We start from the raw sequence: 461,373 nt of genomic DNA on the forward strand, positions 1-461,373 counted from the left end.
GTGCCGATTGTCCAGCTAATTGCTGTTCAGCAATTTGTACGAGTCGGCGTGTGATGTTACCACCGATGCGACCGGTATCGACTGTCATCATGTTGCCGTAGTATCCGTCTTGCGGAATTTGGATGCCTAGCTCTTGACAGGCTTCGTATTTCAATTGTTCGAGCGCTGATGTAGCTTGTTTTACGACAAGTTGATTTGAGCTTTGATTGTTTGCCATTATGTATCACCTCCATGATTTACCACACCTATTATTCAACCGCTGGCTGCTCTTTATTCATAGTTGCCTGTATAATTTTTCCGCTCATTCAAGGAAGCAAAAAGTATATTTATTCCGCTTGAATAAGAACTTATGTTCGGTTTATAATAAGAACAGGTGTTCGATATGGAGGCGGGATAAATGCCGGATAAATATATTGGTCAAGTCATTCAGATCATTTACCAGGATGCGAAAGGGATCATTACAAAGCGAATCATTCGTGTCTGGAAAATCGTTGACGGCAAGGCTATCGCCTACGATTTTGACAAGAAAGCTCGTCGTCCCTTTCGGGTAGATCGCATACTAGCCGTTCGTCCGGTAGGGAATCCTTATGCCTCCTGAGCGTTGTATTATGCTGGTCGATTGCCAGAGCTTCTATGCAAGCGTGGAGAAAGCCGCCCACCCGGAATACAAGCATCGTCCATTAGCGGTTGCAGGTGACCCGGCACGACGCAGTGGAATCATATTGGCTGCTTGCCCTATAGCTAAGAAAGCGGGAGTGACAACAGCCGAACGCTTAGGCGATGCGCTTGGCAAGTGTCCGGGACTTGTTATCGTTCGTCCTCGTATGCAAGTTTATATTACTGTATCCCTCCTTATAACCAAAATTTTCAAAACCTTCACCGATCTTGTAGAGCCTTACAGCATTGATGAGCAATTTCTTGACGTAACAGGCTCTTTGTCTTATTTCGGATATCCGGAGGAGATCGCTCGGCAAATTCAAAGCCTTATCTATGTGAGTACCGGTGTGTGGTCGAGGGTAGGGATCGGCCCTACGAAGATACTTGCCAAAATGGCAACGGACAACTTTGCTAAGAAGAATGATTCCGGTATTTTCACATTGGGGAAATCTGATGTTGAGAGGGTGCTGTGGGAGCTTCCTATTAATAAAATGTTTGGCGTGGGCTCCCGGATGACTAATCATTTCCTATGCATGGGGATGCATTATATTGGTGACGTTGGACGGTTGGAGCTCGGGGATTTGAAACGGCGACTGAGCGCACGAATGGGACGTAATAGCGATATTCAGGCTGAATTGTTCTGGCAAACGGCTAGAGGTATTGATCCAAGCCCAGTAACTCCTTCAACACACGATACTCAGAAGGCAATAGGACATCAAATGACACTTCCTAGAGATTACAGCAAGAGAGAGGACATAAATGTCATTTTACTGGAGCTGTCAGAGGAGGTGTGCCGACGGTGCCGCGCCAAAGGCTATATGGGAAGGGTTGTTTCCTCAGGGGGGATGGGGGCAGACTACGACCGACCTACAGGCTTTTACCGCCAATCGACCTTAGCAGATCCTACAGACATTGCGCAGGAAGTATACGAAGCGGCTAAGGCTATATTTTATACCCATTGGGATGGATCCCCCGTGCGGAGGCTTGGCGTTACATTAACCGGAATTTCTTCAGCAGATCAATACCAGCTCACCTTGTTCGGCGATCGTGAGCAACAAAGAACGATTTCTCGCACATTGGATGGGATCAAAAATAGATACGGTGGGGGCGCCATTCTTCGTGCCTCCTCGATGCTTTCTGCGGGCCAGGCGCTTGAGAGAACAGCAAAAATCGGAGGGCACTATAAATGAGCAAAAAATTAAGCGGAAACGGACGCTGGGAGTCGAGTAGAATGATGCTTCCGGAGCACCGAGAGCAGCTGCTGGATCAGGAAAAGGAGGGGGGTGTCTCGACCTCTGTCCACAATAAGCGAGTACCCGATAAGGATGAGCTTTTAATGATTCGGGACTTTATTATTTTGCCTGTCGTGCTAACCATGACGAACAAAAACCTTGCCGATATTGAAAACTCAGCCCACTCATTGAAGACGCTCTACGCCAAGGTAACGCGGATTATGATGGATATGATTAGCATGGATCTGTATCGGATTAAGCGTGAGATGAAGCAACGGAATATTAAAGTGTTCGAAGAGGAGCAGGCTGACGGCATTATGTACTACCGGTATATTTACAAGGGCTATCAAGAGAAGTTTGGCATGGTTCGAGAGGTTCTGAGAGCAGAAGTAAGCATGCGCATGACGAAATACATTCGGGATGTTATTATGCCGCTAAGTAAGACCAAGGAATGAAAAATAGGTGCCGACCGTTGCTTGCTGAGTGAGAAAAGACTAGACAAGAGGCATAGACACAGATTGCCTAGGGGGTCATGTAATTTATGGGGGGTACTTGTCTTATCTTTGGCTAATGGTTCCTAATCGCCGCTACGGTCGGTCAGATGCAACATAAAATATTAAATCGACCACAGTCGAAAAGGCGGTAAAGAAAGGAGAGCATTAATATGCTGACATTAGCTCAAGTACAAGCCATATCGGCAAAAAATTTAGAAGGTCTTAATCCCATCGTGCGAAGAGCGACGGAGGAGTTGATTGTCCGTTCCTTCGCAGTAGGTGTTCCGATTATTATTGTACAGGGACTCCGAACGATTGCTTATCAGAATCAGCTGTACGCTCAGGGCAGAACAGCTCCAGGTACAATTGTGACCAATGCCAAGGGCGGTTATAGCTTCCATAATTTCGGACTTGCTGTAGATTTTGCATTACTGCTGCCAGATGGGAAAGCCATATCATGGGATACGTATCGAGATGGCAATAGGGATGGCCAGCGTGATTGGATTCAGGTTGCCACGATTGCGAAGGGGCTGGGATTTGAATGGGGTGGAGACTGGGCTCATTTTGTAGACATGCCGCACTTTCAGATGGCATTCGGACTTACAACAGCCAAGCTTAGAGCGGGTGCCAAACCACCAACAACAGTCATTACAACTGAGGAGGATCAACCTATGACGAAAGAGGAAAAACAAGCCTTCGAAGCATTGCAGAAAAAGGTAGGGGAGCAGTCTAGTACAGTTAGCATCCTCACTCAGAAGATTAAGGATATCGAAACAAATATACCGGCTCCAAAATGGTTTGTGACGGAGTTCGGCGACAAGGTGCTGGAGAAGATAAAGGATCCAACGGGAACACTTGATTTTTGGCGCTCGCTGGCCGTTTCGCTTAGGGTACAAGGCTATAAAAAGGTATAAATTATTTCCCGGGAGCTAGGCTTCTGGGATTTCTTTTTGAAATTGACGGTGTAGAGGACGCTTGGTATAATTAATTATCGATAATATTAACGATAATCATTTTTGAGGGAGGAATTTCCATTCTGTATAGCTTGGACGAACGAGGAGACTCATTAAGTGAGCAGGTTTATTTATCCCTTAGAGAGTCAATAGTTAGAGGGGAATTTTATCCCGGTTTTCGTTTGCTCGTCCTGGAAATTTCTAATTCCCTTAACATTAGCCAAGCCCCTGTTAGAGAAGCGATGGAACGCTTAAAGCAGGAAGGGCTATTAGTTAGTAAGCATAATAAAGGTTCCTTTGTAGCTGAGATTAGGCAAGAGGAGCTAGAGGAAATATATGAATTACGTGAAATTATTGAATGGAATGCCATCAAGAAATCACTTCCCGGTCTGCTAGACTCAGATATTGCGTACTTATCCGAAGTTTTCGAAAAAATGAAGCAAGCGGCTGAAATCGATGACTTGTTCCAGTTTATTGATTTGGATATGGAGTTTCATAGATTCTTCTATTTTAAATCGGGTAACAAGACAATTCTGCAAATATGGGATCAGATCAATGTGAAGATTAAACGCTTCTTGGCTATTGCGAACAAGCTTTATTATTCTGATCTCATGACTATCGCAGAAGGACATCTCCCTCTCATAGAAGCTTTGCAAAGAAGAAATGAAGAAGAAATTGAAAAGCTTTTTATGCAGCATTTGAAGGACGTATGGTGGCTAATGAATAAAAAGAACAACACACGGGGGTAGAAGGATGGCGCAGCATTCCGAAAGCTTGCAGTCATCGAATAAGCCGGAGGTCGTAACCTTCGGTGAAACGATGGCTTTATTTATAAGCGGATCTTCAAAGGGGATAGAATACAGCACGAATATGGAAAAATCCTTCGGAGGGGCTGAGAGCAATGTTGCGATCGGACTTGCAAGATTAGGTCATAACGTAGGGTGGTTTGGTACTCTTGGGAATGATCCGTTAGGTCGAATGATTTTCAAGAAACTTCGCGGAGAAGGCGTGGATGTTTCCAAGGTGCAATTCAGCAATGAAGCCCCGACAGGGCTTATGCTGCGCGAAGAGCTGGCGGGGAAAGCTTCTGTGTACTATTATCGAAAAAATTCTGCAGCGAGCCAGATGCAGCCAGAGCAGATCGATGCCAGCTACATTTCTCAAGCCAAAATTCTTCACATAACGGGCATTACTCCAGCACTAAGCTCAAGCTGCTTCGATTCAGTGCTTGAGGCGATTAGAATCGCTAAAGCCAACGGAGTGAAAGTCTGCTTTGACCCCAATCTGCGGCTAAAGCTTTGGAAGCTGGAAGAGGCCAGAACGGTTCTACTTAAGCTGGCAGAGGAAGCAGATTATTTCTTGCCAGGACTCGACGAGCTGAAGCTGCTGTACCAGACGGACGATTTCGGCACGATAGTTGATCAATTAAGACAGCTGTCTGCGATATCTGTAGTCAAAGGCGGGAACAATGAAACCTACTTGATAGATAAGGATCAGGTCACTTCAGTTCCTTATTTCAAAGCCGAGCGGGTTGTAGATACGATCGGAGCGGGAGACGGCTTCTGTTCAGGGTTCATATCAGGAATTTTACGAGGGTATGAGCTTCGGGAAGCTGTGCAGCTAGGCAACTTGATCGGTTCCCTTGTCGTGCAGATGGTAGGGGATTGGGAAGGGCTGCCCACATGGGGTGAAGTGGAAAGTAAATTAAATAACGAGGCCCATGTTGAAAGGTAATCCAAAATACAGCTTATAATTTACGAAGGGTGGAAACAACAATGAAAAAGCTAAACATGATTAAAAGTATTGTCGAACATGGAGTCGTAGCGGTGCTCCGCGGTAAAGATGCGAATGAAGTGGTGGAAATGGCTGAGCAAGCCATTGCAGGTGGAATTAAGGTTATTGAGGTAACAATGACGGTTCCTTCAGCCTTGACTGCTATTGAGAAGCTAGCTTCGAAATATTCCAGCTCAGCAACGGAAGCGGATAAATTCGCAATTATTGGTGTAGGAACGGTGTTGGATCCAGAAACGGCGCGTACAGCGATATTAAGTGGATCTGAATTCGTCGTTGGTCCTTCCCTCAATCCGGCCACTGTAGCGCTGTGTAATCGTTATCGCATTCCGGTAATGCCGGGAGTTATGACGATCAAAGAAATACAAGAGGCATTGGAATTGGGCGTCGATATCGTTAAGCTGTTCCCTAGCACCTCTCCTTCAATGATTAAAGCAATTAAAGGTCCGCTACCGCAAGCGAATATTATGCCTACAGGCGGCGTGACACTCGACAATCTCGGAGAGTGGATCTCAGCAGGAGCAGTTGCTGTAGGAATTGGCTCTGATCTAACGGCTGAGGCAGTGAAAAAAGGAGATTTAAGCCTTGTTGCGAATAGAGCAGCTCAGTATATACAAGCATTCAAAGCGGCTAAGAAATAGAGTCAACGGATAGTCGTAATTAATAAAATAGGCAGCACAATTAAGGGATTGAGCAGGATATTAAATCTGCCCAATCCCTTTTTATTTCCCTAATGTGAGTCATATATAAAAATAATTAATTAAATGTGAGTAATAATAATTGAAATTATCATTATAATGACTTATATTTATTTGTATCTTACCTATGGGGTGATCATATTGCGACATGCGAACACGGAATTAGGACATTATTCAGCCGAAAATACAGCTAATGATTTGGGCATTGTGATTTGTAAATTCTGTTCGCAGATTATCGCTACCCTGCCTACGAACGGCTACAAGAAATTTTATATCGTTTGTGATCATGAACAATGCGTCAGCAGCAATGAGACTCAAGGGGGAAATGAGAATGAGTGCTAAGCAAGTGTTCAGTTTTCAAGAAGGTAATGCCCAGATGAAACAGCTGCTTGGAGGAAAAGGGGCACATCTGGCAGAGATGACTCGTTCGGGGCTTCCGGTGCCTCCAGGTTTTACTTTATCGACAGCAGCATGTTTGTCCTACTTCAAGGAAGGGAATGTGTTGTCCGAGACACTGTGGGGGGAAACGCTATCCGCGCTGGAGAGTTTGGAATCCGCAAGAGGGCAACGCCTTGGAGATCCGGTTAATCCTCTGCTCGTGTCGGTCAGATCCGGATCGGTAACCTCTATGCCAGGCATGATGGATACAATCTTGAACCTAGGGCTCAACGACGAGACGGTTCAAGGCTTATCTCAGCAAACAGGTAATGCTCGATTCGCGTATGATTGCTATCGCAGATTGCTGCAGATGTTCGGAAACGTAGTTTTGGGTATTCAAGGGCACTATTTTGAGAAAATTTTTAACCAATTGAAACAAAAAGAAGGCGTAACGCAAGATCAGGATGTCTCTCTTGAGGGGCTACAGCAGTTAATTCCTGATTTCAAACGGTGCATTCAAGCGCAGACAGGTCGTGTATTTCCTGAAAATGTGCAGGAGCAGCTGCGTCTAGCTACAGAGGCTGTGTTTCAATCCTGGAACAATGCCAGAGCGCAAATCTATCGTAAAATCAACCGTATTCCCGACAGTCAGGGGACAGCGGTTAATATTCAAAGTATGGTGTTCGGTAATATGGGGATGGACTGCGGAACTGGAGTTGTTTTTACAAGAAATCCTTCGACTGGAGCTTCGGAATTGTTCGGTGAATATTTGATCAACGCGCAAGGGGAAGACGTTGTTGCAGGGGCAAGGACCCCGCAGCCAGTAGCCTCGTTAAGGAATGAGATGCCTGAGGTATATGAAGAGCTAGTGAGCGTTGCCAATCGGCTTGAACAGCACTATAAGGATATGCAGGACATTGAGTTTACGGTGGAAAAGGGTCAGCTCTTCATCCTGCAAACTAGGAATGGAAAGAGAAACGCACAGGCTGCGGTTACGATTGCCGTGAATCTTGTTAAAGAGGGCATTATTACAAGAGAGGATGCTCTACTAAGAATTGAAGCTTCCCATCTGGATCGGCTTCTTCATAGAGGAATTGATGAGAGTGCGGTTACGGAAGTATTCGCTACCGGCTTGCCAGCATCTCCAGGTGCGGCGGTTGGACAGATTGTTTTCGATGCAGAAATTGCGATGGAATGGAGCCAGGCTGGTAAGAAGGTGGTGCTTGCACGTCCGGAAACTACGCCTGAAGATATCCAGGGAGTACTCGTATCAGAGGGGATTGTAACCTGCCGTGGGGGAATGACCAGCCATGCTGCCGTAGTTGCGCGTGGAATGGGGAAGCCCTGTGTATGTGGCTGTGAAGAGATCAAGATTGATGAGGAACAGAAGCAGATGTCCGTTGGCTCACGAATCGTTAAGGAAGGCGATTGGGTAACGATAGAAGGTGCAAGCGGCCGAGTGATTTTAGGAGAAATTCCGCTGCGTGAAGCAGAAATATCGGAGGAGCTTTCCGAGATATTGAACTGGGCCGATTCCATTCGTAAGCTAAAGGTCAGAGCTAATGCTGATAATCCGCACGATGCAAGGATGGCTAAGCAATTTGGGGCGCAAGGCATCGGGCTGTGCCGGACTGAGCATATGTTTTTCTCGCCGACCCGTCTACCTGTTGTGCAGAAAATGATTCTAGCGGACAATGTAGAAGAGCGAGCGCTGGCATTGGAGCAATTATTGCCGATGCAGCAGGCTGATTTCGAGGAAATGTTTGGCGAGATGAATGGATTACCCGTCACTATTCGGCTGTTGGATCCTCCTTTGCATGAATTTTTACCTAAGGAGAAGGAACTGCAGAAGAAGCTGGACGAGTTGAGGCACAATCCAATCGAGAATGACAAGGAGCAGAAAGCAATTCTCGCTTTGATTCGCAAAGTGAATGCTCTAGAGGAAGTTAATCCTATGCTTGGGCAGCGCGGCTGTCGTTTAGGTATCGTATATCCGGAAATATATGAAATGCAGGTTGAAGCTATTTTTCGGGCGGCATCTCGTTGCTTGGAAAATGGAATAAAAATTACGTTGGAAATTATGGTTCCATTAGTGGGCCATGTAAATGAATTGATAACACTTCGTACAATGATTGATAAGGTAGCTAAGCAGGTGTTGGGAGAGTCCTCCGAAGGGCAAGAGGTTCCTTATCAAGTGGGGACGATGATTGAGGTTCCAAGAGCGGCCTTAACAGCAGGGCAAATAGCTCCGTATGCGGATTTCTTTTCCTTCGGGACGAATGATCTGACACAAATGACTTACGGTTATAGTCGAGATGATGCGGAAGGGAAATTCCTAACTCACTATCAGGATCAAAAAATATTGCCAAATAATCCATTTCAAGTGCTAGATCCTGATGGAGTCGGTTTACTGATTGAGTGGGCGGTAACCGCAGGGAGATCTATAAAACCAACAATCAAGACAGGAATCTGTGGAGAGCATGGCGGAGATAAGGAATCGATCTTTTTCTGCCATCGCAGTGGTCTTGATTATGTAAGCTGCTCACCCTTCCGGCTTCCCTTGGCAAGAATAGCTGCAGCACAAGCTGCCATTACTTATGGAGACATTGAGCCAGAGAAATCTTCTGTTCCCATTTCATCCATCCACGGGGTTTGATAGAATATTGGGATGAAGCAAGATGAGGAGGGTATCACAATCGAACTGACATCCCGCCAACAAGACATATTAGCTATTGTCACGAGTCAACAGCCGATATCGGGTGAGTCTATCGCTGATCAGCTCCATTCCACACGTCCGGTTATCCGGGCTGATCTAGCCTTACTTGTCATGCTGAATTACTTGGAAGCGAAGCCCAAGGTCGGTTATTCCTTGGGCAGTGCTTCAAGAAAGCAAGAAATGGCGCTGGAAAAGCTTCTAGACATGAAGGTGAAGGAGTTCCAAGCAGCACCTGTTGTATTGAGAGAAACCGCAACCGTAAGTGATGCGGTAGTCGCACTATTTTTAGAAAATGTGGGAAGTCTCATTGTTAGTGATGAAGAGGGCTATCTTGCAGGAATCGTTTCCCGAAAAGATCTGCTGAAGGTGTCGCTGGGTAATGCGGCTGCCACAGCCATGCCGATTAGCTTGGTTATGACCCGGCATCCGAACGTCCATACGATTACGCCTGAGGAATCAATAGTCGCGGCAGCTAGAAAAATGATATCCTATCAGGTGGACAGCCTTCCTGTCGTTAAGGCATCGGATTCATTGGATGATGAGGGAAAAAGAATCGAAGTCGTGGGTAGAATTACGAAGACAACAATGACCAAGATCTTGCTTGAAGTGGCTTTGGGCCTATAGCTGGGGGGAGAAAACTTGAACGAGAAGGAGCGCTCCATCTTTGTTTGCTCCGATTCAGTTGGAGAAACTGCAGAAGCGGTAGTGAGAGCGACTATCCGGCAATTTAATGCACATCAGACGCGAATCACGAGGTATGCTCATATCAAGAATGAAGAAGAAATACGTATTTTGATGGAGGAAGCCTCTAGCCAAGGTGCTTTCATCGCATATACGTTAGTTCTCCCTGAGCTGAGAGAGATGATGGTGGCGGAGTCGAATAGGCTTAAGATTAGTGCTGTCGATATTATGGGCCCGGTCATGCAGGCTTTTATCGACACTTTTCACGATTCGCCAAAAAGAGAAGCCGGACTACTCCATCGGCTGGATGAAGAATATTACCGACGGGTTGAAGCGATTGAGTTTACCGTTAAATGCGATGATGGAAAGGACATGAACGCCATTCATCGGGCGGACATTGTTCTGCTCGGAGTCTCACGAACCTCCAAGACCCCTCTTAGTATTTATTTGGCACACAAAGGCTACAAGGTTTGTAATTACCCACTTGTTCCTGATGTTAAGTCGCCGAGGGAGCTACTTCAGCAAAATAAAGATAAGCTAGTTGGACTGACGATGAAGGCTGAGCAGCTTTCGAAAATTCGTACAGAGCGGCTTAAGTCCGTTGGCTTGCCTAAGGGTGCGAAATACGCCTCTATGGAGCGTGTCGTCGAAGAGCTTGAATTTGCGATGGATTTGTACAAGCAGTTAGGGTGTATGGTCATAGATGTTACGGAGAAGGCCATTGAAGAAACAGCGGGTATTATTACGGAATCCTACTCTCTATAATCCTGTTGTGCTGGCGTGCCGACTGCGTCACTCACTCGGGATAGACTATATTATTGCCCTTGTGCTAGTATGTTGTCATACGAGGGAGGGCTTCTGAATATGGTTAAGTCGGCAAAGAGTTATTCCGTGCCAGCTATAGAAAAGGCAATTACAATATTGAATGGGATTTCAAAAAATGGGAAAATGAACATTAATGAAATCCATTCCGAGCTTAATATTCCAAAAACAACTGTGTTTGTTATCTTGAATACATTAGAGCGCCATTCACTCATCGAGAAGCATGACGATGGCAAATACGTACTCGGCCACGGCGTATTATATTGGGGAATGAACTATTACCAGCAAAGCGATATCAAGCAGGTTGCTCGCCCGCATCTTGAGAAGCTAGTGGCTGGGACCCCCTTTACTGCACATCTGGCCGTTATGGTTAACTATCAGCCTGTTTACATAGATAAGAGTGAAGGGAATGGATTTGTTCGTTTCGCGACAATTGCCGGACAAGCTTTGCCACTGCATCTATCCGGTGTGGGGAAAGCGTTAGCTTCCGGTCTTACTGATGAGGAAATTTCCGAGGCGATGTCTAAGACTCCGGACTTAGACGACTCCAAACGAGATCAATTGGCGGACAAGCTAATCGAGGACGTACAGTTTATTCGTCTTCACGGCTATTCCATCGAGGATGAGCAGATGGAAGAAGGCATTCGCTGCATCGGAGCACCGATTTTCGGGGACAATGGCCGCGTCATTGCGTCCATTAGTATTACTGCCTTAAGCAAGGATTTACCTGCAATCAAGTTCCAAACCATTGGGGAACAGGTGAAAGAAACAGCATTAAGAGTGTCCGAGGAAATGGGTTATCAGAAACGATAAACTAACTAAGCTAAAGACTGAAGCGGCTGTTCCATAAGTAATTATGTGCAGCTTTTTTGCTTTTTCGGAAATATATGCAACTGACCAGAAGAAGTTGGACAGGGATGACTCTCCCCGTACCAGCTTTTTTTATTTTGAGCATGATTTTGATAAAGGAGGGCAGTTCCGTCAGTGAGCTTAGCTTAGCTTAGCTACTTTTGGGGAGGCTCCCTTTTTAACTGGTCAAGGGAATACGGTAAAGGGAATTGACATTAGAATTGGGCTATGCTAAATTTGGCAAATATTCAGTTGGTTGAATTAAAATTAATATTTAGAATTACAAGAATGGGAAGTAAATATGACGTTAAGATAGGGGCTATTCAAAATGAGTTTGCGGAGTGAACAATGGTTTAATCATAAATCCTTTGAGACGCGGTTTCAGCATGCTTCTGCCATGCGTGCCTGCGGGCATGATCCTGAGTCGTATGCTGGAAAGCCTATTATCGGAATATTTAATTCATGGAACGATCTGAACAGCTGTAATGCCCCCCACAAGGAGCTTGTTGAGTATGTGAAAAAGGGTGTACTTGCTTCAGGTGGATACCCCATAGAGATGCATACGATTACAACAGCAGCTGATTTTAACAAGCCTTCTGATCTGCCCTACCGCAATCTAATGTCAATGGACGTGGAAGAAATGATACGTTCATTGCCGTTGGATGGTATTGTGCTGCTCTGTGAATGCGATAAGACAACACCTGCACAGCTAATGGGGGCAGCAAGCTGTGATCTTCCGACGCTGCAGCTTGCGGCTGGTCACAGGTCTACGGCTTATTTTAAGGGCAAACCGGTTAATTACGGTACAGATTTGTGGAAGTACATGGATATGTATAAGGCTGGAGAGCTGTCTGATGATGAGATGAAGGAGCTGGAGAAGGGGATTTCCTGCTCCCTCGGCGGATGTCCTGTGATGGGCACGGCTTCGACGATGAAGAGTGTTTCGGAAATAATGGGCATGATGCTACCGGGAACCTCTGATATTCCAGCAACCGATTCAAGAAGAAGAATTGCTGCCGAGCAGACGGGTAAACGGATTGTTGAGATGGTTGAGGAGGAGCTAACACCTTCGAAGCTGATGACGGAAGCTGCCTTTCACAATGCGATTAAATTGCTTGCCGCGCTTGGAGGATCTACGAATGCGGTGTTGCATTTAACGGCTATAGCGGGTCGGTTGGGTATTAGGATTAATCTCAAGCAATACCAGGAGCTGTCGGAAAGTGTTCCATTAATCGTGAATCTTCAGCCGAGTGGGCTTTATGGTATGGATGATTATTTTCATGCGGGAGGCTTGTCGGGGGTAATATACGAATTGCTTCCAAGGCTGGATGGCGAGTGCTTAACAGCTCTTGGCAAGCCGCTGAAAGAGGTATACACGCAGCAAACGGAAAGTCCTCATATTATCACGTCCTTGAAGCAGCCATTCAAATCCGAGTCGGGAATCAAAGTGCTGAAAGGGAATTTGGCCCCGTCCGGCGCGATTCTTAAGCTATCGGCAAGCTCTAAGAAGCTGTGGAAGCACCAAGGAAAAGCGTATGTGTTCGATAGCTATGACGCGATGCTTGAGGAAATCGATAGAGATGACTTGGCAGTGGATGCTTCTTCGGTATTAATATTACGGAATTGCGGACCAGCCGCACTTGGCATGCCGGAGTGGGGAGAAATTCCGATTCCAACGAAATTGCTGAAAGAAGGCATTGAGGACATGGTTCGGATTAGCGATGCCAGAATGAGTGGGACCAGTTACGGGACGGCTATTTTACACGTTTCCCCAGAAGCGGCGGTGGGTGGCAATATTGCTATTGTTCAAAATGGAGACATCATTGAGGTGGACGTGGAACAAGGACTGTTGCATTTACATTTATCCGATGACGTCATCCAAGAGCGTAAGCAGTTCTTGAAGCCGCTCCCGCAAAGATATCCGCGCGGGTTCCTGAAGTTGTTCTCTGATCATGTGCTCCAGGCGGATGAAGGTTGCGATCTAGATTTCCTTCGTCCGAACAACAAGGAGGAAGCACGTTTCGTACCTCCGATCGTCGGAAGAAGCTAATTTCTATTAACGTGTGGCTACCCAAGTTGATCTGCAAAGGTCCCCTCGGGCGGCCTTTTCGGTGTGTCCCGATTTCCCACTAGTTGTATCTGACCAGCAAACAAACCATGATCCGGCGGCGCTACTAGAAACTTCGTTACTCGAAAAAATCGTACAGCTCCCACCAATATAGGCCTCTGTAACTTCGTTATACGAAAAAATCGTACAGCTCCCACTAATCGAGGTCCTCCTTAACTTCGTTGCACGAAAAAATCGTACACCTCCCACTAATTGGGGCCCTTCGTAACTTCGTAGCTCGAAAATATCGAACACCTCCCTCTAATTGGGGCCCTCCGTAACTACGTTGCACGAAAAAATCGTACAACGCCCTCCAAAAGAGTCGCCCCATGACCTCGTTGCACGAAAATATCGTACAACGCCCTCCAACGGTGGCGCCCCGGCCCCAGTTGTAAGAAAATATCGAACAACGGCTCCCAAAAAGAGACGCACCGACCCAGTTGTACGAAAAAATCGTACAACGCCCTCCAAAAGAGTCGAGCCGAGACCCCGTTGTACGAAAATATCGTACAACGCCCCCGAAAAGTGCCGCCCCGCAACCCCATAGCTCGAAAAAATCGCACACGAATAGAAAATATTCAATTGACACCATCAAACAATCTCTATATATTCAGTATATGGATTATTAATCAATATATTGATTTTTATTATCGACATGGAGGGAAAACAAATGGAATTCAAAGAAAGCGCCAGATTATATGAGGAAGCTAAGAAATACACGCCCGGTGGCGTTCATACGTCCATTCGAAATTTAGAGCCCCATCTTATTTTTAAGAAAGCAGAGGGAGCTTATATTTATGATGCTGATGGCAATAAGTACATTGATTATCAAGGTGCATTCGGACCTTATATTCTCGGCCACAATAATCCCTACGTAAATAACAAGGTTATCGAAGCGCTAGGTCGCACTGACCTTTACGGAACTGGAACTACCGATCTTGAGATCGAGCTTGCGCAGAAAATATGTAAGCATGTTCCTTCCGCGGAACAGGTACTGTTCTGTAACTCAGGATCTGAGGCTACCTTTCATGCGATTCGCCTAGCACGCGCGGTAACGAAACGTGTTAAGCTAATCAAATTCCAAGGCTGTTACCATGGCTGGCATGATTACGTAGCTAGAAATATGCTTAGCTCCTGGGATATGATAGGCAAACGTGACCCAGGCTCCGCAGGAATGATGGAAGAAGCTATAGATAACACGCTTGTATGTACGTTCAATGATCTTGAAGATGTAGAGAGCACAATTAAATCGAACGATGGTGAAGTAGCGGCGTTAATTATTGAGCCTATTCCTCATAACATTGGTTGCATTATGCCGCAGCCGGGCTTTCTGGAAGGCCTTCGGAAGCTTTGCGACGAGCATGGAATTATACTCATTTTCGATGAGGTCATCACTGGTTTCCGTCATGATATCGGCTGCTATCAGAAAGTAGCTGGCGTAACACCGGATTTAACTACAATGGGTAAAGCGATGGCGAATGGCTTCCCTATTGCAGCAATTGCCGGCAAGAAGCAGTACATGCAACGTTTCAACACGCAGCCGGGCGGAGATGTTTGGTTCGCGGGCACTTATAATGGTCATGCCGTAGGTACAGCAGCTTCCATTGCGACCCTTGAGATGATGGAAAATGAACCTGTGCATGAGCATGTATTCCGTCTGGGAGAGAAAATGCGTAGCGGGCTCCGCGATATCCTTAAACGCTTGGATATCGAGTCTTATGTTGCTGGCTTTGGTTCTGTTTTCACCACTTATTTCATGGGCTTTGAACCGAAAAACTATAGTGACCTCCAGCACAACGATGCAGTGTTCTATGTAGCTTACCGCCGGGCTTTGATGGAGAAAGGTATCTTCAAGCTACCGATGAATATGAAGCGGAATCATATTAGCTACAGCCACACGGACAAGGAAATCGACTACACGCTGGAATGCATAGAGGATGTATTGCGAGTGATGAAGGGTAAGAAATAACAGATTTATGTCTTAAAATCATTTATTATGAAAGGGGCTGCCCCCAAGGTCTCTAAAGACCCTATGGGACAGCCCCTCTTGCTAGTTATTAATAAATGTATAAGCTTCTCAGCGAACTAGAAGTCGCCAGCGCCCGCTAGATGGCCGCCGTCTACAACGAGAGTTGTTCCCGTAATATAGGAGGCTTCGTCGGAAGCGAGGAATAGAAAAGCGTTGGCGGTCTCTTCAATGGTACCCATACGCCGCATCGGTGTTCGACTTGTTATGTTCAATGTTTCTTCCTTATTCGCTTTCAGCTCCCGGTCAAGCGGTGTATCAATAAAGCCTGGTGCTACTGCGTTTACGCGGATGCCGTGAGGAGCGAGGTCGACGGCCATGGACTGTGTGAGAAGTACGACTCCACCCTTAGAAGAGTTGTAGTGGGCCAGCATACCGCTTCCCGCCAAGCCATTCTTGGAAGCCATGTTCACGAAGCTGCCTGATCTGCCCTCTTGAATCATTCGTTTGCTAAGTATTTGACTTAGTAGGAACGTAGCGTTTAGATTAATATCTATGATTTTCGTCCAACGCTCGTAAGGGATATCGATGAATTTCTCGCGAACTGCAATTCCCGCATTGTTAATGACAATGTCTATGCCTCCAAGCAGGCTCCATGCGCTTGCAGTTGCCCCTTCAATATTAGCAGGGTTTGCTAAGTCGCATAGGATAGACTCAACTTTAGAGGGGGATGCAGGGTTGATTTCCTTCGCTTGTTGTCGTAATTGTTCGACGGAATTTGCCAGCTCCTCTTCGCGGACATCCAATATGACGATATGAGCTCCTTCTTGAATAAATCGGGATGCGATGCCTAATCCGATACCACGAGCTCCGCCTGTAATTAATGCTGTTTTACCTTTTAATCTAGACATTTGAATTCCTCCGCGGCATAATGATTTAGTATGTTGAATTAAAATTATGATTTTAATATAGAAGTATAAAGGAAGCGTTGTCAATCTAATTATGATTGGGAGTGAATAATCTTGTCATCTGTTTTGTTGAACGATGTGAGAAGTGAACGGCTTGTACAAGATACGCTACAGCTTGTGAGCATACCAAGCCCGACAGGAGACACCCGGGAAGTGGCTAGCCTCTATGAGCGTCTTCTCCAAGAAGTAGGATGTAAGGTAGAGCGGTTCGAGCTAATTAAGAATAATCCAACGCTAGTCGCGACCTATGGCGGAGAGCTCCCAGGAAAAACGATTATTTTCAACGGACATATGGACACTGTAACGCTAGCCCATGAGCCTGCTTCCCTTCGAGACGGTCGGATCTACGGCAGAGGCGCATGTGATATGAAGGGATCACTTGCCTGCATCTTAGAAGTGCTTAGAGTTTTGAGGGATAACGAGGTTAAGCTGCATGGTCGAATAATAATTATTGCAAATAGCTTACATGAAAGTCCAGGTGGTCGGGGCGAGGATCTTATCGCATTGGCTGAGCGACTGAAGCTGAAGGCGGATATTGCGATTGTAATGGAAGGCGCAACAACAGAATGCACGGTCGCTCAATTCGGCTCTGCTACCTTCCAGATTACAATCAGCAGAGAGGGAGAGCCCAGCCATCAATTGTATACACCTCCTCATACGGCACATCCGATTCATGTTGCATCGGAAATTATCCAGCTTCTGCAATCATTAAACATAGAGCTAGAGAAGGATTATGTAGAGGATATCGGTTATGCGTCCTATTTTATTGGCTCCGTCCATAGCGGGCAATTCTATAATCAACATCCGAAGAAAGCGGAGATAGTCGGCGTGAGACGGTACAGTCCACAGACTACATTTGCCGAGGTGGAGAAGGAATTTAGGACGAATTTGGACCGGATTGCCAATGAGCATGGAGTCGAGATCACACTGGATCTGGAAAAGGTTCGAGATGGTTACCGTCTAGACAAAAGTAATCCAGCCATCGAGGTTCTCGTTCAAGCCATTCAAGAAGTCAGAGGGATATCCGTCCCGCTAGTCGGCAAAAAGCTGGTAACAGATGCGGGCATTATTGCGAATGACTTCGGAACTCCTGCGTTATGCCATGGTCCGGATCAACGAAGCGCTCATGGTGATGTGGAATATGTAGAAATAAAAGAGCTAGAATTGGCGACGAAAGTATACTTGGAGTTTATTGCTCTTTATATGAAAGAATAGAAAGAGTTATTGTGAATGACGTAAATAGATGATCGCTATGGCAACTTGCTGTAGCGGTCTTTTCTATATAGAGGAAACTGTTTCCGCTTGAAGTAAATGCTATGCTTGTAGTAAACGGATGTACATGAATGTAAAAACAAGTGTATAGAGAAGTAGTGCTCACCCCTATATAATTCAACTAAATCACTTTTATGTTGTGAATGGGAGAGGGATATTCCAGTGTTGAAACCATTTGGTGTACAAATCGTCGAAGGGCCACAGCATTGGGCTGTCGTACAGCAACACCGAGGCTATGGAGATATTTATCTGAAGGGCATTAGCTCCACAAAGCTTGAAATAACGGCGGATCATGCTCTTGTTTATGCTCGGGTTGTTAGTGAGGATGGAAGCGGAGCTGTTCTTCCTTGGACGCTTTGCCTTATGGGTGATGGCTTGGAGTGGAGCGTGACACTTCAGGCTATTCCTGCTGGGGGCTTATATCGAATTGAAACCTGCTTGCGATTGGATGATGATCAGCCTATGGAGCTGGCAACCCGGGGCGATATGATTCACCATGTTGCTGTCGGTGATATATGGGTAATTGCGGGACAAAGCAACGCTGCAGGTTACGGAAGAGGACCAGTTAACGATCCTCCTGAGATGGGCATTCACTTGCTACGGCACAGTGGAAAATGGGATTTAGCTACACACCCATTCAATGAGTCTACAAACACTGTTCAAGGTTTAAATGGAGAGCCTGTAAATCCAGGTCATTCGCCTTATCTTGCTTTTGCAAGGCTGATTAAGAAAGAGACGGGCATGCCCATTGGATTTTTGCAAACTGCGCTAGGGGGTTCACCTCTTGAAAGATGGGATCCTGATCAAGATGGCGATTTATACCGGAATATGATGAATGTTATTGAATCGGCTGGAGAAAAGGTACGAGGAATTCTATGGTATCAGGGCTGCAGTGATTGCGATAGTGAGAATGCTCCTACCTATCTTGAAAGATTTACTCGTGTCGTTAATCACTGGAGAGAAGATCTTGGTGATGATGCTCTACCTATTCTGACGGTTCAGTTAAATCGGTATGCCGAGTATTCGGGAGGGGAAGAAGGAAATCGCTGCTGGGGTATCGTACGTAATGCTCAGCGGTTGGCGGCAAAGCAGCTCGAACAATTGTATGTCGTTCCCGCGCTCGATTGTCCGCTTTCGGATATTATTCATAATAGTCCAGCAGGCAACTTAATTATTGGCGAGCGACTGGCAAGGACGGCGTTAGCTAATCTATATGGGAAAGAGATGCCGCATCAAGCGCCTGATATCACCAATGCTTCTATTAGCACTGTGACGTCGGACGGGAGAGCAACCCTTTTACTTGAATTTTCAAATGTGGCTGGTGAGCTGTTTGCAATGGGTCCTGGGGAAATTGTTTTTTCAATCGATGATGACCTAGGCTTAATGCCAATTACGAGCTGGACAACTCGGACTGGAGGTCGGGTGGAGCTTGAGCTGCCTAGACCAATAGAAGGTACGGCTGTCGTCCATGGAGCATTTGAAGCCAATCCAGCTGCAGCGCTTCCCATTGACACGGGGACCTATTTGCCTATGCTTTCCTTCTATAACTTTACGATTCAGTAAATCAAATTGCATCAGCTACTTGCGGAGGTTATTTTAATGTCGAGCTACTCGTACATGCTGCGTTTTGTATTGCAGCCTGATCATTTAGAACAGCAGCGTCTTGAAGAGTTGGTTGAATTCTGTCAGCAGGGCAGAGTCGATGATGTTATGTTTTTTATAGATCCGTTAAATCTCCGTCATATTACCTTGGAAGAAGCTAAGCCTTGGATGGAAATGATCGGGAGAGCGAAGAGATTGTTAGAGCCGATGGGCGTAACAACCTCAATCAATCCCTTAAATACGTTATTGCATGATTCTGCCTATAATTCCTTACTAGAAGGCCAAAGCTTTCGTTTAATGGTTGATCCCTACGGAAATCAAGCAACAACTGTCGTATGCCCGCTTTGTCCGGAATGGCGTAAATATATTACTGAAATATATGCTTATTATGCTACACTGCAGCCATATTCGTTGTGGGTAGAGGATGATTTTCGCCTTCACAACCACAGTCCTTTAGTTTGGGGAGGTTGTTTCTGCGAGGACCACATGCGTGAATATGCTCGCCAAGCGGGTGTGGAATCACTAGAACGGCAGGATTTTGTTCGGGGTCTTCTAGCGAGCGGCGATCCGCATGAATACCGACGTATATGGCTGGATTCATGTCGGCAAGTCATGGTGGAATTAGCGGAAGCTATCGGCGAAGCCGTACATCAAGTGTCGCCAAATACCCGTATTGGCTTAATGACGAGTGTTCCAAGTGTACATGCTGCAGAAGCACGAGACTGGCATGGGATTATGAAAGCTTTTGACGGGAAGCAGTCTGCGATCGTTAGGCCTCATCTACCTGCTTACATGGAAACTAGTGGAATTCATTATTCTTGGGAGTTTAATGGCACATCGCGTTTGACCGCTGCCTTCCTTCCCGAGTACACGGAGATGTTCCCGGAAATTGAGAATGTTCCCTATACCTCTTATTCCAAATCCAAAGCCTTTCAGAAGTATCAGGTAGAAACAGCATTACTACTCGGGAGCCGAGGGATCACGCTAAATATAATAGATATGGTGGGGAATGGCTTATATCCTGAAGAACAGGCGACGAGCTGGTTAAGTGAGGAAAAGGACTTCTTGAATGCCGTTGCTTCACTAAGCTTGCATACTAAAAATATGACGGGCGTGCAGGTACTCGTGAGCGAACGATCTTCATACCATTTGCATACTAAAAGCGACAATTCTATGGAAGCGCTCTATCCCCAGGAAACATTCTGGGCTAGCCTGCTTTCAGCTTATGGCGTAGCTAACACCTATGCGGTGGAATGGCCCGAAAGCGGTGGCGTGATCGCGTTATCCGGACAGATATTGCGCAAATACGATGAGTCTCAAATACGCGAGCTGTTTGAATCTCACGTTGTTTTGTTGGAAGGCGATGCTGTTCATACTCTATATGCGATGGGGCTGGGTTCATTATGCGGAGTCACGCAAGCGGTATGGCGTGAAGCGCAAACGATTGAACAAATTATAAATAAGCACGAATATTCAGGTATTAAAGAAGGGCGTATGAGACCTTATCTAGTCTCAGGTCGTTATTTAGACCTGCAATATGAGCCAGGCACCGTAGATATCATTTCACAAATTGCAAATGTTCGAGGGGAAGCGCTCTGTCCGGGAATGACCATAGTGAATGGGCGAATTTTTATTTTACCTTATGGACAGGATGGGTTTCAGGGATTGCTTAACCCAATTCGTCGTGCAGTGCTTCAGGAAACAATAGGAATGCTAGGTTTAGCCAAGCCGTTAATGATTACCAGCTATGCTCCTCACTTAAGTGTATATGAGTTCCGGGCAGGTAATCGACAATCGATAGCCATAGCAAATCATTCATTAGATGATATTGAGGGAATAGAGCTTAGCGGAACAGATTTAACAGACGATAGCTGGAAGTTACTTAGCCGACATGAGCCTCTGGGTCAACAGATGGCTTTGCAGAGCATAGGAGACCGAACCGCCATTAATGCTAGATTTCCTGCCTTGACATTAACTGTGCTGCACAGACAAAAGCAGATTTAGCTATCTTTATGTAAACAAATGTACATGAATGTCAAATCTAGTGTATAGAGCGAGCCGACAACAGCCTTTATAATTAAATTACGAGAGGTATTTGATATATAACATTACACAAAATGTAATTTTTATGTTGAATATTTTCTCCGGCATAAACGTCCTTCCGCCAAGCTAAGGAAGGCGAAAGTAGTTCGAGGTAGTAAATCTCAGCGCTAACAAAAATGACAGGGGGATTTCAGAATGAAGCGAATGAGTAGATTGGTGTTATCCTGTGTTCTGATTGTGGTGTTGGCAGTTGTATCAGCTTGTAGTAGCAACAATTCTAATGAAGGGGCAACTACCCCGGCTACCGAAAGTGGCGCAGCAGTGTCTGGGCCGGTGGAAATAACGATGGCTCGTGAGAGCGAAGCTGACGTTAAATACCTTCCTGGCGAATCGATCGATAAAAACTCAGTATCCGATGCCATTGAGAGAGATCTAGGAATTAAGATTAAGAATGTTTGGGTGGCTGAGACTGCGCAATATGAGCAAAAGACGCAAATGAGCATCTCATCCAACAACATTCCTGACCTGATGGCCGTTACAATGGCACAGCTGCAGCAACTTATCGAGGCGGATATGATTATGGATCTGACTGATGTCTATGAGAAAAATGCTAGCGCTGAGACAAAGGCTTATCTGACCGGAGACGGTGGCAAACAGATAGAATCGGCAAAGTTCGAAGGAAAGCTGATGGCTATCCCGCAAACTAATGGGCCTTACGGCGCTTCTACGCAAGTATGGATTAGAAGAGACTGGCTCAAGCAGCTAAATCTGCCGGAACCAAAAACAATGCAGGACGTTCTGGCTATTGCTGAAGCATTTGCTAAAAAGGATCCAGGCGGCACCGGAAAATCCTATGCATTGCCACTCACGAAGGATTTGCTTAAGGATGTTACTTTCGATATGAGAGGATTCTTTAACAGCTACCACGCCTATCCTACACAATGGATTAAGGATAGCTCCGGAAAGCTTGTCAGTGGTGATATCCAGCCGGAAATGAAGCAAGCCTTGAAGCAATTGCAGGATATGTATAAAGATGGACAGATTGATCCTGAATTCGCGGTTAAGGATTTGGTAAAGGAAAATGAGCTGTTAGCTACGAACAAAATCGGTGTTGTATATGGGCCATTCTGGCTTAGTGCCTATCCGTTGCTAGGTAATGCAGTAAAGGATGGCAAGCTAGTTCAAGATTGGTGGCCGTACCCGATCACATCTATTGACGATAAGCCTGCGAAATCACAAATCGAGCTAGGCGTTCAGAAATATTACGTTGTATCCAAAAATAGCAAAAATTCTGAAGCGGTAATTAAGCTATTGAACAAGTGGGTTCAGGCCTACACGAATCCTACTGAAACAGATAAAGTGTATTTCCTGCAAAATGAAGAAGCAGTAAGCTACTGGAAGCTTAGCCCAATCCGCGTAACCTCCCAAACGGAAACGATATTGCTCGGGGACACTGTTCCTAAGGCGGTATTGGCGAAGGATCCCTCCACGCTTACAGGAGTTGAGGCACCTAACCGCTACGGGAAAATTATGAAGTATTTGGATGGAGAAGTAGGAGAGTGGGCGGAATACCCGATTTCTGGACCAGACGGCGCATTCTCTATCATGTACGACTATTTGCAAAAGGATCTCTATCATTTCAATGAGTTTTATGGCTCGCCAGGAACTAACATGATGGAAAAGAGACCAGTTCTAGAAGCGAAGATGAGCGAGGTTTTCATTAAAATCATTATGAATCAGGTGTCGATCGATGAATTCGATAAATTCGTCGTTGAATGGAAAAAGCTTGGCGGCGACGCTATCACGGCGGAAGTTAATGAATGGTACGCGAGTGCTTCCAAGTAATAGGAATGGAGGAAGGGGAACTGCAGCTAGCGCGATCCCCTTCCGTTTTTAAGAACTTTTGGGAGGTTCCATGAAATGACCATCAAGAGATTTACCAAAGAGTGGCCCCTTCATTTACTGTTAATACCTGGAGTCCTTATTGCCTTTGTTTTCAGCTATGTCCCCATGGCGGGGATATCCATAGCCTTCGAAAGATTTATCCCTACACGAGGAATATTTAACTCCCCATGGGTAGGATGGAATAACTTCAAGCTAATGATGGACTATCCGGGCATTGATCGCATTATGTTGAATACGATCTACATTGCTGTTATGAAAATCATTGGTGGTCTCCTGGTACCGATTACCGTTGCTATTTTGCTGAATGAAATACGTAAAGAGGTATTTAAACGGACGGTTCAAACACTCGTTTACTTGCCTCATTTTTTATCCTGGGTGCTGCTTGGCGGTATTCTAATTGATATTTTGTCTCCGTCATCCGGCATAATTAACCAATTCCTTGGTTGGTTCGGCATCAAGCCTATTTTCTTCCTAGGAAGCAATTCCTGGTTTCCTTATACTCTTGTTATCTCTGACGTCTGGAAGGAATTTGGCTTCAGCACCATTGTATATTTGGCAGCTCTCACAAGTATTAATCCATCGCTATATGAAGCTTCCGAGATGGACGGCGCTGGTCGTTGGAAGCAAACGTGGCATGTTACTTTACCTGGTATGCTCCCTATTATTGTCCTTATGGCTACATTAAGTGTCGGTAATATCCTGAATGCAGGATTCGAGCAAATCTTTAATTTATACGGGCCGGCCGTATATGAAAGCGGCGATATTCTGGATACCTTCGTATATCGTATGGGCTTCGAGCAGGTTCATTATGGCTTGGCAACGGCTGTAGGTTTATTAAAATCTGTCGTATCTCTCGTTCTGTTATCTATGTCATATGCGATGGCTTACCGTTTTGCAGGATATCGCATTTTTTGAGAAAGGAGCATGACTTTGAATTCACGAATATCCACAGGCAGAAGAACGTTTATTATTTTTAATTACACCTTTTTGGCTCTTCTTTCCTTGCTGTGCATATTCCCGTTAATGCATATGCTCGCTTTGTCATTCAGCTCCGGTGCAGCTGCTGCAGCAGGAAAGGTTGGCCTATGGCCAGTGGAATTTAATACGGCTGCTTACCGAAATATATTAAACAAGCCTGAATACTTAACTGCTTTTGGAGTATCAGTGCAGAGACTAGTCCTTGGAACGCTGATTAGCTTAACCGTTACTATCATTACAGCATTTCCGTTATCGAAGGAGAATAATGCCTTTCAGTTCAGAACTCTGTATGCGTGGTTTTTCGTATTTACAATTCTCTTCAGCGGTGGATTAGTCCCATGGTTCATGACCATTCAGAAGCTTGGACTAATGGATTCTATCTGGGCGCTTGTACTGCCTAGTGCGCTGTCCGTGTTTAATGTTATTTTGCTGCTTAACTTTTATCGAGGCTTGCCTAAGGAGCTGGATGAATCCGCGAGAATAGATGGAGCGGGCCATTTCAGGGTGCTGTGGAGTATCATCGTACCCTTGTCTAAGCCGGCACTCGCGACGGTTGGTTTGTTCACAATGGTTGCGCATTGGAACAGTTGGTTTGACGGGCTTGTGCTGATGAATCGGCCAGAGAATTATCCCTTGCAGTCTTTCCTGCAAACAATCGTTATCCAGAAGGATATGAGATTTATAAGTGCGGAGAATGTAGAACTGCTCAAGCTGATATCGGATAGAACGAGCGCAGCAGCACAGATTTTCGTTGCTACCGTCCCCATTCTGGTTGTGTATCCGTTCCTGCAGCGCTTTTTTATTAAGGGAATCGTGTTAGGAAGCGTTAAAGAGTAGGAAGTACGATTTAACAGCCTGCCTCATTGGCTTGTATGATAAAGTGTTAATACATCGTGTAAACACTTCATTCAAGCAGGAGGAAAGTCATGGAGATTCCGAACATGTCCAAGTGGAACCGACCAACGATATTCGTTAAATTGATGCTTACTTTCATAGCCGTATTGGCACCGTTATACTTGCTTACTTTGGTCATTAACAACAAGGGCGCACAGAGCACCCATAAGGAAATATCACAGTCGCTTGCGGGGCGTAATGATTTTTACCTGAAAACGCTGGAAATGGAAGTCGAACGGGTTGTGCGTATGCTTCCGGAATATGTGGCTGATAAGGATTTAATTGCTTTAAGCACGACCGGAGACAGCATGAGCGATTACGAGAAAATAGACAACATTAGAGCCATCCAGCGACGCATCAACCTGATTAAATATAACAGTATCTACTTCAAGGAAGTTAGGACTTATATTCCATTGATTCAGAGAACCATTCTGAGCTCAACATTCGAGACGTCTATTAATGAAGAAGAGTTTAATGCACTTAAGCTCAAGAAAGATGATATACAAGAAAGCCCTTTAATTTACTGGAACGGGCGACTGTTTATTAGCATGCAATATCCCGCGGTTGCAAATCGTAGAGCACTGTTTGCAGTGGGTGTGGAAATATCAGTCGATAAGCTTAGGAATACGTTAAGCGAGGTTATAAGTATTCCAGAAGGGAATGCGGCTATCTTAAATTTCACTCAGGATTGGACTATCTCGAATGAAAAGAACACATCGATGATAACGACACTTCGTAGCCATTTGACCGAGAAAGTGAAGGGCGGGCAAGTTGCAGGATACGATACGCTTAAATTCAATCAGATACCTTATCTCGTCTCCTATACGTATTCCAACGAGCTGGAGTCTTATTTAGTAAGCTATGTCCCGGAAAGCCATGTCACTGGACCGATTAGCAAATATCAATATTGGATATTAGGCGTCTCTGGCTTATCGGTCTTTATCGTTCTCTTCTTCTCGATGTCTATATTCCGGATGATCCATCGCCCGCTTAAGGAGCTGATCGGCGCTTTCAAACGAATGCGGACAGGGGATATTGTGCAGATCAAGCATACTCAGCAACGACATGATGAATTTGGTTATTTATACCGAGCATACAATGAAACCGCCGTTCATCTAAAAACGTTAATACAGGAAAATTATGAGCAGAAAATTCATAGCCAGCGCTCTGAGCTCAAAAGATTGCAATCGCAAATTAATCCCCACTTCTTATATAACTGCTTTTTTGTTCTATGCCGTTTAATTAAGTCGGAGGATTTGGAGCTTGCTTACCGGTTTTGCCAATACGTCGGAGACTATTTTCAATTCATAACCCGGGACGATTCGGATCAGATCTCGCTTGCGACGGAAATTAAACATGTTCAGACCTATGTAGATATACAGAAGGTTTGCTACGGGGAAAGAATTCAGGTTGAATTCGATATGCTGGATCCTGCAATTGAGAAGTTCAGGGTGCCTCGATTAATCTTCCAACCGATAGTTGAGAACATATATAAACACGCGGTTGCTAAAATGATCAATGGCGGAAACATATGGATTCATATGGAACAAGCCGCTGGGGATTTGACTATCTATATGGAGGACAGTGGGGATAGCCTGACGGCAATGGACATAGAGAAGCTCAATAATAGGCTAAGCATGTCGGCCTATCATATCGAGGATACGACGGGAATTATTAACGTGCACCGGCGTATTCAAATTATGTGCGGCCCCGATTACGGTCTTACGATGTCTAGATCGAAGTTGGGCGGCCTACGGGTCGAAATTCGTTTATCCTTAATGGAAGGGGAGGATTAACGCATGTATAGACTATTGATAGTAGACGACCTGCCGATTATTACGGATGGACTTGCCGAGCTGTTTCAGCTGGACCCGAATTTGCAATTGGAAGTGTACAAAGCCTATTCAGGCACTGAAGCACTAGGACTCTTAAAGAAGCATCGCATTGATATCGTGCTATCTGATATTCTGATGCCTGGCATGGATGGCATTGAGCTACTGAGAGAAATTCGCAGCAATTGGCCAGCCTGCAAGGTAATTCTGTTAACTAGCTATAGTGATTTCAGCTATGTACAAAGCGCGCTTTCCTTAGGTGGATTGGAATATATTCTGAAGACGGAGAGCGACGATAAAATCGTTCAGGCAGTTGAGAAGGCGATGCTAACTCTCGATAAGGAGAATGATGCTAGAAGGCTGATTGAGAAAGCTGAAATTCATATGAAGCTGGCCCTGCCGACGCTACAGAAGGAATATTTATGGTCGCTGCTGCAAGGGAAGAAGGTTGAGCAGTCATTGCTGGCCGAGCATTTTGCCAATATTCAGCTGCCCTTCCGGGCTAGCGATTGTGTGTTCTTATTGATCTGTCGGGTGGATGATTGGAATGAAATCACGAAGGCACCCGACAAATCATTGATCATATATGCAGTGCAGAATATCGTCGAGGAGTTATTATCGGAATCCACTCAGTTGATATCGCTAGTGCATGAATCCTCGAAAATCATTTGGATTTTGCAGCCTCAATCCTCGGCACCCGATGAATTGGATAAAACCCTCCACTTTGTTAATGGGATGCTGGAGATGATTCAGAGCAAATGCTTGAGCCTATTGAAGCTGTCAGTTTCGTTCGTGCTCGGCAGTAGGGAGGCAGCTTGGTCGGAGCTAGCAGATAGATTCCACTCGCTGAAATATTTACTAGTACGCGGACTGGGAGGTCGTAAGGGTACCTTGTTGACGGATGTTATTCGATCATCGGGTGATGTGGGACATTCCAATGCCGGCAATAACACCATCCTCGGAATTAAAAAGGGAAGCTATCAGCTTCAGAGCAAGGTTCCGCTCTTATTAAGCAGTTTGGAAAATGGCAGCGAGGAGGAGTTTTACCGGTTATACGAGGAGCTCGCACCGATTTTCTCTGATGATCACGTTCCCCGATTGCAGAAGATGGAGCTGTATCATGCGCTATCCTATGTATTTCTGACCTTCGTCAATAAATACGACCTTGAAAGCGAGCTTGGAGAGCAGATCGAATGGAGTAAGCTTGTCCTATTTAATGATCAGGTTTCCTGGCAGGAATGGAATGCCTACTTCTTGCACTTAGCTTCACTGATTATTGCTTGGAACATGGAAGAGCAGGAGCAAAGTACTCATGAGGTTGTAAAGAAGGTGCACGACTTTATAGAGAGTCATATTTCCGCGGACATATCCCTTATCCATCTGGCGGATCATGTGAATTTGAATCCTTCTTATTTGTCGAGATTGTATAAGCAAATTACCGGAAACGGCTTGTCCGACTATTTAACGGAATATAGAGATCGCAAAGCTAAAGAAATGCTCAAAAAAAGCAATTTGAAGGTACATGAGATTGCAGCCCAATTAGGCTACAATTCCTCACATGCTTTTATCCGGTTTTTCAAAAAGCAAAATCGTGTGACTCCTCAGGAATATAGGGAACAGTGGGGGCTATTAGGGATTTAAATGGAGGTTATCATGCCATGAATAGTAAGGATGAGACGTTGAATTGTATTTATGTCATCAGCGGTGGACAGCAACCGATATTGTTCGCCGCTGAGGAGCTAAGCAAATATTTATCCGTCCTGTCAGGGCGGGAGATTGCGGTCCAGCAGTCGGAAGGATATGACGAGGAACAGCAAGGAATCTGGATCGGACTCAGGCATGATCTTCCGGAGGTTCAAGACATTCACTGGCCTGAAAATGGGGAACAGGAGGATACGATCTGGATTGATGTAGAAAGCGGGAGGGGAACTCTCTCTGGATCGAATTGTAGGAGCATCCTATTTTCTGTCTATCGCTATTTAACCCAATTGGGCTGCAGGTGGGTGAGACCGGGCCCGGAAGGGGAGAGTATACCTAGAGTTGACCTAATGACTAGATCGGTCAAAGTGATGGAGTCTGCTTCTTATCGACATAGAGGGATTTGTATTGAAGGCGCGGTCAGCTTGGAAAATGTGACCGATATGATCGAATGGATGCCAAAGATAGGGTTTAACGGGTATCTCATTCAGTTCAGAGAAGCTTATGTTTTCTTTGAACGCTGGTATGAGCACTTGAGCAATCCGCTGAAGACATCAGACAAAAATCTTGAAGTAGCGACCACGGTATCGCATGTAGAGACGATAGCTGCGGAGATTAAGAAAAGAGGCCTGGATTATCACGCTGTCGGACACGGTTGGACATGTATGGCATTTGGCATTCCTGGACTAGGGTGGGACAAGGTAGAGTGGGAGGAAGATCCCGAAGTCACCCCTTATCTGGCACAAATAGATGGAAAGCGCGAGCTATGGAAGGGGGTACCGCTGGATACGGAGCTATGCTATTCGAACGTGAAAACAAGAAGCATGATGATTAGGGAAATTGCACAGTTTGCCACTGAGCATCCAGAAATTGATAAGCTTCACGTTTGGCTGTCCGATGGACATAACAATCAATGCGAATGTGAGAATTGCGTCGTTGCCTCTCCGTCCGATTGGTACGTTCTCATGATGAACGAGTTGGATGCTGAACTAACGGAACGAAAGCTGGATACTGTCATCGTATTCCTGCTCTATCAGGAATTACTGTGGGCACCACTTAGCGAAAGATTTAACCATTCGGATCGTTTTATTATGATGTTTGCTCCAATTACACGTACTTACCGCGATTCGTTTGCGAATGCTGGAGATTTGCCTGCCATTCCACCATTTCATAGAAATAGAATGGAATTCCCTCTCACTATTGAAGAGAATGTATCTTACTTGGTTGATTGGCAACACATCTTCTCGGGAGATGCTTTTGACTTCGATTATCACTTTATGTGGGCCCATCAGAAGGATCCTGGTCAAGTCAGCATTTCCAAAGTTCTTCACGAGGACATTCAGCATTTGCATCAGATCGGATTGCGCGGCTATATGAGCTGTCAGGTTCAGAGATCATTTTTTCCGAATGGTCTTGGCCTTACAACGATGGGAAGAACGCTATGGAATCGCAATTTGAGCTTTGAGGAAATATCTGAGGATTATTACATGAGCGCATACGGTAGAGATGGGGTTAATTGTCGGAATTATATGACATCTCTATCGGAGCTTTATGATTTTCTTGATCTGGAAAAGGTTTCGAACCGCATTCAAGTGGCTGATGATGTTTTTACACAAATTTACGAGCTTATCGGACAATTCGAGCCTGTTATTGAAAGAAACCTCGGCCTTTCGGATCAATGCCATTCCGTTTCTTGGCATTATATGCGCCATCATAAAGACATTTGGCTTGATATGACGAGAGCGCTGGAGCTTCTATACAAGGGAAAGGTTGAGGAAGCAAAAGCATATTGGCAAGCTATACGATTGCGGCTTTGGGAGAAAGAGGATCAGGTCCAACCTGTTCTTGACGTGTTCAATTTTGTGTTAGTATTCGATGGAATTTTTGTCGGTTAAAAATCGAAAAAGATTATTGGAGGCGCTTTCATGAAAATGCTCGAAAAGAAAAAAGGTCGCTTTAACTTAGCTAGGAAATGTACTGCACTTATTATGTCGCTAGTTTTGCTGCTTTCTTCTTTTCAAACCGTGTTTGGAGCTAATAAACCGACTGAATCAAGCAGTGCTGCTAGAGATATTGCAGGTCATTGGGCTGAGCGTCAAATAACCGAGTGGATAGACAATGGTTTCGTTCAAGGATTTCCAGACGGAGCATTTGGCCCAGATCAGACGATTACAAGAGGGCAGCTGGCTGCACTTGTAAACCGTGCCTTCGGCTTTAAGGAGGCGGATAAGCTAAACTTCTCCGATCTGCCAGAGACGAATTGGGCTTACAGGGAAATGTCTATCGCGGTAAAATCGGGCTATTTGCAAGGCTATGGAGAGGGCATCATCGGTGCAGAGCGTACCGTCACAAGGCAGGAGGTGGCAGTCGTTATTTCCCGCTTGCTTCAACCGGCTTTGAAATTAAATTCCGCGGCGGTTGAATCCTTCACGGATGCAAATCAGATTGGTGACTGGAGTAAAGGCGCTATAGGGGCCGCAGTTGAGGCGAAGCTGTTGAAAGGATATACGGATGGCAGCTTTAAGCCTAAAGCTCAGATTACACGGGCCGAAATGGTCGTTACTTTAGATCGAGTAATGGCCGAAGGGAATCTCGTATTTAATCATGTGGGTTCATATGGTCCTACTAACGAAATTAAGGTTGTAAAAGGGGATGTGAGCGTTAATGTCCCAGGAGTCACTTTGAGGAACATGACCATTTCCGGTAACCTGCTTATAGCTGAAGGGGTTGGGGAAGGCGACGTCTTCCTTGACAACGTAAAGGTAAAGGGCACGACAACCGTGAAAGGCGGAGGGGTAAACAGCGTTCATTTTAACAATGCGGAATTAAATATACTTCGAGTAGAGAAAACATCAGGTGAAGTTCGCATCGTTCTGGAAGGAACGACTAAGGTCATTGAGATGATTATCTCATCTGAGCTTGGGGCGGGCTCTACGATTGTCATAGATAAAGAGTCGTCAATCGTTTCTCTTTTGCTAAATGGAAGCATTAAGGTGATTGGGCAAGGTAAAATCGCAAAAGCGATATATGGATTAAAGGGGAAAGGAACGACATTCGAACGCAAGCCGGATAAGGAAGAGGGTGCAGTGGACTTGACGTCAGGTAATAGTGGTCCATCGAATGTAACACCAGAGCCAACATCAACACCAACGCCATCACCAGAGCCAACACCGTCACCACAGCCAACGCCGTCACCGGAGCCAACACCAACACCAACAGCGACTTTAGTCAAAAATGGCATAGCCAATGCGGATATTTTAATAGGCGCTTCTGCTAGTCCCATGGAAAAGCTGGCGGCACAAGAGCTTCAGAGCACTCTCAGAATGGTTAGCGGCGCTGAGCTGCCAATCAATAAAGGGTCAATTGATGAGGGAATTGTAAGTGCACAGCTATGGGAGGATCAGCTTGATATTAATAAAGCAGGTACCTATCCTATCCGAGTTTCTCTTATTAATAACAGTAGCAGTGCTGTTAATATTGGAATGGCTCAAACGGATAACGGCCCAATTACTGTAAACATAGACAATGAAACGTTATTAAGAGCAAGACAAAGTCTGAGTGTAGAAGGTTCTATAACCGTTCCCAATAATATCGTAGAAGGAACGCATATCGTTTCCGTGCAAGTAGGCTCTGATGAACGAGCTATTTCCACACTAATCTTAACGGTAAATCTTGACCGAAATTTGATTAAGAATGGTGGCTTCGAAAAAGCGGCATTAGGCGGTCAAATACCGGAGGGCTGGATTGTACCATCAGGTGCACGGGACACTCAAGTGAAGCGCACGGGTACGAGCTCGCTACGAATTGATCTAGGGCAGCACGCTTATATTAACGCGACAACACAGCAGCAGCTTAAGCTGGAACGAGGCCGTGAATATGTACTGAGAGCTTGGGTAAAAGGCAGTGCCCCTTCAGGACAGAAAATCGTAACGCAGTTCATGGAAATGAAAAATGATGGAAGCTACAAAGACGGCTCAGGACAGCAAGTAACGCCGATAACCGATGAATGGAAGCTCGTTGAGTTAAAATATACGCCTAGCTTAACATCTATATTTGATTACAATTGGGTTTATTTCTATGCGGTTCAGGGGACGGATCATCTGTGGATCGATGATGTGACACTAATGGAATCTGGAGCAGGAGAATCGGAACCAGAGCCGGTGCAGAACCTGATTTCTAATGCCGGCTTCGAAACAGCTACTGCTGACGGACTGCTCCCAGTAGGTTGGAATGTCCCCTCCGGAGCGAAGGATAATCAAATCAAACAAACGGGTACAAGCTCACTGCGAATTGACCTAGGGCAGCGTGATTACATTTATGCGGTTACGGATCAGCAGCTTAAGCTTAAAGCTGGTCATGAGTATACGTTGGAGGCATGGGTAAAGGGAAGCGCGGCTTCAGGTGAGAAGGTTATAGCACAGTTCATGGAGATGGGGAATGACTGGTCTAATAGTCCTGGCACAGCACAAACCACGTTCGATGTGACTGATGACTGGACGAAGATTGAACTGAAGTATACGCCCGATGCAGCTACTCAATTAGACTATGTATGGATCTATTTTTACATCGTAGCGGGAACTAATCATCTGTGGATTGACGATGTTTCATTGAAGCAAACCAATAGTCAGCAACAGAACAAGGTAGGCTCGGAGGCCTCAGGTGAACATAAGGTCACATTAATAGATTCGGGGACTTCGGCTGAACGGAATAGTTTAAGCTCTGATATTGGGATTGATGAGGATCGACTTCAGATTATTGTAGGAACCACAAGTAGCTATCCAAGCTTTGCTAGTCTTTTTGCAGATGATATGACTTACTTGCACAACTCCGACGGATTCGCTATCAGGAAAATAGGCAATAGAATTTATATAATCGGAACAGAGCCCAAGGGTGCACTGAATGGTGTCTACGATTTTCTGGAGAAAAATGCCGGAGTACTATGGACACGTTCAAGTACGACGAACATTGGCACACTGTATGATCCGCTCGACACGATTACAGCACATAAAATCAATTATCGCGAGAAATCTCCGTTTCAGGTTCGTGGATACAATCTGATCGGTTACGGAGCTAACGGAGAGTACCATGAGGATCCAGGTACAGAAGCAATGATCGCGAGTAATAAAATGAATGCTAAGATGGCAGAGTTCGCTAACCAATTTCTGTGGGAGAGACATGAAAGCGTAGGAGTGAAGTCGTTTACGCTCGGTCATAATTTAGAATATTGGCTTCCTAACGAACAGTATTTCGCAGCTCATCCTGACTATTACAACACAGATATTAGCGGAGAGAACTATATTCCGGTCGCGGATGATACGCAAATTAATTTCTACCATCCTGATGTGCCTGGAGTAATCGCTGGGCGAGTGAAGGCTTTCTTGGAGGAGCACCCTATTGAATATGTTGGAATTGGGATCAATGACACCCACTATTTTCAGCAAGGGATACTGAGCCGTTCGCCTTTCACAACGGTAGACAATATCGTGATTCAGCCTGATGAGGCGGATTATAAATCAACTGTATTCTACTCTTTCCTGAACAAGATTGCGGCTGAATTGAAGGTAACAAATCCTACTGTCAAAATTGTTACTTTCGCCTACTTTTTCACCGATGTCCCACCTAGAGTTAAGCTAGAGGATAACATTATTATCGTAATGGCGCCTCTAACAGGAGATGACAGAGTTCCCTTCAATACTAGTGATACTAACAGTACGAACTACGGTCACAAGCTTAAGCTAGAGGGCTGGTTGAACAATACTAGCAATGTTGTTATGTACAACTATTACGGCTCCTTTCTGTCAGACACTTACGAAAGACCGATTGCTGAGAAGGTTCAGGCAGATATGAAGTACTACCGGGATATGGGCATAACGGGTGTAATGCCAGAAAGTATTATGGATGCGAGAGTTCCAAACTGGTCTATCAATGCGCTTCAGTTTTGGCTGTTCCAGAAGCTAATGTGGAATCCGGATGCTGATCTTGAGCAATTAAAATCGGATTATATTCGCAAAGCTTACGGAGCGGCAGCAGAGCCAATGAGAGAATATTACGATCTAATTGCCCAAGGATGGAATTATGATCAACAGCCAATAGGCTACAACACAAGCGCCAAAACATATATAGGCAAGTACATCATTGAAGCTGGAATAAAAGATGCAGCTCAGGCTGCTCTAGATGAGGCATGGGCATTGGCAGACGGTAAAGCCAGAGAAAGAATAAAACCGATTAAAACAACCTTCGAGAAAATGGTGTTTACGATTGGGGAGCTTCCTGATCTGAAAGCTTACGCCAAGAAAACAACCGCAAGTAAGGCAGATATCGTAGGTGCAACGGATTTCAGTCAGGGACCATGGGCGAATGCTGTACCGGCTGAGAGCTTTCTAGATATAACGAACGGAAATCCAGCCCCACAGAAGACAAAGGTACGCTTATTATGGGATGACACGAATCTCTATGTCGGGTATGAGAATTTCGATGACGACATAGAAAATAGGATCACAAGCAGTGTTAGTGCAAGTGAATGGTGGAGCAGCGGTGCAGATGATGACAATGAAACATTCATAACCGGTGATATGACCGGAGCCTCCTACTATGTATATTTCAACAATTCGGCGGCTCACAAGATGGAATACAGCGGACCTTCCCAGAATCCTGGCTACGAGGATGCGCATTGGGAAGCTTACACGACTGTTGGAGCAGACCGGTGGAATACCATTCAGGTTATTCCCTTTGCAAGCATTAATGTAAATCCGGATCTAACGAATCAGTTGAAAGGATATTTCTTCAGAACCTACCACGGCCTGAAAGGATTTTATGGCTGGGGCGGCGGCGCGGTATGGAGCTGGTCCGATTTCTACCCTATTATCCTGGAGAAGAATTAATCTTGTAGTATAAAACAATGTGAAAACACTCCTCTCTAGGCGTAACAGCCCAATTGAGAGGAGTGTTTTTTGTGCGCAAATACTGCTGCATTTCAGTTAATGTTTGGTTTTGACCCTTCTCCAAAATTTCAAAGATACAATTACCGAAAGTAAAATAAATGCAATCATGAATATTAGAAAACCAATGCCTTGACTTATTCCATCGGATTCAATTGAAAACCACATAATAATACAAAGAATATAAATAAAGAGATTAAAGATTAGAGAATAATAAAATATTTTAATTGGTGTTTTGCGAGGATTTATCCAAGCAGAGAGGGCTGAGAGCAACAAAATCCAAACCATTAGCATAAGAACAATTAGCAACATAGTAAGTGCTCCTTATTTAGAGGGCTTTATTTTATGCATCTTTGGACTTTCCTTATCTATATCGATGAAAAAAGAGGGGAAGTATCTCCTGTAGGAGCGAAGCGTTTGCCTTTGGGATCGTGAAATCTTCTTGTTACAAGTTTACCCATTCAGATTTCACGATCTCAACCCGGGGTCCCCGTAAAGTACTCGGAAATGACTACAAAGCTTCTCTTCACTTTACGGGGTGGAGCAACAACCGGAAGGAGATATTTCCCCGCAAAAACCATAATCGAGATTTCAGCTAGCACTTTATTGTCAGTATTAACTAAAACTGAAGAGATATTTGCATCTAATATTGCTCCATTTTTTATTTTCCTTGGTTAAAAGGAGAAGGCTGTGTATACTGTGTGAAAAAAGGAGGATGGATAATCTTTGAAATGGATGAAGCGAACAATCGACAATATTCCCATTTTTCCAAAGCTTGTTATTACATTCTTAATTATAATGATGCCTTTATTTACGCTAAGCCTTGTGTTTAATGAGCTTGGCAAGCAAGAAGTAAAAAGCCAAATATCCAACTCCATAACGATGAACATTCACTATTATTTTATGTCGCTAGAGAAGGAGCTAGAGCGGATTATTCGCACGCAGCAGGAATTCATCAATGACGAAAACCTCATGCAATTAAGCAACTCGTTATCGATTATGTCAGATTACCAGCGTACGAAAGCGATTAACGATTTGAAGAGCAGACTAACGGCATTGAAGGATTCTAGCATTTATATTAAAGACATTAGCGTTTATGTAGATTCGCTTAATGGTACCATCTCGACCTCCAACGCTGAAGATACCCCAAGTACGAAAGAAGAGGCTGAGGAAATTTTTAAGGCGACGTACACGAGCGGAATACCCATTACGTTCTGGCAGGATCGTTTATATCTAAACTTAACTTATCCGAACAATGTAATGAATCAAGGCAAATCTCCGCAATTTATTCAAAACATTGAGCTTTCTATGGAAGCGCTAACAAACGCATTGAGTGCGTTCCCCCAAGATGGAGGAGCTATTTTATTCAATGACAATTGGTTTATAGCCAATAATAAATATTTGGAGCCTCTAACCGCAATTCAAAATAAATTAGCGGAGCCTATGCAGCAATCGGATACTTTTACGAAGCAATTAGAGGTTGGCAAAGCCAAATATATGGTCATTTATGAAAAGTCTATGTTCCTGCAGGCTTCACTTTTGTTTTATTTTCCTGAGAACGTCATTGTGGGACAGCTAAAAACATATGGAACCTGGTTCTGGCTGCTTGTCATCAGTTCATTTGTTATTGTCATTCTTTTCTCTTATGGAATCTATCTATTGATTTATCGTCCTCTGCAAACTCTGATCAGAAGATTCAGGAGTGTAGAGGGAGGCAATTTTAATGCGGTTCTGACGTCCATTCGAGGCGATGAATTCGGTTTTATCTTCAATCGATTTGAGAGAACGGTAGTCAGTCTTCGTACGCTAATTGATGAGCTTTATGTGCAGAAAATCAGGCTACAGCAATCAGAATTAAAGCAGCTGCAAATGCAAATTACCCCTCATTTTTTGTACAATAGCTTTTTTATTCTTCACCGTTTAATTAAAAATGATGACAATCAGATGGCTGAGCTAGTGTCCAAAAATCTAGGTGATTACTTTCACTATATTACGAGAAATGGGCTGGAGGAGGTTCCTTTCGAGCACGAGGTCAACCACGTTCGGTCTTATGTTGAAATTCAAAATATCCGGTTTTCCAATCGAATAGTCGTAGATTTTGAACCACTTCCAGAAGTGTTCAGAGGGGTTATGATCCCACGCTTAATTTTACAGCCACTAGTTGAGAACGCTTACGAGCATGGGCTTGGCGATATCGTCATGGAAGGGAAGCTGCAAATCAGATTCGCAATGGATGCTGATAGGCTATATTTCTCGGTTGAGGATAACGGTGGCGGCATTACGGAAGAACGGATGGACGAAATGGTCAGAAAACTAAACTCGGAGGATGAAGGAGAGACAACCGGTCTTATTAATATTCAACGCCGCTTGAAGCTGAAGTATGGTGAAAGAGGCGGGCTGGAAATGATGCACGGAGCTTTAGGTGGCTTACTTGTTCGAATTTATATCCCATATGACGAGGAGAATAACGATGTATCGAATATTAATCGTTGATGACGAACCCCTAATTGTTAATAGCATGAATCTCATGCTTAGCGAAGCAGCGCAATTGGAGCTTGAGATTTACCGCGCTTATAACGTGTATGAAGCATTGGATTGTCTAAAACGAATTCGGATTGATATCGTAATCTCAGATATCCGTATGCCGGGAATGAGTGGGATCGAGCTACATAAGCAAATTATAGAAAGCTGGCCCCGCTGTAAAGTTATTTTTCTCACAGGCTACAACGACTTCGATTATGCACGTCATGCCATTCGTGCTGGTGGTGTCATTGATTATGTACTGAAAAACGAAGATGACCATGTCATTCTGGCAGCAGTGGAGAAGGCAATAGCGGAATTGGACAAAATAGACGACGGCGCTGATTACATCCTGAACGCGAGAAAGAAGCTCAAGCTAGCCATTCCTGCTTTACAAAAAAATGCACTATTTGACCTTATGCGTAATTCCCCACCCTCTCCAGAAGAAATGAAAAAGAGATTTGAAGAGTCGGAAATCCCGTTGTTGTTAGACAAAGGGGTGTATCTGGTAACGGGCAGAGTGGATGGTTGGATGGAGGATGCAAGTGAATTAGACCGAATGCTTCTTCTCTATGCCTGTCAGAATATTGCGGAGGAATATTTGGCTGCGACTGTTGTGAATGTATCCGTTGTGTTCGAGTCCAATAGGCTTGTGTGGTTAATGCAGCCCAAAGAGTTTTTTGTAGAAAATAATTGGAATGAGGATCAGGAGCAGCAGGCGTGGGAGCATCTCAAAATGAGAGTGTACAGTATCCTTGAGGCCGTTCAACAGACATGTAAGCAGCTGCTGAGAATATCGATTTCCCTTGTCATGGGTCGTGAACCATTCGAATGGAACAATCTTGGGGCCCATTTCTATTATTTGAAAACGTTGCTCGGTCAAGGCTCTAATAATGGGCAAGAGCTGTTAATCCAGGATTCTGAGCAGCTTGGACTAAATACGGAGCAAGGTAAACGCCATTACTTATCTGAATCGCAAAATAGTAAAAAGCAGCTTGAGCTACTGGAGCAATATTTAGCTAATGGGCAAAAAGAGAAGTTCAACATTCTATTCAACGAGATTATGAATCTCAAAGATTTAGCTGATTATAAGTTTCAGCTAGAGATGTTTTACAGTCTCTCGCTTAGTTTGATTTCTTATGCCATTCGAGTGGGTCTGTTTGATGAGCTATTTAACAAAATGGATCTTGGGAGGACAACTCAGTATGATGCGCACGAATCATGGAGTGATGCTGCTGCTTACTTAGCTAAGGTTGCAGATTATTTACTTGGACAATTCGAGCCTGCCATTGAAGAGCAAAGCCAACGGCTCATTACTTCCATACATCAATATATTCAATCTCATCTCGGTGGGGATTTATCTCTGACGAAGCTATCCACATTAGTTCACCACAGTCCGACTTATCTCTCCCGTTTGTACAAGCGGATGACGGGATCGATGCTTTCAGACTATATTACCGAAGAGCGAATGAAGAAAGCACAGCAGCAATTGGCTCATTCGACAATGAAAATCCAAGACATTGCCGTCCAGGTGGGGTACGAGGCAGCTCCGCAATTTAACCGTTCCTTTAGAAAAATGTTCAGAATGACTCCACAAGAATACAGAGATCTGTTTTTTACACCGAATGAGTAGAACACCGCAACAGATGTCAAGGAAAGCAAGAATGGCAAATAGTCCGAATTTTCTTCTCTTATTACACTTACAAATGAGCGCTATTTTAAGAGTAGAAAGGTGACAAAAATGTTGGAATTGTGGGAAAAGCTCAAGCGTGGCGAACAAGGCTTTATTGTTTGTATTGGTGACTCTATAACCGAACAGAACTATCATGCTAACGGCAAGCTAAACTACGTGGGACAGTTAAATGAAATGCTGTTAAATGTATTTGGTCGACAGCAGCTATTGTTGAATGCTGGAGTAAGCGATGACACGACGTGGGGAGTATTGAACCGTTTGAACCGTGATGTGCTGCGATTTCAACCGGATCTGATTACTTTGATGATTGGTATGAACGATTCCATGCGAGGAATAGAACAGCTTCCAGAGTTTAAGAATAATTTGCTAGCTATTATTGCACAAGCTCGGGCAGTAGGTAGTGAATTAATCTTATTGACTCCCAATACAATAAATCTACGAATTTCGGAAAATGCCATACGTGATAGTTACCCGCACTACATACATGCTATACGTGAAATTGCGACATCTGAGCAAATACCATTATGTGATGTGTATGAGGCATTTGAGGAACGTATCCACAAAGACCCTAACAGCAAATGGACATTAATGAACGATTGCATTCATCCTAACGAGTACGGTCACGATTTTATCGCACAGGCTTTATTTCGTTTTTTTGGTTTTATCGATAGCCGAAATGCCAACACCGCAACAGATGTCAAGGAAAGCAAGAATGGCAAATAGCAACGTTATTTTTGATCTTTTATACTTACGGAGCAGGTACAAATCACTAGGGGGATAAGAGATGAAAAGTAAGTCTGCAAAATGGATTGTGTTAACGGTATTGGCGTGTTCGCTAGTGTTCGCTTCTGCTTGTAGCAAGAATAATGCAAATACTGCAGGACCATCGGGCTCTCAAGAAAGCGCTTCAAATCCGGTGGAAACGAATATCGATCCCATGGGCAAGATTGATCCGCCTATTGAAGTGACTGCAGTTAGAATGCTGGATTCAACTACGAAATTCGCAGAAGGAGAGTCGATTGATAAGAATGATTGGAATCAGCTCTACTTGGACGAGTTCGGTATTAAGCTGAAGTATTTGTGGGTTGCTGATCCTAGTCAATATAACCAAAAATTCAATGTGACGATGGCTTCTGGGAAGCTACCCGATATTATGCCAGTAGACGCCACTCAATTTAACCAATTGGTTGAAGCGGATGAGCTTGCTGATCTAACAGAAGCTTTGGAGAAGTACGGAACACCGATTACGAAGGAATTATTGCACAAAGACGGCGGAGTGGGTCTTAATTCTGCAACATTCGGTGGGAAATTGTTAGGGATTCCAGTAAACCCCGGAGCGGTTGATAATGCTCCGCTGCTCTGGATACGTACAGATTGGCTGAAGAAGTTGAATTTGCCTGAACCTAAAACAATGGAAGATGTGTTCAAGATAGCAGAAGCTTTCGCTACGCAGGATCCGGACGGAAATAACAAAAAGGATACTACAGGCTTAGGGATAGATAAGCTCCTATATGACGGAGTATTTGGACTGGCAGGCTTTTTCAACGGTTATCATGCTTACCCGCGGATTTGGATAGAGAATGAATCAGGTGAATATGTATACGGCAGTGTTCAGCCTGAAATGAAAGATGCTTTGGCTAAGCTTCAGAAGATGTACAAAGATGGATGGATTGATCGCGAGTTCGGCGTTAAGGATATAGAGAAATTAATTCAAATGGGCAATTCAGGCAAGCTAGGAATGTTCTATGGTGTCATGTATAGCAATACTTACTTCGCGGAAGGAAAGAAATTAGATACGGAGATGGATTGGGTTCCCTTCAAGCTTCCATCGATTAATGATAAACAGGCTAAGCCGCAATTGGTTTTCCCTGTAGGCAAGTATTATGCTGCGAAAAAAGGGATGAAGCATCCTGAAGCTCTTATTAAGATGCTGAATGCCTTCAGCTACGACTGGGATAAGACTAAATACCCTCTGACTAAGATCAATCAAGATGGTGATATAGCCAAGTGGATATATGCACTTGTAGCAGGCTCCAATCCGACTCAAAATCTTGATATGTATGAAAGAGTATCCAAGGCAATAGAGCAGAAAGACGACTCGCTTATAGATCCGAAAGCCCCAGGTCAAAAGATAATCTTGGACAGCCTTCATAAATGGGAGAAAGGCGATATGGATGGATGGACTTATGCCAGAATATATGATGCTCAAGGACTCCTGTATGAGTACAACAAAAGCGATGGTCTACTGATGACGAAGTATATTGCTGGACCTACAGCGACGATGGTAGAAAAGGGAGCAACGCTAGACAAAATGGAATTGGAAACCTTCACTAAAATTATTATGGGTGAAGCTTCCATTGATGCTTTTGATGAGTATGTAGCGAATTGGAAAAAGCTCGGTGGCAATACCATTACAGAAGAAGTGGCTAAGTGGAAAGCTAGCAAGTAGAACGAGAGAGTGAATGGAAAAGCGGGCGTGCAATGGATTAGGTATCGCCCGCTTTTCCGATCTTACTGTGAGGAAGTGAATAGAATGTCCGTTATGACAGTGACGGGGAAGGTTCGCGCGGATAGTCTAGGACTCGTATTGCCCCATGAGCATGCTTATATCGAACTAAGAAACCTAGTGCCTGCTCCTCATACGATATCCGGCAAAGTATTAGCAGAAGAAAAAGTCAGCCTCACCAATCTAGGCAAGCTGCATAGAAATCCTTACGCCGTTCTGGATAATGCCGTGCTTGATGATGAGAAAGTAATGGAGTGGGAGCTTCGTGAGTTTAAGAAAGCTGGAGGAAAGACGTTCGTTGATCTTACTCTAAGGGATATTGGGAGAGACCCTGTCTTGCTGGCCCGATTATCAAGGGCGCTTGACATCTATATAGTTGCAGGATGTGGATATTATATCAATGCCTCGCATCCCCCTGACATGGATAATAAAACGATAGATGAAATTACCGAAGAAATCATCGGAGAAATCAAATACGGAATAGATGGTACTGACATTAAAGCCGGTGTAATTGGTGAAATCGGCACTAGCGAAATCATTTACCCGAATGAAAGAAAGACATTGATCGCAGCTGCGGCTGCCCAGCAGGAAACTGGACTTGGTATCCATGTGCACACGGATTTATGGGCAACCAATGGGTATGAAGTAGTAAAGATTTTGACGGAGCAGGGAGCACCCCCCGAAAAAATATGCATTAACCACATTGATGTCGATTTAAAGCTGGATTATATGAAGGAGCTTCTAAATCAAGGCGTTTATATTGAATTTGACAATTTCGGTAAGGAGTTTTATTCAGACAGAAGGCACAAAAGTGTTCTGAAAGGACTTTTTGCCAGAGATATAGATCGTGTCAAAGCAATCAAGGAAATGATCGATTGTGGATTCCTCTCCAGAATATTACTCTCTAATGATGTTTGTCTAAAAACATCACTCCACCATTACGGTGGCTGGGGATACGATCATGTTATTACTAATATAATTCCCATGATGCAAGACGAAGGAATTTCAGATGAGCAAATTCAAACCATAATGGTTAACAATCCTGCTATCTTCATGGATGACGGAAGAGATTAGCACTGTGAGGTGTTTTATGAAAATTATCGATTGCAGCTGTGCTATAGGATATAAAACTATCAATTATGAAATTGTTAACCATGAGAATCTCTTGGTGAGGGAAAAGGTGAAACAAGCACGGAATGCAGAGGAGCTGCTCACTGAGCTTGATTTCTGCGGAATTGATAGCGCGGTAGTCAGTCATAACACGATGGCGGATGTTGATCCGGATTATGGAAACCGCGCAGTTATTGCTGAGACGATTAAAGCACCGGATCGTTTGCTACCGACTTGGACTATTTTGCCACCCATAACTGAAAGTCAGTATGCGCCCGAGAGCTTATTTCCTGCGATGAAGGCAAATGGTGTGAAATTGCTAAGAGCGTATCCAGAACGTAATCGTTATTTACTTAACTCAGTTGTGATGGGTGAATTACTAGATGAGATTGCGGCAGCGGGAATTCCGTTGTATTTATCTCCAAGCGAAGGCTGGCAGGGCATCTATAGTGTTCTCGAGGAATATCCGAGCTTGACCGTCATTCTTCATAATTATGGCTTATGGAGCCATTCTCGTCTCACCTTTCCCTTATTCAAGCGCTACAAAAATTTCTATATGGAAACCGGAGATATGCAAGCCGCCGGGGAGATCAAAGAAATTTGTAACAAATTCGGCTCGGAGCGTCTGCTTTTCGGCTCTGATTTCCCTAGTAATGCAATCGGTGGACCATTAGCTACATTGTTCGGTTCAGGCATAGCCAGAGAGCATATCGAGAACATCGCGTTTCAAAATCTGGAACGAATGCTGGGCGTGGTGAAGCTATGAGCATACGGACAATGACGAACAAATCGCAGCTTGCTAGAGAGTTTGTGGAGACTGGACGGCTGTCGAGTGTTTCTATAATTGACATGCATACGCATATGGGGGCTTTCTATGGCACCTATCTCCCAGAAGCAAAGCTAGAGACGATGATTCAGACAATGGAACGTGAAAATATTGAGTGGATCATATCGGCTCCGCATAGTGCGTTGTTCGATCCGATCGGCGGGAATTCGGAAATCCTTGGAGCAATGAAGCAATACCCGGATAAAATCTATGGCTATTATGTTGTTAACCCTCACTATGATCACGATTTGGAACGGGATCTTGCCGAGTTTGATCGTGTAGGAGGTTATGTGGGATTCAAGGTTCTTCCTGACTATCACAAGTATCCGCTTACCGGTGAAAAGTTCCGTAGAATCTATGAATTTGCGAATGAACGTGGACTGCTTTTACTTTCCCATACATGGGGACATAGCCCATATAATCCACCGCAGATGATCGCAGAATTGGCAAGTGAATATACGAATATTAACTTCCTACTCGGACATTCCGCGCCGGGAGAAACCGATTATGCCATTGAGCTTGCTAAGACGCAGCCGAATGTTTACTTGGAATTATGTGATACCGGGCGCTTGAACGGAATGATAGGCAAGATGGTTCGAGAAGCTTCCTCAGAGAAGGTGCTGTTTGGTACCGATTTCCCTTGGTATGACCCTAATTATATGCTGGGCAGTGTTTTGTTTTCCGGCATAGGTGACGACGATATTCGGAATATCATTCATCATAACGCAGTTCGTTTATTGGCAAACAGCCTAAAATCTAAAGCTTAGGAAGGAAATACGACATAATGACTGAAATAATAGAATCCTTTGAAACTGCGAAGGGCAACGTTTTTGGAGATTTACTGACAACTAGAGTTAAGGATAAGCCGCTAAAGGTTGGATTGATTACATTAGGATTTTTCGAATATTGGCGGATGTTTCCGGATACCTTGAAGGCCAATGTTACAGCAGATATGACTTGTATCTACAATAATCTGCGTCAGTATCTGAAACAGGATGAGGTCATCTGGTCAGGGATTATCGACACACTTGATGCTGCGGAGGCCGCAGGCAAAGAGCTAGCCAACCAGCGGGTCGACCTCATCGTATATGTGGCTGGAACGTACTGCCCTGATTATATGGCAATCCAAGCTCTCGAGCATGTCCGCCATGTTCCGGTCATCTTATTCAATACACAGCATAATAACAGGATCAACCTTAATACAAATTATGAGAATATTCTGAGAAATAGCGCTTTAATAGCCAACCTTCAATTAGCAGCTACGTTCAAGAAAATGGGCTGGTACCGAGATCTGAAGGTAGTTGTGGGATCAATCGAGGATATTGCTGCTTATGAAGAGATGACCAAATACATTCGAGCCTACAAAGCTTATTTAAGTCTCAAGAGCACTAACATCGGTGTTATCGGTCATGTATTCAGAGGCATGTACGATTTCGAATACGATAAAACGATGATCAAAGGCACGTTAGGACCGAATATCATCTCGATTCAAGTTGATCATCTGTTGGATCAGTTCGGTAAAGCAACGGAGGAAGAGATTGCAGCAATCGTCGAGCAGACGACAAGCAGGTTTAATATTGTCGGGCTAAATGAGGACGACATTTATAAATCCTCCCGGTTCTACGTCGCTCTTCGGAACACGCTGGAGAGATTTAGATTGGATGCCCTTACGCTGCTCGGACAGCACTATGTAGAACAGAAGACAGGAACGACCTCTTACTTGGCTAACACGATGATGCATGAAGAAGGCAAGTTTGTTGTTAATACCGAAGGGGACGTGCACGGTCTGATCATTATGACGCTGATGAACATGCTCAGCGGTCAAGTTCCCGCTTATGCTGAATGGGGCGAATATGACGAGGAGCTTAATGCCTTGCTCATGGTTCACCATGGTTATGCAGATACGAATTATGCAACAGATAAGAGCACAGTTAAGGTCAATCGCTCGCCGGAGCAATGGGGATTACAGGGCGCAGGATTCGGCTTCGAATATACGCTTAAGCCGGGAGAAGTGACGATCAGCCATCTGATCATCGATGCTGAAGGATATAAGATGCTCATAGTGAAAGGCGAAGCGCTTCACATTCCACAAAACATTCCATGTGAAGAGATTACGGCAGTCGTGAAGTTCAATACGCCAATCAAGCAATTCCTTGCCACGTTAATTAAAGAGGGATTCGCTCATCACTGCATCATTGGATATGGGGATATGACAGAAGAGCTATCGAATGTAGCTGATTTTATGGGCATCCGGAAAGTCATTTACTAGAAGAGTGGAGAGAGATAACTTATGTTCAAAATTCCAAAAGAAGAATTCGCTGCAAGGGTAGAAAAGCTAAAAGAGCTGATGAAAGAGAAAGAGATGCAAGCATGCTTAATTTACGGAGATGAGTATAGGAAGGAAAACCTGCGCTACATGAGCAATTACTGGCCATTATTCGAAAGGGGAGCCGTCATGGTTCCTCTGACGGGCGAGCCTTTCGTTATTGCCGCGCCAGAAGGTGAAATGTTTTGTCGCGAAATGAGCGCTTGGTCTGATATTCGACTTCTTCCTGAATTCGCATGTGTGACTGTACCGGATAAGATCGAATATCCTCAAGCGCACTATACCAGCTTGACTGAGATCTACAAGGGGCTTCAAGGAAATGAGCCTTTACGGAGATTAGGTATCGTAGGTATTGATGCCATGCCTGAGCCCTTAATGAAGATTATCGAAGAGAGCTTCAATGGCGTGAAAATTGTCGATGCTGGTGATTTGTTATTCAAGCTCAGAATGACCAAGACAGCTAACGAGGTTGCTTGTTTACAAGAAGCAGCGAGAATTGCCGATGCGGGTTACAAGTTAATGATTCAGCAGGTGAAGCCAGGCATGACCGAGCTCGAGCTAGCCTCGCTGGCTTATGGGGAGTGCACGAAGCAAGGCGCGGAAAATATACCGTTCTGCCTCTTAACAAGCGGCGAGCGGGTCAACACGATCATTGGCAGAGCATCAGGGAAAGTGATCGAAGACGGAGATATGATTATGGCTGCCATTGCGGTTCAGGTTGAGGGATATGTGGCCACCATGAATTTTCCTTTCGTCGCAGGTGAAATGAGTAAGGAACAGAAGGAATTTATCGATATTCTTGTCGCAGCAGAAGATGCAGCGTTAAGCCGGATAAAAGCGGGAGCGAATCAGAACGAAGTAGTCCGTGCGGTCAAAGCGTACTTTAAAGATAGGAATGTTACTGAATTTGATCTCTATCCACCATTGCATGGCTGTGGGCTGGCAGAAGCTGAATCACCTTATCCAGATGAGAATTCAGAAGCGATATTCGTAGCAGGAATGACGGTCAATACGGATGTGAGTCTGTTCGGACATCCTCATGGTTCCAATCGGATCGAAGAAAGCTTGCTTGTAACCGAAGCCGGGTACGAGTCGATGTCGAAGCTGGTTAGACAGCTAAGTAAGACTTGGAAAGAAACAGCGACGATTTCGGTCCATTAAGGAGGACAAGGACAGATGAGCAAAGAAGGCGCTAAAAACTGGTACGTTATCGATGGCTACTTACCTTACAAAGGCAAAATTGATAATGATTCACTTGAAGGACATGAAGCCATCATGATTTTGAATTGTCATGATACAGATGCTGAAATCTTCATGGACATTTTCTATGAAGACAGGGAGCCTGATACAGATATTAAGCTAACTGCATCAGCGAGAAGAGTTAAATGCATCCGAATGGATCATCCAGATGAAATTGGTGGTATCGCCCTAGATAGACAGCTACAATACTCTCTGCGATTTCGAAGCGATGTCGAGGTCATCATTCAGTATGGTCGAATGGACGTGGCCCAGCCTAATCTGGCGTATATCGGCATGATAGGGTATTCGGAATGAAAAATAACTCTAAGCTCAAGCGAGAATTTCCCCTACATCTTATGCTGATCCCAGGAGTCATTCTGTTACTTGTCTATAATTATTTTCCAATGGTTGGTGTTGCTTTCGCTTTTCAGAAGTTTATTCCGGCACAGGGCTTGTTCGGTTCCAAATGGGTAGGATTTGATAATTTTCGTTATTTATTGCAGCTGAATGATTTCTATCAGGTGCTCTGGAATACCTTCTATATCGCGACTATGAAGATTCTTGCAGGGCAAATTGTCCCTATATTCATAGCTCTACTATTGAACGAAATGAAAAAGGCATTTATTAAACGTGGCGTCCAAACTCTTATCTATTTGCCCCATTTTCTATCCTGGGTCATTCTCGGAGCTATTCTAGTTGATATCTTGTCTCCATCGGAAGGGATTATCAATCAAATACTCCAAACATTCGGTATAGATCCCATATACTTTCTGGGCAACAATAAGTGGTTCCCATATGTCATTATCATTTCTGATGTGTGGAAGGAATTTGGGTTTAGTACGATTGTATATTTGGCAGCTATTACAAGCATTAACCCGTCCTTATATGAAGCTGCAATTGTAGATGGCGCTGGACACACCAGACAGGCTTGGCATATTACATTGCCTGGTATGGTTCCAATCATTATATTGCTAGCAACTTTAAGCTTAGGTAGCGTGCTAAATGCGGGTTTCGATCAGGTGTTTAACTTATACAGCCCATCGGTTTACCAAAGTGGAGATATTTTGGATACCTTAATTTATCGAATAGGTCTAATTGATGCCCAATTTGGAGTAGCAACGGCAATCGGATTGTTCAAATCTGTTGTTTCGCTTGTACTCATATCTATCTCGTATATTATGGCTTATCGTCTTGCGAACTATCGTATTTTCTAATCTATCTATTGAAGTAAGATCAGCATTGTTTATCCTTGGCGAAAGGAGTGTATCCCATGCATCATATGTCTCTAAGTAGAAGAGTATTTGTCATTGCTAATTACAGCTTTCTAATAACGTTGTCCCTATTATGCTTGCTTCCATTGGTCCAAGTACTGGCCATTTCCTTTAGCTCCAGTCCAGCAGCATCAGCTGGTTTGGTAAAGCTACTGCCGGTAGATTTCAGCTTTGATTCCTATCAGTATATTTTGCAGAAAAAAGAGTTCATTAGCTCATTCAGTATAACCTTACAGCGTGTCGCCCTCGGATACACTGTCAATATCATACTAGCGCTCCTATGTGCTTATCCCTTATCGAGGGAAGTGAAGGACTTCAGAATGCGGACCTATTATGCCTGGTTTTTCGTATTCACGATTTTATTCGGTGGAGGTCTTATTCCGTCTTATATTGCAGTTAGTGAGACGGGGCTGCTGGATACGATCTGGGCTTTAATTATACCGGGTGCAGTGACTGTATTTAATGTCATTTTACTGCTTAACTTCTTCCGTGGATTGCCGAAGGAGATTGAAGAGTCGGCTTTCATGGATGGAGCGGGACATTTGACCGTTTTAATTAGAATGTACGTGCCCATGTCAATGCCCGTCATTGCAACGATATCCTTGTTTACGCTAGTTGGACATTGGAACTCCTGGTTCGATGGGCTAATTTATATGAATTTTCCTGAAAAATATCCGTTGTCTACTTATTTGCAGCTAATGGTCATTAATAGCAATCCAATGAAGCTGGATATTAACAATCTTAATGGCATGCTGCAAATATCTGAACGTACGACAAGGGCAGCACAAATCTTCTTAGGTGCCCTACCGATTCTCATTGTTTATCCATTTTTGCAGAAATATTTCGTTAAAGGAATCGTGTTGGGAAGCGTAAAAGGCTAAATAGCATAAATTTGGGGGAGACAGAGATGACAACCGCAAGCTATGAAAGATGGGTATGGATTGAACTAATCGGATTCGACAATACGAGAAGCGACTTTGGTGTAGCTGACTATTTGGAGACAATAGGGGTTATTCCGGATGGTATTTCGTTACTCTTGTTTACTCCAGACTTCGTGCATGCCCATAAAGGGATGGAGAAAGAGCAAGATCTGCCGATAGAGATGTGCTCCTATGCGGCGCGTCCCTATGGCAAGCTGCACGATAGACAGCAATGGACGAATTACCAGCTGCGGGGCTTGGTCAAGGAGCTACAAAGTAAAGGCATTGATATGTACTGCAGCTTTTTCAATTTGTTTCTGTTTCAGAATGAGGGGCAGGAAAAAGCGAGCGAATGGTGCGCCTCACATCCTGAGCTATATGAGATGAGAAAGTCGGGAGAAGCGTTTCCGGTCATTAATCCGTTAAAGCGATTTAAGGACGGTACGTATTATGAGGACAGATTTATTAGCGATCTGATGACCGTGATGAGAGATTACAATTTTGATGGCTATCACGGCGCAGATGGATACACGAGCCCGCGTCTTAGCTTGGCCGAGGCCGATTACTCCGACGATATGGTTGAACAGTTCGTAAAGCTCAGCGGCGTGGAATTGCCGGGAAATCTCCTTGCTGTGTGCGATAATAATCCACTCGAAATGGAAAAGCGGGGCGATTGGATCTGGAAGAATAAGCGGGTGGAGTGGATTCGCTTCTATGCTAACCGATGGGGGCAACTGTGGCAGAAGATCATGCCGGCGATCCATAATGAGGGCAAAAAGGCTGTTCTTAATTCAGTATGGACTAGAGATCCGTTCGAAGCCTTATATCGTTATGGTGTCGATTACCAGCTGCTTGCTGCGTCTGGGGTTGATGGATTCGTTATCGAATCCGTCGCTGCATCCCTTTCTGCGGGCGCTGGAGAAACCGAATATGGCGAGCCTGGATCTGAATTTATGGCCATGATTTTATTGATTAAAGCTTACGTACCTAATATGAAGCTCATTTGTTTAAATGCGATTCAGGATACCAACGAGCAGTGGGATGGAATTAATCACGTTCCAACGATAGTAGAAAGAGATATTTATGCTTTCTCTAATCTATATTTGCAAAATCGAGAGGGGATACAACGCTGTGCCTCAGGCTTTGTTGCTTGCTTAGGCGATGGCATCAGCAGGGACAGCTGGGATAAGATTCTGAAGCGTTGGGATTTGGGCTTCGACGGAGTGCCTGAACGGATTATCGGTGCTAGTTATGTCTGGTCAGACGAAGCTTTGAACCAAGCACTTAAAGAATATCCGACGACCCGTAACTGGTCTTCACATAAATTACTCACGGAGCTTATCGAACGAGGTGCGCCGCTTCACACAGCAATAAATGTGAATGATTTGTCGCAAACAAGTGGTGCGATATTTGTGAACAGTATTCATTTATTGCCAGATGAGGAGCTGGATAGCGTCCTCTCTTATCGGAATGGACCCTCTGTTCTAATTGGAAGCATGACTCAGCGGATTGCACAGGCATTGGCGAGCTTCGGCTTATCGATTGATTACGAGCCGAACCAGTTGTTTGGAGTAGCGCGTGATAATAATGGTGCCATTATTAAAGCTTTCGTTATGGAAGCTACAGAGCACCCTGTTATTGGAGAACAAGACGACCTAGCAGCAGTAAATGATGTGAAGTCATGGTTAGAGCCACTATATTTCAGTGACATATCCGAAGACTTCTTGGATGAATGTGTTCAGTCATTAAATGCTTACGCGGGAACACCCAAGGCATTAAGCAACGAACAATATATTCGTACAACCGTATTGGAGGTTAGTCCGGGACGTTGGCGGATTCTAATGCGAAATCTTCATATTAATTATAAGTCGGCACATCTTGATCTAGGTCGATCTATTTCGAAGATTACTGTTATGACAGAATTCCCGGGCATACCTATATTTCCTAAAGGGTCTGAGTTCAGTCTGTATGTACCCGGTCGGGGCATGGTTATCGTGGAAGTAGACTTCTCTGTAAATTAATAATTAATGAGGTGCGGTAAAAATGGGAAAACGCAAAAATAACAATCCAACTCCAACCGTTGCAGGGGAGTTTCCTATCGGTATTTTCGTTGAACCGACTCCATCGGCAACATCTTATGAAACCTATGCTGAAATTCGGTCCATGAATGCTAACTTTATCGTCGCTCAGCAGCTGACTACACCGGCTTCGACAGATTGGGCATTGGAGAAGGCATTGGCTAACAATATAAAAATATTGGTAACCGACACTGGAATACGCTGGATTCAGTCGGAATGGATAGCCCAGAACTCTGATGATGGAGAAGGAGTATCTCTTCATGAGGCTAGCTCCATAGGTCAAACATTCACAACACCAGATGTGGATGATTTAAGCCTTGCTATTATTTCTTTCAAGAAGCAAGGGGTATGGCCTGAAGGTAAGTCCGTGACTCTGAGCATCTACAATAATCTCAGGAAAGAAGCACTACTTGCAAGCTCAACGCTTACAGGTCCGATCGAAACAAATTATCCTGAGTTCCGATTAAATGTTATGCCCGTGGGGTTAAATACGCCTTATTATCCTGTGGAAGCCAATTCGTCGTATTATATGGAGCTAACGACGGATAGCAGCACAAATCTAGGCCCCTTCCTAACGAGTGCATCCAATGATTACATTGGCGGCCAAGCCTATGTGAATGGTTCTCCTGTGTCTTATGATCTTTATTTCCAAGTGACATTGAAAACGTCCCGAGGGGGTAGTATATCGGCTTTTTCCCAAACCGGAAGGCCATCCGATAATTACATCCAGCAGCTAGTTAATCATTACAAATCTCATCCTGCAGTTCTAGGCTATAACTTGATTGATGAACCGTTCGGTGAATTGTATCCGATGATGAAAGAAACGTCAGATAAGATTAAGGCACTTGATCCTGATCGTATGATCTACACCAATCATTACGCGTTGAATGAAGAGGGTGATCATTACTTTGCATTAGAGGGTACACCGCCAATGGGATACGAGGATTACTATAATAACTGGCTGGCTACGAATCCGGATATGTTCTCTTTTGACTATTATCCATTCAAGAAGGATGGATTTGATGACAAGCCTTATTATCAAACGTTGGAATTTTTCCGTGAGAAGAGTCTATTAAATGAGATTGATTTCTGGGCTTATATACAAAGCGTGGCCTATGATTATTTTCATATTATAGAGCCGAATGAGCATCAAATTAGATTTCAGATCTATTCCACATTAGCCTATGGAGCCAAAGGTTATGTGTATTGGACTTATGGCACACCTCCTACCTTGGAAAATGGGGAAGAAATGTGTCATGGGGCAATTATCTTAAAAGATGGTTCTAAGAATGCAACGTATGAAGCTGCAAAAGCAATTAATGGTGAAATACTCAAGCTCGGTAATGTGCTATTATCCCTTACTTCTAAAGAAGTTTATCACACAGGTCATTTGCCACCATCTACTAAACCTTTACCCTCCACTTTTTTCTGGCAGCTGACAGAGCTCGAATCTACAACGCCATTGATCATTTCTTATTTCGAGAATGATGTGGGTAGAAAATATGTCATGGTAGTTAGTAGGGATATGGATCATTCACAAGAGTTAACCTTTACTCTCTCAGGTGATCTGCAAGCTGTAAGTGAGGTGTGTAGAGCAACAGGAGAAGAAATAGAAGCCGGATACAATGCGGCAACTGGAACACTATCTGCGAGCTTTGCGCCTGGAGATGGCAGATTGTACGCGTTAAAATGATTCAGAGATAGAAGGATAAGAGGTGGGCAGGGATGTCTGACAATGATGTGTACGTGGAAGATATAGCAGCTGGCAACGAATTTCGAGAGCAGCAAAAGCTACAATTCGATGAGCTAGTAAATAACCTACGCATGGCTGCTCAAGAGAAAAGAAAATCGTTTTTTAAGCTGGATACTTCAAGTGTTTCCGCTTTTGAGAGGGACGCAGCTCAGAAGCGGGAGCAGCTTAAGAGCATGCTAGGGTGGCCGCTGCGGCTGAATAATGAAAATGAAACAAATGATAGTATCTTGGCAGCTCCGGCTGCCAAGGTCACTTATGTCGCAGAAGATAAGCTTGGTAGCATCTATCGAGTGGAGATTGAGGCTGGCTATGGGTTAACGACCTATGGCCTGCTTTTCATTCCGAAGAAGGAAGGGCCGCATCCTCTCGTCATTTCTCAGCATGGAGGATGGGGAACACCAGAGCTTTGTTCCGGGCTTAATGGAGACAACAACTATAACGACATGACTCGTAGAGTATTGAGGCAGGGGATGGCTGTTTTTGCACCGCAATTATTGCTATGGAATGCAGAGCTTCAAGGCCCCGAGTACCACAGACATCAGTATGATAACCAACTGAAGCAGCTAGGAAGCTCAATTGCCGCAGTAGAAATATTTAAAATCCAAAGAGCGCTTGATTACTTAATAGCTCGACCGGACATTGATGGCTCAAGGGTTGGAATGATTGGATTGTCATACGGCGGCTTTTATACGATGTTTACGGCTGCCATAGATACGAGAATTAAAGCGGCTTACTCCTCCTGTTTTATTAATAATCGCTTTGTAGCTGATTGGCAGGATTTTACCTGGTTTAATTCGGGGAACACATTTTTGGATGCTGAGGTGTGTACACTTATTGCCCCACGTTTCTTATATTTGGAAGTAGGGACTCGGGATGAAACCTTTCTCTATGAACATGCGGAGCCAGAGATCAATAAGGTTGCAGCGCATTATGAGCAATTAAACATAGGGCATCTTTTCCATGGTAAAGCTTTTGACGGAGGGCATGAGCTGGATACGAACAATGAGGGGATTGCCCTTTTCTGTAGCTTTCTCTTGAAAGCTTAAGAGCGCAACAGATGTCAATAAAGGCAACATTGGCAAATAGAACCGTTAATCAGGATGTCTTATACTCAATTAAGTAAGCGCTTACTTTGTGGCGGATTAATGATTCAGGAAGGGGGATTTGGACGAACTAGAGCTTAGATTGTGCAAGTCAAATCCTATTATGAGGTGACAATGAGATGTTAAGAAAAACATTGCTAGGTTTACTTGCACTCGTAATAACAGTAGGTATGTTAATTAGCCCTCAAGCCTATGCAAATCCAAATCCGACACCAACAGTTTCTGGGGAGTTTCCCATCGGTATCTTTTTCGAGCCGCCACCAGCTGATGTTACTGATGCCTCTTTCGCAGATATACGGGCAATGAACGCTAACTTTATTGTCGCTAGCAATCTGAATACAACGCCAGCCACAACGGATTGGGCTTTGGAGAAGGCGGCAGCTAATCATCTGAAATACTTGGTTACTGATACGGGGATTCGTTGGTATCGCTCGGAATGGATCTCTCAAAACTCTGATAACGGAGATGCACTTTACCTTCGCAATGATAAATCAATCGGTCAAACCTTCAAAACTCCTCCTCAAACGGATATGGCGATATGGAAGCTTTCTTTCAAGAAAAGTGGAGCATGGCCTTCTGGGACATCGGCTACAGTCCGTATATATAACGGCCCGGACAAAACAACACTTATTGGAAGCTCAACGCTTACGGGGCCAATCGTAACGAATTATCCCGAGTTTGTTATTAATGGTGCAGTGGTTGCGCCCAATACATCGTATTATATGGAACTGACTACAGATAGCACGACAAATTTAGGTCCGTTCTTAATGAGTAGCTCGGACACCTATGCAGATGGGCAGGCTTACTTAAATGGTTCACCGTTATCGAACGATATTTACTTTCAAATGACGTTACCTCGATCAGGTGGTGGCAATTGGAATGCTTTTTCACCAACGAACGACTTAACGGATGACTATATCGAGAAATACGTGAATCATTATAAATCCAATCCTGCCTTGTTGGGGTACAATCTGGTTGATGAGCCGTTTGCTGATGTGTTCCCCAAGCTGAAGTCTGTGTCAGATAAGATTAAGGCTATTGATCCGGATCATATGGTATACACGAATTTATACGGTGTGTGTGATAATTGCCAACATTATTATAGTGGCACTGATGATCCTGTAAACGGTGGCTATGAAAATTATGTTAACAGTTGGTTAGCTACCAACCCCGACATGATTTCCTTTGATGCATATCCTTATTTAACGACTGGGTTTGATGAAAAGCCTTATTATCAGTCCTTGGAGTATTTCCGTAAGCAATCCTTATTAAATGGAACAGATCTTTGGGCTTATATCCAAGCTATGTCTTATGATTATTTTAATATGACAGAGCCCAATGAGAGCCAACTGAAATTTCAAGTTTATTCTACTTTAGCCTATGGAGCGAAGGGGTATGTATACTTTACCTACCATACTCCTGCAGGCATGGATAACGGACTTATCTTACCGGATGGGACGAAAAATGATACCTATGAATATGCGAAGGCTGTTAACGGAGAGGTTCTGAAGTTAGGTTCAACGCTGCTATCACTTACATCTAAAGATGTGTATCATACCGGCGGGGTACCTCCGTTTGCAACTGCGCTGCCTTCGACATACTTCTGGCAACCACAAGCTAGTGCGCCAGCAATGCCGATGATTGTATCCCGTTTTGAGAATGATAATGGAAGACAATTCGTTATGATCGTTAATAAAGATTTGGAAAATTCGCATACCCAGTCCTTCACACTGTCAAATACACCAGTTTCGGTCAAAGAAGTATCTAAAACGACCGGATTGGAGGTTGCTACGAATTATAATGCGACAACGGGTGCTTTAAGCGCTGTTTTTGCACCAGGTGAAGGCAGACTTTATGCACTTGATGCATCGGGAGGCACGCTGACAGCGAACAATCACGTTGTTGAAGCAGCGGCTAACGCAGTAACGAATGGCATATTGTCTGCTAATGGCACTACCACAGCCTCTGTGTTCAGTATCGTAACGAATGGTGCCAAAGGAACAGCCGTTATCACGAACACAGCAACGGGAGCCTTTACCTATACGCCTAATCCAGGAGCGACTGGAGCAGATACCTTTACATTCAAAGTAAAGAACGGAACGATCAACTCCAATATAGCAACCGTAACGGTAAACATTGCATCGAATGTGCTTTCAACTACATTAACAGGAGCAAAAGCAGTCCAGCCAGGAAAGAAATTTACTGTTAAATATGGACTTAAAGGTGTAAATCAAAGTATCTATGCTCAGGATATTAAGGTGGATTATGATCCTGCTGTCATGGAGTTTGTATCTGCCCAATCAATTAAGGAGTCTGTTAAGCTCATTCGTACAGTTAAAAATCCAGGCGGTAAGCTTCGCTTTGTGATAGCGAGTGAGGGTGCTGGAAATGCGGTGACGGGGAATACGGAGGTCATTGAGCTTACCTTCAAGGCAAAGGAAACATCAATTGCAGCATCAGGCACTATAGCCATTACGAGTGCAATCCTCGGTGATGGTCAAGGGAATGAGATATCAGCAGCGGCATCATCCATTAGTGTATTTGTAGCCAATCTAGGTGATTTGAATTTGGATGGTAAAGTGACAGTTGGTGATTTAGCTATTGCAGCACTTAATTATGGTAAAACTATAAACAGCCCAGATTGGGAGCAAGTTAAGCTAGCCGATATGAACGGAGACGGGATAATTGATCATCAGGATGTCATTGAGATTTCTAAGAAAATAGCACCATAGGATTAAGCGAGGGCTGGCAGGGGTTAATTATACCTGCTTAGCCCTTTTTTCTTTATATTTGTTGGAAATTAACTTCTTAAACGGAGATATCACTAGACAAATGTTATTTTGTGACGTATATTTATGTTACAAACAAACATTATTATGTCTTATTAAAACATTAACTAAGGATGTGTTGCAGAATGGCTAAAGCAAGGTTAAACCGAATGTTCAGTGAGCAGGGTAAGTGCTTCGACGTGGCAATTGATCATGGATTTTTTAACGAGAACTCGTTTCTATCTAGTATTGAGAACATGAAGGAAGCTGTTAACACCATTGTTGATGCAAACCCAGATTGTATTCAGCTCAGCTTAGGGCAAGCAAAGCATCTGCAAGAAATTCCAGGAAAACAAAAGCCAGGACTGGTACTACGGACAGATGCGGCTAATATATACGGTGGAGTGCTTCCTAAGTTTCTGTTCAGCGAGCTTGTTCATAACGCCATTGAGCATGCGGTACGTCTTGATGCGGTAGCGGTGTGCGTTAACTTGTTGCTGTTGCCGAACCAGCCGGAGCTGCATCACCAATGCGTACGTAACGTTGCTCTTCTTAAGACAGAAGCGGAGAAATACGGCATGACTTTAATGGTAGAACCACTTGTTATGCTTCCTAACGATCAGAAGGGCGGCTACATGGTAGACGGAGACATTAACAAAATTATGCCTCTAGTACGTCAAGCAGTTGAGCTTGGAGCAGATGTTATCAAATCAGACCCATGTGACAATGTAGAAGAGTATCACCGTGTCATTGAAGTGGCTTCCGGTATTCCAGTTCTAGTTCGTGGTGGCGGACGGGCAAGCGATGAAGAGATCGTTGCACGTACAGTTGAATTGATGAAGCAAGGCGCTTCCGGTATCGTATATGGCCGTAACGTTATTCAGCATCCAAACCCTGCGGGAATGACTAAAGCTTTAATGCAGATCGTACATCACGGTGCTACTGAACAAGAAGCACTCGCTATTTTAGCTCAATAATAAGAGAAGGAGGAGAAAACGATGTCTAAAACAATCGTAAAATTTGGCGTCATCGGCTGTGGGCTGATGGGTAAGGAATTCGCAAGCGCTGCTGCACGTTGGTTACATCTATCACAGGTTAATTTTGAACCACAAATCATTGCTGTTTGTGATGCTGTTCCAGCTGCAATTGCTTGGTTCACGGATAACGTTAGTACGGTAAAATCAACTTATTCGGATTACAAGGAATTACTAGCTAACCCGGATGTCGATGCTATATATTGTGCGGTTCCTCATAACCTGCACGAACAGATTTATATTGATATTATAGAATCAGGCAAGCATTTGCTTGGAGAGAAGCCATTCGGAATCGATCAAGTGGCTAACGGCAAGATTTTAGCTGCGATGGAGAAAAACCCGAACGTTATCGTACGCTGCTCCTCCGAGTTTCCTTTTTACCCAGGTGCAAGTCAGCTCATTCAGTGGGTTCAAGAAAACAAGTTTGGTAAAATAATCGAAGTAGAAGCTGGCTTCTGGCATTCTAGCGATTTGGATCCAACAAAGACGATTAATTGGAAGAGACGTATCGCCACGAACGGTGAATATGGCTGTATGGGAGATTTGGGCATGCACGTGCTTCATCTGCCATTGCGTTTTGGTTGGAAGCCGGATAATGTTCGTTCCCTACTCTCCAAGATTGTTCCAGAGAGACCAGATGGTAAGGGTGAGCTCGTCCCTTGTGAAACATGGGATAATGCGATACTGGCAACAGAAGTGAAGACGGAAGATCAACAGTTCCCAATGATTCTTTCTACCAAAAGAATTGCTCCGGGTCATGCTAATACTTGGTTTATTCGTATCCAAGGTACTGAGATGTCCGCGGAATTTACAACTAAAAATCCTAAGCAGGTTGCATCACTCCCTTATACACCAGGTGCACAGCAGGCTTGGCACGTCGTGGATGCGCCTTATAAATCCGCATATGGTACTATTACTGGAGGTATCTTCGAATTTGGCTTCTCGGATTCTATTCTCCAAATGTGGGCAGCGTTCTGTGATGAGCTAGTTAACGGCAAAAATATGCAACAACCCTTTTATTGCGCGACTCCAGAAGAGGCAGCGGATAGCCATAAGCTATTCACAGCAGCACTGGAATCCAACCGGACAGGACAAACGATTAACATTGAATGGGGTGAATAGACTTGTCGCTTAACGGAGCGGAAGTGATTGTAGCTGGGCATATATGCCTTGATATCATCCCACATATCCCGGATAGAAAAGCAGGAATGGATGCATTACTCGTTCCTGGCAAATTGGTTGACATCGGGCAAGCTATTGTATCAACAGGAGGTGCGGTTTCCAATACGGGAATCGCGCTTCATCGCTTAGGCAATAATGCCAAGCTAATGGGTAAAGTCGGTAATGACTTATTCGGAAAAGCAATTATTGAAGTGCTAGAAGGTTATTCTAAGGCTTTGGCTGAAGGAATGATTATCGCGGATGGGGAAGCGAGCTCTTATAGCATCGTAATTAGCCCTCCGGGCGTTGATCGCATTTTCCTGCATTGCACAGGCACGAATGATACGTATTCGGTGCAGGATATCCCTTTTGAACAATTAGATGGTGCTAAATTATTTCATTTCGGATATCCGCCACTAATGCGTTGTATGTATGAGAATGAAGGTAAAGGGCTTGCGGATCTTCTTAGACAGGCGAAGGAGCGCGGTGTAACGGTATCGCTAGACTTGGCAAAGCCAGATCCGGAATCCCCTGCGGGACAAGCGGATTGGACAACGATACTTGCCGGAGCTCTTCCTTACGTTGACGTTTTCTTGCCTAGCTTTGAAGAGATTCTGTATATGCTCTATCCTGACATATATGATAGCTTTGTAGAAAAAACAGGATCTAACGATTTATTGCATCTTGCTGATGGTCCTATTCTCTCTAAAATTTCTGATGATTTGCTGGCAATGGGTGCAGCGGTGGTCGGATTAAAGCTCGGCGAACACGGCTTGTACGTTCGAACTACGTCTAACCCAGCTAGACTTGCTACTATGGGAAGATGTGCTCCAGATAAAGCAAACTTAGAACGCTGGCTAGATCGCGAACTGTTATCCACTTGCTATAAGGTTAAAGTTGCCGGAACAACGGGAGCGGGAGATTGCACGATTGCAGGTTTCTTAGCAGCTTTGCTAAGAGGCGTAGCACTCGAAGAAGCATTGCAATCGGCTGTTGGCGTTGGCGCCTTTAATGTGGAAAAATCAGATGCGACGAGCGGAGTGCCTACCTGGGATGAGGTACAAGCACGAGTAAAGCAGGGCTGGGACAAGCGGGAGTTATTGCTTGATCTGGTTGACTGGAAACCAACAGAAGATGGTCTTTGGACTGCACCCACACGATAGGAAGGGGATAATACGTTGAGAAGAAGCGAACTAAACCATGCTAAACAAAGAACAGCTGATATTTTTAACCAGGTAGGCATTCGTTTAACAGAAGAGGAAGCATCGAACATTGAGATTGCATGGTTCGGGTTAAATGACCTGGAGAAGCAGGGCTTGGAGCTTGTTACTTATGTGAATTCCGATCGTTATTGTGCTAAGGAGCTTGTACTATTCCCAAGACAAACCTGTCCGGAGCATCTGCATCCGCCAGTTGGTGCAGACCCAGGTAAACAAGAAACCTTTCGTTGCCGTGCAGGCAAGGTTTGGCTCTATGTAGAGGGAGAAGCGACCGCTAATATCCAAGCCATCGTCCCTGAAGGCAGTGAGCCTTACTATACCGTATTTCATGAGATCGAGCTGAATCCAGGAGAGCAATATACGATTAATCCTGGCATTAAGCATTGGTTCCAAGGTGGTCCTGAAGGCGCTGTTATTTCTGAATTCTCAAGCACTAGCCGTGATGAGAACGATATTTTTACCGATCCGGGAATCGAAAGAATGCCTACAATAACCGAAGATTAATAGGGGGAATCCAAGTGCTATTATATGGAAGAGAGTGGACGAGAAGACAGCTCGAAGCCCGAGTTGGACGAATTGAACAGCTTGCTGGCGTTCAACGCTTTACGCTTTCAGAAGGACCTGAATCTGGTGTAGAGCAAATTCGTGTGAGAACCGGCTCGGGATTATCCTTCCATGTCACACCTTCCAAAGGCTTGGATATCTCGCTTGCAGAATATGGGGGGTTTCCGATCAGCTGGCAATCCGTTAATGGAGATGCTCATCCGTCATTGTATGACGCTTCAGGAAGCGAATGGCTGCGAACGGCATCGGGTGGCTTACTGATGACCTGCGGATTAACACAGGTAGGTTCGGCTTGCGAGGACGCAGGTGAGAAGCTCGGCCTTCATGGTCGAGTTCATCACACCCCTGCCCGATCGGTATACGCTACTAGTCAATGGATTGATGATGAATACGAGATGACGGTGGGCGGAATAGTTGAAGAAGTATCGATATTCGGAGGCTGCCTACAATTAACGAGGAAAATCACAAGCAGATTAGGTCAGAACACGCTTTGGATTGAGGATGAGGTAAGGAATATTGGGTTCAAGCGGTGTCCTCATATGATTCTGTATCATTTTAATTTCGGATTTCCCTTAATGACGGAGCAAACCAAGGTGATTTTCAGTGGTGGTGAACCTCAAGCCCGTGAAGCTGGCGTACAGACCAGTGGTTATGGAGACTGGCAAGCCCCTGATCCCAATTGTGAGGAACGAGTGTTTTATCATTCCGCGGCCGAAGGTCGAGTCGAAATCGTAAATCCCGAGTTTCCAACACAAGCTGGACAATCCCCTATCAACGTAGCGTTATCTTGGTCAACGGACACACTGCCACGCCTTGTGCAATGGAAGATGCCGGGGGCAGGAACTCACGTGCTTGGTATTGAGCCTGCTAATTGTAGTGTTGGAGGTAGAGTAGCAGAACGAGAAGCGGGTACTCTTACGTATTTGGAGCCAGGGGAAACGAGAAGTTATAAGCTGGAGTTGAAAGTGCAGTAGCAATGTTGAGATAATAGAGAACATAGCTACTAGCAATGGGGTGCCGATAAATGCAAATGCCTCTCAATCAAAGGCAGCAACAGATTATGGATCGATTAACGAGCGACGGAGAAGTAAAGCTGTCCGAGCTCAAGGAAATGTTCGATGTAACAGAAATGACGCTTCGTCGGGATTTGGAGAAATTAGAGCAATTGGGCTCTATTCGAAGAATATTCGGCGGGGCTATTCTAGTAGGCAAGGATATTGCCTTGCACGAAAGAACCGGTGTCTTAACCGATGAGAAGGCGCGGATCGGGAGTAAAGTTGCACAGCTGCTTCGCCCCAATGATTCGATCTTCATTGATGGAGGCTCCACAACGTTACAAATCTCTAAATATTTACGACAGGAAATGAATCTTACAGTGGTAACTAATGCAATCAACATCGCTCAGGAGCTGCATGCGAAGCGAATATCCACCATATTACTTGGAGGAGTTCTGCTCGAGCAAACGGCAACATTGATTGGTCCTATTGCGATCGAGAACATTGCTAGAATGGCGTTTGATCGCGTGTTTCTAGGGGCGACGGGGTTATCTGACAATCATGGCTTTAGCAACTCTAATATGTATGAATCGGAAATTAAACGTTTGGCTATCACGCAATCCAAGGAAGTGAACATCGTGATGGATCATACGAAGTTCGGTACGCAGGGGTTGTTTTCCTTCGCAACGCTTGCGGCAGCGGATCGCATAGTTACTGACCGCCTGCCGGATAGCTCTACAGTAGCGGCATGCCTAGAGCATGGTGTGGAGATTGTCATAAGCTAAGCCATAATGGCTTTAGCTTATCAATGACTGAGGTTATGAATGACCTTCTCCACCTTGCTCAGATGGTCAATCATTTTGACGCTGGCAAGCTTATCATCCTTTGCTTCAATAGCTTCATATATTTTCTTGTGCTCGAGCAGCAGCTGCTCGGTAGAAGCGCGTTCGGCGAAAAACCACAGTCTACGAGAATCCTTCATACTGTGCTGCATCCGATCGGTCATAGACTCCATCATAGAGATAAGCATCGCGTTGTGTGATGCTTTGGCAATTTCAAGATGAAACCGGATATCGATCAGATCGCTTTCCTCTTCTTGATCTAATGCGGCTTCCATCTGCTTGAGAATATTGCTGAGCTCGGTTAGATTAGCTTCTGTTCTGCGGGTTGCCGCTAGAGAAGCACAGCCTGCTTCAAGCAGCTTGCGAACCTCAAGCAATTCCTGCAGCTGCTCTGAGTTAGCTAACCATCCCAGATTTTCCTCTTTGGGAGGCTGGACACTAACGAAGGTACCTCCACCGTGACGTATCGTAACCCATCCCATTGCCTTCAAAGCACTTAGCGCTTCACGCACCGTGGAGCGACCTACCTCGAAGCTCTCGGCTAATTCCACTACGGTGGGCAGCTTTGATCCCGGAGGATAGATTTGGGAAGTGATTTGTTCCTGAATTTGCTTGAATACAATTTCTGAACCCTTTAGGGCTTTGATTTTCTGGAATGACATACAGTGACCTCCGCAAAAAAAATAGTTCTTTCTATTTTATTATATGTTAATCTATAGTAAAAGTCATCTGATCACATGATGACTATAGGTAGTTTGATCAAAAGACAGATGTCATAGGAGGCTTTAACTTCATGCTGAATAACAATGTTAAACAACAATTGCGTGATGCCGTTGGAGAGCGTTATTTCAAAGATGATAAGGAATCCCTCGTAACTCACTCATATGATGGCACACCGATGCTTCAAGTATTGCCAGACGGAATTGTATATCCGAAAAATACTGCAGAAGTATCAGCTGTGATGAAAATATTAAACCTACACCAAATCCCTCTTGTTAGCCGTGGTTCCGGTACGAATCTATGCGGCGGAACTGTGCCTGTTCAAGGCGGGATCGTCATGGTTATGCACCGAATGAACGCGATATTGGAAGTCGATTTGCTTAATCTGACGGCAACTGTGCAGCCGGGTATTATTACGAAGCAATTTATTGAGCACATTGAAGGCTTGGGACTTTTCTACCCGCCGGATCCTAGTAGCATGTCGATTTCCACGATCGGAGGCAATATTGCCGAATGCTCCGGGGGACTGCGTGGCTTGAAATACGGAACGACTAAGGATTATGTGCTCGGCTTGGAGGCAGTGCTTGCTTCAGGAGAAGTGATCCGGACTGGCGGAAAGCTAATGAAGGATGTCGCTGGTTATGATTTAACCAAGCTGCTAGTTGGTTCCGAGGGAACTTTGGCAGTGATTACGGAGGCGACTCTAAAGCTTATCCCTCCACCGAAGTATAAGAAAACAATGCTTGCGATGTTTACCGATTTATATGACGCAGCCCGTACCGTATCTAAGATTATCGAGAATCGCATTATTCCTGCCACACTCGAGTTCATGGATAATCCAACTATTAAAGTCGTAGATGATTATGCCAAGCTAGGTCTTCCACTTGATATGGCAGCTATTCTGCTCATTGAGCAGGATGGCGAGCCTGAGATGGTTGAGCGGGATATTGAGCTTATATCTGCGATATGCCGTGAAGAGAATGCAAGTCAGATCAGCGTAGCGAACAATCAAGAAGAGGCGCTTAAGCTATTGACTGCTAGAAGAAGCGCTTTTACCGCTCTTGCTAGATTGCGCCCGACAACGATTCTTGAGGATGCGACTGTGCCTCGTTCTAAGATTGCCGACATGGTTCTAGAGATCAATAGAATCGCGGAAAAATATAATGTTCAAATCTGTACCTTCGGGCATGCGGGGGATGGTAATCTTCACCCGACAGCGACGACGGATGCACGGGATACGGAAGAAATTCACCGTGTCGAGGAAGCGTTCGCCGAAATATTCGAGGCAGCGATTCGATTGGGCGGAACGATTACGGGTGAGCATGGGGTTGGCTTAGTTAAGGCGCCATATTTGGAGTGGAAAATAGGCGCTGCGGGCATCGAAGTTATGAAAGGCATAAAGCAAGCCTTCGATCCGCTAAATATTCTAAACCCAGGAAAAATGTTTGCTAAGGAAACCAGACGCAGGGTGGTGCTGGAACGTGGCTAATACAACGACCGAATTACAAAAAACGTTGAAAATAAAGCTGGACTACGACCAGCTAACGAACTGTATGCGTTGCGGCTTCTGCTTGCCTGCTTGTCCGACCTTCAAGGAAACAGGAATTGAGGCAGAATCTCCACGTGGACGGATTGCTCTGATGAAAGCAGCGGTTGACGGAGTGATGGATCCGAGCGTTCAATTCGAAGAGCAAATGAGTCATTGTCTAGGCTGCAGAGCCTGCGAGCCTGCTTGTCCTGCAGACGTGAAATATGGCCAGCTAATTGAGCAGGCACGTGATGCCATTGAAGAGCATACTACTCAGCACCGTGGATGGATTAAGGGAGTTCGCAGCATCGTATTTAAGCAGCTGTTCCCTCATCAGAAGCGGATGAAGCTACTTGGTAAAGGACTGCGAATCTATCAGAAAACAGGCCTTCAGGCTGTTGTGCGTAAGACGGGAGCTGTAGGTTTATTTTCGAAGCAGCTTGCGTCGTTGGAGCGAATATTGCCTGATGTAGCGGGTACAGGAATCGTTGAGAAAATAGGTACTCGGATTCCCGCTAAAGGTCAGAAGCTTGGGACAGTTGGTATGTTCCGAGGCTGCTTGATGGATATGCTCTTCATGGAAACAAACTATAAAACCGTCCAACTGCTCTCCGAGGCGGGCTTTGAAGTCATTATCCCCGAGACTCAGAATTGCTGTGGCGCTTTGCATGCTCATAGTGGGGAAACCTCCCAGGCGAAGGAGCTTGCTAAAAATAATATTCGTGCGTTCCAAGAAGCGGGCGTTGATTATATCATTTCCAATGCTGGTGGCTGTGGTGCAATACTTGTGGAATACGACCACTTGCTTCATGATGAGCCGGAGTGGAAAGAGGGCGGAAAGTGGTTTGCTGAGCGAGTTAAGGATATCAGCTCCATTCTGTTGGAGAAAGGTCGCTTGCTAACCTTCAATCAAGGCAAAACGGAAGCAGACAAGGTAACCATCACTTATCAAGATTCCTGCCACTTGAAAAATGTAATGAAGGGCGGTAACGCTCCACGAAAGCTGCTGTCGTCTTTAAAAAATGTTGATTTCATCGAGATGAAGGATGCAGGCTCATGCTGCGGGTCAGCGGGAATTTATAATGTTACCCAGCCTGAGATGGCCAATCAAATCCTTGATCATAAGATGGAAAATGTTAACGCAACGAAGGCCCATTACATTGTTACGAGTAACCCCGGCTGCTTACTTCAGATGAAGCTAGGTATCGATAAGCATGCCGACAACAAGCAGATGCAGGCTGTTCATATCGTTGATTTCTTATATGACCGGCTAGCTAAGAATGTAGAGAGAGATATTTAGTTTCTTTCTTGTGAGTGTTCGTGTGAGTCGAAGCATACCTCAATAGCTCGTCCGAGCGCGGATAACGCACTGAGAGCTACTAAGGAAGCGTCAAAATCTCATCCACGAGCGAATAACGCACTGAGGGCTACTAAGGAAGCGTCAAAAGCTCGTCCGCGAGGGAATAACGCACTGAGGGCTACTAAGGGAGCGTCAAAAGCTCACTCGCGAGCAAATAACGCACTGAGGGCTACTAAGGGAGCGTCAAAAGCTCGTCCGCGGGCGAATAACGCACTGAGGGCTACTAAGCGAGCCGCAAAAGCTCATCCGTGAGGGAATAACGCACTGAGGGCTACTAAGCGAGCCGCAAAAGCTCATCCGCGAGGGAATAAGCAATGAGGGCTATTAAGCGAGCCGCAAAAGCTCGTCCGCGAGCAAATAACGCACTGAGGGCTACTAAGGAAGTGTCAAAAGCTCATCCGCGGGCGAATAACGCACTGAGGGCTACTAAGGGAGCGTCAAAAGCTCATCCGCGGGCGAATAACGCACTGAGGGCTACTAAGGAAGCGTCAAAAGCTCATTCGCGAGGGAATAACGCACTGAGGGCTACTAAGCGAGCCGCAAAAGCTCATCCGTGAGGGAATAACGCACTGAGGGCTACTAAGCGAGCCTCAAAAGCTCATCCGCGAGGGAATAACGCACTGAGGGCTACTAAGGAAGCGTCAAAAGCTCGTCCGCGGGCGAATAACGCACTGAGGGCTACTAAGGGAGCGTCAAAAGCTCGTCCACGAGGGAATAACGCACTGAGGGCTACTAAGGTGAGGCCTGCTAAACCCATGTCTAGCGCCTCTTTCTATGGATTCCTCCTAAACACAGTTGATAATAGGTAGGGTGGAGTGGTAGACTACCCCTATAAGGCTGTAGAAATGGAGGTATCCATTGAATGATAAATATCGCAGAGCAAATGGAAAAAATTAATCGCCAATTGACGGCGAAAGGATACAAGCTAACCCCTCAGCGTGAAATTACTCTTAAGGTGTTGCTTGAAAACCAGAAGGATCATTTAAGTGCCGAGGATGTTTTCATGCTCGTAAGGACGCAATTTCCTAACATTGGTCTTGCTACGGTATATCGCACTTTGGAGCTTCTTGCGGAATTACACATTGTGCAGAAGGTGAACTTCGGAGACGGGGTAGCACGTTTCGATCTGCGCTTGGAAGGCCATGAGCATATGCATCACCATCTGGTTTGTAATGTATGTGGAGCCCTTGAAGAAATTGAGGACGACTGGCTGCTTGAAATAGAGCAGAAAGTAGCCCGCGAATATGGATTCAAAGTAACCGATCATCGGCTGGACTTTATGGGGAACTACCAAGTGTGTAAGAACAATAGCAAAGCATGTAAGAAAATGAGCAAGGCGGTTTCCTAATTAACTTAACCTCTTTGAATAGAGTAACAAAAAAGCCATCAAAACCACGAATTATCAGGTGGGTTTGATGGCTTTTTAACCTTTCTAAATCGTCACAGCAAAAACTCCACCGGCATCTAATGGACACCATTTACGTTTCTGCTTGTTACGTTCTTCAGGTTATTTTCCACTTAGTAATTCGTCCGTTCAGAACCCACTCAACAACAAGCACATGATTGTCTCTAGTTACGCAGAGGGCATGTGGCGAGTTAAAACGATCCTTAGTCCACTCCGACGGTGGAATGTTAGGCCATCTCGAGTCTTCCCATATAAGCGGATTCTCACCAGTATGAACTGCATTCTGGAAGCTGCCATCCGTTACGGTAATCCGTCCATTTAAGTCTGGGATAATGAAACCATCATCGCCAAATGCGACCAAGTCGCAAGGAAGCAAGAAGTCTCCGTGATAATCCTGAACGAATGTGCCATCAAGACGGTAGCTAACAAAGCGCTGGTGTCGACGATCAGCTACATAAAGGAGGGGCTCAGTTGGACGCGTATCAATGTAAATCCCATGCGGCTCATAGAAGATGTGCTTTGTATCAGCCTTCCCTCCCCAACACTGCAGCCAATTTCCCTTGGAATCATAACGATGAATGGCGTATTGGCCGTAGCCATCAACGACATAGATATCTCCATTCGGTGCGACATCTATATCTGTAGGCTTATAATGCTCAGACGTAGGATATAGCCCCGAAACTGGAGGGACTCCAATGGTAAGGATTTCTTCTCCATCAAGCGTATATTTAGCGACAAGATTGCGGGCGATGTCCGTTAAGTAAACATACTCTTGGCCATCATCCTCTTGTTGCAAGTGCATGCCGTGAGCACCTTCAGCGAATGCCTGTCCCCATGAAGTAAGGAACTCACCATCTTGGTCGAAAATAGCGATAGCATGCTCGCTCATGTTGAATACAAATACGCGATCTTTGGAGTCAGTTGCAACCCCATGCGTATAGCCAAGTGTCACGGATTCAGGAAGCTTCGCCCAATCAGGAATAAGCTCTAACTTAGTATTATTTTTCATCATACTCGTTTGGCCAATAAAGGGAATAAAGGCCCTTTAATCGCTTGATCCTTTTCTAAGCTGACACCATCTGTTATTGGATGGGTTACACCGCTGAACGTAATGCCATCTGGCATGAAAATAATGGCAAGAGCTCTGCGTGGACGATCAGTCGCGTTCGCATGGGCGTAATGGAAAGTTAAGCCATTGTGGAACGTACAGCTACCAGCTTTAAGAGGTACAACGACTGGCTTCTGGTCGTCCAATTGTCCGCCTTCTACATAATCAAAGATGTTTTGCGGATCTAAGAAATCAATACCCGTCAGTTTGCCTAGCTTGTGTGATTTAGGAACGAAGGCCAAACAGCCATTATCCTCATTAACATCATCCAAGGCGATCCAGATCGACATCATGCCTTTATCTGTTTCGTTGATTGGCCAGTATGGAGTATCTTGATGCCACGGTGTCGGTTTGGAGTCGTTTGGCATTTTCCAGAGCCCATGATCGTGGAAAAAACGAATTTCATTCGCTTCAGTTAAAGCTAAGGCAGACTCGGCAAATCGCTTATGAAAGCTGAATTTTCCCATTCCAGCATGATCTCTCCATGTGTTAACCTTCTGGTTCAATACCCGATAATACAAGCCGTCTTTCTTATCTGTTTTTACAGAGCGATCGCTGTCAGCTAGCATGGCTTCCTCAAGATATTCGCGAAGCTCAGTCAATTCCTCTGGCGTGAGCATATTTTCTACTTTAACGAAACCGTTTTCTTTGTAAAAAGTAATGTGTTCATCTGTTATTGGCGTGTTCGATAAGTTAGTTGTCATTATTTTGTTCCTCCTCGAAGTTGAATATGCTCTTATCTTACAAGGAGTTGGGGGAAGAGGGGATGGAGAGAATTCTGAACTTTTTGTAAAAAAGTCGAATGCGATAAAGTGATATAAACAATGGATTTATTGGATGTTACAATAGAGGAAAGAACATAAGTCGAAAGTGAAGGAGTTTTTGGAAAATGGCTGGAGCTTATCGGGTTGATTACAAAACAATATCTCCTTACGTCCGTTTCGTTCATGAAGTCGTTATTCCACCAGGGGAGCACACCCCGGAAAGATATATTTATGATCATGAATTTATATATGTAGTGAAAGGGAAAGGCCGACTTAGAATTGAGAATAAAGAGCATCCGATGGGACCGGGTGATCTGTTATATATTCGTCCGAATAGAACGAACGAAATGTTCGTACATGACGATGAGCCGATGCATTGCTTTGCCGTGCATTTCGATTATGTTTTTTTAGGTGAGGCGGCGGATTTCTCTCCTTATGCTGTCTATTTGGGACGACGATTAGATGAAGGGACTCCGGATACCCATTGGCTTCAAGCTAGGCCGGACGCTGAATTTACAGATATGGACATTCCAGAGCATATGACTCCGAGCCGGGTGCACCAATTTTTTGAAGCTTTTAAAGAGCTGTGCTTGCGTTTTCAAGATTCAAGATCGGATGCCCAGATTTGGTTAAAATCTTCAATGCTTCAACTGATCGGACTTATTCAGCAAGAGTTAACGACGGAGGAAGGGATTTGGATTGGTCATTCTCATGCGGATCTCATGCTTGATGCTATCCAATTCATGAAGGAAAATTATACTCAAAAATTGGATTTACCGATGCTAGCTATGCGAGCAAATTTGTCGCCTAAATATTTTGGTACTTTGTTTAAGCAGGCAACAGGGCAATCTTGCTCCCAGTACTTGCTGCAGCTTAGGATGGAGGAGGCCAAACGCTTGCTACGACAGCAGTCGCTTACCATTGAAGTAATCGCAGAAAAAGTGGGGATTGGCGATCTCTTCTACTTTAGTAAGCTTTTCAAAAAATCGGAGGGATTGTCTCCAAAGCGTTATGCGGATTCACTTAGATGGCTAAGCTTGAAGTAAAAGCAAAACCCCCGAGCCTCATTAGGCTTCAGGGGTCAGAATACTAAGCTATCTTACATTAATAACCAGCGCGCAAGATGATTACCAAGAGAACGAAAAGTACAAGTGCGAATGCAGCAGCACCTATTCCGCCACCACTAACGCCACAACCTGCACCGACACCTGCAACAGGGTATCCCAAGTCTATCACCACCGTGCGTTTATTATGACATTCGGTCACATAAACAGCATATGCCGGGATGACTATATGGTCAGTACGTTCACCCATCGAGCAGAAAAGTCGGGCTGAAGGTTAGTTATGGTTTACAAGCTGTAATTGCGCCTTAATGTTCTGTAGCGTTGTAAGCCGTAAATTCCTAGGACAATTCCCACAACCAGCAGGATAGCTCCAACAATTTCTCGTTCAAAAATGATATCTGTGGCGCCGAACAAAATAAGCGTTAAAGCGGGTAGTCGAAAGGATTAATGGATTGCTTCATTTCAATTAAGGCTGTTGTTTCTATAAAAACACCTCGTATTAGTGCCGTCGAATTTGTTCAAAGTATACCGTAACTGGCAGACTTCTTCAGAATTTATTAGTTACCTCAGGGACACCTTATGTGGGGTAATCAATTAATCTGAGGAGGTTATCACTTGAAGAAATTTCTGACCAGCTTGACGATGTTGATGAGTTTGTCCTTGGTGCTTATGGTTCCTGCATTCGCGGAGGACACAAGTAACAGTAAGGCGCAATCCAATAAGGTCATCACTAATGATTATACTCCTTTAAGAACTGCTCCCGGTCTTAACAAAACGTACTATCCGAATACAGCCGGGACGAACACAAGCACGATACTCAGCAATGGAACTAATAATGGCGCGTATACAAATGGTAACTACTACGACAGATCAATTGGCGGAATGAGAACAAACGGAATGGGAACAGGTGGAATCGGAACTGGCGGAATGGGAACAGGAACTTATAGCACTTATGGAACTAATGGAAATTTTGGTACGTATGGAGCGTATGACTCCACACGAATGAATAGCTATCGGCCGTATTCCACGCATGATGGTCTTCGCGGAACTACACGCAACACAGTAAGAACAATGGAAACAACCGCAAAAAGGACCTCAAACTGGGGCTGGTTAGGACTGCTTGGTCTATTCGGTTTAGCGGGCATGCGCAGCCGTAGCCGTGACGAAGCGCGATAACATTACTGCTAGTGCTAAGAATCCCCCGTTCGAGCCCCTACGGCTTGAGCGGGGAATTTCTTGTGGGATAGTCAGTCGCAAGTAGTCGCACGCTAGAGCTGCACCGATAGTGAACGCCCGCCCGATCCCCTATCCCCCGGACCAGCCTGCAAAAAGTAACATTAGTGAACGCCCGGTTCCTTATCCCCCAGCCCGCCCGCAAAAAGTAACAATAGTGAACGCTCGGTTCCTTATCTCGTCAGCCAGCCCGTAAAAAGTAACAATAATGAACGCTCGGTTCCTTATCTCCCCAGCCAGCCCTGAAAAAGTAACAATAGTAAACGCTCGGTTCCTTATCTCTCCAGTCATCGGTAGCAAAAAGTAACAATAGTGAACGCTCGGTTCCTCATCTCCCCAGCCAGCCCGCAAAAAGTAACAATAGTGAACGCCCGGTTCCTTATCTCGCCAGCCAGCCCACCAAAGTACCAATGAGTGAACCTCTGATGTCTTAAATCCCGCTCGAACCCGACATGGTGCCAATGATGAACCTTACCTCCAATCCGGGGGGATGAGAAGAGCCAGCGGTAAAATATATCTGAGTAAGTTCATTATATGGCCCCATTGAAGCCGCAGATTAATAAGCTGAGCCATAACGTCTGTACATAAATTTTCCATATGAACAAATACTAACGGAAGAACTGGGATTTTTGATTTCTATTGCTGATGGGGGTATGTAACCATGAAAAACACAAAAAAAAGTTTCTCAAAGATAGGAATTTTGGCAGCAGTGGGCATTTTTACAGGTGCTTTCACTTTTCAAGCACAAACACACGCGTACGTCCAAGCCAACACCCAAGCCCATCCACAAGCCCACGCCCAAACAAACACCCAAGCCCACGAACCCTCTTCATTTCACGCAGTAACCCCAGGGGACAAGCCCGTCACAGCCCCGCGACAAATAGCTATAGTCATCGACGATTTGGGCAATGGGATGAAGGGAACCGAACAAATGCTACAGCTGCCGATTAAATTAACGGTCGCAGTCATGCCATTCCTTCCTACAACGAAAAAAGATGCAGAGGCCGCCTTTGCCAAAGGTCATGACGTCATTGTTCACCTCCCAATGGAGCCCGTAAGAGGCTTGAAGAGCTGGCTGGGACCCGGGGCTATTACGACAGATTTGACGGATGAGGAAATTCGCAAACGAGTTGAAGGTGCAATAGCAGATGTGCCACATGCGATCGGAATGAACAATCATATGGGCTCCAAAGCGACGGCGGATAAGCGAGTCATGCGAGTTGTGCTGCAGGTATGCAAGGAGAAGGGGTTATTTTTCTTAGACAGCCGGACCTCTTTCAAAACAGTTGTGCCCGCAGTGGCTAAGGAGCTCGGAGTATTCACTCTGCATAACGATGTTTTTCTGGATGATGTATATACTCACAACCATGTGATGCATCAAATCGGGGTACTTAAGAAATTTTTGACGAAAAATGAACGTTGTATTGTAATTGGTCATGTGGGCGCTCCAGGATTATATACGTCAGGGGTGCTAAAAAATGTTATCCCCGAACTAAAGAGCCAAGCTACTTTTGTCCGCTTGACTCAATTACTCCCTTTACCGACGACACCTACGCTTCAAGGGGAAAAGAAGCGATAGTCCATTATCCCGTTTGCTATAGCTGCTGCTACTCGATTCTGACCAGGTATTGAGGTTAGCATGGCCCTGTCACCTGGGTCACTAAGGAAAGCCGTTTCCACAATAACACTTGGCACCTGAACCCGATTCAACAAATAAAATTTATCCGCAACCATAGGAAGACGGCTTCTTCCTTGCTGTAGATTTAAGTTGCTCTGGATGAAGCTGGCCAGCATGGCACTGTGTGCCTCGGCCTGATGTATGACTAGAGGTCCTCGTTTACTTCCCTTAGGAGACCAATTAACATGAATGCTCACAAACAGCGAGGCACCAATCTCATTGGACAAGCCACGACGTTGCGACAAGTCGCGCCGATGGCGAGAACGTGTTACGTTCCAACGATTGTCGTCACTGAGAGCATAATCTCCGGTACGATTCAGAATAACCTTTAAGCCCTTGCTGCGGAGCAGCAAGTAAAGCTTGCGTGAGATAGCGAGATTAATATCCTTTTCAAGAATACTGTTCCAGTGAGTACCACCATCAATTCCACCATGACCAGCATCAATGAGCACGTCAGCGGAAGGTAGTGCACGTTTGAGGTGTGGCGGCTCTGCCTTCCAGCCCGTTAACAGCAGCAATGAACAAATGAATATTAAAATTCGATACATGTGAATTCCTCACCATCCCTTAGACCTCATCTAGCTGCTTCTGTTATCGTGGCTTAAACTAGTCCACCTCATACAAACAGATGCTAATTTCCTTCAAGAAATGACTATGATTGTGGAAGTGAAAAATCGGGCATGCTAAGGTTTAGGAGGCGATAACTAATGGATAGCTCGGAATATATAAAATACATGACGGAGCAGGTTGTTGGTTATATGGACCGTCCGAAGGAAGAGACAGAGGTTAAGTCACATAAGAAGCTCAGTCGTGAGCCGTGGCTAACGAGATGGTTCGGAGTGGCTCCAATGGGTCTTATGATGTGGTGGGGGAATAGAAGAGATACAAAAAACAAAACACACCCTGAGGTGCGTTCTGTGAATTCCTCTGATTATCGATAAAATAATCCTTTACTGAGCAACGATTCAAGAGAAATAAATCGCGTTCCTTCCATATCTATAGCTAGATCAATACGACCGTTCGACCAACGCTGATAGCCAATAACAGGTACCGCATATAACATGGCGTCGCCGAACGGTTCCGTTACATAACGCAGAGGCTGCTTATTGTTAAGGCGACTCTGTATTTTTTTGGCGTCTTTCGCAGGGAAAGGGGCTTCTTTAGTGAGCCATGGGAGTCTGTCATAAGCATCAAAAAGCTTATTGAATTTACTGTCAGCAATGCTTGCTCCTATTGATGAACCGATGGTTACTTGTTTTTCTTCCGCAAAGAGCTTCTTCCAAGTAACACTGTCTAGGGGAAGCTGCTCGGCTGTTTTGGCATCCAACCAGAATACTTCATTACCAATAGTTACTTCCCATGCAGCTGCGAAAGGGTGAATATAATGCTTAACCGTATTTATCCGTTTGTACTGGTCGCTGGACACCAGCCCACTATCGATCAGGGATTGTTTTAACCGCTGCTGTGAGAAAAGCGAATAGGGTCCCACACCATATTCCCCAAGCTGAAAGGTCCCCTCTGTAACAGCATGAACAACCATGTATCCAATGTCTTTGCCTTCTTTAGTAAAGAGAACTAGCCAGCTATGTGTTCCTGGACCGAGCGCTTCGATTTGCGGATCGGCAGTTTGCCATGCCTTGAAGGGAGAATGCTTCGCTAATCGGCTAACCCATTCGTGTACCTGTTTTTCAAGCTTAGAAGGCGTATGAGTTTCTTCAGACGGTGCGGCAAACGCTTGAGTAGGAGAATACCCCGCGATAATCGTAAACAGTAGCAGTAAAGGAACAAGAATAGTCGTGCGTAGCTTAGGCAAAAAGGTTTTCATCGGATGCATTCACCTGCAATCGTTGGAGTAGAAAGCTGAAGCGATTTATCTATTGCCGTCTAATTGTAATCATTGTAAGGGACAAGCTCTGCTGAGACTGTTACAACCTGTCTACGGAATGTGGCAACCGGAGTTCTTTTTTTGCCGAGAAAACGCATAATTTCAATTCCGGCGCTTAGTGAATGCCAGGCAGGTGAAAAATTCCGCAATTCATGACGGTTACAGAAACTCTGGGACGATACTGCCAGTCAATTTCCGCTTCACGCTGCTGGAAACGGACAGCTAGAGCAGCTTGCTGCTCCTTCTGATCCTCATGAGTCATACTGTCCAGCATAGGCTTGTAATAGTTGCGAATTCGCTCAAGCTCGTCCTGTCGACGTTGCTCTGCTTCGGATGCCCAGGAGAAGTCGGTGCTTTTGAGCTTCCGCTCCATCGTCAGCTCTAACTGAGACATCCCCTTGCGCAGAGATAAGCCGTTTTTCAGCAGATGAACATTGGAAGGAAGACGAGGAGTGAGCTTCCTATCCTTCACCTTTTCCAGAAATTGATCATCCATTACGCCCGTAGCCAAAGAAATTCCCCAGCCATATAGCTCCTCACGCTTCATATCGCATTCGTATCCAACCTTAAAATTAACCCCTAGCCATGCCGTATAGGGCTGGGAGGCGAATGGGTCCATTTTCCCCTTTGGAGGCTCCTCGAATAAAGTAACGCAGCGACCACCTTGCTTAACGGCATCGAATAGCTGATGCAGCCTTCTCGAACCGAAGTAAACATCCTCTTGAATGATTCTTCCCGACTCCGTCATTACATAAGAGATAGGGGATAGCGATGCCCTGCTGGCCATGGAAGGATTCTCGAACGACCACCGATAGGTCATCGTTTGTGGGTCAGCACCTGTCCGATCAACGAAGCTCCAATAATAAGGGCGATTCGTCAGAGCCCGGTCTGCATCTGGAGATAGCTTAACCGTAATGCTAGTCGGACTCTTCTCAATGAAGTGGCACCCGGTTGAATCCAAGTAAGCCGCTGTAAATTTCTGAACCTGTTTCGTATTCATGATGGATTCTCCTGTTGCACCTGATTTTTCGTAGCTAGTAATGTATCTCCAAGTCCATCAATCCGTTTGCGTAGTTCCTCACTATCCGTTGATTCCAGAACGATCTGGGCCAATCTACTCTCTAAGGATTCGACCTTCTCCAGCTGTTGAATAATCTCATCCAGCTCGCCGATAACTAGCTCAAACATGTTGATTTTCTCATGAAGCAGATGCACGATATGCTCTTCAATCGTTCCGAGGGTGCATAGATTAAAGATTTTCACATCCTCTGTCTGACCTAAACGATGAACTCGACCGATTCTTTGCTCCACCCTCATGGGGTTCCATGGAAGATCGAAATTGATAACATTGTGGCAAAATTGCAGATTGATTCCTTCACCGCCGGCTTCAGTTGCGACCATAATCTGTGCACGTCTGCGGAAGAGGTCCATCATCCAATCCTTTTTGCCTCTATTCATTCCCCCACGATAAGGGACAGCATACAGATCATGCTCTTTGAAAAATCGGATTAAGTAATCCTGCGTTGCGCGATATTCGGTGAAAATAATAACTTTATCGTCGATGCTGCGTATGAGCTCCATTGTTTTTTCTGCTTTCGTATTCGCTTTAATATTGCGAATGAGTTCTACTAGCTGCAATATTCGAGGCCGGAGTGGAGAGTCCTCAGCCATTTTTTTGTCTAAGTTAATGAGGGTAAGGAAGACGGCATCTCGGCTAGAGCAGACTTCACGCTGTAGCGTAACGAGAGACAGCATACTAGTCAGGTCCCCGCCTTCTGAGGACGCATTCTTGCGGACATACTCGTTAACCCCTTCGTATAGGGCCATTTCCTCAGAGGAAAGGCGAAGAGGAACATTCGTAACGATACGCTTCGTGAACTCAACGCCACCATCACTGCGGCGATTGCGGATCATAACTTGGCCAATGGCTTCGTGAAGCTGGGCTTCATTTTTAGGAACTCTGCGATCCGCGACAAAATTAGTTGCGAAATCGCCTTCGCCACCTAGCTGACCTGGCTTAAGCAAAGTAACCAAGTTATAAAGCTCTGACATGTCGTTCTGAACGGGGGTAGCGGTCAGCAGGAGACAGTATTTTTTGCGTAGCTCATTAATGAACTGATAGTTACCTGTCTTCTTATTCTTAAGCTTGTGAGCCTCATCTACAATCAGTAGGTCGAATTCGTTATCAAGCAGCATTGCGCGGTGCGGATCACGTTTGGCGGTGTCCATTGAAGCGACAACTATATCGTTGTTCCAGGTGTAGGCTTTTTTCTGTGCGACGGCTGGAATGTCAAATTTGCTATTAAGCTCTCGAACCCATTGCAGAACGAGAGAAGCGGGAACGAGGATGAGCACTTTTTTGACCAAGCCACGGATAAGATATTCCTTCAGAATAAGGCCAGCTTCAATTGTCTTTCCTAGACCAACCTCGTCAGCAAGAATGGCGCGTCCTCTCATCTCATGAAGAACTCTGCGAGCGGTATCTACTTGATGAGGCAACGGATCAAAATGCGGCAATAGGGTTAGGCATTGCAGGGCATGGAAATCAGAAACAAGAGAAGCTTCCTCTGCTTCATAAGAGAGCTGATATAAGGACCAGTCATCCCAAGGACCATTGCGCTCCACACGGCGTTCCAGCTCTTCGAATGCTCCACGATCTACATGCATCTCTACTAACGGATGGAGCTTGCGCGGGGCTGGGTCGGTTGAAAAGCTAGCTTTGAAGGGAACGAAGGCCGCTTCCTCGATTTCAGGTGCTAATGGCGGCTCAGATGTTAATGGAATAGCGGGTGCGGCCGCAGCTGCGCCAGATGGATCTCCCGCTGGAGATGAGAAAGGGGTTTGCAACTTTAGGTCCTCCTGGGCGTTAACTTGATCCCTCTGAATAGGAATGGATGAAGTTTCGCAGGGTAATGTAACGAATGGTAAGCGTCCATTCCATAGTATGAGCAATCGGAAGAGATTCGAAACCTGATCGAGGAAAGCAGGGGATTCTTATCGGGCTAGGTCAACCTTGAACATATATTTATAGACGATTCATAATGAAAGAACAAAGGCGGATAAACCATATATGGTATTGTTGATGGATTACATATACGATATGTTGTATAATTGACTTGTGGTATGAGATGCAACGAATGACTGGGAATGCCTTAATAATTAGAAGTTCGGGAGGGTGAACCGGATTTGAAGACAACACGGACGAGACCATTAGAGGGCTTGAGTGAGAAAATATTTCTGGACCGTTATGCTTGGAAAAACGCGGATACGAACGAAGCTAAAGTCGGTGATGTTGTCCTTGTTCTTACGAAGGATGATCCTAAATTTCCGACCAAGGATGTTGGAGAAATCGTTCAGCGTGATGGGAACAAAGTAACTGTAAAGCTCCGTAACGGTGAGTTAGTGCAATCTACAGTGGAGAAGCTGACTTTAACGATAGAGAAAACACCGAAGGAAATGTGGGCGCGGCTCGCTAGTGCAGTATCATCCGTGGAGCAATCAGATGTGAAGAAAAAGGAATGGGCTGATAAATTCCGTTGGCTATTAGACGATTGGAAGCTTGTACCGGGCGGGCGTATAGCTGCGGGCGCAGGAGCTAGCGAAGAGCTGACGTTATTTAATTGTTATGTTATCCCGTCTCCTCATGATAGCCGTGGCGGTATCATGCAGACATTAACTGAAATGACAGAAATAATGGCGCGTGGCGGTGGAGTAGGTATTAACCTGTCCTCCTTGCGTCCTCGACGTGCGATCGTCAAAGGTGTAAATGGTTCATCCAGTGGCGCGGTTTCTTGGGGCGGGTTGTTTAGCTATACGACAGGCTTGATTGAACAAGGAGGAAGTCGTCGCGGAGCATTAATGCTTATGATTAACGATTGGCATCCGGATGTTGAGGATTTCATCACGGTTAAACAGACGATGGGGCAGGTCACGAATGCTAATCTGTCTGTTTGCGTTAGTAATGCCTTCATGAAGGCGGTCAAAGAGGATGCAGATTGGGAGCTTGTTTTCCCAGATTCCAGTGATTCCGAGTACGATGCTTTGTGGGATGGCGACTTGGATAAGTGGAAAAAGCTCGGCAAAAACGTGATCCACTATCGTACGGTTCGTGCTCATGATGTTTGGCAAAGCATTATCGAGGGCGCTTGGAAGTCTGCTGAGCCTGGTGTTGTGTTCATGGAGTATTACAACCAAATGTCCAATAGCTGGTACTTCAACCCCATTATTTGTACAAATCCTTGCGGTGAGCAAGGACTGCCAGCATGGGGAGTATGTAATCTGTCTGCGATTAATTTGTCCAAGTTCTATGATGAGGAAACACATGATGTAGCATGGGATGAATTGTCTCGCGTTGTTCATTATTCTACACGTTTCTTAGATAACGTTATTGATACTACTCCCTATCATTTTCCGGAAAATGAGAAGAACCAGAAGAACGAGCGGCGGATAGGCTTAGGTACGATGGGGCTTGCTGAATTGATGATTCGTCTTGAAATACGTTACGGCAGCCCGGAAAGTATGACTTTCCTAGACAAGCTGTATGGCTTCCTAGCGCGAGAGGCCTATCTCGCATCGACTGAAATTGCGGCAGAGAAGGGATCATTCCCTGCGTTTGATTCAGAGCTGTTCTTGCAAAGTGGTTTTATGAAAAATATGGTCGAAGAGTTTCCCGAAGTAGGAGAAGCAATCTCTAATCGAGGCATGCGTAATGTTACCGTGATTACTCAAGCGCCTACTGGCTCTACGGGAACAATGGTAGGCACTTCTACGGGCATCGAGCCTTATTTCGCCTTTGAATATTTCCGTCAAAGCCGTTTGGGCTATGACAAGCAATATGTGCCGATTGCTCAGGAATGGCAAGACACTCATCCGGGTCAAGAGCTTCCAGAGTGGTTCGTCACGGCGATGGATTTATCTGCTAAGGATCACATTCGTGCGCAAGCGGCTATTCAGCGCTGGGTAGATAGCTCGATTTCCAAGACGGCCAATTGTCCTGCAGACTTCACGATTGAAGAGACAGCGGAGCTATATGAGATGGCGTTCGAGCTTGGCTGTAAGGGTGTAACGATTTATCGTGACGGTAGTCGCGATGTTCAGGTTCTTAGCACAGCTAAGGATGAGAAGAAGGCGGAGGCTGTTGCAGTAGCGGTTGATTTGAAAATAGAAGAAACTCCGGTGGAAACACAGACTGTCTCACTGAATGTCACTGTAGCTTCTGATCAGAAGCCGCTGTTTGACAAGTATAAGAGCCGCCCTAAAGTATTGCGTGGCGCAACTTACAAGTACAATACGCCATTCGGGATGGCTTATATAACGGTTAACGACATCGACGAATCGCCAGGAGAAATCTTCTTGAACGTCGGTAAAGCAGGCTCCGACGTTTTCGCCATGGCGGAAGCGCTCGGTCGGGTATGCTCGCTGTTCCTTCGCTATGGCGATCACGGCAACAAAATTAACCTTCTCATTAAGCATCTCAAGGGCATCGGCGGCTCCGGCGCAGTCGGCTTCGGCCCTAATCGAGTAGAATCCATCGCCGACGCAGTCGCTCAAGCGCTGGAAACTCACTCAGGAACATTAAATAACGAGCAAGCGGCAGCTCATGAAGCTCCGGTAGTGGAAACAAGCCATACTGCTCTCGCGGAGAAGCTCAATGATGTGTTCACATCTAAGGATTTCTGCCCATCCTGCGGCTCAGCATCCCTGCTGTATGTCGAGGGTTGTAAAACTTGCCAGAATTGCGGGTATAGCAAGTGTTTGTGAGGTGGGAGGGGTGAAAAAACCTAACGGGAGTGTGATATTCCATAATCGATTAGAAATGTTTCAGATCTGATTAGAATTTTTGTTTCGTAAATAGTTAGAAATTCACTTTTATGCATGCAAGTGAATAAACATAAAGAGACTAGGTTACCCTTTTGATTAAAATTAAATATACCAAAGACTGATGCAATCTGGTTATAGGAGTGTGACCTAATGATTCCATTTCTAAAACACCCTCAACCGTTTGATGATGAAAGTTTAAGTGGCTATTTATTTAGAATTGCAAGTTCAAACTTATGTTCACAAAAAATGAATTTACTCTGAGTTGAAACTTAAAGATCAAATTAAGGTAAGTAATTTTAATATAGACACAGTATCTTGGAGTGAATTCAAAAGTACAGTTGATAAGAAAATAGCTTCTCAATTTTTCAATTTCAGAATGTGGGATAAAAAAGCGATTATCAATGAGTTGCTTGAAAGTTATAACCAGTTAGAGGCAGATATTAAGGCAGAAATTCCTTTGAAACGTAAATGGATATTGACTGGAACTGAAGTCTAAATTGTACGTGTATGAGGATTTAAAGAAGAGACCCCCATCAGGAGGTCTCTTTCTTAGTTTCCGTACTGTTCAGGCCATATAACTTCACGATCTTTCAGAAACTGTCTTTTATACCTCCACGTTCTCATCCCAGCCTCTCAGAATCATCACCTGAGACGCTATTTAGATAAGATAATTAATAGGAGTTCATTATTGATTCAAGGTATTTGGGAATTTTTGTCGAATTAATAAGAATAATTAAACATATAGGTTCATGCAGCAATTGCTGTAGCTGTGTGGTTAATGGAACTAACGATTTTAACTATTAACAAAAGAAAGGACTATTAATAATGTATATATCGAAAATTGCATTAGAAAATTTCCGTAATTTTAAGAGCAAAGAGATAGAATTTAATGATGGTGTAAATGTCATTATCGGTCACAATAATGCAGGAAAAACAAATTTAATAAAAGCATTGGGTTTGGTACTTGATTCGCAAGGAACCAAAAGATTAGATATTGATGATTTCAATAAAAATATATCTTTGAGAGAACTAAAAGTGGAACCTCCTAAAATTAAAATTACTATTACAATCAAACAAAGCATTGATGAAGATCTAAATTCAGATGATTTGGCAACAGTTGGGGATTGGCTTGTTAGATTAGAGGAGCCGTATGAAGCAGCATTGACATACGAATTTTTTCTTCCCGAAAAAGAGAAAGAGAATTATTTAGCAACAATTATAACGACAACGGATGTAGAAATGGCATGGAAAATAATAAAACATGATTACATTAGACTTTATGTTTATAAGATATGGGGTGGAAATACTACTACTCAAACAGTTGCTGATAACGAATCATTGCAGAAATTCGACTTTCAATTTTTAAATGCGATTCGTGATGTTGAGAGAGATATGCTTAGTGGAAAAAACACATTGCTAAAAAGTGTTCTAGATTTTTTTATGGATTATGAAATAAAATCTGATGTTGATATGTTGGAAGATGATAAGAAGGCGGAAATTAAGAAGAGAAAGCAAGATTTTAATGGTAATACAGTTCAATTACTTATGGAACTTCAGAATAGAATGAAGGAAGGAAAAAATAAAATACTAGCATATGCAAGTGACACTGGAGCTTCCTTTAACAAGGCTACACCTAACTTTGAAGGAAATATATCTGATGTCGAGATGTTCTCTGCTTTTAAATTAATTCTAGAGTATGAATCCGGGATTAAGATACCAGCAACACATAACGGCCTGGGATATAACAACTTAATATTTATGTCATTACTCTTAGCGAAAATGCAAGTAAATGCAGATGGCAAGTATTTAGGCAGTAATGCTAAAGTATTTCCTATCTTAGCTATCGAAGAACCAGAAGCGCACTTGCACCCTTCAATGCAACATCAATTTTTGAAATTTTTAAAAAAGAATAAGACGCAAAAGAAGGTAAGACAAATTTTTGTGACTACTCATTCAACACATATTTCATCTTCAGTATCATTGGATGAGATGATTTGCTTGCACAATGAAGCAGGAGAAACAACAGTAGGCTATCCCGGAAAAGTATTTCCTTCAGACGGAAAAAGTAAAAAGTATGTTCAACGATTTTTAGATGCAACTAAATCAGATATGCTTTTTGCACAAAAAGTAATTTTAGTGGAGGGTCTTGCAGAACAATTACTTCTTTCAATATTCGCAAAATATGAAGGTGTCTCATTAGAAGAAAATCACATCGCAGTAATAAATGTTGGTGGTAGATTTTTCGATCATTTTTTACATTTATTTGACAATGCAAATCCAAATACACTAAATAAGAAAATCGTCTGTCTGACGGATAGAGATCCAGAGAGAAAACTAACTGCCGGGGGCAGTTTCAAAAAATGTTATCCGTTTGAATATAATCAAGACAAAATTAAATATAAATATCAAAATAATTCAATATCTAATAAGTATCCTATCACGAATACAGCTTCAAATATTGTCGTGTTTAGTCAAGATGTGAATTATGGTAAGACTTTTGAGTATGATTTGATTTTGTATAATCCTACTCTTGATGTATTGGTAACAGAATCCATGAGTAATCAAGTGGAAATTAAAGAACTGATGTCATACTTTAATAATAAAAATCAGATTAGTGAATATATTGAAAAACTAAGAGACAGCGAGGAAAATACAAGAATTGGTAATAGCATAACTGAAAACACTTCATTTTCAAAAGATCAGAAGTATAGGGCGATAATAGCATCTCGATATCTAAATTCAGTCGGAAAAGGGGAGAATGCATTGGAATTAGCCTATGTTCTTGAAGAAAATCTAAATCAAGTTGGGACATCAGAGTACAAAGAGTTCATTGTCCCTAATTACATCAAAGAAGCCATCACGTGGATATGCCAATGAATTCTATAAATTCAGACACGCTGATTTCTACTGAACAACATTTTCGTGTATCAGCTGGACCAGGCGCTGGTAAAACACACTGGTTAATAGAACATATCAAAAATGTGCTCCATCATTCAACTAGATTAGGAAAGACAAGGAAAGTTGTTTGTATTACATATACAAATATTGCAGTTGAAACAATTTTAGACCGATTAGGAACAACAGCAGCCCAAGTTGAAGTAGCAACAATTCATAGCTTTTTATATAAGCATATTGTAAAACCCTATGCCTCATTTCTTGTCGCTGATTATAACTTGAATCTAGCTGCTATGGATGGTCATGACGAAACTATTTTATCAAATTATTCTTTTTTGAAAGAATGGAAAGATAGGACTAAGCAACAACGGATTACGGATGACAAATTAATAGTTGATGCCTTTAAAGCTGCAAAGTGGAAATTTGATTCATCAGATAACTTAATTATAAAGACTGACTATCCACGTAAAGTTGGAGTATATTCCATTAAGAATGACTCGTACTTTGAATACAAGAGAATGACTTGGGAAAAAGGAATAATTCATCATGATGATGTGCTCTTTTTTAGTTATCAACTAGTAAAGATGCATCCGTTTATATTAAAAGTATTGCAATCCAAGTTTCCATACTTTTTTGTGGATGAATTTCAAGACACAAATCCAATACAAGTCGCAATATTGGAATTAATAGGAGTGAGAGAAACAATAGTCGGGATTATTGGAGATAGAGCACAATCTATATATGGCTTTCAAGGTGCTGAACCTTCACAGTTTCATTCATTTACATTGGATGAAATAGTTGACTATGTAATGGAAGATAATAGACGAAGCACAAATCAGATTATTGACATATTAAATACTGTACGTTTAGACATAAAGCAGAATAAATACAAGAATGAGGAGGGCGATAAACCTACAATTATCGTTGGTGAAATGCTTGCTTCGCTTAAAAAAGCTAAAGAGATGAGTAATAACGAACCTGTAAATTCGTTATCGAGGATAAATATTACTTCAAATGTTATGAAGAAAGAAATTAGTGGTACCATATTTAACGATAAATTAATTGAAGAATTAACTGCTAAGGATACACCTACTAGTAGTAATAAGTATAGAAGTAAAGTAGTTGCAGCTTGTCTAAAGGCCACTGAATTTGCTCGTGAAGGCAAATATAAGTATGCAATAAAAGAATTAGAGCAAATAAGTAAAGATGAACACGACAAACATAAACGGAGAAAAGTGGCTTTAAGTCACATTTGTTTACTCTTGTCAAAATACAATGAATTCAAAGACCAATCATTGTTTGATTTTTATTCAGTCGTAAAAAGTAATATTAAAGCTGATATATCTAAATTAGCAAATGGCGCAGCTAAAACTTTTTATGAAGGTCATAGTTATCAAGAACTAGCATTGTGTGTAAAGATTGATGAGGATATTAGTAGACACAAAACTATTCATAAATCAAAAGGTGATGAATTTAATAATGTATTAGTTGTTTTAAGAGACGAAAGTGACATTGAATTTTTATTATCCCCCAATTTGAATGATAAAGAAGAGCAAAGAATAAACTATGTAGCGATAAGCCGGGCCATTAAACGATTATATATAAATATACCTACATTGTCTGAAGATAACATGACAAAATTGAAGTTAATGTTCGGAATTGTAACGGTTTAATACTGTAAGCCAGAAATATACATAAGATTCGATTCTAATATAAAAACCGTTGTTAGACGGATAATATTCGTAAATGCAGTTGTGTAAATTAAGTCAATCTAAATGTCCATCTTACAAATCACTTGAATTCTGAATAGAGATGGTATTTAATGCGACAGCATGCTTATTTTTCATTCTATACTGCGATGCTTTATTTGATTGGGTCGGAGAAGTCGGTCGAAGAGTAACCAGAATTCGTACCCAAAAAAGCACATCTCACCTTGAAATGACGATTCAAAGGCTAGTAGGAAAAGAATGCAAAAATGTAAACGAAATATTGTCTATATTTTATGAATGGCATCGAATTTATCATGTAGAGAGGATGTTATCAAAGAAATCTTAGAGTTAAGTTAACTAATGAATGTTTGGATGAGGAGTGATATTGTGATTACTGTTAATTGGGACAAGTTTAATATTAAAAATGCAGACAAAGAAGATGCATTTGAAAGAATGTGTAGACATCTGTTCATGCGAAAATTTCAAATCAGCGGATATGATTTTGCAGCAAATTATAACCAAGCAGGATTAGAAACCGAGCCAATCAACTCGGGGGATAAATTTTATGGGTTTCAATGCAAATATTCTACAAGTCACAACTCCACTTCATTTTATAATCAGGTTTATAAATCTTTAATAATAGCATTTAATCTATATAATGGAAGGTTGAATGAGATATATATTTACTCCAATCTTGATATTCAACCAGAATGTACAGATGAAGAGTTGGCTAATAGTAGCTCAAACACATCCCGAGTTAAAATTCAAAGAAAATCGAAAGAGCTCAATATAACATTACGCTGGATAAAGGAAGAAAACTTTTCCGAAATTCTAAATGAAGTTGGAAATCTTGATATATACCGACTTTATTTCTCTGCCCAAAACGAAATTGCGTTTATTGACTCATCCATATCAGTAGAAGAAAGGACATTCTTAAAATCGAACTCTTTCTTAGAGTTACCCATTAATGGAGATGAACAAAGTAAATCACAAAAAGAGATTCTCAACAATAAATTGAGCATTCTCCTTGGCTATGCAGGAACAGGAAAAACCGAAATTATGAAGAAAATGTATTTGGATTGTTCAGAGAAATTCTTAGAAAATTATTCAAAATCAGCAAATCTTACAGGCGTAGCATTACCTGTATTCATAAGGATAAGAGAGTGTGTAGTGGGCGACTTGGAATCCCTCATAAGACACAGACAGCAAGATTATAATATTGCCTTTGGAGATAATGGTCAGAAATTCATTTATTTTTTCGACGGACTAGATGAAGTGAATATTAATGATTTTGATAAAATTGTATCCTCAATAAAAAATATAAAAAATCGTGCTACCACAACTTCTATTATTGTTTCATCAAGACTCAACTCTCCTAACTTAACATACTTATATAGAGAAATGCGTCCTGAAAAATACAAAATTAATGCCTTAGATCAAAGAACTATAGATCAATACTTTACTCTAAAGGGTGTGGAAACCAAAAAAGAAAAATATGAAACGATTAAAAGTTATATACAAAAGTTGTTAATGGAAATAGAAGATATATTCTCTGTTAAATTGCTTTGGAATACAATTGAAATAGTAGATGAATCAACAACTAAAATTGACTTAATCTCCCAGACTTCTGATCAATTAATTCACAATTATAGCAAATTATCAACCTTAAACCTACCAGAAGTCAAAACTATGTGCATTGAAGAGATACTCCAGAATGTTTCGTTATCTTTACAAAAACATCGAAGCTTAAACATCTCAATCGATGATTTACAGAATATCATTAATTCCACTTATATGAGCTTAACATATATAGAAACAGATTTAATTATTACGGCATTGTCTGAAATGTTCTTTGATGTAGCAGATATTGAAAGTAGTCAGAACATATATACATACAAGCACAGACGATATCATGAATATTTTTTGTATAAGAAGTTAAAGGGAATTTTCTACAACGATCCTTTTATTTTTAGGGAATTAGGACTCTTGCCTGATAAAGATTTTATTCTTAACATCTTTTTGCTTCAGGAGTTGAAAGAAAGTATTCAAAATAGAGATATTTTAAAAAATCTCGCTCTACGTTTTTTTGAAGGCGTACTTGGGAGAAGATTATTGGTATGGATATAAAAATCAATTTATCGGCAAGCGAATTGACTATGGAGTTGGAAGCGAATCATATTTACAGTCTGAAAATTTATTAGATTTTCTTACCACAAAAAATGAATACGATTTAACATACCTATTAAACAATGAAGGAGTTTCAATTAAGGCATTTCTTACTCAAGATAATTACTGGGAATTCGTAAAAAAGTATTTTATAAATCAGAATAAAGATATTCGCCCTTTTTTAAATACTCAGTATAATTTAAGTGATGTATTTATACAAAAGGCAACTGAAAAAAATCCTTGTGCGTACTTGTATTGTATTTGTGCAATGGACGGCGCTTCATTCAATAAAATTTTCACAAAAAAAATTGCGCCCATGAAATTACAAAATATTGACTCAGAACTTGATTATATATATCCATATACACGCAATAATACAGCCATAATTTCCGGTTTTTTTGAAATAGGGCTTGAACTATTTGTGAATCAGCTTATAGATATTATTCCTAAAATGGGAGTAGAACATATAGAAGTGTTATGTTTTACACTACTGAAAACAGTAAATTTATACTTATTCATTGGTGAAAGTGAAGAATTAATAAAACTTCGAGAAACTCTGAAGAATACCTTACAACAAAGTAAGAAAGAACCCTATAAACTCAATACAATTATACTGCGTAATTTATTCATCGGTAGTAACTTTAGAAATGATGTTTTGGAAGATAGATTTAACAAAATGAATAAAAATCATTACGGAACATGGGGACACAATATTGAGGCTAATAGTTATATTGCAATATTGTTAGGAAAGGAAGGGGGACTATGTTCTAGTGAATATACGCTTGGTGTTGAGATTAGAAAAATTATTATTGATTATAGTACGAACAAATCTAGTGTTTTAGATTTAATTTTTAATTGTATTAAAAAATATAATTTTATATATGATAATTGGTTCTCTTACAATAATTCAAAATTAATAGGAGAGATAATTGCAAAGTTCGATTTTGATGAAACTCAAATAAAAATGTTTATTAGAAAACTATTAAATTATAGTAGTGTAATTTCTTTAACCACTGTTTTATACACGGTGTGCTTGAAAAATAGAAATCTATTTAGAAGAATAACAAATATCAAAATGTTAATGGATAGTGTTAATCAAGTATCAAAACAGTTATCTTACTATGATGAGCATACTGATAATAACTATATACTAGCAACTATGGTTTCTTGTTTTGATATCGCTGCAAGCGATAAATTTCTGTTGATAGCCCTGAATAATAGTATCTATAGGCCAGCTTTTAGAAAAGACGATTTGGTCTCTTATATATTGCCACGATGTATTTATTTGGCATATCAAAACGATTGGTTCGATGAAAGTGAAATAGCGATACTGATAAGTGACACATATGCAATGTTGAATATTATGAAAGACACAACAGATCAAGGCGGGAGATGGGAATATTTTAAATTCATTTTAGAACTATGTATCCCTGATTCACCTCTACTTGAGCATATTTATGATGTGGAATCAAGAAATGTATTCAGCGATACTGCAACTGATCCAGTTACTACCGTCGTTAGTGATGTGTCTATTACAGAACTCGATAAGTACTACAATTGCAAAGTGGAAGGGATAGATTATACAAAAAGTGATTTGTGGAGAACACTTATATCAGTTGAGACAGCTGTGAATAATGAGTTGCCGCATCTGTTTGAAACATTGAAGAAATCCCGCTTTCCTGAACATCACTATAGTAACCTTAATAAACATTTTCACATAATTACATCTATACTTTTAGATGACGATAATACTAAAGATCAAGCAGTTAATTTTATTATAGAGCAAGGTGGAAGAAACGGTATAATGAACATGATTGCTTCTTTTTCTCTACTTGGAAAAGATGAACTAGCTCGAAAGTATATTCGTCAATTGTTTGCACTAACCAAAGCATTAGTTTATCCGAGTAAAGAATATTATTTGGTTAATCAATATCAAGAAAATGAAATGTTAAAATCAATTAATTTAGTTTACACAAGTATAAAGAATGATTGGATAATGCATGAAGAAAAACATGAGATGATTTATTTGAGGAATTCAAATATCAAAATTATATGGAATGATACAGATAGGAACTATCCCTTTGATGAAGATTGGGCAACTAATCACCCGGATTCCAGAGCCTATAAAGTTGACCACTCTATTATATTAAATGGGTTATTAATAGAAAAGTTCTCTTTAATTTATGTCGATGGATTTCGTGCGCTAATGCCAATGCCTAAAATGGGAACAAACATAATTCCACGCAAAGAATATTTAATAAGCCTATTATTTAACGAACAGAAAAATTTACATGAATACATTAGAAGATGTAGATTAATTGTTGAGTAATTAATATAAATCACAGAGGATATTGGTTCCGGACCAAGAAGCCCTTCGTATTTATTCGGAACAGTTGAATATTTACGTGTGCATAAAAAAATGTTGAGTTTAATCAAGGAAGCAAATGAGGGGGGAATAAATGGTGGGGATAAAAGAATTCACACAAGAGGTTAATGGTGTTAGCGAGATTCAAAATGAACTTAAGAAAATGAATTCAGACAGTAAACGAAACTATATTATCGGTCTTACTGGAGCAATTACAGGTGTTCTCGGATTAATAGTCGCTATAGTTGCATTGTTTAAGAGCTAAAACCGCTAATAGAGGAGATAAACAAGAGTGAGGCCAGTTGAAGAGGCAGATGAATAAGCTTCTTTCCTATTAAAAGATGGGAATACACTCATCAATAAACCAAACAATGTCGGGTACTACTTATTGGCATAGGTTGATATTCAATCGGGGGTTCATTTAGTCGAACTTTTACCGCTTAAAGAGATTCCGAAAGTTAATGTTATGGATAGTAGAGGTTTAGATATTATTAATGGGTTGTTCCAATAAGTAAATTCCTCGTCTAGGGAAACTGTAAAGCTCTTTGATCCAGGACAAGTTACGCTAAACTGTGGGTTTAAATTGATTATATTTTTTAGAGTTGCCGCGACATGGCAGCTCATTTTTGGTTCGCCCCATGTGGCTTTAAGATTTTATTGTTAATAAGGCTAACATATTCGTTAAGTTACTTTATAGCTTCAATCGGTGATGGTTTGGTTTTAGTTTGTAAATAATGCATAATTATGCATCTACATAAAGAACATTAAAAATTTTTTTTCTAACAAATTAAGGAACAAACTATCTATATTTCTTATACAATTGCAAAATTCTAATGAATTATGAAACAACAAAAATGGAGCCATGCGACTTTGAAGGCTCCTTTTTCTAATCAATTATGGAATATCACAAATGTGATATTTCATAAATACAAAAAGACTAGGATACCCTTATGTGGGTTCTTAGTCTTTTTAATTAAAGAAAATTATGTAACAAAAATGGATGAGTTTACTTAATGAAAAGCGATGGGAGTTGAATCCCTTCGGCTCTTATGCTCTTAATATCTAATGCAATTCCCCACGTGCAGCGCGTGCGATACTTTCAGCAAAAAGAGGCGCCTCTCGTCTGTTGTGATCTTCCGATATTTTTTGACGGGAAGCGGACGCCTGCTCAAACGTGAGTCCCTGATTCTCGAAAATACTCAATAAATGTTCCGACGGATGGGTTACCACGGAATTCGTATATTCGGTTTGATCGGCGTTGACGGGTTTTACGCTAAGCTCCCAAATCACTTTCATTTGGGTTCGTTGCTCGTTCGAAATAAAGATATCGGTCATGGAGACCATCCGGCATTTGTGCTTTTCGACGACCTCTCCGATATAATGCTGGATCGAGAGACTGGTACCGATTTTCTCGACGTTTATCGACATTGGACGTCCGTCTTCTGTCTTGGTTGTTCCTACCGCAATATGGTCCGGGGGACAGCAACGTTGATATTCGGCTTCGGAAAGAGAAAATATCCATTGTCCGATATCGACTTTTTCCACCGGAACGTCGATGATGTGACTGAAGCTCGATTTTGCGAGAGTTAGGTCTTCACGAATATTGGACATAAGTAAGCCTCCTACATTAAAGTAATATTTTTCACCCGGGAACCAATTACCGATTCGACCCCTTATGCAGTACTTCGTAGAAACGTTTACAGTTGAGCAAGAAGTTCTTCAGTTGTTACAATAGCGTGAGCAAACGTAGGCCCATTAACTTCATGCGCCGAGTGCATAGCCTCTTGACTATAAGCCGCTGTAGCATCTTTAACCAGCGTGACATGGTAACCAAGTTCCATGCCGAAGCGAGCGGTCGCTTCGATGCATGTATTGGCTAATAAACCGATAATGATAACCTTTTGTAAGCCATGCATTTTCAGTTGATGATCCAAGTCCGTGTTTGCAAATCCGCTGCTAGCCCAATGCTCTTTGATAATAACGTCACCCTTTTGAGGTTGAAAATCGGGATGAAATTCCCCACCCCAAGTACCTTTTGCAAATATTTGCGATTTTTTTGCTCTGACCTGATTGGGATTTGGATACAACCAAGTATCGAAATCATTCGGTTCAGATCGATGATGGGGAACATAAAAAACACGAATGCCGACTTTTCGAACACTATCAACGATCGCTTTTAGATGTTCAAGCAGGTTTACGGATTCTGATATTTCTTTGTGACGAGGATAAGCTTTACCTTCAGTAGATAAGAAATCATTATAGGGGTCAACTAATAATAAGCCCGTAATTTCTTTACCGTAGGTTTTTGTCATTAGGCAACATTCCTCACTTTACAATCGGAAGTAAATTTCGTTATAAGATTCGTCAATTGACTATGCTTTATGCGGAATATCGCATCGGAGCGTAATTTTCCACGGAAAAAATGCTCCCTATCGGATACCCGGCGAAGGTCGGAACATAAGATCAAGAATGAGCCGTTCAAAGTTATTCTGAGCATTAGATTATAAGAAGTACGGGTAGCGTCTGCGACTACACGTCATGGATGGAATTGACGGCGTGTGGGAAACTAGAGTGGCGAGTCCTAGCCCATTTTACTTTTTACAATATCAAATCGGTATGTCCCTCAGCCGAGCTGAAAGGAGAACTGGGAAATGGATAAAATGGAAAATAAATTGTACACAGCTACCGTAATAGTAGAAGGCGGAAGGGCAGGCAAAGCGGTATCCAGCGATGGTGCCCTTGATGTGGACCTGAAAATCCCCCAGGAATTAGGGGGGCCCGGCGGACACGGAACGAACCCAGAGCAACTGTTCGCAGCCGGATTTGCCGCATGTTTTGAAGGTGCGATGGGCGTTGTTCTGAGAAAAAAGAAAATCAAATCTGAAGGCATAAAAATAACGTCGAGTGTTACGATTGGCAAGGATGCAAACGATAACTTTGTGTTATCAGTATTTATGGACATCTCTATTAAGAATGTAGAAACGAGCGTCGCGAAACAAATCGTCGAGGAAGCCCACGATGTTTGCCCTTATTCCCGAGCAACTCGCGGTAATATCGAAGTCATCACGAACGTGGTAGGTTAATTTCTGTGCATGGTTTGCAGAGCCTGATATAATTGCAAAACATCGAGGTTCAATGGTTTCAAAATTAAAAAACGATCATTCGAAATATTTACGAATGATCGTTTTTTAGATTGATTATTTTAATTTTGAAAAGGTTCAAAAAGTCAGTTGTACTAAATGGGTCAGTCGTCGCAAGACCGATGAAAACAATCATTCAAGAACGGTCGTTCAAATTTATTCTTGACCGCTCGTTCTTAAAGTGCTAAATTAATTGTCGAAAGGACACACACACATTCATTAAAGAACGGTCGTTCCTGATTATTCTTTACCGATCGTTCTTTATTCGCTAAATTTTCATTGAAGGAAGGGTTATGGATGGTCAGGACAAAGGAGTTTGATCAAGATGCCGTTTTGCTTAAAGGCATGCGGTTATTCTGGGAACAAGGGTATGAGAAAACCACCATGCAGGAACTAGTATCACACATGGGGGTTCACAAAGGGAGCATGTATGATACCTTTGGCGATAAGAAATCCTTGTATATTAAAGCATTGAAACGCTATAGCGAAAGGCTTGAGCAATCGTATAAGCTTCGCATAGCAGGCCTTTCTACCAGAGAAGCAATCAGAATGCTGTTTGAAAGGGCAATTCAACCGGGTGAGGAGTCTCCTGTGGGCTGCTTTATAGTGAATACCGCGGTTGAGTTGGCCAAACATGACTCAGAGGTAAGAGATTGTGTTCAGCAGTTCTGGGACTATACGGAACAATTAATATTTGACCTAATCATAGAAGGTCAACAATCGGGCGAACTTTCCAAGACACTCAACGCGGAATGGCTTTCTCAATATTTTAACAATGCACTGATCGGGCTTCGCGTTATGGTTAAAACTGTAACAGACAGGGGAAAATTAAGCCAAATTATTGAAATGAATATGTCTATTTTAAAATGATGATATTTTTATGTTTTTAGGTGGAGAATTTCATCCTGATTTTCAACCTCAGAAGAACGATGTGATTATTAAAGAGCAAGATGATTTGCGTGTAAGTTTTGACCTTACTTTTAAAAGGAGAGGTGTACCATGAAGCTAAAAAACACACATATCCCGGCTATTGCTCTCGGTACTTGGTCTTGGGGAACCGGCGCCAATGGAGGGGACGCGGTTTTTGGAAATGATCTGATGTCCGAGGATTTAAAACCCATATTCAATGCGGCAATGGACGCCGGATTGAATCTTTGGGACACGGCCGCGGTTTACGGCATGGGCGCTTCGGAAACAATTCTAGGAAAGTTTATTCAAGGAAGAGATGACGTCTTGATCTCAACTAAATTCACGCCTAGCAGCGAGCAGTCAGATGATGATCTTGAAGAATCCCTCGCAGGAAGCTTGCAGCGGCTTCAAACAAATCACGCTGATATTTATTGGATCCACAATCCGAAAGACGTTCAGCGCTGGACTCCAAAACTGATCCCGTTAATGAAAAGCGGAAAAATCAAGTACGCAGGCGTATCCAATCATAATTTGGATGAGATTAAGCTCGCGGCGGACATTTTGGCTCAAGAGGGGCTCCAGCTCTCAGCCGTTCAAAATCATTACAGCCTGCTTTACCGTTCTTCAGAAGAAGCCGGCATAATTGAGTATTGCAATGCCAATGATTTGATCTTTTTCTCCTATATGGTATTGGAGCAAGGGGCATTAACTGGTAAATATCATGCTCAGAATCCCTTAAAGGCGGGAACTCGAAGAGGGGACGCCTTTCATAAAGAGGTATTTGTCAAGATTGAGAATCTGTTAGAGCTGATGAGAGAAATCGGAAACCGGCATCTTGTTCAACCTGCTGAAATCGCCATTGCCTGGGCAATCGCCAAGGGAACAGTACCGATTATCGGCGTGACGAAACAATCGCATATCGCCAGCGCCGTTGCTGCCATTGACATCAAGTTGACAAATAATGAAATTGAAAAATTGGAGCGAGCAGCGAAGTCAACAGATGTGGAAATTCGAGGAGCATGGGAAAATAACATGATCTAAATTTGTTAATTAATTGCTCTGAGTAACAATCAAGAATTAAATACTATTGATAACATCAAAAAGGAGTGCATACCCATGACAAACGTTTACGATAAAACAACGACAGGGCTTCTATTAGTTGATCCCTATAACGATTTTTTGTCAGAGGAGGGCAAACTTTATCCTCGAACGAAAGAAGTATCGGAATCCGTAGACATGATCAAACATTTAAGAGAGACCGTTGAAGGTGCTCGTAAAGCCGGCATTCGTGTTTTTTATGTGCCTCATCACAGATCTGAGCCGAATGATTTCGACTCTTGGCTGCATCCGACGCCTTATCAACTGAAAGCAAAACAAGGTCAGGTGTTTGCTAAAAATTCATGGGGAGGGGAATTCCATCCCGATTTCCAGCCTCAACAAGACGATGTGATTATTAAAGAGCATTGGGGGAGCAGTGGATTCGCGAACACGGATTTGGATCATCAGCTTAAGATGCATGGCGTACAAAAAATTATCGTTGTCGGCATGTTAGCCAATACATGCATAGAAGCGACCGCAAGATTCGGCATGGAGCTTGGCTACCATGTTACGCTTGTCAAAGATGCGACATCAGCTTTTACAAAAGAGGCGCTGCATGCGGCACACGAAATTAACGGCCCTACATTTGCACATGCCATACTCACAACAGAAGAACTTCTTGCCAAACTAAAAGCATAAATTTATTGCTGGCTTTTACGAGAATTAAGTAAAGAAGTATACAAACGATAATCAACAACTCAAAATGCAGCTATAGATAGGACGGGTCTCGACATGAACGACAAGGTTGTAATGCCGGTATGGACCTTCGGGCTGTTCATCGTCCTAATGAACACGACGATGTTTAATGTCTCTATTCCGAGCATTATTGGAGATATTGGTATTTCGGCGTCTCTCGGTTCATGGATTATTTCAAGTTACTCAATTGGCTATGCCTTATCGACCATGATTTACAGTAGGCTCTCCGACGTACTGTCGATCCGAAGACTGTTATCGGTTGGACTAGTGATATTGGGTCTCGCATCTGTCTTCGGCGTTTTTGTGGAAAATTTTCAAGCTCTACTGGCTGCTCGAATTGCGCAGTCTGCCGGCGCAGGTGTGACTGCCGGACTCGGTCTAGTTATCGCCAGCCGGTATATTCCTTATGAAAGACGAGGCCGAGCGATCTCTATGATCTCGGCAGGATCAGCGACGGCATTCGGTCTAGGGCCTATTGTCGGAGGGCTGATCACCGAATATATCGGCTGGAAGGGGTTATTCGGCGTCACGAGCCTTGTGCTTGTGCTTCTTCCAGTTTTACTGAGGCTGCTCCCCAAAGAGCAACCAAAGCCATTCCGGTTTGATATGCTGGGCGCTGTCCTGACCGTTGCCAACGCTGTGTCGATTCTGACTGCCGTCACGCAGCGATCATTCTTTTGGCTAGCAGTTGGAATCATATCGATCGCTGTCCATACATGGGCTCTAAAACGAAGTAATGAATCTTTCATCAACCCGAAACTCTTCGCGGAACCGATGTATCGAAAACTGCTATTTGTCGGCTTCAGCATCCTGGTGCTGAATCTCGGAAATTTGTTTATCATGCCGTTGGTACTTGCTAATCTATTCAGGGATTCGCCGCTGATCATCGGTCTTACGATTGCGCCTGGCGCAATTTTATCAGCCTTTCTAGCGCGCTTTGTCGGGCGCTGGATTGATCGGTACGGAAATATGCGCGTCCTAATATTAGGACATGTCATTTTAGCCTTGGTTTTGTTTGTATTTTGGAAGATTATCGGCACATCGCCGGTCGTCATCTTGGTTGGGTACTTATTCTTCTCTCCTGCAGCTTCTGCATCGTTATCATCATTAAATAATGAAACATCTCGCATCTTGCCATCCAACTTGATTGGTTCCGGCATGGGTTTTATGCAACTCATTCAGTTTTTCGGCGGTTCGTTTTCCGTTGCGGTTTGCGGCATACTGCTTGACAATCAAAAGAAGTATTCACTTGCTCATGCATATGAGTATGTGTACGCCGCCTTGATAGCAGTAAGTATTTGTTCTTTATTCGTACTATTTCGGTATTTTCTATCAAATCGGCAAGTTACTTCCTTACCTGACAATGAGGCAAGAAGTACCTAAAACAATAAAAAATGGAGAAGTGACTATGCACACATACAACCAATTTACAATCAATCGAAAAACACCTGCTTTTTGGCGAATTACTTTTCATAATCCGCCTATAAATCTCCTTGATCCGGATACAATCTTCGAGTTGTTAACACTTATGGATCAAATCGAGACAGATCCTGATTTGAAGGTCGTTGTTTTTGATAGCGCCGATCCTGAATATTTCATTGCCCACTACGATATGGCGCGAGCTGGTGAAAAACAACCAACACCAAAGGAAATCGAGTTTCCGGCCTGGATTGATTTCGTCTCGAGACTATACAGAACCTCGGTTATTACCATTGCTGAAATTCGAGGGCGTGCACGGGGAGTCGGTAGTGAGTTTGTGTTGGCCTGCGATATGCGATTCGCAAGCAAGGAGAAGGCAATCTTTGGACAGCCTGAGGTCGGTATCGGCGTCGTACCTGGGGGAGGTGCCAACGAGGCTTTGGCTCGTTTGGTGGGTCGTGCTCGGGCACTTGAAATTGTTCTTAACGCCGATGATTTCGATGCGGAGACAGCAGAACGTTATGGATGGATTAACAGAGCTGTTCCTGATGCAGAATTAAACGTTTTTGTGGAAAATTTCGCTCGCAGAATATCGTCATTTGATAAACTTGCGCTACATGATGCGAAGAAGCTTCTTAATCGGACCGGAGTTCCTGAAGCCGAGGAAATACTGGAATCTCGAACAGTCTTTATCACGGGAGCGATGTCAGCAAACACGCAGAAAAAAGTGTCGACTGCCTTTGCACGCGGTCTTGGCAAACCAGGTGATTTCGAGCTTCACTTAGGTCAGCATGTTGGAAATTTGGAATAATAGTCAATATAACTGTACAAGATCAAAATCTAGAAATAGCGAAGCAAGGCTTTCGTCTTCTTTTCCTAATGATGCTCCAAGCATAGCAACTGTCTAAGGTCTTGAATAAAACCTGCATAGGCAACCTCATAATAACGTAGACCTGAAAGTAAAATAAGGAGGTTTTCAATTGTCAGGGATACGCCAAGACCTTACGCTAACTCAATCAGTCTGTAGCCATGTTATCGACGTCCCTGTTGAGAAAGTCAATATTGGGAAATGGATATTTTCGCTTTCCGATGCTGAATATCAACAATGCTGTTCCCCAGACCATATTGCGGTAGGCGCTACCACGACGGAAGACGGTCGTCCAATGTCCATCAACGTAGAGACAATCGGCACCAGTCTCGCAGTACAGCATTATGTTGGAGAGGTCGTCAATGAAGATTTTTGCCGGATGGTCTCTACATCCGATATCTTCCTTACAAACGGAAGAACGCAAATGCAAGTCATATGGGAGCTTAGTGTAAAGCCCGTCAATGACAATCAGACAGAATTTACGAATTCTGTAAGATCACATCCTACCGAGGATTTTTTAAGAATCATCGAGAGTCAGGGACTCACGTTCGAACAGGTCGCGAAGGACCGACAAAAAATCGTAGAGGATCACAACGGACGCGAAACGCCGCTTTTTGCGGAAAGCATCGCACGAGCTGCGCGTGGATGATTGCATCCAATAGCCCGGAAAGACCAATAACATTGAACTTGTATTTAGATTAAACCTGGTGATTACGCAAGGAACTCATAATAATGAAGAGAACAGCCATGTAGAACCAAATTCGCCAGTTCTTCAATGGTCTTTTCAACATGTGTACCCCCTAGAGTAGGTATTGGAAAAATCCATGCTTATTACGGTGACATCTAGGGGGTGCATTTGAAGGGAAGGGAAACGCTATTGAATGTGCCGGCGGCTAACGAATCGTATAGTTCTTATTATCGATAAAATGACTACTTATTTTTTCTAACGAATCTCAGTGGCTTTATTGAGTCATATATAGGGGGAAGGGAGCTGCTTTTCTGGAAGTAAGGTGTCTAGAGTTCGATAAAAAACCATCACATTTTGTGCGATTAAGAGTTAATGGGTTCGTTAGCTCTATTTTCGTTAGCTCTATCTTCCTTAGCACTAGTTCGAAAGCGGTATCTCTAGGTCCTTCGATAGTTTATTTGGTCGGAATATAGTGACTATTACCCACTACGGAATAGAATTAATTTTTGTTAATAAACACAAATCAAAATTGCTATTGTAAAAAGAGCTGGTTGAGACTATACTTTACACATGTTACTGAAAGCGATAACAAAACAGTTTTATGGTATCGATTCCATATTCACATGGATTGAGTATTTGAGGAAGACCCCGCGTCATTAAATCGGATACTGCAATCAAGTTATTACGAGCTAAGAGAAAACAACCAAAAACATGTGTAAATATGGAATCGATACCATATGGTTGTTGTCACTAGAGAAACTTAAAAATGATCTACTCTTAATCTTTTGCGAAGGTGGTGGTAAACGTCAATAAAAAGTGATGTCTTTAAGCGAATGACTCACTGAAAATGGGAAGCATTAATGTATCGAGTTTGGCAAAGTACTGTGCTCTAAACATTTTTCATCGGGGGGAACAACATCATGAAGATTAAATCCTTGACTATTGCGTTGCTAGCTATTTTAGTAATCCTTGCCCTAACGGGATGTGGCCAAAATTCAAACAATGCTAGCTCTAGCGGCAATGGAAATGAAAACGCTACGAATGGGAAAGTTAAATTAAAGATGTGGTACTGGAATGGTGCGATCTCTGATTCAACGATCGAGGCTGCTAAGGCGAAGTTTCCGAATATCGACCTTCAAGCGGAAAAGCTTCCATCCGGTGGTGATTTCTTAACGAAACTAAAAACAACAATTACGGGCGGCGGCAGTGGTCCTGATATTGTCACGATGGATAGTTGGATTTCTACGATGTTAAGCTATAACGAAAAATTCGTAAATTTGTACGATCAAGGGGCACGAGACATTCAATCTCAATACTTGGATTGGAAATGGAAAATGGGTGCAACTTCTGACGACAAATATTTAATCGCGTTGCCAATAGACGTTGCTCCAGTTGTACTTTACTATCGAAGCGATCTGTTTAAGAAAGCCGGTGTGGCAAGCACGCCTGAAGAATTCAAGACTCAAGTGAAAACGTGGGATGACTACTTTAATCTTCTCAAGAAAGTTAAAGACGAGACGGGATCGCAATCGGGGACAGTCGTTGATATTTTCAGAAGCCTTCTCGGACAAATCGATCAATCTTTCTTCGATCTAGACGGAAAATATATCGGTGATCAAGCGCATATCAAGAGTGCTTGGGATTCGTCGGTTAAAGCTTATCAAGCTGGTTTGACGTTTCCTTTCTCAAGCGACTCCGAGAAAAACGCAGCAATGAACAACGGTAAAATCTCTTCCTTCTCGGGAGCATCATGGGCAGTCGGAGACGTAATCGCGGCAGCACCGGATACGAAAGGGAAGTGGAATATCGCTTACCCACCGGGCGGTGTGGGCAATCAAGGCGGTTCGTTCATGGGTATCTTGAAATCATCGAAATACCCGAAAGAAGCATATGAGGTCATTAAATTCCTCGTAAGCCCCGAAAATTTAATTGCTGGCTATAAGGATTTTGGCAACTATCCTTCAACTCCAGAAATTTACACAAAGCCGGAAATGGTAAATGAAAATGCGTTCTTTGGGAATCAAGATCTGAGCACCGTATTCGCCGATGCAGCCAAGGATGTTAAAGTAGCTCATACGGATACGAGGGACGACATGGTATTCAACGAAATTACGAAAGCACTCGGCTCAGTAGACGCACAGAAAAAAGATTCGGAAAAAGCTTGGAAAGATGCTCAAGAACAAATTAAACGTCAGCTTTCGCGCTAATCGGTAATTGCGCAATAAGGGAATAAAATAGAGGATGCGGCAGGGGCGCCAAGCGTACCCTACCGCATCGGATTATCGGAGGACTAATATGGGAGGCCTTTTAAAAGAAATATACAAGAGCAGAACGCTCTATCTGTTTATTTCTCCATTTTACATCTTGTTCCTAGTCTTTTCGGTGTTTCCTATTATCTTCTCGATCTATCTTTCCTTTCACAAATGGGACGGAATCGGGAGTATGTCTTCGGTAGGCTTTAACAACTTTAATTATATGTTTCACGATCCGAATTTCTGGCAAGCTATGATCAATAATATCGCGATTTGGTTGTTGGCTAACGGTCCTATGCTTGTATGCGCTTTGGTTATTGCCTACGTCATTAATCTGTCGATCGTAAAATTCAAAGGATTTTTCAGAATCGCTTTTTTTCTTCCGAATATAACGGCCATGGTCGCGGTTGTCATTATATTTCAGTCCATGTTCGGGAACGAGTACGGACTGATCAACTTCTTCCTTGAGAAGCTAGGGTTGGATAAAATAGCTTGGTTCAATTCCAGCACTGGAGTCCGTGTTGTTATTGCGCTTATGATCGCCTGGAGATACTTGGGCTATAATGCCATCATCTATCTCTCAGGATTGCAAAGAATTCCTAAGGATTTGTATGAAGCGGCGAATCTCGATGGGGCGACGATGTTCCAGACCTTTACAAAGATTACTTTACCGATGCTTCGCTCGATCATATTGTTTTCGGTTATGATGTCGACGATCGGGGGATTCCAGATTTTTACCGAGCCTCAGGTGCTCGCGGGTAATCAATCTCCGTATCCGGGATCTGAAACGATCGTACTCTACATGTTCCGGGAAGGCTTCGTTTATCAGAACTATGGATATGCGGCTGCAGTCTCGTGGGTTCTGTTCGTCATTATCGGACTCATATCCGTTTTGAACTGGAAGCTCTTCAATAAGTCTGACGATTGATGAAAAGGAGCATAAAAATGACAGCAAAAAAGATATTCGTGCATACTTTTTTGTTAATCGGTGTTATATTTTCGATATTCCCGTTTTACTGGCTAGCGGTTATGGCGACGAATGAAACGAGCGCAATCTTTTCTTTTCCTCCTAAATTGGTGTTTGGGGACTATTTCTTGGTGAATTATCATCACGTCATGGATAACATCAATTTTTATCGCGCGCTGTTCAACACCCTTTTCATCGCGATCACTAGCTGTGTACTGCAATTGTTTTTCAATTCATTGACGGGATTTACTTTCTCGAAATTCAAATTCCCGGGATCCAAGGTGCTCTTCTATTTAATGATGGCAACGATGATGATCCCGGCCCAAATGCTGCTAGTTCCGCAGTTTATTATTATTAAAGAGATTGGATGGCTAGGAAGCTATAAAGCTCTGATCGTTCCGGGCATGGCAAGCGCGTTCGGGATTTTCTGGATTAGACAATATGCGTTAGCTATCCATGACGATTTGCTCGAAGCCGGTCGCATAGATGGGTGCACCAAGTTCGGATTATATTGGCGGATTGCTTTACCTATTCTTCGGCCAGCGCTTGCTTTTCTTGCCATTACGACCTTCATGGGAGTCTGGGAAGATTATCTGTGGCCTTTGATCGTATTGACAGATACTTCAAAATTTACTTTAATGTTAGCGTTGCAACAATTAAAATCAGTTCATACCGGTGACTATTCCATGGTTATGACCGGAACGCTTTTGGCCACCCTGCCAGTAATCGTTTTCTTCCTAGTTGTAAGCCGTCAATTTATTGCGGGAATTATGGAAGGGGCGGTCAAAAGCTAGAAAAAAACTAAAAAAACAGTTTCAGCAATTATGAAAGCAGGGTGACGATGATGGCGCCGAAGATTAAGGATGTCGCCAAGTACGCGGGTGTTTCCGTTACGACGGTTTCGAGAGTACTAAACGGAGAGAAGTACGTCAAGGACGATTTGAAAGCTAGGGTTCAAAAGGCGATAGACGATCTTGGTTACTCGCCAAGTCATATTGCTAGAAGTCTCGTCCGTAGGAAAACGAATCTTATTGGGGTGATTGTCCCTGATGTTACTTCGAGCTTCTATTCCACGATCCTTAGCACGATCGAGAAAACCGCGAGCCTGAACGACTATAATCTTTTGGTATGCAACATCATCGAAGATACAGATAAAGAGCTTAAATACTTGCAAGTGTTCAAAGAGATGCGTGTCGATGGCATTATTATCATGCATGAGAAAATAAACGAAGAAATACGCGAAATGATAATGAAGCTGGGGATACCTATCATCTTCTCAAGCGTAAAACCAAAGGATCAGCCTTTCATTTCCGTAATCATCGACGATTATTCGGCAGCATATGATGCAACGAGACACTTAATCGATCTCGGACATTCGCGCATCGGTTTTATCGGGGGCGACATGAACGACGTGACATCGGGTCAGAACCGCTATTTCGGTTTTGTTCACGCCTTGTCCGATTTCGGAATCGAACAAGTAGAAGCTCACATTAAGTTTGGCGATTACAAAACGCGTAGCGGTTACGACATGATGAAGGAAATTTTAGCTTGCCGAACCCGCCCGACGGCGGTATTCGCAGTAAGTGACGATATGGCTGTCGGAGCCATGAACTGCATTAGTGATTATGGATTATCGGTTCCGGGTGATATATCCGTTATCGGGTTCGATGGTAGCCAATTAACGGAGCAGGTTCGTCCGCGATTGTCATCCATGGAGCAGCCTATCTTAGAGATGGGGAAAATAACCGTGCTTAAGCTTCTCGATTTGATTTCAGGCAACAATGCGACCCTTAAAGATGACGTCATTCTAAAGCACATGTTAGTCATACGTGACAGCTGCAAGAAATACGTCAACAGAGAGGATCAAACATAATAGGTATCGGAAGAAGGAGAACGAATTGAAAATGTTCGATGCTGTTGTAATTGGCGATGCTAATATCGATCTCGTCGTGCCGGGGTATAATGAAGTTCCTCAACCTGGCCAGGAGATCTTAGTCGATAATATTGCAATGCACGTAGGCGGGGGAGCCGCGTTATTCGCGGTCTCACTTGCGAAGCTAGGAACTCGAGTCGCATTTAACGGCGTGTTGGGCGATGACAACCACGGCCAATATATTAGGGATCGCTTTGCCGAATATGGTATCGATACCACAATGATAAAAACAAGCAAAGAGCACAATACAGGCATCTCGATTGCCTTTAATCCGGGCTCGGATCGTTCCTTCATTACTTATTGGGGATCCAATATGGAGCTTCGGTTCGATAACTTGGATATAGAGCAAATTGCCCAAGGTAGCCACGTACATTTGACCGGTTACAAAGGGGAACGAAATCATGAGCAATATATACAGCTGGTAAAGTCGCTTAAGGACAATGGAGTTACATTGTCCTGCGATGTAGGATGGGATGATTCCGGCAAATGGGATAGAGGAGTATTCGAATTAATGAAGTATTTTGACGTTTTCTTGATGAATGAGACCGAGTGTTTTCATTATACAGGGATGGAAAACGTAGAAGATAGTCTGAGATACATGAGTGAATATTGCAGCCATGTCGTAGTCAAACTGGGGAAAGAAGGGGCCATTTCCGTAAAAAACGGGATTATCAAACGCCTTCCGGGTTATTCGGTTGAAGCTGTTGATACGACGGGAGCTGGAGATTCCTTTAACGCAGGGTATTTATTTGGATTCTTGTCTGGCAAAGATGTCGAAACTAGTATGAGATACGGTAATGCCTGTGGGGCACTTTCCGTGAGCGCATTCGGCGGGAGCACGAACACACCGACTTACGACCAACTCGAACAATTTATTAGCAGTCATCAAAATACGCAGCATGCCGTCTAGTCAAGACAGACGGGGAAGGAGAGAAGTAACAATGAAGAAGCTTCCCAATTCGGTTTCGGATTTACTACAAGAAGCCCATTCAACTCTTGCCGGACATCCGAAGCTATTGGACATGTTCCTGAAATGTTTTCCGAACACGTTAGAAACGACTACGAAGCTGCTGGAGGATCAATCAGCCTTCGTCATTACCGGAGATATTCCGGCTATGTGGTTAAGAGATTCCAGCGCACAGGTGAGGCATTACTTGCCGCTTGCCAACGGAGACAAGGAGCTTCAGCACTTGATTGAAGGATTAATTCGCCGGCAGATCGCTTATATTCATATCGATCCCTATGCTAACGCCTTTAATGAAGAAGCAAACGATAATCGTTATGACGAGGATCTGACTGAGCTTGATGCTTGGGTGTGGGAGAGAAAGTACGAAATTGATTCGCTTTGCTATCCCATTCAGCTTTCTTATCTCTATTGGAAACAAACAGGCAGAACCGAAATATTTGACGAAGCCTTCCGAGCTGCGGTTCAAGCGATATTGAACTTGTGGAAAATAGAACAAAGGCATGCCGAGCTGTCGCCTTACCGGTTTGCCCGAATCAATTGTCCTCCGAGCGACACGCTGCGGAACAACCGAATGGGAATGCCAGTTAATTATACAGGTATGACCTGGTCAGGGTTTCGTCCGAGCGACGATGCTTGCACGTTCGGATATCTCATTCCTTCTAACATGTTCGCGGTCGTCGTTCTTCGTTATATCGAGGAGATCGCCATGGAAGTATGGAATGACGCCGAACTCATTCAGCTCGCGTCAGAGCTTAGGGAAGAGATCGACTTTGGTATTCAAAACTACGGTACCTATCTTCATCCGAAGTACGGAAAGATCTATGCGTATGAGACGGACGGCTTCGGTAACTACAATCTGATGGATGACGCCAATGTGCCGAGTCTGCTATCGATCCCTTACTTGGGTTACACAACATTCGATGATCCGATCTATCAGAACACACGCAAGTTTGTGTTAAGCGGCGATAACCCTTATTACCATGAGGGAAAATTCGCTAAGGGAATCGGAAGCCCGCATACGCCCGAGGGCTTTATCTGGCCGATCAGTTTGGCGATGCAGGCGCTTACCGCACGGGATGATGCAGAAATCGGCGAGCTGCTGGAAATGCTGCAGCGGACGGATGCGGATACGGGATATATGCACGAAGGATTCGATCCGGATAACCCGTCAAGCTATACACGTCCTTGGTTCGCTTGGGCAAATAGTCTTTTCGGCGAATTGCTGTACAGCTTGATGGCAAGAGGATTTTTTAATAAAGGGTAATTCTTTTATGGCAGGAGGGAACATCGATGATTCGCTTAGATCGTTATTGGGAGAATTTGAACGTTCTCCAAGTGAACAGGGAGGCTCCGCGAGCTGCCTACATCCCCTTCGTGGATGAAAATTCGGCCAAGTCGGGAAAGCGGGGGAGATCCCCCGTATATCAAACCTTAAATGGTGCATGGAAGTTTAAGTACCACAAGAGCGTCTTAAACGTCGTTGACCCGTTCTATGAGGAAACTGCCGACGTGAGCACATGGGACGATTTAATCGTTCCGTCTTGCTGGCAAGTAAATGGGTATGATCAGCTTCAATATACGAACATCGATTATCCTTTTCCTAACGATCCTCCTTTCGTCCCCAATGATAATCCAGCCGGACTTTACGTTCGAGAGTTTAATATTTCGAACCAGTGGGATGAGAAGGAGAAGTATATTGTTTTCGAAGGTGTTAATGCTTGTTTCTACCTTTGGATAAACGGACAATTCGCCGGTTATAGCCAAGGCAGCCGCATGCCTTCGGAGTTTAACGTTTCTTCTCTCCTAAAGCCGGGGAAAAACAAGATTGCAGTTATGGTATTAAAATGGTGCGACGGTTCTTATTTGGAAGATCAGGATTCTTGGCGATTTTCAGGTATTTTCCGCGACGTGTACATGCTTGCGCGTGATTGCGTCCACGTAAGGGACGTGTTCAATAAGCAAAAGTTCGAAGACGGCTTTCGGAAAGTCGTTCTGACGACGGAAATCGAGACGAACGGGCACTTGAATGTAAGCGCCGATTTAATGGATGTCGAAGGGAAAGTCGTAGCTTCGGTCAACGCCTTAATCGATAGTAAAGGGACTCTACGTTTCGAGGTAGACGATCCGAAATTGTGGAGCGCCGAGACGCCTTATCTCTACGAGCTTTACGTTCGCGGTGGCAGCGAGGTACTGCGGTTTCCGGTTGGGTTCAAGCAATTGACTGTCGAAGGTGGCGTGTTTCGTATCAACGGTCAGGCCGTTAAGCTCAAGGGCGTAAACAGGCACGATTCTCATCCGGAGCTCGGGCAGACGATTCCGGTAACCCATATGATCAAAGATCTTATTTTGATGAAAAAACATAATGTGAACACGATCCGTACCTCTCATTATCCGAACGATTCCCGGTTCATGGATCTATGCAACGAGTATGGGTTTTACGTCGTGGACGAAGCTGATTTGGAAAGTCACGGAATCGGAACCGGACACATAGAAGGATCCGCGCACTCTATCTCACGCGATCCCGACTGGAAGGCCGCTTTCATGGATCGCGCGGTTCGAATGGTGGAGAGGGACAAGAACCACCCATGCGTCGTCATGTGGTCATTGGGTAACGAGTCGGGATATGAAGCCAATCACATCGCGATGGCTGAATGGATTAGAGAACGCGATCCATCGATTCCGGTTCATTATGAAGGCGCAGCTCCGCACTATAAGGGCAGCTCGCAAATAGATTGTTTGGACTTGGAAAGCCGTATGTACGCTTCGGTTCAAGAAATCGAAGCTTACGCTAAAGACGAGAACAACGTCAAGCCTCTCTTCTTGTGCGAGTACAGCCATGCGATGGGCAATGGCCCAGGAGATTTAAAGGACTATTGGGACGTCATTTATCGTTATCCGAAGCTTATCGGTGGTTGCGTATGGGAATGGAACGACCATGGTATCGCAACGGAGACGAAGGACGGCACGCCTTTCTTTGCTTACGGTGGAGATTTCGGGGATAAGCCTAATGATGGAAATTTCTGCATCGACGGGCTAGTTACACCGGATCGCAAGCCGCATACGGGACTTCTCGAGTTGAAGAAGGTGCTCGCGCCTGTTCGGATCGAGGAGCACGACTTGAAAGTCGGCGAGATTAAGGTGACAAACCTCTATGATTTTATCGACCTTTCCCATGTGGGCGTTTTCTGGAAAATAGAGCTGGACGGAAGGCTGATTCAACAGGGACAGCTCGATACAGAAGGAATTTTGCCGCAAAACTCTCGCCTTATGACTTTGCCGTTTAACTTGCCCGAAACGTTCATTGGACGTTACGTGCTTACTTTCTCCATTTGGTTAAAAGAGGAGACGCGATGGGCCGAAGCAGGTCATGAGATTTCATTCGAGCAGATGGAATGGAAGTGTGATAAGCCGAGTTTGGAGATCGGCGATGACGTCCGTGATGTCTCGGTCAAGCCATCTCCTGCATTGCAAACGGAAGAGACGGGACGTTGGCTAACCGTCGAAGGCTTTGATTTCCGTCATGTTTTCGACCTGGAGTCCGGAACTGTACACCGTATTTCGAGGAACGGAGTGAACATGCTGGACGCTCCTTCAGCATTTACGGTCTGGAGGGCGCCGACGGATAACGATATGCACGTGAAAGAGAAGTGGCTCGAGGAAGGCTACGACCGTGCTGCTATGAAGACGTACCATTGCAATTGGGCTAAAACAAATGACGGGAATGTGGAGATCAGAAGCAGATTTTCCATTTCTGCGGACAGCCGAGCATCGATTCTCTCCGGAGAATTATGCTGGAACGTTAACGTATCGGGGGAGATTCGCCTAATTTTGAACGTTAAAGTCCAAGCGGAATTGCCATATCCTTACCTTCCACGTTTCGGTCTTCGGCTATCGATGCCTCCGGGCATGGAAGAGGTTGAATACTCGGGCTTCGGACCGCATGAGAGTTATGTAGACAAACGCCAAAGCGTAAAACGGGGCCAATTCCTGACAACGGTCGATGAAATGTTCGAGAACTATATCATGCCACAAGAGAACGGCTCCAGGTATGGAACCGAATGGGCCATCGTGTCCAACGCGCAAGGCATGGGCCTTCGCTTCTCTACGCAGAATGGCTTCTCCTTCAACGCTTCCCATTTTTCGCCGGAAGACTTAACCGAAGCGCAGCACGATTGGGAGCTTGCGAAGATGAAAAGTAAGAATACGATCGTACACCTCGATTACAAAATGAGCGGAGTCGGATCGAACTCCTGCGGACCGGTGCTTGCGGAAGCGTACCGTTTGAACGATAAGGAATTTCAATATGAGCTAAGCCTCACTCCCGTATTTAAAGAAGACGAATAGAGGAACTTCAAGGAGGACTCGCGAGTGAAATATATCCAAATTCAAGGCGTTGATAAAAAGATTTCGCGGTTATTCATGGGGACAGGGGATTTACGGAAATTGGAGGATCCGCAACGGATCATGCTAGATGCGTATATCCAGGCCGGAGGCAACGCCTTCGATACCGCTCATCAATATCGGGGCAAGGAGCTCGTTCTCGGCCAATGGCTGGCTGAGACGGGACTTCGGGAACAGCTGGTCATTTTAACGAAAGGCGCTCATCACGATGACGGGAGCCCAGGGCCTCGCGTGAATCCCCAGGCGATTCGCAAAGACTTGAAAGAGAGCCTAGAACGACTCGGTACCGATTACGTCGATCTATATGCGCTTCACCGCGATGATCCGACCGTTGAGGTCGGCCCTATCATCGAAGAACTGAATGAGCATCTTCAAGCGCGGACAATTAGAGCCATCGGTGCCTCGAACTGGTCACACAAAAGAATTCAGGAAGCAAACGAATACGCAGCTTCACGAAACTTGACTGGCTTTTCCTTCAACAGCCCGAATTTAAGCTTGGCCAAGCCTCTAGAAGCTAGGTGGGCGGGAGCTATCTCTGCGGATGAGGCAGCGTGCGAATGGCACGTCAAAAATCAATTGCCATTATTAGCTTGGTCCGCGCAAGCGGGAGGATTCTTCTCCGGGAACTTCTCACCGGACAATCGAACGGACGAAGAGATGGTCAGAGTATATTACAGCGACAATAACTGGGAGCGATATCGCCGTGCCGTTAAGTTAGCGGAAGAAAAGGGCGTGACTCCGATCCAAATTGCTCTTGCCTACGTCCTTTATCAGCCTTTTCCGACTTGCGCGATTATCGGTCCTCGAAATCCTGAGGAGTTCTATTCCTCGATCGAGTCTATGAATCTTGAACTGAGCCCGCGGGAAGTTGAATGGCTAGATCTGAAAGTGGAGGATATTCAATGATGATCAGACATAAGCTTGCGGCACAGCTGTACACCTTAAGGAACGAAGTGAAGAAGGATTTCGAGGGTGTTCTTAAAGATCTAAGTAAAATGGGATGGGCGGCCGTTCAAATCGACGGTTTGCATGGACATCCCGCTCGGGATATCGAAGCCGTGTTGAAGGAAACAGGCTTACGAGTAGCGGGTATGCATGTTGGCTTAGAGCGAATGAAGCATGATCTGAAGGCAGTGCTGGAGGAAGCAAGCTTGTTCAATACAAAAGATTTTATCTGCCACTCACTGCCGGACGGTCTGCAGACGCCCGAGGGATACGAGAGCGTAAAGAAAGATTTGCTGGCGGTTGCCGCTGAGGTTGACGGCAAGGGATACCGAGTGGGTTATCACAATCATGACTTTGAATTTCACACGAAGATCGACGGGAAATTTGCACTGGAATATTTGCTGGATGATCCAGCAATTCATGCCGAAATCGATACTTATTGGGTTATGAAGGCAGGCCATGATCCGCTATCCTTTATTCGGAATTATGCTTTCCGCATGCCGATTCTTCATCTCAAGGACATGACCTCTGATGGTCGGCAATATTTCTCCGAAATCGGAACCGGCCTGATCGACTTCGCTCCGATTCTGAAATGGGGACTGGATAGCGGCGTTGAATGGTTTGCGGTGGAGCAGGACTACTGTCCGGGCAATCCGATGGATAGCTTGGCTTTGAGCTTAGAAAATTTGTTGAAGCTTGAGAAATCGCTTTGAGTTGATATCCGGGGAGAAAGGTGAGGATAAATATGTTGTTCACAGAAAAGAAGCTGGAAGCGAGGCTTCAAGAATTAAACGATACACGTTATCGCGACGCTATTCCATTGGTAAGCTTCTCCGCCGTTGAAGATGAGATCGGAGCTACGGCAGCCCGGCCTCCTGTAGGATCGCCAACGTTCGAATTAAAAACAGGCGAGACATGGAAAGGCCGCGATCGTTATATTTGGTTATCCCGTAGCATCGAGATTCCTAGCGAATGGGCAGGCAAAACAGTGCTCGGACGTTTCGACTTCGGAGAGACGGGTGGAGGAAACAACGACGGCTTCGAGTCGCTGCTTTACTGGAACGGCGCTCCGTACCAAGGCGTTGATTCCAACCATCAAGAAGTATTCCTTCCGGATGAAGCCGCTGGAACGACTGGCACAATGGACATTCGATTGTGGTCGGGTCTCGATGGTGGCGGTAAGCCGCGCGAAATGAAGCACACGGTGAACCGGGCCGAGCTGTGTTGGCTAGATGAAAGAATCGACGATTTCTATTATACGGGTCGTGCCGTGCTAGAAACGATTCAAGCGCTTGGTGTAGCTCATCCCGACCGCGTGGGTCTCGTTAAAGCGCTCGACCGTGCTTTTCTTAAGGTGGATTGGTCCCAACCGGGTTCGGAAGCTTATCGCGAATCCGTTTATGATGCTCGCGAACAATTGCTGGCGGAACTGAACGGTTTTGAGAAGCATCATCCCGTTACAGTTACGACCATTGGTCATACCCATATCGATGTGGCTTGGCTTTGGAGATTGAAGCATACGCGCGAGAAATGCGCCCGCTCGTTCTCAACGGTCCTTCGCTTGATGGAACGCTTCCCGGACTACGTGTTCTTGCAGACGCAGCCGCAATTGTACGCCTACATTAAACAAGACTACCCGGAGATTTACGAGCAAATCCGGGAGCGCGTGAGCGAAGGGCGTTGGGAAATCGGCGGAGGCATGTGGCTCGAAGCCGATTGCAATCTGACGTCGGGTGAATCGCTGGTCAGACAATTCCTGTTCGGAACCCGGTTCATGCGTGAAGAATTCGACGTGGAAAGCACATATTTGTGGCTACCCGACGTATTCGGATATAGCTGGGCATTGCCGCAAATTTTACAGAAATCCGGCTTCGATACGTTCATGACAACCAAAATCAGCTGGAACCAATTCAACAGAATGCCACACGATACGTTCAAATGGCGGGGAATCGACGGATCGGAAGTGCTTACGCATTTCATCACGACACCGGATGATTGGGAGGAAGCCAACTCCTTCTTCTATACGTACAACGGCTTAGTCACAGCCAAGACGGTAAAAGGAGCTTGGGAAGGCTACCAGGAAAAAGAAGTGAATCAAGAATTGCTCTTATCCTATGGCTACGGAGATGGCGGCGGAGGCGTAAATCGGGAAATGCTCGAAATGCGTCGCCGGCTAGATACAATGCCAGGGTTGCCGAACGTGAAGCCGGGGCGCGCGGATGATTACTTCCAGCGGCTGCAAAAAACTTTCAAAGAAACGGATCGTTACGTTCATACCTGGGACGGTGAGCTGTACCTTGAGTACCATCGGGGAACTTACACGAGTCAGGCTTACAATAAACGGATGAATCGGAAGCTGGAGCTTCTCTATCGAGAGACGGAATGGGTTAGCGCATTGGCAAGCGTACTGCAAGGGAATTGGAGCGAGTATCGCCAAGAGAAGCTGAATGAGGGCTGGACGATTATTTTGCGCAACCAGTTCCACGATATCATTCCGGGTTCCTCGATTAAGGAAGTTTATGAAGACAGTCGCGAGGAGTATGCCGAGGCGTTGTCGATCGTAACGGACGCTTGGAACGAAGCGGCAGCTGTCGTCGGGGGGCAGAAAAAGGAAGGAACGTTGACGGTTCTTAATAGCTCGCCTTGGGAACGCAATGATTTGCTCGTCGTCACGGGAGACAAAGCTCCTGCCGGAAGCGTATGGACGGATGCGGAGGGGAATGCCTTATTATCCCAACAATCCAATGGCCGTTGGATAGTGGCAGCCTCCAAGGTACCTTCGTTAGGACTGGCTTCCATTCACTATCAGGCTGAATCATCTTCTGTTGCCGAGGTAGAGATTCCTTTCCATAACGAAGGACGCGTGCTGAGGACTCCTCATTATGAGATCGAGTGGAACGAAGCTGGACAATTGTCCCGGATTTACGATCTGGACAATCGTCGTAACGTGCTTGCGCAAAATTCCCGTGGCAACGTCCTGCAAGTATTCGAGGACAAGCCGCTTAACTTCGAAGCTTGGGACGTCGATATTTTCTACCAAGAGAAAATGCGGGAAATTTCCGAATTGGTTTCCGCGGAGCTTGTGGAAGCGGGACCTTTGGCTGCGACCGTTGAGTTCAAATGGAATTACGCGAAGTCCGTGATTACGCAGAAAATGACGGTCTACGCCGGAAGCAGACGGATAGATTTCCGCACGCATATTGATTGGCAGGAGCATCAACAGCTTCTGAAAGTTGCTTTCCCTGTAGACGTTCGTTCAACGGAAGCTACTTACGATATTCAGTTCGGGAACGTCAAGCGTCCGACGCATTGGAATACGAGCTGGGATTGGGCACGATTCGAGACTGTCGGGCACCAGTGGGCTGACCTGTCAGAACGTGGTTACGGCGTGAGCCTGCTGAACGATTGCAAATACGGCTATGACATTAAGGATAACGTTCTCCGTCTGTCCTTGTTGAAGTCGGCCATCAGCCCGGACCCGGATGCCGATATTGGAGAGCACGAATTCGTCTATGCGCTCTTCCCGCATGAAGGAGATTGGTATGCAGGCGGCACCGTTCAAGAAGCTTGGTCGCTCAACAATCCATTGACAGCTTATGAAGGAACTCCCGTTAGGGACAAGTTCTCATTGTTCCGCTTATCCGCCTCTAACGTAATGGTGGATGCGGTGAAAAAAGCGGAAGATGGAGATTATCTCGTGCTGCGTGTCCATGAATTCGCCGGTGTTCGCTCGACGGTTCGGTTGGGCAGCGACTTCCACATTGTTTCCTTACAAGAATGTGATCTCATGGAAAAGCCTATCGGAGCTGCTTTACCTACAGATGCCGAGTTCGAGCTTAAGCCTTATGAAATCAAAACCTTTATCGTTCATCTCCAAGTCTAATTCTTCGGGCAAGGAAACTGGATTTAAGCCTGAAGCTCGCAAGCTCCCTAAGGAATTGCGGGCTTCCTCTTTCTTTATCTGATTAGGAATTACTCAAATCTATAATAAATAGAGGTTTTGCTAATGAAAACCATTCGATTGACAATGGCACAGGCTTTGCTGAAATTTCTGGATCAACAGTACATTTCTATGGACGGAGAAGAAACCAAATTCGTCCACGGAGTTATGGGTATATTCGGACATGGCAACGTAACGGGTATTGGCGAAGCGCTCGAAAGGGAATCAGGTAATCTGATTTTCCTACAAGGTAAGAACGAGCAGGGGATGGTTCATGCTGCAACAGCGTACGCCAAGCAGAAAAACCGTAGGCAAATTTTCGCATGCACGACGTCAATCGGACCTGGTGCGCTCAATATGATTACTGGCGCGGCAACCGCTACGGTAAACCGCATCCCAGTGCTCCTTTTGCCGGGCGACAACTTCGCTTCCCGCCAGCCGGATCCCGTATTGCAGCAATTGGAAGTCCCAAGCGATTACTCGATATCGGCCAACGACCCGTTTAAGTCAGTAAGCAGGTTCTGGGATCGCATTGTCCGTCCGGAACAGCTGATGTCGTCGCTGCTTCAGGCGATGCGTGTGCTGACCGATCCTGCGGATACCGGAGCTGTAACGTTGGCTCTGCCGCAGGATGTTCAAGCGGAAGCTTACGATTATCCGGCGGACTTTTTCGACAAGCGAGTTCATTATCTGGATCGCCGTCCTGCCTCGCACGAAGCCCTTCAGAGAGCTGTTAATCTGATTGCTAGCAAGAAGAAACCATTAATCGTCGCAGGCGGCGGCGTTCATTACTCGGGAGCGGAGAAAGAACTGCTCGCGTTCGCTGAAGCTTTCAACATACCGGTAGCGGAGACGCAAGCCGGCAAAAGCGCCGTTCCTTGGAATCACCCACTTAGCCTTGGAGGCGTCGGAACTACCGGCACCCTGGCAGCGAACAGGATTGCGGCGGAAGCAGATTTGATTATCGGGGTGGGCACGAGGTTCTCCGATTTCACGACTGCTTCCAAATCGGCTTTCCGCAGCCCGAATGTCGCATTCTTGAACTTAAATATTAGCGCATTCGACTCGGTGAAGATGCAAGCGGAGTACATTACCGCGGATGCTAGGGAAGCCATCACGGCCCTCCACAAGCAATTATCAAAAGACGGTTATCGTTCCGATTACGCGGAAGGTTACGTGAAGGAGCTCAAGGTGGAGTGGGATGGAGAGGTTGACCGCCTTTATTCGCTGGAGAGCTCCACGGGTTTCAATCAAACGCGCGCCTTAGGCATCATTAACTCGTTCATCGGATCGAAGGACGTCATCGTCGCGGCTGCCGGAAGCTTACCAGGCGACCTGCACCGGGTATGGAGGACGACCGAACCGAAAACTTATCATATGGAATACGGCTTCTCCTGTATGGGATACGAAGTCAGCGGTGCATTCGGCGTGGCGCTTGCGGAGCCGGAGCGCGAAGTTTATGCGGTCTTAGGCGACGGAAGCTACCTAATGCTTCACTCGGAGCTTGTGACCGCGATTCAGGAAGGCGTTAAGCTAACCGTGCTATTGTTCGACAACCATGGGTACCAATGCATCCATAACCTGCAGCGCGGACATGGCAGCGATGGATTCGGCAACGAGTTCCGTTTCCGTTCCAAGGAGACGGGACGGTTGAACGGCAATTATATGCCGATCGATTTCGCGGCCCATGCACGCAGCTTGGGTGCCGCTTCCTACACCGCAAGCAATGCGGTGGAATTGGAGCATGCGCTGCATCAGGCGAAAGCCGAGCAAGGTCCTGTTCTTGTTGAGATTAAGGTGCTACCGGGTACGAACACCGATGGCTACGATTCTTGGTGGAACGTAGGTGTGCCAGAAGTGTCCACGGATGATAAGGTTTTGAAGGCGCATGCCGAGATGCAGAAGAAGATTCAAGCGGCTCGGCCTTACTAACGGACAAGAAAGAAGGGATCTCGATGGAGCCCATAGCATTCACAACCGACAAATCGCTCGATTTAGTGGCGATCGGTCGGCTATGCATCGATTTGAACGCTAACGAAATCAATCGTCCGATGGAAGAGACGATGACATTTACTAAATATGTCGGCGGTTCTCCAGCTAATATCGCTATTGGTATGTCGCGTTTGGACATGAAGACGGCCTTTATCGGGAAAGTTGCCGACGACCAAATGGGTCGGTTTATCGTCCAGTATTTGCACGACAACGGCATTGGAACGTCAAACGTCATAACGGATCGGACCGGGGCCGTGACCGGCTTGGCCTTTACGGAAATTAAAAGCCCAGAGGATTGCAGTATCCTGATGTACCGAGATAACGTTGCCGATCTGAGACTTGAACCTGGCGAAGTGGACGAATCGCTGATCGCCGCAAGTAAAGTGCTTCTCGTATCAGGAACGGCTCTTGCGAAGAGCCCTTCGCGGGAAGCAGTGCTGCTGGCCCTCCGGTATGCACGCAAGCACGGCACGAAGGTTGTATTCGATATCGATTACCGCCCTTATACATGGACCAACCCACAGGAAACGGCGATTTATTATCACGCAGCAGCAGAAAAAAGCGACATTATTATCGGAACCCGCGAGGAGTTCGACATGCTGGAGCAGTTCGACGGCAACGCAGAACGAAGCGATGAAGTAACGGCCGCGCAATGGTTCGGCCACCACGCAGAAATCGTCGTCATTAAGCACGGCAAAGACGGATCGATTGCTTATGGTAAAGATGGAAGCTCACACCGGGGTTCGATTTTCCCTGCGAAGGTCATCAAAACTTTCGGAGCGGGCGACTCTTACGCCGCAGGTTTCATATATGGACTTATGCAGGGATGGAGTATCGGCCGCAGCATGGAATTCGGTAGCGCTTGCGCTTCTATCGTCATTTCCAGCCATAGCTGTTCGGATGCCATGCCGAGGGTTAAGCAAGTAGAAGATTTCATTCGCGATTCCAAGAATGCTTAAATGGAGAGGGGAATACTCAATATGACTCAGATCAACGCGCCCGTAGCGCTCAAAAATTTTGTCGGCGGCCAATGGGTCGCATCCGCTTCAGGCAATACCGATGCGGTATTCAATCCGGCAACCGGAGAAATAATCGCCCAAGTTCCTCTGTCTTCTAAGGAAGACGTGGACGCAGCGGTATTGAACTCCAAAGAAGCTTTTGAATCATGGAGTCGTACTGCGGTTCCGCGCAGAGCCCGAGTGCTGTTCAAATACCAGCAGCTCCTCGTCGACAATTGGGACGAGCTAGCCCGAATCATCACTCAAGAGAACGGTAAAAATTACTCGGAAGCTTACGGAGAGGTTCAAAGAGGCATCGAGTGCGTGGAGTTCGCGGCCGGTGCGCCTTCGTTAATGATGGGAAGGCAGCTTCCGGACATCGCCACGAACGTTGAATCCGGTATGTATCGCTATCCAATCGGTGTTATTGGAGGCATTACGCCGTTTAACTTCCCGATGATGGTTCCTTGCTGGATGTTCCCGTTGGCTATTGCTTGCGGAAATACTTTCGTGCTCAAGCCTTCCGAGCGCACTCCGTTGCTTGCGAACCGCTTGGCCGAGCTATTCAAAGAAGCAGGTTTACCGGACGGCGTTCTTAACGTGGTTCATGGCGCGCACGATGTCGTGAATGGGCTACTCGAGCATCCGGATGTAAAAGCGATATCGTTCGTCGGCTCCCAACCAGTCGCGGAATACGTGTACAAAACCGGAACCGCTCACGGTAAAAGAGTTCAGGCGCTCGCAGGTGCCAAAAACCACAGCATTGTCATGCCGGATGCCGATTTGGACGGAACGGTGCAGCAAATCATAAACGCCGCATTCGGGTCGGCGGGCGAGCGATGCATGGCCTGCGCGGTCGTAGTAGCCGTTGGCGAGGTAGCGGATCCGCTCATCGAGAAGCTGGTTGCAGCTGCCGATAAACTGACGATCGGCAATGGAATGGATAAAGATGTATTCTTAGGTCCAGTCATTCGCGGTCAGCATAAGGATCGCGCGCTCGGTTATATCGAGTCAGGCGAGAACGAAGGGGCTACTTTGCTTCGTGACGGACGCACCGATACGGCGGTCAACGGCGAAGGTTACTTCGTCGGACCAACGATCTTCGATAAAGTCACGAGTGAAATGAAAATATGGAAAGACGAAATCTTCGCGCCGGTTTTGTCCATTGCGCGCGTTAATACACTGGAGGAAGCGATAGAGCTCTCCAATCAATCTGATTTTGCTAATGGAGCTTGCCTATTCACCCAAAATGGCAGCAACGTTCGGCAATTCCGTGAGAACATCGATGCTGGAATGCTCGGCATTAATCTAGGGGTACCCGCGCCGATGGCATTTTTCCCGTTCTCGGGCTGGAAGAAATCGTTCTATGGTGATCTGCACGCCAACGGTACCGACGGAGTGGAATTCTATACGCGCAAGAAAATGGTGACGGCTCGCTGGTAAGCAGCAGTCATAACTGTAGACGGAAGGAGTGAATCCATTGGCTCTCGTATCGATGAAAGCAATGCTTCAAGAAGCATTAGTCGGACAATACGCGGTCGGTCAGTTCAACCTGAATAACCTTGAATTCACGCAGGCGATATTGCTCGCCGCGAATGAGGAGAGGTCGCCAGTCATTCTAGGCGTAAGCGAAGCTTATATTCCTTACATGGGCGGCCTACCCTTCATTGCAGCCATGGTCAAGTCTTTGATCGAGCATTACGATATTACCGTGCCGGTTGCACTTCACTTAGACCACGGTTCTACCTATGATGTCTGCATTCGTGCGCTTCACGCCGGGTTCACGTCGGTCATGATCGATGCGTCCCACCATGAACTGGAGCGAAACATCGAAATTACGCAGCGCGTGACGGAAGCGGCCCATGTGCTTGGCGCGACTGTGGAAGCTGAGCTCGGGAGGATAACCGGGCAGGAGGACGATCTTGTCGTCGATGAAGCGGAAGCCATGTACGCCGTTCCGGAAGATTGCGTACGCCTCGTTGACGAGACAGGCATCGACTGCTTAGCGCCTGCGCTTGGCTCCGTTCACGGTCCATATCGAGGCCAACCTAAGCTAGGCTTCGACCGGATGGGAGAAATTCGGCGGTTAACGGGTCTTCCCCTTGTTCTGCACGGCGGAAGCGGACTCCCGGATGAGGAAATCCGTCGGGCTATCTCACTAGGAACCGCGAAGATCAATGTGAATACGGATAATCAAATCGCATTCACCGCAGCTATTCGTTCCTACCTGCAGGAGCATCCTGAGGCTTACGATCCGCGTCATTATCTGATACCAGCTAGGAAAGCTATTCAAACATCCGTTATCGCGAAAATACGTCTATTCGGGAGCACAGGCAAGGCGGGAGGAGAGGTTTAAATGTCTGAACTTATTGTAAAGCCCCTTAAGCAGGCTAGTGAGGACGGTTCTGTCCTAGCTATTACGCCAGAATCCGCAGGATGGACTTACGTCGGTTTCGAAGTGTTACGTCTTCAAGCGGGAGATAAAGTAGAGCGACGTACGGATTTGAAGGAAGTATGTCTGGTGCTGCTTAGCGGTAGGGCAAGCGTTCGAACTCTTCATGCGGAATGGGTTAATATAGGAAAGCGGATGAGCGTGTTTGAGAAAACGCCGCCTTACTCGGTGTATGTCCCTAATGAGGATATCTATGAGATAAATGCTTTGACTGATGTGGAGATAGCGGTCTGCTCCGCTCCTGGAAAAGGCACGCATGAGGCTCGATTGATTTCCCCAGAGCAGGTCGGTGTCGAGACGAGAGGGAAGGGCAACGTCGAAAGGCAAATTCATAACATTCTACCCGAAGGGGAGCCCGCGGATTCCTTGTTGGTGGTTGAAGTGTTTACACCGGAAGGACATTGGTCCAGCTATCCCCCTCATAAGCATGATCGGGATGCTTTGCCTGACGAATCGTTGCTGGAGGAAACTTACTATTTCCGCGTGCAGCCAGAGCAAGGCTTTGCCATTCAAAGGGTGTATACCGATGACAGGTCGCTGGACGAAACGCTGGCTGTGAACAACGGAGAAGCGGTATTGGTACCTCGGGGATACCATCCGGTATCGGCCCCTCCTGGCTACGAGGTTTATTATTTGAACGTAATGGCAGGACCGAAGAGATTGTGGAAGTTTCACAATGATAAGGATCACGAATGGTTAGTAAAAGCTTGAGCCAAGCTGATAGTGTAAACGGCTAACTACAAAAGCGAGCAGGGGCTGTCCCATAAGGTAACTTAGGGGCAGCTTTTTGCTATGTCTACGTACAGCCCCCATTAAATTTTGGGCAAATAAGAGTTATTGGGTTCGTTGGCCATATGTTCGATAAGTTACTTCCGCTAACCATATATTAGTATGTTTTGATATTTCCTCTAATCTGCGATATAATCTTGAGAAAAAATTACAGTGGAATTTACTGCTATAGCAACAATATTCCGACTATTCAGATTATTAATCAACTCTATTCTCAGCAAACAACCAGGAGGAGTAATATAATGCGCCAAGATAAATTGCTAATCCCTACTTTACGCGAGGCTCCATCTGATGCAGAGGCAATAAGTCATCAATTATTGGTGAGGGCTGGATTTATAAGGCAAGTGGCAGCTGGCGTTTATACATATCTTCCTTTAGGATGGCGAGTTTTAAAAAAGGTTTCAGATATTGTTCGATATGAGATGGACAGTATCGATGCTCAAGAAATTCTGCTTCCTGCGATGCAGCCTGCTGAACTATGGCAAACATCTGGACGTTACTCGGCATATGGTCCAGAACTAGTCCGTCTTAAAGACCGTCACCAGAGAGAGTTTATACTCGGTCCTACACATGAAGAAATAATAACCAGCTTAGTTCAAAATGAGATCACATCCTACCGCAAACTCCCATTGACTCTTTATCAGATTCAAACGAAGTTTAGGGATGAAAGAAGACCACGCTTTGGGTTGCTTAGAGGGAGAGAGTTCCTGATGAAGGACGCTTACTCCTTTCATTCTGACTGGTCTAGTCTTAATGATACATATTGGAATGTGCATGAAGCCTATTCTAGAATTTTTAACAGATGTGGCTTAGATTTCAGACCTGTTGAAGCCGATGCTGGAGCCATTGGTGGCGAAGGTGGAACCCATGAGTTTATGGCTTTAGCTGATATTGGTGAAGATACCATTGTATCGTGCTCCAATTGTTCGTATGCAGCTAATTTAGAAAAGGCTGAAACAACTAACAGCCAATTCGAAGTGCACAATGTAGATTTACCGAAAAATGAAAAGCTATATACACCCGGAATAAAAACCATTGAAGATTTAGTAAAGCATACTAGTTTCGGTGCAGATAAATTTGTTAAAACAATCATTTATAAAAGAGATGACACACTTATTGCGGTGTTAATCCGAGGTGACCACGAGGTTAATGAACTAAAAATAAAAAACTTTCTAAATGCAGAAAGTCTTGTTTTGGCTGATCTTGAATCTATAAAGGAAATGGGCTCGGTATCTGGTTTTATTGGACCTATTGGTATTTCCATTCCCATCCTTATAGATCGAGATGTTGCATCAATGTCTTCCATGATAGTTGGGGCTAATGTGACTGATTACCATCTCATAAATGTTGCAGCTGGTCGTGACTTCACAGTTGATCAAATTGGTGATTTTCGCAATGTGACGGAGCTCGATCTTTGTCCACTTTGCTCTGGAAGCTTGCAATTTCATAGAGGAATAGAAGTTGGTCATGTATTTAAGCTAGGAACGAAGTATAGCGACAAGTTCGGAGCAAAATACAAAGACGATAAAGGTAATGAAGAATTGATGATAATGGGATGTTACGGTATTGGTGTTTCGAGGATTTTGTCCGCAGTTGTCGAGCAGAACCATGACGCTAATGGAATCATCTGGCCTTATTCTATTTCGCCATATCAAGTTCATCTAATACTAATATCCATTAATGAGGAACAGCAATTAGAGCTTGCAGAGAGCCTATATACGCAACTCAAGAATGAAGGAATAGAAGTATTATTTGATAACCGTGATGAACGACCAGGTGTTAAATTTAAGGATGCAGATTTAATCGGAATTCCTACACGAATTACTGTAGGCAAGCAAGCTAAGGAAGGGCTAATTGAATATAAAGAGAGAAGTAATAACGTTCAAATAACGGCGAGTACGGATGAGGTAATCCAACGAATAAAAGGGATAGCTTCAGAAAATACTTCTCTGTTTTAAGGCTCTTTATCAAAAAAGATGAGTATCATTCCACAGCCTTCATTTGTATTTCTAGTTCCTTGGTTATGTTATCTTGTCGGTAACTTACAGTTATCGATTTATTATCTACGTCAAAAAAATCCTTGGGTAAAGTAGCTGTTTGCGTTTCTTTTTTGTTTTTTTGAAGCAGCATGGATTCAACGGCTAGACATTCATTTGAAGTCAGTGTTAGGCTTTTATTTGAAATAAGCAGCCCACAATCATACACCAGATGTAACGACTTCTCAGACTTATTACTAAATTCAATATAGGTCTTATAGTTTAGCTTATCAGCATCAATTTCTGCATTTATATTTACTCTTAAGAATTCATCCTCAATGGTGCCCTTTAATTGATTGGATAGTTCTTTTTTTACAGAAGATGGGGGATCGATCAAGCTTTCTTTAGTACCCTCCGGCTTTTCCTGTAAATCTTCAGAAGTATTGAATTCTGACGAATTGCTATGGATAGCTTCTTGCACACTACAACCTGTTAAGAGAACCACGCAAACAATTACTATTATTACTCCAAATGCAAACATTCTTCTCATCTTAGTCACCTCGTTCTTGAGACGAAATAAACAAGAAAAATGTTCCACAATATTTAATTTCTATGTACCGCCGTCCCAAGGAGGGGCGGCGGTACACGTTTTAGAGACACATATCGCAATCTATGAATTTGCAGGAAGCTTAATTGATTGAATCAGTGCCGGAAGATCTTTTTCTACATATTTTTGATAGGTTTGGCTAAGTAGGCCTTCGATGAGCTGATCTTTAACCTGCTCAACCGTATAGGTGACGCGTGAATCTACTTTCATTATATGATAGCCGAAGTCGGTTTTAACGGGATCGCTAATTTGATTGAGGGGCAGCTCGGCTCCTGCTTTCTTAAATTCTGTGACAAATTGAGTCAGTTGTGCATCTGCGTATAAGCCGCCCTTGTCCTTCGAGCCGGGGTCGTCCGAATATTCTTTGGCTAATGCGGCGAAATCCCCGCCATCGTTAAGCTTAGCCTGCACTTCCAGTGCTCTTATACGAGCTTCTTCCGGTGTGCGAATGGATTTGCCTGTTTGATTGTCTATCGTCGCTATAAGAATGTGACGAACGCTCGCGGTTACGAACGCAGCGGAATCTGCTTTGCGCTGGCGATCGTATTCGGCTTTCACTGTTTTGTCGTCAATCATACCTGAGAGCGCTTTGCTGATTAGGACCTGCCGTTTAATGAACAGCTTAAGATCAGCTTCCGACAGCTTTGATGCCTTCAACTGGCTTGCAAACTTCTCCTCAGTGCCGAAATATGTCTTAATTTGCTTTATTTCTGTAGTCACAACATTAGCTGCTTCCTTGCCGAAGGCAGCTTCTGACTTGGCGGCAAGCAGCTTTAAGGCGATTAGTTGTTTAACCGCAAGCTGTTTATCAGAGGGAATGGCTTGTGAAAAATAGAAAGAGTATGCAGCTAAGTAAGTATCGAATTCTTTTTGAGTAATCGATCCACCCTTGTATACAGCAATAGCAGAAGTGCCGAACGATACCGTTCCTGTCTTTTCATCGAACACTGCGGTTTTACCGAATACTTCAGCAACAGATTTAACAGGTACATATACCGTATCCTTGTAGGTGAATCCGGAAGCGCTTGCAGTTGGCTTGTCCGTGCCGTCGAGCTTGAACTTTAGATCCCGCAAAAACACGTTTATTGACTTACTATTTGCGGCGTAGGCCATAGACCCTGTGAGCATAGAACCTAGCAATAAACCTACAACTAAGCCCTTCATCTTGTCCTTCATTACTCTCATCCTCACTTTGGCATAATAGGAAAATAATACGATCCTCTATCATTGTGCATGCATTACCCTATATAAATCAATAGATATTTCGAACCTGAATAAATGGTCACAGCCATGTGCGTTTGAGTGTATGCAAGTATAGAAACAAGGCTTCCCGGAAAGATTCGATATCTAAAGAGAGGGAGTGGATTAAATTCTTTACCTGTTCCGTTGTTTCGCCTGCGAATGGGGCCTGCCAGCGTCTAACATTGTGATTCCAGAATAATCTAGAGGTCGCAGAGTGGTATGTTTTGATCATTTCCTCGTTGCTGCTTAACCTAATAAATTGACCAAGTAGCTCAAATTCGAATGCAATAAATTCATTGATGAATCCACCAGACTCTTCCCGATCTGCCTTGAGCATCAGCGCTTGAAAGGCTTCTGACATACTAGCTGTCATATGGTGCAAGTCTTCGCGTTTAGATTCCCATGAGGTGCTTATCGAGAACAATACCATCGAAATGACAACGTCGAGCAGATCACTAACTCTTTGGGAAGAAGAATCTAATATAATAACGCCATGCTTGGAAGCGATACGAACGTAACCTTCTAGCTCCAATTGCTGAAGAGCGGCACGAATGGGAGTGCGACTCATATCGAGCTTTTGGCTGATTTGTACTTCAGAAGTTACCGTACCCTTAGGGAAATCTCCATTCACGATCCATTGATGAATGATTTCATAGGCTTGTTGACGCAAGGATGGATTGCCCACTTGATCTTCCCTCCCATATGAAAATTAAGTATGCTAATCATAGAACAAGTAGTGTCAGAAAGGAAGATCTTGAGAGATGCCCACCAACGGAACTACACTTAGGGAAACAGCCTATCAGAAAATAAAGAGCAGTATCGTAAACGGAGAGTGGGAGGGAGGCACCTTTCTTTCGGAAAAACAGCTTAGCGAACGTCTGCAAATGAGCAAGACACCGATTCGTTCAGCTTTGGATCGACTTGAGATGATGGGTCTCGTAAAGCTTGTGCCCAATCAAGGCTTTGTCGTGCAAGAGCTTTCCCTGAAGAAGATTATGGACATCTATGAATTGAGATTGTCTCTGGAAACGTTCGCTGCAAATCATCTGACTGGAAAAATGGACCGGCTTTTCTTTGACAAGCTTGATGCCAATTTGGCGCTGCAAGCAGATGCAGTGGAGAGTGAAGATATTGTGAAATATGTTGAGCTGGATCGACAGTTTCATGAATGTATCATTTCGGGAATGGCCAATGAGGAATATGCGGATGCGATGAGCAGAATCCATGATAAATTTCTAATTGCTGTTCGAACAACCTTCTATAAGAATAAGAAGCGTTTGAGCAGCAGTTTGAATGAGCATAAGCAAATTCGTCATGCATTGGAAGGCAATGATCCGGCAGCAACAGTAGCTTTGGTTAAGAAGCATATTGAGTTCGTCGAACAGATCATGCTTTGATGTATACAAGTTAGACATCTTGAGCGATCAGTCTCCTCATGCTACGTTTATCTCATCCTAATTACGGAGGTTATGTAGCATGAAGATTACAGATATCCGCACTTATATCGTAGGCAATCCGTGGAAAAATTGGTTGTTTATCCAGGTGGATACGGATGAAGGAATTAGCGGCTTGGGAGAAGGAACGTTAAACGGGTTCTCCAAGACAGTAGAGGCAGCTATTCATGAGTTAAAGCATTTGGTGATAGGAATGGATCCGTTTGACGTGGAAACGATATCTCTCAAAATGATTCGCGATGTATATTCGGATGGCGGCCAAATTCAAGGCTCTGCTCTTGCGGCTGTTGAAACCGCTTGCTGGGATATTATGGGCAAGGCAACAGGGTTGCCGATCTATAAGCTACTTGGAGGCAAATGTCATGATAAGCTACGCTGCTATGCCAATGGCTGGTACCGTGGAGAAACGAGCGAGGCCGGTTTCTTCGAGCAAGCACGTGAAGTTGTGGACAAGGGCTATACAGCTTTGAAATTTGATCCATTTGGAGCAGCTTGGAGAACCGTTGACCGTTCCGATTTTGCGAAAGCTATTGGAAATATTGCTGCCGTGCGGGAAGCGGTAGGGCCGGATGTTGATATATTAATCGAAGGACATAATCGATTCAGTGTTCATACGGCATTACAGTTCGCGGAGGCGATGCTCCCGTATAGTCCTACTTGGTTCGAAGCGCCTGTTCCTCCATCCCGCGTTTCTTCGGTCGTTGAAGTGGCCAAACGCAGTGCTGTACCTATTGCTTGCGGTGAAGATTATTACAATCGCGAGCAGTTTGCCGAGCTACTTAAGCACGACGCCGTTCATATTATTCAGCTAGAGCCGCAATTCCTTGGATTAAGTGCATCTAAGCAGATTTGTGGGATGGTTCACGCGCATAACGGAGTTACTGCTCCGCATAGCGCTCAAGGTCCTATCTGTTCCATCGTTTGCTCCCATTTGAACATGGCGACTCCGAATTTCTTCCTGCATGAAATCTTCGATGATTTCAACCATTCATGGGCACAGGAAATATTTACACCTCCATTCAGAGTGGTGGACGGCTACCTGCAGCCACCGGAGCGTCCCGGACTTGGGGTAGAGCTTAATCTGGAGGAAGCTGCTAAGTATCCTTATCAGCCTGGTCACTGGCTACCGCTATTCAAGTCGGGCTGGGAAAAACGGGAGCCAGTCCAATGAAGGAGTTGAACATGTTGACTATGAAGGCATTAGTATATGAAGGTCCAAGAACGATGAATATGAGGGAAGTTCCCATTCCGGTATTAAAGTCAGATGAGGTTCTTATCCGAGTGGAGCGGGTCGGAATATGTGGCTCCGAGCTCGGTGGATATTTGGGACATAATTCACTGCGTAAGCCACCTCTTATTATGGGACATGAATTTTCAGGCATTATTGAAAGCGTAGGGGAGCAGGTAAATAGCTTTCAGCCAGGCGTACGCGTCACGGCTAATCCATTAGTTACTTGCGGAACGTGTCGTTATTGCCGCAACGGACAATCCCAATTGTGCAGCGCAAGGAACTTGCTCGGAGCGCACAGGCCGGGGGCATTCGCACAATTTGTTGCTGTCCCAGCAAAGAACGTCTATCGGTTAGAAGATCATATATCGTTCGATGAAGGAGCTTTAGCGGAGCCGTTGGCTTGTGCGGTTCACATTTGTCGGCTATTAAGCTTAACTCCAACAAATAGGCTACTCATATACGGCGCAGGTCCAATAGGGTTATTCGCGTTGCAGGCAGCTAAGGTTTACGGATTAAGCGATATCGTTATTGTAGATTTAAATGAAGCAAGACTTGAGATCGCTAGAGAGCTCGGCTGTATTGCGGTAACAAGCCTGGACAGTATCGACAATGCTAATGGATTCGATGCCGTCATTGATGCCGTAGGAGCGGAATTTACCCGTCAGAAAAGCATTGCAGCAGCTCGTCCCGGAGGAAAGGTTATATTCACGGGCTTACATGAAGCCGATAGCAAATTGCCTGTGAACGATATGATTCGTAACGAGATTTGGACGCAAGGCGCTTTCGCCTATTCCGAAGAAGACTTTGAAACGGCATTGCTATGGATCGGGCAAGGAAAAATTCATTTGCTTCCATGGATGGAGACTGCACAGCTTAGCGATGGAAGCGCATGTTTCGAGAAGCTGATTACGGGTCCGGGGAAAGTGGCGAAAATCGTACTCTCGTTGGAAAATATATAACTCAAACGCAATAAAAGTATACTGACTCCGAGGTGAGCCGATGAGCTGGGAAGGTAAGGTCATTATCGTAACGGGCGGCGGTGGCGGTATTGGTCGCGCAATCGTACACAGATTCGCCGAAGCTGGGAGTACAGTCGTTATCGTAGGTCGAACTTTGAGTAAGGTTGAAGCTGTACAATTGGAGATTAAGGAAAAGGGTTATCAAGCGGTTGCCATGTCTGCGGATGTATCGTCGGAAGAGGATGTGAAGCGGGTTGTAAGAGACACGGTAGAGTTATTTGGTAGAGTTGACGTGATGGTCAACAATGCCGCTGTTTGTCCGCAAATCCGCTTGACTGACTTAAGTCTGGCCGAATGGAATAACGTCGTAACCAATAATTTAACGTCGGTATTTCTGTTCTGCAAAGAGGTTATTCCGTCTATGCTGAAGCAAGGCGGAGGGGCTATTGTAAACTTGAGCTCCGTGCATGCCCTAGCTACTCTCGACGGCTATTCGGCCTACTCTGCATCTAAAGCCGGAATTGTTGGGTTGACGCGGGCGATTGCGCTTGACTACGCGAAGCAGAACATTCGTGCCAACACGGTGCTACCTGGAGCGGTACAGACTCCGATGCTGGAAAGCAGCGTGAAAAACTTGGATACGGCTCGGGAAGATATTATGAAGCAATGGAATGATTCGCAGCCTATCGGTCGTGTAGGACAGCCGGAGGAAATTGCAGCAGTGGTGATGTTCGCCGCAAGCAGCGACAATTCGTTCATGACGGGTACGACTTTGGTAGCCGACGGTGGAATGACTGCAGAATTGTGATAACGGTTATGAAAGACAAGTGATTGTGCCGCAATGGGACAGAGATAGGCGGAGACGCCGTCTAATTCTCGGCATTGGGAGCGAAATGGGAAAGAGTTAGGCGGAGGTGCCGACTAATTCTCTGTATTGGAGCGAAATGGGAAAGAGTTAGGCGGAGACGCCGACTAATTCTCGGCATTGGGAGCGAGATGGGGAAGAGATAGGCGGAGGTGCCGACTAATTCTCTGTATTGGAGCGAAATGGGAAAGAGATAGGCGGAGGTGCCGACTAATTCTCTGTATTGGAGCGAAATGGGAAAGAGTTAGGCGGAGACGCCGACTAATTCTGCCCAAAAACAGGGACTGCCTCAGAAGGTAATTACCTTCTGGTACAGCCCCTGTTTGCCATGCATCGAAGCCAGCCATAACCGAAACGACTGCTAAGAAATCTTGCCCATCAGACGAGGAAGGGCTTCAAGCAGCAGCTCTCTTGTAAAAGCATCGCCGGAATTCCATTTCGCTGCTTCCACGACATAAACTCTACCCTTCTGAACAGCAGGGAGGCTTCGCCAGAGGGCGCTTCTCATGAGCTCCTCCATGGCTTCTTTAGAATCCTTTTTCTGAGGAAGCAGCATGAAAATTCTATCTCCCGCATATTCAGGTAAAAGCTCTGCAGAGATTTCCATAAACCCATCCCCTGAATCGATAATTTCCTGAATTCTATCAACAGGCTGAAAGCCGAAAGGGTGGTAGAGTGCCGAAGAAAGTCCAGACGCCCCCATAACGAATAGCCGCTCCCCATGATCGAAAATAAACACAGAGGCTGTTTCACCATGATTAATATGGGTTTGTAGCTTTTTCCACGCGAGCGCAGCTTTAGTGTTATACACATCCAGCCACTTCTCAACCTCATGCTTTCTTCCAAGTAAATGGCCGAGTGCATTCATACGCTGCTCTAGCGGTGCGAAGGTATTAAATGTTACAGTAGGAGCAATTTTAGAGATTTTGCTGTATTGCCTTTCATCAGCGTTGGCGAAAATAATTAAATCCGGCTTCAGCGCCTTTAAGATATTAGGATTAATAGGATCTCCAACATCCTCTACATTCTTTACCCTATCTTTAAACGCGGAATGATCAATCCAGAATACTCCCCCACCGATAGCTTCAATGCCAAGAGCTAGTAGATCACCGAAGGTTTCCCCGAAAAAGATAATACGCTGGGGCTGAGCTGGTATTTCAACATCGTGTCCTGTCCAATCTCTCACTTTTGTTTTATTACGCTTATAACGGGCATATTGCTTAGGAGTCACACCAGTCGTATGACGAAATCTCCGGTTAAAGTAGTACTCATCAGTAAAGCCGACCTGGTGGGCAATTTCCCGTAAAGGTGCATTGGAATCAATGAGCAATTCCTTAGAGCGATTAATACGTAGCTCTGTTAAGAAATCTAGCGGTCGCTTGCCAGTTAACTCCTGAAATATGGGAGTGAACTGCCAGTGCGGCATGTTAGCTAATTGGGCAAGCTGTTTGACTGTAATATTGTGTGTGTAGTTGTTCTGCAAATAATGAATAGTGCTTTCGACCGATTGGGTAGAGTTAAACAAGCTGTCAGAAGGTAGATTATGTTCGATTATAAAGCCAAGCAATTCCTGAAAGCGCAGCTGCTGCTTAAACGACTCAATATCGCTCTCGTAGCTTCTTTCCGCATATATTTCCTCTGTGAGACGAATTAATCGAGAGAAGGGGTATGCGATCATTTCAAATCGGTCGGCAAAAATATTTTCTACATATATCTCAGGCTGCTGATTTAGATTGCTTATGGCAGTAAAGCTAATTTGGAAAAAGCGAAGTGCTTTGTCATGTCCATTTTCGATTTGAATGGACCGATTCGGTGACAGCAAATAGCACTTGTCAGCAGTGAAAGGGACAATATGGCTATCCATATGTAAGCAGCCTGTTCCAGCAGTAACGATCAGTAGTGTATGATACGTCGTTGTTTGTTTATCGGAATGCCACCCTACAGATTGGACTTGTAGCTCAATATCCGACAGGTGGAAAATCAGGGAGCGGAGTGGAGCAGATGTCGGCGCTCGGTTGATCATCTAAATGTGCTCCTTTTTTAGTGAGAATGATTATCATCTATCTCTCATTGTATATAAATAAAAGAAGCTTTTCAACGGAATCTTGAAAAGCTTCTTATGTATGTTAGTAATAAAAATCGATTTATTTAAGAATCATTTTTGGCAGCTCGTCCACCAACCATTCTCTAGCTATTGCATCACTATTGGATTTGTTAATATCTAAATAATAGACATGACCTTTCTTAACAGCAGGAAGATTGAGCCAAATAGAACTCTTCATCATCGCTTCAGTTGACTGCCTTGACTCATCTTCAGTAGGATTAAGAATAAAAATACGATCGCCAGCAAATTCCGGTAAAGTCTCCATAGAGAGTTGTGCGAAACCTTTATTAGAGTCTAGTACAGCTTGAATTTTTTCAGTAGGCTTAAACCCGTCTGGAACGTATAATGTTTGAGGGAGACCTGCACGCGCCATAACAAACAAGCGATCACCTGGATAGTAAGTAAAGACGGAAGCCGTTTCACCTGGTTGTATTACTCCATCATCATGTAGCTGCTTCCACATTGCGGCAGTTTTATCGTTGTATTTTGCAATCCACTGCTCCGCTTCTTGTTTCTTACCAATATAATCGCCAAGCAATAGCATTCTATCTTCTAATGAAGCGAAGGTATCAAATACAATTGTTGGAGCAATCTTGGAAAGCTGCTCATATACCTTCTCATCGGCGTCGCCAGTGATGATCAGATCTGGATTAAGCCCAATTGATATTTCTAGATTAATAGGAAAACCAACATCGGTAAGTTGTTTAACTTTATCCTCGTAAACGGAGTCTACCGTAAAAATATAAGCAGCTCCAACGAGCTTTGCGTCAAGTGCTATGAGATCGCTTAAAGTCTCGCCCCAATAGATGATTCTTTGAGGAGAAGTTGGGATTTCTACCTCGTGCCCTACATAATCCTTAATTTTTCGAGTATTAGCTGGTGCTTCTTCGGTGCTCTCAGCGGCTTTTTCCGAAGCGTAAGGGGAGCTAGTCTGAACGTTACTACCTGTTGCCTCTGCATTATTTTGTTTACCTGAATCTTTACCGCAAGCGAGTAACAGCGTACTCATTAATGCTAACATACATAAAACTGTCGTAAAATTTTTTGCAAACTTCATGTTTTATTCCCCCAGAATGGTATAATATAGATAATGATTATGATTCTCATTATCAATAAAATCAATCATAATGGCTACATATAGATGACTCAATGGATAAACTCAGGCTCTGCATTTCATTTTGTACAAAAAGGGCCCTCACAGAGTCGTTATATATAGAAGTGTCATTAAAAATTAATTTTGTACAAAAAAACATTCACATTTGTCCATTGAAATATTTAGGAATAATGTTATATACTCAATTGGGTGAAAATGAGAATCAATATCATTGTTATTGAGAAAAGCAAGTAATGAAAGACAAATAGACAGCAAGGGTGGCAAGTATGAATCAAATAGGGAATTCGGTAAATGGAAAGGCAGCCACGAAGGCTGTAAAGCTGCGAACACGACCGTGGGCAGCAGTGCTAATTCTTACTCTTGGTATAGTTGCATTAGGATTAGGTATTGCTGTGTCCATATCATTCGGTGCGGCAAATATTAAGCTTTCCGAGGTGTGGGCAGCGATCTTTCAGTTTAATCCTGATTTAACGCAGCATCAGATTATTCAGGAGCTCCGTCTGCCACGTGTGCTTGGTGGGGCAATGGTAGGGGCAAGCTTCGCAGTAGCAGGAGCTATTATGCAAGGGATGACTCGTAACCCGTTAGCAGACTCCGGATTACTGGGAATTAATGCAGGGGCAGGCTTCATGCTAGCTGTTTGCTTTGCTTTTCTGCCAGGGCTACCGTTCATGTACCTCATCCTTTATTCTTTCTTGGGTGCAGCTGTGGGTGCGGGGCTAGTATATGGTATTGGCTCCTTGGCCAAAGGAGGACTAACTCCAGTAAGGCTAGTGTTGGCAGGTGCAGCTTTGAGTGCGCTGTTGTCAGCACTAAGTGAAGGAATTGCGTTATATTTCCGTATTGGCCAGGATTTAGCGTTCTGGTATGCAGGTGGTGTGGCAGGAACGAAATGGTTCCAGCTCAAAATTATGTTTCCATGGTTTGCCATCGCCATTATTGGATCGATTATCATTTCCCGTTCGATTACGATGCTCAGCCTTGGTGATGACGTAGCTAAAGGCCTTGGGCAACGCACTGCCATAGTCAAGCTGGCGGGTACGGTTTTTGTATTGATTCTAGCGGGCTCATCTGTTGCTATAGTTGGGGCGGTCGGGTTTATCGGACTCATTATTCCTCACTTGACGCGTTATCTTGTTGGGGTTGATTATCGCTGGATTATTCCATGCTCTGCAGTGCTCGGAAGTCTCTTAGTTGTGCTTGCTGACTTAGCAGCACGGATGATCAATCCACCATATGAGACGCCAATCGGAGCCCTTATTGCACTCTTTGGTGTTCCATTCTTCCTATATTTGGCACGTAAAGAAAGGAGAGAGCTGTAACGATGAAGGATGTATCGTTAAATCTTTCCGAACAGCGTCAAAGAAAACGGAGCATTACAGTGTTAACGGTGCTCGGAATTCTTATTGTCATTGTTTTTATTATTAGTATGAATACTGGTTACATACGTCTGTCCCCGAAGATTTTGGTTCAAACCTTATTCGGTATGGGAACTGAAAAGCAATCGCTTATTTTGTTTGAATTTAGGCTCCCACGAATTGTAATATCTTTGCTTATAGGTGCTGGACTGGCAATCTCTGGTTGCGTTATGCAAGGGATTTCCCGAAATGCTCTAGCCGATCCCGGTATTCTAGGTATTAATGCTGGTGCGGGGCTCATGGTAATGCTGTTTATTTCCTTCTATCCTTCGACTGCAGCGGCTCCGGTATATTTGCTTCCGGTACTCGCTTTAGTCGGTGCAGGGCTAACAGCCACACTCATATACACCCTTGCGTACAAACGGCATCATGGCATATCGCCAACTCGGTTACTGCTTACAGGTATAGCTGTAGCTGCAGGTATTAGCGCAGCTACAATCGTACTGACACTGCGGTTAAGCCCTGACAAGTATCAGTTTGTTGCAACATGGATGGCAGGAAGTATTTGGGGTACAAGCTGGAAGTTTGTACTGGCATTGCTGCCATGGATTTTGATACTAGTTCCATTTGTCATTCTCAAAGCAAGAGCTCTGAATGTACTAAGCTTAGGAGATCATTTGGCTAAAGGACTTGGAGCTTCAGTTGAGAAGGAACGACTCATATTACTTGCAGCAGCGGTTGGTCTTGCAGCGTCTTGTGTTGCTGTAAGCGGAGGTATCGGATTTGTCGGACTCATTGGTCCACATTTGGGACGACGTTTGGTTGGACCTAAGCACCAGATGCTGCTTCCTGTTTCAGCTTTAACTGGAGCTCTCTTAGTTATAACAGCGGATACGCTCGGACGCTGGATATTGCAGCCATCGGAAATTCCTACAGGTATAGTCGTTGCTGTCATTGGTGCGCCATATTTCCTATACTTATTGGCTAAAGCGAAATCATAAGAAATTCATACCCGAAGTAATAAAGGAGTCGTAAAAAATAATGATTCATCGCTTTTTTGCATACTATCAGCCATACAAGAGATTGTTTTTAATCGACTTTGGCTGTGCGATACTTGCAGGATTAATAGAGCTTGGTTTCCCACTTGTCGTTAACCGTTTTGTAGATGATCTTCTACCAGGTGGAAAATGGGATTTAATTGTTTGGGCTTCAATCGGCCTATTGGCCTTATATATCTTTAATACATTTTTGCTCTATGTCGTCAATTATTGGGGACATATGCTTGGTATTAATATTGAAACAGATATGCGTAAAAAATTGTTTGACCATATTCAGAAGCTGTCATTTCGATTTTTTGATAACACCAAAACAGGGCATCTCATGTCGAGGCTGACCAATGATATGATGCAAATCGGTGAAATGGCCCATCACGGTCCAGAAGATCTGTTTATTGCCGTGATGACACTTGCTGGATCGTTTACCTTGATGATGTTTATCAATTGGAAGCTTGCTTTACTTACCTTCATAATAGTTCCAGCAATTATTTGGCTTGTGGTTTACTTCAACGGAAAGATGACGAAAGCAATAGACCAATTGTTTACCGACATCGGTGATTTTAATGCAAGAGTGGAAGACAACGTAGGAGGCATACGCGTTGTTCAAGCGTTCTCTAACGAGGAGCATGAGAAGGATCAATTTGCCGTTAACAACAGCAGGTTTCGTAAGACGAAGCTGGTCTCTTATAAGCTGATTGCTAAAAATGGCTCGATTAGCTACATGATGATGCGCTTCGTTACATTGTTCGTGATGGTATGCGGCACTTGGTTTGTTATTGAAGGTGAATTAACTTATGGCCAGTTTATCGGGTTTCTACTGTTAACCAATGTTTTCTTCAGACCCATTGAGAAGATTAACGCTATTATTGAGAGCTACCCGCAAGGGTTTGCTGGTTTCAAACGTTATGTAGAGCTACTTGATACTGAGCCGGATGTTTCTGACGCTCCAAATGCAGTGAATCTGAAAGAATTGCAGCATGAGATCAAATTCAATAAGATTTCCTTTGGCTATGAAGGAAGCTCAAATGTACTTAGTAATATTGATCTAACGATTCGCAAGGGAGAAACTATAGCTTTTGTCGGTCCTTCAGGAGCGGGGAAAACAACCTTGTGTAGCCTGCTGCCACGATTCTACGAAGTGAATTCAGGAGCGATTACAATTGATGGCGTAGACATTCGCGATGTTAAATTACACTCATTGCGAACGCAAATCGGTATTGTACAGCAAGATGTATTCCTGTTTGCTGGAACCATTCGTGAGAATATTCTATATGGCAAGCTAGGTGCAACAGAGCATGAGGTTTGGGAAGCGGCCCGTCGGGCGAAGCTTAGTGAGTTTATACAGGCGCAGCCGGATGGATTGGATACGGTTATCGGTGAGCGGGGAGTGAAGCTATCTGGCGGACAGAAGCAGCGGCTATCCATTGCTCGGATGTTCCTTAAGAATCCACCTATTCTAATACTAGATGAAGCGACATCTGCGCTAGATACGGAAACCGAAGCGGTTATTCAGCAGTCGCTAGCTGAACTGTCAGAAGGACGTACTACGCTTGTTATTGCACATCGACTGGCGACCATTAAGAACGCAGATCGCATTGTAGTTGTCACGCAAGAAGGGATCACTGAGCAAGGACAGCATAAAGAGCTTGTCGCAGCTGGAGGCGTCTACAGTCGCCTGCATAAGGCGCAATTCAGCACATAACGTATCGCTGTGATACGTAACTGGAGGAATAAGCATGACAAACCAATTAGAGCTATTCGACACGACCATTATAGGCGGGGGACCTGCTGGAATGTACACAGCATTTTACAGCGGCATGCGCGATTTGAAGACTAAGATTATTGATGCACAGGACCAACTGGGTGGTAGACTGCTCACCTATCCGGAGAAGGTAATCTGGGACGTAGGCGGCGTAACCCCAATTCTATGTGAGCAGCTTATTTCTCAATTGGTGCAGCAAGCCCAAACCTTCGAACCGACTATTGTGCTCGGTCAGCAAATCGCGGGCTTGGAGCACCAGCCGGATGGTACGATGATTTTGACAGCGACTAATGGTGAGCAGCACTGGACGAAGACGGTTATTCTAGCAATCGGATATGGTATTCGTAAGATGGCGAAGCTGGAAATTGAAGGTGCCGATCGTTATGAAGTGACGAACCTATACTACACTGTTCAGGAGCTAGAGACGTTCAGGAACAAGCGTGTACTAATATCTGGCGGTGGCGATTCTGCTGTCGATTGGGCGAATGCATTAGAGCCAATTGCGGCTAGTGTAACTGTCGTGCATAGACGAGAACAATTCGGCGGGCATGAAAGAAACATAAAGAAGATGAAGGAATCAAGTGTAAATGTCTTGGTGCCTTACCGTGTAGAGAAACTCCATAGTAAGGATGGAGCGGTTATTGATGAGGTAACGATTACTCATATGGTAACGGAAGAGCAGGAGCAATTAGAGGTTGATGCTATTATTGTTAATCATGGAATGAAGTCTGACTTCGGTCCAATCAGGGATTGGGGACTGGATATCGGAGAATGGAACATTCAAGTATCTGAGAGAATGTGTACTAACATTCCTGGGATCTTTGCAGCAGGCGATACTGTGAACTATGGCAGTAAGGTTGGACTAATTGCTGGTACCTTCAATGACGGTGTTCTTGCACTTAATAGTGCTAAGCTGTTCATGGAGCCGGAGGCTCACAAGTATGCTTATGTTTCTTCACATAATGAGAAGTTTAAGGAGAAGAACAAGGCACTTGGCATAGTAGTGGAGGAAGAAGAGGAAGAATAAAACTACGACTGTTCGATAGGCAGTCGTGCTAAGCAATAGCAAGGCCGCCTAACCATTATCTTAGACTGCCCTTCGGGGTAGTCTTTTTACGTTGGGTGACGGAACTGAGTTGCATAACGGCAGATCATCTGGTTAAGATGAGGGGTACAGAGAGTTTAGGGTAGTTAAAAGATGACACTATACGAAAGCTTCCTGAGGAGGACAGGTTATGCCTAACATTGTGCAAAGCGTTCCTTATGGCTACGAGCCGCCAGTAGATCGTGAAAAAGGGACATTGGTATTTTATGACACGTTTGAAGAAACGACTGATTCGGAGTTAGATCTTGCAGTGAAATGTGCGGTCGCACGTTCATTTACGAAGCTGGTGCTGTATCCCATACATGAGGAAACTATGCGGAGAATGTCTAAGAAGGCGGCGGTAAGCCCTTATTATAAAAGGGAGAAGCGGTTATACGAATGGCTGCTAGAACGAGGGAATAAGATAACAACGATAGATGGCTGGGAAGGAAAGAGAAAGAAATATACGCCGATTGATTCTGCTCTTAGACATTTGACAGAAACACTGGCCGCCCCTCATTTTATATTTGTTACACCAGAAACGGCTAATTTGTTTGCTTCTTTTGCATCGTTTGAAGAGTGGATTGTGAAAATTCGACTTATTTTGATAGCTGAGCCTCATATTATTCATCCAAAGTTAGAGCAATACCGTCATCGTTGGGATATCGTAAATTATTGAGTTATTCAGAATGTATAAGTTTCACCATATCCATTTCTGAATAACCTTCGACATAAACATTCTTCCGCTAACCAAAAGACAGCGAAGCCGTTTATGCTAGAAATAATGGGTTACAAATATAGTGAATGATGTAATTGACAGAGAGAACCGGGATGACTATAATTATTCTGTGCATTGAGAATTATTATCATTTATAAGCTATGTTTATTATTTCATGTAAGTTCAAGGAGGAAGTTAGCATGAGAAGCACGAGCCCGTGGAATGCTAATTCGCTTTTCACAGCGGTTTGTGCATTTGCTTTGAGCCTAGCACTTTTCTTTTCAACGTACTCAACTGTTTTGGCAGCAGATGGTCTTACTGCAGAGCAGTCGACTAATGAAATCTCAATAGCCATCAAGCAAGCTGATGAGATGGGTGCTTATATTGAGTCAGGGAATTTGGAGCAAGGATCTGAAGTATTTGCATTGATTAAAAAATGGTGGACGGTTAACAAGAAAACTGTCAAACAAAACTCGTTGGATATGGCACTGGAGATTGACCGTCAGGTTGCAAGCATCTCACTAGCCTTTCTGAATAAAGATGCCCAAAAGGCATTGGAAGAAACAGGTGCTCTTAAGTTCTCGCTACGCAATTATTCGGACGGTGCCTATTTGGATAATGACGGAAAGCAGCAGATGACCTTAAGCGCATATGTCATGAAGCTACGTCAGGCAGGAGACCTCATGAAGCGGCAAGAATGGTCGGAAGCGCTAAGCGAAGTGAAATTGCTCCAGCGTCAATGGCTATCTGTCGAAGGGGACATCGTGAGCCAATCTCAAACGGTATACAATAACACCGAACGGGATCTGGTGTTGTTGGATGCCTACTTATCTAACAGTGGCAAGCAAACGCAAGCTGAGTCTATCGTGGATAGGATGGTTGTCTCTCTAACACCGCTTATTGATGCGCAGTACTCCTGGTGGGATGCAGCTTTAATTCCACTGCGGGAAGGATTAGAGGCATTGCTTGTCGTTGGGACATTACTGATGTACACCAAGAAATCCAATTCAAAGCCGGCTAGACGGTGGGTAATTGGCGGTTCGGTAGCAGGCGGCTTAATTTGTATCGGAGTGGGCTTTGTTGTAGCCTTCGTGTTGTCGTCGGGAGCATTTGGGCGCAACAATTCGCTTATTAACGGTTGGACGGGTGTACTAGCCAGTATTCTGCTTCTATATGTGAGCTATTGGCTGCATCGCAATTCTGATGTTAAACGCTGGAATCATTTTTTAGAATCGAAGAGTACGAAGGCTCTAACTAGCGGTAGAATGATTTCACTCGGCCTGCTTGCGTTCTTCGCCATTGTACGCGAAGGACTGGAGACAGTCATTTTTCTCGTGGGTATGGTTGGAAAAATGTCAGGAGCAGAGCTAGCTGGAGGAATCGCCGCAGGGTTCGGTATTCTAGCATTGTGTGCAGTAGTCATGATCAAAGCCGGAACAAAGCTGCCTGTCCGCCCGGTGTTCCTTGTCTCAAGCATCATTGTGTTTTATTTGTGCTTTAAGTTCATGGGTTCAGGTATTCATGGTTTACAGATGGCAGGTGCATTACCTTCAACAGTACATGACTACTTGCCGGAGAGCTTGTCGATTAGCTTGTATCCTTCGTGGTACAGCACTCTCCCACAGCTACTGTTTTTATTGGTGGGAGTTACAGTCGTTATTTTACAGGGAACAACCGGCAAGCGTAAAAGCAAGAAAATAAGCACTACAGTTTCAAAAGTTAACTAACAGGGGGACTAGATTAGAATGAACAAATTCAATAAATTAGCATGTCTATTACTTGCGGCAACATTGGTGCTAAGCGCCTGCGGGAAAAATAATAACAGTGCACCAGCAGCAACCGAAACAAGTGCTCAGCAAAGCGGTGAAGCACCATCTACTGAGAAAAGTGCTATTCAGCAAGGAACAATTAAGCTTCAGGAAGAAACAACTAAACTACAGGCAGCCATCGATAAGAAGGACACGGATGAGGTTAAGCGTCTAGGTAAATCTATTAACGAAGCTTGGATATCTTTCGAGAGTTCTGTTCGCCAAATATTCCCACTCGAATATACAGAAGTAGAGAAATACGAGCTTCCAATCTATTCGGCATCAGCTTACGATAAAATAGATTTCGATGCTCTTAAAATAACGGCTGGCAAGCTTCAGGAAGCTTTAACAACACTACTTAATGCTAAGGAAACAACGGGAAGCACTTCGGAGCTTTTAACTAAGGCAGTCGCCAATTATAAAGTGTTCGTTCAAGAACAAGCTGACAATCTGGTCAGTCAGACGAAAGTGTTCGCTGAAGCTGTCAAAGCGGGCAATGCCGAGCAGGCGAAGCTTGAATATCCAAAAGCCCGTGTGTTCTTCGAGAGAATTGAGCCGATTGCCGAAAGCTTTGGTGATCTTGACCCGAGAATTGATGCACGTCTTGCCGATGCTGAGGATGAAGCAGCTTGGGGCGGATTCCATCGCATTGAAAAAGCACTTTGGTTAGACAATTCGCTAGAGGGCATGGATAAATACGCAGATCAGCTGGTTAAAGACACTGAGGAGCTCGCGGAAAAGATCAAAACGCTAGAATTAGAGCCAAAGGCAATGGTAGCTGGCGCGATGGAGCTGCTTAATGAAGCGGCGATTTCCAAAATCACAGGTGAAGAGGAAATCTATTCTCACACGGATCTGGTAGATTTTGATGCTAATGTTTATGGTTCCAAAACGGTATACTTAGCTATTATTCCTGCCTTAAATGAGAAAAATCCAGATTTGGCTAATCAGTTAGATAAGCAATTCCTGTTGCTTGAGCAGACGCTGCTAGGCCATCAAACTAATGGAATATATGTAACCTACGATAAGCTGACGACGGAGCAAATTCGACTAATTAGCGATCAAATTAGCCAACTTTCCAACTTGATGTCCCAAACGGCAAGCATTCTCTAGGGCGCGATTGAAGGAGAGATTATATGGATTCGAAGAAACAGCGAGAGGGTATGACACGGCGTGATTTTCTGAAAATGACGGCTGTGGCTGGTGTCGGTCTAGCTATTGGTGGGGCTGGAGTATCGGCGATTGAGCGGGCTGTTCGTCCTGCGAGCACTTCGGCTGCAGAAAGTAACCCTTCCGAGGATACAATTCCGATGTACGGTGAACATCAGGCGGGCATTATTACTCCTCAGCAGACGTATATGTATTTGGCGAGCTTTCGTATTACGACAGAAGACAAGGCAGCTGTTATTCGATTGTTCCGTGACTGGACGAGATTTAGTGATTTGAGTACTTCAGGCGGTACGATGAAAACAGGTGATAATCCATTACTGCCACCAAGTGATACAGGAGAAACGCTAGATTTGCCAGCATCGAAGCTAACTGTAACCTTTGGTTTTGGACCTACGTTTTTCAGTGTGGAGGGTAAGAACCGGTTTGGTATATCAGCGAAAAGCCCTCGCTACTTAAAGGATATTCCACGGATGCCGAAGGACAATCTGGATCACCTTCAATCTGGTGGTGATGTCATTGTTCAAGTGTGCGCGGAGGATCAGCAGGTCGCTTTCCATGCGGTTCGGAATTTTATTAGGCTCTCAACTGGATATGCTACACTTAAGTGGATTCAAGAGGGCTTCATAAGTGGCAGCGGGGGTAAAACTCCTCGTAATCTCTTCGGCTTCAAGGATGGGACAGCTAATAATCTTCATCAGACACCAGCTGGCTACAATGATGTCGTCTGGGCAGGAGAAGATGAGCCTGCTTGGATGAAGGGCGGCACTTACTTGGCTTATCGCAAGGTGCGAATGTTGCTCGAGGTGTGGGACAGATCATCGTTAACCGATCAGGAGGACACCTTCGGTCGTCACAAGGAGTCGGGTGCCGCCTATGGCACCAAAGACGAATTCGACACGGTTGATCCAGCACAAATGCCAGTAAGTGCACATGTACGTCTGGCTAAGCAATCGAAGCAGCTTATTCATCGCCGGGGCTACTCCTACACCGATGGTGTTGATCTTCGCACCGGCAATGTGAATGCGGGGCTCTTATTCATTAGCTATCAGAAGAATCCGGATGAACAGCTTATACCAATGCTAAAGCTGATGCAGAGCCAAGATAAGCTCAATGAGTATACCTCGCATGTAGCAAGCGCTCTGTTTGCTTGCCCAGGCGGGCTTCGTGAAGGCCAATATATTGGTCAGAGTATTTTGGAATCTTAATTATTTGTTTTCTTAGGCAAAAGGCTGGGCAGATGCTTTCTCTGCTCAGCCTTTTTACTTTGTCCTAAACCTCATCCGACCTCTCGACACAACATGTATCGCCGTACTAAGGGAGTCAAGATCGGTTTGCGTGGTCCTCCGATTTAAACTTCCTGAGTGAACTACACATATGGGTTGGCAGACAGAATCGATTAACGAGATCCTCCAAATTAAACTTCCTGAATGAACTACACATATGGGTTGGCAGACAGGTATGTGTAGTTTACTCAGGAAGTCCGGGGAGGAGAGGGGCTCGTGAAAATTTGGGCAGGTAAAAAAGGTGAAATGAGTAAACTAGATCAAATTCTTTACCCCGCATACCTCTGCCTACTGCAACTCGCTGTCTGTCTAGCGCGCCCCGAACTGCATTATCGCATACAAGAAAGGGCTGTGTGTTCTGGCTAACGAACTGTATCGTACTTATTATCGATAAGATGGCTACATATTTATTTTAAACTCCAGTGGTGTTATTGAGTCATTTAGAGGAGGAAAGGAGCTACTCTGCTGGATATAAGATGTTTGGAATGTTTAAAATATAAAACCATCATATTTTGAGCAAATAAGTGTTATTGGGTTCGTAAGCCGCATGTTCCGTGTATGGAACGGATAAACTCCGATGTGCCAACATGCGATTTTGTTCACGATATTCGTTAGCTGAAATTGCGTTCTTAGCCTCATTGAGTTCGCTATCCGAACTTAGTAAGGCTTACTCGCGATTTAAGGTGAATACCGATAGCTCTGGCGCACTGCCTATGCGAATTCGTATTCGTGTCGTTCCGATCCCTCGATTGACGAACAGTAAGTACGGACGGAGTCCTCGGCTTTTACTTTGAATGGAGTACATTCCTCTAACATACCTTCTACCTAAGGATGTTCGTATTAACGCTCCTAGAATAGGTAGATGGACCTGACCGCCATGACTATGTCCAGATAACTGCAGATCAACAGGATATTGGGCTAGACTGTCAGCGACGTCTGGTTCATGAGTGAGTAGTAAATTAAAGCCTTCCTGCTTTAATGCAGAGAGCGTTTTTCTCGCTGCAGGCTGACCTAGTACATAGTCGTCTAAGCCTGCTATTGTAATGAATTCTCCGGCAGGCAATCTAACCTTCAGTAGATCATTGATTATAACCTTAAATCCGGCTTGATTAAGAAAGGACCCTGATGTACGAATTTTCCTTGTATAGCCAAAATCATGGTTACCGTAGACAGCGAATTTGCCGAGGGGTGCGTGGATTCGAGCAAGGATAGATGTTGGATCGTTGTCCGTAGCATTCGTTTTACCCCGTGAATCGAAGAGGTCACCAGTGAAGACGACAATATCGGGCTGTAACGAATTAATAGCGGTAATCAATTCATCAAGCTGCTGGAGTGAGTAATGAGGACCGATGTGAGTGTCGCTAAATTGCACGATAGTTATGCCATGAAAGCCTTCAGGGATTAAGGGAGATGAGATCGTATGTCTAGAAATCGTAAGTCTCCTAGGCTCAATAAATACTCCATAAGTACATATTAATATACTTATGATAACGAATCCGAAGATCAGATATATGAGCATGAACGATCATCCTTTCTATTCCTATATTAAGGTAACATGTGGAGAAAAGGAATGAAAGAAAGTCGGTGTGATATTAGTCATAGTAGTCATGACAGTATACATGGTTAAATGGGAGGACATTTAGGCAACGGAGGAGAGCCAGCATGAATTCCCAATTTGGAATTGTTAAGAAGATGGTCATCGGCATTACGTTAGCCTCGTCGGTAACTTATGGGACAAGCGCGTTTTTTCTATTGGTTCTGAAGGATCAATTTACTTTCTTACCTGGTTGGCTGTTCGTTCTTCTTACGCTTCTGTTCGGAGTATTCTGGACTGGGTTATTCGGTTTTTTCGCAGCGAGGTGGCTGTTACGTCCTCTTCTGGGCCTAACGCTAGCCGCTCAGGAGGCAGCCAAAGGAAATCTTGGTGTGAAAGTCGTTACTCAACCTTCCAATGATGAGATGCAGGCACTTGGAGAAGCCTTTACATTCATGCTGGATCAATTGCGAACAATTATTGCTGGAATTAAGGATAACACTCGGCAGACTGACTCACACGTTAAGGAACTGCAGGATGCGATTGGACAGGCGACAGGGCAAATTGAGCAAATGACAGATGAGTCAGAAGCGATTACGTCTGGCACGCAAACACAAGCAGATTCTGCAGAACTAATGCACCATAAGGCAGAGGCTTTATCTGTAGCCGCCGATAGGATGAGTGAGGAAGCTGCCAACGCACGGGATAGAGCATGGCAAATGAATCGATCAGCGAAGCAAAGTGAAGAGGTATTCCACTCCCTCATTGCTGGAATGCATCAATTGTCTGAGCTTAATCGTGAAGCAATGGATGTTGTAGCGCAGCTTAGTAGCTATGCCAATGAAATAGGCACGATATCTAATGTTGTCGGAGACATTGCGGACCAGACTCATTTGCTAGCATTGAATGCTTCCATCGAGGCGGCAAGGGCGGGAGAAGAGGGACGAGGATTCGATGTAGTGGCACAAGCCGTCAAGTCTCTTGCGGACGAAAGCGCGGGCTCAGTCAAGACAATACGAGGACTTATTAGACAAATTCAAGGTGAAGTGACAAGGGCAGTCGGACATATTCGCACACAGTATGAGGTTTCGGAGCGGGAAGCTAAGATGGGCGAACAATTTGCCACAGCTTTCCATGATGTGAACATGGAAGCCGAGCAGGTCGTTACTATCGTCGAAGCTGTAGCAAGCGGCTTAACGCTGCAAGCCAGGCAAGCTACTGAACAATTAAATGAAGCACGCCGAATTGCCCAAGTCGCGGAGCAAATTCGACTCGGGGCCCAGCAGGTGTTCTCGGCTTCTGAAGAACAGACAGCAGTTATGCAGGAAATATCAGCTTCGACAGACAATCTAAGAGCGAAATCATCCGAGCTTCGTAGTAAAGCTGATTATTTCCGGTCATAATAGTTATGGCATTCAGCTGCATGTATTACGTTACATAGATTAGCTATTCCCAAGGTTGAAGGGCCGAGGGGATAGCTTTTTTTTGCAAAACCTTGACAAATCCGATATATACAATCATAATGATAATATCAAATCGACATTATATATAAAAATTAATGATACAAGGAGCGTGCCCAGATGAAGGCTATTATTGTCATTGACTACACGGTGGACTTTGTAGTGGGAAATCTACCGGTCGGACAGCCCGGAATAGATATTGAACAACGAATTGTACAGCTAACAAAGCAGTTCGCTGAGCAAAAGGACTTCATTGTTATGGCCGTTGATTTACATGAGGAGGAAGATGTATTTCATCCCGAAACGAAGCTTTTTCCGCCGCACAATATTCGAGGAACAGCTGGAAGAGACCTTTATGGACAGTTAGGAAGCTGGTACTCTGACAACAAGCAATTGGTTTATTGGATGGATAAAACGAGATATAGTGCATTTTGTGGAACTGATCTAGAGTTACAGCTCCGCACAAGGGGGATTGAAGAGATTCATCTTGTGGGAGTATGTACGGATATCTGTGTTTTGCATACTGCCGTAGATGCTTACAATAAGGGCTTCCGAATTGTTATTCACCAGGATGCAGTAGCTAGCTTTAATCAGCCTGGGCACGACTGGGCTATCGGTCATTTCGAACAAACGCTTGGCGCAACGGTCGTAAGCAAGTAATAGCTAGTCATTATTTTACAAACTCATACTGCAATGGAGAGTGACCCCCATGAACGAAACTAACTTAACACTTCATACCGACAAATATCAAATAAATATGATGTATGCCCACTGGAAGCAAGGCTCGATGAACGAGAAGGTTGTGTTCGAGGCCTATTTCCGCAAGCTCCCCTTTGGAAATGGTTATGCCGTCTTCGCGGGATTGGAGCGGATGGTTAAATACATCAGCAGTTTAGCCTTTGGTGACGATGAAATTGCATTTTTGCGCACACAGGAAGAGCAATATGAAGAGGAATTCTTTGAGGAGCTAAGAAGGTTTCGTTTCACAGGAAATCTATTTGCTATGCAAGAGGGCACGCTTGTCTTTCCTAATGAGCCACTTTTTCGGATAGAAGCAAGAGTGTTCGAGGCACAGCTAATTGAGACAGCCATGCTCAATTTTATGAACTATCAAACGTTGATTGCGACGAAGGCGTCAAGAATACAGCGGGTAGCTAAGGGTGATAAGCTGCTTGAATTCGGAACGAGACGGGCGCAGGAAGCGGATGCAGCGGTTTGGGGAGCAAGGGCTACCTATATAGCCGGGTTTCATGCTACATCTAATATGCGTGCAGGAATGATGTTTGGAATCCCGACCTCTGGTACTCATGCTCATGCTTGGATTCAAGGACATGATTCTGAGGTGGAGGCTTTTCGTAAATATGCGGAAGTGATGCCTGATCATGTTACTCTGCTAGTTGATACGTATGATACGTTGAAAAGTGGTGTTCCGAACGCGATCATAATCGCCAAGGAGCTGGAACAGCGCGGTAAGAAATTAAAGGGCATTCGCTTAGATAGCGGAGATCTAGCTTATTTATCAAAGCGGGCAAGAGCTATGCTGGATGAGGCACAGCTACCTTATGTGAAAATTGTTGCATCGAATGATCTGGACGAGAACATTATTTCTGAGCTTAAAGCCCAAGGAGCCAAAATCGATATTTGGGGCGTAGGAACTCAGTTAATTACTGCTTTCGATCAGCCTTCGTTAGGCGGAGTCTACAAGCTAGTCGCTCGTGAGAAGGAAGAAGGATATGTACCTGTAATTAAGATTTCGGGTAATCCTGAGAAAATATCAAATCCAGGTATTAAAGAAGTGTTCCGGATCATCAACAAGCAAACGGGGATGGCGGAAGCAGACTACATGAGCTTGCCTGATGAATCGGACTTCCCGAACGGCGAGGCTATCAAGCTAGTTGACCCTCTTCATCCTCATATGGTTAAAAAGATTGAAAGCTATGAGGCCATACCTCTACTACAGCCGATATTCAAAAATGGAAAGCTTGAATATCGTTTGCCAAGCTTAGAGGAAATACGCAGCTATCATCAGAAGCAAATGGCGTTATTCTGGCCCGAATATTTGCGAAAGCTTAATCCGGAGATGTACCGAATCAACTTTAGTCCGGCAATTTTGGAGCTGAGAATGAAATTATTGAAACAATATCAGCATTAGTAACGTACTATCAACTAGGCTTGTTCAGTAATGACATAAATAACACAAACCACGAGACTTGGTGAAAGCAGGATGACCCCCGTGAGCAAAATTAAAATAGTAACAGATTCAACAGTGGATTTGTCTGATGAGAGTATAAAGGAATTCGGTATCGAGGTTGTTCCTTTGACCATCTGTATCGACAATAAAACATATATAGACCGTGTTGATATTACACCTGTTGAGTTTATAGAGAAAATGAAGCAATCCAAGGAGCTCCCTAAGAGCTCGCAGCCATCAACTGGCGCATTTCTAGAGGTTTATGATCGACTGGGCAACGAGGGCTACGAGGTACTCTCCATCCATATGACTGGAGGAATGAGTGGTACTGTCCGCTCAGCCTCTATAGCTGCAGAGATGTCAGAAACGAATGTCAGAGTTGTAGATTCCCGTTATATTTCCAAGGCGTTATCCTTTCAGGTACTAGAAGCGGCGACCATGGCGAGGGAAGGCAGGAGCATGGTAGACATTGTGGCCCGACTTGAGGAAATTCGGCTGCAAACCCAGCTTTACGTCGTAGTGGATACGCTAGATAATCTGGTCAAGGGCGGCAGGATTGGCAAAGGGAGAGCGTGGATAGGCTCCTTGCTTAAGATCAAAATCATCGCGTCGCTTGCGGGTGGGGAGTATACTCCTGTTGCCAAGGTAAGAAGCCGTGCACATATCATTACGTACCTTGCGAAGCAATTCACAGAGGATGTGAAGGGGAAAACGATCAAGGGCGTCGGGATCGTTCATGCAGAAGGCTTTGAACTGGCGACTAAGCTGAAGGAAGCTATTATAGAATTGACGGGCTACGATAAAATCAATATTGAGGACACGACACCTGTTATTAGTACACACACTGGTGTAGGTGCTATCAGCTTTATGTATTATCTTGAGTAGTTGGCAGGTACTATAAGAAGTTAGTACTATTCCCTATGTCTTATTCCCTATATGATTGCTTTAACGAAACAACAAAGCCATTCATTAGGAGGATAATATCATGGAAAATAATACTACAAACGTAAATCATACTGCTAACGTAAATCATACACCTAGACGTGCAAACTTTTATCGCCGCCGGAATACACCAACTTATACTTTTATGGCTTGGGGTGCATTTATTCTTGCTTTCGGATTTGAGTTTGGTGGAATCTATTCCTTGAAACAACCGCTTTCTGTCAGAGGTTATTACGCAGCAGTCGCTATTCTACTCATTATTACTTCCTTCGTTCTTCAGAAGGTCATAAGAGATAACGACGAGGACAATTATCTTAGAGAGCAGAACTATCAGCACCGCAAGCGGAATACGTCGGCATTCACATTTTTATCTTGGATCGGCTTCATTCTTGCCATTCTGTTCGAATTCATAGGACTAACAACATTGGAAGAGCCGTTCTACGTTGTAGGCTACTACGCAATTGCAGCTGCATTCCTAATTGTCACTAGCCTAGTGCTTCAGAAGACAGTTCGTGATAATGAGGAAGATAAAATAAACAACGACAATTACGAAGCATAATGTGGTAAAATAATACAGAATAAATCCTCTCCCTAAGCATTCGTTGAATGTCAGTGAGAGGATTTTTTATTAGTGAGTTTAACGATTCCCCATGAATTGATTTGAAAGGGAGATAAACCATTGAAAAATGTAACAGTACTACATTACGATGCCTTTTCAGATCAACCCAATAAAGGGAATCCTGCGGGAGTCGTATTGGATGCTTCACAGTTGAGCGAGAAGGATATGCAATCCATTGCTTACGAGGTCGGCTTCAATGAAACAGTGTTTGTAGTGGACTCACAAGTAGCTGATTTGAGATTAAGATATTTTACCCCGGGACATGAGATAAACCTATGTGGGCATGCAACTATGGCATAGATGAAGACAAACCTATCGTTTATGGAAGCACGGGAGCATGGACATTATTAATCCCAATTAAAAATATAGAAAGCTTTAGTAAAATGAAGCCAATAAACGCAATGTTCCCAGAGATTTTAACTGAGCTGCCTAAATCATCAATCCACCCGTTTTGCTTGCAAGCCTATGATTTGAAATCATTTATGCACGCTAGACATTTCTCTTCCCCCTTCTCCGGAACAATCGAAGATCCAGTTACAGGGACTGCATCAGGGGTTATGGGGTCTTATTTCTTAAAATTTCTTAATCCAAGCTTAGACTCAATTGTGTTTGATGTGGAACAGGGACAGGAAGTAGGGAAAGAGGGCAGAGTGCACGTCGAAGTAAACCGAGCAGAGTCCGATCTGTTGGAAGTGTTTATTTCTGGAACAGCAGTTTATGTAAAAGATTTACACATTGAGTATGTGTAATTGGTGGCTTCTAAAAGCCGCATTCGAAATGGCTACCTGCTGAGGTGAGCCATTTTTGTATATTTTAGTGCTCTTAAGCCAGTCTAACGGAGTAGCTCATAACGAGCGCTGTTGAGAGGGTAAGGAGAGGATAGGTATACAACAGAATAATGTCACTTCAAATAGCAGTAAGCTGGATAAACAGACTGTGCTGCTGCTGGTAGTTAATGGCCTTTTTATTACTGCGAATGCTTTGTCGGGAACCTTTTTAGGTGTGTATTTGTGGAAAGAAAGCAGCGATTTTGTTTTGCTTGGCTGGTTTACATTGCTTACACATGTCTTCATGGCACTGACATTCTGGATAGCGGGAAACGGTGTCAAAGAAGGCAACAAAATGATTATTCTGAGAGCTGGCATAGGCGTATCCGCCGCGTTCTATGGTCTAGTGCTTCTGCTTGGCAAGAGCGCAATCCAATATTTTTGGCTGCTAGGTGTCGTTCAGGGGATTGCATTCGGGCTGTTTTGGTTGACCTTTAACGTCATTTATTTCGAAGCAACGAATGCAGCTAACCGCGATCGCTTTAATGGATGGGCAGGAGTTATCGGCTCAATTGTTGGCATGATTGCTCCTTGGTGTTCGGGATTTTTGATTTCACGGATGGCGGGCGAGAGTGGATATCGGGTCGTATTTATGATTTCATTTGGGTTATTTTTAGCGGGGATTGGGGTTAGCTTTCTCTTGCACAAAAGAACGACAGAAGGGAGCTACGATTGGCTGCTAACGCTTCGAGCTTTAAGGAAGCCGCATGCGTCATGGAGGCCGATAGTAGTAGCGCTTGCTGCACAAGGGCTTCGAGAAAGTATTTTTGGCATCATAATCGGGGTTCTAGTGTACATTCAGACCGGCAGCGAATTGCAGCTAGGCAATTTCGCATTGATTACCTCAGCAGTCGGTTTTGTCAGCTTCTATGTGGTGGGAAAATGGCTAAAGCCAGCTTGGCGTGGGTGGGGTATGCTCATTGGCTCGATCCTTATTACGATAGTTATTGTCCCGTTTTTCTTCGGCATTAGCTATACAACCTTGTTAATTTTTGGAATAGGCGTTGCACTTTTCCTTCCCCTTTACACTATACCCATGACCTCTGCAGTATTCGATATTATCGGAAAAAATGAAGAAAGCGCGCGGCAAAGGGTTGAATATATTGTCATGAGAGAGCTTGCTCTTAATGCAGGCCGAATTGTGGGCATGGTTATTTTTATCGTTACGCTCTATATCAGCAGTGCACCAACAGTCATTAATTGGATGCTGCTTATTACAGGTAGCTCACCTCTTCTAAGCTGGTTGTTCATGCGTAATAATCTTAAGAATGCTTAAGAACTATCGATACATAATTTTCCTCATATCAGCTCACACTGAAACTAAATAAATTCGTAGGAATGAGCTGATATTGATGTGTAATCGATTTTCACTAACAGCGGACCTGTCTGATTTGACAGAGGATTTCCGCATAGATAAGGTACAAACTCCCTACTCGAGGCGTTATAATATTTCGCCAACGCAGCAAATTCCGATTGTTCAGCAGATAGGGGGAGAGCGCTGCTTAAGTGAGCAACGGTGGGGCTTGATGCCTTATTGGGGGAAAAACTCGATCAACGCAAACTTGGATACGCTCAGTGACAGGACCTATTTGCGTAATATGCTGACTAAGAAAAGATGCATTATTCCATGTAGTGGCTTTTATGTTATGAAGCAGGAAGGAAAAAGCAAAAGCGCTTGGAGAGTCGTTCATAAGAACAAATCTACCTTTGCAATGCCTGGCATTTATGATGTGTGGCTTGATTCTGAAAAGAACGAATTTCCGATGTGTACTGTCATTACCCAAGATTCTTCTTTTTATAGGGATTATTCTTTACCGGTAATTTTAGATGAAGAGGCGATTGAGACGTGGCTTAATCCTAGCGAAACAAGATCTGAGGTGCTACATACCCTTCTTCGCGCACTTCCAGACGCAGACTTGAGGAGCTACTCTGTCAGTCCTTTTATCGAAAATAGGATGCTTGAGACACCGGATTGTATTGAAGAAATCCACCCATCGCTGTCTCTAATTAAAATTTAGCTTTTGACGTAGCAGGATGTGCGAAAAAAGGGGTTCACGGGGTAATGCCTGTGAGCCCCTTTTGCGTATGGATTCAAAGTTAATTATCGATTATCAATAGCTTGAGTTCAGGAGTGATTTTCTCGAAAGAGTAGGGGTCATTCCTTTGTATTTCTTAAACAGCTTTGTAAAATAGTTCGGATTGTCGCAGCCGATTTGTTCTGCAATTTCCGTAACAGACATCGAGCTATCACGCAGCAAGCGCTCCGCTTCATTAATCCGCAGTAAATTAACGAAGTCAATGAAGGTTCTCCCTGTTATTTTCTTAAATATTTTACAGAAGTGAAAGGAGCTCAGATTTACTTTATTCGATGCTTGTTCAACGGATATTTTATGGGACGGGTTCATCTCCAAGTAGCGAATGAGCTGCTTGAACGGCTCAAGCTTGCGGGAAAAAGACTGTTCGGTTGAATGACCAGCGGAACTGCTAGGCTTTATAGATCGGGAGATATGAATGAAGAGAAGCATGAGATGGTTAATAACGGCTAGTCTATAGGCTGGCTTCTTAGATGTGAATTCCTCCATGGCTTGATGCAGCAAGGAAAAAGCTTCAGGGTGAGATGTTGCCGCATCTCCGAGTTTAACCGGAAATGACTGAGTGCCTTCCAAATAGGGCTTTATATAGGTTTGGTAAGTAGAATCTAGAGAGAAATCTTCAAATAACGAGGAGCTAAACACGATGGAAACATACTTAACCGGCTTGTCATCCAAGCTATACCCTACGTGCAGTGCCCCAGAAGGAACGATCAGTACTTCACCTGGAGAGGCTTCATAAGGAATGCTATCAATGAGGAATGATGCACGACCCTCTTGCATGACGATGAATTCGAAATGGGCGTGCCAATGCAAGAACAAAATGTTCTGTTCTTTCTCGACTTGATCTGTGTGGTTGTGGAACATATTGATGGGGAAATTCTTATCTGATAATAGGGTATCTTCCCATAGCTCATCTGAATAGGTCATACTAACCTCCAAATATCATCGAGAACAAGATAAGACTATGTTATCACAGGAATGAGTAGAGAAACTTCATTTTTAGTTAGATATAATAGTGTTTAGTAAGTGCTTCATAACAAAATTAGAGTGATAAATCATACAAAGGAGCTATTATCTCTATGTCATCATTTTATAAAATTGTGGTCGCAGGCTGTGGAGGCATGGCTAATACGTGGATTAATTATGCACTTGGACGTACAGATGTGGAGATCGTCGCTCTAGTCGATATTAAGTTAGAATTCGCTCAAGCGATGGCGGAACGACATGGACTAACTTGCCTAACTTACACGGACATTAAACATGCAATTGAAGAAACGGGAGCAAATTTGGTATTTGACATTACGATTCCTGCCAGCCATTTTGCAATTAGTACGGCCGCGATGGAGCTGGGATGTGACGTTTTCACGGAAAAACCGTTGGCCGAGTCGCTTGAGGAATGTTTAGAGATTATTCGGATCTCCAATCGGACTGGGCGTACACATACCGTTATGCAGAATCGACGTTACGATGTCCGTATTCGAGCTTTGCGTGAGCTGATTTCCGACGGACATATTGGGAAACCGGGTTACGCTGGAGCAGACTTCTTCTTGGCACCGCATTTTGGGGGCTTCCGTGACGCGATGGCAAGCCCTTTATTGTTGGATATGGCCATTCATACTTTTGATCAAGCCCGCCTTATACTAGGGGCAGATCCGGTATCTGTCTACTGTCAGGAATTTAACCCCGCGGGTTCATGGTATAGCGGACAGGCGGCTGCTATATGTATTTTTGAAATGTCGGATGGATCGATCTTCTGCTACAGGGGCTCATGGTGCGCTGAAGGTGCGCAAACCTCGTGGGAAGCTTCGTGGCGTGTTACTGGTGAGAAAGGAACGGCGATCTGGGACGGGGTAAACAATCCTTACGCTGAAGTAGTTGCGCCCGTTGATCAGGAGGGGAGATTTATTCGTGAGTATACTCGGATTGAGATAACGGAGGAGCTTGAGCAGGTTAGGCCTTTTCACGAAAGCTGTTTGGACGAAATATTCACAGCGCTGAAGGAAGGAAGAAAAGCAGAAACAGATTGCAGCGACAATATTCATAGCATGGCTATGGTTTTTGGTGCAATTGAAAGCTCAAGATTGGGTCGGAAAATAGCAATCGCTGAGCTGATGGGGAGCGAGGAAGTCCAATAATGGTCGATTGTTGATGCCGATTGATGTCATGTATAATGGTTGCTATGACCAAAGCGTGGAGGGAATTCAATGGCACAGCTTTATTTTAAATACGGGACGATGAATAGCGGAAAATCCTTTGAAATTATTAAGGTTGCCCACAATTATGAGGAGCAGGGGAAGCCTGTGCTTATTTTCACCCCCTCGATTGATACGAGGAACGGCTCGGATAAGGTTGGATCAAGAGTCGGATTTACGCGACAGGCTATTTCAGTTGATGAGGATACGAATTTATTTGATTCTGTGAAAACGCAGCTTTCCGGCTCTGGCCGATTTTTCTGCGTACTCGTAGATGAAGCGCAGTGGTTGAAGAAGCATCATATTGTAGAGCTAGCTCGTGTTGTGGACGAACTGAATGTGCCGGTAATGGCATTCGGGTTGAAAAATGATTTTCAGAATGAGCTGTTTGAAGGCAGCTATCATTTGCTCGTATATGCGGATAAAATCGAGGAAATCAAGACGATTTGCTGGTACTGCGACCGTAAAGCGACGATGGTCATTAGGTTCAAGGACGGCTCACCTGTAAATGAAGGCAACCAAATTCAAGTCGGCGGCAGCGAAGACTACAAACCAGTTTGCCGCCGCTGCTACAATGAGGCATTCAAGCAAAAGTAACCCGTGTGGGGCTGAGGCGGGGCCCAGAAAGAGCGTAGCCTGATCTCAGATAGAACGAGCGTAGCGGGGGCCGAGATAGAGCGCAGCCGGAGCTGGGCTCCCGCCATTGTAGCAAAACGCGACGATGATGAGTCAGGGAGCCGATTTGTTTCGCTCAAAGTAGCAAAATGCGACGATGATGAGCCTGGGAGCCGATTTGTTTCGCTCAAAGTAGCAAAACGCGACAATGACGAGCTCAAGCGTCGATCCATCCCCGCTCAAAGCAGCAAAATGCAACTATAACGAGTTCAAGCGCCGATCCATCCCGCTCAAAGTAGCAAAATGCAACTATAACGAGCTCAAGCGCCGATCCATCTCGCTCAAAGTAGCAAAACGCGACAATGACGAGCTCAAGCGTCAATCCACCCCGCTCAAAGTAGCGAAATGCAACTATAACGAGCCAAAGAGTTAATTGCCCCCGCTCAAAGTAGCAAAACGCGACAATGACGAGCCAAAGAGTCGATCCGCCCCGCTCAAAGTAGCAAAACGCGACGATGACGAGGCAAACCTCCTCAGCCATGTGCCTCAATCCAGTCAAGCTGCTCGAAAAATCGCTAAACTCCCACCACGCGTACCTAATCCAGTAATCTGAGTTGCTCGAAACAAACATACAGCCTCCAACAACCGCCTTCCTCTCCGAAACCCAGTAGCTCAAAAAGATCGAACAGTATCCACCACTAACTCAATATCCCATTGCCAATCTCTACTCATAGTCACAATCGCAACCCAACAAACTAGTTAGTTTTCTGCGAGAGAGTTTCTTGGTGCGGGAATCAGGGGCTTTAAGTAGAGGGAGGTTGCTAGTGCGGAATCAGGGACATGGGTGTAAATAAGATTACATTCGGGATGCAGCCAACTAACTTGAACTGCGGACTTGAACTGCGGACTTGAACTGCTGAGTGAAAGGGATAATGGAAAGAGAGGTTACTACTCCAAGACTACGGTACAGTCGAGTTTTAGAGTGATGGGCTGGTGAATATCGAATGGGCAATGAAACAATCGGCGAGATTTAATGCACATCTGGGCTCATAGTCACACTCGCAACTCAACAAACTAGTTAGTTTTCTGCCGAGGGGGAGTTTCTTGACTCGGAAACGGGGGCATGGATGTGAGTTTCTTTTCAACCAAGGGAGTTACCTGGTGCGCGAATCAGGGGCTTTCAGTAGAGGGCGGTTGCTAGTGAGAAATCAGTGACATGGGTGTGAATAAGGGGGATGAATAAGCATCATCAGGGATGCAAGCCAACTAACCTGATCTTCTGCTGAGTGAAGGGGATAGTGGCAAGAGAGGCTGCTACTCAAGAACTCCGGTAAGGCGAGATTTAATACGATAGGTTGGGTGAATAACAGATGTGCAATGAAACTATCAGCTACAATATAATCTTTTTTATTTTCCGAACATAGAATTAACTGAAAACATTGTCGATATCCGTGTAAGCAATTACAATGGTAGTATATTGAAAATATAGGCATATAGAATGTGGGGATTATTAATGGCTGAGAACAATAAAGAATGGATTAAGCTTTGGTCGGAGGGTGCTCCGGGGGCGCAAGGTAATGGGGATGAGGATACACCAGCAATTATGGCCTATCCGGTAAATGGAGAAGTAAAAGGAGCAGTGATTGTCTGCCCTGGCGGTGGATACGCTATGCGGGCGGATCACGAGGGTGAGCCGATTGCACTGTGGTTGAACAGCATCGGAATACCTGCATTTGTATTGAGATACAGAGTTGCTCCATATCGATATCCTTCCGCGCTGACTGACGTACAAAGGGCTGTTCGTTACGTCAGGCACCACGCTGACCAATATGGTATTCAAGGAAGTAGGGTTGGTGTCCTCGGCTTCTCCGCAGGCGGACACTTGACTGCCTCGATTGGTACTCACTTTGATTTGGGCAATCCGAATGCTACGGACCCTATAGATAGGCATTCATGCCGTCCAGATGCGATTATTCCTTGTTATCCAGTTATTACCTTTAAGCCGCCTTTTTACCATAAGGGTTCGATGCTGAATCTCCTTGGTGACAGTCCCGATCCGGAATTAATAGAGTATCTAAGCTTAGAAGAAAAGGTCACTCCAGATACTCCGCCGACCTTCCTATGGCATACTGCTGACGATGATGGAGTTGTGGTAGAGAACTCTTTCCTATTCGCCACTGCGCTAAGAAAAAATAATGTCCCATTTGACTTGCACGTATTTGAAAAAGGTCCTCATGGAATGGGTTTAGGAGAACAAGATCCTCATGTTGCGTCTTGGACAACTGTTTGCGGCTTATGGCTTAAGAAACAGCAATTTTAAGTTAGGAGCTACCTGATGCTTTTTGTTTGGATTGCTTTATGGGCGGTTGCTCTCATATTAATTGTTGCGGATTATCGTTCACCTGTTAACCGCTGGCTTAGTGCGGTTGCTTTGTTCGGAGGAGCCGGGGCGTTGGCTGCCACACTCGCTGACGTCTTTATTCCTTACCTTCATTCGAATCATCCGCAGCAAAAGCTAGAAAATATATTGTATAACGTCCAGGCCGGAGCTTCGTTATCATCCTATTATGGGCTACCCTATTCTTATGTGCTATTTGCTATGGCGTATAAGGCTGTTAACTTATCCCGCTCTAATCAGCGAAAAGTTGCTCTTATTTTGCTAGCGCCAATTGTTCTGTGCATTATTTTTACGCCTCCATACAATGAATATCATCCGATTAGTCACTCTATCGTTGTGTGGTGGGCGGTGCCTTATTTTCTAATTGGAACGTGTCTGGTATTGACCAAGAAGTCTCAGAACTACTCGATATCTCATACTCATTGGATCACATGCCTAGCCGTTCTGCCACCGATTCTATTCAGCATGATTATGAGCTATGTACTTCCAAGCTTCGGAATATTGAGAATGTGGAAATATAACGTCTGGTTCGTGAGTATTGGAGTTCTTGTGTTTCTAATTGGACTGTTTACCTATGGATTCTTAGGGATTCGGGTTCTAATAGACAGGCGCAGGCTTGCCTCTACGCTCAGGGCCGTTACCTCGGGAACTGCAATTCTTCATCATGCGATCAAGAACGATGTAGGCAAAATGCGACTATTTACTGAGAAAATGAGGAACTATGCCGAAACAACAAATCAACCTGAGCTAGTGGAAGATATTCATGTCATTCAAACTGCATCCCATCACATACAGGATATGATTTCACGGGTTCATCACCGTACGGAGGATCTTGTCATACAGCCAAGAGAGGTTGATCTAGAAGCTCTTGTCCGAGGAACAATCAAACCCTTCGAGCCGTTACTGCAACAGATTAAGCTTGAAGTCACGTTTCCCCAAGGCTGGCTGTGCACAGTAGATCCCGCGCAAGTGGGAGAAGCGCTTAACAATATTATTTCTAACGCAATCGATGCAATGAAAGGCTCGGGCAATCTTTCCATTACGCTACATGAAGCGAAGAGAGAATTAAGCTTGGAGGTTCGTGATACCGGCTCCGGGATGGATAAGGCACAGACAGCTAAAGCGTTAGAGCCTTTCTACACGACGAAAAGCAGCAAAGAAACGAACTTTGGACTTGGGTTACCATATGCGTACTATGTCATGCGTAAGCATGGTGGGTCCCTTCATATTCGCAGCAAGCTGGGTGTTGGTACGCGAATTTATTTGATCTTTCCGAAGCGCAATGTAAATGCAGTTAGGAAACTGCCAGAGACTGTGGTTATGGAAGGGAGGACAGCTCATGGATAATATTAAAGTCTGGATTGTCGAGGATGATAAAGACTGGCTCCGAGGACTGAAATCATTTCTAGGAGCACAGTCTGGGATTGAGGTTATTTTTACTGCGGATAATCCCGAAGCAGTCAGGCAAGCGCTTGAAAGTGAAGCCCATGAGGCTGACGTCGTACTCATGGATATTATGCTGGATGGAGTTCCTGCAGGAATTACGCTGGCTGAAGAAGTGGCGCTATCAATTGGGGCTAGAGTGATCATGCTGACCTCTATGGAAGAGAAAGAATTTATTTTCAGCGCATTTCAAGCAGGAGCTATCGACTATCAGATCAAATCTGATTTCGAAGCTCTACCAGATGCGATTAAAGCAGCAGCAAGGCGGGAATCACCGATTAGCTCATCAGCTGCCGAACAAATGCGTGAGGAATTTCGTCGCTTAAAGCGTCTGGAGCGGGAATTCGAAGTAAAGAAAATGCAAGATTTAATTACACCCTCTGAGCTTGAACTGCTCAAGCTTATAGACAAGGGCTATACCCAAACCGAAATCGCAAGTCGCCTTGTCATATCGATTCGAACGGTTAAAAATCACGTTAATCATGTGCTCAAGAAGCTAGGCTCCAAAGGCTCCAAGGAAGCAGCTAAAGAGGCGAAAGATATGGGGCTACTGTAGGCAAAGCCTCATCCTTTCTTTCGCTCCTTTCCTTCGGCCCTTACCCGCGCAACCATGTCCACTTATATTCTTGTCATCTCTAGGGTACCTTATAAAGTTGGTACTTTTTTTTTCGTACATATTTTCTAGAATAAAGTGATCAAGTAAATCTTACTCTAGGAAAGAGGAAATGGGATGACATTCGTACCCTTCTCATGGGCGCATCTGTTAGGGCTTGCCATAGCGGTCGTTACTGTTGTGGTCATGGTTAGCTTTAGGGAGAAGTTAAGGGAGCCTAAAAATAATCGCAAAGCCAGATATGGACTTGTCATTGTGCTGGTTGGCTGCGAGATATCCCTTCAAGTGTGGTATGGTCTTACGGACAACTGGGGCCTGCAATCCTTACCCTTCCAATTATGCAGCATGATGATGTGGTTATCCGCATTGCTGTTACTGACACGAAACCGTAAGCTCTATGAAATCACCTTTTTCCTAGGCATCATGGGAGCTCTTCAAGCGCTGCTTACGCCAAACCTCGATGCTTCATTTCCGCAATTCCGCTATTTCCACTTTTTCATTGCACATACCGCCATAATCGCAGCAAGTGTTTTTCTAACTGTTATTGAACGCTATAGACCCACTTTCTTTTCCGTATTCAGAGCTCTTGGATGGTTGCATGTTTTAGCTATACCAGCGGCGATTACCAATACTCTGACCGGAAGCAACTTCATGTTTCTCGCTCGAAAGCCGGATACAGCTTCCATACTGGATTTGCTGGCACCATGGCCTTGGTATTTGCTCGAACTGGAGCTCGTTGCGGTTATACTTTGCTTAGCTATGTTTGGTATTGTCCTTGTTATGGACCGTTTGTTTCTGAAGGAAGAGAGGCCGGATGAGCGTCCAAGTAGCTAAATGTGTGATCATTATCACAGCACCAAAATCGTCATAAGTGTAAAGTAACCTTATTAAATCCAACTCAACAAGTCATTGAGGGGGGAGTGAGTATGGAGACAGAAGCTTTAGCTAAAGTTGAGCAGCTGGCTTTGAAGAAGCTGAAGGTGTTTAAGCAGAGCCGATTACGTTACCTTTCCCGTTCCATGCTAGCCAGCATGTTTATCGGTTTCGGAGTTATAGTTGCATTCAAAACGGGTAGTTATTTCTATAACGTGCATTCACCGTTCACTTATCCAATGGCGGCAATTACCTTCGGAGCGGCGATCATTCTGATCTCGTATGGGGGCGGCGATCTATTTACGGGGGACACCTTCTACTACTCCTACGCGGCGCTTCGCAAAAAAATCAAATGGACAACGACGGTTAAGCTTTGGCTTTGGAGCTATGGGGGAAACGTGTTAGGAGCTGCGGTTTTTGCCTTTCTTATCTATACAACGGGCCTATTCAAGGAAGCGAGCGTTAATGAATTCCTTCTCAGTGTAGTAGATAAGAAAATGCATACGCCAACCATTGAGCTATTTTTCCGGGGAATTCTATGTAATTGGCTAGTATGTCTGGCTTTCTTCATTCCGATGTCCATGAAGGAAGACGGAGCTAAGATGTTCGCGATGATGCTGTTCGTATTTTGCTTCTTTATCTCGGGCTATGAGCATAGCATTGCTAATCTATGTACGTTTGCTATTGCCCTTGTTTTAAATCACCCTGGAACAATTTCCTTCAGTGGTGTGATGCACAATCTCATTCCAGTAACACTCGGAAACTTGATTGGTGGCGGGGTTCTCATGAGCTATATGTACTATTATGTGAATAAGCCTTTTCTGGAAGATACGAAAATTGAACATAAACAATAGTCTGGAGGAATTTTAAAATGAAAAAAACAAGAGTTGTTGTTATAGGAACAGGAGCAGTGGGCTCTACGACTGCGTATACGTTGCTGCTTCGGAATCGTATGGATGAGTTGGTGCTTATTGATGCCAATCACAACAAGGCTGTCGGTGACGCGCTAGATATGAACCATGGGATGCCTTTTACTGGGGGCGCTAAGCTATGGGCGGGAACTTATGAGGATTGCCGAGAGGCTGACATTATTATCATTACGGCAGGGGCCGCCCAGAGAGATGGAGAAACCCGTGTTGATCTGCTCAAAAGGAACGTATCTATTTTCGATAGCATTATTGAAGAGGTGTCAAAGGTTAACACTCAGGCGATCTTGTTAATTGCTTCTAATCCTGTTGACATTATGAGCTACTTTACATGGCGGAAGCTGCAGTGGCCTATAAACCGAATTATCGGATCAGGCACATTGCTGGATAGCGCGAGATTCCGTTATCTAATCGGGGAGAAGCTCGATATTGATCCTCGTAGCGTGCATGCTCATATTGTTGGGGAGCATGGCGATTCGGAGCTACCGTTGTGGAGCCTAGCCAATGTGGCCGGAGCTCAGCTGCAGCTTAGTGATGAAGATAAAGAAGATATTTTCACGAATACGCGTGATGCTGCTTACCAGATTATTGATGCCAAAGGCGCTACATATTATGCGATTGCCCTTGCGCTTGATCGGATTTGCACAGCCATTTTGCGAGACGAAGGTGCTGTGCTGAACGTGTCCACATTGCTGCAGGATTATCACGGTATTTCTGACGTGTACTTGGGTGTACCGTGTATCGTAGATCGCCAGGGTGTGAGAGAGGTCATGAATATTACGATAACCGACAGTGAGAAGGAGCTTCTTCAATGTTCGGCTAATAAGCTTAAGGGACTAATCGAATCCATTTCACCTGAAGCTTAAACCAAAAAGCATTTATGTTTCTTATATTTCTAACAATTAAATCTATCCTATCGGCTATTAAAAATGTACAATAATGGAGTCTTTATTTCATTATATTACCATTACACATTTAACCGATCAGGGGAGAGACGACAATGCTGCTGCAAAAAGGTCAGAAGCTGCTATTCATTGGAGATTCGATTACGGATTGTGAGCGGGCGAGACCAGCTGGGGAAGGCTTGTTTAATGCGTTAGGGAGAGGCTATGTATCTTTGGTAGATGCCTTGCTACAGGCCGTATATCCGGAGCTTGGCATTCGTGTAATTAACGTAGGATCAAGCGGGAATAATGTGCTTGATTTGAAAGCGAGATGGCAAGAGGATGTGCTTGATCGTAAGCCGGACTGCTTATCGATTATGATCGGGACGAACGATGTATGGAGGCAATATGATACGCCGTTTATTACCGAGGGACATGTATATGCGGACACTTATGAAGCAACTCTTCGTTCGTTGGTGAAGGAAACTAAACCCCTTGTAAGCAACCTTGTACTAATGACGCCTTTCTACTTGGAACGCAATGAACAGGACGCTATGCGCCATACGATGGATGAGTACGGAGCAATTGTTAAGAAAATTGCAGAGGAAAGTGACTCATTATTCGTGGATACGCAAGCAGCATTTAACCTTGTGCTAAAGGATCTGTATCCTGCGACATTGGCATGGGATCGTGTTCACCCTTCACAAGCGGGACATGCAGTATTAGCAAGAGCATTCCTGAACAAAATCGGATTTGAATGGAATAGAGGATAGGAATAGAAACCGACAACACTTGCTGGAGCGAGGTTGGCGGTTTTTATTTGTTTATCTTGAAACGCTCCAGATGATGTGTTAAGTTTTCTTGAATAAGAATTTCCCTCTGCTTAGAGCCCATTAAGTCAAAGTGGGGAAAAGGGGGGCGGAGATGAATGTATTTAGGATTTAATCCATGCGTGATGCACCAATTCTTTAATCTTTCGAGATTAGCATTCCCTACCTTGGTTACGGTCTGTATTTCAGGAAACCGAGCGTCGTACCAATAATGGGTCAAGAAGGCGGTTTCCCCGCGTGTTACCGACTTTTTCCATTCATTAAGTTCATTTCTTGTAATACCGAAAGCCACTTTGCTTCATCCTTTGCCTCTTAGTCATTGAAGATTTCATCATGAAAGTAGTATAGCACGGTTTAAGGAATGAAGATGGATTAGACGGGGTGGATAATAGACAGCATGGATATTTTTGTGCATATACTTTTGAATAACATACTACCTTTATCGATTATTATTGGCTTGGGAATTGTTCTACACAAAATTTTTAACTTGGATATTAAGACTTTGTCCAAAATGAACTTTTACTTGTTTTCCCCCGCGATTATGTTCGAGCTGTTATACGGGACAGCGATCTCGTTGCAATTGTTCGGGACGGTCATGCTATTCTTTGTCTTGTTTATGCTAGCTCAATATCTATTGCTGGAAATTGTCATTCGTCTGCGAAAATATGAGGGTGGTAAGCGAGCGGCAATGAGGAACAGTGTTCTTTTTTACAATAGTGCCAATTATGGTATTCCTATCAATCAGCTCGCTTTTGCGGGAAATGCTTATACGCTATCTATACAGATTATCATTATGATGATGCAATCGCTTATTCCGAACACCTATGGCATTTATAGCGTCAATGCACATAAGGCTAACTGGCGTGACACACTGAGAGTGATCCTTTCCATGCCAGTCATCTACGTCATTCCTATTGCGTTAATGATGCGTGGATTACATGTTCCAATGCCGGAATTTCTAAGCTTAAGCATTGGATACCTGTCACATGCATTTATCGGAACAGCATTATTCACTCTTGGTGTGCAGCTGGGCAGTATGAAAGGCGGGATCAGTCGGAAGCTTGCAATGGATGTCGGTATTGCTTCCGCTTTACGCCTCCTTGCGGGCCCTTTGCTTGCATGGGGTGTAGTCCTTATGCTCGACTTGGATAAAATGCTGGCTGCCGCGCTAATTGTCTCATCTGCTGTGCCGACATCGTTATCTAGCGTTTTGCTAGCTGTCGAGTTTGATAATGAACAGGATTTCTCCTCTCAAACTGTGCTTGTCACGACGGCATTGAGCATTGTAACCGTTACGGCTGTTATTTACTTGTTGCGAATATGAACGTTACACTAGGTCGCTCTTCTATGGGGGCGGCTTTTTGTTTACAAAGAAAAGTGCATATAAGAGTAGACTCACAGTTAAATTATAAGGGATATTCATGCCTTGGAGATAAGCTCACTTATAGTCAACAGTGTTAAAATAGCTTTAGATAAATCTCTTACTAAGAAGGTAGGCGAACGCTAGGTGAATAAGCTTAGAATCGGCATTGTCGGACTTGGTAACATGGGCATGGAGCATGCCAAATATTTGATTGAGAATCAAGTGAAGAATGCACAATTAACAGCGGTTAGCGATATTAGTCTTGAACGATTGAAGCAGGTAGCTGAGCAATGGGGAAGCGACGTTCAAAGGTTCGAAAGCTACGAGGCCTTGTTCAAATCGGGAACGGTTGACGCTGTAATGCTCTGTACACCGCATTATGATCATCCTCGGTTAGCTATTGAAGCGTTTACATGTGGACTTCATGTGCTAGTAGAGAAGCCGGCAGGTGTCTACACACGTCAAGTGAAGGAAATGAACGAAGCAGCAGCAGCTAGCGGTAAAATATATGGCATTATGTATAATCAACGTACGAACCCTCTCTACCTTAAGCTAAGAGAATTAATTTCTTCAGGAGAGCTGGGAGAAATCCGACGTACAAATTGGATTATTACGAATTGGTATCGCTCACAGGCTTACTATAATTCGAGTAGGTGGAGAGCAACATGGGCGGGTGAAGGCGGGGGAGTGCTCATTAATCAAGCTCCTCACCAGCTGGATCTATGGCAATGGACAACGGGATTAATGCCCAAAAGAATTAGAGCCTTCTGTGCCTTTGGTAAGGATCGCGATATTGAAGTAGAGAACGAAGTGACTGCTTATGTGGAATATGAGAACGGAGCGACGGGAGTTTTCGTTACTTCCACTCATGAAACTCCGGGCACCAATCGGTTTGAAATAACCGGAGATCGCGGGAAAATCGTTATAGAGGACGATAAAATGACCTTCTGGCGTCTGAGACAGCTAGAACCTGAATTTAATCGTGATAACACAAGTGCTTTCGCTCAGCCGGAATGCTGGAAATTTGATATTCCAGTTGCAGCCAGCGTTACGCAGCATTTGGAAATTACCCGCAATTGGACGGAAGCGATTTTACAAGGTACACCACTGCTAGCCCCTGGTGAGGATGGGATTAAAGGACTGACGTTGTCTAACGCGATGCTGCTGTCCACTTGGACAGATAATTGGGTCGAGCTTCCCATTGATGAGGATCTATTTTATGACAAGCTACAGGAGAAAATCAGACTATCAACCAAAGCCATAAGGTAGGGGAGGCCCACAATGTCTCAAGCAAATGGCATGAATTATGCGCCGCAAGGCAAACCCAGCTCTGTTGTCGGTCGTGGTGAATTTATATTTGCAGCTATGGCGCTTGATCATGGTCATATATACGGAATGTGTAATGGGCTACAGGAGGCGGGTGCTTCGCTGAAGTGGGTGTATGATCCCGATCCAGACAAGGTACGGCAATTTATTGAGATTTATCCTCATGCTCGCGTGGCACAGTCCGAGCAGCAGATTTTGCAGGACCCTGAGGTTGCACTCATTGCTGCTGCAGCTATTCCTAACGAACGCGGGCCACTTGGCTTGAAGGTGATGGAGCATGGTAAAGATTATTTTACCGACAAAACTCCCTTTACTTCATTGGAGCAATTAGAGCAGGCGAGAGCGGCAGTGGCTAGAACTGGGCGTAAATATGCGGTTTATTATAGTGAACGGCTTCATGCAGAGAGCGCGGTATTTGCTGGACAATTGATTAAGGACGGTGCGATTGGTCGAGTCGTGCAGGTGCTAGGGCTGGGACCTCACCGCTTGAATGCGACATTAAGACCGGACTGGTTTTTTAGAAAAGAGCAATACGGGGGTATCCTCTGTGATATCGGTAGCCATCAGGTCGAGCAGTTTCTCTATTATGCAGGCTGTAAGGATGCCAAGGTAGTGCAAAGCAAAGTAGCTAACTATAACAACAAAGGCTATCCGGAGCTTGAAGATTTCGGAGATGCGAATCTTATTGGAGACAATGGGGCAACGAACTATTTTCGTGTGGATTGGCTTACTCCTAACGGTTTATCTGTCTGGGGAGATGGTCGCACCGTTATTATGGGGACCAATGGATACATTGAATTGCGCAAATACGTTGATATTGCCCGTGATGCCCAAGGAGACCAGCTGTACTTGGTAAACGGTGAAGGGGAATTTCATATGAGCCTTCGCGGAAAGGTAGGTTATCCCTTTTTCGGAGAGCTCATACTGGATTGCTTGAACAAGACGGAAAACGCTATGACGCAGGCTCATGCATTTAAAGCGGCTGAGCTTTGCTTACTGGCGCAATCACAGGCTATACGTATCGAATAGATGAAATCCAATGAAGGAGGGAGAGATTTCTATGATTAAGCTATCGGTATTTACTGTATCGACACCAGAGCTTAGTCCAGAAGAGCTTGCTGCAAAGGCGAAGCAAGCGGGGCTACAAGGAATCGAGTGGCGTTATAAGGAAACTCCTGCAGATGTAGCTAACCAAGTGCCTTCATTTTGGGGAAACAACCAATGTACCATTTCTCCTTCTGGCGGTGAAGTGGAATTGGACCGCTTTAAGAGAGCAACTGAGCTGCAGGGTCTTACAACTGTAAGCGTCACCCCTTATTTACAGGCAGGCGACATAGTGGGAACGGAGCAAGTATTAAAGGCTGCTCAGTATATGGGTGCGCCCTTTATTCGCTTAGGAGTCCATTCTTATGATCGCAACCGTCCTTTTAATGAGTTATTTGAGGATGAGCTAGTCTATTTGAAAGCGTCTGAGGAGCTTTGCAGACAGTATGGGGTTAAGGGCTTAGTGGAGATTCACCATGGCACACTGGCGGCTTCTGCATCCGGAGCAAGAAGATTGGTTGAAGGGCTGGACCCTCAATTCATTGGCGTACTCTTCGATCCTGGCAATACGGTACACGAAGGCTTTGAGAATTATCGGATGGCGCTGGAAATACTGGGACCCTATTTGGCTCATGTGCACATTAAAAATGCGGGATGGAAAATACAAGGTAAAGCTGAGGATGGCAGTACGATCTGGCACAGTGATTGGGAAGGACTTAGGGAAGGGATGGTTCCTTGGAGACAGGTGATCGCTGATTTGCTCGCTGTTGGCTATGAGGGCTATTTGGGAGTTGAGGATTTTAGTAGACAATTCGCTGATTCAGCCGACATGCTTCAGAACTTCTCTTCCTATATCGGAGACTTATTGGCGGAGCTACAGCATGTTTGAGTTTAATTATCGGTCGATAGGGATGTTTGAGCCTATCTTTCATTCTCATACCTTTTACGAGGTTTATTATTTTCATGAGGGCAAATGCAACTATTTAATCGGTGATCAAATCTATAACCTATCGCCTGGGGATTTAATATTGATGAATGGGATGACTCTTCATTGTCCGAAGGTTGACCCGGAAATTCCTTATATACGGTCGATTATTCATTTTGATCCCGCGATTTTAAGACCCTATTTGGAGCTGCCTCAAGCCGTTCCTGTTATGAGACCTTTCGAGCAGTTTAAGAATTATAGACTGTGCTTGCGAGGCAAAGAGAAGGAGGAGCTTGAGCAAATTTTATTGGTCATGCTAAGTCACCAGCAGCGCGGGGACAAGGTGGGGGAAAGCCGATTACTTCTCGCATTCGTGGATATGCTGCATTTTATTTATGATCAATGCTTGCAGCCTCTTGGGGAACAGAGGGAGGTTCCTTCTGACAAAGAAAAGACGGTTCAGGAGATCATTGCGCTGCTTGAGGATGTTTATATGGACGATGAGTTAAGTATGGAGCTGCTGCACAGCAAGCTTCATCTTAGCAAGTCGTATTTGGCCAAAATTTTCAAGGATGTGACGGGAGTTACTTTATTCGAATATGTGTACCGCAAGCGCATTAACGAAGCCAAAATCTTATTTCTGCTCCATCCAAGCTTATCGGTAACGGAAGTATCCTTCCGACTTGGCTTTAAGCATCTTGCGCATTTTAGCAGGCTTTTTAAGCAGCAAGTCAAGATAACTCCAGAAGGTTACAAGAAGGAATTGAAGAAGGATCGCCAACTGCATAAACAGCTAGAGGGGGAAGGTAATTGAATTTATTTGACCTGAGCGGCAGAACGGCAGTCGTTATTGGTGGCTCCTCATCATTAGGTGGTGCAATGGCGGAAGCGCTGGCAGCATATGGCGCGGCTGTAGCCCTTACAGGCCGCAAGGCGGATAATGCGGAGCCGATTAGGCAACGTATTGAATCTGCTGGCGGGAAGGCGCGTTGCTATGCGGTAGAGCCAACGAGTAAAGCTGATTTGGAGCATTTGCTTCAAGAGGTGGCCGCTTGGACGGGAGGAGTTGATATTTTACTCAATTGTCCGGGCGTGAACAGCGCTACTTCCTTTTTCGATATCGGGGAAGAAGAGTGGGACCGGATTATAGATGTTAATGCCAAGAGCTTAATGCTATCATGCCAAGTATTTGGCCGTTATATGGTTGAGCGGGGACAAGGTGGCAGCATTATTAATCTTTCATCGGTGTCATCTACAACCCCGTTATCTAAGGTGTTTACCTATTCGGTTTCTAAAGCAGCGGTAAACAATATGACCCAGTTTCTTGCGAGGGAATTTGCGCCTGCTCGTGTAAGAGTAAATGCTATCATACCTGGCTTTTTCCCGGCGGAGCAAAATCGGACGATTCTCTCTGAAGAGAGAGTGTCGTCAATCATGTCGCATACCCCGATGAAAAGATTCGGAGATCCGACGGAGCTGCAAGGAGCAGTCGTCTATTTGGCTTCCGAGAAAGCATCAAGCTACGTAACCGGGTCATTATTAAGGGTTGATGGTGGTTTCGGAGCGATGACGATATAACGAAGATTAAGGCTTAAGGAGGTGTGTTGACAGCATGCAAATGACATTTCGTTGGTTTGGTGAAAATGATCCGGTAAAACTGTGGCAAATTCGGCAAATTCCCGGGGTTACAGGCATTGTTAGCGCGATCTATGACGTACCTGTAGGAGAGGAATGGCCGCTGGAGAGTATTGTTCAGCTTAAGGAGAAGATTGAAGCGGCTGGGCTATCTTTAAGTGTCATTGAGAGCGTGCCTGTACATGAGCATATAAAGCTCGGATTGCCTGGACGCGACCAATATATTGAGAATTACGGAAAAACACTGCGCAATCTTGCTCATGCTGGGATTGGAATTGTTTGCTACAATTTTATGCCTGTGTTCGATTGGACAAGGTCACAGCTGGATTACGAGTTAGAGGATGGTTCAAATGCACTGATCTACGAAGAGGAAGTAGTCAGACGTATGAATCCGCTAAGTGGTGAATTACAGCTACCTGGTTGGGATAGCAGCTATAGGAAAGAGGATCTGCGGGTACTGTTCGAGCAATATTCTACTGTAGATGAAGAAAAGCTGTGGGACAATCTATCCTACTTCGTGAAGGCGATTATGCCGATTGCGGAGGAGGTTGGAGTATTAATGGCTATCCATCCGGATGATCCACCTTGGCCAATCTTCGGGCTTCCGCGCATCATTAAGGATGAAGCAGCTTTGCAAAGATTTGTCGGCTTGTATGACCATCCGGTCAATGGGCTTTGCCTCTGTAGCGGTTCACTTGGAGCAAATCCGGATAATGATCTGCCTGCTCTTATTCGTCACTTCGGAGCGGCTGGCAAAATTAATTTCATGCATGCACGTAATATCAAGCATACAGGTGAACGTTCTTTTCAAGAATCCGCTCATTTATCTTCTGCTGGCTCTCTGGATATGGCCGAGATCGTCCGAGCCTTACGCGATGTAAACTATGCTGGACCTGTCCGTCCTGATCATGGCCGCATGATTTGGGGAGAAACCGGGAAGCCAGGGTACGGGTTATATGACAGGGCATTGGGCGCTGTTTATCTGAATGGCATGTGGGAGGCTTTAACTAAAGAGAGAGCTGCTTTGAATAAGGAGTAGAAGCTCCTGGTGCCTCTATTGTAGCTTGCGTGCAGGGGATATTTGGTAAGTCGTTGCTTTCATCGAGTGGACAGTGATGGTAGAATGGGGTACGTTAGTTAAACAAGGATTCGAAACATTACGATACCTTATCCCCATTAAAGGAGATTATTTTGATGCCTTCAGAAATCATGCAAATCCTGTCCCGTGAAAAAATAGTGGCGATTGCTCGCGGAATTCCCGTAGAGTCCATCAATGCAACAGCTAAAGCGTTAGCTGATGGGGGAATTGTACTCCTTGAGGTTACCTTAAATACAGATGGCGCACTAAAAATGATATCGAAGCTTCGCTCAGACTTTGAGGGCCGTTTGCGTATAGGAGCGGGTACCGTTCTTGATTTGGGACAAGCCAAGGAAGCGGTAGCGGCGGGTGCTGAATATCTCATTTCCCCTAATTTAGATGAAGAAGTGATTTATTATGGCGTGGAGCAAGGTGTGGAGGTTTGGCCGGGTACTATGACTCCGACGGAAATCGTTCGTGCCTATAAGGCAGGGGCATCTGCGGTCAAATTGTTTCCAATGGGCTCGCTGGGAATTAACTATTTGAAAGAAGTCCGTGGGCCATTGAACAACATTCCTATGATTGCGACTGGCGGCGTGACCCTGCAAAATATTAACTCAGTCTTAGAAGCGGGAGCGATTGCAGTCGGCTTAGGCGGAAAGCTGATCGATACGCAGCTGGTGAAGGAAGGCAAATTCGATGAGCTGAGCCAGCTGGCCCGATCGTTCGTTAATGAGGTACAGGGAATAAAATCGGTGTGAGGTTATTCACTTTTCCGTTAAGGCTGGTGTCTTGTCGGGGAGGAAAATACACGCTATAAATTAAGAGATTTGTTAGTGAGGGCTGTCCCAGAAAGGTCAATTGCGACCTAGGGATGGCCCTTTTTTGAGCTGTACGAAATATTCGAGTAACAGGTTTGTGGAAGGCGCGAATGTGAGGAGTTGTACGAGATAATCGAGCAACTGGTTGTGGAGTGGCAAGATTGAAGAGAGTTATACGAATTATTCGAGCAATTGGGTTGCGAAGGGCACGATTGGAGCGAGGTATACGAAATATTCAAGTAAAAGGGTTGCGGAGTAGCACGATTGTGAGGAGTAATACGAAATAATCGAATAACGGTGTAGCGGAGGGGAACGAATGGAGCGAGTTATACGAAATATTCGAGTAACAGGGTTGCGGAGTGGCACGATTGTAAGGAGTTGTTCGAAATAATCGAACAACAGGATCCCGTAAGGCATGTTTGTAGTGGAGGTATTCGAAATATTCGAGCAACTGGTTTGTGAAAGGGCGCGATAGTGAGGAGGTATACGAAATAATCGAACAACGGTGTTGCGGAGTGGCACGATTGGAGCGAGGTATACGAAATATTCGAGCAACTGGTTTGTGAAAGGGCGCGATAGTGAGGAGTTGTTCGAAATAATCGAACAACAGGACCCCGTAAGGCATGTTTGTAGTGGAGGTATTCGAAATAATCGAGCAACGAAGCTACGGAAGGCCTAATTGTGAAAGAGCTCTTCGAAATATTCGAGCAACTGGTTCGTGGCCATGCTGCCCCGAGTTACCCATTTGGGTCATCTTGTAGTTTCTTCGAAAAATCAGTTAAGTCATATACGCCTAATGTAGTTAGTATTTCTTCGAAATCTCGTTTTAAAGCGGCCTTCTCGTCGGCAGGGAGGAAAGATGCCTCGACTCCATTTAAAATGAGTACGGTAATTTCGTGCAAGGTAAATCCGAATTTCTCCGTGAGCAGCTGATATTCCTTTGTTATATTTGTTCCGGATACACCAGGGTTATCAGTATTAACCGTACAAATAATCCCTTGATCGTAATAATCCTTTATGGGATAAGCGTCCCAACCGCTGACTGCTTTGGTCTGGATGTTGCTTGTCGGACAAAGCTCAAGGGGAATTTGTTGATCCCGAATTAAGTTGAATATATTTTTGTCTTCGTTCAATCTCACACCGTGTCCGATTCTCTGAGCTCCTAGTCGGATAGCTGCTTCTTCAATGTTTGAGGGACCAGCGGCTTCGCCTGCATGAATCGTGATTGGGATGTTGAGGTTTTGCGCAAGCTCAAACACTTCTCTGAACAATGCTGCGGGAAATGACGTTTCGTCTCCAGCCAAATCGACAGCTACAAGACCATGACCAATGAAGTGGGATGCGGCTTCGATAACCTGCAGGTTTTCCTCGACCGTATGGTTTCTCATACAGATGGCGATAACCCGGGATTTGATCCCGAAGCTTGCTTCGCCTCGCTTTAATCCTTCAATAACATGGTGAATGGTATCATCGGTAGTTAGTCCATTTTCGCGGTGGAGCAGCGGGGCAAAACGAACCTCGATATATTTAATGTTATGTTCATGTGCTTGCTCTACAGCCTCATAGGCAGTCTGCTCCAATGCTTCGCCTGTTTGAAGAAAGGGTAACACGAAATCGAACTTCGACAAGTATTCCGTAAGATTAGGGCAGTCTTCAACGACTTGAACGAGAGGAATTAGTTCTTCAGTATCGTAAGAGGGCAAGGACTTTCCTTGATCATTGGCGAGTTTTATTAAGGTATCCGGCTTAATGCAACCGTCAAGATGTACGTGCAGATCTACCTTCGGTAAAATCTTTAATAGTCTTGACATATCCATTTTACAAAAGCCTCCCTTTGATCGTGTGAATCAATATAACATAATTTTCTAATTTATTATATGTTTTAATACGTTGTGTCATATTTTTGTTAAGTTTATTACGATTCGCATCGAATGGAAAAAATAAACTAACTATAAAACATTATTATGACAACATATAAAACTTTTTAATTAAATATTGTATCATATATAGGTTTGTGGTATACCATAAATAGCATCTAAAAGATTTAATCTAGGGAGGATATACAGAATATGAAATTTTATTTGGATACAGGCAATGTGGAAGAGATCAAAAGAATCGTTAAACTCGGCTTGGTGGATGGCGTTACAACGAATCCGAGCCTGATCGCTAAAGAAGGCCGTATTTTCAAAGATGTGATCAAGGAAATCTGTGCTATCGTAGAAGGACCAGTTAGCGCAGAGGTTATTAGTCTCGATGTAGAAGGCATGCTGAAGGAAGCACATGAAATCGCACAATGGGCACCGAACGTTGTCATTAAGCTTCCGATGACCGAAGCGGGGTTAGAAGCTACGCATCAGCTATCTCAAGAAGGCATCAAAACGAACGTTACGCTGATCTTCAGTGTTGCACAAGGATTATTGGCTGCCAAAGCAGGCGCTACTTATATTAGTCCTTTCGTTGGCCGTTTAGATGATATCGGCGTTGATGGTATGGCACTTGTAAGAAACCTTCGCCAAGTATTGGATCAATATGGACTAGCTTCCGAAATTATTGCGGCAAGTATTCGTCATATTGGACATTTCGAGCAGGCTGCTTTGGCTGGAGCTCATATTGCTACAATTCCTGGAACATTGCTCCCTGTACTATGGAAGCATCCGTTGACGGATAATGGTATCGATCGTTTCCTTAAGGACTGGGAGAAGGTTCCAAAGGTACAAGGCTAATAGGGATATGAACCTTATGCTGGATCCGAGCAGTCGTAAAGGAGTGAGATCAATATCGAACTCACAGTAAGACAACTAACGATTATCGATATAATTAAAAAGCATGCCCCAATCACCGGCGAGCAAATCGCCGAGTGCTTGGGAATCAGCCGTCCGACCATCAGGTCGGATTTGTCTGTGTTAGTCATGCTTGGCTACATTGATGCTAAGCCTAAGGTAGGCTATTTTCTAGGGAAAGTCATGACATCTGAAGGCCAGCAGAGCGAGAAGCTCATGAATCTGAAGGTCAGAGATGTTATGAATCGACCTGTAGTCATTGTAGAGAGCGCCACGGTAAACGATGCTGTCATCTCTTTATTCGTAGAGAATACCGGTTTCTTGACGGTTACAGACGAGCAGGGAGCTCTCACGGGCATGGTATCCCTTAAGGATTTGCTTAAAGTAACGTTGGGCAATCCGAATGCGGCGGCCATCCCAATTAGTATGGTGATGACAAGAGCGCCTCGCCTTGCATTGGTTTCTCCAGATGATACGGTGCTCGAAGCTGCCAAAAAAATGCTGCATCATCAAGTAGGGGGTATGCCGGTTGTTGTCTCTCACGGTGACCACAACCGCTTAGAGGTGGTCGGGCGAATTACCAAAACCAACATGACACAGGCGTTGGTGGACTTGACCTCGGGGTTTATCGCTGAGTAGGGGGAGACAGGATGTCGGAGCAATTTCAGAAGGTTATATTTGTATGCTCAGATGCAGTCGGGGAAACTGCAGAAGCCGTTGCGAGAGCGACGGCGCGTCAATTCGCTACCGAGCAGGTCAAAATAAAAAGATATGGCAATATCAAGCACGAGGATGAGATTAAATCCATCATTCATGAAGCATTGCAGGCTGGTGGCTTTATTGCCTATACGCTTGTTCAGCCCGAGCTGCGTGAGACTATGCGTGAAGAAACGATAAAACTCGGTGTCCGAGCTATCGACGTGATGGGGCCGATGATGCAAGCCTTTATTGATACGTTTAATGATTCCCCTAAGTACAAGCCTGGATTGCTGCATGAGATGGACGAGAACTATTATCGGAAAATAGAGGCAGTTGAGTTTGCAGTTAAGTATGATGACGGTAAAGATGCACGAGGTCTGCTGCAAGCCCAAGTCGTGCTTGTAGGAGTGTCCCGTACATCCAAAACGCCACTTAGCATCTACTTAGCTCACAAAGGGATTAAGACAGCCAACTATCCGTTAACGATTGAGGTTAAGCCGCCGCAGGAGCTGTTCACGGCAACCAATCTTGTCGTTGGTCTATCGATGCAGCCGGAAAGGCTGCTTAAAATTCGTACGGAACGTCTCAAGGCATTAGGCCTACCTAGCCAAGCGAACTATGCATCTATGGATCGTATCGAGAAAGAGCTGAAATTCGCCTCTGACATTATGGAGAGGCTGAAATGTCCGATTATTGATGTAACAGAAAAGGCTATAGAAGAGACTTCAGGGCTCATTATGGAATTATTGGTTCCTTAATTTTTACAACAAAAGTCGCCCGGAGGCAGTGAACCTTACTGCTCCGGACGACTTTTTTTAACTCTTAAACCACAAGGCGAGTTATTTCTTCAGATCTTCAATCGAGTCGATGTCCATATACTTCGGTACGACGAAACCAAGCTTAGTTCCTGAGAGGTTTGGACCTAAATCCTCGAACTTTCCTTTATACTTATTATAATAATCAATGGAGGTTGTTGGGAGCCAAGCAGCGATCATGGCGTCTGCATCTCCATTAGCAATTCCAGCCCACATCGGGCCAATCTCTACTTGCAGCATATCCACTTTGTACCCCAGCTTGTTTTCCAGAACATTTTTGATGACGTGGGTACTCGCAATTTCCGAATCCCATGCGACATAAGCAAGCTTAAGCTTTTGACCCGAGACGGCAGGAATGTCCTTGATCCACGATTGGACCAAATCAGGGTTTTCCTTCACCCACTGAGCTGCTGCTTCATCTGGTGTTGCTCCTCCACTTATGAGAATCATGACCTTCTCCATATCAGCAGGCTTCCAATTAAATTGGTCCATGAAGCGGTACGCTGTAGGATGGTCTTTGTTCAGGTTTAGGCGAACGATCGTATGTATTTGCTCGCTTCCTCCGAATGATTGTTTAGGATCTTCCAAATACTTCAGGTCGTATTTAACGAACATCCAATGGGGCGTCCACGCCGTTACGATGATTGGCTCTTTGGCTTTATATGCTTTGTCTAGGGCGGCTGTCATCGCTGTGCCGGAGCCCTCTAGCAGCTTCCACTCAGCTAGCTCGTAATCTTCAATGGCTTTAGCCGAAGCTTTCATCAAGCCAGATCCGGGATCAATACCGATAATTCGATAGCCGACTTGATCTCCTACTCGATTCCCACTTTTACTACTACCGTTCTCGATGTATGTGTAAGCCCAGGATGCGACAAGAATAATGATCAGGCTGATTGAAATCGTAATTGCCTTCTTGAACCCTTGTTTTTTTCCTCGACGATTAGGGGTAATTACTTTTTGCGACATTCGGTCGAGTAGAATAGCAAGAATGACAATGGCTAGCCCGGCTTCAAAGCCTTTACCTGTATTAAGCTGGGTAACCGACCGATAGACATCTGCCCCAACCCCTTGCGCACCAATCATAGAGGCGATAACGACCATGGACAAGGAAAGCATAATCGTCTGATTGATTCCCGCCATAATGTTAGGCATAGCTAAGGGGAGTTGAACCTGCAGCAGCTTCTGGCGAGGAGTAGACCCAAAAGCATTAGCCGCTTCAATTAAATCTTCAGGCACCTGTTGAATTCCCAGATTGGTTAAGCGGATTGTAGGTGATATCGAGAATATGACAGAAGCAATGACACCAGGAACAACGCCTAAGCCGAAAAAGGTTACCGCAGGAATTAAATAAACGAAAGCCGGCATCGTTTGCATGAAATCCAGCAGGGGAGTTAAGATACTTTGCAGCTTGCGGCTTCTGGCGCAGGCTATGCCAAGTGGAAGTCCGACTATTATAGAGAGCAAGGATGCAGTTAGAACTAACGCTGAGGTGTCCATAGTTGAATCCCAATAGCCCAAATTCCAAATAAGAACCAGACCAATGATTGCAAACAATGCTAATGTCCAACGTCCAAGACGATAAGCTAAAGCTGCGAGTAAGATAATGACAACCCAAGCCGGCAAGATGTGAAAAAGATTAGAAAATGCATCTACCGTTCCTCCGATAACAGAGGAAAGAAGATCAAATATAAAGCTTAAATTTATTGCGAGCCAATCAACGATACCTTCGACCCAGCGATCTAACGGAAGTTTAGGCATTCTGATCACCTCCTACTTCGACATTGGGCGTACTGCTGGTGAGGGCAGCAAGAACTGCGCCACGTATTATGATGCCAAGAAGTCTTCCGTTTTCTCCCACTACAGCTGCTGGAATACGCGTGTTTCCAACGACCTCGAATAGCTCGTTTAATAGCTGATCAGGACGAAAAACAGGCACATCACGGACTACGATATCCATTAAGCTTTGTCCTTTACGAATAGCTTCTGATGCATCCTCGGCTGAGATGGCGCCTATTAGCCTTTTGGATTTGTCTACGACATAGAGATTAGAAACCCCGCTTTCATGCATGAGCTGAAGTGCGACCCGAGGGCCGCGATCAGGGCTAATCGTTTCAGGTCTGCGCATAACGTGGGATGCAGTAAGCACCTTAGACAAATCAACATCCTCGACGAATCGGGCTACATATTTATTGGCGGGATTGATCATAATTTCTTCTGGAGTACCGATCTGTACGACAGAGCCATCTCGCATCAGGGCTACCCGGTCACCTATTCGAAGTGCTTCATCGAGATCGTGGGTGATGAAAATAATCGTTTTTTTCAAATTTTGTTGAAGCTCCAGCAGCTCGTCCTGCATGTCTCTACGGATAAGCGGATCAAGAGCGCTGAAGGCTTCGTCCATTAAGAGAATATCCGGTTCATTGGCTAAGGCTCTAGCCAGTCCGACACGCTGCTGCATACCTCCGCTTAGCTGGTCAGGGTAACTATTTTCTAATCCTTGTAGGCCAACGAGTTGGAGAGAATGTAATGCTTTGTCGCGCCGGGTCTGTTTCTCCATGCCTTTAATCTCTAAGCCGTATTCAATGTTCTCTACGATGCTCTTGTGAGGGAATAAGGCGAATTTCTGAAATACCATAGCCATGCTTTGACGTCGAACATCCCTCAGCTGCTGAGGATTCATAGAAACGATATTTTTCCCCTTAATCAAGACGCTTCCACTTGTCGGTTCAATCAACCGGTTGAGCAAGCGCACTAAAGTGGATTTTCCGCTGCCGGAAAGCCCCATAATGACGAAAATTTCACCTTCTTCAATATGGAAGCTAACCTTGTTAACCCCAATTGTGTGTTTCGTTTTCTCGAAAATTTCCTTTTTGGATAGTCCTTGCGCGAGTAAGGCCAGTGCCTTGTCGGGCTCAGCTCCAAAAATTTTAGTTAAATCCTTCACTTCTACGATAGCCATAAGTCCTCCACATTAAATGATTGCTCATCATTTTTAGTTAAGAGTTAGATTAAACATATCAAGGAATAATTAAACATGGGAAAGTTGAACAATGACGATGTTAGGGTCTAGTTGTGCTATCTTTACTATTAAAAAGAAGAAAAAATAAACAAAGCCTGGTTCAACCAAGAGGGATTAAATCCCCAGTGGTTGAACCAGGCTTTGTTCGTAGAGTAAGGTTTTTGGATATTACTTATCCAGCATTTGACGAATCATTTGTTGTTTTCTTTGGGAGCAGGAAAGTCTCTTGGATGTGTCACCAAAGAAAATATCATGGTCGCCAATAACAGAGATGTTCTTTACATTGACATAGCAATCTGACGAAACCCGGAAGAAAGTCGCCGAGTCCGTAATGAGATTATTTCTTTCATCGGCGGACAGTCTTTTTTTAATGTTGTAATTCCGTCCGTGAAAGCTAATTAATCCATGTGCTCCGACTTTGAAGAATAACGTGTCTTGACGCGGCTCGAAATCCTCGTACACATTTTTCTCCTGCAGTGCTACATTCATCGTTCCAATTCCCCCTTAGAATGATGTTGCTTGGTAGCGCTTTCAGTATACCACACAATTGAACGATTTGGGTAACTTTCCTAAAAAAATTATACCTTCTCACAAAATTTTTTTACCATATCAGGAAGTATAGAATTTTCGATACTTATCTGATATGTCTCCGACTTAAACATTGAATGCAGTGAAAGGACCGAGTCAGCAGTTTATGCTTACAAAAGTGTGTCTCATTGTGGTACGTTTTTTGACAATTTGCATGAAGATGGGGAGAAAGTTGGATCTATTGGTGGATTAACTTTGTGCGAATGGGGCTTGGCAATTATAATCAAGTTATACAAATTCGTATTCCGCACAGTCAGAGGAGATAGAAATTTATGATTAATCGCAAGGTTACCCCGTCGGAAGGCGGTAAAAGGCTACATAGATATCTAAGAAGCTTAATGCCGAATATCCCATTAGGACAAATATATAAGATGATTGATAATGGGAAAGTAAAGGTAAATGGTAAAAGGAAAAATCAGAACTACGAGCTTGTCGCTGGTGATGAGTTAGTTCTTTATGTTGAAGAAGCAGCCTATCAGGAAGCCAGTATTGGTCAGAAGAAGACGAAATACGTAGGAGTTAATGCTAACATTAATGTCATATACGAGGATGCAGAGCTTATGGTCGTGAATAAGCCAGTTGGAATGCTTACGCATCCCGATCAGGCGGATCAGAAAGATACGCTCGTTAATCGTGTACATGCTTACCTATATCGTAAGGGTGAACTAGATAGCCCTTTATTCATGCCTGCTACAGCGAATCGACTTGATCGGAACACAAGTGGTATCATCCTTGTGGGTAAGACTGCGGGGATGCTGCATCAATTAAATCAATGGATTCAGAAGCATGAGCTCCAGAAGTATTACGTAACAATCGTTGAGGGTCGTCTGGAGGGTGAAGGAATACTATCCGGCGAGCTAATTCGCGATGAGAAAAAAAATCGTACACATGTCGTTGGTGATAAAACGAACATCGAACGTCATGGCGGAGCGGATCAGGTGAAGTCAGCAGAAACTCGGTATCGCGTGCTGCAGACGGGCAATGCCTACTCATTGGTGGAGATCGAGCTTATAAGCGGGCGAACCCACCAAATACGTACCCATTTTCAGGATATCGGACATTCACTTCTAGGTGACATTAAGTATGGTGGAAAACGTTTCGGTGACGTGAATTATCAATTGCTTCATGCTTGGCGTATCGTTCTTCCAGGTGAAAGGGAGTTCAAAGCCCCTTTGCCATCGGAAATGCGTGTTGTCGCGGAACGAATTGGATTGCATGTGAATTTGTAGTTTGAACGCGTAGAGACACCTTGAGAAATTCTGGACATGCCGGAGGTTAGCCATATGCTCAGCACACCAATCAAACGATTACGGTTTATCGGTTATTTCGAAGCAGGATCTTTCTTGATCCTGCTCTTGATTGCAATGCCTCTTAAATATGCATTTGATACTCCTGAACCTGTTAAAATAGTCGGAATCATTCATGGCTTTTTATTCGCGCTGTATTTATTAGCCATTCTCAATGCTTTTATCGCACGCAAGCTTTCTTTAGGAATGTCACTAGTGGCAGTCATAGCTGCTTTTCTGCCCTTTGGTCCTGTTTTATTGGACCGTAAGATTCGTTAAGATAGAAATTTGGACATCATCATTCGCTGCTATTGAGCGACCGTTTGGGGGAAATATCCTAAGCGGTCTTTTTTTTGCACATATTTTGAACAATATATGGAGTATCCTATATATTCATCTATATTAGCTTATCTAGAATTTGCCGATCGGTTGGCGATTTGTGTTCCGTTCATATTCAGTTCATAATCTAACCATATAATAGTTTTTACATATACAGTATAGCGGAGATGATGAAAAATGCTGAAGCTCTTTCGATTTCTAAAGCCTTATCGTTGGGCTGTAGCCGCGGTAATGGTGCTGATTTTGTTGCAGTCATTAAGCGAGCTTTATTTGCCAACCTTGATGGCTGACATCATTAATGATGGCGTAGTAAAAGGAAATATCCCGTACATCTGGAAAATCGGTGGATTCATGCTCGCGGTAACCATTGTAGGAACTATCGTTTCCATTACTGCTAGCTACGTCTCCTCGCGTATCGCTTCCGGCTTTGGCAGAGATGTTCGCAGTAAGACATTTCGTCATGTTGAGAACTTCTCATTACAGGAATTCGATAAGATAGGTACGGCATCACTTATTACTAGAACGACCAACGACATTACTCAGGTGCAGACAGTTCTTATGATGATGATGCGCCTAATGGTAGCCGCGCCAATGATGTGTATCGGTGGTCTAATTATGGCCATATCTAAGGATGCTCATCTGTCGCTCGTTTTCGTAGGAGCTATTCCGATTCTAGCCCTGACGATATTTCTGATTGCGAGTAAAGGTATCCCTTATTTCAAGGTAATGCAGAAGAAAATTGATAAAATTAATTTGGTGCTGCGTGAAGGTTTGACGGGCATCCGGGTTATTCGCTCATTTAATCGTTTCGAGCACGAGACTAAACGTTTTAAAGAAGCGAACCATGATCTGACGCAAACTGCAATTAAAGTGAATCAAATTATGGCGTTCATGATGCCTATGATGATGCTGATTCTTAACTTTTCATCCATTGCGATAATATGGTTTGGAGGAATTAGAGTTAGTGAAGGTAATATGCAGGTTGGCGATCTTATGGCATTTCTGCAATACGCCATGCAAATCATGTTCTCACTTCTGATGGTATCTATGATGTTTGTTATGGTTCCTCGTGCCTCCGCTTCAGCGGTCAGAATTAATGAGGTTCTAAATACGGAGCCTGTTATTGTAGGGAAAAAGGGTGAAGGAAACGTACAAGGGGAAGAGCAGAACGCTCGAGGTTTGGTGGAGTTCGACAATGTGTCATTCCGTTATCCGGGTGCGGAGACGCCAGCCATTGAGGGGATTTCCTTTCAGGCTTCACCTGGAGAGGTAACTGCCATTATTGGAGGAACGGGATCTGGGAAATCAACTTTAATAAGCTTAATACCTAGGTTTTATGATATTGAACTGGGAGCTGTGCGAATAGATGGTAGCGATGTTCGTGATCTGTCTATCGATGAGCTGCGCTCAAAAATTGGACTTGTGCCACAAAAGGCTTTGCTATTCACAGGCTCGGTTTCAGATAATATTCGCTATGGCAAAACGGATGCTACAGAAGATGAAATTAGCCAAGCGGCCATAACTGCGCAGGCGAATGATTTCATTACGGGAATGCCTGAGGGGTATGCTTCACCCATCTCTCAGGGTGGATCGAATTTGTCCGGCGGACAGAAGCAACGCTTGTCTATTGCCAGAGCTCTTGTCCGGAAACCGTTAATTTATTTGTTCGATGACAGCTTCTCCGCGCTAGACTTCAAGACAGATGCGAAGCTACGTGCAGCGTTAAGAAGTGAAACGACAGAAGCGACGGTTATCATTGTAGCTCAACGGGTGAGCACGGTTATGGATGCCGATCGGATTCTCGTGTTGGATGAGGGACGAATCGTTGGTAATGGGAATCATCGGGAATTGATGGAAAGCTGCAGCGTCTACCGCGAGATTGTTTCTTCGCAGCTATCCGAGGAGGAAATCGCATGAGTGAGCAACGTCAAGAGCATCAGGGAGCGAGTAGAGGACCTGCGTCGGGAGGACCGGGAAGAGGTCCGATGGGCGGCCCAATGGGTGGCATGGGTGGTATGGGGATGCCCGTTCAGAAAGCCAAAAACTTCAAAGGAACGCTTCGCAGGCTAATGGGCTATTTACGTCCTCAGCGGTTTAAACTGTTAGCCGTGCTTGTAACGGCTGTTCTTAGCACCGCCTTTGCAATCTACAGTCCTAAAGTGCTGGGGAATGCGACCACTAAGCTGTTCGAAGGTATGATGGGCAAGATTAATGGTGATCCGAACGCACATTTTGATATTGCTGGCATATGGCAAATTGTCGTTTTCCTTGCTGGGTTGTATGTCGTCAGCTCTATTTTCAGCTATATCCAACAATTCCTCATGGCTGGTGTGGCCCAAAAGACAGTATATGGGTTACGCAATGAAGTGAATGCCAAGCTGGGCAAGCTTCCTCTTAAATTTTTCGATAGCCGCACGAATGGTGAAATTCTAAGCCGTGCCGTTAATGATGTCGATAATATTAGTAATACGTTACAACAAAGTCTAACTCAGCTCATCACATCAGTCATTACGATACTGGGCGTCATCGTTATGATGCTTACGATAAGCCCTTGGCTTACACTGATTCTTCTTCTGACGCTTCCGCTGTCTATGATTGTGATTAGAGGTGCAGCTAGTCGGTCTCAGAATCATTTTAAAGCTCAGCAGATGGAATTGGGGCAGTTGAACGGTCATGTTGAGGAAATGTATTCAGGACACAAGATTGTTAAGGCTTATGGACAGGAAGAAATTTCAGTAGCTAAATTCGATAAAATTAACGAACGACTCTATGTCTCAGGTTGGAAAGCACAATTTATTTCAGGGAACATTATGCCCCTCATGAGCATGGTCAGCAATATCGGATACGTATTTATTAGTGTTGTTGGCGGAATTATGGTTACACGAGGCACGATTTCTATTGGTAATATCCAAGCCTTCATTCAGTATGCTAGACAGTTTTCGATGCCGTTAGTGCAAACTGCGAACATCGCGAATATCATTCAATCGACAATTGCATCGGCTGAACGTGTATTCGAATTGTTGGATGAGGAGGAGGAAGTCCTTGAGGCTGCTAATGATACAGATGTTAAGCTAGCTTCGCCAAAAGGTGATGTCGCTCTGCGCAACGTCAGCTTTGGTTATAAGGAAGACGCAATGCTCATCGAGAACATGGATATCGATGTTAAGAGTGGTCAGATGGTTGCTATCGTTGGACCGACTGGTGCAGGAAAAACAACATTGGTTAATCTGCTGATGAGATTTTATGAAATTAATGACGGTAGCATCACGATAGATGGACTCGATATTACTCGAATGAAGCGGGGCAATCTGCGAAGCTTGTTCGGAATGGTGCTGCAGGACACATGGCTGTTCAACGGAACGATTCGTGACAATATCGCGTATGGTCGAGAAGGTGTTTCCGAGGAAGAAATTGTTGGGGCTGCTAAAGCAGCACATGCAGATCATTTTATTCGTACCTTGCCAGAAGGCTATGATACAGTGTTAAATGAAGAAGCATCCAATCTGTCGCAAGGACAGAAGCAGCTTCTGACGATTGCGCGGGCAATATTGGCTGATCCTGCTATTTTGATTCTAGATGAAGCTACGAGTAGCGTAGATACACGAACAGAGGTTTATATCCAGAAGGCTATGCATGAGCTGATGCAGGGAAGAACCAGCTTCGTTATTGCTCACCGTTTGTCGACGATTAGAGATGCAGACTTGATTCTTGTGATGAATCAGGGCAGTATTATTGAGAAGGGCACTCATAATGAATTGCTTGCTCAAAATGGTTTCTACGCCGACTTGTACAACAGTCAATTTGTTGGCGGAGGTATCCAGAAAAGCGTGGGATGAGAGCCCATGGACAAATAAGCTGATACTTAATACGTACATTCATTAGGGATACGTAAGTTGGCAGCGAGACGAGAGGGAAGATGTAAATGTCAGCTAGTTTAGAGGAAATCATCCGAGGACGTCGGAGTATAGGTAGAGTTAAGGATGAGCCAGTTCCTAAGGAGCAAATTGAGAAGCTTATTGAAGCGGCTGTTTGGGCTCCTAATCATTTTGGAACTGAGCCTTGGAAGTTTATCGTAATGACGGGTGAAGGTAGACGGGTACTGGGTCAGGCTTATGCCGACATTGCGGAAGAGAGTGTTCAGATTCAGGAGTTACCTGAGGAGGAACGCAAGCTACGTCTGGAAAAGGAAGTGGCTAAAGCATACAGATCTCCAGTAGTAATTGCTGCGGTATGTGTGCCATCAGATAACCCACGGGCTCTGCTTGCTGAAGAGCTAGCAGCAGCGCACTCGTCCGTGCAGAATCTGCTTCTGACCGCGCATGCTAATGGTCTAGGAGCAGTATGGCGCACCGGCGACCCTGCGTATCATCCGAAGGTGAAGCAAGCGTTCGGATTTGAAGGGAACGAACAGGTGATCGGCCTTATTTATATCGGATACCCCGACATGGATCAGCCTGTCGGCAAAAGAACTCCAGCAGCTGAGAAGACAGTCTGGCTGGAAGGTTAAACTTGTCTTAAAAAAGAGTCAATCCTCCCGCAAAAGTGGCGGGGATTGGCTCTTTTTTGCGTGGTAAGCGCCGGGAAACCCGTCGCCATCGTCGCAAAACGCAACGATGAGCGTCGCACTGCTGGGAAACCTCTCTTTATCGTCGCAAAACGCAACGATGAGCGTCCCATCGCTGGGAACCCCGTCGCTATCGTCGCAAAACGCAACAATAGGCGCTCCTTCGCCGGGAACCCCGTCGTCATCGTCGCAAAAAGCAACAATAGGCGCTCCTTCGCCGGGAACCCCGTCGTCATCGTCGCAAAAAGCAACAATAGGCGCTCCACCGCCGGGAACCCCGTCCCCATCGTCGCAAAAAGCAACAATAGGCGCTCCACCGCCGGGAACCCCGTCCCCATCGTCACAAAACGCAACGATGGGCGACGCTCTGCCGAGAAACTAGTCTCCGTCGTCACAAAACACAACAATAGGCGCTCCTCCGCCGAGAAACCCGTCGCCATAGTCGCAAAACGCAACAATGAGCGCCGTTCTGCTGAGAAACTTTCCGCCATCGTCGCAAAACGCAACAATGAGCGCCGCTCTGCCGAGAAACTAATCGCCATTGTCGCAAAACACAACAATGAGCGCCACTTCGGCGAGAACCACCCCGTCATTGTCGCAAAACGCAACAATGAGCATCCCATCGCCGGGAAACCCGTCCCCATCGTCGCAAAACGCAACGAAGAGCGCCCCTCCGCCGGAAATCTCGCCCCATCGTCGCAAAACAAAAAAACAAAACAAAATAAAACAAAGAGCAGATGTTACTAAAGAGAGAAGGTGGGTAATTGAATTGTTAGGAGAAAACTTTGGAATTGTAGCAACTATTGGAGAGGAGAAAGAGGAGTATCGAATAATTATTGGCTACAGTTAGGAAATGTGATACCAATAAGGTGGTTTGGTAGAGTTACGGTTGGTGAGAAGCTAAGCGAAGATCCGAATAACTCTTACCATCGGGAGGCAAAGAGAGCTTAGGAAGAATAGGAGGGTTAGAAGGGTTAGAAGGGTTAGAAGGGTTAGAAGGGTTAGCAGGGTTAGCAGGGTTAGCAGGCTTAGGGAAGGGCGTAGTAACACAAATAGTTTCAGCCCCTCCGCACACCCCCTCATCAACACCCTTAAGACCGACATATCGTTCTGTCGGCTAAATAACAGTCACCGAGCGGCGGACGATTAATTCAGCTGGCAGAACGATTTTTTTCCAAGGTATGCCTGTTTCCCCGCGTTCTTGAATACGTTCTACGAGCATTTGCATGCCAAGATAACCGAATTGGTAGGCTTGCTGAGCGACAACAGTTAGAAAGGGATCAATTTCAGAATAAGGACCCAAGTCGTCGAAGCAAACTAGGGACATTTGTTCTGGCACATCGATCCCACGATTACCCAATGTTCGAATAACCTCAACTCCTAGCACATTGTTCCCCGCTACGATCGCTGTTGGCAAAGGGTCCATGCGATCCAGCCATGCCGCGATATCGGACAAGTCGCTTCTAGGCTCGAAGGCTGTTTCCAGAACATATGAATCATTGTAAGGAAGATCATTTAATTTCAACGCCTCGCGATACCCTTCAAGCCTCAAGCGTGCGCTAGAAACATAGGGCGAGCCATTAATCAAAGCAATCCTTTGATGACCTTGCGAAACTAAATGATTCACCAGCTTGCGGGCACCCTCCTTACTATCCCCAAGCACAATGTCGCTGTCCATTCCTGGAACCTCGCGATCAAGAAGCACAAAGGGAACCTGGTGTCTGCGCAGCGTTTCTAGGTGAGGCAACGATGGATCACCCGCTGGAGCAACCAAGACGCCATCGGCTCTTGTGGCCAGAATAGTATCGATATAATCCTTTTCCTTCTCCACACTTTCATCAGAGTTTCCGAATAGCAGGCGATAGCCATATTTTTTGGCGGCATCCTCGGCTCCCCGGGCTACAGTCGTATAGAAAGGGTTAGTAATGTCCGTAATAAGCAGGAATAACAGATTGCTCTGCTGCAGCACAAGGCTGCGGGCCATGTGATTCGGAACATAGTTCAACTCTTCCATAACCCGACGAACCTTTGTCCGAGTTTTGTCACTTATTTTCCCAGTGTTATTGATAACCCTAGAAACTGTCATTGCGGAGACGCCAGCTTTGGCCGCAATATCGTATATCGTAACCATAAGTGCGCTCCTTTTCTTTAATCGTTTCTCTTATCTTACAAAATTAAAGAATTGACATCAAGCCATTACCCTGATAATTTAATGTTATCGGTAACATTATTTTCAAAACAATGGAGGTTCTCGAGATGACACAGCAGCATTATAGATGGAATGGTGGATTCCCTAAGATCGGTATTCGACCTACGATCGATGGAAGACGTAAGGGTGTTCGTGAATCACTAGAGGATCAAACAATGAATATGGCTAAAGGTGTAGCCAAGCTCCTTTCTGAAAATCTACGTTATCCGGATGGTTCACCAGTTGAATGCGTTATAGCGGATTCGACTATTGGTGGTGTTGCAGAGTCAGCAGCAGCAGCAAGCAAGTTTGCTAGAGAAAATGTTGGCGTATCGATAACAGTTACTCCATGCTGGTGTTATGGAACTGAGACGATGGATATGGACGCTTCCGTTCCTAAAGCGGTTTGGGGCTTTAACGGTACTGAGCGCCCTGGTGCAGTATATCTTGCTGCTGTATTGTCTGCCTATGCACAAAAGGGATTACCTGCATTCGGCATCTATGGAAATGACGTACAGGATGCTGGCTCCACAGAAGTGCCGGAGGATGTAAAAGGCAAGCTACTTGGCTTTGCAAGAGCGGGACTTGCTGTAGCTCTTATGAAAGGCAAATCCTACTTATCGATGGGCTCAGTATCCATGGGTATCGCGGGTTCAATCGTTAGCGATAGCTTCTTCCAAGAATATTTAGGCTTGCGCACCGAGTATATAGATATGAGTGAATTTGTACGTCGTATTGAAGAAAATATTTATGATCCAGTGGAATATGAGAAAGCGCTTGCTTGGGTGAAAGTGAATTGCATTGAAGGTCCAGACAATAACCCTGAGCGGCTACAAACCTCCCGGGAGAAGAAGGATCAGGATTGGGAAACAGTTGTTAAAATGACCATAATTGCCCGTGATTTAATGATCGGTAACCCTCGTTTGGCTGAGCTTGATTTTGGCGAGGAAGCACAGGGGCACAATGCTATCGTTTCTGGATTCCAAGGTCAACGTCAATGGACGGATCATTTTCCTAACGGAGATTTCATGGAAACGATTCTTAATTCCTCGTTCGATTGGAATGGTGTCCGCGCGCCGTATATGGTTGCAACGGAAAACGACAGCCTAAATGGAGCGGTTATGCTATTCGGAAATCTGCTTACAAACACGGCACAAATTTTTGCAGACGTGCGTACTTACTGGAGTGCAGATTCAGTCGAGCGAGTAACAGGGCATAAGCTTACAGGTGCTGCTGAGAACGGAATCTTGCATCTGATCAATTCAGGCTCCGCCACGATGGACGGAACAGGAGAGCAAACAAAGAATGGCAAGCCAGCTATGAAGCCGTTCTGGGAAATCTCTGAAGAAGAAGCACAAAAGTGTCTTAATGAAACGTCATGGCGTCCAGCTTCTGTTGAATATTTCCGTGGGGGCGGGTACTCCTCAGACTTCCTAACTCGTGGCGGTATGCCATTGACAATGTCGCGCCTCAATCTGGTCAAAGGAATTGGTCCAGTGCTGCAAATTGCTGAAGGCTATTCCGTTGAGCTGCCAGCTGACGTTCACGACACTCTCGATAAGCGCACGGATTCTACGTGGCCAACGACTTGGTTCGCACCTATTTTAACGGGCAAAGGTTCGTTTACTAGTGTTTACAACGTTATGGACACTTGGGGCGCTAACCACGGATCAATCAGCTTCGGACATATTGGTGCTGATCTGATTACTCTAGCTTCAATGCTACGTATTCCTGTAAGTATGCATAACGTATCTGAGGATCAAGTGTTCCGTCCTCGCGTCTGGGGCTTGTTCGGTACGGACAATGCAGAGAGCGCTGACTACCGTGCATGCAGTAATTTTGGGCCATTATACAAATAAAATAAAAATACGACGACAACTACCGTCTGCCTTCTAAGGCGGACGGACGTTGTCTGTCCATAGAATGGGGAAAAAACATATGAGCAGCCAAGCTATCCGTGAGGAATTATGTAAATACGCGCAAAAAACTGTCGCCAACAAGCTAGTCGTAGGACCAGGAGGAAATCTAAGCGCTCGCTTTGAAGGGAAAATGTATCTGTCACCAAGCGGGTTTGCATTGGATGAAATCAAGCCTGAGCAATGGGTAGAGGTGGATATCGAAACTGGTCATATTACCGACATCGGTCTTCGTCCATCATCCGAAGTGCTTATGCATCTATATGCGTATCGTCAAAATCCAAATATCGGCGCTATGGTGCACACTCACCCGCCTTACTGTATTGCTTTTACACTAGTTGAGAAAGATCTGCCAATCATGTTCCCGGACCAAGCTGCGCTAGTTGGTAAAACCGTTTATGTAGATTATGTGCTGCCAACGACTGATAAGCTGGCGGATGCAGTAGTTGCCAAAATCGAACATGCCTCGATTCTGCTAGGCAACCATGGCTTGGTAACAACGGGACGTAATCTGCGCGAAGCTTATTACCGCACAGAAGTCGTTGAGGAGAGCTCAAAAATCTACCTGATTGCTAAGGCGATCAAAGAGCCGAAAGTGCTGACAAAGGAAGAATTTGAGGAAATCGCTTCACTAGAAAGCGAAGCTTATCGCATCGAATTGCTGCAGAAAATGAAATAGAAGCTCTCGCTTAGGAGAGGAGATGACTCAGTGACAACAGTATTGGCATTCGATATGGGAGCAAGCAGCGGACGGGCGGTAATCGGTCGGCTAGGACCTGTCCCTGATGGTACGCAGAAGCTTGTGGTAACGGAGGTTCACCGCTTTCCTAACCATGCGATTCAAGTTGGCGATCACCTTCATTGGGATATTTTGCGGCTGCTGCATGAGATGAAGAAGGGAATACGTCTTGCTTTTCAAAATGGTCATTCGCCTTCTACGTTCGGTATCGATACTTGGGGTGTAGATTTTGGATTGCTGGATGCGAACGACGAATTGCTAGGTAATCCCTATCATTACCGTGATTCACATACAGAAGGCTTAATTGAGGAAGTAAGCGGATTAGTTGGTGAAGAGGCTCTGTTTCTCCAAAGTGGATTGCAGTTTATGCCCTTTAATACACTGTATCAGCTCTATGCGATGAAGAAGGCGGCTTCTCCAAAGCTTGATATCGCTCAAACCTTGCTGCTAACTCCAGATTTACTGACTTATTTATTAACTGGTATTAAGTCTTGTGAGTTCACAATGGCGACTACAACACAGCTCTATCATCCGGGTACACAAGAATGGAACGCGGAATTAATGGAGAAGCTAGGCATTCCTCCTAGACTGTTCATGGAGCCAGTTCATCCAGGTACAATCATTGGTCCTTTGACTCCAGCCGTGACTGCTGAATTAGGAGTTCCTGCCCTTCAGGCGGTTGCTGTTGGAACCCACGATACAGAATCTGCGATTGCTGCAGTACCGGCGGGGGATGAGCCATTCGCCTTTCTAGTATGCGGAACTTGGTCACTGCTAGGTACGGAAATGTTACAGCCTTTGCTAAGTGACGAGACGTTACAGCTTAATTTCTCTAACGAAGGCGGCGTTGGGGAAACCTATCAACTGCTCAAAAACATTATGGGTCTATGGCTTCTACAGGAATGCAAACGAGAATGGGATGAGCAAGGTCAAGAAACTAGTTTCCCTGAGTTAGTAAAGATGGCTGAGCAGGCTGCTCCTTTCCGCAGTCTCATTCATCCGGATGATCCACGGTTTTTCTCCCCTGGAGGAATGGTAGGGAAAATCCACGCTTTCTGCGAAGAAACGAATCAGCCACTCCCGCAAACAAAGGGAGAAATCATTCGTTGTATACTGGAGAGCCTGGCTTTACGTTATCGTCAAGCGTTAGAGCAAGCGGAGCGGCTAACAGCTACTCAATTTCCCGGCCTGCATATGGTTGGAGGCGGCATACAAAATCAGCTGCTTTGCCAATTTACCGCGAATGCGTTAGGTAAGCCGGTGTGGGCGGGTCCGATTGAAGCTAGCGCCATCGGCAATATGCTCATGCAGCTCGTCGCACTAGGGGAATGCAAGGATTTGCGGGAAGCTCGGCAGCTCGTTGCAGCTTCTTTTCCAATTGATGTTTACGAGCCTGACAGCGATGCAAGCTGGACAAATGCTTATGAGGCCTTCATTGGTTTCGGTATAGTTTGATATAGCTGTGGAGGGGATTGCGTATGTTAATCGGGATATCGAGCTTAATATCGCCTGAATTGCTTAAAGTATTAATGGAGATGGGGCATAGCGATGAAATCGTCATCGCAGACGGCAACTTTCCAGGAGCCAGCCATGCTCAAAGATTAATACGGGCAGACGGACACGGCATAACGGAATTGCTCGATGCCATACTTCGCTTGTTTCCGTTGGATCCCTATGTAGATAAGCCTGTATCACTCATGCAGATTGTGCCTGGTGACACGGTTGAGACACCTATTTGGAGCACTTATGCAGAGATTATTGAAGCTCGTACGGGATTAACAGCACCTTTCGAGGAAGTAGAACGGTTTGCTTTTTACGAAAGAGCCAAGCGAGCTTATGCTGTAATAGCGACGGGTGAAGGGGCGCTGTATGCGAACCTGATCTTGAAAAAGGGCGTTATTAAGGAGTAACTATTATATTATTAGCTTGCAGTATCGGGGGCTGTCCCAGAAGGTCTGAAAAGACTGAAGGGGCAGCCCCTATATTTATATAAAAGTCATTACGTGGGTGACAAAATGTTGCTCTCGAATAGGGGACATGCTAAGATTTCTGAAAAGCTACAGGGAAAGCGAAAAAAAAGTGACTAAGAACGGGAGTTAATCATGAAGTTAGATCGTTTGCTAGCCATCGTTATTATGCTAGTTAATCGTCGAATGATTCAAGCGAAGGAGCTTGCAGATCATTTCGAGGTTTCAGTTCGTACTATATACAGGGATATTGACGTCATAAACCAAGCAGGAATTCCGGTAATTTCTTATCAAGGAGCGGGCGGCGGAATAGGTTTGTCGGATGGCTATCGACTTGATCGCAACGTGCTAACGAACAATGAGCTCGTAGCAATTGTTACAGCATTGCAAAGCGTTTCAACCACCCACGGAAGCTCTAGCAATAAGCAGCTTTTGGAGAAAATGCAAAGCATCGTTCCTGCAGCGGAGTCTGAACAATTTCAGTTCCAAACCCAGCAATTTATCGTCGATATGTCCCCTTGGGGCCGACAAGGTCCGATGGAGGAAAAGCTCGCCCAGCTCAAAACAGCGGTGGAGAAGGGCTTTGAGATTACATTTACTTATTGTAATGCACAAGGTGAGGTTACTAAACGTAGCGTTGAACCTCACACTCTCGTATTAAAGAAGCAATCATGGTACTTATACGCCTTCTGCCTCGAGCGTCAGCAATTTCGGTTGTTCAAGCTATTTCGTATGAAGGATATCGAGGATCAGAAGCGTAGCTTTGTGAGGAAAAATGTATCTGTGGAGCAAATTCCATGGAATGAGGAGTGGTCTTCGCCAGAGAAGACGACTACATTGCGGCTGCGATTCCATCAGAGAGCCAAGCACATTGCGGAGGAATGGTTCGGTATAGAGGCATTGAACATTGAAGCGAGTGGAGAGAATTCTGAAAAGGAAGCTCGTTACATCGTCTCGGTTCATTATCCAGAGGATCGTTGGCTGTACGGCTTTATTCTGAGCTTTGGACAGGATGTAGAGGTGCTGGAGCCGGAGCATATTCGCGGTAAAATAAAAGAAATCGCAGCGAGCATTCAGCAAATGTACAAGTAATGCTTCTAAACCTGACAATCTGTTGTCAAGTTACTTCTAGTATAGTTAGTCTCGTAACCAACTAATAAGGAGTGAATGGAATGCAACAAGTCGAGCTACATTGCCAAAGCTGCGGAATGCCACTACCAAGTCAAGATGTGTACGGAACGGATCAACAGGGAAATGTGATTACACAATATTGTAAATATTGCTACGAGAACGGACAATTTACTCAACCGGATTTTACCGTGGATGATATGGTGAGCTTCTGTGTTCCTTTTTTAGTGGAAGAGGGAATGGATGAGCAAGTTGCAAGAGGGATGCTTGCTAGCTCCCTTCCAAGCTTGGAGCGTTGGAGATCCGGAGAGGAACAGCAGTCGGAGCTGAGCTTTGAAATGACTAATTTGGATGAAATTAAGCTAGTTGGAGTCGCTGCTAGAACAACTAACAAGGATGAAATGGGTGAACAAGCTAAGATTGGAGCCTTGTGGGGTAAGTTCTGGGGCGAGGGTATACAGCAATCGATTCCACATATCCCTCAAACAGGAGCTCAGCCGGTTTACGGATGTTATATCGATTATGAGAATGGCGCGGCAGGTGAGTATACCATTCTTATAGGCTCTAAGGTGAATGAAATAGATGCCATTCCAGAAGGGTTAACGGCTAAGGTCATTCCGGCGTCTCGGTATGCTGTCTTTACAACGAAGAAGGGCCAGTTACCTGGAGTGGTAGTGGATGCCTGGCAAGACATCTGGAGATTGTCTGCCGAATCAAAGCTGCAAAGAACGTTTACAGGTGATTTTGAGTTATATGGTGAATCCTGCGCAGATCCTGCTAATGCTCAGGTTGACATTTATATTGCAATCGAATAGTAAAATAGAGAAAGAAAACCGATAAGCATAAAAGCTGCGATCGGTTTTCTTTTTTGAATAAGGTAGGTAGGATTTTCCATCTGAGTGTCGAAATAACATGGATGAACCCATCATTGAGGAGGTATTTTTAGATGGAAATCCAGCCCATTTACAAAGACAATAATTTCACTATAACGAGGGAGCTGTTCATTAACGGTAACACTCGATATGCTATCCAGCATTTATGCTCGATCAAACTTGTCAAATCAAAGAGGCAAATTCCATATACGTTACTTGTTCTGGAGCTGCTCTTGATAGTAACTGGCTTCGCTTGGAATTTCCAATTGCATTCCATAGTATCGCTAATCGGTTTCCTTGGTCTCATTACTTCGGTGTCTCTTTATATATTCATAAAGCCTGTGCATAAGCTTTGGCTCGTTTTCTCCTCGGGAGAGAAGGAGATGATAGGCGTTACAGAGTATGCTTACTTAGAAGGACTGGCTAATGCTTTTAGCCGCTCTATGGTGGAAACAAAACAGCGTAATATGATGATTAGCTAAAATAACGGGAAAAGAAGTGTTGGACTAGCGACTTAATTGCTCGCGCACTTCAGAAATAATCTCATAAGATCTTAGGCGTGCGCTATGATCAAAGATCTGAGAAGCCATAATTAGCTCATCCGCACCGGTTTCATTAATAATAGCTTGAAGCTTTGTTTTAACTTGTTCGGGATTGCCTACTACAGAATAGCTGAACTGCTTGAGAAGTGCAGCTTCCTCATGTGGAGACCAAAGCCCGTCCATGCTCTCTACTGGGGGAGGCAATTGACCGAATCTCCCGCGAATCATATTAAGAAAGGCTTGCTGCTGAGAGGTAGCGTGTCTTTTTGCTTCTTGCTCCGTATCTGCGGCTATTATACCTACCCCGACCATGACATGTGGCTTATCCAATGCCTCGGAAGGGCGGAAGCCGGTACGATATAGCTCTAATGCTGGAAGTAAATAATCCGGAGCAAAATGGCTGGCGAATGCGAAAGGTAGTCCGAGCTGTGCAGCAAGCTGAGCACTGAACCCGCTTGAGCCCAGCAGCCAAATCGGAATATTGAGGCCTTCACCCGGTATAGCGCGAACGGCAGTGTTAATAGAGGCTTCGGGAGGGTTAAAATAAGAGCGAAGCTCACTCAGAAGGGCAGGGAAGTCTTCCCCGCCTGCACCTAATCCACGGCGTAATACTCGTGAAGCGGCTTGATCAGAGCCCGGAGCTCTACCCAGACCTAGATCAATTCGATTAGGGAATAAGGATTCCAATGTTCCGAACTGCTCTGCTATAACTAATGGAGCGTGGTTGGGTAGCATGATGCCGCCTGATCCTACTCGTATTGTTGAAGTACCAGCTGCGATATGGCCAATGACGACGGAAGTAGCTGAGCTAGCTATCCCGGGCATATTGTGATGCTCGGCCAGCCAGAAGCGGTGGTAGCCCCATTTTTCCGCATGGCGTGCAAGATCAAGAGAATGCTGTAAAGAAACTGCGGGTGTGCTGCCCATAGTGATGCTAGCTAGATCGAGAACGGAGAAAGTAACGGGTTGGGCAGGTTGGGATGAAGTCATGGCGGATGTTCCTCCTCATAGTTAAAACTGTATTTATTATTTTTATACTATGGTCAATATATTGACCAAATATCCAAAAGAAACCATCGTAACAGAGTAATAACGTAAACTACTCCTTATTCATATTCTCGATTAATTGCTGCAGGCATCGATTAAACGACGTGAGCTCATCCAGCTTAATATGCTCGAAAGAGGCTTCGTTGTTCGTAATGCCGAAGCGGTCGAGATGGGTTAGAGCTTGTTTTCCTTTTTCAGTAAGGCTCACAAGGGTCATGCGACGATCATCGTGCGCCTCATAAGTAGTCACAAATTGCCCTTGCTTGAGTCGTTCAATCATGCCAGTCATGTTCTGCTTGGTCACGAGTGTATTTTTACCTAATTGCTTTAAGGACAAATCCCCATTAGACAGAGCGGACAGAATAAACCATTGATGAACGCTCGTTAAACCTACTTCAGAGGCAAGTTTACGACCGATACGTTCCAGCAGGTTTGAGCATCGGAAAATATTAACGACAATACTGCCGTGCAAATGATCTGAATTGTCCAAGGTGGGTAGCTCCATAAGTCAATTTATTGACTATCCTACTCTATGTCCGTTCGTATGTCAATTCAAGTAAAGTCTATCGATTATAGTTTTTGCGGGGAAGTATCTCCTTCCGGTTGTGGGTTGAGATCGTGAAATCTGAATGGGTAAACTCTTAAAAAGGAGATTTCACGATCTCAAAGACAAACGCTTCGCTCCTACAGGAGATACTTCCCCTCTTTTTCTCATCGATTACGGTAAATAATAATACAAAAAGAAACCTCTGTGCATAATCTGCTCAAGCAACAGTTGATTAAAAACGAAAGGTGTTGGCACAGGAATAACCTTCTGTACCAACACCTTTTCGTTTGAACGTCATTATTGATCAAAGTGAGCTATTCCATAATTGTCCAATGGAACGATTTAATTGATGTCTTTGAAGGTGCTTGCAGCTTTCGCGAAAGCTTCACGTTTGTTTTCCATTCTGTTCAGAAGTGTCCAGAACAGGACTTGTGTAAAATTATTATCAGATTCTATAATCGTTGCAAGATAAGAGACTTTAAGCTTGTCCATTTCACCAGAAATTTCATATTGCAAAGCAGACATACCGTTGATAACCAATTTCTTAGGCTCGGATACGTTAGCATTGATTAATGAGCCGGCCATGTTATCAATGATGATATCTCTATATTCTTCTAGAGAGAAGTCATCTGCAAAATCGCTTTTGCTTTCTCTAAGAATGACCAAATATTCCTCTTCGCGGCCATTCATAGCCTGAATATCTGCATCAGGCATTAACTCGACTTTATCGTCCCAGCCTTTAGGAATCGTAATTTCTAGCTTGCCGTCCTCACTTGTCTTTACTTCTGTTTCAGAGCTGCTTTTAGGAGTATTAGTAGCTTTAGGCTGCTCAGTTGTGGTTTTAAGTACTTTGAACGACTGAATGACCTGATCTAATTCTTCTTTGTGATCAACAAATCCAGACTTGGTAGACCACGTTAGAATTTGATAGAATCCATCCGGCTTATCAACTAGTGCAACTAGATAATGTATTTTAATCTTTGTTACTTCTCCAGTTACTTCAAACATAAGAGCGGGTGAAGAATCTATGGTCGTTTCCCTTTGGGCTGTTTCTTCATAGTCAGTTACAGATGATTGGGAGCTTTGTAGAAATACATTTTTGTAATCTTCCAAAGTAGCATCGCTAGCCAAATCAGTTTTTGGAGTTTTAGTGACCATAGCGTACTTTTCTGCTTTTCTTTGGGAAATTCCTAGAGTGGATTGAGTAGCAAGTGTGGGGTCCTTCTTCCAGCTACTGCTTGCCGTTAATTGAATTTCTTCATTTTCTGAGGTAAAGATTTTGCTCTTTGCTTCTCCTAGATTACAGCCGGACAAGATAAGAACTGTTAGTAAAGTAAAGATAACCATTTTGAAGCTTTTTTTGCTAGTCGTGTACATGATGTCTCTCCTCTTAATAGGTAATAATATTATTATACCATATTTACCATATAATTTTGGGAATTATTTACTTAGATTCTTATACCATGAAACCTTTTGAATTGCTCAGGGCTCATTCCTGCGACCTTTTTGAACACGGAGCTGAAATAACTTGGGCTGTCGAACCCTACTAGATGAGCGATTTCTTGCATCCGTAGTGTGGGGTCGCGGAACATCCATTCCTTACTTTTATTTATCCGTTCACGGTTCACATATTCCATTGGTCGCATCTTCATCGTGGTTTTAAATAACTGGCAGAGATATTGTGCACTGACCTCGATGCAGTCGGCCATTTCATCAATTGTGATAGGTCTGTTTACATTAGCTTCAATATATTGAATGACTGGATGCAGCTTCATATAGCTTTGGGCGGTCGATGGCGTTTTGCTCCAGACACTTTTTACAAGGTCCAGCATAAAAGAGTACAGCAGCTTAGAGCACTCTAGGCTAACGAAAGGGCGTCCAGTACTTGCAATCGTATAAATGCTTCTTATGTGTGTAAGGAGGATGTCTGGATCCGTGACGGTGTAAACACCTGATTGCGTAACATCCGCTTGATGCAGTAGTAATGTAGACATGGCGCTTCCGTTAAAAGAAACCCAGTATAATTCCCAAGGCTCGGTTAGGGAGTGATAGGAATGAGATTCATGTGGAAAAAGGAAAAATCCTTGTCCAGCCTTAACGATATATTGCTGACCACCGACTATAAGCTCGCCTGTACCGGATACAACCTGCAGCCACTGATAATCAGGAAATCCTTCGGGTCTTTTTGTTCTCTCTTGATTCCCCCAATGTCCGATGCTTGTGAGGTATACGGGAAGCTTTGAATCTGTATCCGTTAATGTAGGAAATACCGGGGCGTCCATCTGAGTCATCTTCTTTCATATTTTGATAGTTATATTAAAATGTTGAAATAGGAATAGGGAGGTAGTCAATTTATAATGTGAATATAGTTATATTATGAAAGGTGGTTTACGTTTTGTCCAAAACTAAATTTACTTATTCGCCACCCAGCAATGGTTATCCTGAATGGAATAATAATTCTGAGATTTTTCAGCTTAATCGAATGGATGCGCATGCAACCTTAATGACTCATGATTCATTGGAAGAAGCCTTGATCGGCAACCGAGAAAAGTCTTCCTCGTACCATTCGTTAAATGGGCTATGGCGGTTTGCCTTTGCCGAAAATCCTGATAAAAGGATTAAATCATTTTATAAGGTAGGCTTTAATTCAGAGGAATGGGATGAAATTCAGGTGCCTGCTCACTGGCAGCTTCAAGGCTATGATTATCCGCAATATACGAATATCAGATATCCTTGGATTGATTCTGAGCCGTTGAAGCCACCTTTTGCACCAACCAAATATAACCCTGTTGGTTCTTATATTCGAACATTTGAAGTACCGAAAGATTGGTCAGATAAGCCTGTTTTTATTAGCTTTCAGGGGGTAGAATCGGCTTTCTATATATGGTTAAACGGGGATTTAGTTGGTTATAGCGAAGATACATTTACTCCCGCAGAGTTTGATCTGACACCCTATCTCGTAGAGGGTGAGAATAAGCTCGCAGTGGAAGTATACCGTTGGTGTGATGCGAGCTGGCTTGAGGATCAGGATTTCTGGAGAATGAGCGGAATTTTCCGCGACGTATATTTGTTCACGGCTCCGGATACGCATATTTATGACTTTTTTGTTCATACCGATCTTGACGATGAGTTTAAGGATGCGAGCTTGCGCATTGACGCAACGCTAGTGAATTATTTTGGTAAGGATGCTGGTAGTTGGACTATAAATGCTGAGCTTTACGATTCAAAGCAGCGTGCAGTGCTACAGCAAGCATTATCGATTAAAGCAGTCTTAGGCTCGAATGAGAAGAGTGAAGTACAAGGCTCAGTAAAAGTGCCCAACCCGTTGAAGTGGAGTGCTGAGCAGCCTAATCTGTACACCCTTGTGCTCCAATTGACGAATGAAGCAGGGACTGTAGTCCAATTTATCAGCTGTAAAATAGGCTTCCGCAAATTCGAAATTCAAGATGGGCTAATGAAAATCAATGGACAACGCATTGAGTTCAAAGGCGTAAATCGGCATGAATTTTCATGTGATACAGGAAGAGCTCTTAAAGAAGAAGATATGATACGCGATGTGAAGCTAATGAAGGCTCACAATATTAATGCTGTTCGGACGTCGCATTATCCCAATAATCCAAGATGGTACGAGTTGTGTAATGAGTATGGGCTATATGTCATTGATGAGACCAATTTGGAGACGCATGGCACTATGGGTTCTGTGGACCAGGAAGAACCGGATCCGATTCCAGCGAGTAAGCCAGAATGGCGAGATAACGTCATCGACCGCTGTAACTCCATGCTCCAGCGTGACAAGAATCATCCGTCTATTATCATCTGGTCATTAGGGAATGAAGCTTGGGGAGGAGACAATTTCGTTCATATGCATGATTTTTTACGTGCGAAGGATCCTTCCCGTGTCGTTCATTATGAAGGGGTATTTAATCATCGTCAGTCAGAGGCTGCATCCGATGTCGAGAGTCAGATGTACACGAAGCCGCAAGATATTGAGGCATATGCATTGAAATTTCCTGCTCCTACAAAGCCGTTCGTACTGTGCGAATACAGCCATGCGATGGGAAATTCCTGCGGTGGTTTGTCTAAGTATACTGACCTATTTGAGAAATACCCTATTCTACAAGGCGGTTTTATTTGGGATTGGGTAGACCAAGCTATTCGAGTTCAGGCTGCGGATGGAACGTCCCATATGGCATATGGTGGTGATTTTGGAGAGTCGCCGCATGATGGGAATTTTTGTGGAAATGGTATTGTTTTTGCGGATCGTCAGGTGTCGGCTAAGCTCTATGAGGTGAAAAAATGCTATCAAAACATCCAGTTCACAGCAGAAAAGCTGCAAGAGGGCTTATTCCATGTGAAAAATCGCAATCTGTTCACTGATCTAAGCACATATGAGTTTATGTGGCAGCTTGCTAACAATGGCGTTCCCGTAAATGAGGGGAAGATAGAGCTTCAAGTGGCTCCAGGACAATCGGCTATCCTAGATTTATTGGACGCATATCCTAAGGAAGCGAGCTATGGGGATGAGTTTGTGCTAACAATAAGCGCTGTTCTTAAGGAAGGTACATTGTGGGCGGAAGCTGGACATGAAGTCGCGTTCGAGCAATTCGTGCTACCTATTTCAATTCCGGTTGCAGGCAATGAAGATTTGTTGCATCCTGTCGTTCAGATCAACAGAAACGAGAATACTTGGATTGCCGAGGGTGAACATTTCTCCGCTACTTTTAATGAGAATACGGGGGATTTGATTTCTTATCAGGTTAAAGGGACTGAATTGCTCAAGCAGCCGCTTGTACCGAATTTCTGGAGAGCCTATACCGACAATGATAGAGGGAACAAGCATCATGAGCGCAGCGCAACTTGGCGGGAAGCGGGACAAAACCGCAAGCTAGTAAAGTTTAGTGTAGCTTCAGTGCCTGCTGGAGTAGAAGTAAACGTTGAATACAGTTTGCCAACAAATCCGGAATCAGCGGTAAAAATAGTTTATTCGATTCGTGGAAATTGCGAGATTGGTGTGCGATTGGATCTAAATCCGGGTAGAGATTTGCCTGGATTGCCGGAGATTGGAATACTATTTGAAATGGATTCTTCCTTTGATACAGTTACCTGGTACGGCAAAGGACCTCACGAGAATTATTGGGATCGTTCCACAGGTGCTAAAATAGGTTTATTTTCCGGGAAGGTAATTGACCAGGTTGAGCCTTATTTACGTCCGCAAGAGACGGGAAATAAAACAGAGGTACGCTTTGCAACCTTAACGAACAAAGATGGTAAAGGTATCAGAGTTGAAGGAGCACCAGTATTCGAGCTTAATGCTCTTCCTTATACGCCTTATGAGCTTGAGCAGTATGATCATTATCACCTGCTACCTTCGTCAGATAAAACAGTCGTTCGTGTCAACTACAAGCAAATGGGCGTTGGCGGAGATGACAGCTGGGGCGCTCCCACCCATCCAGAATATACGTTGTACTCTAATCGGACTTACTCTTATTCCTTTGCGATAAAGGGAATTGTTGGTTAGATTGCATGAAGGATTAATAAATTTACAATGCGGAGGCCTACTAACATGGGAATTCATTATAACGCTAAGCATCGTCTGTTTCATTTACAAGGTCCAAATACGAGTTACATTATTCAATTAAATAACAATGGTGTGCCTATGCATGCCTATTGGGGACGCAAGCTGTCTGACTATCCGCTGGAGGGAATGCTAACATTTCTAGAGAGGTGCTCGTTTTCGCCAAATCCTTATCCTGAGGATCGTACTATATCCTTCGATACTTTGCCGCAAGAGTACCCAGCCTTCGGGACGAGTGATTTCCGGCATCCTGCTTATCAAGTACAGCTTGAGGATGGATCTACCATAACTGAGCTTGCTTATGTTACTCATCGAATCTTAGATGGCAAACCAAAGCTCGAGGGATTGCCCTCTACATATGTAGAGAAGGATGAAGAAGGTCAGTCCTTGGAGCTTGAACTTGAGGACGGGAAGACTGGACTGCGTGTCATTCTGACTTATTCGGTCTTTGCTGAGCATGATGCGATTGTTAGGTCAGTTAAATTAGTAAATAAGGGCAGTTCGACGCTACGGTTGCTTCGAGCTTTAAGTGGAAGTGTAGATTTTCGTCATGACCGGTTCCATTTTATACAATTATCAGGAGCATGGACGCGGGAAAGGGACATTCACAGACGTCAGTTATACCCAGGTATTCAGTCTGTTGAAAGTCGTAGAGGATCAAGCAGTCACCAGCAAAATCCTTTTATCGCTTTGGTTTCACCAAATGCAGATGAGGACCATGGAGAAGCTTATGGGTTCAGCCTTGTTTACAGTGGTAGCTTCATCGCTCAAGCCGAAGTGGATCAATTCCACACAACTAGAGTAACAATGGGAATCAATCCTTTTGACTTTGAATGGCGCTTAGAGGTAGGGGAGGAGTTCCAAACCCCTGAGATGGTCATGGTCTATTCGGCTGATGGGCTTGGTGGAATGTCGAGGATTTATCATCGCTTGTACCGGACTCGCCTGTGTCGTGGAGTATTTAGGGACCAACCGAGACCTGTTCTTGTGAACAACTGGGAAGCAACCTATTTTCAATTTAATGCAGAAAAGATCGAGAGTATCGCAAGGGTTGGGCAAGAATTAGGTATTGAGTTATTTGTTCTTGACGATGGTTGGTTCGGAAGAAGAGATAATGACGATTCCTCGTTAGGGGATTGGACGGTAGATTATCGTAAATTGCCTAACGGTTTAGCCGATCTGGCAACACGCGTCAATAAACTAGATATGCAATTCGGTTTATGGTTCGAGCCTGAGATGATTTCTCCGGATAGTGATTTATATCGTGCGAACCCCGATTGGTGTCTTCATGTTTCGGAGCGTCGGAAAACAGAGGGTCGCAAGCAGCTCGTTCTTGATTTATCACGTGAGGATGTATGCGATTATTTGATTGAATCAGTTAGCTCAGTGCTTCGATCTGCCCCGATTACGTATGTAAAGTGGGATATGAACCGCAATATGACCGAAATAGGCTCAGCTTTGCTAGCGCCAGAGCGTCAGCGTGAAACAGCACATCGCTACATGCTTGGCCTATATCGGGTCATGGAAGCTATTACTTCTGAGTTTCCGCACATTTTATTCGAGAGCTGCTCTGGCGGGGGCGGAAGGTTTGATCCGGGAATGCTTTTCTATATGCCACAAACTTGGACGAGTGATAATACCGATGCTGTTAGCAGGTTGCGGATCCAATATGGGACTAGCTTGGTCTACCCGATAAGTACAATGGGTGCTCACGTTTCTGCCGTACCTAACCACCAATTGCATCGCATAACCTCGCTTCAGACACGGGGAAATGTTGCTATGTCAGGCAACTTCGGCTACGAGCTGGATTTGACCGAGATGGCCGATGACGAGAAAAGAGAAGTCAAACGGCAAGTGGAGCAGTACAAAGAAATTCGACACTTGGTGCAGTTTGGTGATTTTTATAGAATTCGCAGCCCATTCGAAGGAAATGATACGGCATGGATAATGGTTGCTGAGGATGGATCGGAAGCATTCGCAGTATATGTCCGTGTTCTTGCAGAGCCGAATGCTCCACTGGATTGGATCAGATTCAAAGGCTTGGATGCGAATGCGAAGTATCGGGTCGAAGAACAGGGTTCAGTATACGGCGGCGATCAGCTTATGTATTCTGGCTTGCCTATTCCGCAGCTTAATGGAGACTACCAAAGCTACGTTTGGCGGTTTGTGCGAATTTAATGAGTGAGTCGTGGCTAACGAACCATACCGAGCTTATTAGCGGTAAATGGAGACTACCCAAGCTACGTTTGGCGGATTGCACGAGTGAAATGTGTGATTTGTGGCTAACGAATCATACCGAGCTTATTAGCAGTAAATGGAGACTACCCAAGCTACGTTTGGCGGTTTGTACGAGTTTAATGTGTGATTTGTGGCTAACGAATCATACCGAGCTTATTAGCGGTAAAATGACTTCTAATTGATCCTAACGAACCGCAGAGGCGCTATTGCGTCATAACTTGGAGTAATGGTGCTACTTTGTTGAATATAAGTTGTGTGGAGTTCATTACAATTTAAAACCATTGGATTTCGAGTGTTTAACAGTTCTTGGGTTCGTTAGCAGTATATTTTCTTCCATATTGCACATCCTATTTCGACGGAGGTGTTTAGTATGGAGCAACAAAGTGGTAAACAGCAAATCGTAGCAGTTAGAAAAAATGGTGATGGTGATATTGTGGAGCTGCAGCTATCATCGGGTCAAGTTGTTGGTTACAAAGAAGCCCAGCAGATGGCTAAGAACGATCAGATTGAAAATGTGAATGTGTTCAAAGGTCGCGATGGGGATGAACATCTACGCTCAGATCCCGATGGACGCACGGACAATAATCTGGATCAATTGCCAACCTTCTAACCCAATTGAAAAATAAAGGCTGCTCAATGAGACTTCTCATTTGGGTGGCCTTTATTTCGGTTAAAGCGTGTCGCTCAAACCTCACGAGGCTGTCTTTGTCTCAATTGTGCCCCAGTAGCCCGAGTTAGTCGTTGTCGCCGCTCTACTCTGTCCCGAATGTGCACCAGTAGCCTGAGTTAGTCGGAGTCGCCGCTCTATTCTGCCACAAACGTGCCCTGGTAGCTCGAGTTAGTCGGAGTTGCCGCTCTACTCTGTCTCAAACGTGCCCCAGTAGCTCGAGTTAGTCGGAGTCGCCGCTCTATTCTGTCCCATGCGTGCCCTGGTAGCTCGAGTTAGTCGGAGTCGCCGCTCTATTCTGTCCCATGCGTGCCCTGGTAGCTCGAGTTAGTCGGAGTCGCCGCTCTATTCTGTCCCATGGGTGCCCTGGTAGCCCGAGTTAGTCGGAGTTGCCGCTCTACTCTGTCCCAAATGTGCCCCAGCAACCCGAATTAGTCGGAGCCGCCGCTCTATTCTGTCCCATGCGTGCCCTGGTAGCTCGAGTTAGTCGGAGTTGGCGCTCTATTCTGTCCCATGCGTGCCTCGGTAGCCCGAGTTAGTCGGAGTTGGCGCTCTATTCTGTCCCATGCGTGCCTCGGTAGCCCGAGTTAGCCGGAGTCGCCGCTCTATTCAGTCCCATGGGTGCCCTGGTAGCCCGAGTTAGTCGGAGTTGCCGCTCTGCTCTGTCCCAAATGTGCCCCAGTAGCCTGAGTTAGTCGGAGTTGTCGCTCTACTCTGTCCCGAATGTGCACCAATAACCCGAATTAGTCGGAGGAAGTTCTCATCGTGCCACGCTTAATGTAGCAAAATGCGCCAATGGTGGCTCAAGAAGAGTCCGAACCCTGCTCAAAGTAGCAAAACGCGACAATAGTGGCTCGAAAAGAGTCCGAACCCCGCTCAAAGTAGCAAAACGCGACAATGGTGGCTCAAGAAGAGTCCAAACCCCACTCAAAGTAGCAAAACGCGACAATGGTGGCTCAAGAAGAGTCCAAACCCCACTCAAAGTAGCAAAACGCGACAATGGCGGCTCAAGAAGAGTCCAAACTCCACTCAAAGTAGCAAAACGCGACAATGGCGGCTCAAGAAGAGTCCAAACTCCGCTCAAAGTAGCAAAACGCGACAATGGCGGCTCAAGAAGAGTCCAAACTCCGCTCAAAGTAGCAAAACGCGACAATGGTGGCTCGCGGGGCGCCCGCATCCTACTCCTGCTTCCCGCCCCTGTTCCTCGCACTCCCCCGACTTGTATATACAACATAAAAAAAATACACGAGAAAACACACATCTCCTCCAAGATGTTAAAATAAAACATTGTAAATACCGCTATTTAAAGGTAAAATTAGACTCATATAATGTACATACAAGTTTATTTTACTATACATATAAACAGGAGGATTCCCTTATGCTACAGCTTAAGCCTTATCAAATTTGGTTTGTCACGGGAAGCCAGCATCTATATGGACCGGAAACTTTGGAGGAAGTAGCGGCTCACTCGCAGGAAATGTCACACGGGTTGTCGGGCGATGCTAATATTCCTTTTCCAATTGTCTATAAACCAGTTGTAAAGTCCGCGGAGGAAATTCGAGACATATGTATTCAAGCGAATTCGGATGAGCTATGTGCGGGAATTGTTACTTGGATGCACACGTTTTCGCCTGCTAAGATGTGGATTGCTGGATTGTCAGAGCTTCGCAAACCGCTTCTGCACCTGCATACACAATATAATAGTGATATTCCTTGGGAATCCATTGATATGAATTTCATGAATACAAACCAAGCAGCTCATGGTGATCGTGAATTTGGGTATATCGGCGCCCGTATGGGTATAGCTCGTAAAGTGGTGGTTGGCCATTGGCAAGATTCGAATGTTCGTGGTCGTATTGGTGGCTGGGCTCGTACAGCTGTTGCTTATGCGGAGAGCCGTCAGCTGAAGGTAGCTCGTTTCGGGGATAACATGCGCCAGGTTGCCGTTACGGAAGGTGACAAAGTGGAAGCCCAAATCAAATTTGGTTGGGCAGTGAACGGTTTTGGAGTAGGCGATCTTGTGGAGCGTGTTCATTCCGTATCTCAAGATGAGGTTAATGAGCTGTTGGAGCAATATGCTGAGAAGTATGATATTGCAGAAGAAGGGTGTACGGAAGGTCCCATTCGCACTGCGATTGCTTATCAAGCGCGTATTGAGCTAGCGCTTAAATCGTTCTTAGATGAAGGTGGGTTTACTGCTTTCACGACGACATTCGAGGATTTACACGGATTAGAGCAATTGCCTGGTCTGGCTGTTCAACGTCTAATGGAGCAAGGTTATGGGTTTGCTGGAGAAGGTGACTGGAAAACCGCGGCTCTCACACGTTTGTTGAAAATCATTGCTGGAGGTGTGGGTACTTCGTTCATGGAGGATTACACCTATCACTTCGAGCCAGGTAACGAGATGGTTCTCGGTGCGCATATGCTAGAGGTTTGTCCTACGATTGCGGCATCTAAGCCTCGAATTGAGGTGCATCCACTTGGAATCGGGGGCAAAGCCGATCCTGCCCGCTTCGTATTCGATGGCAGAGGAGGGGCAGCCATCAATGTATCGGTTGTGGACATGGGCAATCGTTTCCGGATGATTGTGAATGAGGTCGATGGCGTGGAGGTTAATAAGGCCATGCCGAAGCTTCCGGTAGCCCGTGTCCTGTGGAGGCCACAGCCTTCGTTGCAGCAAGGGGCTGAGGCATGGATATTAGCAGGTGGTGCTCACCATACGGTATATACTTTTGCCGTTACAACGGAGCAAATGCTGGACTTCGCCGAAATTGTTGGCATTGAATGTGTTGTTATCGATAAGAACACTCACCCTGTACAATTTCGTAACGAACTGCGTTGGAGTCAGGCTGCTTGGAAGTAAAGGTAGGATGATTAAAAAGAGGACTATTCTCATTTTTGAGAATAGTCCTCTTTGACTTTTACCCTTTGGGGGGACGGGGGGATAAATTAGGCCCTTTATCAATCCCATTATTCTTGTTGAAGTTGTATATGCGTAAAATAATAATTTTGAGAATAGCGTACGTAGGAGAAACGATAATCATTCCTAGCGGACCGATAACGGCCCCCACGCCTATTACTAGAAGCATGATAGTCAATGGATGTACGTTTAGCTGCTTACCCATGATTTTGGGGGCGACCAAGTTAGATTCAATCTGGTTAGATATGAAAATGATGACGCAAACCTGCAATGCTGCTACTGGAGATATCGTAAGTGCAACTATGACAGTCGGGACAGCTGCGATAAGGGGTCCTATGTAAGGAATAACATTCGTTATCGCGGCAACAAGGCCCAAGAGCAGCGGATAGGGAAGATCAATGATGAGGTATCCGCAAAATGTTAGAGTACCAATAATTAACGAGGTAATTACTTTCCCCATAATAAATGAGCCGATTGAAGTATCGATTTCCTTGAGCGTAGGAAGAGCTTCTCCATGAAAGCGCTGGGGTATAAATTTAAGAACAGCACCCGGAAACTTATGGCCTTCTTTTAGCATGTAGTAAATGATGAAGGGAACAAGCCCTATAAGTAGGAAGAAATTCATGATCATATTAAATACACTACGAACGCTGCCGACGATGGAATTAAGCAAATCTCCAATCATCGTGGACAGCTGTGATGAAAGATTTTCGGTGGAGAATGTTTCATCCTTACTAATATTTTGAAACCACTGATTCTCCTGGAGGGACGCCAGCCATTCTTTAATGGATTCAATTATTTGTGGGAAGTTGTTCACCAATGTGAGTGATTGCTCTCTAATCGGCGGCCAAATCAGCCAAGAGAATACAAAGATGACACCAAAAACAGCTAAATAAACGATTAAGATGGATAGGCCAAGTGGAAGCCGTTTTGCAAGTAATTGAACAGGTGGCCGGAATATGTAATAGATCATTCCTGATAAGACGATAGGGACGAACAAGGCTGCAAGAATAGACCCTATCGGATTAATTAAATACCCAACCTTAGAGGCTAAAAAAGCAATAAGCAGGATAACAATAATCCCGTAGCCAATGCGAAACCATTTTCCTTGTGGCATAGAAGAACCTCTTCTCGACAGTAGTGTTAAAGCTTGCTTTATTCATCTCAATTAACTCATTTGATACCTTGTTAAACAGAGGCAGGAAAATAAGATGAGGAATACGAATTACTAATTCTACATACATATTGTACAACGTGGGGAAGGCCTCACCAACTTTCTTATGACTTTTTTGAAAATGGGGTGAATCTTTTCACGAAATTCGCTATAATGAATGTAAGTTCCATGTTAATTGTCAGGAATGTTAACAAACAATTAACAATCAGTTGATGTTCGTCGAACAAATCGCAGCACTTATGAGCAACCCTATTCGGCGGGAGGTGACTTCGTATGCAGGCATCGCCGGTTTTGGTTTCATCCGACGACCTGTACTTGTTCAATACCGGGCAGCTCTTTCGTGCCTATCGCACTTTCGGGGCTCATCCTATCGTATTTGAAGGCAGCTTTGGAGTCCGTTTCGTCTTATGGGCACCTCGTGCTCAGGAAGTTGCTGTTATTGGCGATTTCAATGACTGGAACGTTACGGATCGATCTGTAAAGCTGGCGCAAATAGGCACTACTGGCGTGTGGGTTGGCTTTGGACCCGGTCTAAGCGAAGGTGTTCATTACAAGTACGAGATTGTGAATGCAAATGGGAAGCGGCAGCTTAAATCCGATCCTTTTGGCTTTCAAAGTGAATTGCGTCCTAATACCGCTTCCGTCGTAACTAATCTTGATTGTTATGAATGGCAGGATTCCGAGTGGTTGGACGATAGGAGTAATCATCCCCCTTATGAGAAGCCGATGCTTATTTACGAGGTTCATCTCGGTTCATGGCGGATGGATGAGCCTGAGCAGTTCAGAGATTACGAGCAGCTCTCTCAAGAGCTCGTCGATTATGTGTGCTCTATGGGCTACACCCATATCGAGATTTTGCCGTTAACGGAGCATCCGCTTGATCGTTCTTGGGGCTATCAGGCCACCGGTTATTATGCAGCAACTAGTCGTTATGGTCCTCCTGTTGGGCTGAAAAAGCTAGTCGATCGTTGTCATAGTCGTGGTATTGGCGTGCTGCTTGATTGGGTTTGTGGACATTTCTGTAAAGATGATCATGGTTTGCGGCTTTTTGATGGAACCCCGCTTTACGAGAGCTCTGATTTTAGACGTGCAGAGAAGCCATTATGGGGCACGCTCGCCTTTGATTTTAGCAAGCCGCAGGTGCAGAGCTTTCTTCTCTCCAATGCTTTGTTCTGGATGGATGTCTATCATATTGATGGGCTGCGAGTAGATGCTGTTGCAAGTATGATTGATTTGAATTTCGACAAGCCAGAATCCATGAGAGCGTTAAATCGTTTTGGTGGGACTGAAGATGTCGATGCCCTTCAATTTTTGCGTAAGCTCAATGAAACCGTCTTTCTATATTATCCCGAGAGTCTCATGATGGCAGAAGATTCTTCCTCCTATCCTGCAGTTACATCGCCCACCTACCTAGGAGGCCTCGGATTCAACTACAAATGGAATATGGGCTGGATGAACGACATGCTCCGTTATATGGAGATAGATCCAGCCGAGCGATCGTCCCATCATTCACTCATCACATTTTCTCTTCACTATGCATTCTCCGAAAATTACGTTTTACCTCTATCGCACGATGAAGTTGTTCATGGCAAACGTTCAATGTTGAATAAAATGCCTGGATCCTATCAGGAGAAATTCTCAAACCTTCGGTTGTTTTACGGCTATTGGATGACCCATCCGGGTAAAAAGCTGCTATTCATGGGCGGTGAATTCGGTCAATTCGACGAATGGAAGGATTATACGGGTCTAGACTGGGCTCTTCTGCAATACCCACTGCACGATAGTATGAGCAGATATGTCGGTGAACTGAACAAATTATATTTGGAAAATGAGGCGTTATGGGAACTGGATCATAAGCAGAGCGGGTTTGAGTGGATAGATGTAAACAACTCCGCGCAATGCATGCTTTCTTTTCAGCGTAATGGCAAATCATCCGAATATTCTATAGTAACAGTGTGCAATTTCTCACGGGATACGCATCCTATTTACCGAATTGGAGTATCGCAACCAGGCGTATACCGGCTATTGCTTAATAGTGACGAATCTGACTATGGTGGCTCAGGCTTTGAGTTATCCTCTACAGCACATACGAACAATGTCCCGCTACACGGAAAACCTTATAGCATTGAATTGTCTGTTCCCGCTTTATCTATACAGATATGGAAGTTCGATACAGCATGATGATCAGTAGAATCATATCGCTTTCGGCTTTTACTTGGGAAGGAGTGTGAGGTTCATGCGAAAGAATGAGTGTGTTGCCATGTTGCTAGCTGGTGGGGAAGGTCGCCGTTTAGGTGTTCTGACGAAGGATCTAGCTAAACCCGCTGTTCACTTTGGAGGCAAGTACCGCATTATTGACTTCACCTTAAGCAATTGTGTTCATTCTGGTATTGAGACGGTTGGCGTGCTCACGCAATATCAGCCACTTGAGCTGACTCAGCATCTGGGTATAGGAACTCCGTGGGGGCTGGATCGGCGAGAGGGTGGCATGCATGTGCTTCCTCCGTATGTTCGTCAGAAGGGCGGCTCCTGGTATAAAGGGACAGCTAATGCTATCTATCAGAACTTAGGATTTATTGAAAGATATGACCCTGAATACGTCCTTATTATTTCCGGAGATCACATTTATAAAATGAACTACGACCTTCTGCTTGATGCCCATAAAAAGAACCGCGCGGACGCCACGTTAGCAGTAATTAGTGTTCCGTGGGCGGAGACTAACCGGTTTGGCATTCTGAGTGTGGACGAGGATGACAGGGTTGTTGAATTCGCCGAAAAACCAAAAAAAGCGAATAGTAATCTTGCTTCGATGGGTGTATACATGTTTTCGTGGTCGGTGTTAAAAGAAGCTTTAATCCGCGACGAGGCGGAGCGTCATTCCTCCAATGACTTCGGTAAGGATATTATTCCGACGCTATTAAAGGACGGTGCTCGTCTATTTTCCTATCGTTTCAATGATTATTGGAAGGATGTCGGTACGATTGATAGTTTGTGGGAGGCCAACATGGATTTGTTGGAAGATCGACCGTCGCTCCAGCTCAATGATCGCTCCTGGCGTATTTTCTCTGCAAGTCCGAATCAACCGGCTCAGTACATTGCTCAAACTGCTAAAGTGCAAGGCTCGCTTATCAATGAAGGGTGCTTTGTGGAAGGGCGCGTAAACCGTTCGGTGTTATTTCATGGCGCGCGTGTCGGTGAAGGAAGTGTCGTTGAAGACTCCATACTCATGCCTGGAGCCATTATAGGTAAGGATGCCAGAATTATTCGAGCTATCGTTGGCGAAGGTGCTGTCGTTGGTGATGGATGCTTGCTTGGTAGCGTTGATTCTGAGGATATTGCTGTTGTGGGAAGTGGAGAAACGATCCGCCCCGAGGCGGAGCTTAAGGAGGTGGAGCCTGTATGAAGCTACCAATGATGGGTGTCATTAACTTGATTCATGAAGCTGATGAGATGGAATCCTTGACGGCCAACCGCTGCTTGGCGACAGTTCCGTTCGGAGGTCGTTACCGCCTTATCGATTTTGTTCTTTCTTCTATGGTCAATTCCGGAATTCCGAAGGTTGCTGTATTCGCCCATACCAAATTTAGATCCCTTATGGATCATCTCGGTTCAGGTAGTAACTGGGATCTCCATCGCAAGCAAAGTGGGCTATTTGTTCTGCCGCCTTCTATGGAGGATCAGACTGATTTTGGTAAAGGAGACCTGTACCATTTTTACCGTAACCGCGATTACTTCTACCGTAGCCCGCTTGAGTATGTCGTTATTTCCCGTAGCCATATGGTATGTAATGTGGACTTCGCCAAGGTGCTGGATCAGCACCGCGAAACGGGGGCGGACATTACCGTCGTCTGCAAAACAAGTGCAGAAGGGGTGCCTGGGCTTGCACGTAAGGTGAAGGTTAATGCGGCGGGTCGCATTATAGAAATGCAAGATCATTTCGGCAGATTAGATAGTGATGTCGTTTCAATGGAAATGTACGTCCTTTCAAAGGATTTGTTGCTTGATCTGGTCGAAACCTCATTGGCTCAGGGCAGTGATCATTTTGTCCGCCATTCGATTCTGTCCCGCCTAAATCAGCTTAAAGTCTTATCCTATATGCATGAAGGTGTGTTGGGGGTAGTAAACAACATTGCAGCCTATTATCGCCATAGTATGGAGCTGCTACAACCTGAGGTGTGGAAGGAATTGTTCTTTAAGCCAGGCTCGATCTATACGAAGGTTAAGGATGAGCCGCCTACGCATTACCGCAATAGCGCTGATGTTTCACATTCTCTAATTGCTAATGGGTGTGACATTGAGGGGACTGTAAACAATAGTATCTTGTTTAGAGGTGTCAAGGTTGGTAAGGGTGCGGTTGTTAATAACAGTATCGTAATGCAGAATGGCGTGATTGGCGAAAATGGTTCTTTAGAAAATTGTATTTTGGACAAAGAGGTACAAATTCGTGCCCAGCAGCAGCTAAGAGGCTCGGTTGAGATGCCGTTCATAGCGTTGAAACGGAAAGTCATATAACGAGGAGTTGGCTTCATGCGGGTGTTGTTCGCGGCGTCGGAAGCGATGCCGCTCGTCAAGACGGGGGGGCTAGCCGATGTCGTTGGTGCTCTTCCTAAAGCGCTCGCCAAGATGGGGGTGGACGTAACCGTTGTACTGCCGAAGTATGGAGAAATTCCTAAAGCTATTACCGACGCCGTAGTCCCTGTCTCAGTAATTGAGGTTCAGTTAGGCTGGAGAAGGCAATATTGCGGCATTCAAGAGGTAACTCTTGATGGCGTTAGATTCCTGCTGATTGACAATGAGTTTTATTTCAAACGGGGTTATTTGTACGGCTATGGTGATGAAGCTGAGAGATTCGCTTTCTTTAGCTTCGCGGTGCTTGAAATGCTAGGCGAGCTTGACCAAATGCCTGATATTATTCATTGTCACGATTGGCAAACGGGGTTAATTCCGTTTCTACTCCAGACGAGGTATGCGAATCGTCCGGGCTATCGGGATATTCGGACTGTGTTTACGATTCACAATTTGCAATATCAAGGTGTATTTTCTCGGGAGCTTCTACAGGATTTACTAGCCACGGGTGATGATTCCTTTACGGAGGACAGTCTTGAATTTTATGGAGCGGGAAGCTGTATGAAGGCAGGGCTTCGCTTCGCGGACAAGCTATCAACAGTAAGTAACACCTATGCTCAGGAGATTCAGACGGAAGCCTTCGGTGAGAAGCTTGATGGAGTAATTAGGCAACGAGCGGGCGATCTATGGGGTATTGTGAATGGGATTGACACTGAAGTATACGATCCGATGAATGATCCTTATTTGGTCGCTCCTTATCGGGATTCTCGAGCCAAAAAGCGACAAAACAAAACGGCTTTGCAGATGGAGCTTGGGCTGCCAATAGATGAGGATGTTCCGATGATCGGTATCGTATCGCGATTGACGGGGCAGAAGGGCTTCGACCTCCTCGGAGAGGCTTTGCCGGAGCTGATGAAGGAAAAGCTGCAGTTGGTTATTCTTGGTTCAGGAGAGCCAGAGATTGAGGCTATGCTACGGGAGTCGTTACTACTTAATCGCAGCAAGATGGCGCTATGGTTTGGGTTTAATGAGGGGCTTGCGCGTCGATTCTATGCGGCGTCGGATATGTATTTAATGCCTTCGCGGTTTGAACCATGCGGCTTAAGTCAGCTTATAGCTTTGCGGTACCGGACTGTTCCAATTGTTCGAGAAACCGGGGGGCTGAAAGACACCGTGGAACCTTATAACGAATATACCGAAGCAGGGAATGGATTTACATTTGGTCCAGCAACCGTTCACGATCTCTTGTACACGGTTCGCCGTGCCTTATCGTTCTATGGAAGAGAAGAAGAGTGGAATAAAATTGTGGCCAACGGAGCTAAGAAGGATTACGGCTGGGAATCCTCGGCACGTTTATATTATCAACTATACCGCGAACTCGTCATCTAAGAAGGAGAGGGATTGGCATGGCTCGTCATCTGGTCATTGGAAATGGAAAAATGCTAGTCAATTTGGACAGTAACTGCTTTATTCGAGACGTTTATTTTCCATTCGTAGGACAGCTGAATCACGTCGGCGGACATTTATGCCGATTTGGTGTATGGTGCGATGGTGCGTTTGCGTGGCTGGACGACCCGGAATGGGTCATTGAGCTCGGTTACATTGAAGATTCACTCGTAACGAACGTAACGGCGCGTCACGATCGCCTGGGGCTGGAGCTGCAGCTGAATGACGGCATTCATCAACGGGAATGTATCTATATGAAACGTGTCGTTGTCCGGAATTTAGGCGATAACGAGAAAGAGGTCCGAGTATTTTTTCATCATGACCTTATGATCGATGGCAATGAGGTGGGGGATACGGCTGCCTTCTATCCCGCAAATCGCACCTTGTTTCATTACAAGCGCTCCTCCTACTTCATGTTTAATGGTAGGTCAGATGAAGGTGGGATTTACCAATTTTCTACAGGCATCAAGAGATTTCATTCTGCAGAGGGCACTTGGCGGGATGCCGAGGATGGGGAACTGATGGGGAATGCGATTTCCCAGGGGTCGGTTGATAGTACGATAAGCTTCCGCACTATAGTTCCTTCTGGCAACGAGAGGACGGTTTATTATTGGATGTCCGTCGGCACAGAGATGGAGGAGGTTAAACGTCTTGACCAGTATGTGCAGGAGAGTCATCCAGAGAAGCTTCTAAGTCGTATTGTCATTTACTGGAATCATTGGCTGACTCGGGTAGGGGATCGATTTGGTGATTTGCCTGAAAACGTGACAAAGCAATTAAAGCATAGCCTACTTATTGTTAGGACGCAGATTGATGAGCGCGGCGCAATTATGGCTGCGAATGATACTGATATTTTGCAATATAATCGAGATCATTACAGTTATATGTGGCCTCGAGACGGTGCGCTTATCGCCGATGCGATGTCCCTTGCTGGCTATCATGGCACAATCGCTCCTTTCTTCCACTTCTGTGGTCGCAATCTTTCTCCGGAAGGTTATTTACACCACAAGTACAATCCGGACGGTACAGTAGGCTCAAGCTGGCATCCTTATGTTGTACAAGGAGTGCCGCGCCTCCCGATACAAGAGGATGAAACGGCGTTAGTGCTTTATGCGCTGTGGAAAGACTATGCGCGCCACGGGGAAATCGAGCTTCCGCAAGCATTGTACAGCACGCTTATCCGCAAGGCCTCTGCATTCCTTTGTGATTATATGGAACCGGATTTAGGGCTTCCGAAGCCAAGCTATGATCTGTGGGAGGAACGGTATGGTATATGGACCTACACGGTAGCTTCAGTATATGGAGGCTTGATGGCAGCGGCCTATTTTGCCGATTTGTTTGGCGATTATGATCGCAGCGATCAATACCGTATTGTTGCTGAGCAGATTAAGCAAGGAATTGTGACGCACCTGTGGGACGAAGAAGCGGGGCGTTATGCCCGTGGCCTAGTGCTTCAAGATGGAAAATGGGTTAAAGACATGACGGTGGAAAGCAGTATGTTCGGGTTATTCGAATTTGGCGTATTTTCTGCAGAGGAAGAGAAGGTAGCGCGTACGATGCATGCGATATCAGAGAAGCTTCGTATTCATACGGAGGTTGGAGGTATTGCTAGATATACGAATGACTATTATTTCCGGCAATCCGATGATATCGAGAAGGTTCCGGGAAATCCGTGGATTATTTGTACGCTTTGGGTAGCTAACTTCCAGATCGAAACAGCCAAATCTCTGGAGGACTTAGCAGAACCGCGTAGAACACTTGAGAAAGTTACGACTTTTGCGCTCGCGGGTGGTAATCTTCCTGAGCAGGTGCATCCAGAAACGGGTGAGCCGTTATCTGTTGCCCCGTTAACCTGGTCACATGCAACCTATGTCTCAACGGTGTGCAAATATGTAAGGAAGCAGGAGCAGCTTGCTTCTTCCGCCTCAGGTAGTAAATGAACTTCTGGAGAAAAGTGATTTGGTATATGGATTGACGAAAAGGGAGCTGACGCGTTCAGCTCTTTTTTTTCGTTATTCATCTAATCGCTCGATACAAACGTGTGCAGCCATCCTGAGGAAGGCGAAGCTGTTTTAATTGGTCGATTCAGAAGGTGACGAAATGCGTTAATCCTTTCTAAATAGTGAATTTTTGCTACATAGTTGCAATTTTTTGTGAATGTTTGATACATTATGTATATATTCTGTGAATTACAATCGATCTGAATCAGGAGGATTTGTCTTTATGAGGAAATCGGACGTTCCCAAATTTGCCAAGCCAATAGTTGATCCGTTATTTTATGTGTTGTGCGGAACGTCTATATTGTGTGCTGCGCTCATATTAATTAGGGCATTTCAAATGGAGTATGTTCAATATGAATTTCTACTATGGAATCTATTTTTAGCGTGGTTGCCTTTACTTGTGTCTATGACTGCTCTCACGCTTATACGTTTAATAAGGGGGAAAGAACTAGTTGTAGGGCTTGTTATATGTGGTGTTGTATGGCTGGTTCTTTATCCTAATGCCCCATATCTAACTACGGATTTTATTCACCTTATTTTTAATCCTATTTATGAACAGTCCTATGAGCAAAGTCTGCTTCTGTGGTATGATTTGGTTTTGTTCTTTCTATTTTCTTGGTGCGGTTTATTGCTGGGATACCTTTCTATGCGGCATTTTCATTCCATTGTGAGTTATTATATTTCTGCGTGGTCAGGATGGGTTTTTGTTCTAGTTGTATCGTTCCTTGCGGGATTTGGGGTTTATTTGGGCAGAGCTTCGCGCTTTAATAGCTGGGATGTTCTGTTTAACCCATTTCGTCTTATTGAGGGCATTATAGAAGGGATCAACGCTCATGCAGCTATCTTCTCTATTTTGTTTGGAACGTTAATACTGATCGTCTATATTTCGTTGTTCATTTTGGGCAGGAATAGAGTGCGTGGATCGGAAGCTAAACATACTGGAATTTAGAATTAATGCTTATGGAACCATGCTTAATTAACCGCCGTATGAGATAATAGGCAATAGAGAGGAGTGTGACATATGAGTTTTTTCAAAAAGTTTACGGACACAGTAAGTAAAGGTGTAACGACAGCGACCGAAAAAGCGCAGCAAACGGTGGAAATTACGAGACTTAATGCACAAATTTCCGGTAAGCGCAAAGAGATAGACAAATTGTTCGCGAAAATTGGCGAATCTGTATATGAAGCTTATGTAGCACATGATTTGTCTCAAGCTGAAGTTAAGGTTATTCCTAATTGTGACGAGATTACAGCCATTCGAGTTGAAATTGAAGGTTTAAGTGCTCGTATTAAAGCAATCCGTAACGAAAAGGATTGCGTTTGCGGGAAAAGAGTTCCTGAGGATACACGCTTCTGCCCGTCCTGTGGTCACCAATTTCCGGAGCCTATTCCTCCTGAGCCGGAAGTGGTGGATCCAGAAGGGAGTGAGGGGTCTGCCGATGGTTCATCGGTTGATTCGTTGAAGAGCTTGCCAGACGGGTTGAGTGACTCCGAGTCGCTTGAAGAGGGAGCGCAGCCTTCATCACCTATAGACCAACGTCAGATTTGTAACAGCTGCGGCACACCGCTATACGCAGACAGTCACTTTTGTCCAGCCTGCGGACAATCTACGCGATAATGCCGAACAAAATGTAAGGGGGAGTCTTCGTTGACTTCCTCTTTTGCTTTGTTCAATGGTCGCTCCAAGTACCTTGTTTGGCTGCCTGGCGCACCCTACATTCCCCAAGTGTACCCTGCATCTACAAGTGCCGCCTTACGCTGCCACCGTACCTGACATCTCCAAGAGCCTTGTTCGACTGCTGATCGTACCCTTCATCCCCGAGTGACTTATTCCAATACCACGCCTTGCATCTCGAAGTACCTTGTTTGACTGCTAATCGTACCTTGCATCTCCAAGTAACTTAATTGACTGCCGATCTAACCTTGCATCTCGAAGTGACTTGATTGACTGCCGATTGTACCTTACACCTCCAAGTACCTTGGTCGACTGCCAATCGTACCTTGAGCCTCCAAGTACCTTGGTCGACTGCCAATCATACCATGTATCTCCAAGTACCTTATTCTATTGCATGTCGCACCCTACATCCCCAAGTGCCTTATTCGAATACCAATCGCGCCTTGCATCCCAGGTTCTGCATACTAAAGGCTATGAGTGTGTTTGGCTAAAGAATCGTATTGTGCTTATTACCGATAAAATGACTTCAAATTTGGTTTAACGAACTTCATTGGTGTTAATGTGTGAAATGTAGGTGGAATGGAGCTGTTTTGCTGACTATAAGATGTTTGGGGTTCGTTACAAAATAAAACCAGTACAATTTGGGAGAATAAGAGTTGCTCGGTTCGTTAGCCCTTCAACCCTGTCGCCAAGAGAGAAGTGCGATTAAAAACATCGTACTAGCGGCCCTCCGGCAATGATTTGAGTAACATTCCACTCAGAAGCTATGAATTATATCGCTAATGTGACTTCGACCCCGTCCTCAAGCAAGAAGTACGATTAAAAACATCGTACTAGCGGCCCTTCGGCAATCATTTGAGTAACATTCCTCCCAGAGGCGATGAAAAACATCGCTAATGTGGCTTCGAGCCCGTCCTCAAGCAAGAAGTACAATTAAAAACATCGTACTAGCGGCGCTCCGGCAATGATTTGAGTAACATTCCTCCCAAAAGCGATGAAAAACATCGCTAATGTCACATCAAGCCTGTCCCCAAGAGAGAAGTGCGATTAAAAACATCGTACTAGCGGCGCTCCGGCAATGATTTGAGTAACATTCCTCCCAGAAGCGATGAAAAACATCGCTAATGTCACATCAAGCCTGTCGCCGTGACTTCAAACTGCCCCAAGCGAGAAGGGGGACTAGAAACATTGTGGTTCGGTGGTAGGCGGTACTTTGGCGTTATAAAGTTTTTTAGGGTGCTTTCTTGCTAGTCTCACTTTAATTGCTACCCTCACACCCGCCTCAACCCTTGCGCCAACCCTAGCATCAATCCCTCAATTCATTTCAGTAATCCGAGTCCACTCCACAAATATGTCACCAAAAGTAACGTGTAACACAAGAAATGACGTCAGAAACCCAGCTTTCAATAAAAAACTTTAGCAACTACGTTAAATTCTAAAGACATTCGCCCTTATATGTAATATTATATTACATATAATTAATCAAATACCCTAATTAATAAAATACGTTACATTAGTTCACGTAATATCAAGAAGGGGGCTGCTTTATGGCTATGATGCCGCGTAATGAGATGCTTCTCGGGGCTCAAACGGAAGAAGAAAAATTCACGGTAAAAGATCTATTAGCTATTCCACTTCTAGAAGAAGCTAGGTTACTTGCAGGGCAAAAAAGCATTCTTCGATCAATTACCCGGGTAAGCATAATAGAAATTTCTGATGTGAATTCGGAGGTCAAGTCTGGAGAATTTGTGATGACCACTGCTTCTGCCTTCAAGGACGAGCCATGGCGTATGCGTCAATTCATTGTAGAGCTAGTTAAACGAGGCGTGGTCGCCCTCGGAATTACAACAAAGCGCTACTTTAATGAATTGCCTCCCGAGGCTGTAGCAGAGGCTGAGAAGCAAGGTCTACCGCTCATAGAGCTACAGAAAGAGGTCGTGCTTTCTGACTTAGTCAAAATCGTGATGGATAGAATACAGGCTTTGGAAACATCGCATTTAGTTATTTTACAAAATCGTATACAAAGCATGACCCGTTTACTGTTAGATGGAAGCGGACTATATGCATTATTGGACGCCATGGAAGATATGTTGGGCAATCCCGTAGCTGCAGTTCTTGAGAACGATAAGCCGTGGCTTTCCAAAGGTCTCAGGGGCGCAGAGCCTCTGGAGGTATGGCCGCTTCTTCAATCCTTGACTTTCAGGCAAGTGGGACGAATGTCTAGTGGTGGATTTACACTGCTGCAAAATACTTATCGAATCTATGTCAATCAGATACCCTCGAGAAGGAAGAGGCAAGCTTGTCTCGTGTTAATCGAGCGGAATTGCGATATACAGCCACTGGACACTCTAAGTCTGGATAGAATGTCACCGCTAGCAGGCTTGGAGCTGGCAAATGTAGAAGCTGTGCACGAGGTCGAAGGCAAATATTTAGATCAATTTCTGCAAGATTGGATGACCGGGAAAATCATATCTGAAGCAGACTGGAAGCTTAGAGCGGACGTCAGCGGATGCACGATATCGGAGGGGACTCCAATGTGCGCTATTCTGGTAGGGTGGAAAACACCTGAGCCAGCGGAAAAGCTGAAGGAAATCGCGAGACGCTTACGCTCCGAAAGGCTTCGTTCTGTGACCGGCATGCTTGCTGTACCAATCGGGGATGATCTGGCATTGGTGCTTCCATTAGGGAATTTGCCTCAAACGGGCCAAGAACGAGAGGAAGCCGCTATATCGCTAATAAACCGATTACTAGCTGAGCTTCGTACTGTACTCGGAGATCAAGAGCTGAGGCTCTTCGTTGGACGTATTATCGAACGCTCTAATGAATTGCAAGGCAGCTGGGCACAGGCTAAGCGGGCTAGGCAGGTGGCTGAGGTGTGCGGGCTATCCGGAGAGACGATAACTTACGATAGGCTTGGTGTCTATTCGATATTATATTTAATTCCTTCCGGTGTGGAAAGGGAGCAATTTCTAAGCCGATTTGCATTGCCGCTCCAACAAGCAGATCGTAAGGGTGGAGGACGTCTGATGGAGACGCTTGAGATGTTCTTTCGCTGCAATGGCAACATTAAACTGACTTCTGAAAAATTGTATGCCCACTATAATACCATCGTTTATCGACTGGAGAAGATTCAAGCGATATTAGGTGTCTCTCTTGACGATCCTGAAGAACGCTTGCAGCTTCACTTAGCTTTGAAAATAGGTCAGATCACACCGGGCGTGCCTGGCTAAAATCAAGTGGTATCAAAAAAGGGATTAAGCAGGTAAAGTCTGCTTAATCCCTTTCTATTACTGTCTTGCTAAACGGCATTACTTGGTGGGACTAATGATTGATTAGTAGCCAGCCCGAAGGATGATAACCAATAGAATGAAGAGAACTAATGCGAAAGCTGCTGCTCCCATGCCACCATGACCGTGTGTAGGACCGCATCCACAACCTGCTGCTGCACCTGCAACTGGATAACCCATTGTTGAAAACCTCCCGTATTCATGTGTTTGTGATGGCGAATCACAATGTCAGCATATGGTGGGGGACACATAGAATCCTGTACGTTTGTACCGGGAGTACGAATAAACCTTATTTTTCAGCTACTGTCCAGGTTTTTGGATCATTATATTGTCGAATGTGTTTTATTCTTGATATGGCTTGCAGTGGACCTCCGCAGCCTACACGAAGAATGGAGGAGGCGGACACACCAAGCGTCCTAACTTCTCCAACATGGATATTCGAAAGTGGGCATTCGCTATTAAAAGCTACCGAGTTACAGGGCTGCAAAGTTAATTTAGGTCGAGTGAAGATCGAATAAGAAGCGAAGCGGAATTCATCATTTTGAAAATCAGGTATGGCTCTTTGTACGGCTAATGCTTTTGAGGTTAGAGATACTTCACAGGTGTCACCAAGCTGAACAATACCAGAGGTACTAACCGTATTGACGAATAGGCATCGCAATGTCGTTCTTCTGCATGTAAGGCTCATTCTATGTCGTCCTCTGGAGGTGCAGGTAGTGGAGCTATCGGACCAACGATGACAGATTCTGGCGGCGTATCAAAATAGGAGTATAGCGTCAATGACTCCGTATCACCCAGTAGAAGGGCGGATGAGCTGGATACTCCAAGAAGGCAAATGGAGCCTACGTTAACGGGCCCGTTGGTAACATTTAGATTAATCTGGTTGCTCATGCTGTTGTTGGACCTTCCTTCTGTGATTGCTGCTGTTTACTTAAATAATTGGAGAACGCATTCTTAATATCTCTTTTTGTCTTTTCCTTAATTGAATTTTGCCACTTCATTTGGTCTTCAGTGGAGCCGCTGGAGGGGTACGGGGTTGTTTTGGCATAATAACGTACGCGGTCATTTACTTGCCTCTTAACATCATCTACGACAGTTTGGCGATGGTTGTCATCAAGAGATACTCCGGATTGTGTTTCCAAATCGATAAGGTCGTTCTTAGAGCTCGTGCTCATGTAAGTGGAAATATCATTTTGTAGACCACCTACAAGAACTTCATTTTCGTCTATTGGATCAGAATTAACTTTCCAGCAAGTAGGGTCTGGTGCTTCGAAGGACTCAATTCCATTAATGCCTTGAGGAGATAATCCTACGTTCAAGGTGCCTTCCAAACGAGTAACCTTTAACTGGTCAAAATGATATTCAATATGAAGAGGTTGTTTATTTTTTTCGTCCAGTTGTTTTTGTAGGTTTGCAAGCTGCTCTGCCATTTGCTGGAGCTTTTGCTCCGATTGGTAGAGTCGCTGAGCCCATCCTGCCCAATCAGGGACGTTGGGGGCAGGAGTTTGATAGACACCATTCCAAATATAAGGCTGCTGTTGCATCGGTGTCCCCTCTTTCATCTAGGATTTGGAAGCGGTACAAGTGACAATGCCGAATTAGCCTCTGACAGCTCGTTAATCTGGGGGGCTGGCCCTGTGAAGCCGCCGGTATTGCCAAGCTGTGATAAAGACTGAATGCTGCCTGCGCTGCCGATTTGTAGGACGGAGGAGTTGGTTACGCCATCTACCCGAAGCTGACCTATTGTTATTGTTTGATGAATGGTCCAATTCATTAAACAACCCCCTGATTGCCTATATTATTGTCTGATGAATCTTGTACATCCTCGTCATTCGTGTTCGTTGCGCTGACTGCGTTGTTACTCCGGGATAGATCTCCCGTTATGAAGGAACCAGAACCGGCATATGTTTTGGAATTGCTCGCTGGAGAGATTTGAATCGCGTCCCCGAATTGAACGACGCCGCTACCGCCAACGCTAAGGATTTTAACATTGCCAATAATGCATGGCATAAGCAGACGACTCCTTCGCTTAGGGTCTTGCAACAGTGTATGAAGGCGCTCGCCCATAGGTTCATCATAGGGGTAAGAGACATGCATTCGCACAGGTAGAAGGGTCCGCACATATGTTGGAGGAAAAGTTATTGGGCTGTGAATATATATTTGAGTTCAAACGGGAGGAATAGATCGTGAGCTCCTTTTTCGATAGCGGGCCGCTTCCGGATTGGAAGGAAATCCAAGAGTGGCTAGGTAAGGACATCCCTTGGAAGCTAGCAGAGAAGTGGGATCAGGGGGACGAGGGTAACTCTAATTGGTTAAACCATTATGTAAAAAATATTTTGCAAAAATCAAAGCAGGAAGCAAAAGTGAAATCACAGAGCTCAATTAGAATGGAAACAAAGCAGGAAGCAAAATACGTTAACGTGACCATCCACCTCACTCCAGAGGTACAGCTAAATCGCTTACGAATCTATGCGACTACAGATCGCCTAAAGCTAGCGGGGCTTCCCGACGATATGAAGCAGTCTATACGATTCCCTTGCTTGGTTTTTCCCCGCACTGGCAGGGCTGTTATGAAAAAAGATCAGCTGCACATTCGATTTCGCCGAAGACCTGCAGAAAAGTCTGAATATGAATTGTTTATCGATTCGTAAATCAGTATAATGCTAATAAGAAGCAACGAATCGGATCAGATGATGGTTGCAAGGCTTTAAGGGGGCATTTACAGTGGATTTGGTTAATGTTTCGGAAGTATCGCCCGGTCTCTTTATTACTGGGATCGTTTTTATTATGTTAGTGGGCTCTTTCTTGAGCTTAGGTGTGCTACGCTTCTTTCAACTGAAGAAACGTCAAGGCTTTATTTACATGGGATCATCGGTACTTTCATTAGTTGCCATGATTGTTATCGTCAGCACCTGGTTCTCGGAATAAAGGGGGAGCATTGGAAGGAAACGCGAGGGGCTAATCTTAAGATCAGGTGATCTTTGGAAGCCTCTTTTTGTTGTAAAACCTTCTGAATCGCAGAAAAAGGCCACCCCCAGTAGCCAATTGCTCTCTAGGGGACAGCCTTCTTCTCCACAACTGTTAGCTATCGGATTATTTCCGTTTTTTTCTCACGTTTGAAGTTCGAACCTCGTTGCCTTGTTCTCCCGACCATGAGTCTCCGCAGAATACATCTTTAACCGTACAGGTTGTTACGTGATGATAAACGGGCACACAGTGGTGTCGTCTAATCACTTCAATTTGTTGAACAACCTCGACGTGTTGGGGATGGTAGTAATCTTCATAAATGGCTTGTGGCGGATCAAAAACAGTTTTGGCACAGCATTTTTTATTTTCCGACAAGCTAATCAATCTCCTTTCGTGGGGTGTTGTACATTATACGGTTCAGGCTTCTATTTGAACTGATCAAAGGCCTATCGGGCTCGCCCACATCCATGTTAAGGTTTGACGAAAAGGCTCATTTCCTGCATAGTAAAAGGATAAACGCCGTTACAGGAGGGTATCTTTTGGGAACGACTGAAGATATTATGCAGCGAATGTCGCGGAAAGGGCTCAGGATTACGGAGCAGCGACGGACAATGGTCAAATTGTTTGACAGTGCTTCTGGCTTCCTGACACCCAAGGAAGTGTATGAGCATATGCAGAGGGTATATCCGGGATTAAGCTTCGATACGGTTTATCGCAATCTTCGCTTATTGCTTGATATGGATGTCGTCGAGCAGGTGATGTTCGAGGATGGCGTGAAGTTTAAGCTAAGCTGTGAGGAGCTTCATCACCATCATCATATGATTTGCTTGCAATGTGAGAAAACGTTGCCGATTCACTTCTGCCCGATGTCGGAAACCGATGTTCCGGGTGATTTCAAGGTTGTTAAGCATAAATTTGAAGTGTTCGGCTATTGCGGAGATTGCAAGGATGCCTCAACGATAGCTGCGTCCTCACAGGGTGTCTAATGCGAATCGCTCGCCGAACGTTACAAGCGCCGATCCGTTTTTATCGGAAATTCATATCACCGTTAACACCGCCGTCCTGTCGTTTTCTACCCACTTGCTCGGAATATGCGCTTGAGGCAATCGAGGTCCATGGGGCAGTGAAGGGCTCATACTTGGCGGTTAGAAGAATTGGCAAATGTCATCCTTTTCATCGTGGAGGATACGATCCCGTTCCCCCTCCGAAGGCTGAGAAATGAGTATAAAGGGCAATCTTACTTGACACGGATAAAGCAAGTCGGTTATATTTTGGCGAATAGTACAAATCAAGCTTTTCCGTTGAAGGGATAAGTACAAAGATTCACCCTATTGCAGAGAGCCGGATGAGCTGAGAACCGGTATAGGGCAGCTTTGGAAAATGGTCCTGGAGGAATTGTCTTCAAGCATGCTGGGAAGGTAGCAGAATCAGCTTTCCAAGCTGTAAGAGGATGACGCGTGTCCAGCGTTATGGACGATTCTTAATGAGCCTTCGTCGTGTTAATATAGCGAGGGAAAATTGGGTGGTACCACGTGAGTAACAACTCTCGTCCCATACGGACGGGAGTTTTTTGTCTTTAAAAAGCTTAAGGAGATGGATACGATGACGGAAGCGAACAAATCATTTTACATTACGACACCGATTTATTACCCAAGTGACAAGCTACATATCGGTCATGCTTATACGACTGTTGCTGGGGATGCGATGGCTCGTTACAAGCGTCTGCGCGGGTACAATGTGCGCTATTTAACGGGAACGGATGAGCATGGACAGAAGATCGAGCGCAAAGCTGAGGAAGCAGGCAAAACACCGCAGCAATTCGTGGACGATATCGTTGTAGGTATTAAAGAATTGTGGAGCAAGCTGGAAATTACTAATGATGACTTCATTCGCACAACAGAGCCTCGCCACACGAAGGTTGTCCAAGGCATTTTTACGAAGCTGTTAGAGCAAGGGGATATTTACAAAGGTGAGTACGAAGGCTGGTACAGCATATCGGATGAAACCTTCTACACGGAAACACAGCTGACAGATATTGTGCGCAACGAGAACGGTGACGTTATTGGGGGGAAAAGTCCTGATAGCGGGCATCCGGTAGAGCTTGTCAAAGAAGAGTCCTATTTCTTCCGAATGAGTAAATATGCAGACAGATTGCTTGCTTACTATGAAGAGAACCCTGATTTCATTCAGCCAGAATCACGCAAGACGGAAATGATCAACAATTTTATTAAGCCAGGCCTTGAAGATCTGGCTGTTTCCCGCACAACCTTTAGTTGGGGGGTTCCTGTTCCGGGTGATCCTAAGCATGTTATTTACGTATGGATCGATGCGCTTTCTAACTATATAACGGCACTCGGATATGGCACAGACTCGGATGAGCTTTTCCGTCAGTACTGGCCGGCCAGCGTGCATCTGATGAGCAAAGAGATTGTGCGGTTCCATACGATCTATTGGCCGATTATGATGATGGCGCTTGATCTTCCAGTGCCAGAGAAGGTATTCGCACATGGATGGCTTCTGATGAAGGACGGCAAGATGTCCAAATCTAAAGGCAATGTTGTTGATCCGGTTAAGCTTATCGAGCATTTCGGATTGGATGCTGTTCGTTATTACTTGCTTCGTGAAGTGCCGTTTGGTGCGGATGGTGCATTCACCCCGGAAGGCTTCGTAGAACGGATTAACTACGATCTTGCTAATGATCTTGGTAATCTACTCAATCGTACGATTGCAATGATTGACAAGTACTTTGATGGTGTTCTTCCGAATTTCGAGTTGGGGATTACAGAGTTTGATGGAGAGCTCGAGCAAACGGCACTCTCAACTATTGAGAAGGTAGAAGAGTCACTTGAGAAAATGGAGTTTTCTGTTGCGCTCAGCGCGATATGGACGCTCGTTGGCCGCACAAACAAGTATATTGACGAGACGAAGCCTTGGACGCTTGCTAAGGAAGAGTCTAGCAAACCAGCTTTGGCTTCCGTAATGGGGCATTTGGCAGAAAGCTTGAGGATCGTCTCTATTCTGATTCAACCTTTCCTAACCCACACTCCGGGTCTTATCTGGACACAGCTGGGGCTTGAAAAGGGTGAGTTAACGGCATGGGATAGCTTACATGAATTCGGAAATAAACTTGCTGGAACGAAGGTTAGCAAGGGTGATCCGATATTCCCTCGTTTGGACTTGGCGGAAGAGGCGTCTTGGATCGTTGGTATGATGTCCGGTGGATCAGTAGCTGCGGCACCAGCCGTTGAAGCTGGCGCGGATACAGCGGCTGAGGCTGGAGTGGCAGGGAATGCGGATGACAATGCAGCGGGCAATGATAAAGCCTTGGAGCCTACGCCTGATCTAGCACCGGAAATTAGTATCGACGATTTCATGAAGGTGGAGCTGCGTGTAGCACAGGTTATTGCCTGTGAACCGATTCCTAAGGCCGACAAGCTGCTTAAGCTGCAGCTCGATCTTGGCTTTGAAGTGAGACAGGTCGTATCAGGCATTGCTAAGTTTTATAAGCCAGAAGAGTTGATCGGTCGCAAGGTGATTTGCGTCACGAATCTTAAGCCGGTAAAGCTGCGTGGAGAAATGTCCAAAGGTATGATACTCGCCGCATCGCAAGGGGATCAATTAACTTTAGCAACTGTTCCAGAAGGTATGCCTAATGGCGCATTGGTGAAATAATTAGTAGTACTACTATGAAGGACTGGGCAGGTATTTTCCTCCCCAGTCCTTTTTCTAATGGATAGCTACTCAAAACCACGCCACTTAATCTGCCCCCCTAACCGCTCTGCATTTGAGTAACCGAATCTTTAAGCCCTCTTAGTAGCCCTCAGTGCGTTAATCGTGCGAGAACGAGAAAAAGGGTTAGCTTAGTAGCCGTGAGTGCGTTAATTGTGCGAGAACGAGAAAAAGAAGCTAGCTTAGTAGCCCTCAGTGCGTTAATTGTGCGAGAACGAAGAAAAGGGGTTAGCTTAGTAGCCCTCAGTGCGTTGATCGTGCGAGAACGAGAAAAAGAGGCGAGCTTAGTAGCCCTCAGTGCGTTAATTATGAGAGAACGAGAAAAAGAAGCTAGCTTAGTAGCCCTCAGTGCGTTAATCGCGCGAGAACGAGAAAAAGAGACTGGCTTAGAAGCCGTGAGTGCGCTAATGGCGACTTGAGAGCTGGAGGTCTGTTGACAGAGTAAGAGGAGGGGGCTATAATCGTGGTTGTTAATAAAAATGTTTACGATTAAGGGGAAAAAGATGAGTATCATAAAGAAATTACTTTTAATAGCATTAAGTGCATGTGTGCTAATTGTAGCGACGGGCTGCGGGAAGAATGACCAAATGGCGCAGGTGGAAGGGAAAATTAATGTTTTGACGAGCTTTTATCCTTTGTACTATTTTGCAAAAGAAATAGGTGGAGATAGAGCGAATGTAGTCAATCTAGTAGCTGCCGGTGTGGAGCCTCATGAATGGACGCCGAAAAGCCGAGATTTGGATGCTGTCTCCAAGGCACAAATATTTCTATACAATGGCGCGGGTTTAGAGGGATGGGTAAAAGGTTTTCTAAATGGTTTAGGCTCCGACAGTAAGGTGTTGACGGTAGAAGCGAGTCATGGGATCAAGCTGATTTCAGGTAATCCTGAGAAAGATTCGGAGGAAGATTCCGGAGAAGATCATACTGCAGATGAACAGCACAGTCATTCTGATGGTGACGTTGATCCCCATACTTGGGTTAGCCCCCGATCGGCGATGGTAATGGCTGCTAACATTCGTGATGCTTTTGTAAAAACAGATCCTGAGCATAAAGCAGAGTATGAGACGCGGTATGAGAGTATTAAAGATAGGCTTGGACAGCTAGACGCTAAATTCACGGTGCAATTATCTGTATATAAGAGACGGGATATTGTTGTATCGCATCAAGCATTCGGTTATTTGTGCCGGGACTATAATTTGAATCAGATTGCTATTATGGGCCTCTCGCCAGATGCAGAGCCGAGAGCGCAGGACTTGCTGAATATTGCACGTTTCGTTAAGGAAAACGACATTCCTTATATTTTTTTCGAGGAGCTCGTTTCTGAGCAACTGGCTCAAACGCTAGCCAGAGAGGCTAAAGTAGATACATTAGTGCTCAATCCATTGGAAGGTTTAACCCCCGAGCAGGACAAGGCTGGAGAAAACTATATCACTTTGATGGAAAAAAACCTGCAAAACTTGCAGAAGGCTTTACAGTGAACTAACATAGAAGAATTGGGACTAACGGCAGCTTAACGAAGAGGAGGATCCCTCCATGAACGGAAATGAAATATTGCAGCAACCAAGCTGTCATCAAGAAATTATTAGATTGGACAACGTTTCCTTTGCCCACGATTCTCAGGTTATTCTTTCGGATGTGTCCTTTAGAATTATGGAGAGAGATTTCGTTGGGTTAATCGGCTCCAATGGGGCAGGGAAAACGACATTGCTGCGAATGATTGTCGGCTTAACCCGTCCACAGAAGGGCTCTATCTCCTTGTTCGGCGAGACTGCTGGGCAATTCAAGGATTGGAATAAGATCGGATATGTACCGCAAAAAAACCACTTCAATCCGTTGTTTCCAGCAACAGTGAGGGAAGTTGTTTTATCGGGATTATATGGTCGCAAAAAGCTATTCAGAAGGATTTCCAAAGAGGATATTAGTCGTTGTGAGGACGCATTAGGCGCGCTTAAAATACAGGATCTTCGAGACAAAAAAATCGGTGCCTTATCAGGCGGTCAGCAGCAACGGGTGTTCCTAGCACGCGCGTTAATCAACAATCCGAAGCTGCTGATTCTGGATGAACCTCTATCCGGTATTGATGTCGAGACACAGCAGAGCTTTTTCCACTTAATCAAGCATATGCATCAACGTCATAATATTACGTTCCTAATGGTTTCCCATGACTTGGATATGGTACGCTCCTACTTGGGTCAAGAGCCTAAAGAAACATGCGGCAAGCTTTCCTTCTACGTTCGTCATTCTCATGACTTGGATGACTGCGATGGTACGGATTTGCTGCATTCCCTGCGGAAAGAAGGTTAATTAAGCTTGGATATTTTAACGGCAGAGTTTTTCCAGAGGGCATTGATCGGGGGAGCTCTCATTGCAATAACAGGTCCTTTAATGGGACTTTTTCTAGTACTTAGAAGGCTTGCTATGATTGGTGATACTCTTGCCCACGTTAGCATTGCAGGAGTTGCGCTAGGCTTTGTTATTAATGTGTACCCGATAGCGGTCGGACTTGTATTCGCCATTCTAGCGTCCTTCGCAATCGAAGTATTACGTCGAACCTATCGTACTTACGCTGAGCTTTCAATCGCAATTATTATGTCTGGCGGTATTGCTTTAGCTTCGTTACTGTTTACGATGGGCAAAAGCTTCAAATACAACGTAAACTCATATTTATTCGGAAGCATCTACACACTGGATCAAACAGATGTAGCTGTAATTGCAGGAGTAACTGTCATCGTATTAGCAATGGTGCTTATACATAAGAAAGAGCTTTTCCTACTTACGTTTGATGAAGAAGCGGCAGCAGTTAGCGGTTTGCCTGTTAGATATTTTAATATTATGCTTAGTATTCTAACGGCGCTAGTCATTAGTGTATCTATCAAAATTGTAGGAGCCTTGCTTGTTTCCTCCTTGCTTACTATCCCGGCCGCATGCAGCCTGGTGCTTTCACGAAGCTTCAAGCAATCCATTATCCTTGTCGTTATTATCGGGGAAGTGGCTGTGCTTGCTGGCTTATGCATGGCAGGAGTTTGGAATTTAGCACCTGGTGGTACGATTGTATTATTGTTAATCTGCATCCTAATTGTATCCATCCTAATGACGAAAATTAGGCGGGCATAGTCCGCAGAAGGAGGCTGTCATGGCAGATGTTAACATAGGAATCGCTTTTGCAGCGGGACTAGCTTCATTTATTTCTCCCTGCTGTTTGCCTTTATATCCAGCCTATCTATCCTATATTACAGGCGTTTCTGTCAATCAAATCAAGACGGACACGAGCAAAAGTATGCGGTTTAAGACAATGAGCCATACTTTCTTTTTTATTCTTGGCTTCTCAGCTGTTTTCTTTGCACTTGGTTATGGTTCTAACGTCTTCGCGGACGTGTTCCGTGATTATCAAGATACGATTCGTAAAATATCTGCGATATTCATCGTCTTAATGGGCTTATTTCTCATGGGAATTTTTCAACCGCAAATTCTGATGAAGGATCGCAAATTGAATATGAAATGGAAGCCTGCCGGATACCTGGGCTCCTTCGTATTTGGAATAGGCTTCTCGGCAGGCTGGTCTCCTTGTATAGGGCCTATCTTAGGCTCGATATTGCTGCTTGCTGCTAGCAACCAAGGAACATGGGCTGGTCTAACAGTGGCGTATTCACTCGGGTTTGCGGTTCCGTTCTTCATCCTTGCTTTTTTCCTTGGTACTGCCCGCTGGATATTAAAATATTCTAACATCATGATGAAAATAGGCGGTGTCATGATGATTCTAATGGGCATCCTGTTGTTTACCGACAGAATGACCTCAATCACCATTTGGCTGCAAGGAATTACACCAGCTTGGTTGGGTTAAGCCATATTTAGGCCATATAAGGGTTATGTGAAATATTCTATCCTTGATTCTGGAAAATGGGTAAAGATGCGCTCTGTGATGAACTCTCGGAGCGCTTCTGCTTGCTCATCGGGGTATACATATTTATGCTGCCCCCAGCGGCCCCACTTTTTCTTTCGTTTTTCTTCTTCCATTTCCAGCTTTGACTTCGGGTATCTCTTCTCGATAATGGTTTTCGCGGTTTTCGTGAACCTATGCTGAATTAATTCAAATGTTAAGTCTCGAGTAGCCTCAGCGGGTAGCTCGGCAGCTAGCTTTTTCAGAAGCTCACCATAGCCCTCCTGCCAGCCGTCATACCAAATGATTGGAGCTATAATAAAGCCTAGGGGATAGCCGGCTCGTCCTATTTTCCCAGCTGCTTCTATTCGTTCGTGAAATCGTGATGTCGCCGGTTCGAAATTTTTGATTACATAATCTGCATTAACGCTGAACCGAATTCGTGTATTTCCATTATGGCGAAGAGGAAGAAGGGAATCGACATGGTGGAACTTGGTTACAAAACGAAGCCTGCCAAGAGGCTGATCCGCCATAAATGTAATTGCATCGGCCAAGGAGCCTGTGAGGTGCTCAAGACCGATTGGATCTGATGTGCATGCAGCTTCAAAACGTGTGATTTCCGGAGAACGCTCGTCAATATATTTGCGTGCTGCATCTAGAATATCATCGATATTTACATAAACTCGGATATAGGGCTTAGCCCCTAACGTAGTTTGGAGATAGCAATAATGGCAGTGACCCATGCAGCCTGTTGCAAGCGGCATCGCATATTCAGCGGAAGGCTTGGACGTGTCGAACTTCAATGTTTTGCGAATGCCTACGACGAGAGTTCGTTTGGAGATTTTGTACTGCTCAAGCTCGGTGTCACCTGGAAGATTCGTAATTCGGTTATGTGATGTCGTCATCTGGTAAGGAACATTTCGTTCCTTAACCCACTCAAGGATACGCTGTCCCTTAGGGTAATCTAAAGCTGCGGGCTCAAAGTATACAAGCTCTGGTACGAACAAAGAAGTTGCACGGGGAGAAGTTTTTTGAATAATTGTAGTCATATTTAAGATTAGGCCTCCTTCACATATTTCTAAACAATGACAAGCTTAGATTAGACTATTATGTGATTTTGAGCGGGTTACGATTCTTTTCGACACTTCGGGACTTGCCCCGCCCCCTAAACGAGGTGTATGATATTCAAGGAAAGGGGGACTTGCGTTGCCAACCCCAAGTATGGAAGATTATTTGGAACGAATCTATCGGTTGATTGACGAGAAGGGCTATGCCCGGGTCTCTGATATTGCCGAAGGGCTGGAAGTGCATCCCTCATCGGTTACTAAGATGATTCAGAAGCTGGATAAGGACAATTATTTAATTTATGAAAAATATCGTGGACTTGTCTTAACGAACAAGGGGAAGAAGATGGGCAAACGGCTCGTAGACCGTCATCTTCTGCTCGAATCCTTCTTAACCATGATTGGGGTTCAGGAAGACAAGATTTATGGGGATGTGGAAGGCATAGAGCATCATCTAAGCTGGGATTCCATAACCTGTATCGAAACGCTTGTAGAGTACTTCAACCGCGACCCATCTCGGCGTGAAGAACTAATGAAGGTACGCTCCGACCTAGACAATGAGTAATGTTGAAGTGTATTAAATTGGTGATGAATTGAAAAAGCTGCTCCTGCGGATATCTTCGTGGGAGTAGCTTTTTGCTTTAAAGTATTAGAGATGCTGAGTAGCGCATATGGATGGTTAGCAAGAGTGGATGTAAAGCCAATCCACAATGCGGAGGTGATACTCATGCAGACGACATCTGTGAATGCTGTGTTCGAGGGTGGAGGAGTTAAAGGAATCTCGCTTACGGGTGCGGTACGGGCGGCTGAGCTATGCGGAATCGACTTCCATCAGGTTGCCGGAACGTCCTCGGGAAGTATCGTTGCCGCACTTCTAGCAGCCGGGTATACAGCTTTGGAGATGAAGGAAGCTATTGAGAGTATGCCTTTTCGGCGCTTGTTGAAAAGAAACCCTATTTTTAATACGAAATTCATCGGTCCAGCCGTTCGTTTGTTTTTGTGTAAGGGTTTATATTCAGGTGATGCCCTAGAGCAATGGGTGGAAGATTTGCTGAAAGCAAAGCAAGTCAAAAACTTCGGGGATTTGCCGCCTGGGAAGCTTAGGATTATTGCCTCAGATATTACGAACGGAAGGCTGCTTGTATTGCCTCAGGATATATCTCAATATGGGATATCGCCCCAGCAATTATCGATTGCAAGAGCCGTTCGCATGAGCACGAGTATTCCTTACTTTTTCGATCCCGTTATTTTCAAACAGCCGCTTAAAGAGCGCAAGAAAAACGTGGTGAAAACGAAGTTTTCCTATGTTGTAGATGGAGGGTTATTAAGTAATTTCCCACTGTGGCTGTTCGAGGACGATGTGCTTGCCGGAGAGCCTGTTCCTATTATTGGATTTCAGATGGTTGGACGGTCGGAAGCTCACCCTCATCAGATAATAGGGCCAATATCTATGTTTCAGGCGATGTTCGACACCATGCTCAGCGCGCACGATGAGCGATATATTGAGAAGCATAATATCATTCGTACGATTAAGATCCCAGCTCTTGGAGTGAGTAGCACGGAGTTTAATTTAACTCATCAGAAGAGTGCTGAGCTGTACGCATCGGGACTTTCAGCAGGGGAAAAGTTTTTTCAAAGCTGGAACCGAAAGCAGGGAAATGTAAAGATAACGATTGCCAACAACACCAAAGCCAAAGAAAATGAATGAAATAATAGAAAAGCCGCCATATGACAGGGAGGTGTTATAACCCTGTAAATGGCGGCTTTATTCATTGTTAGTGATAACGAGGAGGTTCATCCTCTTTGTTCTTGCGGCCCTCTATGACGGTAAATGGGGATGTGCGACGTTTGTCAGCCTTAGCAGCTGTGCGACGAAAATCTGGTCGAGGACCGCGTCCTTGCGTGCGCCCGCGACTGGGTGGATTTCTCCATCTTGTCGGTGGGAACTTATACAGCAGGAATACAATCGAGACTAGCACGACAGGGATGAGCCAAGACTCTGTAGACCTCTGAGCAAAGCTAGAAACTAAGCCAATGCCCATAAAAACAAGCACAACGATAAACCAAGGCTGGATTCGGGTTCTCATTCGTTTCCTCCTCCGAACGATTTACTGTTCAAGCGTAAATCTAATTCTGTTTCGTCATTTTACAGCGACTGAGCTGCAGCAACATTACCAGTACTAGCATGCCCATCTAATTCTCTCATGCGATTAAACGAAGCGATGGATACAGCTACTTGATCATCGTTAGGCTCTTTGGTCGTTAACAGCTGCAGCCATAAACCAGGAGCTCCAAGCCACTTCAGCACAGGAATGTCACGAAGTGCATTCGTCCATCTTAGTACTTCGTAGGAGACACCTAATACGACTGGTAACAGAATAATCCGTTGAACAATTCTTTCTCCCATCGTATCCCACGTGAAGAACGAATAAATGACGATGCCCACTAGCACAGTGAAAATAATGAAGCTACTACCGCATCTGTAGTGGAGTCTGCTGAACTTCTGAACTTCAGCAACTGTTAAATTCGAACCTGCTTCAAAGGCGCTAATAACTTTGTGTTCTGCACCATGGTATTGAAAAAGTCTCTTTATTATCGGTGTTTGAGAAATGAAGAAGAGATAAATAAGCAGAAACACAATTTTTATGACGCCTTCAAGTAGGTTGTGCAATATCTTATTCTCGAAAGCATGGCCAAAGATCCATCCTTCGACGAAAGCGGGAACTAAAGTGAAAATAAGTTTTCCTACGACGAAGGACAGGATGCCCACGAGTGCAACGCCCAAGATCATCGTCAGATTCCAGCGTTCCTTCTCTTTAGGCTTTTCAACTTTCTCCGTTTTGTCGGATTCGTCTTCAGCGTACGCTTCAGCGGAATAGGTTAAATGCTGAGACCCCTTTGCAGCGGATTCGACGATGCCTACAATTCCTCTTATGAACGGAATTTTTTTGATTTTGGTTAAGAAGTTGTTCGGTTTCTTAGGAACCTCTAAAAAGGTAATTTGTTGGTCCTTACGGCGAACCGCAGTAACATGAACGTGTTTGCCCGCGAACATAACGCCTTCTATTACAGCCTGCCCGCCATAAATTGCGGTTGATTTATCAGACACAATCGGCCACCTACTTTGCTTGAAACTCTGGGTGTATATGAATACCGCCCAAGTACTCCTATTTTACTAGATTGAGGGGTAGAAAGCCACAAGGAAAGGATGATGATGTCGGATTAAGATTAGTTTACACTTCTTGCGGTTATACTAAACAGCAGTTTTTCCTAAACAGGATAAGGATGGATGATTTGATATGGCAGCTACTGAGATGCGTTCCAAGGGACAAGGAAAAGACAGCAACAGCCCAAAGCCAACGAATTTTTATTTGTTTAGTATGAAGATCGGATTTTTTGCAGGGTTTATTTGGGGGCTTGTACGCTGGCTTTCAGTGGGTTTAAATTTCACGAAAGTATCTCAGGCGTTCCTGCTCGATCCTTTCGTCTCCAGAAAGCTATTGAATGGTTGGGGCTGGGGTGTTGCGGGCTTGGCGGCGTTCATAATAATGTCCGTTATAGCGGCATTACTGTATGTATTACTATTAGGTCGTTTGCAGGGGCCGTGGCCTGGACTTATGTTTGGTGCTGTATGGTGGGGACTATTATATGCTTGGGCGGGTCCGGCAGTAGGCGCTGTTCCACCCTTGCGTGAGATCGGCTGGAATAGCATTGTGATTGATTTTTGTTTATTCATCGTGTGGGGGACTTTTATTGGATTTAGCATTGCCTTCGAGCTTCATAACGAAGCGGAGAGCGAGCCTGCCAACAAAACTGAGCAAGGATCGCCGCAAGCTACTTCATAATTACCGCATTCCATGTAATTTCTCCATTTAGTCGCAATCAATCGTTTTCTTGAATGCCCCGTATATGTTACAATGTCTGATGAACTTTATTGGTGGTCATGCCGACTTTGGCTGCATCGTAAAGCAGTTGGAAGCGGGAGGAGAGAAAAGGAATGCTTAGTATTTTGGTCGTTAACGGACCGAACCTTAATATGCTCGGAGTCCGTGAACCAGGAATCTATGGTGTAGTTACTCTGGCGGAAATCGAAACCAGGTTAAACATTCTAGCCGATTCGCTCGGTGCCAAGCTGCACTTCTTTCAGTCCAATCATGAAGGTTTCCTGTTGGATGAAATTCATGCTGCTTATGGGAAGCATGACGGGATTCTTATTAACCCGGGGGCATTAACACATACGAGCTATGCTTTGCGTGATGGGTTGTCGACCGTAGGGCTTCCAGTCGTAGAGGTACATATTTCGAATATTCATAAAAGAGAAGAGTTTCGTCATACTTCAGTTACGGCTGCGGTTGCAGTAGGGCAAATTACCGGATTCGGGCCTGATAGCTATGACTTGGGCCTACAAGCACTATGTCGCCACATCCAATCTAACAGCTAAGAGATACAATTAAGCATATGAATAAGGCGAAAACGCGAGAGTGAGGAATTGTCCATGCCCAACAGTCGTGTAACCCGTTTGCGGGAGCTTCTGAGTCAATCAGAAGGAAAAGCTTTATTGGTTACGAATGCTGTTAATCGTCATTATTTGACTGGATTTACTGGGTCCTCCGGTGTTGTTCTGATTACGAAGGATAAAGCAGCTCTTCTGACCGATTTTCGCTACAGAGAGCAGGCTCCTAAGCAGGCTCAAGGGTTTCAGATCGTAGAGCACGGCTCAGACGTTAATGCGACAGTTGCCGAGCTACTTAAGCAATGGGGCGCTGATGTCCTATTGTTCGAAGAACGTGATGTCACTTTTGCCGCATATAGAGCTTTGGAGCAGGCGTTAAGTCCCGTTAAGCTGTTAACCTCAGAGGGAATTGTGGAAAAGCTGCGGCTCATTAAGGATGAGAGCGAAATTGCAATCATTCAAGAGGCTGCTGATTTAGCTGACAGGGCTTTTGATCATATTTTAGGATTTATTAAACCCGGAATATCAGAAAAAGCAGTTGCTCTTGAGCTTGAAGTTTTCATGCGCTCTCAAGGTGCAACAAGCTCATCCTTCGAGACAATTGTAGCTTCTGGAGAACGTTCAGCACTTCCACACGGGATTGCCAGCGATCGGATTATTGGGCGAGATGAATTCGTTAAGCTCGATTATGGAGCTTACTACAAGGGATATTGCTCAGATATTACACGAACAGTAGTCGTGGGCAAGCCTAGCGACAAGCATCGTGAAATTTATGAGATCGTTAAGGAAGCCCAGCAATATGCTCTTGACCATTTGGTGCCTGGAATGACAGGTAAAGAGGGCGATGCCTTGACGAGGGATATCATCACAAGGTATGGTTATGGTGAATATTTCGGCCATGGGACGGGACACGGACTCGGGATGGAAATTCATGAGGCGCCTCGGCTGTCTGTATCAGGCGATACCGTTCTAGCTCCCGGAATGACGGTAACGGTTGAGCCCGGTATCTATCTCCCCGGTTTTGGTGGAGTAAGAATTGAGGACGACATCGTTATTACCGACAAGGGGATTCGTATATTTACGAAATCTCCCAAGCATTTAATTGTATTGGACTAATTATGGAGCAATGTCTCTACAGGAGGAAATCAATTGATTTCAGTAAACGAATTTAAGACAGGCTTGACGATCGAAGTGGAAGGCGTACTTTACAACGTGCTTGACTTCCAACATGTTAAACCAGGTAAAGGCGCTGCATTCGTGCGCTCTAAGCTTAAGAACCTTCGCAATGGTAACGTAGTAGAGAAAACGTTCCGTGCAGGCGAGAACGTAGTGCGGGCTCACGTCGAGAACCGTGCCGTTCAATACCTTTACAATTCGGGTGCTGATTACACGTTCATGGACAATGAGACATTTGACCAATTCGAATTGACTAAGAGTCAATTGGAATGGGAAATTAACTTCTTGACTGAGAACATGACTGTTAATATCGCTAGCTACAATGGAGATATGATCGGTATCACGATTCCGAATAGCGTTGATCTTAAAGTTGTTGAAGCAGAGCCGGGAATTAAAGGAAGCACAGCTACAGGCGCAACGAAATCCGCTAAGCTTGAAACAGGCTTCTCTGTTCAAGTTCCGTTGTTCATCAACGAAGGCGATGTACTGTCCATCGATACTCGCGAAGGCAAATACATCTCACGCGCGTAGTCTGTATTTAGCGAAAAATCCCGTCTCTCGCAAAATACTGCGGGAACGGGTTTTTTTATGTATTTTGGGCCATAGTACGTGTGCTATAATATAATGCTGTATGCAGGTGTTTTTAATTAGTTATTCAGAAAACATTAAAATGCCGTATGACTTGGGGAGTGACTACCGGTGTCTTTAATAGTAATGAAGTTCGGCGGAAGTTCAGTCGGTACCACAGAACGAATGGACCGGGTGGCGCAGCGCATCATAGAGAAAAAACTACAGGGCGACAGTGTCGTCGTTGTTGTTTCTGCTATGGGGGATACGACGGATGAGCTGATTGACAAGGCAAGTGCGATAAATGAAAATCCGCCTGCCCGTGAGATGGATATGCTACTGAGTACAGGGGAGCAGATTTCCGTTGCTCTATTGTCCATGGCGATCCATAAGCTTGGACATGAGGCAAGGTCTTATACGGGCTGGCAAGCAGGAATCGTTACAGAAGAGCTGCATGCTAAGGCCAAAATAAGTGATATCGATCCTGCTCGGCTATTTGCTTCCCTTGATGCAGGTAACATTGTAATTGTTGCTGGCTTCCAAGGAATGACGGCGGATGGAGAAATTACGACGCTTGGTCGTGGTGGCTCTGATACGACTGCAGTAGCACTTGCAGCAGCGATCAAAGCAGACGTGTGTGAAATTTATACCGATGTTGATGGCATTTATTCTACCGATCCACGCGTTGTCGTGTGCGCAAGAAAGCTAAATGTCATTTCTTATGATGAAATGTTGGAGCTAGCTCATTTAGGTGCAGCCGTGCTTCATCCACGTGCAGTTGAATACGCTAAGCATTACAATGTTAATTTAGTAGTTCGTTCGAGCTTTACGCACAATGAAGGCACGTTGGTGAGGGAGGACGCAGAAATGGAACAGGGCATTGTCGTAAGAGGAATAGCTGTTGATAAAAATGTAGTTCGTATTAGCGTGCTGGGAGTAGAAGATGTTCCGGGCGTGCTTGCCAAGATGTTCGGCGCTCTGGCGAGTAATGGCATTGATGTAGATATTATCGTTCAAAGCGGAGTGCAGGATGGCAAAGCGGACTTTTCATTTACGGTTTCCTTGTCGGATCGTGGTCGTGCGATTGAAGTTCTATCCAGCATAAAGGCAGAGGTTCCATATCGTGAAGCTACTTACGAGGAAAACCTTGCGAAGGTGTCGATCGTAGGAGCGGGTATGGTATCGAATCCTGGCGTTGCTGCGACAATGTTCGAAGCGATTTCTAGCGTAGGTGTGAGCATTAATATGGTTAGCACTTCGGAAATTAGGCTTTCTTGCGTTATTTCTGCAGAGCCGGTTAAAGAAGTTGTTCGTGCGCTTCACACAGCTTACGGGTTGGATACAACCGAAACGGCTTTCGTAGGCGGACCTAAGGATCGTCGTTAAGCTTAAACATTACAGGGCAGTCTCTTCGAGTCTTCGGGTTTGGAGGGGCTGCTTTTTTTTACAATACAAGACTTACATGCCGCTGCGCAGCACCACTGATGAATGAAAATATTGTCCATACTGACGCACAGGTTGCTAGGAGACAAATAAAGTACCCCAAAGTGCCAAAGTGCCAAAGTGCCAAAGTGCCAAAGTGCCAAAGTGCCCCGCACTCTTGTGACATTAGGAGTACGATGTATTTCGCTTGAGTAGAATGTTTTTCATCGTTAATAGCTAGTAGGGGCGCCTCCAAAGACGCATTAACGATGTTTATGATCGTACTTGCTACACATTTGGCCTCTGCGCCTGATCATTTTCGTCGAAGTAGAATGTTTTTCATTGTTAATAGCTAGTAGGGGCGCCTCCAGAGACACATTAACGATGTTTATGATCGTACTTGCTACACAATAGGCCCTGCGCCTGATCATTTTCGTCGAAGTAGATCGTTTTAAGTTATTCAGCGTGGAAAAGTTTCACCATGTCCATTTCTGAATAACCCCCGAAATAAACGTTGAACACCGTAAAAGGACGGCATCAGCCGTTTATGCTTGGACTATCAGGGTTCTATGTCAATAAACGCGATACAAACGTGTATAGTCGTCCTAAGGGCGGCAAAGCCGCTTTACTTATTTTCCGATAAATAATTGAATCATTTTCAAGAAAACTGCTGTCAGTCCGGCAGCCATTAAAGGACCTACTGGTATTCCACGTAAAAACAAAACCCCGACGATAGATCCGATCACAATACCAACGATGAGCTGTGGATCCATTTTAAGTGTTTCGAGGCCCCGACTATTTAAATAGGCACCAATGGCTCCCCCAGCGAGAGCAACCCAGCCTGTCCAGCCTGAGAAGGCAGCAGCGATATCCTTGGGCTGTATGCGTCCTGATGCGAACGGCACTAGTATGGCTAAAGTCAGGAACAGTAAGCCTAGCTCAATTCCTCTTCGCTCGATAGATGGCAAGTAACGTTCCAGATGCGTTAGCTTAATGATGAGAAGGATGCAAGCAGCAGTGGTTATGATGGATGATCTTCCGACTAAGCCTATGACAATGAGTGTGACCAATACCAATTCTCCGTACATAAGGATGACACACTCCCGATAAGATGGATTGTACACGATATGGAACAAGCCACGCGTTTAGAACGCGAGGCTTGTTCATACGAACATAAAGTGTATATTTACAAATCAAATCATGTATTCCGAATAAGGAACCTGCTGCAACTCGAAGGTATCGGAACGAAGTCCACGTCTCATCGTCTCCAGAGTAATGATATCATTTACTGGTATATTTCCAAGATGCACGTCAGGTCCTAGTGATTTGATTAAAGAGACTTGCTGCTCTTTCAGAGGTGCTTCCCACATGAGTCGGTCTAAGTTCGGAACAACCCTTAGAATATGAGATAAGTCACCTTCTCTACATTCGCCATGCTCGTCGAACAAGCCGACGCCTTTACCGGATTCTCTAGCCTCAACCGTAACAAGCTCCGCGCCGCAAGCCCAGTCCTGTTCAGCTGTTCTAGCGAAATCGGTAACGTCAATTCGTGAGCCAAACAGCTTCTTCCCATACTCCGTATATACCGTAAGCCCCATACTCTTAGCATCCCGAATCAGATCGTTGCGAAGCGTTCGGCTCAAATTAATCGTTCCGTCTGAAACCTCAATTCCGGTGAATCCAAGCTCCAATACTTGGCGAAAAAAACCAGGGATTAAATCGAGTCTAACTGCTGCCTCTAGTAGTGTACCTCCTGGAATAACGGTAATTCCATGCTTTATTGCGAGTGCAATTTTACTTTGGATGACAGGAAGAGGATACAAGGTAGAGGTACCAAAACCAAACTTGACGATATCGATATACTCGCCGGATGTAGACAGCATATCCGCGAAAGCGTGCTGTCCAATTCCTTTGTCTATTACCATCGTGCAGCCCTTATTGCGCGGCTTTGCTTGTCGTCTGCCGCTTGGATCACATAATGTTTGAGGCCACGTGGATGTTAAAGTCGTTGTTTGCATACTCAGCTCTCCTCGTTGATTTACAAGGTGGATTTTTACAAGCAATATATGCATTGGCCTATTGCAATGTGAAATAACGGTGCATGTTTCTAGAAATCTCTCAGGGATAAGACAAGTTAACGTTCACATCTGCATAGGTATAGTAGCAGGCTTGTGTTATGGGGCCGGTTTACTTTAGGAGGTAAGGAAATGGATAAAGCAGCATTCAGCATGGCTATGCTTCGAATAGTGTCGGGTAGCTTAGAATTAACGGCTGCAATTGTCATACTACGGTTGAATGATGTACAGAAAGCTTTAGCTGTAAACTCCATGCTAGCTTTGGTTGGACCACTTGTATTGATATCTACAACAATGATTGGATTAACGGGCTTGGCGGACAAGCTATCACCGGTTAAGTTCATATGGATTCTCGCAGGTGTAGGGTGTCTATTAATTGGAATTTTGAGAAAGTAACATAGAGTTAATCTTAGGGTCAAGCAGGCATATTCCTGTTGTCCAAGCATACATATGAAACAGCAAAGATCAACTTCTTGCGGAAAGGGGGGGACTAGGTGCCGCAGCCTTTGATGGAGCTGTTCCCGAATTCCTTGCGTCAAGTGCTTGAACAATTGCCCGCAATTGCTAGGGATTCGTTGGAAGAAATCCGCATTCGCGAAAATCGGCCGCTAGAGATTAGTTACGGGAGCCGATATTCGTTTGTTCGTGAGGATGGGACTTTAACGGATGATCATCAAGGTGCATTCGTGCCCGGAAGGGAGCAATGCCGGGCTTTGTTAGAGAGAGTAACCAACCATTCCATCTATGCTGTGGAAGAAGAGCTTCGCAGAGGTTACGTTACGGTGTCCGGGGGACATCGGATCGGTCTTGCGGGACGAACGGTCTTGGATAAAGGGCTCGTTTCTCACCTGCGGGATATCGCAGGCTTTAACGTGCGTATCGCTAGAGCTCGTATTGGATTTGGCGCGCAGGTGCTGCCTGGACTGCTTGATTTCAAGGCGAAAACGATACGTCATACCTTAATCATCTCACCGCCGCAGCAAGGGAAAACTACGCTAATTAGAGATTTGGCTCGATGTATTAGCTCGGGGCAATGGCACCATCCTTCTGCGCTTGATTGGGGGAGCCGCAAGGTCGGCATTGTTGATGAGCGTTCGGAAATTGCAGCTAGTGATAGAGGTGTTCCTACCTTCGATCTGGGCCCTCGCTGCGATGTGTTAGATGCATGTCCTAAGGCCGAAGGGATCATGATGATGGTGAGGTCGTTATCGCCAGAAATCATTGTGGTGGACGAGATTGGTCGTCCAGAAGACGCGGAGGCCTTGAACGAGGCCATTCATGCAGGAGTTCGTGTGCTTGCCACCGCCCATGCTACAGATTTATCGGACGTGTTCGGCAGGCCAGTGCTTGCCAAGCTGGCAGCGGAAAGGGTGTTCGGCTCTTACGTACTGCTATGGCGAGCTGGTGGGAAGGTGGAGCATCGTATTGTATCGGCTGAAGAGGCTGAACAAGAGGTGTCACGGCGTTACAGTAGAGCAGCCGGGGCTTCTCCAAGAGATGCTCCTGCAACGATCTCTAAGGCTGCTAACCCCAGCCTAGTGCCGCAGGTGCAGACGGAAGCGCTTGTGACCGTTAAAGCACGGCCTATGCCGGTCATCAGATCGCCGGCCCCTAACAGGCAGGGTGATATCAACAATGCTTAAATTCGCAGGTATCTTACTTATTTTGTTCGCTGGAACGATGATTGGATTTGTGCAGGCCTCTCGTTATGCGGCGCGACCCAGGCAAATTCGCGAGCTGCTTCATGCCCTGCAAAGGCTAGAAACAGAAATTAGCTATGGACAAACTCATCTGCCGGAAGCGTTGCAACGAATAGCGGGAATGGTTCCACAGCCGTTGTCTTCTCTATTCGCTACAATTGCTCATTCCTTGTCAGGGGATTCTGCCGGATTGGGCGAAACCGTTCGAGAGTGCTGGGAAAGAGCCATAATCGCTTACTGGCCGGCCACAGCAATGAAAAAAGCTGAAAAAGAAGCGATACTCCGTCTCGGTTCAACTCTAGGCGGTAGCGGTCGAGAAGATCAGCTTAAGCATATCCGCTTAACAATGATTCAATTGCAAGCGGAGGAATTGTCTGCAAGAGACGACCAGAATCGCTACGAAAAGCTTAGCCGCAGCTTGGGAATGCTAGGAGCCGCATTGGTCGTCATTCTGATGATCTAACGTGGGGATCAGTTTGGGAGGCCATAACGATGAACATCGACATCAGCACCATATTTCAAATCGCTGGCATCGGCATCATCGTGGCGATGATTCATACGGTGTTGAAGCAGATGGGCAAGGAAGATATGGCTCATTGGGTTACCTTGATCGGCTTTGTAGTCGTACTTTTCATGGTAGTCCGAATGCTGAACGATTTATTTCAGGAAATTAAGACGATATTTCTGTTTCAGTAGGTGAAGCGGGTGGATATTCTCCAGATCGTCGGAATCGGGTTTCTGGCGACCGTGTTAATTCTAGTCATCCGGGAACAAAAACCGATGTTCGCCTATCTCCTTGCCGCATTTGTAGGTGTCGCTATTTTCTTAGCATTTGTGGGCAAGATCGACGATGTGATATCTGTGCTGGAAGAGCTTGCGGATCGCTCGGGCATACCAACGGTGTATCTGAAGACGATGCTTAAAATAATCGGGATCGCCTATATTGCAGAATTCGGAGCGCAAATCGTGAGAGACGCCGGGCTTGAAAGCATCGCATCCAAAATCGAGTTTGCTGGTAAAATGCTAATTCTGGTCATGGCGGTGCCCATCATCAGCGTCATCGTCGAAACGGTGCTGAATTTACTGCCGGTCTGACGGTACGCGGGACGGGAGGGAGAGCATGCTCCGACAGACGGGAATAAAGAGATGGTTATTGATCCTGCTGTTTATGCTATTGTTCTTTCTTCTGATGGGACATTCCCTAGTATACGCAGATATGAGACTTCCCGCTAAGTCGACTACGGATTACGTGACTCAAGCGCCTAACGATCTCTCAGGTGACTTGGCGAAGCAGCAAAGTGAAGAAGTGGAGCTAGGACAAATTCAGAAGTATTGGAGCGATCTGAAGGGGGAGTATGGGGGCTATTTTCCAGAAGGAAAGCTTCCTGAGCTGAAACAGCTTATGTTCCCTGACGGTAAAAAGTGGAGCCCGTGGCAGGCCATGATGGGGCTAGCTCGATTTTTCCTCCACGAGGTGCTCTATAGCGGCAAGCTTCTGGTAACAATCGTCCTACTTACTGTTTTTACAATGCTACTGGAGACGATGCAAAGCGCATTCGAACGTAATGCTGTAAGCAGAGTCGCTTATGGAATCTCCTATATGGTATTGATCATATTAGCTGTAAATAGCTTCCGTACAGCAACTTCTTATGCGGGAGAAGCCATCCAGAATATGGTGCAGTTCATGCTTGCGATGGTGCCTCTGCTGTTAACCCTTATGGCGGGAACAGGAGGGGTGGCATCCGTAGCAGTCCTTCATCCTCTCATCGTTTTCATGATCCACACAGTGGGAACATTTATTCACTTAGTTGTTTTCCCGCTCCTATTTTTCTCAGCGGTTCTACATCTGGTCAGCGCCATTACAGAGCGATATAAAGTAACTCAACTAGCAAACTTGCTTCGAAATGTTGGAGTTGGCGTGCTCGGCGTACTGCTTACCGTATTTCTTGGGGTACTGTCTGTGCAAGGAGCAACAGGTGCGGTAACCGATGGGGTGGCGCTAAGAACAGCTAAGTTCGTAACCGGAAATTTTGTGCCAGTCGTTGGGAAAATGTTCTCGGATGCGGCAGATACAGTGATGTCAGCAAGCTTACTTGTCAAAAATGCAGTTGGAATCGCGGGGGTTATTGTTCTATTGTTTCTATGCGCGTTTCCTGCGATTAAGATTCTGGCCCTAGCGCTTATCTACAACGTGGCTGGCGCGGTCATGCAGCCGCTAGGAGATACCCCAATTGTCCATTGCTTGCAAACGATAGGGAAAACACTTATCTACGTTTTTGCGGCATTGGCTTCGGTTGGACTGATGTTTTTCTTAGCGGTTACGATTATTCTGACTGCGGGCAACGCAGCACTCATGATCCGCTGACTGGGGGAGGTGAGAGCTGAATGAATGTGATGGAGGGGCTGTCCAACTGGCTACGCCAAATCATTGCAGTTGTCTTGCTTGCATCAATTGTTGATTTGTTGCTTCCCAATCGCACGATGCAAAGATATGTTCGGCTTGTTGCGGGTTTGTTCATTCTGATGACCTTAGCAACTCCGATTTTACACTGGATGAAGGGTGACTTCAGCAGCAAGCTTACAGAAGGCCTTAATGCAGTGGAACGAGAGCCACAAGGTGCGGTTGATCAGCTAGCGATGATCGAAGCAGAAGGAGCAAAGCTTCGAGATAAGCAAAGCCTGCAAGCTGCAAAGCTAGTGACGGCAAAGCTAGAATCCGCCATCCGCGATGAGGTAGAGCAAAGCGAGCAACGCCAAGTTCGTAAGGTAGATGTTGTTTTGGAACGCGTTAGTAATGGTTCCTTAACGATTGCTAAGGTTGTAATTGTTCTTGAACCGGAGCCGTCAAAGACTGGTGATCGTTCTTCCCCCCCTGTAGTCAAGGAAGTGGAGCCGATCGCCGCCGTTGACATCCACGTTCAGGTAGAGGAATGGCCTGATGCGAAGGTAGCATCGCCAGATACAAGCAGGAAATCAGACCAAGCGGTTGCAGCGGAAGCTGAGGCAGAGGCTGATCGTGTGACTCGCTCTAGAATTTCCGCGCTCGTCGCCAATCGTTTTGGTATGGCGGCAAGCATTGTTGAGGTCAAGCTACCGATTGTAGACACTGCAAATCCATACTGACTCAGGGGGGACCACATGGCCAAGTGGCTACAGCAGCTGGAATCGTTTATTGGCGGAGGTTCGGGAGGACCGCGCAGAGTTAAAGCATTCCGGTTGCTTGTGCTGATCGGATTGATCGGTGCGGCTATGCTGCTGGCTGCCTCCCTGTTGAATGTCAAGAAGGTTGATCCTTCCCAAGATCCAAGCCTATCCCCGCCGAGGGATGAGGACACGCTACAGCAGGAAGCCTTCTTAGGCAGTAATGATACTAAGACCAGCCTGTTTAGGGACATCGAATCCGAACTCGAAACTCGATTGAAGGATTTAATGGAAAGGATTGTTGGCGTTGGCACGACGGATGTCATGGTGACGGTAGATTCGACGGAAGAGACTGTCGTGCAGCTTAATGAGAAGACGATGCAGCAGATAACAGAGGAAACAGATCGCAATGGTGCTAAACGCCATATAACAGACATCACGAAGGATGGCCAGGTTGTTCTATATTCCATCTCGTCTGGTAATCAATCGCCAATCGTTGTGAAAAAGCTGAATCCTCGGATTCGCGGAGTTCTTATCGTGGCGAAGGGTGCGGAAAATCCAACTGTGGAAAAGCTTATAGCCGTAGCGGTTTCCCGTGGCCTCGACGTACCTATTCATCGCATCTCCGTCGTACCTCGTAAATCTTAATACAATCTGATTATAATTTTGGGAGGAATTGAACAATGAACAACAAACGCCAAACCATTTGGCTAGTATCCATGCTGAGCTTGATGGTCATTTTATCGGCATACTATCTCTTTACCGAGGAAGCACCTAAAACAGATAATGCTAGTGGCATTGAACAAACAAAGTTTCCTGACGCTGGGAAGGTTTCTTCATCCAATCCAGATGGCTTTGAGATTACAGAGGTCGAGCAGAGTACAGACGACCTTTCTGCGACGGGACAGGGGACTAAGAGTGGTGCCAAAACAGATGAGGCTAAGGGGACAGCGGCTGTAACGAATAATGAAACCGCTGGAAATTCACCAGAGGATGAGGCTGTCCTTAATGGGATTACTAATCAAAAAGGTTTTGCAGAGATCGATAAAGTATCACTAGACCAACTAACAAGAATAAGTAAAAAAGCTGAAGAGTATAGATTGGTCATAGCGAATAAAAAATCGAGTGCTGAGGAAGCAGCTAGCGCAGTAGAGGCGCTTGATCTCCTTCAGGATACCGATTCTCGTATTACTAGCTTACAGGAAAAATTGCTTCAAGAATTCGACAATGCTGTCGTAGCTGAAGAGGATAATAATAACTTCAAGGTTATTGTCCTGAGTGAAAAGCTGGAGAAAAAACAAGCCGTTGGTATTATAGAAATGGCAACAAAAGAGTTAAATGTAACCCCTGATAGAGTGACCGTGCAATATGTGAAGTAAGTTGTGGTGAATCGATATAAAGTAAGTCTGAAGTGTTATTAAACAAGGGGATAGCCGCATAGTAGAGCTTCTTCCTACTTTGCGAATAACCCCTTGTTTTTTGTTGTCAAAATAAGAAAGGGATTACAAAGACGGTGTCGAACTCTTTTCAATTCATCCGATTGTGGTATAATAGTTCCGTTGTGGGATCGAACAAGCTTTCTTTAGACGGGGAATCCCGAGTCAAGGAGTGACCGAGATGTTTAAGTTGAGCGAAATTAAAGAATTGATTAAACTGGTAGACCAAACAACTGTACATGAATTGGAAATTGAGAACGAAGGTATGCGATTGTCGATTCGCAAACCGGGTCGCACTGAAGTTGTAAATGTGCAGACCGCACCCCTTTCTCATACATATCTGCCAACGACACAAGCGGCACCTGCGCCTGCAGTATCAGCAGCTCCCGTTCCGGAAGCGACTGCAGCAGTAGCCGACAATTCCCATCTGCATCGGATCGTTTCTCCTATGGTGGGTACGTTTTACCGTTCTCCATCTCCTGATGCTGCTTCTTTCGTTAATATCGGCGACAAGGTTTCCGACAAAACGGTTGTTTGTATTCTGGAAGCGATGAAGCTGATGAATCCTTTGGAAGCGGAAGTGAAGGGCGAGATCGTGGATATTCTCGTGGAGAACGGACAGCTCGTTGAATTCGGCCAACCGCTATTCTTAGTGAAGCCGGAATAATCCCGAGGAGGATTTCACCTTGAAATTTAATAAGATTTTGGTGGCCAATCGTGGCGAGATCGCGGTTAGAATTATCCGCGCATGCCGGGAGCTCGGAATTACCGCAGTAGCGGTTTATTCCGAAGCCGACCGGGAATCATTGCACGTGCGACTGGCTGATGAAGCGTATTGTATCGGACCAACTGCGTCGAAAGACAGCTATTTGAATTTAACGAACATTATGAGCGTCGCGACGTTAACCGACTGTGACGCAATCCATCCGGGATACGGATTCCTTTCTGAAAATGCTGATTTCGCAGATATATGCGAAACTTGCAATATTACGTTCATAGGTCCATCCTCGGTCGCCATTAGTAGAATGGGCGATAAATCGGTTGCTAAGCAAACGATGAAGGATGCTGACGTTCCGGTTATTCCGGGATCTGACGGCTTGCTCGAAGATCTTGACGATGCGATTCGGGTCGCTCGAGACATTGGTTATCCCGTTATTATTAAAGCAACGGCGGGTGGAGGCGGTCGTGGAATTCGAATCGCCGACAATGAAGAAATGCTTATTCGTGAGATTACGACTGCACAGCAGGAAGCAGAGAAGGCTTTCGGTAACTCGGGCGTCTATCTGGAGAAGTATTTAACAGGAATGAAGCATGTCGAGATTCAGATCATCGCCGATAAGCACGGTAATGTGGCGCATCTGGGCGAGCGTGATTGCTCCGTTCAACGCCGCCGTCAGAAGCTGGTAGAGGAAGCTCCATGCTCCATTATGACACCTGAGCTTAGGGAACGTATGGGTCAGGCTTCCGTTAGAGCTGCATTGGCTGTTAATTATTCCGGTGCGGGTACTATTGAATACCTACTCAGTCCTGATGGTCAGTTTTACTTCATGGAGATGAATACTCGTATTCAAGTCGAGCATCCTGTTACGGAAATGGTTACAGGAGTCGATCTGATTAAAGAAATGATCGCTATTGCTGAAGGAGCTCCACTTTCCTTTAAACAGGAGGATGTGAAGTTCAACGGTTGGTCTATTGAGTGCAGGATTAATGCAGAAGATTCCGAGCGCAATTTTATGCCTTCCGCTGGACGTATTGGCTTCTATCTGCCGCCAGGAGGTCCTGGGGTTCGAATCGATAGCGCGGCATATCCGCAATATGTGATCTCTCCCCATTATGATTCTATGATTGCGAAGCTAATCGTTTGGGCGCCAACGCGTGATGAAGCGATTGCTAGAGCAAGACGTGCTTTAAGTGAGTTTGTAATAGAAGGTATTAAGACAACTATTCCATTCCACCTTAAGCTAATGAATCACCCTATTTTTGCAGAAGGCAATTTCGATATTAAGTTTCTTGAGGAGCATGACATTAACGGAGATGTTGATTCCTCGTCCGATAATTAATTTTTAGACACTATTTCGGGCCAAGTGTTTGTCATAATAATCCGGGAATGCTATATTTATAAGTAGTGAAGGCGAATGCTCGGACTTACTTCAGATTAGCTCCGGGTATGTGGAGGTGGAACTACAAATGGAAACGATAGCACCCGATTATGAACGAACTGACATGGGTACCATTGAAATCGCACCAGAAGTTATTGAAGTCATTGCTGGTTTGGCGACAGTCGAAGTCGACGGTGTGGCAGGCATGAGCGGTGGATTATCCTCTGGAATTGCTGAATTGCTAGGACGTAAAAATTTGTCCAAGGGCGTGAAGGTAGAGGTTGGACAGCGCGAAGCGGCAGTTGATGTCTCAATTATTGTTCAGTACGGTCGTCGCATACCGGAAATTTCAACGGAAATTCAACGTAATGTCAAACGCTCAATCGAGACAATGACCGGACTTAATGTTGTAGAAGTTAACGTACATATACACGACGTTCATTTCAAAGCGGGCGACAAGCCCGAAGAAGATGAAACCCATGTACGTGTCCGATAATGACGTGACCGCAACCTGATTTCCGCGGCTAACGGCAAAACCTCTGGTCTGCGGAGATGGCCCTCTGACGAGAATTCCTTCAGGGAAATCTCGCAGAGGCCTTTCGTAGGTTAGGGGACATTTTCCTATTAGGAAACAGGGAGGGCTTTTACGTTGATCAAAATGTTGGACAGGCTGCTTTTATTTTTGTACAGTGTGGCAATTGGGATCGCCTCCATTGTTGCAATCATTACCGCAAGCGGTGGGTTTTCAGAGAAGTGGTTGCAGGATGTCGTTACTGATTTCACGGGCGATGTAAAGATCGTGCAAGGCTCCGTCATTGGAGTTGCTATTATCATTTTATTGATAAGCGTGCGATTTTTTGTTGTTTCCGTCAAGCGTGATGGAAGCTCAGCGCCTTCAATTAACCAACGGACAGAGCATGGGGACATCCGTATCTCTGTAGAAACAGTTGAGAATATTGCGCTTAAAGCTGCGTCGCGTACAAAAGGTGTTAAAGACTTGCGCGCACGTGTTAGAGTTTCTGAAGCGGGGTTAGGTATTCTTATTCGGGCATTCGTTGACGGAGAAGGCTCCATTCCAACATTGTCGGAAGAGATGCAACGTACTGTTTCTCAACAGATCGAAGAGGCAACAGGAATTCCGGTTGCGGAAGTATCTGTGTTTATCGCTAACGTTACTCAGGCGCCGACTACCTTTAAGAGCCGTGTAGAATAGGGGGACAACCGCCATGTGGAAAGTTTGGTGGGAAACCTCTGGAGGAAGAATCGCTGGGGTTGCAGCGGGTCTCTTATTCGGTATTATTTATTTAATTAGCGGATTTTGGGATATGCTGTTCTGCGCTATGCTCATTGGCATCGGATATTGGGTTGGAAAGTACAAGGATGAACGAAAGGGACCGCTTTTTCCGTGGGAAAAACTGACGGATTGGGTTTCAGATCGTTGGCCTTGGACACGATAATCCCTGTGAATGTTCTTGCCCAGGCAGGGACGGCGGAGCTTCTAATGCTTCGCAGTTTCCGATGGAATAGATGCTCATGGGTTTTTTTGTTTTTAGTTATGCTTGTGGCACCATAATATAAGGTACGGGGCTTGAACGATTAGGCACATTCGGGAGGACTCATGAAGCGCAGAATTGCTAGGGAAATCGTGGTACAAAGCTTGTACCAGATAGAGATGAACGGGGTAACAGGCGACGAGGCAGTCAATATCGTCATGGAAGAAGCTCGTCAAGACAACGAAACAGGCACGGAAGTTGCTGAATTGGCGAGCATTGAAGCATTTACACGCGAATTAGTGCAAGGAGTTCTAGAGAATCAAGAGATTATCGATCAGAAGCTTGTCGTTTATTTAACAGGGTGGCAAGTCGATCGGCTATCAAGAGTTGACCGTCAGATTTTACGTTTGGCTACCTATGAAATGATTTTCCGGAAGGATGTTCCTTCTAAGGTAGTTATCAATGAAGCCATTGAGCTTGCAAAGCACTTCGGATTAGATGAGAATGGGAAATTCGTTAACGGTGTTCTCGGCCGCATGTTGCGGGAAAGAGAAGAAAACCAACCGCAGGAGGACGAAAAATCATGAGCGCACAAATCATAAGCGGCAAAAGCATATCTGATACAATTCGCGAGGAAATGCGGGATGAAGTAGATCAACTGAAGCAGGCTGGTATCACTCCAGGGCTTGTCGTTATTCTTGTTGGCGAGGATCCTGCTTCCCAGGTGTATGTTCGTAACAAGGCTAAAGCTTGTGAACAGCTTGGATACTATTCTGAGGTAGTGAGGGTTCCGGCCGAAACGACGCAGGACGAGCTGCTCGAGCTCATAAAGCGCTACAACGAACAAGCGAATATTCATGGCATTCTGGTACAGCTGCCTCTTCCGAAGCATATCGAAGAGAAAGCGATCATCGATGCTATTGCTGTAGAGAAGGACGTTGATGGATTTCATCCAGAGAGCGTAGGAAATCTTATGATAGGCGATGACGCATTGTTGCCTTGTACACCTTCAGGTGTTATCGAATTGTTAAAGAGAACGGGTAACCATCCAGCAGGGAAGCACGCGGTCGTTATCGGTAGAAGTAATATTGTAGGTAAGCCTGTAGCTATGCTGCTTCTTCGTGAGAATGCGACGGTTACAATCTGTCATTCTCGCACACCAAACATTGCTGAGCTAGCTCGCCAAGCTGATATTCTTGTTGTAGGTGTAGGCGTACCTAAGCTGGTGAAGAAGGACTGGGTTAAGCCGGGAGCTGTCGTTATCGATGTAGGTGTAAATCGTTTGCCGGATGGCAAATTGTGCGGTGACGTGGATTATGAGGATGTACTTGATGTAGCGGGATGGATTACTCCTGTTCCAGGTGGCGTAGGACCGATGACCATTACGATGTTAATGGCGAACACCTTGAAATCGGCTAAGCGTACTCAAGCATAGAAAGGAAGTCTTGCGATGGAACCGGCTCGCGCTCTAAGCATCCGCGATATTAATCGCCTTATTAAAATGAAGCTTGAAGGCGATTCCGGGCTCCAAGACATCTGGCTGCGGGGCGAAATTTCAAACTTCACCTTCCACTCTAGCGGACATATGTATTTTACGCTGAAGGACGAAGGTGGAAGACTTAAATGTATTATGTTTGCCTCCTACAACCAACGGCTTCCTTTTGCTCCTAAAGACGGGATGAAAGTGTTGGCTCGCGGAGGTATTTCTGTATATGAGAGAGATGGACAATATCAATTTTATGCAACCGCGATGCAGCCTGATGGAATTGGGAGCCTCTACCTTGCCTTCGAGCAGCTGAAGAAAAAGCTTGAGCTCGAAGGGTTATTCTCTGAATATGTTAAACGACCTCTGCCCCGCTATCCGCGTACGGTTGGAGTCATTACTTCTCCAACAGGAGCAGCGGTTCGCGATATCTTAATTACCCTTGAGCGTCGAAACCCGGCTGTTAACATTTTGTTATTTCCGGTTACGGTTCAAGGTACTACTGCTGCGCCGTCTATCGTCAAGGCTATTCAAGCGATGAATAAGCTTGGGGAAGCAGACGTACTTATCGTTGGTCGCGGAGGAGGCTCTTTAGAAGAGCTGTGGGCCTTTAATGAGGAAATAGTAGCGAGAGCGATTCGCTCATCCTCTATTCCGGTCATTTCTGCAGTTGGGCATGAGACAGATTTTACAATATCTGATTTCGCTGCTGATTTAAGAGCTCCTACACCGACGGCTGCAGCAGAGCTGGCGGTTCAGCATGTAGGTGAGCTTAAGCAGGGTCTTACTCATCTCGAACAAAGAATGGCAAAGTCGCTCAGTATGCTGCTTTCCAAAGCTAGGGAAAGACTGCAGCATTCTGTGAGATCGCCTTATTTTACGCAGCCCAAGCGGAGTCTTCTTGTTCAAGCAGAGCGGCTGGACAGACTCAGAGATATGCTCCATTACTTGATGCAGGCCAAGCAGGCTAGGGCGCACGAAAAGCTGTCGCGATTGTCGGGTAGACTATCTGCGGTTAATCCAAACCAACAGGCTGCCTATGCTAGAAAAAGAATGACAGCAGCAACTCGAGGTCTAGAGCTTGCTATGAACGGGATTTTACGCCAACGTCAGCATACATTCGGCTCACTAGTTCGTCATCTGGATGCTTTGAGTCCACTCAAGGTTATGGCGCGCGGGTATAGCTTGGTGTATGACGAGAATGAGAAGACGCTTGTTCGTACGATTAATGAAGTCCAGCTTGGTGATCGTATAAACGTGCGTTTGGCAGATGGTAAATTGGATTGTCAAGTATGGGCGATCCAAGGGGAGGAGCAAGCAAATGGCTAAGAATAGCTCGATTGGTAAATCCGAGAAAGAAAATGTTGAACCAGCTCTTTCCTTCGAGCAGGCGATGGAGACACTTGAGACGATTGTTGCTAGGCTGGAGAGCGGTGATGTGCCACTGGAAACGGCTATTGAGCTTTTTCAAGAAGGAATGTCTCTCTCCAAATTGTGTGGGTTAAAGCTTGAGCAGGTTGAGCGTCGAATTGAGATGCTGGTGGAAGGCGATAACGGATTGCAGCGTAAGCCATTCGCCACAGGCAAAGAAGAAGCTTAGGATAGCAAAGGGGCAGAGACGTGAAAACATCAGTTGATCTACATACATATATGCAGCAACAACGTGATACGGTGGAAGAGGCATTGCGTTCGGTATTTCCTTTGGAATGGTCTATACCGGCAACGCTTCGGGAGGCGATGAACTATTCGCTGCTAGCAGGGGGGAAACGACTGCGTCCTATTTTTGTTCTTGCAGCGGCAGAAGCTGTTTCTGGAAGAGCAGATTGGGCAGAGCGTGCCATTCATTTTGCCTGCGCGGTTGAGATGATTCATACTTACTCCTTAATCCATGACGACCTGCCAGCGATGGATAACGATGATTATCGTAGAGGTCGCCTAACGAATCATAAGGTGTATGGAGAGGCAATGGGTATTTTGGCTGGTGATGGGCTGCTTACTCATGCATTTAATGTTGCTACACAAGCGCTGAAACGGGGAGTGCCAGCTGATCGGGTTCTTTCGGTTGTTGAGGAGCTGTCTCGATTCGGTGGTGTGTCGGGCATGGTTGGTGGACAGGTTGATGATATGCTCGGCGAACAGGGCTTAACGACGCTTGAGGAATTAGAGCATATTCATCTGCACAAAACAAGCGATTTGGTTACTTTTGCACTCAGAGCGGGAGGACACTCAGCTGAAGCGGATAGCAAGCAGATTGAGGCATTAAGCTTGTTCGGACGTAATGTCGGACTTGCGTTCCAAATCCAAGATGACATACTCGATCTGGTTGGAACAGAGGAGAAGCTCGGCAAGCCGGTGAAAAGCGATGAGCGCCAGGAAAAAGTAACCTATCCCTACTTACTCGGACTAGATGAAAGCCGCAAGCGCGTCGCCACTCTGACCAAAGAAGCCAACGAAACACTAATCCAAGCGCATTTCGCTAATCCTGACCGCCTAATTGAGATAGCAGAAGACTTGCTCAATAGGGACCACTAGATAGGGACCATTAATATCGCGGGAATCCCCTTGGAAAGTCCCGGGATGGTTGGGACATATCTGGACAAGACAATCCCCCCTGATGAGAGTACCTCCCGGGAGGGGATTAGCTGCAGGGGGGGGCTAGTAACCCCAGTAAGCCCAGTAAGCCCAGTAAGCCCAGTAAGCCCAGTAAGCCCAGTGAGCCCAGTGAGCCCAGTAACCCGAGTAACCCGAGTAACCCCAGTAACACCAGCAATACTCCGAAAGTCTCGCTGAAGCTGGAGATAGTGAACGTTTGATACACTAACTCGCCAAAAACCCCTCTATAGCTGCAGATAGCGAACGCACGGTTCACTAACTCGCCCAAAGTCCCTCAGAAGCTGTAGATAGCGAACGCACGGTTCACTAACCCGCCCAAAGTCCCTCTGGAGATGGAGATAGTGAACGCACAGTTCACTAACCCGCCCAAAGTCCCTCTATAGCTGCAGATAGCGAACGCACGGTTCACTAACCCGCCCAAAGTCCCTCAGAAGCAGGAGATAGTGAACGCATGATTCACTAACTCGCCCAAAAACCCTCAAAAGCTGTAGATAGCGAACGCCCGGTTCACTATCGAACCCAAAATCCCTCTAAAGCAGGAGATAGTGAACGCATGATTCACTATCGCACCCAAAGTCCCTCGGAAGCAGGAGATAGTGAACGCCCGATACACTAACGCGCCAAAAGTCCCTCTAAAGCCTGAGATAGTGAACGCTCGATCCACTAACTCGTCCCAAGTTCCTCTCAAGCTAGAAATAGTGAACGCCCGATTCACTAACCCGCCCAAAGTCCCTCAGAAGCAGGAGATAGTGAACGCCCAATTCACTAACGCGCCAAAAGTTCCGCTGAAGTCGCAGATAGCGAACGCTCGATCCACCAACCCGCCCAAAGTTCCTCCGAAGCTGGAAAAAGCGCCCACCATCATCAACTAATCCGCCCGTAGCCCCTCTCCAGCTATCGATAGCGCTCTCGAATACCATCAGATCGCCATGGCAGCAAAACTACAAATTCCCATTTAATTGTGCACGAAGCATACAAGCCCTCACAAAAATAAGGCTTCTCAAATCCGCATAAGCTTTTACTTTTACATTGAAAGTGAGCAATTGTTTGGGCATTGTATGGGGATATGTTATAATAGGGGCAATATCCATTTGTGGAAAGCGGGGAACATTACTTGCTGCTCGATCATATCGACAGTCCTACCGACTTAAAAAAATTAACTTTACCCGAGCTTCCTCAGTTGGCTGAAGAAATTCGCCAATTCCTTATTCAAAACTTGTCCGCCACTGGAGGCCATCTTGCGCCTAATTTAGGTGTAGTTGAGCTTACGCTGGCGTTGCATTATTTGTATAACAGCCCACAAGATAAAATGATTTATGACGTAGGGCATCAAGCATACGTGCATAAGATGCTAACCGGACGTAAAAATCGGTTTAATACTTTACGGCAGAAGGACGGATTGTGCGGATTCGTCAAGCGTAGCGAAAGCGAGCATGACGTATGGGAAGCAGGCCATAGCAGCACGTCTCTATCCGCAGCGATGGGGATGGCTTTGGCGCGGGACTTACAAGGCAAAACGAATAAAGTTATAGCTATTATAGGGGATGGTGCACTTACGGGCGGTATGGCCCTCGAGGCATTGAACCATATTGGTCATGAGAAGCGCAATTTAACTGTTGTGCTCAACGACAATGAAATGTCGATTGCTCCGAATGTAGGGGCTATTCATAATTACTTAGGAAAAGTTAGATCTGAGAAAATATATCGAAAAGCGAAAGACGAGCTCGATTGGTTACTGCGCAAGGTACCGGCTATTGGCGGTAAGTTGGCACGTACTGCTGATCGAGTAAAGGATAGCTTGAAATATTTGGTTGCCCCAGAGGGTGCGTTGTTCGAGGAATTTGGTTTGAAATATTTCGGACCAGTGGACGGCCATGATATTCCCAAGCTGATGGAAGCGTTCAAATATGCGGATAGTGTAGAGGGACCTGTTCTGGTTCATGTGCTGACCTTAAAGGGGAAGGGCTATACACCTGCTGAAGAAGATGCTCACAAATGGCATGGAACGGGTTCTTATAAGATTGAATCCGGTCAAGTGGTTAAGCCTGTTGGACCTCCGATGTATACAGAGGTATTCGGAAACACTTTGATTGAGCTTGCCGAACAAGATGACCGTATTATAGCGGTAACTCCAGCAATGCCAGGAGGATCGGGTCTTCTTAAATTTGCCGAGAAGTTCCCGAACCGAATGATTGATGTAGGAATAGCTGAACAGCATGCGGCTACAATGTCAGCAGCATTAGCTATGGAAGGCATGAAGCCTGTATTTGCGGTGTATTCTACATTCCTGCAGCGTGCTTATGATCAAGTTGTTCATGATATTTGCAGGCAAAGTTTGAATGTTATTTTTGCAATTGACAGGGCGGGCTTCGTCGGACCAGATGGGGAAACACATCAAGGGGTATATGATATTGCGTTCCTGAGACATATTCCTAATATGGTACTTATGATGCCTAAGGATGAGAATGAATTACGCAATATGCTTAAAACCGCTGTTGATTACAATGAAGGCCCTATTGCGGTCCGTTATCCTCGTATTTCCGGAACTGGGGCAGCATTCGATGAGGTAATGACGCCTATCGAGATTGGTACATGGGAAACAGTGCGTGAGGGCGATTATGCCGCCGTATTGGCCATCGGTCCAATGATTCAAGTAGCGGAAGAGGCAGCGGAGCTCTTAAAGCGTGAGGGAATGAATATTCGAGTTATAAATGCCAGATTTGTTAAACCATTAGATGAGAAAATGCTTTTGAGTTTGGCGAAAGAGCGGATTCCTCTTATGGTGGTCGAAGAAGGCTCGGTACAGGGTGGTTTAGGCGGTGCGGTGCTTGAGTTTTACAGCCTTCAAGGCATTCAGCCAGTTTCCATTCAGCTTGCCGGCGTTCCTGATATTTTTATCGAGCACGCGACCATTAAGGAACAACGTGTGGAAAGTGGTCTAACGGCCGAAGAGATTGCCAAGCAGCTTTCTTCACTAGCCGTTCGCAAGAGGCAGAAGGCAACTTAATGGAAAAAACAACGGTAACCAAGGAAAGATTAGACGTTCTGCTACTCGAGTTAGGCTATTATGACAGTCGAGAAAAGGCAAAGGCAGCCATCATGGCAGGTCTGGTGCTTATTGGCACGGAACGTGTGGAAAAGGCGGGAACTAAGGTTCCTAGAGACTCGGCAATAACGATTAAAGGTGCCCTACATCCGTATGTTAGCCGCGGTGGGTTAAAGTTAGAAAAAGCAATTAAGCATTTTAACTTAGATTTACATGACGTTATTATGCTGGATATTGGAGCATCCACCGGAGGTTTTACCGATTGTGCGCTTCAGAATGGTGCCACGCGAGTGTATGCTGTTGACGTAGGCTATAACCAGTTGGATTATTCATTACGTCAAGATAATCGTGTTCAGGTGCTGGAAAGAACAAACTTTAGGCATATGACGATTGAACAGCTGGATGGACCACGGCCTAGATTCTCGACAATTGATGTTTCGTTCATCTCATTGAAGCTTATTTTACCCGTGTTGGCAGAATTGTTGGAGACTGGCGGACAAACGATCGCGCTCATCAAGCCGCAGTTCGAGGCAGGTAGAGAGCAGGTTGGTAAATCAGGAGTCATTCGGGATTCAGCAGTGCATGCAAGTGTGCTTCGCGAAGTGTTAACGACAGCTAACGAGCTGGGGTTCGAGCTACAGGGTCTTACCTATTCCCCGATTACGGGTGGAGAAGGTAATATTGAGTTTCTCGCCTATTGGAAATTATCTGATCGTACAAATCGTCTACCTGAATTTGATGAAGAGCAATTATCTAAACTCATTAAACAGACAGTTGACGATGCTAGCTCAACTTTTCGACGAGCCACATAGCATTTGCCATATGTATTCCTATTTATTGTCCGGTTGTAGCCCGGAGCTGCCGAAGAACGGCCGGAGAAAACATACCGGACCCAACTCGTCTGCTCTGGGTTTTTGTGCTACGATCAGAAAGTATGAATTTCAATGTCTTTACACTCATCTGATCGCTCGATACAAACGTGTGCCACCGTCCTGAGGACGGCGAAGCCGTTTTACTTGACATAAACGTGGAACGCCGTGAAAGGACGGTGTCGGCCGTTTATGCTTGTAAGAAGGAAATTCAGGTGCAGATCGCGAAAGAAAAGAGTGCAACAGAACATCATGTCCAACCCGCATATTTTTTCCTCCGTTAACGGAATTGACCGGGAGGTCTGCGCATGGATAGGTTTGGTGATTGGATTGTTATGCTGGCAGCTGCAAGCCTAATGATATGGTGGTTATTTAGAAGGTTTGATCATTGGCTACATGAGCCTCCAAGCTCAAGGCTAAGGAAGCTTGCCGCTGCAGGGGGAGTAGAGGATGATGATACTGTTCATCTTTTACAGGAAAATGGCTTTGAAGTACTATCGGGCAAGCATCGGATTTCACTCGGTGTTATATTAGATGATGGTCCGGTTAGGCCAACTCGCCTTTACTTCGACTATCTTGCTTTAAAGGAAAGTAAGTATTATTTAGTTAAACATGAGCGTGCACGGCAGCCGATGGAGTGGACAGCAAGCGGCTTACGTGAACGGTTACTCGTGTATGCTTTGCTTTTTCCTGATTGTGAAGGAATTATTATTGTAAATGCCCAAGAGCAGCAATTAAAAACTGTACGTTTCAAAGTGGAGGCCGGCGAAAGATGAAAGCGCAAAGACAACGCAAAATCCGTGAATTAATCGGTGCCAGAGAAATTGAGACGCAAGAAGAGCTCGTTGAGGTTCTAAGCTTGGAAGGTATGCAGGTGACTCAAGCGACGGTGTCGCGCGATATAAAAGAAATGCAGCTGATCAAGGTTCCGCTTGAGGATGGCCGATATAAGTATTCGATGCCGCAAGACCAACGATTTAATCCTGCTCATAAGCTGAAGAGAGCATTACTTGATCACTTTGTAGGTGCTGAGGCAGCGGAAAATCTGTTAGTTCTCAAGTGTTTACCAGGTACAGCGGGAACGATTTCAGCACTTATTGATGGAATGGATTGGCCAGAGGTTATCGGTACAATTGGTGGAGATGACACCATATTGTTAATTAGTAAAACGAAGCCTCTTGGAGAAGACGTATTAGAACGAATTTACGAAATGATGCAATAGTACTTCATTTTGACGAGTCAGGGGGCATCATTATGCTTCGGGAATTAACCATCCATAATTTAGCCGTTATTGAGAATGTTTCTGTAGCTTTTCACCCGGGTTTCCATGTTCTCACGGGAGAAACGGGCGCGGGAAAATCAATAGTTATTGATGCGCTGACTCTGACAGCAGGTGGAAGAGGATCGGCTGAAATGATTCGTCATGGCTGTGATAGGGCAGATATTGAGGCCGTATTTGATTTGTCGCGCCAGCATCCGGTGTGGGAAACGCTTCAGCGATTAGGCATTGAGGCTGATTCCGAAGAAACCCTGTTGATCCGCCGTGAGCTGCTATCTCATGGTAAGTCTACTGCACGTATTAATGGACAAGCTGTAACGCTGACGATGCTTAAGGAGGTTGGTGAGCATCTCGTTAATATCCATGGTCAGCATGAGCATCAATCATTGCTTAAGACGGAGCGGCATTTGGAATGGCTTGATTTATTTGCAGGTGAAGACATAAATGAACATAAATCCGCTTACAAAAAGCTGTATCAGCAATACCAAGCAGTTAGTCGAGAACGGCGTGAGCTAGAGGAAAAATCTCGTCAAGGTGTGCAAATGCTTGATTTGTATCGGTTTCAGCTGGAAGAAATAGCGGCGGCTAGGTTAAAGCCGGGAGAGGATGAATCTCTTGGTGATGAACGGCGCAAACTAGCCCATGCCGAGAAATTGACGGACTCTGTCACTGAGGCCTACGATCTTCTTTATGGAACCAAAGGCTTAGCGGCGCTGTCACGCGCCTTAACTCGTCTGCAGGATATCGTGAAAGTGGATCCGACTGTACTTCAACCCTTAGTTGAGCAATTGCAATCTGCTTATTACGGAGTTGAGGATAGCGCATTTCAATTGCGTGACTATAAGGAAGGTATTGAATTTAATCCTCAGCGTCTTGTTCAAATCGAGCAAAGGCTGGATATTCTTCACGGCTTGAAACGTAAATATGGCGAAACAATTGAGGATATTATTAAATATCATGCCAAAATAAAAAGTGAGACAGATCAGCTTGAGAATAGCGATGAGCTACTCCGGAATTTAACAATAAAGGAAGAAGCTCTGCAAGGGGAGCTACAGATTAAAGCGGAGAAGCTTTCCTCGATTCGTAGGTCTTCGTCGCGTGTGTTGGCCAGACAAATTGAGCAGGAGCTTGCTCATTTGCAGATGGACCGCTCCATTTTCGAAGTTAAGCTAGCGCCAGCTGTATTTTCAATATCAGGTGCAGATACGGCTGAATTTTTATTATCAACCAACCCAGGTGAACCACCAAAGCCGCTTGCCAAAATTGCATCAGGCGGAGAAATGTCACGGGTGATGCTGGCCTTAAAAGCGATATTTGCCCAAATTGATGAAATTCCAGTGCTTGTTTTTGACGAGGTTGATACGGGAGTGAGCGGCAGAGCCGCACAAGCTATAGCGGAGAAGCTTTCCTTGTTGTCCCGTCATTGCCAGGTATTCGCGATAACACACTTGCCTCAGGTCGCCTGTATGGCTGATAGCCAGTACGAGATACGCAAGCAGGTGAATGCCGAGGATCGCACACAAACGTCCGTAACGGAGCTTACACAGACCGAGAGGGTGGAGGAATTGGCAAGAATGCTGGGCGGGGTGGAAGTTACGGAAAAAACACGCCATCATGCACAAGAAATGCTTAGTTTGGCACAAAGACAGAAAAACGCGTAACGGCGCAGAAAATCAAACAAAAAGGAAGCTTTTTGAGAACATAAAACAGGCTCAGCACGGTTACCTTATAAGTACGTTATCGGCGACAAAATAAATGGCCGATTCAGACTGTAGGGGAGCGTGAGAACTTGCACCAGAAACACTCCAGAAAACGTCACTTAGGTCTTGTAGTTGTTCTTATGCTTATCTTCGCTGTGTGCTCCGCGCCGTTTCAGCATTTTGCGGAGTTTCCGAATCAATTACGACTTTTTCAAGGGCAAGCCGTTTCTTTGCATTACGCAATGCCGGTTCACGCGCAGGGAAGCTTGAATCCTGAAGTAGCTGGTATTAATGGAAGCAGCAACTCATCTGTTAAGGTCGATCTAAGACAGCCTTTATCCATTCAACCGAAGCACAGTGGTGTAACGGATCTAAAGCTCAAGCTGTTTGGTAAAATTCCTTTTAAGACGGTACGACTTCAGGTAATTCCAGATTTACGTGTTATCCCTGGAGGACAGACGATTGGTGTTAAGGTCAAAGCTGCGGGGATTATGGTTGTGGGTCATCATTTGGTGAAAACGAAAGCGAAGTTAAAAATTTCACCAGGTGAGGATGCTAAGCTTAGACTTGGTGATCTTATTGTGGAAATTAACGGACAAGCCTGTAATGAGATTTCCAAAATCGCTCCGATTGCTGAATCTGCAGGCAGTAAAGGTATTCCGCTAAAATTGTTAGTTCAAAGGGGCAAGGAAAGATTTAAAACATCTCTAACCCCTGCTTACGATGAGGAAGACAAAGCTTGGAGACTAGGCTTGTATATCCGTGATTCAGCTGCTGGTGTTGGTACATTAACTTTCTATGCTCCTGATCAGGGAGTGTACGGAGCGTTAGGGCATGTCATTACGGATATGGATACCCAAACACCTATCGTCGTGGGCAGCGGCGAAATCCTGCAATCCAACGTGAACTCTATTTCCAAGAGCCAAAATGGTGAGCCAGGAGAAAAAAGGGCCAGTTTTCTAAAAGGTGGTCGAACGCTTGGTAATGTGGAGCGGAACACTCACTTCGGTATTTTCGGACAAATGAAACAAATGCCTGAGCATGCTTATAGCCCAGATGCTATGCCAGTTGCTTTCGCTGAAGAGGTGGAGGAAGGTCCTGCGCAAATCTTAACTGTTGTTGAGAAGCAGAAGGTTGAGCGATTTAATATTGAAATTGTTCATGTATCGAAGCAGACGTCACCCGCAACGAAAGGTATGGTCATCAAAATAACAGATCCAAAGCTTCTCGAGCGTACGGGAGGTATTGTTCAGGGGATGAGCGGAAGTCCGATTATCCAGAAGGGGAAATTGGTTGGGGCGGTTACACATGTATTCGTCAATGATCCAGCTTCGGGGTATGGATGCTTTATCGAATGGATGCTACAGGATGCTGGTATTATGCTAAAACCCGAACAAGCGACATCTAAGGCGGTTTAACGCCTTAGATTTTGTTGTATTAGACAAAGACAAGTGTTTGTCGAAAATAAACGAATTAAATCATCATTTGACGTGTTCTGACGTAAATGAAATATTATATTCGATTTTTATAAATAAATAAAGAAAAATTTTATTTTTCAGAAGGAATACAGAATGGTGATGTCGAAAACGGATAAACAGAGAAACGATAAGCGTTTTTCAACAATCATTCTCGTACATCGAAAGGGAGGACCAGACATTGCCACGGATTGAAGTGTTTCTAGCAGACGACAACCGAGAATTTACGAATTTGTTATCAGAGTACATCCAAGAGCAGGATGATATGACTGTCATCGGAGTGGCGTACAACGGAGAAGAGGTCATCCGTCAACTGGAGGAAACACGTAGGGTACCGGATGTCATGATCCTCGATATTATTATGCCGCATTTGGACGGACTTGGAGTCTTGGAGAAATTGCGGGATTTGAATTTATCGCCTATGCCCAAAATCATCATGCTCACGGCATTTGGTCAAGAGAACATTACACAGCGTGCGGTACAACTTGGCGCTTCTTACTACATACTTAAACCGTTCGATATGGATGTCCTGGCCAACCGGATTCGCCAGCTAGCCGGAAGCTCAGCTTCCTCGTCCGTAACGACTTCTTCATCGGGAAGCAGCAGTCGCTCCAACATTGTGCAAATGGGTAAGCCTAAAAACTTGGATGCCAATATTACAAGTATTATTCATGAGATAGGTGTTCCTGCTCATATTAAAGGCTACCAGTACTTGCGTGAAGCGATTACGATGGTTTACAACAACATTGAAATCCTCGGTGCAATTACGAAGACGTTATACCCGGCTATCGCCGAAAAATTCAAAACAACGCCATCCCGCGTCGAACGTGCCATCCGGCACGCTATCGAAGTAGCATGGACTCGCGGCAACATTGATTCGATTAGCCACCTGTTCGGCTATACGATCAATATTGCTAAGTCTAAGCCGACCAACTCGGAATTTATTGCGATGGTTGCGGACAAGCTGCGGATTGAGCATAAGGTATCGTAGTTATTAAAAAGCTAATTTAAAACCGGACGATTATCGAGATTCTGCGCTGTTTCGGCGTAGGAGAAGCGATAGTCGTCTATTTTGTATTTAAGGCTAACATTCATTTCATTTCCATGTAATAAAAAATGTGTTAGTCTGGTTGGACATTTACAACAGGAGGATATCAGTATGAATGCTAAGAATAGGTTCCTTTTTACTATCATTATATTAATTTGTTTTGGGGGTTATTATTTATTTTCATATGTAAAAGCATATAATATTTCAAATAATAATGAGTCGATTCAGGCTAGTCTTACAGGTTGGATGAACAGGGGAGTAAATAATGAGGTAAGTGATGAGGAAAATCTCAATTTATTAAAATTTGTTCAAATAGACTCTTCAACTTCGTATATCGCTCTTTACCATTTAGATAATAAATACGTTGGGTATGCTCATTTTATTAAAGGTATAAATGGAAAATTTAAGCTGGATGAAAGTGGACATAAAACTGGAGAAGTAAATTATAGAGATATAAAAACGAATAAAGGTGTTTATGGTGTGTTGGTGGGTAGAAACGTGGAAAAGAATATTGACAATATAACGACGAAATTAATAAATGAAGAATATAGCTACACAACTTCAGTTTCAAATGAAGCGTTCTTCGTGAAGTATAATAAAATACCAAGTCAATTCAAAAAAACCTTCCCTGCTGAAATAACATTGTTTGATGAAAATAATGAGATCATCTCAAAGGCCAATTAGAAGGAATACGAATGAAAAATAGGTTAACTAAAGCAGCTGCCACTCGCTTATGAGTGGTTTTTGTTTACGCTCAAACAGGTCTCTTTTAAAAATAATGGTTCTAAGAAGCAGGACAAGGGTATATATATGTTTATAAATAGAGAGCTCGTGCAATTGGCAGTGGGCAATAGGAGGAAATAGTTATGGAAATGGTAGACAGAGGTCAATTTATTGAATGTTTATATCGGGAAGTTGGGGATATGCTTAGTAGAGCCAAGCAGACGTATCTTACTGATTCAGAGACTCTCCAGAAGCTAGATATGGTTTACGGTGGAGTTGAAACGATTAAGCATCGTTTCCCGTCCTCTGAGGCGTGGTGGGAGCAGGCTGCAGCAGGTCTAGAAGAGATTCGAATTAGATTAGTAACGATGAGCGAGAATAGATTGTACACAAGCTAATGAAACGGGTGCATAAAATTGCTTTGTAAGCATATAAAGGAGCTTGTCGTAACCGGAAACGGATGCGGATAAGCTCCTTTTTGATTTGTGGAAAGCTATTTTTATTGTGGTAGAAAGGCTTATCTAGCGACTTTTGTACAAAATTAAGGAGTCTTTAAGGTAATATTTCGAAATTCTGGTATAGTAAATGAGGCGATTGTTAAATCTTAAGGAGGAACATGAATATGACTGAACGTAATGAGGATGAATTGAAAGATAATAAGGTGTCGAATGAAGAGAATGAGAGAGAGCTTGGCGATGACGAACAGAATCATATAAGCGCTGAGGAAACCAATGATTTGGCGGATGCTGAGGCTGATTCTGTAAATGCCGCAGGTCCTACAAATCCAGAAGCTCTGATAGCTCCTGTACCAGTAGCTCCAGTAAAAAAATCGAGCGGGGTAATTGTTCCTTGGGTTGTTGCTGCTATTGCAGTTGCTGCTTTGGTGTTTGTTCTAGTAAGAAGCCCTTCTAATGACTTGAACAAAACGATTGGTAAAATGGATGGGGCAACCTTCACAAAAGTAGATTTGTTCGAAGCTATGACCAAGCAGATGGGGGAAGGTCAGCAAGAATCATTGCTCGATAGTATAATGACTAACGAACTGATTGACTTGGAAGCTAAAAAAGAAGGAATCGTAATCGCTGATGCTGACATTAAAGCAGAAATAGAAGAAATTAAGAAACAAAATAACATTCCTTCAGATGATGACTTAAGCGCAGCACTTCAACAATCTGGAAGGACTCTTGAAGACTTCAAGGAACAAATCGGTAGACAATTGAAATTTTCAAAAATATTTGAAAAGCAAAATGCGGTTACCGATGGGGATTTGAAGGCTTATTATGAGAAAAACAAAGAAAACTTCGCAACAACGCCTAAACAGGTTCAAGCTTCTCATATCTTACTAGCAACTAAAGAAGAAGCCGAGGCGGTTCTGAAGGAGTTAAAGGCTGGCAAGGATTTCGCAACACTTGCTAAAGAGAAGTCTATCGATCCTGGTTCTAAGGATCAAGGAGGCGCGCTCGGCCCTTACTTTACTCGCGGTGAAATGAATCAGGGCTTTGAAGAAGGGGCTTTTTCATTAGCTAAAGGCGAAACGAGTGAAGTGGTTGAGGCGGAAAGCGGATTCCATATTATTAAAGTAACTGACATTAAAGAAGCAGTAGTGCCTCCTTATGAAGAAGTGAAGGATAAGGTGAAACAAGCTTATTATGACGAGAAGCTTCAAAACGATGGTATGACTTGGATGGAAAAGGCGAAGAAAGACAGGAATTATAAAAATTTATTGGCTAAGAAGCCAGAACCAACTCCTAGCCCTGCTGCTGCAAAATAATAGTAAGTTTAAAACCAGCTTGCCGAATCCGGTATTAACGGAAAATCGGACAAGCTGGTTTTTTGTACAATCATAATGCTCGATAAAACTAAAGTAAATCTTAAGGCTTTCTTAAGAAGTGTAAAACCTCCGGATACCTGCTTACAGACAACGGCAGAATGGGGTATAGTGAGGAAGTTAATACTGACTACTATGAGCTGATTGCTCGATATAACAAGCCTTCGTCTGTAGTAGCAGACTTTAGTGCCCAATAGAGAACCAAGGCTCCCTTAATGCGACCGAAGTTGCGGATTTGCGGCAGATAGTGAACGTTCGGTTCCTTATTGCGGCGGAAGCTGTGGGTTTGCGGCAGATAGTGAACGGACGGTTCCTTATTGAGGCGGAAGCTATGGATTTGCGGCAGATAGTGAACGGACGGTTCCTTATTGCGGCCGAAGTTGCGGGTTTGCGAGGGATAGTGAAAGGACGGTTCCCTATTGGGGCTGATGGTGTGAATTTGCGAGGAATAGTGAACGGAAGGTTCCTTATTTCGGCGGAAGCTGCGGGTTTGCGGCAGATAGTGAACGTTCGGTTCCTTATTGAGGCGGAAGCTGCGGGTTTGCGACAGATAGTGAACGGACGGTTCCTTATTGAGGCGGAAGCTGCGGGTTTGCGGCAGATAGTGAACGTTCGGTTCCTTATTTGGGCGGAAGCTGCGGAATTGTGATGGATAGTGAACGAACGGTTCCTTATTTCGGCGGAAGCTACGGATTTGCGATGGATAGTGAACGGAAGGTTCCTTATTGCGGCCGAAGCTGTGGATTTGCGAGGAATAGTGAACGTTCGGTTCCTTATTGCGACGGAAGCTTCGGATTTGCGTCATATATGACTATTTTTTACACCAGTAATATAATCTACTTAACCTCAACTAATCATTCAATATAAACGCGTATGCATGCCGCCGTCCGTCTTTCGTTCTAAGGATGGCGAAGAGTCGTGTTACTTATAAAGGAGCTTCATACCATGTCGAAAAAAATTCTCATCGTAGACGATGACCGCGAGATAGCTAATTTAATTGATATCTATTTAAAAAACGAGGGCTTTGAAACCTCACAGTCCCATGATGGGCTTGAGGCATTGGACAAGCTGGCTGCCGAGACCTTTCATCTTATTGTGCTCGATATTATGATGCCTAAGATGGATGGAATGGAAGTATGCCGACGAATCCGTGAAACGGCATCAATCCCCATTCTAATGGTGAGCGCCAAAGCTGAGGATATGGACAAAATTTTAGGTCTTATGACAGGAGCTGACGATTATGTCGTTAAGCCCTTTAATCCGTTAGAGCTAGTCGTCAGGGTCAAGACGCTTCTTCGTCGTGCCTATCAATATGGCAATCAGGCAAGCGCTACGGAGGAAGCGGGATGGCTTAAGATGGGTGAGCTAATGATAAATAAGTCAACACATACCGCTGAGGTAGATGGTAGGCCTGTTCACTTAACCTCAACCGAATTCGGAATCCTTTATTTGCTAGCAAGCAACACGGGGCGTGTATTTAGCGCTGAGGACATTTTCCAACAGGTGTGGAAGGAAAAATACTTCGAGTCGAATAATACCGTTATGGTGCATATTAGCAAGCTTCGGGACAAGCTAGAGCAGGAAATGGGGCGTAAGCTGATAACGACTGTTTGGGGGGTTGGCTATAAAATTGAAATCTAACGTGGCATTTAATATGGTGTGGCGTTTAATTTGGCAAATAGTGGCGAGTTCGGTGTTGTCAGTTATTACTTTTTATATAGGCATTATTGTGTTAGAGCGAATGACACGCAATAATTCAGGCCAACGGTCATTCTTTACTCGGATATATGATGCTTTCGGTCAAATGCCGCTCATGCTGGTTGGCTGTTTTGTGCTATTTATCGTGTACATGGTTTTGTTTAATTGGAGACGGTTTAACTATTATGACAAGCTTAGCAGCTCTGTTGAACATATCGCTAAAGGGAATTTTGACGACATTGTTCCTGTAAAACAAAATAATGAAGTAACCATGCTCGCTGAAAATATGAATTTACTGGTCGTTGAGCTTAAACGGTCATTAGATGAGGAAAGAAATGCGGAGCAAACGAAAAACGAACTCATAACGAATGTATCTCACGATTTACGTACGCCCCTGACTTCGATTATTGGTTACCTTGGACTTATAGAGCAAGACAGATACCGCGACGAGGTAGAGCTGCGACATTACGTTCAGATTGCCTACGCCAAAGCAGAGCGTCTTAATGTACTCATTCAAGATTTATTCGAGTATACACGAATGCGCCACGATGTTATTCCTTTAAGAAAACAGGCTTTTAATCTCGTTGAGATGATGAATCAATTACTCGTGCATCACAGATTATCGTTAGAAAATTCCAAAATGGAAGGCCGACTTATTTCAAATGCGAGTGAGCTGACGATAACGGCTGATGCAGATAAGCTCGTTCGAGTGTTCGAGAATTTACTGTCTAACGCAATTGCTTATGGAAGCAGTGGTGGGAAAGTAGATATATATTTGAGCCAGGATAATGGATCTGCTGTTGTCGAAATTGTTAATTACGGCGAAGCTATCCCGTCAGCAGATTTACCTTATCTATTCGATCGGTTCTATAGAGTAGACAAATCCAGAACGGAAAATAAGGGTGGCACAGGACTGGGCCTGGCAATCGCAAAAGGGATAGTAGAAAAGCATGGAGGAGACATTTCAGTGACAAGTGATGGCTTCACTACGAATTTTAAGGTTAGTCTGCCATTATCTTAAGAGAAACTTATGATTTGCTTTCGTTTTGCTTAAAAATCTCTCTGTAAAATGAACAGCATGGAGTTGTTCAGGAGGGAAAAGATTCATGAGGTGGAAGCGGGTAGTATTAGTTATCGCATTTATATTTGTAATGGGTTGGGTATTGAACATTAAAGAAAAACTAGGCTTTACCCCGAAATATGAGCTGCATTTAGAGGCTGTATCGGCAGCAATGATGGATGCGGATACGGGGAAATGGCTTTATCTGAGCAATGCTCAGGAGCCTTTGCCTCCAGCTAGTATGTCGAAAATGATGACTGAAATTCTGGTGCTTGATGATATACGTTCTGGGAAGCTGACTTGGGAAAGTCCTGTTGTTGTAAGCTCTTATGCCGCAAGCATTGGTGGCGCGGGAATGGATCTGGCTGAAGGGCAGACGATAACGGTTAGTGAGCTGTTTAATGGAATGGCCATACACTCCGCTAATGATGCAGCTGTTGCATTGGCTGAATTTAGTGAAGGCTCCGAGACAGAGTTCGTTAAAAAAATGAACTTGAAAGCGGCAGAAATTGGATTGTCTGAGGACACTTTTTTTGCCAATTCGACTGGATTATCTAGCCGCGACCTTGAAGATTATGCGACTGCTGCAGCGAACGGTGATACGGTCATGACGGCAAAGGACGTTGCATTGTTAGCGCGATACTTGATTGAAATTCACCCTGAGGTGTTAAAAGTAACTAAGAGGGCCAAAGCGGGCGACGATAGTAGCAAAAATCTGCAAACGACGAACGAGATGCTACCTGGACAGCGGTTCGGGACGAAGGGTAATGATGGGTTAAAGACTGGTTATACCAAGCAGGCAGGATATTGCTTTACTGGAACGACGGTTGTTGATGGGCGGAGGTACATTACTGTAGTAATGGGAGCTAGCACACCAGAAGCACGCTTCGAGGAAACGAAGAAGCTGCTCGCTTATGGAGAGGGAGCTGCCTCATGAATGAATACCGGAAACGAATTAATAGCTTGAAGTCCGTTGAGGTGCTTTGTTATTCATTATGTATTCATCTGTTAGTAGAGGAAGCTCTGGCAACAGATGCTGCGAAGGCAGCATTGCTTGATTTGTATACTGACGATCAGTTCTGGAAGCTAGAGGGGACAGAAAGAGACGGACGAGTACGTAAGAAGGCGATATACAGATCCATGGAGCTCCTCACTAATCGTAAATAATTCGCAAATTCGCAGAACCATATTTATAAAAAGCCCCGACACCATTGCAGGTGTTCGGGGCTTGATGTCCTTATACGATTATCTTATTCTGATTGTGCATCGTTTGAAGAGTTTTCATTGCTTGTGCGTGGCGTGCGTACTGGACGTGGAGTGCTCGGGCGAAAACGTGAGGATAGATAATTACGTTTGCGATCCCGGAAAAAAGTCCAGCCTCCGATAAATCCAATGCCGATCAGAAACAAAAATGCGCCTAAAATAAATGTACCCCACGAAAAATCGGGAGTCATTGTGTCTGCGCCACCCATTGTCGCAAAATAGTCGTACAAGGCGTCTTTCATCAGCAGAAAACCGTAAGCAGCTCCAATGCCAGGTATAACGAGAAGTAGAATGGCAATTAGTCGCTGTATAGTCAGCTTCATAGGTTGAGAAAGCCCCCTTCCAATCTATTTATAATAACGATTTATGCATGTCTTGTCCATGAATGCCTTTGAATTCCTGTGAAAAGTACTGAAATAGAAGATTTATATATCCTATCTAGGCTTAAATCTTAGGAGGAAGTTTATAGTTTCTACAGAATTTTGTTCCTGGCGTGAAAAAAAGGTACAATGGAACGTGAGCTTACATACGGAGGGGAAACTATGCCAATCGAAGTCGATGTTGCCATCATAGGCGGCGGTCCGGGAGGCTATACGGCAGCGGTCCGTGCTGCACAAGCTGGCCGCAGTGTTGTTATTATAGAGAAGGACAAGCTTGGCGGGACATGCTTGCATCGTGGCTGCATTCCAAGCAAATCGCTGCTGAGAAGCGCGGAGGTATTCGCAACAATCAATGACGCTGCATCCTATGGCGTTTCTTTGCCAGAGGGAAATGCTTCTATTGATTGGAGCAGAGTTCTTCATCGCAAGAATAGTATTGTTGAGCAATTGCACAAGGGATTACAGACTCTAATGAAACAGCATCAAATAAGGGTTATCAATGGGAGCGCGCGAATTATTGGGCCTTCTATATTTTCTCCTAGAAGTGGAGCGATTGCTGTCGAGCTATCAGATGGTGAATCGGAAACAGTTGTGCCCAAAAATGTTATTATAGCAACAGGATCCAGGCCCCGTCGACTAAATGGGCTTGTTTACGATGGAGACATCATTGCGACAAGCGATGAAGCATTGGAATGGTCTTCACGTCCTTCCTCTATTATTATCGTCGGTGGTGGAGTTATCGGAGTCGAATGGGCGTCAATGTTAAGTGACTTTGGCACGGACGTTACTCTGATAGAGACTGCGGATAGAATTGTTCCAACAGAGGACAAGGACATAGGCTCCGAGCTTTCTAAGGCTCTTAAAAAACGGGGCGTTAAGATTATTACAGGTGCCGCATTACAGCCTTCTAGCTGCAGTGTCACACCGTCTGGCGTGCAGGTTGAGGTTGTTGTCAAAGGTGAGGCACTAGGCTTAACCGCTGAGAGAATGCTCGTATCTATAGGTCGACAAGGTAATGTTGAAAACCTTGGATTAGAAAATACGGATGTTAAAGCGGAAAATGGGTTCGTTAAAGTAAGTCCGAATACACTCCAAACGGGCGAATCTCATATTTACGCGATTGGTGATTGTATAGGTGGGATACAGCTAGCTCACGCTGCTATGCATGAAGCGGCAGTAACGGTTGAACATATGCTTGGACACAAGCTGTCACGCGCATCGGACAGGGATATTCCGCGTTGCATTTATACTAGACCTGAAGCTGCTTCTATTGGCTGGACCGAAGCAGATGCTAAAGCGGAAGGTTATGAGGTTAAGACGGCAAAATTGCCGTTACGTATTTTTGGCAAAGCATTAGTTTACGGTGAAAGTGATGGATTTGCTAAGGTTGTGGCGGACTCGTCCACTGGTGACCTGCTTGGCGTCCATCTTGTTGGTTCGCATGCGACTGAGCTTATTGCAGAGGCATCATTGGCGAAGCTACTTGATGCGGTTCCTTGGGAAATTGGCCGTACGATTCACCCCCATCCAACCTTGTCGGAAGCGATGCAGGAAGTGATGCTTGCTTTAGATGGTGGAGCAGGTCACGGCTAACACTATCGATAAATGCTCAACTCGGGAGATAACGTCTCCAAGGTAACGATGAAATGCCTGTTCAGGCAAATTAATCCGCACAATCGAGTTGGGCGTTTCTTTTTGCTTTCATGCGGAGTATAATAGGGTTTATGTTCAAGTATTAAGACCAGGTTATAATACTATACCAAAGCAGGAGGACGCGCCCATGAAACAAGCAGGTTCCGTCCAGCAAACACTAAGACATACGACTGTCGGCTTGACCGATGAACGGGCTGTAGCTATGTACAAGACTATGATGCTTGCCCGTCGGTTTGACGAAAGAGGGCAGCTATTGAAGCTCGCTGGCAAAGTTAATTTTCATATTTCAGGAATTACCCAAGAGCCGTCACAGGTTGCAATGGGCTTTGCAATGAATTTAGAAACAGATTGGTTCCTGCCTTATTATCGGGACTACGGGTTGGTTCTTTCTCTTGGTATGACGGTGAAGGAGCTTATGCTCTGCGTCTATGCCAAAGGTGAAGATCCGAACAGCGCAGGCCGGCAGATGCCAGGTCACTTCGGAAGCAAGCGGCTTCGCATTGTTACTGGCTCTAGTCCAGTGACGACGCAGGTTCCTCATGCCACAGGCTTCGCGCTTGCTGCCAAGATGAGAAGACAACCATCCGTATCACTCGTTACATTCGGGGACGGTTCAAGTAATCAGGGAGATTTTCACGAGGGCTGTAATTTCGCTGGGGTTCATCAGCTTCCGGTTATTTTCGTCTGCGAAAATAATCAATATGCCATCTCGGTACCATTGTCTAAACAAACAAGGGGCCGCATCTGCGACCGTGCACTAGGATATGGGTTTCCAGGTATTCGTGTTGATGGAAGCGATCCGCTCGAGGTTTATCGCGTTATAAGCGAAGCGAGGGAGAGAGCTGTTAACGGTGAAGGACCTACGCTCGTTGAAATTATGACCTATCGCGTTACAGGTCACTCCGCTACAGACAACGATTTGGATTACAGAACGAAAGAAGAGGTCGATGAGCACAAGAAGAAAGATCCTCTTCTAGATTATAAGCAATATTTGGTGGATGCTGGATTATGGTCTGAAGAGCAGGAAACTAGTCTGCAAGCAGAAATTCGTGGAATCATCAACGAAGCTAACGAATATGCGGAGCAAGCACCTTATCAAGCGGTTGAAGATGCTTTCCGGTATGTTTATGCGGAAACAAGCGAGGAGGGTGTCTAAATGCCGGTTATTGAATATATTGAAGCCATTCGATTGGCTATGAAGGAAGAGATGGAGAGAGACGAGAATGTCTTTTTCTTGGGTGAGGATGTAGGGCTTAAGGGTGGTGTATTCGGCACAACCAAAGGCTTACAGAAGCAGTTCGGTGAGGAGCGGGCACTTGATACACCGCTTGCTGAATCCGCAATTGCCGGGGTTGCTATTGGAGCCGCTATGGCTGGGATGAGACCGGTAGCCGAAATGCAGTATTCTGATTTCATGTTTCCGGCTACTAATCAAATTATTAGCGAGGCTGCGAAAATCCGTTACCGCTCTAACAATGATTGGGATTGTCCTATTGTCATTCGGGCACCAATCGGAGGAGGAGTTTTCGGTGGCTTATACCATTCACAATGTCCAGAGTCAGTATTCTTCGGAACTCCGGGACTTAAGATAGTTGCTCCGGCAACCGCTTATGATGCCAAAGGCTTGCTTAAAGCTGCTATTCGTGATCCGGATCCAGTCCTTTTCTTCGAAAACAAGAAGTGCTACCGTCTCATTACTGACGAAGTGCCAGATGAGGAATACGTTGTACCGATCGGTAAGGCTAACGTGATGAGAGAAGGCACCGATATTACGGTTATCGGCTATAGCATGCCGCTTCATTTCGCTATGCAAGCCGCTGAGGAGCTTTCACAGGAGCATGGCATTAATGCTCATATTCTCGATCTGCGCACGCTTCAGCCGTTGGACAAGGAAGGCATTCTTGAAGCTGTTTCCAAGACAGGTAAAGTACTAATCGTCCACGAAGATAACAAAACAGGGGGCATCGGTGCTGAAGTATCAGCGATTATTGCAGAAGAGCTGCTATTTGATCTAGATGCACCTATCCGCCGTCTGTGCGGACCTGACGTCCCGGCTATGCCGATTAATCCGTTGGGTGAGAAGCATTTTCTGCTGAACAAAGAAAAGCTTAAAGCAGCAATGCTGGAGCTCGCACGTTACTAAGAAGGCTGTGTTACCGGGAAGGAGAGTTTATAAATGGCAAAACAAATTATTGAGGTTACAATGCCGCAGCTGGCAGAGTCTCTCGTATCCGCTACGATAGACCGCTGGTTAAAGGAACCCGGGGATTCGATTGACATGTACGAGCCGATCTGTGACATTATCACCGATAAAGTAAATGCAGAGCTACCCTCCACAGTTAGGGGGATACTGGTTAAGCATTTAGTAGGAGCGGGTGAGACAGTTGAGATTGGAACTGCTATCTGTCTGGTAGAGATTGAAGTAACAGCTAGCTCAACCCAGAGTGCTACTAACCAAGGTGAGAACCGTCAATTAGCGCAGCAGTCTGAGTCGCGTCCTGCTGCAGCTCAAGCGGGCATTGGTTCCAATGCACCTATGCGTCATCGTTATTCGCCTGCTGTACAGACATTAGCCGCAGAGCATGGAATAGACCTTTCTCTATTACCTGCTGGAACAGGCGAAGGTGGCCGCATCACTCGTAAGGATGTGTTAAATGCTGTACAGTCTGGCATCGCCAAGATAGGTTCTGCTACCAATCAGAGCTCCGGCAAAGCTAGTACTGAGCCAGCGCCATCTCAATATGAGGTCATGGACCCAAAAGTTCAGGTGCGTTCATCAGGTATGCATTTATCTGAATCTCCGCGTATTCCATCCATAGAAGCGCAGGGCAGTGATTCACCCGGACGCGGTGAGTATTTTATTGATGTTACCCCTGTCCGTAATACAATTGCGACCCGGATGCGTCAAAGCGTCAGCGAAATTCCCCATGGCTGGATGATGATCGAAGTCGATGTGACGAATCTTGTTATGCTTCGCAGCAAGCTTAAGGAAGAGTTTCAGAAACGGGAAGGTATTAACTTGACCTACATGCCGTTCCTTATTAAAGCTGCTGTAAATGCCATTAAGGATTACCCAATAATGAATTCCGTTTGGGCAGTCGATAAGATCATTGTGAAGCGGGATATTAATATTTCCCTTTCTGTCGGTACGGAAGATTCCGTTATGACTCCTGTCATTCACAATGCAGATCAGAAGAATATCGCGGGCATTGCCCATGAAATTGATGATCTAGCACGTCGTACCCGGGACAAAAAGCTTAAGCTAGACGATGTCCAAGGTGGCACGTTCACGGTTAACAACACCGGTTCCTTTGGGGCAATTCTGACCCAGCCGATTATCAACTATCCTCAAGCTGCGATTCTGACCTTCGAATCCATCGTGAAGAGACCAGTTGTCATTAACGATATGATTGGTGTTCGGTCTATGGTGAACTTGTGTTTGTCGCTTGATCACCGAATACTAGATGGCGTTATCTGCGGTCGATTCCTGCAACGAGTGAAGGAAAATCTAGAAAGCTATAACATGGACACTAAGGTATATTAATAAATAAGCCCGGACCTTGCGACTATACGCTGGTTCGGGCTTATTATTACAGTTTGCAGGGAATGTTTTCAATAAGATACAATAGTGATGCAGCTGTGGTAAGGAGGTAATACGATATGGGAAGGCTTCAAACCGAATGGTTGTCTAGGATGGACTACGGTCAAGCTTGGACCCTACAGAAGGAGCTTGTTCGTGAGATTGATCGCGAGGAGCGTCCAGATACGTTACTGCTATTGGAGCATACGCCTACGTATACAATGGGCTCAGATCGACATCCTGAGCATCTGCTCTACGAGAAAGATGAATTGGCAAGAAGGGGTATTGCGTTGTATGAAATTGATAGGGGTGGGGACATCACGTACCACGGTCCAGGGCAGCTAGTGGGATATCCATTATTGTATTTGGATGCAATTGGATTGGATTTACACGCATACTTAAGAAAATTAGAAGAAGCAATTATTAAGCTGCTTGCCGGGTATGGTATTGCTGGCAGTAGAAAGCCTGCTTATACCGGTGTGTGGGTTGGAGATTTAAAGATCGCGGCAATTGGTGTCAAATTTAATAAAGCCCGCTCCCGGCGAGGCTTCATCACCAGTCACGGGTTCGCCCTAAACGTTAAAAGCAACGTTGAGCAAGATGGGTTTCAAGGTATTGTTCCTTGTGGTATCTCAGAGTATGGCGTTACATCAATTGAGACATTAACGGGATTAGAGCTACAGGTTGAGGCAATAGGTAGGGAAATTGTCCCTTACTTCGCTGAAGTGTTTAATTATCCAGTAGCTATTCCAGCAGAGACCCTACACTCATAAGTAGTGTCGATACGACCATAACTAATAAGGTTACGTAAATGACAATCTTAAACAAACGCTTGTTCACGTATAAACATCCTTTCATAATGGGCTAGTCCACAACTCTATTGTAACTAAAGCTTCGTCAGGAGGAAAGATCATGGTGCAAAAAGAGCGCATATTGTCAGAATTTATGGAGCTTGTGCAAATCGACAGCGAAACGAAATACGAAACGGAAATTAGCAAGGTGCTTAAGCAAAAGTTCGAGGCACTAGGTCTTGAAGTAACAGAGGATGATGTTGCGGATAAGATTGGGCATGGGGCGGGCAATTTGTTTGCTTGGCTACCTGCTTCTTCCGGTCAAGAGGAAGTTCCAGTCATATTGTTCACTTCGCATATGGACACAGTCTCGCCAGGCAAGGGAATCAAGCCTCGTCTTGATGCCGATGGTTATATCCGTAGCGATGGAACAACGATTCTTGGAGCTGACGACAAAGCCGGATTAGCGGCAATGTTTGAAGCACTTCGTGTTATTAAGGAGCAAGGGCTGTCTCACGGAGCTATTCAGTTCGTTATTACTTCTGGTGAGGAATCAGGCTTGCTTGGTTCTCGTGCTATGGATGGCTCACGTTTGAAGGCGAAGTTTGGTTATGCGCTGGATTCCAATGGAGCAATCGGCGATATTGCGGTTGCAGCGCCAACGAATTCTAGACAATTCATTACAATTCGCGGTAAAGCTGCTCATGCCGGTGTCAATCCGGAGGACGGTATCAGTGCCATTCAGGTTGCTTCCAAGGCAGTATCCAGAATGAAGCTAGGACGGATCGATAGCGAAACGACCGCGAATATCGGACGCTTCGAAGGTGGCGGTGAAGTGAATATCGTAACTGACACAATTAAGATATACGCTGAAGCGAGGAGCCAGGTGCAGGAGAAGATGGATCGGCAAATCGAGTCGATGAGAGAAGCGGTGGAAAGCGCGGCTAAGGAATACGGGGCTGAGTTCGAGTTTGAAACGACTACGATTTATCCCGCATATAGCTACGGCGATAATGATCAGGTTGTACAGGTTGCGAAGGCAGCCATTGAAGCAATCGGTCTAACACCACACACATTCTCATCCGGTGGCGGAAGCGATGCGAACATGTTTAACGGTAACGGCGTTCCTACCGTGAACCTTGCAGTAGGGTATGAGCATATTCATACGACTAAGGAGCAGCTTAAAGTCGATGATTTAGTGAAAACTGCCGAGCTTGTCCTCTCCATTGTGAAGGAAACATTAAGTGTAAAATAAAGCTACAAAAAAGGGCAGCAGCTAGGCAAAAGAAAGCTTTTGCTGGGCACGCTGCCCTTTTCTCTTCTATTGTTCAAGAGCCAGCCTGGCTCTTAGCCTGGGAAAGCAGCTGGGTTAAGGGTATATTTCCACCTTGGAGCTTTTTCTCTTGGCGGAGTGCATAACGGATTTCCCACGCTTTACCGACGAACTGGAGCTTGTGCTCTGTTATATATTTTTTCAACAAGATAAAAACCTCCTTCAATGTGAGAAAACCTTGTTATGCCAATCTGGCTTGCATCGAATGGGACAACCCTATATGTTGAACTTATGTGTAAAATATCGATTTCATACCTGGAGGTTATTTTATGAGCAACAATAATAAGCAGGATAAGCACCCTTTCTACGAGGAAACGCTAGAAACTAAGCCAATATTTGAAGGACGTATCATTTCGTTACAGGTAGACACGGTACGATTGCCGAACGGAGAAACCGCGACAAGGGAAATTGTTCGCCACCCTGGTGCTGTTGCAGTAGTTGCTCTTGTCGATAATAAAATGCTAGTTGTGGAACAATTTCGTAAGCCACTTGAGAAGGCACAGGTGGAAATACCGGCTGGGAAGCTTGATGCGGGTGAGGAGCCTGAAGCTGCGGCCATTAGGGAGCTGGAGGAAGAGACGGGATATCGGGCTAGAAGCATCGTTCACCTCCAATCCTTCTCCACGTCTCCGGGTTTTGCCGATGAAATTGTACACATTTATTTCACGGATGATTTGGAGCAGGGCGAAGTTCACTTGGATGATGAAGAGTTCTTAACCTGTGAAGCGATAACGCTTGAGCAGGCGCAGGAATATATTAAGGCAGGACGGATATGCGATGCCAAAACAGTGCTTGCCGTCTATGCATGGCAATTGCGTACACTGACAGGATCATTTTTGAAATGAGTAGCAATTCTACACTTTTACGTCCTTATTTTGCGGATATGCACGTTCATATTGGTCGTAGCGAGGAAGGGCAAGCTGTTAAAATAAGCGGCAGTAAAACTCTAACCTTCTACAATATCGCGAAAGAGGCTTCCGAGCGCAAAGGCATTGACTTGATCGGGGTTATTGATTGTCATTCTCCTGCTGTACAAAACGACATCCAAAATTACTTGCTTTCTGGCGAGATGGAGGAGGTTGCAGGCGGAGGCATTAGGTACCGTGAGACTACGATCGTGCTTGGTGCTGAGATGGAGGTTAAGGAGGAGGGCGGAGGTCCGTATCATCTGCTAGCCTATCTACCCAATCTACAAGCGATGCAGGAATGGACTTCTTGGATGAAGCCTATGGTGACTAACATCAACTTAAGCTCTCAGCGTATAAGGGTATCCGCTCGTGAATTACAGGAGGAGCTGCTAGCGAGAGGGGGGCTTCTCGTCCCTGCACATGTATTTACCCCTCATCGGGGGTTGCTTGGGTGCTCGGCAGATAGGCTGGAGGATCGTCTCGACCCTGCAGGCATTGCCGCAGTAGAGCTGGGGCTCAGTGCGGATTCCGAGATGGCAGGCTTTCTATCTGAATTGGATAAGTTCCCATTCTTAACGAATTCAGATGCGCATTCAACGGGGATGATTGGCCGCGAGTGTAATGAGCTACTACTGGAGAGGCCATCTTTCGAAGAATTTGCCAAGGCTCTTAGAATGGAAGCAGGCCGTAAAATTATTACAAACTACGGGCTTCATCCCGAGCTTGGAAAATATCATACGACCTACTGCAAAAGCTGCAAAGAGGCGATTCCGAAGGTGAATGGCTTTACGGGCGTTTGTCCATTCTGTGGGAGCCATAAGCTGACCCGTGGAGTATCTGGGCGTATAGAGCAGCTAGCGGACCGTGAGTATTCGGTGCAGCCAGCGAGCCGACCACCTTACCGGCCCCAGGTTCCGTTATCCTTCTTCCCAGGAGTCGGTCCTGCTATGAGAGAGCGCTTATTTACGGAAATTGGAACCGAGATGGAAATTTTGCATCGAATGCCGCTGGAGAAGCTAGCTACTGTGATAGGACATAAAATTGCAGAGCTAATCGTCGGAGTTAGAGAGGGTAAAGTTATTTTTACGCCAGGGAGCGGGGGGAATTACGGAAGCATTCATAAATCATAAATCATAAATCCGACTTGTCCCACATACACATAGGCACGAGATGAACTGTGAAATGTGGACAAGGAGGAAGCTTCTGTGAACTTTCGATTGTGGAATTTATCGGCACGCAACAACTTAAACTTGTATGTATTTGTAGGGGTTCTTGTCATTGTTGGAGCGATATTCGGAGCGCTGCTAGTCAATGCCTTAACGCTGGATCAGCAGCAGGAGCTCGCAGATGAAATTAGCGTTTATATGAAAGCTGTTAAAGGCACACAGCATTTCTCAGCATCTACGACATTTTGGGATAGCTTCTTGTTCTACGGAAAATGGTTGCTATTAATATGGTTTCTTGGATTGTCTGTCATTGGATTACCTTTTGTGCTTGTGCTTGATTTTCTAAAAGGGGTATTAATTGGTTTTGCTGTAGCGTTGTTAGCCCAACAGCTTGCTTGGAAAGGTGTGTTTTTCTTTCTAGCGGCGACAGCGCCTCAGAACGCTATCATTATACCCGCACTAATGATTGCAAGCATTTCGGCAGCGAGATTCGCTAATTTTGTTGTAAGGGAGCGATTGTTCCGCCGCAAAGGGCAATTGCTGCCTCCATTTCTTGCCCATACAGCAGTGACGGGACTTATGCTTGTCATGCTCTGCATAGCTTCATTATATGAAGCTTTCGTTTCTCCAATCGTATTAGAGAGAGTGGCTCCGACTGTCATATCTACCGAAATAACTGCTCTATATTCAAAATTATGACACAATGTTTGACTTATCGAATCACCTCATCCTATAATGAAAGGAAGTGCATCAGCGACCGGAGGGGAAAACCATGGAAGCCCGCATTGAAAAAATTAAACAACAATTGCAGTCCGAGGGCTACAAACTGACCCCGCAAAGGGAAGCGACGGTTAGGGTGCTCCTTGAGAATGAAGAAGATCATCTTAGCGCTGAAGATGTATTCATGCTCGTTAGGGATAAAGCTCCTGAAATAGGCCTCGCGACCGTATATCGGACATTAGAGCTTTTGAGTGAAATGCATGTAGTAGAGAAAATGAACTTCGGTGACGGTGTTGCCCGATACGATCTGCGTACGGACAGCAATAAGCACCATCATCATCATTTGATTTGTGTGAAATGCGGCTCTATGTCGGAAATTATGGAAGATTTGCTGGGACCGCTTGAGGAACGATTAGAGCAAGAATACCGGTTTACGGTTCTTGACCATCGCTTGGATTTTCAAGGTATTTGTGCGAAATGCCAGGTCGATAAGGACATTGAACCAAAGAGTGAATAATATTGAACAAATAGAAGAGGCTATTCCGAGAATGAATTCGGAATAGCCTCTCTTGCTATTATTTTAAGAGCTGCTGAATTGTGCTTTCGATCTTCTCAGGAGTAGCTGTTGGAGCAAAGCGTTTAATGACTTTGCCGTCCCGATCGACAAGGAATTTAGTGAAATTCCATTTAATCCCTTTGGATCCGAAGAAGCCTGGAGCAGCTTTAGTCAGATGCTTATAAAGGGGATGTATCCCAGTTCCTTTAACGTCGATCTTAGCATACAGTGGGAACGTTACTCCGTGGTTAATCTGGCAATGCTCAGAAAGGGAGTCGCCTTCTAATGGCTCTTGGTTAGCGAATTGATTGCTTGGAAATCCAATAACAGCCAAGCCTTTGTCAGCGTAAGTCTCGTGCAGCTTTTGTAAGCCTTTGAACTGTGGAGCGAAGCCGCACTTACTTGCTGTATTTACGATAAGCATGACTTTTCCTTCATAATCGCTAAGATCCTTCGTCTCGCCTCGAGCTGACTTTACTTGAATATCATATAAGGACATCATTAACTCCTCCAATGGATTAAATCTTTTATTTTCATTGTTATAAATTCAATTGTATACAATCATTATGGTGGAGTCAAGGCTTTGACAGCTATATTTATGAATGTTATAGTAAAGCAATTAAATTGCATGCAATTGATTTTTGTGGAGCTCTTGCGTGAAAGAGGAGGCGCAAATGGATACCGGGCCGGTATTGAAATTAGACAATCATCTCTGCTTTGCAGTATATGCCTGCTCTAGAGAGATTACGAAGCTATATCATCCTATCTTGAAGGAGCTTGGGATTACCTACACACAATATGTAACCATGCTTGCGCTTTGGGAAGAGGACAGGGTAACAGTTAAACAGCTGGGGCAAAGGCTTTATTTAGACTCCGGAACCTTGACACCGTTGCTGAAAAAGCTGGAAGCGATGGGGCATGTAACACGTGAGAGGGACAAGCAGGATGAGCGAAGTGTCATAATAGCATTGACTGAAAAAGGAAAGCTTCTGAAAGATCAAGCACTGGACGTTCCCGAGAAGCTGTTCTGCCAAGCGGGAGTTTCCTTAGCTGAGGCAGAGACGCTTCGTAAGCAGATTATGGATATGTTACAGAAGGTGCAGAAAGCCACACAAGATTAAACCCTTAGGAGGAATACAAATGTCTATTTATTCATTCACAACTAACAAACCAAATGGTGATCAAGTAGATTTAAGCAGCTATAAGGACAAAGTGCTCTTATTTGTGAATACAGCAAGCGAGTGTGGTTATACACCGCAATACACGGATCTTCAAGGCTTGTACGACACTTATGGGGAAAAAGGGCTTGTAGTGCTCGGATTTCCATGCAACCAATTCGGTGGTCAGGAGCCGGGTACATCGACGGAGGTTGAAGCGTTCTGCAGCTTGAATTTCGGCGTAACCTTTCCTCTATTTAACAAGATCGATGTGAATGGCCCTGATGCTGATCCGATCTTTCAATACCTGACTGAAAAAACAGGTGGAGAAATTAAATGGAACTTCACAAAGTTTCTCGTTGATCGTCAAGGGGAAGTAATTAAACAATACGATTCATCGGTTAAGCCACTCGATATTGCACCGGATATTGAGAAGCTGTTAGGATAACTTGTGCGCTTTAACAAAGAAAGGGAGGCCATATGGCCTCCCTTTAACTTATGATTTGATCATACCATTGACTGACAGGCTGCGATGGGGCAATCCCGTATTCATCCTGAAGCATCTTACATAATTGCTCATATTTTTTTCTAACAAGATGCAGGTCCCCGGCTTCAGCATAAAATTGCATCATATTAGAGTAGACTTCTTCAACATGAGGGAATCTTTTCTCAACAAGATCATATAACTGGAGTGCTTCTTTAAGCTGCCCCGCTTCCTTCCATACCTGGCCTACGGCTAAAGCATGCTTGTACCAAATATCTCTAAGCCTTTGACGCTCATTTTCTGCCCAGATATAATCTTGCTCCGACAAGAAATCTCCTTCGTTTGCTTTAAGCCACTGTACATAAAGCGGAGCTGTTTCTGCAGTCAAAGAGGGCAACAGCTGTCTGGCTTCCTCCCAATCCTGTACGTCATATTGATTGTTACCCATATCCAAATAATAATCAGACCCGCTGTTCGTTAATTTAATGCTCAAGCCTGCCGTATCAAGAGATTTGCGAATTTGATAAACAGTAGTATAAAGCTGAGTATAAGCTTTTTTATATTCTGTTTCCGGCCAAAGCAATTCAAGGAGAATATCTTTGCGAACGGGTTGGTTGCGTTTGTAGATCATGTAAGAAAATAGCTCCTGAGCACGGACCGTTCTCCATTGGAAAGGCTCTGCTTTGCCGTATTCAATATGTAGCCGCTGAAAGCAGCATACTGTAGCGATTATAGGCGCATCATTATAGCGAGTGAAATTATTTTCGCGAAGCGATAACCGTTGGACAGTAAGGCTCAATCGATCTGTATTAATAGGCTTCAGTACATAATCCAATGCTGCAAGCTCGAAGGCTTTGACGGCATATTCTTGATAAGCAGTTACGAATACGATATCAATCGTTGAATCGATTTTATGGAGTAGGTCGGCTGCTTCCAGCCCTGATATTTCTGGCATGTCTATATCAAAAAAAACGACATTTGGCTTCAAGTGGGGGACTTGCTCTAAGGCATCGGCCGCACACTTATAGGTTCCGATAATCTCAATGCCGCCGATCTTGGTCAGCTGTCTCTCTAAATCTCTTAGCGCTAATCCTTCATCATCAACTAAAAAGGCTCTCAATTCGCATCCCCCTTCTGTTTAATCATAGGCAATTTGACTTCGGAAAACAATGAGAAATGTAACATTTCCCAGTTTAATGTCGTTGAACTAAGCGCTTTTTGCAGCTTAATGAACGAGCAGCAGGTGCAACCTGAAGTAGCCCGTTGCCAACAGCAGACACGCCTCCGGGAATTCGTAGTGCGTTCTTTGTGAGCCTTAAAATTAGTTTTGTCGCACTTAAATTAGGCTTAATCCCTCTTAGTAAGGCAGCAGCTCCAGTAACGTGTGGGGAAGACATCGAGGTTCCTGACTCTCTACGATAGGTTCCCTTCAGCCAAGTGGATAGAATGTTTACTCCAGGGGCTGCGATATCAATGCCTGATCCTCTACTGGAGAAAAAGGCTACACGATTTTTTATCGTTGTCGCAGCAACTGCAATCGTTTCTGGGTAACGGGCAGGAGCGTCTATTTGTCTGAAGAAATGGCCGCTATTGCCAGCGGAGGCAATCATAACAGCTCCTTGCTTCCTAGCCCGCCGAATGGTGTCTTTCAGCAGCTTGCTATCAGCAGTGGAACCAAAGCTCATATTCATAATCTTAATGCCGTTGGCTAAGCACCAATTAATTCCTTCCACAATATCGGTGATATAGCCTGATCCTGTTGCATCCAGTACTTTAACCGCATATAGACTGACTTTAGGGGCAATGCCATAAATTTTTTGATGTCCCGTCGCGGCAGCGATTCCCGCAACATGAGTACCATGGCCATTGTCGTCATGGAACGATTTGCCGTTAATTGTATTTACCCCACCGGCTATTTTTAAGTCAGGATGTCGAGCAATACCGGTATCAATGATACCTAGCTTAATGTTACTGCCTTGGTTGGATGCTTTCCATACAGGGGGAGCTAATACTCTTCGTATATTCCAAGGAATCCGAGCTTTAATAATTGTATCTTTGGATTGAGCTTGTTTTAGACCATGCGCTTTAACGATATGATCCCGACCAACATAGGCAACCCGGGAATTATTGTGAATAGCATTCCATTTGGTTGAGCGATCGATGTGACAGCATATTAAGCGAAGGGATTCAATTGTTTTAACGGGGGTAATACCGGAGGATTTAAGCTCTTTAAGGCAGTGGTGATAATCGCGAGCGCGATGAAGCACAATGTATCTGCGTTCCGTGCGTATGGATGGGTGACTTTTTGCGGAGCGGCACAGCTGTTTAGTTATTACATTCATTCAGTGTCCTCCTGGGCGGGTCTTGGCCAAAAAGAACCGCGATAGTTGTTATGCTTGGTAAAGTATGGCGTTTTCGGGTAAATGGTGCATGAGGGAGCTGGTGAGCACATATTTTTGTTTGCAAGGGAGACTGTAAGGAAGAGAAAATAGTGGACTGCGGTAGGAGGAATGAATAATGATTGTCGGATTGCCTAAGGAAATCAAGAAACAGGAATACAGAGTTGCTCTTACTCCAGCTGGCTGCAGCATGATAGTTCAGCAAGGCTATAAGGTCGTCGTCCAACAGGGGGCTGGTGAAGGGAGTGGTTTTACAGATGAGGATTACGGTGCTGCTGGGGCAACAATAGTTATCGAGGCATCTGAAGTATGGGCAGCTGCGGATATGATTGTAAAGGTAAAGGAGCCATTGCAGGAGGAGTTTGAATATTTTCGCGAGGGTCAGATCCTATTTACTTACTTACATCTCGCAGCAGTACCGGAACTAGCCAAAGCATTAACCGACAAACGTGTTACAGCGATCGCTTACGAGACGATACAAGCACCTAATGGAAGCCTGCCACTCTTGACACCTATGAGTGAGGTAGCAGGTCGTATGTCCGTACAGGAGGGAGCCAAGTACTTGGAAGCCTTCCAAGGGGGGCGGGGAGTTCTGCTTGGCGGAGTCCCGGGAGTACCACCAGCAGAGGTCATCATTATTGGTGGTGGTATCGTGGGGACGAATGCAGCGAAAATGGCGTTAGGACTGGGAGCAGACGTTGTAGTGCTCGAGAAAAATGGAGACCGCATGCGCTATTTGGACGATGTGTTTCAGGGTCGACTTCGTACTTTGATGAGCAACCCACATAACATTGCGAATGCAGTGCGCAAAGCTGATTTACTTATTGGCGCGGTTCTCGTCCCCGGAGCGCGTGCTCCACGTCTTGTAACGGAGGAAATGGTCAAGACGATGAAGAAGGGGGCCGTTATCGTTGATGTAGCTGTCGATCAGGGGGGATCTATTGAGACTGTTGACCGTGCTACTACCCATGAGAATCCTATCTATGAGAAATACGGGGTCATTCATTATGCTGTGGCTAATATGCCTGGAGCTGTGCCACGCACGTCAACCCTTGCGTTAACGAACGTAACGATTGATTACATTTTACAATTAGCGGCTAAGGGCTTTCAGGATACGGTGAAATCCAATTCTATGCTTGCACTAGGTGTTAATACTTATCGTGGAGCCATTACCCATCCTCAGGTGGCAGAAGCCGTTGGCTTGCCTTATACACCTCTAGAAGGCTTATGGTGACATGTTTTAGCCCCCTTTCTCATACGGATTAGTAATAGCCCGGACAAGAAGGGGGAAAAGGAATGAAAGAGCCTTTAGACAAATGGTGGGAGCGGCTGCAATTTACGCTTCTATTTCTTGCTTTAACAGTGTTTGTTCATGGATTTTTCGGATGGTTTAATGGTTGGATAAGTCCTGCAGATCCTTATAAAGTACCAGGAGGGCGAGCGGCTAAGGTGTTCCAAACAGGGGAAGGCAGCGATCCCTCTGGCTCCCCAGGCGATCGTCTTAGATTATTTTATTGGCTAGGGGAATGATCGACTGGGAAGGATTTCTCTAGGCTCGTGTGGAATACAGAACAAGCCGGAGAAACGTCAGAAGTGTTAAGGAAGGTATTTTTCTATGGAAATGAAAGGCTGGCTGCAGTCTTATCAATCTTATATGGCAGATGAACGTAAAGTTTCAATTAGTACAGTGAAAAGCTATATCAGTGATTTATCTGATTTTGTTTCCTATTTGGAAGCTAATCAAGTTAACGAAGCGATGGAGCTTAAAGCCCATCATTTGACCAATTATTTGAATAATATGCGCACGGAAGGGCGGACAACTGCAACAATCACACGTCGGATCGTTTCTATTCGTTCCTTCTGCAAATATCTAACGATAAAGAGAGCGCTAGATTATAATCCTGCTATTCAGCTGGAAAGTCCGAAGGCAGTTAAAAAACCACCTAAATCACTTACGCCCGTTAATCTGGACAAGCTTCTGGAGCTCCCTGATACGAGCAGCGATATGGGATTGAGAGATAGGGCGATGCTTGAGCTATTATACGCGTCCGGCTTGCGAGTGTCAGAGCTTACTGCATTGGATAAGGGGCATGTTAGACTCGATATGGGTTTTTTGCTATGCTGGGGCTCTGGGAAAAGAGAACGGATGGTACCGGTCGGCTCGCACGGCACATCGTGGGTTTCACGCTACTTGGAGCAGGCTCGCCCTTGTCTCGTGAATCCAGATAAACCTGAGGATGCGTTGTTTTTGAACCATCTGGGGACACGAATGACCCGTCAGGGCTTCTGGAAAATAATGAAGAAATACGCGAATCAATTGGGCTTTACTATTACGCCCCACATGCTGAGGCATACCTTTGCAACACATTTATTAGATAATGGTGCGGATATAAGAGCGGTTCAAGAGATGCTGGGGCATTCAGACCCATCTACGACCCAGATGTATCAGTCAGCCTCAAAGCTGAAAATTAAAGAGGTTTACGAAAGTAACCATCCAAGAGCCCAAATGAGAGAAACCGAGCATCAGGAGCAAAGCTAGCGAAGAGAGGAACAAACTTATGTCTTATCAACGAATAACAGTAATCGTATTGGATAGCGTAGGTATTGGCGAGCTGCCGGATGCGGCGGAATATGGAGATAAGGGCACACACACTTTAAGCCATATCGTTCAGAAGGTCGAAAATCTTGCATTGCCTAACTTGCGTCGATTGGGATTAGGCAATATTGCTCCACTTGGAGCTTGGAATCCCGAGACCGCTGTGCAAGGCTATCATGGAAAAATGGCAGAGGTATCCGTAGGTAAAGATACAATGACCGGACATTGGGAGCTCGCAGGTCTTAGAGTGGATACGCCATTCCGCACTTTCCCGGAAGGCTTTCCTAAAGAGCTTATACATGAATTCGAGGATCAGACTGGCAGGTCAGTCATAGGCAATAAGCCAGCATCAGGAACGGAAATATTAGATGAGCTTGGCGAGGAACAAATGAAAAGCGGAGCTTGGATTGTGTATACTTCCGCTGACAGTGTGTTTCAATTAGCTGCACATGAGGAAGTTATTCCACTTGAGGAGCTATATAATGCTTGCCGAGTTGCTCGTCGATTGACCATGAAGGATGAGTTTTCTGTTGGTAGAGTAATAGCACGGCCTTATAACGGCAAGCCCGGGGCTTTCAAGCGCACAACCAATCGGCATGACTATGCGGTTAAGCCGCCGCAGCCAACTGTACTTAATGCATTGAAAGCGAAGGGTCTAGACGTCGTAGCGGTTGGTAAAATCAATGATATATTCAGTGGTGAAGGCATTACGAGATCGTATCCGACTAAAAGCAATGCAGATGGTATTGCTGTGACCTTGCGGGAAATGCAGTCAGATTTCCATGGGTTTCTGTTCACGAATCTAGTTGATTTCGATTCCTTGTACGGTCATAGACGTGATCCGGAGGGGTACGGTCGTGCTTTAGAGGAGTTTGATAAGGCGCTTCCAGAGCTTATGGGGGTCATGGGGAAAGAGGATCTCCTCATTATTACGGCTGACCATGGTAATGATCCCACTCATACAGGCACAGATCATACCCGTGAGTTCGTACCGCTGTTAGCATGGAGTCCCAGCTTCGCTGAAGCAGGACAGCTAGCGGATCGAGCAAGCTTTGCCGATATTGCTGCCACAGTTGCAGAAAATTTCGGAGCCGACTTCAACACTCATGGAAATAGCTTTCTAGCTTTGCTAAAGTAATAGTAATAACATTTATTACATAAGGGAGAGGTTTACATGACTCAAGTAGCTTCGGCAGCGATTATTGAGGAAGCAGCGGCGTTTATTCGTTCCACAACAGATGTGCGACCGGAAATTGGTCTTATTCTAGGTTCAGGTCTTGGAGTACTAGGAGATGAGCTAGAGGATGCAGTTACGATCCCTTACGAGGATATTCCTCATTTCCCGGTTTCAACTGTTGAAGGGCATGCGGGGGAATTATTGATTGGCAAGCTGCAAGGGCGTAGCGTCGTGTTAATGCGCGGTAGATTCCACATGTACGAAGGCTACGAGCCCGAGCGCACGGCGTTGCCTGTCCGTGTTATGAAGGCGCTTGGAGTAACTACATTACTTGTAACGAATGCAGCAGGAGGCGTTAATCTGGATTATAAGCCAGGTAACCTGATGCTGATTTCTGATCATATTAATTTTACAGGGCGCAATCCTCTTGTAGGACCTAACGATAACGCTCTTGGCGTTCGTTTCCCTGATATGTCAGACGCTTATAGCCGTCGCTTGCGAGCAATTGCTAAGGAAACTGCTGCGGAGCTTGGTTTCTCCGTTCAAGAAGGCGTCTACGTCGGATTACTCGGTCCGAACTACGAGACACCCGCAGAAATTCGAATGTTCCGCACACTTGGAGTGGATGCGGTGGGGATGTCGACAGTTTCGGAAGTAATCGTGGCTAGACATTCGGGTATCGAGGTGCTGGGTATATCCTGCATCAGCAACATGGCAGCAGGCATTTTGGATCAGCAGCTATCCCACGAAGAAGTCATGGAGACGACGGAGCTGGTCAAAGAACAGTTTCTATCCTTGGTGCTAGCTGTTATTCCGAAAATGTAATTCACAACATAAGGGGGTGGGCTGTCCACAAGGTAACTTATGGGGTAGCCCCTTCGTGCTTTTTTATTATCCTGTTGTATTATCACCGAAATTGTTCAGTTATTTTTCAGATGCGTTTATTATAATGCGAATGATAGATTTAAATTATTGTGCATCTATGAAAAACTTAAAAGAATAGAGAAGATTGAAACAAAGAGAGGAAGGATTTTATGAGAGTTAGTAGAGTCAAAATAAGAAACCCAAAAACTAATACAGCCGTTGTAGTTAGCTTACAAAGGTTATTTGGAATGGAGGCAAAATTAAAATGAAAAATAAAATAATGATGTTGGTTTTTTCTGTTCTCCTCATCGTGCAGAGCTTTAATGGTCTGGGCATCTCGAGGAATGTAAATGCCGCGAATATAACAGATAATCTCATTACAGGTGTGAAGTTAACCGTTAAGGATGGGCAAGGAAACTCTGTAACCGATGTCGTGTATGAGCAAGGTGCAAGTGTTCAATTAGATTTTGATTGGAAGCTTAAAAATCAACATGGGTATCAAGACAAAGATACATTTACATTCTCACTCCCTGACAAATTTGTGCTATTCAACGATATTGATGGACCGCTACAGATCAATGGTGCAGATGTAGGTACATTTAAGGTGAATAGATTGACTAGAGAGGTTGTAATGACCTTTAACGATTTCATCAAATCGTTTGATAATGTAAGCGGAGTTCTTACAATAAATACGAAGTTTGATAAAACCAAAATCACAGGCAGCACCGAACAAAAGATTATTTTTCCGATTAATGGGGGCCAGGAAGTAAACCTTCAGTTTAAGCCAGAGATCGGATCAACAATTGACAAAGCAGGCACACCATCAGGCTATAATGCAAAGAGCATTGCATGGTCGATTGATGTGAATAAGAAATTGGAGAAAGTCAATAATGCTGTCGTTCTTGATCCTATACCTACTGGATTAGCCTTTAATTCAGTGTCTCTTGCCGTATATGAGTTGAAAGTGAACTTAGATGGAACAACAGTTAAGGGGCTCCCAATTGATCCATCTAATTATAAAGTTGAAAAAACAGATGATTCAAAGGATTTCAAGCTTAGCTTTCTTGATCCGAGTAATCACGGCAACACAAGTGTAATTAGTGCAGCTTATCAAATTGAATATACGACTACTATTACGGATGTAGACATTAAGAGCTTTAAGAATGAAGCTACTTTTAAGGGAAGTAATATACCTGAAGCTAAGGCATCAGCTACAGTTGGAATTAATTATGGTACACCTCTTGCAAAGGAATCAACAGGTTATAATTCTGAAACCCAAACGATTAATTGGGCAATCAAGTATAACTACAATGAAAAACCGATAGCCCAAGCAGCTGCCCTTTTGAATGACACTATAAATGGGGATCAAGAACTTGTAGCAGGGTCCTTCCATGTTTATCCTGTCACATTCGATACTTCAGGTAACGAAACTAAAGGTACTGAGTTAAATGAGCCAGCAGACTACGGCTTTACGCCATCTGGGGGCAACTTTGATCTGCAATTCAAAAGCGCTATTACCAGTGCATATCGAATCGAATACCAGACAAAAGCAAAAACTCGTGTAACTGGCAACGAAGTGACAATTACAAATACGGTGAACGGGGTTTCTAAAGAACAAAAGATTAAGCAAGTGATCATTAATAAGGATAATATTAATCAGAATAGTACTGCAGTGAACTATAAAGACAAAACAGTTGATTGGAAAGTGGAAATTAACGGTGACAAGTATCAAATGAGCAATGTGATCTTCAAGGACACTTTCGAGAATGGTGGACTTGCATATATTCCTAATTCATTGAAGATTGTTAAGAGTAGCGGGGGAGTGCTCGGACTTAATACTGATTATATATTTACTCCAATTACGGTTGATCCAATTACAAATCCTAAACCTGGATTTGAGGTTAAATTCAACGCGGATGTAAACGAGAAATATATTATTACTTACCAGACGAGCTTTGATTGGCCTAGCACTCGCACTGATAATTTCAAGAACAAAGGTGAGCTCAAATGGGGTGATGTGCTTGCACCTGAAGTCAAATCTGTTGAAGCAACCTTTACCCCGAATGATAGTACGAAAAATAATGGGTTTAAGAGCGCTACTTATAATGCAACAAAAAAGGAAATTACTTGGACGATTGGCGTTAACTATAATAGAGAATCCATTACGAATGCAAAAGTTATAGATCCTTTACTTGACGGACAGAAGCTCGTACCAGGTTCATTTAATTTAGAAGAGATGATTGTTCCGAAGGATGGGAAACCGTCAGTAGGCTCAGCTGTATACAATAACAATGTTGATTATACGTATGATGTAACTCCTGCCGACAATACACTGGTAGTGAATTTCCTTAAACCGATTGACACAGCCTTCTATATTACGTTCAAAACAACTCTGGAAGGCGAGCTTATCGATCGCAATATCCCGAACACTGCAACATTGTTTAGTAATACGACACCAAAATCCAAAGAATTGAAGGCGACGGTTACTATTCCAAAAGCCGGTGAATATGTGTTTAAGGGTGGTACACAAAACGGCGACAAAATTGACTGGAAAATTTTTATTAACCGGGGACAATCGGTAGTTCAAAATGCTAAAGTTATAGATGAGCCTAGTGATAATCAGTTGCTCATTGAAACCTCATTCCATCTTTATGCAACAACTGTAGCTGGTAACGGGGACATAACTAAAGCTGCGGAGCTTGTAAAGGGTACTGATTACAAATTGGAGATCAAAACCGATAATAATGGCGTTCAAACCTTTGAACTTAGCTATTTGAAGGACATTTCCTCAGCATCAATTTTAGAGTATCAATCTTTAATTGTAGCAAACGATAAAGATAAGGTTTCAAATAAAGTTAAATTCTCAGGTTCTAATGTTCAAAGTGTAATTTCCCCTACTGCTACTGAAATAATCGTAGGTGTTTCATCAGGATCGGGAACAGGCAGTGGTGTACGTGGTGAACTGACTGTTACGAAAGTAGATGAAGCGAACGTTGCGACTTTACTAAAAGATGCTACGTTTACGCTATATCGCAAAACAAACGCAGCACCTATATTAATTAACACTCTTACGACAAGCGATAATGGTGTAGTTATATTTAAGAAGCTATTATCCGGTGATTATATTCTTAAGGAAACTGTAGCACCAAATGGTTATGAGCTTGACCCGACAGAGTATCCTGTCAAGGTTGATTCTACTAATAACATTTTATCTTTAACAGTGAAAAACAAAAAAATTGTGACTACAGGACCAACGCCAGGACCGACGCCAACGCCAGGTCCAACATCAACGCCAGGACCGACGCCAACGCCAGGTCCAACATCAACGCCAGGACCGACGCCAACGCCAGGGCCGACGCCAACGCCAGGGTCGACACCAACGCCAGGATCAACGCCAAAGCCTATCGAGAAGGTTGAAATAACTCCTAAGGATACACCTAAAGAAGGTACCGTTAAAGTTCCAACAGGTAGCAAGACTGAAGTCGGTAAGAAGCCTGAGAATGGAAAAGTAACAGTAGATAAAGACGGCAACTGGAAGTACACGCCTAAAAAAGGGTTTACCGGTAAAGATACCTTCTCAATCACTGTTACAGATAAAGATGGTAATAAAGAGGAAACCTTCTACGATATTAATGTAGATGATGTGCCATTAGGCGGAATTGACATTCCTGGTGGCGTCAAAAATCTACCAAAGACTGGAGAAGAAAGTAATCTTCCTCTGCAGCTGGTCGGCTTAGGTCTAGTTGTTACAGCAGCTATTCTTTTTGGCAAGAGACGTTCTTCACGTAAATAATAATCAACATGCGCGCAGTGGTAGGACTGTCGAGAATTCTCGACAGTCCTTATCCATTCGAAGGTATAGGAATCATTAATGAACCCATTACGGAAGGAGGATGTAAATTATTATGAGAAAGTTAGCTTTACTATTATTTATAGTTGGGTTTGGCCTTATATTATTTCCAATATTACGAGAATGGCATTATGACTGGAAACAAGAGCAGCTGTTAACCGAAATGGAACAAGCTATTTCTGCTACAAACGAAAATGACTTTGATCATCAATTAGCATTGAAAAACGATAATTTAACACAATTGTTAATGCAGGGATCTGATCCAGAGACAGAGAGTGTAGAATCTCCACCAGTTGAAACGGAATCCACTCCGGAGCCTAGTGCTGCAAATACCCCCCCGCCAATTGGAATCATTGAAATCAAAAAAATAAAAGTAAAGCTTCCTATACTAGAAGGTGCAACGAATGAGAATATGAAATTCTCAGCAGTTCATCTGAAGGAGACCACTAAGCTTGGTGAGATTGGTAATGCAGCTATAGCGGCCCATAGAGCTCATACAAAGGGTAGACTTTTTAATAGGTTAAATGAATTAGAGGTCGGTGATGAAATCACTGTAAAGGTTAATGACGAGCAATTCGTCTATACCGTATTTAATATATTGAAAGTAGAGCCTACGGATATCTCTGTATTAGGACGGAACGATAGAGACAAAATTCTTACTTTAATTACATGTGATCCCGTTATTAATCCAACTAAGAGATTAATTGTTCAAGCTAAGCTATAATTCGTATTAATAGTCAACAATTCGCTTGCTTCTTTCATTAAACTCTGTTAAATTTAACCTATAAGACAAAGCTCGACAAAGGCAAACCTATCGAAAGGTAGGGACGCAAAGCTAGAGGGCCTTCCCGTAAGGATGGCAGCCAGCTCCCGAAAGAATTGGCTTTTTCTTATATAATCGTAGTTCAGGCTCTATCTGCACTATGAATAAACACTTACACGATAATGGCAAACCTATCGAAAGGTAGGGACGCAAAGCTAAAGGGCCTTCCGCAAGGATGGTAGCCAGTTACCGAAAGGAAGATTATTCATGCGTAGATCATTTCTCATATTGATTGCCGTATGCTTCATATCCCTGTTTAGTGCAGCTAGTACTTATGCAGCAGAGGGCAACTCAGACAACTGGTTGGATGAAACAAAGCTAGACTCAGGATTAGTTGGAGTATCTTATGATATTACTAAGGGAAGTAAGCTAAAAGTTCTCATTAAGAAGGGCAACACTACTTACACGTATGACTTAAATCAATCTAACAAGTTTGAATATTTTTCCTTACAGTCCGATAATGGTACTTACAATATTTCAGTGTTGCAAAACACTTCAGGAACCAAATACAAGCTTCTTCAATCGAAAGATATTACTTTGAACTTACAGGATTCTAGCAGTGCTTATGTAGGATCTATTCAAAATATTAATTGGAATGAATCAGAGCTGGCAACTAAAAAAGCTGCTGAACTAACCAAGAATAAAGCTTCAGATGAAGAAAAAGTAAAAGCAATCTATGAATTCATCATTAGTGAGATCAAGTATGATTCTAACTTAGCTAAAAACGTTACTTCTAATTATATTCCTAACATTGATAACGTGTTTAAGGCGAAAAAAGGTATCTGCTATGATTATTCCACACTATTCGCAGCGATGACACGGAGTGTAGGGATTCCAACGAAGCTTGTAATGGGAACATCTGAATATGTGAAAGAGTATCATGCTTGGAACAATGTGTACATCAACGGCAAATGGATTACTATTGATACTACTGTTGATGCTGCTCTGTCGGGCAAAAAAGCAGTAACCATGAATAAGGATTCCAGCAAATATGTAGCAGCGAAAGTATACTAATATCAGTAAGCTTGAATTATATGGACCACCTTCTCTGATTTAGAGGAGGTGGTTTTATTGTATTGCACATCTCTTTATAAAAATTATAGAATTTGTTCAGATGAGATTGTTACAATAAGTCACAGTTGTACAGTTGATAGTAAAATAGTAGTATATCAGTATATTGATATTAGTAAAAAAGACCTATTTAATGTTGGTAAGTAAATTAATAACAATGAGAAGTAAAAATTTTATGTAACAATGTTGAATTTTGACTAATATTAAGGTGAGCACAGTTGCAGAAGGAGCAATAGAATGATAAGAAATTGGACTTCGACATCAAACTATAAAAAAATCTATACGAAACTATTAATAGCTTTATTGGTGTTGACATTGTTATCGGGTTGCGGTTTGTTCGGAGGGAGTGGAACCTCATCGGACGATGTTAAAGAGACAAAAGATACCGAAATTGCTCCCTATAATGGTGAGATGAGCAAAGCGATTTCAAATGTTTACACCGCTAAAAGGGAACTGGCTCTAACCTTTAGTGGTATGGGGGACGAAGCTACTATGATTCGTCTATTGAAAGAACTGGATGTTTATCACATAAAGGCAACATTCTTTCTTCCTGGAATGAGAGTGGCGGAAGAGCCGGATATTGTGAAGGAAATTGTTTCTAGAGGACACGAAATTGAGAACAATACTTTGAGTCGATTAGATATGACTAAACTTAGTTATGAACAAATTTATAAAGAAATTCATTTAAGCAATGAGATTATTAGAAAGACGACAGGGAAAACACCCCGTTATGTCAGAACAAAATCGGGGCATTACAATGATGATGTTCTTTTAGCAACTGCGCACAATGGTCTGGATTCCTTAATTGTATACAGCTTCTTTCTACATAACTGGCAGGGAGAAAGCCCTGAAGAAAAAAGCCAATATGTAAGAAAATATATTAATCGTGGGGGCATTATTAATATAGATACAGAAGAAATTATGGATGTCGTTGATGATATTCCAATCTTCGTCAAGGCTGCTTCAGATGTGGGCTATGAGTTTATTCCTCTAAGTAAGTTAATGGAGCTTGGCGGAGAGAAAAAACCTTTAGAAATGATCAAGGGATACGATGCAGCAAAAGCTAATCTAAATTATAAAGATACTAAGTATAATCTTATTTTCAGAAAGGAGACGAGTAAGAAAGAAATCTCGTTAACCTTTGATGATTGGGGTACAGATTATACTGTAAATAAAATTTTGGATATTTTAGCTGAGAAAGAGGTAAAAGCGACATTCTTTTTACGTGCAAAAGGAGTGGAAGCTAACCCTAATTTGGCACGAGCCATCATAGAAGGCGGGCATGAGGTTGCTAGTCATACCTATAGTCATCCAGTCATTACGAAATTGACACCAGAAGAATTGCAAGAAGAAGTGGTTAAAGCTCATCAGGTTATTACGGAAGCGATTCAGCAACAGCCCACAATGCTGTTCAGGCCTCCAACAGGAGAAATAGATGATAAGACAGCACGGATAGTTGCGGCAGCAGGCTATCCAAATATTGCACTTTATGATGTAACAACCTTTGACTGGGATTCAAATAACACGGCAGATTTCATTGTAAAAGAGATTATGGAGCAGACACATAATGGTAGCATCATTTTATTACACATGTTGGATGACATTCATACGATAGAGGCACTTCCAGTTGCGATAGAACGATTGAAGAAAAAAGGTTTTACTTTCGTGAAGATGGGAGAATTAATAAACTTAAAAGAATAATGTCATAAAGCAGATAGGGATGGAAGGCATGGGACTATACGAAAATATTGCTGATAGACAAGAGCATATCGCAATAGTTGGACTTGGATATGTGGGATTGCCCTTGGCCGTAGCCTTTTCAAAAAGAACAAATGTCATTGGTTTTGATATCAGTAATCATAAGATAGAAAGCTATCGTATGGGGATAGATTTAACTAGAGATTTGGGAGACGAAGCGATAAGAGACTGCTCAGTTGAGTTCACTTCTGATGAAGAGAGGCTGAAGGAGTCGAGGTTCTTCATTATAGCAGTCCCCACACCAGTGCAAAGTGGGAATGTGCCCGATCTTAATTTCGTTCAAAGCGCTAGTAAGATAGTTGCCACAAAGCTAAAAAAAGGTGCTATTGTCGTCTATGAATCAACTGTTTATCCAGGTGTTACGGAAGAAATATGCATACCCATTCTAGAGGCTGAGTCGGGATTGCGTTGTGGAGTGGATTTTAAGGTTGGATATTCACCTGAGCGTATTAATCCAGGGGATAAGGTACACCGTCTAGAGAACATTGTGAAAATCGTCTCTGGAATGGATGAAGAGACCCTTGCTACAGTAGCGAGTATTTATGAGCTTATTATTCAAGCAGGTGTATTTAAGGCAGAAAGTATTAAGGTTGCAGAAGCAGCGAAGGTAATTGAGAACGCACAAAGAGATATAAATATTGCTTTTATGAACGAGCTTTCAATGTTATTCAATAGTATGGGAATCGATACAAAAGCTGTATTACAAGCAGCCGGTACGAAGTGGAACTTTTTGAACTTTAAGCCGGGATTAGTAGGAGGACATTGCATCGGTATTGATCCATACTATCTAACCTATAAAGCTGAGGATGCTGGCTACCACTCTAAGATTATACTAGCAGGTCGCCATATAAATGATGGGATGGGGAAGTATATAGCTCAGAACATTATTAAAATGCTAGTTAAGCTCAAACTGGATATTAATAAAGCCAGAATTGGCTTTCTAGGATTATCTTACAAAGAAGATTGTTCGGATATTCGGAATACTAAAGTTACAGATATTATCCAAGAGCTCCAAGAGTACTCTATTACGCCCATAGTCGCAGATCCACTCGTGGATAAACGTCATGTTTATGAAGAATATGGTATAGAAATGACTGATATGTCTGAAATGAAGGATTTAAATGTAATTATTGTTGCTGTACCTCACCGTGAATTTTTGCAGATGAATATAGATGATTTCGCCAATCTGTACAGTGAAGATCAAACCAAAATAATGGTTGATATTAAAGCTGTATTTAGCAAAACGGATTTCGAAAATAATGGCTATCATTATTGGAGTCTTTAATTAAAGAAACACGGATGGGAGAAGCACCCATGTTTAGAAAAAAGAAAAAGGAAACTGTTGAAGTATTGACCGTGCCCCGAGAGGATAGACGTACACTTTCAAATGTCCCGGATCCAGAAAATATCCGAACTTCGACTGATCGCAGAGGGATTAAGGAAGATATGTCTTCTAACGGGGACAGGGATTCCGACTATATCAAAAGATTAAGACTTCTAAGTTTAAGATACGTCGCAAACTTCGAGGTTTTAGTTATTGGTGAGGGGAAGAAGAAAAAAACAGGTATAAAGGCGCAAGCGGTGGATATCTCTTCAACAGGTCTATTAATTGCGCTGGATACAGGCATTGACCAGTTTGAAGTAAAAGATAGGTTAAATATCCGGTTTAATATTCCTCCGGGAACGATGCCCGAAGGTTTCGAGTTAGCAGTAAATACAATTGCTAGGGTAGTGCGGATTTTTACTCGTACTGAAAATGGACAAGACAAGCAAATGCTCGCTCTTGAATTTGTTAAGCCTTTGACAGAATATTTTCAACGAAAAAGATGGGGTTATTCTGTATACACTGCGAGTGGATTGTTATTCATAGCGGTCTGTTTCATAATGCTTATGCGTGTGGAAAGCATCATTTATTTCAAATACAACATTCTTTTATATCTTTACAGCCTTACTGCTGCTGCATTTCTGCTTTCACGTTATATGTTCGGAGCATTGTATAGGGATGTTCCAGTGAATCCTGACTACACACCTGGAGTATCCATTATTATCCCTTGTTTCAATGAAGAGGAATGGATTCATAGGACGATATTAAGCTGTGTGAATCAAGATTATCCCGTTGATAAGCTTGAGGTCATTGTTATTGATGATCGCTCGAAGGATAGATCTGTTGAGCGGATTCAGCAAGTGATCGATATGGTGCATAACGAAGCAGAACGCTTTTCAACTAAGGAACGGGTGAAAATGCACGTTCTTCCTGAAAACGGGGGAAAGCGGGTTGCTTTGGTTAAGGGCGTAGAGATGGCTAAGCATGATTTGGTCGTATTTGTTGATTCAGACAGCTTCTTGGAACCCGATGCAATTAAGCATCTTGTACAGCCCTTTCAAGATCCACGAATGGGAGGAGTTGCAGGTCGAACAGATGTTGAAAATAAATATACCAACTCCATTACAAAGCTGCAAACGGTACGGTACTATATAGCATTTCGAATTATGAAAGCTGCAGAATCTTGGTTTGATAGTGTCACTTGCTTGTCCGGTCCCCTGTCCTGTTACCGGAAGGATTTGATTGTTAAGCATACTGATGCATGGCTAAACCAAAAGTTTCTTGGGCAGCCTGCTACCTTTGGTGACGATCGTAGTATGACAAATTTTATACTCAAAACCCATCGGACGGCATATCAGGATGCAGCTATCTGTTCTACAATCGTACCTTCAAATATGGGGGTGTTCTTAAAGCAGCAAATGAGATGGAAACGATCATGGCTTAGGGAGTCTTTGCGAGCAGGCTTGTTCATCTGGCGTAAAGAGCCGTTTATGGCGCTGTTCTTTTATATAGGTCTTATTGTTCCTATAGCTGCCCCTATTATCGTACTTTACAATTTATTTTACGTTCCAATCGTTCATCATATCTTTCCTGGCACATTCTTAATGGGGTTGCTGATGATGGCAATGCTCATGAGCCTCGCCCATCTTCTATTTCGAAAGAGTAAGCTTTGGGTATTCGGATTAGTATTTTGTATATTTTACGAGCTAGTGTTGCTCTGGCAAATGCCAGTCGCTTGGGTTACATTCTGGAAGTCAACTTGGGGTACGAGAGAAACTCCTCAGGATATCGAAGCGAAAAATAAGAAAGCAGCAAGAAAACAGAAAAATAAAAAGAGAATCGGATTGCCATTCTAATGCCATTATCGAAAGCTCAGGGATGAGGGGGAGCATAAGTGAGTAAAGGAAAACGGAGTTCTGCCCTTGATTATCGTAAAAAAAATCGTAAAAAAGTGTATAAAACAATTTTTCAAATTGCCTTTTTGCTTGCGGTAGGCTTCATTTTATTTCATGCACTTGTGGATGTTGAGAAATACAAGGAACCTGATAAGGCGACATGGACAAACAGGCAGGGCTTTATAGCCTTGTCCTATTTCGGTGTAAGTCGCACAGGAACCCCTAAACTAATTTCCAAAAACCAATTAAATCAACAGCTTAAAGCATTGAAGGATCAGGGTTATGTCACGGTATCGCAGAATGATATCTTGGAATTCTACAACAATGGGAAAGGATTGCCTGAAAAGGCTCTATTCTTATCTTTTGAGGATGGACGGAATGATTCAGGCTTATTTGCCCAACCGTTACTGGAGAAATACAATTATAAAGCGACATTCCTTTCTTATGCTAATAAGGTAGGGAATAGTGAACGGAAATTTTTACAGCCAAGCGATATGCGTAAAATGATGAAAACCGGGTATTGGGAGATGGGTAGTAATGGGTATCGTCTCACTTATATTAACATCTTCGATAATAATGGAGGTTTTATCGGGGTTAAGGATGAGGGGAACTTAAAGCATAAAGAACAAATTGAATACTACAATCATTATTTAATGGATTTTATCAGGGATAGCGACATGATTCCTGTTGAAGACCGAACCGAGATGGAAAAAAGAATAAACCAAGATTATAGTTTGATGAAACAGATATACACTGATAAGCTGGGTTTTGTGCCTAATGTGTATATGATTATGCATGCCAATGCACTACATAAAGGTATGAATCGCTTAGTATTAGATGTAAATACAAAAAATATCCAAGAGCTTTTCAAAATGCATTATAACAGAGAAGGAAATGTTTATAACGCTAGTAACGAGAGCCTCTACGACCTAACTAGAGTACAACCACAGCCTTATTGGTTCACTAATCATCTGCTAATGAAGATTCATGCGGATACCGGTGAGAGCATGAAGTTTGTTGAAGGGGATACTGATAGAGCTAAGGGCTGGAATGTCATCAGCGGAGCGGCTCAGTTCTTAGACAACAGGATTGCACTCACTTCAGCACCATCAGATGTCGGAATGCTATATTTGAAAAATAGTGATTCCTACAGTGATGTCCAATTAACCGCCGACTTTGCAGGAAATGTAGTGGGGAAGCAAGCACTTTATTTGCGTTATGATCGGAAAAAGGGCTCTTACATTCGGGCTACCCTTGAAAATAACGAGATTATTGTGGAGCAAAAAGAGCAAGGACAGCTACCAGAAAGATTGCTTACTCGCAAGTTGGATGATATGAGTTGGAAATCGGAAGACCTGGCCTTTAATAAGGCGACCATCTATTCTAAATTACAAACAAGCTCCGGTGGTTCAACTAAGGATGAATATCCTACCAATATTAAGAATACTAGAAAAATAGACGTAGCCTTACAAGGGAATAAGCTCAACGTGATTATAGATAATGAACCCTTACTAGTTAACCAAATTATTAATAGCTCGATTGGCGCCGGGGGCGTGGCTTTAGAATCCAAATACAATGAACAGAACAAAAAAGATAACATATACGACGGAGTGTTCGATGACGTTAAAGTTGTTGCCATTGGAAAGGATTTTAAAAAGCAGGCTACGTTGTACAACAATAGCTATGAAGGATTAAAAAAGGCAGTCAGTATAGTCAAAAGATCATTTAACTCCACTATTGATTGGGTGATTGAAACGTTCTAATCAGAATGTAGAATGTAAAAGGAGGATAGACCAAAGGTGTCTATGTCCACTAAACAAGATTCCAAAACACTAATAATTGCTATTACATCAGTTACTATATTATTGATCATAGGAGGATTTCTTTTTTTTTCCTTGAAGTACGATGACTCTAATGAACCTAAGGAAACGGAATTAATACAGCAAGCTCCGCAAATGTCAGCTTGGATAGCGGATTGGGTGTGGGAGTCCGGCCTGGAGGATCTCAAGAAGATTGCTGATCGTTTGGACAGCCTGCAGGTGTTCGCTGCTTATTTTGATGAGAAGGATGGTCTTTATTTTACGAAGGATCTTCATAGAGCTCTCCCAGATATACTAAAGGTAGCTAAGGAAAATAGTCTTAATAGTTTATACCTGACCCTAGTTAATGACATTATGTATGCAGAGGGGACGGAGGTGCAGAAGGATTCTGCACTTATAACAAGACTAATGGCTACAGAAGAAAGCCGAGAAGAGCATATTAAAGACATATTGTTTGCCATGAATACTTATGGCTTTAATGGTGTAGATATCGACTATGAGAAAATTAACGATAGCGATTGGGAAAATGTATGTGCGTTTTATTTAGAGCTGTATGAAAGACTTAAGCCGTTGGGGAAAAAAATGAGAATTGTGCTTGAGCCTCGTGCACCTATTGAGAGGTTGATCCTCCCTGAAGGGCCATCTTACATCATGATGGCTTATAATCTCTTTGGCAATCATAGCGGTCCGGGCCCTAAAGCGGATCACGAGTTTATTGAGAAGCTGGCTAAGAGAATGGAAAAATTGCCGGGGAACCCGGTTATTGCCTTTTCCGCTGGGGGCTTTGATTGGTCATCAGATAATGGTAAGGTCACCTCATTGACGGAAAAGCAAGCCGAGAAGCTGTTATTGGATACAAAGGCAACTTCTAAGCGTGACCCGAAGAGTGGTGGCGTCTATTTTGAATATAGGGATAAAGATAACATCGAGCACACAGTTTGGTATGCCGACAAGGAAACCTTCTCTCAATGGATTAGAACTGCAAGTAAAGCAGGTATACATAATATTGCGCTATGGAGGCTCGGTGGTTTGGGGAAGGCAACGCTGGACAGCTTATAAAAATGTTTCTCCCGAAAGCCCATGGAATATTTTTCTCCTAATTAGGACAAACTAATAGGAAGAAAAACCTTGGCCGTGATATGGCCGCTAGAGGGGGAGCCACTTTTGGCCTGTAACCATACGCATAAATTTAGTTTTCGCTCATTTGCTTTGGTGCTAGCTTGGACGATTATTGCTTCTTTAATGGTTCCGACCATTGCAGGGGCTAAAGAACCAGCGCCTAGCAATTCCTTGACGGACATGGCCGCTAGTGCTAGGTCCGCTATTCTGATGGACGCGGATAGTGGAACCGTTATTTACGAGAAGAACAGCAATGCTTCCTTGCCGCCTGCAAGCATTACGAAGATTATGACGATGCTTCTTGTTATGGAAGCAATAGATGAAGGTCGTCTAAAGCTGACTGACAAAGTCCAGACAAGTGAATATGCTGCGTCTATGGGAGGCTCGCAAATTTTTCTGGAGCCAGGCGAAGAGATGTCTGTTGACGAAATGCTTAAAGGTGTTGCTTTGGCTTCTGGTAACGATGCCTCGGTTGCTCTAGCCGAGAAGTTAGGAGGAAGTGAGCAGCAATTCGTCGTGATGATGAATGAGAAGGCTAAACAGCTAGGTATGAAAAATACGAAGTTTGCTAACTGTAACGGTCTTCCTGCAGAAGGTCATGTTTCTTCGGCACATGATATTGCCTTAATGTCACGTGAGCTGCTTAAATATGAAGGAATTACGAATTATACAGGGCTGTACCAAGACTACCTTCGTAAAGACAGTCCCAAGCCATTCTGGCTCGTGAACACGAATAAGCTCGTCCGTTTCTATAATGGTGCAGATGGATTAAAAACGGGTTTTACGAGCGAGGCGAAGTTTTGCTTATCGGCCACTGCAAGAAGGGACAATTTGCGTCTTATCGCTGTTGTGATGGGTGAACCGAATACTAAAACACGTAATGCCGAGGTATCTCATCTGTTTGACTATGCATTTGCGCAATATACGAATGTTTCGATTTATAAGAAAGGCGATCCCATCGGGACTCTTCCAGTAGAGAAGGGTAAGGTTGCCCAAATTCCGCTTACAGCTAAGCGTTCTTATAGTGTGCTGCTGAAGAAAGGCGATGCGGGCAAGGGGATTAGACACGAGCTTGTGCTCAACCCCTCTGTAAAGGCGCCGGTAGAGGTGGGACAACCCATTGGTAAGCTGGTGATCTATCGAGGTACAGAGGTGTTGACAGAATTTCCGGTAGAATCGCCTTTGGCGGTTAGCCGTGCTGGATGGTGGACGTTGCTGCGAAGAACAACAGGGCATCTGTTCCTTTCCGATTAAGGTTAGGGAAGGGGCGGTTTGACGGGGAATTCGTCGCCGCCTCTTTGGCATATTTTGTCGATTAGAGTAATGCTGCTTCTAGTTTTGTCGGAGGGCAGGAATGGGAGAGTCCGCCGTAGAAATGGTGACAATGCAGCTTATGTAGCAGCAATGAATGATAGGCAAGCGTAAGGCTTGCTCTTTGGCATTCTAGGCTGTAGAAGAGCTGTACGCGCATATTGGGGAAGGGGAAATGAGAATGAGCTTACAGGTCGAGCTGGAGCAGCACCGCAATGTACTGATCGTCCGTCTGAGGGGAGAATTGGATCATCATACGGCGGATGTCGTCCGGTTTAAGATGGAGGATGCCATATTAAGAGGACGGTGCGACCACGTCGTTCTGAGCATGAAGGACTTGCAATTCATGGACAGCTCAGGGCTGGGCGTCATACTTGGACGTTATAAGCTTGTCAAAAGCCGTGGCGGCAAAATGGTCGTGTGCGACACGCAGGCGAGTGTAAAACGATTGTTCGAGCTATCGGGGCTGTTTAAGATTTTATCCTTTTACGAAACCGAACGTTCGGCATTAGCCAGTCTGGAGGTCGTATCCTAATGAGCGGACACAATTATATGAAACTTACGTTTGCCAGTCGTTCCGAGAATGAGTCTTTTGCTAGAGTATCAGTCGCAGCATTTGTCACCCAATTAGATCCAACGATGGAGCAGCTTGATGAGATTAAGACGGTCGTTTCCGAAGCGGTTACCAATGCCATTATTCACGGCTATAACGGAAGCACGGCAGGCATGGTTACCGTTGAGGCTGAGATTGACGGAGATACTGTAATGATCTCTATTCAAGATCAGGGAAAAGGTATTGAAGATTTGGAGCTGGCACGCCAGCCTTTGTTTACTTCTCGTCCAGAGCTGGAGCGTTCGGGTATGGGCTTCACGATTATGGAAAACTTCATGGATGAGTTCGAAGTCGTCAGTTCAGCGGAGGGCGGAACTTCGCTCAGAATGAAGAAACGGATAGAGTCCAAAAAAGTGTTATTTAATTAAAAACCGTGCGGCAGGGGTTGGAGGCATGGAATCAGAATGGAAACGATCTTCTCCGCCGACTTACTTGGATGACAGTGAAGTGAAGCGTCTAATTGCGCTCAGTCAATCCGGAGATACGATCGCGCGTGATACACTCGTTAATAGCAATATTCGGTTAGTATGGTCGGTCGTTCAAAGGTTCTCGAACCGAGGATATGACAGCGATGACCTGTTTCAAATTGGTTGTATAGGGCTACTTAAGTCAGTCGATAAGTTCGATCTTTCCTACGATGTTAAGTTTTCTACATACGCTGTTCCCATGATAATTGGAGAGATTCAAAGATTCCTTAGGGATGATGGCACGCTGAAGGTAAGTCGCTCTCTTAAGGAACTGGCTAACCGTGTACGTAAGGTTAAGGATGAGCTTTCCAAAAGATTAGGACGTGCGCCAACGATCAGTGAGGTCGCTGAAGAAATTGGCGTTACGCCTGAAGAAATTGTTTTTGCCCAAGAAGCGAATAAACCGCCGGCATCCATACATGAGACGGTATTCGAGAATGATGGGGATCCGATTACTTTAATGGATCAAATTGCCGACGAATCGCAGGAGCGATGGTTCGATAAGCTCGCTTTAACCGAAGCCATACAAGGTCTGAGCGATCGTGAGAGACTAATTGTTTACTTGCGGTATTACCGAGATCAAACCCAATCAGAGGTCGCCGGTCGGCTCGGTATCTCACAGGTACAAGTTAGCCGACTGGAGAAAAAAATTCTTCAGAATATTAAGGACCAAATAGCCCAATAGCTAAGCTTCATAACAGGTAACAATCATTATAAAGCTAGCCATTTAGAGAAGCAGGAGTATCTTCTTCAGGAGATGCTTCTTGCTTTTTTCCGTTTTCCGACTATATTGGTCGTTATTTCCCCATACTAAGCAAAATACTTGCAGAGGAGGGAGGAAGTTGGAGAGCTCCAGTCCAGAGTCCAAAATCGTCTATGTCCGTATGCGAAGGAGAGCAATTGTCCGTCCTCATTCTGTAGTTACATTAGGGGATGTTGCAAGGTTGGTTACGGTTGGTCGCTTGGAGGAAAGATTGAAAAGGCTCCCTCTTCACACGATCTCAGCCAAAGATGGTAATCTGCTGCTTATTGATATGTTACAGGTGGTCAAGGCCATTAGAGAAGCTGAGCCTGGCATGGTTATTGAGACATTCGGCGAGCCTCATGTATTGCTCGAGATTTCCCCGAGTAGAGAGATCAAGCCTCGTTGGGTAATTTTGGTGCTTGCTTGGCTGCTATTATTTTTCGGGTCGGGGATGGCTATGATGAATTTTCACGCTGATGTAAATATGCCCGCTGTGCAGCGCAGAATTACGGAGCTTATAACGGGTCGTCCTGACTCACATCCGTGGCTCTTTCAGATTCCTTATTCAATTGGCATTGGGATGGGGATGCTACTATTCTTTAATCGGCTATTTCGCAAACGGCACAACGACGAGCCCAATCCGCTCGAAGTGGAAATGTTCATGTATCAGGAGAATGTGAACCATTACGTAATTACCGAAGAGTACAACAAAAAACATGAAGATCACTCGGGAAAAGAACGTGGCTGAGGTAGGGCAAGGATTATTGTTGAGTGTTATCGGGCTGGCCGGGGGGTTTGCAGTTGGAAGTGCTTATGTTGCATTGCTGATTGTGCTCGATCTTATTCCAAGATTGGTGCAATTAACGAGGGCATATCGTCGTTCAGTTATATTCGAATCGGGTATTTTGTTTGGTGCTTTATATTGGAGTAGTGCTGATTTATTCAACTGGTCCTTTAAGCTTCCGGCAAGCATACTTCTTATCCCGGCTATTTTCCAGGGGCTATTCGTCGGGATGTTCGCTGCGGCGTTGACTGAGGTGCTTAACGTCATTCCCATTCTGTCTAAGAGATTTAAGCTGATGCCGCATCTGTTTTCTTTGCTGCTCGCTATGGTACTTGGGAAAGTTGTAGGTTCATTAATTGATTGGCTGTGGTTGCATCCTTAAGGAGCGTGATAAAGGTGGAAACGACTGAACACGGCAGCATGGATTTGGAGCATACGATACCACTGGACATCCATTCACTAGGGAAGGGTGGAAGTGACAAGCAGCAAGGGGAACACTCTGGAGAGCAACAATTAAACAAGGACGATGGTAAAGTTAAAATAAATCCAACCTCGTCTGAGCAAGCACGTAAGTCGCAGCATCGAATCCCAGATAACATGGAGCACTGGAAAGATCTGCTGAAGCAGACTATTGGGCTGAATAAGAGCTTCGAGGTTCAAGTTCGCGAGATGACCTTCGGTAGCCATCGTGTCGCTTTACTGTTTCTGAGTGTTTTTGCCAAGGATGCTTCATTAACTGAAATCATTAAACGGCTGACATATCTGGAGCCTGACAGTATTAAGAATCCCGATGCGATGCAAGCCTTCCTAGAGAATTATGTTCCAGCTATACAAATAATGAAGACAACCTCATTCCCCAAAATGATCGATGAGGTACTCATGGGAAATACAGCCTTCTACGTTGATGGCCAATCCGCTGCATTGATCATTGATGCTAAGTCCTTTCCTGGCCGCAATCCTGAGCAGCCGTCATTAGAAAAGGTCGTTCGTGGAAGCCAAGACGGCTTTACAGAGACTCTTCTGATGAATGTCGGCCTCGTCCGTAGAAGATTAAGGGATCCGAACCTGCGATTCGAGATGTTAAAGGTAGGTCGTCGAACGCAAACTGATGTATGTATCGGGTACATTGATGATATAGCGAACACAGAGCTTGTTGAATCCATTCGGGATAAAATCAATTCCATTGATATCGACGGTATACCTCTGGCCGATAAACAGCTAGAGGAGATGATGGTTGGCGGGGGCTGGAGTCCATTCCCACTTGCTCGATATACAGAAAGACCAGATGTCGTCGCTGCTCAGCTACTAGATGGAAGTGTAACAATTATCGTTGATACTTCTCCGAGCGCGATACTTTTGCCGACCACCTATTTTGACCTAGTACAGCATGCAGAAGAAAACCGTCAGAACCCTTTTATGGGGACATACATGCGCTGGGTAAGATATCTAGGAATGCTGGCTTCACTCGTACTGATGCCGCTTTGGTTTCTATTTAATGACAAGCAAACGATGCGACCCGAGTGGCTTTGGTTCATAGGGGCTGATAAAGTGGGTCAAATACCGATTATTCTTCAATTTCTGATCGCGGAGCTAGGAGTCGATTTACTCAGGCTAGCGGCTGTCCACACACCTGCTCCTTTAGTTACGGCTATGACTTTGCTGTCCGCCATTTTAATTGGCGACATAGCAGTGAAAACAGGCTTGTTCATTAACGAGGTCATTCTGTACATGGCTGTTTCTGCGATCGGGATGTTCGCTACTCCAAGCTACGAATTAGGTTTGGCAAATCGAATTGTTAGGCTAGCCCTTCTATTGGCTGTTTTCTTTTTCCATGAGATTGGTTTTGTAGTGGTATCTACATTCGTGTTTCTTTACCTAGCTTTCGAGAGATCCTTTAACGCACCGTACTTGTGGCCTTTCCTGCCCTTTAACGCTGCTGCGTTTCGAAACATTATTCTCCGCATACCGCTTCCGTTAAATAAGACACGACTTTCGCTATATCGCACGAAGAAAAGCCGCAAGCAGCCCATCTAAGCTAAGGAGTGCAAAAGTTGTGGTAATTCCTCCATTTCCCCAGGGGCTGATTTCCGCTATACTCAGTTATATATTGCAAACGCCGGATTGAGGTCAATTGACTTTACCGGAAATTTCGCCAAAGGGGAATTGGATATGTTTTTACATGGTACAAGCAAAATTAATAGTAAGGGTCATCTTGAGATCGGAGGCTGTGATGTTACAGACTTGGCACAAGAGTTTGGAACGCCTCTATACATTGTGGATGAAGCACTTGTGCGCCAACGTGCTAGAGAATTTATGGAAGCCTTCCGTACAACCGGACTTCGTCACCAGGTCGCTTATGCGTCCAAAGCTTTTTGCGTTATGGCTATGTGTCGTGTAGCAGAAGAAGAGGGCATGAGTCTCGATGTTGTATCTGACGGGGAATTATATACCGCGCTTCAAGCAGGCTTCCCAGCAGAGCGCATTCATTTCCATGGCAATAACAAAACACCTGAAGAAATTGTAATGGCACTTGATGCTGGAATTGGCTGCTTTGTCGTCGACAATTTCGATGAGCTGCATCTTTTGAATGCATTAGCAGCAGATAAAGGCAAGCGCGTTAACGTATTGCTTCGGATTACGCCGGGAGTCGAGGCACATACCCATGATTACATCTCTACAGGTCAACAGGACTCCAAGTTCGGCTTTGATCTTGGCAATGGTACGGCATTTACAGCTATTGAAACTGCTATTGGCTTATCGAGCTTGAAGGTTCTGGGCGTGCATTCTCATATCGGCTCGCAAATCTTTGAAGTTGAAGGCTTCCGTATGGCTGTTGAGAAGGTAGCGGCATTCGCCGTAGAGATTAGAGACAGGCTTAATCACACATTCACAGTTCTTAACTTGGGTGGAGGCTTCGGAATCCGTTATGTGGAAGGCGATCAGCCGCTCCCTGTTGGTGTTTATGTGCAAGCTATTGCCGATGCTGTTCGGACGACTTGCGAAAATGCGAACTTTGCGTTGCCTGAAGTATGGATCGAGCCGGGCCGCAGTATTATCGGCGATGCAGGTACGACTTTGTATACAGTAGGGACAAGTAAGGACATCCCAGGGGTTCGTAAATATATTGCAGTTGATGGTGGAATGACTGACAACCCGCGTCCTGCTTTATACGAGTCTAAATATGAGGCGGTTCTGGCGAACCGTGCGAACGATACATTAAACGAGCTAGTGTCTGTTGCTGGAAAATGTTGTGAGAGCGGAGATATGCTTATATGGGATTTGAAGCTGCCTGCTGTTCAGTCTGGTGATTTGCTGGCTGTATTCTGCACAGGTGCTTACAATTATGCAATGGCAAGCAACTATAACCGGATTCGTCGCCCAGCTGTTGTGTTCGTTAAGGACGGCAAAGCAGATCTCGTTGTAGCTCGTGAAACTTATCATAACATTGTTGGTAATGATATCATTCCACAGCGCTTGCAGAAGGAAGCTGTTTCGAAGTAAGGAGACTGATTCTTTCATATGGGGTAGTTGAAAGTACTTCTAGTGTGATTTTGTGCGGCTAGTGCGATCAAGTGCGTTCCAGTGCGATCAGTTAAGCATGTCCATTGTTTATTCAAACTTTTGGTTTTCCTCAAATTGTTGTACAATAGAGCGAATTGATTTGAGGAGGTCATTATATTGTCTAAACAAGCACTGATTAAATTGGCTGATGGTAAAGAGATTACATTGGAACTATTCAACGAGGATGCTCCTAACACCGTTGCCAACTTCGAGAAGCTAGCTAATGAGGGATTCTATGATGGAATTCCGTTCCACCGTGTTATTCCAGGGTTTGTCGCACAAGGTGGCTGCCCGAATGGTAATGGTACAGGTGGTCCTGGATATTCGATCAACTGCGAGCATAATAAAAACAAACACGAGCGCGGTAGCTTAGCTATGGCACACCGTGGACCGAACACAGGCGGAAGCCAGTTCTACATCTGTTTTCAGCCGCAGCCGCACCTAGATGGCGTTCATACGGTGTTTGGGAAAGTAAGCTCCGGTATGGAGCTTGTAGATTCTCTTAAAGGGCAAGAAAAAATGGAATCTATCCGAGTTAGCGACGCGGTATAGAGTGTAGCAACGAACCCGTGCTTCAGCCTTTGGGCTGCGAGCTCGGGTTTTTTGTGAGCTCATATCACCCGCGCGCGGCAAAAGTAGACCGCTGCCAGCGTCTTGCAGCGCCCGAACCCCCTTAATTCAACCAATTAGTCTGCTCAAACGTCTTACAGCCCACAAACCCCCGTAATTCAACCAATTAGTCCGTTGTCAGCGCCTTGCAGCGTCCGCCCCCCGTAATTCAGCGAATTAGTCCGTTGTCAGCGTCTGCAGCGCCCGCCCCCCGTAATTCAGCGAATTAATCCGTTGTCAGCGTCTGCAGCGCCCGCCCCCCGTAATTCAGCCAATTAGTCCGCTCACAGCGTCTTGCAGCGCCCGAAGCTTCGTAATTCAACTAATTAGACCGCTGCCAGCAGCTTACAAACTACCAATAAGCGGTACCACCGACTAAATCCTGCCACAGGAGCAGGCAAGAGGAGAAATTAAGCGACGTCACCGACTAATTTCCGCCACTGGAGCAGGTATGAGGGGAAATTAAGCGGTACCACCGACTAAATCCTGCCACAGGAGCAGGCAAGAGGAGAAATTAAGCGACGTCACCGACTAATTCCCGCCACAGGAGCAGGTATGAGGGGAAATTAAGCGGTACCACCGACTAAATCCTGCCACAGGAGCAGGCAAGAGGAGGAACCTAAGCGATGCCACCGACTAATTCTCGCCACAGGAGCAGGTATGAGGGGAAATTAAGAGGAGCCACCGACTAATTCTCGCCATAGGAGCAAGGTATAAGGGAAATTAAAAGGAGTCACGGACTAAATCCTGCCACAGGAGCAAGCATGAGGAGAAATTAAGCGGTAGCACCGACTAATTCACGCCGCAGGAGCAAGCATGAGGAGAAATTAAGCGACGTCACCGACTAATTCCCGCCATAGGAGCAGCCATGAGGAGAAATTAAGAGGAGCCACCGACTAATTCCCGCAACATGAGCAGGCAAGAGGAGAAATTAAGCGACGTCACCGACTAAATCCTGCTACAGGAGCAGGTATGAGGGGAAATTAAGCGGTACCACCGACTAATTCCCGCCATAGGAGCAGGCATGAGGAGAAATTAAGAGGAGCCACCGACTAAATCCTGCCACAGGAGCAGGCAAGAGGAGAATTAAGCGACGTCACCGACTAAATCTATCCACAGCTCCAGGTATGAGTAGAAGTTAAGCAGCGTCACCGACTAACTCCCCCATTTGTTCAAATTTGAGTTGGAAATTAAGCGGCAGCACCGACTAATTCCCCTCGCCAGACCGGGCCAAAACCACCATAATAATTTAATTCCAAGTGTTTTACTTGCTTTTTACTAGCTTTCACTTGAAATTTGATTGTGAGAGTGGTACACTTTCTCTCAACAAGTTGCTTACCTTCGGGGCGGGGCGTAATTCCCCACCGGCGGTGATCGGCAGTGGAACCTGAAGTATGCCAGCAGGCATATGAGTTCCCAGCCGTCAGTCCGTGACCCGTAATCGCTTCTTCCGGATAACCGGCGGGCGTGATTCGGTGGACCTGGTGAAATTCCGGGACCGACAGTGAAAGTCTGGATGGGAGAAGGAAGCACAGCGCGGCCATGCCGTGTCCATAAAAGCCAAGTTTGCGTAAGAACACCGACGAAAAACGAAGTTGTTTGTTCTTTTTTTCACAAACCTGCGACATTGACAGGCTATTTAGTCATCTTTTAAGGGCATGCATTACAGGGTCTGTTTAACGCTGTGTATCTCTCACCCCCGGGGCTTAATCCTGGGGGTTTTCTGCTTGTTATATGTTCGTCTGCGGGAGAGGATGATGCGCATGGAAATGCTGAATGACGAATTTTATATGCAATTGGCTCTGAATTTAGCGGAAAGTGCATCCGGTCAAACCGGTGTTAATCCGGTAGTCGGCTGTGTTATCGTCCATAGCGGACGAATAGTAGGGATGGGTGCTCACTTGAAGCGTGGCGAAGGTCATGCGGAGGTTAATGCCTTAAATATGGCAGGAGAGCAGGCGCGAGGAGCGACGGCTTATGTGACGTTAGAGCCGTGCAGCCACTATGGCGTTACGCCTCCCTGCTGCGAAAGACTTATTGTGGAAGGCGTATCCCGGGTCGTTGTTGCAACTGTCGATCCAAATCCGTTAGTAGCGGGCAAAGGCATTCAGAGGTTACGGGAGTCGGGTATTCAAGTAGAGGTTGGAATACTTGAAACGAAGGCTACCCAAATAAACGAAGTATTTAACAAGTTTATTTTAACCAAAATGCCTTTCGTAACCTTGAAAACGGCTTTGTCGCTTGATGGTCGTATAGCAACTCGCACGGGGCATAGTAGATGGATAACGGGGGAAAAGTCTCGTGAAGCTGTGCACACGCTAAGACACCGGCATAATGCCATTATGGTAGGTGTAGATACTGTTGTCTCAGATGATCCTGAGCTCACGACGAGATTAAGCGTACCGGGCTTACACCCGACGCGGATTATCGTTGATTCTAGGCTGAGGGTTCCACTCACCTCGCGTGTTCTTAACGAAGCTGCACCTACGATCATATTGACAACTGATCTCGCCGAGCTTACAAAAGTCAGGCAACTAGAAGATCAAGGTGTAGAGGTGCTCCAATGTGGCGCAGGTCCTCGTGTTGATCTTGTTAAGGCAATGGCCTTGATCGGGGAACGTGGAATAAGCTCCATTCTGCTTGAGGGTGGAGGTATGCTGAACGGAGCTATGCTGGAAGCTGGTTTGGTCGATAAGCTAATGTTGTTCTATGCCCCCATCATTGTTGGCGGGGATGGCGCTCCATCTGCTTTTGCTTATAAAGGTCCAGAGGAAATGTCCTCAGCCCTTCGTTTACAGGGGGTATCTATGCAGGCATACGGCGAGGATTGGTGCATCTCGGGCTATCCGACAAGCAATTCATCAATTGAGCATCTTGGGAAGGCCGACGTTAAGGAGGAGAAGTAAATGTTTACGGGACTCATTGAAGAAATGGGTACGCTCCGGTCGGTCCAGCGACGGGGGGAAGCGATGATACTTAGTATATCTGCTTCTGAAGTGCTAACTGACGTAAAAATGGGCGATAGTATAGCAGTGAATGGTGTTTGCTTAACTGTAGTAGATTTCGATCGCAGCACCTTCAGCGTTGATGTAATGCCTGAAACCTACCGATTAACGAACCTACACTCCATTCAACCAGGAAGCGCGTTAAATCTGGAACGGGCGATGAAGGTCGGTGGGCGATTCGGAGGTCATCTCGTCCAAGGTCATGTGGATGGAACGGGCACGATTCGAGACAGGGCAGTTGAAGCAAACGCTGTGGTGTACCGAATTGAGCCAAAGGATTCAGAGCTCCTACGACATGTTGTGCAGCAAGGCTCGGTAACTTTAGACGGGATTAGTCTTACAGTTGTATCTGTCGATCGGAGCGCCAGTCAGTTCACGGTTTCCATTATTCCACACACGCTAAAGGAAACGGTGCTGCAGCATAAACATTCTGGAGATACGATTAATATCGAATGCGATATTTTAGGCAAATATGTTGATCATTTGTTAAGTATGCGAGAAGGGCAGCCAGCTAGCCGATCAGGAGGCTTAACGGAGTCTGTTCTACGTGATAATGGATTTATGTGAAAGGGGCGATAGAGATGGCAAGAAATAAATTTGATCTTATTGAAGATGCGATTTATGATTTAATGAGAGGTAAAGTGATCATTGTTGTCGATGATGAGGATCGCGAGAATGAAGGAGATTTAATCGCGCTTGCCGATAAGGCTACTCCTGAGGTCATAAATTTTATGATCAAGGAGGCACGAGGACTTCTATGCGTCCCGATCACACCGGAGAAGGCGGAAGCTCTTGACCTCCCGCCAATGGTCAGTCACAATACGGATTATCATGGAACAGCGTTTACGGTTTCCGTTGACCATATTTCGACAACGACAGGTATATCTGCTCCAGAGCGTTCAATATCTGTCAAGGCGCTTATCGATCCGTCAGCCAAGCCAAGCGATTTCCGCAGACCTGGTCACATTTTTCCACTAATTGCGAAAAAGGGTGGCGTGCTCAGACGGGCAGGTCATACGGAGGCAGCTGTCGACCTAGCTAAATTATGCGGATCTTCTCCTGCGGCCGTCATTTGCGAAATCATTAAAGAAGATGGCACTATGGCAAGATTGCCTGATCTTGAAATATTTGCTGAGGAGCACTCTCTGAAGCTGATTACGATCAAGGACTTGATTCACTACCGCAACGAGAAAGAAAAGCTTGTCAAAAGAGAAGTTGAGGTTAGAATGCCTACCGATTTCGGTGTATTTAACGCTCTTGCTTATACGAATGAAGTGGACAATAAAGAGCATGTTGCTTTTGTTAAAGGTGAGATTGACGGCTCGAAGCCCGTATTGGTTCGAGTACATTCCGAATGCTTAACAGGAGATGTGTTCCATTCCCATCGTTGCGATTGCGGTCCGCAATTGGAAGCAGCGCTCAGACAGATCGATGAAGCTGGCAGCGGTGTTCTGCTCTATATGAGACAAGAAGGCCGTGGGATAGGGCTAATCAACAAATTAAAAGCTTATAGCCTCCAAGAGCAGGGATTAGACACTGTGGAAGCGAATATTAAGCTTGGGTTTGCTCCGGATTTGCGGGAATATGGCATTGGGGCGCAGATTTTGAAGGATATTGGCATCAAGGATATTCGATTGCTGACGAATAATCCACGTAAAATCAAAGGCTTAGAGGGATATGGACTAAATGTTGTAGAACGCGTTCCGATCCAGATGGCTGAGAATGTAGATAATACGGGATATTTGCACACGAAGAAAGATAAGCTAGGTCACCTGCTTTCCTTTAAAGGCGATCCTGATTACTTAATATAAAACAAATAAACTAACTATGTGAGATATGAGAGGATGAATAAAATGTCAATCGTATATGAAGGTCATTTAGTTTCCAAAGGTTTAAAATATGGGGTAGTTGTAGGCAGATTTAACGAGTTCATTACTTCCAAGCTGCTAGGCGGCGCTTTAGATGCATTAAAGCGTCATGGTGTTGAGGAGAACGAGATCGAAATTGCATGGGTTCCTGGAGCGTTCGAAATTCCTTTTATCGCTCAAAAGCTAGCTGAGAGTGGCAAATATGATGCTGTTATTACCCTTGGGGCGGTTATTCGCGGTTCTACGCCGCATTTTGACTATGTTAGCAGCGAAGTAACTAAAGGTGTTGCGGCCATTTCATTAAAAACAGGTGTACCGACGATCTTCGGTGTACTGACTACGGATAGCATTGAACAAGCGGTAGAACGTGCAGGAACGAAAGCCGGAAATAAAGGCTGGGATGCTGCCACTACGGCGATCGAAATGGCGAATTTAACTCGCTCAATTAAAGGCTAAAGATAGCCTAAACATAATTTTTCAAATTAAGTTTACTGAAGTAAAACGGTAGGGCAGGAGGAGAAACCCGCGTGGCAATGCTATACAAGCTAGAGACGTTCGAGGGACCGCTAGATTTATTGCTTCATCTCATCGACAAAGCGGAAATTGATATTCAGGATATTTCGATTAACGATATAACGGATCAATATATGGCATACCTCGGGGCTATGCAAGAGCTGGAGCTAGACATTACCAGCGAGTTTCTCGTCATGGCCGCTACATTGCTTTCCATGAAGAGCCGTCAGCTGCTTCCGAAGCCGCCGGTAACGGAAGAGCCTTGGCTAACGGTGGACGATGATGATTACTTAGACCCTAGGGAAGAGCTAATCCGTAAGCTGCTTGAATATCGAAAGTTCAAATCGGTGGCAGGGCAGTTAAGGGAAAAGGAATGGGATCGCAGTCAAGTCTATACACGTGAACCTACGGATTTGTCTCCTTTCGAGAAGGTTGTGCAGACTAATCCCGTGGAAGGCTTGCACATTGATGATCTAGTAAATGCTTTCCAGAAAGCAATGCGACGCTTGGCAGGTCGCCATAGGGTTTCTTCGATCCACAAGGATGAAATATCGGTAAAAGATCGCATTCGTGATATAATTAATACATTAAAAAGCCGCACTCATGGTGGAAGGCTGTTATTCTCACAGCTCCTTGGGGATGGTGAGGACCGTCAGGAAATTGTAGTAACCTTCCTGGCTATTCTTGAGCTAATGAAACGGAAATGGGTATCCTGCCATCAAAGCGGTTTATTCGATGAAATTGTGTTAACGTGGACGGGAAGAGAGGATAACAATGGATTACTCGACATTGAAATCAGTACTTGAGGGATTGCTATTCGTATCCGGTGACGAGGGAATAAGCGCCAAGACGGCTGCGGAAGTGGTTGAGACTGATATCGAAGTCGTCAAGGATGTGCTGAAGGATCTTCAGAAGGAGCTTGCCAAAAAGAAACGCGGCATTCGGATAGCAGAGGTAGCGGGCGGTTATCGTATGACGACAGTAATAGACCATGCTCCTTACTTCGAGAAACTGGCTTATTCTCCTACTCGTGCCGCGCTTTCACAAGCTGCACTAGAGACTCTGTCGATTATCGCCTACAGACAGCCAATTACTCGAGTTGAAATCGAAGAAATTCGCGGGGTCAAGGCCGACAGAGCATTACATAATCTCGTCAATAAAGACTTAATTGAAGAAAAGGGACGCGCGGATGCATTAGGTAGACCTATTCTTTATGGAACGACTAAGTCGTTCCTCGATTATTTCGGTTTAGCGAATATTTCAAGCTTACCTGAACCTTCTACTTCTGAAGGTGACGATGAGCTGGAAGAAAGAACGAAGATGCTCTTCGAACGAATTGAGGGTCGTCAGCTTTCCATGGTTGACATGGATAAGGAGCTTCAAGCGGAATCATATATGGATAGCGATATGGATCTAGATTTAGATTTAGAATCTAATTCTGATCTGGAAACAGAATGAAGCAATGTTAAAGGAATGAAGAAAAGCCAGAAGGTCATACTACCCTAGGAAAGGCGGGGGAAGTATGGCCTTCTGGCATTGGATCATATTGGCGGTTATATGTGTGGGTGTTGTTGGAGCTTTATTTTCCCCTATCCGTATTCGAGTTCGCTATTCGCGCAGCGGTCAATTGGATCAGCTCGTAATTGTCATTAGAGCGCTATACGGCCTTTATCATTATCAGATCCTTCTACCCTCTATTGTGATTAAAGGCTGGAATGTGATCTATCGTGAACGAAGAGCGGGGGGCTTGACTGGCAACAGCAAGCGAAAGCCGACGAGACGGAAAATAGGTAAAGGCACGGTTGTACGTTATATGAGGGCTTACCGAGCCTTATTGCAATCCACAAAGAACTTTAAGATTTGGGCGAGGCATTCGCTGAAAAAATTAGAATGTACCCGCTGGAGATTAGATTTCCGGGTGGGGACGGGAGATGCAGCTTCAACAGCAGTTATAACTGGCTTGCTGTGGGCAGTGTCAGGGTGCGCCTCTGGGGTCGCAGGACAGCTTGTCAGGTTGAATACATCGCCGCAGGGACAAATTACACCTAACTATAGCGGAGTCGAATTTACGGTCGTCTGGGAGGCTGATTTTAGAATCCGTTTGGGAACATTACTATGGATAATAGCAAAGCTGGGAAAAGACACTATTCGAGTTGGCAAAGCTATTCGAGCTTGGCGACACTGGCTAACTGGACCGAAAGAAGCCTAAATGTTGGTGGTATTTCGTTTGCTACATATTCCCCCCTCGTTGTGCACACACTACAGAAAGCGTAGATAATTTCTTATTTATATCGCAATGAGGAGGAATAACATTGGCTGAGCACCCTATTAACGGTCTAATGCAAACCGCCATGGAAAACATTAAGGATATGGTGGACGTTAACACGATTGTTGGTGAACCAGTTCAAACGCCAGATGGCAGTGTCATTTTACCGATTTCTAAAGTCGGATTTGGTTTTGCCGCTGGAGGTAGTGAATTTACTGGTATGAACGATGAAGCTTCGCGGGGACAACAAAAACAAAATGGTCATGAAGGACAAAATGCTTCAGTTGCCATGCCTTTCGGTGGAGGTAGCGGTGGAGGTGTATCGATAACGCCGATTGCTTTCTTGGTCGTAGGCACGCAGGGTGTGAAGGTTGTTCCCTTAGATAGCCAAACACACATCTTGGAAAAATTGATCGATGCAGCTCCAGTGTGGGTGGATAAGCTGAAAAATGCATTCCAAAGAAATGCAGATACAGGGGAAGCTGAGGTTCATGTTCCATCGGTAACCTCCAAATCGTCTGACAATCTTATGTAAGCTAGGCGCAACTGAATATCATCACCGCTCTCCGGTCTATATGACCGGCTTTTTTTTGTTTTTCAGCATGTATAAGTTTTGTCTATAACTATTCTTTCGCTAAGGTTTTACTTGGGTAAATTTGTGGTTCCACGCTGTTCACATACTTTTGGACATGCCTACATAAAATGGATACAAGAACACTTGGAGGAGTCGCAAGGGAAAGCGGCTGGAGGAGGAAATGCATGTACATCAATAGGGGCAAATACAGCTTGCGTGTGATAGGGATAGGGCTCATTGTTCTCTCTACTATCTTCTTGAGCATCCATACCGACACGTTTGCCTTACAAACAGCTACAGCAAAACCTAAGTCATTGCCGAGTCCGCCTGCTAATCACGCGCGTGGTGCGGCGCTTATTGATGTGGCGTCAGGGCGAATCTTGTTCTCCCAGCGTGGGGATGAACCGATGAAAATTGCCAGCTTAACGAAAATTATGACCGCAATAGTAGCCATTGAGCATGGTCAATTAGATAGCAAAGTAAAGGTTAGCGCCAATGCTGCTGGCAAAGAGGGCTCATCGCTTTATTTGAAGGCTGGGGAGCAAATTACGCTTAGAGATGTGCTTTATGGCTTAATGCTCCGTTCCGGCAATGATGCGGCAGTAGCCATTGCAGAGCATGTAGGGGGATCTATTGAGGGCTTCGCTTATCTTATGAATAAGAAAGCAGAGGAGATTGGCCTTACCCACAGTCATTTTATGAATCCCCATGGATTAGATCAAGAAAATCATTATTCCTCAGCTAATGACTTAGCTAAGCTTGCTGCATATGCCTTACATAATCCTGATTTTAAGGAAATCGTTAAAACAAAGGTGAAGTCGGCCCCCAACCCTAATGAAGCCTGGGACTATAAATGGGTAAACAAAAATAAAATGCTGAACATGTATGATGGGGCTGACGGCGTAAAAACAGGATACACAAAGCAAGCATTGCGTACTCTAGTTAGCTCAGCTACACGAAATGGGCAGCAGCTAGTAGCAGTCACATTAAATGATGGGAACGATTGGCTGGACCATAAGAATTTGCTTGATTTTGGCTTTACCTATTTTCCGCTGAAGAGTGTTACTAAGGCTGGAGATCCTATTGCGGGGTTTCCGTATGAGGTGTCGAATAGCTTTGAATATCCTTTTGCCGAAGGGGAGCGGGAGAAGCTTGAAGTTAAACTTGCACCTTTAAGAGAAGGGACTGTCCAATACAATTTAGGTTATCGGGGGCAATTGAAGTTTGTCTTAAATGACGAGCTTATTGGGGCTGTGCCGATTGTCGACGATTCTAAACAGCAGGATAAATCAGAGAGTATCTCTAAGCAAACGCAGGCAAGAGTTACATCGCATACAACTTTTGCAGCTTCATTGAGAACAGCAATAAAGGCATTGTTTTTGCAAGGGGGGTCTTAGATATGGTGAATTGGATATGGATGGGCATGATCGTCTTTAGTGTCATATTTGGTGCCGCTAACGGGAAGATGGAGAAGGTGGCAGAGGCAGCCTTTGGTGGAGCCCAGACGGGGGTAACCGTATGCTTGGGGTTAATCAGTATTCTTGTTTTCTGGATGGGGCTTATGCGCATTGCAGAGGATGCCGGGCTTATTCGTATGATTTCGAGAATAATGGCACCAGTCGTAAGGAGGCTGTTTCCCGACGTTCCAACCGATCACCCTGCAATGGGATATATCCTTTCCAACATGAGTGCTAATTTACTTGGTCTAGGTAATGCCGCGACGCCAATGGGAATTAAAGCGATGCAGGAGCTACAGAAGCTGAATGTTAATCCGACCATAGCCACACCTGCCATGTGCACTCTACTAGCCTTAAATACGGCAAGCATTACGCTTGTTCCGACGACTATGATAGCGATTCGCATGAATTTCGGATCCCTGCATCCAGCGGATATCGTAGCACCAACATTACTGGCAACACTTGTATCTACTGGGGTAGCGATTATTGTGGACAGATGGTATCGCAAGAGGAACAAAATTCCACCAACGTCACACACTATTGATAAGACCGGAGCTAGACCCCCTACTTCTCTGTACAAGCCCTCAGCTCCAGCTGGGGGAGGCTGAAGGCTTTGATTTCACTCATTCAAATTATTTCTACATGGACGATACCCGTGCTTATTGCATTTATACCTTTATACGCTTCATTTCGCAAAATACCTGTATACGAATCCTTTATTGATGGAGCCAAAGATGGCTTTCAAACAGCAATCGGTATTATTCCACATTTGGTTGGCATGATGACGGCGATAAGTATGTTTAGAGCCTCAGGAGCGATGGAGGCCTTCGTAGGCCTTCTTCGACCGCTTCTGGAAGGCTTTGGTGTCCCCGGTGAGGTTCTGCCACTTGCTTTGCTTCGGCCCATTACCGGTGCAGGCTCGCTTGCTTTTGTAACAGATCTGATTAAGGAGCATGGGCCCGATTCGTTTGTAGCCCGAATAGCTTCTACCATTCAAGGCAGTACGGATACGACGTTATATGTTTTAACTGTCTATTTTGGAGCTGTTGGTATCCGAAATTCTCGTTATGCGCTTAAAGTAGGTCTATTTTCCGATTTCATTGGGTTCTTTGCTGCGGTTGCTGCTTGCTGGTTGATGTTTGGCTTGGTATGATGGTTGATGAGGTGAAAGACCGTGGAAGAGAGATTACAGAAGGTTCTTGCTAACGCCGGAGTAGCTTCAAGGCGGAAATGCGAGGAGCTTATTACAGCAGGAAAAGTTATGGTAAATGGTGAGGTTGTTTCAGAGCTTGGCGTTAAAGCCGATCCAACCAAAGATATCATTACGGTATCCGGAAAAGCAATTAAGAAAGAAGCTAAGGTTTATATTATGTTTAATAAGCCCAAAGGGGTTATTACTAGCGTATCTGATCCCCAAGGTCGAAGTGTCGTTACCGATTATTTGAAAGAAATCAAGGAACGGCTCTACCCAGTCGGACGTCTGGATTATGATTCAGAAGGATTACTCCTTATGACGAACGACGGCGATTTGGCTCATAAGCTTATGCATCCGAGCCATCACGTTCCCAAAACCTATCATGCAACCGTGGAAAGAGTTCCTCATGGTAACGCACTAGAGAAGCTGCAAAATGGGATTAAGCTGGAGGATGGGGTAACGGCGCCTGCTGAGGTTGAGTATCACGATATCGATCCTGAGAAGAAATTCGCCACCATTTCCATTACGATCCATGAGGGTCGTAACCGCCAAGTGCGTCGTATGTTCGATGCTATTCATCACCCGGTCACCCGTTTGAAAAGAATTTCATTCGGGGGATTGGTTCTGGGCAATCTGCAACGCGGTAAAAATCGCAGGCTTACGGCAGAAGAAGTCAGCAAGCTTATGGAGTCAGTTGCTGAAGTAGCTATTGTACCTGGGACTGCTACAGCAGAAACAGCTGAAGATTAAATCTATTACTCAGCAATAGCAAAGGAACCCTCGCTTGGCCTTGTGGCTTAGCGGGGATTTCTTTGTTTGAGAGCATATAAACCTACGATTATGCATTGTACCAAAATAGACAAACAATATTAAGGAAAGCCCAGTAAATGAACGTATACTAGATTATGTGAATTGATACTGGATAAGCTATCCGATACAATGAGATTAATGGAATTAGGGTGGTGGGAAGGTTCATATGGGACGTTATAGAAAACCAATTCAATACATAATATTGGTTGCCGTACTCCTTGTTGGAGGATATGCGATCGGGAATTCTTTGTTTACGAAAAGCGTTGTGCTGAAAAAAGGAGAAAAGGCTCCAAGCTTTAAGCTTGCTGGCTTAGATAATCAGGTTCATGAATTGGAGAATTATGCTGGAAAGCCTCTTATTCTGAATTTCTGGGGCACCTTTTGTCCACCTTGTCGCAATGAAATGCCCGCCTTACAGAAGCAGTATGACAAATGGAAGGGACAAGGGCTTGAACTGGTAGGAATTAATTTAAGTGAGGATCGGCTAACTGTTGAAAGCTTTGCTCGACAGGTTGGTGTTAGCTTTCCAATCTTGTTGGATAAAGATAAGAAGACGGAGAAGAAATACGGTCTTAAGCAGTATCCGACTACGTTTTTTATAACCGCGACTGGCAAGATTCAAGAGGTCGTCATTGGCGGGCTATTAACCGAAGAAGAGATAGAAACGCGCGTGGAACGGCTGATGAAGTCGAGTTCGTGACGTCAAGGAGGCCTAGCAGTTGTTTCAGAACACCAAGTGCGAATGCGGACACCAGAATCCTGTAGGAACAGTATTGTGCGAATCGTGCGGAAAACCTTTAGTTGAAAATTTGCTAGACGATGAAGGTGCCCCGCTGGAAATGAGATACGATGGAGTAGCGCGTAGATCTCAGAAAGCGAATCCACAGCTCATTGATAGAATTTGGAACTTTTTTTCCTCTGTTAAAATCGCCGTATACCTTATTGCGATTACATTGATCGGCGCAGCTGTTGGGACTATTTTTCAGCAGGAAGATACGTTGATTAACTTAACTGAGAGCTCAGAGTTTGCTGCGTATTACAAAGAAAGATACGGCACTCTCGGAGTCATTTACCATGCATTAGGTTTATCAAGAACTTATGAATCCTGGTGGTTCATAGGTCTTCTAGTTATGATCGGTACATCTCTTGTTATATGTAGCCTTGATCGTGTTCTTCCGCTCTATCGTGCATTATCGAAGCAGCAAATCCGCAAGCATCTCCAGTTCATAAATCGACAGCAGGTTATCTATTCAGGGGAGATCAAGGGTGATCAAGCTGAATGGGTGAATGATTTTGCGAAGCAGATAAAGCGCAAAAGATACCGGGTATGGAAGGAAGACGGAGCATTACTCGCCGAGAAAAATAGATTTAGCCGTTGGGGTCCATACATCAACCATATTGGACTTATTATTTTCCTGCTGGCGGTATTAGGTCGAAGCATTCCAGCCTGGCATATGGATAAATATATGGCCCTCTACGAAGGGGAGACCAGACAAATTCCAGATACAAATTATTATGTGAAAAATGATAAATTCACGGTTGAATACTACACGGATGCAGAGCTGGCGAATAATCAGCAAGGAACTAAAGTCGTTAAGCTTTACGAGACAAAAGCTCGATTGTTCGAATGTGCGGATGTGTGTGATGATCCTATACGAGAGCCGGTTCTAACTGAGGTGAAACAGCATCAGATTCATGTGAATAGTCCTCTCTCTTATAATGGAATAAAGCTGTACCAGAACAGCTACATGGAGAAGGTCCGGTTCATTTCCGTACATCCCACATTATTTGACTCTTCAAGTGGTAAAGCAATAGGCTCCTTTGATCTGATGATGGATCATCCAGAGCTGACCTACAATGTTGGCTCATACAACTTGACGTTAAAAGACTTTTATCCAGATTTCAGTCTGGATGAGCAGAGTCGACCAATGACGAAGACACGTGAGCCTAATAATCCTGCCTTTATATTCGTCATTAAGGGTCCAGGCCTTCAGGAAAAAGGGGAAATTTACATTTATTTCCCAATGCCGAGCGAGAAGAGTAAATATTTTGAGACCATAATCAATGATAGCTTCAAACAAAGAGGCGACAACACAGGAACATTCAATATTAAGGTGGAAAATCCGATCGTCAATGGTAAAATGAATAATATTGAGTATTCCGAGTACACCACCTATTTGAATATTCGTGTTGATAAGGCAATGCCATATATTTGGGTCGGTGCTGCGATTTCCATGCTTGGTCTTGTTATGGGCTTCTATTGGCAGCATAGGCGTATATGGTTACGGATAGATGGGGACAAGCTTTCTCTCGGAGCACATACAAATAAGAATAGTTTTGGTCTAAGGGCCGATGTCGCTTGGGCTTTGGGTCGGACTGGTATTGAGGTACTTCCCAAATCGCTTGATAACAGGAGGAATTGACGTTGAACTGGGTAGATTTCAGCAGTAATGCTTTTGTGGTTGCGTTTTACCTATATTGTGCATCATTTATATGCTTTGCCATCGCAGTAGGAGGGAAACGCTGGAGCAATCGTAAGCCTGAGGATCATGTAAACCGTTGGGGCAAAATAGGCTTTGCGGGAGCTGTTGCTGGATGGATAGCTCATCTTACATTCTTCTTTACCCGTTGGTACGGTGGAGGTCATATTCCAACGAGTAACATGTATGAATTTATGACATTCTTGGCTATGGCTATCATGTTTGCCTTCATTGTTGTGCATCTTATTTATCGTAATATGCTTCTTGGTGCTTTTGCACTTCCTTTAGTTATTATTATTGTTTCTTATGCTTCTGTATTTCCTTCAGAGGTACAACCATTAATACCAGCATTAAATCATTATTGGTTAAAAATTCATGTAACGACTGCTGCACTGGGTGAAGCCTTCTTCGCAGTTGGTTTTGCTGCTGCACTTATGCAGCTGATTAGAGTGGTCGATTATACTCGTAAGGATAAAGCAGGCAAACGTGCCCAATTTTGGACGGAATTTTCGTTAGTCGTCATTATTGTCCTAATTGGCTTTCTCGTTGCGGTTTTCAGTTTCCGCGGAGCGGGTTATGAATCGGTGTTCCGTCAAGAGACGATAACAATTGATGCGAACGGAATCGCTAACTCCGAGGTTAAGGAAGTGAAGTATAGCTTACCTCCTATTGTAGCGCCTTATAATAGTGAGACCGTTAGCTTCCAGTCGTTTATTGGTATGGACAAGCAGCTATTTGATTCACCTTCATGGTTAAAAGGCGTAAATGCGGGAAGAAAGCTTAATACAGTTATTTGGTCTGTTATTGCTGGATTAGTGCTATATGGCTTGCTGCGTTTGCTCGCTCGTAAACCGATTGCTGCTGTTATTCAACCGCATTTGACTGATATTGATCCCGAAGACCTTGAGGAAATTAGTTATCGTTCTATTGCGATCGGCTTCCCAGTATTCACATTAGGTGCACTTATCTTTGCGATGATATGGGCTGAGATAGCCTGGTCACGCTTCTGGGGCTGGGACCCGAAAGAAGTATGGGCCCTTGTTACATTCTTATACTACAGTGTCTACTTGCATTTACGGCTGTCACGTGGCTGGCAGGGTACGCGTTCGGCATGGTTGGCTGTAATTGGTTTCCTTGTCGTCATGTTTACATTGATTGGTGTAAACCTCGTTATAGCCGGCTTACATTCTTACGCAGGGGTATAACAGATAAAGAAATGTTAAAAGCCGAGAGGGGATTGTTGGCATGAGCTTTGGTAATCGAATATTAGTTGTGGACGATGAAGAGAGAATTCGCCGCTTACTTAGAATGTATTTGGAAAAAGAAGGATATATCATTGATGAGGCGGAAGACGGCGAGACCGCGCTTCGCAAAGCTCAAGAGGAAGATTTCGATTTGATCGTGCTGGATTTAATGCTTCCCGGAATTGACGGACTTGAGGTATGTGCCCGATTGCGTCAATTAAAGGCAACACCTGTGCTTATGCTTACAGCAAAGGGTGAGGAAGTTAATCGAGTACAAGGCTTTGAGGTTGGTGCGGATGATTATGTCGTGAAGCCGTTTAGCCCGCGGGAAGTTATTTTCCGGATTAAAGCTATTTTGCGTCGTTCATCTGCTACTGCGTTCTTATCTAAGGAGCTGAACACAAGCAACAATATTGTGTTCCCTTACTTAATTATCGAGCATGACGCTCATCGTGTTACTGCAAGCGGTCAAGAGGTTAACCTGACGCCTAAGGAATATGAGCTGCTTCATTATTTGGCTAGCACACCAGACAAGGTGTTCTCGCGAGAAGAGCTGCTTAAGGATGTATGGAATTACGATTTCTTCGGTGATTTGCGTACAGTTGATACCCATGTGAAACGGCTAAGGGAGAAGCTCAATCGCGTTTCTGCAGAAGCTGCTTCCATGATTACGACCGTTTGGGGCGTCGGTTATAAGCTAGAGGCGGCGAAGTAGGCTATGGCCATTTGGAGATCGGTCGTTGGCAAGATGTGGCTAACGATAATAGGGCTTGTCGCTGTTGTTATTACTACATTAGGGCTATTTCTGCTTGAGTATATTAATTTATCGTTCACTGAGCCTCAGAAGATCAAACATCTGTTTATTTACTCAGGAGTTATTGGTTTTCTGCTGACAACCTTTTTCGCCTTTTTCCTCCTAACGAAGATCACTCAGCCGTTGAGGGAAATGAAGGACGCGGCGAACAGAGTAGCTCAAGGGGACTATACAACAAGAGTGGCTATTCGTTCCTCGGATGAGATTGGGGAGCTGGCCAACACCTTTAACCAGATGGCTTCGGAATTGCATACGCTTATCCGTGACCTTCAGCATGAAAGAGATCACCTGAGCAGCGTTCTTCGAAGTATGACAGACTCGGTCATCTCTTTCGACGCTAGCGGGGAAGTTATTCTAACGAATCCACAGGGACAGCATTTGCTGGACGACTGGAGCTCTGTGGATTGGTCTGAAGACGAGGAGCTATCAGATCGTGATGCTAACGTGCCTGGCCCACTTAGGGAAACGTTCCGTAACGTTATAACGAAGGGCAAGGAGCTAACAGTCAAAATCCATGTCAAAAGTGGAGTTTGGTCTGTTGTAATGACGCCGCTAGCTTCTACGGATTCCGTAAGGGGAGCGGTTGCTGTGCTGCGTGATGTCACAGAGGAATTCCGGGTGGACAAAATGCGTAAAGATTTCGTAGCAAATGTGTCACATGAAATCCGTACGCCTCTATCAATGGTGCAGGGCTACAGCGAGGCATTAATTGACGATATTGCTACTACTCCGGATGAACGAAGAGAGCTTGTTCAGGTTATCCATGATGAGTCTCTCAGGATGGGGCGTCTCGTTAAGGATTTACTGGACTTAGCGCGCATGGAAGCAGGACACTTGGAAATGAACTTCCAATCCTTAGATGTTAATGGTTTGATGATGAGGGTTTATCGTAAATTTGCTGCTTTAGCTAAAGAACGGAATATCTCGCTTACGAGATCAGACGAGGATCCTACATTACTATTAGAAGCCGCTGATGGTGATCGGCTCGAACAGGTGTTAACGAATCTAATGGATAATGCGCTTCGTCATACTTCTGCGGGTGCATCTATAGCCTTGAAAGCTTCACGAATTAAAGAGGCGAAGGGTGACTGGATTGAGCTACAGGTAGCAGATGAGGGGCAAGGAATTCCGCGTGAGGATTTACCTTATATATTCGAAAGATTTTATAAGGCAGACAAAGCCCGCAAACGTGAGATTGCCGGAGGCGGTACAGGTCTTGGACTTGCTATCGTCAAAAATTTAGTCGTAGCCCATGGGGGAACAATCACCGCTGCAAGCGAGCACGGTGAAGGGACTACTTTTACGATTAAACTTCCTATTAAGGTTAACAGCAAAAAGCTCTCGACAGAGCATGGCTGAGAAGAGGATACAACATGGGTTTTGGACTGCGATGGCCCTTTCGGACAAAACAGAAGGTAGCATCGGATCAACAATTGTCACGTGAAGCCCGTGTCGCACTGCTCATACACGGTTGTTTTCAATTTGGTGCTTCGATGTCGGGGTTGTTCCTTAATCTATATTTGTGGCGTCTCACTGAAAATTTAGTTATTAACGGTATATTTAATGTTATTGTTTACGGTATGACTCCGATTGCATTTGCCATCGGAGGATGGGTCGCCAAGAAGAAGGATCGTATGGTCACGTATCGCCTCGGCATCGCGTTGATCACGGTCTTTTTTCTTGCCGTCATTTTTGCTCAAGAGAAGGTCGTTACCTATTATCCTTTATTCGCAGTCTTTAACGGTCTGGCTTTAGGATTTTATTGGACGGGTTACATTATTCTTATGTATGATGTGACAGAGAGTCGCAATCGTTCAAGGTTCCTAGGTATTAATATGATTGTGTTTAACACTGCGGGATTGGCTGGACCAGCCTTATCTGGGTTTATTATCAGCATGTTCGAAGGACTCCGGGGCTACTTGCTTACATTTACTGCCGCGTCAATCTTATTCGGTCTTGCTTCCTTCCTAAGCTTAAAAATTAAGAGAGTTCAATCGCATCACAGAACCTATTATCTAAAGTATTTTGGTCTCATGATGAAGAGAAGTCGATTATGGGTAATGGGACTATGTAGCTTTCTCCTGCTTGGATTATTTCAAGGTATGATGCTGTTCTTGCCGAATATTCTGATGTTTAAGACTGTAGGTAGAGAGGATCAGGTGGGCTATTTATCTGTTTTCTTTGCCTTGCTTACAATCTTAACGGGTTACTTTATTTCACGAAGAAAACCTAATGTTAATATTCGTCGCGATTTGTTTATTGCATCACTCATCATTGTTATGGGATCTACTATTCTTCTAATAGATATTACGTTATGGACAGTCATTGCATATATGTCGGTGTATTCCTTGATGTCACCGCTTATTCTCAACACATTAACCTCTTATTATTATCGGATTATGGATGGGCTGCCCCTCAAGGGGATGTTTCGTATCGAATCTGTCGTTATCCGAGAATTTTTCTTGAATGTGGGAAGAGTGTTATCTATTTCTTTGCAATTAATATTTGCGAGTAATCTAGATTCCCCTGCGTTGCCAGTTGTCCTGCTCTTTACAGCGTTTATGCAGCTTGGCATTGTGCTGCTTGTTAGAAATAGGATATAGGGCATTTAGCTGGTTAATAAATCAGGGTAATGACTATATGAAGCTTATTGGTATTCATACAAATTATAAACGGGGCTGCCCACAAGATAAACTTATGGGGAGCTTCTTGCTATGCTATCGATTATAGTTTTTGCGGGGAAGTATCTCCTTCCGGTTGCTGCTCCACCCCGTAAAGTGAAGAGAAACTTTGTAGTTATTTCCGAGTACTTTACGGGGACCCCGGGTTGAGATCGTGAAATCTGAATAGGTAAACTCTTAAAAAGGAGATTTCACGATCTCAAAGGCAAGCGCTTCGCTCCTACAGGAGATACTTCCCCTCTTTTTCTTATCGATTAAAGTCAGAAGAAACAAAAGAATTAAACCATATATTGATAAATGTAAGCTTCGACCTATGCAAGCCATTTTTGCGTTTTTGGTAAATTAAATGTATGGAGCTGAATGTGTTGCTTTGAGCTTTGAGGCTCCATAAAAGGATAGTCAGGGATGATCTTTTCTTGGCTGTTTTTCTTACAATTGAAGTATAAAATCAGTAACCTATTAAGCGATGCCGTACAGTTTACAACCTTCCGCATTCCACTTCTTTCGCTACAATCCGCATTCCGATTACGATCTTGCCTGCGGCAAAGCGTATGCAAGAGGGAAATGTGTGTCCTGGCTAACGAACCGTATCGTGCTTATTAACGATAAATGGACTACTTATTTTTTCTTACGAACTCCAGCGGCGCTATTGGGGGAAATATGGGAGGAACGGTGCTTCTTTACTGGATATAAGATGTCTGAAGCTCGTTAAAATGTAAAACCATTAGATTTTGATCAAATAAGAGTTACTGAGTTCGTAAGCCATATGTTAAATGTCACGCAATCCATTTCTAAATAATCTTCGACATGAACGTTGAACGCCGTGAAAGGACGGTGCCAGTCGTTTATGATTGCATGAACATGTATGCGGTTACATTAATTTCTCTTCGATTATTGGAATTTTCTAAGCAAACACCAGTTTTCGACTCTTTGATGAAGGTGCATTATAGAGAATAAGTACAAAAGATGAATTTTATAGTATAAAATGGAAGTGTGCATCAGGCAAACTGAATTTTCGAGAGACTGTAATATAGACATAAGTGGGTGAATAGATTGAAAATATTTCCTTATCTTCTCCTGCCAATCAGCGCATTCCTAGGTGGTTGCACCATTATATTGATAATTACGATTATTTTCACTGGCAGTAATGGTGATCTGCCTATACATGATAGCTCTACTTTTGCGTGGTCAATATTATTGTTATTTATGCTAATAACAGGTTATGCTATATCACTTTGTTTGTTATATAAAAAAAATAATTTTGGTGTTCTGCTAAATCTTGTTGTCTATATCTTCTTTATATTTGCTGCCCCCACAATTATGTCTAAATATGAAACATTTATTTCGACTCCATCTGTGAAAGAACAACGAAAAATTATTAATCTTGTATCCGACGAGATCAAAACCTTAAACCTTCCATATTCTATAGATTTTGATCAGAGTCATAAAGATACAAAACGGTATGGGGGAAGAGTCGCAGTTATCTTAATTAAGACAGTGGATGGAGATGTTCAAGAAGGCGAGGTAGACTCAATTTTAAGCAATATTCCTGCCGGTGAAGTGGTCCTAACAATCTATTCTAAAAATAAAGATAACTTTATTGCATTAGCTCTTGACGAAAATAGACGAATAAAACAGTGCGTGCCATATGAAATATGTAAAAAGTTTAATATTAAATATTAAACGAAAGGTGTTGGCACAGGAATTATCTCCTGCAACCAACACCTTTTTGTTTGGAAGTCATCCTTAGTGGGACGACCTGTACTAATAATCCAACTTCCCTAGTTCAGTTGAATTTCCTTAGCGTTGTTAAGATCCGGAAGGGCAGAGACTTCTCCCAGGACTTGCTTAGTTACGCCTTTATCAACACCGAGAACCATAATAGCAGCGCCGCCAACGATTTTACGGCCAACCTGCATCGTTGCAATGTTGATATCTTTCGTGCCGAGAAGCATGCCTACACGACCGATAATTCCCGGTTTGTCATGATGAGAGATCAACAGGATGTGACCTTGCGGTTCCACGTCCACTGGGAATTTATCAATTTGTGTAATCCGAGGACCGAAGCCATTAAGCGATGTACCTGCTACGAGACGTTCTTCCTTGTCCGTACGCAGTGTTACGCTAACTTGGTTTGTGAAGCCCTTAGATGCATGAGACTTCGTAATGACGATATTCACATCACGGTTTTTAGCTAGATGCAATGCGTTAACTATGTTGACTTGATCTGAACCAAGATGATGTGCAAGCACACCTTCTACGATGTGACGAGTTAATGGCTGTGTATCAACCTCAGCCAAATCACCTGCATAAGCAATGGCAATCTCCTTCACAGGTCCTTCTGTAATTTGTGCTGCAAAGCTACCTAGCTTCTTGCCAAGCGAGAAGTAAGGCTCGAGCTTAGAAAGAACTTCAGCTGCCACAGGAGGCATGTTAACGGCGTTCTTGAATGGCTCACCACGTAGTATGTGAAGCAATTGCTCAGAAACGTCGATTGCTACGTTTTCTTGAGCTTCAATTGTGGAGGCACCCAAGTGAGGAGTAACGATAATTTTCGGATGAGACAAGAACGGATGATCAGCTGCAGGAGGCTCACTCTCGAATACATCGAAAGCTGCGCCAGCAACTTGACCTGCGTCAATGGCATCAACTAGTGCTAATTCATCGATAATGCCTCCGCGCGCACAGTTAACTATACGGACACCCTTTTTAATAACGGCAAATTGATCTTTACCGATCATGTGGCGAGTTTCAGGAGTAAGTGGAGTATGAACGGTAATGAAGTCAGCTTCGCGAATAATATCTTCAACAGATGCTTTGCGAACACCAATCTTCTCTGCACGTTCTTCTGTTAAGAAAGGATCATAGCCTAGTACATTCATTCCGAAAGCTTTCGCACGAGCAGCTACCTCGCTACCAATACGTCCCATACCAAGAACGCCTAGTACTTTGTTGCGAAGCTCGACACCAACAAAGGATTTGCGATCCCATTCTCCGCCAACTGTTTTCAAATAAGCTTGGGGAATATGACGGGCAACAGCCATCATCATGGCAAAGGTATGCTCACAAGTGGTAATCGTGTTACCGTCTGGTGCATTAATAACGATGATACCGCGTTTTGTAGCTGCTTCCAGATCGATATTGTCGACGCCGACACCAGCACGTCCAATAACTTTTAGTTTACTACCTGCATTCATAATTTTTTCAGTAACACGTGTTTGGCTGCGCACGAGTAATGCATCATATTCGCCAATAATGGCAACGAGCTCGTCCTCGCTCAGACCTGTTTTCTTGTCAATGGAGATGTCTGATGCTTCCACTAAAAGCGAAATACCTAAATCACTAATTGGATCCGATACTAAAACCTTAAACATAGGAAACCCTCCTTCGATCTATAGAAAACACCCTCAACCGCCGCTTTCCGCATCGAGCGGACTAACGGTGCGTAGAGGGTGACTCCGTAAGGTCACTTCTTTTCATGTATCGCAAAATACGCATACGCACGAAATCAGTTCCGATTGCCTATCCTATTTTATAGCAATGGGATGGACAATTGCAATGGTGAAAGTGAGACAAAATGCCATCTAATACGTAGAATGACTTAAACGATTAAAAATTACTCGCAAAAGTATACGAAGTCATCTCTAGAAAGGAGAGACGATTTATTTATCTAAGAAAAAAAACGGAAGCTGAGGGAGCTGCTCTTTATCATAGAACCTAGATTTCATCTCAATGAAATCTCCATTACGAACAGCATCGGTACTTGTTAATAGATCGGCGATGGCATTAAAGCTTTTGACTTTCCGCTTGTCAGCCTTGCCTGAGCTAATGAACTGATCGATACGAGCTGTCAGGTCATGTGGTAAATAATCATCAATTTGCGGTTGTTCGGACAAATAATCCGAGGCAACTTTAATTTTGACGATAAGAGGAAGAGCCTTCCATTTCGCAATACTAAGGATACCAGAGCTAGTATACTCTCCTGGGATATCAGAATTGACTGATTCTGCCCATTTCAGCATGGAGCTATAATATTGCTTCTGTGCAAATAGTGACTGAGAGCGACCTTCTTTATAGAAGGAATTTCCATTAAGCTTATCCATTACCATGTCAGCAGTACCTTCATTTGCAGTCGTGGCAGCCTTGGAGAAGCTTTCCTGGAATAACTTAAGACTTTTCAGATAGCTAGCTTGTGAATTACTTAATTGCGGAGAGATTGGCGCCACATATACTTTTTTGATTGCATCATATTTACGCTGAGCAGATTTTGCTAATTCCTTCATAGATGCTGACCGATCGGCCGTTGAATCCGATAGCCATTTATTCTGGGCTACTAACAAATCGTTTTGAAATTCCCGATAGGGCAAAAATACGGTATGATAGAAAGAAACTAAATCTTGCTGCTGGTAAGCATTAATTGGAGGAGAGGTAGTAGTTGCTTCCGTTGTCTGTTCGGTCGTATACTTGGCTTGTTCTCGCTCGGAGCCGACTTTAACACCATAGAAAAAAGCGCCAACTGCGATGATAAGCATAAGTAAGAAAGCTAATGAAAACATAAGATCTGATCTGTTTAGACGCTTTTCCATCGGTTGCTCCTTTAAACGGTCATTGTTAGTTGATAGGTAGTCCTAGTATAGAAAAAAAAAGTGCGCTTGAACATACAAAAATTCACAACATTCGAGGGAATATGAGAAAATTTGATTTTCGTAACATCAAGATTCGCAAAGTGACCGTTGACGAGCTGAATGACAAAATGCTTTTGGCCAATTTGTATATGACGCAGGCGCTTACTCTTATTATCGGTATCATATGGGTTTTATTTCAGGGTAGAAATCCTCTTTCTTTTTTTAAGCTCCCCATTGATAGTAATTTTTTGTGGTGGGGTGCGGGACTCGCTGTAGTCGTATTAATATTTGATTTAGGAATTTCTCGTTTTGTACCAGAGGATGCAGCGGATGATGGTGGGGTAAACGAAAGGGTATTCGGTAATAGAGCTGTGTGGCATATTGCTGTCATTTCTTTAGTTGTGGCGATTTGTGAAGAAATATTGTTTCGTGGGGCAATTCAGCATGCATTTGGTCCTTATTGGACAAGTATTATTTTTGCTGCTATACACGTCAGGTACCTACGTCATTGGATTCCGACAGGTCTGGTGTTTATAATTAGCTACGGACTTGGTTGGATTATGATTCAATCAGGAACACTGTGGGCACCTATTATTGCACATTTTCTAATCGACTTCGTAATGGGATGTATTTTACGTTTTCGGAGGGAAGAGAAATGAAAGACGAAGAAAATTCGTCATCGGTATGGAGTAAATATTTGGCTGCTAAAGAGTCTGCCTTTGGCTCAACTCAAGAAGATGATATTCATCTTTCTTTAGAGGAGTTAGAGGCTGTTATCGCTGAGACGGCTGCTTCCTCAGGCTTGCCAGAAACGGGTATGCCCCCGCGTTCAAATGTGCATCCTTCATCGCGCAGACAGCTATCACGGTGGTTTTATTTAGCATTAGTTGTCCTTTTCTCAGCATTGGTCATTGGTCTATTCTGGTGGGGGCGTGAGCATTATGCTGAATAGCTCCATAAAAATAAAAGGCTGCTTCCTATTCCCGCAAAGGGTGGAAGCAGCCTTTTCTATAAGTCATTATAGCTCTGTGTCAATTGCATCAGGGTCAACGAAAGAATAGCCTTTTTGTTCAAGCTGTGTCAGCAGGCTATCTAATGCTTTGGCGGTCCATGGAAGCTCGTGCATTAGGATGTTACTTCCTGGGTGCAGCTGTTCCAATACATTATCGATAACAGCCTGAGGTCTTTTTGCTTCAGGGGTTTTGGCCATGTTCCAATCCAGGGAGCCGTTGGACCAAGTCATGAATAATAAGCCGTTATCCTTGGAAATTTGACGAACTGCATCATTAGACGATCCGAAAGGTGGACGAAAGAAAACCGGTGTTTTTCCCGTTATCTCCTTAACGATGGCTTGGACATTCTCAATTTGCTCTTTGATTTTGGGCTCTTTTTCTTTCTTAAGCTCGATGTGGTCCCAAGAATGATTTCCAATGATTTGCTTGCGGTCATCTATTACTTTAAGTAATTCAGGATTTGCCTTTACTCTGTAGCCATTAACGAAAAAAATGGCCCTTGCATTATGTTTGTCAAGAATATCCAGAAGAGGATCTAATGTTTCGGGAGCTTTAGGTCCATCATCGAAAGTAAGCAGCACGACTTTATTTTCTGTTTTTTCCTTATCGATGGGAACGATAAAATAATTTTTGTTCATACGGTAGGTTTTCTCAACCTTTACTGCATCTGGCGTTGAGCTAGGCTCGTTTGCCTCTGGAGAGGCAGACGACGATGCTGAGGGAAGAATGGTCTGTGAAGGCTCTGGCGTCATCTGAGTGGCTGGTGCTTGTGAGGCAGTGTTATCCGGTGCTGCATTGTTGCCGCATGCGACAAGAGCTAACAGCAATAGGCTCGTACAACTTGTAATCAATGCTCGTTTCAAATAAATCTCCTCCGTCTGCGTACATTTCATTTTGCTCGATTGTATCATAATTCACCCATTTTTCGACAAGTGACGCACTTCCTTATTTTGATGGGCATGTCCTTAGCTTACTCGGTCACAATAAAGATATTAAGGAGGTGGACAAATGAAAATCGGAACATTTGTTATGGGTGGATTAGCAGGTGCTGCTGTAGTAATGATGATTCAGCGCAATCAGATGATGTCGGCCGTTGCAGCGGGCGTAGGGCATAATTTGAAAGAGCGAATGAGTGGTATGAAGGACAATGCCATTGAAAAAGGACTTAACATGAAATTTGCTAGTAGCTTCAAAAATGCAACAGATAACCGTAGCAATACCGGTAGCAAATCGAAACAATCATCTTCCTCGTATGAGAGTGGTTTGGACGAAGTTGAGAAGCTTGCACGGCAGGATCCTGACGTATCCGACGAAATTAATTCTATATTAGAGCAGAATGGACATCACACGAATTAATCATCTTAGAATAAAATGAAGGCACCGTTATCCCTAATTAAGGGAAAAGCGGTGCCGTTTTTTTGCTTTATGAGGGTTTTCCCTAGTGCATTTCGTTGGGAGAAGTGATAACATGATTTCAAGAAAGTTTCATTCACGCATTATATGCTTAATCATAAGCTGTTATCACCCACAGAAGGAGGATCCTGTTATGAGGATGGAGCGGCTTAGCCAGGACAAAATTCGGATTTTCCTCACGTTCGATGATTTGACTGAGCGCGGGATCCAAAAGGAAGACATGTGGCGAGAAATTCCTAAAGTGCATGAGCTTTTCAGCGAAATGATGGATCAAGCCTATAACGAGCTAGGATTCGATGCTTCCGGTCCACTTGCTGTCGAAGTATTCGCCATGCCTGCACAAGGAATGGTTGTCATCGTCACAAGAGGAAAGCTTGAGAGAGACTCGGATTCCGCCACGGAAGAGGAAGAAGAAGTTTATGAAATGGAAGTTACGCTTGAACAAAGCGAAGCCATCATATATCGATTCAGAGATATTGAAGACGCTATCGGTGCTGCCAAGACGTTAGTCGGTCATGTGACGGATGAAGGAAGCATGTATCGTTATCAGAATCAGTGGATTCTCTGCTTTGATCCTGCGGGTATGGAGAGCTCCGGCTATCACGCTGTCATTGCTGTACTGGCGGAGTACGGAGAAGCAACATCCATTACTCCAGCAGTTTTAGAGGAATATGGTAAATTAATTATAGCGACTAACGCGGTGAAGGTTTTAGCAGAGAATTTTGCGGATTAACAATAATGCGACTGAATTTAACCTTTCTGAAACAATTAAAAGAACATTTTTGCGAAAAAGACCATTTTTCGTAAAATGTTCTTTTTTTATGAGTAGTGTTTTGCTGTTATAATAGACGGAGTCTCGTTGACTTGAACGATCACTCATCTGATCGCTCGATACAAACGTGTACAGCCGTCCTAAGAACGGCGAAGCCGTTTACTTGACGGGAAGGGGGAACAGATTATGCTACTCATATCGATATTGGCTGCTGCGATCGTACCTGGAATTGCTTTAATGGCGTATTTCTATTGGAAGGATCGCTATGATGCTGAGCCACTCTCGATTGTGCTTAGGATGTTCCTTACCGGTGCTTTAATTGTTCTGCCAATTATGATCGTACAGCGAGGGCTAACTTTGTGGCTGGGCGACTCGCCTTTTACTTTTTCTTTTATTATCTCGGCTGGAGTCGAAGAGTTTTTCAAATGGTTTGTCCTTTACCACATCATATATAATCATACTGAGTTTGACGAACCGTATGATGGCATTTTATATGCCGTAGCAGTATCACTTGGATTTGCAACCTTAGAAAACGTGTTATATGCATTTATGCAGCCTTCATCGTTTGGATCGCTCATGATGCGAGCTTTTCTTCCAGTGTCTGGGCATGCCTTGTTCGGAGTATTTATGGGTTATTCATTTGGCCGCGCCAAATTTTCCGTTGGCAGTAAAATTAGACTTCACCTTTGGCTAGCCTTATTGCTGCCAATTATATGGCATGGATTTTATGATTTTATGCTGCTTACAGTACCAGCAACTTGGATCTGGCTGGTCGTTCCATTTATGTTCGCGCTCTGGTTCGGAGGGATGCGTAAGGTGAATAGTGCGAATGCTGTGTCACCCTTTCGCTTCTTAAAGCGAGAAGAAGAGATTAAATCTTAATCGAACCGTCTATACTGGGTGTGGGAATATCTGGTGTAGGGGGGAGCTGCATGTTGTCTGTTCGGCATAAAGTAACGATACGGTGCAATCGATGCAATGAGAAGTTCATTTTGCGAGGTCGCAAAGAAAGAGGACGTGTAGACACCGGATTTAAAATGTGCCTATGCAGTAATGCTGAGGATTTCGCAATTGAAGAGGAAGCACTTTTCTAAGGTATTCAGTATGCATAAGCTTCGCGCTTATGCACTCCTGAATACCCTCCGACATAAACATTCTTTCGCTATCCATAAGACAGCGAAAGAATGTTTATGCTTGGAAGAAGGGTGTTTCTTTCTTTTTGTTATACAAAACAATGTCGAGCGCATAAAGTTGGAGTCTTCTTCCCACAATAATGGGCATACCGTCTGGGAATGAAAGGGGTCGACTTTTCATGTATGCTCGTTTAAGCTCCATCCTGTTTCCGATCGCAACTATTTTGTTTATTGGTGCTATTTTTTGGGGGTATCAGGAGCATCAGGAAAAAAATTCTGTTCTCATCAAAGCAGAAAATCAATATCAGCGAGCGTTCCATGGTTTGAGTCATAATATGGGGCGCCTTCATGATCAGCTGGGGCAAACCTTGGCTGTGTCCGCTACCTCCCAAGGAATGCAACGCAAAGGCTTAGTTAATATTTGGAGATTAACAAGCGAAGCTCAGAACGACATTAACCAGCTACCTCTGGCGCTTCTACCGTTCAATAAAGCAGAGGAGTTCCTGACGCGAGTTTCTAGCTTCGCCTACCGTACGGCTGTTAGAGATCTAACTAAGCAGCCTATGACTCCGGAAGAGCTGAAGACAATGAAGTCCTTGTACAAGACGGCTTCTTCCGTTAACAACGAGATTGGCAAGGTTCAGGATGCGGTAATAGGTGACCATCTGCGTTGGATGGATGTAGAGGTAGCTATTGCTAGCGAGAATGGACCTAATGACAACTCTATAATTGACGGATTCAAGTCTGTAGACAAGCAAATGGGGGCCTATCCTGAGAATGAGTGGGGTCCATCGGCTCTCTCGGCTGATCGTAAGCTTTCTTCTGCTGCTTTGGACGGGAGAGACATGACGGCAGATGAAATTAAGAAGAAGGCGATCGACTTCCTGGGACATCAAGCTTCAGGTAAGGATGTTAAGGTAACCGAGGAAGGGAGTAAAACAGATATTCCGGCGTATTCCGTGTCTGTAAAGGGTCAAGATGATACGCATATTCAGTTGGACTATACACGCAAGGGGGGCCACCTTCTCTGGTTCATGAATCCACGTGAAGTCAAAGCCCGCAAGCTCGATTTTGACACGGCACGCAATAAAGCCACTCAATTTCTAGTTCGCCACGATTTGAAGGATATGAGTCCCATTACTTACGACGAATATGATCATGTAGCTGTGTTTACCTTCGTACACAAGATTGACGATGTGAAAATATATCCAGAGAAAGTAACAGCTCGTGTCGCACTTGATAATGGTGAAATTGTTGGGCTGCAGGCATCAGATTTTGTATTTGCCAAAAAGCTTCTGACTCCGGGAAAAGCAAAAATTACGAAGGAGCAGGCAGAAAAAGGGCTTAATCCCGATTTCAAGGTACATGAGTATTCTCTGGCTGTTATCGAGAATGATATGCGCCAGCCGGTGCTGTGCCATGAATTTATAGGTACGATTAATGACCATCGCTACCGTATTTTCATGAGTGCTGAGACAGGAATTGAAGAGAATATTGAAGAAATTCCAGACTCGGCAAAAGGGATATATTCAAGTAAATAGGTTTAACTAATGCGCTTCGCCTTTGTGCAGCCCAAAACACTTCATGTGGATTTGTGGATGTGACAGTGGGCGAAGCGCTTATGCTTGTTATTGTTATCCAGAAGACAGCAAATAGCTGTTTATGCTTGGTTATTCGGAATGTACAAGTTTCACGCGTTTCCATTTTAGAATAACCTCCGACATAAACATTCTGTCTCGGAAAGGACGAGACAGCTGTTTATGCTTGTTCCCCAAACTTCTCCAGCCATGATATAATGGGGCGAATCGGGAGGAAATGTTACCCGATTATGCCTAATGTGGAGGGTTACAGTTGCTGCCGAAAATCAATCAGACCATGTACATACAGGTTTTATCCGATGAAGGTAAAATCAATCAAGATTCAGAAGCGACTACATTACGCTCTAGGGTAGCGGATCTCGACGAAGACAACATTTATATTGAAATACCGCTTGATGAGAAGAGCCGCAAATTGTACCGCTCGCAAATAGGCGAAAAATTTCAGGTGTTTTTTTTCACGCAAGAAGGGGTAAAGCATTTATTTCCTAGCATTGTCACCGGATTTCGCAAAGAATCCGTTAATCTGGTGTCTATTAAGAAACCGGAGCTTGAGGAAATTACAAAGGATCAACGCCGAAGCTTTTTAAGGGTTGAAGCGAATTTGGAGATAGCCGTTAGGATCGGTGATAAGCTTCGTTTCGTTGCAATAACAGAAGATGTCGGTGGTGGTGGCGTTTCTTTTATTTGTGAACGCAAATGGCCGATTGCTGCGAATGCAATTGTTTCCTGTTGGCTATTATTAAGCTATAAGAGTGGAACTGTTGCCCATGCAGCATTTGAAGGCGAGGTAGTCAGAGTGCTGCCTGTTGAGCCAGATAAGCATCTCATTATGATGCGGTTTCAAGATATCGCAGATTCGGATCAACAAAAAATTATTCGATATTGCTTCGAGCGTCAATTGGATAACCGCAAGATTTAATCAGTGAGCGGAGCTGTGTCTGGAAATCGGGAGGTCAATGATGGAGCACTGGCGGAAAACTAAGCATTATTCAGATTTCTCGGCATGGTCGGATAGAATGGAACGGCTTATCGCAAGAGGGATTGGTATTCTTTTAATTTTGCTTATTTTGTCACAGCTAGTTCTGCAATTTCCGATTGTAAGGCATTGGTTGACGACGACTGACGATGCTGAAGGGGTACGATTTCACTACCGAGCGCATTAGCTTCTCACAATGCTTTTTTTGCATACAGGGGTGCTGTGTGGTATAATTTTCTCAATCGTAGCAGGCTTTGCCTGCCTTATTTTTTGACTTAGCAAGGCAAGGTTGCTTTTTCTTATCTAGTGATATTATTGTTGTCGTCGCGTAGGAGGCTAGTCGTTCTCTCATGAATATTACCCAAACTCATCTTATTAATATTGCTATCGACGGTCCAGCGGGTGCGGGTAAAAGTACTGTTGCCCGTATGGTCGCCACGGCTCTCCAATATATTTATGTAGATACGGGCGCTATGTACAGAGCAGTTACTTTAAAGGCTATTGAAATGGATTTGCCGTTAGAGGATAACGATAAGGTTGGTCAGTTAGCAAAGCAGCTGGATATCGTATTGCTACCGGGAGCTAAATCCCAACGTGTAATTGTTAATGGGGAAGATGTTAGCTCACTGCTAAGATCGCTTGAGATCAATCGCAATGTTTCGTATGTTGCCCGTCTGGAATCCGTTCGCCAACGGATGGCCGATCTTCAACGCAGTATGGCTTTGGAGAAAGGTGTCGTCATGGATGGACGCGATATCGGTACTCATGTTTTGCCGAATGCTGAATTAAAAATATTTTTGACAGCAACGCCTAGAGAAAGAGCTAATCGACGTTTTATGGAGCTAGGACCTGATGCTGGAATTACGTTAGACCAGCTAGAGAAAGAAATTGCTGAACGCGATCGATTAGATCAAGAACGGGAAATTGCTCCCCTTCTTCAAGCTCCCGACGCTCATCTGGTTGACTCAACAGGTCGAACAGTAGACGAAGTGGTGGGAGAAATCGTACAATGGGGACTTGCCGCGGCAAAAACCATTTCGTCGGAGGAGAAGTAGATTATGTTATACCGTTTTTGTAGACTAATTCTTCGTATCACGTTTATGTTGTTATACCGATTGGAAGCGAGAGGGATTTCTAATATTCCGCTCGAAGGCCCAGTTATCTTGTGTAGCAATCACAAGAGTTTACAGGATCCCATCACTTTGGGGGTATGGGTGCCCCGCAAAGTTCATTATATGGCTAAAGAAGAATTGTTCCGTATCCCACTTTTTGGCCCCTTAATTAGGGCAGTAGGCGCGTTTCCAGTTAAACGCGGTGGAGTAAGTAAGGAAGCAATTCGTACGGCGATTAATTTGTTGCAAGAAGGTCATGTAATGGGGATTTTTCCGGAAGGTACTCGCAATGAATCAATCGGTATGGGGAAGCGGGGAGCCGTTTCAATGGCTATTCGTTCCAAGGCATTAGTCGTGCCGGTCGCTTTGGTTGGGAAATATCGTCCGTTTCGTAAGATGCTTGCAGTTTATGGCGCACCTATAGATTTAGGGCCATATGCTGAGCAAGGTACTTCCGAAAGCATGGAGGCGGCAACAGAACTTATAATGTCGCGTATCCGTGAAATGCTCAAGACGGGGAAGCCTGCAGCCTAATCGGTGATGCATGTTTCCAATGAGAAACCCTCATACTAAGGTATTATTTGGTTCTCATGATTTTGGGTAAAAGAGATTTAAGCGCCGCTAGAAGCGGGTTTAAATAAAGTTGGGGTAGAACTGAGGAGGTTATTTTCATGTCTGAAGAAATCAACATCCAGGAAACAGCGGCAGCTGAGCCAGAAGTGGAAACAGTCAGCCAGGATGCACTGGAAAATCTCGTGACCTTGAAGAAAGGGGACACCGTGAAAGGTACGGTTGTCAAAATCGAGGATAACCAAGCGTATGTAAGCCTTGGATATAAATACGACGGAGTCATTCCTCTTCGTGAGCTTTCATCCGTTAACCTGGAGAATGCTGGAGAAGCCGTGCAAATCGGTCAAGAGGTTGAAGCTAAGATTGTTAGCATCAATGACGCTAAAGAATCACTCGTACTTTCCAAGCGCCAGGTTGATAGCCCGCGTGCATGGGATGAGCTTCAAGTGAAATTCGAAAGCGGAGATGCATTCGAAGTCAATATTACCGACGTCGTTAAAGGCGGTTTGGTAGCTGATGTGGGCGTTCGCGGATTTATCCCGGCTTCCATGGTTGAGCGTCACTTTGTTGAAGATTTTGCTTCTTACAAAGGTCGTACGTTAAAGGTTAAAGTGAAAGAAATTGACCGTGAGAACAACAAGGTTATTCTTTCCGCTAAAGACGTATTGGATGCTGAATATGAGAATCAAAAACAAGAAATCATTAGTACCTTACAGCCAGGTCAAGTGCTTGACGGTAAGATTCAACGTTTAACGCCATTTGGCGCATTCGTTGATATTGGTGGTATTGATGGACTTGTTCACGTTTCTGAGATGGCTTGGCAGCACGTAGCACATCCTTCGGATGTGGTTGCAGAAGGCCAAAGCGTGAAGGTTAAAGTTCTGAAGATCGATCCATCCCTTGGTAAAATTTCTTTAAGCATTAAAGCAGCTCAACCAGGTCCTTGGGATTCGGCAAATGGACAATTCAACATCGGCGACGTTGTTACTGGCGTTGTTAAGCGTCTAGTAAGCTTCGGAGCTTTCGTTGAAATCGCTCCAGGTGTTGAAGGACTTGTTCACATTTCGCAAATCGCGCACCGTCATGTTGCGACGCCTTTCGAAGTGCTGAAGGAAGGTCAAGAGGTTCAAGCTAAAGTTCTTGACTTTAACCCTGCTGAGAAGCGTATTTCCCTTTCCATTAAGGAAACGGAAGAAGCACCAGCGCGTCCAGAACGCGAGCAACGTGAGCCACGCGGCCCACGTGCACCAAGAGAAGAAACAAACCTTCCTCCTACTGAAAGCATGAGCTTTAACTTAGGTGAGAAGTTCGGCGATAAGCTGAGCAAATTCAAGTAAGTTAAACTTTGACTTAAAACCCGCCCTTGTGGCGGGTTTTTTCAGTTATTCGGAATGAATAAGCTCCGACATAAACAAGCATTCGCTATCCAAAAGACAGCGAATGCTTGTTTATGCTTGTGTGTGGGAAAGGGACGAGAGAGGACATGTGGGTGTGCCATCGCTAACGAACTGTATCGATCTTATTACCGATAAAATGGCTTAGCGATATGTTCGTTAGCATGGTTTGTATTCGTTCTGGTACATACTAGCCATATGGAGGTGGGGATATGCCGCCCGTGTTTGGCTCAGTGTTTCTATGGATATTAACAACGATTTTGTGGTGGAGTGGTTGGAGGAAAGAAACTACAGAGGGGATTCCTCATTGGGCAGTTGGTTTTTTTCTAGCTGTATGGCCATTAGCTCTATTGAGTGATATTGTCGTTACTTCTACTTATTCAGTTAATGGTGCAGAGCTGTGGACGATGCTGGCAGCCTTAGCTATGTTAGGGCGTCTACGTCCAGCGAGAATATTGATGTCGATATCTGCTGGTGTACTGATTGGTTCCATCTATCTATTACTGAGCAGGCTCTTGTTACATCCTTCCGGCATTACACATTATTTTGCTCCATGGGGAGCTGCTATTCTTGTTGGTTGGTTAGCTGCGTTGCTTCTTCGTTATGCAGTTGAGCAGTTTGTTGCCGTATCAGCAGGGTTATTAATATGTGAAATTATGACGAATTTGCTTATGACTTCATCCGAGTTTGCCCCAATTGTAAAGGCATCCGGATGGATGGAAGCTTGGTGGATTGCAGTTCTCTACGCAAGATTGTGGTCGGTTTCAATACAATCAATAACGGTTCAATTGAAAAGATGGGCGTTAAAATGGGGTTGGACAAGAGGGGGACAGAGCTCATGATGCTAGATTGGTTCAATGCCCATAAAGATTTGACTGGGGTAATCATGGGTACGTCCTTTGGGCTGGCTGCAAGGGTGACTATGCTGCGGAGTGACTATAGGCAGTATCCGGCATATCCTCACGGTAAAATCATCCATCTTGCGTTAGGGCTGATTGCAGGCGCATTAGGGGCGGTGGCTGTTCCTGCCCTATACAATAAGGACTATACAGCTATTACCTTTCTAGCACTGGCGGCTCAGCAATTTCGAGAAGTTCGGAATATGGAGCGCAGTACATTAACGGCAATTGATCATTTGGAATTGGTGCCGCGTGGTGCTGCTTATATTGAGGGGATAGCTGTTGTTTTTGAAGGTCGGAATTATTTGGCCATCTTTACGGCTTTTTTAAGCAGCCTATGTGTCATGCTAATCGGTTGGTGGGCCGGGCTTGCGGTTGGTGTACTCTCCCTTATCGTTGTCCATGTATTCATGAGGGGTAAAAGTATAACTCACATTGCAGAGGTAGAGATGGTGCCTTTAAGGCTTGATGGACCTAATCTTTATGTTGGAGATATCTATATGATGAACGTAGGGCTGGAAGAAAATAGAGATATTATTAAGGAGGAGGGGCTGGGATTTATCCTCACTCCCAAAAATGATGATGCGAAGGTAACTATTGCTAATATGGGTCAACGTCAGGCGATTTTGCACGATGTATCTACAAGATTGGGCGTGTACCGTGACGACGGTGATCCAGCGCTGCTCCCCATTGGGAAATTAGGCTTAAAAACAGGGAATCTGGGAATTATGGTCCTGCCTCGCGAGAAAGATATAGATAAGGCATATCAAGCGGTTTGTCATGTGCCCCTGCTCGAGGCTGCTGTTCGCATGCCGACAAAAGCGAATCGCAAAAGCACGGAGGGGAATGCTGTTGGCTAGAATCGTGGGTGTTATTACGACGGATATAGACAGTGTAAAGGGAGGAGCTCCTATTTTCTTTGCTAAAGATCGAGAGGATTTACAGAAAATCTCGCATCTTCTTGAGAAAGTGATGGACTGCACAGCTCACGAAGTGAATGCCGATTTATTCATCATTGTCGATCGGCACTAACAAGAATCGTTAGCCAAGAACACCAATTTTTGATATGATAAAGATTGTGAGTGTTTTTTATGGTCAGAATGAAGCCGTTTTACTTTGGAACGCCATCATCTGGATGGCGAAGCCGTTTGACATGTTGAGGAGTGGAAAATATGGCACGACCCGTTATTGCCATCGTCGGAAGACCCAATGTAGGGAAATCCACGATATTTAACCGGATTATCGGTGACAGACTTGCAATCGTCGAAGATAAGCCGGGAATTACCCGCGACCGTATTTATGGTACAGGGGAATGGATAGGACGTTCTTTCAGCGTAATTGATACCGGAGGCATCGAAATCGATGGAGAAGACAGCTTGCTTCGTTCGGTACGAATGCAGGCAGAGCTAGCTATCGAAGAAGCCGATGTGATTATATTCATGGTAGATGCCAAAGCAGGCGTTACGAACGCTGACGAGGAAGTTGCGCAAATGCTGTTCCGTTCCAAGAAGCCTATCGTGCTTGGTGTGAACAAAGTCGACAATTTGCAGCGTATGGATGACATTTATGAATTTTATGGCTTAGGGTTCGGAGAGCCTGTGCCTATGTCCGGTGCCCATGGAATGGGAATTGGAGATTTGCTAGATGCTGCCGTCAAGAAAATGCCGGTAAAGGAAGAGCAAGAGTACACCGATGATGTCATTAAGGTCGCTCTAATAGGGCGTCCGAATGTCGGAAAGTCTTCCTTAGTGAACGCGATTCTTGGAGAAGAGCGCGTCATTGTTAGTAATATTGCGGGTACAACCCGCGATGCCATTGATACCCCTTTCGAGAAGGACGGACAGAAGTACGTGCTTATCGATACTGCCGGTATGCGTAAGCGCGGCAAAGTATATGAAACGACAGAGAAATACAGCGTTATGAGAGCCATGCAAGCGATCGAGCGGGCAGATGTCGTGCTCGTCGTTATTAATGGTGAAGAGGGTATCATCGAGCAGGACAAACATATCGCGGGTTATGCGCATGAGAATGGTAAAGCTGCTATTTTCGTTGTCAACAAGTGGGATGTCGTAGATAAGCATGATAAAACAATGCAGCACTTCACAAACTCAATTCGTGATCACTTTTTGTTCATGACATATGCGCCTGTTATTTTCTTGTCGGCACTTACGAAGTCTCGTTTGACTAAGCTGTTCCCAGTTGTTAATCATGTAGCTGAACAGCACGCATTGCGTGTTCCGACGAACGTGCTTAATGACATTATTTCGGATGCAGTTGCAATTAATCCACCTCCTACAGACAAAGGACGCAGACTACGGATTAATTATGTAACGCAAGTCGCTGTTAAGCCACCAACTTTGCTCGTCTTTGTTAATGATCCCGAATTGATGCATTTTTCTTATGAGCGATATTTAGAGAACAAAATTCGAGCGGCTTTTGCTTTCGAAGGAACACCGCTGCGTTTGTTCACGCGTAAGAAGTCGGATCAAGAATAGGGGAGAGCTAGGTTGTTTAACTCTATAATTGCAGTTGTCGTCAGTTACTTATTAGGTTCAATTTCATTCAGCATTTTATTTGCCCGGTGGCTTCGCAAGATTGATATTCGCGATCACGGTAGCGGCAATGCAGGTGCAACTAATACTCTCAGAGTGTTAGGAAAGGGCCCTGCTATTGCAGTTTTCTTGTTAGATATAGCAAAGGGCTCAGCAGCTGTGTTGATTGGTCTATGGCTAGGAGATGGCGAGAAATGGGTTCCAGTAGCTTGTGGACTTGCATCAATCTGGGGACACAACTGGCCTATTTATTTCCGGTTCAAGGGCGGTAAAGGAATTGCAACGACTATTGGAGCATTAATATTATGGGCATTTATGCCAACGCTAATTGCGGGCATAGTGGCTATCGTTGCTATCGTAATTACCCGTTATGTGTCACTGGGCTCGCTTATTTTCGCTATTTTGCTGCCTCTATTGTTCTATCTATACGATTTAGAATCCGCATATATTTGGGGAACATTAGTAGTAGCTCTGTTAGCCATCTTCCGGCATCGTAAAAACATTGTGAAATTAATGAATGGTACGGAGAATAAATTGGGCAGCAAAAAGGGTGAACCACATGGCGCTTAAAAAGGTTGCCGTTATCGTTGCAGGGAGCTGGGGAACGGCTTTAGCACGGGTATTGGTTGATAATGGGCATATTGTGAAGCTGTGGACACGAAATGCTGAACAAGCGGCTCAAATCAACCAGGAGCGTCGCAATGAGAAGTTTCTTCCTGGCGCTCTATTGCCTGAAGGAATAACGGCCACGACAGATATGGCATACGCTGTTAGCGACGCTGAGGCGGTATTGTTCGTCGCTCCATCCTCAGCAATGAGGGATGTTGCACAGCAAGCATCAGGATCTCTGCCTAAGGATGCTTTGGTCATACATGCGACCAAAGGATTTGAGAGCGATACGCTTAAGCGGATGTCGACAGTGCTCGCGGAAGAGCTAGGACGTCCAGAGCAGCAAATTGTCGTTTTGTCTGGTCCCAGCCATGCTGAAGAGGTTATTAATCGCCATCCGACAACAATTGTCGTTGCTTCTAAAGAAATTTCCTTTGCTGAGGCAGCTCAAGATTTGTTCATGAATGATGCTTATTTCCGCGTCTATACGAATTCCGATGTCATTGGGGTTGAGACTGCAGGGGCGATTAAAAACATCATTGCACTAGGAGCAGGTTTATCGGATGGGCTGGGGTTTGGCGATAATGCCAAAGCAGCTCTTATTACACGCGGACTTGCGGAAATATCACGTTTGGGCGTTGCGATGGGAGCCAATCCGTTGACCTTTGCTGGGTTGGCGGGAGTTGGTGATTTGATCGTCACTTGTACGAGCCAGCATAGTCGTAATTGGAGAGCAGGCTCTATGCTCGCACAGGGTCTTCCTTTATCGGATGTTCTAGAACGCATGGGGATGGTTGTCGAAGGCGTTCGAACGACGAAGGCAGCGCATGTATTGGCAAATAAGCATCACGTTGAAATGCCAATTACAGACCAGCTATTCGCGGTATTGTTCGAGAACACCTCGCCTGAGCAAGCCGTTGGAGCACTCATGGGCAGAGTCCGAACGCATGAGAATGAACAACAGGCTGTATTCCACAATAAATCGATTAATCCCGATCAAGTTAATCCGGGCTTGTAACTCGAACTTTTTAATGTCCCTCCTCATAGGATAAAGTGCAAACACCCGGAGGAGGGGAAGTAAGGCATGGATAAATTTCCTAAGGATCTGCTTGGTGCGGTTAACAAAAAAGCGGGAAAAAACATTTCCGAGAATTCCATCAAAAAAATAGCTAGCAATATCACTCCGAATACGATGCAGAGCGAAGCGCAAATTCGGCAGCTGATTAAGCAGGTTTCTACGATGGCAAATGTCCCCGTATCCGATGATACCGTAAAGGAAATCGTTGGCGCAGTCAAGAAGAGCGGCATGAACCTAAACAGTTTAGAGTCGCTAGTTAAAATGATGATCAAGAAGTAAAAAAAAGCTGTCCACGTCTGCAAATATGCAGCGGGACAGCTTTTTTTATTGATTATTAAACATTCGCAGAGTATCTCTTCGGAATTACCCAAGCAGCCAAATTAGTTATTCAACAAATATTCATATATTCCTCCTTTATTCGACATTTTTTCTTAATGGATCCAATATTATTTATTTTTTTACATAACTCATAATGAGACTAATAGCAGCCTTTTTTGTCTTCCGGGGATAGAAATGGTATAATATTATGCATTTCAGTTGTCTCATTGACGGAGGTAGACATAGATGTACATAATGCTACAAACCTTTATAGCTGCAAAGCTCGATCCGATGAGTAAAATGTGGGTTTCCTTTATTGGTATGGGCTTGATGGTCATATCCGCAGCCATTATTTATTATGCTAGGGCCAAAACAAAAGGCTGGATTCGTCTTGTGCTCACATTAGTTGCTTTTGTTGTTCTTATTTATGGGCTGTTATGCGGTCTCTTATCCATTATTTAAATAAGGTCATTACGGAGGGCATTAACTTGATTACTTTAACCGGACGAACCCTCACGAAAATGGTTGAACCACGAATTGGTGAGAGTCTGCTGCAGCATGCTCAGAATGCTGAAGTAGATTGGCAATTCAATTGTTCCCGTGGAACCTGTGCCAAATGTCGTTGCTTCATCGTTGATGGTGCTGAATTTCTTGAGGATTACAGTGATGCTGAATGGGATAGACTCGGTCCGGATGAATTAGATGCGGGCTATAGACTCGGGTGCCAAGCTATTGTTGAAAAAACAGGGAATATTAAAGCAATCAACAAAACTTATTTTTGAACAATGATTTAACTAAAGAATGGAAGTGACCCGAATTGCAGATTGATTTTCCTGATTCTGCGCTTGCGCGCTTGGCGGCAAGGTTGGAAAACTACGAAGACCGCTGGGTAGTTGGGGGCAGTACAGGATTAGCGCTGCGGGGAGCAGTACTAGAACAAGCTCCAAGGGATCTAGATATCTATGCGGATTACAATTCGGTTCCCGTTATTCACGAGAGATTGAGCGATTATGCAATGGATGGGCCGGAGGACAATAAGACGGAGCGTTATCATTCCATTCTTTCTCATTATCGTCTGGCTAGTACTGTCGTCGAATTGGTCGGTAATTTTCGCATAACCGCTCGTCAATCTTTGTACGTAACAGAGGTAAATGATATTTTATTTCCTAACAGCGATAAGGTTGAAGTGGACGGTTACTTGATTCCTATAGTACCTCTTGGTCACGAGCTGATATTTAATTTGCTTCGAGAGCGGAAGGACAGAGCTATTGTGGCAGGACAGTTAATTTCTCGAGAGCTTGATAAGCATATGCCAATTTTGCAAGCCCTTATTGACAGGAATGTGCTTGCATCAGATATCGTATATGAAGCCATGCAAATGGTGCAATCCGGTATTGATTTCTCCCAGATATCGCAGCAGGAACCACTATGAGTAGTCAGCATTTGGTCACATTCAAACCAGACAATCGCTCCATAGCCGTGAGACCGGGCACTACTTTGCTTGATGCTTCTCGCCGAGCGCGTGTTAATATTCGTACTCGCTGCGGTGGGGTAGCAGGCTGCTTAATGTGCAAGGTTCATGTTGCTGAAGATCAGGCTGCATTCCTACAGCCGCCAACGGTCGCAGAGACGCATAAGCTCGGTGGGCTTCTAAGTGAGGGGATTCGTTTATCTTGCCAAGCACGCACCAATGGCGATGTTACCGTTTCGGTACCAGAAGATCCTCTTAAGGCAGCCATACGCAAAAAGCTGGCAGAGCAGCAAGAAGACGATTGGTTTAATTGAGGCATTATAGGAGGATTATATTCATGGGATTACGCAAATTTCCTAAGGCACTAGCTTTGGGTTTGCTAATGACAATGCTATTATCGTTGACAGGCTGCTTATACCCGGATGATCAGCAGGCGGGAAAAAATGTTTCTGCAAGGGAAGCTGTACTAACTGTTCAGGATGCTGTCGATCGCTATCAAGAGAAAACGGGAGTATTGCCCATTCAGAATGCCGAAGATAAAGTTCCTCTTTATGAAAAATATAAAATTGACTTTGGCAAGCTTAAGCGAATGAATTTCATATCTCAAGTCCCATCTGCCGCTTTTGAAAGTGGAGGAGACTACCAGTTTCTAATTATTGACGAGGAAACGAAGCCGCTCGTAAAGCTTATAGACTTAGCCATGTTCCAAACGCTATCAGGTGTACAAAAGAAGGTTGACGAGTATCGGAGAAATAATAATTCTCAAAACCCAGCGGGTGAGGAGATCTATTCTGACTTTTCGCTGATTGATTTCTCTAAGCTTGGAATTAAAGCACCTAAAGTTCAAAGTATGTATTCTAATCAATCTTTGAATTTGCTCGTTAATAAAAATGGACAGGTTCTCGTTGATTATGGTATCGATATTGCTGTTGCCATCAACAAGGAGGAACTAAAGCCGAATGAAAAAGAGGATTTACGGCGTGTTCTGATTGAAGCGTCCTATTATGTTCCAGTTCGATCTCCCGTATATCATTGGGTAGACAATGAACCTAAAGCTGTTTTAACGCCATGAATATAGCTAAGCCGCATCCCGAGTGTTTAGACGGGAGCGGCTTTTTTGTGCTTCTATGGTTTGAATCGCCTTGAGCGTCCTTCCCGTTCAGCTGTAGCTTTACTCGTATTATTTAATTCTTTTCGGAAAAGAGGAGACATACGTCAACATCTTTATTCATATGATCATGGGGGAACAACAGGAGCGCCGGCGGGCGTACGTCGGTATGGCAAACATTTTTGTACGGGCATTCGTCATAATCGGAATGTTCGCACATACAATGTTAGCAGTCCAAGTTCGTGTACGAGTTCCGCCCTGCTGGCGGGTCACGAAAGTTTCGCGATTACGATGGGAGGGAATCTCAGTGGAAAAAGTGGACATTTTCAAAGATATTGCCGAACGCACCGGCGGTGATATCTACCTCGGGGTCGTGGGTGCCGTGCGTACGGGCAAATCGACCTTCATCAAACGGTTTATGGAAACCGTTGTTTTACCTAATATTGCTAATGAGGCAGATCGTATTCGTGCAATTGACGAATTGCCGCAAAGCGCAGCAGGTCGTACGATCATGACAACTGAACCGAAGTTTGTACCAAACAACGCGGTCCAGCTTAAAGTGGCGGAAGGCTTGGAAGTAAATGTTCGTCTTGTAGATTGCGTAGGGTACACGGTTGATGGGGCGAAGGGCTTCGAGGATGATGGCGGGCCGCGTATGATTACGACGCCGTGGTTTGAAGAACCAATTCCGTTCCAGGAAGCGGCGGAGATTGGGACACGTAAGGTCATTCAAGAGCACTCTACGCTTGGCGTCGTCGTTACAACTGACGGCACGATAGCGGAAATTCCGCGCAGCGCTTACATCGATGCGGAGGAGCGGGTCATAAACGAGTTAAAGGAAGTTGGCAAACCGTTTGTATTGATCGTAAACTCCGCACGGCCGAAGAGCGAAGAAGCCCAATCTCTTCGCAACGAGCTGGCTGCTAAATACGATATTCCTGTTATGGCGGTAAGTGCCGCGACAATGGGAGAAGAAGAAGTCATGGGAGTTCTTCGTGAAGTGCTCTATGAGTTCCCTGTGCATGAGGTCAACGTCAATCTGCCGAGTTGGGTTATGGTACTTAGCGAAGGGCACTGGCTTCGCACGAGCTATGAGAACTCTGTTCGCGAAACTGTCAAAGACATACGTCGTCTTCGTGATGTAGAACGTGTAGTCGCTCAGTTCATGGAGTACGATTTCGTTGCACGCGCTGGCCTTAGTGGTATGAACATGGGTCAAGGCGTTGCTGAGATCGATTTGTATGCACCTGATGAGCTCTACGATAGAATTCTAATGGAAGTGGTCGGAACCGAAATTCGTGGCAAGGATCACCTGCTCCAGCTCATGCAGGACTTCTCCCATGCGAAACGAGAGTACGATCGGTTTGCAGAAGCGCTTGAAATGGTGAAAACGACTGGCTACGGGATTGCTGCCCCATCTCTTGCAGAGATGCAGCTTGATGAGCCAGAGCTTATTCGCCAAGGCTCTCGCTTCGGAGTTAGGCTGAAGGCTACAGCTCCATCCATCCATATGATTCGTGTTGATGTCGAATCAGAATTTGCTCCGATTATCGGAACAGAGAAGCAAAGTGAGGAGCTTGTTCGTTATCTAATGCAGGATTTCGAGAAGGATCCGATCAAGATTTGGGAGTCTGATATTTTTGGCAGATCGCTTCATTCGATCGTTAGGGAAGGCATTCAGGGTAAAATTGCGATGATGCCGGATAATGCGCGCTATAAGCTGCAGGAGACACTTGGAAGAATCATTAATGAAGGCTCCGGTGGACTGATTGCTATTATTCTGTAAGGCTGTTAAAAAGCACGGAGCGCCCAGCAGCATTGACTGCTTAGCGCTCCGTGCTTTTTATACATTAACGATCAAAGACCGATATCTAAGTTATTATTATAGCTTTTCTTCATTTTGATAGACGTGTTTAGCATCCGGAATAGGGCTTTTGAATCAAAAAAATAGGGTCAAAAACGCTGAAATTCAAGCCCCGCTTGAAACTTCGAGTAATCGGAGTGTATAATTTCTGTTGAAACGGATAAACAGATAACATGCCATCGTACCGTTATGGGAGGTGAATGTAATGAACAAGACTGAATTGATTACCAAAGTTGCCGAGTTGGCTGACTTGTCTAAGAAAGACGCGACGCAAGCGGTTGACGCTGTGTTCGATGTTATTTCCGAAGCTTTGCAAGGTGGAGATAAAGTGCAACTAGTTGGGTTTGGTAACTTCGAGGTGCGCGAGCGTTCCGCTCGTAAAGGACGTAATCCGCAAACTGGTGAAGAGATCGAGATTCCAGCTGGTAAGATCCCAGCATTCAAGCCGGGTAAAGCGCTTAAGGACGGTATTAAATAAGTAATGGTCATGCAATAACATTGTTGCACTTTGGGTTGCTTCGCTAGAATAGGTTGTGCTATAATCACTCTCGTAAATTATTCGGGACGTGGCGCAGCCCGGTAGCGCGCACCCTTGGGGTGGGTGAGGTCGAGAGTTCGAATCTCTCCGTTCCGACCATTACATAAACTGTGGACTGCTTTCTCGCATTTTTGATGTGGGAAGGCAGTTTTTGTTTGACATCACTCTATCTTTTCCGGCATCATGGAATTTAAAGAAGGAGGTTCTATGACTATGGATGCAGATCAACAAGAATATATTATTGTTAAAGCGAAGGACAATGGTGTGCAGGTCATCGGGTTAACTCGAGGACAGGATACCAAATTTCATCATACGGAGAAGCTGGATAAGGGTGAGGTGCTTATCGTCCAGTTTACAGATCATACATCAGCTATGAAAATAAGAGGCAAAGCAACTATACTAACGAAGCATGGGACGTTAGAAACTGACGTATAGAATATACTTAGTGCAGGCATAGCCTGCCCTTTTTATTTGTACAATGGGTAAGGAGGAACCTCTCGAGAAAGGGGAATTCGCCATGCCTATTGTCCATCTTAAACAATGGAGTGTATTCTTATTAGTCGGTACCCTAATTGTTGTATTGCTGAGCCAATTAACTAACATAGATCGTGATCTCCAGCATCGTCGTCATACGGTCACGGTTTTTCAGCCGGAAAATGAGAAAAGACTGACCGACGACAATTTGGTGGACTCTCTGTCCAAGTTCCCATTACAGAACCAGATTATTAAGGTTGGTTGGGATCATGCTATTCTGACTATTGATTTACTAGGGTCAGAGCCGGATGAAATATGGGACGATATGATGCGATTGATTGTATTCTCTTACGCCGATGTAGACAATGTTAAGCAAGTGCTCATGCGGGTGTTTGTCAATAAGGCGGAAGCCCGTACACTGTACATGTCGGCGGAAACACGCAGAAGTGAATGGAGTGCGAAGGAACTATCGGAGCTAAAATTGCCACGTAAGTCCTTTGACACAGCAACTATTTCCAAAATAAGGCTTTACCTAAGTGCTTCTGGGAAACGCTGGCTCGCAAATTTTTCAAATTGATGAACAAATTATGCGGCTTATGCGAGCCTAACTCGGATATGTTATAATTAATCAAATGTACCCCTCAGTTGTTTGAGAGGCCTGGCAGCACGTTCGGAGGCGGAAGCAATGACTCGATTAAGAATTAATCAAATGGCTAATAAATATTTAAACCACGATATGATCAGCCTGCACACGGAATTGCCGGAGTTTCCCGATGGCAGAATTTCATTGTTATATACCGTCTTAAGCCATCAACCAGGAGCTGCTTCCCAGAAGGAGCTGCTTTCGCTTGTAACCTCGCTTGTCCAGATGGGGCTAGATACCCATGATTTGGTGGATAACAAGCCCAGTTCAGCGAAGAGTGGGCTATTGGGAATGCGTGCCCAGCAATTAAAGGTTCTCGCAGGAGATTACTTTAGCAGCCGGTTTTACCATCTCCTCTCGCAAGCAGGGCAGATCGATATGATACGGCACTTGAGCGAAGCAGTATGCAACATTAACCGGATTAAGATGAATTTGTACGGTAAGATGAAGCAGATGAAGCTAAACGCGGATGAATATCTCCACTATGGCGCAGAGCTTAAATCTGGGCTTTTCCTCTCGTTTACTGGCTTTATGAGTGGTTTATACGAGCGGTTATGGCCAGAGCTTGTCGAGCGCTTTAGTCGCTGCGAGGTACTGCTTCAGGAGCTTCACAAGATAGAGAACAGTAATTCCCTGAATGACAGCTGGGGCGTGTGGCACATTATGCAAGAAGGCACGGAGGAGGATCGCCAGACGGTTGTTAATCATGGCGAGGATTCCAATATTTTAAATAACATGGTGAAAAAATATGAGATAGCGGACAAGTTGGGCAGTCTTCTTCAGCAATCTACCGATCAATTGCAGGCAGTGCTTCAGCGATTGCAATCAGACAAGCTGATTCGAGAGCTGCAACCCTTAATTGAGCCATTTCTGCAGGCAACGGGACAACATCGAACAACCGCTTTGAAGGAGTTGGGTTAACAGAGCATGATGGAGCCAGAATCGAAGCATAAGCATGTACATGCGGTGTTCGAGAGCATCGCATCTGATTACGATAAGATGAACGATATGATCAGCTTTAGACGACATAGAGCTTGGCGTCGGTTTACGATGCGTAAGATGGATGTTAAGCCAGGTCAAACCTCTTTAGATTTATGCTGTGGAACTTGCGATTGGACCCTTTCGCTTGCTAAAGCTAGCGATAAGGGGAAGACGATTGGTCTTGATTTCAGTCGTAATATGCTCGATATTGGACAAGCCAAAATCGATAAGCTTGGAATGGGAAATCAAATTACATTAGTTCAAGGTGATGCGATGGACCTTCCATTCGAGGATAATACATTTGATTTCGTCACAATCGGGTTCGGGCTTCGCAACATACCAGATATTGTTAAGACGCTCAAGGAAATGAAGAGAGTCGTTAAGCCTGGTGGTAAGATCGTATGCTTGGAGCTTTCTAAACCAACATGGCAGCCGTTCAAAGCACTTTATTATTTTTATTTCAATCGGGTGTTGCCACTGATGGGCAAATGGTTCGTGAAAAGATACGAGCAATATCGCTGGCTGCCCGAATCACTTGTGCCATTCCCTGATTTGCAAGCTCTCGCGGAGCTATTCCGTTCCATCGGAATGCGTAACGTAAAGGCATATCCGCTCACTGGCGGCGTAGCTGCATTGCACATCGGTACAAAGGGGAATGAAGGCGTATGATTTCCAAGCTTCGGACCTTTTTGGAAATGATTAAGTTTGAACATACCTTGTTTGCCCTTCCGTTCGCTTTTGTCGGAGCTATCCTCGGTGCGGTTACCATGGAGAAGCGACTGCCGGAATGGAGCGAAGTCGGCTGGGTTTTACTCGCTATGGTTGGGGCTCGTACGGCAGCAATGGGGCTTAACCGAGTAATAGATAAAGCGATTGACGCCCGTAATCCAAGAACGGCTACAAGAGCCATTCCTGCTGGGCTACTGAAATCGAAGGATGTACTTATTTTTATTGTTATTTCGTTAGTTTTATTGTTCTGGGCTGCAGCGCAGCTTAACAGTCTTGCTGTTAAATTACTGCCTTTAGCTGTACTTTTCCTTGTTGCCTATTCGTATACAAAGAGATTTACCTGGTTATGTCATATTGTTCTTGGGTTGACAATTGGTCTAGCTCCGCTAGGTGGTTGGGTAGCCGTTACGGGCAGTATCACTTGGACCTCCATTATTCTTTATATTACCGTCGCGTTATGGATAGCTGGCTTTGATATTATTTATGCCTGCCAGGACGAGGAATTTGACCGTAAGGAAGGTCTACACTCTATTCCAGTGAGATTTGGAGTAGCGGGGGCGCTTCGAATTGCTAAGCTGTTCCATGCGACTACTGCAGTTGGCTTTATCCTCTTGCTAATCCTGACAGATCTAAGCTGGTGGTATCTCGCGGGGACGATTGTTGCTGCGTTATTATTGCTTTACGAGCATAGGCTTGTTAAACCTAATGATCTGAGCAAGCTTAACGCTGCTTTTTTCACAATGAATGGTATTCTGAGCGCGGTAATTTTCGTATTCACGTTTATTGACCTAGTGGTGGTGAGATCGTGGTAATGGAAGCAAAGGCGACGATCGAATCTTCAGAGTCTAAAAGGTGGGTAATCGGGATTACGGGTGCAAGCGGTGCGGTATATGGAGTTACATTATGCCGCCAATTGCTTGCTGCTGGCTTTCATCCTCACTTAGTAATAACTGATGCTGGCTGGCGAGTGCTCAAAGAGGAGCTAGGCTGGGATGCGGCTCATCGCTTAGATTGTTTGAATAATGCTTTTGAATTCGCAGTAGCCGAAGGGCGAATGACTTATCACCCGCTTAACGATATTGGAGCAAGTATTGCAAGTGGGTCCTTTCGCTGCGAAGGTATGGTCGTTATGCCTTGCTCGATGGGATCTTTGGCTGCTATTGCAGCGGGAGCTTCTACCAACTTGCTAACTCGCTCGGCGGATGTCATGCTTAAGGAAGGACGTCCTTTGCTGCTTGTCCCGAGAGAAACTCCACTCCATGCTATCCATTTAGAAAACATGCTTAAGCTGTCACGCCTGGGTGTGCGGTTGATACCGGCAATGCCGGCTTTTTATAATGGACCGCAGTCTATCGAAGATATCGTTTCCTTCATGGTAGGCAAAGTGATGGACAGCATGGGGATTCAACACAATATATATAAAAGATGGGGACAACCCAATGAATAATGGAAACTCTCGGTCGATTAAGATCGGTCGTATACAATATACTAATGCATGGCCGGTATTTCATCATTTTGATCCCATGTCGCTTCCCTATCAAACAGAGATACACTCTGACATGCCTGCTACTCTTAATCGTAAGCTAAGAGCGGGTGAGATAGACATAGCAGCTATTTCTTCTTATGCTTATGGAATATCGTCTGATACGTACTATTTACTTCCGAACCTATCAGTAAGCTCATTCGGTCGTGTGCAATCTATATTGCTTTTTCTAAAATCTCCCCTTGAACAGGTTATTCATGGTAAGATCGCCTTAACGACAACCTCTGCAACGTCTGTGAATTTACTTAAGATAATTATGGAGAAGTTCTACGGCGGCAAACCTATCTATGAGGATGCAGAGCCTTCATTGGAGAAAATGCTGGAGAATGCGGATGCCGCGTTGCTTATTGGGGATCATGCGATTCGTGCCTCCTGGGTGGATCACGGATATCGCGTGCTCGATTTGGGTGAAGTTTGGAACGTATGGACAGGACACTGGATGACTTATGCATTATGGGCTGTGCACAAGAAAACAGCTGAGCAATATCCTGAAGCCATAGCTAGCCTATATCATGCATTGCTTGAAAGTAAGAGACACTCCTCTCAAGATCTTGAACCCATCGTTTCCAAGGCTACGGCGGAAATCGGGGGAACGTCTCAGTACTGGAGTAATTATTTCCGTCATTTGTGTCACGATTTCGGCCCAGACCAGAAAGCTGGCTTACAGCTCTACTTTAAGTACGCGCGTGAGCTTGGATTGATGACTGAAGAGGTTCAGCTTTCAGAATTACCTAGCCTACATGTTCCCGATAACCTATCAAAGCACAGGTGAATTTATGAAATTGATGCAGCTATATGCCGCTATGAAATCGGATTTACAAGCAATTGAAGACCAAATGGCAATAACGGTAGCCTCTGATTTGCCAACCCTAAGTGAAGCATCGCTTCATTTACTTAAGGCGGGCGGGAAGAGGATACGACCGATATTTGTGCTGCTGTCGGGCAAGTTCGGTACCTATTCGGTAGAAACGCTCAAACGGGTCGCCGTTCCTCTAGAACTTATACATATGGCTACATTGGTGCATGATGACGTTATAGATGATGCCAATATTCGGCGCGGCCAGCTTACCGTCAAGTCGAAGTGGGATAATCGCATAGCTATGTATACGGGTGATTATATTTACGCAAAGGCATTGACGGTAATTACCGAGCTAGACAAGCCTCGTATTCATCAAGTTCTATCGGGTTCCATCGTTCAAATGGTTATTGGAGAAATGGAACAGATACGTGATTTCTTTAATGTTGACCAGAGCGTGCGTAACTATTTGCTACGGATTCGACGCAAGACGGCGCTACTTATCGCTATAAGCTGTCAGCTGGGAGCTTTGGCAACAGATGCACCACCTCGAGCTAGCCATGCTCTATATCGGTTTGGCTATAATGTGGGTATGGCTTTCCAGATTACGGATGATCTTCTTGATCTATGTGGTACAGAGAAGGCGATTGGTAAGCCTCCGGGAAGCGATTTGAGGCAAGGAAACATTACGCTACCTGTGTTGTATGCTCTTCAAGATGCATCAATTAAGGATAAGCTGCTTGAGGAGATTGAGTTAATCAAGATCAGCGAGGGTGTTGCAAATTCTGCTGCTGCGGTTAAGCTTGTCCGCTCTAGTAGCGGTATTAAGAAAGCCGAGGAAATGGCTTCCAGATATATTGCCAAAGCTTTGAAAGCTCTGGAAGGACTCCCCGATATACCAGCTAAACGAAATTTGGCTGATATTGCCCGTATTGTTGCTAAACGAAGTTATTAAGAGCATTTTTTATGTTAAAATGATGATTACTATCGTTAGAAAGGAGAGTTTATATGGAAAAGACTTACTTAATGGTTAAGCCCGATGGAGTTCAACGGGGACTGATTGGTGAAATCGTCAGCCGTTTTGAACGCAAGGGGTTGAAGCTTGTCGCTGCTAAGCTTATGAATGTATCCTTGGAGCGAGCAGAGCAGCATTATGCCGAGCATAAGGGCAAAGATTTCTATGATATGCTCTTGAAGTTTATAACAGCAGGACCTGTGTTCGCAATGGTGTGGGAAGGCGATCAGGCAGTGGGATTATGCCGTGCTCTAATCGGAAAGACCAACGCTCTTGAAGCGGCACCTGGAACGATCCGCAGTGATTTTGCTATACATACGAATTTCAATTTAATTCATGGCTCGGATTCGCACGATAGCGCTGAGCGTGAAATCAGCATCTTTTTCTCCGAAGAGGAACTGGTTTCTTACGATAAGGTTATACAGGTTTGGATCTAATTGATTAAGGCTTTTGTGTTCGGATAGGTACAGATGCTTAACTCGGGGGAGAGCAGGATACGTTATGGGAGACATACGTTCCAATGTGAGTAGTAATGCGACTGTTTCGGATGATGAGGATTTCGCCCGTTTCATAGTCAATATTAAACGTTCGACCTCTATTGACTTGTCGCAATACAAAGAGAACCAAATGCGGCGCAGGTTAACTACCTTGCGTTCCAAATACGGGTATTCAACGTTTGCTGAATACTTCACTGCTCTATCAAGTGAAGCCAAGCTTCGCAATGAATTTCTGGATAGAATGACGATTAATGTTTCTGAGTTCTGGCGTAACCAGAATCGGTGGCAAGTGTTAAAGGATAAGTTCCTTCCCCAGCTTCTTAAAGCTTCTCCCCGTCTTAATATATGGAGCGCTGCATGCTCTACTGGTGAAGAGCCCTACACGCTTGGCATGATATTAGATTCACTGGATGCGCTAGATCGAACAACGCTCATTGCTACAGACATTGATGACGGTGTTCTAGCCAAAGCTAGGGAAGGCGTCTATTTAGAGCGTTCCTTGAGAGATGTCCCTGTAGAATATAAGAATAAGTATTTTACCCAAGTCGACGGAGCTTTTAAAGTATCCGATAAGCTGAAAAAAGCGGTAAAATTGCAAAAGCAAAACTTGCTATTAGATAATTTCGGAGATAAATATGATTTGATCGTTTGCCGAAATGTTATGATTTACTTCACAGAGGAAGCCAAGCATGTGCTTTATGGTAAGTTCGCTCGTGCGCTTAAGCCAGGCGGTCTCTTGTTCGTCGGGAGCACGGAGCAAATTTTTACTCCAGGGCAATATGGCTTGGAAACAGCAGACACTTTTTTTTACAGGCGGATGCTTTAAGCGTATGTTAAATAGGTTGCCAACCGATAATAAGGCTATTCAGGTTATTCGGGGGGAATTATGGATAAACGGAAGGTCATAGCCGCGTACAGACGAGGATTGATTTCTATGCAGGAATGTGCGCAAATTCTAGGTTTGGACAACGTAGAATTACTTGGTTATATGAGGGAATCGAGAGTCATACGACCGAAACCCAATAAGAAGCAGTCCGTCCGCAAATGACGGGCTGTTTTCTTGTCAAACGCTTTAACGCTGTACTATAATGATCAAAGATGTTCACGGAATTGAGTGGCTAAAGGGAGGAATAAAGCTTGAGTTTACGTTATTTGACTGCTGGAGAAACACATGGACCACAGCTTACTGCAATTATTGAGGGATTACCGAGTAATCTAGAGCTTGATTTCGAAGAGTTGAATTTTCAATTGCAACGTCGCCAGAAAGGCCATGGCCGGGGTCGTCGGATGCAAATAGAGACAGATACCGCGCAAATCGTTGGTGGGGTAAGACATGGTCGCACAACAGGTGCGCCAGTAGCTGTTGTTGTGGAAAATAAAGATTGGAAGCATTGGACCTCTGTTATGAATGTTGAGCCTGTTGAAGGCAGTGATGAAGCGAAACGTCGTGTGTTTCGTCCACGTCCAGGACACGCTGATCTTAACGGCGGCTTGAAATACAATCTTAAGGATTTGCGTAATGTGTTAGAGCGTTCTAGCGCTCGCGAAACTGCAGCACGTGTTGCAGTTGGCGCTATTGCTCGACAATTGCTTGCTAAATTCGGAATTAAAGTAGCTGGACACGTTGTATCGATTGGTGAGGTTACTGCAGCAACGCCTAATCTGCCTATTGATGAGCTTATTGCTGTGACTGAAGAGTCTTCGGTAAGAGTTGCAGATAAAGAAGCCGAACAGAAAATGATAGAGCTGATTGATCGCATGAAGGCAGAAGGCGATACCATTGGCGGCGTAGTTGAATGTATCGTTTCGGGCTTGCCAGTCGGACTCGGAAGCCACGTACAATGGGATCGCAAGCTTGATGGACGCATTGCACAAGCGGTTGTTTCCATTAACGCATTCAAAGGTGTTGAGGTTGGTATTGGCTTTGAAGCAGCACGAATTCCAGGCTCTAAGGTACATGATGAAATTTTGCATACCGCAGACAAAGGCTTCCACCGTGCATCCAATCGTGCGGGCGGCTTCGAGGGCGGTATGACAACAGGAGAGCCTATTGTTGTTCGTGGCGTAATGAAGCCAATTCCTACTTTATACAAGCCACTAGCAAGTGTTGATATCGATACGAAGGAAGCTTTTACTGCACAGGTTGAACGTTCAGATGCCTGCGCTGTACCAGCTGCAAGCGTCGTTATGGAGCACGTTGTAACTTGGGAAGTGGCGAAAGCATTTTTGGAGAAGTTCGGCGGGGATTCTATTGAGGAAATCCAAGCGAACCTGGACAACTACCTGAGCCAAGTAGAGGCGTACTAATGGCGGCGGGCGAAACGAGAGAGCTGACGGTTGATCTTGGGGAACGCTCCTATCCGATTTACATTGGTACAGGATTAATTATACGTATAGGAGAAATATTCAAGGAGCGGGCAATTCCGGTTAAATCTCCGATCTTGCTCGTAACAGATAGCTCTGTCGCGGACTTATATGCAGATAGGGTTGAAGAGGTTTTCGCTAACGCAGGCTATACGGTAACAACCGCTGTTGTACCGTCAGGTGAAACGTCTAAATCGTTAGAGATGCTGGATGAGTTAATCGGCGCTGCGCTAGAAGCAGGACTCGATCGTAAATCTACTGTCATTGCATTAGGTGGTGGAGTTGTAGGAGATCTAGCAGGCTTTGTAGCTGCGTCCTACATGAGAGGCGTTCGGTTCGTGCAGATTCCGACGACGATATTGGCTCACGATAGCAGCGTCGGAGGAAAAGTAGCTGTTAACCATCGTTTGGCCAAAAATATTATCGGCGCATTTCATCAGCCTGAATTCGTGCTATATGATCTCGACACGTTGGCGAGCTTACCATTGAGAGAAGTTCGCGCAGGGTTGTCGGAAGTGATTAAGCACGGACTTATCTGGAATGCTGACTTCGTTGCTTGGTGCGACGAGAATGCGGATAAACTGCTTTCTCTGGATTCAGAAGCACTTGGTTATGCACTGTATGAAGGCTGCAAGGTGAAATCGATTGTTGTATCCCGCGATGAGCGTGAGAATGATCTGCGCGCTATTCTCAATCTGGGGCATACGATTGGTCATGCACTTGAAGCTGTTGCGGGCTATGGTGAGCTGCTACACGGAGAAGCGATTGCTATCGGAATGGTCGGATCAGCAAGACTGGCCGCTAAGTTTGGCTACTCTTCGGAAATTGCCGAGGAGACAGAACGGATTTTCAAGAAATTTGGGCTCCCTGTTCGCATTCCAGCTAGCTGTGATCCAGAAGAAATTATGAGTGCTATGCTACACGATAAGAAATTTTCCGAGGGTAAAATGGTATTCGTAGTTCCCACCGCCATCGGAAGCGTGGAAATTCGCAATGATGTGCCTTCCTCGTGGGTAAGAGAAATCGTGGATGAATTGAGAGAGGGGAATTAACAACCATGAGTGTTAGGGGAATCCGCGGGGCTATTACGGTTGAACTGAATGAAGAAGGCCCGATTCTGGATGCAACAATTGAACTATTAAAAGGGATCATAGAAGTTAATCAATTCGATCCTGAAGATATAGCAAGTGTATTCGTAACGGTTACACAAGATTTGGATGCCACCTTTCCTGCTCGTGCGATTCGTCAAATGGCAGGCTGGGAGCTTGTTCCACTTATGTGTTCCCTTGAAGTACCGGTTAAAGGCAGCTTAGAGAAGTGTATTCGCTTAATGGTACAGGTTAACACGGATCTTCTTCAGAAGGATATCCGCCATGTTTACTTAAACCGTGCACAAGCTCTACGTCCAGATTTAGCGGCGAAGTAAAAGTGGTGGTGTCGCAGGTATTTGCAGCGATCGCAGACCGCAGACCGCAGACCGCAGACCGCAGACCGCAGACCGCAGACCGCAGACCGCAGACCGCAGACCGCAGACCGCAGACCGCAGACCGCAGACCGCAGACCGCAGACCGCAGACCGCAGACCGCGAATTACAACTTGCTTCTCTGTTTGTTTTCAGTTAATCTATTTATGATTTCGCAATTATAAAACAATTAACGCGTGAAGCACACGCCATTTCCCTTATCTAGGGAGATGGCGTTTTTTTGTACGATTAGCGTTCTATGCCAATGTGCCCGATACAAACGTATGCCATCGTCCGAAGGACGGCGAAGTTGTTTACTTGTGTAACTTGAAGTGTATAACTTTTTATCAATGGGAGGAGAAGTGAAAATGTATAAATCCGAATATGCCGAATTACTTGAGGAGCAGAAAAGTAGTGCAACAGGAGCACGTCTGGAACAATTGAATAAACAGGGTGAGGGAGAGAAGAAGCTGTGTGAGGAAATAATTGGTCCCGTTTTGAAAACTTTTAAAGGGATCGTTCTTGAGAAGGAGATTGTTACACTTTCAGGTGTAAAGGTTTATATTGATGCTTATTATGAACCTTTAAGATTCGGATTTGAAGGCGAAGGCTTCGTCGTTCATGCGGAGAATATTACCCGTTCTAGGTTTGATTTTGAACGTCAAAAGATACGCTCTATGGTCGCATATGGAATCAAATACATTCCTTTTTCCTGGGATGAAATGGATAAGAAGGCGGATGCGTGCCGACGAACGGTCTATGAATTAGTTGGAAGGTACTCAGGGCATACGGGTACCTCCTACCAGGAGGTATCTCTCTATGAGCGGGAAGTCATAAGATATGCACTTCGGCTAGGACGTCCAATAAAGATGAGCGATGTTCGGGAGTGTCTACAGTCAAGCAACGATTTTTGTCATGGGGTGTTAAAAAATATGTTGGTTAACAAATGGATAAGACCGTTAAACGAAACGGCTGAACGTCACCATCAATATGTATTAAGTGAGGAAGCGAGCAAGCACTTGTGGTAGTTTTTGTTTAGACCGCTGGGAACGGACTAAATGAGCTGAAACCGGGTATGAGGAAGCAGTAAGCCGCTATGGGCGGACTAAATGAGCTGAAACCGGGTTTGAGGTAACTTTAAGCCGCTGGGAACGGACTAAATGAGCTGAAACCGGGTTTGAGGTAACTTTAAGCCGCTGAGAACGGACTAAATGAACTGAAATCGGGTTTGGAGTAGCTGCAAGCCGCTGAGAAAGTACTAAATGGGCAGAAACCGGGTTTGGAGTAGCTGCAAGCCGCTCTCAGCGTGCTAAATGAGCAGAAACGGGTTTTGAGGTATCTGCAAGCCGCTCTCAGCGTACTAAATGAGCAGAAACCGGGTTTGGAGTAGCTACAAGCCGCTCTCGGCGTACTAAATGAGCAGAAACCGGGTTTGAGGTAACTTTAAGCCGCTGAGAACGGACTAAATGAGCAGAAACCGGGTTTGAGGTAACTTTAAGCCGCTGAGAACGGACTAAATGAGCAGAAACCGGGTTTGAAGTAGCTGCAAGCCGCTCTCAGCGTACTAAATGAGTAGAAAGGAGGTTTGAGGAAGGTGTATGCCGCTGAGAATGTACTAAATGAGCAGAAATGGGTTTTAGAGTAGCTGCAAGCCGCTGAGAACGTACTAAATGAGCTGAAACGAGGTTTGATAAGGAATGGTTATTATTAGTTGACTCCAAATGTGCTGGAATGCTATATTAATATACATATTATACATGGCGGAACGGTCGACCAGAGGGGCGACAACTTACGCTTATGTGAGCCGAGTAGAGATGAGATGAGCGGAGTAACCGTGTCATTAGCGTAGCTATATTTTATACGCGATGAAGTCGGAACTAACTTATCGAATGTGCGCATCTCTGCGGAGCAGGGGTGCTTTTTTAATGGCTTTTAGGCCGCAAACATACAAAATTACAGGCGAATAACCCGTGCAACGCGACGACGGTCAATAAGGGAGAGATCGATTATGGATCAGCAGGAGCTACAGGAAATTAAAGCAATGGCAGGAAAGTATAACGTCATTCCGGTCGTCCGCAGATTACTGGCTGATACGGAGACGCCAATCCGCGTATTCCAGCATCTAAGCAAGGACAAGTATGCATTTCTCCTTGAGAGCGTTGAGGGTGGTGTGAAATGGGCGCGGTATTCCTTTATTGGGACGGACCCATTCCTCCTGTTGAAGCTAAAAAAGAACAATCTAACATTGGAGCAGAACGGGAAGACAGAGTCCTTCCACACAACCGAGCCGCTCCAATTGCTGCGTGAAAAGCTTCGCTCGTATCGCAGTCCGGCAATACCAGAGCTACCCCCTTTTACAGGCGGGGCAATTGGATTTTTCGGGTACGATCTACTGCAATATTATGAGAAAAAGCTTCCGCCGCATCCAACAGACGATCTGAACATGGATGATATGCAATTTATGTTTTGCGATCGTGTTATCGTATTTGACCACTTCAAGCAGCAGGTGCTTGTAATCGGGAATGTTCACATTGCCGAGGGAGCGACAGATGCGGATATCGAGAAGTCGTATGCTGATACGTGTAACATTATTGCTGAGACCATTCGTCGCATTCAACAGCCGCTTCCGATCCAGCCATCTAGAGGCACACCACCGCACGATCCGGAGCTGGGTGAAGTTTCTTCTAATCTTACCAAGCAACAGTTTTTAGATAATGTGAACCAAGCTAAGGAGTATATTCGCTCCGGGGACATTTTCCAAGTGGTGCTTTCCCAACGGTTTCATATTGAGACAGAGGTTGACCCGCTGCACGTGTATCGTGTGCTGAGGACGATGAATCCATCTCCCTATATGTATGTGTTAAAGCTGGATGATGAGGTTATTGTAGGCACATCTCCTGAGCTACTGGTCAAGGTAGACGATGGCAAGGTGGAAACCCGGCCAATCGCAGGCACAAGACCTCGTGGTAAAACACCAGAAGAGGATCTTGCCTTTGAAAAAGAGCTGCTAGCCGATGAGAAAGAGCGTGCGGAACACGTTATGCTAGTCGACTTGGGTCGCAATGATCTGGGCAGAGTGTCTACATTCGGTACAGTGAAATGTGACAGCTATATGGAAGTAGAACGGTACTCCCACGTCATGCACATCGTATCGAATGTGACTGGTCAGCTGAGACCGGATAAGGACTTCTACGATGCATTTCTCTCATGCCTCCCAGCAGGTACGGTATCTGGCGCTCCAAAGCTTCGTGCCATGGAGATCATTGCTGAATTAGAAAATGAAGCAAGAGGAGCATATGCAGGAGCTATCGGATATCTTGGGTTTTCTGGCAACTTAAATACATGTATCACCATTCGGACGATTATTTTCAAGCATGGCAAAGCTTACGTACAAGCAGGAGCGGGAATCGTATGGGATTCCGTGCCTGAGAATGAATATGAAGAAACGGTCAACAAGGCCAAGGGTATGCTTAAAGCTATTCGTTCTGCGGAAGCAGCATTTTCAACACCTAATTCTCATCAGAGCAAAGTGAATGAGTTTCCAGTTGTTGTTGCCGGTGATCGTCGCACGAATTTGGACTATGATTAAGGGGAAGGGGAATAAGGCGATATGAACGACACTCTCTCGATAAGTCTGCCAGAGGTATTGGTTAAGCTAATAAATGGCGGTAATTTAACGCGTGATGAAGCATTCGGAGCGATGACGACAATTATGAAGGGTGAAGCAACACAAGCCCAGATTGCCGGAACAGTTATTGCGCTTAGGATGAAAGGTGAGACGGTCGACGAAATTACTGGCTTCGCTGAAGCGATGCGAGCCTTCTCGAATCATGTTGCCACGGAAAACCTTGATCTACTGGATACATGCGGAACCGGAGGCTCTGGCATTCATAAATTCAATATTTCTACTGTTTCTGCTGTTATTGCTGCATCTGCAGGCGTTCGAGTTGCCAAGCATGGCAATCGGGCAATGTCAGGTAAGGCTGGTAGTGCAGATGTTCTAGAAGCACTGGGTGTGAATATTAATCTGACAGCTGAACAAGCAGCGATCTGTCTGGAGCGTACAGGAATATGCTTTATGTTCGCCCAGTTATTTCATCCTGCACTTAAGCATGCCGCGGCCCCAAGACGTGAGCTAGGCGTTCGTACCATTTTTAATATGCTCGGTCCTTTAGCCAACCCAGCGAATGCTGATCGTCAGCTTATCGGTTTATATGATCGGACTCGTACGGCTACTGTGGCTGAGGTTCTCTCTCGACTTGGTTTGCAGAGAGCGATGGTCGTTGGTAGCTATGACGGCTTGGACGAAATTAGCATTTCTGCGCCAACTCAAGTATCGGAGCTGCGTAATGGGGAAGTTATAACCTACGATATTACACCAGAGCAGCTTGGACTTTCCACTATATCTTTAGGTGAGGTTCAGGGCGGGGATGCCTCTGAAAATGCGAAGATCATTCACAGAATACTTAATGGCGAGAAAAGCGCTTATCGTGACGTCGTGCTTGCGAATGCAGGAGCTTGCATTTACGTTGCCGGAAGAGCGGATACCTTAACTGAAGGTGTTAGCTTGGCTGCAAAAACGATCGATTCCGGACTAGCTGCAAATAAACTACAGCAATGGATTGCTACGACAGGAGAAGTGAGCCATGTTTCTTGATCGCATTGTCGCTACCAAGCATGAAGAGGTAAGCGCGCTTAAACAAACGTTGCAAATCGGCCAAGCTGAGAGAACAATTGCCGACCTTGCTCCAGCCCTCGGGTTTGAGAGAGCATTGAGCGGGCGTAATCGCCCAGTTGGATTAATTGCGGAAGTGAAGAAAGCAAGTCCATCTAAGGGACTCATTCGTCCGGATTTTCATCCGGTTAGCTTAGCACAAGCCTATGAAGAAGCAGGGACGGATTGCATTTCTGTACTGACGGATAAGGATTATTTTCAAGGCAGCAACGAGTATCTTAAGCAAATTCGTGAAAAAGTAAGAGTACCTTTGCTGCGCAAGGACTTTACTATCGACGAACGGCAAATCTACGAAGCTCGGCTTATTGGAGCAGATGCGATTCTTCTCATTGCTGCGATTCTGACAAAAAGCCAGCTGTCTTCGTTCTATACGCTAGCTAAGGATTTGGGGTTGGACGTGTTAGTGGAGGTTCATAATCGTCCTGAGCTGGAAACTGTTTTAGATATAGGCAAAGCAACACTCATTGGGGTCAACAACCGAGATCTGAAGACGTTCGTTACCGACCTCAAAGTGACTGAGCAACTAATTGGACTTATGCCCAAAGGAATTGTCGCGGTTAGCGAGAGCGCTATTTCCACAACAGAAGATGTTGCATTCGTTCGTGAAGCAGGTGCGCAGGCAGTTCTTATTGGAGAACATTTTATGCGTCAGCCGAACATTCAACAAGCGGTAAATGACCTTCTCGGTCCAGTAACGAACGAAGGAACAACGAGATGACGAAACAACAAGCACCTCAGGTAAAAATATGCGGAATTAAGGAAGAAGCGACATTGCAGGGGATGAGTGGACTTGCAGTGGATTATATAGGCTTTATGTTCGCTAAAAGCCGCAGGCAGCTCACAATTGAGCAAGCAGGCAAGCTTATTCCGTTCTCTAAGTCGATTCCGATGGCTAAGGGAAAGCCTCCTTTAACCGTAGGGGTGTTCGTTAACCCAACGATGGAGCAGTTAGAGGAGACGTTAGTGGCTGTTCCGCTTGATGTTGTCCAGCTGCATGGTGATGAGACGCCTGAATTCAGTCGTGAGGTAGGAGAGCGCTTTAAGGTGGAGGTGTGGCGTGCGTTGCCAGTAACCGAGGAAGCGGGTCCTCCTAGCGCATGGACGGGCGCAGAACGTCTTGCTGCATACAAGGGTGCAGTGACCACTATACTGCTCGATACGGCCGGTGGCGGCACGGGAAAGACATTTCACTGGGACGTTATTCCTTCCTATCAGGAAGCAGCGCGTAGCCATGGCTTGCGATTGTTCATCGCAGGTGGGCTTAATCCAGATAATGTAGATCAGTTAATAACAACCTACCATCCAGATGGTGCCGATATTTCTAGCGGCGTGGAAACTGACGGGGTTAAAGATAATAGTAAAATCGCTGCATTCGTAGAAAGGGTGAGAAGCTCATGAGTCAAGTACCTGATGAACACGGACGTTTTGGTCCTTTTGGCGGTAAATATGTTCCAGAAACGTTAATGAACGCGCTAATCGAGCTAGAGGAGGCTTATCTGAAATATAAGGATGATCCTGATTTTCTGGAGGAAGTCCGATATTTGTTGAAGCAGTATTCGGGACGCCCGACTCCGCTGTATTACGCGGAAAGATTATCCCAGCATCTAGGCGGAGCTAAAGTCTATCTCAAGCGCGAGGATCTTAATCATACTGGCGCACATAAAATAAATAATACTATCGGACAAGCGGTACTCGCTAAGCGTATGGGGAAAAAGAAAGTCATCGCCGAAACGGGCGCGGGTCAGCATGGTGTTGCATCGGCTACAGTCGCGGCTCTAATGGGGCTCGAATGCAAGGTTTTCATGGGGGAAGAGGATACGAAGCGTCAGCAATTGAACGTATTCCGCATGAAGCTGCTCGGCTCAGAGGTTATTCCGGTTATGTCAGGTACACGTACATTGAAAGACGCTTGTAACGAAACACTTCGTTACTGGGTTAGCCATGTTGATGATACGTATTACATCCTTGGTTCTGTAACTGGGCCGCATCCTTATCCGATGATGGTTCGTGACTTCCAACGCATTATCGGCTTAGAAACACGAGAGCAAATTCAAGAAGCTGAAGGTCGTTTGCCAGATGTTATCGTGGCAGCGGTTGGAGGCGGAAGTAATGCAATTGGTATTTTCCACCCGTTCATTGAAGATAAGGACGTTCGTCTTGTAGGAGTCGAAGCTGCTGGTCGCGGTGTAGATACAGATGAGCATGCTGCTACAATGACTAAAGGACGCCCGGGAGTATTCCAAGGCTCTATGAGCTATGTTCTTCAGGATGAGGGAGGACAGGTATTGCCGGCTCATTCTATCTCTGCAGGGCTTGACTACCCAGGTATTGGACCAGAACACGCCTACTTGAAAGATATCAAACGTGCGGAATACGTTCCGATTACGGATAAGGAAGCACTAGACGCTCTGGGCATACTCTCACGCATGGAAGGGATCATCCCAGCGCTTGAATCTGCGCATGCAATTGCTCAAGTGCTTAAAATTGCACCAACAATGAGTAAAGACCAAATTATTGTCGTGAATCTTTCTGGACGCGGCGACAAAGACGTAGAGTCTATTATGTCTTATCTAGCAGTTGAGGAGGGGCAAAATTCATGAGTACCCAAACTGGTCCTAATGCAATAGATGTCGTCTTCGCTGAGTTAAAAGCCAAAGGCGAAACGGCGCTTATGCCTTTCATGACGATGGGCGATCCTGATCTGGAAACATCGGTTGCCTTAGTTCAAGCGGCGGAAGCAGCTGGAGCTCATATGATTGAGCTTGGTGTACCTTACTCTGATCCGCTTGCAGATGGCCCCGTCATTCAGCGTGCCTCTGAGCGAGCGCTCAAGAACAAAATCAGTCTAACGGACTGTATGACTGTGGCTTCTAAAGCGAGACAGCTTGGAGTCAAAATGCCTTTTATTTTGTTCAGCTACTTTAACCCAGCCTTGCAGCTTGGTTTGGAACGGTTTTTTGATTTATTGAAGGAGCATGGCTTCAGTGGGGTAATCATTCCGGATTTACCTCTCGAAGAAGATTCAGAAGCTCGCGCCCTGGCGGAAGCAAGTGGCATTCATTTAATTCCTCTCGTGGCTCCGACTTCTGAAGCACGTATCGAGCGAATCGCCTCTCAAGCCAAAGGATTTGTTTATTGCGTATCATCGCTAGGAGTAACGGGAGTTCGCTCTACCTTTCATGAGGGAATTGATTCCTTCTTGAGCACAGTTCGCAGAGCAGCCTCTGTTCCAATCTGTGTCGGCTTCGGCATCTCCTCCCGGGACCATGCGGAGCGCTTTGCAGGGCAATGTGACGGAGTTATCGTTGGAAGTGCAATTGTTCGTCAGGTTGAAGATGCGTTGCCGCTACTAACCTCCTCCAATGAGGTGGAACGCAAGCAAGGGCTTCAAGCTGTCCAAGATTTTATCGCTGGATTAAAGCCGAGGGCAACTATCATTTAAGCTGTGTAATCTTGCCTAATACTTAAACCTATCTGTACAGCACCGCGTTGTTGTGTCACAATAGAATACACATTTCCATACGGAGCGCCTGACGTTCCGCCTCTGGCGGAGCTAGTATCGCTCCGTTTGTCTTATCTCAGGAGGGAAACTCATGCAACCGAAACCGAATATTGTTCATTTACCCGTGTATCAGCCAGGTAAGCCTGTTGACGATGTTAAACGCGAATTGGGTCTAGATGAGGTTATTAAGCTGGCATCTAACGAAAATCCATTCGGCAGTTCTCCGAAGGTGAAGGAAGCGATCGCCCGCGAGCTGGAAAATATCAGCATATATCCGGACGGTGCTGCTGTGGAATTATCGAATGCCTTAGCTAAGCATCATGATGTGAATGCGGATCAAATTATTTTCGGAGCGGGCTCCGATGAAATCATTCTAATGATCGCTCGTGCGTTTCTTGTGCCTGGTGACGAGACGATTATGGCTGATCAAACCTTCCCGCAATACAAGCATAATGCACAAATCGAAAATGCGGTTATTATTGAAGTTCCATTGCAAGCGGGTACGCACGATTTGCCTGCGATGCTTGAGCGTGTAACCGACAAAACTAAAGTCATATGGGTATGTAATCCGAACAACCCAACAGGAACAATTAATACTTCGGAAGAGGTTGAAGCGTTCCTATCTAAAGTTCCAAGCCATATTCTCGTTGTATTGGACGAAGCATATTGTGAATATGTCGAGGATCCGACATTTCCTGATGGCTTAAAGCTATTGGAGAAATATCCGAATGTAATAACTTTGCGCACTTTTTCGAAAATATATGGGCTTGCATCGCTGCGTATTGGCTATGGTATCGGTCGCCCCGATGTTATTCGTAGCATCAATCAGGTTAGAGAGCCCTTCAATACGTCAAGATTCGGCCAAGCGGCAGCTTTGGCAGCTTTGCAGGACGAGCAATTCATTGAATACTGTCGTGTACAGAACAAACAGGGCTTAGCTTATTTCAACAGCTCCTTCACAGAGCTGGGGCTTCTAGCTTTTCCTGCACACGGTAATTTCATTATGGTTGACGTTCAGAGACCTAGTCAGGAAGTATTCGACGCTTTGCTCCGCAAGGGCATTATCGTTAGAGCTGGACATAAGCTATACCCGACGTACATCCGCATTACAGTTGGAAGCCAAGAGCAGAACGAGAAGGTTATCGCCGCACTGACTGCCGTGCTGCAAGAAATCGCGGTAAAGGTGTGAAGGCATGAGCGGAGACTTTAGCGACTTTACAGGTTCGGATAAAGGCACAAACATTAAAATCGCCATTTTTGGAGTTGGCCTCATTGGTGGCTCTTTGGCGCTTTGCTTCAAAGGAAAGCCGGGTTTTGAAGTTGTCGGTCATTCGGTTAACCCTGCATCTGCGGAAAAGTACGTAGCTCGAGGAGTCGTGGACTGGGCAACAACCTCGATTGCAGAAGCTGCGAAGGATGCCGATTTTCTGTTTCTTTGCGTTCCAGTAGGACGGTTGGAGGATTATGTTGATGAGCTATCTCAGCTTCCTCTAAAGCCTGGATGCATCATTAGCGATGTAGGCAGCACTAAAGCTTCTGTTGTCCGTCATGCGGGCAAGCTGTCGCTTCAGGGAGCTGTATTTATCGGTGGGCACCCGATGGCGGGCTCAGAGCGCTCCGGTGTGGAGGCTGCCAGCTTGCATCTGCTGGAAAATGCTTTCTATGTACTTACGCCAACTGATGCTACACCTGTTGAGGCAGTGAATAAGCTAGAGCAGCTTCTGAAGTGGACAAAAGCCCATATCGTTAAGACGGATGCAGTCCAGCACGATGATATCGTAGGCGCGATAAGTCACTTGCCTCATATGATAGCAGTTGCACTTGTGAATCAAATTGCTGGCTACAACGAAACTAACGAGCTCTATCAAATGCTGGCAGCTGGCGGTTTCCGTGATATTACTCGGATCGCGGCCAGTGACCCTTTGATTTGGAGAGATATTCTCCTTAACAATCGTGAAGTGATGCTTAAGCTCATTGAGGATTGGCAGGGGGAGATGGAACGTTTTTCTGCTTTATTGGAGCAGGGAGATGGTGATGGAGTAGCCGAGCAATTCCGCAAGGCGGGTCATTTCCGCAGCCAGCTTCCAGAGAGGCGCAAGGGTATGATCACTTCTATATATGAATGTTATATGGATGTGCCTGATCATCCTGGTATAATCGGTAAAATCGCTACAGAGCTTGGTCAAGCTAAGATTAATCTAAGTAATCTTCAAATTATCGAGAGTAGAGAAGATGTACCGGGAATTCTCCGGTTATCCTTTCGCCAGCAAGATGATTTGGATAAAGCGATTAGCTTGTTGACTTCGTTGAATTACTCTGTTCATTTCTAATTTGCTTCTTGGCACCCTTGCGTTGCTCTAATCTGGGTGCAAGATGGCGCATACTGGCAGTAAGAAAATGCTTTTGAACTGGAAAAAGATCGTGGTGCAGGGGATATTGAAGTTTCCTCTTAGACAGACATCGGTGAACTCTTAGGTTAATCCGTATGTCTATCTAGGGACAGAGCTTCATTATTTCAGCACCACTTTTTTTATTTTTGGTCGACTAACGCCTTCACCGACCATTTTTGAGGCACCAAACACACCATAGAGCACTGACGGCAACTTCGGACCTCTCTGTTACGTATCTTCACCGAAATAACTCACTGAGGGCTACTAACAAACTCGCTCTTAGGCACCAGCACCCGAATAACGCACTGAGGGCTACTAAGAACCGCGCATTTGGGCATCATCACCGAAATAACACACTGAGGGCTACTAACAAACTCGCATTTAGGCATCAGCAGCCGAATAACGCACTGAGGGCTACTAAGAAGTACGCATTTAGGCATCAGCAGCCGAATAACACACTGAGGACTACTAAGAAGCACGCATTTAGGGCTCAGCAGCCGAATAACGCACTGAGGGCTACTAAGAACCGCGCATTTGGGCATCAGCACCCGAATAACGCACTGAGGGCTACTAATATCCACGCATTTAGGTACCAGCAGCCGAATAACGCACTGAGAGCTACTAACAATTCCGCCAACTTCATATTTCACACCTGTTGGCTTGCGTCCTCGTTCCGACCGAACCATCTAGACTCGTATTGAAACATTGTCACCAGTCAGATCGTATTCTAATAAACATTTATTGGAGGTTATTACCATGGAGTCCGTACTTTACGTTATAGTTTTGATTTCTGTTCTCATTATTTTTGTATTGCTAGGAATTATCATTATTAAGGTGATCAGTAAGAGGGAACTTCCGACCTCTAATTACACTCAATTTGATAGCATAACAGGTCACACATCAGTTGAGTTCCACGAAGAGAAAGAAGAACATGAAGATGAGGATGAGCAGGGTGACGATAAGGATAAGTTTCGATATAAGTTGAAAAAGGGTTAATGCCTCCTGGCTTGTCTGTTGCGCTTTATTAGTTGGAGGTATAAGAAATAATCGAGCAGCGAGAGTGAAAAGTGGCTAAGACAGTGAGAGGTATTGGGAATTATCGAGCAAGAAGAGTAAAAGAGGTGAGAGTAGAAAGACGCGAGAGTATTCAGAGGCCTAATTAGTGGAAGGTATTCGGAACAATCGAGCAACGACGAATTAAGAATGTCTGACTAGTCAGGGGTGAGCTATATAATCGAGTAAAAAAGCTGGACGAAGCTAGAAAGGCGTGATGAGTGGTAATAGGCCTAGTGGGTATTTCGAGCAATGAAGAGTGTGCGTGCAGTCACAAAAATGAGCAAAAAAAATCCACCCCGGAGGGTGGCTGCACATAGTGCTAGGATTGGATAGGAGTGGAGAGAAACCATACTATATTCATATTATATGTATACGTTTACATTTTGTCAATAAGCGCTTTCATTTTATTTTAAATGTTTTGTAAGAAATTTAAGGTCATTGGATGTACTTCCAATCTAACCCTTAGGCAGCTGGAAATTGCGCTAACCTCGTCTAAACAGTCGCTCAATCGCCTTGTTAACCTCCAAAGCATGCTAACTGCGTTTGTGAATGACTAAAAACAGATTACTATTATTAAAAATTAGGCTAAAGGACATAATTCCCTACAAAATTTGAGAAATTTTTAAGCTTCTAAAAGCCATTCCTGTGATACAATAGCATATAGTATTTGTAAAATACTGGCTAACATCAATAAACGCCTATTGTCTCCCAATAGTGTGACAATAATCATCTATATTAGTCATTATTTAGATGTCGATGAGCAGAACGCAATCATACAAAAATTCAATGCGCTTATAAGCGCAACTTTTTCGTTTCTGGCCGGTACAATAAGTAAGTCAACCGGCTGCGAACGTTCACCCTAACATGGGGGGAGGGTCGCGGATATGATGACCGATTCCCAATTAATACGGGAAATCAAAGACGGTAACGTCGAGATGTACTCAACGCTTATGGGGCGTTACCAGAAGAAGATATTATCTTTTGTATACCATATGCTAAAAAGCGCCAAGCTGGAAATATTGGCGGAGGATATTTGCTCGGAAACTTTTTACAAGGCCTATCGAAGCATGCATTCCTTTCGGGAAGTAGACGCGTCCTTTTCGACATGGTTATATACGATTGCACGAAATACGGTTCTCAGTGAGCTGCGTAAGCAGAAGACGGCGCATATTTCACTAGACGACTCCACATACATACCAGCTGCCCCATCAGAAGAAGCACCGGAGCAGCGTCTACTGCGTAATGAGAAGGTTTCTATGGTACGCGAAGCCATTAATAGCTTGCCTGAGAAGCAACGCTCAGCGCTCATTCTCAGGGAATATGATGGCATGGACTACCAAGAAATTGCGAATATTTTGGGACAGACGGTCAGTTCCGTCAAATCGTTGTTGTTTCGGGCAAGGGCGAGTGTGAAAACACAATTAGAATCGTACTTTACCGAACCGACCATGATGAAGGAGTACGAGGAGATGAAGCTGCGATGAACTGCGAAGAAGCCGGGGAATGGTTTGGTATTTATCAGGATCTGCCCGAATATTCAGACGAGCGCCTTGCCGTAGATAGGCATGTTCAGCAATGTGCCGAGTGTGCGGAAGAGTTCAGAATATGGGAAGAGAGTGCACAGTTGATTCAAGATTTGCCTGTTATTGAAATACAGGATGAATCTCCCATAGCTTTAGAATGGGTAAATAAGAATGTAATGAATCGAATATACGCAGAGCAAAGCTGGTACATGCCGGCTGTTCGTCGTTCCTACTCCTTCTCCTTTGCTTTCAGAAGGAAGGTTGCTGTTGTTCTTACTGCATTGTTTGCTCTTTTTGTTTGTGGATTTATTTATACAGCGTTTGATCGTTCAGGTGGTTCGAATGGCTCGGGACACTCGGAAACGGCTACTGCTTTTTCGATTAGCCATAGCTTTAACGACAGCGTTCATCTTGATGTTCCTGTTGCCAGTCTTAGTGACCCGATTATGCTTACTGTGACACCTGCCATGCCAGAATATTGGGTTGCCCTCTCGATTATCGGTATGATTATGACGCTGCTTATTTTGAATTGGTTTACGCGTGTTCGAACATGACATTAGCTACACGAATTGGATGGGTACGTCACGGGATTACAGAATGGAATCAATTGGGCAAAATCCAGGGCGTAACCGATATCCCACTTAGTTTAGAAGGAATACAGCAAGCCCGTCTGCTTGCAGAACGCTTGCTGCTCGATAAGGAACAATGGAATGGGATTTACTGCAGTGATCTGACTCGGGCGTATGAGACAGGGGAAATTATTGCAGAGAGATTAGGTATTCCTCTCCTCCAGGATGTGAGGCTAAGAGAGCGCTCATTCGGAGAAGCAGAAGGAACGACGGAAGCAGAAAGATTGTCTCGCTGGGGTACTGAATGGAGACGTTTGGTTCCTGATCAGGAATCTGATGATACTATCAGGGCTCGTGGACATGAATTTGTAAATGAGCTTATTGCAAAGCATCAAGGTGAGGCTTGGCTTGTCGTAACGCATGGTAGTTTTCTAGGTAGAATGCTGCAATCGCTTTGTACGGGCCTCGATGATTCTCATTTACGGAATGTATCCTTGACTGTTTTAGAGAAACAACCACAAGGCTGGCAACCGATGATTCATAATTGTACAAGGCACCTCAATGATGCCACTATAAAGTCCAATCTGTAAAATCCGGGATGATGCCGGATTTTTTTGCGTATTTGAAACGTTTAAGACTAGCATCCTGCGCCCATACTGAGAGTAAATCCTCACTTGAAGCGGGGGAATGCCGATGAACCTGGCCGATATGCTCTGCTATGCTGATATTGCAGAGCTGACTAGAATTGCCGAAGCCTATGATTGTACCTGCAGCAGTCACTCGAAGAATGAATTGATTCAATCGATTCTTTCAACTGTTCAAAGACGTGACGTAATGGAATCAAGAATAAGCGAAATAAAAGGCAACGACCTACGTTTCTTAAATTCGCTTGTTTTCGAGAACAGGGCATCGTACAGCTTAGAAGAATTGAAGGCTAGAGCTCTGAGTGGAGATCAAGCAAAAGTCGAAAAACCCTCTCAAGATTTGTCTATCTTGTCCACGGCTGTTAAGAAACCTCGTAAGGGGAAGAATGCCAAGCCTATTCTGCCTCCTAGTCCGGATGAAACGGTGCGCATGTCAATCTCTAGATTTAAGACATTCGGATGGTTGTTTAATGGCTTCTCGCAGCAAACCCGGTATATGTACCAAGTACCAGATGATGTGAAAAATCGTTTGAGCGATGCGCTTGAAAGGCGATATCGTACTATACTTGTAACTGTCGATGAACCGCATATGTATCGTGACGAACGAAGCTTAATGGTAGAGGATATCGTATACTTTCTCCGTTTTGTGAGGGATAACGAGCTTCCGCTTACTACAGAAGGTGTAATGTACAAAAGGCAGATTTCTCAAGCGCTTGAGCTGTTATCTGTGAGTGAGACTCCCCCTGCGAAAGGAGGGTGGAGATTTGGTTACGGCAGACGTTTCCTTGATTATCCGGATCGATTCGCCCTGCTCTACGATTTCGCTTTTTATGAAGGATACATAACAGAGGAGCCCGAAAGGCTTACGCTTTCAGAAGCAGGACGAGGTATCGCAGATGGTTTAGTAAAGCCTGACCCTTCAAAGCTGTATAAATTCTGGCTTCGTCTGTATAAGGGACCTATCCCTAATCTGACAATGTTAGTGCAATGGATTATGCGGCTTTCATCAGAATGGGTGACAGTGGAATCCGTAAACCAGATATTGCTGCCTTTAATACGTCCCTACTATTATGACAGTCAGAATGACATACTTGAGCGGCGAGTGCTAATTATGCTTATGCATCTTGGGATAGTCCGCTTAGGAGAAACGGTAAGTGGAGAGCACGTTGTGAGGATAACCCCACAAGGAAAAATGCTTGTGTTAGGTCATTCATTAGCCTTTGAGGATACGTTGTCATTGGGTAAGCCGCCTGTTTGACAGAGCTTGACCCTCGTTGCTACAATCTCCTGAACAATCATTCCTGCATTTTTTAAGGAACAAAGGAGATAAGGGATATGGAGCTCTCTTTTCAGGGGAAAAAGCCTCAATTGGCCAGTCATGTTTATGTAGCAGAAGGCGCTAAAATTGTTGGTGATGTCACTATTGGAGAGAAAAGTACAGTATGGTTTAATGCAGTTCTGCGTGGAGATTTAGCACCAATTGTTATCGGAAAGCATTGTAATATTCAAGACGGTGTTGTTGGTCATGTGAATACGGATCAACCGCTAATTGTTGGGGATGGTGTCTCTGTTGGACATGCGGCAATTATCCATGGCTGCACAATAGGCAAAGGTACATTGATCGGCATGGGGGCGATTGTCTTGAACGGTGCGCAGATTGGTGAATATGCTTTAGTGGGAGCCGGCGCAATCGTAACAGAAAATCAGATCATTCCGCCCAATACATTATGCTTGGGTAGTCCCGCTAAGGTTATTAGACAATTAACTGAGCAGGATTTGGAACGGATGAAAAAAACAGCTGACAGCTACGTGACCAAAGGTGAGCAATATGGAAGCTTCTAAATAAGAAGCTTTACTGCCGGATTTCGGAGGTGCAACGAATGGACAACATGAAAGTCGCCTACGAGACGATGCTGGGATTGGCGGCAGAAATGGTTCTGGACGAAGCGCTGCTCAATTACCGGATTGAGAAAATATATTGTGCAATTGATGAAGCGCTTGCTCAAGGAGACGTGGAGTCATTTCGGCTCTTAACCGATGAATTAAAGGATTTGCAGCTCTAGATCGGTTGGGAGCAAGCATTACTAATGCCCTTGTTGTGACCCGACCTAATCTATGGTCGGGTTATTTGTGTTGCTATTCAATTGCTCTAAGTTTGTCATTTTTAATGAATAAGCTGATATTCGCTTTCAATACTGGTATTTTTGGAGTACGATAATGAGAGTGAATTAAGTTTCGTAAGGCAAACATAACTATGTACTGCGGTAAATGGTTATTGAAGCTACCAAGGAGTGGAGCTTGTTAATGAAGTTCAGTGAAATTGACGCGGATAGTTGGCCAGAGCTGCAGCTTTACCTGGATACCTGCCTGATTCCGTTGTCGGGATTGACAGGTGAGGAATCACCATGGGAAGCGACGGACAAGTTAGCCCGTGTAGGAGGGTGGCTCGCCCCCCTAGAGCAAGCCTTCAGAGGTAGAACGGTTACTATGCCTGCATTCCATTATGACGGCGAAGGAGTGGAGCACGCAGAGCGCCTGAATCAACTCATTAGCAGATGGAGGAATAACGGCTTCCGTTATGTCATCGTTATTAGCGGGCAGCCATTAGATTGGAGTGGTCACCTTAACGCGGATTTGATTATTCAGCCTAATGACGCAGAGGATGAACCGAACGATCAGGCAATCAGCAAGCAGATAGCGGAATTATGGCGAGCCCGGAAGGCAACATAGCACCAGCCAAAAAACTAAGTTTATCAATCTCACGAATAAGGTTAGGTACATAGGGTAAACAATAGTCAGACACAATCACGGGGAAATGTGACAATTTGAGAACATTTTAGTTGCCTAATTCCCACTGAGCAAGGAAACTCGCGGGCCGATTCTTGACGCTCCATAGCGCGTGGGCTATTATAGTTATGTCCTTGTGAACAAAATGTTAAAGTCCTTACCGGACACGAAATTGGTGTGGCAGAGGGGGTAGAATGAATGGACCACAGTAAGCAGCAAGAAACCACGCATAAACCGGTCAAGCGAAAAGAAATGACTAGACGTCAATTTTTATCTTATACGCTTGGCGGAGCAGGAGCCTTCATGGCCGGCGGGGCCATTTTACCAATGATCCGCTTTGCCGTCGATCCTATATTGCAGAAGAAAGAAAAAGGCGGATTCTTCAAGGTTATTGAAGAAAGCAAAGTAACGGACCAGCCTACAGAGGTGAAGTTCAAAATCCATCAGGTCGATGGATGGTATGAAAGTGATCCGAAGCTGGTAGCATGGATTACTAAAGGCGCTGACAACCAGATTTATGCGTTGTCTCCTGTATGTAAGCATCTGGGCTGTATGATTAGTTGGGGCGGAGAAGAAGCACCGAACGAATATCACTGTCCTTGTCATGGGGCACGCTACAACAAAGATGGCAAAAACCTCAAGGTTGCGCCTAAGCCGTTGGATGAGTACGAAGTCAGAACGGAAAACGGTTGGGTTTATCTCGGACCAATAGAACCGAATAGTCGCGTTTAGAAGGAGGGCGTTTCGTCTCATGTTCAAAAACATGTACAACTGGATCGACGAACGTCTAGATATTACGCCGATGTGGAGAGATATTGCCGATCACGAGGTGCCTGAGCACGTTAACCCGGCGCATCATTTCTCTGCTTTTGTTTATTGCTTCGGCGGACTGACGTTCTTTATTACCGTCATTCAGATCCTCTCGGGGATGTTCTTGACGATGTATTATGTACCAGATATTATCAACGCTTATTATAGCGTTGACTACTTGCAGCATCAGGTTGCTTTCGGAGCGATCGTTCGCGGTATGCATCACTGGGGAGCAAGCCTTGTAATTGTAATGATGTTCCTACATACTCTTCGCGTTTTCTTCACGGGCTCTTACAAGGCACCGCGTGAAATGAACTGGGTAGTCGGAATGCTAATTTTCTTCGTAATGTTGGGACTTGGATTCACAGGTTATTTGCTTCCATGGGACAACAAAGCGTATTACGCCACGAAGGTTGGTCTGGAAATTGCAGGTTCTGTTCCTTTCCTAGGCGACTACATCAAGGAGTTAATGAACGGTGGAACAATTGTAGGAACGCAAACATTAACGCGGTTCTTCGCTATCCACGTGTTCTTCTTGCCCGGTGCGCTACTTGCTTTGCTTGCCGGACACTTCTTCATGATTCGAAAACAGGGCATTTCCGGGCCGCTGTAACAGAGAGGAGTGGCTAGCGATGGCACATAAACATGATCCAAACGAAAAAATCGTATTTATCGGTGATTCACGCGTTCGCAAGCGCGATTACTCGAATGTGACACCACCGGACTATACCGCTTTCCCGGGTAAGTCTGAAGCCTTTATTCCAAACTTCTTGCTTAAGGAATGGATGGTAGGCGTTGTCGTGCTGGTAGGTTTCTTGGTGCTGGTCATTGCTGAACCGGCTCCACTTGGTTATCCAGCAGATCCATTAAACAGCGCATTCATTCCAATGCCGGACTGGTATTTCTTGTTCTTGTACCAGTTACTGAAATACCCGTACACTTCGGGAGATTATCTCGTGCTAGGTGTACTTGGTCTTTCGGGTCTTCCTTTTATCTCACTACTTCTTGCTCCTTTCCTCGATACAGGTAAAGAGCGCCGCTTCTACCGCCGCCCGATCGCTTCTTCATTGATGGTCGTGTCGTTAGTAGCTGTTACTTACTTGACTTGGGTTTCTTGGAACCATTACGAGCACGAGTTGGCATTGAATGGCCAAACTCCAGAGCATATAGAGCGCAAGATCAAAGCAGAGGAAAATAGAGAAAAAGGGTTGCCGCGTCAGGTTCCAGGTAAGGTGAAAATACCTGATATGGTTGCTGCGGACGATCCAGCCTTTACGGACACGATGACAAAGGCTGCTTGTATTTCTTGTCATGGTGCTGAGCTTGAAGGCGCTAACGGTCCTGCATTACGTGGAATCGGCGATATTCTTAACAAAGAAGAACTCGTGGACGTTATTACAAATGGTAAAGGCAATGGCAACATGCCTGCATTTAAGGGGAATTTGTCCGACGATCAAATCGATAAAGTGGCAACTTGGCTTTCCACACAAAAAGCGGAATAATCATTCCGTTTGCAAAGCGCTAAACCTGACCGTTTTCTGGTCAGGTTTTTTGATGAAAGGAGGAATGAAAGGTTGAACTGGTGGAAATGGCTTCTCTCTAGAAGTATATTGCTTCATCCAACAACTTTGTGGATACTTATGCTGATTTATGTTCCAGGTACTCTGTACGGTTATTATTGGTACAAGGACCAATTGGTTAAAGTATGGAACGAGCACCCTCATTGGCAAATTCCTTTCGTTCCTGACAGCCCTACCGCTTCATTATTTTTCGCATTAGCCGTTCTATGGCTGTGGGTTTCTCCAAAGCCTTCTAAGCGTCAATGGGTTAATGCCGTGCGTGGTGTTATTGAAGCACTCGGCGTTGTGACGTCGGTCAAATATGGCATTTGGGCTACGGCTATTATTTTTGCCGGACAAGCTCAAGGAGATGTCCTGCACTGGGATCATTGGATGCTTATTATCGGACATACAGCAATGGCAGTGACCGCACTTCTCTACGCTAGGTTTTTCACGTTTGGAGGCTTAGCATTACTTGCTGCTGCGATGTGGACATTCCTTAATGACACCTTGGATTACAGCTATGATATATTTCCTTACTTACCGACGCAATTGTATGATGACTTATTTTACGTGGGACTCTTTACCTTCCTGCTAACTGCGCTAAGTGTGTTGGCGGCAGCATTATCAAAGTTTCTTTTTATTAAAGAACCAAGGTAGGACAAGACGTTCTAAATACGGACATCCCCTCATATCCATTGGGTAGGAGGGGATGTCCGTGTTTTTATTAACATTGCAATTCCAAAGACGTAGAAGGCTGCGGATTATGGCAGCAAGCATTTTACTTAGCTTGTGCTTATTTATATGTACACCAGCATTGGCTTTGGGAAGTCCTTCTGTTGCCAGCCAATCGTTAGTGTCAAATAAAGTAGATCAAGCAACTGGAAAAGCTTATGATAGCTTTCTAAAGTCTGCTATCGCGTTGTATGATGCTGTGAACGACGGTGAAATTGAAGTTGTCATGCAATGCTTAGCGGCTATAGAGGAGCAATTTCGTTCCTTGTCAATGAAGGAAATTGTAACGGCGGATGGTATTCATGCGTTAGCTCAAAATGTGACAGAGATGAAGAGAGCCGTTGCAGCTTCTTCACCCGATGAGCATAAGTGGAAGTCAGGGGCAGCAGCTCTGAGATTAGCAGCTGATGCGTTGGCTCATCCATCAAAGCCAATTTGGCATCAATATCGTAATGTTCTGAATGAAGATATAGCGAGACTCAGCAAAGCCTTACCGGGAAAATCGTCTGATTCTAGCGCCATTTCAAAAACAGCACTGTTGGCGTATAATCAATTATCCGAGCATTATCGAGTCATACGTACAGCAGCACTACTTAAGGAAGAGCCTTGGAAAATAGAACGAGGTGACTCTGTTCTTCGTTACACCGATCGTATTCTTAAAGGGAATGCTCCGAATGAACAAATGCTTCAGGGAGCTATTAAAGCGTTGCAGGAAGCGATGGATGGCTTATTTCCTGGTAGTAAGCAGACTTCCGCTACAATTGTACCCCCAATAACAACGGCGCCACCGTCATGGGGATGGACTGCCATGATGGGCTCCTTTATTGTAACGATCCTTACTTGGGTTGGTTGGAAACGCTACAAGGTGGATGAATATGTTGGTCAGGGAAAACGTAATAAACCCGATGAATCTGAGGACGCGGCCCAAAAAATGCTGAAGAGATGGAAAAAATAGAGCAACCCGTTACTCTTCACGGAAGCCTTCACCGAGTACATCATGAACATCACTAATGACGATAAAAGCCTGCCGGTCATGAAGACGGATAAGGCTTTTTAATTTGCGAATTTCAAATCGGCTAACAACGCAGTAAACGATCATCTTACTCTCACCCGAGTAGCCTCCAGTTGCTGGCATTAGGGTCACCCCGCGCTCAAGCTCCAATGTAATGTCCTTGGCCAGCTTCTCCGGGGTATGACACAATATCGTGAAAGCCTTAGCCGAATAGGCGCCTTCTTGTATGAAATCAATGATTCTAGAGGCAATGAATACACTAACCAAGGTGTACAACACTTTCTCCTTCGGTATGAATAGAAGGGATACACAAAGGATTAATACGTCCAATGAAAGTATGATTTGACCCATGCTCCAGCCTTTTAAGCGGTGCAAAATTCTTGCAATAATATCTACGCCACCCGTCGTTCCCCCAGCTCGGAATACTAATCCTAGACCTACGCCAAGCGTAACTCCAGCATAGAGGACGACAAGGATAAAGTCCTGCGTAGAGATGAACGGAATTAGCCAGCCATGAGCGACCAGAACCTCTGTAATCCACAAAAATAAAGAAAGCAGCAATGTCCCTGCGAAGGTGTAAATCATCGCATGCTTCCCAAGCTGACGCCATCCCAGAAAAAACAAAGGGAGATTGATCAATAGGGAAGTCAGAGAGACAGGCAAATTCAAAGCGTAATTCAAAAGCACAGCAACGCCGGTAACTCCGCCCTCCATGAGCATATTCGGGATAATAAAATACTGAAGACCGAAAGCATATATGGCGGTTCCTGCGACTAACAAGCTCCAAGATCTTATGTTGCTCCATGAAAAGGCTTCATTCATAGACGATTCCTCCAAAAATGCATTTGTTTTCGTAAACATCTTAGGCTAACATAGGGAAGACACCTTCAAGAAAGGATGCGGACTATGGGAGAATCCCGCATAACTGATTTAACGCTGACGGAGCGTACGCTTGCCGACATTCAACGTGATGTTGATGCCTATATTTCGCAATTTAAGGAAGGGTACTTCTCACCGATGTCAATGCTTGCTAGAATGACGGAAGAGGTAGGCGAGCTAGCTCGTGAGGTTAATCACCAATTTGGTGAAAAACCGAAAAAGAAGGATGAAGATGATAACTCAATTGAAATGGAATTGGGCGATATTCTCTTTATTGTTACTTGTTTTGCCAATTCATTAGGCATTGATATGACAGAAGCACATCGTAAGGTTATGCATAAATTCAATACCCGAGATGCCGACAGGTGGACCAAGAAGTACACCGATAACGTGTAATTGCCATATGCTGAACTATCCCCTAAATGAAGGGAGGATAGTCGGCATGGATGGGGAAACGTGCCTCCGGCAGGCTTATGAAGCCATTTTTCATGGGGATTTCGAATTAGCTATATACTGGTTTGGGCAGGCAATAGCAATTGAACCCGAGAATGCTGCCTATCATTACAGAGGATCCATTACCTGTGCAAGGAGCGGTAAGCTTAAGCTTGCACTAACGTATGCTGAAAGAGCCGTACAGTTAGATCCGAATGATTCGAGCTATCAATTAAACCTGCGGATGATCTTGTCCAGACAGAAAATCATTGAGGCAAGAGGGCTGCTAGCTTCAGCTTCACCAGACATTGAGAAGAGCCTGGAGTTATTGCAGGAAGCTGCGAAGCTTGACCCGTTGTCAGCAGAAGCCAGATTGCTGCTCGGTGTCCTGTACCGGATACAAAGGAATTATAAGCTTGCATTAGATTCCCTACGAGATGCTCTTCAGCTTGAGCCTCAGCATGAAGAAGCCAAACGCTTGCTACACGAAGTGCGGGCAGAGAGACGCCGCCTTCTTAAACAACAATATTCTCACTACAACTCGAAAAGGAACAGGTGATAGCATGTCTCAAAAAATTACTGTAGCCGTAGCTGGAGCAGGCGGAAGAATGGGCCGTGAAGTCGTAAAAATGGTATTAGAAGATCCTGAACTACAGTTAGTAGCAGCAATTGGTAATACTTCAACAGGCGCAGTTGACGCCGGGTCACTAGTCGGGAAGCCCGATACCGGCGTCATCGTTTTATCCAATTTGGCCGATGCCTTGTCTGTCAGCCGTCCCGATGTCCTTGTTGATTTCACGAATCCTAAGTCTGCGATGCCCAATACCGAAACGGCACTTGCCTATGGTGTGCGTCCTGTAATTGGAACAACCGGCTTTACACCGGAGCAAATCGTAGAACTAGACAAAATCTGTCGAGATAAAGGAATCGGTGGGCTGATCGCTCCTAACTTTTCCATCGGGGCCATCCTTATGATGAAATTTTCTGCGATGGCTGCCAAGTATTTTCCCCATGTGGAAATCATTGAATACCATGGTGACCAAAAATTAGATGCTCCGTCAGGTACATCAATAAAAACGGCGGAATTAATATCACAAGCAAGACAGGAGCTTCGTCAAGGAAACCCGAATGAAGAGGAAGTCATTGAAGGCGCTAGAGGTGGCTATTACGACGGATTCCGCATACATAGCGTTCGGCTCCCTGGAGTGTTTGCCCAACAGGAGGTTGTGTTCGGTGCGTTTGGACAAACTCTCAAAATACGTCACGATTCCTTCGATCGTGCTGGCTATATGCCTGGTGTTAATACTGCAATCAAAAAAATCATGAGCGTAACAGGCATGGTTTATGGATTCGAGCACTTCTTAGATTAAACTAAACTTCCCTCAAGAGAGGAGATTACCATCCATGATGGAAATCGCGCTAATCGCTCACGACAGAAAAAAAGATGAGATGGTGAATTTCGCCATCGCCTATGAGCATGTACTTAAGCATCATAGGCTCTATGCAACGGGAACAACAGGAACTCGAATTATGGAAAGCACTTCCTTAACTATACATCGTTTCATGTCCGGACCTTTAGGCGGAGACCAGCAGATTGGAGCCAGAGTAGCGGAAAATACGATGGACCTCATCCTATTTTTCCGTGATCCATTAATGGCACAGCCGCACGAGCCGGATATTATTGCACTTCTAAGGCTTAGTGATGTACAGGGTATCCCGGTGGCGACGAATGTCGCGACAGGGGAGCTGCTTGTTAAAGCGTTGGAGCGCGGAGATTTTGCTTGGCGCGAGCTCGTACATAAATATAAGCCGGGGATAGAAGAATGAGTAAGATTGCTCATAAGCAATTAGACATACTCATATTTGCTGCACATCCAGACGACGCGGAAATCGGCATGGGTGGAACGATTGCTAAGCACATTAAGGAAGGCTTATCGGTAGGAATTATCGATTTGACTTATGCTGAGATGTCTTCGAATGGGGATGTCGAAACGAGGCAAAAGGAAGCTGCTGAAGCCTCGAGGGTGCTTGGTTTGACTGTGAGGGATAATCTTGGCCTGCCTGACCGCCGGCTTGCGGTAATTGCCCAGCACACGGATCTTATGGTTGAGGCTATTCGCAAATATCGCCCTCGGCTTGTTTTTGCTCCTTATGTTATTGATAGGCATCCCGATCATATCACTTGTAGTCGGATGGCTGAGGAAGCCGTATTTAATGCTAAGCTGCGAAAATATTTGCCTGAGCTACCGGCATGGACGGTTGATCAGCTCATTTTTTATTTCATCAACGACGCACATACGCCTCAGCTATTAATTGACGTAAGTGATGTACATGATATTAAGATGAATGCCCTTAAGGCTTATCGTTCGCAATTTCTTCCGGCTGACAATCAAGCAGATTGGGTTGAAACGCCGCTTACGGGAGCTTATTTAGAGCTTATCGTGGCCAGAGATCGTTTGCTTGGGCAGGCTAAGAAATATAAATATGCCGAAGGCTTCATTGCCAAAGGCCCAGTTGCCCTTAATTACTTCTAATGTCGATTACTTAGAGAATACAATGAAATGTGCGTCTGGGATGCGCAGTCAGAGCGCGCGTTCCATTCGCATGGCAGAAAGGAGAACTCGACATGAATCGTCCGTTAAAAATAGGAATTACCTGTTATCCGTCGCTAGGCGGTTCGGGGGTAGTCGCGACAGAGCTCGGAAAATTACTTGCCGAAAAAGGTCACGAAATTCATTTTATTACACATAGCATGCCGTTTCGCCTTGGGAAATTCCACCGAAATATTTTCTACCATGAAGTCGAGGTTTCAGATTATTACGTATTTCGCTATCCGCCCTACGATCTGTCGCTTGCAAGTAAAATGAATCAAGTAGCTAGACTGCAAAATTTGGATTTACTTCATGTCCATTACGCTGTGCCGCATGCTATATGTGCAATATTAGCTAAACAAATGGCTGGAGATGACCTGAAGGTCGTAACAACTCTTCACGGAACGGATATAACTGTATTAGCGCAGGATGAGTCGCTTAAAGATATTATTCGATTGGGTATCCGTCAAAGCGATGCAGTAACTGCTGTGAGTCAAGATCTTATTAAAGAAACCCGTGATCTTCTAGATATAAATGAGCATATCGATTTAACATACAATTTTGTGGACAAACGAATTTATTATCCTCGTGAATGTAAGGATTTACGGAGTGATTATGCGGACCCTCACGAGAAGGTACTCATGCACATTTCCAACTTCCGACCAGTGAAGCGTACGATGGACGTAGTTGATATTTTCGCCAAAGTAAATGCAGTTACACCTTCCAAGCTTGTACTTGTAGGGGAAGGACCGGATTTGCCGAAAATTCAAACCAAAATTAATGCCCTGGGTCTAGCTCATCGGGTACATTTCTTGGGAAAACAGGATGATGTGGCTCAGGTTATCTCCATTGCTGATTTGATGCTGCTTCCTTCGGAGAAGGAGAGCTTTGGGTTAGTTGCTTTGGAAGCGATGGCTTGTGGAGTCCCAACAATCGGCTCAGTCGCTGGAGGAATTCCAGAGCTTGTTCAGCATGGTAAAACGGGCTTCTTATCAACAATCGGAAACACCGAGGATATGGCAGACAATGCACTGAAATTATTGACTAACGATAAGCTGTATGCAGAATTCAGAGAAGCTTGTATACAGAGAGCGCATCATGTGTTTTGCGATGAGCTCATTACCGCACAATACGAAGAAATTTATTACCGTGTTCTAGGAATGCCACTTAAGACTCCTGTGTCAGCTTGCCAAGTGTAACAGCCCATGGAGTCTGGGTGAGTGGAAGGTGTTGTTGTAAGATGATTAATCAAGATGAGGAAAGCTTATGGGCAAAAGGGCTGGAAATTGTCTGTAAGCTTGAAGAGAATGGTCATAAGGCCTATTTAGTCGGAGGCTGCGTCAGAGACCGGATGTTAGGTCGCAGCCTTAATGATATTGATATTGCCACATCGGGGAGGCCAGAGGATGTAATCTCGCTGTTCGAGAAAACTCTTCCTACAGGCTTAAAGCATGGGACAGTGACAGTGAGAGAAGACGGGCAATCATTCGAGGTTACAACCTTCAGGCAAGAGACTGGCTACTCGGATGGTCGTCGACCCGATGAAGTACTGTTTGTGCAAGATGTTAAAGAGGACTTAGCACGGCGCGACTTTACCTTTAATGCTATGGCTGTTGGGATGGACGGTGAGATCGTTGATCCCTTCGGAGGGCAAGATGCATTGCGGGCGGGAGTCGTTGCTTGCGTAGGAGAAGCGTCCGAACGTTTCGGTGAGGACGCTTTACGCATGCTGCGAGCTATTCGTTTCGCTGCTGAATTTGATTTTCTGCTACTGCCCGAAGTGTGGGCGGGTATTCTTAAACAGCGGTCCAAGCTTAAGCATGTCGCTATGGAACGTATTAGTAACGAATGGGACAAGATGATGGCAGGCAGCGGTCCTGAGCAAGCATGTCATTACTTGTTTAAGAGTGGATTGCTTGCCCATGTGAAGGAAGAATTGCCTGAAGCTATCTTGAGCGCTGCAGAGCGTTATCGGTTTAACGAGCTAAGCTGGGAATGGGAAGCGTCTCTTTCGACCGTGGGGTCATTAAGCAACGACTTCTTGCAGCTTCCCTTAATTGCTGATGTGGACTTGCGTTGGGCTGCTTTGCTATCGGGAATGAGTGCGGATCAAGAAACGGGTATCGAATTCTGTCGCGCTTTACATTTAAGCAGTCGAAGGACTACGAGAATAGCTGAAGTAGTGGGCTTCAATGAGAAGCTGAGCGCGTTTGAGGAGCATGAGCTCAGAGTAGGCTGGATTAAGCTGGCACTGGCATACGGTAGCTCCATCGCGGAGGACTGGTTAGTAATGAACGAAGCCTGCGAGGAGCCGTTATTTGAAGCGAGAGGCTGGTTAGAAGAGCTGCCGATCACATCAGTGTCTGAGCTGAAATTACGTGGTAATGAGCTTTCAAGCTTGCTAGGCAAATCCCCAGGCCCATGGATAACAACGTTGCTTCAGCAATTGTTGGAGGAAGTGGCGTTCGAGCGCGTGACCAATGAAAAGAAATCTCTTGTATCGGCTGCCAAATCATTGGTCGGAAATCTGAAATCGTAGGTGAACAAGATGAGCAAGGACAACTTATTAAATCTATTGGAAGCCGAAGCGGGTAAATATGTCTCGGGTGAGGAGATAAGCCAGAAGCTACAGGTAAGCCGGACAGCTGTCTGGAAAAAAATTCGGAAGCTGACATCGGAAGGTTACATTATCGAAGCCGTGCCGCGTTTGGGCTATCGATTATCGGGTAAGCCTTCCCACCTTTCTGTTCATGAGCTTCTTCCTAAGCTAAACACGAAGAGCTTCGGACGGGCTCTGCATCTCCTTGACGTTGTCCCCTCCACTCAGGATGAAGTACGTCGGTTGGCAGATCAGGGTGCTGCTGAAGGGACATTGGTTATCGCTGAGCAGCAGACCAAGGGTCGAGGCAGAATGGGACGGTCATGGGCCTCTCCAAAAGGAAAAGGAATATGGATGAGTCTACTCCTTCGCCCGCCTGTGCCTCTTCCGTTAACTCCGCAGCTAACTCTTCTTGCTGCTGTTGCGCTAAGCCGTGGTATATCTCGCCTTGTGCCAATTACAATTGGAATCAAGTGGCCGAACGATTTGCTTGTGAATGGTAAGAAAATTAGCGGCATTTTATTGGAATCCGCTGCGGAAGATGAAAGATTGCGCTATGTTATTGTTGGGATGGGCATATCGGTTAACCTTGATCCTGAGGATTACCCGGAAGAGCTGCTAGAGAAAGCAATCTCGTTGAAAATGGCATCAGGTGCTGTAATAGATCGTAGTGAGCTCATCGCTGTTATACTCGAAGAATTCGAACGATTATATGCGCTCTATTTGGAACAAGGCTTTGCTCCTATCCGATCATTATGGGAAGCCCATTCCGTTACACTGAATAATCACACCGTATTAAATACTCCCCAAGGTCAGGTTCAAGGAATCCCGCGAGAGCTTGATGATATGGGCGGTTTGCGCATAGAGCTTGAGGATGGAAGCTTCAAAACGATCTATTCGGCTGTGATCGATTCATAGACGTTGTTCGGAGTTTCTGTTATAATTTGTTGACAAGGTGGTATCGCTATTCGTAGCGAACTGCACTTGCCAGCAATGAAATGTTAGCGAATGAAAAGCAGTAAAGAAAGCAACAGTAATCCAATACCGTCAATGATTCGCGGCGGATTCTGCTCTGAGCCGAAAGGACCGAGACAGAAGGACGTGAAGGACGTTCTATGTTGAATGGCAACCTTTTTTGCTCATGGGCAAAATGGGTTTTTTTGTTGTTATATCCTGTAATCAGTAGGAGGATATTCCATGAAACAAGCATTGACTCTCCCACGTTTTAAAGCCATGAAGAGCCAGAATAAGCCGATTGTTATGCTGACAGCTTACGATTACCCCTCAGCTATGCTGTCGGAGGAAGCTGGAGTAGACGTTATTCTCGTTGGTGATTCTTTAGGCAATGTGGTACTCGGATACGACACGACGGTTCCTGTAACGTTAGAAGATATGATTTATCATACTCGTGCTGTAGTGCGTGGCGCACCTGGCACAATGATTGTGACGGACATGCCCTTCGCAACCTATCGGCTTGGTCCGGAAGCAACGCTCCGCAATGCAGCTAGAATTATGCAGGAGGGCGGTGCCCACGCGGTAAAGCTAGAGGGTGGCGCTGAGCTAGCTGATGAAATTAGATTGTTGACCTCAGCAGGTATTCCCGTTATTGGACATATTGGACTTACTCCGCAGTCTGTTCATCAGATTGGGGGGTACAGGGTTCAAGGTAAAACCTCCTCAGAGGCCGAGAAGCTATTGTCAGACGCTAAGGCGTTAGAGCAGGCTGGTGCATTCGGTGTTGTTCTTGAGCTCGTTACAGAGGAGCTGGCGGCTGCTGTGACGCATTCGATTAGTATCCCTACAATTGGAATTGGTGCAGGTCGCGGCTGTGACGGTCAAGTGCTCGTATACCATGATATACTTCGTTATGGCTCTGGCATCCGGGATAAGAAAATGGTTAAAAGCTACGCGAATATTGGGGATACGATTCGGAGTGCAATTACGGAGTATGTGGATGAGGTAAGGACAAAAGCTTTCCCAGAGGAGAAGCACTCGTTCCCTCTAGAGCAATCATCTAACCAGAGCATTTCATCTAAGCTGTACGGAGGAGAAGGGAAATGACACCTAAGATTATCCGAACGATTGTCGAATTGCGGCAAGCGATTGCCGAATTCAGGAAGCTTAGCGAAGATAATCGATCGGTAGGATTCGTTCCAACGATGGGCTACCTACATGAAGGGCATGCCAGCCTTTTACGTCAGTCTGCTTCTGATAATGGTCTAACCGTGCTAAGTATTTTCGTTAATCCGCTACAATTTGGACCTAATGAAGATTTGGATAAATATCCTCGAGATGAGGAGCGGGACATTAAGGTTGCTGCTACAGCTGGCACGAATATCATATTTATTCCTGCTTTAAGTGAAATGTATCCAAACCAAGCATTAACACATATTAGCGTCAGCGAAATTACCGAGAGGTTATGCGGTGCAAGCCGACCGGGTCACTTCGATGGTGTAGCTATAGTTGTTACCAAGCTATTTAACATCGTGCAGCCTGACCGTGCTTATTTCGGTTTGAAGGATGCCCAGCAGCTTGCTGTTATTTCTCAGATGACGCAAGACCTTAATATACCAGTAGAAATTGTTCCATGTCCGATTTTACGTGAAGAGGATGGGCTGGCTCTCAGCTCCCGTAACGTATATCTTGATGAGGACCAAAGAAGCCAAGCACTTATTTTATCTCAATCACTTTCTGCTTCGACAGATTGGATTCAGGCAGGAATTTCTGCGTCTGAGCTAATTGCGAAACTTAAGGCTGAAATTAGCAAAGCGCCGCTCGCTAAGATTGATTATGTGGATGTTCTCACGTATCCTAATTTGAGTCAGCTTAATAAAGATCGACCACTTAATGAAAATAACAATGATTTGTTGATTGCTGTAGCTGTATATTTCGGTAAAACTCGTCTTATCGATAATAGGCTGCTAAATCCAGTGGAGGTAGGTGAAGGTTTATGTTTCGCCAAATGATGAAATCCAAAATACACCGTGCAACAGTGACGGAAGCGAATTTGAATTATGTCGGAAGTGTAACGATTGACCAGGACTTGCTTGAACTGGTTGATATTTTACCTGATGAGAAGGTTCAGATCGTTAATAATAATAATGGGGCCCGTTTTGAAACCTATGCAATACCAGGGCCAAGAGGGTCTGGTGTCATTTGCCTAAACGGTGCAGCAGCCAGACTTGTGCAGCCGGGAGATCAGGTCATTATTATCAATTATGGTTTATTTTCTGACGAAGAAGCTCGCCAGCATCACCCGAAGGTTGCAATCATGGATGAAAATAATCATGTTGTTAAATTATTGGCGGAAGAGCCGCATTCGACCGTTTTGTAATACGTATGAAACACCTCCTTGGAACGCAGAATGAGCAGTACAGTTTCACTTGCGACAAGGGGGGACAATATGATTCGACAATTGTTTGCGACAATGAATGATGTATTAGATGATCTTATACTCCGATTTCCGACCTCTTCCGGTGATGAAAAAAAGATGCTACAGCAGCAATGGGACATGCTCAAAACGCTAAGTGATGATATTATTGAGTCATGGCTACAGTTTGAAGACAAGATGGGGATGTTTAGGGATCTTCAGCAGCAGCCTGCCGTGACCGAGGCTAAAGCGCCACAGAAGCTTGTAGGCTCATTTATTAAAGGACAAGGTTACTTTAAGCTGCAGATGTTTAAGCAGGCTTCTGAGCAATTAGAGGAAGCGGTAGCCGAATATCCTGAATTTACTTGCGTACGATTATTTCTTGGGATGTCTCGGATGCATATGAGACAATGGAATGAAGCGCAAAGGCATTTCCAATTAATTGTGTCCACATCGGAAGAGACCAGACTACAAGCGATCGCTTATAATGCATTAGGCTGCATTCAAGCTATTTATGCCCATATTGATCAAGCTCAGCATTATTTTCTCAAAGCGTTGGAAGTCGATCCCTCCTTCACTGATCCTCAGTTGAATTTGGAATCGATCCAGCAGGGAAGTGGACAGCTGCAGCTTCAATTCGGAAGTGCTGAGCTGCAAAGCTTAGTTCAGGTCTAGATATCGCCCGTTATATATACGGTTCTGGTTGCCGGAAGGAAAGGAAGTCAGCAATGAAATTTGCCGTGCTCGATTTTGAAACAACGGGCATGTCGTCCGATAAAGATGAAATTATACAAACGGGGCTCGCGCTAATTGATGAGGCGGGTACCGTTTGTTCAACGTATGCTAGCTATGTGCGTCCAAGCAGGCCGGTACCGCCTGAGATAACGCGTTTAACGGGGATCACCAATGAGGATGTCATCAATGCTAATGAGCTTGAAGATATGCTTAATGAGGTTGTCCCTTTCCTTCAGGATGCTGTACTTGTAGGGCACAACGTAGAGTTCGATGCTTCCTTCTTGCAAGCCGCCCTAGATCGGAGCGGCTATTTGCCATTCGCAGGACGAATGATTGATACAGTGGAGCTTACTCGCCTTCTGTATCCCACCCAGCCATCTTATTCATTATCATCACTTACACAAACCCTTAATATTAGTCATGATCGCCCTCATCAGGCTGACAGTGATGCTGTTGCAACCGCAGAGCTATTCCTGCTGTGCTTGAACAAGCTCAGGACGTTGCCATTATTTACTTTGCAGCGGCTTAGAGCTATGTTCGATCAGGAAAGCAATGATCTAGGCTGGCTAATTGCTGACGTAGCTGTTTGGCGTGAAACGCAGCCATTCATTCAAGAGGAAGGGGTTCATCACTTCCGTCAATTCGCGATGAATGTGGGCGACTGGAGCGAGGATGCACTTACAAATCGGAGCGAAGATACAACGGATGCATCTAAGCTGTTGAAGGATATGTCATTCGACGAATATCTAGCTATCGTTCAGAATAATCTCAAGCAGCTGTTTCCCGGATATGAATCAAGGGAAGGTCAGGAGATTATGTTCCAGGAGGTTGTTGGAGCATTAGAGCAGGACTCTCATTTATTGGTGGAAGCGGGAACAGGAACGGGGAAATCACTAGGCTATTTGTTGCCTTCACTATATTATGGGTTAAAGGAAGACAAAAAAGTCGTAGTCACTACTCATACAATTCAGCTTCAGGAGCAGCTTCGTGAACGAGATTTGCCTTTGCTTCAGCAGGTTCTTCCTATGCCTTTTCGCGCAGCGGTATTCAAGGGTCGTAGTAACTACTTATGCTTGAGGAAATTTGAGAGCCGTCAGCAAATTCCAGAGCATGCACTAGGTCGCGAGGATGCCATTACTCGAGGGGGAATGACGGTATGGCTTGGAGAAACGGAAAGAGGGGAATCTGAAGAGCTCAATATCGGTACTCGGAACAAGGAGGAATGGGATGCAGTATCCAGTGATGCAGCATCTTGTCTGAATCGTGCCTGTCCTTGGTTCCGTCGCTGCTTCTATCATCGAGCACGGAACGAAGCCGGTAAAGCAGATCTTATTATTACGAATCATGCTCTGGTGTTCACTGACATACGCGCTGAGCATCGGCTTTTACCCGCATATGATAGACTGATTGTAGATGAAGCGCATCATCTGGAAGAGGTTGCAAGCCATCATCTCGGACAGAAAACAGGGCATTCAACGCTAGCTATTCCTCTTCAACGTATCTGGAAAGATGCACGTACTGGTTTATTGCCTCAGTTAATTAGCACTGTTTCATCATTAGGAACGGGCAATTCATCGGCTTGGACAGAAAAGCTAGAGGTAATCGTGCCCAAAATTCATGAAATACGTGATGCATGGGAGCGATGGATGGATGCTTTGTTTAATTTGCTCGCTAGTCAGGCCTCTACAGATGAAACAGGCAATTATACCTATAGGCTGAAGCCATCGGAGCTGCCTTCACAGTGGGAGAGCTTGTCCGTAGATGGGAACAATGTGATCCAGCTACTTTCCGATTTTATCCGGCCTCTAGAGAAATTAACGATTGAAATTCGGGAAGATGCGGATGAGCTTAGCTTGCAAGGGATGCTAACCGACCTAAGCGGAGTGCTGAAAGACTTGGCCAATGTGCGAGCAGATACACAATCTTTTGTCTCGCTTGGCAAGCCTGAGTTCGTTTATTGGGTAGAGGGGCATTCTCAGTATCGCGGGAGATCGGTATGGATATATGGAGTGCCAGCGGATGTAAGCGTGCTCCTTAAAGAAGGTGTATTCGATCGCAAAGCAAGCGTCATTATGACATCAGCTACACTTACGATTGATAAGTCTTTCCGTTACGTCACTGAGCAGCTTGGGCTAGATGCGGCTGAGAAGGATGGGAGATTAAAGACGGCATTACTTCCATCCCCTTTCAAATATCGCGAGCAGGCGTTAGTTCTTATCCCTAGAGATTTTCCTGCGATTAAAGGACGCGATGGAGAAACAACCTTCATCAATGCGTTAGTCGATTCGCTTCAGGAAATGGCCCGAACAGTGGGAGGGCGTATGCTTGTGCTCTTTACCTCCCATCGTATGCTTAAAACCGTGTATGGGCCTCTGAAGGAGCGACTAGAGTCAAGCGGGATTCAAGTGTTAGGACAAGGAATGGACAGTGGCAGCCGTAGCCGCTTGACACAGCAATTCATTAAGCAGCCAGCATCGGTGTTGCTAGGAACGAGTAGCTTCTGGGAAGGAATTGATTTGCCAGGAGATGCGCTGACTTGTCTTGCAATTGTCCGCTTGCCCTTCCAGCCTCCGAACCACCCGGTCGCAGAAGCCAAATCAGAGAAGCTCCAAGCTGAGAATAAAAATCCTTTCATGAAGCTATCACTTCCTCAGGCAGTTATACGCTTTAAGCAAGGCTTTGGCCGACTAGTAAGAACGGCTTCTGATAAAGGCATCGTCATATTATATGATACAAGAGTAATAGAAACGAATTACGGTAAATATTTCTTGTATTCCTTACCTGGTCCCAAGATGGAACATTTGCCGACAGCGGCGATGGCTGCCCGTGTAAGCTCATGGCTTAATCCGATTGTCGATGGTGAAGAGGGAGAGTTGTCATGAAACCGAACAAAATATCCGAGGCAGTCGTAAGACGACTTCCTGTCTATCTAAGATTTCTTAACGAGCTGAGTGCTAGTCGCATCCAGACAGTATCCTCGCAGGATTTGGGGGAGAAGCTTGATCTAAATCCTGCACAAATACGTAAGGACTTAGCCTACTTTGGAGAGTTCGGACGCAAAGGCGTTGGCTACAATGTCGATTATTTAATAGAAAAGATTCGCCAAATTCTTAAGCTAGACAAAATGATGCATGTTGCTTTGGTGGGGACAGGTAATTTGGGTCGTGCATTGTGCAACTATAATATGTACATTAAAGATAATATGAAAATTGTATCTGTTTTTGATGCTGATGAGAGCAAGAAGGGAACACTTATCAATCAATTAACCGTGCAGCCTATGCAGGAGCTATCGGCTGCAGTTAAACAACATGATATATCAGTTGGCATCATAACGGTTCCTTCTGCAGAGGCTCAGAATGTAGCCGATCAATTCGTGGCAGCGGGTATCCGAGGGATACTGAACTTCGCTCCAGTCGTTCTGAAGTCAATTCCTGGAGTGAGAATTCACCATGCTGATTTTACTGCAGAGCTACTTAGCTTGGCTTATTATATGGATCATATTAATGGTTCTTTGAATGGAGAGGAAAGCCAATGACGCGCTTACTTATTAATAATGGTACATTCGTAACAATGGATGCACAGCTGCCCCAATTCGAGGGTTGGATGGCAATAGAGGGCGATCTTATTGCTGGTCTTGGAGAAGGAAGCGCTCCTGAGCAAGAGAAATCTCGTGCTACTGAGATTATGGACGGCAAGGGACTACTGTTCATGCCTGGGCTTGTTAATACGCACGGCCATGCTGCAATGTCTTTGCTTCGCGGACTTGCGGACGATCTTGCTTTACAGGATTGGCTGCAAAATCATATGTGGCCAACAGAAGCTAAATTTACGGGTGACGACGTATATTGGGGTTCAGCTCTTGCTGCGGCGGAAATGATCAAAAGTGGTACCACCACATTTGTAGATATGTATGACCATATGCAACGTGTCGGCGAGGTGGTCGAGCAATCGGGTATGCGGGCTAGCTTAACCCGTGGTGTAATTGGCTTATGTCCTGAGGACGTCCAGAAGGCAAAGCTAGCGGACGCTATTCAGTTCGCCAAGGACTGGCATGGCGCAGCTGACGGACGTATTAGCGTTATGATCTCACCTCATGCTCCTTACACATGTCCACCCGACTATATTGTCAAATTCGTAGAAGCAGCGCATGAGCTTAATTTGCCAATGCACACTCATATGTCCGAAACGATAGCTGAGGTTGAGCAGAATGTTAGAGACTATGGCTACCGTCCGGTTGAGCATTTGGACCGTTTAGGTATGTTTAGTCGTCCTACTCTAGTTGCTCACGCCGTTCATCTAAATGATGAGGAAATTGCGTTGCTAGCGGAACGTAATGTTGCTGTCTCCCATAACCCGGTAAGCAACTTGAAGCTTGCAAGCGGGATCGCGCGAGTGCCTGATTTAATGAAGGCAGGAGTGACTGTATCACTCGGTACGGACAGTGCAGCTAGTAACAACAATCTGGATCTGTTCCAAGAAATATCTATGGCTGCTTTGCTGCACAAAGGCGTCAGTGGGGATCCGACAGTTGTTCCAGCGGCTGAGGCATTACGGATGGGAACCGTATACGGGGCTCGTTCCATTGGTTTAGAAGGAATCGTGGGCCAGCTTAAGGTGGGGCTCAAGGCAGATTTCATTGCTCTTTCCATCAGCAAGCCGCATTTTGTTCCACACACAGATTATGTTTCACATTTGGCTTATGCAGCTAGAGGGTCGGACGTAAGTCATGTGTGGGTCAATGGCAAACAATTGTTGAAAAATGGTCAGCTACTCACTCTCGATGAAGAGAAGATTCTCGCTGAAGCGGAACGTTGTTTCCAGAGGCTTCGGGGATGAATCTGAGCCGCAGTGAGGGTAAACGGAGATTACCGTCTCTTTCGCTTAGAAGATGGCTAGTCATATTGGCTGGTTTTGTTGTTTTTGTTATCGTTACCTTCGTTCTGTACGTTCGTTCCGCGGATACTGATCATCGTAATGCCGAGAACAACGCCATACGAATCGCCAAAGAGCAAGCAGGGCTAGTCGAAGTCTCCAATGCGGTAATTCACACTTGGGATGAGACGGTATGGGTTGTAAATGGAAAAGATGCTGAGGAGCAGGAATGGATGGTATGGGAGCGCGAGGCTGAGACCATTAAAGAAAAGGTCAGCGACAACATGTCTGAGCAGCAGATGATTGCAAAGTTCTCGCAGGAGCACAATGGATTAATGCCGATTCGCATCATTCCGGGTTGGTTTCAGAACGGGCCTGTGTGGGAAATTCGTTACTGGAATGAGGCAGAGCAGAACAATCAGCGGCATCAATCGATTGATTTTTACTCCTTCAAAACAGGATCAAAGCTTAAAACCTATGTTCTCTCGAGTTAGTAAGCAAAACATAAACATTCCGCTGCATTAAGCTAAATAGACATAATAACGGCTGGCCCATAAGTGATGAACTTATGGGCTGCTTTTTTATATCGAATGGAAAGTATGAGCCGTTTGACGTTAGTCCTCCAAATTTAACTTACTGAGTGAACTACACATATGTGTTGGCAGACAGGTATGTGTAGTTCACTCAGTAAGTCCGGAAAGCAGCAGGGCTCGTAAAAATAGAAGAATCTTGATAGACCGCTTATAGCTGTGGCACGGTTCGACCTCATGGAGAACAAGAGCTGCGAAGTGCGTAATAATGGTTGTTGAGATTTTCCCGACAGCGCCTAAATAGGCGTTTTTTTGTTGTTTTACCATTGATCATCTAACGATTAGTATATCAAATCCTGATATACTATTAGCTGTACCTCATTGAAACATTCAATCCTAACTAAACAGATAACTATTTGTAGGAGGGGTTTAGCATAATGAAAATACGAATAATACCTATTACAATAACTGTGGCATTAGCGGCCGTCATTCTGTTCGGAGGATGGTTTGCTTACAGACATTATGGCGTTGAGAAGCCTTTAGACAAGGTTGCCAATTCAGTTGCTGGTGTAGAAACTGCTAAGGTCGAGATGTCCAATGGACTTGTTACAGTGAAAGTTAAACTGGCTCCAGATGCTGATCTTGGAGAAGTATATCGTCTAATAAAAAAAGATGGAGCGAGTGAGATTGGAAGCAAAAAGCTGGAATTAGCGGCGACTGCAACGGATAAGGAAAGTGTGCGGCTTGAAAAAGCATGGAGCTACGCCTTGTTCGATGTTGCTGAAGCGATGGAAAACCATAAATACTCAGGCATTAGAAATACGATGGAGAGCTTATCCGAGCAATTTGCAGGAATTACCGTACACACAGATATGGATGAAACGAATGTCTATATTTCAATGAGGGATGGTAACGCGGCGAAATACGTTATTTTACCTCGCCAGCCTGCGATGTTAGGGGTGTGGTCTAATGCGTAAGCTAAGCTCCTTTGGAAAAGAGATCGGTATAGGTACTGCAGTAGTTTTGTTTATTTTCTTGCTATACGTTGGTATATCTCCAGCTATTATGGTTATGGGTTTATTAATGTTCGCAGCAGTCATCGTATTGTCTAGATCCAAAGGTGGTCTAGCGATGGGGACAGCTGGTAAGAAGGTAACCGCACGGAAGCCTGAATTTCTAACCTTCGAGGATATTGGTGGTCAGGACCAGCCGAAACGAGAGCTGACGGAGGCATTGGATTTTCTAGTCAATCGTGACAAGATACAACAGCTCGGTATTCGTCCTCTCAAGGGTATCCTGTTGACGGGTCCTCCAGGGACAGGCAAAACTTTACTTGCTAAAGCTGCAGCCAATCATACTCGTTCCGCATTTATTGCGGCATCGGGGAGTGAGTTTGTCGAGATGTATGTTGGGGTCGGTGCTGGAAGAATCCGCGATTTGTTCAAGGAAGCTCGCCAGCAAGCGATTAAGCTGAAGAGAGATAGTGCAATTGTGTTTATTGATGAGATTGATGGCATTGGTGGCAAAAGAGACGGCGGGCAGCATAGAGAATATGATCAAACCCTTAATCAATTGCTTACCGAGATGGATGGTGTTCAGGGGGAAGAAAGTATTCGTGTACTTCTGATTGCTGCGACGAACCGTAAAGAATTGCTTGATCCTGCTTTACTTCGCCCAGGTAGATTCGATCGCCAGATTCAGGTAGATCTTCCGGATAAGACGGGTAGGGAGCACATTCTGAAGCTGCACGCACGTAATAAACCGATGGATGAAGAAGTGTCGCTCGGCAAGGTAGCGGAAGAAACCTTTGGTTTTTCTGGAGCACAGCTGGAAAGCGTCATGAACGAAGCAGCGATCTATGCAATGCGTGAGGAGTCAGATAAGCTGATGACCGTTCATCTTACCCAAGCGATTGACAAAGTTATGATGGGTGAAAGAATGGACAGAGAAACGACTCGCGAAGAACGTGAGAGAGTAGCTATTCATGAGCTAGGTCATGCGATCGTAGCCGAGAATGTGCGTCCTAAGAGTGTTGCTCAGGTATCGCTCACTCCGCGTGGACAGGCTCTGGGATATGTTCGTCATCATCCGCAGGAGGATCGCTATCTCTATACGCTAAAGGTTCTAGAAGAACAGATTATGATTGCACTAGGCGGCGCAGTTGCTGAGGAGATTTTTTACGGCGGGCGCAGCACAGGGTCTCGTGGGGATTTTGACCAAGCAACGAGTATCGTAAGAACGATGATTGAGTCGGGGATGTCTACGCTAGGGATTATCCATCCGCAAGCGTTGACTCAGGAACAGTGGTCGAAGGAGAATACGAAAATTCTGGATGAGCTCACTAGCAAGACACGTGAATTGTTAGACATTCATAAGGATAAATTCATGCAATTGCTCGGTCACTTGATCAAAGAAGAAACCTTATCTGGGAAGCAACTTCGGGATATTCTAAGTGAGAAAGCAGCATGATCAGGAAATATCTAAGTGACCATAACCACATTTCCGAGACAATAAGTCTGGGGATGTGGTTATTTTTTTATGCAAAAATTTAGTTAATTTATATAAAATATGTGTTACATTCTTAAGGTATCTTTAAGATTTAGAACGGTGTTTAAGAAGGAAAATAAACAAAAAATATGGTAGCATTGAACCTAATATACATTTGAATCGTCTAACGGAATAGAGGTGGCAAGATTGGATTCCCAACGTAATTTCGATTTTCTTAAATATATGGTTGAAACAGATGATACCAAAGGCTTGTTGAACGAATTAATGACGGCTTACGGGAAGGATGTTTGGAACTACGCCTATAGCATTACACGCAAATGGGATTTGGCTGATGACATTACGCAAGAGGTATTCATTAAGGTTTTTCGCAATATGCACGCTTTTCGCAGGGATGCTTCAGTAAAAACCTGGCTCCTAACGATAACGCGAAATACAGCAATTGATTATCAACGATCTGCCTTTTTCCGTAAGGTAACCTTATCTGATGTTGTTGAGGATTACGGAGAGCGCCATTCTGTCGAGCATGACGTTGCGGACTCAGAGGCGGTCAATGAGATTTGGAAGATGGTATTAGAGCTTCCAAAGAAATACAGAGAAGTTATTATCCTATACGCTCATAATCAGCTGTCACTGAAGGAGATTGCACAAGTACTAGATGTGACAGAAGGGACAGTTAAATCAAGAATGTTTCATGCTAGGCAGAAGCTAACGAAGATCAAGGAGGCTAACAGCTAGTGGATGATAAGGAATTATTTGAGCAGCTGGCGCGTAGCCCACTAACTAAGAATGGATTCGACGAGGAATTGCGACGAAAGATAAATCATTATCTGGACAATCCTAAGAAGAAGTCGGTTCGCCCTTGGTTTGTGAGGTGGAGTGTCCTCAGTGCTTCATTCCTGTTGATCGTAGTCATTGTGTCAGGCTTATGGGGCTGGAATAGCTTAAGCTCTAATAAGCGTGGTGAATTGACTCTCCCCTTAGAGCAAGCCTCATCAAGCTCACAACCGGTCATTGAACGGGAGATCAATCCTAATCCTCATTCGGCCGTTGTAATCGGTCTAAGGAAGGATAGCGATCAAGGAGCACTAAGCAGCTATCGAACGATAATAATAGCACCGGAAAATAATAAGCTTACGTTTATTAGAAGTGGTTCCGGAATTTATATGCCCTATAAGACTCATTTCTGGAAAGTTGACACTGTAATGGACAGTGCTGGCGAGGGTGTACAAACAATCGAGGCTACTCGAGCGGATAAAGTGAAGAAGAGAGAGGCAAGCATTGAGATAACTGCTCCACTTAGAAGAACAGAGAAGCTTCTCTTTGCTGGAAACCATTACTTATCCATTTTGCAAACGACGAATTCCGATGGATATGGGTATGTAGTCGATCATACGAAGGCATGGGTAAATGAAGTTACTGCTCTGGATCCCTCGGTTCGTATGAATGATCCCGAATCATTGCAAAATAACCATATTACAATCGCTAATGCCCTTGGAACTACAGAAGTGATTAAGGGCAGTGAGGAATGGGCAATGGTTCGAGATTCCTATAAGTGGGTAGGGAAGCAGCCTAATTCTCAATCTATTGTCAATAATGCATCCGAATTACTAAATTGGCCTACACTATCTGTGGCTCTCACGGAGCAAGCAACTGGACCAGATACATTATCAATTACAGGGAAACAGGTACTGAAGCTAGACCGTAATGCGATCGATGCCTACACGTCACCAGCCGAAGATCTAATTGCTATTGTAGCTGACCGACGTATTACCCTGTATCCTTATCAATTAAAGGGAGCGGAAATGCAGGAGCTATCTGTTTCAGTACCGATTGATACGAACGAGTCAGTTGTTATGGTAAATTGGGCAGTCGATGAAAGATACGTTGAAAGCTGGAAGCAGCTATTTACCAAATGGTTTCCCAAACCAACAGAATAGACGGAATTATGATAAGATGAGAGTACCCAATAATATCTCTGTAGGGTGAGAAATCACGTTATAGGGAAGGGTAATCTCGTCTTATTCATTTTTTATGGATGATTACTTCATCTTAATACTGTAGTGTCGTTTGGACATCATATGGAGGGACCGTAGTTATGTTTAGAATTATCGGAGTTGTAGGTGCGGGAACGATGGGGCAAAGCATAGCAGAAATGCTTGCCGTTAAAGGCTTGGATGTATACTTGGTTGAGAAAACACCTGAAAAGCTGCAGCAAGCTAAAGAAATGCTTGAGCTTAGTCTCGATCGCCAGATGGAACGCTGGGCGATAACAGCTGCTGAGAAGAAATTAACGCTTAATCGGATACATATGGCAAGCTCCCTGCAGCATTTGGCGGATTGCGAGCTTGTTATTGAAACGATTAGTGAGGATTTAGATAGCAAATTGGAGGTTTTCAGTCAATTAGACGGAATCCTATCAGATAACTCAGTTCTGGCAAGTAATACATCAACATTGAGTTTGACTGAGCTGGCGGGTGCTATTCGTAACCCCGAACGCGTTATTGGAATGCATTTTGTATATCCGGCCTTTAGAATTGATGTTGTCGAGATCATTCGTGGTTTGCAAACGTCGGATGATACTTTTAATAGAACAAAAGCCTTCGTTGATGAAATTCTGTCGAAGAAGGGTGTTATGGTTTACGAATCACCAGGATTCGTTACAACGAGACTTATTTGCCTGCTCATTAATGAGGCTCTGCACTTGTTAGAAGAGGGCGTTGCTTCTTCCGAGGACATCGACACTGCGATGAGTCTTGGCTACCAGTTCGAGCGTGGTCCTTTGGAAATGGCTGATCGCTTCGGCTTAGATTCTGTGTTAGCTGCTCTTGAACGTATGTTCCGTGAATATGGGGAGCTGAAATACCGCCCTTCATTTTTGCTGAAGAAAAAGGTTCGTGCCGGTCAGTTAGGCATCAAAACTGGAATAGGCTTCTTTAAGTACGACAAGGATGGTGAGAGAATCAGATGAATGTACTCGTAATTAATTCTGGAAGCTCCTCGCTTAAATATCATCTGTATAACATGGAAAAGGAAGAAGTGTTAGCCAAAGGCCGAGTAGAAAGAATCGGTATGGACTCTTCGATCTTAACCCACGAGGTTGATCATGAACCGGAAATGCGAGAAGTGAGCGAAATTCTGGATCATACAACCGCAATCAAGAAGGTTCTTGATATGCTTACACATCGTCAATATGGAGTGTTGACGAATATTAATGATATCCAAGCTGTTGGCCATCGGGTAGTTCACGGAGGAGAATCGTTTAGTGAGTCAGTGCTTATTGATCAGAGCGTCAAGCTGGAAATCCGTAAGCTTTTTGATCTTGCTCCATTGCACAACCCTGCTCACATGATGGGTATTATGGCTGTAGAAATCAATTTGCCTGACGTTCCGCAAGCGGTTGTTTTTGATACGGCTTTTCACCAGACTATGCCGCCGAAGTCTTATTTGTATGCAATTCCTACGGTGCTGTATCGGAAGCATAAGATTCGTCGTTATGGCTTCCACGGAACCTCATACGATTATGTTAGCAAGAGAACTGCCGAGTTCCTGGAACGACCTATGAACAAGCTCAAGCTAATTATTTGTCATATTGGTAATGGGGCCAGCTGCGCGGCAATTTTAGAAGGCAAATCCTACGATACGAGTATGGGGATGACTCCGCTTGAAGGCTTGATGATGGGAACGCGGAGTGGTGATTTGGACCCGGCTATCGTTCCTTATACAATTAATAAAGAGGATTTGACCTTGAATGAAGTAAATTCGATGCTTAATAAGCATAGCGGTTTGCTGGCAGTGTCGGGTATAAGCAGCGATATGCGTGAGATCGTTGAAGCTATGAACGACGGTAATGAGGCAGCAAAGCTGGCTTTCGAGATGTATGCTTATCGGATTCGAAAATATATCGGAGCTTACGTGGCGGCTATGGACGGTGTCGACGCAATTGTGTTTACAGCCGGCGTTGGCGAGAATTCAGCGCAGCTTAGGAAAGAGGTATGTCAAGGATTGACCTTCTTTGGAGTTGAGCTGGATGAAGAGCGTAATGAAGTGCGTTCATCTGAACCAAGGCGAATTACGACTAAAGGCTCTAAATTAAGTGTCTTAGTTGTACCAACGAATGAGGAATTGCTAATAGCAAGGGATACTTATCAGCTAGTGCTTAATCAACCTGCTGCTGTTGAATCCATTTCTAATGAATAGAAGGCAGGTGAATGCAAGCGATGAATGACCGAAATTCACTGGCACGCGGAATGACCGAAGCTTATATGGACGGTTCAGTCAGTATTCCTTATGCTTTGCTTCGAACTTATCGATCGCTCAAGCTCAATGATACGGATGGCATGCTGCTGCTTCATCTTATTGCTTTCAGACAGCTGGAGCAGAATGAGTTTCCGACCATTGAACAACTGCAGGAGAGAATAGGCTCCTCACCTGCGATCGTAGGGCAATCGGTACAGAAGCTAATGAAGCAAGGCTTTATTACGATTGATGAGGTGTATGAGCCTCTAACTGGCGTTCAATCGGAAAAATATAATTTATCAGGACTGTTCCAGAAGATGGGTGAGCTGCTGGCTGCGGGCGAGCTGCCCATTAGAAGCGGTAACAGGGATAGGGAAGATCATACTTATATTAATGAACAACAGAGGCAGCAGGAGCCGTCTAAGGCTACTCATACTCCAATTACAGCTCATTCAGGGACACATAATCTGTTTCTATTGTTCGAGCAAGAATTCGGTCGTCCGCTGACACCGATGGAATATGAGACAATTAACGGTTGGCTAGACCAGGATAATTATCCCGATGAACTCATTCGCTTTGCTCTTAAGGAGTCGGTATTCGCAGGCAAGCTACATTTCCGCTATATTGACCGCATCCTGTTAGAGTGGAGCCGTAACCGCGTTAGCAACGTCGATGAGGCGCGCCTACACGGTCAGAAGTTTCGAGCCGGACGCTAAGCTGTCGCGCCGCAGGGAGGTTCCCAGCGCGTTGTGACGCTATATGACGGCGGTCGATCTCAGGTGAAGTATCTTAAGCGGCCGCCTCATGTGACATGTGAGTGCGTCTAATGCGAGAAAGCAGCCGAATGTGGGGACCTAAGTAGCCCTCAGTGCGTTAAATGTGAAAAAGTGGCTGGATGCACGGACCTAAGTAGCCCTCAGTGCGTTAAATGTGAGAAAACGGCTGAATGAGTGGACCTAAGTAGCCCTCAGTGCGTTAAATGTGAAAAAGCTGCCGAGTGTGGGGACCTAAGTAGCCCTCAGTGCGTTAAATGTGAAAAAGCTGCCGAGTGTGGGGACCTAAGTAGCCCTCAGTGCGTTAAATGTGAGAAAGTGGCTGAATGCGCGGACCTAAGTAGCCCTCAGTGCGTTAAATGTGAGAAAGCAGCTGAATGAGCGGACCTAAGTAGCCCTCAGTGCGTTAAATGTGAAAAAGCTGCCGAGTGTGGGGACCTAAGTAGCCCTCAGTGCGTTAAATGTGAAAAAGCGGCTGAATGAGCGGATCTAAGTAGCCCTCAGTGCGTTAAATGTGAGAAAGCGGCTGAATGTGGGGATCTAAGTAGCCCTCAGTGCGTTAAATGTGAGGAAACGGCTGAATGTGGGGATCTAAGTAGCCCTCAGTGCGTTAAATGTGAGAAGACGCATGAATACGCGGATCTAAGTAGCCAAGTCAACGCTGTAAATATAAAAATCCACTCTTCAGTATGCCTCATGGCAAACTAAGGAGTGGATTTTTTGCGTGGATGTTAAAAATAGCGTCGCAGTCCGTCAAACGGTATATTTCGTTGAGGATAACTGCTTCTGCAGAAGGCTTAAGTGTAGTTCTATCGTTATAGTCGCATAGCTCACGACCGCTGGCCACCTGTGTCCAGATGATGGATAACATCATGGAAGGTTTCGAAAGGAATATGCGGAAGATTAAGCTCAATACACTTATCCGTGAGATGGGAGCGGGAAAATACGAGATCAACAAGCTTTGCTCCGGCAAAATCAGTGACACTGTCGCCAATTAGAATACGGTAGAATTCATCAGTGGAAAAACGGCGAATGACAGCCGTTTTACACATGCCGCAGCCATTATCGCATTTATCGTCACAAGAGTGCGGCCAGGTTATCGTGATGTTGTCACCGCTAAAGTCGCTTCCATTGCAATAAATGTGATCTGCCGGAATCCCAAATGGCTCAAGCAAAGGGTAAATGAAGAAATCAATTCCCCCGCTTGTAACGTAGAAAGGTACATTGTGCGTTTTACACCATTCAAGCAGCTCAGGAAAACCCTTACGAATACCGGCGTTGTTTATAATGTATTCTTTAACCTCATCCTTCATTGACGAAGGGAAGAGAGAGAATAATTGTCCCACGCCTTCTTGGATGGTTATGCTCTCGTTAAGGATACCCATACCAATGCTCTCCCAGCCTGGCGGATTAAAGTGCTTCATTGCCGCTATGATGTTGTCGCTTAGAGTAATCGTGCCGTCGAAGTCACAAAAAATTACCGGCTGACGTGGGAACTTTGAAGTTAATGTGCTCAAAATGTTCGTACCTCCCAGAGTGCAATTGCTATGAGTAATTGTTCATGATTGGTTGAAGATGCTACAAGTGTTGATCCGCCTTTAACAGTATCAACTGCCTGGAGGGCAGGATGCATTGCTTTAATCCTGAACCGCTTCGGCGCGAATGCTTTCACCCATTTCCTGAGCCCTTTCGGCACAGCGTAAGATCGCCTTATTTATGCCTTCTTGGAAGGAGAATTGATCCAATATTTCAATTGCAGCCTGTGTAGATCCATTAGGAGATGTTACTTTGCGACGTAGGTCGCCAGGATTTTCTCCAGTAGACACAACCATCTCAGCAGCACCGCGAACGGTTTGCACAGTGAGCTCTTTGGCTGCTTCTGGAGAAAGGCCGAGCTGGACGCCAGCCTTAATCATAGCCTCCATTAAGTAATACACGTACGCTGGGCCGCTACCCGATACGCCAGTTACCGCTTCGATCTGAGGCTCTTCAACTATCGCGGTGATGCCGACGGCGTTAAAGATAGCTAATGTGAGCTCACGCTGATCTGAGCTTACCGTATCGGAATAGCTGATTCCGGTTGCTCCTAAGCCTATCGTGCTCGATGTATTCGGCATTGTGCGTGCAATAGGCTGCTTACGTTCTAATAACTGGTGAATCGTATCAATTGATAATCCTGCAATAACGGATATGATGAGCTGCTCCGGACGCAAGAGGGGCTTCAACACTTTAATGGCATTGGCAGCATCCTTCGGTTTCATTCCGAGAATAATGATGCTTGCAGAGGTCAATGCCTCATTTTTCAAATCATCCGTAGTTGCCGGAATAATGCCATACTGCTGCTCAAGCTGAAGGAGTCTGTCTGTGTTCTGCCGGTTCATAACCGTAATTTGATTAGGATCGGTTAATTTAGCTTCAACTAGTCCTCTTAATATGGCTTCAGCCATTGAGCCAGCACCATAGAAACAAATTTTAACTCCTCCAAGGGAAGAGGATGAGGAATCGACCATTATGACCACGCTCCTATGATCTAATTTGACCCGAGCCGACGACCCGGTATTTCGTAGATGTTAAAGCAGGCAGACCCATAGGTCCCCGGGCATGAAGCTTCTGAGTACTAATACCAATCTCCGCACCAAATCCGAACTCGAATCCATCAGTGAAACGAGTAGAGGCGTTATGGTAAACCGCTGAAGCATCGACATCCTGTAGAAAACGATCCGCATTCGCCTGATTTTCCGTAATGATACAGTCTGAATGCTTCGTGCCGAAGTGGCTAATATGGCTCAATGCAGCATCTAAGTTAGGTACTACTTTAATGTTCAAAATATAATCGTTATATTCTGTAGCATAGTCCTGATCGCTCGCTTCATTCACCCATGGAACGATGCTCCTTGTTGTTTCGCATCCTCTGAGCTCGACATTAATGCTGCGGAATTTATCAGCTAGAGCGTTAAGATGCTTCTGGGCAAAAGCTTCATGGAGCAATAAGGTTTCGATGGAATTACATACGGAAGGGCGCTGTGCTTTACCGTTAACAGCAATGGCCTCTGCCATGTCATAATCGCCGCTTTCGTCGACGTACACGTGACAAATACCCGCGCCAGTTTCAATAACGGGAACTGTAGCATTTTGTACGACATTCTGAATGAGAGAAGCGCCGCCTCTTGGAATGATAACGTCTAATAGACCATTAAGCTTAAGCATCTCATCTACAGAGCTGCGGTTAGAGTCCTCGATAAGCTGAAGGGCATCCGCTGGAATAGCTGACCGGGATAAAGCTTCCCGTAGAACGGCTACAATGCTCCGATTGGAGGAGATCGCTGCAGAGCCTCCGCGCAGAACGACAGAGTTACCTGTCTTTAGGCATAGTGTCGCAGCATCAACGGTAACATTCGGTCTGGCTTCGTAGATCATTCCAATTACACCGATAGGTACTCGTCTTTTTTCAATGAACAATCCATTAGGGCGGTGACCTGTCTCAAGAACGTCGCCGATAGGATCCGGTAAGGCAACGATTTGCTTGACGGCATCTGCAATGTCGGCCAGTCTCGCAGGAGTCAGCTTTAACCGATCCAATAGAGAGGCGGAGGTCCCTAGCTCCTGTCCACGTTTAATGTCTTCCTCATTGGCAGCTAAAATTTGATCTTGCGCCGCAATGATGGCATCTGCCATAAGGATCAAGGCTTCGTTTTTCTCGGCTGTTGTTAGCCTATTCATAACGGCTGCTGCTTCCTTGGCTGCGCTCGCTTTAATTGTGACTTCACTCATATGAGTTGGCCTCCTTGATAATAGTTGATGCGACCCATTCATCGCGATGTATGACTTCTTCTCGTAAAATATCTACGCGTTTCATAGCATCTTCGCTAGCTAACCCTGCTACTGCCGTTATTTGCCACGAGGCATAACAGGTAACACCCCGTCCAAGCACCCGTCCACTGGTATTAACGACTTCTACTACATCTCCAGGGTGGAAGTCGCCTACAGCAGCGGTTATCCCAATAGGTAGAAGACTACTGCCTTTATTCAATAGCGCTAACTCAGCACCTGAATCAACTACAATCTGGCCTTGAGGAACGGAGAGAAAACCGACCCAATGCTTCTTAGTAGATATGGATTGAGGAGATGAAGCGAAATAAGTTCCTTTTCCATTACCTGTAACTGCGGATTGTAGATCACCAGCCTCAGACACCCGACCAACAAATAGGGGGACACCGCCCTGCATGGCTATTCTAGCTGCTTCGATTTTGGAGCGCATACCTCCAGTTCCAACAGCCGAGCCTGCGCCTCCCGCAATTTGGTACAGTTCTTCAGAGAGTACTTCTATACGGTCAATGCGCACTGCGTCAGGCGTTTTGCGGGGATCTCCGGTGTATACGCCATCCATGTCAGTGAGGATATACAAGCCATCCGCCTTGACTAAATTTGCAACTAGTGCGGACAAAGAATCATTATCGCCGAATTTAATTTCATTGACTGCAACAGTGTCGTTCTCATTAATAATGGGAACTGCACCTTGCTTAAGAAGCTCTTCTATTGTGCGCTGTGCATTCTGAGCTCGGCTTCGACTGCTAAAGTCCGGTCGAGTCAATAATAGCTGAGCTACGGTAATTTCGCTCGCTGTAAATGCGTCTTGGTAAGCTTCCATCAATAAAGCTTGACCAACGGCAGCAGCAGCTTGTTTCTCATGTAATAGCTTTGGTCGAGTCTGATAGCCAAGTCGCCGAAAGCCTGCGGCTATAGCACCCGAGGTAACAAGCAATACTTGGTGGCCGGAGGCGTGCAACGCAGCGATCTCGTCCGCGAAGAAACGTACCTGCCCGCGGTTAAGTCCGCCTTCCTCAGAGGTGAGTGAGCTACTTCCAATCTTGACTACGATACGCTTTCCCATGAATTCAACCCCTTCATACACAACAAAATGATAAAGTTTAGAGAGATCAGATGTGGGTGTAGACATAAAAGTTAATAGTCATCTGATCTTATAAGTAAAACGACTTCGCCGTCTTTAGAGGGACGGTGTACTTTCTGATGGTACAAAAAAAACTCCCGCCCTCATAAAGGACGAAAGTCTAACTTCCGCGGTTCCACCTTAATTGACGGTGCACAAATAGAGGCACCATCCTCTCATGATCCTGATAACAGCAGGAACTGTCCGGCTCATCGCCGTCCGCTCGGGGATGGGGGAGGCAGGGGACAAGGTAAATTTTCTCAGCCTAGAAATTTACTCTCTGGTCATGTCCTAATCTGCTTCGGTTCCCGTCAATGCGTTCATATGGCTGCGCCAAATTAATTGGCGTCGAATTCTAATAAGAATACCATGTGCCATAAGGGTTGTAAAGAAATGAACGACGCTTAATGGCTAGTCTAGAACAGCCCCAACCGGCCAATTCTGGCCGCGACCTCACGCAAACGATCTTCAGTCGTAAGCAAGCCGAGTCTGACATAGCCTTCACCGCTTGCGCCGAAGCCAGTGCCTGGCGCTACAACGACATCTGCTTGCTCGAGAAGTAAATCGGCGAAGGACATTGAAGTATATCCCTCGGGAACAGGGAGCCAGCAGAAGAACGAGCCTGCAGGCTTCTCCGCTTTCCAACCGATTTCCTCCAAGGCTTCATAAAGTACGTTGCGTCTGCGCTCATAGGTAGCCACAAGCTCATGGACGGACTGTTGAGATCCGCTTAAGGCTTCGGCGGCGGCTTCTTGAATGCCTCCGAATAAGCTGCAGTACATATGGTCTTGGATCAGGTTAATTAATTCAATAATTTGAGGATTACCGACAGCAAATCCCACGCGCCAGCCAGCCATATTGTAGGTTTTGGACAAAGTGTAAAACTCGACTCCGACTTCTTTAGCCCCTTCAGTTTCCATGAAGCTAATGGGACGTTTGCCGTCATATCCTATAGCACCATAAGCAAAGTCACTTGCAACTACAATGCCATTCTGCTTTGCAAAGGCAACGGTTTCCTCATAAAATTCCGGAGTAGCTATTGCCGCGGTAGGATTGTTTGGATAGTTGAGGAACATAAGCTTAGCTCGCTCGAGATCTTCTGGAGCAATTGCTGAATAATCCGGAAGAAAATCGTTCTCCTTCTTAAGAGGCATGAACGACATTTCAGCTCCAGATAGGGCTACGCCAGACCAGTAATCGGGATACCCGGGATCAGGTACGAGGCAGACGTCGTTAGGGTTAAGCAAGATTTGGCTAATTTCGATGAGTCCAGATTTTCCCCCGAAGAGGACGGCAACCTCTTTTTCAGGATCAAGTTCTACGCCGTAATCTTCCTTATATCGCTTTGCAACGGCTTCCTTCAGAAATGGAAAACCGCGAAAGGGTGGGTATTTATGATACAAAGGGTTTTCTGCTGCTGTCTTGAGCCTGTCAACTATCGGTGTCGGTGTTGGTAAATCGGGATTTCCTTGGCCCAGATTAATAACATCACGTCCAGTAGCGGCCCGAGCATTAGCTTTAGCAACCAATGTGGCGAAAAATTGTACAGGTAAAGACTGCAATCGATGAGCAGGTGTAATAGTAAAAGACATGCGAATTCGTCACGCTCCGTCATACTTAGGATAGGATGAATGTAGCATATTGAGATAGAGTCGGCAACGGAATATAAGCTTGTTTTCACAAAAAACGGGGTTATTTCATCGGAATTGTGTAAATGAGTAGGACATGTTGCCGAAAATAAAGCTATGAAGTACGATGATAACAATAATGTAACGTCTATTAGGAGTGGAGCAACATGACAATCCCCTTGCGGATAGCATTGATACAAATGAATATAGTCTCAGGTGACACAGAAGCTAATTTCGCTAAGCTGGAAGCTCGACTTGAGGAAGCAGCTGCTATTGATCCCAAGCCGGATCTTATTATTTTTCCAGAAATGTGGAATACAGGCTACGCACTTACTGAAATAAATGAATTAGCGGACCCAGACGGGCTGCGGACTAAAGAGGTCATAGCTGCTTTTTGCCGGAAGCATAAAATCAATGTGCTAGCTGGCTCCATTGCGCAGAAACGTGAAAACTCCGTAACCAACACTGCTCATGTGTTCAATCGAAATGGGGAAGAGGTTACCGAATATAGCAAAATCCATCTTTTTAAGCTCATGAACGAGCATTTACATTTGGAGCCTGGTCAGCAGTTGGGGAGCTTTAACTTAGAGGGTATACCTGCAGCAGTTATGATTTGCTACGACATCCGGTTCCCGGAGCTGGCTCGGAAGTTAGCGCTTGAAGGCGCCAAAATTTTGTTCGTACCGGCTGAATGGCCGCATCCGCGTCTGCATCACTGGCGTACGTTGCTTCAGGCACGGGCGATCGAGAACCAAATGTACGTCGTATCGTGCAATACTGTTGGAGAGAGCGGCGGCACAAGCTTCTTTGGTCATTCGATGATAATTGACCCTTGGGGCGAGGTGCTCGCAGAAGCAGCTGAAGAGGAAACGATCCTTGTAGCTGAGATAGATATGGCGTTGGTTGATGAAGTGAGAGGGAGAATTCCTGTTTTCGCTGACCGCAAGCCACCCTTATACGAGTAAATGAAAAAGAACTGGCGAAGCCGCCAGTTCTTTTTTTGTATCCATACCTAGGTAGAGAAATCTCTTTGTATGGTGCTAGGACAAGAGAGAATTTTGGAAGGTGGAGATGAAGGCTTCAGCGGCATTAGAAAGGTAACGGCCTTTGCGATAGGCGATAACGAGTGTTCGAGTTGGATTTCCTTCTAAGTTTAGATAGACGGGAGCGCGGACCTGCCAATCATTGCGCATAACCATTTTCGGCAAGAAAGCGATACCCATACCCGCAGCAACTAGAGATTGTACGGTTTCAATATTGCCGCTTTCGAAGACGACACGTGGATCAAACCCTGCGGTTTGACAAATATCATGTGCAATAGCTCTGAAGCCTTGCCCCTTTTTCAACAGCACGAAAGGTTCGTCCTGTAATCTGGCAATAGGTATTATGGCATCCTTATACTCTGGAGCGGCGAGCGGATGGTCAGGAGGAACGGCAAGGCAAATGCCTTCTTCGATGACTGGCAAATAAGCAAGTGAAGGATCGATAAGAGGCAGCGATAAGAGGCTAACGTCTGTCCCTCCATTTGCTGTTAATTGCTCTAACCGTTTAGTGGATTCCTCAATTAGGACGATTTCGATATTGGGAAAGGCTTCGCGGAAAACGGGAAGCACCCGCGGCAATATATGGGAACCCGTCATAGGCAGACTGCCCACAACAATTCGCCCCTTACGCATATCGGCAATGTCTTCCATTTCCCGCCGGAGCTGATCAGTCATATCAACAATTTGCTGAGCTTTATCGACGAATACTGAGCCCGCATAGGTCAGCTCTACGGAGTTCGTACTCCTTTTAAACAGTAACACTCCCAATTCCTTCTCCAGCTTAGATAGCTGCTGGCTAAGGGATGGCTGGGCAATGTGCAGCTTCTCGGCAGCCCGGGAGAAGTTTCGCTCTGTAGCGATTTGTATCGTATATAGAAGCTGTCGAAATTCCATAATCGTTTTCCGTCCCTTCATAGATTGTAACTATTAACCTTATAGATATTATATCTTGGAACAATGAAAGAATAAATGATAAGATAAGCTCATGATAAAAGAAGCCCGATAGAGGTGAACAGAGACATGAGTAAACAAACGATGTTTGAGAAAATTTGGAACAACCACGTCATCGTCGCTGGAGAAGGAAAGCCTAGCATCCTTTACATCGACCTGCACTTGGTCCATGAAGTAACTTCCCCACAAGCATTTGAGGGCTTGCGCCTTTCTGGACGTAAGGTTAGACGTCCTGAGCTTACATTCGCAACAATGGATCACAATGTCCCTACTAAGGACCGTTTTAACATCTCTGATCCGATTTCCAAGCAGCAGATCGATACTTTAACGACTAACTGCGAGGAATTTGGCGTAAAGCTGTATGATTTGAACACAATTGACCAAGGTGTCGTACACGTTATGGGACCTGAGCTCGGTTTGACTCATCCAGGTAAAACAATTGTTTGCGGTGACAGCCATACTTCCACGCATGGTGCTTTCGGAGCGTTGGCTTTCGGAATCGGGACGAGTGAGGTTGAGCACGTTCTTGCAACTCAGTGCTTGCAGCAATCGAAGGCGAAGACGATGGTTATTCACTTCAACGGTAAACGTAAACCAGGCATTACAGCTAAGGATATGATTCTTGGACTGATCGCACAATACGGCACAGATTTCGGAACTGGTTATGTTATGGAGTACACGGGCGAAGCGATTCGTGCACTTACGATGGAAGAGCGGATGACAGTATGTAATATGTCTATTGAAGCCGGTGCACGTGCAGGCTTGATCGCTCCTGACGAAACGACTTTCGAATATTTGCGCGGTCGTGAATATGCGCCTCAAGGTGCGGCATTCGATGCTGCAGTTGAGCAATGGAAAGCATTGTGTACAGACGAAGGCGCCGAATTCGATACTGTTATTGATTTCGATGTGGATGCTCTTATTCCTCAAGTTACTTGGGGCACAAGCCCAGGCATGGGAACTGGCATTACTTCTTCCGTTCCAGTACCAGAAAATCTTCCTACGGAAAACGAGCGCAAAGCAGCAGCAAACGCACTCGAGTACATGGATCTTAAGCCAGGTACACCGATGACTGAAATTGAAATCGATTATGTGTTCATTGGCTCTTGCACGAATGGACGCATCGAGGATTTGAGAGCAGCTGCTTCTGTTGCTCGCGGTCATAAAGTAAGCTCCAACGTTACAGCTATCGTCGTTCCAGGCTCTGGACGGGTTAAAATTCAAGCGGAAAAAGAAGGCTTGGACAAGGTGTTTACAGAAGCGGGCTTTGAATGGCGTGAAGCGGGCTGCTCTATGTGTCTGGCCATGAATCCCGATGTTCTGAAGCCGGGTCAACGTTGTGCGTCAACATCCAATCGTAACTTCGAAGGTCGTCAAGGTCGCGGTGGACGTACGCATCTCGTTTCGCCTGAAATGGCTGCAGCAGCAGCTGTTCAAGGTCGTTTCGTCGATGTTCGCACATGGGAATTCAAGTCTGAAGTAAACGCGTAAGAAGAGGAGGAGCAATCAACATGGAACCTTTTGTACAATTAAATGGTCTTGTCGCCCCGGTTGACCGGGTTAATGTAGATACGGATGCAATTATTCCTAAGCAATTTTTGAAAAGAATTGAAAGAAGCGGGTTCGGTCAATTTCTATTCTTCGAATGGAGATGGGATGAGCAAGGTAATGTCATTCCCGAATTTAATTTGAATAAGCCGCGTTATCAAGGTGCTTCTGTTTTGATTTCACGTGCTAACTTCGGCTGCGGCTCATCCCGTGAGCATGCTCCTTGGGCGATTCTGGACTACGGCTTCCGCTGCATCATTGCTCCGTCGTTCGCAGATATTTTTTACAATAACTGCTTTAAGAATGGGATTCTGCCTATCAAGCTTAGCGAAGAGCAAGTAGAGGACCTGTTCCAACGGACGAATGCTAAAGAAGGCTACACGTTGAAAGTCGATCTAGAGAACAGTGTACTCAGCGACGAAGACGGTCTTAGTATTTCTTTCCAAATCGACGAGCATCGTCGTCAGTTCTTGCTGCAAGGCTTGGATGATATTGGTCTTACTCTTCAGCATGAGAATGCGATTACTGCATACGAAGCAAAGCGTGCGGCAAGCGTTAGTGCTTAAGATAATCAGGTAATTTATTTATAAAATAAGACCTTTTGTTCCCGAATCGGCAAATTTCGGGACAAGGGGTCTTTTTTTCCTCTTTTACGCAACTTTTCATGGCGAAACACGTCTAATCATTCGTGGACAAGCCGAAGTACAAATACATAATCGGAGTTGTAAACAAATCTTTTTTTACATCGAGGTGAAGCATGAAGAAGTTGTTGTCCTTGTTGTTCGTCGTCTCTGTCATGCTGTTCTTGAGCGCGGGTATCGTTCATGCCGCTAAGGTAGAAGCTGTAGTACCTCAGCTTATATTGGACGGTAAAACCCTAAAGCCAGATGTTGCTCCCATTATAATGAGTAACTCAGTATTGATACCCGTTCGGATCGCCACTGAGAGTCTTGGCTTTAAGGTTGATTACGACAATAAGAAAAGGCAAGTTACCGTATCGAATGGCGTTAAGCAATTGATTATGACAATTGATAATAAGACGGCATTACTCGATAACGAGCCTAAGCAAATGTTAGTTGCACCCCAATTAATATCTAACACTACTCTTATCCCTCTCAGATTCCTCGGCGATTCTTTAGGCGTCTCAGTCGTCTGGGATAATAAAATTAAATCGGTATTTTTATATTCGCCCGATAACAGCACTCCACCCGTAACAGAACCGCCTGAAACGGAGACGCCGACCAAGCCTGATGATGGAGAAGTGGATACACCCGTTACTACGCCTGTGATAAACGGAAATATTTACGAAGTGCGTTATGAAACGAATTCAGTTGTATTGAAATATGACGGTGTTATAGCTCCTAGTATATTCAAGCTAGACAATCCTAAGCGGATTGTAGTCGATCTTCCTAATACTCAGTACGCACCGTCGGGATTCCTTCCTGCAGTTGATTTCTCGAAGGAAGCTGAAGGAAAGCTGTTAGTTACAGAGCATCCGGCATTACAGTCAGTTCGCTACTCCCTGTTCGGGGAAGCTTCTAAAGCCCCACGATTCGTTCTAGATTTGAATCAGAACATGGACTACGAGCTAATTAACGATACAACCATTGGAGAGCTTAGAATTTTCCTTGTACAACCTGTATCCGTTCCTATTCCTAGCAAATCGTTATACACGGTTGTATTGGATGCGGGACATGGAGGATCCGATCCGGGTGCGATAAGCATCACAAAACGTACGGAGAAGGAATTTAATTTATCTGTCATCCTGAAGGTGCAGGCGCTGCTATCAGGAGAGGAGAAAATTAAGCTTGTAATGACCCGTACAACGGACACATTCCCAACATTGGCGGATAGGTATAACCTTGCTAATTCCGTCAAAGCCGATCTATTCGTATCTGTTCATGCGAACAGTTACACTCCTGCAACGAACGGAACCGAAACCTATTATACTCGCGAGGACAGCAAGGCTTTTGCAACGCTGATGCATTCCTATCTCGCACCAGCAACTGGCCTCAAGGATAATGGTGTCAGACGCCATTCCGTGAATTTGGCAGTTACAACCAAGACTACAATGCCTGCGATATTGTTGGAAATCGGTTATTTATCGAGTCAGATCGATGAGCCACAACTATTCACAGAGGACCTGCAAAATAGAGTTGCTGTTGCTATAGCAACAGGCATTAAGAAACAGCTGAAATTAATTTAAGCAATCCGGCCCTCTTAGTTGGGGGCCGGTATATGTGTATTTAGGGAGAGGGGAAATTAGACGATGAATACACTTTCGAAAGGGATTTGTGGATTACTTGTAGCTTCACTAATTGGTACGGGGGTTGCATGGACAACGTCACCCGTGTCTGCGGCATCGCCTTTTACGGACGTGAAAGCGGGTCATTGGGCTGACAAGCACATCACTAAGCTTGCATTGCAAGGGATATTAAAGGGTGGCACGGGAAGTGCTGCAGGAACGTTTAGCCCCGGTAAAGCGGTTAGCCGACAAGAAGCTGTTATTATTGCATTAAGATTCATGGGTGTTGCGAATGAGATTAAAACGACAGATGTACTTGTATTTCCAAGCGACATGGTTATTAAAGAAGATTACAAGCCATACATAAAGCTAGCCCTTCTGAAAAAAATTCTAGTCATAGACGAAGAAGTAGAATTAGCGAAGAAGGAGAAAGGCAAAGAGTGGGGAAGTAGTCCCGCAACAAGAGAATGGATGGCTAAGCTGCTAGTACGTGCGATTGGCAAGGATGCTGATGCAAAGCTGCTAGCTGATAAAGCAACTTCCTTCGGTGATGATGCGAAAATTGATACAAAGCTAAAGGGCTACGTGAACGTTGCAGTTTCTTCTAAGCTAGTTACAGGAGTTACAGCAACTAAGTTCGATCCCCTTGCTATAGTGACAAGAGAAACGGCTTCTACGCTGTTCAGTCGGGCAGAATCTCAAATATCTGTTACCTATCCGGGTCAAATTTTCGGTACTTTGTTATCTAGCTCGGCAAGCAAAATATCCTTGATGCTGGCAGACGGTACAGCTAAAGATTACAATCTTTCACCAACGGCTTCTATTTACAGCTTCAATTCCGATCTGACAACGGCCATAACTAACCTGAAGCAGTATGGTGAAGTGACATTACTTCCTAACAGTGATGGAAGCATCGGTTATGTGGAGCAAACAAACGAAACTCCTAAAGTGAAAACAGTGGAAGGCACATTAAGTTTGGTTGTTAAATCGAAATCCAGATTAACTCTATCTGTTGGCGGAGTGGATGAAGATTATTTTTATGATCCACAGCGTGCTCCAACCATAACAGATGCCAACGGACAAGCACTTACTTTAGACAATATCCCGGTTAATGTTCCGGTGAAGCTAACCATAGATGCCTTTAGACCTGATGGTAAAATTATCTCTATAACAGTTACTCAATCCGTATCGAATAAAACAGGAATAGGTACTGTAGCAGCATGGGATGTTGCCAATCGTAAGCTACAGGTTAAAGATTCTTCTTCCGATAAAGTTGACAGCTTAAACGTAGCTGCTAATGCTACAATTAAATATAACAACGTAAATCAGACGTTCGATCAGCTTAAGGTTGGTGACGCGATCTCTTATGAAGTTAAAACGGGGGTAGTAACGAGCATTGTCGTTACTAAGACTGAACAGCCTACTATTACGGGAACTCTTGATGCTGTCATTAAGTCGAATAATTCAATTCAATATACCGTTAATAACAATCTGGAAGTGAAGCGCTTAGCAGACAGTTATACGGTAAAGATTGAAGGCTATTCTGATGTGACAATTGATGATGTTGTTAAGGGAGATACGATTACTTTAACACTTAACGATGCTGGCAAAGTGACAAAGATTACGGTATTGAATCGGTCGGTTAATACGTTATATTCTGCAACCGTAATTAGTTATGTAGCTAAAGCGAAAACCTTAATCGTGAATGACTCCGCAGGAGTTAAACACAACTTTAATATTACACCTACTACACGTTTTGATCTCAACGGAACAGTGCTATCACTTGAGTCAGCAACTTCATTTATCTCTACCGAAGGCAAGAGAATTAGTGTAGGTTTTAGTGGAGATAATGCTGTATTTGTTTCTGTTATTGCTAAATATACGGGTACAGTTCTAGAAAATAACATTCAAGCCAAAACAATTAAGCTGTCCCTTGATTCCTCGAACAGTATAACAGTTCCATATATCTTCCCTTCTGTCGAGATATATGGACAAACCTCCAAAACCTATACCGATATTAAGGTTGGAGATGTAGTCACTTTGCAGCTTGGAAATAATACTCAAGATCAAGCAACGGGAATTCTATTACACAAGACAGTTCAGCTAGAGGTAGTCTCCGTAGATGCGCTAGGAAACAGATTAGGCATTAAAAGAAGCGATGGTATTGTTGAAAGCTGGCAAATCAATGCTTCGACTGTTCTGCAGGATGATAACGGAGCGACAATTAATTTGAACTCCATCGCTGTAGGTAGCGTTGTTAATGTATCTTTCCAAGGACTTACTGCAGTCAAGATCAAGACAGTCCCTGTTACGATCGGTAAAGTAACCACAGTGAACGCAGCTGCGGGTTCGCTAGATATTGCTTCTTCAACAGGTTCGGTATCGACTAAGGTTATTGGAACGAATGTCACTATAATTCGGGATAACAACAAACATACCTCACTTTCAGTTATACAGCCGGAAGATCGTGTCGAGATCCGGAAGGATGAGACTGATCGTACGGTTATTGAAGTCATCACTCCTGTGAAGAAGCCAGTGCTTAAATTTGACACTGTATCCCAGTTGCTTTATATCAATGAGAAAGCAACGAATGCAACGGTTTATACTTCTTATAGCCTTCACCCTAAAGTAAACATTCATCAGGGTACGAAGACTTTGACGACTGATGACCTGAATTACGGTGACTCGCTTACTCTTTACATTTTGCGTGGCACTATTATTGAAATTATTAAGTAACATTGAAATTTGATTAAAGAAGGAGCTACCCACAAGTGAAATACTTGGGGCAGCTCCTTCTTTTTTTGATTTATTGGTGGGGAGATAAGCGGAGCTGCCGACTAAATCGCCACTCTTATTTGCTCGCATATTGCCGCAAAACGAAACTTCCGGTAAAATTATTATGAATTTCGGAATAATGAAGGAGCGCTTATGAACGCTGCAACGATAAGGCACGTGCTGGATACGATGGCCGAGATGTTTCCCGATGCCCATTGTGAGCTGATTCATCGCAATCCATTTGAGCTAACGATTGCGGTGCTGCTGTCTGCACAATGCACGGACGAAACTGTCAATAAAGTAACGGTTAATTTATTCGATAAATACCGTACTCCCCAAGACTATTTGAACGTACCTCTTGAGGAGCTTGAAAATGATATACGTCGAATTGGATTGTTTCGTACTAAAGCGGCGAACATTCAGAAGCTTTGTCGAATAGTCATTGATAAGTACGATGGAGAAATTCCTCATACTCATGAAGGGCTAGTAGAGCTGCCCGGTGTTGGTAGAAAGACAGCTAATGTAGTGATGTCTAATGCATTCGGTGTGCCAGCTATTGCCGTGGATACGCATGTTGATCGTGTATCCAAGAGACTGGGAATTGCTAAAGCAGATGATTCTGTTCTAGAAGTAGAGAAGAAGCTAATGCGCAAAGTCCCACGAGAAGAGTGGACAATGACGCATCATCGGCTTATTTTTTTCGGGCGTTATCATTGTAAGGCACAAAACCCCAAATGTGATCTATGTCCAATATTGGAGCACTGCAAGGAAGGCAAGTCCCGCATGAAGGCGGCATTAAAGAAAAGGAGCGTTACCTCGTGACTCAAATAGACACACTTGCTCCACCAGTGAGCTTGCAATCATCTAATATTACCGAATTCCGTCAAGCGCTTGAACAAATGTCCACAAGAGTGGCCAGTCACGGAGATACCGTTCAAGCTGAGAAATACCTTGAGCTGTCCGAGAAGCTTCGCATTGGTCGTCTGACGGTCGCCTTCTGTGGCCATTTTTCTGCCGGAAAATCAACGTTAGTTAATGCGATCTGTGGAGCTGCACTATTGCCCTCATCGCCGATTCCCACAAGCGCAAATGTGGTAACTGTTGTGAACGGGCAGCCGTCTGCGGAAATGGTTTTCCGCGATTCCAATGGTGATCTCCACCCTTCACGTAATATTCCCGTCGAACAGCTCCATAACTTCGCCATTGACGGTGAAGGGGTTACATCCATTCAAGTATCGTATCCGATACCTTTGCTCGGCGATAGAATGGCGATCGTAGACACTCCAGGCGTGGATTCAACCGATGGGGCACATCGCGCGGCAACAGAGTCTGCACTGCATCTGGCAGATGTTGTGTTCTATGTTACGGACTATAACCACGTTCAATCTGAGGTCAATTTCCGTTTCTTGCGGAGTATGGCGAGATGGGGTAAACCAACCTACCTCATCGTTAACCAAATCGATAAGCATAGGGAAGATCAAATAGCTTTTACAGCCTTCCAAGAAAGCCTTAGGCTTGCGTTGAGCAATTGGGGTATTCAACCCGCCGCTACGCTGTTCTTATCCCTGAGAGAGAAGGACCATCCGTTATCTCAATGGGAGCTATTAATAAATCTTTTTAAAGAGCTTCAGCCATTGGCAACTCCACTTATGTTAAGAAGCGCTGAACGATCCGCTAGCCATCTAGCTGAGCAATATCGAGAAGCACTTCATGTACAGAACGAGGCACAGCGGGAGCTGCTACTTAGCAAGCTGGGAGATCAAGAGGAAGCTGAGCTAAGGGCTAACAAGAGAAATGATCTTACGCAGCAATTGGAGGAAAATCAATCTACAGGAGACAGGCGTAGACAGCGTGTAAGAGTAGAGCTGGATAAGCTGCTTAATAATGCGAATTTGACCCCGGCAGAAACTCGTGAGCATGCTAGAGCAGTGCTTGAGGCGATGCAGCCGGGTTTTAAAGCGGGCTGGTTGGCAAGCGCTGCAAAGACAGAGGCAGAGAGAGCAACGAGGCTTGAGCGCCTCGCAACGGACTTCAATAGACAGGTGTCTGCTCACGTTTCCGGACATCTTAAGGATATATTACGTAAGGAAGCGGCCCAATCTGATCTAGTTGGTGATGCACTAGAGACGACCTTGACTGTATGTTTCAAAGCAGTAACGACAGAATGGCTTCGAGAGTGGGTGAAATCGGGTGCAGGTGCCGATGGTCAAGCGACTTTACATTACTCAGCTGAAATTAGTACGGAGCTAAAATCACTATACCGTAAAGCAGCACTATCATGGGTGGACGATCTTCAGAAAAGAAGCCAGCCTGAGCTAGACATGGAAGCAAACGCAATTCAAACTCAATTAGCAGCGATAACAGAGCTAGATCAAATCGCTAATGAAGTGGTTAAGCTCGAAGACCAAGAGAAAGCGGAAGAACAGAGCTTACTCTCTATACTGCCGAGAAATAGCGGTCTTGCAGATCTAGATCTACCGTCAGCTGATGCGGTTTCAGAAAGTCAGATTAAGAGCGTCAAATCTCATGCAGAGCTTCAGAAAAAAACAGAGCAAGAGCAATTGCAGGCTGCATCAGATAGAGGCAGTGATGCAAATGGAGACACAACTGCTGATAGCACAGCAAGTGATGTGCAGCCAAGCCGTCTTGGTGCGCCGCAAGGGGCGGCAGATATGCTGGAGCGTTCAGCGGACCTACTGGTGACCGTACCTGCATTACGCAGCTTCGCAGACAGCCTGTACGCCAAAGCGGAGCGCTTTAAGAACAAGAGCTTTACAATAGCTTTATTCGGAGCGTTCAGCGCTGGAAAATCATCTTTTGCCAACGCGCTTGTTGGTAAATCTGTGCTACCTGTATCACCGAACCCAACTACAGCGACAATTAATAGAATTCTCGCTCCTTTCGGCGACCATGTAGATGGCACAGCATTAGTTACGATGAAGACCCAGCAGGCTTTCGCGGAGGATATTACTCACTCTCTCAAGAGAATCGGCATTAGCCAAGATAAATTGGCGAAGGCTGGCGATAATATTCTCGCTCTGCTTGCTCTTAAGGAGCCAGTATCAGTTAATGAGCTGCATCCCCGTGGGAGACCGCATTTAGCCTTCCTGACGGCCGCAGCCAAAGGCTGGGAGGAATACGGGCCAATGCTTGGGCAGCAGCTTACAGTCCAAGAGGCAGAATATCGAAGGTTTGCAGCGGAAGAGCAGGCTTCCTGCTTCGTTGCGGAAATTGACTTGTTCGTGGACTCTCCGATAACCCGCAGTGGCGCTGTGCTCGTGGACACACCAGGAGCAGATTCAATCAATGCTCGCCATACCGGGGTAGCTTTTCAATATATCAAAAACGCGGATGCGGTTCTGTTCGTAACCTATTATAATCACGCATTCACCGAAGCAGATCGGGAGTTTCTTAATCAGCTAGGTAGTGTGAAGGATGTATTTGAGCTTGATAAAATGTTTTTCGTAATCAATGCAGCCGATCTAGCTTCATCGGAGGAAGAATTGGATTCGGTTCGAGAGCATGTAGGTACACAGCTACTCAAGCACGGCATCCGAAAGCCGAGATTGTTTGCTGTGTCCAGCTTATTGGGCTTGCAGGCGAAGCAATCACGCAGCAAAGATAAGCTTCAGCAATCTGGCATCTCAGCGTTCGAAAGCTCTTTCCGCTCCTTCTCAGAGGAGGAGCTAGGCGGCTTAGCGCTTGCATCAGCTCATAAGGAGCTAGATCGCGTTGATAAACTGCTTGAAGGATGGCTGCAATCTGCTAATGCTGATGCGGCAACGAGAGAAGCGAAGGCACAGCGCTTGCGTGATCAAGCTGAGCGCTGGCGCAGCGAAGGGTCTAATCAGCTTCCTACGACGGCAATCGAGCCCTTACAGCAAGAAATTAGCGAACAGCTGTACCATCTGCGACAAAGGCTGAAATTCCGCTTTAAGGAGCATTTTCAAGGGGCCTTTCATCCTTCCGTGCTGCAGGATGATGGACGTGATCTGAAGAAATTGATTCAGGCTTGCGGAGACGATCTTAAGCGGTCACTGGGCGAGGATTTACTGCAAGAGCTCCGTGCTGCGGGGCTGCGTCTTGAAGGGACGGTTCATACAATGACGGAGAAGGGGCTAAGCCTACTATCAGGCTTAGCGGATATGGAAGGGGAGGGATTTGCTCCCGAGCCTATCGAACGTACGCCGTTAGAGCTCCCATTGCCAGAGCTTTTCACAAAAGGCCCTCATTTTGAGGCCAAACATTTGTGGAGTGCCTTCCGTTCTCCTAAACATTTCTTCGAGAATGAGGGCAGTATAGCACTCAGAGAAGAGCTTAACGAATCGTTGTTTCGAGCGTTAGATTCAACGCTGGATACAACTCGGCTACAGTGGGAGGAAGTATCGACTGCTACGCTGCTGAATGCCATAAAATTAGCCTCGACTGTGTGGTCAGAGCAGCTTGCCTCTTTCGCATTAAGCATGAGTCAAACTCTTATGGAGCCTGGCGAAGAACGATTATTAGCGAATTTACAAGATCAGTGGCGGATAATCAGGCAATAACATTCATATTTGACCCTTTCCCATCGTCTTCTCGAAGGGAAGGGGTTTTTTCTTTGAATGCCTTAGATATCCTTGGATAAACGCACCAAATGGGGGATATTGGGTACGAATAACGACGATTTCGGAGATATCCGTTGCATTGGATGCACTCCATTCCCTAGGTAGCGAACGAACGGCAATTAGGACCATTTAGCGCTGTTGCTGGCTGATAATGATTACGCTAAACTGCCGTAGAAAGCAGTGAGGAGGGAACCATTTTTGGATATTTTTCGGGCATTGAAATCGTATTATTGGCAAGACAAAGGCCTTCTCTTGGGCTCCGTGCTCGGCTTGGCTATTGCCACCGCGCTCGGCTTAGTGTACCCGCTGCTTCTTAAGACGCTAATCGACGATATGATTATTCCAGAAGAATTTTCAGGCGTACTTAAGCTGTCGTTAGTAGCTGTTGGCATTATTGTTGTGAAGGCTGGTTTTCAGTATGTACATGGCTTTAGCGGGGGGCGTTTGGGAAATCGTCTTGCTTATCGATTAAGGAATGCCTGCTACGAGAAGCTGCAGCAATTGTCCTTTTCGTATTACGACACAGCAAAAACGGGAGACCTAATGTCACGGCTAACAGCGGATATCGAAGGAATTCGGATGTTCATCGGCTTTGGATTTGCGCAATTGCTTAATACTGCATTTCTATTAGTGTTCGGCTTCTCGATGATGTTCTACATTGATTGGACGATAACGCTGATTACAATAGCCATTGTCCCCGTGCTAGCAGTCATCGCAATTAAATTTGAGCAAAACATTCATCCCGTGTTTCGTGCCATTCGCTCTGCGGTTGGAAGACTGACAGTAAGAGTGCAAGAGAATGTTACAGGTGTAAGAACGGTTAAGTCATTTGCTAGAGAGCATTTCGAAATCAAGAAATTTGTTAAAGAAAACGAGGAATACCGCGACAATCATCTTGAGCTAGCCAATGTATGGGCAAAATATTTTCCGGTTATCGAGCTTATTGCAAACCTGAGTCTTGCTTCCTTGTTACTAGTAGGTGGATGGCGTGTCATTAATGGTGTGTTGTCCTTGGGAGATTTGGTTGCGCTTACGGGTATGCTCGGTTTAATCATTGCTCCTCTATGGACACTTGGATTCCAGATTAATGCGTACACACAATCGAAAGCTTCAGGGGAACGTTTACTTGAGCTGCTTAATCAACCGATTTCGGTGAAAAATGTTGCCGATAGCCTTGTACTGGACGAGGAAGCCGTGAAAGGAAACATTCGTTACGATGATGTTAGCTTTCGCTTTTCCAACAGGGACGATTTGCCCTCCGCATTGCTTGGTTTTAATCTAGATGCTCCTGCAGGCTCGGTAATTGGCTTCCTGGGGGGCACTGGCTCTGGAAAATCAACAGCTGTCGGCTTACTGATGCGCTCCTACGATGTGGGAGAAGGCTCGCTTACGCTTGATGGGGTTGATGTGCGTCACATTGAGCTAGCAAGCTTACGACGTCAAATCGCCATTGTCTTCCAGGAATCATTCCTGTTCTCAACAACGATTAAAGAAAATATTAGTTATGGCTGTCCTGATGCAAGCATGGAGGAAATCGTTGAGGCTGCTCGTTTAGCACAGGCAGATGGGTTCATCAGCGAGCTTCCACTCGGCTACGATACGATAGTAGGAGAGCGTGGTATGGGGTTATCTGGCGGTCAGAAGCAACGTATTGCCATCGCACGTGCATTGCTTAGCAAGCCGAAGATCCTAATTTTAGACGATGCAACCAGCGCGTTAGATATGGAGACGGAGCATGAGATTCAAACAGCGATTCGGAAGGTCATGGCCGGCAGAAGCGTGTTCATGATTGCTCATCGCATCTCAACCTTACGTAATTCAGATGAAATTATTGTTCTGGACAGAGGTCATACGATTCAGCGTGGAAAACACGATAAACTCATAAAGCAGCCTGGGCTTTATAGAGAAACCTATCGCATTCAATATGCCGATCGACCAGAGGAATTGGATCAACCTCCGGTACGTTCCGATAGGAATAGCTCAGCAGAGAGTCGGGTGACGGGATGAGTCGCAAGTTCGTATACCAGGACGATGAATTAATCGAAAAGCCGTTTAACTGGAAGCAGATCGGTAGACTTTTCGCTTATGTTAAGCCTTATAAAACAGCGTTTAGTAAAGTTGTTTTCGTCATGACCGTGTTTGGGATGTTATCTAGGCTTGCCATTCCTTTTCTAATGGGTGTGGCTATCGATCGAGCCATTAGTCCGAAGCATGGAAACAGTAGCCTTTCCTTGTTATATATAATAGTTGGCGCAATGCTCCTCATGTATGGTATGAGGTGGTGGGCACAAAGGTACACGATTCAGAAGACGAACGAAATTGGACAAAAGGTTATTTTTGATCTTAGGGCGGCTTTATTCCGTCACATACAGTCACTTTCATTCCGATTTTTCGATAAGCGTCCAGCGGGCTCTGTGCTAGTAAGGGTAACGAACGACGTTAACTCGCTACAGGACATGTTCACCAACGGAGTAATCAACTCAGCGATCGATATCGTACAATTACTGGGGATTACCGTTATTCTTCTTTTCTTGTCACCCAAGCTGGGTCTAGCTATTATGATCACTGTTCCGATTATGTTTCTTGTTTCATCGGCGCTTCGCAAAAAAATCCGTATGGCCTGGCAGGTTGTTCGGATTAAGCAATCTCGAATTAACTCCCATTTGAATGAGAGCATTCAGGGGATTCGGGTCACACAAGCGTTCGCACAGGAAAAAGAAAATATTGGTTATTTCGAAAAAATGAATAAAGGCAGCATTCAGTCATGGAACATTGCTTCTGCCCTTAATCAATTGTTCGGACCTGTTATCGAGATTACCTCTGCGGTCGGAACCCTTATATTACTGCTCTATGGAACTTATCTAATCCAGTCCGAAGCAATAACAGTAGGTATTCTTATCGCCTTTATCACTTATGTAGGAAGCTTCTGGGAGCCTATTAATAGGCTCGGAAACATGTATTCTCAATTGCTTATCTCGATGTCCTCAGCCGAACGAATTTTTGAATTCATGGATGAGAAGCCGGCAGTACCTGAGAAGGAAAATGCGACTATCCTCCCAGAAATTCATGGTGATGTTCGACTTGAGAATGTGAGCTTCGGTTATGAAGCTGATCGACCTGCTCTTCGTGGTATCAATCTCGATATTAAAGCGGGCCTATCTGTCGCGCTAGTTGGACACACCGGATCAGGGAAGAGTACGATAGTTAATTTACTTTGCAGGTTTTACGATACGGTCGAGGGTCGTGTGCTGCTAGATGGAATTGACGTACGCGACGTTACCATTGAAAGCCTTCGCTCCCAAATCGGAATTGTGCTGCAGGACACCTTTATCTTCTCAGGAACGATTAGGGACAATATCCGTTATGGCAGACCAGGCGCGACTGATGCGGAAATAGAGGCAACTGCGCGATCTGTCAGAGCTCATGATTTTATAATGGATTTGCCTAATGGCTATGATACAGAGGTAGAGGAGAGAGGGAATGCTCTCTCTGTGGGGCAGCGTCAGCTGTTATCCTTCGCTAGGGCGCTGCTTGCCAACCCGCGTATTCTCGTGCTGGATGAAGCAACTGCGAGCATCGACACAGAGACAGAGCTGCGAATACAAGAGGCACTTGCTACATTGCTTAAAGGCCGGACTTCCTTTATTGTAGCCCATCGTTTATCTACAATCCGACATGCTGATCGTATTGTCGTACTGGATCACGGAGAAATTGTTGATCAAGGTAATCATGATGAATTAATGAAGCGTCAAGGTCATTATCGGAATTTGGTTGATGCGCAATATCGGTTTTTATCTGCATAATTTGGAAGCGACAATTATAAAAATCCGTTCAGCTGGCGTTTCGACAAGCCTTCTGGACGGTTTTTGTTTATGTGCGCGCCTAGCCAAGCTAGGCACAACTAGCCGGTGAAAGTCCGGTCGAGGTAAGAGCCAAGTCGCCTCGTAGCTGACGGGCATCTGGTGGAGAGATCCTAAGGCTGAAGCCCCGTGACAAAGTAGCTCCGTAAAGGAGTGCGAGCAAAACAGCAGGCCGTAACATCAAGTGAATCCTGCCGCATCGTCAAAAAAGACCTGAAAAGGACAAGAGGGAGTCGAGTCCCGGTGTTATGGACGAAGACCATGGAACGCGTGAAGCCCTTGGAAGTGCAACGCGGAAGAACCCTCCGGTGTACGGGGATCGGCATGCTAGGAAAGTTGTGTTTGGAACTAGGGATATCCTACTTCGCACGAAGTTTTTTTTTCGTAAGGAGCGGACCTATAAGCCCGAAAGGTGAAATGGCGAGCTGCGAGAAGGAAGTCGGAGGGGGCAGTATTACCGATGAAATGAGGACAACAAAACCTCATGGAGGGAAGAGCCCCTGCTTTGTTCAAGCAAGTTGAGGAGGTACGAGTGAGTGAATGCAGTCAAACCTGCTAACTACGCCAAAGTAAAAGCTCAAGAACTTCAAAACAAGCTATATCTTGCCGCCAAGGAAAATCCGAAAAGAAGGTTTCATGCCCTCTACGACAAAATTTATCGGGAAGATATCCTGTGGGAAGCTTGGAGACGAGTAAAAGGCAACAAGGGCAGTGGAGGTGTCGATGGAATGACCATCGACCAAATCGTAAAGGTGCATGGGGAAGAACAGTTCGTCGAAGAAATTCGCAGACAATTAACTACAGGTGTATATCATCCGCTACCGGCAAGGAGGAAAGAGATACCTAAGCAGGACGGAAAGCTTCGTCCGCTCGGTATTCCTGCTGTCGTCGACCGCGTTGCGCAAATGGCAACGAAACTTGTAATTGAGCCAATCTTTGAGACGGACTTCAAGGAATGCTCTTATGGATTCCGCCCAAAACGAGATGCCAAAGGAGCAATCCGCCACATTCGACGTGCCGTTAAGAAAGGCGTCTACTGGGTAGTGGATATTGATATCGCCGGGTACTTCGACAACATTCCGCATGAGAAGTTGATGAAGCTTGTGGAGCAACGAATAAGCGACAGAAGGATACTCAAACTCATACGGAAATGGCTGAAGGCAGGCTTCGTAAAAGATGATCAGTTCTACGAAACCGACCTCGGAAGCCCTCAGGGTGGCGTGATTAGTCCATTACTTGCAAACATCTATCTGAACTATCTCGACACGATTTGGGAGAACAAATTCACTGAACTTGGCACACTCGTCCGCTATGCGGACGATCTTGTTATCCTTTGCAAAACCAAGGAAGAAGCGCTGAAGTCAATCGACGTATTGAAAGCAGTATTCGGAAAAACTCGAACTACAGATGAATACGTCCAAGTCCAAACTTATTAACCTATGGAATGATAAGTCGGGATTTGATTTTCTGGGCATGCATCACCGAAAAATCCCGAAACAGGTCAAGGGAATAGAACGTTATATTCTGCGAAGCTACCCCTCGAAAAAAGCCATGAAGAAAATGAAAGAGAAGGTAAAGGAAGTCACTGAGCCGCGTAACCGACTATTTTGGACAATGAACAGAATGGTTGACGAACTCAATCCGAAAATACAGGGTTGGAGGAACTACTACGCTATGGATACCTTTGCTGATCTGTTTCTAAATAAAATCGACTGGTATATTCTAAAAAGATTGACATTGTTTTGGAATAAGAAACGCAATCGTCGTAAGAAGCATAGTCATTCCAGAATAGCGGGCATTGTTGCCCAGCACTCTGGACTAAAGAAACTCGTTGGATAGGAAAGTACCGTAACGCGGAAGAAAGAAGAACATCGGAAAGCCGGATGAGGGAAAACCTCACGTCCGGTTTGATGCAGGGGGAGCTGGAAAATTAAAAGGAGGGCTTCCGCCCCCCAATGAAAATTTCAGTTCTCTACTCTACGGTTATAAGGTATAAACTTCAATGTCTATAACGTCATCTGAACTCTCATACATGGGCCTGATTTGAAAATTGTCGAGAGAACCGTTATCGTTGTAAGAAGTAAAGAAACACGGATAGGAATGAACGAAGTAAATGAGATAGGGGGAATTAACATGAAGTCATCTTCCTGGCTATGGCGGACCGTAGGCGGAACGACCTTGATATGTCTGATTATTATGCTTACGGGATTTGGTTGGGCATTGAAGGACACATGGTTTCCTAAGTCCAATCTGACTTTACCTGAAGCTTCGAAGCCTGAAGTGGCGACGGGAGGCGACTGGAGCGCCAAGAAGGAGCTTTACATCACCTCGCTTGGCGATTCCTTAACGAAAGGAACTGGAGACTCCACTGGAGAAGGATATGTCAGTCGAGTGATCAAGAGCTTATCTAAGCAATTGGACAAGCCTGTATATTTGGTTAACAATATGGCGATTAACGGATTAACGGCTGATAAGCTGGTGACGCAATTGGATGATAGTGGCTTCAAGAATGCGATTGGTAAAGCCGACATCATTCTTATGACGATTGGGGGCAATGATCTGTTTCGGATCGCTCAGAATGGAGGCTCCGTATCAGAGGGTGGAGATTTGTCACCGGAAATTCTCTTAGAGCGGATGCCGGAGGCGAAGCCCTATCTTGAGGCTGTATTTGCAAAGGCAAGACAGCTAAATCCTACAGCTCGAATTGTCTATGTCGGCTTGTATAATGCCTTCTACGATTTACCTAAGATGAGAGCGGCAACTGAAGTAGTCGCGCTCTGGAATGAATATGCACATAGCTTAGCAGAGAAGGACGGGAATGCTACCGTTGTTCCCACGTATGACCTGTTCGAGCATAATCTTACACAATACCTTTCGTCGGACCATTTTCACCCTAATGCCAAAGGCTATACTCGAATCTCGGACAGAATCGTACAGGCGCTACAATAATGCGGAGGGAGGTTGATGGAATGTCGAATGATGTGGCAGTTAAGGAAACCGTATTGTCGGTACAAGGGCTGAAGAAAAGCATTGGGCGCAAACCAATTATACATAATGTATCCTTCGATGTTCATGCGGGCGAGATTTTCGGCTTCTTAGGTCCGAATGGCTCCGGCAAAACAACGACTATTCGAATGCTTGTGGATCTAATTAAGCCTACGGCGGGTAAAATTATCGTGTGCGGAGAGGATATCAATCTGAATCCGGAAAAAGCATTAGCACACATTGGCTGTATTGTTGAGAATCCAGAAATGTATTCCTTTATGACAGGCTGGGAAAATCTTGAGCAATTTGCTCGTATGCAGCCTGGCATCTCTAAAGCGAGAATTGCTGAAGTAGTAGAGATTGTCGGACTAGATCAAAGAATTCAAGACAAAGTTAAAACCTATTCCTTGGGCATGCGTCAGCGTCTCGGAATTGCACAAGCGCTGCTAGGCCGACCACGGCTGCTTATACTTGATGAGCCTACGAACGGCTTGGATCCTAAAGGGATTAAGGAGCTGCGCGAATTTATTCGTAAGCTTGCTGAGGACGGCCTAAGCTTGTTTATTTCGAGCCATCTTTTAAGTGAAATTCAGCTGATGTGTGATCGAGTTGCCATTATTGCGCACGGAGAGGTTATCGCGGTTGGTGAAGTGGATGAGCTGGTGTCACAAGCGGTTACTTACACGGTGTGGCAGGTGGACCGACCACTCGAAGTAAGCACGATGCTTGCAGATCAGCCTAACGTTCAGATCGTTGGAGCCGATGAGCATCGGATAGATGAGTCGCTTCTTACAACGATACAGGACCCTATTATTACGATTATGGATGAGGATCAAGTTGCTGGCTGGGTTAACAAATTTGTCGCTGCAGGTATTGGTATTCAATCTGTTCAACGCATCGCACCCTCACTTGAGGAGCTGTTCTTGAAATTGACGGAGGGTGAGACAATTGGCTAATATGCTGGCACTCATACAGAACGAAACCCTTAAGGTTTGGAAAAAGAAAAGATTTGCCGTCGTCGTGCTTATTTTGCTTATTCTCATTCCCGTATTCGTCTATGCCCAAATGAAAATATCGGAGAATACGTCGGATAAATTTAATACGGATTGGCGCGCGGAGCTGCAAAGTCGGATCACAGATAACACTAACGCATTAAGCAGTGAACGGATTCCTGAGGAATGGAAAAAGTGGCGGCGCGCCCTCGTGCAGCAGCTGCAATACTATCTCGATCATGACATCAATCCGCAAACTCCGAATGCTGTGACGTTCACGCGCACATTCATGGATAATGCGGTTACTCTATTTATTCCTTTAATGGTGCTGGCCATCGCTTCGGATATCGTGTCTTCAGAGCGCTCGACGGGAACGATAAAGATGCTGCTGACGCGTCCGGTTAGGCGATGGCGAATTTTATTTTCAAAGCTGGCAACCCTGACACTATATGTGTCACTCATAACGGTTGTAACGGTAGTGCTCAGTTATTTGATTTCCGGGCTCGTGTTCGGATATAGGGGCTGGGCAGAGCCGGTATTCGTCGGTTTCCAGGTTAGGGGAGCGGATGTTGATACAACGGGCGTGCATGCAATTACGCAAGGCACCTATTTACTCATGCAGGCGGGTCTGATCTGGTTCTCAGCCATGATCGTATCGATTATCGCTCTCATGGTATCGGTTTTAGTTCGCAGTACAGCGGCTAGCTTCGTTACGATGATGGCTACGATTATTGCCGGAACTATTTTGTCGAATATGGCTTCCTCATGGCAAAGTGCTAAGTATTTGTTCAATGTTAATCTGGAAATATCTTCATATCTGCGTGGAACGCCGCCTCCGATTGAAGGAATGACATTAGGGTTTTCCCTTGCTGTTCTAGGGATTTGGGGTATTGCGGCACTAATCGTTTCATTCACAGTCTTTACGAAGCAAGATATATTGAATTAGAATAATGAAAGTGCGTTCGTGTTAAGCGACGCTAGAGACAAGCAAGGGGGTCCATTCGTGACCGAGAAAATAGATTTATTCACTGAGAGTGCATCGATTGCTGGAAGTGAATACAGTGCGGATGATATTCAAATTCTTGAAGGCTTAACAGCAGTGCGCAAGCGACCAGGTATGTACATTGGTAGCACGACAGCATCAGGACTTCATCATTTGTTATGGGAAATTGTCGATAACGCAGTGGATGAGCATTTGGCTAAATTTTGCTCCCGGATTGATGTAACCGTGCATACGAATAATTCCGTCACAGTTATTGATAACGGGCGTGGAATTCCAACTGGCATGCACAAAAGCGGTATACCGACTCCTGTTGTCGTCTATACAATTCTTCATGCAGGAGGAAAGTTTGGCGGCGGAGGCTACAAGAAGTCTGGTGGATTGCATGGAGTAGGGGCTTCCGTAACGAATGCGTTGTCGGAGTGGCTTGAGGTTGAGATTTACCGGGAAGGTAAAATACATAAACAAAGATTTGAAACTTGGGTGGACGACAAAGGGCTTGAGCATGTAGGGGAGCCTGTCGGAGGTCTTCAAGTATTGGGTAATACGAATAGAACGGGTACGAAGGTTACCTTCAAGCCAGATCCTAAAGTATTCCACGGAAATGTTAGCATGAACTACGACACATTGTCCGAGAGACTCCAAGAGATAGCCTTCCTGAATTCAGGGTTAAAGGTTAACATAAAGGACGAAAGAAGCGGCAAAGCGGATACGTATCATTACGAAGGCGGAGCCCGCCAATTTGTTGCCTTCCTAAATGAAGAAAAATCTGTATTACATGACGTTATTCATTTCTCGGGAGAGAAGGATGACATCGAGGTAGAGGTTGCTCTTCAATATAATGATGGTTATACGGAGACACTTGCCTCATTCGTTAACTCTATTCCAACACGTGGGGGCGGGACGCACGAGACCGGCTTCAAAACGGCGTACACTCGAGTGATGAACGATTATGCTCGTAAGACGGGACAGCTGAAGGAAAAAGAGAAAAATCTTGAAGGAAATGATCTGCGCGAAGGTTTAATGGCTGTCATTAATATTAAGATGTCCGAGGTGGAGTTTGTCGGTCAGACGAAGGATCAGCTCGGTAGCGCTTCCGCGCGAAGCGTCGTTGATGCGATTGTCACCGACAAAATGACTGTTTTCCTAGAGGAGAATCCTCAGGTCGGCCAATTGCTTATCCGTAAATCTGTTCAAGCCTCGAAAGCCCGCGAAGCGGCTCGCAAAGCACGCGAGGAAATTCGCAGTGGCAAGAAGAGAAGCGAAAGCGCGAGCTTGGGCGGAAAGCTATCTCCTGCACAATCCAAGGACAGTACACGTAATGAGCTGTTCATCGTGGAAGGTGATTCCGCCGGTGGATCGGCGAAGCAAGGACGGGATTCTAAGTATCAGGCGATCCTCCCGCTAAAGGGAAAGCCGATGAACGTGGAGAAATCCAAGCTTATCGATATTATGAAGAACGATGAGTTCAAGGCCATTATTGCCGCTATTGGAGCGGGCATTGGTTCGGAATTCGATGTAGAGGAATGTAATTACTCGAAGATCATCATCATGACCGATGCGGATACAGACGGCGCTCACATTCAAGTGCTGCTCCTTACTTTCTTTTACCGGTATATGAAGCCGTTAATTGATGCAGGAAAAGTCTTTATCGCGCAACCGCCTTTATATAAACTTACGAGGAAATCCGGCAAGCTGGAGACTGTACGTTACGCTTGGACGGATGACCAATTGAACAACTACATGAAGGAAATTGGCAAAGGCGCCGAGCTGCAGCGGTACAAGGGACTTGGTGAAATGAATCCCGATCAGCTGTGGGAGACAACGATGAACTACGAGACGCGGACATTCCTGCAGGTGCAGATTGAGGATGCCGCCAAAGCGGAGCGTAGAGTTTCCACGTTAATGGGGGATAAAGTCGACCCTCGTAAGCGCTGGATTATTGAGAACGTGGATTTCACGGAGTACGAGGAGTAAATTACAAATCGTATCCATAAAACACTAGGGGGCAAGGTATAGTGAGCCTACTTGAACAGTTTTTACCGGCATTTCTGGAGGAGGTCGTTGGAGACCGCTTCGGACGCTATTCTAAATATATTATTCAGGAACGTGCAATTCCCGATGTTCGCGATGGATTGAAGCCTGTTCAGAGGCGGATTCTGTATGCGATGTACGACTCCGGCAATACGCCGGACAAGTCCTATCGTAAATCGGCTAAGACAGTCGGAGATGTAATGGGTAATTACCATCCTCACGGCGACGGTCCGATCTATGAAGGTATGGTACGTATGGCTCAGCATTGGAAAATGGCGCATATGCTCGTTGACGGCCATGGAAACTGGGGCTCGATGGATGATGATCCACCAGCAGCGATGCGTTATACGGAAGCACGCTTATCATCTATCGCAATGGAGCTATTGCGGGATATAGAGAAACGTACCGTTATTTTTAAGGATAATTTTGATAATTCTACGAAGGAGCCGGTCGTTCTTCCAGCTCGTTATCCGAATTTGCTCGTAAATGGCGTAACGGGAATATCCGCTGGCTTCGCTACTGAGATTCCTACACATAACTTGCGCGAGATTATAGATGCTTGTGTAGCGGTTATGAATAAACCTGATTTGAGTGTCCTAGAGCTGATGGAAATCGTGAAAGGCCCCGATTTTCCTACAGGTGGTCTTATCATGGGCGGAGACGGAATACGGGAAGCATACGAAACCGGCAAAGGGAAAATATATATTCGTTCAAAAACCGCTATCGAAGAAATGAGAGGCGGCAAGCAGCAAATCGTTATTACTGAAATTCCGTATCAGATTGTTAAAGCTAAGCTTGTTAACTCTATTGATAACCTCCGCATGGAGAAAAAGGTAGAGGGCATTGCCGAGGTTCGTGACGAGAGCGGAAGGAATGGACTTCGTATCGTCGTTGAGCTTAAGAAGGATGTCGATGCTGAGGGCATACTTGCTTATTTGCTCAAGAAAACGGATCTCCAGACGGCTTACAATTTTAACATGGTCGCGATTGTTAACAAGGCACCTCGCCAGCTAGGCATCAAGCAAATACTAGAGGCCTATATTGCTCACCAGAAGGAAGTTGTTACATTCCGTACCCAATACGATCTGGATAAAGCTGAAGATCGTGCGCATGTGTTAGAAGGGCTAGTCAAGGCTCTTAATCTGTTGGATCAGATTATTGAAACGATCAAAGCATCGAAAAATCGGCTAGACGCCCAGAATAACCTGATTGCCAAGTATGGCTTTACTGAGCGACAGGCGGATGCGATATTGACGTTGCAATTGTATCGTCTAACTAATCTGGAAATTAACCAGCTTGAGAAGGAACACGCAGATACAATGAAGAAAATTGCTTTACTGCGTGCTATTCTGGATAGTCCCCGCAAGCTGATGAATGTCATTAGAGATGAACTTATAGAAATTCGCGATAAATACGGTATTGACCGCCGCAGTGTAATTCAAGGCGAAGTGGAAGAGATTAAAGTTAATCTTGAAGTCACTGTGCCTGCTGAGGAAGTCTTGGTGACCCTTAGCCGCGAAGGTTACGTTAAGCGGACAAGCTTACTCTCTTTCACTCGATCTGGTGGAGAATTAGGTAGTGCGGGCGTTAAAGAGGGCGACGTCATTCGTTGGAGCATGGGACTAAATACATTAGACCCGTTACTGCTCTTTACGCAAAAGGGTCATTACTTCTTATTGCCTGTCCATCTGATCCCCGAGTTCAAATGGAAGGACACGGGTACAGCAATTGTAAATGTACTTCCGTTAGCTAAGGACGATCGAATTGTGGGTGTCATTAATGCTAAAGCCGCAGAGTTAATTCCTTCCACTGAGGGTGGAGAGAATGGGCCGGCATTAGTGTTCGTGACCAAGCGAGGACAAGTGAAGCGGACGCTGCTTGTCGATTACGCGACCAGCAGGAGCATGGCTATTGCAGCCTGCAAAGTTTCTGAGGGTGATGAGATCATTAACGTATTCCGTGCAGATCAACCGGACGATCTTCTACTCGTAACTGAGCAAGGGATGAGCATCCGGTTTAATCAAGCGGAAGTCAACCTGCAGGGCAGGGTAGCCGGTGGAGTTAGAGGTATTGTCCTTAAGGACAATGACCAGCTGGCGGATGCCATTCCTGTTATCGGAGATGAAGGAGAAATTCTCGTCGTATCTGATTATGGCTATGCGAAGCGTTCCTTACTTCTAGACTATCCGCAGCAGGGAAGAGGCGGCAAAGGAATTCAGACGTTTGAATTCAAGGAAGGCAAACGTGTTCGGCCGAATGGAACGAAGCTCATTGCAGCGTTCCATGTCAAAGAGGCCGTCAGTTTACTAGCGATGACCACAAGCGGTCAAGTGTCGGAGTTTTCCTCAGAGGGCGCTCCACTCGATGACCGCAAGGGACAAGGCAAGCTGATGACAGCCGTTGATCGTGGAGATGTCCTTGTGGAGGCTTTCATAAAGCCACTTTCCACGTCTTGATGTGACTTTGTCTGAGCAGCTAATGAGGTGGCAGGGTCTGGCTAGGGTGAGGTGACCACGTCTAATTAGCGAAATAGGTGACGAGCCTAATTAGCGAGTGAGGAAACCAAGTCTAATCAGTCATAAGGTCCGCTATTTGATTCAGTCCGATCAATCCATCGCAACAATAGATCCAATACGACCCACAGAGGCACCGGTTCATTGAGCCGTTCTAGCCACTGTGGGTCTTCTATTAATCCGGCTTCTTGCGCCATCTGGCCAATTACTTTAATTTTTTGATCCATAGAGGACATAAGCCTCGCCTCCTTGCCAAGCATCTTTCTCCGCATTTACCCATATTTCGTAACCAGTATATGTCACGAATTGTCATCATGTTCATTACTGTGCAGATTCATGTCGCAATTATTTAATTGCATTAATCTATCTTTCGACATTGGCGCTGAGTATAATAAAAGAGAAGGCAATGTTCGGAAGAAAGGGGCATACCTATGGATAATGCGACGAATTTTGTGAAAAGCTGGACGAAGCTCACGAAGGAATGGAACGCGCAGATGGAGGCGGAGCTTGCTCCGCAGCTAACAGTAGGGCAATTAGAGGTTTTGGAGCTTATGCAGGTGCATGAGCCGATGAAGCCATCAGAGCTTCTCCCTTATTTGGAAACGACACCAGCAGCGATTACGACACTACTCGACCGTATGGAGCGTGCTGGGCTCGTTGAGAGGAACAGAGACGAGGGTGACCGACGTATCGTATGGGTCACAATGACGGCTCTAGGACGCTCGGAGGCGGTGCGAGGGCTAGCTGTTCGCAGTGCGATTGTGAATCGGTCATTGGAGCTCGTCTCAAGCCACAACCGGCAGCTGCTCGTCTATCTCATCAGCAAGGTAGCAGGAACGCGGGAACAGAGCGTTTCTTCAGATCAAAAGGCAGATGCTAGTAACAACGCCGATGGTAGTGACAATGCAGATGCTAGTGACATTGCAGGTACCAATCACAAAGCAGATACTAATGAGTCTTCGCCCAAGGTGGGTGCTAGTTAGACTTTGAGTAATGTATAGGTGTCAACGAGTCTGCGAATAAGTCAGATGTAAGCGTTGGATGATCAACAGTGTAATAAGGAGCGCCTCTATCCGTGCGTTATTGCTCTGCGGATGGGGAAATGCGCCAATCTAAGTAGCCGTCAGTGCGTTATTCCTCCGAAGGTGGGGAAATGCGCCAATACAAGTAGCCGACAGTGCGTTATTGCTCCGAGGGTGGGGAAGTTCGCCGAATTAAGTAGCCGACAGTGCATTATTGCTCCGAGGGTGGGAAGTTCGCCGAATTAAGTAGCCGACAGTGCGTTATTGCTCCGAGGGTGGGGAAATGCGCCGAATTAAGTAGCCGACAGTGCGTTGTAGTTCCGAGGGTAGGGAAAAGCGCCGAACTAAGTGGACGAAACCCGTGAGTTGGAGAGCAGTTAGCCGCTGTGGGTGTACTAAAAGGAGGAAAACCTTGAGTTGATGTGCTATAAGCCGTTGCCAGCGTACTAAATGGTGGAAATACATATGTTGGTGAGCTGCAAGCCGTTGAGAGCGGACTAATTAGTGGAAAAGCGTAGTTTGGTGAGCTACAAGCCGTTGAGAGCGGACTAATTAGTGGAAAAGCGTAGTTTGGTGAGCTACAAGCCGTTGAGAGCGGACTAATTAGTGGAAAAGCGTAGGTTGGTGAGCTGCAAGCCGTTGAGAGCGGACTAAATGGTGGAAACCCTTGAGTTGGTGAGCTGCAAGCCGCTGGTAGCGGACTAATTAGTGGAAAAGCGTAGGCTGGTGGGCTGCAAGCGGCTGAGAGCGGACTAAATGGTGGAAAAGCGTAGTTTGGTGAGCCGCTACCAGCGATCTAATTGGTGGAAATGCGGCAATCATACTAGAGTCGCAACAGAGAAAACCAAAGGGAACGGAAAAGGGTTATTACCCTCTCCGTTCCCTTTGGTTTTATTGCTTTTTGAGCTGGAGTAAGTGTTTATTAATGCCGGTCAGAAGCGTCTTCATCTTGCTATAGTCACCAGAGGTCAAATTTGGAACATTTCGTTTGGCCAATGCGGCTTCTAGTGGAACGATTGTATAATACCGTAGATTATTTTTCTTGAAGATGTGAACCCAGGTGGGCTTTGTGGTGACTTTATCCCAAGTGGTTTCAGAGGTTCCATCTGCATGAACGGTTTTAACTAGATGAACGCCGAAAATGAGCCCGACATCCTTCCAATTTTCCGTTTGGTTAGAGATGAAGTTACCTAGAGAATAGATGACGATTCCTCGTCGTGGCGTCCCGTCGTAGCTCTCAGAAGCCGAAATGTTAATTTCATCATAGGGCTGAACGACATGAGGATGGGAGCCTAATATAATATCAGCCCCGGACTTTACGAGCTCTTCAGCTAGCTTTGTTTGCGTTTCGTTGGGCAGGCGCTGATACTCAACCCCAAAATGCAGTGATACTGTCACGACATCCACATCATCATATCGCAGACGTTCGATATCACTCTTAATTGTGTTCAAATCAATCAAGTTGACCGCAAATGCTTTATCCTGCGGAACGGGAATTCCATTGGTTCCGTAGGTATAAGCTAAGAACCCCATACGGATGCCGTTCCGTTCCTCAATCACTGTTCTATCATGATCTTTCAGCGAGGATGACGTTCCAATCGGAATGAGTCCAGCTTTTCTAACATTGCTCAGCGTACGTTCAACGCCTGGGAATGCACGATCCATCGAATGATTATTTGCCGTCGATACAAGCTGAATACCTGCATCCGCGACAGCTGCTGCTAATTCATTGGGAGCATTAAATCGCGGGAAACCCGAATATTTCAGATCCTTACCAGCAATAGGTGCCTCCAGGTTGCCTATGACCCAATCCCCTTGTTTAAGAATTGGCTTAACCTGTGCAAACCAAGGGGAGAAGTTATAGCTCTTAGTAGAGCTATTGTAATAAGCAGGCAGCTGTGGCATATGAACCATGATGTCGCCGACTGCCAGCAAAGTTGCTTCCCGTCGCACAGGCTCCTGCGGGGGCAAGGTCGCAACAGGAGATGCCGATTCAGACGATGTTGCTATCGGCGTAGATGAAGGGCTAGAGCTTACAATCGGTTCGGCATGACTTGGCGATGGTGACGGTGGAGGAGACGTTGTAGCTGAACCACCCGAACAGGCTGTTAGCAGTATCGCTAACAGCCCTAAGGTCAAGAAAGAGACCAGTTGTTTCATAGATCAGTTTCACACTCCTCGACTAGCCTCAGAACGATAATCAAGCTTCGCTCTCCCATCGTCCGTAAATACCACATGGCAGTGTCATTCCGCTACGAGAGATAGGCAGTCCTATTTCACCGCAATCTAGCTTGCCGCCGAATTTACGGCGTATGGATAGATTCAGCAGGTTGTTTAGTACGGTTGGTGACAGTCCTGTTGTGTACGAGTTAACTAGGACGAATAAAGGCTTGTCTGATAAAATAGCCATACATGACTCAAGGAACGGGAATAAGTTTTCCTCAAGCTTCCACATTTCACCATTCGGTCCACGCCCGTAAGAAGGGGGATCCATAATGATAGCCTCATATTTCCGTCCACGACGTTCCTCGCGTTGCACGAACTTAAAGACGTCATCCGTAATGTAACGAATAGGCGCTGAGCTAAGCCCAGATAATTCGGCGTTTTCCTTAGCCCACTGGACCATGCCTTTAGCAGCGTCTACATGGCATACGTCGGCTCCAGCAGAAGCTGCAGCAACAGTTGCCCCCCCAGTGTATGCGAACAGGTTTAGCACGCGTATAGGACGCCCTGCATCGCGTATCTTGTCCATCATCCAGCTCCAGTTAACTGCTTGCTCAGGAAACAAACCCGTGTGCTTGAAGCTAGTAGGCTTGATGTGAAATTTCAATGGGCCATAGGAAATATTCCATCTATCCGGTAGAGTGCGCTTATAAGTCCATTGACCGCCACCACTGCCGCTGCGATGATAATGACCATCTGCTTGCTTCCACTCGCTATTTTCTGACTTAAGCGGCCAAATAATTTGCGGATCAGGACGTCTAAGGATAATGTCCCCCCAACGTTCAAGCTTCTCACCATTACCCGTATCTAGTAGTTCGTAATCTTGCCAATCGTGTGCAGTTTGCATAATGTTTAATTCGTCCTTTTGTCGTCAAATAGGAAGGGGGATTGTTCATCGCAGTTATTGGTTGAGGAAAACCGGTAGCCAAAGCCACGGACGGTTTGTACCCAGCGCGGGCGAGAAGGATCCATCTCCACTTTCTTTCTTAAATTGCTGATATGTACCATAAGCGTACGGGTATCTCCCATACTATCGGATTGCCAAACCCGACGATACAGCTCTTCTAACGGAAAAACCTTATTAGGCTCCTTTGCTAGGACGGTAAGCAGCTCAAATTCTTTGGCCGAAAGTGCGATAAGCTCGCCATCCATACGGACCTCTAAGCTACGAAAATCGATATCTAGCCCTGGGAAGCTTAATGTAAACACCTGTTCCTCAGCAGTTCTTTCCCGCGTCCTGCGCCTACGAATGTGGGCTTGGATTCTAGCAACAAGCTGGCTGGGGCTGAACGGCTTCGTAATATAATCATCTCCACCTTCAGATAACCCACGGATAATATCTTTATCCTCCGACTTACAGCTCAAGAACAGAATAGGCACATCTGCGCATACTCCTAGACGCAGCGCACGACATACTTCAATACCGTCCATACGACCAAGCGACACGTCCAGCACGATTAAATCTGGGATAATGGCTTCTGCAATCCTCAAAGCATCTCGTCCATTATCAGAAGTATGAACTGCAAACCCTTCTCTTTCAAGAAACAGGGTAATTAAATCGGTAATATCCTTTTCATCGTCTACGACAAGGATAGCAGCTTCCGAGCTCTTCATTACTTTCCCTCCATATTGAAGAGTCTTAATTACATATTATAACTAAAGCGTTGACCACTAATCAATGCACCGTTTACAATGACGGTTCAAGTACTTATTTCTAACTATTGGTTGAAGGTGGAAGAGGAGAGGGGATATTGAAATCTTTTCAAAGGATAAGGTCCTTCTTGCGATGGGGCAAATGGATGGGCATTGCTCTTATTCTCATCACTTTCCTCAATGGATGTACGACCTCAAATCGTGTTAATTCCTCCGTCCCTAGTGCGGAGCAAGGGGTCATTGATTTAAGAGAATGGCTGTGGAACGAGGATGGTATTGTACCGCTTAGCGGGACTTGGGGGTTCGAATGGTACGCTAACACGGACAATCCTGATATGGTTACCAGTGTTATAGCCTCGAATTTAAAAGTACCAGGAACTTGGGGGAAGTTACATATGGAAGACGGGCAGCCTCTCAAGGATCAGGGCTATGGCGTCTACCAACTAAAAATTCTCCATCAAATACAGAGAGACAACATGATGGCCATAAGACTACCGAACATATCGACGGCATACGAATTGTTTATCGATGGTAGCTTGGTCGTAGCACGCGGGAATGTAGGAGAAAAAGCTAGCCAAACGATTCCTTTCCAAATGCCAGCAACTGTATTTTTCGAAACAAAAAGCGCGGAAACGGATCTTAAGCTTGTTGTAGCTAACTATGATCATAGACGCGGTGGCATTCCTACAGCCATTGTGATGGGAAATGCGGATCATATTCAAAAGCTGCAAATCCGTCATGCTGCACAAGAGTTAATTATTTTTGGATGCTTAATCATGATTGGATTTTATCATATCGGACTATATATTCTAAGGCGCAAAGAAATAACGAATTTATTATTTGCCCTACTGTGCCTATTTGTCGGAATTCGAATGGGTTTGATCGGAGAAGGATTTATTGTTCAGTGGTTACATATGTCTAATTGGGGTATGGCTATTCGGTTCGAATATATTGCTTTCGTGTTGAGTGGCTGGACTGGGTTTGGCTATATTCAAAAGATGTATCCGCATGAAATTAAAGGTGTTTGGTTTAAAATATCGAGCTATTGCGCTGCATTGTTAATTTTCATTGTCATAGTAGTCCCGCCAATCACATTTACTTCGATGATCATCATTTATCAACTATTTATTTTGCTGAGCAGTGTTAGGATGCTTGTCGGGCTTGTTCAATCGGCTATCCGTCGACGTGAAGGGGCTAAGCTTGCGCTAATTGGTTTGGCTGGGTTTGTATTGACAATCGTAAACGATATTTTGTTCTATAATGGCTGGTGGCTCTCCATTGACCTCGTTCCTTTCGGATTATTATTTCTGATAGTTATGAATTCTTTCATCATTTCACTCAGGTTTTCTCTTACCTATGAGAAGGCGGAGCAAATGTCAGCGGAATTGACGGAGTGGAATAATTCCCTGGAAGTTCGGATCGCGGAACGGACGGATGAGCTGCAAAAATCCAATATGACATTGGAGGATGCGAAGGTTGATCTGGAAAGGATGGAGCAATCTCGCTCTGAGCTTGTCAGCAATATTTCGCACGACCTGAGGACACCTATAACGTTACTACAAGGCTACTTGGAAGCGCTCAGAGATAATGTCATCACTGAACCGCAGCAGCGTGACAATACGATTAAGCTCATGTTAACGAAGGTAGAGGGACTTAATGCGTTAATTCAGGATCTGTTTGACCTTTCTGTTCTTGAGGCTAGGCAGGTCGTGTTATCTTTGGAGAATATTCCGCTTACAGGTTGGAAAGAAAGATTAGTGGAGCAGTACGGTATGGAAATGCAAGCCAAGGGCATACATTTTGAGTGCAAGCTTGTAAGCGAGTTTTCAATCAGTAATTCCGTAACGATAGACATTCGAAGGATGGATCGGGTGTTTGCCAACCTACTTTATAATGCAATTAGGTATACACCTGAGGGCGGAAGCATTATCATTACCATGGGTGCAATGCCAAATAGGCATTGCGTAGAGGTCACCGTTGCTGATAGTGGTACAGGGATTGAGACTGAAGATCTGTCACAGGTGTTCGATCGCTTCTACAAGAAAGACAAGTCGCGTCACTCTTCCTCAGGTGGAAGCGGTTTAGGCTTGTCGATCGCCAAAGAGATTGTGGAGCTACATAGCGGAGAAATACGAGCGTACAACCAGGAACGGGGGGGCAGCGCTTTTCAAATCATTTTACCGTTGTCAGATTAAAATGATAGTTACTGAGCTAACCGCTGCCATCGACTCTCTGCTCCTGGCTCATGAGATCATGTATAAGGGTAATTGATTTCTTTCTTTGCTCCTGACTCATATGCTGAAACAAGGTGAGTATTTCTCGATTGTCAGGTGTAACGGCAGGTTCAGGCTTGCTCTTAGCGATAATGCCGCCGATAATGTAATCAAGTGACACCTCGAAATAAGCTGCCAGTTTGATTAAGGTTTCATAAACGGGCTGTCGATTGTTAATCTCGTAGTGACTATAGGCCGAACGGGTAATGCCGATATGTCGGGCCACTTCTTCCTGTGAGATTTTACGACGAAGTCGCAGCTCTCGCAGACGCTCTCCCATATTCATATTTAATATCTCCTTGACACCAGATGAAGTATCTATTAGTAATTTATGATACAAAATGTATCGTGTCAATAGGTTGGGAAGCGTTTTATTCAATTGTGGCTAATATATTTATGTTTTGTATACGTTTTGTATCTATTTTTGAGGAGGTGAGTGTAATGAAGGTGAATATACTTAAGGCAACAATCAATGAAAGCGAGGACGAGGGCTTCGTAGGTCACGTCCACTTTGAAGTCGAAAACCATAAGCAATCGTATGAGGTTACGCTGCAAAGCAACAATGGACGAAATAATTGGAGCTATGCTTTGAACTTCTTGAACCAGCCTGGAAGTGAAGAGGAAATTCAAGCAGTAGATGAAAGGCTTGAAGAGGACGACGCTTTTTTCGAGCAATTCGTCGTTGCTGTTTATAAGAAAGAAGAGTAGGGTACATACACTAAATAAAAAGGCAGTTCCACTGCGATCATGTTGATCCTTTGGAGCTGCCTTTTTGTATGGATACATAATATTATGTCTCGCTCGTGTCTTCGTCTTTATCTTTTTCCTTATAATCAATCTCTAGGAAGTTCAGGACCTCAGTTTCCCAACGTTCGCTAACGAAGCTAACATGCAAGGGATGTAAGTTATATGTTTCATAGTCTTCAGCATTAGCGAATTCCATGGAGAAGCCGAAAGCATATTCATTCTTTGGACTAACCTGCCGATAAACCTTGAAATTTTGAACGACGGGTATAGAGGTCAGGATTGCACGTCCATCTTCAATGAAACGATTTTCCTCCTCTGATCCTTGTGGATGCTTGAGGTTAAAAATTACGGAATGTACGATAGAATCCTTAGCCATGGTTTAGTCCTCCTGATGATGATTATTACTATATAAAATAGTTACATCATCAGTATAAGGTAGTTTAGGCTAAAACAGAAATTAAGGTTGACCAGGCAGCTGAACTGTAACTGATTGCACAGTCGCAAACGGTGAAGAATTTGTTGATTTCATGGAGGCAACGTATCTATCAACCATCGGTCCCGTCGCTGCGTTGGCTATATAGGTTGGCATGGCGACAGCTGATACAAGCAAGGTGAACAAGGCAACTTTTTTCAATATCATTGTTGAATTCATCGATAACAGCTCCCATGTGTGTAGTTTGATTTAGTAAAACATTCTTACGCTATCCAAAAGACAGCGAAAGCTGTTTATGCTTACAGGCTTTAGTTTACCGTCTAACTATGGCATCTCATTGGTGGAATAGTGGAAAAACGATGGCAACACCCTATGACAGATGTATCCTTGCTATAATGATGAGGAACTGGGAACGGGGGATTACTATATGAAGGACTATTTAATTGCGATTGTCGATGACGATCAGAATATACGCGAGCTTGTTGAGGCTTTTTTAAATAAAGATCATTATAGAACGATTGGCTTGGGCAGCGCTGAGGAAGCATTAGAGCTATGGAAAAGCTCACCTCCGGATATGTGGGTGCTTGATATCATGCTGCCCGGGATGGACGGATATGAATTGTGCAAAAGAATCCGACAAGATGCTGAGGTGCCAATTATTATGATCTCGGCGCGAGATAACGAGGTCGATAAAATTCTTGGATTAGAGCTTGGAAGCGACGATTATCTGGTCAAGCCGTTTAGCCCTCGAGAGCTTGTAGCCCGGGTCAAGCGTCAGCTTCAACGGTGGTATCGGGTGAATAACACTGATGACAGTAGTCAGGATACCTCGCTTGCTCAGCGGCTTGTGGTTGGTCAGCTTCAATTGATATTAGACGAACGGCGAGTGATCTGGTGCGGTGAGGAAGTCGAGGTGACGCTAAAGGAATATGCGCTGCTTAAGGTACTGGCAGAACACCCTAATCGTGCGTTCACGCGAGACGAGGTATTGACGCTGGTATGGGGCGAGGATTACTTCGGCAGCGACCGTGCGGTTGATCATCTGATTAAGCGAATCCGTAAGAAGATGGATAATCTGCCGATTGAGTCCATATGGGGTCACGGTTACAGGATGCGTACGGAAGGGGTCGAGCAATAAGATGAAAATGGTACATCAAATTAATCTAGCTTTCGGTATACTCATTGTACTCGTTATCGCCGTTACGGCCGCCATGAACCATTACGTGCTGCTTAATCATTTTATCGGCGCTCAGAAGGAAGAAATGCAAACAATGGGTGCCAATATGACAACTGCGCTCCAACAGAAAGAATTTAATGGAATGTTGTCTAAGGAGACATTACCTATTACAACCCTTTCGGCCGTAAGCGTAGCAAATGTCGAAGCGATAATTACGGATAACGAAGGAAAAGTCGTATACGGCACAGCACCAAAACTAACGGAAGCTGGCGTTGCTCTTCCTGGCGTTGCTGTTCCAGTGACAGGCCTAAAACAACAAACTAGTGCACTCAAAATAGCAGAAGGAAAAGATAGCAGATTTATTGTATCAGCAACAGCTATACCTCAAGGGACATTAACTTTATATACTCCAATGAGCAAAATCAAGGATATAGAGCAAGCTCTTCTAGGACGACTACTCATCGTACTTTGTGTTTCGGGTGCTATTGTTTATTTGCTTAGTCTTCTTATTACGAGAAAGCTGATTAAACCTTTGATGAAGCTAAGGGCAGAACTGAAGAAGGTAGAAAGTCGACAGTTTTCTGAGGTGAAGTTAATCAAGGCTGGAGGAGAAATCGGTGCAGTAGCTCAAACGGTTTACGAGCTAGCTGGTGAGCTTGATCGGTATAATGAGGTGCAGAAGCAATTTTTTCAGAATGCATCGCATGAGCTAAAGACACCACTCACCTCTATTGCGGGTTATGCTGAGGGCATTAGGGACGGGATTTTTGAGGGAGAGAGTGCCCTAAAGGGACTTGATATTATACTCAGTGAAAGTGGACGGTTGAAGAACATCGTTATGGAGATGACTTTACTTGCCAAGCTTGATAGCGAGCAGGATATTTTTCAAATGAATGAAGTGAATGTGGAGGAACTGTTAAAAGAAACACATGAGCGGATCAATCCTATGCTCATTAAAAAGGGCTTGTCCTTGCATATTCGTTATGGGGAGAAGAATCTCGGACATTGGACAATTCGCGCAGATAAGGATAAATTGTCACAAGCGTTACTTAACGTGGTGTCGAATGCGACAAGGCATGCCAATCATGAAATAATAATTGAAGTCAGTGTTGTGAAGCAACGAATGAATATTACCGTCGCTGATGATGGAGCGGGTATTCCGCATGATCTGCTTCCCCACTTATTTCATCGTTTCGTGAAGGGGAAAGATGGTGATACGGGATTGGGCCTGGCAATCTCTCGTGCAATTGTGGAGCGCTGTAAGGGACATATTACAGCAAGTAACAAGGAAGGTAGCGGGGCTGTAATCTCGATGGGATTTCCAATGCTTTCTCAAACGAAGGTATAATGATGAGGGAATATTTAAGACTGCCGAGAATTTCTCGACAGTCTCCGTAATAGTGTGCCTCTTTCGAGTCGTTGCTATATTTTTACTGCTTTATTTAAACACTTTTAACCGGCTATCCAGTGGTTGGAAGGTTTTCTCGCCAGCTGGTGCTGTTACTTTGCCGAAAGGCAATTGCGCGATTAATTTCCAAGTGGACGGTACATCCCATTCCTTAGCAACTTGCTCGTCAATTAGAGGGCTATAGTGCTGCAACGAAGCGCCGTAGCCTTCAGCTTCAAGCGCAGTCCATACGACAAATTGCAGCATGCCGGATGAATGCAGTGACCATAGTGGGAAGTTGTCTTTATAGGAAGCAAACTGCTCCTGTAAGCCTTCAATTACTGACTGATCCTCGAAAAATAAAACTGAGCCGTAGCCGCTGCGGAAAGCTGCAATTCTTTGCGCTGTAGCTTCGAAGCTGTCTGCAGGGACAATTTGTTTCAATGTTTCTTCTGTAAGGTTCCACAGCTTGTCATGCTGTTCGTTAAGCAGAACGATGACTCGCGCGCTTTGAGAGTTGAATGCGGAAGGGGTATTTAGAACAGCTTCTCCAACTAATGCCTCGATTTGCTCGTCGGACAGAATTGCCTCTTTGCTAATTGCATAAATACTGCGTCTTTTTTTGACTGCTGTTAAAAATTCGTTACTCACTTTGCCCAGCTCCTGTCCCTTGTGTTTGTAGTACTGAATTAAGTATTCCCAGAGGGAGGGATTGTACAATCCCGTTCCTTGATACCTATTATGCATCACTAACTTACAATTTGTAAGTGGGAACTTAAATGTGCTATAGTATCACAGAGTATACTGATGGGAGATTGGTGCATAATGAGTCAAAACACAAAGAATCCGGACAACTGTAATGTTAATGTGGCGCTCGATATTATTGTCGGAAAATGGAAGTCGATCATCCTATTGCAGCTCATGTTTAGGGGAACTAAACGCTTTGGCGAGCTAAGAAAATTAATACCTGAGATCACACATAGAATGCTCACCTCACAGCTTCGTGAGCTTGAAGAGAACGATTTAATTAAACGAGTTGTCTATCCGGAAATACCGCCTAAAGTGGAATACTCAGTTACCGAATATGGCCAGACACTAATGCCAATACTCAATGAAATGCACAAATGGGGAACGGCACATCAGACGCATATGGCTCAGAAGAATGGGGAATTGAGGAACTCTCTATGAGAGTGAGCAGGAACAAGTAATAATGAATATAGGAGCCCAAAGCTCTTGCTTTATGGAGGATTAAATTTATGCTCGTTAGTAATAAAATAAGTAAATTAGATGTCTTTATTTTAATTTTATTGGTGTGCTTGGTTGCTGTTGGAACTCTTTCTGTTTACGAAGTTACTACTGGAACAAAACTGGATGGGCTACATACAAGTAATATGGTGCTTTTTGGGGCTTTTTGTATTCCTATGCTGCTTGTGGCGTTATTCGATTATCGAATATTGATTGGTAAACTTTCTTATGTTCTTTATGGTATTGGAATATTGATGCTTGTTTTCGTCTACTTCAAAGGAGAAAACATTAACGGGGCAGCCCGCTGGATAAGTGTGGGATCTTTCCAGTTTCAGCCTTCCGAGCTGGCGAAAATTGTTACCATTCTGTTAGTCGCTCATTTGCTAAACAAACGGGCTGGAGAGAAGCTCCGATTGCTTAAGGATATATTGCCCATTTGCGTAGTTTTCATGATACCGTTTATTTTTATACTGAAGCAGCCGGATTTAGGTACAGCTCTAGTCTTTGTTGGAGTGCTGCTTGGCATGATATGGATGGGGAATATTCGCGCTCATTATATGCTGATTGGCGTGGGTACAGTGGCTCTAATAATAGGGACAGTTCTATGGCTGTACTATTCAGATAATGAGCTGTTATTCAAAATCGTAAAGCCTCATCAATTATCTAGAATAGAAACATTTTTAGACCCCGCGAGTGATCCTGATAAGTCATGGCATGTCAAAAATGCAATGAATGCGATTGGTGTAGGCGGATTAGTGGGAGCTGCTGGGTTCTATACTAAGCAAGGTTATATTCCGTATGCTTATTCCGATTCCATCTACGTTGTAATTGGCGAAAAATTTGGTTTCTTGGGCTCATCGGTCCTATTGATGCTGTTTTTTCTCATGATTTATCGAATGATAGTGATCGTTCTGGATAGTAAGGGATTAGCGGGTTCCTACCTTGTTGTAGGGATTGTTAGTATGTTTGTATTTCAGATTTTTGTAAATATTGGTATGCATTTAGGACTGCTACCTTTGACGGGAATCTCTCTACCTTTTATTAGCTATGGGGGCAGCTCACTTCTGACTAGTATGATCGCTATTGGATTAGTATTAAGCGTGAAGATCCATAGAGAAGTTGAGAGTGCTTATTGATGGTAGAGCTGGCTTAAGCCGGGTGTTGGAAAACCGAGGCTCGGAGAGCTGCAAGCCGCTGTGGGCGTACTAAATGGTGGAATACAGGGTGTAGGTGTGCTTTAAGCCGCTGTGGGCGAACTAAATGGTGAAAAACCGGGTTTAGGTGTGCTTTAAGCCGCTGTGGGCGGACTAAATGGTGGAGAACTGAGGCTCGGAGAGCTTTAAGCCGGTGTCAGCGTACTAAATGGTGGGAAACCGGGTTTTGGTGTGCTTTAAGCCGCTGTGGGCGTACTAAATGGTGGGAAAC

The 461,373-nt window shown here is 44.9% G+C and carries 429 protein-coding genes, 1 tRNA gene, 3 pseudogenes, 3 riboswitches and 1 other annotated feature (1 of these 437 only partly in view); of the genes and pseudogenes, 366 read left to right on the forward strand and 67 right to left on the reverse strand.

The annotated features are described in order from the left end of the window. A protein-coding gene (locus KCTCHS21_RS11110) for an alpha/beta-type small acid-soluble spore protein (RefSeq protein WP_130607690.1) crosses the window boundary here: on the reverse strand, positions 1 to 217 show its 5' portion. Its footprint begins 23 nt before the window's first position; only the first 217 of its 240 coding nucleotides appear in the window; its start codon is at positions 215 to 217; its stop codon lies off the left edge, out of view. Positions 218 to 397: 180 nt separating this feature from the next. On the opposite strand from KCTCHS21_RS11110, the gene KCTCHS21_RS11115 reads away from it, so the two are divergent. The 13 genes from KCTCHS21_RS11115 (at position 398) to KCTCHS21_RS11180 (ending at position 15,347) form a co-directional block, all read left to right on the forward strand. Then, positions 398 to 598 (forward strand): hypothetical protein, encoded by a 201-nt coding sequence (locus KCTCHS21_RS11115; protein ID WP_130607692.1) that lies wholly within the window; start codon positions 398 to 400, stop codon positions 596 to 598. 10 nt (positions 599 to 608) lie between these two features. Further along, positions 609 to 1,847 (forward strand): DNA polymerase IV, encoded by a 1,239-nt coding sequence (locus KCTCHS21_RS11120; protein WP_232058162.1) that lies wholly within the window; start codon positions 609 to 611, stop codon positions 1,845 to 1,847. Further along, a complete protein-coding gene (locus tag KCTCHS21_RS11125) occupies positions 1,844 to 2,344 on the forward strand; it encodes a YhjD family protein (protein ID WP_130607696.1) in 501 nt (166 codons plus the stop codon). The genes KCTCHS21_RS11120 and KCTCHS21_RS11125 overlap by 4 nt, the downstream gene beginning before the upstream one ends. A 209-nt stretch (positions 2,345 to 2,553) precedes the next feature. Next, a complete protein-coding gene (locus KCTCHS21_RS11130) occupies positions 2,554 to 3,297 on the forward strand; it encodes a M15 family metallopeptidase (protein ID WP_130607698.1) in 744 nt (247 codons plus the stop codon). Between the two features lie 131 nt (positions 3,298 to 3,428). Further along, positions 3,429 to 4,085 (forward strand): GntR family transcriptional regulator, encoded by a 657-nt coding sequence (locus tag KCTCHS21_RS11135; RefSeq protein WP_130607701.1) that lies wholly within the window; start codon positions 3,429 to 3,431, stop codon positions 4,083 to 4,085. A 4-nt stretch (positions 4,086 to 4,089) separates the two neighbouring features. Then, positions 4,090 to 5,070: a sugar kinase gene (locus KCTCHS21_RS11140; RefSeq protein ID WP_130607703.1), complete on the forward strand. Its 981-nt coding sequence runs from the start codon at positions 4,090 to 4,092 to the stop codon at positions 5,068 to 5,070. A gap of 41 nt (positions 5,071 to 5,111) precedes the next feature. Next, positions 5,112 to 5,768, forward strand: a complete 657-nt coding sequence (locus KCTCHS21_RS11145) for a bifunctional 2-keto-4-hydroxyglutarate aldolase/2-keto-3-deoxy-6-phosphogluconate aldolase (RefSeq protein WP_130607705.1) — start codon at positions 5,112 to 5,114, stop codon at positions 5,766 to 5,768. A 388-nt stretch (positions 5,769 to 6,156) separates the two neighbouring features. Next, positions 6,157 to 8,859, forward strand: coding sequence for a pyruvate, phosphate dikinase (gene ppdK, locus KCTCHS21_RS11155; protein ID WP_130607709.1), 2,703 nt, complete (start codon positions 6,157 to 6,159; stop codon positions 8,857 to 8,859). 12 nt (positions 8,860 to 8,871) lie between these two features. Then, positions 8,872 to 9,543: a helix-turn-helix transcriptional regulator gene (locus tag KCTCHS21_RS11160; RefSeq protein ID WP_130607711.1), complete on the forward strand. Its 672-nt coding sequence runs from the start codon at positions 8,872 to 8,874 to the stop codon at positions 9,541 to 9,543. A gap of 15 nt (positions 9,544 to 9,558) precedes the next feature. Continuing rightward, positions 9,559 to 10,365 (forward strand): pyruvate, water dikinase regulatory protein, encoded by an 807-nt coding sequence (locus KCTCHS21_RS11165; protein ID WP_130607713.1) that lies wholly within the window; start codon positions 9,559 to 9,561, stop codon positions 10,363 to 10,365. 99 nt (positions 10,366 to 10,464) lie between these two features. Next, the gene (locus KCTCHS21_RS11170; RefSeq protein ID WP_162309313.1) at positions 10,465 to 11,235 is read left to right on the forward strand and encodes an IclR family transcriptional regulator; all 771 of its coding nucleotides are present in this window, start codon (positions 10,465 to 10,467) and stop codon (positions 11,233 to 11,235) included. A 364-nt stretch (positions 11,236 to 11,599) separates the two neighbouring features. Continuing rightward, complete coding sequence (locus KCTCHS21_RS11175) at positions 11,600 to 13,321, forward strand: dihydroxy-acid dehydratase (protein WP_130607717.1); 1,722 nt, start codon at positions 11,600 to 11,602, stop codon at positions 13,319 to 13,321. A 727-nt stretch (positions 13,322 to 14,048) separates the two neighbouring features. After that, positions 14,049 to 15,347 (forward strand): aspartate aminotransferase family protein, encoded by a 1,299-nt coding sequence (locus KCTCHS21_RS11180; RefSeq protein ID WP_130607719.1) that lies wholly within the window; start codon positions 14,049 to 14,051, stop codon positions 15,345 to 15,347. A 116-nt stretch (positions 15,348 to 15,463) separates the two neighbouring features. On the opposite strand, the gene KCTCHS21_RS11185 is transcribed toward KCTCHS21_RS11180, so the two are convergent. Further along, on the reverse strand, positions 15,464 to 16,255 hold the full coding sequence (locus KCTCHS21_RS11185; protein WP_130607721.1) for an SDR family NAD(P)-dependent oxidoreductase: 792 nt from the start codon (positions 16,253 to 16,255) through the stop codon (positions 15,464 to 15,466). 111 nt (positions 16,256 to 16,366) lie between these two features. On the opposite strand from KCTCHS21_RS11185, the gene KCTCHS21_RS11190 reads away from it, so the two are divergent. The 32 genes from KCTCHS21_RS11190 to KCTCHS21_RS11345 all read left to right on the forward strand — a co-directional run bounded on the left by KCTCHS21_RS11190 (position 16,367) and on the right by KCTCHS21_RS11345 (position 63,346). Further along, positions 16,367 to 17,527: a M20 family metallopeptidase gene (locus KCTCHS21_RS11190; RefSeq protein ID WP_130607723.1), complete on the forward strand. Its 1,161-nt coding sequence runs from the start codon at positions 16,367 to 16,369 to the stop codon at positions 17,525 to 17,527. A gap of 219 nt (positions 17,528 to 17,746) precedes the next feature. Then, positions 17,747 to 19,147, forward strand: coding sequence for a sialate O-acetylesterase (locus tag KCTCHS21_RS11195; protein WP_130607725.1), 1,401 nt, complete (start codon positions 17,747 to 17,749; stop codon positions 19,145 to 19,147). A 54-nt stretch (positions 19,148 to 19,201) separates the two neighbouring features. Next, positions 19,202 to 21,190: a hypothetical protein gene (locus KCTCHS21_RS11200; protein WP_130607727.1), complete on the forward strand. Its 1,989-nt coding sequence runs from the start codon at positions 19,202 to 19,204 to the stop codon at positions 21,188 to 21,190. A 234-nt stretch (positions 21,191 to 21,424) separates the two neighbouring features. Beyond that, positions 21,425 to 23,074 (forward strand): extracellular solute-binding protein, encoded by a 1,650-nt coding sequence (locus KCTCHS21_RS11205; RefSeq protein WP_130607729.1) that lies wholly within the window; start codon positions 21,425 to 21,427, stop codon positions 23,072 to 23,074. Between the two features lie 75 nt (positions 23,075 to 23,149). After that, positions 23,150 to 24,049 (forward strand): ABC transporter permease, encoded by a 900-nt coding sequence (locus KCTCHS21_RS11210; RefSeq protein ID WP_130607731.1) that lies wholly within the window; start codon positions 23,150 to 23,152, stop codon positions 24,047 to 24,049. Positions 24,050 to 24,058: 9 nt separating this feature from the next. Then, positions 24,059 to 24,949, forward strand: coding sequence for a carbohydrate ABC transporter permease (locus KCTCHS21_RS11215; RefSeq protein WP_170211427.1), 891 nt, complete (start codon positions 24,059 to 24,061; stop codon positions 24,947 to 24,949). An 89-nt stretch (positions 24,950 to 25,038) separates the two neighbouring features. After that, a complete protein-coding gene (locus tag KCTCHS21_RS11220) occupies positions 25,039 to 26,802 on the forward strand; it encodes a sensor histidine kinase (protein ID WP_130607735.1) in 1,764 nt (587 codons plus the stop codon). A gap of 3 nt (positions 26,803 to 26,805) precedes the next feature. After that, complete coding sequence (locus KCTCHS21_RS11225) at positions 26,806 to 28,479, forward strand: response regulator (protein WP_130607737.1); 1,674 nt, start codon at positions 26,806 to 26,808, stop codon at positions 28,477 to 28,479. Between the two features lie 17 nt (positions 28,480 to 28,496). Then, positions 28,497 to 30,431 carry a DUF4838 domain-containing protein gene (locus tag KCTCHS21_RS11230; protein WP_130607739.1) on the forward strand — a complete coding sequence of 645 codons (1,935 nt, stop codon included), beginning with the start codon at positions 28,497 to 28,499 and terminating at the stop codon, positions 30,429 to 30,431. Positions 30,432 to 30,461: 30 nt separating this feature from the next. Further along, a complete protein-coding gene (locus tag KCTCHS21_RS11235; RefSeq protein ID WP_130607741.1) occupies positions 30,462 to 35,417 on the forward strand; it encodes a DUF4838 domain-containing protein in 4,956 nt (1,651 codons plus the stop codon). A gap of 792 nt (positions 35,418 to 36,209) precedes the next feature. Further along, on the forward strand, positions 36,210 to 37,967 hold the full coding sequence (locus KCTCHS21_RS11240; protein WP_232058237.1) for a sensor histidine kinase: 1,758 nt from the start codon (positions 36,210 to 36,212) through the stop codon (positions 37,965 to 37,967). After that, positions 37,945 to 39,627, forward strand: coding sequence for a response regulator (locus tag KCTCHS21_RS11245; RefSeq protein ID WP_162309314.1), 1,683 nt, complete (start codon positions 37,945 to 37,947; stop codon positions 39,625 to 39,627). The genes KCTCHS21_RS11240 and KCTCHS21_RS11245 overlap by 23 nt, the downstream gene beginning before the upstream one ends. Positions 39,628 to 39,735: 108 nt before the next feature. After that, a complete protein-coding gene (locus KCTCHS21_RS11250) occupies positions 39,736 to 40,410 on the forward strand; it encodes an SGNH/GDSL hydrolase family protein (RefSeq protein ID WP_162309315.1) in 675 nt (224 codons plus the stop codon). A gap of 61 nt (positions 40,411 to 40,471) precedes the next feature. After that, positions 40,472 to 42,136 (forward strand): extracellular solute-binding protein, encoded by a 1,665-nt coding sequence (locus KCTCHS21_RS11255; protein ID WP_130607749.1) that lies wholly within the window; start codon positions 40,472 to 40,474, stop codon positions 42,134 to 42,136. Between the two features lie 84 nt (positions 42,137 to 42,220). After that, positions 42,221 to 43,267: a phosphotriesterase family protein gene (locus tag KCTCHS21_RS11260; RefSeq protein WP_130607751.1), complete on the forward strand. Its 1,047-nt coding sequence runs from the start codon at positions 42,221 to 42,223 to the stop codon at positions 43,265 to 43,267. A gap of 16 nt (positions 43,268 to 43,283) precedes the next feature. Beyond that, positions 43,284 to 44,069 (forward strand): amidohydrolase family protein, encoded by a 786-nt coding sequence (locus tag KCTCHS21_RS11265; protein WP_162309316.1) that lies wholly within the window; start codon positions 43,284 to 43,286, stop codon positions 44,067 to 44,069. Continuing rightward, positions 44,066 to 44,896: an amidohydrolase family protein gene (locus tag KCTCHS21_RS11270; RefSeq protein WP_130607755.1), complete on the forward strand. Its 831-nt coding sequence runs from the start codon at positions 44,066 to 44,068 to the stop codon at positions 44,894 to 44,896. Before KCTCHS21_RS11265 ends, KCTCHS21_RS11270 begins: the two co-directional genes overlap by 4 nt. A 17-nt stretch (positions 44,897 to 44,913) precedes the next feature. Beyond that, complete coding sequence (locus KCTCHS21_RS11275; RefSeq protein WP_130607758.1) at positions 44,914 to 46,398, forward strand: hypothetical protein; 1,485 nt, start codon at positions 44,914 to 44,916, stop codon at positions 46,396 to 46,398. A gap of 21 nt (positions 46,399 to 46,419) precedes the next feature. Continuing rightward, positions 46,420 to 47,616: a M24 family metallopeptidase gene (locus KCTCHS21_RS11280; protein WP_130607760.1), complete on the forward strand. Its 1,197-nt coding sequence runs from the start codon at positions 46,420 to 46,422 to the stop codon at positions 47,614 to 47,616. A 15-nt stretch (positions 47,617 to 47,631) separates the two neighbouring features. After that, positions 47,632 to 48,009 carry a sensory rhodopsin transducer gene (locus KCTCHS21_RS11285; protein WP_130607762.1) on the forward strand — a complete coding sequence of 126 codons (378 nt, stop codon included), beginning with the start codon at positions 47,632 to 47,634 and terminating at the stop codon, positions 48,007 to 48,009. Next, the gene (locus KCTCHS21_RS11290) at positions 48,006 to 48,908 is read left to right on the forward strand and encodes an ABC transporter permease (protein WP_130607764.1); all 903 of its coding nucleotides are present in this window, start codon (positions 48,006 to 48,008) and stop codon (positions 48,906 to 48,908) included. Before KCTCHS21_RS11285 ends, KCTCHS21_RS11290 begins: the two co-directional genes overlap by 4 nt. A 56-nt stretch (positions 48,909 to 48,964) precedes the next feature. Next, positions 48,965 to 49,846 (forward strand): carbohydrate ABC transporter permease, encoded by an 882-nt coding sequence (locus tag KCTCHS21_RS11295; protein WP_130607766.1) that lies wholly within the window; start codon positions 48,965 to 48,967, stop codon positions 49,844 to 49,846. 26 nt (positions 49,847 to 49,872) lie between these two features. Then, positions 49,873 to 51,906 (forward strand): hypothetical protein, encoded by a 2,034-nt coding sequence (locus tag KCTCHS21_RS11300; protein WP_130607768.1) that lies wholly within the window; start codon positions 49,873 to 49,875, stop codon positions 51,904 to 51,906. 22 nt (positions 51,907 to 51,928) lie between these two features. Next, positions 51,929 to 53,656, forward strand: coding sequence for a glycoside hydrolase 5 family protein (locus KCTCHS21_RS11305; protein WP_130607770.1), 1,728 nt, complete (start codon positions 51,929 to 51,931; stop codon positions 53,654 to 53,656). 32 nt (positions 53,657 to 53,688) lie between these two features. Beyond that, positions 53,689 to 54,762 carry an alpha/beta hydrolase family protein gene (locus KCTCHS21_RS11310; protein WP_130607773.1) on the forward strand — a complete coding sequence of 358 codons (1,074 nt, stop codon included), beginning with the start codon at positions 53,689 to 53,691 and terminating at the stop codon, positions 54,760 to 54,762. Positions 54,763 to 54,938: 176 nt separating this feature from the next. Continuing rightward, positions 54,939 to 57,551 (forward strand): cohesin domain-containing protein, encoded by a 2,613-nt coding sequence (locus tag KCTCHS21_RS11315; RefSeq protein ID WP_130607775.1) that lies wholly within the window; start codon positions 54,939 to 54,941, stop codon positions 57,549 to 57,551. A 182-nt stretch (positions 57,552 to 57,733) separates the two neighbouring features. Beyond that, the gene (locus tag KCTCHS21_RS11320; protein ID WP_130607777.1) at positions 57,734 to 58,564 is read left to right on the forward strand and encodes a class I fructose-bisphosphate aldolase; all 831 of its coding nucleotides are present in this window, start codon (positions 57,734 to 57,736) and stop codon (positions 58,562 to 58,564) included. A 21-nt stretch (positions 58,565 to 58,585) separates the two neighbouring features. Beyond that, positions 58,586 to 59,743, forward strand: a complete 1,158-nt coding sequence (locus KCTCHS21_RS11325; protein ID WP_130607779.1) for a Gfo/Idh/MocA family protein — start codon at positions 58,586 to 58,588, stop codon at positions 59,741 to 59,743. 2 nt (positions 59,744 to 59,745) lie between these two features. Further along, positions 59,746 to 60,945, forward strand: coding sequence for a carbohydrate kinase family protein (locus KCTCHS21_RS11330; protein WP_130607780.1), 1,200 nt, complete (start codon positions 59,746 to 59,748; stop codon positions 60,943 to 60,945). Positions 60,946 to 60,960: 15 nt separating this feature from the next. Further along, positions 60,961 to 61,506: a D-lyxose/D-mannose family sugar isomerase gene (locus KCTCHS21_RS11335; protein ID WP_130607782.1), complete on the forward strand. Its 546-nt coding sequence runs from the start codon at positions 60,961 to 60,963 to the stop codon at positions 61,504 to 61,506. A gap of 14 nt (positions 61,507 to 61,520) precedes the next feature. Further along, positions 61,521 to 62,540 carry an aldose 1-epimerase family protein gene (locus KCTCHS21_RS11340; protein WP_130607784.1) on the forward strand — a complete coding sequence of 340 codons (1,020 nt, stop codon included), beginning with the start codon at positions 61,521 to 61,523 and terminating at the stop codon, positions 62,538 to 62,540. 50 nt (positions 62,541 to 62,590) lie between these two features. Beyond that, positions 62,591 to 63,346 (forward strand): DeoR/GlpR family DNA-binding transcription regulator, encoded by a 756-nt coding sequence (locus KCTCHS21_RS11345; protein ID WP_130607786.1) that lies wholly within the window; start codon positions 62,591 to 62,593, stop codon positions 63,344 to 63,346. 20 nt (positions 63,347 to 63,366) lie between these two features. Here the strand turns inward: KCTCHS21_RS11345 and KCTCHS21_RS11350 are convergent, their stop codons facing one another. Next, entirely contained in the window at positions 63,367 to 64,065 is a 699-nt protein-coding gene (locus KCTCHS21_RS11350; RefSeq protein ID WP_130607788.1) for a FadR/GntR family transcriptional regulator, read from the reverse strand. Positions 64,066 to 64,196: 131 nt separating this feature from the next. On the opposite strand from KCTCHS21_RS11350, the gene KCTCHS21_RS11355 reads away from it, so the two are divergent. The 3 genes from KCTCHS21_RS11355 (at position 64,197) to fur (KCTCHS21_RS11365) (ending at position 68,359) form a co-directional block, all read left to right on the forward strand. Further along, entirely contained in the window at positions 64,197 to 65,612 is a 1,416-nt protein-coding gene (locus KCTCHS21_RS11355; protein WP_130607790.1) for an FAD-binding oxidoreductase, read from the forward strand. After that, positions 65,605 to 66,951 carry a (Fe-S)-binding protein gene (locus KCTCHS21_RS11360; RefSeq protein ID WP_408621778.1) on the forward strand — a complete coding sequence of 449 codons (1,347 nt, stop codon included), beginning with the start codon at positions 65,605 to 65,607 and terminating at the stop codon, positions 66,949 to 66,951. The genes KCTCHS21_RS11355 and KCTCHS21_RS11360 overlap by 8 nt, the downstream gene beginning before the upstream one ends. A 922-nt stretch (positions 66,952 to 67,873) precedes the next feature. After that, positions 67,874 to 68,359 (forward strand): ferric iron uptake transcriptional regulator, encoded by a 486-nt coding sequence (fur, locus tag KCTCHS21_RS11365; protein ID WP_130607792.1) that lies wholly within the window; start codon positions 67,874 to 67,876, stop codon positions 68,357 to 68,359. 154 nt (positions 68,360 to 68,513) lie between these two features. Here the strand turns inward: fur (KCTCHS21_RS11365) and KCTCHS21_RS11370 are convergent, their stop codons facing one another. Both KCTCHS21_RS11370 and KCTCHS21_RS11375 read right to left on the reverse strand, forming a co-directional pair. Beyond that, positions 68,514 to 69,428, reverse strand: a complete 915-nt coding sequence (locus tag KCTCHS21_RS11370; protein ID WP_130607794.1) for an NHL repeat-containing protein — start codon at positions 69,426 to 69,428, stop codon at positions 68,514 to 68,516. Then, positions 69,425 to 70,228 (reverse strand): phytanoyl-CoA dioxygenase family protein, encoded by an 804-nt coding sequence (locus KCTCHS21_RS11375; RefSeq protein ID WP_130607796.1) that lies wholly within the window; start codon positions 70,226 to 70,228, stop codon positions 69,425 to 69,427. The genes KCTCHS21_RS11370 and KCTCHS21_RS11375 overlap by 4 nt, the downstream gene beginning before the upstream one ends. 185 nt (positions 70,229 to 70,413) lie before the next feature. On the opposite strand from KCTCHS21_RS11375, the gene KCTCHS21_RS11380 reads away from it, so the two are divergent. Continuing rightward, positions 70,414 to 71,334, forward strand: coding sequence for an AraC family transcriptional regulator (locus KCTCHS21_RS11380; protein WP_130607798.1), 921 nt, complete (start codon positions 70,414 to 70,416; stop codon positions 71,332 to 71,334). Between the two features lie 58 nt (positions 71,335 to 71,392). Here the strand turns inward: KCTCHS21_RS11380 and KCTCHS21_RS11385 are convergent, their stop codons facing one another. Both KCTCHS21_RS11385 and KCTCHS21_RS32095 read right to left on the reverse strand, forming a co-directional pair. After that, positions 71,393 to 71,524: a sporulation protein YjcZ gene (locus KCTCHS21_RS11385; RefSeq protein WP_408621804.1), complete on the reverse strand. Its 132-nt coding sequence runs from the start codon at positions 71,522 to 71,524 to the stop codon at positions 71,393 to 71,395. Positions 71,525 to 71,637: 113 nt separating this feature from the next. After that, the gene (locus tag KCTCHS21_RS32095) at positions 71,638 to 71,766 is read right to left on the reverse strand and encodes a DUF3185 family protein (RefSeq protein ID WP_157994021.1); all 129 of its coding nucleotides are present in this window, start codon (positions 71,764 to 71,766) and stop codon (positions 71,638 to 71,640) included. 201 nt (positions 71,767 to 71,967) lie between these two features. On the opposite strand from KCTCHS21_RS32095, the gene KCTCHS21_RS11395 reads away from it, so the two are divergent. Beyond that, a complete protein-coding gene (locus KCTCHS21_RS11395; RefSeq protein WP_130607802.1) occupies positions 71,968 to 72,528 on the forward strand; it encodes a WGxxGxxG family protein in 561 nt (186 codons plus the stop codon). Positions 72,529 to 73,246: 718 nt separating this feature from the next. Then, positions 73,247 to 74,164 (forward strand): divergent polysaccharide deacetylase family protein, encoded by a 918-nt coding sequence (locus tag KCTCHS21_RS11400; RefSeq protein ID WP_130607804.1) that lies wholly within the window; start codon positions 73,247 to 73,249, stop codon positions 74,162 to 74,164. Here the strand turns inward: KCTCHS21_RS11400 and KCTCHS21_RS11405 are convergent. After that, the gene (locus KCTCHS21_RS11405; RefSeq protein WP_130607806.1) at positions 74,143 to 74,811 is read right to left on the reverse strand and encodes an N-acetylmuramoyl-L-alanine amidase family protein; all 669 of its coding nucleotides are present in this window, start codon (positions 74,809 to 74,811) and stop codon (positions 74,143 to 74,145) included. The two genes, KCTCHS21_RS11400 and KCTCHS21_RS11405, sit on opposite strands and share 22 nt — an antisense overlap. A gap of 159 nt (positions 74,812 to 74,970) precedes the next feature. Between KCTCHS21_RS11405 and KCTCHS21_RS11410 the strand changes: the two genes are divergently transcribed. After that, entirely contained in the window at positions 74,971 to 75,204 is a 234-nt protein-coding gene (locus tag KCTCHS21_RS11410) for a YqzE family protein (protein ID WP_130607808.1), read from the forward strand. On the opposite strand, the gene KCTCHS21_RS11415 is transcribed toward KCTCHS21_RS11410, so the two are convergent. The 3 genes from KCTCHS21_RS11415 to KCTCHS21_RS11425 all read right to left on the reverse strand — a co-directional run bounded on the left by KCTCHS21_RS11415 (position 75,195) and on the right by KCTCHS21_RS11425 (position 78,815). Then, entirely contained in the window at positions 75,195 to 76,088 is an 894-nt protein-coding gene (locus tag KCTCHS21_RS11415; RefSeq protein ID WP_130607810.1) for a hypothetical protein, read from the reverse strand. The genes KCTCHS21_RS11410 and KCTCHS21_RS11415 overlap by 10 nt on opposite strands. A gap of 175 nt (positions 76,089 to 76,263) precedes the next feature. Then, a complete protein-coding gene (locus KCTCHS21_RS11420; RefSeq protein WP_130607812.1) occupies positions 76,264 to 77,148 on the reverse strand; it encodes a YqhG family protein in 885 nt (294 codons plus the stop codon). Further along, positions 77,145 to 78,815 carry a DEAD/DEAH box helicase gene (locus KCTCHS21_RS11425; protein ID WP_130616461.1) on the reverse strand — a complete coding sequence of 557 codons (1,671 nt, stop codon included), beginning with the start codon at positions 78,813 to 78,815 and terminating at the stop codon, positions 77,145 to 77,147. The genes KCTCHS21_RS11420 and KCTCHS21_RS11425 overlap by 4 nt, the downstream gene beginning before the upstream one ends. A gap of 519 nt (positions 78,816 to 79,334) precedes the next feature. Between KCTCHS21_RS11425 and KCTCHS21_RS11430 the strand changes: the two genes are divergently transcribed. The 7 genes from KCTCHS21_RS11430 to KCTCHS21_RS30885 all read left to right on the forward strand — a co-directional run bounded on the left by KCTCHS21_RS11430 (position 79,335) and on the right by KCTCHS21_RS30885 (position 91,368). Continuing rightward, the gene (locus KCTCHS21_RS11430) at positions 79,335 to 81,908 is read left to right on the forward strand and encodes an adenosylcobalamin-dependent ribonucleoside-diphosphate reductase (protein ID WP_130607814.1); all 2,574 of its coding nucleotides are present in this window, start codon (positions 79,335 to 79,337) and stop codon (positions 81,906 to 81,908) included. 322 nt (positions 81,909 to 82,230) lie between these two features. Then, positions 82,231 to 82,464 (forward strand): hypothetical protein, encoded by a 234-nt coding sequence (locus KCTCHS21_RS11435; protein ID WP_197726521.1) that lies wholly within the window; start codon positions 82,231 to 82,233, stop codon positions 82,462 to 82,464. A gap of 329 nt (positions 82,465 to 82,793) precedes the next feature. Then, positions 82,794 to 84,845, forward strand: coding sequence for an ATP-dependent nuclease (locus KCTCHS21_RS11440; RefSeq protein ID WP_130607816.1), 2,052 nt, complete (start codon positions 82,794 to 82,796; stop codon positions 84,843 to 84,845). Then, positions 84,836 to 86,536, forward strand: a complete 1,701-nt coding sequence (locus KCTCHS21_RS11445) for a UvrD-helicase domain-containing protein (RefSeq protein ID WP_197726539.1) — start codon at positions 84,836 to 84,838, stop codon at positions 86,534 to 86,536. The genes KCTCHS21_RS11440 and KCTCHS21_RS11445 overlap by 10 nt, the downstream gene beginning before the upstream one ends. Positions 86,537 to 86,932: 396 nt before the next feature. After that, positions 86,933 to 88,699: an NACHT domain-containing protein gene (locus KCTCHS21_RS11450; RefSeq protein WP_130607818.1), complete on the forward strand. Its 1,767-nt coding sequence runs from the start codon at positions 86,933 to 86,935 to the stop codon at positions 88,697 to 88,699. Continuing rightward, the gene (locus KCTCHS21_RS11455; RefSeq protein WP_130607820.1) at positions 88,671 to 91,067 is read left to right on the forward strand and encodes a hypothetical protein; all 2,397 of its coding nucleotides are present in this window, start codon (positions 88,671 to 88,673) and stop codon (positions 91,065 to 91,067) included. Before KCTCHS21_RS11450 ends, KCTCHS21_RS11455 begins: the two co-directional genes overlap by 29 nt. Before the next feature lie 130 nt (positions 91,068 to 91,197). Beyond that, positions 91,198 to 91,368 carry a hypothetical protein gene (locus tag KCTCHS21_RS30885; RefSeq protein WP_157994022.1) on the forward strand — a complete coding sequence of 57 codons (171 nt, stop codon included), beginning with the start codon at positions 91,198 to 91,200 and terminating at the stop codon, positions 91,366 to 91,368. Between the two features lie 797 nt (positions 91,369 to 92,165). Here the strand turns inward: KCTCHS21_RS30885 and KCTCHS21_RS11460 are convergent. After that, positions 92,166 to 92,714 carry a hypothetical protein gene (locus KCTCHS21_RS11460; protein ID WP_130607822.1) on the reverse strand — a complete coding sequence of 183 codons (549 nt, stop codon included), beginning with the start codon at positions 92,712 to 92,714 and terminating at the stop codon, positions 92,166 to 92,168. Positions 92,715 to 92,800: 86 nt separating this feature from the next. Then, positions 92,801 to 93,415: a cysteine hydrolase family protein gene (locus KCTCHS21_RS11465; protein WP_130607824.1), complete on the reverse strand. Its 615-nt coding sequence runs from the start codon at positions 93,413 to 93,415 to the stop codon at positions 92,801 to 92,803. Positions 93,416 to 93,754: 339 nt separating this feature from the next. Between KCTCHS21_RS11465 and KCTCHS21_RS11470 the strand changes: the two genes are divergently transcribed. From KCTCHS21_RS11470 to KCTCHS21_RS11580, 23 genes are all read left to right on the forward strand, one after another. Beyond that, positions 93,755 to 94,186, forward strand: coding sequence for an organic hydroperoxide resistance protein (locus KCTCHS21_RS11470; RefSeq protein ID WP_130607826.1), 432 nt, complete (start codon positions 93,755 to 93,757; stop codon positions 94,184 to 94,186). A 354-nt stretch (positions 94,187 to 94,540) separates the two neighbouring features. Beyond that, positions 94,541 to 95,113: a TetR/AcrR family transcriptional regulator gene (locus KCTCHS21_RS11475; protein WP_130607828.1), complete on the forward strand. Its 573-nt coding sequence runs from the start codon at positions 94,541 to 94,543 to the stop codon at positions 95,111 to 95,113. A gap of 129 nt (positions 95,114 to 95,242) precedes the next feature. Continuing rightward, positions 95,243 to 96,193 carry an aldo/keto reductase gene (locus KCTCHS21_RS11480; RefSeq protein ID WP_130607830.1) on the forward strand — a complete coding sequence of 317 codons (951 nt, stop codon included), beginning with the start codon at positions 95,243 to 95,245 and terminating at the stop codon, positions 96,191 to 96,193. Between the two features lie 75 nt (positions 96,194 to 96,268). Next, the gene (locus KCTCHS21_RS11485) at positions 96,269 to 96,889 is read left to right on the forward strand and encodes a cysteine hydrolase family protein (RefSeq protein WP_130607832.1); all 621 of its coding nucleotides are present in this window, start codon (positions 96,269 to 96,271) and stop codon (positions 96,887 to 96,889) included. A gap of 111 nt (positions 96,890 to 97,000) precedes the next feature. After that, positions 97,001 to 98,329 (forward strand): MFS transporter, encoded by a 1,329-nt coding sequence (locus tag KCTCHS21_RS11490; protein ID WP_232058163.1) that lies wholly within the window; start codon positions 97,001 to 97,003, stop codon positions 98,327 to 98,329. A gap of 25 nt (positions 98,330 to 98,354) precedes the next feature. Beyond that, positions 98,355 to 99,176, forward strand: a complete 822-nt coding sequence (locus tag KCTCHS21_RS11495) for an enoyl-CoA hydratase/isomerase family protein (protein WP_130607836.1) — start codon at positions 98,355 to 98,357, stop codon at positions 99,174 to 99,176. Positions 99,177 to 99,345: 169 nt separating this feature from the next. Next, complete coding sequence (locus KCTCHS21_RS11500; protein ID WP_179952671.1) at positions 99,346 to 99,882, forward strand: hypothetical protein; 537 nt, start codon at positions 99,346 to 99,348, stop codon at positions 99,880 to 99,882. Positions 99,883 to 100,841: 959 nt separating this feature from the next. Beyond that, a complete protein-coding gene (locus KCTCHS21_RS11505) occupies positions 100,842 to 102,128 on the forward strand; it encodes an extracellular solute-binding protein (protein ID WP_130607838.1) in 1,287 nt (428 codons plus the stop codon). A gap of 88 nt (positions 102,129 to 102,216) precedes the next feature. Next, positions 102,217 to 103,101 carry a carbohydrate ABC transporter permease gene (locus KCTCHS21_RS11510; protein WP_130607840.1) on the forward strand — a complete coding sequence of 295 codons (885 nt, stop codon included), beginning with the start codon at positions 102,217 to 102,219 and terminating at the stop codon, positions 103,099 to 103,101. 17 nt (positions 103,102 to 103,118) lie between these two features. Further along, entirely contained in the window at positions 103,119 to 103,934 is an 816-nt protein-coding gene (locus tag KCTCHS21_RS11515) for a carbohydrate ABC transporter permease (protein WP_232058164.1), read from the forward strand. A gap of 47 nt (positions 103,935 to 103,981) precedes the next feature. After that, positions 103,982 to 105,013 carry a LacI family DNA-binding transcriptional regulator gene (locus KCTCHS21_RS11520; protein WP_232058165.1) on the forward strand — a complete coding sequence of 344 codons (1,032 nt, stop codon included), beginning with the start codon at positions 103,982 to 103,984 and terminating at the stop codon, positions 105,011 to 105,013. Positions 105,014 to 105,044: 31 nt separating this feature from the next. Further along, complete coding sequence (locus tag KCTCHS21_RS11525; protein ID WP_232058238.1) at positions 105,045 to 105,983, forward strand: carbohydrate kinase family protein; 939 nt, start codon at positions 105,045 to 105,047, stop codon at positions 105,981 to 105,983. Positions 105,984 to 106,014: 31 nt separating this feature from the next. Continuing rightward, positions 106,015 to 107,304, forward strand: a complete 1,290-nt coding sequence (locus KCTCHS21_RS11530) for a glycoside hydrolase family 125 protein (RefSeq protein ID WP_130607846.1) — start codon at positions 106,015 to 106,017, stop codon at positions 107,302 to 107,304. A 26-nt stretch (positions 107,305 to 107,330) separates the two neighbouring features. Further along, a complete protein-coding gene (locus KCTCHS21_RS11535) occupies positions 107,331 to 110,384 on the forward strand; it encodes a glycoside hydrolase family 2 TIM barrel-domain containing protein (RefSeq protein ID WP_130607848.1) in 3,054 nt (1,017 codons plus the stop codon). A gap of 24 nt (positions 110,385 to 110,408) precedes the next feature. Further along, a complete protein-coding gene (locus KCTCHS21_RS11540; RefSeq protein WP_130607850.1) occupies positions 110,409 to 111,347 on the forward strand; it encodes an aldo/keto reductase in 939 nt (312 codons plus the stop codon). Beyond that, on the forward strand, positions 111,344 to 112,099 hold the full coding sequence (locus KCTCHS21_RS11545) for a sugar phosphate isomerase/epimerase family protein (RefSeq protein ID WP_232058166.1): 756 nt from the start codon (positions 111,344 to 111,346) through the stop codon (positions 112,097 to 112,099). The genes KCTCHS21_RS11540 and KCTCHS21_RS11545 overlap by 4 nt, the downstream gene beginning before the upstream one ends. Before the next feature lie 32 nt (positions 112,100 to 112,131). Continuing rightward, positions 112,132 to 115,269, forward strand: a complete 3,138-nt coding sequence (locus KCTCHS21_RS11550) for an alpha-mannosidase (RefSeq protein ID WP_130607852.1) — start codon at positions 112,132 to 112,134, stop codon at positions 115,267 to 115,269. 123 nt (positions 115,270 to 115,392) lie between these two features. Continuing rightward, a complete protein-coding gene (gene iolD / locus KCTCHS21_RS11555; RefSeq protein ID WP_130607854.1) occupies positions 115,393 to 117,258 on the forward strand; it encodes a 3D-(3,5/4)-trihydroxycyclohexane-1,2-dione acylhydrolase (decyclizing) in 1,866 nt (621 codons plus the stop codon). A gap of 23 nt (positions 117,259 to 117,281) precedes the next feature. After that, positions 117,282 to 118,277 (forward strand): 5-dehydro-2-deoxygluconokinase, encoded by a 996-nt coding sequence (gene iolC, locus KCTCHS21_RS11560; RefSeq protein ID WP_130607856.1) that lies wholly within the window; start codon positions 117,282 to 117,284, stop codon positions 118,275 to 118,277. 21 nt (positions 118,278 to 118,298) lie between these two features. Then, on the forward strand, positions 118,299 to 119,759 hold the full coding sequence (locus KCTCHS21_RS11565; protein WP_130607858.1) for a CoA-acylating methylmalonate-semialdehyde dehydrogenase: 1,461 nt from the start codon (positions 118,299 to 118,301) through the stop codon (positions 119,757 to 119,759). A 37-nt stretch (positions 119,760 to 119,796) separates the two neighbouring features. After that, the gene (gene fba, locus KCTCHS21_RS11570; RefSeq protein ID WP_130607860.1) at positions 119,797 to 120,672 is read left to right on the forward strand and encodes a class II fructose-1,6-bisphosphate aldolase; all 876 of its coding nucleotides are present in this window, start codon (positions 119,797 to 119,799) and stop codon (positions 120,670 to 120,672) included. Next, positions 120,673 to 121,479 (forward strand): 5-deoxy-glucuronate isomerase, encoded by an 807-nt coding sequence (gene iolB / locus KCTCHS21_RS11575; RefSeq protein WP_130607862.1) that lies wholly within the window; start codon positions 120,673 to 120,675, stop codon positions 121,477 to 121,479. It abuts the gene before it with no gap. A gap of 320 nt (positions 121,480 to 121,799) precedes the next feature. After that, a complete protein-coding gene (locus KCTCHS21_RS11580; RefSeq protein WP_130607864.1) occupies positions 121,800 to 123,515 on the forward strand; it encodes a proline--tRNA ligase in 1,716 nt (571 codons plus the stop codon). 25 nt (positions 123,516 to 123,540) lie between these two features. Here the strand turns inward: KCTCHS21_RS11580 and KCTCHS21_RS11585 are convergent, their stop codons facing one another. The 3 genes from KCTCHS21_RS11585 to KCTCHS21_RS11595 all read right to left on the reverse strand — a co-directional run bounded on the left by KCTCHS21_RS11585 (position 123,541) and on the right by KCTCHS21_RS11595 (position 126,067). Further along, entirely contained in the window at positions 123,541 to 124,083 is a 543-nt protein-coding gene (locus KCTCHS21_RS11585; protein WP_130607866.1) for a hypothetical protein, read from the reverse strand. A 120-nt stretch (positions 124,084 to 124,203) separates the two neighbouring features. After that, entirely contained in the window at positions 124,204 to 125,316 is a 1,113-nt protein-coding gene (locus KCTCHS21_RS11590) for a peptidylprolyl isomerase (RefSeq protein WP_157994023.1), read from the reverse strand. A 106-nt stretch (positions 125,317 to 125,422) separates the two neighbouring features. Beyond that, complete coding sequence (locus tag KCTCHS21_RS11595) at positions 125,423 to 126,067, reverse strand: GntR family transcriptional regulator (protein WP_130607870.1); 645 nt, start codon at positions 126,065 to 126,067, stop codon at positions 125,423 to 125,425. A 76-nt stretch (positions 126,068 to 126,143) separates the two neighbouring features. On the opposite strand from KCTCHS21_RS11595, the gene KCTCHS21_RS11600 reads away from it, so the two are divergent. The 4 genes from KCTCHS21_RS11600 (at position 126,144) to KCTCHS21_RS11615 (ending at position 129,834) form a co-directional block, all read left to right on the forward strand. Continuing rightward, entirely contained in the window at positions 126,144 to 126,779 is a 636-nt protein-coding gene (locus KCTCHS21_RS11600; protein ID WP_130607872.1) for a GntR family transcriptional regulator, read from the forward strand. A gap of 79 nt (positions 126,780 to 126,858) precedes the next feature. Then, entirely contained in the window at positions 126,859 to 128,007 is a 1,149-nt protein-coding gene (locus KCTCHS21_RS11605; protein ID WP_130607875.1) for a mandelate racemase/muconate lactonizing enzyme family protein, read from the forward strand. Further along, positions 128,004 to 129,026, forward strand: coding sequence for a galactitol-1-phosphate 5-dehydrogenase (locus tag KCTCHS21_RS11610; RefSeq protein ID WP_232058167.1), 1,023 nt, complete (start codon positions 128,004 to 128,006; stop codon positions 129,024 to 129,026). Before KCTCHS21_RS11605 ends, KCTCHS21_RS11610 begins: the two co-directional genes overlap by 4 nt. A gap of 40 nt (positions 129,027 to 129,066) precedes the next feature. Continuing rightward, on the forward strand, positions 129,067 to 129,834 hold the full coding sequence (locus KCTCHS21_RS11615; protein WP_130607878.1) for an SDR family NAD(P)-dependent oxidoreductase: 768 nt from the start codon (positions 129,067 to 129,069) through the stop codon (positions 129,832 to 129,834). A gap of 418 nt (positions 129,835 to 130,252) precedes the next feature. On the opposite strand, the gene KCTCHS21_RS11620 is transcribed toward KCTCHS21_RS11615, so the two are convergent. Both KCTCHS21_RS11620 and KCTCHS21_RS11625 read right to left on the reverse strand, forming a co-directional pair. After that, positions 130,253 to 131,914, reverse strand: a complete 1,662-nt coding sequence (locus KCTCHS21_RS11620) for an AraC family transcriptional regulator (RefSeq protein WP_130607881.1) — start codon at positions 131,912 to 131,914, stop codon at positions 130,253 to 130,255. A 121-nt stretch (positions 131,915 to 132,035) separates the two neighbouring features. Further along, positions 132,036 to 133,052: an ABC transporter substrate-binding protein gene (locus tag KCTCHS21_RS11625; protein WP_130607884.1), complete on the reverse strand. Its 1,017-nt coding sequence runs from the start codon at positions 133,050 to 133,052 to the stop codon at positions 132,036 to 132,038. A gap of 323 nt (positions 133,053 to 133,375) precedes the next feature. Between KCTCHS21_RS11625 and KCTCHS21_RS11630 the strand changes: the two genes are divergently transcribed. The 8 genes from KCTCHS21_RS11630 to efeB all read left to right on the forward strand — a co-directional run bounded on the left by KCTCHS21_RS11630 (position 133,376) and on the right by efeB (position 143,269). Beyond that, a complete protein-coding gene (locus KCTCHS21_RS11630) occupies positions 133,376 to 134,431 on the forward strand; it encodes a FecCD family ABC transporter permease (protein WP_130607887.1) in 1,056 nt (351 codons plus the stop codon). A gap of 2 nt (positions 134,432 to 134,433) precedes the next feature. Beyond that, positions 134,434 to 135,468, forward strand: coding sequence for a FecCD family ABC transporter permease (locus KCTCHS21_RS11635; protein ID WP_130607890.1), 1,035 nt, complete (start codon positions 134,434 to 134,436; stop codon positions 135,466 to 135,468). A 40-nt stretch (positions 135,469 to 135,508) separates the two neighbouring features. Then, positions 135,509 to 137,224 (forward strand): ABC transporter ATP-binding protein, encoded by a 1,716-nt coding sequence (locus KCTCHS21_RS11640; protein ID WP_130607893.1) that lies wholly within the window; start codon positions 135,509 to 135,511, stop codon positions 137,222 to 137,224. Between the two features lie 34 nt (positions 137,225 to 137,258). After that, on the forward strand, positions 137,259 to 138,311 hold the full coding sequence (locus tag KCTCHS21_RS11645) for an NAD(P)/FAD-dependent oxidoreductase (RefSeq protein ID WP_130607896.1): 1,053 nt from the start codon (positions 137,259 to 137,261) through the stop codon (positions 138,309 to 138,311). A 208-nt stretch (positions 138,312 to 138,519) separates the two neighbouring features. Next, positions 138,520 to 139,047 carry a hypothetical protein gene (locus tag KCTCHS21_RS11650; protein WP_130607899.1) on the forward strand — a complete coding sequence of 176 codons (528 nt, stop codon included), beginning with the start codon at positions 138,520 to 138,522 and terminating at the stop codon, positions 139,045 to 139,047. Between the two features lie 239 nt (positions 139,048 to 139,286). Continuing rightward, complete coding sequence (locus tag KCTCHS21_RS11655) at positions 139,287 to 140,813, forward strand: FTR1 family iron permease (RefSeq protein ID WP_130607902.1); 1,527 nt, start codon at positions 139,287 to 139,289, stop codon at positions 140,811 to 140,813. A gap of 18 nt (positions 140,814 to 140,831) precedes the next feature. Beyond that, positions 140,832 to 142,007 (forward strand): iron uptake system protein EfeO, encoded by a 1,176-nt coding sequence (efeO, locus tag KCTCHS21_RS11660; protein WP_130607905.1) that lies wholly within the window; start codon positions 140,832 to 140,834, stop codon positions 142,005 to 142,007. Between the two features lie 23 nt (positions 142,008 to 142,030). Further along, a complete protein-coding gene (gene efeB, locus KCTCHS21_RS11665; RefSeq protein ID WP_130607908.1) occupies positions 142,031 to 143,269 on the forward strand; it encodes an iron uptake transporter deferrochelatase/peroxidase subunit in 1,239 nt (412 codons plus the stop codon). Positions 143,270 to 144,014: 745 nt separating this feature from the next. On the opposite strand, the gene KCTCHS21_RS11670 is transcribed toward efeB, so the two are convergent. Continuing rightward, positions 144,015 to 144,866 carry a metallophosphoesterase gene (locus KCTCHS21_RS11670; RefSeq protein WP_130607911.1) on the reverse strand — a complete coding sequence of 284 codons (852 nt, stop codon included), beginning with the start codon at positions 144,864 to 144,866 and terminating at the stop codon, positions 144,015 to 144,017. Between the two features lie 143 nt (positions 144,867 to 145,009). On the opposite strand from KCTCHS21_RS11670, the gene KCTCHS21_RS11675 reads away from it, so the two are divergent. The 9 genes and pseudogenes from KCTCHS21_RS11675 (at position 145,010) to KCTCHS21_RS11710 (ending at position 152,938) form a co-directional block, all read left to right on the forward strand. Then, a complete protein-coding gene (locus tag KCTCHS21_RS11675) occupies positions 145,010 to 146,284 on the forward strand; it encodes a methyl-accepting chemotaxis protein (protein ID WP_130607914.1) in 1,275 nt (424 codons plus the stop codon). A gap of 177 nt (positions 146,285 to 146,461) precedes the next feature. Further along, a complete protein-coding gene (locus KCTCHS21_RS11680) occupies positions 146,462 to 147,001 on the forward strand; it encodes a cysteine hydrolase family protein (RefSeq protein WP_130607917.1) in 540 nt (179 codons plus the stop codon). Between the two features lie 49 nt (positions 147,002 to 147,050). Continuing rightward, the gene (locus KCTCHS21_RS11685; protein ID WP_130607920.1) at positions 147,051 to 148,493 is read left to right on the forward strand and encodes a nicotinate phosphoribosyltransferase; all 1,443 of its coding nucleotides are present in this window, start codon (positions 147,051 to 147,053) and stop codon (positions 148,491 to 148,493) included. Positions 148,494 to 148,574: 81 nt separating this feature from the next. Next, positions 148,575 to 149,417, forward strand: a complete 843-nt coding sequence (locus KCTCHS21_RS11690) for a DegV family protein (RefSeq protein ID WP_130607924.1) — start codon at positions 148,575 to 148,577, stop codon at positions 149,415 to 149,417. Positions 149,418 to 149,619: 202 nt separating this feature from the next. Continuing rightward, positions 149,620 to 149,784, forward strand: a pseudogene (locus KCTCHS21_RS31695) (YiaA/YiaB family inner membrane protein); the annotation flags it as partial. A 60-nt stretch (positions 149,785 to 149,844) separates the two neighbouring features. Next, positions 149,845 to 150,033: pseudogene (locus KCTCHS21_RS11695) on the forward strand (YiaA/YiaB family inner membrane protein); the annotation flags it as partial. Between the two features lie 120 nt (positions 150,034 to 150,153). After that, a pseudogene (locus KCTCHS21_RS11700) lies at positions 150,154 to 150,842 on the forward strand (PhzF family phenazine biosynthesis protein). 187 nt (positions 150,843 to 151,029) lie between these two features. Beyond that, complete coding sequence (locus KCTCHS21_RS11705) at positions 151,030 to 152,196, forward strand: MFS transporter (protein WP_232058168.1); 1,167 nt, start codon at positions 151,030 to 151,032, stop codon at positions 152,194 to 152,196. 76 nt (positions 152,197 to 152,272) lie between these two features. Then, positions 152,273 to 152,938 carry an SOS response-associated peptidase gene (locus tag KCTCHS21_RS11710; RefSeq protein WP_130607930.1) on the forward strand — a complete coding sequence of 222 codons (666 nt, stop codon included), beginning with the start codon at positions 152,273 to 152,275 and terminating at the stop codon, positions 152,936 to 152,938. Positions 152,939 to 153,031: 93 nt separating this feature from the next. Here KCTCHS21_RS11710 and KCTCHS21_RS11715 read toward each other — a convergent pair whose 3' ends face one another. Then, complete coding sequence (locus KCTCHS21_RS11715; protein WP_130607933.1) at positions 153,032 to 153,940, reverse strand: AraC family transcriptional regulator; 909 nt, start codon at positions 153,938 to 153,940, stop codon at positions 153,032 to 153,034. Between the two features lie 152 nt (positions 153,941 to 154,092). On the opposite strand from KCTCHS21_RS11715, the gene KCTCHS21_RS11720 reads away from it, so the two are divergent. The 10 genes from KCTCHS21_RS11720 to KCTCHS21_RS11765 all read left to right on the forward strand — a co-directional run bounded on the left by KCTCHS21_RS11720 (position 154,093) and on the right by KCTCHS21_RS11765 (position 163,730). Continuing rightward, a complete protein-coding gene (locus tag KCTCHS21_RS11720; protein WP_130607936.1) occupies positions 154,093 to 155,148 on the forward strand; it encodes a Gfo/Idh/MocA family protein in 1,056 nt (351 codons plus the stop codon). A 69-nt stretch (positions 155,149 to 155,217) separates the two neighbouring features. Then, the gene (locus KCTCHS21_RS11725) at positions 155,218 to 155,802 is read left to right on the forward strand and encodes a thymidine kinase (RefSeq protein ID WP_130607939.1); all 585 of its coding nucleotides are present in this window, start codon (positions 155,218 to 155,220) and stop codon (positions 155,800 to 155,802) included. A 226-nt stretch (positions 155,803 to 156,028) separates the two neighbouring features. Then, positions 156,029 to 156,253, forward strand: a complete 225-nt coding sequence (locus KCTCHS21_RS31115; protein ID WP_162309317.1) for a hypothetical protein — start codon at positions 156,029 to 156,031, stop codon at positions 156,251 to 156,253. 1,080 nt (positions 156,254 to 157,333) lie between these two features. Beyond that, positions 157,334 to 158,140 (forward strand): alpha/beta hydrolase, encoded by an 807-nt coding sequence (locus KCTCHS21_RS11735; RefSeq protein WP_179952672.1) that lies wholly within the window; start codon positions 157,334 to 157,336, stop codon positions 158,138 to 158,140. Positions 158,141 to 158,155: 15 nt separating this feature from the next. Further along, positions 158,156 to 159,565, forward strand: coding sequence for a sensor histidine kinase (locus KCTCHS21_RS11740; RefSeq protein ID WP_130607948.1), 1,410 nt, complete (start codon positions 158,156 to 158,158; stop codon positions 159,563 to 159,565). Next, positions 159,558 to 160,217: a response regulator transcription factor gene (locus KCTCHS21_RS11745; RefSeq protein WP_130607951.1), complete on the forward strand. Its 660-nt coding sequence runs from the start codon at positions 159,558 to 159,560 to the stop codon at positions 160,215 to 160,217. The genes KCTCHS21_RS11740 and KCTCHS21_RS11745 overlap by 8 nt, the downstream gene beginning before the upstream one ends. A 174-nt stretch (positions 160,218 to 160,391) precedes the next feature. Continuing rightward, on the forward strand, positions 160,392 to 161,108 hold the full coding sequence (locus KCTCHS21_RS11750) for a YwaF family protein (protein ID WP_130607954.1): 717 nt from the start codon (positions 160,392 to 160,394) through the stop codon (positions 161,106 to 161,108). Positions 161,109 to 161,200: 92 nt separating this feature from the next. Further along, complete coding sequence (locus KCTCHS21_RS11755) at positions 161,201 to 162,001, forward strand: formate/nitrite transporter family protein (protein WP_130607957.1); 801 nt, start codon at positions 161,201 to 161,203, stop codon at positions 161,999 to 162,001. Between the two features lie 17 nt (positions 162,002 to 162,018). Next, entirely contained in the window at positions 162,019 to 162,939 is a 921-nt protein-coding gene (locus tag KCTCHS21_RS11760; RefSeq protein WP_130607960.1) for an L-lactate dehydrogenase, read from the forward strand. Between the two features lie 134 nt (positions 162,940 to 163,073). After that, complete coding sequence (locus tag KCTCHS21_RS11765) at positions 163,074 to 163,730, forward strand: SGNH/GDSL hydrolase family protein (protein WP_130607963.1); 657 nt, start codon at positions 163,074 to 163,076, stop codon at positions 163,728 to 163,730. 43 nt (positions 163,731 to 163,773) lie between these two features. On the opposite strand, the gene KCTCHS21_RS11770 is transcribed toward KCTCHS21_RS11765, so the two are convergent. Further along, positions 163,774 to 164,079 carry a hypothetical protein gene (locus KCTCHS21_RS11770; protein ID WP_130607966.1) on the reverse strand — a complete coding sequence of 102 codons (306 nt, stop codon included), beginning with the start codon at positions 164,077 to 164,079 and terminating at the stop codon, positions 163,774 to 163,776. 105 nt (positions 164,080 to 164,184) lie between these two features. Between KCTCHS21_RS11770 and KCTCHS21_RS11775 the strand changes: the two genes are divergently transcribed. From KCTCHS21_RS11775 to KCTCHS21_RS11810, 8 genes are all read left to right on the forward strand, one after another. Then, a complete protein-coding gene (locus KCTCHS21_RS11775) occupies positions 164,185 to 165,111 on the forward strand; it encodes an AEC family transporter (protein ID WP_130607969.1) in 927 nt (308 codons plus the stop codon). A gap of 183 nt (positions 165,112 to 165,294) precedes the next feature. Then, on the forward strand, positions 165,295 to 166,419 hold the full coding sequence (locus KCTCHS21_RS11780) for a Gfo/Idh/MocA family protein (RefSeq protein ID WP_130607972.1): 1,125 nt from the start codon (positions 165,295 to 165,297) through the stop codon (positions 166,417 to 166,419). Positions 166,420 to 166,431: 12 nt separating this feature from the next. After that, positions 166,432 to 167,505, forward strand: a complete 1,074-nt coding sequence (locus KCTCHS21_RS11785) for a Gfo/Idh/MocA family protein (protein ID WP_130607976.1) — start codon at positions 166,432 to 166,434, stop codon at positions 167,503 to 167,505. A gap of 34 nt (positions 167,506 to 167,539) precedes the next feature. After that, positions 167,540 to 168,409 carry a sugar phosphate isomerase/epimerase family protein gene (locus KCTCHS21_RS11790; RefSeq protein ID WP_130616468.1) on the forward strand — a complete coding sequence of 290 codons (870 nt, stop codon included), beginning with the start codon at positions 167,540 to 167,542 and terminating at the stop codon, positions 168,407 to 168,409. Further along, positions 168,402 to 169,259: an AraC family transcriptional regulator gene (locus KCTCHS21_RS11795; RefSeq protein ID WP_130607979.1), complete on the forward strand. Its 858-nt coding sequence runs from the start codon at positions 168,402 to 168,404 to the stop codon at positions 169,257 to 169,259. Before KCTCHS21_RS11790 ends, KCTCHS21_RS11795 begins: the two co-directional genes overlap by 8 nt. Then, entirely contained in the window at positions 169,256 to 170,023 is a 768-nt protein-coding gene (locus KCTCHS21_RS11800; protein ID WP_130607984.1) for an SDR family oxidoreductase, read from the forward strand. The genes KCTCHS21_RS11795 and KCTCHS21_RS11800 overlap by 4 nt, the downstream gene beginning before the upstream one ends. Before the next feature lie 34 nt (positions 170,024 to 170,057). Beyond that, a complete protein-coding gene (gene uxuA / locus KCTCHS21_RS11805; RefSeq protein WP_130607987.1) occupies positions 170,058 to 171,119 on the forward strand; it encodes a mannonate dehydratase in 1,062 nt (353 codons plus the stop codon). 155 nt (positions 171,120 to 171,274) lie between these two features. Beyond that, positions 171,275 to 171,919, forward strand: coding sequence for a bifunctional 4-hydroxy-2-oxoglutarate aldolase/2-dehydro-3-deoxy-phosphogluconate aldolase (locus tag KCTCHS21_RS11810; RefSeq protein WP_130607990.1), 645 nt, complete (start codon positions 171,275 to 171,277; stop codon positions 171,917 to 171,919). Between the two features lie 797 nt (positions 171,920 to 172,716). Here KCTCHS21_RS11810 and add read toward each other — a convergent pair. Beyond that, complete coding sequence (gene add, locus KCTCHS21_RS11815) at positions 172,717 to 173,796, reverse strand: adenosine deaminase (protein WP_130607994.1); 1,080 nt, start codon at positions 173,794 to 173,796, stop codon at positions 172,717 to 172,719. A gap of 252 nt (positions 173,797 to 174,048) precedes the next feature. Here add and fsa point away from each other — a divergent pair, with 252 nt between their 5' ends. From fsa to KCTCHS21_RS11830, 3 genes are read left to right on the forward strand one after another with little or no spacing between them, the layout of a single operon-like run. Next, positions 174,049 to 174,702 carry a fructose-6-phosphate aldolase gene (gene fsa / locus KCTCHS21_RS11820; protein ID WP_130607997.1) on the forward strand — a complete coding sequence of 218 codons (654 nt, stop codon included), beginning with the start codon at positions 174,049 to 174,051 and terminating at the stop codon, positions 174,700 to 174,702. Positions 174,703 to 174,750: 48 nt separating this feature from the next. Next, on the forward strand, positions 174,751 to 175,398 hold the full coding sequence (locus KCTCHS21_RS11825) for a helix-turn-helix transcriptional regulator (protein ID WP_130608000.1): 648 nt from the start codon (positions 174,751 to 174,753) through the stop codon (positions 175,396 to 175,398). 11 nt (positions 175,399 to 175,409) lie between these two features. After that, positions 175,410 to 176,216: a pyruvate, water dikinase regulatory protein gene (locus KCTCHS21_RS11830; protein WP_130608004.1), complete on the forward strand. Its 807-nt coding sequence runs from the start codon at positions 175,410 to 175,412 to the stop codon at positions 176,214 to 176,216. 81 nt (positions 176,217 to 176,297) lie between these two features. Here the strand turns inward: KCTCHS21_RS11830 and KCTCHS21_RS11835 are convergent, their stop codons facing one another. The 3 genes from KCTCHS21_RS11835 to KCTCHS21_RS11845 form a co-directional block, all read right to left on the reverse strand. Beyond that, the gene (locus tag KCTCHS21_RS11835; protein WP_130608007.1) at positions 176,298 to 178,031 is read right to left on the reverse strand and encodes a glycine betaine ABC transporter substrate-binding protein; all 1,734 of its coding nucleotides are present in this window, start codon (positions 178,029 to 178,031) and stop codon (positions 176,298 to 176,300) included. Beyond that, positions 178,024 to 179,232, reverse strand: coding sequence for a quaternary amine ABC transporter ATP-binding protein (locus KCTCHS21_RS11840; protein ID WP_130608010.1), 1,209 nt, complete (start codon positions 179,230 to 179,232; stop codon positions 178,024 to 178,026). The genes KCTCHS21_RS11835 and KCTCHS21_RS11840 overlap by 8 nt, the downstream gene beginning before the upstream one ends. 228 nt (positions 179,233 to 179,460) lie before the next feature. Continuing rightward, positions 179,461 to 179,781, reverse strand: a complete 321-nt coding sequence (locus KCTCHS21_RS11845) for a hypothetical protein (RefSeq protein ID WP_130608013.1) — start codon at positions 179,779 to 179,781, stop codon at positions 179,461 to 179,463. A 371-nt stretch (positions 179,782 to 180,152) separates the two neighbouring features. Here KCTCHS21_RS11845 and KCTCHS21_RS11850 point away from each other — a divergent pair, with 371 nt between their 5' ends. The 6 genes from KCTCHS21_RS11850 to KCTCHS21_RS11875 all read left to right on the forward strand — a co-directional run bounded on the left by KCTCHS21_RS11850 (position 180,153) and on the right by KCTCHS21_RS11875 (position 186,816). After that, complete coding sequence (locus tag KCTCHS21_RS11850; RefSeq protein ID WP_130608018.1) at positions 180,153 to 181,109, forward strand: RluA family pseudouridine synthase; 957 nt, start codon at positions 180,153 to 180,155, stop codon at positions 181,107 to 181,109. Between the two features lie 54 nt (positions 181,110 to 181,163). Beyond that, positions 181,164 to 181,445 (forward strand): DUF3817 domain-containing protein, encoded by a 282-nt coding sequence (locus KCTCHS21_RS11855; RefSeq protein WP_130608021.1) that lies wholly within the window; start codon positions 181,164 to 181,166, stop codon positions 181,443 to 181,445. Between the two features lie 237 nt (positions 181,446 to 181,682). Next, positions 181,683 to 183,422 carry an ABC transporter ATP-binding protein gene (locus tag KCTCHS21_RS11860; RefSeq protein ID WP_130608024.1) on the forward strand — a complete coding sequence of 580 codons (1,740 nt, stop codon included), beginning with the start codon at positions 181,683 to 181,685 and terminating at the stop codon, positions 183,420 to 183,422. Then, the gene (locus KCTCHS21_RS11865; RefSeq protein ID WP_130608027.1) at positions 183,419 to 185,341 is read left to right on the forward strand and encodes an ABC transporter ATP-binding protein; all 1,923 of its coding nucleotides are present in this window, start codon (positions 183,419 to 183,421) and stop codon (positions 185,339 to 185,341) included. The genes KCTCHS21_RS11860 and KCTCHS21_RS11865 overlap by 4 nt, the downstream gene beginning before the upstream one ends. Positions 185,342 to 185,427: 86 nt before the next feature. Then, positions 185,428 to 186,012, forward strand: coding sequence for a nitroreductase family protein (locus tag KCTCHS21_RS11870; RefSeq protein ID WP_130608030.1), 585 nt, complete (start codon positions 185,428 to 185,430; stop codon positions 186,010 to 186,012). A gap of 45 nt (positions 186,013 to 186,057) precedes the next feature. Next, positions 186,058 to 186,816, forward strand: coding sequence for an exo-alpha-sialidase (locus KCTCHS21_RS11875; protein ID WP_130608033.1), 759 nt, complete (start codon positions 186,058 to 186,060; stop codon positions 186,814 to 186,816). A 370-nt stretch (positions 186,817 to 187,186) separates the two neighbouring features. Here KCTCHS21_RS11875 and KCTCHS21_RS11885 read toward each other — a convergent pair whose 3' ends face one another. Further along, positions 187,187 to 188,200, reverse strand: coding sequence for a LacI family DNA-binding transcriptional regulator (locus KCTCHS21_RS11885; protein ID WP_130608039.1), 1,014 nt, complete (start codon positions 188,198 to 188,200; stop codon positions 187,187 to 187,189). Positions 188,201 to 188,325: 125 nt separating this feature from the next. Between KCTCHS21_RS11885 and KCTCHS21_RS11890 the strand changes: the two genes are divergently transcribed. The 7 genes from KCTCHS21_RS11890 to KCTCHS21_RS11920 all read left to right on the forward strand — a co-directional run bounded on the left by KCTCHS21_RS11890 (position 188,326) and on the right by KCTCHS21_RS11920 (position 195,361). Further along, positions 188,326 to 190,116: an L-fucose isomerase gene (locus KCTCHS21_RS11890; protein WP_130608042.1), complete on the forward strand. Its 1,791-nt coding sequence runs from the start codon at positions 188,326 to 188,328 to the stop codon at positions 190,114 to 190,116. Between the two features lie 79 nt (positions 190,117 to 190,195). Then, a complete protein-coding gene (locus KCTCHS21_RS11895) occupies positions 190,196 to 190,852 on the forward strand; it encodes a class II aldolase/adducin family protein (protein ID WP_130608045.1) in 657 nt (218 codons plus the stop codon). A 54-nt stretch (positions 190,853 to 190,906) separates the two neighbouring features. Further along, positions 190,907 to 192,367 (forward strand): rhamnulokinase, encoded by a 1,461-nt coding sequence (locus KCTCHS21_RS11900; RefSeq protein ID WP_130616469.1) that lies wholly within the window; start codon positions 190,907 to 190,909, stop codon positions 192,365 to 192,367. A 23-nt stretch (positions 192,368 to 192,390) separates the two neighbouring features. Beyond that, a complete protein-coding gene (locus KCTCHS21_RS11905; RefSeq protein ID WP_130608048.1) occupies positions 192,391 to 192,822 on the forward strand; it encodes an RbsD/FucU family protein in 432 nt (143 codons plus the stop codon). A gap of 192 nt (positions 192,823 to 193,014) precedes the next feature. Further along, positions 193,015 to 193,971: a helix-turn-helix transcriptional regulator gene (locus KCTCHS21_RS11910; RefSeq protein ID WP_130608051.1), complete on the forward strand. Its 957-nt coding sequence runs from the start codon at positions 193,015 to 193,017 to the stop codon at positions 193,969 to 193,971. Positions 193,972 to 194,051: 80 nt separating this feature from the next. Next, positions 194,052 to 194,822 (forward strand): zinc ribbon domain-containing protein, encoded by a 771-nt coding sequence (locus KCTCHS21_RS11915; RefSeq protein ID WP_130608054.1) that lies wholly within the window; start codon positions 194,052 to 194,054, stop codon positions 194,820 to 194,822. Positions 194,823 to 194,953: 131 nt separating this feature from the next. Continuing rightward, a complete protein-coding gene (locus tag KCTCHS21_RS11920; protein ID WP_130608057.1) occupies positions 194,954 to 195,361 on the forward strand; it encodes a DUF6232 family protein in 408 nt (135 codons plus the stop codon). A 24-nt stretch (positions 195,362 to 195,385) separates the two neighbouring features. On the opposite strand, the gene KCTCHS21_RS11925 is transcribed toward KCTCHS21_RS11920, so the two are convergent. The 4 genes from KCTCHS21_RS11925 to KCTCHS21_RS11940 all read right to left on the reverse strand — a co-directional run bounded on the left by KCTCHS21_RS11925 (position 195,386) and on the right by KCTCHS21_RS11940 (position 199,297). Further along, entirely contained in the window at positions 195,386 to 196,411 is a 1,026-nt protein-coding gene (locus KCTCHS21_RS11925; protein WP_130608060.1) for an LLM class flavin-dependent oxidoreductase, read from the reverse strand. A gap of 109 nt (positions 196,412 to 196,520) precedes the next feature. Next, positions 196,521 to 196,958: a MarR family winged helix-turn-helix transcriptional regulator gene (locus KCTCHS21_RS11930; RefSeq protein WP_157994024.1), complete on the reverse strand. Its 438-nt coding sequence runs from the start codon at positions 196,956 to 196,958 to the stop codon at positions 196,521 to 196,523. Between the two features lie 399 nt (positions 196,959 to 197,357). Beyond that, on the reverse strand, positions 197,358 to 198,392 hold the full coding sequence (locus KCTCHS21_RS11935) for a hypothetical protein (RefSeq protein ID WP_130608066.1): 1,035 nt from the start codon (positions 198,390 to 198,392) through the stop codon (positions 197,358 to 197,360). Between the two features lie 71 nt (positions 198,393 to 198,463). Next, positions 198,464 to 199,297, reverse strand: coding sequence for an AraC family transcriptional regulator (locus tag KCTCHS21_RS11940; RefSeq protein ID WP_162309318.1), 834 nt, complete (start codon positions 199,295 to 199,297; stop codon positions 198,464 to 198,466). Between the two features lie 113 nt (positions 199,298 to 199,410). On the opposite strand from KCTCHS21_RS11940, the gene KCTCHS21_RS11945 reads away from it, so the two are divergent. From KCTCHS21_RS11945 to araA, 5 genes are all read left to right on the forward strand, one after another. Next, the gene (locus KCTCHS21_RS11945) at positions 199,411 to 202,533 is read left to right on the forward strand and encodes a beta-galactosidase, LacZ type (protein WP_232058169.1); all 3,123 of its coding nucleotides are present in this window, start codon (positions 199,411 to 199,413) and stop codon (positions 202,531 to 202,533) included. A 45-nt stretch (positions 202,534 to 202,578) separates the two neighbouring features. Beyond that, on the forward strand, positions 202,579 to 204,768 hold the full coding sequence (locus tag KCTCHS21_RS11950) for an alpha-galactosidase (protein WP_130608072.1): 2,190 nt from the start codon (positions 202,579 to 202,581) through the stop codon (positions 204,766 to 204,768). Further along, entirely contained in the window at positions 204,768 to 205,010 is a 243-nt protein-coding gene (locus KCTCHS21_RS11955) for a hypothetical protein (RefSeq protein ID WP_130608075.1), read from the forward strand. Before KCTCHS21_RS11950 ends, KCTCHS21_RS11955 begins: the two co-directional genes overlap by 1 nt. A gap of 188 nt (positions 205,011 to 205,198) precedes the next feature. Then, positions 205,199 to 205,438, forward strand: coding sequence for a DUF3892 domain-containing protein (locus tag KCTCHS21_RS11960; RefSeq protein ID WP_130608078.1), 240 nt, complete (start codon positions 205,199 to 205,201; stop codon positions 205,436 to 205,438). A gap of 1,435 nt (positions 205,439 to 206,873) precedes the next feature. After that, complete coding sequence (araA, locus tag KCTCHS21_RS11965) at positions 206,874 to 208,358, forward strand: L-arabinose isomerase (protein ID WP_130608081.1); 1,485 nt, start codon at positions 206,874 to 206,876, stop codon at positions 208,356 to 208,358. A gap of 58 nt (positions 208,359 to 208,416) precedes the next feature. On the opposite strand, the gene KCTCHS21_RS11970 is transcribed toward araA, so the two are convergent. Then, positions 208,417 to 209,532, reverse strand: coding sequence for an AI-2E family transporter (locus tag KCTCHS21_RS11970; RefSeq protein WP_130608084.1), 1,116 nt, complete (start codon positions 209,530 to 209,532; stop codon positions 208,417 to 208,419). A gap of 330 nt (positions 209,533 to 209,862) precedes the next feature. Between KCTCHS21_RS11970 and glgB the strand changes: the two genes are divergently transcribed. The 8 genes from glgB to KCTCHS21_RS12010 all read left to right on the forward strand — a co-directional run bounded on the left by glgB (position 209,863) and on the right by KCTCHS21_RS12010 (position 222,506). After that, complete coding sequence (glgB, locus tag KCTCHS21_RS11975; RefSeq protein ID WP_130608087.1) at positions 209,863 to 211,770, forward strand: 1,4-alpha-glucan branching protein GlgB; 1,908 nt, start codon at positions 209,863 to 209,865, stop codon at positions 211,768 to 211,770. A 55-nt stretch (positions 211,771 to 211,825) separates the two neighbouring features. Further along, entirely contained in the window at positions 211,826 to 212,992 is a 1,167-nt protein-coding gene (locus KCTCHS21_RS11980; RefSeq protein WP_130608090.1) for a glucose-1-phosphate adenylyltransferase, read from the forward strand. Beyond that, a complete protein-coding gene (gene glgD, locus KCTCHS21_RS11985; protein WP_130608093.1) occupies positions 212,989 to 214,101 on the forward strand; it encodes a glucose-1-phosphate adenylyltransferase subunit GlgD in 1,113 nt (370 codons plus the stop codon). The genes KCTCHS21_RS11980 and glgD overlap by 4 nt, the downstream gene beginning before the upstream one ends. A 15-nt stretch (positions 214,102 to 214,116) precedes the next feature. Continuing rightward, positions 214,117 to 215,544, forward strand: a complete 1,428-nt coding sequence (glgA, locus tag KCTCHS21_RS11990) for a glycogen synthase GlgA (protein ID WP_130608096.1) — start codon at positions 214,117 to 214,119, stop codon at positions 215,542 to 215,544. 17 nt (positions 215,545 to 215,561) lie between these two features. Further along, a complete protein-coding gene (locus KCTCHS21_RS11995) occupies positions 215,562 to 217,541 on the forward strand; it encodes a glycoside hydrolase family 15 protein (RefSeq protein WP_130608099.1) in 1,980 nt (659 codons plus the stop codon). 283 nt (positions 217,542 to 217,824) lie between these two features. Next, positions 217,825 to 218,550 (forward strand): DUF1361 domain-containing protein, encoded by a 726-nt coding sequence (locus KCTCHS21_RS12000; protein WP_157994025.1) that lies wholly within the window; start codon positions 217,825 to 217,827, stop codon positions 218,548 to 218,550. 72 nt (positions 218,551 to 218,622) lie between these two features. Next, a complete protein-coding gene (locus tag KCTCHS21_RS12005; RefSeq protein WP_130608105.1) occupies positions 218,623 to 219,219 on the forward strand; it encodes a zinc-ribbon domain-containing protein in 597 nt (198 codons plus the stop codon). 1,604 nt (positions 219,220 to 220,823) lie between these two features. Beyond that, entirely contained in the window at positions 220,824 to 222,506 is a 1,683-nt protein-coding gene (locus KCTCHS21_RS12010) for a PucR family transcriptional regulator (protein ID WP_130608108.1), read from the forward strand. A 102-nt stretch (positions 222,507 to 222,608) separates the two neighbouring features. On the opposite strand, the gene KCTCHS21_RS12015 is transcribed toward KCTCHS21_RS12010, so the two are convergent. The 6 genes from KCTCHS21_RS12015 to KCTCHS21_RS12040 all read right to left on the reverse strand — a co-directional run bounded on the left by KCTCHS21_RS12015 (position 222,609) and on the right by KCTCHS21_RS12040 (position 224,573). Continuing rightward, complete coding sequence (locus tag KCTCHS21_RS12015) at positions 222,609 to 222,743, reverse strand: MYXO-CTERM sorting domain-containing protein (protein WP_130608111.1); 135 nt, start codon at positions 222,741 to 222,743, stop codon at positions 222,609 to 222,611. A 109-nt stretch (positions 222,744 to 222,852) separates the two neighbouring features. Then, positions 222,853 to 223,251: a spore germination protein GerPE gene (locus tag KCTCHS21_RS12020; RefSeq protein WP_130608115.1), complete on the reverse strand. Its 399-nt coding sequence runs from the start codon at positions 223,249 to 223,251 to the stop codon at positions 222,853 to 222,855. Continuing rightward, on the reverse strand, positions 223,248 to 223,454 hold the full coding sequence (locus KCTCHS21_RS12025) for a spore gernimation protein GerPD (RefSeq protein WP_130608118.1): 207 nt from the start codon (positions 223,452 to 223,454) through the stop codon (positions 223,248 to 223,250). Before KCTCHS21_RS12025 ends, KCTCHS21_RS12020 begins: the two co-directional genes overlap by 4 nt. Then, entirely contained in the window at positions 223,451 to 224,107 is a 657-nt protein-coding gene (gerPC, locus tag KCTCHS21_RS12030) for a spore germination protein GerPC (RefSeq protein WP_157994026.1), read from the reverse strand. Before gerPC ends, KCTCHS21_RS12025 begins: the two co-directional genes overlap by 4 nt. Positions 224,108 to 224,121: 14 nt before the next feature. After that, on the reverse strand, positions 224,122 to 224,337 hold the full coding sequence (locus tag KCTCHS21_RS12035; RefSeq protein ID WP_130608125.1) for a spore germination protein GerPB: 216 nt from the start codon (positions 224,335 to 224,337) through the stop codon (positions 224,122 to 224,124). Then, entirely contained in the window at positions 224,337 to 224,573 is a 237-nt protein-coding gene (locus KCTCHS21_RS12040) for a spore germination protein (RefSeq protein ID WP_130608128.1), read from the reverse strand. Before KCTCHS21_RS12040 ends, KCTCHS21_RS12035 begins: the two co-directional genes overlap by 1 nt. A 176-nt stretch (positions 224,574 to 224,749) precedes the next feature. Between KCTCHS21_RS12040 and KCTCHS21_RS12045 the strand changes: the two genes are divergently transcribed. After that, positions 224,750 to 225,214: a hypothetical protein gene (locus KCTCHS21_RS12045; protein WP_130608131.1), complete on the forward strand. Its 465-nt coding sequence runs from the start codon at positions 224,750 to 224,752 to the stop codon at positions 225,212 to 225,214. 73 nt (positions 225,215 to 225,287) lie between these two features. Next, complete coding sequence (locus tag KCTCHS21_RS12050) at positions 225,288 to 225,491, forward strand: hypothetical protein (protein ID WP_130608134.1); 204 nt, start codon at positions 225,288 to 225,290, stop codon at positions 225,489 to 225,491. 165 nt (positions 225,492 to 225,656) lie between these two features. Here the strand turns inward: KCTCHS21_RS12050 and KCTCHS21_RS12055 are convergent, their stop codons facing one another. After that, positions 225,657 to 225,905 carry a hypothetical protein gene (locus KCTCHS21_RS12055; RefSeq protein WP_179952673.1) on the reverse strand — a complete coding sequence of 83 codons (249 nt, stop codon included), beginning with the start codon at positions 225,903 to 225,905 and terminating at the stop codon, positions 225,657 to 225,659. Between the two features lie 164 nt (positions 225,906 to 226,069). Here KCTCHS21_RS12055 and KCTCHS21_RS12060 point away from each other — a divergent pair, with 164 nt between their 5' ends. From KCTCHS21_RS12060 to KCTCHS21_RS12095, 8 genes are all read left to right on the forward strand, one after another. After that, positions 226,070 to 226,516 (forward strand): Fur family transcriptional regulator, encoded by a 447-nt coding sequence (locus tag KCTCHS21_RS12060; protein ID WP_130608137.1) that lies wholly within the window; start codon positions 226,070 to 226,072, stop codon positions 226,514 to 226,516. Continuing rightward, positions 226,516 to 226,752, forward strand: coding sequence for a membrane protein insertion efficiency factor YidD (gene yidD, locus KCTCHS21_RS12065; protein ID WP_130608140.1), 237 nt, complete (start codon positions 226,516 to 226,518; stop codon positions 226,750 to 226,752). The genes KCTCHS21_RS12060 and yidD overlap by 1 nt, the downstream gene beginning before the upstream one ends. 70 nt (positions 226,753 to 226,822) lie before the next feature. After that, positions 226,823 to 227,087, forward strand: a binding site (T-box leader). A gap of 45 nt (positions 227,088 to 227,132) precedes the next feature. Further along, positions 227,133 to 229,202, forward strand: a complete 2,070-nt coding sequence (gene metG / locus KCTCHS21_RS12070) for a methionine--tRNA ligase (protein ID WP_130616471.1) — start codon at positions 227,133 to 227,135, stop codon at positions 229,200 to 229,202. Between the two features lie 197 nt (positions 229,203 to 229,399). Further along, positions 229,400 to 229,678, forward strand: coding sequence for a hypothetical protein (locus KCTCHS21_RS12075; RefSeq protein ID WP_130608143.1), 279 nt, complete (start codon positions 229,400 to 229,402; stop codon positions 229,676 to 229,678). A gap of 60 nt (positions 229,679 to 229,738) precedes the next feature. Beyond that, positions 229,739 to 230,737, forward strand: a complete 999-nt coding sequence (locus KCTCHS21_RS12080) for a metal ABC transporter substrate-binding protein (protein WP_232058170.1) — start codon at positions 229,739 to 229,741, stop codon at positions 230,735 to 230,737. A 55-nt stretch (positions 230,738 to 230,792) separates the two neighbouring features. Further along, positions 230,793 to 231,563 carry a metal ABC transporter ATP-binding protein gene (locus KCTCHS21_RS12085; protein WP_130608149.1) on the forward strand — a complete coding sequence of 257 codons (771 nt, stop codon included), beginning with the start codon at positions 230,793 to 230,795 and terminating at the stop codon, positions 231,561 to 231,563. A 6-nt stretch (positions 231,564 to 231,569) separates the two neighbouring features. Continuing rightward, positions 231,570 to 232,373 carry a metal ABC transporter permease gene (locus KCTCHS21_RS12090; RefSeq protein WP_130608152.1) on the forward strand — a complete coding sequence of 268 codons (804 nt, stop codon included), beginning with the start codon at positions 231,570 to 231,572 and terminating at the stop codon, positions 232,371 to 232,373. A 19-nt stretch (positions 232,374 to 232,392) separates the two neighbouring features. Beyond that, the gene (locus KCTCHS21_RS12095) at positions 232,393 to 233,100 is read left to right on the forward strand and encodes a cytochrome c biogenesis CcdA family protein (protein ID WP_130608155.1); all 708 of its coding nucleotides are present in this window, start codon (positions 232,393 to 232,395) and stop codon (positions 233,098 to 233,100) included. 23 nt (positions 233,101 to 233,123) lie between these two features. Here the strand turns inward: KCTCHS21_RS12095 and splB are convergent, their stop codons facing one another. After that, positions 233,124 to 234,185 (reverse strand): spore photoproduct lyase, encoded by a 1,062-nt coding sequence (gene splB / locus KCTCHS21_RS12100; RefSeq protein WP_130608158.1) that lies wholly within the window; start codon positions 234,183 to 234,185, stop codon positions 233,124 to 233,126. A 157-nt stretch (positions 234,186 to 234,342) separates the two neighbouring features. Here splB and mntR point away from each other — a divergent pair, with 157 nt between their 5' ends. Together mntR and KCTCHS21_RS12110 are read left to right on the forward strand one after the other, a co-directional pair. Next, positions 234,343 to 234,765, forward strand: a complete 423-nt coding sequence (mntR, locus tag KCTCHS21_RS12105; RefSeq protein WP_130608161.1) for a transcriptional regulator MntR — start codon at positions 234,343 to 234,345, stop codon at positions 234,763 to 234,765. Between the two features lie 162 nt (positions 234,766 to 234,927). Further along, a complete protein-coding gene (locus tag KCTCHS21_RS12110) occupies positions 234,928 to 235,908 on the forward strand; it encodes a patatin-like phospholipase family protein (RefSeq protein WP_130608164.1) in 981 nt (326 codons plus the stop codon). Positions 235,909 to 235,975: 67 nt separating this feature from the next. Here the strand turns inward: KCTCHS21_RS12110 and KCTCHS21_RS12115 are convergent, their stop codons facing one another. After that, positions 235,976 to 236,287, reverse strand: a complete 312-nt coding sequence (locus KCTCHS21_RS12115; protein WP_130608168.1) for a hypothetical protein — start codon at positions 236,285 to 236,287, stop codon at positions 235,976 to 235,978. 59 nt (positions 236,288 to 236,346) lie between these two features. Next, entirely contained in the window at positions 236,347 to 237,309 is a 963-nt protein-coding gene (locus tag KCTCHS21_RS12120; RefSeq protein WP_130608171.1) for a DUF1385 domain-containing protein, read from the reverse strand. Positions 237,310 to 237,499: 190 nt separating this feature from the next. On the opposite strand from KCTCHS21_RS12120, the gene KCTCHS21_RS12125 reads away from it, so the two are divergent. The 5 genes from KCTCHS21_RS12125 to KCTCHS21_RS12145 all read left to right on the forward strand — a co-directional run bounded on the left by KCTCHS21_RS12125 (position 237,500) and on the right by KCTCHS21_RS12145 (position 241,782). Further along, the gene (locus KCTCHS21_RS12125; RefSeq protein ID WP_130608174.1) at positions 237,500 to 238,045 is read left to right on the forward strand and encodes a YqhR family membrane protein; all 546 of its coding nucleotides are present in this window, start codon (positions 237,500 to 237,502) and stop codon (positions 238,043 to 238,045) included. A gap of 152 nt (positions 238,046 to 238,197) precedes the next feature. Continuing rightward, positions 238,198 to 238,641: a type II 3-dehydroquinate dehydratase gene (gene aroQ, locus KCTCHS21_RS12130; protein WP_130608177.1), complete on the forward strand. Its 444-nt coding sequence runs from the start codon at positions 238,198 to 238,200 to the stop codon at positions 238,639 to 238,641. A gap of 54 nt (positions 238,642 to 238,695) precedes the next feature. After that, a complete protein-coding gene (locus KCTCHS21_RS12135) occupies positions 238,696 to 239,769 on the forward strand; it encodes a M24 family metallopeptidase (RefSeq protein WP_130608180.1) in 1,074 nt (357 codons plus the stop codon). Between the two features lie 33 nt (positions 239,770 to 239,802). Further along, positions 239,803 to 240,360: an elongation factor P gene (efp, locus tag KCTCHS21_RS12140; protein ID WP_130608183.1), complete on the forward strand. Its 558-nt coding sequence runs from the start codon at positions 239,803 to 239,805 to the stop codon at positions 240,358 to 240,360. Positions 240,361 to 240,528: 168 nt separating this feature from the next. Continuing rightward, positions 240,529 to 241,782 carry an aspartate kinase gene (locus KCTCHS21_RS12145; RefSeq protein WP_130608185.1) on the forward strand — a complete coding sequence of 418 codons (1,254 nt, stop codon included), beginning with the start codon at positions 240,529 to 240,531 and terminating at the stop codon, positions 241,780 to 241,782. Positions 241,783 to 242,447: 665 nt separating this feature from the next. On the opposite strand, the gene KCTCHS21_RS12150 is transcribed toward KCTCHS21_RS12145, so the two are convergent. Together KCTCHS21_RS12150 and comA are read right to left on the reverse strand one after the other, a co-directional pair. After that, positions 242,448 to 242,906, reverse strand: coding sequence for a DUF441 domain-containing protein (locus KCTCHS21_RS12150; RefSeq protein ID WP_130608188.1), 459 nt, complete (start codon positions 242,904 to 242,906; stop codon positions 242,448 to 242,450). 105 nt (positions 242,907 to 243,011) lie between these two features. Further along, positions 243,012 to 243,836, reverse strand: coding sequence for a phosphosulfolactate synthase (comA, locus tag KCTCHS21_RS12155; RefSeq protein ID WP_130608191.1), 825 nt, complete (start codon positions 243,834 to 243,836; stop codon positions 243,012 to 243,014). A gap of 189 nt (positions 243,837 to 244,025) precedes the next feature. Between comA and KCTCHS21_RS12160 the strand changes: the two genes are divergently transcribed. The 35 genes from KCTCHS21_RS12160 to KCTCHS21_RS12325 all read left to right on the forward strand — a co-directional run bounded on the left by KCTCHS21_RS12160 (position 244,026) and on the right by KCTCHS21_RS12325 (position 273,751). After that, complete coding sequence (locus tag KCTCHS21_RS12160; RefSeq protein WP_130608195.1) at positions 244,026 to 244,289, forward strand: YqhV family protein; 264 nt, start codon at positions 244,026 to 244,028, stop codon at positions 244,287 to 244,289. 98 nt (positions 244,290 to 244,387) lie between these two features. After that, the gene (gene spoIIIAA, locus KCTCHS21_RS12165) at positions 244,388 to 245,536 is read left to right on the forward strand and encodes a stage III sporulation protein AA (protein ID WP_232058171.1); all 1,149 of its coding nucleotides are present in this window, start codon (positions 244,388 to 244,390) and stop codon (positions 245,534 to 245,536) included. Next, the gene (gene spoIIIAB, locus KCTCHS21_RS12170) at positions 245,529 to 246,056 is read left to right on the forward strand and encodes a stage III sporulation protein SpoIIIAB (RefSeq protein ID WP_130608198.1); all 528 of its coding nucleotides are present in this window, start codon (positions 245,529 to 245,531) and stop codon (positions 246,054 to 246,056) included. Before spoIIIAA ends, spoIIIAB begins: the two co-directional genes overlap by 8 nt. A 29-nt stretch (positions 246,057 to 246,085) precedes the next feature. Further along, a complete protein-coding gene (spoIIIAC, locus tag KCTCHS21_RS12175) occupies positions 246,086 to 246,289 on the forward strand; it encodes a stage III sporulation protein AC (protein WP_094050916.1) in 204 nt (67 codons plus the stop codon). Between the two features lie 9 nt (positions 246,290 to 246,298). Continuing rightward, positions 246,299 to 246,688: a stage III sporulation protein AD gene (gene spoIIIAD, locus KCTCHS21_RS12180; RefSeq protein WP_130616473.1), complete on the forward strand. Its 390-nt coding sequence runs from the start codon at positions 246,299 to 246,301 to the stop codon at positions 246,686 to 246,688. A 25-nt stretch (positions 246,689 to 246,713) separates the two neighbouring features. Then, entirely contained in the window at positions 246,714 to 247,958 is a 1,245-nt protein-coding gene (gene spoIIIAE, locus KCTCHS21_RS12185) for a stage III sporulation protein AE (protein ID WP_130608201.1), read from the forward strand. 20 nt (positions 247,959 to 247,978) lie between these two features. Further along, entirely contained in the window at positions 247,979 to 248,716 is a 738-nt protein-coding gene (spoIIIAF, locus tag KCTCHS21_RS12190; RefSeq protein WP_130608204.1) for a stage III sporulation protein AF, read from the forward strand. Positions 248,717 to 248,731: 15 nt separating this feature from the next. Continuing rightward, positions 248,732 to 249,382, forward strand: a complete 651-nt coding sequence (gene spoIIIAG, locus KCTCHS21_RS12195; RefSeq protein WP_130608206.1) for a stage III sporulation protein AG — start codon at positions 248,732 to 248,734, stop codon at positions 249,380 to 249,382. A gap of 35 nt (positions 249,383 to 249,417) precedes the next feature. After that, positions 249,418 to 250,113, forward strand: coding sequence for a SpoIIIAH-like family protein (locus tag KCTCHS21_RS12200; RefSeq protein ID WP_130608209.1), 696 nt, complete (start codon positions 249,418 to 249,420; stop codon positions 250,111 to 250,113). A 238-nt stretch (positions 250,114 to 250,351) separates the two neighbouring features. Next, positions 250,352 to 250,837, forward strand: coding sequence for an acetyl-CoA carboxylase biotin carboxyl carrier protein (gene accB, locus KCTCHS21_RS12205; protein ID WP_130608212.1), 486 nt, complete (start codon positions 250,352 to 250,354; stop codon positions 250,835 to 250,837). A gap of 19 nt (positions 250,838 to 250,856) precedes the next feature. Next, on the forward strand, positions 250,857 to 252,230 hold the full coding sequence (gene accC / locus KCTCHS21_RS12210) for an acetyl-CoA carboxylase biotin carboxylase subunit (RefSeq protein ID WP_130608215.1): 1,374 nt from the start codon (positions 250,857 to 250,859) through the stop codon (positions 252,228 to 252,230). A gap of 127 nt (positions 252,231 to 252,357) precedes the next feature. Continuing rightward, positions 252,358 to 252,765, forward strand: a complete 408-nt coding sequence (locus KCTCHS21_RS12215; protein WP_130608218.1) for an Asp23/Gls24 family envelope stress response protein — start codon at positions 252,358 to 252,360, stop codon at positions 252,763 to 252,765. Between the two features lie 153 nt (positions 252,766 to 252,918). Continuing rightward, positions 252,919 to 253,482: an alkaline shock response membrane anchor protein AmaP gene (gene amaP / locus KCTCHS21_RS12220; RefSeq protein ID WP_130608221.1), complete on the forward strand. Its 564-nt coding sequence runs from the start codon at positions 252,919 to 252,921 to the stop codon at positions 253,480 to 253,482. A 13-nt stretch (positions 253,483 to 253,495) separates the two neighbouring features. Further along, positions 253,496 to 253,726: a DUF2273 domain-containing protein gene (locus KCTCHS21_RS12225; RefSeq protein WP_130608224.1), complete on the forward strand. Its 231-nt coding sequence runs from the start codon at positions 253,496 to 253,498 to the stop codon at positions 253,724 to 253,726. A 161-nt stretch (positions 253,727 to 253,887) separates the two neighbouring features. Then, complete coding sequence (nusB, locus tag KCTCHS21_RS12230; RefSeq protein WP_130608227.1) at positions 253,888 to 254,349, forward strand: transcription antitermination factor NusB; 462 nt, start codon at positions 253,888 to 253,890, stop codon at positions 254,347 to 254,349. Further along, complete coding sequence (gene folD, locus KCTCHS21_RS12235; protein WP_130608230.1) at positions 254,346 to 255,197, forward strand: bifunctional methylenetetrahydrofolate dehydrogenase/methenyltetrahydrofolate cyclohydrolase FolD; 852 nt, start codon at positions 254,346 to 254,348, stop codon at positions 255,195 to 255,197. The genes nusB and folD overlap by 4 nt, the downstream gene beginning before the upstream one ends. A 15-nt stretch (positions 255,198 to 255,212) precedes the next feature. After that, entirely contained in the window at positions 255,213 to 256,574 is a 1,362-nt protein-coding gene (gene xseA, locus KCTCHS21_RS12240; RefSeq protein WP_130608233.1) for an exodeoxyribonuclease VII large subunit, read from the forward strand. Continuing rightward, a complete protein-coding gene (xseB, locus tag KCTCHS21_RS12245; RefSeq protein WP_130608238.1) occupies positions 256,567 to 256,845 on the forward strand; it encodes an exodeoxyribonuclease VII small subunit in 279 nt (92 codons plus the stop codon). The genes xseA and xseB overlap by 8 nt, the downstream gene beginning before the upstream one ends. Before the next feature lie 20 nt (positions 256,846 to 256,865). Continuing rightward, positions 256,866 to 257,777: a polyprenyl synthetase family protein gene (locus tag KCTCHS21_RS12250; protein WP_408621781.1), complete on the forward strand. Its 912-nt coding sequence runs from the start codon at positions 256,866 to 256,868 to the stop codon at positions 257,775 to 257,777. Positions 257,778 to 258,972: 1,195 nt separating this feature from the next. After that, positions 258,973 to 260,865 carry a 1-deoxy-D-xylulose-5-phosphate synthase gene (gene dxs, locus KCTCHS21_RS12255; protein ID WP_130616475.1) on the forward strand — a complete coding sequence of 631 codons (1,893 nt, stop codon included), beginning with the start codon at positions 258,973 to 258,975 and terminating at the stop codon, positions 260,863 to 260,865. Then, positions 260,865 to 261,716, forward strand: coding sequence for a TlyA family RNA methyltransferase (locus KCTCHS21_RS12260; protein ID WP_130608241.1), 852 nt, complete (start codon positions 260,865 to 260,867; stop codon positions 261,714 to 261,716). The genes dxs and KCTCHS21_RS12260 overlap by 1 nt, the downstream gene beginning before the upstream one ends. Before the next feature lie 365 nt (positions 261,717 to 262,081). Next, entirely contained in the window at positions 262,082 to 262,549 is a 468-nt protein-coding gene (locus KCTCHS21_RS12265) for a hypothetical protein (RefSeq protein WP_130608244.1), read from the forward strand. Continuing rightward, on the forward strand, positions 262,546 to 262,995 hold the full coding sequence (ahrC, locus tag KCTCHS21_RS12270; protein ID WP_130608247.1) for a transcriptional regulator AhrC/ArgR: 450 nt from the start codon (positions 262,546 to 262,548) through the stop codon (positions 262,993 to 262,995). Before KCTCHS21_RS12265 ends, ahrC begins: the two co-directional genes overlap by 4 nt. Before the next feature lie 32 nt (positions 262,996 to 263,027). Then, entirely contained in the window at positions 263,028 to 264,713 is a 1,686-nt protein-coding gene (recN, locus tag KCTCHS21_RS12275; RefSeq protein ID WP_130608250.1) for a DNA repair protein RecN, read from the forward strand. 128 nt (positions 264,714 to 264,841) lie between these two features. Beyond that, a complete protein-coding gene (spoIVB, locus tag KCTCHS21_RS12280; protein ID WP_130608253.1) occupies positions 264,842 to 266,170 on the forward strand; it encodes a SpoIVB peptidase in 1,329 nt (442 codons plus the stop codon). A gap of 238 nt (positions 266,171 to 266,408) precedes the next feature. Then, the gene (gene spo0A, locus KCTCHS21_RS12285; protein ID WP_130608256.1) at positions 266,409 to 267,218 is read left to right on the forward strand and encodes a sporulation transcription factor Spo0A; all 810 of its coding nucleotides are present in this window, start codon (positions 266,409 to 266,411) and stop codon (positions 267,216 to 267,218) included. A 168-nt stretch (positions 267,219 to 267,386) separates the two neighbouring features. Next, on the forward strand, positions 267,387 to 267,959 hold the full coding sequence (locus KCTCHS21_RS12290) for a hypothetical protein (RefSeq protein ID WP_130608260.1): 573 nt from the start codon (positions 267,387 to 267,389) through the stop codon (positions 267,957 to 267,959). A gap of 182 nt (positions 267,960 to 268,141) precedes the next feature. Further along, positions 268,142 to 268,396, forward strand: a complete 255-nt coding sequence (locus KCTCHS21_RS12295) for a hypothetical protein (protein WP_130608263.1) — start codon at positions 268,142 to 268,144, stop codon at positions 268,394 to 268,396. 224 nt (positions 268,397 to 268,620) lie between these two features. Continuing rightward, positions 268,621 to 269,769, forward strand: coding sequence for a peptidyl-prolyl cis-trans isomerase (locus tag KCTCHS21_RS12300; protein WP_162309319.1), 1,149 nt, complete (start codon positions 268,621 to 268,623; stop codon positions 269,767 to 269,769). 304 nt (positions 269,770 to 270,073) lie between these two features. After that, entirely contained in the window at positions 270,074 to 270,475 is a 402-nt protein-coding gene (locus KCTCHS21_RS12305) for a hypothetical protein (RefSeq protein WP_130608269.1), read from the forward strand. A 6-nt stretch (positions 270,476 to 270,481) separates the two neighbouring features. Next, a complete protein-coding gene (locus tag KCTCHS21_RS31120; protein WP_162309320.1) occupies positions 270,482 to 270,637 on the forward strand; it encodes a hypothetical protein in 156 nt (51 codons plus the stop codon). A 134-nt stretch (positions 270,638 to 270,771) separates the two neighbouring features. Next, positions 270,772 to 271,467: a response regulator transcription factor gene (locus KCTCHS21_RS12310; RefSeq protein WP_130608272.1), complete on the forward strand. Its 696-nt coding sequence runs from the start codon at positions 270,772 to 270,774 to the stop codon at positions 271,465 to 271,467. Then, positions 271,457 to 272,545, forward strand: a complete 1,089-nt coding sequence (locus KCTCHS21_RS12315) for a sensor histidine kinase (RefSeq protein ID WP_232058172.1) — start codon at positions 271,457 to 271,459, stop codon at positions 272,543 to 272,545. Before KCTCHS21_RS12310 ends, KCTCHS21_RS12315 begins: the two co-directional genes overlap by 11 nt. A gap of 85 nt (positions 272,546 to 272,630) precedes the next feature. Beyond that, positions 272,631 to 273,521 (forward strand): D-alanyl-D-alanine carboxypeptidase family protein, encoded by an 891-nt coding sequence (locus KCTCHS21_RS12320; RefSeq protein ID WP_232058173.1) that lies wholly within the window; start codon positions 272,631 to 272,633, stop codon positions 273,519 to 273,521. Next, positions 273,518 to 273,751 carry a hypothetical protein gene (locus tag KCTCHS21_RS12325; protein ID WP_130608275.1) on the forward strand — a complete coding sequence of 78 codons (234 nt, stop codon included), beginning with the start codon at positions 273,518 to 273,520 and terminating at the stop codon, positions 273,749 to 273,751. The genes KCTCHS21_RS12320 and KCTCHS21_RS12325 overlap by 4 nt, the downstream gene beginning before the upstream one ends. A gap of 83 nt (positions 273,752 to 273,834) precedes the next feature. Here KCTCHS21_RS12325 and KCTCHS21_RS12330 read toward each other — a convergent pair whose 3' ends face one another. Then, positions 273,835 to 274,170, reverse strand: coding sequence for a DUF2627 domain-containing protein (locus KCTCHS21_RS12330; protein ID WP_130608279.1), 336 nt, complete (start codon positions 274,168 to 274,170; stop codon positions 273,835 to 273,837). A 219-nt stretch (positions 274,171 to 274,389) separates the two neighbouring features. Here KCTCHS21_RS12330 and lpdA point away from each other — a divergent pair, with 219 nt between their 5' ends. The 5 genes from lpdA to lipB all read left to right on the forward strand — a co-directional run bounded on the left by lpdA (position 274,390) and on the right by lipB (position 280,233). Next, the gene (gene lpdA / locus KCTCHS21_RS12335; protein WP_130608282.1) at positions 274,390 to 275,820 is read left to right on the forward strand and encodes a dihydrolipoyl dehydrogenase; all 1,431 of its coding nucleotides are present in this window, start codon (positions 274,390 to 274,392) and stop codon (positions 275,818 to 275,820) included. 187 nt (positions 275,821 to 276,007) lie between these two features. Next, positions 276,008 to 277,036, forward strand: coding sequence for a thiamine pyrophosphate-dependent dehydrogenase E1 component subunit alpha (locus KCTCHS21_RS12340; RefSeq protein ID WP_130608285.1), 1,029 nt, complete (start codon positions 276,008 to 276,010; stop codon positions 277,034 to 277,036). Continuing rightward, on the forward strand, positions 277,037 to 278,023 hold the full coding sequence (locus KCTCHS21_RS12345; protein WP_130608288.1) for an alpha-ketoacid dehydrogenase subunit beta: 987 nt from the start codon (positions 277,037 to 277,039) through the stop codon (positions 278,021 to 278,023). It abuts the gene before it with no gap. 33 nt (positions 278,024 to 278,056) lie between these two features. Next, entirely contained in the window at positions 278,057 to 279,424 is a 1,368-nt protein-coding gene (locus KCTCHS21_RS12350; RefSeq protein ID WP_130608291.1) for a dihydrolipoamide acetyltransferase family protein, read from the forward strand. Positions 279,425 to 279,540: 116 nt separating this feature from the next. Continuing rightward, on the forward strand, positions 279,541 to 280,233 hold the full coding sequence (gene lipB / locus KCTCHS21_RS12355) for a lipoyl(octanoyl) transferase LipB (protein WP_130608294.1): 693 nt from the start codon (positions 279,541 to 279,543) through the stop codon (positions 280,231 to 280,233). On the opposite strand, the gene prli42 is transcribed toward lipB, so the two are convergent. Then, complete coding sequence (gene prli42, locus KCTCHS21_RS32100) at positions 280,205 to 280,318, reverse strand: stressosome-associated protein Prli42 (RefSeq protein ID WP_408621783.1); 114 nt, start codon at positions 280,316 to 280,318, stop codon at positions 280,205 to 280,207. The genes lipB and prli42 overlap by 29 nt on opposite strands. Positions 280,319 to 280,372: 54 nt before the next feature. Here prli42 and KCTCHS21_RS12360 point away from each other — a divergent pair, with 54 nt between their 5' ends. After that, complete coding sequence (locus KCTCHS21_RS12360) at positions 280,373 to 281,506, forward strand: M20/M25/M40 family metallo-hydrolase (protein ID WP_130608297.1); 1,134 nt, start codon at positions 280,373 to 280,375, stop codon at positions 281,504 to 281,506. A 73-nt stretch (positions 281,507 to 281,579) separates the two neighbouring features. Here KCTCHS21_RS12360 and mciZ read toward each other — a convergent pair whose 3' ends face one another. Then, positions 281,580 to 281,732: a Z-ring formation inhibitor MciZ gene (gene mciZ / locus KCTCHS21_RS12365; RefSeq protein ID WP_157994028.1), complete on the reverse strand. Its 153-nt coding sequence runs from the start codon at positions 281,730 to 281,732 to the stop codon at positions 281,580 to 281,582. A 121-nt stretch (positions 281,733 to 281,853) separates the two neighbouring features. Here mciZ and KCTCHS21_RS12370 point away from each other — a divergent pair, with 121 nt between their 5' ends. The 4 genes from KCTCHS21_RS12370 (at position 281,854) to fur (KCTCHS21_RS12385) (ending at position 284,895) form a co-directional block, all read left to right on the forward strand. Then, positions 281,854 to 282,429, forward strand: a complete 576-nt coding sequence (locus tag KCTCHS21_RS12370; protein WP_130608303.1) for an NUDIX domain-containing protein — start codon at positions 281,854 to 281,856, stop codon at positions 282,427 to 282,429. Further along, positions 282,426 to 283,622, forward strand: coding sequence for an endonuclease Q family protein (locus KCTCHS21_RS12375; RefSeq protein WP_130608306.1), 1,197 nt, complete (start codon positions 282,426 to 282,428; stop codon positions 283,620 to 283,622). Before KCTCHS21_RS12370 ends, KCTCHS21_RS12375 begins: the two co-directional genes overlap by 4 nt. Before the next feature lie 75 nt (positions 283,623 to 283,697). Continuing rightward, the gene (gene spoIIM / locus KCTCHS21_RS12380; protein WP_130608310.1) at positions 283,698 to 284,357 is read left to right on the forward strand and encodes a stage II sporulation protein M; all 660 of its coding nucleotides are present in this window, start codon (positions 283,698 to 283,700) and stop codon (positions 284,355 to 284,357) included. 73 nt (positions 284,358 to 284,430) lie between these two features. Continuing rightward, a complete protein-coding gene (fur, locus tag KCTCHS21_RS12385) occupies positions 284,431 to 284,895 on the forward strand; it encodes a ferric iron uptake transcriptional regulator (protein ID WP_130608313.1) in 465 nt (154 codons plus the stop codon). A 58-nt stretch (positions 284,896 to 284,953) separates the two neighbouring features. Here fur (KCTCHS21_RS12385) and KCTCHS21_RS12390 read toward each other — a convergent pair whose 3' ends face one another. Beyond that, entirely contained in the window at positions 284,954 to 285,433 is a 480-nt protein-coding gene (locus KCTCHS21_RS12390; RefSeq protein ID WP_130616478.1) for a glutathione peroxidase, read from the reverse strand. 175 nt (positions 285,434 to 285,608) lie between these two features. On the opposite strand from KCTCHS21_RS12390, the gene KCTCHS21_RS12395 reads away from it, so the two are divergent. Both KCTCHS21_RS12395 and KCTCHS21_RS12400 read left to right on the forward strand, forming a co-directional pair. Then, positions 285,609 to 286,055 carry a MarR family winged helix-turn-helix transcriptional regulator gene (locus tag KCTCHS21_RS12395; protein ID WP_130608316.1) on the forward strand — a complete coding sequence of 149 codons (447 nt, stop codon included), beginning with the start codon at positions 285,609 to 285,611 and terminating at the stop codon, positions 286,053 to 286,055. A gap of 19 nt (positions 286,056 to 286,074) precedes the next feature. Beyond that, positions 286,075 to 286,539 (forward strand): glutathione peroxidase, encoded by a 465-nt coding sequence (locus KCTCHS21_RS12400; RefSeq protein ID WP_130608319.1) that lies wholly within the window; start codon positions 286,075 to 286,077, stop codon positions 286,537 to 286,539. A 43-nt stretch (positions 286,540 to 286,582) separates the two neighbouring features. Here the strand turns inward: KCTCHS21_RS12400 and KCTCHS21_RS12405 are convergent, their stop codons facing one another. Next, complete coding sequence (locus KCTCHS21_RS12405) at positions 286,583 to 287,695, reverse strand: response regulator (RefSeq protein ID WP_130608322.1); 1,113 nt, start codon at positions 287,693 to 287,695, stop codon at positions 286,583 to 286,585. 73 nt (positions 287,696 to 287,768) lie between these two features. Beyond that, positions 287,769 to 288,917 (reverse strand): S8 family peptidase, encoded by a 1,149-nt coding sequence (locus KCTCHS21_RS12410; RefSeq protein WP_130608325.1) that lies wholly within the window; start codon positions 288,915 to 288,917, stop codon positions 287,769 to 287,771. A gap of 175 nt (positions 288,918 to 289,092) precedes the next feature. Here KCTCHS21_RS12410 and ald point away from each other — a divergent pair, with 175 nt between their 5' ends. The 42 genes from ald (at position 289,093) to KCTCHS21_RS12615 (ending at position 335,951) form a co-directional block, all read left to right on the forward strand. Further along, the gene (ald, locus tag KCTCHS21_RS12415; RefSeq protein WP_130608328.1) at positions 289,093 to 290,208 is read left to right on the forward strand and encodes an alanine dehydrogenase; all 1,116 of its coding nucleotides are present in this window, start codon (positions 289,093 to 289,095) and stop codon (positions 290,206 to 290,208) included. Between the two features lie 62 nt (positions 290,209 to 290,270). Further along, positions 290,271 to 290,504 (forward strand): DUF4227 family protein, encoded by a 234-nt coding sequence (locus tag KCTCHS21_RS12420; RefSeq protein WP_130608331.1) that lies wholly within the window; start codon positions 290,271 to 290,273, stop codon positions 290,502 to 290,504. 91 nt (positions 290,505 to 290,595) lie between these two features. Further along, entirely contained in the window at positions 290,596 to 291,513 is a 918-nt protein-coding gene (locus tag KCTCHS21_RS12425) for a site-specific tyrosine recombinase (RefSeq protein WP_130616479.1), read from the forward strand. A gap of 19 nt (positions 291,514 to 291,532) precedes the next feature. Beyond that, positions 291,533 to 292,708 (forward strand): phosphopentomutase, encoded by a 1,176-nt coding sequence (locus tag KCTCHS21_RS12430; protein WP_130608333.1) that lies wholly within the window; start codon positions 291,533 to 291,535, stop codon positions 292,706 to 292,708. Positions 292,709 to 292,744: 36 nt separating this feature from the next. Continuing rightward, positions 292,745 to 293,572, forward strand: a complete 828-nt coding sequence (locus tag KCTCHS21_RS12435; protein ID WP_130608336.1) for a purine-nucleoside phosphorylase — start codon at positions 292,745 to 292,747, stop codon at positions 293,570 to 293,572. 304 nt (positions 293,573 to 293,876) lie between these two features. Next, entirely contained in the window at positions 293,877 to 297,404 is a 3,528-nt protein-coding gene (locus KCTCHS21_RS12440) for a collagen binding domain-containing protein (RefSeq protein WP_130608339.1), read from the forward strand. 112 nt (positions 297,405 to 297,516) lie between these two features. Next, positions 297,517 to 298,185, forward strand: a complete 669-nt coding sequence (locus KCTCHS21_RS12445) for a class D sortase (protein WP_130608342.1) — start codon at positions 297,517 to 297,519, stop codon at positions 298,183 to 298,185. Between the two features lie 70 nt (positions 298,186 to 298,255). Then, a riboswitch (cyclic di-GMP riboswitch) is annotated at positions 298,256 to 298,336 on the forward strand. 62 nt (positions 298,337 to 298,398) lie between these two features. After that, positions 298,399 to 298,478: riboswitch (cyclic di-GMP riboswitch) on the forward strand. Positions 298,479 to 298,491: 13 nt separating this feature from the next. Further along, a complete protein-coding gene (locus KCTCHS21_RS12450; RefSeq protein ID WP_130608345.1) occupies positions 298,492 to 299,298 on the forward strand; it encodes a transglutaminase-like domain-containing protein in 807 nt (268 codons plus the stop codon). 294 nt (positions 299,299 to 299,592) lie between these two features. Next, a complete protein-coding gene (locus KCTCHS21_RS12455; RefSeq protein WP_130608348.1) occupies positions 299,593 to 301,056 on the forward strand; it encodes a polysaccharide deacetylase family protein in 1,464 nt (487 codons plus the stop codon). 28 nt (positions 301,057 to 301,084) lie between these two features. Then, positions 301,085 to 302,398, forward strand: a complete 1,314-nt coding sequence (locus KCTCHS21_RS12460; protein ID WP_130616480.1) for a nucleotide sugar dehydrogenase — start codon at positions 301,085 to 301,087, stop codon at positions 302,396 to 302,398. A gap of 29 nt (positions 302,399 to 302,427) precedes the next feature. Then, a complete protein-coding gene (locus KCTCHS21_RS12465) occupies positions 302,428 to 304,293 on the forward strand; it encodes a glycosyltransferase (RefSeq protein ID WP_130608350.1) in 1,866 nt (621 codons plus the stop codon). Positions 304,294 to 304,331: 38 nt separating this feature from the next. Continuing rightward, the gene (locus KCTCHS21_RS12470) at positions 304,332 to 306,095 is read left to right on the forward strand and encodes a polysaccharide deacetylase family protein (RefSeq protein WP_130608353.1); all 1,764 of its coding nucleotides are present in this window, start codon (positions 304,332 to 304,334) and stop codon (positions 306,093 to 306,095) included. Positions 306,096 to 306,137: 42 nt separating this feature from the next. Next, positions 306,138 to 307,211 carry a glycosyl hydrolase family 18 protein gene (locus tag KCTCHS21_RS12475; protein ID WP_130616481.1) on the forward strand — a complete coding sequence of 358 codons (1,074 nt, stop codon included), beginning with the start codon at positions 306,138 to 306,140 and terminating at the stop codon, positions 307,209 to 307,211. Positions 307,212 to 307,394: 183 nt separating this feature from the next. Then, entirely contained in the window at positions 307,395 to 308,525 is a 1,131-nt protein-coding gene (locus KCTCHS21_RS12480; protein ID WP_130616482.1) for a D-alanyl-D-alanine carboxypeptidase family protein, read from the forward strand. A 238-nt stretch (positions 308,526 to 308,763) separates the two neighbouring features. Then, positions 308,764 to 309,117 carry an anti-sigma F factor antagonist gene (gene spoIIAA, locus KCTCHS21_RS12485; protein ID WP_130608356.1) on the forward strand — a complete coding sequence of 118 codons (354 nt, stop codon included), beginning with the start codon at positions 308,764 to 308,766 and terminating at the stop codon, positions 309,115 to 309,117. Continuing rightward, positions 309,117 to 309,563: an anti-sigma F factor gene (spoIIAB, locus tag KCTCHS21_RS12490; protein WP_130608359.1), complete on the forward strand. Its 447-nt coding sequence runs from the start codon at positions 309,117 to 309,119 to the stop codon at positions 309,561 to 309,563. Before spoIIAA ends, spoIIAB begins: the two co-directional genes overlap by 1 nt. Positions 309,564 to 309,588: 25 nt before the next feature. Continuing rightward, positions 309,589 to 310,347, forward strand: coding sequence for an RNA polymerase sporulation sigma factor SigF (gene sigF / locus KCTCHS21_RS12495; protein WP_130608362.1), 759 nt, complete (start codon positions 309,589 to 309,591; stop codon positions 310,345 to 310,347). Positions 310,348 to 310,504: 157 nt separating this feature from the next. Then, the gene (locus KCTCHS21_RS12500; RefSeq protein WP_130608365.1) at positions 310,505 to 311,155 is read left to right on the forward strand and encodes a stage V sporulation protein AA; all 651 of its coding nucleotides are present in this window, start codon (positions 310,505 to 310,507) and stop codon (positions 311,153 to 311,155) included. After that, complete coding sequence (locus KCTCHS21_RS12505) at positions 311,124 to 311,573, forward strand: stage V sporulation protein AB (RefSeq protein WP_130608368.1); 450 nt, start codon at positions 311,124 to 311,126, stop codon at positions 311,571 to 311,573. Before KCTCHS21_RS12500 ends, KCTCHS21_RS12505 begins: the two co-directional genes overlap by 32 nt. A gap of 14 nt (positions 311,574 to 311,587) precedes the next feature. Then, positions 311,588 to 313,225, forward strand: a complete 1,638-nt coding sequence (locus tag KCTCHS21_RS12510; protein ID WP_232058174.1) for a spore germination protein — start codon at positions 311,588 to 311,590, stop codon at positions 313,223 to 313,225. Positions 313,226 to 313,360: 135 nt separating this feature from the next. Beyond that, positions 313,361 to 314,692, forward strand: coding sequence for a diaminopimelate decarboxylase (gene lysA, locus KCTCHS21_RS12515; RefSeq protein WP_130608371.1), 1,332 nt, complete (start codon positions 313,361 to 313,363; stop codon positions 314,690 to 314,692). Positions 314,693 to 314,869: 177 nt separating this feature from the next. Beyond that, complete coding sequence (locus KCTCHS21_RS12520; RefSeq protein ID WP_130608374.1) at positions 314,870 to 315,304, forward strand: peptidylprolyl isomerase; 435 nt, start codon at positions 314,870 to 314,872, stop codon at positions 315,302 to 315,304. Between the two features lie 1,390 nt (positions 315,305 to 316,694). After that, positions 316,695 to 316,893: riboswitch (FMN riboswitch) on the forward strand. Positions 316,894 to 317,124: 231 nt separating this feature from the next. Beyond that, positions 317,125 to 318,267, forward strand: coding sequence for a bifunctional diaminohydroxyphosphoribosylaminopyrimidine deaminase/5-amino-6-(5-phosphoribosylamino)uracil reductase RibD (gene ribD / locus KCTCHS21_RS12525; RefSeq protein WP_130616484.1), 1,143 nt, complete (start codon positions 317,125 to 317,127; stop codon positions 318,265 to 318,267). Further along, complete coding sequence (ribE, locus tag KCTCHS21_RS12530) at positions 318,268 to 318,933, forward strand: riboflavin synthase (RefSeq protein WP_130608377.1); 666 nt, start codon at positions 318,268 to 318,270, stop codon at positions 318,931 to 318,933. 14 nt (positions 318,934 to 318,947) lie between these two features. Further along, positions 318,948 to 320,177 (forward strand): bifunctional 3,4-dihydroxy-2-butanone-4-phosphate synthase/GTP cyclohydrolase II, encoded by a 1,230-nt coding sequence (locus KCTCHS21_RS12535; RefSeq protein ID WP_130608380.1) that lies wholly within the window; start codon positions 318,948 to 318,950, stop codon positions 320,175 to 320,177. Between the two features lie 42 nt (positions 320,178 to 320,219). Beyond that, on the forward strand, positions 320,220 to 320,690 hold the full coding sequence (gene ribH, locus KCTCHS21_RS12540) for a 6,7-dimethyl-8-ribityllumazine synthase (RefSeq protein ID WP_130616485.1): 471 nt from the start codon (positions 320,220 to 320,222) through the stop codon (positions 320,688 to 320,690). 77 nt (positions 320,691 to 320,767) lie between these two features. Continuing rightward, complete coding sequence (locus tag KCTCHS21_RS12545; RefSeq protein ID WP_130616486.1) at positions 320,768 to 321,553, forward strand: segregation and condensation protein A; 786 nt, start codon at positions 320,768 to 320,770, stop codon at positions 321,551 to 321,553. Then, positions 321,522 to 322,205 (forward strand): SMC-Scp complex subunit ScpB, encoded by a 684-nt coding sequence (gene scpB / locus KCTCHS21_RS12550; RefSeq protein ID WP_130608383.1) that lies wholly within the window; start codon positions 321,522 to 321,524, stop codon positions 322,203 to 322,205. The genes KCTCHS21_RS12545 and scpB overlap by 32 nt, the downstream gene beginning before the upstream one ends. A gap of 64 nt (positions 322,206 to 322,269) precedes the next feature. Then, positions 322,270 to 322,956 (forward strand): DUF2953 domain-containing protein, encoded by a 687-nt coding sequence (locus KCTCHS21_RS12555; protein WP_130608386.1) that lies wholly within the window; start codon positions 322,270 to 322,272, stop codon positions 322,954 to 322,956. Between the two features lie 103 nt (positions 322,957 to 323,059). Continuing rightward, a complete protein-coding gene (ytfJ, locus tag KCTCHS21_RS12560) occupies positions 323,060 to 323,548 on the forward strand; it encodes a GerW family sporulation protein (protein ID WP_130608389.1) in 489 nt (162 codons plus the stop codon). A 224-nt stretch (positions 323,549 to 323,772) separates the two neighbouring features. Next, positions 323,773 to 324,984 (forward strand): D-alanyl-D-alanine carboxypeptidase family protein, encoded by a 1,212-nt coding sequence (locus KCTCHS21_RS12565; protein ID WP_130608392.1) that lies wholly within the window; start codon positions 323,773 to 323,775, stop codon positions 324,982 to 324,984. A 2-nt stretch (positions 324,985 to 324,986) separates the two neighbouring features. Next, positions 324,987 to 325,652, forward strand: a complete 666-nt coding sequence (locus tag KCTCHS21_RS12570) for a nucleoside recognition domain-containing protein (protein WP_130608395.1) — start codon at positions 324,987 to 324,989, stop codon at positions 325,650 to 325,652. 5 nt (positions 325,653 to 325,657) lie between these two features. Then, positions 325,658 to 326,197, forward strand: coding sequence for a spore maturation protein (locus KCTCHS21_RS12575; RefSeq protein WP_130608398.1), 540 nt, complete (start codon positions 325,658 to 325,660; stop codon positions 326,195 to 326,197). A 21-nt stretch (positions 326,198 to 326,218) separates the two neighbouring features. Then, the gene (locus KCTCHS21_RS12580; protein ID WP_232058175.1) at positions 326,219 to 326,989 is read left to right on the forward strand and encodes a pseudouridine synthase; all 771 of its coding nucleotides are present in this window, start codon (positions 326,219 to 326,221) and stop codon (positions 326,987 to 326,989) included. A 226-nt stretch (positions 326,990 to 327,215) separates the two neighbouring features. Then, positions 327,216 to 327,749 (forward strand): redoxin domain-containing protein, encoded by a 534-nt coding sequence (locus KCTCHS21_RS12585; RefSeq protein WP_130608401.1) that lies wholly within the window; start codon positions 327,216 to 327,218, stop codon positions 327,747 to 327,749. A gap of 19 nt (positions 327,750 to 327,768) precedes the next feature. Further along, entirely contained in the window at positions 327,769 to 329,472 is a 1,704-nt protein-coding gene (gene resB, locus KCTCHS21_RS12590; RefSeq protein WP_130608404.1) for a cytochrome c biogenesis protein ResB, read from the forward strand. Positions 329,473 to 329,474: 2 nt separating this feature from the next. Continuing rightward, on the forward strand, positions 329,475 to 330,734 hold the full coding sequence (ccsA, locus tag KCTCHS21_RS12595; RefSeq protein ID WP_130608407.1) for a cytochrome c biogenesis protein CcsA: 1,260 nt from the start codon (positions 329,475 to 329,477) through the stop codon (positions 330,732 to 330,734). A 40-nt stretch (positions 330,735 to 330,774) separates the two neighbouring features. Then, positions 330,775 to 331,488, forward strand: a complete 714-nt coding sequence (locus tag KCTCHS21_RS12600) for a response regulator transcription factor (RefSeq protein ID WP_130608410.1) — start codon at positions 330,775 to 330,777, stop codon at positions 331,486 to 331,488. Between the two features lie 3 nt (positions 331,489 to 331,491). Next, on the forward strand, positions 331,492 to 332,946 hold the full coding sequence (locus KCTCHS21_RS12605) for an ATP-binding protein (RefSeq protein WP_130608413.1): 1,455 nt from the start codon (positions 331,492 to 331,494) through the stop codon (positions 332,944 to 332,946). A gap of 14 nt (positions 332,947 to 332,960) precedes the next feature. Beyond that, positions 332,961 to 334,190: an MFS transporter gene (locus tag KCTCHS21_RS12610; RefSeq protein WP_130608416.1), complete on the forward strand. Its 1,230-nt coding sequence runs from the start codon at positions 332,961 to 332,963 to the stop codon at positions 334,188 to 334,190. A 646-nt stretch (positions 334,191 to 334,836) separates the two neighbouring features. After that, positions 334,837 to 334,980 (forward strand): hypothetical protein, encoded by a 144-nt coding sequence (locus KCTCHS21_RS30895; protein ID WP_157994029.1) that lies wholly within the window; start codon positions 334,837 to 334,839, stop codon positions 334,978 to 334,980. 332 nt (positions 334,981 to 335,312) lie between these two features. After that, complete coding sequence (locus KCTCHS21_RS12615; protein WP_130608419.1) at positions 335,313 to 335,951, forward strand: hypothetical protein; 639 nt, start codon at positions 335,313 to 335,315, stop codon at positions 335,949 to 335,951. A 98-nt stretch (positions 335,952 to 336,049) separates the two neighbouring features. On the opposite strand, the gene serA is transcribed toward KCTCHS21_RS12615, so the two are convergent. Both serA and KCTCHS21_RS12625 read right to left on the reverse strand, forming a co-directional pair. Then, entirely contained in the window at positions 336,050 to 337,642 is a 1,593-nt protein-coding gene (gene serA, locus KCTCHS21_RS12620) for a phosphoglycerate dehydrogenase (RefSeq protein ID WP_130608422.1), read from the reverse strand. Positions 337,643 to 337,930: 288 nt separating this feature from the next. Further along, positions 337,931 to 338,854: a hypothetical protein gene (locus KCTCHS21_RS12625; protein WP_130608425.1), complete on the reverse strand. Its 924-nt coding sequence runs from the start codon at positions 338,852 to 338,854 to the stop codon at positions 337,931 to 337,933. 101 nt (positions 338,855 to 338,955) lie between these two features. Here KCTCHS21_RS12625 and KCTCHS21_RS12630 point away from each other — a divergent pair, with 101 nt between their 5' ends. Together KCTCHS21_RS12630 and KCTCHS21_RS12635 are read left to right on the forward strand one after the other, a co-directional pair. Next, positions 338,956 to 339,552, forward strand: a complete 597-nt coding sequence (locus KCTCHS21_RS12630; protein ID WP_130616487.1) for a CPBP family intramembrane glutamic endopeptidase — start codon at positions 338,956 to 338,958, stop codon at positions 339,550 to 339,552. Further along, positions 339,549 to 339,845 carry a hypothetical protein gene (locus tag KCTCHS21_RS12635; protein WP_130608428.1) on the forward strand — a complete coding sequence of 99 codons (297 nt, stop codon included), beginning with the start codon at positions 339,549 to 339,551 and terminating at the stop codon, positions 339,843 to 339,845. Before KCTCHS21_RS12630 ends, KCTCHS21_RS12635 begins: the two co-directional genes overlap by 4 nt. A gap of 66 nt (positions 339,846 to 339,911) precedes the next feature. On the opposite strand, the gene KCTCHS21_RS12640 is transcribed toward KCTCHS21_RS12635, so the two are convergent. Continuing rightward, on the reverse strand, positions 339,912 to 340,769 hold the full coding sequence (locus KCTCHS21_RS12640) for a polysaccharide deacetylase family protein (RefSeq protein ID WP_232058176.1): 858 nt from the start codon (positions 340,767 to 340,769) through the stop codon (positions 339,912 to 339,914). 145 nt (positions 340,770 to 340,914) lie between these two features. Here KCTCHS21_RS12640 and KCTCHS21_RS12645 point away from each other — a divergent pair, with 145 nt between their 5' ends. The 62 genes from KCTCHS21_RS12645 to KCTCHS21_RS12940 all read left to right on the forward strand — a co-directional run bounded on the left by KCTCHS21_RS12645 (position 340,915) and on the right by KCTCHS21_RS12940 (position 391,080). Further along, a complete protein-coding gene (locus KCTCHS21_RS12645; protein WP_130608431.1) occupies positions 340,915 to 341,262 on the forward strand; it encodes a hypothetical protein in 348 nt (115 codons plus the stop codon). A 190-nt stretch (positions 341,263 to 341,452) separates the two neighbouring features. Further along, complete coding sequence (locus KCTCHS21_RS12650) at positions 341,453 to 342,052, forward strand: genetic competence negative regulator (protein ID WP_130608434.1); 600 nt, start codon at positions 341,453 to 341,455, stop codon at positions 342,050 to 342,052. A 225-nt stretch (positions 342,053 to 342,277) separates the two neighbouring features. After that, positions 342,278 to 342,973 (forward strand): glutamic-type intramembrane protease PrsW, encoded by a 696-nt coding sequence (gene prsW, locus KCTCHS21_RS12655; RefSeq protein WP_130608437.1) that lies wholly within the window; start codon positions 342,278 to 342,280, stop codon positions 342,971 to 342,973. 50 nt (positions 342,974 to 343,023) lie between these two features. Next, entirely contained in the window at positions 343,024 to 343,185 is a 162-nt protein-coding gene (locus tag KCTCHS21_RS31370) for a hypothetical protein (protein WP_170211428.1), read from the forward strand. A gap of 218 nt (positions 343,186 to 343,403) precedes the next feature. Then, entirely contained in the window at positions 343,404 to 344,765 is a 1,362-nt protein-coding gene (gene ypeB, locus KCTCHS21_RS12660; RefSeq protein WP_130608440.1) for a germination protein YpeB, read from the forward strand. Between the two features lie 310 nt (positions 344,766 to 345,075). Next, positions 345,076 to 345,741, forward strand: coding sequence for a flagellar brake protein (locus KCTCHS21_RS12665; protein WP_130608443.1), 666 nt, complete (start codon positions 345,076 to 345,078; stop codon positions 345,739 to 345,741). A 37-nt stretch (positions 345,742 to 345,778) separates the two neighbouring features. Continuing rightward, positions 345,779 to 345,985 carry a hypothetical protein gene (locus KCTCHS21_RS12670; RefSeq protein WP_130608446.1) on the forward strand — a complete coding sequence of 69 codons (207 nt, stop codon included), beginning with the start codon at positions 345,779 to 345,781 and terminating at the stop codon, positions 345,983 to 345,985. A gap of 163 nt (positions 345,986 to 346,148) precedes the next feature. Then, complete coding sequence (gene cmk / locus KCTCHS21_RS12675; protein ID WP_130608449.1) at positions 346,149 to 346,853, forward strand: (d)CMP kinase; 705 nt, start codon at positions 346,149 to 346,151, stop codon at positions 346,851 to 346,853. Positions 346,854 to 346,898: 45 nt separating this feature from the next. Next, complete coding sequence (locus tag KCTCHS21_RS12680; RefSeq protein ID WP_331872343.1) at positions 346,899 to 347,444, forward strand: lysophospholipid acyltransferase family protein; 546 nt, start codon at positions 346,899 to 346,901, stop codon at positions 347,442 to 347,444. Positions 347,445 to 347,581: 137 nt separating this feature from the next. Then, positions 347,582 to 348,817: a 30S ribosomal protein S1 gene (gene rpsA / locus KCTCHS21_RS12685; RefSeq protein ID WP_130608454.1), complete on the forward strand. Its 1,236-nt coding sequence runs from the start codon at positions 347,582 to 347,584 to the stop codon at positions 348,815 to 348,817. Positions 348,818 to 349,086: 269 nt separating this feature from the next. Continuing rightward, positions 349,087 to 349,716, forward strand: coding sequence for a hypothetical protein (locus KCTCHS21_RS12690; RefSeq protein WP_130608457.1), 630 nt, complete (start codon positions 349,087 to 349,089; stop codon positions 349,714 to 349,716). Further along, positions 349,716 to 350,633, forward strand: a complete 918-nt coding sequence (locus KCTCHS21_RS12695) for a YIEGIA family protein (protein WP_130616489.1) — start codon at positions 349,716 to 349,718, stop codon at positions 350,631 to 350,633. The genes KCTCHS21_RS12690 and KCTCHS21_RS12695 overlap by 1 nt, the downstream gene beginning before the upstream one ends. Next, positions 350,626 to 350,805, forward strand: a complete 180-nt coding sequence (locus KCTCHS21_RS12700) for a capping complex subunit for YIEGIA (RefSeq protein ID WP_232058177.1) — start codon at positions 350,626 to 350,628, stop codon at positions 350,803 to 350,805. The genes KCTCHS21_RS12695 and KCTCHS21_RS12700 overlap by 8 nt, the downstream gene beginning before the upstream one ends. A gap of 140 nt (positions 350,806 to 350,945) precedes the next feature. Beyond that, complete coding sequence (der, locus tag KCTCHS21_RS12705; protein ID WP_130608463.1) at positions 350,946 to 352,268, forward strand: ribosome biogenesis GTPase Der; 1,323 nt, start codon at positions 350,946 to 350,948, stop codon at positions 352,266 to 352,268. Positions 352,269 to 352,280: 12 nt separating this feature from the next. Next, positions 352,281 to 352,895, forward strand: a complete 615-nt coding sequence (gene plsY / locus KCTCHS21_RS12710) for a glycerol-3-phosphate 1-O-acyltransferase PlsY (protein WP_130608466.1) — start codon at positions 352,281 to 352,283, stop codon at positions 352,893 to 352,895. Continuing rightward, entirely contained in the window at positions 352,885 to 353,952 is a 1,068-nt protein-coding gene (locus tag KCTCHS21_RS12715; RefSeq protein WP_130608469.1) for an NAD(P)H-dependent glycerol-3-phosphate dehydrogenase, read from the forward strand. The genes plsY and KCTCHS21_RS12715 overlap by 11 nt, the downstream gene beginning before the upstream one ends. A gap of 66 nt (positions 353,953 to 354,018) precedes the next feature. Next, the gene (locus tag KCTCHS21_RS12720; RefSeq protein ID WP_130608472.1) at positions 354,019 to 354,291 is read left to right on the forward strand and encodes a stage VI sporulation protein F; all 273 of its coding nucleotides are present in this window, start codon (positions 354,019 to 354,021) and stop codon (positions 354,289 to 354,291) included. A gap of 285 nt (positions 354,292 to 354,576) precedes the next feature. After that, positions 354,577 to 354,792, forward strand: a complete 216-nt coding sequence (locus KCTCHS21_RS12725; RefSeq protein ID WP_232058178.1) for a DUF2768 family protein — start codon at positions 354,577 to 354,579, stop codon at positions 354,790 to 354,792. Positions 354,793 to 354,818: 26 nt separating this feature from the next. Further along, positions 354,819 to 355,112, forward strand: a complete 294-nt coding sequence (locus tag KCTCHS21_RS12730; RefSeq protein ID WP_130608475.1) for a 2Fe-2S iron-sulfur cluster-binding protein — start codon at positions 354,819 to 354,821, stop codon at positions 355,110 to 355,112. A 35-nt stretch (positions 355,113 to 355,147) separates the two neighbouring features. After that, positions 355,148 to 355,762 carry a nucleotidyltransferase domain-containing protein gene (locus KCTCHS21_RS12735; protein WP_130608479.1) on the forward strand — a complete coding sequence of 205 codons (615 nt, stop codon included), beginning with the start codon at positions 355,148 to 355,150 and terminating at the stop codon, positions 355,760 to 355,762. Next, positions 355,759 to 356,115: a 2Fe-2S iron-sulfur cluster-binding protein gene (locus KCTCHS21_RS12740; RefSeq protein WP_130608482.1), complete on the forward strand. Its 357-nt coding sequence runs from the start codon at positions 355,759 to 355,761 to the stop codon at positions 356,113 to 356,115. Before KCTCHS21_RS12735 ends, KCTCHS21_RS12740 begins: the two co-directional genes overlap by 4 nt. 23 nt (positions 356,116 to 356,138) lie before the next feature. After that, positions 356,139 to 356,873, forward strand: a complete 735-nt coding sequence (locus KCTCHS21_RS12745; protein WP_130608485.1) for a YphF family lipoprotein — start codon at positions 356,139 to 356,141, stop codon at positions 356,871 to 356,873. A gap of 343 nt (positions 356,874 to 357,216) precedes the next feature. Then, the gene (gene spoIVA, locus KCTCHS21_RS12750) at positions 357,217 to 358,695 is read left to right on the forward strand and encodes a stage IV sporulation protein A (RefSeq protein ID WP_130608488.1); all 1,479 of its coding nucleotides are present in this window, start codon (positions 357,217 to 357,219) and stop codon (positions 358,693 to 358,695) included. Between the two features lie 283 nt (positions 358,696 to 358,978). Continuing rightward, the gene (locus KCTCHS21_RS12755) at positions 358,979 to 359,251 is read left to right on the forward strand and encodes an HU family DNA-binding protein (RefSeq protein ID WP_130608491.1); all 273 of its coding nucleotides are present in this window, start codon (positions 358,979 to 358,981) and stop codon (positions 359,249 to 359,251) included. Positions 359,252 to 359,333: 82 nt separating this feature from the next. Next, positions 359,334 to 359,410, forward strand: a tRNA-Pro gene (locus KCTCHS21_RS12760). A 114-nt stretch (positions 359,411 to 359,524) separates the two neighbouring features. After that, the gene (gene mtrB, locus KCTCHS21_RS12765) at positions 359,525 to 359,746 is read left to right on the forward strand and encodes a trp RNA-binding attenuation protein MtrB (protein ID WP_130616491.1); all 222 of its coding nucleotides are present in this window, start codon (positions 359,525 to 359,527) and stop codon (positions 359,744 to 359,746) included. Between the two features lie 82 nt (positions 359,747 to 359,828). Continuing rightward, a complete protein-coding gene (locus KCTCHS21_RS12770) occupies positions 359,829 to 360,362 on the forward strand; it encodes a hypothetical protein (protein ID WP_145988943.1) in 534 nt (177 codons plus the stop codon). 108 nt (positions 360,363 to 360,470) lie between these two features. Further along, the gene (locus KCTCHS21_RS12775) at positions 360,471 to 361,349 is read left to right on the forward strand and encodes a heptaprenyl diphosphate synthase component 1 (RefSeq protein WP_130608497.1); all 879 of its coding nucleotides are present in this window, start codon (positions 360,471 to 360,473) and stop codon (positions 361,347 to 361,349) included. A gap of 6 nt (positions 361,350 to 361,355) precedes the next feature. After that, positions 361,356 to 362,078: a demethylmenaquinone methyltransferase gene (locus tag KCTCHS21_RS12780; RefSeq protein ID WP_130608500.1), complete on the forward strand. Its 723-nt coding sequence runs from the start codon at positions 361,356 to 361,358 to the stop codon at positions 362,076 to 362,078. Then, entirely contained in the window at positions 362,075 to 362,950 is an 876-nt protein-coding gene (locus KCTCHS21_RS12785; RefSeq protein WP_130608503.1) for a UbiA-like polyprenyltransferase, read from the forward strand. Before KCTCHS21_RS12780 ends, KCTCHS21_RS12785 begins: the two co-directional genes overlap by 4 nt. Further along, a complete protein-coding gene (locus KCTCHS21_RS12790; RefSeq protein ID WP_130616492.1) occupies positions 362,950 to 363,585 on the forward strand; it encodes a UbiX family flavin prenyltransferase in 636 nt (211 codons plus the stop codon). Before KCTCHS21_RS12785 ends, KCTCHS21_RS12790 begins: the two co-directional genes overlap by 1 nt. Continuing rightward, the gene (locus tag KCTCHS21_RS12795) at positions 363,578 to 364,453 is read left to right on the forward strand and encodes a menaquinone biosynthetic enzyme MqnA/MqnD family protein (protein ID WP_130608506.1); all 876 of its coding nucleotides are present in this window, start codon (positions 363,578 to 363,580) and stop codon (positions 364,451 to 364,453) included. The genes KCTCHS21_RS12790 and KCTCHS21_RS12795 overlap by 8 nt, the downstream gene beginning before the upstream one ends. 4 nt (positions 364,454 to 364,457) lie before the next feature. Beyond that, positions 364,458 to 365,432 carry a polyprenyl synthetase family protein gene (locus KCTCHS21_RS12800; RefSeq protein WP_130608509.1) on the forward strand — a complete coding sequence of 325 codons (975 nt, stop codon included), beginning with the start codon at positions 364,458 to 364,460 and terminating at the stop codon, positions 365,430 to 365,432. Between the two features lie 53 nt (positions 365,433 to 365,485). After that, the gene (gene ndk / locus KCTCHS21_RS12805) at positions 365,486 to 365,929 is read left to right on the forward strand and encodes a nucleoside-diphosphate kinase (protein WP_130608512.1); all 444 of its coding nucleotides are present in this window, start codon (positions 365,486 to 365,488) and stop codon (positions 365,927 to 365,929) included. Between the two features lie 64 nt (positions 365,930 to 365,993). Next, positions 365,994 to 366,815 carry a CheR family methyltransferase gene (locus KCTCHS21_RS12810; RefSeq protein ID WP_130608515.1) on the forward strand — a complete coding sequence of 274 codons (822 nt, stop codon included), beginning with the start codon at positions 365,994 to 365,996 and terminating at the stop codon, positions 366,813 to 366,815. Between the two features lie 60 nt (positions 366,816 to 366,875). Then, positions 366,876 to 367,037, forward strand: a complete 162-nt coding sequence (locus KCTCHS21_RS31375; protein ID WP_170211429.1) for a hypothetical protein — start codon at positions 366,876 to 366,878, stop codon at positions 367,035 to 367,037. A gap of 89 nt (positions 367,038 to 367,126) precedes the next feature. Next, on the forward strand, positions 367,127 to 368,296 hold the full coding sequence (aroC, locus tag KCTCHS21_RS12815; RefSeq protein WP_130608518.1) for a chorismate synthase: 1,170 nt from the start codon (positions 367,127 to 367,129) through the stop codon (positions 368,294 to 368,296). Further along, on the forward strand, positions 368,296 to 369,405 hold the full coding sequence (gene aroB / locus KCTCHS21_RS12820) for a 3-dehydroquinate synthase (protein ID WP_130608521.1): 1,110 nt from the start codon (positions 368,296 to 368,298) through the stop codon (positions 369,403 to 369,405). Before aroC ends, aroB begins: the two co-directional genes overlap by 1 nt. Positions 369,406 to 369,410: 5 nt before the next feature. Next, positions 369,411 to 369,779 (forward strand): chorismate mutase, encoded by a 369-nt coding sequence (gene aroH, locus KCTCHS21_RS12825; RefSeq protein ID WP_130608525.1) that lies wholly within the window; start codon positions 369,411 to 369,413, stop codon positions 369,777 to 369,779. Between the two features lie 8 nt (positions 369,780 to 369,787). Beyond that, positions 369,788 to 370,000 carry a hypothetical protein gene (locus KCTCHS21_RS30900; RefSeq protein ID WP_162309321.1) on the forward strand — a complete coding sequence of 71 codons (213 nt, stop codon included), beginning with the start codon at positions 369,788 to 369,790 and terminating at the stop codon, positions 369,998 to 370,000. A gap of 183 nt (positions 370,001 to 370,183) precedes the next feature. After that, positions 370,184 to 370,843, forward strand: a complete 660-nt coding sequence (locus KCTCHS21_RS12835; RefSeq protein WP_130608528.1) for a hypothetical protein — start codon at positions 370,184 to 370,186, stop codon at positions 370,841 to 370,843. Positions 370,844 to 371,823: 980 nt separating this feature from the next. Next, positions 371,824 to 373,404 (forward strand): anthranilate synthase component I, encoded by a 1,581-nt coding sequence (gene trpE / locus KCTCHS21_RS12840; protein WP_130608531.1) that lies wholly within the window; start codon positions 371,824 to 371,826, stop codon positions 373,402 to 373,404. A 21-nt stretch (positions 373,405 to 373,425) separates the two neighbouring features. After that, positions 373,426 to 374,472: an anthranilate phosphoribosyltransferase gene (gene trpD, locus KCTCHS21_RS12845; protein ID WP_130608535.1), complete on the forward strand. Its 1,047-nt coding sequence runs from the start codon at positions 373,426 to 373,428 to the stop codon at positions 374,470 to 374,472. Then, positions 374,462 to 375,268 carry an indole-3-glycerol phosphate synthase TrpC gene (gene trpC / locus KCTCHS21_RS12850; RefSeq protein WP_130608538.1) on the forward strand — a complete coding sequence of 269 codons (807 nt, stop codon included), beginning with the start codon at positions 374,462 to 374,464 and terminating at the stop codon, positions 375,266 to 375,268. Before trpD ends, trpC begins: the two co-directional genes overlap by 11 nt. Next, a complete protein-coding gene (locus KCTCHS21_RS12855) occupies positions 375,265 to 375,948 on the forward strand; it encodes a phosphoribosylanthranilate isomerase (RefSeq protein ID WP_130608541.1) in 684 nt (227 codons plus the stop codon). Before trpC ends, KCTCHS21_RS12855 begins: the two co-directional genes overlap by 4 nt. Then, entirely contained in the window at positions 375,945 to 377,150 is a 1,206-nt protein-coding gene (gene trpB, locus KCTCHS21_RS12860; protein WP_130608544.1) for a tryptophan synthase subunit beta, read from the forward strand. The genes KCTCHS21_RS12855 and trpB overlap by 4 nt, the downstream gene beginning before the upstream one ends. After that, positions 377,147 to 377,992, forward strand: a complete 846-nt coding sequence (gene trpA, locus KCTCHS21_RS12865) for a tryptophan synthase subunit alpha (RefSeq protein WP_130608547.1) — start codon at positions 377,147 to 377,149, stop codon at positions 377,990 to 377,992. Before trpB ends, trpA begins: the two co-directional genes overlap by 4 nt. Before the next feature lie 151 nt (positions 377,993 to 378,143). Continuing rightward, positions 378,144 to 379,241: a histidinol-phosphate transaminase gene (gene hisC, locus KCTCHS21_RS12870; RefSeq protein ID WP_130608551.1), complete on the forward strand. Its 1,098-nt coding sequence runs from the start codon at positions 378,144 to 378,146 to the stop codon at positions 379,239 to 379,241. 4 nt (positions 379,242 to 379,245) lie between these two features. After that, positions 379,246 to 380,382 (forward strand): prephenate dehydrogenase, encoded by a 1,137-nt coding sequence (locus KCTCHS21_RS12875; RefSeq protein ID WP_130608554.1) that lies wholly within the window; start codon positions 379,246 to 379,248, stop codon positions 380,380 to 380,382. A gap of 816 nt (positions 380,383 to 381,198) precedes the next feature. Next, on the forward strand, positions 381,199 to 381,438 hold the full coding sequence (locus tag KCTCHS21_RS12880; protein WP_130608557.1) for a DUF3951 domain-containing protein: 240 nt from the start codon (positions 381,199 to 381,201) through the stop codon (positions 381,436 to 381,438). Between the two features lie 947 nt (positions 381,439 to 382,385). Beyond that, entirely contained in the window at positions 382,386 to 382,982 is a 597-nt protein-coding gene (locus KCTCHS21_RS12885; RefSeq protein WP_130616494.1) for an RNA polymerase sigma factor, read from the forward strand. Next, complete coding sequence (locus KCTCHS21_RS12890) at positions 382,979 to 383,575, forward strand: anti-sigma factor family protein (protein WP_130608560.1); 597 nt, start codon at positions 382,979 to 382,981, stop codon at positions 383,573 to 383,575. The genes KCTCHS21_RS12885 and KCTCHS21_RS12890 overlap by 4 nt, the downstream gene beginning before the upstream one ends. After that, the gene (locus KCTCHS21_RS12895) at positions 383,572 to 384,180 is read left to right on the forward strand and encodes a histidine phosphatase family protein (RefSeq protein ID WP_130608563.1); all 609 of its coding nucleotides are present in this window, start codon (positions 383,572 to 383,574) and stop codon (positions 384,178 to 384,180) included. Before KCTCHS21_RS12890 ends, KCTCHS21_RS12895 begins: the two co-directional genes overlap by 4 nt. A 103-nt stretch (positions 384,181 to 384,283) precedes the next feature. Continuing rightward, positions 384,284 to 385,492 (forward strand): hypothetical protein, encoded by a 1,209-nt coding sequence (locus KCTCHS21_RS12900; protein ID WP_130608566.1) that lies wholly within the window; start codon positions 384,284 to 384,286, stop codon positions 385,490 to 385,492. Positions 385,493 to 385,569: 77 nt separating this feature from the next. Then, a complete protein-coding gene (locus KCTCHS21_RS12905; protein WP_130608569.1) occupies positions 385,570 to 386,076 on the forward strand; it encodes a gamma carbonic anhydrase family protein in 507 nt (168 codons plus the stop codon). A gap of 38 nt (positions 386,077 to 386,114) precedes the next feature. Next, complete coding sequence (locus KCTCHS21_RS12910; protein ID WP_130608572.1) at positions 386,115 to 386,297, forward strand: IDEAL domain-containing protein; 183 nt, start codon at positions 386,115 to 386,117, stop codon at positions 386,295 to 386,297. A 241-nt stretch (positions 386,298 to 386,538) separates the two neighbouring features. Further along, positions 386,539 to 386,964, forward strand: coding sequence for a DUF2487 family protein (locus KCTCHS21_RS12915; protein ID WP_157994031.1), 426 nt, complete (start codon positions 386,539 to 386,541; stop codon positions 386,962 to 386,964). Between the two features lie 255 nt (positions 386,965 to 387,219). After that, complete coding sequence (locus tag KCTCHS21_RS12920) at positions 387,220 to 387,753, forward strand: QcrA and Rieske domain-containing protein (RefSeq protein WP_130608578.1); 534 nt, start codon at positions 387,220 to 387,222, stop codon at positions 387,751 to 387,753. Positions 387,754 to 387,772: 19 nt separating this feature from the next. Continuing rightward, positions 387,773 to 388,444 (forward strand): menaquinol-cytochrome c reductase cytochrome b subunit, encoded by a 672-nt coding sequence (gene qcrB, locus KCTCHS21_RS12925; RefSeq protein ID WP_130608582.1) that lies wholly within the window; start codon positions 387,773 to 387,775, stop codon positions 388,442 to 388,444. Positions 388,445 to 388,463: 19 nt separating this feature from the next. After that, positions 388,464 to 389,333, forward strand: coding sequence for a c-type cytochrome (locus KCTCHS21_RS12930; protein ID WP_130608585.1), 870 nt, complete (start codon positions 388,464 to 388,466; stop codon positions 389,331 to 389,333). 72 nt (positions 389,334 to 389,405) lie between these two features. Further along, positions 389,406 to 390,050, forward strand: coding sequence for a DUF1405 domain-containing protein (locus tag KCTCHS21_RS12935; RefSeq protein ID WP_232058179.1), 645 nt, complete (start codon positions 389,406 to 389,408; stop codon positions 390,048 to 390,050). A gap of 58 nt (positions 390,051 to 390,108) precedes the next feature. Then, on the forward strand, positions 390,109 to 391,080 hold the full coding sequence (locus KCTCHS21_RS12940; RefSeq protein WP_157994032.1) for a sporulation protein YpjB: 972 nt from the start codon (positions 390,109 to 390,111) through the stop codon (positions 391,078 to 391,080). 9 nt (positions 391,081 to 391,089) lie between these two features. On the opposite strand, the gene KCTCHS21_RS12945 is transcribed toward KCTCHS21_RS12940, so the two are convergent. After that, on the reverse strand, positions 391,090 to 391,959 hold the full coding sequence (locus KCTCHS21_RS12945) for a YitT family protein (RefSeq protein WP_130608591.1): 870 nt from the start codon (positions 391,957 to 391,959) through the stop codon (positions 391,090 to 391,092). Positions 391,960 to 392,043: 84 nt separating this feature from the next. On the opposite strand from KCTCHS21_RS12945, the gene KCTCHS21_RS12950 reads away from it, so the two are divergent. The 23 genes from KCTCHS21_RS12950 (at position 392,044) to KCTCHS21_RS13060 (ending at position 414,605) form a co-directional block, all read left to right on the forward strand. Further along, positions 392,044 to 392,412, forward strand: coding sequence for a nucleotide pyrophosphohydrolase (locus tag KCTCHS21_RS12950; protein WP_179952674.1), 369 nt, complete (start codon positions 392,044 to 392,046; stop codon positions 392,410 to 392,412). Between the two features lie 46 nt (positions 392,413 to 392,458). Continuing rightward, complete coding sequence (locus tag KCTCHS21_RS12955) at positions 392,459 to 393,007, forward strand: tetratricopeptide repeat protein (protein ID WP_162309322.1); 549 nt, start codon at positions 392,459 to 392,461, stop codon at positions 393,005 to 393,007. A gap of 4 nt (positions 393,008 to 393,011) precedes the next feature. Then, positions 393,012 to 393,818 (forward strand): 4-hydroxy-tetrahydrodipicolinate reductase, encoded by an 807-nt coding sequence (dapB, locus tag KCTCHS21_RS12960; RefSeq protein ID WP_130608597.1) that lies wholly within the window; start codon positions 393,012 to 393,014, stop codon positions 393,816 to 393,818. Positions 393,819 to 393,852: 34 nt separating this feature from the next. Further along, positions 393,853 to 394,275 (forward strand): methylglyoxal synthase, encoded by a 423-nt coding sequence (locus KCTCHS21_RS12965; protein ID WP_130608600.1) that lies wholly within the window; start codon positions 393,853 to 393,855, stop codon positions 394,273 to 394,275. Beyond that, positions 394,272 to 394,982 (forward strand): bacillithiol biosynthesis deacetylase BshB1, encoded by a 711-nt coding sequence (gene bshB1, locus KCTCHS21_RS12970; RefSeq protein ID WP_130608603.1) that lies wholly within the window; start codon positions 394,272 to 394,274, stop codon positions 394,980 to 394,982. Before KCTCHS21_RS12965 ends, bshB1 begins: the two co-directional genes overlap by 4 nt. Positions 394,983 to 395,074: 92 nt before the next feature. Next, a complete protein-coding gene (gene bshA / locus KCTCHS21_RS12975) occupies positions 395,075 to 396,238 on the forward strand; it encodes an N-acetyl-alpha-D-glucosaminyl L-malate synthase BshA (RefSeq protein WP_130608606.1) in 1,164 nt (387 codons plus the stop codon). A gap of 41 nt (positions 396,239 to 396,279) precedes the next feature. Continuing rightward, positions 396,280 to 397,578: a CCA tRNA nucleotidyltransferase gene (locus KCTCHS21_RS12980; RefSeq protein ID WP_130608609.1), complete on the forward strand. Its 1,299-nt coding sequence runs from the start codon at positions 396,280 to 396,282 to the stop codon at positions 397,576 to 397,578. 9 nt (positions 397,579 to 397,587) lie between these two features. After that, positions 397,588 to 398,556, forward strand: a complete 969-nt coding sequence (locus KCTCHS21_RS12985; protein WP_130608612.1) for a biotin--[acetyl-CoA-carboxylase] ligase — start codon at positions 397,588 to 397,590, stop codon at positions 398,554 to 398,556. Between the two features lie 279 nt (positions 398,557 to 398,835). Next, positions 398,836 to 399,699, forward strand: a complete 864-nt coding sequence (gene panB / locus KCTCHS21_RS12990; RefSeq protein WP_130608615.1) for a 3-methyl-2-oxobutanoate hydroxymethyltransferase — start codon at positions 398,836 to 398,838, stop codon at positions 399,697 to 399,699. After that, positions 399,696 to 400,604 carry a pantoate--beta-alanine ligase gene (gene panC, locus KCTCHS21_RS12995; RefSeq protein ID WP_130608618.1) on the forward strand — a complete coding sequence of 303 codons (909 nt, stop codon included), beginning with the start codon at positions 399,696 to 399,698 and terminating at the stop codon, positions 400,602 to 400,604. The genes panB and panC overlap by 4 nt, the downstream gene beginning before the upstream one ends. After that, the gene (panD, locus tag KCTCHS21_RS13000; protein ID WP_130608621.1) at positions 400,589 to 400,972 is read left to right on the forward strand and encodes an aspartate 1-decarboxylase; all 384 of its coding nucleotides are present in this window, start codon (positions 400,589 to 400,591) and stop codon (positions 400,970 to 400,972) included. Before panC ends, panD begins: the two co-directional genes overlap by 16 nt. Before the next feature lie 69 nt (positions 400,973 to 401,041). Continuing rightward, positions 401,042 to 401,683 (forward strand): hypothetical protein, encoded by a 642-nt coding sequence (locus tag KCTCHS21_RS13005; RefSeq protein WP_130608624.1) that lies wholly within the window; start codon positions 401,042 to 401,044, stop codon positions 401,681 to 401,683. Positions 401,684 to 401,736: 53 nt separating this feature from the next. Beyond that, positions 401,737 to 404,625 carry an ATP-dependent DNA helicase DinG gene (dinG, locus tag KCTCHS21_RS13010; protein WP_130608627.1) on the forward strand — a complete coding sequence of 963 codons (2,889 nt, stop codon included), beginning with the start codon at positions 401,737 to 401,739 and terminating at the stop codon, positions 404,623 to 404,625. Then, on the forward strand, positions 404,622 to 405,278 hold the full coding sequence (locus tag KCTCHS21_RS13015; protein WP_130608630.1) for a redox-sensing transcriptional repressor Rex: 657 nt from the start codon (positions 404,622 to 404,624) through the stop codon (positions 405,276 to 405,278). Before dinG ends, KCTCHS21_RS13015 begins: the two co-directional genes overlap by 4 nt. Continuing rightward, the gene (locus KCTCHS21_RS13020; protein ID WP_130608633.1) at positions 405,275 to 406,579 is read left to right on the forward strand and encodes an amidohydrolase; all 1,305 of its coding nucleotides are present in this window, start codon (positions 405,275 to 405,277) and stop codon (positions 406,577 to 406,579) included. The genes KCTCHS21_RS13015 and KCTCHS21_RS13020 overlap by 4 nt, the downstream gene beginning before the upstream one ends. Continuing rightward, the gene (locus KCTCHS21_RS13025; RefSeq protein ID WP_130608636.1) at positions 406,576 to 407,109 is read left to right on the forward strand and encodes a cell wall elongation regulator TseB-like domain-containing protein; all 534 of its coding nucleotides are present in this window, start codon (positions 406,576 to 406,578) and stop codon (positions 407,107 to 407,109) included. Before KCTCHS21_RS13020 ends, KCTCHS21_RS13025 begins: the two co-directional genes overlap by 4 nt. Positions 407,110 to 407,582: 473 nt before the next feature. Then, on the forward strand, positions 407,583 to 408,122 hold the full coding sequence (locus KCTCHS21_RS13030) for a hypothetical protein (protein ID WP_130608639.1): 540 nt from the start codon (positions 407,583 to 407,585) through the stop codon (positions 408,120 to 408,122). After that, positions 408,115 to 409,614, forward strand: a complete 1,500-nt coding sequence (locus KCTCHS21_RS13035) for an AAA family ATPase (protein ID WP_130608642.1) — start codon at positions 408,115 to 408,117, stop codon at positions 409,612 to 409,614. The genes KCTCHS21_RS13030 and KCTCHS21_RS13035 overlap by 8 nt, the downstream gene beginning before the upstream one ends. A gap of 216 nt (positions 409,615 to 409,830) precedes the next feature. Beyond that, positions 409,831 to 410,388 (forward strand): RNA polymerase sigma factor, encoded by a 558-nt coding sequence (locus tag KCTCHS21_RS13040; RefSeq protein WP_408621785.1) that lies wholly within the window; start codon positions 409,831 to 409,833, stop codon positions 410,386 to 410,388. Beyond that, the gene (locus KCTCHS21_RS13045) at positions 410,388 to 411,590 is read left to right on the forward strand and encodes a hypothetical protein (protein ID WP_130608645.1); all 1,203 of its coding nucleotides are present in this window, start codon (positions 410,388 to 410,390) and stop codon (positions 411,588 to 411,590) included. Before KCTCHS21_RS13040 ends, KCTCHS21_RS13045 begins: the two co-directional genes overlap by 1 nt. A gap of 158 nt (positions 411,591 to 411,748) precedes the next feature. Then, the gene (locus KCTCHS21_RS13050) at positions 411,749 to 412,621 is read left to right on the forward strand and encodes a 3-hydroxyacyl-CoA dehydrogenase family protein (protein ID WP_130608648.1); all 873 of its coding nucleotides are present in this window, start codon (positions 411,749 to 411,751) and stop codon (positions 412,619 to 412,621) included. Continuing rightward, positions 412,618 to 413,850, forward strand: coding sequence for an acetate kinase (locus KCTCHS21_RS13055; protein ID WP_130608651.1), 1,233 nt, complete (start codon positions 412,618 to 412,620; stop codon positions 413,848 to 413,850). The genes KCTCHS21_RS13050 and KCTCHS21_RS13055 overlap by 4 nt, the downstream gene beginning before the upstream one ends. Before the next feature lie 20 nt (positions 413,851 to 413,870). Then, positions 413,871 to 414,605 (forward strand): DnaD domain protein, encoded by a 735-nt coding sequence (locus KCTCHS21_RS13060; RefSeq protein WP_130608654.1) that lies wholly within the window; start codon positions 413,871 to 413,873, stop codon positions 414,603 to 414,605. Between the two features lie 887 nt (positions 414,606 to 415,492). Here the strand turns inward: KCTCHS21_RS13060 and KCTCHS21_RS13065 are convergent. The 5 genes from KCTCHS21_RS13065 to KCTCHS21_RS13085 form a co-directional block, all read right to left on the reverse strand. Then, complete coding sequence (locus tag KCTCHS21_RS13065; RefSeq protein ID WP_130608657.1) at positions 415,493 to 416,179, reverse strand: 2-hydroxy-3-keto-5-methylthiopentenyl-1-phosphate phosphatase; 687 nt, start codon at positions 416,177 to 416,179, stop codon at positions 415,493 to 415,495. A gap of 120 nt (positions 416,180 to 416,299) precedes the next feature. Next, entirely contained in the window at positions 416,300 to 417,172 is an 873-nt protein-coding gene (gene proC / locus KCTCHS21_RS13070) for a pyrroline-5-carboxylate reductase (protein ID WP_130608660.1), read from the reverse strand. Positions 417,173 to 417,185: 13 nt separating this feature from the next. Further along, positions 417,186 to 418,433, reverse strand: coding sequence for a glutamate-5-semialdehyde dehydrogenase (locus tag KCTCHS21_RS13075; protein ID WP_130608663.1), 1,248 nt, complete (start codon positions 418,431 to 418,433; stop codon positions 417,186 to 417,188). Continuing rightward, on the reverse strand, positions 418,426 to 419,553 hold the full coding sequence (gene proB, locus KCTCHS21_RS13080; protein ID WP_130608666.1) for a glutamate 5-kinase: 1,128 nt from the start codon (positions 419,551 to 419,553) through the stop codon (positions 418,426 to 418,428). Before proB ends, KCTCHS21_RS13075 begins: the two co-directional genes overlap by 8 nt. Before the next feature lie 473 nt (positions 419,554 to 420,026). Further along, positions 420,027 to 421,202: a pyridoxal phosphate-dependent aminotransferase gene (locus KCTCHS21_RS13085; protein ID WP_130608669.1), complete on the reverse strand. Its 1,176-nt coding sequence runs from the start codon at positions 421,200 to 421,202 to the stop codon at positions 420,027 to 420,029. A 203-nt stretch (positions 421,203 to 421,405) separates the two neighbouring features. Here KCTCHS21_RS13085 and KCTCHS21_RS13090 point away from each other — a divergent pair, with 203 nt between their 5' ends. Then, positions 421,406 to 422,203 carry a carbon-nitrogen family hydrolase gene (locus tag KCTCHS21_RS13090; RefSeq protein WP_130608672.1) on the forward strand — a complete coding sequence of 266 codons (798 nt, stop codon included), beginning with the start codon at positions 421,406 to 421,408 and terminating at the stop codon, positions 422,201 to 422,203. A 75-nt stretch (positions 422,204 to 422,278) separates the two neighbouring features. Here the strand turns inward: KCTCHS21_RS13090 and KCTCHS21_RS13095 are convergent, their stop codons facing one another. Further along, the gene (locus KCTCHS21_RS13095; RefSeq protein WP_130616498.1) at positions 422,279 to 423,175 is read right to left on the reverse strand and encodes a LysR family transcriptional regulator; all 897 of its coding nucleotides are present in this window, start codon (positions 423,173 to 423,175) and stop codon (positions 422,279 to 422,281) included. A 126-nt stretch (positions 423,176 to 423,301) separates the two neighbouring features. On the opposite strand from KCTCHS21_RS13095, the gene leuC reads away from it, so the two are divergent. From leuC to gyrA, 15 genes are all read left to right on the forward strand, one after another. Continuing rightward, entirely contained in the window at positions 423,302 to 424,723 is a 1,422-nt protein-coding gene (gene leuC / locus KCTCHS21_RS13100; RefSeq protein ID WP_130608674.1) for a 3-isopropylmalate dehydratase large subunit, read from the forward strand. Positions 424,724 to 424,743: 20 nt separating this feature from the next. Next, positions 424,744 to 425,346 carry a 3-isopropylmalate dehydratase small subunit gene (gene leuD / locus KCTCHS21_RS13105; protein WP_130608677.1) on the forward strand — a complete coding sequence of 201 codons (603 nt, stop codon included), beginning with the start codon at positions 424,744 to 424,746 and terminating at the stop codon, positions 425,344 to 425,346. Positions 425,347 to 425,537: 191 nt separating this feature from the next. Next, positions 425,538 to 426,986, forward strand: coding sequence for an N-acetylmuramoyl-L-alanine amidase (locus tag KCTCHS21_RS13110; protein WP_130608680.1), 1,449 nt, complete (start codon positions 425,538 to 425,540; stop codon positions 426,984 to 426,986). 63 nt (positions 426,987 to 427,049) lie between these two features. Continuing rightward, positions 427,050 to 429,761 carry an S-layer homology domain-containing protein gene (locus KCTCHS21_RS13115; RefSeq protein WP_130608683.1) on the forward strand — a complete coding sequence of 904 codons (2,712 nt, stop codon included), beginning with the start codon at positions 427,050 to 427,052 and terminating at the stop codon, positions 429,759 to 429,761. Positions 429,762 to 429,953: 192 nt separating this feature from the next. Beyond that, entirely contained in the window at positions 429,954 to 430,622 is a 669-nt protein-coding gene (nth, locus tag KCTCHS21_RS13120; protein WP_130608686.1) for an endonuclease III, read from the forward strand. Next, positions 430,619 to 434,344 (forward strand): dynamin family protein, encoded by a 3,726-nt coding sequence (locus KCTCHS21_RS13125; protein WP_162309323.1) that lies wholly within the window; start codon positions 430,619 to 430,621, stop codon positions 434,342 to 434,344. The genes nth and KCTCHS21_RS13125 overlap by 4 nt, the downstream gene beginning before the upstream one ends. A 258-nt stretch (positions 434,345 to 434,602) precedes the next feature. Then, positions 434,603 to 436,411 (forward strand): ABC transporter ATP-binding protein, encoded by a 1,809-nt coding sequence (locus tag KCTCHS21_RS13130; RefSeq protein ID WP_130608692.1) that lies wholly within the window; start codon positions 434,603 to 434,605, stop codon positions 436,409 to 436,411. Further along, positions 436,408 to 438,207 (forward strand): ABC transporter ATP-binding protein, encoded by a 1,800-nt coding sequence (locus tag KCTCHS21_RS13135; protein ID WP_130608695.1) that lies wholly within the window; start codon positions 436,408 to 436,410, stop codon positions 438,205 to 438,207. Before KCTCHS21_RS13130 ends, KCTCHS21_RS13135 begins: the two co-directional genes overlap by 4 nt. 593 nt (positions 438,208 to 438,800) lie before the next feature. After that, a complete protein-coding gene (ltrA, locus tag KCTCHS21_RS13140) occupies positions 438,801 to 439,700 on the forward strand; it encodes a group II intron reverse transcriptase/maturase (protein WP_232058181.1) in 900 nt (299 codons plus the stop codon). Positions 439,701 to 439,815: 115 nt separating this feature from the next. Then, positions 439,816 to 440,103, forward strand: a complete 288-nt coding sequence (locus KCTCHS21_RS31700) for a group II intron maturase-specific domain-containing protein (protein ID WP_232058182.1) — start codon at positions 439,816 to 439,818, stop codon at positions 440,101 to 440,103. Positions 440,104 to 440,397: 294 nt separating this feature from the next. Further along, complete coding sequence (locus KCTCHS21_RS13145; protein WP_157994033.1) at positions 440,398 to 441,213, forward strand: GDSL-type esterase/lipase family protein; 816 nt, start codon at positions 440,398 to 440,400, stop codon at positions 441,211 to 441,213. Positions 441,214 to 441,233: 20 nt separating this feature from the next. Further along, the gene (locus KCTCHS21_RS13150) at positions 441,234 to 442,205 is read left to right on the forward strand and encodes an ABC transporter ATP-binding protein (RefSeq protein WP_232058183.1); all 972 of its coding nucleotides are present in this window, start codon (positions 441,234 to 441,236) and stop codon (positions 442,203 to 442,205) included. Further along, complete coding sequence (locus tag KCTCHS21_RS13155) at positions 442,198 to 443,187, forward strand: ABC transporter permease (RefSeq protein ID WP_130608705.1); 990 nt, start codon at positions 442,198 to 442,200, stop codon at positions 443,185 to 443,187. Before KCTCHS21_RS13150 ends, KCTCHS21_RS13155 begins: the two co-directional genes overlap by 8 nt. Positions 443,188 to 443,244: 57 nt before the next feature. Beyond that, positions 443,245 to 445,218: a DNA topoisomerase IV subunit B gene (gene parE, locus KCTCHS21_RS13160; RefSeq protein ID WP_130608708.1), complete on the forward strand. Its 1,974-nt coding sequence runs from the start codon at positions 443,245 to 443,247 to the stop codon at positions 445,216 to 445,218. Between the two features lie 41 nt (positions 445,219 to 445,259). After that, the gene (gene gyrA, locus KCTCHS21_RS13165) at positions 445,260 to 447,731 is read left to right on the forward strand and encodes a DNA gyrase subunit A (protein ID WP_130608711.1); all 2,472 of its coding nucleotides are present in this window, start codon (positions 445,260 to 445,262) and stop codon (positions 447,729 to 447,731) included. A gap of 116 nt (positions 447,732 to 447,847) precedes the next feature. Here gyrA and KCTCHS21_RS31380 read toward each other — a convergent pair whose 3' ends face one another. Next, the gene (locus KCTCHS21_RS31380) at positions 447,848 to 448,024 is read right to left on the reverse strand and encodes a hypothetical protein (protein WP_170211415.1); all 177 of its coding nucleotides are present in this window, start codon (positions 448,022 to 448,024) and stop codon (positions 447,848 to 447,850) included. 195 nt (positions 448,025 to 448,219) lie between these two features. Here KCTCHS21_RS31380 and KCTCHS21_RS13170 point away from each other — a divergent pair, with 195 nt between their 5' ends. Beyond that, positions 448,220 to 448,771, forward strand: a complete 552-nt coding sequence (locus tag KCTCHS21_RS13170) for a MarR family winged helix-turn-helix transcriptional regulator (RefSeq protein WP_130608714.1) — start codon at positions 448,220 to 448,222, stop codon at positions 448,769 to 448,771. A gap of 930 nt (positions 448,772 to 449,701) precedes the next feature. Here the strand turns inward: KCTCHS21_RS13170 and KCTCHS21_RS13175 are convergent. From KCTCHS21_RS13175 to KCTCHS21_RS13185, 3 genes are read right to left on the reverse strand one after another with little or no spacing between them, the layout of a single operon-like run. Then, positions 449,702 to 450,970: a CapA family protein gene (locus KCTCHS21_RS13175; protein WP_130608717.1), complete on the reverse strand. Its 1,269-nt coding sequence runs from the start codon at positions 450,968 to 450,970 to the stop codon at positions 449,702 to 449,704. 40 nt (positions 450,971 to 451,010) lie between these two features. Then, positions 451,011 to 451,880, reverse strand: coding sequence for a class I SAM-dependent methyltransferase (locus KCTCHS21_RS13180; RefSeq protein WP_130608721.1), 870 nt, complete (start codon positions 451,878 to 451,880; stop codon positions 451,011 to 451,013). Between the two features lie 5 nt (positions 451,881 to 451,885). Further along, positions 451,886 to 452,647 carry a response regulator transcription factor gene (locus KCTCHS21_RS13185; protein WP_130608724.1) on the reverse strand — a complete coding sequence of 254 codons (762 nt, stop codon included), beginning with the start codon at positions 452,645 to 452,647 and terminating at the stop codon, positions 451,886 to 451,888. Positions 452,648 to 452,784: 137 nt separating this feature from the next. Here KCTCHS21_RS13185 and KCTCHS21_RS13190 point away from each other — a divergent pair, with 137 nt between their 5' ends. Then, positions 452,785 to 454,881, forward strand: coding sequence for a sensor histidine kinase (locus tag KCTCHS21_RS13190; RefSeq protein WP_130608727.1), 2,097 nt, complete (start codon positions 452,785 to 452,787; stop codon positions 454,879 to 454,881). Between the two features lie 16 nt (positions 454,882 to 454,897). Here KCTCHS21_RS13190 and KCTCHS21_RS13195 read toward each other — a convergent pair whose 3' ends face one another. Then, complete coding sequence (locus KCTCHS21_RS13195) at positions 454,898 to 455,245, reverse strand: helix-turn-helix domain-containing protein (protein ID WP_130608730.1); 348 nt, start codon at positions 455,243 to 455,245, stop codon at positions 454,898 to 454,900. A 155-nt stretch (positions 455,246 to 455,400) separates the two neighbouring features. Here KCTCHS21_RS13195 and KCTCHS21_RS13200 point away from each other — a divergent pair, with 155 nt between their 5' ends. Next, positions 455,401 to 455,667, forward strand: a complete 267-nt coding sequence (locus KCTCHS21_RS13200) for a hypothetical protein (RefSeq protein WP_130608733.1) — start codon at positions 455,401 to 455,403, stop codon at positions 455,665 to 455,667. A gap of 82 nt (positions 455,668 to 455,749) precedes the next feature. Here the strand turns inward: KCTCHS21_RS13200 and KCTCHS21_RS13205 are convergent, their stop codons facing one another. Both KCTCHS21_RS13205 and KCTCHS21_RS13210 read right to left on the reverse strand, forming a co-directional pair. Then, positions 455,750 to 456,082, reverse strand: a complete 333-nt coding sequence (locus tag KCTCHS21_RS13205; RefSeq protein WP_130608736.1) for a Dabb family protein — start codon at positions 456,080 to 456,082, stop codon at positions 455,750 to 455,752. Between the two features lie 81 nt (positions 456,083 to 456,163). Then, positions 456,164 to 456,358, reverse strand: coding sequence for a hypothetical protein (locus KCTCHS21_RS13210; protein ID WP_130608739.1), 195 nt, complete (start codon positions 456,356 to 456,358; stop codon positions 456,164 to 456,166). 208 nt (positions 456,359 to 456,566) lie between these two features. On the opposite strand from KCTCHS21_RS13210, the gene KCTCHS21_RS13215 reads away from it, so the two are divergent. Together KCTCHS21_RS13215 and KCTCHS21_RS13220 are read left to right on the forward strand one after the other, a co-directional pair. Continuing rightward, positions 456,567 to 457,277 carry a response regulator transcription factor gene (locus KCTCHS21_RS13215; RefSeq protein ID WP_130608742.1) on the forward strand — a complete coding sequence of 237 codons (711 nt, stop codon included), beginning with the start codon at positions 456,567 to 456,569 and terminating at the stop codon, positions 457,275 to 457,277. A gap of 1 nt (position 457,278) precedes the next feature. Continuing rightward, entirely contained in the window at positions 457,279 to 458,664 is a 1,386-nt protein-coding gene (locus KCTCHS21_RS13220; protein WP_130608745.1) for a sensor histidine kinase, read from the forward strand. A 90-nt stretch (positions 458,665 to 458,754) separates the two neighbouring features. On the opposite strand, the gene KCTCHS21_RS13225 is transcribed toward KCTCHS21_RS13220, so the two are convergent. Continuing rightward, on the reverse strand, positions 458,755 to 459,354 hold the full coding sequence (locus KCTCHS21_RS13225) for a nitroreductase family protein (protein WP_179952675.1): 600 nt from the start codon (positions 459,352 to 459,354) through the stop codon (positions 458,755 to 458,757). Between the two features lie 174 nt (positions 459,355 to 459,528). Here KCTCHS21_RS13225 and KCTCHS21_RS13230 point away from each other — a divergent pair, with 174 nt between their 5' ends. After that, positions 459,529 to 459,891, forward strand: a complete 363-nt coding sequence (locus tag KCTCHS21_RS13230) for a winged helix-turn-helix transcriptional regulator (protein ID WP_130608752.1) — start codon at positions 459,529 to 459,531, stop codon at positions 459,889 to 459,891. Between the two features lie 68 nt (positions 459,892 to 459,959). After that, on the forward strand, positions 459,960 to 461,084 hold the full coding sequence (locus KCTCHS21_RS13235) for an FtsW/RodA/SpoVE family cell cycle protein (protein ID WP_130608755.1): 1,125 nt from the start codon (positions 459,960 to 459,962) through the stop codon (positions 461,082 to 461,084). Positions 461,085 to 461,373 lie beyond the last annotated feature (289 nt).

It is taken from the genome of Cohnella abietis (assembly GCF_004295585.1).
In the GTDB taxonomy this organism is placed as follows: Bacteria; Bacillota; Bacilli; order Paenibacillales; family Paenibacillaceae; genus Cohnella; species Cohnella abietis.

Excerpts from the sequence above, each read along its gene's own strand:
- KCTCHS21_RS13060 (WP_130608654.1), top strand. The coding sequence starts at position 413,871 with ATGAATGACCGAAATTCACTGGCACGCGGAATGACCGAAGCTTATATG.
- KCTCHS21_RS12810 (WP_130608515.1), top strand. The coding sequence starts at position 365,994 with ATGGGAGACATACGTTCCAATGTGAGTAGTAATGCGACTGTTTCGGAT.
- KCTCHS21_RS12775 (WP_130608497.1), top strand. The coding sequence starts at position 360,471 with ATGACTCGATTAAGAATTAATCAAATGGCTAATAAATATTTAAACCAC.
- KCTCHS21_RS11400 (WP_130607804.1), top strand. The coding sequence starts at position 73,247 with ATGAAAAACACAAAAAAAAGTTTCTCAAAGATAGGAATTTTGGCAGCA.
- KCTCHS21_RS12000 (WP_157994025.1), top strand. The coding sequence starts at position 217,825 with ATGAGGAAATCGGACGTTCCCAAATTTGCCAAGCCAATAGTTGATCCG.
- KCTCHS21_RS11845 (WP_130608013.1), bottom strand. The coding sequence starts at position 179,781 with ATGAATGTAGCACTGCAGGAGAAAAATGTGTACGAGGATTTCGAGCCG.
- KCTCHS21_RS12115 (WP_130608168.1), bottom strand. The coding sequence starts at position 236,287 with ATGAGAACCCGAATCCAGCCTTGGTTTATCGTTGTGCTTGTTTTTATG.
- KCTCHS21_RS11545 (WP_232058166.1), top strand. The coding sequence starts at position 111,344 with ATGATGATCAGACATAAGCTTGCGGCACAGCTGTACACCTTAAGGAAC.
- KCTCHS21_RS11640 (WP_130607893.1), top strand. The coding sequence starts at position 135,509 with ATGATTCATCGCTTTTTTGCATACTATCAGCCATACAAGAGATTGTTT.
- spoIIIAE (WP_130608201.1), top strand. The coding sequence starts at position 246,714 with ATGCTCCGACAGACGGGAATAAAGAGATGGTTATTGATCCTGCTGTTT.
- iolC (WP_130607856.1), top strand. The coding sequence starts at position 117,282 with ATGGAGCCCATAGCATTCACAACCGACAAATCGCTCGATTTAGTGGCG.
- KCTCHS21_RS11495 (WP_130607836.1), top strand. The coding sequence starts at position 98,355 with ATGCACACATACAACCAATTTACAATCAATCGAAAAACACCTGCTTTT.
- KCTCHS21_RS11620 (WP_130607881.1), bottom strand. The coding sequence starts at position 131,914 with ATGATCAACCGAGCGCCGACATCTGCTCCACTCCGCTCCCTGATTTTC.
- KCTCHS21_RS12360 (WP_130608297.1), top strand. The coding sequence starts at position 280,373 with ATGGTGCAAAAAGAGCGCATATTGTCAGAATTTATGGAGCTTGTGCAA.
- KCTCHS21_RS13035 (WP_130608642.1), top strand. The coding sequence starts at position 408,115 with ATGCGTAAGCTAAGCTCCTTTGGAAAAGAGATCGGTATAGGTACTGCA.
- uxuA (WP_130607987.1), top strand. The coding sequence starts at position 170,058 with ATGCAAATGACATTTCGTTGGTTTGGTGAAAATGATCCGGTAAAACTG.
- KCTCHS21_RS12215 (WP_130608218.1), top strand. The coding sequence starts at position 252,358 with ATGGAAACGATAGCACCCGATTATGAACGAACTGACATGGGTACCATT.
- ypeB (WP_130608440.1), top strand. The coding sequence starts at position 343,404 with ATGTATGCTCGTTTAAGCTCCATCCTGTTTCCGATCGCAACTATTTTG.
- KCTCHS21_RS12785 (WP_130608503.1), top strand. The coding sequence starts at position 362,075 with ATGATTTCCAAGCTTCGGACCTTTTTGGAAATGATTAAGTTTGAACAT.
- KCTCHS21_RS11370 (WP_130607794.1), bottom strand. The coding sequence starts at position 69,428 with ATGATGAAAAATAATACTAAGTTAGAGCTTATTCCTGATTGGGCGAAG.
- KCTCHS21_RS12345 (WP_130608288.1), top strand. The coding sequence starts at position 277,037 with ATGCCGGTTATTGAATATATTGAAGCCATTCGATTGGCTATGAAGGAA.
- KCTCHS21_RS12085 (WP_130608149.1), top strand. The coding sequence starts at position 230,793 with ATGAACGGAAATGAAATATTGCAGCAACCAAGCTGTCATCAAGAAATT.
- KCTCHS21_RS11885 (WP_130608039.1), bottom strand. The coding sequence starts at position 188,200 with ATGGTTACGATATACGATATTGCGGCCAAAGCTGGCGTCTCCGCAATG.
- recN (WP_130608250.1), top strand. The coding sequence starts at position 263,028 with ATGCTTCGGGAATTAACCATCCATAATTTAGCCGTTATTGAGAATGTT.
- KCTCHS21_RS11850 (WP_130608018.1), top strand. The coding sequence starts at position 180,153 with ATGATTAATCGCAAGGTTACCCCGTCGGAAGGCGGTAAAAGGCTACAT.
- KCTCHS21_RS12930 (WP_130608585.1), top strand. The coding sequence starts at position 388,464 with ATGGCACATAAACATGATCCAAACGAAAAAATCGTATTTATCGGTGAT.
- KCTCHS21_RS12035 (WP_130608125.1), bottom strand. The coding sequence starts at position 224,337 with ATGAATTGGACCATTCATCAAACAATAACAATAGGTCAGCTTCGGGTA.
- folD (WP_130608230.1), top strand. The coding sequence starts at position 254,346 with ATGAGCGCACAAATCATAAGCGGCAAAAGCATATCTGATACAATTCGC.
- KCTCHS21_RS11565 (WP_130607858.1), top strand. The coding sequence starts at position 118,299 with ATGACTCAGATCAACGCGCCCGTAGCGCTCAAAAATTTTGTCGGCGGC.
- KCTCHS21_RS11120 (WP_232058162.1), top strand. The coding sequence starts at position 609 with ATGCTGGTCGATTGCCAGAGCTTCTATGCAAGCGTGGAGAAAGCCGCC.
- KCTCHS21_RS12200 (WP_130608209.1), top strand. The coding sequence starts at position 249,418 with ATGAACAACAAACGCCAAACCATTTGGCTAGTATCCATGCTGAGCTTG.
- KCTCHS21_RS12160 (WP_130608195.1), top strand. The coding sequence starts at position 244,026 with ATGGATAAAGCAGCATTCAGCATGGCTATGCTTCGAATAGTGTCGGGT.
- KCTCHS21_RS12720 (WP_130608472.1), top strand. The coding sequence starts at position 354,019 with ATGGATAAATTTCCTAAGGATCTGCTTGGTGCGGTTAACAAAAAAGCG.
- KCTCHS21_RS12555 (WP_130608386.1), top strand. The coding sequence starts at position 322,270 with ATGGCCTTCTGGCATTGGATCATATTGGCGGTTATATGTGTGGGTGTT.
- KCTCHS21_RS12635 (WP_130608428.1), top strand. The coding sequence starts at position 339,549 with ATGAAAGACGAAGAAAATTCGTCATCGGTATGGAGTAAATATTTGGCT.
- KCTCHS21_RS12605 (WP_130608413.1), top strand. The coding sequence starts at position 331,492 with ATGGCCATTTGGAGATCGGTCGTTGGCAAGATGTGGCTAACGATAATA.
- KCTCHS21_RS11935 (WP_130608066.1), bottom strand. The coding sequence starts at position 198,392 with ATGTACACGACTAGCAAAAAAAGCTTCAAAATGGTTATCTTTACTTTA.
- KCTCHS21_RS11140 (WP_130607703.1), top strand. The coding sequence starts at position 4,090 with ATGGCGCAGCATTCCGAAAGCTTGCAGTCATCGAATAAGCCGGAGGTC.
- hisC (WP_130608551.1), top strand. The coding sequence starts at position 378,144 with ATGCAACCGAAACCGAATATTGTTCATTTACCCGTGTATCAGCCAGGT.
- fur (WP_130608313.1), top strand. The coding sequence starts at position 284,431 with ATGGAAGCCCGCATTGAAAAAATTAAACAACAATTGCAGTCCGAGGGC.
- KCTCHS21_RS12585 (WP_130608401.1), top strand. The coding sequence starts at position 327,216 with ATGGGACGTTATAGAAAACCAATTCAATACATAATATTGGTTGCCGTA.
- KCTCHS21_RS12290 (WP_130608260.1), top strand. The coding sequence starts at position 267,387 with ATGAATGCTAAGAATAGGTTCCTTTTTACTATCATTATATTAATTTGT.
- KCTCHS21_RS11675 (WP_130607914.1), top strand. The coding sequence starts at position 145,010 with ATGAATTCCCAATTTGGAATTGTTAAGAAGATGGTCATCGGCATTACG.
- KCTCHS21_RS12395 (WP_130608316.1), top strand. The coding sequence starts at position 285,609 with ATGGATACCGGGCCGGTATTGAAATTAGACAATCATCTCTGCTTTGCA.
- KCTCHS21_RS11635 (WP_130607890.1), top strand. The coding sequence starts at position 134,434 with ATGAAGGATGTATCGTTAAATCTTTCCGAACAGCGTCAAAGAAAACGG.
- KCTCHS21_RS11610 (WP_232058167.1), top strand. The coding sequence starts at position 128,004 with ATGAAGGAGTTGAACATGTTGACTATGAAGGCATTAGTATATGAAGGT.
- KCTCHS21_RS11300 (WP_130607768.1), top strand. The coding sequence starts at position 49,873 with ATGACAACCGCAAGCTATGAAAGATGGGTATGGATTGAACTAATCGGA.
- gerPC (WP_157994026.1), bottom strand. The coding sequence starts at position 224,107 with ATGCAACAGCAGCCTTATATTTGGAATGGTGTCTATCAAACTCCTGCC.
- KCTCHS21_RS12650 (WP_130608434.1), top strand. The coding sequence starts at position 341,453 with ATGAGGATGGAGCGGCTTAGCCAGGACAAAATTCGGATTTTCCTCACG.
- KCTCHS21_RS11590 (WP_157994023.1), bottom strand. The coding sequence starts at position 125,316 with ATGAAGGACAAGATGAAGGGCTTAGTTGTAGGTTTATTGCTAGGTTCT.
- KCTCHS21_RS13075 (WP_130608663.1), bottom strand. The coding sequence starts at position 418,433 with ATGAGTGAAGTCACAATTAAAGCGAGCGCAGCCAAGGAAGCAGCAGCC.
- KCTCHS21_RS11225 (WP_130607737.1), top strand. The coding sequence starts at position 26,806 with ATGTATAGACTATTGATAGTAGACGACCTGCCGATTATTACGGATGGA.
- KCTCHS21_RS12600 (WP_130608410.1), top strand. The coding sequence starts at position 330,775 with ATGAGCTTTGGTAATCGAATATTAGTTGTGGACGATGAAGAGAGAATT.
- der (WP_130608463.1), top strand. The coding sequence starts at position 350,946 with ATGGCACGACCCGTTATTGCCATCGTCGGAAGACCCAATGTAGGGAAA.
- KCTCHS21_RS13185 (WP_130608724.1), bottom strand. The coding sequence starts at position 452,647 with ATGAAGAGCTCGGAAGCTGCTATCCTTGTCGTAGACGATGAAAAGGAT.
- KCTCHS21_RS11265 (WP_162309316.1), top strand. The coding sequence starts at position 43,284 with ATGAAAATTATCGATTGCAGCTGTGCTATAGGATATAAAACTATCAAT.
- KCTCHS21_RS13020 (WP_130608633.1), top strand. The coding sequence starts at position 405,275 with ATGACGCGCTTACTTATTAATAATGGTACATTCGTAACAATGGATGCA.
- KCTCHS21_RS11755 (WP_130607957.1), top strand. The coding sequence starts at position 161,201 with ATGGAGACAGAAGCTTTAGCTAAAGTTGAGCAGCTGGCTTTGAAGAAG.
- KCTCHS21_RS11350 (WP_130607788.1), bottom strand. The coding sequence starts at position 64,065 with ATGTCATTCCAGAAAATCAAAGCCCTAAAGGGTTCAGAAATTGTATTC.
- KCTCHS21_RS12875 (WP_130608554.1), top strand. The coding sequence starts at position 379,246 with ATGAGCGGAGACTTTAGCGACTTTACAGGTTCGGATAAAGGCACAAAC.
- KCTCHS21_RS12885 (WP_130616494.1), top strand. The coding sequence starts at position 382,386 with ATGACCGATTCCCAATTAATACGGGAAATCAAAGACGGTAACGTCGAG.
- KCTCHS21_RS11890 (WP_130608042.1), top strand. The coding sequence starts at position 188,326 with ATGACACAGCAGCATTATAGATGGAATGGTGGATTCCCTAAGATCGGT.
- KCTCHS21_RS12110 (WP_130608164.1), top strand. The coding sequence starts at position 234,928 with ATGCAGACGACATCTGTGAATGCTGTGTTCGAGGGTGGAGGAGTTAAA.
- KCTCHS21_RS12265 (WP_130608244.1), top strand. The coding sequence starts at position 262,082 with ATGGATAGGTTTGGTGATTGGATTGTTATGCTGGCAGCTGCAAGCCTA.
- ribE (WP_130608377.1), top strand. The coding sequence starts at position 318,268 with ATGTTTACGGGACTCATTGAAGAAATGGGTACGCTCCGGTCGGTCCAG.
- KCTCHS21_RS11715 (WP_130607933.1), bottom strand. The coding sequence starts at position 153,940 with ATGACCTATTCAGATGAGCTATGGGAAGATACCCTATTATCAGATAAG.
- efeB (WP_130607908.1), top strand. The coding sequence starts at position 142,031 with ATGGATTCGAAGAAACAGCGAGAGGGTATGACACGGCGTGATTTTCTG.
- ppdK (WP_130607709.1), top strand. The coding sequence starts at position 6,157 with ATGAGTGCTAAGCAAGTGTTCAGTTTTCAAGAAGGTAATGCCCAGATG.
- KCTCHS21_RS11505 (WP_130607838.1), top strand. The coding sequence starts at position 100,842 with ATGAAGATTAAATCCTTGACTATTGCGTTGCTAGCTATTTTAGTAATC.
- KCTCHS21_RS11940 (WP_162309318.1), bottom strand. The coding sequence starts at position 199,297 with ATGGACGCCCCGGTATTTCCTACATTAACGGATACAGATTCAAAGCTT.
- KCTCHS21_RS11925 (WP_130608060.1), bottom strand. The coding sequence starts at position 196,411 with ATGACTTCATCCCAACCTGCCCAACCCGTTACTTTCTCCGTTCTCGAT.
- KCTCHS21_RS12670 (WP_130608446.1), top strand. The coding sequence starts at position 345,779 with ATGATGGAGCACTGGCGGAAAACTAAGCATTATTCAGATTTCTCGGCA.
- ald (WP_130608328.1), top strand. The coding sequence starts at position 289,093 with ATGATTGTCGGATTGCCTAAGGAAATCAAGAAACAGGAATACAGAGTT.
- prsW (WP_130608437.1), top strand. The coding sequence starts at position 342,278 with ATGCTACTCATATCGATATTGGCTGCTGCGATCGTACCTGGAATTGCT.
- KCTCHS21_RS11920 (WP_130608057.1), top strand. The coding sequence starts at position 194,954 with ATGGAAATCCAGCCCATTTACAAAGACAATAATTTCACTATAACGAGG.
- KCTCHS21_RS11950 (WP_130608072.1), top strand. The coding sequence starts at position 202,579 with ATGGGAATTCATTATAACGCTAAGCATCGTCTGTTTCATTTACAAGGT.
- KCTCHS21_RS13150 (WP_232058183.1), top strand. The coding sequence starts at position 441,234 with ATGTCGAATGATGTGGCAGTTAAGGAAACCGTATTGTCGGTACAAGGG.
- xseA (WP_130608233.1), top strand. The coding sequence starts at position 255,213 with ATGGAACCGGCTCGCGCTCTAAGCATCCGCGATATTAATCGCCTTATT.
- KCTCHS21_RS12715 (WP_130608469.1), top strand. The coding sequence starts at position 352,885 with ATGGCGCTTAAAAAGGTTGCCGTTATCGTTGCAGGGAGCTGGGGAACG.
- KCTCHS21_RS12725 (WP_232058178.1), top strand. The coding sequence starts at position 354,577 with ATGTACATAATGCTACAAACCTTTATAGCTGCAAAGCTCGATCCGATG.
- KCTCHS21_RS12150 (WP_130608188.1), bottom strand. The coding sequence starts at position 242,906 with ATGTACGGAGAATTGGTATTGGTCACACTCATTGTCATAGGCTTAGTC.
- KCTCHS21_RS11460 (WP_130607822.1), bottom strand. The coding sequence starts at position 92,714 with ATGTCCAATATTCGTGAAGACCTAACTCTCGCAAAATCGAGCTTCAGT.
- KCTCHS21_RS31700 (WP_232058182.1), top strand. The coding sequence starts at position 439,816 with ATGAAGAAAATGAAAGAGAAGGTAAAGGAAGTCACTGAGCCGCGTAAC.
- KCTCHS21_RS11245 (WP_162309314.1), top strand. The coding sequence starts at position 37,945 with ATGTATCGAATATTAATCGTTGATGACGAACCCCTAATTGTTAATAGC.
- KCTCHS21_RS11475 (WP_130607828.1), top strand. The coding sequence starts at position 94,541 with ATGGTCAGGACAAAGGAGTTTGATCAAGATGCCGTTTTGCTTAAAGGC.
- KCTCHS21_RS11535 (WP_130607848.1), top strand. The coding sequence starts at position 107,331 with ATGATTCGCTTAGATCGTTATTGGGAGAATTTGAACGTTCTCCAAGTG.
- KCTCHS21_RS11275 (WP_130607758.1), top strand. The coding sequence starts at position 44,914 with ATGACTGAAATAATAGAATCCTTTGAAACTGCGAAGGGCAACGTTTTT.
- KCTCHS21_RS11550 (WP_130607852.1), top strand. The coding sequence starts at position 112,132 with ATGTTGTTCACAGAAAAGAAGCTGGAAGCGAGGCTTCAAGAATTAAAC.
- KCTCHS21_RS11860 (WP_130608024.1), top strand. The coding sequence starts at position 181,683 with ATGCTGAAGCTCTTTCGATTTCTAAAGCCTTATCGTTGGGCTGTAGCC.
- KCTCHS21_RS11420 (WP_130607812.1), bottom strand. The coding sequence starts at position 77,148 with ATGAATACGAAACAGGTTCAGAAATTTACAGCGGCTTACTTGGATTCA.
- KCTCHS21_RS12915 (WP_157994031.1), top strand. The coding sequence starts at position 386,539 with ATGAAGTTCAGTGAAATTGACGCGGATAGTTGGCCAGAGCTGCAGCTT.
- scpB (WP_130608383.1), top strand. The coding sequence starts at position 321,522 with ATGGATTACTCGACATTGAAATCAGTACTTGAGGGATTGCTATTCGTA.
- KCTCHS21_RS12745 (WP_130608485.1), top strand. The coding sequence starts at position 356,139 with ATGGGATTACGCAAATTTCCTAAGGCACTAGCTTTGGGTTTGCTAATG.
- fsa (WP_130607997.1), top strand. The coding sequence starts at position 174,049 with ATGAAATTTTATTTGGATACAGGCAATGTGGAAGAGATCAAAAGAATC.
- dinG (WP_130608627.1), top strand. The coding sequence starts at position 401,737 with ATGAAATTTGCCGTGCTCGATTTTGAAACAACGGGCATGTCGTCCGAT.
- prli42 (WP_408621783.1), bottom strand. The coding sequence starts at position 280,318 with ATGAAAGGATGTTTATACGTGAACAAGCGTTTGTTTAAGATTGTCATT.
- KCTCHS21_RS12450 (WP_130608345.1), top strand. The coding sequence starts at position 298,492 with ATGCGTAGATCATTTCTCATATTGATTGCCGTATGCTTCATATCCCTG.
- KCTCHS21_RS11180 (WP_130607719.1), top strand. The coding sequence starts at position 14,049 with ATGGAATTCAAAGAAAGCGCCAGATTATATGAGGAAGCTAAGAAATAC.
- KCTCHS21_RS11795 (WP_130607979.1), top strand. The coding sequence starts at position 168,402 with ATGTTTGAGTTTAATTATCGGTCGATAGGGATGTTTGAGCCTATCTTT.
- KCTCHS21_RS11375 (WP_130607796.1), bottom strand. The coding sequence starts at position 70,228 with ATGACAACTAACTTATCGAACACGCCAATAACAGATGAACACATTACT.
- KCTCHS21_RS11255 (WP_130607749.1), top strand. The coding sequence starts at position 40,472 with ATGAAAAGTAAGTCTGCAAAATGGATTGTGTTAACGGTATTGGCGTGT.
- glgB (WP_130608087.1), top strand. The coding sequence starts at position 209,863 with ATGCAGGCATCGCCGGTTTTGGTTTCATCCGACGACCTGTACTTGTTC.
- glgD (WP_130608093.1), top strand. The coding sequence starts at position 212,989 with ATGAAGCTACCAATGATGGGTGTCATTAACTTGATTCATGAAGCTGAT.
- KCTCHS21_RS11285 (WP_130607762.1), top strand. The coding sequence starts at position 47,632 with ATGAGCAAAGAAGGCGCTAAAAACTGGTACGTTATCGATGGCTACTTA.
- aroH (WP_130608525.1), top strand. The coding sequence starts at position 369,411 with ATGAGTGTTAGGGGAATCCGCGGGGCTATTACGGTTGAACTGAATGAA.
- KCTCHS21_RS11905 (WP_130608048.1), top strand. The coding sequence starts at position 192,391 with ATGTTAATCGGGATATCGAGCTTAATATCGCCTGAATTGCTTAAAGTA.
- KCTCHS21_RS11160 (WP_130607711.1), top strand. The coding sequence starts at position 8,872 with ATGAAGCAAGATGAGGAGGGTATCACAATCGAACTGACATCCCGCCAA.
- lipB (WP_130608294.1), top strand. The coding sequence starts at position 279,541 with ATGGGAAGGCTTCAAACCGAATGGTTGTCTAGGATGGACTACGGTCAA.
- KCTCHS21_RS11480 (WP_130607830.1), top strand. The coding sequence starts at position 95,243 with ATGAAGCTAAAAAACACACATATCCCGGCTATTGCTCTCGGTACTTGG.
- KCTCHS21_RS12015 (WP_130608111.1), bottom strand. The coding sequence starts at position 222,743 with ATGGGTTATCCAGTTGCAGGTGCAGCAGCAGGTTGTGGATGCGGTCCT.
- leuC (WP_130608674.1), top strand. The coding sequence starts at position 423,302 with ATGAGTAAACAAACGATGTTTGAGAAAATTTGGAACAACCACGTCATC.
- trpA (WP_130608547.1), top strand. The coding sequence starts at position 377,147 with ATGAGTACCCAAACTGGTCCTAATGCAATAGATGTCGTCTTCGCTGAG.
- bshA (WP_130608606.1), top strand. The coding sequence starts at position 395,075 with ATGAATCGTCCGTTAAAAATAGGAATTACCTGTTATCCGTCGCTAGGC.
- KCTCHS21_RS11295 (WP_130607766.1), top strand. The coding sequence starts at position 48,965 with ATGCATCATATGTCTCTAAGTAGAAGAGTATTTGTCATTGCTAATTAC.
- KCTCHS21_RS11445 (WP_197726539.1), top strand. The coding sequence starts at position 84,836 with ATGCCAATGAATTCTATAAATTCAGACACGCTGATTTCTACTGAACAA.
- KCTCHS21_RS11955 (WP_130608075.1), top strand. The coding sequence starts at position 204,768 with ATGAGTGAGTCGTGGCTAACGAACCATACCGAGCTTATTAGCGGTAAA.
- KCTCHS21_RS11485 (WP_130607832.1), top strand. The coding sequence starts at position 96,269 with ATGACAAACGTTTACGATAAAACAACGACAGGGCTTCTATTAGTTGAT.
- KCTCHS21_RS11320 (WP_130607777.1), top strand. The coding sequence starts at position 57,734 with ATGGCTAAAGCAAGGTTAAACCGAATGTTCAGTGAGCAGGGTAAGTGC.
- KCTCHS21_RS12295 (WP_130608263.1), top strand. The coding sequence starts at position 268,142 with ATGGAAATGGTAGACAGAGGTCAATTTATTGAATGTTTATATCGGGAA.
- efeO (WP_130607905.1), top strand. The coding sequence starts at position 140,832 with ATGAACAAATTCAATAAATTAGCATGTCTATTACTTGCGGCAACATTG.
- KCTCHS21_RS11115 (WP_130607692.1), top strand. The coding sequence starts at position 398 with ATGCCGGATAAATATATTGGTCAAGTCATTCAGATCATTTACCAGGAT.
- comA (WP_130608191.1), bottom strand. The coding sequence starts at position 243,836 with ATGCAAACAACGACTTTAACATCCACGTGGCCTCAAACATTATGTGAT.
- KCTCHS21_RS11200 (WP_130607727.1), top strand. The coding sequence starts at position 19,202 with ATGCTGCGTTTTGTATTGCAGCCTGATCATTTAGAACAGCAGCGTCTT.
- KCTCHS21_RS12420 (WP_130608331.1), top strand. The coding sequence starts at position 290,271 with ATGAAAGAGCCTTTAGACAAATGGTGGGAGCGGCTGCAATTTACGCTT.
- KCTCHS21_RS12040 (WP_130608128.1), bottom strand. The coding sequence starts at position 224,573 with ATGCCATGCATTATTGGCAATGTTAAAATCCTTAGCGTTGGCGGTAGC.
- KCTCHS21_RS11600 (WP_130607872.1), top strand. The coding sequence starts at position 126,144 with ATGCCCACCAACGGAACTACACTTAGGGAAACAGCCTATCAGAAAATA.
- KCTCHS21_RS11735 (WP_179952672.1), top strand. The coding sequence starts at position 157,334 with ATGGCTGAGAACAATAAAGAATGGATTAAGCTTTGGTCGGAGGGTGCT.
- lysA (WP_130608371.1), top strand. The coding sequence starts at position 313,361 with ATGTTTTTACATGGTACAAGCAAAATTAATAGTAAGGGTCATCTTGAG.
- KCTCHS21_RS12895 (WP_130608563.1), top strand. The coding sequence starts at position 383,572 with ATGACATTAGCTACACGAATTGGATGGGTACGTCACGGGATTACAGAA.
- KCTCHS21_RS11585 (WP_130607866.1), bottom strand. The coding sequence starts at position 124,083 with ATGAGAAGAATGTTTGCATTTGGAGTAATAATAGTAATTGTTTGCGTG.
- KCTCHS21_RS13085 (WP_130608669.1), bottom strand. The coding sequence starts at position 421,202 with ATGTCTTTTACTATTACACCTGCTCATCGATTGCAGTCTTTACCTGTA.
- KCTCHS21_RS12645 (WP_130608431.1), top strand. The coding sequence starts at position 340,915 with ATGAAAATCGGAACATTTGTTATGGGTGGATTAGCAGGTGCTGCTGTA.
- KCTCHS21_RS31370 (WP_170211428.1), top strand. The coding sequence starts at position 343,024 with ATGTTGTCTGTTCGGCATAAAGTAACGATACGGTGCAATCGATGCAAT.
- KCTCHS21_RS31380 (WP_170211415.1), bottom strand. The coding sequence starts at position 448,024 with ATGTCCTCTATGGATCAAAAAATTAAAGTAATTGGCCAGATGGCGCAA.
- KCTCHS21_RS13195 (WP_130608730.1), bottom strand. The coding sequence starts at position 455,245 with ATGAATATGGGAGAGCGTCTGCGAGAGCTGCGACTTCGTCGTAAAATC.
- ribD (WP_130616484.1), top strand. The coding sequence starts at position 317,125 with ATGGAAATGCTGAATGACGAATTTTATATGCAATTGGCTCTGAATTTA.
- KCTCHS21_RS12945 (WP_130608591.1), bottom strand. The coding sequence starts at position 391,959 with ATGAATGAAGCCTTTTCATGGAGCAACATAAGATCTTGGAGCTTGTTA.
- KCTCHS21_RS13230 (WP_130608752.1), top strand. The coding sequence starts at position 459,529 with ATGAGTCAAAACACAAAGAATCCGGACAACTGTAATGTTAATGTGGCG.
- cmk (WP_130608449.1), top strand. The coding sequence starts at position 346,149 with ATGAATATTACCCAAACTCATCTTATTAATATTGCTATCGACGGTCCA.
- KCTCHS21_RS11270 (WP_130607755.1), top strand. The coding sequence starts at position 44,066 with ATGAGCATACGGACAATGACGAACAAATCGCAGCTTGCTAGAGAGTTT.
- KCTCHS21_RS12475 (WP_130616481.1), top strand. The coding sequence starts at position 306,138 with ATGTCCACTAAACAAGATTCCAAAACACTAATAATTGCTATTACATCA.
- KCTCHS21_RS12330 (WP_130608279.1), bottom strand. The coding sequence starts at position 274,170 with ATGAAGCTGACTATACAGCGACTAATTGCCATTCTACTTCTCGTTATA.
- KCTCHS21_RS11510 (WP_130607840.1), top strand. The coding sequence starts at position 102,217 with ATGGGAGGCCTTTTAAAAGAAATATACAAGAGCAGAACGCTCTATCTG.
- KCTCHS21_RS12260 (WP_130608241.1), top strand. The coding sequence starts at position 260,865 with ATGGAAAAAACAACGGTAACCAAGGAAAGATTAGACGTTCTGCTACTC.
- KCTCHS21_RS12445 (WP_130608342.1), top strand. The coding sequence starts at position 297,517 with ATGAGAAAGTTAGCTTTACTATTATTTATAGTTGGGTTTGGCCTTATA.
- KCTCHS21_RS11440 (WP_130607816.1), top strand. The coding sequence starts at position 82,794 with ATGTATATATCGAAAATTGCATTAGAAAATTTCCGTAATTTTAAGAGC.
- KCTCHS21_RS12135 (WP_130608180.1), top strand. The coding sequence starts at position 238,696 with ATGCCCAACAGTCGTGTAACCCGTTTGCGGGAGCTTCTGAGTCAATCA.
- ndk (WP_130608512.1), top strand. The coding sequence starts at position 365,486 with ATGGAAAAGACTTACTTAATGGTTAAGCCCGATGGAGTTCAACGGGGA.
- KCTCHS21_RS12755 (WP_130608491.1), top strand. The coding sequence starts at position 358,979 with ATGAACAAGACTGAATTGATTACCAAAGTTGCCGAGTTGGCTGACTTG.
- KCTCHS21_RS12880 (WP_130608557.1), top strand. The coding sequence starts at position 381,199 with ATGGAGTCCGTACTTTACGTTATAGTTTTGATTTCTGTTCTCATTATT.
- KCTCHS21_RS12320 (WP_232058173.1), top strand. The coding sequence starts at position 272,631 with ATGAGGTGGAAGCGGGTAGTATTAGTTATCGCATTTATATTTGTAATG.
- KCTCHS21_RS12890 (WP_130608560.1), top strand. The coding sequence starts at position 382,979 with ATGAACTGCGAAGAAGCCGGGGAATGGTTTGGTATTTATCAGGATCTG.
- KCTCHS21_RS11655 (WP_130607902.1), top strand. The coding sequence starts at position 139,287 with ATGAGAAGCACGAGCCCGTGGAATGCTAATTCGCTTTTCACAGCGGTT.
- KCTCHS21_RS12455 (WP_130608348.1), top strand. The coding sequence starts at position 299,593 with ATGATAAGAAATTGGACTTCGACATCAAACTATAAAAAAATCTATACG.
- lpdA (WP_130608282.1), top strand. The coding sequence starts at position 274,390 with ATGCCAATCGAAGTCGATGTTGCCATCATAGGCGGCGGTCCGGGAGGC.
- KCTCHS21_RS11720 (WP_130607936.1), top strand. The coding sequence starts at position 154,093 with ATGTCATCATTTTATAAAATTGTGGTCGCAGGCTGTGGAGGCATGGCT.
- KCTCHS21_RS11785 (WP_130607976.1), top strand. The coding sequence starts at position 166,432 with ATGTCTCAAGCAAATGGCATGAATTATGCGCCGCAAGGCAAACCCAGC.
- KCTCHS21_RS11305 (WP_130607770.1), top strand. The coding sequence starts at position 51,929 with ATGGGAAAACGCAAAAATAACAATCCAACTCCAACCGTTGCAGGGGAG.
- KCTCHS21_RS12795 (WP_130608506.1), top strand. The coding sequence starts at position 363,578 with ATGAATAATGGAAACTCTCGGTCGATTAAGATCGGTCGTATACAATAT.
- spoIIAA (WP_130608356.1), top strand. The coding sequence starts at position 308,764 with ATGAGCTTACAGGTCGAGCTGGAGCAGCACCGCAATGTACTGATCGTC.
- KCTCHS21_RS11750 (WP_130607954.1), top strand. The coding sequence starts at position 160,392 with ATGACATTCGTACCCTTCTCATGGGCGCATCTGTTAGGGCTTGCCATA.
- KCTCHS21_RS11220 (WP_130607735.1), top strand. The coding sequence starts at position 25,039 with ATGGAGATTCCGAACATGTCCAAGTGGAACCGACCAACGATATTCGTT.
- KCTCHS21_RS11725 (WP_130607939.1), top strand. The coding sequence starts at position 155,218 with ATGGCACAGCTTTATTTTAAATACGGGACGATGAATAGCGGAAAATCC.
- KCTCHS21_RS12690 (WP_130608457.1), top strand. The coding sequence starts at position 349,087 with ATGCCGCCCGTGTTTGGCTCAGTGTTTCTATGGATATTAACAACGATT.
- KCTCHS21_RS11450 (WP_130607818.1), top strand. The coding sequence starts at position 86,933 with ATGAATGTTTGGATGAGGAGTGATATTGTGATTACTGTTAATTGGGAC.
- KCTCHS21_RS11410 (WP_130607808.1), top strand. The coding sequence starts at position 74,971 with ATGGATAGCTCGGAATATATAAAATACATGACGGAGCAGGTTGTTGGT.
- KCTCHS21_RS12080 (WP_232058170.1), top strand. The coding sequence starts at position 229,739 with ATGTTTACGATTAAGGGGAAAAAGATGAGTATCATAAAGAAATTACTT.
- dapB (WP_130608597.1), top strand. The coding sequence starts at position 393,012 with ATGTCTCAAAAAATTACTGTAGCCGTAGCTGGAGCAGGCGGAAGAATG.
- KCTCHS21_RS12770 (WP_145988943.1), top strand. The coding sequence starts at position 359,829 with ATGCCTATTGTCCATCTTAAACAATGGAGTGTATTCTTATTAGTCGGT.
- KCTCHS21_RS11760 (WP_130607960.1), top strand. The coding sequence starts at position 162,019 with ATGAAAAAAACAAGAGTTGTTGTTATAGGAACAGGAGCAGTGGGCTCT.
- KCTCHS21_RS13025 (WP_130608636.1), top strand. The coding sequence starts at position 406,576 with ATGAATCTGAGCCGCAGTGAGGGTAAACGGAGATTACCGTCTCTTTCG.
- KCTCHS21_RS11895 (WP_130608045.1), top strand. The coding sequence starts at position 190,196 with ATGAGCAGCCAAGCTATCCGTGAGGAATTATGTAAATACGCGCAAAAA.
- KCTCHS21_RS13135 (WP_130608695.1), top strand. The coding sequence starts at position 436,408 with ATGAGTCGCAAGTTCGTATACCAGGACGATGAATTAATCGAAAAGCCG.
- KCTCHS21_RS11415 (WP_130607810.1), bottom strand. The coding sequence starts at position 76,088 with ATGAAAACCTTTTTGCCTAAGCTACGCACGACTATTCTTGTTCCTTTA.
- KCTCHS21_RS31375 (WP_170211429.1), top strand. The coding sequence starts at position 366,876 with ATGGATAAACGGAAGGTCATAGCCGCGTACAGACGAGGATTGATTTCT.
- KCTCHS21_RS13095 (WP_130616498.1), bottom strand. The coding sequence starts at position 423,175 with ATGGAATTTCGACAGCTTCTATATACGATACAAATCGCTACAGAGCGA.
- KCTCHS21_RS12980 (WP_130608609.1), top strand. The coding sequence starts at position 396,280 with ATGATTAATCAAGATGAGGAAAGCTTATGGGCAAAAGGGCTGGAAATT.
- xseB (WP_130608238.1), top strand. The coding sequence starts at position 256,567 with ATGGCTAAGAATAGCTCGATTGGTAAATCCGAGAAAGAAAATGTTGAA.
- KCTCHS21_RS12370 (WP_130608303.1), top strand. The coding sequence starts at position 281,854 with ATGAGCAACAATAATAAGCAGGATAAGCACCCTTTCTACGAGGAAACG.
- metG (WP_130616471.1), top strand. The coding sequence starts at position 227,133 with ATGACGGAAGCGAACAAATCATTTTACATTACGACACCGATTTATTAC.
- KCTCHS21_RS12680 (WP_331872343.1), top strand. The coding sequence starts at position 346,899 with ATGTTGTTATACCGATTGGAAGCGAGAGGGATTTCTAATATTCCGCTC.
- KCTCHS21_RS12920 (WP_130608578.1), top strand. The coding sequence starts at position 387,220 with ATGGACCACAGTAAGCAGCAAGAAACCACGCATAAACCGGTCAAGCGA.
- serA (WP_130608422.1), bottom strand. The coding sequence starts at position 337,642 with ATGTTTAAGGTTTTAGTATCGGATCCAATTAGTGATTTAGGTATTTCG.
- KCTCHS21_RS12780 (WP_130608500.1), top strand. The coding sequence starts at position 361,356 with ATGATGGAGCCAGAATCGAAGCATAAGCATGTACATGCGGTGTTCGAG.
- KCTCHS21_RS11130 (WP_130607698.1), top strand. The coding sequence starts at position 2,554 with ATGCTGACATTAGCTCAAGTACAAGCCATATCGGCAAAAAATTTAGAA.
- spoIIIAB (WP_130608198.1), top strand. The coding sequence starts at position 245,529 with ATGCTTAAATTCGCAGGTATCTTACTTATTTTGTTCGCTGGAACGATG.
- KCTCHS21_RS11830 (WP_130608004.1), top strand. The coding sequence starts at position 175,410 with ATGTCGGAGCAATTTCAGAAGGTTATATTTGTATGCTCAGATGCAGTC.
- KCTCHS21_RS11960 (WP_130608078.1), top strand. The coding sequence starts at position 205,199 with ATGGAGCAACAAAGTGGTAAACAGCAAATCGTAGCAGTTAGAAAAAAT.
- KCTCHS21_RS11290 (WP_130607764.1), top strand. The coding sequence starts at position 48,006 with ATGAAAAATAACTCTAAGCTCAAGCGAGAATTTCCCCTACATCTTATG.
- KCTCHS21_RS13110 (WP_130608680.1), top strand. The coding sequence starts at position 425,538 with ATGAAGAAGTTGTTGTCCTTGTTGTTCGTCGTCTCTGTCATGCTGTTC.
- KCTCHS21_RS12400 (WP_130608319.1), top strand. The coding sequence starts at position 286,075 with ATGTCTATTTATTCATTCACAACTAACAAACCAAATGGTGATCAAGTA.
- spoIIIAG (WP_130608206.1), top strand. The coding sequence starts at position 248,732 with ATGGCCAAGTGGCTACAGCAGCTGGAATCGTTTATTGGCGGAGGTTCG.
- KCTCHS21_RS12310 (WP_130608272.1), top strand. The coding sequence starts at position 270,772 with ATGTCGAAAAAAATTCTCATCGTAGACGATGACCGCGAGATAGCTAAT.
- KCTCHS21_RS11250 (WP_162309315.1), top strand. The coding sequence starts at position 39,736 with ATGTTGGAATTGTGGGAAAAGCTCAAGCGTGGCGAACAAGGCTTTATT.
- KCTCHS21_RS11145 (WP_130607705.1), top strand. The coding sequence starts at position 5,112 with ATGAAAAAGCTAAACATGATTAAAAGTATTGTCGAACATGGAGTCGTA.
- KCTCHS21_RS13115 (WP_130608683.1), top strand. The coding sequence starts at position 427,050 with ATGAATACACTTTCGAAAGGGATTTGTGGATTACTTGTAGCTTCACTA.
- KCTCHS21_RS12625 (WP_130608425.1), bottom strand. The coding sequence starts at position 338,854 with ATGGAAAAGCGTCTAAACAGATCAGATCTTATGTTTTCATTAGCTTTC.
- KCTCHS21_RS12005 (WP_130608105.1), top strand. The coding sequence starts at position 218,623 with ATGAGTTTTTTCAAAAAGTTTACGGACACAGTAAGTAAAGGTGTAACG.
- KCTCHS21_RS12910 (WP_130608572.1), top strand. The coding sequence starts at position 386,115 with ATGGACAACATGAAAGTCGCCTACGAGACGATGCTGGGATTGGCGGCA.
- KCTCHS21_RS11405 (WP_130607806.1), bottom strand. The coding sequence starts at position 74,811 with ATGTATCGAATTTTAATATTCATTTGTTCATTGCTGCTGTTAACGGGC.
- KCTCHS21_RS11740 (WP_130607948.1), top strand. The coding sequence starts at position 158,156 with ATGCTTTTTGTTTGGATTGCTTTATGGGCGGTTGCTCTCATATTAATT.
- KCTCHS21_RS12835 (WP_130608528.1), top strand. The coding sequence starts at position 370,184 with ATGTATAAATCCGAATATGCCGAATTACTTGAGGAGCAGAAAAGTAGT.
- KCTCHS21_RS13235 (WP_130608755.1), top strand. The coding sequence starts at position 459,960 with ATGCTCGTTAGTAATAAAATAAGTAAATTAGATGTCTTTATTTTAATT.
- KCTCHS21_RS12610 (WP_130608416.1), top strand. The coding sequence starts at position 332,961 with ATGGGTTTTGGACTGCGATGGCCCTTTCGGACAAAACAGAAGGTAGCA.
- panB (WP_130608615.1), top strand. The coding sequence starts at position 398,836 with ATGAAACAAGCATTGACTCTCCCACGTTTTAAAGCCATGAAGAGCCAG.
- KCTCHS21_RS13220 (WP_130608745.1), top strand. The coding sequence starts at position 457,279 with ATGAAAATGGTACATCAAATTAATCTAGCTTTCGGTATACTCATTGTA.
- KCTCHS21_RS12410 (WP_130608325.1), bottom strand. The coding sequence starts at position 288,917 with ATGAATGTAATAACTAAACAGCTGTGCCGCTCCGCAAAAAGTCACCCA.
- KCTCHS21_RS13170 (WP_130608714.1), top strand. The coding sequence starts at position 448,220 with ATGGATAATGCGACGAATTTTGTGAAAAGCTGGACGAAGCTCACGAAG.
- KCTCHS21_RS11745 (WP_130607951.1), top strand. The coding sequence starts at position 159,558 with ATGGATAATATTAAAGTCTGGATTGTCGAGGATGATAAAGACTGGCTC.
- KCTCHS21_RS11645 (WP_130607896.1), top strand. The coding sequence starts at position 137,259 with ATGACAAACCAATTAGAGCTATTCGACACGACCATTATAGGCGGGGGA.
- KCTCHS21_RS11710 (WP_130607930.1), top strand. The coding sequence starts at position 152,273 with ATGTGTAATCGATTTTCACTAACAGCGGACCTGTCTGATTTGACAGAG.
- KCTCHS21_RS13215 (WP_130608742.1), top strand. The coding sequence starts at position 456,567 with ATGAAGGACTATTTAATTGCGATTGTCGATGACGATCAGAATATACGC.
- KCTCHS21_RS11605 (WP_130607875.1), top strand. The coding sequence starts at position 126,859 with ATGAAGATTACAGATATCCGCACTTATATCGTAGGCAATCCGTGGAAA.
- KCTCHS21_RS11855 (WP_130608021.1), top strand. The coding sequence starts at position 181,164 with ATGCTCAGCACACCAATCAAACGATTACGGTTTATCGGTTATTTCGAA.
- KCTCHS21_RS11680 (WP_130607917.1), top strand. The coding sequence starts at position 146,462 with ATGAAGGCTATTATTGTCATTGACTACACGGTGGACTTTGTAGTGGGA.
- KCTCHS21_RS11465 (WP_130607824.1), bottom strand. The coding sequence starts at position 93,415 with ATGACAAAAACCTACGGTAAAGAAATTACGGGCTTATTATTAGTTGAC.
- KCTCHS21_RS12010 (WP_130608108.1), top strand. The coding sequence starts at position 220,824 with ATGGCTATGATGCCGCGTAATGAGATGCTTCTCGGGGCTCAAACGGAA.
- KCTCHS21_RS13200 (WP_130608733.1), top strand. The coding sequence starts at position 455,401 with ATGAAGGTGAATATACTTAAGGCAACAATCAATGAAAGCGAGGACGAG.
- KCTCHS21_RS12545 (WP_130616486.1), top strand. The coding sequence starts at position 320,768 with ATGCTATACAAGCTAGAGACGTTCGAGGGACCGCTAGATTTATTGCTT.
- KCTCHS21_RS11650 (WP_130607899.1), top strand. The coding sequence starts at position 138,520 with ATGCCTAACATTGTGCAAAGCGTTCCTTATGGCTACGAGCCGCCAGTA.
- KCTCHS21_RS11530 (WP_130607846.1), top strand. The coding sequence starts at position 106,015 with ATGAAGAAGCTTCCCAATTCGGTTTCGGATTTACTACAAGAAGCCCAT.
- aroB (WP_130608521.1), top strand. The coding sequence starts at position 368,296 with ATGGCGGCGGGCGAAACGAGAGAGCTGACGGTTGATCTTGGGGAACGC.
- KCTCHS21_RS12695 (WP_130616489.1), top strand. The coding sequence starts at position 349,716 with ATGCTAGATTGGTTCAATGCCCATAAAGATTTGACTGGGGTAATCATG.
- KCTCHS21_RS11425 (WP_130616461.1), bottom strand. The coding sequence starts at position 78,815 with ATGCATGTAGATCGTGGAGCATTCGAAGAGCTGGAACGCCGTGTGGAG.
- KCTCHS21_RS11345 (WP_130607786.1), top strand. The coding sequence starts at position 62,591 with ATGCAAATGCCTCTCAATCAAAGGCAGCAACAGATTATGGATCGATTA.
- KCTCHS21_RS11625 (WP_130607884.1), bottom strand. The coding sequence starts at position 133,052 with ATGAAGTTTGCAAAAAATTTTACGACAGTTTTATGTATGTTAGCATTA.
- KCTCHS21_RS12020 (WP_130608115.1), bottom strand. The coding sequence starts at position 223,251 with ATGAGCCTTACATGCAGAAGAACGACATTGCGATGCCTATTCGTCAAT.
- spoIIIAC (WP_094050916.1), top strand. The coding sequence starts at position 246,086 with ATGAACATCGACATCAGCACCATATTTCAAATCGCTGGCATCGGCATC.
- panD (WP_130608621.1), top strand. The coding sequence starts at position 400,589 with ATGTTTCGCCAAATGATGAAATCCAAAATACACCGTGCAACAGTGACG.
- iolB (WP_130607862.1), top strand. The coding sequence starts at position 120,673 with ATGTCTGAACTTATTGTAAAGCCCCTTAAGCAGGCTAGTGAGGACGGT.
- KCTCHS21_RS12570 (WP_130608395.1), top strand. The coding sequence starts at position 324,987 with ATGGTGAATTGGATATGGATGGGCATGATCGTCTTTAGTGTCATATTT.
- KCTCHS21_RS12900 (WP_130608566.1), top strand. The coding sequence starts at position 384,284 with ATGAACCTGGCCGATATGCTCTGCTATGCTGATATTGCAGAGCTGACT.
- KCTCHS21_RS13145 (WP_157994033.1), top strand. The coding sequence starts at position 440,398 with ATGAAGTCATCTTCCTGGCTATGGCGGACCGTAGGCGGAACGACCTTG.
- KCTCHS21_RS12465 (WP_130608350.1), top strand. The coding sequence starts at position 302,428 with ATGTTTAGAAAAAAGAAAAAGGAAACTGTTGAAGTATTGACCGTGCCC.
- KCTCHS21_RS11765 (WP_130607963.1), top strand. The coding sequence starts at position 163,074 with ATGCTGCTGCAAAAAGGTCAGAAGCTGCTATTCATTGGAGATTCGATT.
- KCTCHS21_RS11280 (WP_130607760.1), top strand. The coding sequence starts at position 46,420 with ATGTTCAAAATTCCAAAAGAAGAATTCGCTGCAAGGGTAGAAAAGCTA.
- KCTCHS21_RS11325 (WP_130607779.1), top strand. The coding sequence starts at position 58,586 with ATGTCTAAAACAATCGTAAAATTTGGCGTCATCGGCTGTGGGCTGATG.
- iolD (WP_130607854.1), top strand. The coding sequence starts at position 115,393 with ATGAAAACCATTCGATTGACAATGGCACAGGCTTTGCTGAAATTTCTG.
- KCTCHS21_RS12425 (WP_130616479.1), top strand. The coding sequence starts at position 290,596 with ATGAAAGGCTGGCTGCAGTCTTATCAATCTTATATGGCAGATGAACGT.
- KCTCHS21_RS12965 (WP_130608600.1), top strand. The coding sequence starts at position 393,853 with ATGATGGAAATCGCGCTAATCGCTCACGACAGAAAAAAAGATGAGATG.
- KCTCHS21_RS11230 (WP_130607739.1), top strand. The coding sequence starts at position 28,497 with ATGAATAGTAAGGATGAGACGTTGAATTGTATTTATGTCATCAGCGGT.
- trpC (WP_130608538.1), top strand. The coding sequence starts at position 374,462 with ATGTTTCTTGATCGCATTGTCGCTACCAAGCATGAAGAGGTAAGCGCG.
- KCTCHS21_RS11215 (WP_170211427.1), top strand. The coding sequence starts at position 24,059 with ATGACTTTGAATTCACGAATATCCACAGGCAGAAGAACGTTTATTATT.
- KCTCHS21_RS12565 (WP_130608392.1), top strand. The coding sequence starts at position 323,773 with ATGTACATCAATAGGGGCAAATACAGCTTGCGTGTGATAGGGATAGGG.
- KCTCHS21_RS12435 (WP_130608336.1), top strand. The coding sequence starts at position 292,745 with ATGACTCAAGTAGCTTCGGCAGCGATTATTGAGGAAGCAGCGGCGTTT.
- ahrC (WP_130608247.1), top strand. The coding sequence starts at position 262,546 with ATGAAAGCGCAAAGACAACGCAAAATCCGTGAATTAATCGGTGCCAGA.
- proB (WP_130608666.1), bottom strand. The coding sequence starts at position 419,553 with ATGGGAAAGCGTATCGTAGTCAAGATTGGAAGTAGCTCACTCACCTCT.
- KCTCHS21_RS12480 (WP_130616482.1), top strand. The coding sequence starts at position 307,395 with ATGGTTCCGACCATTGCAGGGGCTAAAGAACCAGCGCCTAGCAATTCC.
- KCTCHS21_RS11670 (WP_130607911.1), bottom strand. The coding sequence starts at position 144,866 with ATGCTCATATATCTGATCTTCGGATTCGTTATCATAAGTATATTAATA.
- trpE (WP_130608531.1), top strand. The coding sequence starts at position 371,824 with ATGGATCAGCAGGAGCTACAGGAAATTAAAGCAATGGCAGGAAAGTAT.
- KCTCHS21_RS12855 (WP_130608541.1), top strand. The coding sequence starts at position 375,265 with ATGACGAAACAACAAGCACCTCAGGTAAAAATATGCGGAATTAAGGAA.
- KCTCHS21_RS13180 (WP_130608721.1), bottom strand. The coding sequence starts at position 451,880 with ATGCAAACTGCACACGATTGGCAAGATTACGAACTACTAGATACGGGT.
- KCTCHS21_RS11240 (WP_232058237.1), top strand. The coding sequence starts at position 36,210 with ATGAAGCGAACAATCGACAATATTCCCATTTTTCCAAAGCTTGTTATT.
- KCTCHS21_RS12950 (WP_179952674.1), top strand. The coding sequence starts at position 392,044 with ATGGGAGAATCCCGCATAACTGATTTAACGCTGACGGAGCGTACGCTT.
- KCTCHS21_RS11775 (WP_130607969.1), top strand. The coding sequence starts at position 164,185 with ATGGATATTTTTGTGCATATACTTTTGAATAACATACTACCTTTATCG.
- KCTCHS21_RS13175 (WP_130608717.1), bottom strand. The coding sequence starts at position 450,970 with ATGAAACAACTGGTCTCTTTCTTGACCTTAGGGCTGTTAGCGATACTG.
- trpB (WP_130608544.1), top strand. The coding sequence starts at position 375,945 with ATGAGTCAAGTACCTGATGAACACGGACGTTTTGGTCCTTTTGGCGGT.
- KCTCHS21_RS11520 (WP_232058165.1), top strand. The coding sequence starts at position 103,982 with ATGATGGCGCCGAAGATTAAGGATGTCGCCAAGTACGCGGGTGTTTCC.
- KCTCHS21_RS11810 (WP_130607990.1), top strand. The coding sequence starts at position 171,275 with ATGCCTTCAGAAATCATGCAAATCCTGTCCCGTGAAAAAATAGTGGCG.
- KCTCHS21_RS11490 (WP_232058163.1), top strand. The coding sequence starts at position 97,001 with ATGCCGGTATGGACCTTCGGGCTGTTCATCGTCCTAATGAACACGACG.
- KCTCHS21_RS12375 (WP_130608306.1), top strand. The coding sequence starts at position 282,426 with ATGAGTAGCAATTCTACACTTTTACGTCCTTATTTTGCGGATATGCAC.
- KCTCHS21_RS11235 (WP_130607741.1), top strand. The coding sequence starts at position 30,462 with ATGAAAATGCTCGAAAAGAAAAAAGGTCGCTTTAACTTAGCTAGGAAA.
- KCTCHS21_RS12350 (WP_130608291.1), top strand. The coding sequence starts at position 278,057 with ATGGCAAAACAAATTATTGAGGTTACAATGCCGCAGCTGGCAGAGTCT.
- KCTCHS21_RS12800 (WP_130608509.1), top strand. The coding sequence starts at position 364,458 with ATGAAATTGATGCAGCTATATGCCGCTATGAAATCGGATTTACAAGCA.
- KCTCHS21_RS11515 (WP_232058164.1), top strand. The coding sequence starts at position 103,119 with ATGACAGCAAAAAAGATATTCGTGCATACTTTTTTGTTAATCGGTGTT.
- KCTCHS21_RS11910 (WP_130608051.1), top strand. The coding sequence starts at position 193,015 with ATGAAGTTAGATCGTTTGCTAGCCATCGTTATTATGCTAGTTAATCGT.
- KCTCHS21_RS11525 (WP_232058238.1), top strand. The coding sequence starts at position 105,045 with ATGTTCGATGCTGTTGTAATTGGCGATGCTAATATCGATCTCGTCGTG.
- KCTCHS21_RS12505 (WP_130608368.1), top strand. The coding sequence starts at position 311,124 with ATGAAGATCACTCGGGAAAAGAACGTGGCTGAGGTAGGGCAAGGATTA.
- sigF (WP_130608362.1), top strand. The coding sequence starts at position 309,589 with ATGGAATCAGAATGGAAACGATCTTCTCCGCCGACTTACTTGGATGAC.
- KCTCHS21_RS11185 (WP_130607721.1), bottom strand. The coding sequence starts at position 16,255 with ATGTCTAGATTAAAAGGTAAAACAGCATTAATTACAGGCGGAGCTCGT.
- mtrB (WP_130616491.1), top strand. The coding sequence starts at position 359,525 with ATGGATGCAGATCAACAAGAATATATTATTGTTAAAGCGAAGGACAAT.
- panC (WP_130608618.1), top strand. The coding sequence starts at position 399,696 with ATGACACCTAAGATTATCCGAACGATTGTCGAATTGCGGCAAGCGATT.
- KCTCHS21_RS12095 (WP_130608155.1), top strand. The coding sequence starts at position 232,393 with ATGGCAGATGTTAACATAGGAATCGCTTTTGCAGCGGGACTAGCTTCA.
- KCTCHS21_RS13205 (WP_130608736.1), bottom strand. The coding sequence starts at position 456,082 with ATGGCTAAGGATTCTATCGTACATTCCGTAATTTTTAACCTCAAGCAT.
- KCTCHS21_RS13050 (WP_130608648.1), top strand. The coding sequence starts at position 411,749 with ATGTTTAGAATTATCGGAGTTGTAGGTGCGGGAACGATGGGGCAAAGC.
- KCTCHS21_RS11615 (WP_130607878.1), top strand. The coding sequence starts at position 129,067 with ATGAGCTGGGAAGGTAAGGTCATTATCGTAACGGGCGGCGGTGGCGGT.
- add (WP_130607994.1), bottom strand. The coding sequence starts at position 173,796 with ATGGATATGTCAAGACTATTAAAGATTTTACCGAAGGTAGATCTGCAC.
- KCTCHS21_RS12225 (WP_130608224.1), top strand. The coding sequence starts at position 253,496 with ATGTGGAAAGTTTGGTGGGAAACCTCTGGAGGAAGAATCGCTGGGGTT.
- KCTCHS21_RS11170 (WP_162309313.1), top strand. The coding sequence starts at position 10,465 with ATGGTTAAGTCGGCAAAGAGTTATTCCGTGCCAGCTATAGAAAAGGCA.
- KCTCHS21_RS12340 (WP_130608285.1), top strand. The coding sequence starts at position 276,008 with ATGAAACAAGCAGGTTCCGTCCAGCAAACACTAAGACATACGACTGTC.
- trpD (WP_130608535.1), top strand. The coding sequence starts at position 373,426 with ATGAACGACACTCTCTCGATAAGTCTGCCAGAGGTATTGGTTAAGCTA.
- KCTCHS21_RS11630 (WP_130607887.1), top strand. The coding sequence starts at position 133,376 with ATGAATCAAATAGGGAATTCGGTAAATGGAAAGGCAGCCACGAAGGCT.
- KCTCHS21_RS11995 (WP_130608099.1), top strand. The coding sequence starts at position 215,562 with ATGGCTCGTCATCTGGTCATTGGAAATGGAAAAATGCTAGTCAATTTG.
- araA (WP_130608081.1), top strand. The coding sequence starts at position 206,874 with ATGCTACAGCTTAAGCCTTATCAAATTTGGTTTGTCACGGGAAGCCAG.
- KCTCHS21_RS11315 (WP_130607775.1), top strand. The coding sequence starts at position 54,939 with ATGTTAAGAAAAACATTGCTAGGTTTACTTGCACTCGTAATAACAGTA.
- KCTCHS21_RS13210 (WP_130608739.1), bottom strand. The coding sequence starts at position 456,358 with ATGAATTCAACAATGATATTGAAAAAAGTTGCCTTGTTCACCTTGCTT.
- nth (WP_130608686.1), top strand. The coding sequence starts at position 429,954 with ATGAACGCTGCAACGATAAGGCACGTGCTGGATACGATGGCCGAGATG.
- KCTCHS21_RS12955 (WP_162309322.1), top strand. The coding sequence starts at position 392,459 with ATGGATGGGGAAACGTGCCTCCGGCAGGCTTATGAAGCCATTTTTCAT.
- KCTCHS21_RS11835 (WP_130608007.1), bottom strand. The coding sequence starts at position 178,031 with ATGCCTAAACTTCCGTTAGATCGCTGGGTCGAAGGTATCGTTGATTGG.
- accB (WP_130608212.1), top strand. The coding sequence starts at position 250,352 with ATGTTTAAGTTGAGCGAAATTAAAGAATTGATTAAACTGGTAGACCAA.
- KCTCHS21_RS11260 (WP_130607751.1), top strand. The coding sequence starts at position 42,221 with ATGTCCGTTATGACAGTGACGGGGAAGGTTCGCGCGGATAGTCTAGGA.
- KCTCHS21_RS11900 (WP_130616469.1), top strand. The coding sequence starts at position 190,907 with ATGGGAGCAAGCAGCGGACGGGCGGTAATCGGTCGGCTAGGACCTGTC.
- KCTCHS21_RS11380 (WP_130607798.1), top strand. The coding sequence starts at position 70,414 with ATGGCTGGAGCTTATCGGGTTGATTACAAAACAATATCTCCTTACGTC.
- KCTCHS21_RS13015 (WP_130608630.1), top strand. The coding sequence starts at position 404,622 with ATGAAACCGAACAAAATATCCGAGGCAGTCGTAAGACGACTTCCTGTC.
- KCTCHS21_RS12440 (WP_130608339.1), top strand. The coding sequence starts at position 293,877 with ATGAAAAATAAAATAATGATGTTGGTTTTTTCTGTTCTCCTCATCGTG.
- ribH (WP_130616485.1), top strand. The coding sequence starts at position 320,220 with ATGTCAATCGTATATGAAGGTCATTTAGTTTCCAAAGGTTTAAAATAT.
- spoIIAB (WP_130608359.1), top strand. The coding sequence starts at position 309,117 with ATGAGCGGACACAATTATATGAAACTTACGTTTGCCAGTCGTTCCGAG.
- KCTCHS21_RS12985 (WP_130608612.1), top strand. The coding sequence starts at position 397,588 with ATGAGCAAGGACAACTTATTAAATCTATTGGAAGCCGAAGCGGGTAAA.
- KCTCHS21_RS11915 (WP_130608054.1), top strand. The coding sequence starts at position 194,052 with ATGCAACAAGTCGAGCTACATTGCCAAAGCTGCGGAATGCCACTACCA.
- KCTCHS21_RS12325 (WP_130608275.1), top strand. The coding sequence starts at position 273,518 with ATGAATGAATACCGGAAACGAATTAATAGCTTGAAGTCCGTTGAGGTG.
- KCTCHS21_RS12300 (WP_162309319.1), top strand. The coding sequence starts at position 268,621 with ATGACTGAACGTAATGAGGATGAATTGAAAGATAATAAGGTGTCGAAT.
- KCTCHS21_RS11580 (WP_130607864.1), top strand. The coding sequence starts at position 121,800 with ATGCGCCAAGATAAATTGCTAATCCCTACTTTACGCGAGGCTCCATCT.
- KCTCHS21_RS31115 (WP_162309317.1), top strand. The coding sequence starts at position 156,029 with ATGACGAGCTCAAGCGTCGATCCATCCCCGCTCAAAGCAGCAAAATGC.
- KCTCHS21_RS13005 (WP_130608624.1), top strand. The coding sequence starts at position 401,042 with ATGATTCGACAATTGTTTGCGACAATGAATGATGTATTAGATGATCTT.
- leuD (WP_130608677.1), top strand. The coding sequence starts at position 424,744 with ATGGAACCTTTTGTACAATTAAATGGTCTTGTCGCCCCGGTTGACCGG.
- KCTCHS21_RS13090 (WP_130608672.1), top strand. The coding sequence starts at position 421,406 with ATGACAATCCCCTTGCGGATAGCATTGATACAAATGAATATAGTCTCA.
- proC (WP_130608660.1), bottom strand. The coding sequence starts at position 417,172 with ATGGTCGATTCCTCATCCTCTTCCCTTGGAGGAGTTAAAATTTGTTTC.
- KCTCHS21_RS12905 (WP_130608569.1), top strand. The coding sequence starts at position 385,570 with ATGGAGCTCTCTTTTCAGGGGAAAAAGCCTCAATTGGCCAGTCATGTT.
- aroQ (WP_130608177.1), top strand. The coding sequence starts at position 238,198 with ATGCTTAGTATTTTGGTCGTTAACGGACCGAACCTTAATATGCTCGGA.
- KCTCHS21_RS11470 (WP_130607826.1), top strand. The coding sequence starts at position 93,755 with ATGGATAAAATGGAAAATAAATTGTACACAGCTACCGTAATAGTAGAA.
- KCTCHS21_RS12430 (WP_130608333.1), top strand. The coding sequence starts at position 291,533 with ATGTCTTATCAACGAATAACAGTAATCGTATTGGATAGCGTAGGTATT.
- KCTCHS21_RS12125 (WP_130608174.1), top strand. The coding sequence starts at position 237,500 with ATGGCAGCTACTGAGATGCGTTCCAAGGGACAAGGAAAAGACAGCAAC.
- KCTCHS21_RS11980 (WP_130608090.1), top strand. The coding sequence starts at position 211,826 with ATGCGAAAGAATGAGTGTGTTGCCATGTTGCTAGCTGGTGGGGAAGGT.
- KCTCHS21_RS13055 (WP_130608651.1), top strand. The coding sequence starts at position 412,618 with ATGAATGTACTCGTAATTAATTCTGGAAGCTCCTCGCTTAAATATCAT.
- KCTCHS21_RS13030 (WP_130608639.1), top strand. The coding sequence starts at position 407,583 with ATGAAAATACGAATAATACCTATTACAATAACTGTGGCATTAGCGGCC.
- KCTCHS21_RS11865 (WP_130608027.1), top strand. The coding sequence starts at position 183,419 with ATGAGTGAGCAACGTCAAGAGCATCAGGGAGCGAGTAGAGGACCTGCG.
- splB (WP_130608158.1), bottom strand. The coding sequence starts at position 234,185 with ATGACTACAATTATTCAAAAAACTTCTCCCCGTGCAACTTCTTTGTTC.
- rpsA (WP_130608454.1), top strand. The coding sequence starts at position 347,582 with ATGTCTGAAGAAATCAACATCCAGGAAACAGCGGCAGCTGAGCCAGAA.
- glgA (WP_130608096.1), top strand. The coding sequence starts at position 214,117 with ATGCGGGTGTTGTTCGCGGCGTCGGAAGCGATGCCGCTCGTCAAGACG.
- KCTCHS21_RS12390 (WP_130616478.1), bottom strand. The coding sequence starts at position 285,433 with ATGTCCTTATATGATATTCAAGTAAAGTCAGCTCGAGGCGAGACGAAG.
- KCTCHS21_RS12790 (WP_130616492.1), top strand. The coding sequence starts at position 362,950 with ATGGAAGCAAAGGCGACGATCGAATCTTCAGAGTCTAAAAGGTGGGTA.
- KCTCHS21_RS12630 (WP_130616487.1), top strand. The coding sequence starts at position 338,956 with ATGAGAAAATTTGATTTTCGTAACATCAAGATTCGCAAAGTGACCGTT.
- KCTCHS21_RS11310 (WP_130607773.1), top strand. The coding sequence starts at position 53,689 with ATGTCTGACAATGATGTGTACGTGGAAGATATAGCAGCTGGCAACGAA.
- qcrB (WP_130608582.1), top strand. The coding sequence starts at position 387,773 with ATGTTCAAAAACATGTACAACTGGATCGACGAACGTCTAGATATTACG.
- KCTCHS21_RS12460 (WP_130616480.1), top strand. The coding sequence starts at position 301,085 with ATGGGACTATACGAAAATATTGCTGATAGACAAGAGCATATCGCAATA.
- KCTCHS21_RS11840 (WP_130608010.1), bottom strand. The coding sequence starts at position 179,232 with ATGGCTATCGTAGAAGTGAAGGATTTAACTAAAATTTTTGGAGCTGAG.
- KCTCHS21_RS12025 (WP_130608118.1), bottom strand. The coding sequence starts at position 223,454 with ATGAGCAACCAGATTAATCTAAATGTTACCAACGGGCCCGTTAACGTA.
- KCTCHS21_RS11870 (WP_130608030.1), top strand. The coding sequence starts at position 185,428 with ATGTCAGCTAGTTTAGAGGAAATCATCCGAGGACGTCGGAGTATAGGT.
- yidD (WP_130608140.1), top strand. The coding sequence starts at position 226,516 with ATGCGAATCGCTCGCCGAACGTTACAAGCGCCGATCCGTTTTTATCGG.
- KCTCHS21_RS30885 (WP_157994022.1), top strand. The coding sequence starts at position 91,198 with ATGGTGGGGATAAAAGAATTCACACAAGAGGTTAATGGTGTTAGCGAG.
- spoIIIAF (WP_130608204.1), top strand. The coding sequence starts at position 247,979 with ATGAATGTGATGGAGGGGCTGTCCAACTGGCTACGCCAAATCATTGCA.
- nusB (WP_130608227.1), top strand. The coding sequence starts at position 253,888 with ATGAAGCGCAGAATTGCTAGGGAAATCGTGGTACAAAGCTTGTACCAG.
- KCTCHS21_RS12535 (WP_130608380.1), top strand. The coding sequence starts at position 318,948 with ATGGCAAGAAATAAATTTGATCTTATTGAAGATGCGATTTATGATTTA.
- KCTCHS21_RS11205 (WP_130607729.1), top strand. The coding sequence starts at position 21,425 with ATGAAGCGAATGAGTAGATTGGTGTTATCCTGTGTTCTGATTGTGGTG.
- KCTCHS21_RS11685 (WP_130607920.1), top strand. The coding sequence starts at position 147,051 with ATGAACGAAACTAACTTAACACTTCATACCGACAAATATCAAATAAAT.
- KCTCHS21_RS11355 (WP_130607790.1), top strand. The coding sequence starts at position 64,197 with ATGCTGAATAACAATGTTAAACAACAATTGCGTGATGCCGTTGGAGAG.
- KCTCHS21_RS11125 (WP_130607696.1), top strand. The coding sequence starts at position 1,844 with ATGAGCAAAAAATTAAGCGGAAACGGACGCTGGGAGTCGAGTAGAATG.
- KCTCHS21_RS11210 (WP_130607731.1), top strand. The coding sequence starts at position 23,150 with ATGACCATCAAGAGATTTACCAAAGAGTGGCCCCTTCATTTACTGTTA.
- bshB1 (WP_130608603.1), top strand. The coding sequence starts at position 394,272 with ATGAGTAAGATTGCTCATAAGCAATTAGACATACTCATATTTGCTGCA.
- KCTCHS21_RS12740 (WP_130608482.1), top strand. The coding sequence starts at position 355,759 with ATGAGTAGTCAGCATTTGGTCACATTCAAACCAGACAATCGCTCCATA.
- fur (WP_130607792.1), top strand. The coding sequence starts at position 67,874 with ATGATAAATATCGCAGAGCAAATGGAAAAAATTAATCGCCAATTGACG.
- KCTCHS21_RS11175 (WP_130607717.1), top strand. The coding sequence starts at position 11,600 with ATGAGTTTGCGGAGTGAACAATGGTTTAATCATAAATCCTTTGAGACG.
- KCTCHS21_RS11970 (WP_130608084.1), bottom strand. The coding sequence starts at position 209,532 with ATGCCACAAGGAAAATGGTTTCGCATTGGCTACGGGATTATTGTTATC.